Annotated in this window: 419 protein-coding genes, 1 tRNA gene, 1 other RNA gene and 3 pseudogenes (2 of these 424 only partly in view); 208 read left to right on the forward strand and 216 right to left on the reverse strand. The window is 62.9% G+C overall.

Annotated elements, in window-relative coordinates; translation table 11 throughout:
• The 11 genes from AT395_RS20155 to AT395_RS20205 form a co-directional block, all read right to left on the reverse strand.
• Positions 1-5,524, reverse strand: the 5' end (the start) of a protein-coding gene (locus AT395_RS20155; RefSeq protein WP_167370742.1) for a filamentous haemagglutinin family protein. 7,658 nt of this gene lie to the left of the window's left edge; only the first 5,524 of its 13,182 coding nucleotides appear in the window; the start codon lies at positions 5,522-5,524; the stop codon falls past the left edge of the window.
• 207 nt (positions 5,525-5,731) lie between these two features.
• Positions 5,732-6,748 carry a FecR family protein gene (locus AT395_RS20160; RefSeq protein WP_048628861.1) on the reverse strand — a complete coding sequence of 339 codons (1,017 nt, stop codon included), beginning with the start codon at positions 6,746-6,748 and terminating at the stop codon, positions 5,732-5,734.
• A 76-nt stretch (positions 6,749-6,824) separates the two neighbouring features.
• Positions 6,825-7,340 (reverse strand): RNA polymerase sigma factor, encoded by a 516-nt coding sequence (locus AT395_RS20165; RefSeq protein ID WP_047827174.1) that lies wholly within the window; start codon positions 7,338-7,340, stop codon positions 6,825-6,827.
• Complete coding sequence (locus AT395_RS20170) at positions 7,341-8,054, reverse strand: STN domain-containing protein (RefSeq protein WP_047827173.1); 714 nt, start codon at positions 8,052-8,054, stop codon at positions 7,341-7,343. It abuts the gene before it with no gap.
• A gap of 382 nt (positions 8,055-8,436) precedes the next feature.
• Positions 8,437-9,039 carry a YbjN domain-containing protein gene (locus AT395_RS20175; protein ID WP_072632882.1) on the reverse strand — a complete coding sequence of 201 codons (603 nt, stop codon included), beginning with the start codon at positions 9,037-9,039 and terminating at the stop codon, positions 8,437-8,439.
• Positions 9,040-9,125: 86 nt separating this feature from the next.
• Positions 9,126-9,902 carry a hypothetical protein gene (locus tag AT395_RS20180; protein WP_048628859.1) on the reverse strand — a complete coding sequence of 259 codons (777 nt, stop codon included), beginning with the start codon at positions 9,900-9,902 and terminating at the stop codon, positions 9,126-9,128.
• Positions 9,903-9,912: 10 nt separating this feature from the next.
• Positions 9,913-11,697, reverse strand: a complete 1,785-nt coding sequence (locus AT395_RS20185) for a putative porin (RefSeq protein WP_224787600.1) — start codon at positions 11,695-11,697, stop codon at positions 9,913-9,915.
• 74 nt (positions 11,698-11,771) lie between these two features.
• Positions 11,772-12,497 (reverse strand): energy transducer TonB family protein, encoded by a 726-nt coding sequence (locus AT395_RS20190; RefSeq protein ID WP_042114771.1) that lies wholly within the window; start codon positions 12,495-12,497, stop codon positions 11,772-11,774.
• Positions 12,498-12,507: 10 nt separating this feature from the next.
• Positions 12,508-12,918, reverse strand: coding sequence for an ExbD/TolR family protein (locus tag AT395_RS20195; RefSeq protein WP_042114769.1), 411 nt, complete (start codon positions 12,916-12,918; stop codon positions 12,508-12,510).
• A 12-nt stretch (positions 12,919-12,930) separates the two neighbouring features.
• Complete coding sequence (locus AT395_RS20200; RefSeq protein WP_042114768.1) at positions 12,931-14,703, reverse strand: DUF2341 domain-containing protein; 1,773 nt, start codon at positions 14,701-14,703, stop codon at positions 12,931-12,933.
• Positions 14,704-14,811: 108 nt separating this feature from the next.
• Positions 14,812-16,497 (reverse strand): ShlB/FhaC/HecB family hemolysin secretion/activation protein, encoded by a 1,686-nt coding sequence (locus AT395_RS20205; RefSeq protein WP_082164768.1) that lies wholly within the window; start codon positions 16,495-16,497, stop codon positions 14,812-14,814.
• Positions 16,498-16,790: 293 nt separating this feature from the next.
• On the opposite strand from AT395_RS20205, the gene AT395_RS20210 reads away from it, so the two are divergent.
• Complete coding sequence (locus tag AT395_RS20210; RefSeq protein WP_125347949.1) at positions 16,791-17,222, forward strand: hypothetical protein; 432 nt, start codon at positions 16,791-16,793, stop codon at positions 17,220-17,222.
• 90 nt (positions 17,223-17,312) lie between these two features.
• On the opposite strand, the gene AT395_RS20215 is transcribed toward AT395_RS20210, so the two are convergent.
• Positions 17,313-18,158: a peptidylprolyl isomerase gene (locus tag AT395_RS20215; protein WP_082164772.1), complete on the reverse strand. Its 846-nt coding sequence runs from the start codon at positions 18,156-18,158 to the stop codon at positions 17,313-17,315.
• A gap of 225 nt (positions 18,159-18,383) precedes the next feature.
• Positions 18,384-19,061: a response regulator transcription factor gene (locus tag AT395_RS20220; RefSeq protein ID WP_048628856.1), complete on the reverse strand. Its 678-nt coding sequence runs from the start codon at positions 19,059-19,061 to the stop codon at positions 18,384-18,386.
• Positions 19,062-19,315: 254 nt separating this feature from the next.
• Between AT395_RS20220 and AT395_RS20225 the strand changes: the two genes are divergently transcribed.
• From AT395_RS20225 to AT395_RS20240, 4 genes are read left to right on the forward strand one after another with little or no spacing between them, the layout of a single operon-like run.
• Positions 19,316-20,005, forward strand: coding sequence for a hydrolase (locus tag AT395_RS20225; protein WP_042114764.1), 690 nt, complete (start codon positions 19,316-19,318; stop codon positions 20,003-20,005).
• 13 nt (positions 20,006-20,018) lie between these two features.
• On the forward strand, positions 20,019-21,878 hold the full coding sequence (locus tag AT395_RS20230; RefSeq protein WP_048628855.1) for an amidohydrolase: 1,860 nt from the start codon (positions 20,019-20,021) through the stop codon (positions 21,876-21,878).
• Positions 21,879-21,905: 27 nt separating this feature from the next.
• Positions 21,906-22,376, forward strand: coding sequence for a DoxX family protein (locus AT395_RS20235; RefSeq protein WP_082164767.1), 471 nt, complete (start codon positions 21,906-21,908; stop codon positions 22,374-22,376).
• Positions 22,373-22,654, forward strand: coding sequence for a DUF1427 family protein (locus AT395_RS20240; protein WP_048628854.1), 282 nt, complete (start codon positions 22,373-22,375; stop codon positions 22,652-22,654). Before AT395_RS20235 ends, AT395_RS20240 begins: the two co-directional genes overlap by 4 nt.
• Before the next feature lie 102 nt (positions 22,655-22,756).
• Here the strand turns inward: AT395_RS20240 and AT395_RS20245 are convergent, their stop codons facing one another.
• From AT395_RS20245 to AT395_RS20280, 8 genes are all read right to left on the reverse strand, one after another.
• Positions 22,757-23,332: a hypothetical protein gene (locus tag AT395_RS20245; RefSeq protein WP_125347951.1), complete on the reverse strand. Its 576-nt coding sequence runs from the start codon at positions 23,330-23,332 to the stop codon at positions 22,757-22,759.
• A gap of 153 nt (positions 23,333-23,485) precedes the next feature.
• Positions 23,486-24,661, reverse strand: coding sequence for an AAA family ATPase (locus AT395_RS20250; RefSeq protein WP_048628852.1), 1,176 nt, complete (start codon positions 24,659-24,661; stop codon positions 23,486-23,488).
• Positions 24,662-24,816: 155 nt separating this feature from the next.
• Positions 24,817-25,875: an AraC-like ligand-binding domain-containing protein gene (locus AT395_RS20255; RefSeq protein ID WP_048628851.1), complete on the reverse strand. Its 1,059-nt coding sequence runs from the start codon at positions 25,873-25,875 to the stop codon at positions 24,817-24,819.
• Between the two features lie 280 nt (positions 25,876-26,155).
• Positions 26,156-27,169, reverse strand: a complete 1,014-nt coding sequence (locus tag AT395_RS20260) for a proline racemase family protein (protein ID WP_042114758.1) — start codon at positions 27,167-27,169, stop codon at positions 26,156-26,158.
• Between the two features lie 30 nt (positions 27,170-27,199).
• Positions 27,200-27,988, reverse strand: a complete 789-nt coding sequence (locus AT395_RS20265; protein ID WP_048628850.1) for an ABC transporter permease — start codon at positions 27,986-27,988, stop codon at positions 27,200-27,202.
• On the reverse strand, positions 27,985-28,875 hold the full coding sequence (locus tag AT395_RS20270) for an ABC transporter permease (RefSeq protein WP_048628849.1): 891 nt from the start codon (positions 28,873-28,875) through the stop codon (positions 27,985-27,987). Before AT395_RS20270 ends, AT395_RS20265 begins: the two co-directional genes overlap by 4 nt.
• Positions 28,872-29,942, reverse strand: coding sequence for an ABC transporter ATP-binding protein (locus AT395_RS20275; RefSeq protein WP_048628848.1), 1,071 nt, complete (start codon positions 29,940-29,942; stop codon positions 28,872-28,874). The genes AT395_RS20270 and AT395_RS20275 overlap by 4 nt, the downstream gene beginning before the upstream one ends.
• Before the next feature lie 13 nt (positions 29,943-29,955).
• Positions 29,956-30,954 (reverse strand): ABC transporter substrate-binding protein, encoded by a 999-nt coding sequence (locus AT395_RS20280; RefSeq protein WP_231606117.1) that lies wholly within the window; start codon positions 30,952-30,954, stop codon positions 29,956-29,958.
• 261 nt (positions 30,955-31,215) lie between these two features.
• Here AT395_RS20280 and AT395_RS20285 point away from each other — a divergent pair, with 261 nt between their 5' ends.
• A complete protein-coding gene (locus AT395_RS20285) occupies positions 31,216-32,430 on the forward strand; it encodes a GlxA family transcriptional regulator (RefSeq protein WP_082164771.1) in 1,215 nt (404 codons plus the stop codon).
• Positions 32,431-32,477: 47 nt separating this feature from the next.
• Here the strand turns inward: AT395_RS20285 and AT395_RS20290 are convergent, their stop codons facing one another.
• Entirely contained in the window at positions 32,478-32,996 is a 519-nt protein-coding gene (locus AT395_RS20290; RefSeq protein ID WP_048628846.1) for a lipocalin-like domain-containing protein, read from the reverse strand.
• Positions 32,997-33,167: 171 nt separating this feature from the next.
• Between AT395_RS20290 and AT395_RS20295 the strand changes: the two genes are divergently transcribed.
• The gene (locus AT395_RS20295; protein ID WP_042114753.1) at positions 33,168-34,043 is read left to right on the forward strand and encodes a LysR substrate-binding domain-containing protein; all 876 of its coding nucleotides are present in this window, start codon (positions 33,168-33,170) and stop codon (positions 34,041-34,043) included.
• 55 nt (positions 34,044-34,098) lie between these two features.
• Here the strand turns inward: AT395_RS20295 and AT395_RS20300 are convergent, their stop codons facing one another.
• Entirely contained in the window at positions 34,099-34,755 is a 657-nt protein-coding gene (locus tag AT395_RS20300) for a hypothetical protein (protein ID WP_042114752.1), read from the reverse strand.
• Between the two features lie 390 nt (positions 34,756-35,145).
• Here AT395_RS20300 and AT395_RS20305 point away from each other — a divergent pair, with 390 nt between their 5' ends.
• Complete coding sequence (locus tag AT395_RS20305; protein WP_048628845.1) at positions 35,146-36,033, forward strand: NAD(P)-dependent oxidoreductase; 888 nt, start codon at positions 35,146-35,148, stop codon at positions 36,031-36,033.
• 61 nt (positions 36,034-36,094) lie between these two features.
• Positions 36,095-37,249, forward strand: a complete 1,155-nt coding sequence (locus AT395_RS20310) for an enolase C-terminal domain-like protein (protein WP_048628875.1) — start codon at positions 36,095-36,097, stop codon at positions 37,247-37,249.
• 28 nt (positions 37,250-37,277) lie between these two features.
• Here the strand turns inward: AT395_RS20310 and AT395_RS20315 are convergent, their stop codons facing one another.
• Both AT395_RS20315 and AT395_RS20320 read right to left on the reverse strand, forming a co-directional pair.
• On the reverse strand, positions 37,278-37,754 hold the full coding sequence (locus tag AT395_RS20315) for an NUDIX hydrolase (RefSeq protein WP_048628844.1): 477 nt from the start codon (positions 37,752-37,754) through the stop codon (positions 37,278-37,280).
• Between the two features lie 114 nt (positions 37,755-37,868).
• Positions 37,869-38,834: a LysR substrate-binding domain-containing protein gene (locus AT395_RS20320; RefSeq protein WP_042117991.1), complete on the reverse strand. Its 966-nt coding sequence runs from the start codon at positions 38,832-38,834 to the stop codon at positions 37,869-37,871.
• A 136-nt stretch (positions 38,835-38,970) separates the two neighbouring features.
• On the opposite strand from AT395_RS20320, the gene AT395_RS20325 reads away from it, so the two are divergent.
• The 10 genes from AT395_RS20325 (at position 38,971) to AT395_RS20370 (ending at position 49,610) form a co-directional block, all read left to right on the forward strand.
• Complete coding sequence (locus AT395_RS20325; RefSeq protein WP_048628842.1) at positions 38,971-40,530, forward strand: sugar ABC transporter ATP-binding protein; 1,560 nt, start codon at positions 38,971-38,973, stop codon at positions 40,528-40,530.
• Positions 40,517-41,467 (forward strand): ABC transporter permease, encoded by a 951-nt coding sequence (locus tag AT395_RS20330; RefSeq protein WP_042114748.1) that lies wholly within the window; start codon positions 40,517-40,519, stop codon positions 41,465-41,467. Before AT395_RS20325 ends, AT395_RS20330 begins: the two co-directional genes overlap by 14 nt.
• An 11-nt stretch (positions 41,468-41,478) precedes the next feature.
• Entirely contained in the window at positions 41,479-42,504 is a 1,026-nt protein-coding gene (locus tag AT395_RS20335) for an ABC transporter permease (RefSeq protein WP_048628841.1), read from the forward strand.
• Between the two features lie 61 nt (positions 42,505-42,565).
• Positions 42,566-43,522 carry a TMAO reductase system protein TorT gene (locus tag AT395_RS20340; protein ID WP_048628840.1) on the forward strand — a complete coding sequence of 319 codons (957 nt, stop codon included), beginning with the start codon at positions 42,566-42,568 and terminating at the stop codon, positions 43,520-43,522.
• 63 nt (positions 43,523-43,585) lie between these two features.
• Positions 43,586-44,461: a polysaccharide deacetylase family protein gene (locus AT395_RS20345; protein WP_042114745.1), complete on the forward strand. Its 876-nt coding sequence runs from the start codon at positions 43,586-43,588 to the stop codon at positions 44,459-44,461.
• A 48-nt stretch (positions 44,462-44,509) separates the two neighbouring features.
• Positions 44,510-45,325 (forward strand): aspartate dehydrogenase, encoded by an 816-nt coding sequence (locus AT395_RS20350; protein WP_042114744.1) that lies wholly within the window; start codon positions 44,510-44,512, stop codon positions 45,323-45,325.
• A 43-nt stretch (positions 45,326-45,368) separates the two neighbouring features.
• Positions 45,369-46,154 carry an SDR family oxidoreductase gene (locus AT395_RS20355; protein WP_042114742.1) on the forward strand — a complete coding sequence of 262 codons (786 nt, stop codon included), beginning with the start codon at positions 45,369-45,371 and terminating at the stop codon, positions 46,152-46,154.
• Positions 46,155-46,179: 25 nt separating this feature from the next.
• A complete protein-coding gene (locus AT395_RS20360; protein WP_107338433.1) occupies positions 46,180-46,875 on the forward strand; it encodes an RraA family protein in 696 nt (231 codons plus the stop codon).
• Positions 46,868-48,358: an amidase gene (locus AT395_RS20365; protein ID WP_167370743.1), complete on the forward strand. Its 1,491-nt coding sequence runs from the start codon at positions 46,868-46,870 to the stop codon at positions 48,356-48,358. Before AT395_RS20360 ends, AT395_RS20365 begins: the two co-directional genes overlap by 8 nt.
• A gap of 109 nt (positions 48,359-48,467) precedes the next feature.
• On the forward strand, positions 48,468-49,610 hold the full coding sequence (locus tag AT395_RS20370; RefSeq protein ID WP_082164764.1) for a porin: 1,143 nt from the start codon (positions 48,468-48,470) through the stop codon (positions 49,608-49,610).
• Positions 49,611-49,968: 358 nt separating this feature from the next.
• Here AT395_RS20370 and AT395_RS20380 read toward each other — a convergent pair whose 3' ends face one another.
• A complete protein-coding gene (locus tag AT395_RS20380) occupies positions 49,969-50,535 on the reverse strand; it encodes a DUF2878 domain-containing protein (RefSeq protein ID WP_072632884.1) in 567 nt (188 codons plus the stop codon).
• A 54-nt stretch (positions 50,536-50,589) separates the two neighbouring features.
• Positions 50,590-51,207, reverse strand: coding sequence for a chalcone isomerase family protein (locus AT395_RS20385; protein ID WP_231606116.1), 618 nt, complete (start codon positions 51,205-51,207; stop codon positions 50,590-50,592).
• A 222-nt stretch (positions 51,208-51,429) separates the two neighbouring features.
• Here AT395_RS20385 and AT395_RS26400 point away from each other — a divergent pair, with 222 nt between their 5' ends.
• From AT395_RS26400 to AT395_RS25725, 4 genes are all read left to right on the forward strand, one after another.
• Positions 51,430-51,858 carry a HAMP domain-containing protein gene (locus AT395_RS26400; RefSeq protein WP_048628836.1) on the forward strand — a complete coding sequence of 143 codons (429 nt, stop codon included), beginning with the start codon at positions 51,430-51,432 and terminating at the stop codon, positions 51,856-51,858.
• Between the two features lie 763 nt (positions 51,859-52,621).
• Entirely contained in the window at positions 52,622-52,777 is a 156-nt protein-coding gene (locus AT395_RS25720) for a hypothetical protein (protein WP_156181598.1), read from the forward strand.
• Positions 52,778-53,400: 623 nt separating this feature from the next.
• Positions 53,401-54,060 carry a hypothetical protein gene (locus AT395_RS20395; protein WP_174554646.1) on the forward strand — a complete coding sequence of 220 codons (660 nt, stop codon included), beginning with the start codon at positions 53,401-53,403 and terminating at the stop codon, positions 54,058-54,060.
• Between the two features lie 5 nt (positions 54,061-54,065).
• Positions 54,066-54,422: a hypothetical protein gene (locus AT395_RS25725; RefSeq protein WP_124988694.1), complete on the forward strand. Its 357-nt coding sequence runs from the start codon at positions 54,066-54,068 to the stop codon at positions 54,420-54,422.
• Between the two features lie 176 nt (positions 54,423-54,598).
• On the opposite strand, the pseudogene AT395_RS20400 reads toward AT395_RS25725, so the two are convergent.
• Positions 54,599-54,751: pseudogene (locus tag AT395_RS20400) on the reverse strand (IS3 family transposase); the annotation flags it as partial.
• Between AT395_RS20400 and AT395_RS20405 the strand changes: the two are divergent.
• A complete protein-coding gene (locus tag AT395_RS20405; RefSeq protein WP_197090693.1) occupies positions 54,744-55,178 on the forward strand; it encodes a glycoside hydrolase family 19 protein in 435 nt (144 codons plus the stop codon). The pseudogene AT395_RS20400 and the gene AT395_RS20405 overlap by 8 nt on opposite strands.
• 90 nt (positions 55,179-55,268) lie before the next feature.
• On the opposite strand, the gene AT395_RS25860 is transcribed toward AT395_RS20405, so the two are convergent.
• Together AT395_RS25860 and AT395_RS26405 are read right to left on the reverse strand one after the other, a co-directional pair.
• Positions 55,269-56,147 carry a class I SAM-dependent methyltransferase gene (locus AT395_RS25860; protein WP_082164761.1) on the reverse strand — a complete coding sequence of 293 codons (879 nt, stop codon included), beginning with the start codon at positions 56,145-56,147 and terminating at the stop codon, positions 55,269-55,271.
• A pseudogene (locus tag AT395_RS26405) lies at positions 56,038-56,954 on the reverse strand (IS3 family transposase); the annotation flags it as partial. The pseudogene AT395_RS26405 and the gene AT395_RS25860, both read right to left, overlap by 110 nt.
• A 343-nt stretch (positions 56,955-57,297) precedes the next feature.
• Between AT395_RS26405 and AT395_RS20425 the strand changes: the two are divergent.
• The 3 genes from AT395_RS20425 to AT395_RS20435 all read left to right on the forward strand — a co-directional run bounded on the left by AT395_RS20425 (position 57,298) and on the right by AT395_RS20435 (position 59,060).
• Entirely contained in the window at positions 57,298-57,996 is a 699-nt protein-coding gene (locus AT395_RS20425; protein WP_231606113.1) for a rolling circle replication-associated protein, read from the forward strand.
• A 43-nt stretch (positions 57,997-58,039) separates the two neighbouring features.
• On the forward strand, positions 58,040-58,219 hold the full coding sequence (locus tag AT395_RS20430; RefSeq protein WP_104927082.1) for a DUF4224 domain-containing protein: 180 nt from the start codon (positions 58,040-58,042) through the stop codon (positions 58,217-58,219).
• Between the two features lie 88 nt (positions 58,220-58,307).
• On the forward strand, positions 58,308-59,060 hold the full coding sequence (locus tag AT395_RS20435) for a site-specific integrase (RefSeq protein WP_231606112.1): 753 nt from the start codon (positions 58,308-58,310) through the stop codon (positions 59,058-59,060).
• Positions 59,061-59,750: 690 nt separating this feature from the next.
• Here the strand turns inward: AT395_RS20435 and AT395_RS25735 are convergent.
• Together AT395_RS25735 and AT395_RS20440 are read right to left on the reverse strand one after the other, a co-directional pair.
• Positions 59,751-60,290: a hypothetical protein gene (locus tag AT395_RS25735; RefSeq protein ID WP_125347953.1), complete on the reverse strand. Its 540-nt coding sequence runs from the start codon at positions 60,288-60,290 to the stop codon at positions 59,751-59,753.
• Positions 60,291-60,711: 421 nt separating this feature from the next.
• Positions 60,712-61,728: a restriction endonuclease gene (locus AT395_RS20440; RefSeq protein ID WP_048628833.1), complete on the reverse strand. Its 1,017-nt coding sequence runs from the start codon at positions 61,726-61,728 to the stop codon at positions 60,712-60,714.
• 132 nt (positions 61,729-61,860) lie between these two features.
• Here AT395_RS20440 and AT395_RS20445 point away from each other — a divergent pair.
• From AT395_RS20445 to AT395_RS20455, 3 genes and pseudogenes are all read left to right on the forward strand, one after another.
• Positions 61,861-62,055: pseudogene (locus AT395_RS20445) on the forward strand (transposase); the annotation flags it as partial.
• 468 nt (positions 62,056-62,523) lie between these two features.
• Positions 62,524-63,771: an AAA family ATPase gene (locus AT395_RS20450; protein WP_167370744.1), complete on the forward strand. Its 1,248-nt coding sequence runs from the start codon at positions 62,524-62,526 to the stop codon at positions 63,769-63,771.
• Between the two features lie 700 nt (positions 63,772-64,471).
• Entirely contained in the window at positions 64,472-65,674 is a 1,203-nt protein-coding gene (locus AT395_RS20455; RefSeq protein WP_048628832.1) for a Fic family protein, read from the forward strand.
• 106 nt (positions 65,675-65,780) lie between these two features.
• Here AT395_RS20455 and AT395_RS20460 read toward each other — a convergent pair whose 3' ends face one another.
• Complete coding sequence (locus tag AT395_RS20460; RefSeq protein ID WP_048628831.1) at positions 65,781-66,989, reverse strand: HNH endonuclease; 1,209 nt, start codon at positions 66,987-66,989, stop codon at positions 65,781-65,783.
• 1,825 nt (positions 66,990-68,814) lie between these two features.
• On the opposite strand from AT395_RS20460, the gene AT395_RS20470 reads away from it, so the two are divergent.
• From AT395_RS20470 to AT395_RS25740, 4 genes are all read left to right on the forward strand, one after another.
• On the forward strand, positions 68,815-69,615 hold the full coding sequence (locus AT395_RS20470; protein ID WP_048628829.1) for a rolling circle replication-associated protein: 801 nt from the start codon (positions 68,815-68,817) through the stop codon (positions 69,613-69,615).
• A gap of 12 nt (positions 69,616-69,627) precedes the next feature.
• A complete protein-coding gene (locus AT395_RS20475) occupies positions 69,628-69,873 on the forward strand; it encodes a DUF4224 domain-containing protein (RefSeq protein ID WP_053086361.1) in 246 nt (81 codons plus the stop codon).
• Positions 69,857-70,909: a tyrosine-type recombinase/integrase gene (locus tag AT395_RS20480; RefSeq protein ID WP_082164759.1), complete on the forward strand. Its 1,053-nt coding sequence runs from the start codon at positions 69,857-69,859 to the stop codon at positions 70,907-70,909. The genes AT395_RS20475 and AT395_RS20480 overlap by 17 nt, the downstream gene beginning before the upstream one ends.
• A gap of 428 nt (positions 70,910-71,337) precedes the next feature.
• On the forward strand, positions 71,338-71,628 hold the full coding sequence (locus AT395_RS25740) for a hypothetical protein (protein WP_125348194.1): 291 nt from the start codon (positions 71,338-71,340) through the stop codon (positions 71,626-71,628).
• Positions 71,629-71,784: 156 nt separating this feature from the next.
• On the opposite strand, the gene AT395_RS20490 is transcribed toward AT395_RS25740, so the two are convergent.
• The 4 genes from AT395_RS20490 to acs form a co-directional block, all read right to left on the reverse strand.
• Positions 71,785-71,875 (reverse strand) — tRNA-Ser (locus AT395_RS20490).
• Between the two features lie 86 nt (positions 71,876-71,961).
• The gene (locus AT395_RS20495) at positions 71,962-73,980 is read right to left on the reverse strand and encodes a sodium:solute symporter family protein (protein ID WP_042114720.1); all 2,019 of its coding nucleotides are present in this window, start codon (positions 73,978-73,980) and stop codon (positions 71,962-71,964) included.
• Complete coding sequence (locus AT395_RS25390; RefSeq protein ID WP_053086359.1) at positions 73,977-74,477, reverse strand: DUF4212 domain-containing protein; 501 nt, start codon at positions 74,475-74,477, stop codon at positions 73,977-73,979. The genes AT395_RS20495 and AT395_RS25390 overlap by 4 nt, the downstream gene beginning before the upstream one ends.
• A gap of 21 nt (positions 74,478-74,498) precedes the next feature.
• Complete coding sequence (gene acs, locus AT395_RS20505) at positions 74,499-76,481, reverse strand: acetate--CoA ligase (RefSeq protein WP_042114718.1); 1,983 nt, start codon at positions 76,479-76,481, stop codon at positions 74,499-74,501.
• A 341-nt stretch (positions 76,482-76,822) separates the two neighbouring features.
• On the opposite strand from acs, the gene AT395_RS20510 reads away from it, so the two are divergent.
• The 13 genes from AT395_RS20510 to hemP all read left to right on the forward strand — a co-directional run bounded on the left by AT395_RS20510 (position 76,823) and on the right by hemP (position 87,123).
• Positions 76,823-77,707, forward strand: coding sequence for a DMT family transporter (locus AT395_RS20510; RefSeq protein ID WP_053086358.1), 885 nt, complete (start codon positions 76,823-76,825; stop codon positions 77,705-77,707).
• Positions 77,708-77,891: 184 nt separating this feature from the next.
• Positions 77,892-78,470, forward strand: a complete 579-nt coding sequence (locus AT395_RS20515; RefSeq protein WP_269156181.1) for a TIGR00645 family protein — start codon at positions 77,892-77,894, stop codon at positions 78,468-78,470.
• A 15-nt stretch (positions 78,471-78,485) separates the two neighbouring features.
• The gene (locus AT395_RS20520; RefSeq protein WP_042114716.1) at positions 78,486-80,009 is read left to right on the forward strand and encodes a fumarate hydratase; all 1,524 of its coding nucleotides are present in this window, start codon (positions 78,486-78,488) and stop codon (positions 80,007-80,009) included.
• A gap of 266 nt (positions 80,010-80,275) precedes the next feature.
• Positions 80,276-80,755, forward strand: a complete 480-nt coding sequence (gene bfr / locus AT395_RS20525) for a bacterioferritin (RefSeq protein ID WP_042114715.1) — start codon at positions 80,276-80,278, stop codon at positions 80,753-80,755.
• A 112-nt stretch (positions 80,756-80,867) separates the two neighbouring features.
• Entirely contained in the window at positions 80,868-81,737 is an 870-nt protein-coding gene (gene murI / locus AT395_RS20530) for a glutamate racemase (RefSeq protein ID WP_048628827.1), read from the forward strand.
• A gap of 113 nt (positions 81,738-81,850) precedes the next feature.
• Positions 81,851-82,120, forward strand: a complete 270-nt coding sequence (locus AT395_RS20535) for a (2Fe-2S)-binding protein (RefSeq protein ID WP_042114713.1) — start codon at positions 81,851-81,853, stop codon at positions 82,118-82,120.
• A 383-nt stretch (positions 82,121-82,503) separates the two neighbouring features.
• Positions 82,504-83,211 carry an energy transducer TonB gene (locus AT395_RS25945; protein ID WP_048628826.1) on the forward strand — a complete coding sequence of 236 codons (708 nt, stop codon included), beginning with the start codon at positions 82,504-82,506 and terminating at the stop codon, positions 83,209-83,211.
• A 39-nt stretch (positions 83,212-83,250) separates the two neighbouring features.
• Entirely contained in the window at positions 83,251-83,988 is a 738-nt protein-coding gene (locus AT395_RS20545) for a MotA/TolQ/ExbB proton channel family protein (protein ID WP_048628825.1), read from the forward strand.
• 27 nt (positions 83,989-84,015) lie between these two features.
• Complete coding sequence (locus tag AT395_RS20550) at positions 84,016-84,441, forward strand: ExbD/TolR family protein (RefSeq protein ID WP_042114711.1); 426 nt, start codon at positions 84,016-84,018, stop codon at positions 84,439-84,441.
• A 239-nt stretch (positions 84,442-84,680) separates the two neighbouring features.
• Entirely contained in the window at positions 84,681-85,577 is an 897-nt protein-coding gene (locus AT395_RS20555; RefSeq protein ID WP_042114709.1) for a pirin family protein, read from the forward strand.
• 169 nt (positions 85,578-85,746) lie between these two features.
• A complete protein-coding gene (locus tag AT395_RS20560) occupies positions 85,747-86,157 on the forward strand; it encodes an OsmC family protein (protein WP_042114708.1) in 411 nt (136 codons plus the stop codon).
• Between the two features lie 65 nt (positions 86,158-86,222).
• Positions 86,223-86,693: an SRPBCC family protein gene (locus AT395_RS20565; RefSeq protein ID WP_174554647.1), complete on the forward strand. Its 471-nt coding sequence runs from the start codon at positions 86,223-86,225 to the stop codon at positions 86,691-86,693.
• A gap of 178 nt (positions 86,694-86,871) precedes the next feature.
• The gene (gene hemP / locus AT395_RS20570; protein WP_072632888.1) at positions 86,872-87,123 is read left to right on the forward strand and encodes a hemin uptake protein HemP; all 252 of its coding nucleotides are present in this window, start codon (positions 86,872-86,874) and stop codon (positions 87,121-87,123) included.
• Positions 87,124-87,539: 416 nt separating this feature from the next.
• Here the strand turns inward: hemP and AT395_RS20575 are convergent, their stop codons facing one another.
• The 3 genes from AT395_RS20575 to AT395_RS20585 form a co-directional block, all read right to left on the reverse strand.
• Positions 87,540-87,947, reverse strand: a complete 408-nt coding sequence (locus AT395_RS20575) for a GlcG/HbpS family heme-binding protein (RefSeq protein WP_042114705.1) — start codon at positions 87,945-87,947, stop codon at positions 87,540-87,542.
• Between the two features lie 118 nt (positions 87,948-88,065).
• Positions 88,066-88,854 carry a YdcF family protein gene (locus AT395_RS20580; RefSeq protein ID WP_047014183.1) on the reverse strand — a complete coding sequence of 263 codons (789 nt, stop codon included), beginning with the start codon at positions 88,852-88,854 and terminating at the stop codon, positions 88,066-88,068.
• 187 nt (positions 88,855-89,041) lie between these two features.
• Complete coding sequence (locus tag AT395_RS20585) at positions 89,042-89,530, reverse strand: Dps family protein (protein WP_042114704.1); 489 nt, start codon at positions 89,528-89,530, stop codon at positions 89,042-89,044.
• Between the two features lie 327 nt (positions 89,531-89,857).
• Between AT395_RS20585 and AT395_RS20590 the strand changes: the two genes are divergently transcribed.
• On the forward strand, positions 89,858-90,508 hold the full coding sequence (locus AT395_RS20590) for a thiamine phosphate synthase (RefSeq protein WP_048628823.1): 651 nt from the start codon (positions 89,858-89,860) through the stop codon (positions 90,506-90,508).
• 218 nt (positions 90,509-90,726) lie between these two features.
• On the opposite strand, the gene AT395_RS20595 is transcribed toward AT395_RS20590, so the two are convergent.
• From AT395_RS20595 to recG, 4 genes are all read right to left on the reverse strand, one after another.
• A complete protein-coding gene (locus AT395_RS20595) occupies positions 90,727-92,175 on the reverse strand; it encodes a catalase (RefSeq protein ID WP_042114703.1) in 1,449 nt (482 codons plus the stop codon).
• A 46-nt stretch (positions 92,176-92,221) separates the two neighbouring features.
• Positions 92,222-92,365: a hypothetical protein gene (locus tag AT395_RS25745; protein WP_156181597.1), complete on the reverse strand. Its 144-nt coding sequence runs from the start codon at positions 92,363-92,365 to the stop codon at positions 92,222-92,224.
• A gap of 178 nt (positions 92,366-92,543) precedes the next feature.
• Positions 92,544-93,488 (reverse strand): LysR substrate-binding domain-containing protein, encoded by a 945-nt coding sequence (locus tag AT395_RS20600; protein WP_048628822.1) that lies wholly within the window; start codon positions 93,486-93,488, stop codon positions 92,544-92,546.
• Between the two features lie 178 nt (positions 93,489-93,666).
• On the reverse strand, positions 93,667-95,985 hold the full coding sequence (gene recG / locus AT395_RS20605; protein ID WP_058375245.1) for an ATP-dependent DNA helicase RecG: 2,319 nt from the start codon (positions 95,983-95,985) through the stop codon (positions 93,667-93,669).
• 102 nt (positions 95,986-96,087) lie between these two features.
• Between recG and queA the strand changes: the two genes are divergently transcribed.
• From queA to AT395_RS20635, 6 genes are all read left to right on the forward strand, one after another.
• Entirely contained in the window at positions 96,088-97,170 is a 1,083-nt protein-coding gene (gene queA / locus AT395_RS20610) for a tRNA preQ1(34) S-adenosylmethionine ribosyltransferase-isomerase QueA (protein ID WP_048628813.1), read from the forward strand.
• Between the two features lie 147 nt (positions 97,171-97,317).
• The gene (tgt, locus tag AT395_RS20615) at positions 97,318-98,448 is read left to right on the forward strand and encodes a tRNA guanosine(34) transglycosylase Tgt (protein WP_042114699.1); all 1,131 of its coding nucleotides are present in this window, start codon (positions 97,318-97,320) and stop codon (positions 98,446-98,448) included.
• A 225-nt stretch (positions 98,449-98,673) separates the two neighbouring features.
• Positions 98,674-98,940 carry a preprotein translocase subunit YajC gene (yajC, locus tag AT395_RS20620; protein WP_231586219.1) on the forward strand — a complete coding sequence of 89 codons (267 nt, stop codon included), beginning with the start codon at positions 98,674-98,676 and terminating at the stop codon, positions 98,938-98,940.
• A gap of 135 nt (positions 98,941-99,075) precedes the next feature.
• Complete coding sequence (gene secD / locus AT395_RS20625) at positions 99,076-100,968, forward strand: protein translocase subunit SecD (RefSeq protein ID WP_042114695.1); 1,893 nt, start codon at positions 99,076-99,078, stop codon at positions 100,966-100,968.
• A gap of 24 nt (positions 100,969-100,992) precedes the next feature.
• Positions 100,993-101,970, forward strand: a complete 978-nt coding sequence (gene secF / locus AT395_RS20630) for a protein translocase subunit SecF (protein ID WP_042114693.1) — start codon at positions 100,993-100,995, stop codon at positions 101,968-101,970.
• A 206-nt stretch (positions 101,971-102,176) separates the two neighbouring features.
• A complete protein-coding gene (locus tag AT395_RS20635) occupies positions 102,177-102,863 on the forward strand; it encodes a cytochrome b/b6 domain-containing protein (RefSeq protein WP_048628811.1) in 687 nt (228 codons plus the stop codon).
• Between the two features lie 81 nt (positions 102,864-102,944).
• On the opposite strand, the gene AT395_RS20640 is transcribed toward AT395_RS20635, so the two are convergent.
• A complete protein-coding gene (locus AT395_RS20640; protein ID WP_042114690.1) occupies positions 102,945-103,394 on the reverse strand; it encodes a c-type cytochrome in 450 nt (149 codons plus the stop codon).
• A gap of 190 nt (positions 103,395-103,584) precedes the next feature.
• Complete coding sequence (gene purB / locus AT395_RS20645; protein WP_042114688.1) at positions 103,585-104,958, reverse strand: adenylosuccinate lyase; 1,374 nt, start codon at positions 104,956-104,958, stop codon at positions 103,585-103,587.
• Positions 104,959-105,122: 164 nt separating this feature from the next.
• On the opposite strand from purB, the gene AT395_RS20650 reads away from it, so the two are divergent.
• Entirely contained in the window at positions 105,123-105,734 is a 612-nt protein-coding gene (locus AT395_RS20650) for a glutathione S-transferase family protein (protein ID WP_048628810.1), read from the forward strand.
• 50 nt (positions 105,735-105,784) lie between these two features.
• Here the strand turns inward: AT395_RS20650 and AT395_RS20655 are convergent, their stop codons facing one another.
• From AT395_RS20655 to AT395_RS20710, 12 genes are all read right to left on the reverse strand, one after another.
• Positions 105,785-106,756 carry a lytic transglycosylase domain-containing protein gene (locus AT395_RS20655; RefSeq protein ID WP_053086357.1) on the reverse strand — a complete coding sequence of 324 codons (972 nt, stop codon included), beginning with the start codon at positions 106,754-106,756 and terminating at the stop codon, positions 105,785-105,787.
• Positions 106,753-107,940, reverse strand: coding sequence for an EscU/YscU/HrcU family type III secretion system export apparatus switch protein (locus AT395_RS20660; RefSeq protein WP_082164755.1), 1,188 nt, complete (start codon positions 107,938-107,940; stop codon positions 106,753-106,755). Before AT395_RS20660 ends, AT395_RS20655 begins: the two co-directional genes overlap by 4 nt.
• Before the next feature lie 7 nt (positions 107,941-107,947).
• A complete protein-coding gene (gene sctT / locus AT395_RS20665; protein ID WP_053086356.1) occupies positions 107,948-108,790 on the reverse strand; it encodes a type III secretion system export apparatus subunit SctT in 843 nt (280 codons plus the stop codon).
• A 5-nt stretch (positions 108,791-108,795) separates the two neighbouring features.
• Positions 108,796-109,062: a type III secretion system export apparatus subunit SctS gene (sctS, locus tag AT395_RS20670; protein WP_042114686.1), complete on the reverse strand. Its 267-nt coding sequence runs from the start codon at positions 109,060-109,062 to the stop codon at positions 108,796-108,798.
• 18 nt (positions 109,063-109,080) lie between these two features.
• A complete protein-coding gene (sctR, locus tag AT395_RS20675; protein WP_048628809.1) occupies positions 109,081-109,731 on the reverse strand; it encodes a type III secretion system export apparatus subunit SctR in 651 nt (216 codons plus the stop codon).
• 215 nt (positions 109,732-109,946) lie between these two features.
• Positions 109,947-111,023: a hypothetical protein gene (locus tag AT395_RS20680; RefSeq protein WP_048628808.1), complete on the reverse strand. Its 1,077-nt coding sequence runs from the start codon at positions 111,021-111,023 to the stop codon at positions 109,947-109,949.
• A gap of 70 nt (positions 111,024-111,093) precedes the next feature.
• Entirely contained in the window at positions 111,094-111,540 is a 447-nt protein-coding gene (locus AT395_RS20685; RefSeq protein WP_042114682.1) for a hypothetical protein, read from the reverse strand.
• 110 nt (positions 111,541-111,650) lie between these two features.
• Positions 111,651-112,061: a hypothetical protein gene (locus tag AT395_RS20690; RefSeq protein ID WP_058375246.1), complete on the reverse strand. Its 411-nt coding sequence runs from the start codon at positions 112,059-112,061 to the stop codon at positions 111,651-111,653.
• Positions 112,037-113,401, reverse strand: coding sequence for a FliI/YscN family ATPase (locus AT395_RS20695; protein WP_042114678.1), 1,365 nt, complete (start codon positions 113,399-113,401; stop codon positions 112,037-112,039). The genes AT395_RS20690 and AT395_RS20695 overlap by 25 nt, the downstream gene beginning before the upstream one ends.
• 1 nt (position 113,402) lies before the next feature.
• Entirely contained in the window at positions 113,403-115,481 is a 2,079-nt protein-coding gene (sctV, locus tag AT395_RS20700; protein ID WP_048628806.1) for a type III secretion system export apparatus subunit SctV, read from the reverse strand.
• Complete coding sequence (locus tag AT395_RS20705; protein ID WP_042114676.1) at positions 115,478-115,942, reverse strand: hypothetical protein; 465 nt, start codon at positions 115,940-115,942, stop codon at positions 115,478-115,480. Before AT395_RS20705 ends, sctV begins: the two co-directional genes overlap by 4 nt.
• 98 nt (positions 115,943-116,040) lie before the next feature.
• Positions 116,041-116,700, reverse strand: a complete 660-nt coding sequence (locus AT395_RS20710) for a two component system response regulator (RefSeq protein WP_042114674.1) — start codon at positions 116,698-116,700, stop codon at positions 116,041-116,043.
• Between the two features lie 312 nt (positions 116,701-117,012).
• On the opposite strand from AT395_RS20710, the gene AT395_RS20715 reads away from it, so the two are divergent.
• The 5 genes from AT395_RS20715 (at position 117,013) to AT395_RS20735 (ending at position 121,240) form a co-directional block, all read left to right on the forward strand.
• Entirely contained in the window at positions 117,013-117,498 is a 486-nt protein-coding gene (locus AT395_RS20715) for a hypothetical protein (RefSeq protein ID WP_048628805.1), read from the forward strand.
• A 65-nt stretch (positions 117,499-117,563) separates the two neighbouring features.
• Entirely contained in the window at positions 117,564-119,108 is a 1,545-nt protein-coding gene (locus tag AT395_RS20720) for an EscC/YscC/HrcC family type III secretion system outer membrane ring protein (RefSeq protein ID WP_053086355.1), read from the forward strand.
• The gene (gene sctD / locus AT395_RS20725) at positions 119,105-120,409 is read left to right on the forward strand and encodes a type III secretion system inner membrane ring subunit SctD (protein WP_048628804.1); all 1,305 of its coding nucleotides are present in this window, start codon (positions 119,105-119,107) and stop codon (positions 120,407-120,409) included. Before AT395_RS20720 ends, sctD begins: the two co-directional genes overlap by 4 nt.
• Positions 120,384-120,623: an EscE/YscE/SsaE family type III secretion system needle protein co-chaperone gene (locus AT395_RS20730; protein ID WP_042114671.1), complete on the forward strand. Its 240-nt coding sequence runs from the start codon at positions 120,384-120,386 to the stop codon at positions 120,621-120,623. Before sctD ends, AT395_RS20730 begins: the two co-directional genes overlap by 26 nt.
• A gap of 203 nt (positions 120,624-120,826) precedes the next feature.
• A complete protein-coding gene (locus AT395_RS20735; protein WP_042114669.1) occupies positions 120,827-121,240 on the forward strand; it encodes an InvB/SpaK family type III secretion system chaperone in 414 nt (137 codons plus the stop codon).
• A 78-nt stretch (positions 121,241-121,318) separates the two neighbouring features.
• Here the strand turns inward: AT395_RS20735 and AT395_RS20740 are convergent, their stop codons facing one another.
• The 11 genes from AT395_RS20740 to AT395_RS20790 all read right to left on the reverse strand — a co-directional run bounded on the left by AT395_RS20740 (position 121,319) and on the right by AT395_RS20790 (position 129,907).
• Positions 121,319-122,455, reverse strand: a complete 1,137-nt coding sequence (locus AT395_RS20740) for a TyeA family type III secretion system gatekeeper subunit (protein ID WP_048628803.1) — start codon at positions 122,453-122,455, stop codon at positions 121,319-121,321.
• Positions 122,448-123,137: a hypothetical protein gene (locus tag AT395_RS20745; protein WP_048628802.1), complete on the reverse strand. Its 690-nt coding sequence runs from the start codon at positions 123,135-123,137 to the stop codon at positions 122,448-122,450. Before AT395_RS20745 ends, AT395_RS20740 begins: the two co-directional genes overlap by 8 nt.
• The gene (locus tag AT395_RS20750; RefSeq protein ID WP_048628801.1) at positions 123,113-123,757 is read right to left on the reverse strand and encodes a type III secretion system domain-containing protein; all 645 of its coding nucleotides are present in this window, start codon (positions 123,755-123,757) and stop codon (positions 123,113-123,115) included. The genes AT395_RS20745 and AT395_RS20750 overlap by 25 nt, the downstream gene beginning before the upstream one ends.
• Positions 123,754-124,560, reverse strand: coding sequence for a type III secretion system inner membrane ring lipoprotein SctJ (gene sctJ, locus AT395_RS20755; RefSeq protein ID WP_167370746.1), 807 nt, complete (start codon positions 124,558-124,560; stop codon positions 123,754-123,756). The genes AT395_RS20750 and sctJ overlap by 4 nt, the downstream gene beginning before the upstream one ends.
• 32 nt (positions 124,561-124,592) lie before the next feature.
• Positions 124,593-124,946, reverse strand: a complete 354-nt coding sequence (gene sctI, locus AT395_RS20760; protein WP_048628800.1) for a type III secretion system inner rod subunit SctI — start codon at positions 124,944-124,946, stop codon at positions 124,593-124,595.
• A complete protein-coding gene (locus tag AT395_RS20765; protein WP_048628799.1) occupies positions 124,943-125,353 on the reverse strand; it encodes a DUF1039 domain-containing protein in 411 nt (136 codons plus the stop codon). The genes sctI and AT395_RS20765 overlap by 4 nt, the downstream gene beginning before the upstream one ends.
• Entirely contained in the window at positions 125,350-125,568 is a 219-nt protein-coding gene (sctF, locus tag AT395_RS20770; protein WP_042114663.1) for a type III secretion system needle filament subunit SctF, read from the reverse strand. The genes AT395_RS20765 and sctF overlap by 4 nt, the downstream gene beginning before the upstream one ends.
• Positions 125,565-126,371, reverse strand: coding sequence for a helix-turn-helix transcriptional regulator (locus AT395_RS20775; RefSeq protein ID WP_052765500.1), 807 nt, complete (start codon positions 126,369-126,371; stop codon positions 125,565-125,567). The genes sctF and AT395_RS20775 overlap by 4 nt, the downstream gene beginning before the upstream one ends.
• A gap of 225 nt (positions 126,372-126,596) precedes the next feature.
• Positions 126,597-128,198 (reverse strand): FMN-binding glutamate synthase family protein, encoded by a 1,602-nt coding sequence (locus AT395_RS20780; protein WP_042114662.1) that lies wholly within the window; start codon positions 128,196-128,198, stop codon positions 126,597-126,599.
• A 72-nt stretch (positions 128,199-128,270) separates the two neighbouring features.
• A complete protein-coding gene (mnmA, locus tag AT395_RS20785; RefSeq protein WP_042114661.1) occupies positions 128,271-129,434 on the reverse strand; it encodes a tRNA 2-thiouridine(34) synthase MnmA in 1,164 nt (387 codons plus the stop codon).
• Positions 129,431-129,907 (reverse strand): NUDIX hydrolase, encoded by a 477-nt coding sequence (locus AT395_RS20790; RefSeq protein WP_042114660.1) that lies wholly within the window; start codon positions 129,905-129,907, stop codon positions 129,431-129,433. The genes mnmA and AT395_RS20790 overlap by 4 nt, the downstream gene beginning before the upstream one ends.
• 424 nt (positions 129,908-130,331) lie before the next feature.
• On the opposite strand from AT395_RS20790, the gene AT395_RS20795 reads away from it, so the two are divergent.
• From AT395_RS20795 to AT395_RS20815, 5 genes are all read left to right on the forward strand, one after another.
• The gene (locus AT395_RS20795) at positions 130,332-131,462 is read left to right on the forward strand and encodes a Re/Si-specific NAD(P)(+) transhydrogenase subunit alpha (RefSeq protein ID WP_042114659.1); all 1,131 of its coding nucleotides are present in this window, start codon (positions 130,332-130,334) and stop codon (positions 131,460-131,462) included.
• Between the two features lie 15 nt (positions 131,463-131,477).
• Complete coding sequence (locus tag AT395_RS20800) at positions 131,478-131,798, forward strand: NAD(P) transhydrogenase subunit alpha part 2 (RefSeq protein ID WP_042114658.1); 321 nt, start codon at positions 131,478-131,480, stop codon at positions 131,796-131,798.
• Positions 131,795-133,237, forward strand: coding sequence for an NAD(P)(+) transhydrogenase (Re/Si-specific) subunit beta (locus AT395_RS20805; RefSeq protein WP_042114655.1), 1,443 nt, complete (start codon positions 131,795-131,797; stop codon positions 133,235-133,237). Before AT395_RS20800 ends, AT395_RS20805 begins: the two co-directional genes overlap by 4 nt.
• 109 nt (positions 133,238-133,346) lie before the next feature.
• Complete coding sequence (locus AT395_RS20810; RefSeq protein WP_048628732.1) at positions 133,347-134,108, forward strand: 5'-methylthioadenosine/adenosylhomocysteine nucleosidase; 762 nt, start codon at positions 133,347-133,349, stop codon at positions 134,106-134,108.
• Between the two features lie 166 nt (positions 134,109-134,274).
• Complete coding sequence (locus tag AT395_RS20815; protein WP_048628731.1) at positions 134,275-135,360, forward strand: hypothetical protein; 1,086 nt, start codon at positions 134,275-134,277, stop codon at positions 135,358-135,360.
• 79 nt (positions 135,361-135,439) lie between these two features.
• On the opposite strand, the gene AT395_RS20820 is transcribed toward AT395_RS20815, so the two are convergent.
• The 5 genes from AT395_RS20820 to edd form a co-directional block, all read right to left on the reverse strand.
• Positions 135,440-136,780, reverse strand: a complete 1,341-nt coding sequence (locus AT395_RS20820) for a THUMP domain-containing class I SAM-dependent RNA methyltransferase (protein WP_048628797.1) — start codon at positions 136,778-136,780, stop codon at positions 135,440-135,442.
• A gap of 49 nt (positions 136,781-136,829) precedes the next feature.
• On the reverse strand, positions 136,830-137,363 hold the full coding sequence (locus AT395_RS20825; RefSeq protein ID WP_042114649.1) for a gluconokinase: 534 nt from the start codon (positions 137,361-137,363) through the stop codon (positions 136,830-136,832).
• 78 nt (positions 137,364-137,441) lie between these two features.
• Entirely contained in the window at positions 137,442-138,797 is a 1,356-nt protein-coding gene (locus AT395_RS20830) for a GntP family permease (protein ID WP_042114648.1), read from the reverse strand.
• 112 nt (positions 138,798-138,909) lie between these two features.
• Positions 138,910-139,536: a bifunctional 4-hydroxy-2-oxoglutarate aldolase/2-dehydro-3-deoxy-phosphogluconate aldolase gene (gene eda / locus AT395_RS20835; RefSeq protein ID WP_048628730.1), complete on the reverse strand. Its 627-nt coding sequence runs from the start codon at positions 139,534-139,536 to the stop codon at positions 138,910-138,912.
• Positions 139,537-139,572: 36 nt separating this feature from the next.
• Positions 139,573-141,408 (reverse strand): phosphogluconate dehydratase, encoded by a 1,836-nt coding sequence (edd, locus tag AT395_RS20840; protein ID WP_048628729.1) that lies wholly within the window; start codon positions 141,406-141,408, stop codon positions 139,573-139,575.
• Between the two features lie 435 nt (positions 141,409-141,843).
• Here edd and AT395_RS20845 point away from each other — a divergent pair, with 435 nt between their 5' ends.
• Positions 141,844-142,689, forward strand: a complete 846-nt coding sequence (locus AT395_RS20845; RefSeq protein ID WP_042114644.1) for an SIS domain-containing protein — start codon at positions 141,844-141,846, stop codon at positions 142,687-142,689.
• Positions 142,690-142,744: 55 nt separating this feature from the next.
• Here the strand turns inward: AT395_RS20845 and AT395_RS20850 are convergent, their stop codons facing one another.
• From AT395_RS20850 to AT395_RS20860, 3 genes are all read right to left on the reverse strand, one after another.
• Positions 142,745-143,725, reverse strand: a complete 981-nt coding sequence (locus AT395_RS20850; protein WP_048628728.1) for an NAD(P)-dependent oxidoreductase — start codon at positions 143,723-143,725, stop codon at positions 142,745-142,747.
• Positions 143,726-143,821: 96 nt separating this feature from the next.
• Entirely contained in the window at positions 143,822-144,442 is a 621-nt protein-coding gene (locus tag AT395_RS20855; protein ID WP_042114641.1) for a 2-hydroxychromene-2-carboxylate isomerase, read from the reverse strand.
• A 119-nt stretch (positions 144,443-144,561) separates the two neighbouring features.
• Complete coding sequence (locus AT395_RS20860; RefSeq protein ID WP_048628727.1) at positions 144,562-144,978, reverse strand: CopD family protein; 417 nt, start codon at positions 144,976-144,978, stop codon at positions 144,562-144,564.
• 302 nt (positions 144,979-145,280) lie between these two features.
• Here AT395_RS20860 and ruvC point away from each other — a divergent pair, with 302 nt between their 5' ends.
• The 3 genes from ruvC to AT395_RS20875 all read left to right on the forward strand — a co-directional run bounded on the left by ruvC (position 145,281) and on the right by AT395_RS20875 (position 147,992).
• Positions 145,281-145,823: a crossover junction endodeoxyribonuclease RuvC gene (gene ruvC / locus AT395_RS20865; protein WP_048628726.1), complete on the forward strand. Its 543-nt coding sequence runs from the start codon at positions 145,281-145,283 to the stop codon at positions 145,821-145,823.
• A 79-nt stretch (positions 145,824-145,902) separates the two neighbouring features.
• Positions 145,903-146,973: a Holliday junction branch migration DNA helicase RuvB gene (gene ruvB, locus AT395_RS20870; RefSeq protein WP_042114638.1), complete on the forward strand. Its 1,071-nt coding sequence runs from the start codon at positions 145,903-145,905 to the stop codon at positions 146,971-146,973.
• A 32-nt stretch (positions 146,974-147,005) separates the two neighbouring features.
• Positions 147,006-147,992: an oxygenase MpaB family protein gene (locus tag AT395_RS20875; RefSeq protein ID WP_072632889.1), complete on the forward strand. Its 987-nt coding sequence runs from the start codon at positions 147,006-147,008 to the stop codon at positions 147,990-147,992.
• A gap of 84 nt (positions 147,993-148,076) precedes the next feature.
• Here AT395_RS20875 and AT395_RS20880 read toward each other — a convergent pair whose 3' ends face one another.
• The 4 genes from AT395_RS20880 to tyrS form a co-directional block, all read right to left on the reverse strand.
• Positions 148,077-148,793 carry a histidine phosphatase family protein gene (locus tag AT395_RS20880; protein WP_048628725.1) on the reverse strand — a complete coding sequence of 239 codons (717 nt, stop codon included), beginning with the start codon at positions 148,791-148,793 and terminating at the stop codon, positions 148,077-148,079.
• 55 nt (positions 148,794-148,848) lie between these two features.
• Positions 148,849-149,475 (reverse strand): YbhB/YbcL family Raf kinase inhibitor-like protein, encoded by a 627-nt coding sequence (locus tag AT395_RS20885; protein WP_042114635.1) that lies wholly within the window; start codon positions 149,473-149,475, stop codon positions 148,849-148,851.
• A gap of 165 nt (positions 149,476-149,640) precedes the next feature.
• Positions 149,641-150,108: a D-aminoacyl-tRNA deacylase gene (dtd, locus tag AT395_RS20890; RefSeq protein ID WP_042114634.1), complete on the reverse strand. Its 468-nt coding sequence runs from the start codon at positions 150,106-150,108 to the stop codon at positions 149,641-149,643.
• Between the two features lie 40 nt (positions 150,109-150,148).
• Entirely contained in the window at positions 150,149-151,393 is a 1,245-nt protein-coding gene (tyrS, locus tag AT395_RS20895) for a tyrosine--tRNA ligase (protein ID WP_042114633.1), read from the reverse strand.
• A 198-nt stretch (positions 151,394-151,591) separates the two neighbouring features.
• Here tyrS and AT395_RS20900 point away from each other — a divergent pair, with 198 nt between their 5' ends.
• Entirely contained in the window at positions 151,592-152,962 is a 1,371-nt protein-coding gene (locus AT395_RS20900; protein ID WP_042114632.1) for a M23 family metallopeptidase, read from the forward strand.
• Between the two features lie 104 nt (positions 152,963-153,066).
• A complete protein-coding gene (locus tag AT395_RS20905) occupies positions 153,067-154,215 on the forward strand; it encodes an anhydro-N-acetylmuramic acid kinase (RefSeq protein WP_048628724.1) in 1,149 nt (382 codons plus the stop codon).
• Between the two features lie 134 nt (positions 154,216-154,349).
• Here the strand turns inward: AT395_RS20905 and erpA are convergent, their stop codons facing one another.
• The 4 genes from erpA to rplM all read right to left on the reverse strand — a co-directional run bounded on the left by erpA (position 154,350) and on the right by rplM (position 156,872).
• A complete protein-coding gene (gene erpA, locus AT395_RS20910; RefSeq protein ID WP_010805094.1) occupies positions 154,350-154,715 on the reverse strand; it encodes an iron-sulfur cluster insertion protein ErpA in 366 nt (121 codons plus the stop codon).
• Between the two features lie 97 nt (positions 154,716-154,812).
• Positions 154,813-155,856: an N-acetyl-gamma-glutamyl-phosphate reductase gene (gene argC, locus AT395_RS20915; protein WP_042114629.1), complete on the reverse strand. Its 1,044-nt coding sequence runs from the start codon at positions 155,854-155,856 to the stop codon at positions 154,813-154,815.
• A 182-nt stretch (positions 155,857-156,038) separates the two neighbouring features.
• Positions 156,039-156,434, reverse strand: a complete 396-nt coding sequence (gene rpsI, locus AT395_RS20920; RefSeq protein ID WP_010805092.1) for a 30S ribosomal protein S9 — start codon at positions 156,432-156,434, stop codon at positions 156,039-156,041.
• Between the two features lie 9 nt (positions 156,435-156,443).
• Entirely contained in the window at positions 156,444-156,872 is a 429-nt protein-coding gene (gene rplM, locus AT395_RS20925) for a 50S ribosomal protein L13 (RefSeq protein WP_042114628.1), read from the reverse strand.
• 653 nt (positions 156,873-157,525) lie between these two features.
• On the opposite strand from rplM, the gene AT395_RS20930 reads away from it, so the two are divergent.
• Entirely contained in the window at positions 157,526-157,948 is a 423-nt protein-coding gene (locus AT395_RS20930; protein WP_039374267.1) for an OsmC family protein, read from the forward strand.
• Between the two features lie 71 nt (positions 157,949-158,019).
• On the opposite strand, the gene rnpB is transcribed toward AT395_RS20930, so the two are convergent.
• The 3 genes from rnpB to pyrC form a co-directional block, all read right to left on the reverse strand.
• Positions 158,020-158,429: RNase P RNA component class A (gene rnpB / locus AT395_RS20935), an RNA gene on the reverse strand.
• Between the two features lie 92 nt (positions 158,430-158,521).
• Positions 158,522-159,322, reverse strand: a complete 801-nt coding sequence (locus AT395_RS20940) for a DUF3025 domain-containing protein (RefSeq protein WP_231586181.1) — start codon at positions 159,320-159,322, stop codon at positions 158,522-158,524.
• A 26-nt stretch (positions 159,323-159,348) separates the two neighbouring features.
• A complete protein-coding gene (pyrC, locus tag AT395_RS20945) occupies positions 159,349-160,386 on the reverse strand; it encodes a dihydroorotase (RefSeq protein WP_048628722.1) in 1,038 nt (345 codons plus the stop codon).
• Between the two features lie 190 nt (positions 160,387-160,576).
• On the opposite strand from pyrC, the gene AT395_RS20950 reads away from it, so the two are divergent.
• Positions 160,577-161,407 (forward strand): class II glutamine amidotransferase, encoded by an 831-nt coding sequence (locus AT395_RS20950; RefSeq protein ID WP_042114625.1) that lies wholly within the window; start codon positions 160,577-160,579, stop codon positions 161,405-161,407.
• A gap of 85 nt (positions 161,408-161,492) precedes the next feature.
• On the opposite strand, the gene AT395_RS20955 is transcribed toward AT395_RS20950, so the two are convergent.
• From AT395_RS20955 to AT395_RS20985, 7 genes are all read right to left on the reverse strand, one after another.
• Positions 161,493-162,218: an amino acid ABC transporter ATP-binding protein gene (locus AT395_RS20955; RefSeq protein ID WP_042114624.1), complete on the reverse strand. Its 726-nt coding sequence runs from the start codon at positions 162,216-162,218 to the stop codon at positions 161,493-161,495.
• The gene (gltK, locus tag AT395_RS20960; protein ID WP_042114622.1) at positions 162,215-162,895 is read right to left on the reverse strand and encodes a glutamate/aspartate ABC transporter permease GltK; all 681 of its coding nucleotides are present in this window, start codon (positions 162,893-162,895) and stop codon (positions 162,215-162,217) included. Before gltK ends, AT395_RS20955 begins: the two co-directional genes overlap by 4 nt.
• On the reverse strand, positions 162,895-163,635 hold the full coding sequence (locus AT395_RS20965; protein WP_042114620.1) for an amino acid ABC transporter permease: 741 nt from the start codon (positions 163,633-163,635) through the stop codon (positions 162,895-162,897). Before AT395_RS20965 ends, gltK begins: the two co-directional genes overlap by 1 nt.
• Positions 163,636-163,744: 109 nt before the next feature.
• Positions 163,745-164,653 (reverse strand): glutamate/aspartate ABC transporter substrate-binding protein, encoded by a 909-nt coding sequence (locus AT395_RS20970; RefSeq protein ID WP_048628721.1) that lies wholly within the window; start codon positions 164,651-164,653, stop codon positions 163,745-163,747.
• Positions 164,654-164,818: 165 nt separating this feature from the next.
• Positions 164,819-166,105 carry a Glu/Leu/Phe/Val family dehydrogenase gene (locus tag AT395_RS20975; RefSeq protein ID WP_048628720.1) on the reverse strand — a complete coding sequence of 429 codons (1,287 nt, stop codon included), beginning with the start codon at positions 166,103-166,105 and terminating at the stop codon, positions 164,819-164,821.
• A 317-nt stretch (positions 166,106-166,422) separates the two neighbouring features.
• Positions 166,423-167,379, reverse strand: coding sequence for a LysR family transcriptional regulator (locus AT395_RS20980; RefSeq protein WP_042114616.1), 957 nt, complete (start codon positions 167,377-167,379; stop codon positions 166,423-166,425).
• 117 nt (positions 167,380-167,496) lie between these two features.
• Positions 167,497-169,401, reverse strand: a complete 1,905-nt coding sequence (locus AT395_RS20985) for an ABCB family ABC transporter ATP-binding protein/permease (RefSeq protein ID WP_048628719.1) — start codon at positions 169,399-169,401, stop codon at positions 167,497-167,499.
• Between the two features lie 204 nt (positions 169,402-169,605).
• Here AT395_RS20985 and AT395_RS20990 point away from each other — a divergent pair, with 204 nt between their 5' ends.
• A complete protein-coding gene (locus AT395_RS20990; RefSeq protein ID WP_042114614.1) occupies positions 169,606-170,025 on the forward strand; it encodes an acyl-CoA thioesterase in 420 nt (139 codons plus the stop codon).
• Positions 170,026-170,174: 149 nt separating this feature from the next.
• Here the strand turns inward: AT395_RS20990 and AT395_RS20995 are convergent, their stop codons facing one another.
• From AT395_RS20995 to AT395_RS21090, 20 genes are all read right to left on the reverse strand, one after another.
• A complete protein-coding gene (locus AT395_RS20995) occupies positions 170,175-170,942 on the reverse strand; it encodes an enoyl-CoA hydratase (RefSeq protein ID WP_042114612.1) in 768 nt (255 codons plus the stop codon).
• 179 nt (positions 170,943-171,121) lie between these two features.
• Positions 171,122-172,321, reverse strand: a complete 1,200-nt coding sequence (locus tag AT395_RS21000) for an acetyl-CoA C-acyltransferase (RefSeq protein ID WP_042114610.1) — start codon at positions 172,319-172,321, stop codon at positions 171,122-171,124.
• 17 nt (positions 172,322-172,338) lie between these two features.
• Entirely contained in the window at positions 172,339-174,723 is a 2,385-nt protein-coding gene (locus AT395_RS21005; protein ID WP_042117943.1) for a 3-hydroxyacyl-CoA dehydrogenase/enoyl-CoA hydratase family protein, read from the reverse strand.
• Between the two features lie 77 nt (positions 174,724-174,800).
• Complete coding sequence (locus tag AT395_RS21010; protein WP_048628718.1) at positions 174,801-176,588, reverse strand: acyl-CoA dehydrogenase C-terminal domain-containing protein; 1,788 nt, start codon at positions 176,586-176,588, stop codon at positions 174,801-174,803.
• Between the two features lie 48 nt (positions 176,589-176,636).
• Positions 176,637-177,230: a TetR/AcrR family transcriptional regulator gene (locus AT395_RS21015; protein ID WP_042114608.1), complete on the reverse strand. Its 594-nt coding sequence runs from the start codon at positions 177,228-177,230 to the stop codon at positions 176,637-176,639.
• 211 nt (positions 177,231-177,441) lie between these two features.
• Entirely contained in the window at positions 177,442-178,599 is a 1,158-nt protein-coding gene (gene clsB / locus AT395_RS21020; RefSeq protein WP_082164748.1) for a cardiolipin synthase ClsB, read from the reverse strand.
• A gap of 18 nt (positions 178,600-178,617) precedes the next feature.
• Positions 178,618-179,082, reverse strand: coding sequence for a dihydroneopterin triphosphate diphosphatase (gene nudB, locus AT395_RS21025; RefSeq protein ID WP_048628716.1), 465 nt, complete (start codon positions 179,080-179,082; stop codon positions 178,618-178,620).
• 187 nt (positions 179,083-179,269) lie between these two features.
• Positions 179,270-181,072, reverse strand: coding sequence for an aspartate--tRNA ligase (gene aspS, locus AT395_RS21030; protein ID WP_048628715.1), 1,803 nt, complete (start codon positions 181,070-181,072; stop codon positions 179,270-179,272).
• A gap of 47 nt (positions 181,073-181,119) precedes the next feature.
• Positions 181,120-181,764 (reverse strand): DUF502 domain-containing protein, encoded by a 645-nt coding sequence (locus tag AT395_RS21035; protein ID WP_039408262.1) that lies wholly within the window; start codon positions 181,762-181,764, stop codon positions 181,120-181,122.
• 127 nt (positions 181,765-181,891) lie between these two features.
• On the reverse strand, positions 181,892-182,227 hold the full coding sequence (locus AT395_RS21040) for an FmdB family zinc ribbon protein (protein WP_058375247.1): 336 nt from the start codon (positions 182,225-182,227) through the stop codon (positions 181,892-181,894).
• A gap of 160 nt (positions 182,228-182,387) precedes the next feature.
• The gene (locus AT395_RS21045; protein ID WP_042114602.1) at positions 182,388-183,833 is read right to left on the reverse strand and encodes a high affinity choline transporter 1; all 1,446 of its coding nucleotides are present in this window, start codon (positions 183,831-183,833) and stop codon (positions 182,388-182,390) included.
• A gap of 375 nt (positions 183,834-184,208) precedes the next feature.
• Positions 184,209-184,880 carry a methyltransferase domain-containing protein gene (locus AT395_RS21050; RefSeq protein ID WP_048628713.1) on the reverse strand — a complete coding sequence of 224 codons (672 nt, stop codon included), beginning with the start codon at positions 184,878-184,880 and terminating at the stop codon, positions 184,209-184,211.
• A 22-nt stretch (positions 184,881-184,902) separates the two neighbouring features.
• On the reverse strand, positions 184,903-186,462 hold the full coding sequence (gene ubiB / locus AT395_RS21055; RefSeq protein ID WP_042114600.1) for a ubiquinone biosynthesis regulatory protein kinase UbiB: 1,560 nt from the start codon (positions 186,460-186,462) through the stop codon (positions 184,903-184,905).
• Between the two features lie 3 nt (positions 186,463-186,465).
• Positions 186,466-187,101: a ubiquinone biosynthesis accessory factor UbiJ gene (locus AT395_RS21060; protein WP_048628795.1), complete on the reverse strand. Its 636-nt coding sequence runs from the start codon at positions 187,099-187,101 to the stop codon at positions 186,466-186,468.
• A 146-nt stretch (positions 187,102-187,247) separates the two neighbouring features.
• Positions 187,248-188,225, reverse strand: a complete 978-nt coding sequence (locus AT395_RS21065; protein WP_048628712.1) for a Tim44 domain-containing protein — start codon at positions 188,223-188,225, stop codon at positions 187,248-187,250.
• Between the two features lie 220 nt (positions 188,226-188,445).
• Positions 188,446-189,180, reverse strand: coding sequence for a bifunctional demethylmenaquinone methyltransferase/2-methoxy-6-polyprenyl-1,4-benzoquinol methylase UbiE (gene ubiE, locus AT395_RS21070; RefSeq protein ID WP_042114597.1), 735 nt, complete (start codon positions 189,178-189,180; stop codon positions 188,446-188,448).
• Between the two features lie 58 nt (positions 189,181-189,238).
• Positions 189,239-189,652: a gamma-butyrobetaine hydroxylase family protein gene (locus tag AT395_RS21075; RefSeq protein ID WP_042114596.1), complete on the reverse strand. Its 414-nt coding sequence runs from the start codon at positions 189,650-189,652 to the stop codon at positions 189,239-189,241.
• Positions 189,653-189,731: 79 nt separating this feature from the next.
• On the reverse strand, positions 189,732-190,169 hold the full coding sequence (locus AT395_RS21080) for an HIT family protein (protein WP_042114595.1): 438 nt from the start codon (positions 190,167-190,169) through the stop codon (positions 189,732-189,734).
• 65 nt (positions 190,170-190,234) lie between these two features.
• Positions 190,235-191,923, reverse strand: coding sequence for a Na+/H+ antiporter (locus tag AT395_RS21085; protein ID WP_042114594.1), 1,689 nt, complete (start codon positions 191,921-191,923; stop codon positions 190,235-190,237).
• Positions 191,924-191,975: 52 nt separating this feature from the next.
• The gene (locus tag AT395_RS21090) at positions 191,976-195,971 is read right to left on the reverse strand and encodes a DUF3683 domain-containing protein (protein WP_048628711.1); all 3,996 of its coding nucleotides are present in this window, start codon (positions 195,969-195,971) and stop codon (positions 191,976-191,978) included.
• Positions 195,972-196,549: 578 nt separating this feature from the next.
• Here AT395_RS21090 and AT395_RS21095 point away from each other — a divergent pair.
• Together AT395_RS21095 and AT395_RS21100 are read left to right on the forward strand one after the other, a co-directional pair.
• Entirely contained in the window at positions 196,550-197,008 is a 459-nt protein-coding gene (locus AT395_RS21095) for a (2Fe-2S)-binding protein (RefSeq protein WP_048628710.1), read from the forward strand.
• Positions 197,009-197,025: 17 nt separating this feature from the next.
• Positions 197,026-199,248, forward strand: a complete 2,223-nt coding sequence (locus AT395_RS21100) for a xanthine dehydrogenase family protein molybdopterin-binding subunit (RefSeq protein WP_048628709.1) — start codon at positions 197,026-197,028, stop codon at positions 199,246-199,248.
• A 193-nt stretch (positions 199,249-199,441) separates the two neighbouring features.
• Here AT395_RS21100 and AT395_RS21105 read toward each other — a convergent pair whose 3' ends face one another.
• Positions 199,442-200,083 (reverse strand): YqaA family protein, encoded by a 642-nt coding sequence (locus tag AT395_RS21105; protein ID WP_048628708.1) that lies wholly within the window; start codon positions 200,081-200,083, stop codon positions 199,442-199,444.
• 141 nt (positions 200,084-200,224) lie between these two features.
• Here AT395_RS21105 and AT395_RS21110 point away from each other — a divergent pair, with 141 nt between their 5' ends.
• From AT395_RS21110 to queF, 4 genes are all read left to right on the forward strand, one after another.
• Complete coding sequence (locus tag AT395_RS21110; RefSeq protein ID WP_042114589.1) at positions 200,225-200,845, forward strand: nucleotidyltransferase family protein; 621 nt, start codon at positions 200,225-200,227, stop codon at positions 200,843-200,845.
• A 120-nt stretch (positions 200,846-200,965) separates the two neighbouring features.
• Positions 200,966-202,495, forward strand: coding sequence for a threonine ammonia-lyase, biosynthetic (ilvA, locus tag AT395_RS21115; protein ID WP_048628707.1), 1,530 nt, complete (start codon positions 200,966-200,968; stop codon positions 202,493-202,495).
• 57 nt (positions 202,496-202,552) lie between these two features.
• A complete protein-coding gene (locus tag AT395_RS21120) occupies positions 202,553-203,530 on the forward strand; it encodes a 5'-nucleotidase (RefSeq protein ID WP_042114587.1) in 978 nt (325 codons plus the stop codon).
• Positions 203,517-204,344, forward strand: coding sequence for an NADPH-dependent 7-cyano-7-deazaguanine reductase QueF (gene queF / locus AT395_RS21125; protein WP_048628706.1), 828 nt, complete (start codon positions 203,517-203,519; stop codon positions 204,342-204,344). The genes AT395_RS21120 and queF overlap by 14 nt, the downstream gene beginning before the upstream one ends.
• 96 nt (positions 204,345-204,440) lie before the next feature.
• Here the strand turns inward: queF and AT395_RS21130 are convergent, their stop codons facing one another.
• The 6 genes from AT395_RS21130 to AT395_RS21155 all read right to left on the reverse strand — a co-directional run bounded on the left by AT395_RS21130 (position 204,441) and on the right by AT395_RS21155 (position 209,005).
• Positions 204,441-204,962 (reverse strand): hypothetical protein, encoded by a 522-nt coding sequence (locus AT395_RS21130; protein WP_048628705.1) that lies wholly within the window; start codon positions 204,960-204,962, stop codon positions 204,441-204,443.
• The gene (locus AT395_RS21135) at positions 204,949-205,389 is read right to left on the reverse strand and encodes a hypothetical protein (RefSeq protein WP_048628704.1); all 441 of its coding nucleotides are present in this window, start codon (positions 205,387-205,389) and stop codon (positions 204,949-204,951) included. Before AT395_RS21135 ends, AT395_RS21130 begins: the two co-directional genes overlap by 14 nt.
• Before the next feature lie 220 nt (positions 205,390-205,609).
• Positions 205,610-205,885: a hypothetical protein gene (locus AT395_RS21140; RefSeq protein WP_124988546.1), complete on the reverse strand. Its 276-nt coding sequence runs from the start codon at positions 205,883-205,885 to the stop codon at positions 205,610-205,612.
• 314 nt (positions 205,886-206,199) lie between these two features.
• Positions 206,200-206,586: a RidA family protein gene (locus AT395_RS21145; protein ID WP_048628794.1), complete on the reverse strand. Its 387-nt coding sequence runs from the start codon at positions 206,584-206,586 to the stop codon at positions 206,200-206,202.
• Between the two features lie 45 nt (positions 206,587-206,631).
• A complete protein-coding gene (locus AT395_RS21150; protein ID WP_048628702.1) occupies positions 206,632-208,122 on the reverse strand; it encodes an N-acyl-D-amino-acid deacylase family protein in 1,491 nt (496 codons plus the stop codon).
• A 1-nt stretch (position 208,123) separates the two neighbouring features.
• Entirely contained in the window at positions 208,124-209,005 is an 882-nt protein-coding gene (locus AT395_RS21155; RefSeq protein ID WP_048628701.1) for a MurR/RpiR family transcriptional regulator, read from the reverse strand.
• A gap of 163 nt (positions 209,006-209,168) precedes the next feature.
• On the opposite strand from AT395_RS21155, the gene AT395_RS21160 reads away from it, so the two are divergent.
• Positions 209,169-210,440: an amino acid deaminase gene (locus AT395_RS21160; protein ID WP_048628700.1), complete on the forward strand. Its 1,272-nt coding sequence runs from the start codon at positions 209,169-209,171 to the stop codon at positions 210,438-210,440.
• A 101-nt stretch (positions 210,441-210,541) separates the two neighbouring features.
• Here the strand turns inward: AT395_RS21160 and AT395_RS21165 are convergent, their stop codons facing one another.
• Both AT395_RS21165 and AT395_RS21170 read right to left on the reverse strand, forming a co-directional pair.
• A complete protein-coding gene (locus AT395_RS21165) occupies positions 210,542-211,102 on the reverse strand; it encodes a MarR family winged helix-turn-helix transcriptional regulator (protein ID WP_072632892.1) in 561 nt (186 codons plus the stop codon).
• A gap of 4 nt (positions 211,103-211,106) precedes the next feature.
• Complete coding sequence (locus tag AT395_RS21170; protein WP_042114577.1) at positions 211,107-212,702, reverse strand: MDR family MFS transporter; 1,596 nt, start codon at positions 212,700-212,702, stop codon at positions 211,107-211,109.
• Positions 212,703-213,056: 354 nt separating this feature from the next.
• Between AT395_RS21170 and AT395_RS21175 the strand changes: the two genes are divergently transcribed.
• From AT395_RS21175 to AT395_RS21205, 7 genes are all read left to right on the forward strand, one after another.
• Positions 213,057-213,734: an HAD family hydrolase gene (locus AT395_RS21175; protein WP_042114544.1), complete on the forward strand. Its 678-nt coding sequence runs from the start codon at positions 213,057-213,059 to the stop codon at positions 213,732-213,734.
• Positions 213,735-214,052: 318 nt separating this feature from the next.
• A complete protein-coding gene (locus AT395_RS21180) occupies positions 214,053-214,430 on the forward strand; it encodes a c-type cytochrome (RefSeq protein WP_072632893.1) in 378 nt (125 codons plus the stop codon).
• A 131-nt stretch (positions 214,431-214,561) separates the two neighbouring features.
• Positions 214,562-215,038 (forward strand): SMI1/KNR4 family protein, encoded by a 477-nt coding sequence (locus AT395_RS21185; protein WP_124988547.1) that lies wholly within the window; start codon positions 214,562-214,564, stop codon positions 215,036-215,038.
• Between the two features lie 227 nt (positions 215,039-215,265).
• Complete coding sequence (locus AT395_RS21190; RefSeq protein ID WP_048628698.1) at positions 215,266-216,978, forward strand: SulP family inorganic anion transporter; 1,713 nt, start codon at positions 215,266-215,268, stop codon at positions 216,976-216,978.
• 261 nt (positions 216,979-217,239) lie between these two features.
• Positions 217,240-217,827, forward strand: coding sequence for a chloramphenicol phosphotransferase CPT family protein (locus tag AT395_RS21195; RefSeq protein WP_042114540.1), 588 nt, complete (start codon positions 217,240-217,242; stop codon positions 217,825-217,827).
• A 30-nt stretch (positions 217,828-217,857) separates the two neighbouring features.
• Positions 217,858-218,253: a DUF6966 domain-containing protein gene (locus AT395_RS21200; protein ID WP_197090691.1), complete on the forward strand. Its 396-nt coding sequence runs from the start codon at positions 217,858-217,860 to the stop codon at positions 218,251-218,253.
• A gap of 161 nt (positions 218,254-218,414) precedes the next feature.
• Positions 218,415-218,642 carry a YjbD family protein gene (locus AT395_RS21205; protein ID WP_231606108.1) on the forward strand — a complete coding sequence of 76 codons (228 nt, stop codon included), beginning with the start codon at positions 218,415-218,417 and terminating at the stop codon, positions 218,640-218,642.
• 183 nt (positions 218,643-218,825) lie between these two features.
• On the opposite strand, the gene AT395_RS25750 is transcribed toward AT395_RS21205, so the two are convergent.
• Positions 218,826-219,386 (reverse strand): hypothetical protein, encoded by a 561-nt coding sequence (locus tag AT395_RS25750; protein ID WP_125347399.1) that lies wholly within the window; start codon positions 219,384-219,386, stop codon positions 218,826-218,828.
• 807 nt (positions 219,387-220,193) lie between these two features.
• Positions 220,194-221,168, reverse strand: coding sequence for a transcriptional regulator FtrA (gene ftrA, locus AT395_RS21220; protein WP_048628695.1), 975 nt, complete (start codon positions 221,166-221,168; stop codon positions 220,194-220,196).
• A gap of 126 nt (positions 221,169-221,294) precedes the next feature.
• Here ftrA and AT395_RS21225 point away from each other — a divergent pair, with 126 nt between their 5' ends.
• Entirely contained in the window at positions 221,295-221,720 is a 426-nt protein-coding gene (locus AT395_RS21225; protein WP_048628694.1) for a rhodanese-like domain-containing protein, read from the forward strand.
• A 415-nt stretch (positions 221,721-222,135) separates the two neighbouring features.
• Here AT395_RS21225 and AT395_RS21230 read toward each other — a convergent pair whose 3' ends face one another.
• Positions 222,136-222,333, reverse strand: a complete 198-nt coding sequence (locus tag AT395_RS21230; protein ID WP_048628693.1) for a hypothetical protein — start codon at positions 222,331-222,333, stop codon at positions 222,136-222,138.
• Between the two features lie 86 nt (positions 222,334-222,419).
• Positions 222,420-222,869: a GNAT family N-acetyltransferase gene (locus AT395_RS21235; RefSeq protein ID WP_042117922.1), complete on the reverse strand. Its 450-nt coding sequence runs from the start codon at positions 222,867-222,869 to the stop codon at positions 222,420-222,422.
• 345 nt (positions 222,870-223,214) lie between these two features.
• Here AT395_RS21235 and AT395_RS21240 point away from each other — a divergent pair, with 345 nt between their 5' ends.
• Positions 223,215-224,138: a LysR family transcriptional regulator gene (locus tag AT395_RS21240; protein WP_072632894.1), complete on the forward strand. Its 924-nt coding sequence runs from the start codon at positions 223,215-223,217 to the stop codon at positions 224,136-224,138.
• Between the two features lie 285 nt (positions 224,139-224,423).
• Positions 224,424-224,837, forward strand: coding sequence for a VOC family protein (locus AT395_RS21245; protein WP_042114532.1), 414 nt, complete (start codon positions 224,424-224,426; stop codon positions 224,835-224,837).
• Positions 224,838-225,283: 446 nt separating this feature from the next.
• Here the strand turns inward: AT395_RS21245 and AT395_RS21255 are convergent, their stop codons facing one another.
• The 6 genes from AT395_RS21255 to AT395_RS21280 form a co-directional block, all read right to left on the reverse strand.
• On the reverse strand, positions 225,284-226,432 hold the full coding sequence (locus AT395_RS21255) for a YgeY family selenium metabolism-linked hydrolase (RefSeq protein WP_048628690.1): 1,149 nt from the start codon (positions 226,430-226,432) through the stop codon (positions 225,284-225,286).
• Between the two features lie 18 nt (positions 226,433-226,450).
• Entirely contained in the window at positions 226,451-227,749 is a 1,299-nt protein-coding gene (locus AT395_RS21260; protein ID WP_048628791.1) for an MFS transporter, read from the reverse strand.
• A gap of 267 nt (positions 227,750-228,016) precedes the next feature.
• Positions 228,017-228,955 carry an N-carbamoyl-D-amino-acid hydrolase gene (locus AT395_RS21265; RefSeq protein WP_042114528.1) on the reverse strand — a complete coding sequence of 313 codons (939 nt, stop codon included), beginning with the start codon at positions 228,953-228,955 and terminating at the stop codon, positions 228,017-228,019.
• An 87-nt stretch (positions 228,956-229,042) separates the two neighbouring features.
• Positions 229,043-230,311 carry a Zn-dependent hydrolase gene (locus AT395_RS21270; protein ID WP_224787371.1) on the reverse strand — a complete coding sequence of 423 codons (1,269 nt, stop codon included), beginning with the start codon at positions 230,309-230,311 and terminating at the stop codon, positions 229,043-229,045.
• A 27-nt stretch (positions 230,312-230,338) separates the two neighbouring features.
• On the reverse strand, positions 230,339-231,601 hold the full coding sequence (locus tag AT395_RS21275) for a diaminopropionate ammonia-lyase (RefSeq protein ID WP_048628689.1): 1,263 nt from the start codon (positions 231,599-231,601) through the stop codon (positions 230,339-230,341).
• A gap of 45 nt (positions 231,602-231,646) precedes the next feature.
• Positions 231,647-232,507, reverse strand: coding sequence for a MurR/RpiR family transcriptional regulator (locus tag AT395_RS21280; RefSeq protein ID WP_042114525.1), 861 nt, complete (start codon positions 232,505-232,507; stop codon positions 231,647-231,649).
• A gap of 317 nt (positions 232,508-232,824) precedes the next feature.
• On the opposite strand from AT395_RS21280, the gene AT395_RS21285 reads away from it, so the two are divergent.
• Entirely contained in the window at positions 232,825-234,135 is a 1,311-nt protein-coding gene (locus AT395_RS21285) for an MORN repeat-containing protein (protein WP_072632895.1), read from the forward strand.
• A 6-nt stretch (positions 234,136-234,141) separates the two neighbouring features.
• On the opposite strand, the gene AT395_RS21290 is transcribed toward AT395_RS21285, so the two are convergent.
• Positions 234,142-235,653, reverse strand: coding sequence for a CoA-acylating methylmalonate-semialdehyde dehydrogenase (locus tag AT395_RS21290; RefSeq protein WP_042114524.1), 1,512 nt, complete (start codon positions 235,651-235,653; stop codon positions 234,142-234,144).
• Between the two features lie 109 nt (positions 235,654-235,762).
• Between AT395_RS21290 and AT395_RS21295 the strand changes: the two genes are divergently transcribed.
• The 3 genes from AT395_RS21295 to AT395_RS21305 all read left to right on the forward strand — a co-directional run bounded on the left by AT395_RS21295 (position 235,763) and on the right by AT395_RS21305 (position 238,334).
• Positions 235,763-236,704, forward strand: coding sequence for a LysR family transcriptional regulator (locus AT395_RS21295; RefSeq protein ID WP_048628790.1), 942 nt, complete (start codon positions 235,763-235,765; stop codon positions 236,702-236,704).
• Between the two features lie 110 nt (positions 236,705-236,814).
• A complete protein-coding gene (locus AT395_RS21300) occupies positions 236,815-237,453 on the forward strand; it encodes a class I SAM-dependent methyltransferase (protein WP_094068657.1) in 639 nt (212 codons plus the stop codon).
• 77 nt (positions 237,454-237,530) lie between these two features.
• The gene (locus tag AT395_RS21305) at positions 237,531-238,334 is read left to right on the forward strand and encodes a hypothetical protein (protein WP_048628687.1); all 804 of its coding nucleotides are present in this window, start codon (positions 237,531-237,533) and stop codon (positions 238,332-238,334) included.
• Between the two features lie 100 nt (positions 238,335-238,434).
• Here AT395_RS21305 and AT395_RS21310 read toward each other — a convergent pair whose 3' ends face one another.
• The gene (locus AT395_RS21310) at positions 238,435-240,642 is read right to left on the reverse strand and encodes a putative bifunctional diguanylate cyclase/phosphodiesterase (RefSeq protein WP_048628686.1); all 2,208 of its coding nucleotides are present in this window, start codon (positions 240,640-240,642) and stop codon (positions 238,435-238,437) included.
• 565 nt (positions 240,643-241,207) lie between these two features.
• Between AT395_RS21310 and AT395_RS21315 the strand changes: the two genes are divergently transcribed.
• Positions 241,208-241,837 carry a glutathione S-transferase family protein gene (locus AT395_RS21315; RefSeq protein ID WP_042114521.1) on the forward strand — a complete coding sequence of 210 codons (630 nt, stop codon included), beginning with the start codon at positions 241,208-241,210 and terminating at the stop codon, positions 241,835-241,837.
• Positions 241,838-241,911: 74 nt separating this feature from the next.
• Here the strand turns inward: AT395_RS21315 and pdxR are convergent, their stop codons facing one another.
• Entirely contained in the window at positions 241,912-243,447 is a 1,536-nt protein-coding gene (gene pdxR, locus AT395_RS21320; protein WP_042114520.1) for a MocR-like pyridoxine biosynthesis transcription factor PdxR, read from the reverse strand.
• A gap of 295 nt (positions 243,448-243,742) precedes the next feature.
• Between pdxR and tauA the strand changes: the two genes are divergently transcribed.
• The 4 genes from tauA to AT395_RS21340 all read left to right on the forward strand — a co-directional run bounded on the left by tauA (position 243,743) and on the right by AT395_RS21340 (position 248,320).
• A complete protein-coding gene (tauA, locus tag AT395_RS21325; RefSeq protein ID WP_094068631.1) occupies positions 243,743-244,801 on the forward strand; it encodes a taurine ABC transporter substrate-binding protein in 1,059 nt (352 codons plus the stop codon).
• A gap of 79 nt (positions 244,802-244,880) precedes the next feature.
• Positions 244,881-245,705: a taurine ABC transporter ATP-binding protein gene (locus AT395_RS21330; protein WP_042114519.1), complete on the forward strand. Its 825-nt coding sequence runs from the start codon at positions 244,881-244,883 to the stop codon at positions 245,703-245,705.
• 152 nt (positions 245,706-245,857) lie between these two features.
• Entirely contained in the window at positions 245,858-246,673 is an 816-nt protein-coding gene (locus tag AT395_RS21335; protein WP_042117904.1) for an ABC transporter permease subunit, read from the forward strand.
• A gap of 243 nt (positions 246,674-246,916) precedes the next feature.
• Positions 246,917-248,320: an amino acid permease gene (locus AT395_RS21340; protein WP_048628685.1), complete on the forward strand. Its 1,404-nt coding sequence runs from the start codon at positions 246,917-246,919 to the stop codon at positions 248,318-248,320.
• Between the two features lie 123 nt (positions 248,321-248,443).
• Here the strand turns inward: AT395_RS21340 and AT395_RS21345 are convergent, their stop codons facing one another.
• From AT395_RS21345 to AT395_RS21360, 4 genes are all read right to left on the reverse strand, one after another.
• Positions 248,444-249,430 (reverse strand): CobW family GTP-binding protein, encoded by a 987-nt coding sequence (locus AT395_RS21345; RefSeq protein ID WP_042114516.1) that lies wholly within the window; start codon positions 249,428-249,430, stop codon positions 248,444-248,446.
• Complete coding sequence (locus AT395_RS21350; protein ID WP_048628684.1) at positions 249,427-251,094, reverse strand: amidohydrolase; 1,668 nt, start codon at positions 251,092-251,094, stop codon at positions 249,427-249,429. Before AT395_RS21350 ends, AT395_RS21345 begins: the two co-directional genes overlap by 4 nt.
• Before the next feature lie 2 nt (positions 251,095-251,096).
• Positions 251,097-252,515 (reverse strand): sodium:solute symporter family protein, encoded by a 1,419-nt coding sequence (locus AT395_RS21355; protein WP_042114513.1) that lies wholly within the window; start codon positions 252,513-252,515, stop codon positions 251,097-251,099.
• Between the two features lie 120 nt (positions 252,516-252,635).
• Positions 252,636-252,836, reverse strand: coding sequence for a DUF3311 domain-containing protein (locus AT395_RS21360; RefSeq protein WP_042114511.1), 201 nt, complete (start codon positions 252,834-252,836; stop codon positions 252,636-252,638).
• A gap of 274 nt (positions 252,837-253,110) precedes the next feature.
• Here AT395_RS21360 and AT395_RS21365 point away from each other — a divergent pair, with 274 nt between their 5' ends.
• The 5 genes from AT395_RS21365 (at position 253,111) to AT395_RS21385 (ending at position 258,853) form a co-directional block, all read left to right on the forward strand.
• The gene (locus tag AT395_RS21365; protein WP_048628683.1) at positions 253,111-254,544 is read left to right on the forward strand and encodes an NAD(P)/FAD-dependent oxidoreductase; all 1,434 of its coding nucleotides are present in this window, start codon (positions 253,111-253,113) and stop codon (positions 254,542-254,544) included.
• A gap of 34 nt (positions 254,545-254,578) precedes the next feature.
• Complete coding sequence (locus AT395_RS21370; protein ID WP_048628682.1) at positions 254,579-254,968, forward strand: nuclear transport factor 2 family protein; 390 nt, start codon at positions 254,579-254,581, stop codon at positions 254,966-254,968.
• Positions 254,969-255,139: 171 nt separating this feature from the next.
• Positions 255,140-256,972 carry a sulfoacetaldehyde acetyltransferase gene (gene xsc / locus AT395_RS21375; RefSeq protein ID WP_172417152.1) on the forward strand — a complete coding sequence of 611 codons (1,833 nt, stop codon included), beginning with the start codon at positions 255,140-255,142 and terminating at the stop codon, positions 256,970-256,972.
• Between the two features lie 76 nt (positions 256,973-257,048).
• The gene (pta, locus tag AT395_RS21380) at positions 257,049-258,089 is read left to right on the forward strand and encodes a phosphate acetyltransferase (protein WP_042114506.1); all 1,041 of its coding nucleotides are present in this window, start codon (positions 257,049-257,051) and stop codon (positions 258,087-258,089) included.
• Positions 258,086-258,853 (forward strand): TSUP family transporter, encoded by a 768-nt coding sequence (locus AT395_RS21385; protein WP_042114505.1) that lies wholly within the window; start codon positions 258,086-258,088, stop codon positions 258,851-258,853. Before pta ends, AT395_RS21385 begins: the two co-directional genes overlap by 4 nt.
• A gap of 30 nt (positions 258,854-258,883) precedes the next feature.
• Here the strand turns inward: AT395_RS21385 and AT395_RS21390 are convergent, their stop codons facing one another.
• Together AT395_RS21390 and AT395_RS21395 are read right to left on the reverse strand one after the other, a co-directional pair.
• Positions 258,884-260,635: a cobaltochelatase CobT-related protein gene (locus AT395_RS21390; RefSeq protein WP_048628681.1), complete on the reverse strand. Its 1,752-nt coding sequence runs from the start codon at positions 260,633-260,635 to the stop codon at positions 258,884-258,886.
• On the reverse strand, positions 260,632-261,618 hold the full coding sequence (locus AT395_RS21395) for an AAA family ATPase (RefSeq protein WP_048628680.1): 987 nt from the start codon (positions 261,616-261,618) through the stop codon (positions 260,632-260,634). The genes AT395_RS21390 and AT395_RS21395 overlap by 4 nt, the downstream gene beginning before the upstream one ends.
• Before the next feature lie 236 nt (positions 261,619-261,854).
• Between AT395_RS21395 and AT395_RS21400 the strand changes: the two genes are divergently transcribed.
• A complete protein-coding gene (locus tag AT395_RS21400; protein ID WP_042114501.1) occupies positions 261,855-262,643 on the forward strand; it encodes an IclR family transcriptional regulator in 789 nt (262 codons plus the stop codon).
• Between the two features lie 4 nt (positions 262,644-262,647).
• Here AT395_RS21400 and AT395_RS21405 read toward each other — a convergent pair whose 3' ends face one another.
• Entirely contained in the window at positions 262,648-263,544 is an 897-nt protein-coding gene (locus AT395_RS21405) for an IclR family transcriptional regulator (RefSeq protein ID WP_048628679.1), read from the reverse strand.
• A gap of 342 nt (positions 263,545-263,886) precedes the next feature.
• On the opposite strand from AT395_RS21405, the gene AT395_RS21410 reads away from it, so the two are divergent.
• The 4 genes from AT395_RS21410 to AT395_RS21425 all read left to right on the forward strand — a co-directional run bounded on the left by AT395_RS21410 (position 263,887) and on the right by AT395_RS21425 (position 270,064).
• Positions 263,887-265,557 carry a GMC family oxidoreductase gene (locus tag AT395_RS21410; protein ID WP_048628678.1) on the forward strand — a complete coding sequence of 557 codons (1,671 nt, stop codon included), beginning with the start codon at positions 263,887-263,889 and terminating at the stop codon, positions 265,555-265,557.
• A 44-nt stretch (positions 265,558-265,601) separates the two neighbouring features.
• The gene (locus tag AT395_RS21415) at positions 265,602-266,930 is read left to right on the forward strand and encodes an MFS transporter (RefSeq protein ID WP_042114498.1); all 1,329 of its coding nucleotides are present in this window, start codon (positions 265,602-265,604) and stop codon (positions 266,928-266,930) included.
• A gap of 289 nt (positions 266,931-267,219) precedes the next feature.
• Entirely contained in the window at positions 267,220-268,518 is a 1,299-nt protein-coding gene (locus AT395_RS21420) for an MFS transporter (RefSeq protein WP_048628676.1), read from the forward strand.
• A 295-nt stretch (positions 268,519-268,813) separates the two neighbouring features.
• Positions 268,814-270,064 (forward strand): EAL domain-containing protein, encoded by a 1,251-nt coding sequence (locus tag AT395_RS21425; protein ID WP_042114496.1) that lies wholly within the window; start codon positions 268,814-268,816, stop codon positions 270,062-270,064.
• Between the two features lies 1 nt (position 270,065).
• On the opposite strand, the gene AT395_RS21430 is transcribed toward AT395_RS21425, so the two are convergent.
• On the reverse strand, positions 270,066-271,175 hold the full coding sequence (locus tag AT395_RS21430; protein WP_048628675.1) for an NADH:flavin oxidoreductase/NADH oxidase: 1,110 nt from the start codon (positions 271,173-271,175) through the stop codon (positions 270,066-270,068).
• A gap of 179 nt (positions 271,176-271,354) precedes the next feature.
• On the opposite strand from AT395_RS21430, the gene AT395_RS21435 reads away from it, so the two are divergent.
• Positions 271,355-272,278, forward strand: a complete 924-nt coding sequence (locus tag AT395_RS21435) for a LysR family transcriptional regulator (RefSeq protein WP_042114492.1) — start codon at positions 271,355-271,357, stop codon at positions 272,276-272,278.
• Positions 272,279-272,384: 106 nt separating this feature from the next.
• Positions 272,385-273,503 (forward strand): DJ-1/PfpI family protein, encoded by a 1,119-nt coding sequence (locus AT395_RS21440; protein WP_058375250.1) that lies wholly within the window; start codon positions 272,385-272,387, stop codon positions 273,501-273,503.
• A gap of 27 nt (positions 273,504-273,530) precedes the next feature.
• Here the strand turns inward: AT395_RS21440 and AT395_RS21445 are convergent, their stop codons facing one another.
• On the reverse strand, positions 273,531-274,565 hold the full coding sequence (locus AT395_RS21445; RefSeq protein ID WP_082117771.1) for a GlxA family transcriptional regulator: 1,035 nt from the start codon (positions 274,563-274,565) through the stop codon (positions 273,531-273,533).
• A 140-nt stretch (positions 274,566-274,705) separates the two neighbouring features.
• Positions 274,706-275,854 (reverse strand): ABC transporter substrate-binding protein, encoded by a 1,149-nt coding sequence (locus tag AT395_RS21450; RefSeq protein WP_052765490.1) that lies wholly within the window; start codon positions 275,852-275,854, stop codon positions 274,706-274,708.
• A gap of 213 nt (positions 275,855-276,067) precedes the next feature.
• Here AT395_RS21450 and AT395_RS21455 point away from each other — a divergent pair, with 213 nt between their 5' ends.
• Positions 276,068-277,495: an LLM class flavin-dependent oxidoreductase gene (locus AT395_RS21455; RefSeq protein WP_072632897.1), complete on the forward strand. Its 1,428-nt coding sequence runs from the start codon at positions 276,068-276,070 to the stop codon at positions 277,493-277,495.
• Here AT395_RS21455 and AT395_RS21460 read toward each other — a convergent pair.
• Positions 277,462-278,571 (reverse strand): tartrate dehydrogenase, encoded by a 1,110-nt coding sequence (locus AT395_RS21460; RefSeq protein WP_162597716.1) that lies wholly within the window; start codon positions 278,569-278,571, stop codon positions 277,462-277,464. The genes AT395_RS21455 and AT395_RS21460 overlap by 34 nt on opposite strands.
• Before the next feature lie 107 nt (positions 278,572-278,678).
• On the opposite strand from AT395_RS21460, the gene AT395_RS21465 reads away from it, so the two are divergent.
• Positions 278,679-279,578, forward strand: a complete 900-nt coding sequence (locus AT395_RS21465; protein WP_094068655.1) for a LysR family transcriptional regulator — start codon at positions 278,679-278,681, stop codon at positions 279,576-279,578.
• A 39-nt stretch (positions 279,579-279,617) separates the two neighbouring features.
• On the opposite strand, the gene bglX is transcribed toward AT395_RS21465, so the two are convergent.
• Entirely contained in the window at positions 279,618-281,948 is a 2,331-nt protein-coding gene (gene bglX / locus AT395_RS21470; protein ID WP_048628673.1) for a beta-glucosidase BglX, read from the reverse strand.
• A gap of 275 nt (positions 281,949-282,223) precedes the next feature.
• On the opposite strand from bglX, the gene AT395_RS21475 reads away from it, so the two are divergent.
• The 3 genes from AT395_RS21475 (at position 282,224) to AT395_RS21485 (ending at position 286,232) form a co-directional block, all read left to right on the forward strand.
• A complete protein-coding gene (locus AT395_RS21475; RefSeq protein ID WP_376738377.1) occupies positions 282,224-283,819 on the forward strand; it encodes a glucan biosynthesis protein G in 1,596 nt (531 codons plus the stop codon).
• A gap of 342 nt (positions 283,820-284,161) precedes the next feature.
• Positions 284,162-285,541 carry an MFS transporter gene (locus AT395_RS21480; protein ID WP_042114486.1) on the forward strand — a complete coding sequence of 460 codons (1,380 nt, stop codon included), beginning with the start codon at positions 284,162-284,164 and terminating at the stop codon, positions 285,539-285,541.
• Positions 285,542-285,797: 256 nt separating this feature from the next.
• Positions 285,798-286,232, forward strand: a complete 435-nt coding sequence (locus tag AT395_RS21485) for a hypothetical protein (protein ID WP_048628672.1) — start codon at positions 285,798-285,800, stop codon at positions 286,230-286,232.
• A gap of 27 nt (positions 286,233-286,259) precedes the next feature.
• Here the strand turns inward: AT395_RS21485 and AT395_RS21490 are convergent, their stop codons facing one another.
• The 5 genes from AT395_RS21490 to AT395_RS21510 all read right to left on the reverse strand — a co-directional run bounded on the left by AT395_RS21490 (position 286,260) and on the right by AT395_RS21510 (position 291,371).
• Positions 286,260-286,700 carry a MarR family winged helix-turn-helix transcriptional regulator gene (locus tag AT395_RS21490; RefSeq protein WP_048628671.1) on the reverse strand — a complete coding sequence of 147 codons (441 nt, stop codon included), beginning with the start codon at positions 286,698-286,700 and terminating at the stop codon, positions 286,260-286,262.
• 120 nt (positions 286,701-286,820) lie between these two features.
• Positions 286,821-287,798, reverse strand: coding sequence for an alpha/beta hydrolase family protein (locus tag AT395_RS21495; RefSeq protein ID WP_072632898.1), 978 nt, complete (start codon positions 287,796-287,798; stop codon positions 286,821-286,823).
• Between the two features lie 251 nt (positions 287,799-288,049).
• Positions 288,050-289,429, reverse strand: a complete 1,380-nt coding sequence (locus AT395_RS21500) for a histidine-type phosphatase (RefSeq protein WP_048628670.1) — start codon at positions 289,427-289,429, stop codon at positions 288,050-288,052.
• Between the two features lie 257 nt (positions 289,430-289,686).
• On the reverse strand, positions 289,687-290,553 hold the full coding sequence (locus AT395_RS21505; protein WP_048628669.1) for an IclR family transcriptional regulator: 867 nt from the start codon (positions 290,551-290,553) through the stop codon (positions 289,687-289,689).
• Positions 290,550-291,371 (reverse strand): IclR family transcriptional regulator, encoded by an 822-nt coding sequence (locus AT395_RS21510; RefSeq protein ID WP_048628668.1) that lies wholly within the window; start codon positions 291,369-291,371, stop codon positions 290,550-290,552. The genes AT395_RS21505 and AT395_RS21510 overlap by 4 nt, the downstream gene beginning before the upstream one ends.
• Before the next feature lie 243 nt (positions 291,372-291,614).
• Between AT395_RS21510 and AT395_RS21515 the strand changes: the two genes are divergently transcribed.
• The 3 genes from AT395_RS21515 to AT395_RS21525 all read left to right on the forward strand — a co-directional run bounded on the left by AT395_RS21515 (position 291,615) and on the right by AT395_RS21525 (position 294,669).
• A complete protein-coding gene (locus AT395_RS21515) occupies positions 291,615-292,574 on the forward strand; it encodes an MBL fold metallo-hydrolase (RefSeq protein WP_042114482.1) in 960 nt (319 codons plus the stop codon).
• 85 nt (positions 292,575-292,659) lie between these two features.
• Entirely contained in the window at positions 292,660-294,393 is a 1,734-nt protein-coding gene (locus AT395_RS21520; protein ID WP_058375251.1) for an FAD-dependent oxidoreductase, read from the forward strand.
• 66 nt (positions 294,394-294,459) lie between these two features.
• The gene (locus AT395_RS21525; protein ID WP_042114480.1) at positions 294,460-294,669 is read left to right on the forward strand and encodes a DUF2783 domain-containing protein; all 210 of its coding nucleotides are present in this window, start codon (positions 294,460-294,462) and stop codon (positions 294,667-294,669) included.
• A 109-nt stretch (positions 294,670-294,778) separates the two neighbouring features.
• Here the strand turns inward: AT395_RS21525 and AT395_RS21530 are convergent, their stop codons facing one another.
• Positions 294,779-295,579, reverse strand: coding sequence for an IclR family transcriptional regulator (locus AT395_RS21530; protein WP_048628788.1), 801 nt, complete (start codon positions 295,577-295,579; stop codon positions 294,779-294,781).
• Between the two features lie 328 nt (positions 295,580-295,907).
• On the opposite strand from AT395_RS21530, the gene AT395_RS21535 reads away from it, so the two are divergent.
• From AT395_RS21535 to pcaF, 3 genes are all read left to right on the forward strand, one after another.
• A complete protein-coding gene (locus tag AT395_RS21535; RefSeq protein WP_039368345.1) occupies positions 295,908-296,585 on the forward strand; it encodes a 3-oxoacid CoA-transferase subunit A in 678 nt (225 codons plus the stop codon).
• 25 nt (positions 296,586-296,610) lie between these two features.
• Positions 296,611-297,261 (forward strand): CoA transferase subunit B, encoded by a 651-nt coding sequence (locus tag AT395_RS21540; protein ID WP_042114479.1) that lies wholly within the window; start codon positions 296,611-296,613, stop codon positions 297,259-297,261.
• A gap of 70 nt (positions 297,262-297,331) precedes the next feature.
• The gene (gene pcaF, locus AT395_RS21545; RefSeq protein ID WP_048628666.1) at positions 297,332-298,534 is read left to right on the forward strand and encodes a 3-oxoadipyl-CoA thiolase; all 1,203 of its coding nucleotides are present in this window, start codon (positions 297,332-297,334) and stop codon (positions 298,532-298,534) included.
• A 178-nt stretch (positions 298,535-298,712) separates the two neighbouring features.
• Here pcaF and leuA read toward each other — a convergent pair whose 3' ends face one another.
• Both leuA and AT395_RS21555 read right to left on the reverse strand, forming a co-directional pair.
• Positions 298,713-300,425 (reverse strand): 2-isopropylmalate synthase, encoded by a 1,713-nt coding sequence (leuA, locus tag AT395_RS21550; protein ID WP_048628665.1) that lies wholly within the window; start codon positions 300,423-300,425, stop codon positions 298,713-298,715.
• Between the two features lie 328 nt (positions 300,426-300,753).
• Positions 300,754-301,227, reverse strand: a complete 474-nt coding sequence (locus AT395_RS21555) for an Lrp/AsnC family transcriptional regulator (protein ID WP_042114476.1) — start codon at positions 301,225-301,227, stop codon at positions 300,754-300,756.
• Positions 301,228-301,548: 321 nt separating this feature from the next.
• On the opposite strand from AT395_RS21555, the gene hppD reads away from it, so the two are divergent.
• The 3 genes from hppD to AT395_RS21570 all read left to right on the forward strand — a co-directional run bounded on the left by hppD (position 301,549) and on the right by AT395_RS21570 (position 305,637).
• A complete protein-coding gene (hppD, locus tag AT395_RS21560; RefSeq protein ID WP_042114474.1) occupies positions 301,549-302,622 on the forward strand; it encodes a 4-hydroxyphenylpyruvate dioxygenase in 1,074 nt (357 codons plus the stop codon).
• A 197-nt stretch (positions 302,623-302,819) separates the two neighbouring features.
• Positions 302,820-304,205 (forward strand): amino acid permease, encoded by a 1,386-nt coding sequence (locus tag AT395_RS21565; protein WP_042114472.1) that lies wholly within the window; start codon positions 302,820-302,822, stop codon positions 304,203-304,205.
• Positions 304,206-304,437: 232 nt separating this feature from the next.
• Positions 304,438-305,637: an amino acid aminotransferase gene (locus tag AT395_RS21570; protein WP_048628664.1), complete on the forward strand. Its 1,200-nt coding sequence runs from the start codon at positions 304,438-304,440 to the stop codon at positions 305,635-305,637.
• 93 nt (positions 305,638-305,730) lie between these two features.
• Here the strand turns inward: AT395_RS21570 and AT395_RS21575 are convergent, their stop codons facing one another.
• Positions 305,731-306,558, reverse strand: a complete 828-nt coding sequence (locus AT395_RS21575) for an alpha/beta fold hydrolase (RefSeq protein WP_042114466.1) — start codon at positions 306,556-306,558, stop codon at positions 305,731-305,733.
• A 406-nt stretch (positions 306,559-306,964) separates the two neighbouring features.
• Here AT395_RS21575 and AT395_RS21580 point away from each other — a divergent pair, with 406 nt between their 5' ends.
• Positions 306,965-307,684, forward strand: coding sequence for a glutathione S-transferase N-terminal domain-containing protein (locus tag AT395_RS21580; RefSeq protein ID WP_048628663.1), 720 nt, complete (start codon positions 306,965-306,967; stop codon positions 307,682-307,684).
• A gap of 160 nt (positions 307,685-307,844) precedes the next feature.
• Here AT395_RS21580 and AT395_RS21585 read toward each other — a convergent pair whose 3' ends face one another.
• The 5 genes from AT395_RS21585 to AT395_RS21605 form a co-directional block, all read right to left on the reverse strand.
• Positions 307,845-309,050, reverse strand: coding sequence for an NAD-dependent formate dehydrogenase (locus AT395_RS21585; protein WP_048628662.1), 1,206 nt, complete (start codon positions 309,048-309,050; stop codon positions 307,845-307,847).
• Positions 309,051-309,210: 160 nt separating this feature from the next.
• Complete coding sequence (locus tag AT395_RS21590) at positions 309,211-310,068, reverse strand: class I SAM-dependent methyltransferase (protein WP_048628661.1); 858 nt, start codon at positions 310,066-310,068, stop codon at positions 309,211-309,213.
• Positions 310,069-310,400: 332 nt separating this feature from the next.
• Positions 310,401-311,312: a LysR family transcriptional regulator gene (locus AT395_RS21595; RefSeq protein ID WP_042114461.1), complete on the reverse strand. Its 912-nt coding sequence runs from the start codon at positions 311,310-311,312 to the stop codon at positions 310,401-310,403.
• 158 nt (positions 311,313-311,470) lie between these two features.
• On the reverse strand, positions 311,471-314,050 hold the full coding sequence (locus tag AT395_RS21600) for a penicillin-binding protein 1A (RefSeq protein WP_376738378.1): 2,580 nt from the start codon (positions 314,048-314,050) through the stop codon (positions 311,471-311,473).
• A 58-nt stretch (positions 314,051-314,108) separates the two neighbouring features.
• Complete coding sequence (locus AT395_RS21605) at positions 314,109-314,825, reverse strand: FadR/GntR family transcriptional regulator (protein ID WP_042117874.1); 717 nt, start codon at positions 314,823-314,825, stop codon at positions 314,109-314,111.
• Positions 314,826-315,159: 334 nt separating this feature from the next.
• On the opposite strand from AT395_RS21605, the gene AT395_RS21610 reads away from it, so the two are divergent.
• The 7 genes from AT395_RS21610 (at position 315,160) to AT395_RS21640 (ending at position 323,923) form a co-directional block, all read left to right on the forward strand.
• Positions 315,160-316,863, forward strand: coding sequence for a lactate permease LctP family transporter (locus AT395_RS21610; RefSeq protein ID WP_048628660.1), 1,704 nt, complete (start codon positions 315,160-315,162; stop codon positions 316,861-316,863).
• Between the two features lie 79 nt (positions 316,864-316,942).
• Positions 316,943-317,725 (forward strand): (Fe-S)-binding protein, encoded by a 783-nt coding sequence (locus AT395_RS21615; RefSeq protein ID WP_048628659.1) that lies wholly within the window; start codon positions 316,943-316,945, stop codon positions 317,723-317,725.
• Entirely contained in the window at positions 317,722-319,131 is a 1,410-nt protein-coding gene (locus AT395_RS21620) for a lactate utilization protein B (RefSeq protein WP_048628658.1), read from the forward strand. Before AT395_RS21615 ends, AT395_RS21620 begins: the two co-directional genes overlap by 4 nt.
• Complete coding sequence (locus AT395_RS21625) at positions 319,128-319,757, forward strand: LutC/YkgG family protein (protein WP_048628657.1); 630 nt, start codon at positions 319,128-319,130, stop codon at positions 319,755-319,757. Before AT395_RS21620 ends, AT395_RS21625 begins: the two co-directional genes overlap by 4 nt.
• 139 nt (positions 319,758-319,896) lie before the next feature.
• Positions 319,897-320,616 carry an OmpW/AlkL family protein gene (locus AT395_RS21630; protein ID WP_082117768.1) on the forward strand — a complete coding sequence of 240 codons (720 nt, stop codon included), beginning with the start codon at positions 319,897-319,899 and terminating at the stop codon, positions 320,614-320,616.
• Positions 320,617-320,795: 179 nt separating this feature from the next.
• Positions 320,796-321,293 carry a DUF2946 family protein gene (locus AT395_RS21635; RefSeq protein ID WP_048628656.1) on the forward strand — a complete coding sequence of 166 codons (498 nt, stop codon included), beginning with the start codon at positions 320,796-320,798 and terminating at the stop codon, positions 321,291-321,293.
• Positions 321,294-321,655: 362 nt separating this feature from the next.
• The gene (locus tag AT395_RS21640) at positions 321,656-323,923 is read left to right on the forward strand and encodes a TonB-dependent receptor family protein (protein WP_231606107.1); all 2,268 of its coding nucleotides are present in this window, start codon (positions 321,656-321,658) and stop codon (positions 323,921-323,923) included.
• A gap of 84 nt (positions 323,924-324,007) precedes the next feature.
• Here AT395_RS21640 and AT395_RS21645 read toward each other — a convergent pair whose 3' ends face one another.
• Entirely contained in the window at positions 324,008-324,580 is a 573-nt protein-coding gene (locus tag AT395_RS21645) for a cytochrome b (protein ID WP_042114454.1), read from the reverse strand.
• Between the two features lie 604 nt (positions 324,581-325,184).
• On the opposite strand from AT395_RS21645, the gene AT395_RS21650 reads away from it, so the two are divergent.
• A complete protein-coding gene (locus AT395_RS21650) occupies positions 325,185-326,018 on the forward strand; it encodes an aldo/keto reductase (RefSeq protein ID WP_042114453.1) in 834 nt (277 codons plus the stop codon).
• An 85-nt stretch (positions 326,019-326,103) separates the two neighbouring features.
• Positions 326,104-327,372 carry an NAD(P)/FAD-dependent oxidoreductase gene (locus tag AT395_RS21655; protein WP_048628655.1) on the forward strand — a complete coding sequence of 423 codons (1,269 nt, stop codon included), beginning with the start codon at positions 326,104-326,106 and terminating at the stop codon, positions 327,370-327,372.
• 150 nt (positions 327,373-327,522) lie between these two features.
• On the opposite strand, the gene AT395_RS21660 is transcribed toward AT395_RS21655, so the two are convergent.
• Positions 327,523-328,524 carry an LLM class flavin-dependent oxidoreductase gene (locus tag AT395_RS21660; RefSeq protein ID WP_042114451.1) on the reverse strand — a complete coding sequence of 334 codons (1,002 nt, stop codon included), beginning with the start codon at positions 328,522-328,524 and terminating at the stop codon, positions 327,523-327,525.
• Between the two features lie 156 nt (positions 328,525-328,680).
• Here AT395_RS21660 and AT395_RS21665 point away from each other — a divergent pair, with 156 nt between their 5' ends.
• The 3 genes from AT395_RS21665 to AT395_RS21675 all read left to right on the forward strand — a co-directional run bounded on the left by AT395_RS21665 (position 328,681) and on the right by AT395_RS21675 (position 331,885).
• A complete protein-coding gene (locus tag AT395_RS21665; protein WP_224787351.1) occupies positions 328,681-329,151 on the forward strand; it encodes a winged helix-turn-helix transcriptional regulator in 471 nt (156 codons plus the stop codon).
• Between the two features lie 268 nt (positions 329,152-329,419).
• Complete coding sequence (locus AT395_RS21670) at positions 329,420-330,436, forward strand: patatin-like phospholipase family protein (protein ID WP_042114449.1); 1,017 nt, start codon at positions 329,420-329,422, stop codon at positions 330,434-330,436.
• Complete coding sequence (locus AT395_RS21675; protein ID WP_048628654.1) at positions 330,437-331,885, forward strand: GntP family permease; 1,449 nt, start codon at positions 330,437-330,439, stop codon at positions 331,883-331,885.
• A 112-nt stretch (positions 331,886-331,997) separates the two neighbouring features.
• Here the strand turns inward: AT395_RS21675 and AT395_RS21680 are convergent, their stop codons facing one another.
• From AT395_RS21680 to AT395_RS21690, 3 genes are all read right to left on the reverse strand, one after another.
• Positions 331,998-332,981, reverse strand: coding sequence for a M14 family metallopeptidase (locus tag AT395_RS21680; protein ID WP_048628653.1), 984 nt, complete (start codon positions 332,979-332,981; stop codon positions 331,998-332,000).
• A 135-nt stretch (positions 332,982-333,116) separates the two neighbouring features.
• Positions 333,117-334,436, reverse strand: a complete 1,320-nt coding sequence (locus tag AT395_RS21685) for an MFS transporter (protein ID WP_048628652.1) — start codon at positions 334,434-334,436, stop codon at positions 333,117-333,119.
• Between the two features lie 249 nt (positions 334,437-334,685).
• The gene (locus tag AT395_RS21690; RefSeq protein ID WP_048628651.1) at positions 334,686-335,690 is read right to left on the reverse strand and encodes a serine hydrolase domain-containing protein; all 1,005 of its coding nucleotides are present in this window, start codon (positions 335,688-335,690) and stop codon (positions 334,686-334,688) included.
• Between the two features lie 285 nt (positions 335,691-335,975).
• Between AT395_RS21690 and AT395_RS21695 the strand changes: the two genes are divergently transcribed.
• The 6 genes from AT395_RS21695 to AT395_RS21720 are packed head-to-tail and all read left to right on the forward strand — an operon-like array spanning position 335,976 to position 340,858.
• Positions 335,976-336,845 carry a helix-turn-helix domain-containing protein gene (locus AT395_RS21695; RefSeq protein ID WP_082164744.1) on the forward strand — a complete coding sequence of 290 codons (870 nt, stop codon included), beginning with the start codon at positions 335,976-335,978 and terminating at the stop codon, positions 336,843-336,845.
• The gene (locus AT395_RS21700) at positions 336,842-337,390 is read left to right on the forward strand and encodes a Dabb family protein (RefSeq protein ID WP_052765485.1); all 549 of its coding nucleotides are present in this window, start codon (positions 336,842-336,844) and stop codon (positions 337,388-337,390) included. Before AT395_RS21695 ends, AT395_RS21700 begins: the two co-directional genes overlap by 4 nt.
• A 27-nt stretch (positions 337,391-337,417) precedes the next feature.
• On the forward strand, positions 337,418-338,407 hold the full coding sequence (locus tag AT395_RS21705) for an ABC transporter substrate-binding protein (protein ID WP_048628649.1): 990 nt from the start codon (positions 337,418-337,420) through the stop codon (positions 338,405-338,407).
• Positions 338,404-339,321, forward strand: a complete 918-nt coding sequence (locus AT395_RS21710) for an ABC transporter ATP-binding protein (RefSeq protein WP_048628648.1) — start codon at positions 338,404-338,406, stop codon at positions 339,319-339,321. The genes AT395_RS21705 and AT395_RS21710 overlap by 4 nt, the downstream gene beginning before the upstream one ends.
• 19 nt (positions 339,322-339,340) lie before the next feature.
• Positions 339,341-340,096, forward strand: a complete 756-nt coding sequence (locus tag AT395_RS21715; RefSeq protein WP_231606106.1) for an ABC transporter permease — start codon at positions 339,341-339,343, stop codon at positions 340,094-340,096.
• A gap of 15 nt (positions 340,097-340,111) precedes the next feature.
• Positions 340,112-340,858 carry an ABC transporter permease gene (locus AT395_RS21720; protein ID WP_224787349.1) on the forward strand — a complete coding sequence of 249 codons (747 nt, stop codon included), beginning with the start codon at positions 340,112-340,114 and terminating at the stop codon, positions 340,856-340,858.
• On the opposite strand, the gene AT395_RS21725 is transcribed toward AT395_RS21720, so the two are convergent.
• Entirely contained in the window at positions 340,837-341,655 is an 819-nt protein-coding gene (locus AT395_RS21725; RefSeq protein WP_048628784.1) for a class I SAM-dependent methyltransferase, read from the reverse strand. The genes AT395_RS21720 and AT395_RS21725 overlap by 22 nt on opposite strands.
• Before the next feature lie 113 nt (positions 341,656-341,768).
• Between AT395_RS21725 and AT395_RS21730 the strand changes: the two genes are divergently transcribed.
• Positions 341,769-342,635 (forward strand): LysR substrate-binding domain-containing protein, encoded by an 867-nt coding sequence (locus AT395_RS21730; protein ID WP_048628647.1) that lies wholly within the window; start codon positions 341,769-341,771, stop codon positions 342,633-342,635.
• Positions 342,636-342,900: 265 nt separating this feature from the next.
• Complete coding sequence (locus tag AT395_RS21735; RefSeq protein ID WP_125347394.1) at positions 342,901-343,464, forward strand: hypothetical protein; 564 nt, start codon at positions 342,901-342,903, stop codon at positions 343,462-343,464.
• A gap of 73 nt (positions 343,465-343,537) precedes the next feature.
• Here AT395_RS21735 and AT395_RS21740 read toward each other — a convergent pair whose 3' ends face one another.
• Genes AT395_RS21740 through AT395_RS21765 form a run of 6 tightly spaced genes read right to left on the reverse strand, consistent with a single transcriptional unit; the run spans position 343,538 to position 347,937 of the window.
• Complete coding sequence (locus tag AT395_RS21740; protein WP_172417087.1) at positions 343,538-343,951, reverse strand: RidA family protein; 414 nt, start codon at positions 343,949-343,951, stop codon at positions 343,538-343,540.
• Positions 343,952-343,997: 46 nt separating this feature from the next.
• Positions 343,998-344,726: an amino acid ABC transporter ATP-binding protein gene (locus AT395_RS21745; protein ID WP_048628646.1), complete on the reverse strand. Its 729-nt coding sequence runs from the start codon at positions 344,724-344,726 to the stop codon at positions 343,998-344,000.
• 14 nt (positions 344,727-344,740) lie between these two features.
• A complete protein-coding gene (locus tag AT395_RS21750; RefSeq protein ID WP_042114434.1) occupies positions 344,741-345,700 on the reverse strand; it encodes an agmatinase in 960 nt (319 codons plus the stop codon).
• A gap of 32 nt (positions 345,701-345,732) precedes the next feature.
• Positions 345,733-346,395: an amino acid ABC transporter permease gene (locus tag AT395_RS21755; protein WP_042114432.1), complete on the reverse strand. Its 663-nt coding sequence runs from the start codon at positions 346,393-346,395 to the stop codon at positions 345,733-345,735.
• Positions 346,385-347,065: an amino acid ABC transporter permease gene (locus AT395_RS21760; RefSeq protein WP_042114429.1), complete on the reverse strand. Its 681-nt coding sequence runs from the start codon at positions 347,063-347,065 to the stop codon at positions 346,385-346,387. Before AT395_RS21760 ends, AT395_RS21755 begins: the two co-directional genes overlap by 11 nt.
• Positions 347,066-347,076: 11 nt before the next feature.
• Positions 347,077-347,937, reverse strand: coding sequence for a transporter substrate-binding domain-containing protein (locus tag AT395_RS21765; RefSeq protein WP_048628645.1), 861 nt, complete (start codon positions 347,935-347,937; stop codon positions 347,077-347,079).
• Between the two features lie 187 nt (positions 347,938-348,124).
• On the opposite strand from AT395_RS21765, the gene AT395_RS21770 reads away from it, so the two are divergent.
• The 11 genes from AT395_RS21770 (at position 348,125) to AT395_RS21820 (ending at position 360,728) form a co-directional block, all read left to right on the forward strand.
• Positions 348,125-348,997 carry a LysR family transcriptional regulator gene (locus tag AT395_RS21770; protein WP_042114427.1) on the forward strand — a complete coding sequence of 291 codons (873 nt, stop codon included), beginning with the start codon at positions 348,125-348,127 and terminating at the stop codon, positions 348,995-348,997.
• A gap of 328 nt (positions 348,998-349,325) precedes the next feature.
• Positions 349,326-350,186, forward strand: a complete 861-nt coding sequence (locus AT395_RS21775) for a VOC family protein (RefSeq protein ID WP_048628644.1) — start codon at positions 349,326-349,328, stop codon at positions 350,184-350,186.
• On the forward strand, positions 350,183-351,289 hold the full coding sequence (locus AT395_RS21780; RefSeq protein WP_048628643.1) for a DUF2817 domain-containing protein: 1,107 nt from the start codon (positions 350,183-350,185) through the stop codon (positions 351,287-351,289). The genes AT395_RS21775 and AT395_RS21780 overlap by 4 nt, the downstream gene beginning before the upstream one ends.
• 153 nt (positions 351,290-351,442) lie before the next feature.
• Positions 351,443-352,459, forward strand: coding sequence for a quinone oxidoreductase family protein (locus AT395_RS21785; RefSeq protein WP_042114422.1), 1,017 nt, complete (start codon positions 351,443-351,445; stop codon positions 352,457-352,459).
• Complete coding sequence (locus AT395_RS21790; protein ID WP_042114421.1) at positions 352,456-352,887, forward strand: PaaI family thioesterase; 432 nt, start codon at positions 352,456-352,458, stop codon at positions 352,885-352,887. Before AT395_RS21785 ends, AT395_RS21790 begins: the two co-directional genes overlap by 4 nt.
• 87 nt (positions 352,888-352,974) lie before the next feature.
• Positions 352,975-354,624, forward strand: coding sequence for an ABC transporter substrate-binding protein (locus AT395_RS21795; protein WP_048628642.1), 1,650 nt, complete (start codon positions 352,975-352,977; stop codon positions 354,622-354,624).
• A gap of 13 nt (positions 354,625-354,637) precedes the next feature.
• A complete protein-coding gene (locus AT395_RS21800) occupies positions 354,638-355,627 on the forward strand; it encodes an ABC transporter permease (protein ID WP_048628641.1) in 990 nt (329 codons plus the stop codon).
• A gap of 42 nt (positions 355,628-355,669) precedes the next feature.
• On the forward strand, positions 355,670-356,626 hold the full coding sequence (locus AT395_RS21805; protein WP_082164742.1) for an ABC transporter permease: 957 nt from the start codon (positions 355,670-355,672) through the stop codon (positions 356,624-356,626).
• Between the two features lie 43 nt (positions 356,627-356,669).
• Positions 356,670-358,232 carry a class I adenylate-forming enzyme family protein gene (locus AT395_RS21810; protein WP_048628640.1) on the forward strand — a complete coding sequence of 521 codons (1,563 nt, stop codon included), beginning with the start codon at positions 356,670-356,672 and terminating at the stop codon, positions 358,230-358,232.
• A complete protein-coding gene (locus AT395_RS21815) occupies positions 358,229-359,017 on the forward strand; it encodes an SDR family oxidoreductase (protein ID WP_048628639.1) in 789 nt (262 codons plus the stop codon). The genes AT395_RS21810 and AT395_RS21815 overlap by 4 nt, the downstream gene beginning before the upstream one ends.
• Positions 359,018-359,063: 46 nt before the next feature.
• Positions 359,064-360,728: an ABC transporter ATP-binding protein gene (locus AT395_RS21820; protein WP_048628638.1), complete on the forward strand. Its 1,665-nt coding sequence runs from the start codon at positions 359,064-359,066 to the stop codon at positions 360,726-360,728.
• Positions 360,729-360,755: 27 nt separating this feature from the next.
• Here the strand turns inward: AT395_RS21820 and AT395_RS21825 are convergent, their stop codons facing one another.
• The gene (locus AT395_RS21825) at positions 360,756-361,496 is read right to left on the reverse strand and encodes a GntR family transcriptional regulator (RefSeq protein ID WP_042114414.1); all 741 of its coding nucleotides are present in this window, start codon (positions 361,494-361,496) and stop codon (positions 360,756-360,758) included.
• A gap of 4 nt (positions 361,497-361,500) precedes the next feature.
• Complete coding sequence (locus tag AT395_RS21830; RefSeq protein WP_042114412.1) at positions 361,501-362,448, reverse strand: 2-hydroxyacid dehydrogenase; 948 nt, start codon at positions 362,446-362,448, stop codon at positions 361,501-361,503.
• Between the two features lie 488 nt (positions 362,449-362,936).
• Between AT395_RS21830 and AT395_RS21835 the strand changes: the two genes are divergently transcribed.
• Both AT395_RS21835 and AT395_RS21840 read left to right on the forward strand, forming a co-directional pair.
• Complete coding sequence (locus AT395_RS21835; protein ID WP_042114409.1) at positions 362,937-364,256, forward strand: MFS family transporter; 1,320 nt, start codon at positions 362,937-362,939, stop codon at positions 364,254-364,256.
• A 278-nt stretch (positions 364,257-364,534) separates the two neighbouring features.
• On the forward strand, positions 364,535-365,560 hold the full coding sequence (locus AT395_RS21840; protein ID WP_048628636.1) for a MerR family transcriptional regulator: 1,026 nt from the start codon (positions 364,535-364,537) through the stop codon (positions 365,558-365,560).
• Between the two features lie 64 nt (positions 365,561-365,624).
• On the opposite strand, the gene AT395_RS21845 is transcribed toward AT395_RS21840, so the two are convergent.
• The 3 genes from AT395_RS21845 to AT395_RS21855 form a co-directional block, all read right to left on the reverse strand.
• Entirely contained in the window at positions 365,625-366,533 is a 909-nt protein-coding gene (locus tag AT395_RS21845) for a LysR family transcriptional regulator (RefSeq protein ID WP_048628635.1), read from the reverse strand.
• Between the two features lie 66 nt (positions 366,534-366,599).
• A complete protein-coding gene (gene ruvA, locus AT395_RS21850) occupies positions 366,600-367,181 on the reverse strand; it encodes a Holliday junction branch migration protein RuvA (RefSeq protein ID WP_042114404.1) in 582 nt (193 codons plus the stop codon).
• A gap of 82 nt (positions 367,182-367,263) precedes the next feature.
• The gene (locus tag AT395_RS21855; RefSeq protein WP_042114403.1) at positions 367,264-368,214 is read right to left on the reverse strand and encodes a LysR family transcriptional regulator; all 951 of its coding nucleotides are present in this window, start codon (positions 368,212-368,214) and stop codon (positions 367,264-367,266) included.
• 192 nt (positions 368,215-368,406) lie between these two features.
• Between AT395_RS21855 and gtdA the strand changes: the two genes are divergently transcribed.
• From gtdA to AT395_RS21885, 6 genes are all read left to right on the forward strand, one after another.
• On the forward strand, positions 368,407-369,444 hold the full coding sequence (gene gtdA / locus AT395_RS21860; RefSeq protein ID WP_042114401.1) for a gentisate 1,2-dioxygenase: 1,038 nt from the start codon (positions 368,407-368,409) through the stop codon (positions 369,442-369,444).
• A 98-nt stretch (positions 369,445-369,542) separates the two neighbouring features.
• Positions 369,543-370,241 (forward strand): fumarylacetoacetate hydrolase family protein, encoded by a 699-nt coding sequence (locus tag AT395_RS21865; RefSeq protein WP_042114399.1) that lies wholly within the window; start codon positions 369,543-369,545, stop codon positions 370,239-370,241.
• Between the two features lie 9 nt (positions 370,242-370,250).
• Complete coding sequence (gene maiA, locus AT395_RS21870) at positions 370,251-370,892, forward strand: maleylacetoacetate isomerase (protein WP_042114397.1); 642 nt, start codon at positions 370,251-370,253, stop codon at positions 370,890-370,892.
• Between the two features lie 40 nt (positions 370,893-370,932).
• Positions 370,933-372,150 (forward strand): 3-hydroxybenzoate 6-monooxygenase, encoded by a 1,218-nt coding sequence (locus AT395_RS21875; RefSeq protein WP_048628634.1) that lies wholly within the window; start codon positions 370,933-370,935, stop codon positions 372,148-372,150.
• Positions 372,151-372,379: 229 nt separating this feature from the next.
• Positions 372,380-373,723, forward strand: a complete 1,344-nt coding sequence (locus AT395_RS21880) for an MFS transporter (RefSeq protein ID WP_048628633.1) — start codon at positions 372,380-372,382, stop codon at positions 373,721-373,723.
• Positions 373,724-373,964: 241 nt separating this feature from the next.
• Positions 373,965-374,906 (forward strand): 2-hydroxyacid dehydrogenase, encoded by a 942-nt coding sequence (locus tag AT395_RS21885; RefSeq protein ID WP_231586179.1) that lies wholly within the window; start codon positions 373,965-373,967, stop codon positions 374,904-374,906.
• A 13-nt stretch (positions 374,907-374,919) separates the two neighbouring features.
• Here AT395_RS21885 and AT395_RS21890 read toward each other — a convergent pair whose 3' ends face one another.
• Both AT395_RS21890 and AT395_RS21895 read right to left on the reverse strand, forming a co-directional pair.
• Positions 374,920-375,171 (reverse strand): MJ0042-type zinc finger domain-containing protein, encoded by a 252-nt coding sequence (locus AT395_RS21890; protein WP_042114391.1) that lies wholly within the window; start codon positions 375,169-375,171, stop codon positions 374,920-374,922.
• Between the two features lie 63 nt (positions 375,172-375,234).
• The gene (locus AT395_RS21895; RefSeq protein ID WP_231606105.1) at positions 375,235-375,915 is read right to left on the reverse strand and encodes a hypothetical protein; all 681 of its coding nucleotides are present in this window, start codon (positions 375,913-375,915) and stop codon (positions 375,235-375,237) included.
• A 263-nt stretch (positions 375,916-376,178) separates the two neighbouring features.
• On the opposite strand from AT395_RS21895, the gene ku reads away from it, so the two are divergent.
• Both ku and ligD read left to right on the forward strand, forming a co-directional pair.
• Entirely contained in the window at positions 376,179-377,183 is a 1,005-nt protein-coding gene (ku, locus tag AT395_RS21900) for a non-homologous end joining protein Ku (protein WP_048628632.1), read from the forward strand.
• Positions 377,184-377,191: 8 nt separating this feature from the next.
• Complete coding sequence (gene ligD, locus AT395_RS21905; RefSeq protein WP_048628631.1) at positions 377,192-379,687, forward strand: DNA ligase D; 2,496 nt, start codon at positions 377,192-377,194, stop codon at positions 379,685-379,687.
• An 84-nt stretch (positions 379,688-379,771) separates the two neighbouring features.
• Here ligD and AT395_RS21910 read toward each other — a convergent pair whose 3' ends face one another.
• Complete coding sequence (locus AT395_RS21910; RefSeq protein ID WP_231606104.1) at positions 379,772-380,743, reverse strand: AraC family transcriptional regulator; 972 nt, start codon at positions 380,741-380,743, stop codon at positions 379,772-379,774.
• Between the two features lie 403 nt (positions 380,744-381,146).
• Between AT395_RS21910 and AT395_RS21915 the strand changes: the two genes are divergently transcribed.
• Positions 381,147-382,196 carry an aldo/keto reductase gene (locus AT395_RS21915; protein WP_042114388.1) on the forward strand — a complete coding sequence of 350 codons (1,050 nt, stop codon included), beginning with the start codon at positions 381,147-381,149 and terminating at the stop codon, positions 382,194-382,196.
• Between the two features lie 114 nt (positions 382,197-382,310).
• On the opposite strand, the gene AT395_RS21920 is transcribed toward AT395_RS21915, so the two are convergent.
• From AT395_RS21920 to AT395_RS21945, 6 genes are all read right to left on the reverse strand, one after another.
• Positions 382,311-383,438 (reverse strand): porin, encoded by a 1,128-nt coding sequence (locus tag AT395_RS21920; protein ID WP_048628779.1) that lies wholly within the window; start codon positions 383,436-383,438, stop codon positions 382,311-382,313.
• Between the two features lie 180 nt (positions 383,439-383,618).
• Positions 383,619-384,959 carry an MFS transporter gene (locus AT395_RS21925; RefSeq protein WP_042114387.1) on the reverse strand — a complete coding sequence of 447 codons (1,341 nt, stop codon included), beginning with the start codon at positions 384,957-384,959 and terminating at the stop codon, positions 383,619-383,621.
• A 142-nt stretch (positions 384,960-385,101) separates the two neighbouring features.
• A complete protein-coding gene (locus tag AT395_RS21930; RefSeq protein ID WP_048628630.1) occupies positions 385,102-385,815 on the reverse strand; it encodes a class II aldolase/adducin family protein in 714 nt (237 codons plus the stop codon).
• A 108-nt stretch (positions 385,816-385,923) separates the two neighbouring features.
• Complete coding sequence (locus AT395_RS21935) at positions 385,924-386,787, reverse strand: VOC family protein (protein WP_042114385.1); 864 nt, start codon at positions 386,785-386,787, stop codon at positions 385,924-385,926.
• 212 nt (positions 386,788-386,999) lie between these two features.
• The gene (locus AT395_RS21940; protein ID WP_042114384.1) at positions 387,000-387,920 is read right to left on the reverse strand and encodes a LysR family transcriptional regulator; all 921 of its coding nucleotides are present in this window, start codon (positions 387,918-387,920) and stop codon (positions 387,000-387,002) included.
• 144 nt (positions 387,921-388,064) lie between these two features.
• Entirely contained in the window at positions 388,065-388,964 is a 900-nt protein-coding gene (locus AT395_RS21945) for a LysR substrate-binding domain-containing protein (RefSeq protein WP_053086347.1), read from the reverse strand.
• 215 nt (positions 388,965-389,179) lie between these two features.
• Here AT395_RS21945 and yfcF point away from each other — a divergent pair, with 215 nt between their 5' ends.
• A complete protein-coding gene (yfcF, locus tag AT395_RS21950) occupies positions 389,180-389,851 on the forward strand; it encodes a glutathione transferase (protein ID WP_042114383.1) in 672 nt (223 codons plus the stop codon).
• A 25-nt stretch (positions 389,852-389,876) separates the two neighbouring features.
• On the opposite strand, the gene AT395_RS21955 is transcribed toward yfcF, so the two are convergent.
• Positions 389,877-390,230, reverse strand: coding sequence for a hypothetical protein (locus tag AT395_RS21955; protein ID WP_042114382.1), 354 nt, complete (start codon positions 390,228-390,230; stop codon positions 389,877-389,879).
• 421 nt (positions 390,231-390,651) lie between these two features.
• Between AT395_RS21955 and AT395_RS21960 the strand changes: the two genes are divergently transcribed.
• Both AT395_RS21960 and AT395_RS21965 read left to right on the forward strand, forming a co-directional pair.
• Positions 390,652-391,749 carry a branched-chain amino acid aminotransferase gene (locus tag AT395_RS21960; RefSeq protein ID WP_048628628.1) on the forward strand — a complete coding sequence of 366 codons (1,098 nt, stop codon included), beginning with the start codon at positions 390,652-390,654 and terminating at the stop codon, positions 391,747-391,749.
• A gap of 176 nt (positions 391,750-391,925) precedes the next feature.
• Positions 391,926-392,573 carry a YitT family protein gene (locus AT395_RS21965; protein ID WP_042114379.1) on the forward strand — a complete coding sequence of 216 codons (648 nt, stop codon included), beginning with the start codon at positions 391,926-391,928 and terminating at the stop codon, positions 392,571-392,573.
• Between the two features lie 8 nt (positions 392,574-392,581).
• Here the strand turns inward: AT395_RS21965 and AT395_RS21970 are convergent, their stop codons facing one another.
• Positions 392,582-393,487, reverse strand: a complete 906-nt coding sequence (locus AT395_RS21970; protein WP_042114377.1) for a LysR family transcriptional regulator — start codon at positions 393,485-393,487, stop codon at positions 392,582-392,584.
• A 168-nt stretch (positions 393,488-393,655) separates the two neighbouring features.
• On the opposite strand from AT395_RS21970, the gene AT395_RS21975 reads away from it, so the two are divergent.
• The 3 genes from AT395_RS21975 to AT395_RS21985 all read left to right on the forward strand — a co-directional run bounded on the left by AT395_RS21975 (position 393,656) and on the right by AT395_RS21985 (position 397,739).
• Positions 393,656-394,681 (forward strand): DUF1338 domain-containing protein, encoded by a 1,026-nt coding sequence (locus AT395_RS21975; protein WP_048628627.1) that lies wholly within the window; start codon positions 393,656-393,658, stop codon positions 394,679-394,681.
• A gap of 189 nt (positions 394,682-394,870) precedes the next feature.
• The gene (amaB, locus tag AT395_RS21980) at positions 394,871-396,370 is read left to right on the forward strand and encodes an L-piperidine-6-carboxylate dehydrogenase (RefSeq protein WP_042114373.1); all 1,500 of its coding nucleotides are present in this window, start codon (positions 394,871-394,873) and stop codon (positions 396,368-396,370) included.
• Between the two features lie 163 nt (positions 396,371-396,533).
• On the forward strand, positions 396,534-397,739 hold the full coding sequence (locus tag AT395_RS21985; protein WP_042114371.1) for an aminotransferase-like domain-containing protein: 1,206 nt from the start codon (positions 396,534-396,536) through the stop codon (positions 397,737-397,739).
• A 107-nt stretch (positions 397,740-397,846) separates the two neighbouring features.
• Here the strand turns inward: AT395_RS21985 and AT395_RS21990 are convergent, their stop codons facing one another.
• Positions 397,847-399,301 carry a 2-hydroxymuconic semialdehyde dehydrogenase gene (locus tag AT395_RS21990; protein ID WP_042114368.1) on the reverse strand — a complete coding sequence of 485 codons (1,455 nt, stop codon included), beginning with the start codon at positions 399,299-399,301 and terminating at the stop codon, positions 397,847-397,849.
• A gap of 288 nt (positions 399,302-399,589) precedes the next feature.
• On the opposite strand from AT395_RS21990, the gene AT395_RS21995 reads away from it, so the two are divergent.
• Complete coding sequence (locus AT395_RS21995; RefSeq protein ID WP_048628626.1) at positions 399,590-400,327, forward strand: GntR family transcriptional regulator; 738 nt, start codon at positions 399,590-399,592, stop codon at positions 400,325-400,327.
• A gap of 21 nt (positions 400,328-400,348) precedes the next feature.
• Here the strand turns inward: AT395_RS21995 and AT395_RS22000 are convergent, their stop codons facing one another.
• From AT395_RS22000 to AT395_RS22015, 4 genes are all read right to left on the reverse strand, one after another.
• A complete protein-coding gene (locus AT395_RS22000; RefSeq protein WP_048628625.1) occupies positions 400,349-401,515 on the reverse strand; it encodes a M20 aminoacylase family protein in 1,167 nt (388 codons plus the stop codon).
• A 103-nt stretch (positions 401,516-401,618) separates the two neighbouring features.
• Positions 401,619-402,350, reverse strand: a complete 732-nt coding sequence (locus AT395_RS22005) for an HD domain-containing protein (protein ID WP_082164741.1) — start codon at positions 402,348-402,350, stop codon at positions 401,619-401,621.
• Positions 402,351-402,484: 134 nt separating this feature from the next.
• Positions 402,485-402,991: a single-stranded DNA-binding protein gene (locus tag AT395_RS22010; protein WP_048628624.1), complete on the reverse strand. Its 507-nt coding sequence runs from the start codon at positions 402,989-402,991 to the stop codon at positions 402,485-402,487.
• Positions 402,992-403,021: 30 nt separating this feature from the next.
• Positions 403,022-404,245 (reverse strand): MFS transporter, encoded by a 1,224-nt coding sequence (locus tag AT395_RS22015; protein WP_042114362.1) that lies wholly within the window; start codon positions 404,243-404,245, stop codon positions 403,022-403,024.
• Positions 404,246-404,667: 422 nt separating this feature from the next.
• Here AT395_RS22015 and uvrA point away from each other — a divergent pair, with 422 nt between their 5' ends.
• The 6 genes from uvrA (at position 404,668) to AT395_RS22045 (ending at position 412,098) form a co-directional block, all read left to right on the forward strand.
• Positions 404,668-407,532, forward strand: a complete 2,865-nt coding sequence (gene uvrA, locus AT395_RS22020; RefSeq protein WP_042114361.1) for an excinuclease ABC subunit UvrA — start codon at positions 404,668-404,670, stop codon at positions 407,530-407,532.
• Between the two features lie 52 nt (positions 407,533-407,584).
• Positions 407,585-408,613 carry an AI-2E family transporter gene (locus tag AT395_RS22025; protein WP_042114359.1) on the forward strand — a complete coding sequence of 343 codons (1,029 nt, stop codon included), beginning with the start codon at positions 407,585-407,587 and terminating at the stop codon, positions 408,611-408,613.
• A gap of 110 nt (positions 408,614-408,723) precedes the next feature.
• The gene (locus tag AT395_RS22030) at positions 408,724-409,398 is read left to right on the forward strand and encodes a helix-turn-helix transcriptional regulator (protein WP_042114357.1); all 675 of its coding nucleotides are present in this window, start codon (positions 408,724-408,726) and stop codon (positions 409,396-409,398) included.
• The gene (locus AT395_RS22035; protein ID WP_048628623.1) at positions 409,395-410,375 is read left to right on the forward strand and encodes a threo-3-hydroxy-L-aspartate ammonia-lyase; all 981 of its coding nucleotides are present in this window, start codon (positions 409,395-409,397) and stop codon (positions 410,373-410,375) included. Before AT395_RS22030 ends, AT395_RS22035 begins: the two co-directional genes overlap by 4 nt.
• Complete coding sequence (locus AT395_RS22040; RefSeq protein WP_042114354.1) at positions 410,372-410,770, forward strand: RidA family protein; 399 nt, start codon at positions 410,372-410,374, stop codon at positions 410,768-410,770. The genes AT395_RS22035 and AT395_RS22040 overlap by 4 nt, the downstream gene beginning before the upstream one ends.
• A 344-nt stretch (positions 410,771-411,114) precedes the next feature.
• Positions 411,115-412,098: a hypothetical protein gene (locus AT395_RS22045; protein WP_124988606.1), complete on the forward strand. Its 984-nt coding sequence runs from the start codon at positions 411,115-411,117 to the stop codon at positions 412,096-412,098.
• Between the two features lie 83 nt (positions 412,099-412,181).
• Here the strand turns inward: AT395_RS22045 and AT395_RS22050 are convergent, their stop codons facing one another.
• The 5 genes from AT395_RS22050 to AT395_RS22070 all read right to left on the reverse strand — a co-directional run bounded on the left by AT395_RS22050 (position 412,182) and on the right by AT395_RS22070 (position 418,512).
• Complete coding sequence (locus AT395_RS22050; RefSeq protein WP_042114353.1) at positions 412,182-412,730, reverse strand: phosphonate degradation HD-domain oxygenase; 549 nt, start codon at positions 412,728-412,730, stop codon at positions 412,182-412,184.
• On the reverse strand, positions 412,690-414,507 hold the full coding sequence (locus AT395_RS22055) for a Na/Pi cotransporter family protein (RefSeq protein ID WP_045852655.1): 1,818 nt from the start codon (positions 414,505-414,507) through the stop codon (positions 412,690-412,692). The genes AT395_RS22050 and AT395_RS22055 overlap by 41 nt, the downstream gene beginning before the upstream one ends.
• A 360-nt stretch (positions 414,508-414,867) precedes the next feature.
• Positions 414,868-416,322, reverse strand: a complete 1,455-nt coding sequence (phnY, locus tag AT395_RS22060) for a phosphonoacetaldehyde dehydrogenase (RefSeq protein WP_048628621.1) — start codon at positions 416,320-416,322, stop codon at positions 414,868-414,870.
• A gap of 102 nt (positions 416,323-416,424) precedes the next feature.
• A complete protein-coding gene (phnA, locus tag AT395_RS22065; protein ID WP_048628620.1) occupies positions 416,425-417,678 on the reverse strand; it encodes a phosphonoacetate hydrolase in 1,254 nt (417 codons plus the stop codon).
• 117 nt (positions 417,679-417,795) lie between these two features.
• Positions 417,796-418,512 (reverse strand): phosphonate utilization associated transcriptional regulator, encoded by a 717-nt coding sequence (locus tag AT395_RS22070; protein ID WP_042114346.1) that lies wholly within the window; start codon positions 418,510-418,512, stop codon positions 417,796-417,798.
• Positions 418,513-418,911: 399 nt separating this feature from the next.
• On the opposite strand from AT395_RS22070, the gene AT395_RS22075 reads away from it, so the two are divergent.
• From AT395_RS22075 to AT395_RS22100, 6 genes are all read left to right on the forward strand, one after another.
• Positions 418,912-419,952 (forward strand): putative 2-aminoethylphosphonate ABC transporter substrate-binding protein, encoded by a 1,041-nt coding sequence (locus AT395_RS22075; protein ID WP_042114343.1) that lies wholly within the window; start codon positions 418,912-418,914, stop codon positions 419,950-419,952.
• A 47-nt stretch (positions 419,953-419,999) separates the two neighbouring features.
• The gene (locus tag AT395_RS22080) at positions 420,000-421,082 is read left to right on the forward strand and encodes a putative 2-aminoethylphosphonate ABC transporter ATP-binding protein (RefSeq protein ID WP_048628619.1); all 1,083 of its coding nucleotides are present in this window, start codon (positions 420,000-420,002) and stop codon (positions 421,080-421,082) included.
• A 7-nt stretch (positions 421,083-421,089) separates the two neighbouring features.
• Positions 421,090-422,871 (forward strand): putative 2-aminoethylphosphonate ABC transporter permease subunit, encoded by a 1,782-nt coding sequence (locus tag AT395_RS22085; protein WP_082164740.1) that lies wholly within the window; start codon positions 421,090-421,092, stop codon positions 422,869-422,871.
• Between the two features lie 147 nt (positions 422,872-423,018).
• Positions 423,019-424,152 (forward strand): 2-aminoethylphosphonate--pyruvate transaminase, encoded by a 1,134-nt coding sequence (locus tag AT395_RS22090; RefSeq protein ID WP_048628617.1) that lies wholly within the window; start codon positions 423,019-423,021, stop codon positions 424,150-424,152.
• Between the two features lie 481 nt (positions 424,153-424,633).
• Positions 424,634-425,080 (forward strand): DUF488 domain-containing protein, encoded by a 447-nt coding sequence (locus AT395_RS22095; protein WP_082117759.1) that lies wholly within the window; start codon positions 424,634-424,636, stop codon positions 425,078-425,080.
• Between the two features lie 568 nt (positions 425,081-425,648).
• Positions 425,649-426,983, forward strand: coding sequence for an MFS transporter (locus AT395_RS22100; protein ID WP_472462598.1), 1,335 nt, complete (start codon positions 425,649-425,651; stop codon positions 426,981-426,983).
• Positions 426,984-427,079: 96 nt separating this feature from the next.
• Here the strand turns inward: AT395_RS22100 and purU are convergent, their stop codons facing one another.
• The 6 genes from purU to phnF form a co-directional block, all read right to left on the reverse strand.
• Positions 427,080-427,952, reverse strand: coding sequence for a formyltetrahydrofolate deformylase (gene purU / locus AT395_RS22105; RefSeq protein WP_042114337.1), 873 nt, complete (start codon positions 427,950-427,952; stop codon positions 427,080-427,082).
• Positions 427,953-428,031: 79 nt separating this feature from the next.
• A complete protein-coding gene (locus AT395_RS22110) occupies positions 428,032-428,883 on the reverse strand; it encodes an NUDIX hydrolase (protein WP_042114336.1) in 852 nt (283 codons plus the stop codon).
• Positions 428,884-429,094: 211 nt separating this feature from the next.
• A complete protein-coding gene (locus AT395_RS22115; RefSeq protein WP_048628615.1) occupies positions 429,095-431,584 on the reverse strand; it encodes a GcvT family protein in 2,490 nt (829 codons plus the stop codon).
• A 216-nt stretch (positions 431,585-431,800) separates the two neighbouring features.
• On the reverse strand, positions 431,801-432,361 hold the full coding sequence (gene phnN / locus AT395_RS22120; RefSeq protein ID WP_048628614.1) for a phosphonate metabolism protein/1,5-bisphosphokinase (PRPP-forming) PhnN: 561 nt from the start codon (positions 432,359-432,361) through the stop codon (positions 431,801-431,803).
• On the reverse strand, positions 432,358-433,107 hold the full coding sequence (locus tag AT395_RS22125) for a DUF1045 domain-containing protein (RefSeq protein ID WP_042114331.1): 750 nt from the start codon (positions 433,105-433,107) through the stop codon (positions 432,358-432,360). Before AT395_RS22125 ends, phnN begins: the two co-directional genes overlap by 4 nt.
• Positions 433,104-433,865 (reverse strand): phosphonate metabolism transcriptional regulator PhnF, encoded by a 762-nt coding sequence (gene phnF / locus AT395_RS22130; RefSeq protein ID WP_052765720.1) that lies wholly within the window; start codon positions 433,863-433,865, stop codon positions 433,104-433,106. Before phnF ends, AT395_RS22125 begins: the two co-directional genes overlap by 4 nt.
• A 93-nt stretch (positions 433,866-433,958) precedes the next feature.
• On the opposite strand from phnF, the gene phnG reads away from it, so the two are divergent.
• From phnG to AT395_RS22165, 7 genes are all read left to right on the forward strand, one after another.
• Positions 433,959-434,441: a phosphonate C-P lyase system protein PhnG gene (phnG, locus tag AT395_RS22135; protein ID WP_042114329.1), complete on the forward strand. Its 483-nt coding sequence runs from the start codon at positions 433,959-433,961 to the stop codon at positions 434,439-434,441.
• A complete protein-coding gene (gene phnH, locus AT395_RS22140) occupies positions 434,442-435,074 on the forward strand; it encodes a phosphonate C-P lyase system protein PhnH (protein WP_224787345.1) in 633 nt (210 codons plus the stop codon).
• Positions 435,074-436,351: a carbon-phosphorus lyase complex subunit gene (locus AT395_RS22145; protein WP_048628613.1), complete on the forward strand. Its 1,278-nt coding sequence runs from the start codon at positions 435,074-435,076 to the stop codon at positions 436,349-436,351. The genes phnH and AT395_RS22145 overlap by 1 nt, the downstream gene beginning before the upstream one ends.
• A gap of 119 nt (positions 436,352-436,470) precedes the next feature.
• Positions 436,471-437,265, forward strand: a complete 795-nt coding sequence (locus AT395_RS22150) for an alpha-D-ribose 1-methylphosphonate 5-phosphate C-P-lyase PhnJ (protein WP_231586216.1) — start codon at positions 436,471-436,473, stop codon at positions 437,263-437,265.
• A 38-nt stretch (positions 437,266-437,303) separates the two neighbouring features.
• Positions 437,304-438,077, forward strand: a complete 774-nt coding sequence (phnK, locus tag AT395_RS22155) for a phosphonate C-P lyase system protein PhnK (RefSeq protein ID WP_048628774.1) — start codon at positions 437,304-437,306, stop codon at positions 438,075-438,077.
• Positions 438,078-438,169: 92 nt separating this feature from the next.
• Complete coding sequence (gene phnL, locus AT395_RS22160; RefSeq protein ID WP_224787368.1) at positions 438,170-438,874, forward strand: phosphonate C-P lyase system protein PhnL; 705 nt, start codon at positions 438,170-438,172, stop codon at positions 438,872-438,874.
• A gap of 16 nt (positions 438,875-438,890) precedes the next feature.
• Positions 438,891-440,027, forward strand: coding sequence for an alpha-D-ribose 1-methylphosphonate 5-triphosphate diphosphatase (locus AT395_RS22165; RefSeq protein ID WP_048628612.1), 1,137 nt, complete (start codon positions 438,891-438,893; stop codon positions 440,025-440,027).
• A 231-nt stretch (positions 440,028-440,258) separates the two neighbouring features.
• Here AT395_RS22165 and phnE read toward each other — a convergent pair whose 3' ends face one another.
• From phnE to AT395_RS22200, 7 genes are all read right to left on the reverse strand, one after another.
• Entirely contained in the window at positions 440,259-441,065 is an 807-nt protein-coding gene (gene phnE, locus AT395_RS22170) for a phosphonate ABC transporter, permease protein PhnE (RefSeq protein ID WP_042114324.1), read from the reverse strand.
• Positions 441,066-441,234: 169 nt separating this feature from the next.
• Complete coding sequence (phnD, locus tag AT395_RS22175; protein WP_042114323.1) at positions 441,235-442,203, reverse strand: phosphonate ABC transporter substrate-binding protein; 969 nt, start codon at positions 442,201-442,203, stop codon at positions 441,235-441,237.
• A 16-nt stretch (positions 442,204-442,219) separates the two neighbouring features.
• Positions 442,220-443,086, reverse strand: coding sequence for a phosphonate ABC transporter ATP-binding protein (phnC, locus tag AT395_RS22180; RefSeq protein ID WP_042114321.1), 867 nt, complete (start codon positions 443,084-443,086; stop codon positions 442,220-442,222).
• 513 nt (positions 443,087-443,599) lie between these two features.
• Positions 443,600-444,355, reverse strand: a complete 756-nt coding sequence (locus tag AT395_RS22185) for a DeoR/GlpR family DNA-binding transcription regulator (RefSeq protein ID WP_039395533.1) — start codon at positions 444,353-444,355, stop codon at positions 443,600-443,602.
• 112 nt (positions 444,356-444,467) lie between these two features.
• Positions 444,468-445,082, reverse strand: coding sequence for a LysE family translocator (locus tag AT395_RS22190; protein ID WP_042114318.1), 615 nt, complete (start codon positions 445,080-445,082; stop codon positions 444,468-444,470).
• Between the two features lie 79 nt (positions 445,083-445,161).
• The gene (locus tag AT395_RS22195; protein WP_172417086.1) at positions 445,162-445,713 is read right to left on the reverse strand and encodes an adenine phosphoribosyltransferase; all 552 of its coding nucleotides are present in this window, start codon (positions 445,711-445,713) and stop codon (positions 445,162-445,164) included.
• Between the two features lie 137 nt (positions 445,714-445,850).
• The gene (locus AT395_RS22200; RefSeq protein ID WP_042114315.1) at positions 445,851-447,833 is read right to left on the reverse strand and encodes a monovalent cation:proton antiporter family protein; all 1,983 of its coding nucleotides are present in this window, start codon (positions 447,831-447,833) and stop codon (positions 445,851-445,853) included.
• Positions 447,834-448,022: 189 nt separating this feature from the next.
• Here AT395_RS22200 and AT395_RS22205 point away from each other — a divergent pair, with 189 nt between their 5' ends.
• From AT395_RS22205 to rapZ, 11 genes are all read left to right on the forward strand, one after another.
• Positions 448,023-449,003 (forward strand): KpsF/GutQ family sugar-phosphate isomerase, encoded by a 981-nt coding sequence (locus AT395_RS22205; protein ID WP_048628611.1) that lies wholly within the window; start codon positions 448,023-448,025, stop codon positions 449,001-449,003.
• Between the two features lie 11 nt (positions 449,004-449,014).
• Complete coding sequence (locus AT395_RS22210) at positions 449,015-449,587, forward strand: KdsC family phosphatase (protein ID WP_048628610.1); 573 nt, start codon at positions 449,015-449,017, stop codon at positions 449,585-449,587.
• A 24-nt stretch (positions 449,588-449,611) separates the two neighbouring features.
• Positions 449,612-450,271 carry an LPS export ABC transporter periplasmic protein LptC gene (gene lptC, locus AT395_RS22215; protein ID WP_042114310.1) on the forward strand — a complete coding sequence of 220 codons (660 nt, stop codon included), beginning with the start codon at positions 449,612-449,614 and terminating at the stop codon, positions 450,269-450,271.
• Positions 450,268-450,969 (forward strand): lipopolysaccharide transport periplasmic protein LptA, encoded by a 702-nt coding sequence (gene lptA / locus AT395_RS22220; RefSeq protein WP_082117758.1) that lies wholly within the window; start codon positions 450,268-450,270, stop codon positions 450,967-450,969. The genes lptC and lptA overlap by 4 nt, the downstream gene beginning before the upstream one ends.
• A gap of 25 nt (positions 450,970-450,994) precedes the next feature.
• On the forward strand, positions 450,995-451,765 hold the full coding sequence (lptB, locus tag AT395_RS22225) for an LPS export ABC transporter ATP-binding protein (RefSeq protein ID WP_042117810.1): 771 nt from the start codon (positions 450,995-450,997) through the stop codon (positions 451,763-451,765).
• A 94-nt stretch (positions 451,766-451,859) separates the two neighbouring features.
• Positions 451,860-453,347, forward strand: coding sequence for an RNA polymerase factor sigma-54 (locus tag AT395_RS22230; protein WP_042114309.1), 1,488 nt, complete (start codon positions 451,860-451,862; stop codon positions 453,345-453,347).
• 142 nt (positions 453,348-453,489) lie between these two features.
• Complete coding sequence (hpf, locus tag AT395_RS22235) at positions 453,490-453,843, forward strand: ribosome hibernation-promoting factor, HPF/YfiA family (protein ID WP_039373742.1); 354 nt, start codon at positions 453,490-453,492, stop codon at positions 453,841-453,843.
• 236 nt (positions 453,844-454,079) lie between these two features.
• Positions 454,080-454,535 carry a PTS IIA-like nitrogen regulatory protein PtsN gene (gene ptsN / locus AT395_RS22240; RefSeq protein ID WP_042114306.1) on the forward strand — a complete coding sequence of 152 codons (456 nt, stop codon included), beginning with the start codon at positions 454,080-454,082 and terminating at the stop codon, positions 454,533-454,535.
• 77 nt (positions 454,536-454,612) lie between these two features.
• Positions 454,613-455,578 (forward strand): HPr(Ser) kinase/phosphatase, encoded by a 966-nt coding sequence (gene hprK, locus AT395_RS22245; protein ID WP_010804807.1) that lies wholly within the window; start codon positions 454,613-454,615, stop codon positions 455,576-455,578.
• A gap of 159 nt (positions 455,579-455,737) precedes the next feature.
• Complete coding sequence (locus AT395_RS22250; RefSeq protein WP_042114303.1) at positions 455,738-456,064, forward strand: PsiF family protein; 327 nt, start codon at positions 455,738-455,740, stop codon at positions 456,062-456,064.
• 172 nt (positions 456,065-456,236) lie between these two features.
• Positions 456,237-457,118: an RNase adapter RapZ gene (rapZ, locus tag AT395_RS22255; protein WP_042114302.1), complete on the forward strand. Its 882-nt coding sequence runs from the start codon at positions 456,237-456,239 to the stop codon at positions 457,116-457,118.
• A gap of 1 nt (position 457,119) precedes the next feature.
• Here the strand turns inward: rapZ and mutY are convergent, their stop codons facing one another.
• Both mutY and mutM read right to left on the reverse strand, forming a co-directional pair.
• Positions 457,120-458,292 carry an A/G-specific adenine glycosylase gene (mutY, locus tag AT395_RS22260; RefSeq protein WP_048628609.1) on the reverse strand — a complete coding sequence of 391 codons (1,173 nt, stop codon included), beginning with the start codon at positions 458,290-458,292 and terminating at the stop codon, positions 457,120-457,122.
• Between the two features lie 87 nt (positions 458,293-458,379).
• A complete protein-coding gene (gene mutM, locus AT395_RS22265; RefSeq protein WP_048628608.1) occupies positions 458,380-459,210 on the reverse strand; it encodes a bifunctional DNA-formamidopyrimidine glycosylase/DNA-(apurinic or apyrimidinic site) lyase in 831 nt (276 codons plus the stop codon).
• 79 nt (positions 459,211-459,289) lie between these two features.
• Between mutM and AT395_RS22270 the strand changes: the two genes are divergently transcribed.
• Positions 459,290-461,248 (forward strand): tetratricopeptide repeat protein, encoded by a 1,959-nt coding sequence (locus AT395_RS22270; RefSeq protein WP_053086346.1) that lies wholly within the window; start codon positions 459,290-459,292, stop codon positions 461,246-461,248.
• 8 nt (positions 461,249-461,256) lie between these two features.
• Positions 461,257-461,373: the beginning of an outer membrane lipoprotein LolB gene (locus tag AT395_RS22275; RefSeq protein WP_082117998.1), read on the forward strand. It continues 519 nt past the right edge of the window; 117 of the gene's 636 nt are visible here — the first part of the coding sequence; it begins with the start codon at positions 461,257-461,259; the stop codon falls past the right edge of the window.

Raw genomic sequence — 461,373 nt, forward strand, 5'->3', positions numbered from 1 at the left:
TCAGAACGGCCTGCGTCGGCGTGGCGTTGCGAAGGCTCGTGTTGCTCACGCTCAATTGCGCCGGAAGCGTGAGCGACCCATTGCGCATTGCAATCGGTGCGAGGCCCGCCTGCACGGCGGACTGCGTCTGCAATTCCACGCGATACGCGCCGGGCAGCAACGCGAACGTCGACGGCAGCAGCGTATAGGTGCCGGCGGGCAATCCCGGCACCCCGGCGCCGACGGTGATCTGCTGCCCCATGAGCGGAGCGCCCGCGCCGTTCTCGCTGACCACCGGCGCATAGGCCGGCTGTGCCCCGGGCACGATGGCGTATACCGGATTGGACGAGAGGGCGGGCAGACGGAAACTACCCTTTGTGCCGGTCTGCACCACTTGCATCAGCGGCGCGAGACGCGCATCGGTGGAACCGCCACGGCCGGTGAGGAATGCGGCGCCACGGATTTCGCCGCCGCCCGAGAGGTCGATGACAGCCCCCGGATCCACGGCCAACGAATGGCTATACACCACGACCGACGGTCCGCCGCCGGCGAGCGAGTATCGCGCGTCGACCGCAGCATTGAGATAACTCAGTCCGTCGAGCGAACCGCCATAGGGCATCACGAGTCCATTCGCGCTCACAGACGTCACGCTACCCGGCAACAAGGTCAGGATCCCGTTGACTTCCATGTCCAACGGAGACCCGAACGTGATGGTCCCCATCGGGGCGCGCAACACGCCCCCCTGACGGATCTGCCCGGCCTTGAGCGTGAGACTGCCGAACAGCGAATACGGCTGCGCCGACAGTGTGTCGCCCACGCGCTCGATGGTCAGGACACGCGCCGGGTCCAACTGGGTCTGGCGCACACAGCAGTCACTCGAATAGCTGCGCTGCCCCACGACGATCATTGCACTCGCATCCTGTGCCGGATAGATCTGCACGGCGGCCAACGTCATGTCGCCTGGCGAATAGACCTCGGTTTTGTCGAGCAAACGCAGGTCGCCGGCACTGCGCAAGGCGACATTGCCGAACGCATTACGCAAGACACTGACGGGAGTTCCGGCGTTGGTCTCGATGGTCCCTGCGGTGCCGAATTGCATCCGGCCCGATACGTCGATGAGCGAGCCGTCGATTTCGAAACGTGCCTGATCGTCGAGCAGCGGCACCCCCAGCGTCCCGGCACCTTGTCCGTTGTTCCTCGAGCCACTCACCGCGTTTGGCATGAGGAAGTTATCGGATTGCTGGCGGGTTGTGCCGGCAAGCTGCACGTAGGGCGCGGCAAGCCTGACCTGCGCGCCCGGGGCAGCGTTCGCTGCCAGGCCAAACGAACTTGCGGTGAGGCGCAAGCTCTGACCGAGCGACAGATTGACGTTGCCATCGAAATCCATCATCCCGTTGGCGAGCAACGAGAGATTGTCGAAACCGCCGGCCGTTACGCGATCGACGCCGATGCGTGCGTTGCCCAAAGCCAGACCGCCGCCAAGCGCGCCCGGGCGCAGCGTATCCGAGAGCGCGCTGCCGCCCTGCGTCTGGGCGACGATCATCTCGTGTGCCACGCGCACGGAATCGTCCACATTGTTGCCGCGCAGCGTGGCCCGATCAACCATGCCGTAAGCCAGCGTCTCCAGCACCACGTTCAGCGTACCGCCCGCGGCGCCTGCGCCGCCCGACGCCGCTTTCATCTCGCCGTCGAGATAGAGACCGCGTGCCGACGCCAATGAGATAACCCCACCATTGCTAGCCACATGCGTGCGTCCCTGACCCGGTACATCAACGTCGGCGGCTGTGCCCGACGCATCGAGCCGTGCGCCGGGGCGCACGATAACGAACGCATCGGCCGCCTCGACCTGGGTAGCGCCCGCGACATACTTCGCGCCGATCTGGATGGTGCCACCTGCGGCCACCTTGCCGGAGATCGCGCCGGAGGAGTCCTTTGCCACGATCGGGCGCGCGGCAACGTCGATTACGGCATTGCCGCCCAGCCAGATCGATGTCGGTGTGAAGGTGCCCTCGGGTCGGCCTTGCGCGTCGCCCATACCGAACAGGCCGGGCAACAGACTGATCGTGCCCGATGCCGAGCGCAACGTGCCGAGCACCGTCATCTGCCCGTTGCTCGTGAGCGTGATGCTGCGTCCCGGATCGACTTCGATCTGCGCCCCGTCGCCGATGCTCAGTTGCCCACGCTTGAGCTGCGAACCGGCGGACAACGCCAGATCGGCCCCGGCGCGCTGCGTGATCGTGCCCTTGGCCGCGTCGCTTTGCCAGACCGGCGCGAGGACGACAGACAGCACTCCCGACGAGTCACTGCCGCTGAGCGTGTCTCGCGCGGCTTGCCCGTCGACGTTCAGCACGGGCATGACAACGTCGAGGTGCGCGCCATCCGCTACCGTCAAACCCATTTGGCCCGTCACGTCATAGCGGGAGAAGCCCGTCGAGAAAAGCGACACGCCGAGCGAAGTGTCGAGCGACGAGCCAGGCGACGTCGGCGCGCCGATCATCACGCCATTGCCAGTATTCAGTTTCAACGTGCCGCCACCGCTCACGCCATAAGCGCGCAGTTCGCCGTCGACGTGCAGTTCGCCTGCGCTGTTGCCAGTCGTGTCGTACTGGCTGGCCAGCAGCGACACGTTGCCGCCCTTGCCGCCGCGCACCGCGCCGCCTGCGAGCCGCACGGCCCCCGACGAGACATCGATGGTGCTGCCCTGCTGCACCCGCACGTCGCCGGTCGTCGAGAAGATGACGTTGCCGCCGTTGAGGTATGGCATACCGTGGATGCCTGCCTCGTCATCGTCTGCACGGCTCCACAGACCACGCGTGTCGAGCGTCACACCACGCGCCACCTTGACGTGCTGGCCACCGGCGATCAGCGCCGGGTCCGCGATGGGGACATCGCCCCATACGCCACTCGTCGCTTCAAGCACGCGCTGCACAAGGTTGCCCGCCGCAATCGAGCCGCCGCGTGCCGTCACGTCCGCGTCGATGTTGACTCGCGTTGCATGCAAACCAACGTCGCCGCCGTCCGCCACACGAATATCGCGCGAGAGCGTCAGCGCGTCAGTCGCCAGCAGCTTCACACCGCCAAACTGCTGCCGGTTGAGCCAGCCCGCGTCGAGCGATATCTTTCCTGCGCGCTGGGTGTCGAGAGCACTCCCCTGCGCAATGTCCGCCGCGAGCGCCTGAACGTCGCCGACATCGATCGTACGCACGATGGCCGACGGGCTATCGCGCAACGTGAGCGCAGTGTCGTCGTAATAGGGAGTGAGCTTGCCGACGATCAACTGGCCGGCACGCGGCGCGGCAAGCGGCGATTGCAGATACCCGTCGTAAAGCCCCCGGTCGGCAGCCTGTGTCTGGCGCGGGCCTTGGTAAATGGCGGTATCGACATCGCCTTCGAGCACCGCAGAGGGGGCCGAGATAATCAACCGCCCGGCGTCGCGCCCCACGGTGTATCCGTTCTCCAGGCGCTGCCCTGGTGCGATGAACAGCGTGGCGAATGTCTCGGTCGTGTGCTTTCCCCAGCGGGGGTGTTCGGCCTCGAACCCGCGATACGTGCCGAGGTACCGCAAATCGCCCGGGGCGTTATCGACGCGATACAACTGCCCGTCGGTGCCGCGCAGCCAGCTTTGCCGGATCATGCCGGTCTGCACGTCGAGCGTGCCGCCCGCCAGATTGATGAGCGAGCCAGCGCGCGTGACCACCTCGGCACCGCCCAGTTGCACCGTCCCACCCTGCGCCGCCCACTCGCCGATGCTGTGCGACGCCGTGTTCAGATAGCCGCTGACTTCCAGCAGGCCACCCGGCGTGTACCAGCGATCGGTGGCGTACCCCTGCGTGCCGGCAGGCACCCGCACGAGATAGCGTCGGTCAATGTAGACGGTCAGGTTGTTGAGCGTATGCGTGTCCCGATTACTCGGCGCGTCACGCTGCTCGTTACCCTGGACGTTGACCTCGACATTGTTTGCCGACATCGCCACCTTCACACCGACGGCACCGGAGACGTCGAGCTTCGCGCGCTCCATCACCATTGCGCGACGTGTGGCCAGCACGTTGATCTGCCCGCCCGTGGCGACAGTGAGCGAGTCGCTGTCGAACAAGACGTCGCCAGACGAGGTGATTTGCACTAGCGACTGATCGCGGCGGTTGTACAACCCGGATTCCGCCACTTTCCCTGCATCGGCCAACAACGTCGCGCGCTGCGCATCGAGTGCCGCATCGCCCGACGTGTCGAGCACGATGGCGTTGAGTGCGCCAGGGGCAACGCGCACCAGCGCATTGCTGTCACCACCGGCCGTCAGGTGAATTGTGCCGCGCGCATTGACCGAGGTAGTGGAGACCAGCACACCGCTTTGCTCGATCTGACGCGCTGCGAGCGTGATATCGCCAAGCTCCGCCTGAATCAGCCCGCTGTTGCTCACGCGCCCCGCCGTCGAGCCGGGCAGCAGCTTCGGCTCGACTTCGTTGCCACGCGTGCTCGAATTCACATTGCCGTCGGTGCCAACGCCACGCCGGATCACGAACGCATCGCCACCGGCGATGACCGTCTGCCCCGACGGGGTGACGATCGTGCCGCGATTGTGGGCTTCGCGCCCAAGCAGCAGCACATAGCCACCGCCTTCGGTCACCGATTGCGGACGCCGAGTGTTGATGCGTGCCCCCGCGTCCACCGTCACATCGGCGCTCGCCCCCGTGTGCGACACGTTCGAACCGTTCACCTGAAGATCGTTGGCGAAGGTCGGCACCGTCGCGCCGGACACCGCAGCGCCATAGATACCGCGATTGAACTGATCGTTCGTCATGCCAACGGCTGCCGCCACAAGGTTGCGCGTGTCGACCTGCGCCGTGCCAGAGAACTGAATGCCGTTGCGGTTGACGATCATCACCGTGCCGTCGGCCTTGATCTGACCCTGAATCTGGCTCGGGCGCGCTTGCGGATCGTTCACGCGATTGAGCACGGCCCAACCCGGTTGCTGCACGAACTCGAGCGTCGTGCGACGGCCAACGTTGAACGTCTCCCAGTTCAGGATCGCCTTCTCGCCGGTTTGCTCGATCGCCACCTTGGTGTTGCCTGCGGCGTCGCGATCCTGTGCAATCTTCTTGTTCGCATTGATCCAGCCTGCGGTGAGACTATTCGTGTCGACCTTCAGGCCACCTTCGGCCAGACCGTCCGGAATGGTTTCGGGCGCAGCGGCCGCTGCCTGACGCGCAGCATTTTGCGCGGCCTGCATCGCGGCGATGCCCTGCGCCGCTGTGGCGAGATTGGCGATGGAATTCTGCACGGCTTGCGCAGCGCGTTGCTGTTGCTCGCCCGGATTCTGCAACGACGATACCGGCATGCCGTTCGGCAGGCGGCCCGTCTGTGCCGCGGTGGATTGCGCCGCGCCACGAGCGGCAAACCACGCGTTACTGAAGGCCTGTTGCGCATGCGCCGCGCTGATCATGGCGCTACTGGCGGCGAATACGGCCACGGCCTGGGCAAGCGGTCGAATGCGCAGCAGACGTGCGCTGGGCCGCGTGCGAGTTGATAGGGAAACTACGCGCTTGTGCATGGTCATCTCAATCCCGTCTGGCGTCTCGTGCGGCCGTGGGACGCTGTCTCGCGACAACGCCAGCGACGGCCCTGGCAGGTTTTCGTTCAAGCGATGCGAACGCTTGACGCTCTCGGGATTAAGACCGTTCGGCGCGAGCCAATCGGCAAGGATTTATTTGAATCTTTCGTGACAGGGTCGGGCCGTCACGAAGGGCGACGCTCAGGGTCATCCCAGCAGAACGATGCCGCCCGGCAACGTATGTGCAGAGAGTTGCAGCGAGCGCTCGATCTGCCCGAGTGCCACGTCGAGCGAGCGAATCGCAAAGCGCCCCGTCACCGGGCGCGCCGCCAGCTTGTCGTTCATCAACACAACCTTGCCCGGGCGGTAACGATTGATCTCGTCGATGACTTCGCCGAGCGGGACTTCGGCGAATCGCAGATAACCGTCGCGCCACGCCGGCATTTCGGCTTCGCCGACATTCACGAGCGATTGCAATGCGCGCTCGTCATAGACCAGTTGCTGACGCGCGCGCAATTGCACGCGCCCCGCCGTATGCACGACTTCGGCTACGCCGTCGATGCAGGTGACACACACCTTCTGTGCCACGTTGCGCACTTCCACGCGCGCGCGGTGCGCGATCGTGCGGCCTGCCCCGGCGACGATCACAAACGGGGCGGACGTTCGCGTGGTATCGACCGCCGCTTCGCCGCCCAGCAAATCGATACCGGAGGTGCTGCCCGTGCGCAACGCCAGACTCGTGCGCGTGTTCATTTCGACAGATACGTTGCCGGCCAGCGCCACAGTCCGTTGCTCACCTGTGCCGGTGCGGTAATCCGCGTGCAACGCGGCCGCGCCCTGCCACAGGCCAAGCGGCCCACCGATCGCGGCAACGCCAGCGGCCGTCGCAAACGCCCCGGCGGTGCCCGCCAGCCACCAGCGGCGACGAGGGTTGAAGCCGCGCCCTGCGCTTCGCGGCGGTGCCACCGGCCTTGCCGGCGCCGCACACGCCGCGGCGACCGATGCGCTCTGATGCGCCGCGTGCGTCAGGTGCTGCCACTGACGACGCGCGTTTGCCAGCGCCTTCGCGTGGCCGGGGTCGCGACGCGCCCACTCGCGCAGCGCCTCGCCGTCGGCATGGGTCATCTCACCGGATGCCATGCGCCGCACCCAGGCCATGGCCTGACGCTCAAGCGAATCGAGACGCCGCTTCGGCGGCAACGTGGCGTTGGGTTGTGAACTCATGGCGTTACCTCTCGCATGAGACGGAAGGTCTCACTCCATGAGACGGTTTTCCCGCACGCCATCGGCAATCCTGCGTTCATTCCGTCCTCGGCATATGGGCCATGCAGTACTCGTGAGCCCGCTTGAGCTCCAGGCCGACCAGACGCGCCGACACACCGAACCGGCGCGCCACCTCCTCATTGGACATCTCGTGCACCCGCACCGCGATGAAGATCGCGCGGCGGCGCGGCGGCATGGTGGCGAGCAAGCGCTCCAGCAACGCGATCTCGTCGCGCGCTTCCACCGTCTGTGCAGGGCCCGGCGCCGGATCCACGAACTCTGTCAGGAGCGCATCGATCTCGTCGTCGCTCATGTACCGGCGCTCGCGCTGCACACGATCGAACGCCATGTTCATGGCAATGCGCATCAGATACGCGCCCGGGCTCTTCACATCGTTCTGACGGTCGGCCCGATCGTCGAGATGCACCCATGTATCGTGCAGGGCATCGCTCGCCAGTTCGGCCGACCCCAGACGCCAGGTCAGCTTGCGCTTGAGATCCTCATAACGCTGCGTCAGCAAGTCGCGCAGGAAAGCCCGGGGCGTGTCGACCATCTATCGCTCCGTCTTCGCCGGACACGGCGACGGTGCGCACATGGCCGACGTCGCCCGGCAGTCGGCGGGCACCAGCAACAGCACGAACGGTTGCGACGTATCGGCAGGCGCCATACCAATGTCAAGCCCCTGAAGGCGGCGCAGCAATGCTGCATCGCGTCGAGCATCTCCCGTCGTATCGAGCAAGCGAACCCGTGACACCCGGGCGCTGGCGTCGACCTGCACCGTCATCGCCAGGCGGTATTCTCCTGGTGAAAGCGACGGCGCCGCGCACAGGGCCTGCAACACCTTGGCCTGCAAGCGTGCGTGGTAATCGTTCGCCGCCCGCGCCGCGCTTCGCGCCACGTCCCGCTGTGTATCAGCGGTACCCAGCGGGGCGAGTACGAACGCACTCTGCGCCGTCGCTTCTGCTGTCACCCCCGTGCCTTCGAGAAGTTCGTCGAGGGCTTCGCGTGGCGAGTAGAGACCCGAGACGGCATGCGAACGACGCCCCTCTACCAGCGACGACGGGTAGAAAACGGACATACGCGTGAGCGCGTCGAAGCGGGCGAGCGCGTCCTTCAAGGGCATCTCCGGGAGATCAAACGATTGCGCCTGCGGCGCCGCCGCCGATGCGCGCCTGGGGGCGACGCCCAGCATGCTGCACAGCAGCCCGCCCGCCAGAACGCTCGCAGCCGCGAAGCGCAAACATGGAGAACGAGCGATAACGATCATGTCTGGCGGTTGGCCTTTGCATGGCGGGCGGTCGAAGATGGCGGGAGTGGCGGAACCTCTGCGGCAGGCAAAGCGCACGGCAACGCGTCAAGGCGTCAGCCGTTTCCCCGTAGGCCCACTAATAATTTGTAAGAATTCCTGAGAATTCTGGTGGGCGATTGTGACGGTACTTTGACAGTGCCGCCGATCATGCCGCATTGCACGGCGTCTGGCATGCCGGAACCCCTTCGGAATGCCCACGAAAAACGCCCGTAACGCGCCCACGGGGTGTAGGCAGGTTACGGGCAAACCAGTCGTCTACCTGGACGTGAAACAACCGCGCGCGGGAGGTTCCCGAGGCTCAGGCGAGAAACGCGCAAAAGATGCGCCGCGCGGCGACGCTTTAGTTAAGCGTCATCGGTACCTGCGCATCGCCGCTTGCGAGCGTATCGCCCGGTGCCGCAACACGGCCTTCGCCCGACGCTTCGGCGCCCGGGACCTGACCGGTAGCCTGCTGCGTGAAGTTGCGAAGGTGCAGGAAGAACTGCCCCATCATCTCGACCCAGAGACGCATCGAGAAATTCAGGAATTCGGGGGAAACGCCGCCCGCGACGATGACGTCCATCTCGAGCACGAGGAATTCGCCATGCGCCGCCACACGAGCGAAGCGGCGCGAGCGATGCCACTCGTTGATCAGGCCGTCGGGCAGATCGCCGCCCTGCACACGCAGCGGGCAGCTCAGCGTGAAATCGAGATATTGGTCGGCGCCGGCCTGATTGCCCCAGTGCACCTGATAGCCGATGCCGTGACTCGCGCTGTGCAGTCGCGTGACCAGATCGTCCTGCTGCACCGACACCGCGCAACCTGCCGCGCGAATGGCATCGGCCACTTGCGACGACGTGACGAACGTAATGATGTCTGCGGGCGACGTCGTATTCGAAGACGTCGGCGCACCGGCTCGCTCGGCGTCGTGATTGTCGTGTTGCGTCGTGTTCTCTTCGTTCATGCCAGTGGTCCTCGAACTATCGTTATGCGAATTCAGGGCGAGGCGCGCCGTCGACGCCCCTCGCCGCACGCGGTCTTCCTGCGGTATTACTGCGGTACTGCTGCCGGTGATGCCGGTGCTGCTGACGCACCCGACGCACCCGACGACGCCGCCGCCGTCTCGGCCGGCTTTGCGGCAATGGCGGCAGCGGCCTGCTGCTCGTCGAATTTGCCCTCATAGAGCTTGTCGCCGTACTGCTGAGCGATCTGCTCGTACTTCACGCGCGCCTGCGTGGCGAACGGCTGACGCGCCGCAACCACAGTCGCCACATCCATCGTCTCGTAAGCCGTCAGAATTTCTTGCCCGACGGCGTAGAGGCGATCGTTTTTCTCCTTGCACATCGCGAGCGCGACACGCTGTGCCGCCGTCTCGTCGGCCAGATGCTTGCGCTGCGCGTCGGCCTGACGCGCGAGCTTGAGCAGTTCGTCGTAGGCATTACGGTACTGAGCAATCTGCACGTTGGCCTTGTCTGCCACCGCCTTCACCTCCGATTGCGACGCCCGTGCGTCCTGCGAGAGACGCTCTCGCGCCTGACGCTCTGCGGCGAGTTGCTGCTGGGCTTCCTGCAGCGCCTTCTTCAGCGCCTCGGGCGAGTCCTTGCCGGGCGCGCCGGCAGTGGCGCCGCCGGCCTTGAGCGCGGCGAGTTCGTTCTTCGCCTGCTGAAGTTGCTCGGTCGTGCTGCGCAATTGCGTGCGCAGACGCTCTTCCATGCTCGGCGCGCCCTGCGGCGTCTGTGCCGAGGCGGCCGAGCACACGGCGAGCATCACCGCGGCGGCCACACCCGACGCCAGACGCGACATCGCGCGCGGGGGCTGTTGACTCATGACCACCTCCTTAGAATCGCGCGTTGACTTCGATTTGCAGCGTGTCGATCGACAACGGCGCGCCATAGACTTCCTTCGTCGAAAGCCAGCGGCCCGAGAGCCACGCGTTCTTGTCGAAGGCGTACGAAGCACCGATGTAGTAGCCCTTCGCGTTCGTGCCACCGCCGTGGAACGTCGAGTCGTTGTAGGCGTCGGGCACGGCATCCGGCTCGATACGCTTGTAGCCGAACAGCACGTTCCAGTCGCCGCGCGACGCCATGACCGGCTTGCCGAAAGTCGCCTGGAACATGTAGGCGTTCGGACCGCTCTTGAAGTTGGCACGCGTTGCATCGCCTGCGCCGAAGTTGTTCACGATGCCGCCGTTCGCACGCGCCCACATCTCGCCTTCGTTGTAAGCGAGGTTACGAATGTAGTTCACGTCGAAACGCAGCGGATAGCGCCCGGCCAGCATGGTGTCCCAACGCGCCGACAGATCGAGTAACTGGAACTTCGATGCGTAACCGACATACTGCGGCTGCGCTGTATTGGCAGGATCGAGCGGATTGAGCGCGATGTTACGCAGCAGCATGAGCGTGTTGCCCTTCTGCATGAACGCCGGGCGCGACCAGTCCGAATCGCAGCTCGTCTGGCCCGAGTACAGTGCGCAAGGCGACGACAGTTGGCCCGTGATGTTGCGGAAGTCGAAGTAACCGACCGTGCCGCGGAAGCTGTTCTTCGAGTCGAGCTTCCAGTTCGCACCGAACTGCGTGCCAAGCATCCACTTGGTCTGGCTCGACATCTTGCTCTGACTGTTCGACGGCGAGTTGTCGCCCGAGTACTCGAGCGGGATGAAGCCGAGCGAGCCGAACAGTTCGACGTTCGGGTTCTGCGGCAGCACCTTGTTGAACTGGGCGGCGATGCCGTCGATGTTCAGGTCGCTCGAGAACAGCATGTCGCTCGTGACATACGGCGGCGCGAAGCGGCCGCCGGTGAACTTCACCCAGTCGAACGGCTGATACGACATCCACATCTGGTCAAGCCACACGCTCTTCTTGTTCAGGCCGCCGCCAAGCGTGGAGTTGGTCGATACCGGGCTGTCGTCGTTGCTGCTCGCGAGTCGCACACCGGCTTTGACCTGCTCGGACACGTCGGCATAAATGCCGAAGCGCGCGCGGGCGCGGAACTGGTTGGTGCGGTTCTGCGTGGTGTTGAGCAGCGGCGGGAGCGTGAGATTGGTGTTCGAGTTGACGTCGAAACCATTGCCCTTGTTGATTTGCGCCCAGTCGATCTGCGTGTTCGTGTTGCTGCTCGAGTAGAAGCGCGACTCGTTGCGCAACCGGAAGTCGCCTTCGACGTGAATACGCTTGGTCCACTCGGGCGTCTCGTTCGGCGCGGCCCAACCTTCAGTCTTGGCCTGCGCCATCACTTCGTTTTTCACCTCGTCGCGAATCTGGTCGCGCGTGGTCTGTGAAATGTACGGGACCCGCACATCACCCGGCTCGCCTGCGGGTACGGTTGTCGCCGCCACCGCGGGGGCAGCGGCGGCCTTCTGCGCCGCTGCCGACGCGGCATAGGCTTCCGTCTCGGCCTGTGCCAGCAACGCTTCGCCGGTAGCCTTGTCGATCGCGCCGCTCTTGATGAGGCCACGGATCAACTTGACCATGGCGGTCTCTTTCGGGGCAGGCTGCGCCTGTGCATGGGCCAGGCCCGTGGTCCCCAGCAGCGCGAGCGCGAGCGCCACGGCGCCTGCGGTCCCCGCGACGCGTGGCGCACGTCGGTGCGCGAGCGCGTCGGTCATACGTTCCAGTGCTTTCATTTTGTGTGTGACTTTTGCGTAAAAAGGAAGTCCTGCTTGCGCCGTAGGCGGCGTGGCGAGCGTCGGCGTGCGCGTCATGGCCTGCGCCCCCGGATGCTCATCGACAGCGGATAGCGCAACGACGCGGGCGGCTTCTCCTCTGCACGGAAGTCGCGCAACATCGCAAGCACTGCATCGTCAATGGCCGCGTTACCGGTACCCCGAACCATCTGGGCGCGTGTGGCGCGTCCGTCGGCATCGAGCCAGAGATCGATGCGCACGTCGTCGAATGCCAGGGTGCGAGTGCGCTGGTCGCGCCCGAACGCCTGTTGCAGCGAACTGGCGAGCCATGCGCTGTACGAGCGGCTGCCGAGCCCGCCACCCCCACCGGTCATGCCGCCGCCCCTGCCCGCGCCAATGCCGAACGCATCGGTACCGGCTTGTGCGTCGCCGTTGATCGTCACGGCGTCGCCCAGATCCTTGGTCGGGCTCGGCGGCGTGTCGTCTTTCGGCGGCTCTACCGGGTCGGCCGGCTTCGGCTCGACGACCTCGGGCTTGATCTTCTCCGGCTGCGGCTCAGGCGGTTTCTCCTGCGGCGGCGGCGGTGGCGGCGGCGGTGGCAGCATGAGCATCGGCGGGGTGTTGACCTCGCGGCGCATGCTGGCCTTGTCCGTGAGCAAGTGCCAGAAGAGGGCGATCAGTCCGAGCACGACGAGGCCGCCGACGATCAGTCCGCCGCGCCGGCGCAGCAGCGCCAGCGCCGGACTGGGCGGCTTGGCGGCGGGCCGCACGGGGCTAGACGCGAAATCGCGAGGTTTCACGCTGCGCTCCTTACTGCGGCTTGCCGGTCACGAGGCCGACCTGATTGAGATCGATCCGGCGCAGAAGGTCGAGTACTTCGACAACCTTGGCGTACTGCACCTGCGCGTCGCCGCGCACGATCACCGGGAAGTCGGGCGTGACCGCCTTTTCCGTGCGCAAGCGATCCTCAAGCTCGGTGAGCGTTACCGGATAGGCATCGAGAAACACCTGACCTGAGTTGTCGACCGTGATCGCTTTGGTCTTCGGTTTCTCGAGCGCCACCGACGAGCTGGCCTTCGGGAGATCGACCTTGATACCGGGAATGCTGGCGTTACTCGTGAGAATGAAGATCACCAGCACCACCAGCAGCACGTCGACGAACGGCGTGATGTTGATGCCGCCAGCACGCTTCTTCGCCGCGAATCGCATTGCGTTTGCCATGATTCGTCCTCGTCAGGCGCGTTGCAGCACGGGCTGACGGCGGCCTTCGCCCTGCTCTTCGGCGAGGCGGGTCGTGAACTCGTCGACGAACACGGCCATGTCGGCGGAAAGTGCATCCGAGCGCGACACCAGCCAGTTGTAGCCGAACAGTGCGGGAATGGCCACGCCAAGACCGGCGGCCGTACACAGCAGTGCGGCGGCCATGCCCGGCGCCACCGAGTTGATGTCCACCGCGCCCGCCATGGCAGCCACGACGAACACCAGCATGATCCCGATCACCGTGCCGAACAGACCGACGTACGGCGCCCCTTCAATAGACGTCGAGAGCCAGTTCATGCGTTTGCTCATGTCCTCGACTTCGCGCACCATCGCACCGTCCATCGACGCGCGAATGGCGCTGATGGTCGCGTCCGAGACCGCGCTCGTGTCGTAGCCGAGTTCGTGACGGCGATGCAGCTCGCCCAGCGCAACCTCGTACAGACGCCACAGCGGCGATTGGTCGCGCACGTCCTCCGGCACGCGATTCGTACGCGCGATCTGGTCGAGCGGTGCGCCCGAGGCTTCGCGAAATTGCGTCATGAAGGCGCTGTTGGCGCGCGCCTTTGCGGCGTAGCTGCGGCCCTTCGTGATCATGATGAGCCACGAAACCAGCGCCATGAGGCCCAGCACACAAACCACGACCCAGGCGTCGACCGGCATGGCTGCGAGGATGAAGGCGAAGTGGCTCTTGCCCGCTTGTTGCTCGTCCGGACCAAAAGCGATCAGACGCGATTCGGCGCCTTGCGAGACGGCATCCGTCTGGAGCAGCGCGGCACTGCGTGCAACCTTCGACAGATGCACTTCGTCCACCGCGCCCGAGAAGCGTGCGAGGCCGCCGGTGGCGCCTTCGACATCGCCGCCGATGATCGTCGGCGAATTCAGCGCGGGTAGTGCAACCGCCAGCGTGGTCGCCGCGTGACCGCCGACGTAGAGCGTGACCGACTTACCGTCGGCCGTGACCGCCAGATGCGACCACTGACCGGCCTGAATGGGTTGACCCGGCTGGCTGCGCTGCGTGCCGACCTGAACAAACGGCACCCCCTGATCGACACCGATCACAAGATCGTTGCCGCCATCTCGACGCACGTAGATCGCTTCGTTCGCACCCAGCTTCTCCGGACGCACCCATGCCGAGAACGTGAACGGGCTGCCGGCGGCAAGCGCGAGCGACGGCGACGCGGGCAACACGATCGGCGAGGCGCCGGCTTGTGCGCCCTTGCCAATGATCGCGCCATCTAGCGTGACAACCGGGTTCTGGCTGTTGTTGCCGTAGGCGGTCGTGTCGCGTGCGGGCACGTTCGATTCGCCGAAGTGGTACACCGCGGTGTAGTCCGGGTCGAACACGCGCTGGCCGTTGCCGGCAGCGGGCGCCTTGCGGTTGCCGTAGTACATCCAGATTTGTTGCTTGGCGCCCGCGCTCACAGCGGGCACATCGACCCACACGAGCGCAATGCCCAGCACCGGATCGAATTGCTCGATCTGATGATTGAGAACGGTCTTGTCGTCGGCGCCCACGAAACGCAGGTCGGCCCCGGTTTCGTTCACGCCTTCGAAGCTGAAGTTACCGGTATGCAGGCGCAACAGCATCGGCACACGGCCGGCGTCGCCCGCAATGTTGCCGCCTTGCGGGCCGGCGTCGATGGTGATCGGCTTGCGGTACGCCCAATCCGGTTGCCACCAGGCGTGCGCGAGCACCGGCATCAGCGTGCCGATCAGCGCAAGCAGGAATGGAAGAATGCGTCGCATGGCTGTGTTTCTCCGTTTATGCCGCCCGGCGTGCTGATTTGGCGCATCGGGCATCAGGTCGTGAATGTTGTGTCGTGGAATTCGGATGTCGTTCGGTCGCTCGGTCGCTCAATAGGTCGCCGTAATGCTGAAGTTCAGCCTCGGCTTGTAGCGCTCCGTGCGTGGCCCGTTGGTCAGCGGATATGCGGCATCGACCCGCCCCGTCACATGCGAGGTCAGGCGCAACGACGAGCCCACGCCGACAGACGCCAGCGAGTACCGCGATGTCTGCTCGGGCAACGCGTCACGCAATCCGAGCCGCGCGCCGTCGAAGAACGCATAGGCGCGCCAGTTCGAGACGACCGGCCCCAGCAGCGGAATCGGCGGCGTACGCCACTCGATAGAGCCGACCACGCCGTAGTCGCCGGTCGCTTCGGCGGAAAGGTAGCCTCGCACCGAATTCATGCCGCCACCCGCCAGTTGTTCGTTCGAGATCAGCGGCGAATCGGTCATCTGCGTGGCCACGCGCGCCGCGATCTGCCAGCCGCCGCCGAACGTGTAAGTCCCGTTGGCATCGGCACGCAGCACCATGAAGCTCGGCGACGCCTTGTAGCGCTTGGCATCGAACTGAGCCGGGCTGCTGCCGTAGCCGAGGAAGCTCGACATGCCCGAGACGATCGACGTGTTCAGGCCGGCGCTCAGGTCTTCGTCCTGATAGAAACCGCTGTAGCCGAGCGTGACCGGCGCGTACTTGAGCGGCACCACGTCGCCGGCGGTGCCGAAGCGCGTGGTTTCCGTGTTGTCCTTGAAATCCACGCCCACGCTGAAGGCGTGATACCAGGCGCCGGTGTCCGGCAGCGTGTACGTGGTCTTCAGGCCGATCGCGTGCCCCTTCCCGAGCACTGTGGTGCCACCGGTGGTAGCAACGTTGCTGTCCGACTGATAGCCGTTCAGTTCGAGTGTCCACGGCGAGGAACCCAGCGGCGCCACGTACGACCCCGACCACACCTTGCTCTGGCTGAAGTCCTGCGGCGCGCCGAAGAAACTCATCGACACGCGGTGGCCGAGTTGCCAAAGGTTGTCGTAACCCACCGAGGCGAGCATGCGCAGCGGCTTCGTATCGGCGCTGCGGTCGTTGTTCAGGCTAAGGCTCGCGCGCCACGGGTTGGTGTCTTCGACCTTGAGGTCGACGTCCATCGTGCCGGGTACCGCCCCTTGCTTGACGAGCGGCACCACCTGTTGCTCGCCGGTACGGTTCAGCGCCGTGAGTTCCGCCTGCGCGGCGTTGAAGTCCGGCACCTTGCCTTCGGCCAGTGACGGCACGCGATCGCGCACCTCGCGCGGCGAGTGATATTCCGAGCCGACCACGCGCAGACGGCCCAGCTTGGTCTCGCTCACCTTCAGATACACAATGCCGCCGGTGACCTGTTGTTCCGGCAGATCGACGTACACCGACTGATAACCCTTGGCCTGATAGGCAGCGAGCAAGGCGTCGCGCGCAGCTTCGATGTCGGCGAGCGTGCGGTTCGGCCCCAGATACGGGGTGACCGCCTTTTCGATCGTGCGCACATCGAGCACCGTATTGCCGCGCACCACGTACTCATTGATATTGACCGGCTTCTGCGCGTCGGCAGACTTTTCCTTGGCTGACTCCGATCCGGTCGCGCCTGCCTGCGGCTTCATCGCAGGTGCGTTTTCCGGCTGAGCTGCTTTGGCCTCCTGAGCAATCGCAACGCCATGAACGGTTCCCCCCAACGTGACAGCGCACACTGCCGCCCAGCGCAACCACGGCCGGTTCGTTTTCATCAAACGCATATAGAAGACTCTGCTTTGTTAGGTCGACGCGGCTCTGCCCGATGCAGTGCCCCCGGTGGCCTGGCGCTTATCAGCGATTTCCCGCGCATACCCAATCACCGCTGGAATCGCCCGGCCGCACGCAATCCGTGTCGACATTCCTCACGAATACGGATACCTAGACGTCCGGGAATGCGGCCAACTAACGTTTGTCACGAGAAATTCATCTTTCTCGAAAAACGCGCCGGCTGACGTATGCTTGTTGGGTCGGAGTCCTGATGGACCACCTAACATTTTTGACGGGGAGACATGCCATGAAGGCAGAGAGCACTCGGGGATTTCGCGGAGTTGTACCGGTGTGGGCAGCGGCGGGAGCGGCCGCCTTTGCCTTGGCGCTGAGCGTGGCCGGGCCCGTGAGTGCGGCCGGGGCCAACGACGCCTCGCACGCGAGCGGTGCTGCGGCAGCGCACGCCCGTGCCGGTTGCGTCGACGTGGAAGTGAACGGACAGCGCTCGCCGTCCTATGACTGTCTGACGAATCAGTTGCAACCGGCGTCGAGCCCGCTTGCCGGTGGGCGTGCGCCCGGGCTGGAGTCGGAAGACATCGCCAACAAGCCGGGCAACCAGATCGGCGGCCAGTTCAACTGGAGCGCGACGTCTCAACGCATGGGAAATGCATTCGGGAATTCGGCCACGCCGCAACGGCCTGCCGCGCCACCGCCAACGCCAATCATCCCGGGGCGGTGAGGCACGGCATCGGGCCCCTAGGGAATGTCTTGATGACATGGGCTGCCGCGCAAGACGCGGCAGCCCCCTGCTTCGAACGCGGGTGGGACTTTATTGCGTTTTCGTGAGCATCGACGACAACGCCTTCTCGTCGATTGACACGGTGCCCGAGGCGAGGAGCTGATCCAGGTACGCCTGCGCAATCTGACGTGAGCGCTGTTCGCGCAGGGAGGTGCGAATTTGCGGGGCGACTTGCGCGAGAGGACTGAGCGCCGCATCGCGCACTTCCAACAGCCGGATCACGTGAAAACCGGTGGCCGTGCGCACCGGCCCGACGACATCGCCCGCCTTGAGCGACGCGGCAGCCGCAAGGACTTGCGGCTGCACCATCGGCTCAGGCACGAAACCGACATCGCCACCGCGCTCGGCGCTGGCGCGGTCTTCAGAGTTCTTCTTTGCTAGCGCCTCGAAACTGGCCGGCTTGGCCTGTGCTTGCTTCGTCAGGTCGGCCGCGCGCTTGCGGGCTGCCTCCACAACTTTCTCGCTCGCGTCCTGCGGCACGGCGATGTAGATCTGCGCGAGATGCAGTGCACGCGGTTGCATGAAAGCCGCACGATTGCGCTCGTATACGGCCTGCACATCGGCGTCCGTCGGGAAATCTGCCGGCGGCACACTCATCGAACTCAGGAACGACTGCAACACGATGTCCTGCCGTGCCCGCTCGATCGCGGCTTGCACTTGCGGCTGCTTCTCCCATCCCTTCGACTCGGCCTGGGCAAGCGCCGCCTTGCGGGCCAGCAGCGAGCGCACCAGTTGATCGCGTGTGGCGCTGTCGGCCGACAAACGGGCGCGATTCTCCGGACTGAGCGACTGGAACAGACCCGCCGCTTCCCCCGACGTGACGGACACGTCACCTGCGCGCGCCACTACATCGTCCTGCGCAAATGCCGCGCTCATACTCAATGTCACGCACACACCCGCCCCGATTTTCAGGAGTTCTTTGTAAATCGCTTTCACTTTTCCTCCGTGCCGCTCACGGCGGCTTTTCTATCGACATTCACGCACTATGCCGCCCGGTGCTGACAGGTTTGTGTCAACTGTGCGATGGATTCCCGAAATCGCTTGGGAATGAGTCGGAGGAGATTGCAGGCTACCGGCCGGTGAACGTCGACAAAAAACAGCTCACGCTGTCTCGCGCCGATGCCTGCCGATGCCGCCGTGATAGAGCGCGGGAGATGTCATACCGAGCTTGTGGGCCATGATGACGAGATCCGCGAAAGAGCGTGCCTCCATTTTTCGCATCGCATTGCCGCGATGGATCTTCACGGTGACTTCGCTGATGCCCAGTTCGTCAGCAATGTGCTTGTTCATGCGTCCCGCCGCCACGAGCGCCATGACTTCGCGTTCGCGCTGAGAGAGCCGTTGGGCGCGGCCGGCCACGTCGGTGCTGGCTCGTTCTCGCGCGATACGCTGCCGGTCCTGTGCGAGCGCCGCCCCCACCGCCTGAAGCAACACGCTCTCGGGAAACGGCCGTGCGAGGAAGTCGATCGCCCCCGCCTTCATGCCGCGAACGCTCGTTGCCACATCGGCATGATCGGCGACGAACACCACGGGGATCGGGTCCTGCACGGCGATCAGCGCCTCCTGCAACGCAAGGCCGCCGCCCGCTATGCCGAGATCCGCACCCAGCACAACGCAACCCGGCCCGGCAGACCGCTCGGCCGCAAGGAACGACGGAGCGCATAGAAATCCGCGCGCGGGCAGACCTGCGGCCGAAAGCAGCGCACAAAGCGCGTCGTTATCCGGCGCGTCGACGACGACGTAGACATTGGCGGTATCGCTGTCCAGAAGCCCGTTCATGCAGGTGGCCACAGTATGATTCGATGCCGCCGAGTATACGTCAGCCGGCGTACGTCGAGCGCCCCACATCGTCGCAAAAAAGCACGAACGTGCGCGTTAATTTTGGTCGATTTTTACGACGAGCCCACGCCAGGCCTGGGGTTACGGGCACTAATACGAAGGGACGATGGCCGTTACCCGGCGGTGAGCATAGTCTCTTGGGGGGTCGCGTGCGGCGCCCTCGCGATTCTGCCCCCATTCCTCCGGAGCCTTCCATGTCGAATCCCAAGCTCGAAGTCCTCACCCCGCAGAACAGCCAGTTGATTATCATTGACCATCAACCGCAGATGGCCTTTGGCGTTCAGTCGATGGATCGTCAGACGCTCAAGAACAACACGGTGGGCCTGGCCAAGGCCGCGCGCATCTTCAACATTCCGACCACGATCACTACGGTGGAGTCCGAATCCTTTTCGGGCTACACCTATCCGGAATTGCTCGATGTCTTCCCGAACCAGAAGTTGCTGGAACGCACCTCGATGAATTCGTGGGACGACCAGAAGGTGCGCGACGCGCTCGCGGCCAACGGTCGCAAGAAGGTCGTCGTCGCCGGTTTGTGGACGGAAGTCTGTAACACCACCTTTGCCCTGTGCGCAATGCTTGAGGGCGGCTACGAGATTTACATGGTCGCCGACGCATCGGGCGGCACCTCGAAGGAAGCGCACGACTACGCCATGCAGCGCATGGTGCAGGCCGGTGTCGTGCCCATGACCTGGCAGCAGGTGTTACTGGAATGGCAGCGCGACTGGGCGCATCGCGATACGTACGATGCCGTGATGAAGCTCGTCAAGGAGCACTCCGGCGCCTACGGCATGGGCGTCGACTATGCCTATACGATGGTTCACAAGGCCGCGCAGCGCACCGCAACGCCACACGAAGCGATTCCGGCCGTTCCGGCGAACCGCTGATCGGAGGCGCACCATGACCGCCCCCACGCCCGACCTCATTCTGTTCAACGGCAAGTTCACTACGCTCGATCGCGTCAACCCTCAGGCGGATGCCGTCGCCGTCACCGGCGGCGCATTCACCGCCGTCGGCACGCGCGACGACGTGATGCGTCTGGCAGGCAACACGACCCAGGTCATCGACCTCCAGGGCCGCCGCGTCATTCCCGGGCTGATCGACAGTCACATGCACATCATCCGTGGGGGCCTCAACTACAACATGGAGTTGCGCTGGGACGGCGTTCGTTCGCTGGCCGACGCCATGCGCATGTTGAAAGATCAGGTCGACCGAACGCCTGCGCCACAATGGGTTCGCGTGGTGGGCGGCTTCACCGAACATCAGTTCGCGGAGAAGCGTCTGCCGAGCATCGAGGAACTGAACGCCGTCGCCCCCGACACGCCGGTCTTCATCCTGCACCTGTATGACCGCGCAATACTTAACGGTGCCGCCCTGCGCACCGTGGGCTACACCAAAGACACGCCTAACCCGCCGGGGGGTGAGATCGTGCGCGATGCGTCGGGCAACCCGACCGGGCTGCTGCTCGCCAAGCCGAACGCAACCATTCTCTACGCCACGCTCGCCAAAGGCCCGAAGCTGCCGCCGGAGTATCAGAAGAACTCCACGCGGCACTTCATGCGCGAGGTAAACCGGCTCGGCGTGACTGGCGTGATCGACGCCGGCGGCGGGTTCCAGAACTACCCCGAGGACTACAGCATCATCGAGGCGCTGCACCGCGAAGGTCAGTTGACCGTGCGCCTCGCGTACAACCTGTTCACCCAGAAGCCCAAAGCCGAACTCGCCGACTTCAGCCAGTGGGTCAAGCAAGTCAGCCCGGGACAGGGAGACGATGTTTATCGTCACAACGGGGCAGGTGAGATGCTTGTGTACACAGCCGCCGATTTCGAGGACTTCCGTGTCGAGCGCCCCGAGATGCCGCCGTCCATGGAGGCCGATCTTGAACCGGTCGTGCGGCTGCTGGCGGAGAACCGCTGGCCGTGGCGTCTGCATGCGACCTACGACGAGACGATTTCGCGTGCTCTCGACGTCTACGAGAAAGTCGCCAAGGACGTGCCGTTCGACGGCCTGCACTGGTTCTTCGATCATGCCGAGACGATCAGCGACCGCAACATCGACCGTATCGCGGCACTCGGCGGCGGTATCGCCGTGCAGCACCGAATGGCCTATCAGGGCGAGTACTTCGTGGAGCGCTACGGCGCGCGCGCAGCCGAAGCCACGCCGCCGATCCGCCGCATGCTGGAGCGCGGCGTGAAAGTCGGTGCCGGTACGGATGCGACGCGCGTTGCATCGTACAACCCGTGGGTCTCGTTGTACTGGCTCGTGACGGGCAAGACCGTGGGCGGACTGCGCATGGCCGCGCCCGGCAGTCTGCTCGACCGCAGCGACGCGCTGCGACTCTGGACGGAGGCCAACACGTGGTTCTCGTCGGAGGTCGGCAAGAAGGGCCAGATCAAGGTCGGACAACTTGCCGACCTTGCGGTGCTCTGCGCCGACTATTTCAGCGTGCCGGAAGACGAGATTCAGGACATTACCTCGGTGCTCACGCTGCTGGGTGGCAAAGTCGTTTATGGCGACGGTGACTTCAGCGGCTATGCGCCCGAGTTACCGCCCGCCATGCCGGACTGGTCACCCGCGCGTCATGGGGTGGGCTACAAGTCGCGTCAGCCGCAGGTGCTCAATGTCAGCGCGAGTTGCGCCTGTGCCACGTCGTGCGGCGTGCACGGCCATGCGCATACGAGGGCGTGGATGTCCAGCGTGCCGGCGTCTGACGAAAGCGGTTTCTGGGGAGCGCTCGGCTGCTCGTGCTGGGCGTTCTGATCGCAGTCGCACGAATCGAGGTGTGCCATGGCTACTGTATTGCCGTCCTCCGATCCCTCTCGGCCCGCTCCGCCCTCGTCGCCCCTGGCGCGTGGGGGCATCTCACTGCCGGGCTGGGCCTACTGGCTCGCCCTGTTGCTGTTGTGCAGCGCCTATTTGCAGGGCGGGATCGACAAGGCGCTGGACTTTCCCGCCGCCATTGCAGAGATGAACCACTTCGGGCTGGCGCCTGCCGCGCCGTTTGCGGCGGCGGTCATTGCGCTTGAAATCGGCGCGTCGCTACTCATTCTCACGGGACGGTGGCGATGGCTCGGGGCGTTGGCGCTGGCGGCATTTACGCTGGCGGCGTCGTTCATGGCCAATCGGTTCTGGGCGGCGGCGCAGGGCGAGCGCGTGATGCTTGCGAACGCCTTTTTCGAACATCTCGGTCTCGTGGGCGGCTTTATTGCGGTGGCCTGGTACGACCTCGGAACGCGGGCTTCGCGGAGAATTTCATGAAGCTATATCTCGTCTCGCTGGGTGTCGGCGTACTCGTCGGTATCATTTATGGCGGCCTCGGCGTGCGCTCACCCGCGCCACCGGCAGTGGCGCTCCTTGGGTTGCTCGGCATGCTGATCGGCGAGCAGGTCGTGCCCCCCGTCAAGCGCTTGCTGGCCGGCGAGCCAGTCAATCTGGTCTGGTTTCACCGGGAGTGCGTGCCAAAGATCACCGGCCTGCCGGGGCCGGCGGCAAAGAACGCGAAAGAGGAAGGCAAGACGGAATCGCCCAAGGCCTGAGCGTACTTCGTAACGGCCCGGGTTCGTCTTGCCTTGTGCTCAGCACACGCACTTTCGCACCCCGACCGGGGCTACGCGAGCCCGGGGTGCGCCCCGTGCGAATTACGCACCGATGCCATATTGACGAATCAAACCGCGCACACGCTCCTTGTCCCCATCGGGGATTCGATCCAACCCAATGTATTCCCAGAACTCCTCGGCGGCCGCCAGTCCCTCTTCGCCGTCGGCGAGCAGGCACGCCAGCGCGTCCGCACGATAGTTCGCGGGCAACACGTCGATAGACAGGATCAACGCGTCCATCACGCGCTGCTTACGACTGCCCTTGAAGAAGTGTTCCGTGATGTCGCTGACGAACTGCGACCACGCACCAGATTGACTGCCGGCCCTGGCCGCAGCCGCCCATTGGCCCATCAGCGCCATGTTCTGCTTCAACGGCTCCCGGAAGAAATCGAAGTCTGCTGCCGGGCCCGGCGCCAGTTCCCCCGCCACGGCCTCTTGCAACTGTCTGACTGACACTACCGGCAGACGATTTGGCAAACCGATATGGGGAACTGGCTGTGCAGCGGTCTCGAATGGCGACCGAATCATACCCGCCGCTTTGAGCCTTACCGTCTGCAGATCGGCGATGAAATTCTCATGCCGTCGATGCCCCGGTTGATGCCTCAGGGGGAACGTCATGGGGACAATGCCGATCGTTGCGACGCCTATGGGATTCATCGTCCATCTCCTTTGCTGGTGGGAGATAGCATCCTGCCCGTGCTGCAACATTCGGTTTTGCGTAACCAGCGGCAGACTTGCACTTTCGATGAATGTGCGGCGCTGCCCTCAATGTCACTTGCCGTTGTCCGCCCATCGCCAGGCAGGCCGCTCCAGCGCGCGCTGGCCCTGAATCGTGGTGGCGGAAAATACCTTCTCGAGTTTGATCGCATTGCATTCCGGATCATCTTCCAGCGCAGCCGCGAGCCGATTCGAATGGGAGACGATCCAAAGCTGCGAGTGTTTTGCGGCGCGTCGGATCAAACGCGCCAAGGCGGGCATCAGATCCGGGTGCAAGCTCGCCTCGGGCTCGTTGAGCACCATCAATTCGGGCGGACGCGCCGTGAGCAACGCGGCGATCAGCAACAGATAACGCAGCGTCCCGTCGGACAACTCCGCCGCGCTCAAGGGACGCAGTAGGCCGTGTTGATGAAACGCGAGCGAGAAGAGACCTCCCGGTTGCGCATCGATCTCCACATGCGCGCCGGGGAACGCATCGGAAACCGCTTCGTCGAGGGCCGCAGGGTCGCCGATCTCACGAATGGTCTGCCACGCCGCAGCGAGGTCGTGGCCATCCTGATGCAGAACACGGGTGCGAGTCCCGATTTGGGATATGCGCGCAGGCGCATCGACGTCGGTGCGGAAATGATCGTAGAAGCGCCAGTCGCGCATGCGCTCACGCACCGTGAATACCTCCGGGCAAGCGGCGTCGTTGCCGATATGAGAAAACAGGCTTTCGTAACGGGGCAGACTGCTCGTGAGAATGTCCCACTCTCTGCCAGACTTCCGACGCACCACGCCGCCATCCCGGTCGACGAGGGTGCTGGCCGGACGCAGAAAATCCCCTGCCCATAGACTTTCCCGCTTGAACTCCGGGTCCAGTGCGAAGGCAGAAACCGGGCCGGCGTTGCCGACATATCCCATGCACACGGCATAACCGAACGTGTCGCTGCTGAACCCGAGCCGCAACCGCGAGCGCTTACGGCGCAGGCCACCCTCCACCGGAACCTCCCCTCGCTGCATGCGCGCGCTGATCTCCTCCGGGCCCGCCCACATTACCGAGTTCAGTCCGCCCTCGCGCGCGAGCGGCGCAACGATGCCGTCCTTGGCCGTACTCGCCAGCAGCCGCAGCGCGCGATAAAGATTCGACTTCCCACTGCCGTTGGCGCCACTGATGACGTTTAGCCGTGTCAGCGGCATGACGAGCGATTGGATGGAACGATAGTTGTCAATGGCGAGCGCGGTGAGCATGGCATGCCTGGAAGCGACGTTTGGAAGCTCGCACAATACCCGGTCGCGCGAGACCGGAGAGGGGCACTCCCAACCTCATGTTGCAGCTCACATCCGAGATATTCGTTCAGCGCCGGCGGCTCTCGTCGATCATGCTCAAGCGAGTCAGGCGTCGTTCAACCACCATGCCGGGGTGAAAGCCACCGTCCCGACTGAGACTGAAGCGCCCCAAAGGCAGCGAAATGCGTCGACAGTTGGCCAGCCCCGTCGATTGGCGGCGCAACGAAACGCCCCTGTGCTCGCGCGTCTTCGGGTGTCAGGCCGAAGCTCGCCGCAAATGCCTTGCGATACTTGCCCGCGTCGGGAAAGCCAAAATCGGCGGCAATCTTCGCTATCGTCCAGGTACCTTTGCTCGGATCGAGCAAAGCGCGATAGCTGGCGTTAAGACGACGGCTGCGGATCACGCCGACGATCCCGCCATCCTCTGCAAATGCACGATACAAGTGGGCGCGAGAAATACGAAAGCGCTGCGCGAGAAGCGCCGGCCCGAGTTCCGGGTGCCCCAGGTGGTTTTCGATGAAAGCGAGCAGACGCTCGCGCAACGCCCTGCCAAGCACGGACTTTGGCTCGGCCTGTGCCGGGGGCGCGCTGGTGAGCCCCGCCGTCAATAAGGTCACAAGGGCGTCCTGCACGGCAATGTCTTCGCTGGCCGACAAGTCCGCCGACACGGCGTGCAGGCCGCGCAGGTATTCCACGAGCAGTCGTGTAATAGGCAGCCCGGGCTTGAGCACAAATCCGTGCAGATCTCGGCTGCCCAGCAACGTCTCGATGCCCGCACGCGGCACCGTCGTCGCCAGCCGTACCCCGGCATCGACGTCGCACTCGTAGGTTCGCGCGAGATCGATGACACAGATACTGCCCGGCGCGGCCACGACATCTCGGCCGGCAAAGTTGCCGCGAATCGAGCCCGCTACCAGCACATGAATGAGATAGTGGTCCAGTCCACCCTGCGCAATGGTTCGCTTGTCTCGCACGTAGCGCTGGGCGTTGAACTTCGTCGAGCCCAGCGTCAACCCCGCCACATGGCGAATCAACATCGTCCCTTCGAGAGGGCCGGCGTCTGCGCGCGCGGAGCGCAATGTCTCGCAGAACGGCCGTGTGAGGTCTCGCCAAAATTCGTCACGCAGCGAAGGCTCAATCGCGTCGGTCGAAATGCGGATGTCCGTATATGCCATGATGCCTCCCCTTCTTCGTGCCCAACGCTACCGGACAGGTCAATTCTCGTTGACAGGGAGCTTACCAAATTCACATCGATTTCGAAGGATAACCAACGATATTCCTCTCGACACCGCGTCGAGTGCGAGTTCACCTGTCGGATCTTCGCAACGCGCCGCCGAACGCCTTACCGAGCGTCTTGGGATGCTTCGGCACGGCATCGTTATGAACAACCAGGGTATGGGTGTTCCACTCGTTCACCCATACCCCCCAATACCCCCCCTTACCCCCCAAGGGGTTTTATCGCACGAGGAACCCCGCGCCTACCGGGTCCTTGCGATCGATGATCCAGCGAGCGGTACCCAGAACGCTGGCAGTGCCCTTAACTGTCGGGCGCACAGCGCGTGTGCCGTTCAGATCCACTTCACCGAGCAGGCAACCTTCAAACGTTCCGCTGCCAAGCAAGCCTTCGGTCAAAATCGGCTGGTTCATCTTCAGTTGGCCCCGAGCTTCGAACATCGCCATCATCGCGCTGGTACCCGTGCCGCCGGGCGAACGATCGAGCTGTCCGGCACTAAACACGTGAACGTTCTTGTAAAACGCACCCTCGATCGTCGGCGAATGCCAGAACGTCACGTAGTTCAGGTTGTTCACATGGGCCTGCGTCGGATGCTGGATGCGCATCTTCGCATTGATCTGATCGCGCACCGACACACCGAGGCGCGACAGTTCGCTGCCGTTCTCCGGCGAGATTCTCAGGTTGCAACCGTTCAGGTCGACGATACCGAAGTAGTTACCGCCCCACACGATGTCCGCCTTGAGATCGCCATAGCCCGGCAGATGTACCGGAACGTCTTGCGCCGCAACATACGCCGGCACGTTCTCGAAGCGAGTCCACAGGACTTCGTCGCCTTCGGTTGCCACTTCCGCGACCACAAGACCCGCCGTCGTTTCAAAGCGAATGCGCGTAATGCCGTTCGGGCCCCGCGGCACGAAACCGTGAGCGACCATCGCCATGGCGACAGCAATAGTGCCGTGACCGCACATGTGCGAGTACTCGGTGCCGTCGATGTAGATCAGACCGGCATCGAACGCCTGACTCGACGGCGGGGTAAGGAACACCCCGAACATATCCCGGTGGCCGCGCGGCTCACGCATGAGCGCCATGCGCAACCAGTCGTAATTGGCTTCGAGAAAAGCGCGCTTTTCCAGAATGGTGGATCCCGCCGGATAGGGAATACCGCTGTGGATGATGCAAAGCGGCTCACCTTCGGTGTGAGTGTAGATGACGTCGAACGCGTCTTGCTTGCGCATAGCAATGGCTCCAGAAGAGTCAGTTGAGGATTAGCTGCGGTCGGACAACATGTCGAGACCGATGGTGAGATCCAGGATCACGATCGCCGCAACGGCTACCAGAATCGTCGCGCCGGACACCGCGGCGATCGTCGGGTCGATCGTGTACTGCACGTAATTGAACAACTTGACCGGAATGGTGTTGAGATCTGCCGTCGTGTTGAAGATCGAAAGCTCGACGTTGATCCATGACGAAATGAACGCGAAGATCGAGCCGGTCACGATGCCCGGCCGGATGCGCGGCAGGATGACGAGGAAGAACGTAGTCCACGGATTTGCCCCCAGATCGCTCGACGCTTCTTCCAGCGCGCGTTGCTCCGGGGTCATCATCGAGAGCACCGAGCGCAACACAAACGGCGCGACGATAATCGTGTGGCCGATCAGAAGCGACAGGAAACTGCGCGTCAGACCGAAGTAGCCACCGAACTGCAACAGCGCCGCGCCGAGCACGATATGCGGCAGTGTCAGCGGCGCCATCAGAATCGCCGTCAGCGTGCCTTTGCCACGAAACTCGTATCGCGCCAGCACCAGCGACGCGGGCACCGTCAGCAACAGCGACAGCACCGTGGCCGTGAACGCCAGCGTCGTGCTTGTCGAGAAAGCCGCCAGATAACTCTGGTCGTGCAGCATCTGCTGGTACCAGCGCAACGTAATGCCCTGCGGCGGAAACGCCAGGAACTCGGTATGGGTCAGCGAACTGCCCAGAATCACCACGAGCGGCAACATCAGATAGGCGAGCACGGCCCATGCCACCAGACGGACGGAAAAGCGCGCAATCATCGGACACCTCCCCGCACCACGCCGATGCGTCCCGCCATGGCCACCATCGCCAACGTGAACACCAGCAAAACGATGCTGAGCGCACCACCGTAGTGGACGTCGAACGTCGAACTGTATTGTTGGAAAATCAGCATCGAGAGCACCGTTACGCGTCCGCCGGAGAGCAGTGCCGGTGTGACATACGCGGAGACCGCGAGCGTAAAGACCATGATCGCGCCCGCCACGATGCCGGGCATCGTCAAGGGCAGCGTGACGTGAAAGAACGTCTCGTGAGGCTTCGCACCAAGATCGGCGGACGCCTGCTCAAGCGAAGTGTCTACGCGTGCCAGCGAATTACCGGCCGCCAGCACAACGAACGGCAGCAGCACGTACACCATACCGATGAGAATGCCTGTCTCCGTGCCGAGAAAACGAATCGGGCGTTCGATCTGTCCGGTCGCCAACAGCGCTTCGTTGATCAGGCCGTTGCGTCCCAGCAGCACCATCCAGCCAAACGAGCGGACGATGTTGCTCGTGAGCATTGGCACGACGAGCAGAATCACGCAGGCGCGGCGCCACGCCTGCCAGCGGACGATACGCACGAGATACCAGGCGAGCGGATAGCCGAGGATCACGCAAAACACCGTGGTGAGGCACGCAATACGAAAAGTGACGAGCGTGACATCCCAGTGATAGTGATCGGCGAGCACTCTCGCGTAGTTGGCGAACGTCAATGCCGATAGCCCGAGCGTGTTGCCTGCGGTGAGACTCGCCACCAGCACGACCGCCAGCGGGGCGAGGAAAAACGCGGCAAAGAACAGCAACGGCACGCCGATCATCCAGACGGGCGCCAGTCGCCACCTGTGCGTTCCCTCGTGTTGCGTGGGAAGCGACAAGGCCGGGTTCATGCCGCATCTCCGATCAGGTGGACGTTCGCCGGGTCGAACCCCAGATGCACGTCTGCTCCCGTGCGCAGCGTCGCCGCGATGCCGCTTGTCGTGCGTGCAACGATGCGATGCGCACCGACGTCAGCGTAAAGCAACGCGTGACTTCCGATGTCCACGATGTCGGCCAGCACCCCTCGCATGCAACATGCCGATCCGGCGGCGGCGCCATTTGCAGCGTCGGCCACCACATGCAACTGCTCCGGGCGCAACACGGCCACGCCGCGCGCCGGGGTGTTCGATGCCACCGGCCATTGAGCGTGCGACGCCATGTCGAGACGCAGCGCGCCGTCGCTGACGTTGAACGCGATCATGTTGGCGTCGCCGATGAATTCCGTGACGAAGCGAGTCGCCGGCCGGCGATAGATGTCGATCCCCGTGCCGACCTGTTCAATACAACCGGCGTTCATCACGACGATTCGGTCGGCCATCGTCATCGCTTCTTCCTGATCATGAGTCACGAACACGAAGGCAATGCCAAGCCGCTCCTGCAAATGCTTGAGTTCCAGTTGCATGCGCTTGCGCAGCTTCATGTCGAGCGCGGAGAGCGGTTCGTCGAGCAGCAGCAACTTCGGACGATTGACGATGGCTCTCGCCAGTGCCACGCGCTGCTGCTGCCCGCCGGAGAGTTCCCGGGGATAGCGCGCTCCGAAGTTCTCGAGCCCGACCATCTCCAAAGCGTCGCGCGAGCGCTTCGCCGCCTCGTCGCGCGCGACACCTTGGCGGCGCGGGCCATAGGCGACGTTCTCGATCACACGCATGTGGGGGAACAGCGCGTACTGCTGGAACACTGTGTTGAGCGGGCGGCGATACGGCGGCAGTTGCGTGACGTCTTCACCGTCGATGGCGATGCGGCCGCTGTCGGGCGTCTGGAAACCGGCGATGGCGCGCAGGAGCGTTGTCTTGCCGCAACCGCTCGGGCCGAGCAGCGCGATGAACTCGCCCTGTCGCACGTCGAGGCTGATGCGATCAAGCGCCTGATAACTGCCAAAGCGCTTGGATACCGCCTGCAGAGATAGCAATGCTGTCATGGTGCAACCTTCCTTACTTCTTTGCAGACACCTGACGATTCCAGGCCGACGTGATCTCGGCGCGACGCGCGTTGATCATGCTCCAGTCGAACAGCTTCAGGCTGTCGACCGATCCATTGGCGCCCCAGGGCAACTTGCGCGCGACGTCCGGCGAGACCTTCACGCCGGCGACGGTCGGGCCGAGATACAGTTTCGAGGCCAGGCACGACGACGCTTCAGGGGTGAGCGCCGTGTTGATGAACTTCTCCGCTGCCGCCTTGTTGCGCGATCCCTTGACCAGGTGCAGGCGAGCATCCGTAGCCCACACGCCCTCCTTCGGCACCACGAATCCGATGGGTACGCCCTTGTCGATCAGATCCCATGCGCCAACGTTGAAGTGGGCGCCGATGATGGCTTCGCCGCTCTGGAACGCGTTGGTCGCCGCGCCCGAACTATCGTAGAAGAGCGATGCGTCGAGCGAAGCCAGCTTGCTGTACACCGGGCCGAGGTTGGCGGGATCGACACCCCAGACATGCGCGAGAAACACCACGAACGGAACGCCGGCGGAGTTCGACGGCGACGGCACGGTCACGGCGCCCGCATACTCGGGTTTCCAAAGGTCTTTCCAACTGGTGGGCGGGGTCTTGACCGACTTCGTGCTGTACGTCAGACCGAGTGAGTAGTAGCCGGAACTCACTGCATAGGTCGTGCTGCCATTGCGATAGATACCCTTCGCATTGACGTTCTTCAGATTCGGAATGCCCGCTGCATCGAGGTTATCGAGAACACCGGCGTCGAAGGCCAGCTCGCTGATGCCACCGTCGAGCCATGCAACGTCGATCGTCGGCGAATTTTTTTGCTGTTGCAGCTTTGCGAGCGTTGTCGTCGACGTGCCGATCTCGGGCGTAACGGCGATGCCGGTTGCCTTGGTAAAGGGCTCGGCGACGCAGGCTTTGAAGGCGTCGCCCCAATTACCGCCGTACATGGCGACCGTTATGCGCGAAGACTGCGCAGCCGCCTGGAAAGCAGACATAGACGCGGTTGTCGCAATCGCCATCGCGATTACCGACTTCCGTAAGGTGTTGCGGCTGCAGAAGTTCATGTCATCCCCCGAAGGAAGGTGTGGCCAGTCATTCCGAGTCTTGCAAGCATTACGAGCATCTTGTGCGCGCCGCAGATGTCGCGCTCAGGTTCGTTTGACGCGCTGTACCGCGGATATCGCTGAGTTGCATCGTAGCGAGCAAGGGTTGTCGCCAGCTTGCAAGCATCGGTCAAAAACTTGTATAACCGCGACATGCAAAGCCGTCATACATACGGCAAGACGACTGCACAGGAAACGTCGAAAAAAAAGAAGCACGCGTCCGCGGTACCTCATTTGCTGGTGCCGGACGTCTCGCCGATGGGCGACGACAGCAGCGACGCGATGCATGACACCGCCGAACCCATTGCGAAGGCCAAGTTATCCATCGGCCTCGTCTTGCTACACCAATTCACGCTGGCCGCGTTCGCGGGCCTCGTCGATGTTCTGCGCCTGGCCGCCGATCACGGTGGACGCAGCCGTCAGATCGACGTGCATTGGCGCGTGATGAGCATGGACGGATTGCCGCGCGAGTCGAGCGCCGGTGTTGCGGTGAATGTCGATGGGGCGTTGCCGGACGACCCTGCGGCCTTCGATTACATCGCCATGTGCGGCGGGAACGACTACCCGAATACCTATTTGCCGCCGCCACTTCGGGATTGGCTTCAGCTCGCCAGTTCGAAGCATGTGCGTATGCTGGGGATTTGTACGGGCACGTTCACATTGGCACAGGCGGGGCTGATCGGCTCACGAACCGTCTGTGTGCATTGGAACGTGCTGGATGCCTTCCGGTCTCGCTTCGCGCAAACGAAGGCGGTGGTCGATCATCTGTTCGTCGACGAAGGGGATTTGATTACCTGTGCCGGGTCGACCGCGGCGATCGATCTCGGGCTTTATCTCGTGACGCGGCACTGTGGTCAGGCGAAGGCACAGCAAGTGGTACGGCACATGATGCTGCAAGGTATCCGGCCGGCGAAGCTGCCGCAGGCGCATTTTTATGCGGACCTCTCGCACATTACCGACATCCGCGTGCGGCAGGCCGCGCATTTCATCGAACAGCGGATCGACAATCCGCCCACGCTCGATGCCATCGCACGGTATGTGAACGTTGGGCGGCGACAGCTTGAGAGGGCATTCCACGAGGCGTTGGGCATTTCGCCGATGTCATTTCTTCGCGGGATGCGGCTCGACTATGGACGATGGCAGTTGCGCCACGATAGCAGGAGCATTACGGATATTGCTCTCGAATGCGGCTTTTCCGACGGCGCACATTTCTCACGCGATTTTCGTGCCCGGTACGGTGTGTCGCCACGGGAGTTCAGGCGTCAGGCCGGCGCGCAAACCGCGGGGGTGGACGCCGACGATGCCGAGGTCACGAACGTCCGCAACGGGGTGGCGTGCCAACTGGCAAGCGCGTCCAGCCTGCTTTAGCGTCAGCGCTAACGACAAAGCGTGACGCGCGCCAGAGGTCGACCTGATCAGTTCAATCTTTGCCAAATCGAAATCGGCACATCGCCATTGGGTCGCGGCACTACGCGATAGCTCAGTTCATTGCCCTTGAGTTCGAAGTTCCGCTTCTGTTGCTCTCCCTCCCAATTCGGAAAGGACGCGTTCTGAATGTGGAAAGTCAGCGTGCCCTTCGCCCGATCGACGCTGATCGTGCCAGTGTGAGTGCTAGCCCCCATCACCGCCTCCTTGTACTCCTCGGGCGTTCCCGAACGCTTGTCTCCGGAGGCGAAGCGGGGCCGTTCTTCCTTGAAGATCTGCAACGAATAGTGACCCTGCGTATCGATCATCAGCAATCCCTTGGGCGCAGCGCCGTAATCCCGGCCACGCGAGCCGTCAGGGTGCTGAACATCGGCCGCGACCAACGTCCAGCTTCCCACGAAAGAAGGATCGATCGCGGCGGCCTCGGCGCGCGTGGCCGCTGCCATGAAGGTACACGCCGACAAGACTGCGGCGAGCACGCTGCGCTTGAAAATCGTCTGGCTATTCATACCGTGAATTCCTCTGTGAACGCGTAATGGCATCTTGGAAACGAGGCTTGATCGGGTGATGCGTATGCGCCCAAGAAGCGAGACTCGATCCTTTGCCTGTCTGAATAGTAGCCAGACAAACCATGCAATGAATGCGATAATTCGACATCTTTAATGCGGAAAAACTGAACGATGCCGCTCCCCAATCTCGATATGGACGCGCTTCGTACGTTCTTGGCAACCCAACAACTCGGTAGCCTGAACCGGGCTGCCGAGCGGATCGGCCGCTCGCAATCGGCGGTTAGCCAGCAGATGCGAAAGCTGGAGGAACAAGTCGGTCACCCGCTGTTTCGCCGACAAGGGCGCGGGCTCGTATTGACGGACGCCGGCGACATGATCCTTTCCTACGCACACCGGATTCTGGATCTCAACGACGAGGCGGTTCTGGCCGTGCGCGGCGCCTCCATCGAAGGCGTGGTGCGCTTCGGCCTGCCGGGCGATTTCGCCGAAACCTGGCTCCCTGCGGCACTCGGACGGTTCAAGAAAACGCATCCGGTCGTCCGCGTGGAAGTTGCGGTCGAGCGAAACGGCGTACTGCTCGAACGACTGGATCGCGGTGAACTCGATCTCGCGCTCGTCATGGGCAACGAGAACCGTCCGGACGCCGAACCGTTGGCGACACTGCCCATGACGTGGATCGGACCCGCCGACGCGGACGCGGTCGTGCGCCCCGGTCAGGCGCTGGATCTGGCGCTATACCACCCTCCATGTTTCTTCCGGCGCGCAGGCATCGAAGCCCTGGATGGCGCCCATATTTCGTGGCGGCTTGCCTACACGACGGCCAGCCTTCAAAGCCTTTGGTCCGGCGTCGCAGCAGGTCTGGGTATCACATTGCGAACGGGGGCCGGCATTCCGTCGTCGCTCAGACGGCTCGGGGCACAGGAAGGGCTCCCGCCGCTGCCCTCCGTAAAACTGTGTCTGCATGGACGACATCAGGACATGTCCCCCGCTCTGGCGCAACTCAAGCAGGTGGTGACGGAGTGTGCGACCGAGAACCTCTTGTCGTGAATTTCGCCGGATGCGCTGAAGTACTTCACGTTACAGTCCGGCAGCATTGATGTCCCTACGCCGACTTGCCCGCCGCTTGCATTGCGGTGCGCAACGCGGCATGGGCACTGTCGAGTGGTCGCCTGTCCTTGTCCGCAAGATCCAATGCCGCGGCCATCCAGGGATGCGCGTATGCGACAACGTCCGCTCCGGCATCGAAGGCGTCGTTTGCGGCAGCGGCGATGACCGCGTAGCATTCGCGCGCGTCGTTAGCATTGCCGCTGGTGAAAAGCGCCCAGGCGCGCTCGACGAGAATGACGTCAATCGACGTAGTCTTGTCGGTGGCGTGCCGTTCGAAGAGTTGCCGGGTCGGTTCGATGGTGGACTCGACAGCGCACAACACCGCGATTTTTCCTCCCATGCGATTCGCCTCGACCGCCAACGCAACGTCCGCTCTGACGATGGGAACCGGCGGGGATTCGATGTCGTCGGCTGCCGCGCCAAGCGTCGCGCAAGTCAGAATGACCACGTCAGCCTCGGCCGCCAGCGCCAGAAGACGATGACTCGCTTCCGCCCTCACGTCCGCCGGCATCGTGCCCGCACGCTGCACTGCCTCGCGAAGATCTGGCCGGAGTTCATGGCGAAGGTTTTCCCCCGCGACACCAAGACGTTCAGCCGTGTCCCCGAATAAGCGCTTGTTGCTCTCGAGCGTGTGTAAAAAAGATACGCGCATTGCCTGCTCCCCCCTTCCTTTTCCGTCCGTCTTGCGTCGCCCGAACATGTCGGACGCCGCGATAGAGATACCTACGTCGGAAAGATTGTTTCGGGTTGGCGAGCGCCGAGCAAGACAACTCCTTTTACCGGTATGTTTTGTACCCCCGAAATCCGGCCTGACGTTGCCAGCGCTCACCGCCGTACGACCGGGGCGAGAACATCGACAAATGCAGTCAGGCGGCGGCTTGAGTTCGGCAGTGCGTCGCCATCGAATCGTGTCGTCATCAATTCATCTGTTTTCGTGAAGTGTCACTTAAGATATTTTCGATATTTCCAAGCAAAGGATTGGCATATAGTCGACCGCAAAGTTCTCAGCCAATGAACCCGCGCAGCGACGAAGGAGGCAACCATGACCGACACGGCACCGATCGGATTTATCGGACTCGGCACGATGGGCGCGCCCATGGCGTTGAATCTTCGCAAGGCCGGCTCCCCGCTCGTCGTATGGAACCGCTCGCCGGAAAAGTGTGAGCGTCTGGCCGCCGCCGGCGCAGAGGTTGCGGCGGACTCGAACGACGTGTTTTCCCGATGTGCGACTGTCATGATGATGCTCATGGACGGCGAAGCCATCGATGCCGTGCTCGCGCGCGGAACGCAGGCGTTTTCCACACGCGTCCAAGGGCACGTCATCGTCAACTTGTCGACCGTGGAACCGGCGTACTCCCAGGCCCTTGCCGAAGACATTCGCGCCGCAGGCGGACGATTCGTCGAAGCACCGGTGTCGGGGTCGCGCATTCCGGCGGAAAAAGGCGAGCTTGTCGCCATGCTGTCGGGTGCGCCCGAAGATGTCGACGCCATCGGCGCTCAGCTTGCGCCAATGTGCCGGCAACACTTTGCGTGCGGACCGGTTCCCGGAGCTTTGCGCATGAAGCTGGCGGTCAATACGTTTCTGATTACCATGGTCACCGGTCTGGCAGAAGCCGCGCGCTTCGCTAGCGGACACGGACTCGACATGCACCGTTTCGCGGAAATCCTCGACGCCGGGCCGATGTGTAGCGCCGTTTCGCGCGTCAAGGTCGGCAAGCTGCGAGACAACGACCTGACGAAGCAAGCGAGCATCTCCGATGTGCTGAAGAACAGCGATCTGGTGATGAATGCTGCCGGTCTTGCGGGCATCGCTATGCCGCTGATGCAAGTCTGCCGTGCACTGTACGCAAAAACGGAGTCGATGGGATTCGGCGAGCAGGATATGGTCGCCGTCGTCAAGGCTATCGAGAACGCGTCACACACGTCTTGACGCAAATCGATACGACGTATCGGAATGCCTGCGGTTGCTGCCGGGATACCAGGAGAAGATTGTGCGGATTGTCGATGTTCGGGAGCTCACGATCCCGATTTCCCGTTACGCCGATCGCGCCATCCCGTCCGGCGGACTGACCACCAGCCTGGTCGCTATCGTCACCGATGTCATCCGATCGGGAAAGCCGGTCGTGGGATATGGCTTCGCGTCCATCGGCCGTTTCGGGCAAGGCGGACTGATCAGGGAGCGCTTCGCGCCACGGCTTATCGCCGCAGGAACACTCGCTAACGATACGGGTGACGGGCTGGATCCATTGCGTGCGTGGTCGGCGATGATGCAGGGCGAGAAGCCCGGCGGGCATGGCGAACGTTGCGTTGCAGTCGGTACCCTCGACATGGCTGTCTGGGATGCCGCCGCCAAGATCGCCGGACAACCGCTGTATCGGTGTCTTTCCGAACATCTTTCCGGACAGGCGCCGCCGTCCCGGGTTAGGGTCTACGCGGGCGGCGGGTATCGCTATCCGGAAGACGATCTCCTCCGTCTTGCCGATGAGATTCGCCATTTCACGGACCTTGGCCTCACCCACGCCAAGATCAAGATCGGCGGCGACCTCGATCAGGATCTGGTGCGCATCGACACGGCCGTCGCGAAGCTTGCAGGACCATCACACCTCGCCGTCGACGGGATGAACACATACGGTCACGACTCGGCAATGAGAACCGCGCATGCGCTGGCGCCGCTCGGGCTGGCGTGGTTCGAGGACATCTGCGATCCGCTGGACTTCAAAACCCTCTCGCGCGTAGCGGCAAGCTATGCCCCCCCGATCGCGGCCGGTGAAGCGCTATTCTCACGGGCGGAGGCTCGGTTACTCGACGCGTATGGCGGCTTGCGGCGGCATCAGGACATTCTGTTGTTCGACCCGACGCATTGCTACGGGCTTACACATTACTGTGAGATTGTGGCGGAGATGACCCACCGTGGCTGGCCGCGCTCGGCATTTTGGCCGCACGGCGGGCATTTGTTCGGCCTGCATGTGGTGGCCGGACTGCGTCTCGGCGGCGCGGAAATCAATCCGCTTGCCTTTGCTCCGTTCCAGGGAATGCCCTCCGGCCTGACGATCTCCGACGGCTTTATCGACCTGCCGCAGGCGCCCGGCATCGGCTTCGAGTCGCACGACGAAACGCATCGGGCGTTTCGTCGCCTCATGGACTAGGCGACCACGACACAGATCAGCCCCCGAATCAACACGAGCGCGAGGTCGACAACGCGTATGCCTCGCGCACGACCTCCATCACGCCGAAGCTCATGACGAGTCCCGCTTCGTCGAGCGAGTCGAGATCCCACCAGCGCGCCTCGAGCGCGTCGTCGCCCGCCACCGGCTCGCCTGCGACCCAATGACACAAGACGGCGATCAGGACAAAGTGATGACGCAAAGCGCCTCCCTTGTCCTTGTCCAGCACATCGACCGCCGTAAATATCTTCACGGCTTCGGCGGTGACAGACGTCTCCTCGAATATTTCGCGCGTCGCCGCTGCCGTGATCGACTCGCCACGGTCGATCTTGCCGCCCGGGAAACCCCAATATCCGGCATCCGGTTCGTTTCTGCGCCTGACCAGCAATACTCGCCCGTCTTTGAAGACCACACCGATCGTTGCCGCAACGGGGCCAACATGCCCCGGCTTCGGGGCAGTCGTGGTTGTGTCGATACCCGACGTCATTCCCCACCTCACAGAACAAGAAACGGCGCAACCGTTGCCATCGACTTCGATCCAACGTCGCCGTACCGAAGTCAGAGCTTACTTGTTCAGACAGACGGCGGGCAACGCAACAGATCAATCCGCGAGCCCTTGTGCGACCAGTACAGGCGCGCTTTCGGCCGCGATCCACGCACGAAATGCCGCGATCGCGGGTTCGTCTGCCCGCTCGCGTCGATAGATCGCATAGTAATCGCCGGCGCTGGCCACCCGAGCCGGCGAGGCGATGACCAGATCGCCCGACGCCAGTTGGTCTTCGACCACGACATCGGGCACGAGCGCCACGCCGCGACCGTCGAGCGCCGCGCGTACCGACATGAAGAAGTGACCGAAATGCAAATCGCGCGCACCTGGCCGATAAGTGACGCCCTGAGTTCCGAACCAGTCTTCCCACGCGTGCGCACGAGAATCCGTATGGATCAGCGGAAGACGTTGCAGCGCGAGTGCATCGACCGTGGCCCGCTTGCCCAGCAGCGCGGGCCGGCACACGGGCACCAGCACGTCTGCGAACAGACGGTCGTTAGCCACCCCCTTCCATTCCACCGTCATGACCAAATCGACGCGTGGCGCCCCCTTGCGACGACGCTGTGCCGGCGGTTTTCCCACACGAATGGCAATGTCGATTCCATCGCGCTCGAAAGACACCGGGGCAATCGACGTATGCAGTCGAACTTCGACGTTCTGATGCAGTTGCGTGAACTTCGCCAGCCGGGGCATCAGCCAGGTGGAAGCCAATGTGGGCAGGATACTGACCACAAGACTGCGCTTGACCTCGCGCGGCGCGAGCTCTCGCGACGCCGCCTCGATCGCGTTAAACGACTTCTCGACCGTGCGAAAGAGTCGCTGCCCCGCTTCCGTCAGTTCGATTTCGCGCGTGAGCCGGTTGAACAGTCTTAGGCCGTAGTGCGTTTCCAGATTCTTGATATGCCGGCTCACCGCGCTTTGCGTCACGCAAAGCTCGTCTGCGGCCAATGTGAAGCTCAGATGGCGAGCTGCGCATTCAAATGCACGCAACGACAGTAGATTGGGAAGATCTCGTCTCACGATGTCGAAGTGTCGGGCCAAGTCATGGATGAGTCTAGCTCATGCGTCGGGGCGATCAAATTGTTTGTGAACAGAAATTTGGCGGCTAACGATTGATCCCGTGCAAAGCGCAATCAAACGATGGCAGGAGGACAGAATGATCACCAAGGACCAGCCCGGGGCACTGCTCGACGCTCGTGGACTCGCAAAATCGTTCGGCGCGACGCAAGCACTGCGGCATGCGGACTTGCGCGTGCAGCCGGGCGAAGTACACGCGCTCATGGGCGAGAACGGCGCAGGCAAGAGCACACTGGTCAAAATGCTCGTTGGCGCGCTCAAACCCGATGCGGGAGAGATCGTGTTGCAAGGCCGGCGATGCGAATTCCACTCGGTGCGCGACGCCATCGCCATGGGCGTCGTGCCGGTGTATCAGCACGCCACCGTCTTCCCCGAGTTGAGTGTCGAAGAAAACCTAAGGGCGTTCGATATTGCGCGAGCGCAGCCGTTCGGCCGACGCGCAGCCAGCGCCCACCGCGACGACCTTTTGGGCGTGGCCCACCGGATCGGCCTTCACGTCGACGCACGGCAACCGGTCGCCAGCCTGTCGATGGCCGAACGCCAGTTGCTCGAAATCGCTCGTGGCGTGGCCTCACAGTGTCGCGTACTGATCCTCGATGAGCCGACCGCAGCACTCAACGAACACGAGACGGAACGCCTCTTCACAGCCGTGGCCTCGCTCAAGGCCGAAGGGCTGGGCATCGTATTCATCAGTCACAAGCTCGGCGAGATCACGCGCATTTGTGACGCCGTGACTGTCCTGCGCGATGGCGCCACGGTGATCGATGCGGCACCGATCGGCACCCTCTCACACCGTCAGATCGTCGAAGGCATGGTCGGTCCCGTGGCAGAGCGCGTACACCGCGAACCGGGGCCGGTGGGTGCGCCTCGTCTGATCGTACGGCAAGCGGCGTGTCAGTCGCGTTTCTCCGACCTGTCGCTGAGCATCGGTGCAGGCGAGGTGGTCGGCATCGTGGGCCTGATCGGCGCCGGGGCCATCGAGGTAGGGGAAGCGCTGGCGGGCGCACGCGCACTGTCGCATGGCAGCATTTCGGTCGACGGTCATGCGCTGGGCGGCGCGTCGCGCATGCAATTCATGCAGCACGGCGTTGGCTTCGTGCCGGCAGATCGCAGCGCCGAAGGCATCCTGCCGGGCCTGAGCTGCGCGACCAACGCAGCGGCATCGACATTCGCTTCGATCGCCCGTGCACGCCTGCTCACCGCGCGCATGGAGCGGCAAGCCTCGGCGTCGTGGTTCGAGGCGCTACGCGTCAAACCCGCCGATGCCAGTCTGCCCATCGACGCGCTGAGCGGCGGCAATCAGCAAAAGGTCATGCTGATTCGCAATCTGATGCTACCCGGCCTATCGGTCCTCGTGGTGATCGAACCCACTCGCGGCGTCGACGTCCACGCTCGCGCGGCGATCCACGACGTCCTGATCGACGCCTCGCGACGCGGGATCGCCATCGTGATCGCGTCGACAGATACCGATGAAGTCGTCGCGCTCGCGCATCGCATTGTCGTCATGCGCGCCGGCCGCCCGGCGGGCGAACTGCCGCGCGGCACGCCACTGGAAGAGGTGATTGCGCGCATTGCCGATGCATCCCCAATAACCTTGACGCATACCACTGAAAAGGAGGCGAACCATGCAGCGGTTTGATCGCGTGCCGCCGGCACTCTGGATTGGCGTTGCACTGCTCGTGGTCTGCTGGGTCGCAGTGCCTCGCTTTGGCACCGTCAGCAATCTCGCGAATCTCTCCCGCGTGGCATCGATTCTGCTGCTCGCCGCGTTGGGCCAGACACTCGTGATCATTGTGCGCGGCATCGATTTCTCGATCGGGTCGGCGGTGGCGCTGTTCAGCGTGACCGCGGTCATGACCGGGGCGCAGTACGGCACCGGCGGCGCCTTCGCGCTGGCCGCGCTGGCTGTGCTCGCTCTGGGCCTCGTCAACGGCGTACTGATCGGAGTGATGCAAGCGCCGCCATTTCTCGTCACGCTGGGCTCGATGATCGCCGTGCACGGACTATGCGGCGCGATGGTGGGCGGCATGCCGCTCGACGCCCCGCCGGACATCGACTTCTCCACGCTCGTGCAGACCTCGTGGCTAGGCATGTCCGCCCCGTTGTGGCTCGCGCTCGGGAGCTTTGTGCTGGTCGGTATCACCTTGCGCTTTACCCGCTTCGGCCGCGAGTGCTTCGCCCTGGGAAGTAACGAAGCGGCTGCGCGGCTCGCGGGAATTCCGGTGCGGCGTCGCGTGGTCGGTGCCTATCTGTTCAATGCACTGCTCGTGGCGGCAGCAGGCGCTGTGCTCACGTCCCGGCTCGGATCGGGTCAGCCGAATCTGTACCCGGGCCTGCCGTTCGAAGCCATCGCGGCGTGCGCCATCGGTGGCGTGCCGCTTGCCGGCGGCAAGGGTAGCGCGTTGCATGCGCTGATCGGAGTGCTGATTCTCACCATCGTCGTCAATGCGCTCGTGCTACTGAATTTGCCGAGCCTCGTACAGAACATGCTGCTGGGCATTGTGATCGTCGGTGCAGTGCTGGCGCGTCAGACAGGAATGAGCGGACGACGCCTGCGCGTCTCCCGTGCGGGATGAACGGAGAACCTATGGATAACCAGAAAACACTGAGCGGGGTCGTCATGAACCGGCATGCTAACCTCCCGGCCCTGCGGATGCCCGCCAACCTGTCGGTGCGAGAACTGTCCGGCGTAAGCGCACTGGTGGTGCTCTGGGTGGTGCTGGCTGCCACGGCGCCCGGCTTCGCGAGCTTCGTCAACACGGGCAATGTGCTGTCGCAAAGCACGTTCTTGCTAGTGCTCTCGGTAGGACAGATGCTGGTGATCGTGACGCGCGGCTTCGACATTTCGGTCGGCCCTGTCGCCGTGCTCGCGTCCATCGCGGCCGCTCAGACGGCGTTGCGTCTTGGCGATACCGCCGCCATCGGCGTTGCCATCGTCGTCGGCCTGGGGTTTGGTGCAATCAACGGCTATCTCGTCGCCTATCGTCGCATCGAGCCCGTGATCGTCACGCTGGGGACGGCGCTCGTCGTGCGCGGCGTTGCCACCGCCGCGTCGGGCGGCGCCGACGCCGTGCTCCTGCCCACGTCGAGCCATTTGCACGCCCTCGCGTATCAAACGTGGTTCGGCGTGCCCGCTCTCACCGTATGCGCATTGCCGCTGTTGCTCTTCGCCTGGTGGCTCGCCATGCGCACCCCGCTGGGTCGCTGGTTCTGCATGATCGGCAGCAACACCAATGCGGCCGGTCTGGTCGGTGTGCCGGTGCGCCGGGCTGGCATGGCCGCCTATGCATTGTGCGGCGCGTTCGCCGGCGCGGCAGGGGTGTTGCTGCTCGCGCGCAGCGGCTCGGCGGTGGCCGTGGACGGTAACGGCATGGAAATGCAATCGATCGCCGCGTGCGTCATCGGTGGCATTTCGCTCATGGGCGGCCGGGCGCGGGTCTGGCAGGCCGTGGTTGGCGTGCTGTTCATTCAGGCATTGCTCAACGGGCTGAATCTGATCGGCGCTTCACCTTTCATGTCCGAACTGATGCTCGGACTCATCATCGTTGTGTGCGGAGGGATGGATTTCCTGTTGCAACAACTTCGGCGTCTGCAACCTGGATCCACGTCGTGACGCCTGCCTCAGTCAACTGCTCAACCACGATTTACCCATGATCCTGCAAAGGGGACCCCTCATGAAACTCAAGCAGTCTATGTGCGCCGCCGGCCTTCTGCTGGCCCTGCTGGGCAACGCGCACGCCCAGAAAGCCGTGACGATCGGCTACGCCACGCCTGATCTTTCGTCGTCGTTCTGGGTGTCCATGACGTACGGTGTCGAGGACGAAGCGAAGAAGCTCGGCGTGAAGCTCGTCAAGCTCAATGCGGGCGGCGATGCCAACGTCAGCACCCAGATATCGCAGATACAGGATTTGTCCGAGAGCAAGGTCGACGCGATGGTGGTCGGGGCGACCAATGGCGAAGCCGTGCGTGGCGCGGTCGAGCACGCGATCGGGGCAGGTATCCCGGTGGTCGGATTGTCGAGCCTTCCGGCCAGCACGAAATTGGCATCTACGGTCGGCGCCAACCATTACGAGATGGGCCGACTCCAGGCTCAATGCCTGGGCGACGCCATGGCGGGCAAGGGCGAGGTGGCAATGATCTCGCAGCAACAGGGGCAATCGTGGGCCGATCAGCGCCGCCAGGGCTTTCTCGACACGCTGAAGGCTCGTTATCCCAACATCAAGGTCGTAGCGGAATCGCGCAACGCGATCACGCGCAACGACGCGATCAATCTGGTCGACAACTGGCTGCAACGCTTCCCCGATCTGGGTGGCATCTACAACGCCGTGGATGACTCGGCGGCCGGCGCCCTCATTGCAGTGAAGGGCGCGCAGCGCCGTGGACAGGTCAAGATCAGTGCGTCGAACCTGAGCCAGACGGCCCAGCAGATGATCAAGAGCGGCGATCTGGTTTGCACATCCGCACAACAGATCGTGACGCAAGGGCGCGAGGCCTTGCGACAAGCGGTGGCTGCCGCCTCGCACAAACCGGTGCAACGCGACGTGCAAGCCCCCTCGGTGCTGATCAGCGCGCAAAATCTGGCAACGGTCGACCTTTCGCTTCTCAGCGCGCCGGCGTCCTACCGTCCCTGATGGCTCGACCTTACGCGCCGGCATACATGACTTTCTTACTTCACCGCATTGCAGAGGCTAACGATGCTTCCTTCGCATGACCGCTTCCGCTACTCCGGCATCGTGTCTCGTCCGGAGTTCTGCTGGCCGGGCGACCGCCGTCTGGCCGTTCATCTGTGCCTGAATCTGGAGCACTTCTCGTACAACACCGGTCTGGGCATCTCGTACTCGCCGGGCCTGCCGCACCCGAACACCTACAACTGGGGCTGGCGCGAGTACGGCAACCGAGTCGGCGTGTGGCGCATCATCGAATTGTGCGACACGCTGGGCATTCCCCTGTCCGTATTGCTGAACTCCGAGTGCTACGACCACTGCCCCGAAGTCGTTGCAGCGCTGCGCGCTCGTGGCGACGAAATACTCGGCCACGGCCGAACGAACTCCGAGCATCAGAACGACTTCGACGAAGCCGGCGAGCGTCAGCTCATTCGCGACGTGACGCAGGCCATCACGCGACACGAAGGGCGGGCGCCGGGAGGCTGGCTGAGTCCCGGCGTCAATCCGAGCCCCGTCACACCCGACCTGCTGCAAGAAGCCGGTTATCGCTATCTGCTCGACTGGCCGATCGACGATCAACCCGTCTGGATCGGCACGCGTCAGGGGCGCATCCTCAGCGTGCCTTACCCGCACGAAGTGAACGATATTCCCGCAATTGCCCTGCATCACGGCAGCGCCGCCGATTTCGCCGACATGATCATCGACAACTTCGACGAGATGCTCGCGCAAAGCCGGCAACAGTCGCTCGTGTTCGGAATCTCGATCCATGCGTTCCTGATCGGGCAACCGTTCCGGCTTCGGCACTTCCGGCGCGCACTCGAACACATTGCACGGCATCGCGACCAGATCTGGCTAACGACGACCGGCGCGATCGCCGACCATTTCATCAGTCTCGACATGCCGTGAGGCAGCCGCGACTTCCATTGCATCGATACCCACATGAGAGGAGCACATATGCCTAACTACAAGGAGTTGCGCGTCGGCATTGCCGGACTTGGCGCTGTCGGCAAGACCCTGGCAGCACGGCTCGACGAAGGGATTTACGGCCTGAAGCTGGCAGCCATCGCGGTGCGCGACCCGGCCAAAGCCGCCGAGACCATCGGCGCATTGCGGCAACCCGTGCCGCTGGTCTCGATCGGCGAGCTGGCCGAGCATTCCGATATCGTGATCGAGTGTGCGCCGGCGCATTTGGTCGGAGAGATTGCCGAGCCGGTACTGCGTGCCGGCAAGACGCTCATCGTACTGAGCTGCGGCGCACTACTCGACCGTATGGATCTGGTCGCGCTCGCCCGCCAGCACGGCGGGCAGATCATCGTGCCGACTGGCGCGCTGCTCGGCCTCGACGCCGTCACCGCCGCCGCCGAGGGCAAGATCCGTTCGGTGCGCATGATCACCCGCAAGCCCGTGCGCGGTCTGGTCGGTGCCCCGTTTCTGGTCGACAACAACATCCGGATCGAAGACGTCACGGCACCGATCCGCATTTTCTCGGGCAACGCACGAGACGCCGCCAAGGGATTTCCGGCCAATTTGAACGTGGTCGTAGCCCTCGCACTCGCCGGTGTCGGCCCCGACGACACACAACTCGAAATCTGGGCTGACCCGGCGCTCACCCGCAACACGCACACCATCGAGGTCGACTCCGACGCGGCATCGTTCTCGATGAGCATTCAGAACATTCCGACCGAGAACCCCAAGACCGGCCGTATCACGGCACAAAGCGTGCTTGCGGCCCTGCGCAAAGTCCGCAGTCCGCTGCGCGTCGGCACGTGAGTCTCGCTCGGACTGCCATCGATATTACGAATAAGGAGCAGACATGGATTTGGGCATAACAGGCAAGACTGCGTTGGTCATGTCGGCCGGTGGCGGGCTGGGCGGTGCGATCGCCATGGCGCTTGCCCGCGAAGGCGCGAAGGTCGCGGTGTCGGATCGCAGCGAAGAGGCACTGGCTCAGACCGTTGCCAAGATCCGCGCAGCGGGCGGCACGGCGAGCGGCTATGTGGCCGATCTGGGGCAGATCGACAGTCTGGACCACATGGTCGAGGCGGTGAAACGCGATCTGGGCGCCCCCGACATCCTCGTGAACAACTCGGGTGGCCCGGCGCCGTCGGGCGCGGCAGGCGTGGCGGCGCAAACCTGGCGCTCGCAATTCGAGGCGATGGTGCTCTCGCTCATGCATCTCACCGACCTCGTTTTGCCGGACATGCGTGCGAAAGGCTGGGGACGAATCGTGACCAGCACCTCGTCTGGCGTGATCGCACCGATCGCCAATCTGGGCGTCTCGAACACCCTGCGCGCCGCGTTGCTCGGCTGGTCGAAAACGCTGGCCAACGAAGTCGCGGCCGATGGTGTGTGCGTCAACGTGGTGCTGCCGGGGCGTATAGGAACCGATCGCATTCGCGCACTCGACGAGGCACGTGCCCACCGCGAATCGCGCTCACTCGACGCCATCGTCACGCAGAGCATTGCCACCATTCCGGTCGGCCGATATGGCACGCCGGAGGAATACGGCGACACGGTGGCATTCCTCGCCAGTGAACGGGCTTCGTTCATCAACGGCTCCGTCATTCGCGTCGACGGCGGCATGATTCCCAGCATCTGACACATTGAAATTCATGGAGAATGCAATGAATGCAAATCAAAAAATTCGTAGTCCTGAGGAAAAAGAAGCGATTCGCCAGCGCTTTCTGATCGTCGATACGTCGAACGTCGCCGACGTGCTCGATGCGATGGGTTACTTCAATCAGGGGCTTGCGGCCGAGTTCGCCCCCTATCCTGCCGACGCCGGCAAGCTCGCGGGCTGGGCGTACACCATCCACGGGCATATGATGCCGTACCCGCAGGGCGGGGACGCCGAGAAAATGCAGGCCTGTGCCGGCGTGTCGCCCGGCGAGATCACGGTATGGAGCGGCGACGGCGAGGGCATCTGCTACTTCGGCGAACTGATCGCCATCGGCATGAAGGAGCGCGGCAGCGTTGGTGCGCTGATCGACGGCGGCATTCGCGACGTGCGCTGGATCGGCGCCCAGGAATACCCGTTGTACGCTCGCTATCGCACGCCCGTGCAGTCCATCGGTCGATGGAAGGTCGACGGCTGGCAAATACCCGTCAGCCTGCGCGGAGCGTCTTCTCGATGGGTCGAAGTCCGTCCGGGCGACTTCATCCTCGGCGACGAGGACGGGGTCATCGTGATTCCGGCGGCGTTGGTCGACCAGGTACTGGTCGAAGCCGAGCGGCTCACCGACAAGGAGCGCAGCATTCGCGCCGAATTGCAGCAGGGGCTGAGCCTCGCCGATGCGCTTGCGAAATACGGCCATGTCTGACATGGCCGTCGACGTCGCCCCGCTGAGCCAGTCGATCGACGGGCTGCGACACGCCCTGCGCACCGGTCGACTGACGCCAGCCGGCGTCATGGAGGCGTTTGGCGCCAGCGCCCGGCGCGTGGGCGCAGCCACGCATTGCTGGGTTGGCCCGGGCGGCAACCCTGATGCGAAGCCGCCGGTCGTCGACGTCACGAAACCGCTCGCCGGCGTGCCGTTCGGTCATAAGGACGTGTTCGCCGATGGCTCGGCCCCGCCGCGCGCCGGTTCGCATTTCGACGACTTGTGTACCGACCGGCTGCCTGCACCGGCGCTCGCGGCGCTCTGGAATGCTGGTGCACTGGGGCTGGGCAAGCTGGCTGTCGACGAACTGAGCTACGGTGCGACCGGATTGCATGCGGCAAACGGGCCGGTGCGAAATCCGTGGAATACCGCGATGATCGCCGGCGGGTCGTCGAGCGGTGCGGCGGCCGCTGTCGCTGGCCGTGCCGTCATGTTCGCGCTGGGCGCAGACACGGGCGGATCGGTGCGAATTCCTGCGGCCCTGTGCGGGGTGGTCGGTCTCAAACCGACGTTTGCGAGCGTCGACACCCGCGGCACGGTGCCGCTCTCCCGCTCGCAGGACACGATCGGTGTCATGGCGCGCCTTGCCGAGGACTGTGCACGCGTGTTCTCGGTCATTCGTCGTCCGGTCGACACGAAAGGCTCCGATAGCGTTTCCGCCAACGGCGCGACACGGGACTTCATCTCCGCGCTTGCCGATCTCGCCGATCCTGACAATAAGGCGGCCCCGTGGGATAGCAACGGCATGCTTACGTCGTCTGGCGAGGTGCAGCCATTGCGCGGACTCCGTATCGCGCTCGCACAGCATCCGTTCTTCGATATTCGCGACAGCGGCCTGTCCAAATGCATCGCGACAGCCCTGAGCGTCTTCGAGGCGCTGGGCGCCACGTTGCATCCGCTCGAGCTCGACGAGATCGAGCATTGCGATGCGTACGCTGCGGCAACGACCTCGTTCGAAGCGCATGCGTTGCACCGCGATCGTCTGCAACGCTTGCCACAGCGTCTCTCGCCCGCCACGCGCATGCGCTTGACCTCGGCCGGACAAGTCGACCCGGCCACGTATGCGCGAGCGGTCGCCGCACGCGTACCCAGCCTGCAACAGTTCGTCACGCACGTCTTCACGTCTCACGATCTGTTGATTTGTCCCTCGGTCACCGTGCGGGCGCCGCCGATTGCCGCCCTGTCCGATCACCCTCAGGCGGCCGTAGCGCTCACGACGGCGTTGCTTCGCTCGAACCGCGGCTTCAACTATCTCGGTGTTCCCGCGTTGTCCCTACCCATTGGGTTCGACGACACCGGCATGCCCGTGGGACTGCAACTGATCGGCCGGCCCCGGTCAGAGTTCTCCCTATTGCGTTACGCAAGCGCCTATCAGCACGTCACACCGTGGCATCTCAGCGAGCCCGGACTGACGCCGAGGTAGCGAAAGGTTCGCAACACGCCCGGTAGATACGGAATTTCCAATTATCAATAAATTAGTAATCCAAACATATTTTTGTTGATGTTAAACGTGGCAATAAAGGGGAAGTCTTATGAAACGTGCGAAGTGGGCATGGGGACTGTTGGCATTGTCGACAGGTTTTTCGTATGGGCAGTCGAACGTCGCGCTATACGGCGTTATCGACACAGGGATCAACTATGTAAGTAACAGCGGCGGAAAGTCGCAGTGGTCGATAGTCGACGGCACGCTGTCGGGAATATACGGCAGCCGCTGGGGGCTCATGGGCAGCGAGGATCTCGGGGGCGGACGCTCGGTAGCATTCAAGTTGGAGAATGGTTTCAATTCGGCGAACGGACAGCTCTTTCAGGGCGGACGTCAGTTCGGACGGCAGGCTTACATCGAATTGCGCGACCGCTCGCTCGGCTCACTCTCGATCGGCCGTCAGTACGACGAGATCGTCGACTTCGTGCAGCCGGTCACGTTCAACGGCAACTGGGGGCCCATGTTCGCTCATGCCAGCGATATCGACAACACGAGCGATTCGTACCGCGTGAACAACTCGATCAAATTCACCAGCGTCGATTACGGCGGCCTCTCGTTCGGGGCAATGCTTGGACTGTCGAACTCGAACTCTCCCGGCACCGCGACGGTAGGGACATGGAGCGCCGGAACACGCTATCGCATCGGCTCGCTGCTGATCGCAGGCGGCTACCTGCAAGCGAAACATCCTGCAACATTATTCCCAGAGGGTAACTTCCTCGCCAACACGAGCGGAGCGGCCATCGGCGCGGCAGGACCGTTCAGCTATGTTGGCAATCCGGCGTCGTTGCAAGCGTGGGGACTGGGCGCCACATGGAATATCGACGCGCTTACGCTCGGCGCGAACTACACGCGCACGCTGTTCGGTCAGGCGAACGCAACGACCGCGACGGTGGCGTTCACGAACTACGAGGTGTGGGCGAACTACCAGTTCGCCCCCTCGTGGACAGTCGGCGCGGAATACACGTTCACGGCCGGCAGCGTCGGCTACTCGGGTGCATCGCCCGGCTATCAGCTTGTAGGGGTCGTGATCGACAAGAAGTTGTCCAAGCGGACCGAGCTCTACGCAATGTCATCGTTCCAGCGCGCGAACGCCGATGCCGCACATGCCGACATCTTCGAAGGTGCCATCGCCAATGCCTCGTCCTCACGCAATCAGGCCGCGCTACGGGTAGGCATGGTGCATAAGTTCTGAGGCATTGGCGCTGTTGTCGGCCGATGCCTGTGAGGGCGGGTATCGGCCGCGCGACTATATCGTCGAGCAGGCGCCGGCGACCAGATCGCGCATCCACTGATGCGAGGCGCTATTGTCGTTGCGACGATGCCAGTAGATATCCCACGAAAAGGGCTCCGACGGAAACGGTAACGACCGAACCGCAATCGTCTCCGGCGAGAAGCGCGCCGCCAGCTTGCCGGAAATGACCGCGATCGGATGATCTCTCTTGCAGAATCGGCGGCATCAGAAGCCAATGCGGGACTTTCGCGACGACTTTCCTTGCAAATCCCTGATCGGTGAGCACGTTGTCCACAATTCATTTACCGCAGCGCCCGGATCACCGAAGCTTGCCCTTGGACTTTTTCGCGCACGCACCTCCCGACTGCGCGGCGGGCCGCCACATCGGCGCAGACCCGATTCGCCCTCCCAACCACAGCAGTACGGGGAAATGAACGGCCCATCCGATGGCAATCACGGTAAGGGCCGCCCACTGGGAAGTAAAGGTGACGGCGCCTAGCGCAGCCCCGGCGCGAAACGACAGCGGCCCCCCCACTGCGCCGAGTAGTGAGGCCAATAGCCAATGCGGGCGCAGCGACGAGAATAGCGGGTTGATTTGGATAGCAAACAGCGCCCAAAGACCGGCCATCCAGTAGGGCGCGTATCCGGCCGGCCAACTACCGGCGGGATACGCGATCCAGCCAGTTCTCAGCACAATCGACTCCCATCCCCAACCGGCAAACGCGACAAGGGCGATAAACATCGCTTCACGCGAACGGCTTGTCGCGTATGGCACGTGCGCTGCGACGAGCAAGGTCACAAACACCACCCCCACCCATCCGCGCCCGTGAGCGGCACTCATCACGCAAATCATCCACCCGGCCTGGCCGAGCAAGAGGTAAAGCACGCGCCCATATCTCGAGGACACTGTGGGCAAGCGCCATGGGCATGCGCCGGGCATTCAGGGACCGCCCAACAGTTGTCGACGCAGCGATGGCGCACGCGTTCGAGGGTCTAGCCAGATGTCAAAAAACGCTTCGGCGAAGGCCGAATCCTGAACGTCGGCAGACAGTTTCCCGTTGGTGTAAAACCGCGCGCCATGCCCGGGCAAATAGACGCCGCAGAGTTCGTCTCCACGAGCGACATCGCCAAAAGCGCGCCGCATGTTTTGCTGCCATCGCACTAATGTAGCGTCGGCAATCGGTTGCGCTGACAGGCGTTGGATTTCGTCGAGTCCCGTCGAGACGATTCGCTCTGCGCTCACGCTTCGTTCGTACGTGAGGGACAGCGCGAAGGGGGTGTCATGCAGTGTGGACGGTTTGGGTGCTTGCGGCGCCCAAAGTTCGGCCCGGTAAAGGCAGAAGCCCAGCACGCAAAAATCTCCGGCACCGATGCGCCGTGCATTCCGTACGTCGTCGACGCAGTCAGCGCGCACGGTTGCCAGACTGCACACGCCGAGCAAGGCGGCAAGCAAGAGCTCCCGATATCCGCGAGGCAATATGTGATGCGGCCCGCATGACGACCGGGACGCCGCCCGCCGAATACGTCGGACCATTGCAAAAGAAAGCGCGCGCTTCATCGGGGTTCAGCTCGGGTAGCGCGAAATTAGAGCGACATCATGGTTTGATCTCCCAAAGCAAAACGTCGGCATGCCTCGCCTACGCGTTGAAATCCTTTCTGAACGGTACTTACCAGGTCTCGCGAACCCCGATATACGAACGAAACGAGATGCCGGATGCACTTTCTCAAAAAAAAGCTGGCTTTGGCCTGAGCGTGCATCTGCCCCGGACTGCTGCCGGAATTGAGGCACTTTCCAGCCTCACGCCAAGACATCGGGTTCGTCGGCAACGTTGCCGCAGGTGACCTCTCGGCGCACATCGATGTCGCGGGGCGCGACGAGATCGCTCAACCGCTTGCCGGGTTGCAGCGGATGAACCACAGCCTGCACCGGACCGTCCAGGAAGTACGTGACGGTAATGAGGCGGTCGTGGCAGCGACTCGAGAAATCTCGGCGGGCAATCCGGACCTGTCGTCGCCCACTGAACAGCAAGCTGCGTCGTTGCAATCGCTCATGGGGTATGCCTCAGGGCTCGAATCTGCGGTGTCGGCGTTCAAACTGCAAGCGGACGCCGCCACAGATCGTGACATTCACAGGTCAGGCGAGAAGCGCTTACGATCCCGTCAGCAGTCCATAAAACGCAAAAGGGCTCCCTTGCGGGGAGCCCTTTAAACATCTGTGGCGGAGAGAGGGAAAGTCCGGCCCCAAAAAAATCAATGACTTATATTCGTCGCAAGTTTGTATTTTGTACCTGCGCGCGTCCTTGCCTCTGTACCCAACCCCATTCGGCCATACCGTCGTCGCCACTGCATTGAGTCCGCAACGGCACTCGCGCATTAAGAATGGCGACCTATCTGATGTTCCGCACATGCCAAATTGGCGCTTCGGATAACACGCTCTGCAAATCACGTCGGCGTATGACGAAGCCAATTCCGGAATGATTCACCGTCGCTGAAGAGGCAGCGCCTGACGTTATGCGGCGTATGGCGGACGTAGTGAAAACCAGCGCGATGAGCCTGCAAATGAGGTCGTCACCGCTGTTGGCACACTGGTTCGTGCTCGATTCAATGCGCATCGCGAACCGTGCAAATCGCGAAGGCATGCGTGCCAACGCTCTGGCGCTGACGCGGCGGTGCGTCGAAGCAATCAGTGTTATCGAACTGAGCATATGCGGCCATCCTGAGGCGGAAGCCACCATGCTGTGTTGGGATGCTGACCAGTTGAGCCCGGGCAAGCTGCGAGCTTGGCTTGAAGCGAACGTGGCCCGCTTACGGCGTTGGTCTCTGGACCGAACCGTGGCCCCTCTTTATACGGGAATTTGCCGCTGCGATTCAGCCTTATGCACACTACGATTCGAAGCTGGCGCTGTGGCAGCTTCGTTTACTGCCCAACGCCCCGGAGTTGGACGCGCACTTTGCGTGGTTCGCATCTATTGGTGGAAATTCAGCCACGAGGCTACGATGCTCAGAAGGCAGCACGCATCACGCGCTATCACGCGCTTCTCACGTACACGCCGGGCCGCATGTTGATTGCCGGCTATCCCGATGACGAGCCGCTCAAAGTGCTTACGGAAGCCTTCGACTTGCGCTAGCGAAGTTGGGGTATCTCGATGGACATGAGACCGACTGCGGTAGCCAATTCTGGGCAATGCTCTGGAAAACTGACGGTGGGACAATCTTGGAATAATTAGCCACCTACGCCCCTGCCAGTCGCCGCCCTCAACGTTGAGCGTGGACGAAATCAGAGCCTTAATGCGCTTACGCTCAGACCTCGTCGCCCGCCCCCAAAGCCAGCAGTAGGTTAGCAAGCGCCTCATCGTCGCAACGGAAATAAGCTGCGGGCACACGGAGTGCCTGGCCAACCTGACCGGGACGCCAAAACGGCGGTTCGTGCGTTCCAGCTTCGTAGCGGCTTATCCGCGCGCTTGCCGTGCCCTCATCAAGGCGAACTTCGACACCCAACCGGTCCTGCGGAATGCCAGCCAGCCGCCGCGATTCGCGCAGGCGACGACCGAAGACTGTGCTGGGCTCATTTTTGTCATCCTACGCCGTAGGATTTTCCTGTCGATTCTCTACGTAATTCGTAGAATCCGACTGTTGCCGATACCGATTCGGCGGGTCCCCTGGTTTCTATCCAACCCTCAGGTTTTCGAGGTTTTGTGCCGTTATGGACATGGGGAAAATTAAGCTGGTGTCATACCTGTCATGCGACGGCGTGAATACCTCCATTTGTTGCAAACCAAACACATGTGAAATGCTTGACATACTAAATTCATTGTTTCTGGCTGGCACTATCGCAAGCCAAGCTCTTAATATCGTTGCCTTGGCTGACTCAGATATTAAAACCCAGGATAACGTCAGGATTTATCCAATTTCCATGAGGCAGCAGGCCCCTTTCTGGGTCGAAAAATGCCATTACCAGGGTGTGATGGTGCAGTACGCCAGAGATTGGGAGGAAACTCAACCATCAACAGGGATAGTTTTTACCCCCGAGCCGGACAAGCCCATTGGCTATGCCCTGATTCTCACAAAGGAAAAATGCCCCGGCAAGGAAGAGCGAGCAATTTTCAGCGCGGGCGCGAAGTATTTCTATCCGTTTAATAAAAGCTATGTTATTCGCGAGGGACATCGGATGGACGCGGTTGACTACGCGAGTCAACGGGATGACATGCGTCCCAAATGGATGCCTCAAGTTCTGAAGACAATTGAGGAGGATGCTCCCCGAAACGTTGCCGCTCAGAATTTTCTGGCGGAGATGAAAGCTCGTACTGAGTCAGTAACAGCCGCCGAAGAGGCACAACCTAGGTCTGCGGCGTCGGTATCCGACATCGCCAACGAAGCCAAACCCACTAACCAACAACGTATTGACGAGTAAGAAGAATGAAAGAACTTTTTTTCGCTATGGCAGTTGCTGCCGCCTTATTTTCTCCGGCAGCTTACTCTCAGCAATCTGTGCTTTCTTGTGTTGTTAAGACAGCCAGCGGTAGCGCGAAAACTAGAGCTGTGGCTGAAATTCGCGTTGGCTCTTCACTGGATATTCCTGTCGAATCATTGAAGGCAAACGGCTCGAACTATAATGGCCGAGATATCTTTAACACCGAAAGGAACGGCGAGCGCACAGTAATTACCATCAATCGAGAGACGGGCGAATTTGAGTTTTCCGCTTCGAGTTATGGAGTGGAGGATACACACAAGAGGGCGACGGGGGATTGCAAAATCAAAAAAATGAAGCTCTAGGCCTACAGATTATTCTTGAATGGAAGATGGCAATAGCGCACGGAGATGTTCCGTGCGGCTCTGGATTCCGCGTGCCTCGTTGTACACAGCATAGATGCCCAGGTGGGCTGCTGCCGGGGCCGTAAGCACTTCTGGCCTATGATTGGACTGCTGCCGGATTAAGACACTTTCCAGCCTCACGCCGAGGCACGTTCAAAGGCGTCGGGACTGACGCCGCCCAGATGGGTATGACGACGGTTTCGATGGTAAGAGACTTCGATGTAATCGAAGATGTCGGCGCGCGCCAGACGGATCTTGTAGACACGCTTTCGCACGCGCTCCTTGACCAGCTTTACCGCCTCGACTTTGAATTCCCTACTAAACTGCCTTCTGCTGCTCATTTACCATCTCCGGTCACATTGTCCACCTTATCTTGGTGTCCACGAAACCCGCAGCAGCCGAGACCTGGGCAACACGGTAAAGGGTGATGGTTCCGAGTACCGCAGCCGGCGCCTGATCCAAATCACCGGCCGAGCGAACTACATGGCGTGCGATGAAGCGCTGGGCCTGGACCTTATCAATCAACCTGCGCTGCTGGAGCAGCCTCCGCACGCTGCTATGTCTGCGGCCTGGTCCTGGTCCTGGTCTACCCGTGGGTTGAACACGCTGGCGGATCAGGGAAACTTCGTGAAGATCACCCGGCGCATCAATGGCGGGCTCACCGGCCAGGATGATCGCCAGGCACTCTACGAAAAAGCGCTGAAGGTTCTGACTTAACTCAGTCTCTTAAGTGTTTTTCGAAGTGGTGGGCGGGCTTTCAGTTGGGGGGTAGCAGAAGGCGCCATTCGTGGCGCCTAGATGTGTAAGTTATGAAGCTCGTTCATCGCCAAGAGCTTTACCTTGCAAGTGGAAGACAAGCATTGTCCCTTCTACGTGATACAGCTCAATATCACTAGCGAGATTTTCCAAGTACCGGGTGAGTTCAGGGAACTGAGGATTTCCGTAATCGTGCCAAACGATGCAGTTGGTTTCGCCACCGATCATCTTGAGCGCGTTTTCAGTATCTTTCTTCACGTATACGTATTCGTGGTTCGCATCAACGAAGATGAATTCGAATTTGTTTTCATACAGCGACGGGTCCAGAGACATAGAATCCTGGAAAATCTGTTTTACCAGCGAGCTTTTCTCGCTGCGCGTATATTTGCGCGTCGAGAGAATTGCCTTCTCTGCGAGTTTCTTGTCGTCGCCCTGGAAGTGCACGCCATCCGTGTCTGGCAGGTCCAATGTGTAAATCCTTGGCTCGCCACTGCCATTGTCCTGCAGGTCTTCAAGCATCAGTCGCGTGGTTCGGCCATCAAAGGTGCCAAACTCGAACAGGAAATTAGGATTTACAACGCGGACCAGCTTCAGAAGCACCACCGACTCGAAAGCAGTTAGGCATCCCGCTCCGTCGGCAGGAGGCATGTAGAATTTCACCTCTTCTCCCCGGCCGTCCTCGATGCCGAAGAGGCGATAAGGGCGCATATGATTCAGCTTTGACGGCGCGTAGGTCTTCGTTGCGAGACAAGTTTCCATTTTTGTTCCCTGGCGTTTTTGATAGGGAGGGACCGTGACGAACGCATCTCGATTCAATCCAAAGACATTCGTCACGTAACCGCTCGTTGAAGCTCTCGATGTAGGCGTTCTCCACGGGTTTGCCGGGGCGGATGAACGACAGCGTGATGTCGACCTCGTACGCCCAAGCATCCAGTACCTTGCCAGCGAACTCCGGCCCGTTGTCCACGGTGATGGATAACGGCAATCCGCGCATCTCCCGCAAACGCTCCAACACTTGTCTCACGCGCTGCCCAGGCGGTGAAGTGTCGACCTCTATGACAAGGCATTCTCGCGTGTAATCGTCGACTACATTCAGGCATCGAAACCACCGACCATACGCCAAGCCGTCAGAGACGAAGTCCATTGACCCGCTTTGATTCGGGCCTGTCGGTAGCCGTCGAGGTGTTCGTTCGACTGCGCGAATGGGCTTGCGCCTTCGTTTGCGCGCGCTCAGCCCCGCCTGGCTATAGAGCCGCCAAACCCGCTTATGGTTCGCCAGCCAACCCTCCCGACGCAACAGCACGTGAATGCGGCGATAGCCATACCGACGCTTCTGCGCTGCAATAGCCACCTTCTGTTCGTCAATTCGACGTCGTCGGTACGGCTCGACTCATAACGGAACAACGACCGCGATATTCTCACCAGCCCGCAAGCCCGGGTGACACCCATCGCGCGTTCGATCATCAACGTTCGAACCGCTTCGCGTTTGGCTTGCGGGCTCGCTACTTTCGGGCAGGCAGGTTCTTCGGCGCTGCATTGCCTAGCATCGAATCGGCCAGCAATCGCTTCAGCCGGCCATTCTCCTGCTCAAGCTCCTTGAAGGCGCTGTGCATCCGACACGGTCATCCCGCCAAATTTAGCTTTCCAGTGGTGGTAGGTCGCTTCCGAGACTCCGTACTTACGGCACAACTCGGCCGGCTTGAGGCCCGCCTCGCCTTCCTTCAACACGCCAATGATTTGCTCTTAGCTAAATCGCTTCTTCACTTCCGTTCCCCTTCGTTGGAACGGACTCTGCACCGTCTGCGGACTATTCACGGGGAGCAGGTCAGCGCGAAGCGCGCCCTAAATTTATATCCATAACACTTAACGAAAAAGGAGGTGGCAAAGCGCATTCAGCCAGGACAGAAACACTTCGACTTCAATCCGGATGAAAAGAGGCCCCGATGCAGAACATCAGGGCCAACGCCTTCTCCGCGATGACACATGACAAAGGAGCTGCCATGCAAGAACCGAGTTTAGTGAACGATTCCGCCTTCCGACGAGAGTGGATCATCAGGGGACGGAGTTTTGGAGAGGTCAGGTGGAGGTCACCGTCCCCCGATTCGACCGCTACATGGGCGCTCAGAGGCTTCACACTCTGCCAAAAGCGAAGCGCGGCGAATCAGAAAATTCGGAAGATAACCAAATGGCGGCGGCCAAACGGGCCAAACAACAAGCCAGATTGCGTTGTAAGGCCATTGGCGCGGATCGCATGATTACGTTGACCCACCGGGAGAATATGCAGGACAAGGAGCGCTTGAAGCGTCATTTCGACGCTCTACGCCGCCGCTTGAACAGGATTCAGGATTTCCAGTACATCGCAGTTCCTGAACGTCAGAAACGGGGCGCGTGGCATCTACACGTCGCGGTGAAGGGACGGCAGAACTACCGGGTGCTCCGCGCGATCTGGATATCGATCGTTGGTGCGGACAACGGCAATGTCAATGTGCGAAATCCGCTTCGTCAGAAAGGTCAACATCACAAGCTGGCGGCCTACCTCGGCAAATATCTGACCAAGGACTTTGCCGAGCACAAGATGAACGAGAAGCGCTATTGGTCGAGTCGTGGCATCGCGATCCCCGAACGAGATCCCATCGACCACATCTTGAGCGACGACCCGGTGAAAGCCATTGTGACTGCGTTTAATGCGGCGCAGGAAGTCGGCGCAAGCTTGGCCCGCTGCCAGGCATTTTGGAATCAGGGTCTCGGAAGCTTCTGGTTAGCAACGAAGGAGAACTGAATTGACTGCATCGCTTTTTCTCAGCGTCGAGGAACTGTCTGAATTGACGGGGCGACGGCGGCGAAACAACCAAGTCTTCGCACTTCGCTCTATGGGCATCGAACATCGGGTGAGGCCCGACGGCCATGTACTCGTGTTGCGAGCGCATGTGGAATCACTTCTTGGGGGACGCATGCCGGAAAAGTCATCGTCTGACTGGAACCCTGTTTGGAGCGTCGCCTGATGCCAGTTCCGCGCAAACCAGAAAATCGAGGTCCTCCGTCTCGATGGCGACACTATCACGGGGCTTATTACTACGAAGTCCCCCTGGCATGGAGCTTCATTGGGAAGGGGAAAAGAAGTTTCGTCTCGGCAAAACACTCCCGGAATCGTATCGGGTCTGGGCCGAACGTCTCGGAACCCTGGACAAGGCGAAGACCGTTGGCCAACTGCTTGACCGTTATGCACTCGAAGTCGTCCCGACCAAAGCTCCCACTACGCAGACGCAAAACCAACTCGCAGTGAAGCAGCTACGCGAAAAATTTCACGATGCGCCGTTGGGTGGCATAAAACCGAGACACATTTACGCCTACGTAAATCTCCGTCGAAAGAAAGTGAGGCAACCCGACGGGAGCTTTAAGGAAGTTCCGGCAGTCACCGCAGCCCATAGAGAAATCGAAGTGCTGTCACATGCCTTTACCAAAGCAGTCGAATGGGGATACCTTGATCGCCACCCATTCAAATTCGAGGTCCGCCTAAAGGGCGAAGACGCACGGACACGCTATGTAGAGGACTGGGAGGTTGATGCGTGTATGTCTATCAAGCCCAAGCGGCCTCGTGGTGGCATTCGAATGGTCCAGGCCTACATTCGACTTAAGGGCATGACCGGCATGGCGCGCGGCGACTTGCTGCGCCTTCAACCGGAGAGGCACTTTACCGACGATGGGATTCTGATCGAGCGAAACAAGACGGCCAAGAAGACGGGGAAACGAACGCTCTATCAATGGACGCGAAGAACTGCGTCGTTGCGTGAGGGAGGCTATCGATGCCAGGTCGGCGCAGAACTCCACTCACCTATTCTGTAATCGCCGGGCAGAACCGTACATCAACGAACTGACCGGACGCGCAGGCGGATGGGACTCGCTTTGGCGCGATTTCATGGACAGAGTTCTTGAGGAGACGGACGTCTCCGAGCGATTTTCAGAGCACGACTTGCGCGCCAAAGCAGCAAGTGACGCAGAGACGTTGGAGCATGCTCAGGCGCTGCTATCGCACACGGATAGCCGAACCACGCGTCGCGTGTATCGCCGTAAAGCCGAGAAGGTGATGCCTTTGAAATGAACTTTGCAGCCCGCTCTATTGCACACTCGCGCATCTATTGCACAAGCTGAGCGGGCACTTCGCTGCAAAGCCTTATGTATCTGTGGCGGAGAGAGGGGGATTCGAACCCCCGATAGGCTATTAACCTTGGCTAGGCGTGGCTGGGGGGCTTAGCTGGCAAGGGATTGCGGGTGGGGCGTTTACTATTTTGGGGTGTTACGCGAAGAGGGTAAGTGGTTGATTTTTATGGTGGGGGATTTGGGGTGATAGTAGGAGTGGCGGCGGGGATTAGGGTCGAAAAAAAAGCCCTGGAACGGCAGTTTCCGACCCATTGCTGCCGTAGCTGACTTTGAAAAGCAGACGCTCAGGAACGAAGAGCCAACCGGCGCTGCGCGGCTTTATCGCGCAGCGTCCAGCAACCGAAGGGAGCGGAGGTTGAGCACCATGTCAGACATTTAGCTCTGGGTGATTTTTGCTCCACCAGTCATTACGATTGAACATCCACTTCCAACGCTGATTGAAGTTCCTTCGCTCTTGAGTATGGTATTGCCCCCGACGGTTGTTTTTCCGGTTGCAGTGATTCCCCCACCCGTAACAAGGACGGGAGCTTGTATCGTGCTACCTGAGATGTGTACAACACCGTGCTCATGGTCAAATCTTATGCCGCGAATGGCTTCAATAAGAGCTCTATCAATACCTATCGAACCAGTTCCTGCAGATGCATCAATTACACCGACAGCCTCTTTGAAAATTAACTCAATCTCTTTGGATGTTCTTGCTTGCTGAATTGCCTGCTCCAAAGACGGCTTAAAGCCGATAGCCTTGCTAAAGAAAGCTTTTACTGCGTCGGTTGAAAAATTCGCAAGAACACCGCATGCAATGTTTGTAAGTGCTGCTGCTGTAGCTGCATCCATTTTGAAGAGATTCCTTTCGAGAAAATTTCTAACAGTTATCCAACGAATCCAGCGGTCCGCATATTGATAATCGTAAAACACGGAAATTCCAAGTAACTGATTGATTCATTTACGGGAGGCTCCGGCAGACTGTCCGCATATGCAATGATATTACGGACCGGCAAAAAGTCGGTATGCCGAAGGCAAGAGGGTTGTGGCAAATGGCTGCTATGGAACAGTTTTTGAAGGACTGCTCATGGCCGAATTCCGCCTCACAAAACGCCCCTCCGAACTAACCCAAGAGGGAGTAGCGGTGCCGAAGACCAGAACCATATATTGCGCAAAATCAACAACTAACACGAGGAAGGTGCACCAACGGTGCACTTACACACAGATCCGCGGATGATTAGTTTCTTGCTGAGCACCCCGTTTTCTCACCGCCAGTCGAACGTTTTGGAGCGGGCGTTCCTCCAAAGCGCGAAGCGCTACTGGCGCGCGCATCGCGCACCGGCTTTGCACGCCGCTACACGCGGACGATCCCGGTTCCCGGAGAACGAAGTATCCCAAGCCACTCTGCCACCTTTTCCGAATTGACTTCCTTAATCGGATACCCTCGAACGCTCACCACCTCACGGGCGCCAACACTCAATTCAGCTGATGTAATCAGGACTCCGTAGTCCGCGCCGTTATATGAAACGTCTGCCGCAAGACCTTTTACAGTCACCTTATCGACTTTTTCCTTCTGGCGTTTGCATTGAACAATTAGCGTCGGAGCGCCAGAGGGATCTGCGCCCCCCCGCCATGCGCGAATGTCGACACCATCATCGTTACTCCCCGCCCCGACTTCAACCTTATATCCCGCTCGATGCAAAAATTCAGCGGACATTTGTTCAAAGCGACGCCAGTGTATTTCCCCGATTCTTTCATTATTGTTCGCCAAAAAATTGATGAACCTCTGATCGAAGAAGGCTCCGTGCGCGGGCGCCTGCTCGCTCCGCTTCTTTAGCTCCGCCAAGTCTAGTCGGTCTAACCATTCCGGTTGATGCTGGCTTCGCGCAAAGGGGTCGAGATCTGACGCGGTAACCATCGCATCGAGACGGTCAAGCGCAATTCTGAGTCCAATAATCCCGAACTTTTCGCGCGCATCCTTCATTAGCGGCGTCGGGTCCATTTTCTTGGTGCCGTTACGCTCTGCGACATCCATCATTTTCGGCCACCACTCCAAAAACAACTTTGCCACGCCGTCAAGCTCACGTTGGTGCTCCGCATACTTGGTGTATACGAACAAGCCCAGTCGATCACCGTTAAATCTCTTATCCGTGTAGCCGACTTTGTACAGGGCGTGATAGTAGAGGTCTTCGATTTCCTCTGCACGCAGGCGAACAAACCCCGCCTCATTTTCAAGGATGGCGTCGGGGTACTTCGTACCTGATAGCAAATCGCAAAGCTCGGCTATGGAAACGGCTAGTCCCGATTTATACCCTATGGTTTCATGCAACCCATCGCCCAGAGATCCCGGTTGCAGTATCACACCTCCCATATACCCTCCCCATGTCGCGAAACCCACGTGCGGCCACAGTAAATGTCCGCTTAAAAAGTAATTTTCGGAAGAGTATAAGGGCTGTATGGCGTGCGTGACATTGCGTCATTTGCCTGCGCCACAATTGAAAAACCCCGACGACGCGGCTCGAACGAAAATACGAACAGATTGCTACGCCAATATTTGCCGAAGGGCATTGATCTATCTGTGTACTCACAAGCCAAACTCAATGTCGTGGCCCGACGTTTGAACGAACGCCCCAGGAAGACACTAGACTACGAAACACCGGCACAACGATTTCTTCACTCTGTTGCACTGACCGGTTGAATCCACAACCCATTACGGCCGTTCAAGCAGTCATGCTTTCAGTGACCGCTTTCGAGCGTATTAACGGTTCAAGTGACTTAGTCGTCCGGCGATGTTCGACGGAAGCTACCGGTCGCCAAACCTCGTGTGATTCGAAGAGTGTGATCTTTCTCCATCGTCGGCTTGATTCAGTGAACCGCATCACGCAAGGATCGACGGAGCATTCTCTTACATTCGGGCTGGTGAGCTATTATTCGCACAGGAGGGTAGCTCATGTCTATAAAGCACCAAGAACTGACGGGGACGAGTGGAACAGCCATTCGGGGCCTTACAAACATCAACGTGATAGTAGGGCGAAATGGAGCCGGGAAAAGCAGGCTGCTCCGATCCCTAGACGAGGCTTTATGGAATGACCAAGCATTTAACACGCGTTACATCAGTCCGGAAAGAGCAGGTGTATTCCAGCGAGAAGGAAGCACTGGCACGAACTTGGAACGAGACAAAAACTGGCTTCCGTCAGTTCGCAGGAGAAATCAGGCCGACAATTTCAAGGCAGTCTCTGCTTATCTGCTGAGGGAACTGGAGATTGTCTATAACCGTCGCATTCTGTCCACGCCGACGCTCCGCGTCGATCCGACTCGTTCGTTTGAGAATGATCTCCTGCGACGAATCAGCGGGCTGTTGGCGAACATCTCTGTTGAACAGGAAAACAGCTCGTTCGTATTCGTCTCAGCTACGGGCGAGCGGGTCAATCCTGATCAAATTAGTAGCGGTGAATCAGAATCGATAGCCTTGGCGACCGAAATTCTGTACTTCTTCGAGACACTGGACCCCGATCGGTTCAATGTCCTCCTACTCGACGAACCTGACGTTCATCTTCATCCAGATCTGCAAGCACGCCTCGCACAATTTTTGGTCACGTCTCTGAGTGAGCTTGATGATGCGACGCGCGATAACGTCGTAGTCTGCATAGCGACGCATAGCACCCCGTTCATCTGTGCTTTAGCTCCTTCGCCGTACACGTCTATCGGGACAAAGAACTTTGGGCAGATGGTTGTCCAGTTTTCGCGGGCATCTGAACAACTGCGTAAGGTAGCGCCATTCTTTGGGCACCCCCTATCTCTTAGCATCAGTCAGGACGTGTTGCTGATCCTAGAGGGGGAGGACGATGAAAGAGTCTGGCAGCAGGCAGCACGAACGTCGCAAGGAAAAATTCGTGTGTTCCCAGTGCTTGCGACATCCGTGGATCAGCAGACCAGCTTGGAGACGTTTTGTTCTACTGTTCTAACCGCGGTGTTCGATGACCCAGTTGCCTATTCGCTTCGGGACGGCGACGGTGTCCGGGATCCACTGCCAGCCATAGGCGTGGTCACCCGCTTCCGGCTCCAGTGCTATGCGATCGAGAATACCCTGCTGACGGATGAATGTCTCTCAGTCCTGGGCCTGACGTGGCCAGCATTCCAAGAAGCAGCGACGGCATGGATTGCGCAGAACGGGGAACATAAGGATGTGCCTCGCATTAGGCAACTCCTTGATAGCACGGACCGGTTGCGTGACGCGAAGATCAAAACCATCCGACAGCTAATTTGTTCAATTGCGGGGTCGAAGAAGCCTTGGGAGGTTATTGTCGGACAGGCGCTCGGAAGTCTTGAGGTTGAATCCGCTGCAGACACGCCCTCATCCATGCTGTCGTACCTCGGAGCGACTGCGGCCGAGACCCTTTTAAGCGTAGGGTAACTTCTCGGCTGAGCACTTGCTTTCACAGTTCGACTTGGTCTGTTTCTGGGCGCGAAACCGACGTCTGAACGTCGCACTTTCCCGGCAGGTGGATGACGCTTCATGGCCGATAGGTGACGACCACATCCGGTCGCTATTTGGAGGAACAGCCCTCTCAGACCAAGTGATTGTGTAGCAGCAATAACTCTCCTCGGCATACCACGCGCTCCGAGAGCAACGCCAAAGTGCCGAGATCTCATTTCAAGCTTTACGGACGGGCGGGCGCTTAGGTATCTGCGCCAAGCTATCTCCATCAGCTCCTCGCCACTCGGATGTCCCTCCCTTTCAATCAATGCTCTGAGGGCCTCATTGATCAATGCCGTCGTGCATTGAGTGGCCTGCGAGCGCCTTAGCCTTCGCGAGTAGTTCGTCGTCAAGGGGGAGAGATGTGAGCCTTTGACACCGCCAAGAACGTGGCACGAGTGACCGTTCGGGGCTAGCACGGCCTCGTGGGGTCGGGGGAGCAGCAGAACCGCCCAATGAACCCTACGAACAACCCTACATTCATCCACGCACAAAAATAAAAAAAAGCTATAATCAACAAACAGTTACGTTATTTTTAACCCTCCAAAGAACCCTACATTTATCCCTCCAGAGAACTGTACAAACCTGGGCGGATAGGTAAGCTCTTGCGGAGAAAACCAACGCAAAGAAAGGTCCCATGGTTACTGTCGTCTCGATCCAGCCCCTCTTCCCGGAAGACCGAGTGCTTGACGGTTCACTCGAACTGGCGGCTTCTCTGTCAGAAAGAGCCCGCGAGTTACAGGCCGACGGGAAAGGCCCGGTCGCCGACGCCCTTGTTCCGCTCCTTCGGAACATGAACTCCTACTACACGAACAAGATCGAGGGACAACACACCACTCCCGCCAAGATTCAGCAGGCTCTCGAGCAGCACTACTCGTTGGACACAGAAGAGCACAAGAAGCAGTTGATGGCCACGGCGCACATTCACGCCGAGGAGCAGTTGGAAAGGCAATGGAAAGATGTAAGCGCCAGCGAAATGTTTAATGCGGAGCGCGTGCGCACCATTCACCGACTGTTCTTCGAAGCGCTGCCTGAAAAATTCCGACTCACGAACGAAGGCGACCTTATCCGACCTGGCGAATTCAGAGAGAAGGATGTCACCGTTGGCAAGCACATGGCGCCCCCCGTAGATCTCATACCCCAGCTAATGGAGGAATGGGAGAAGCGCTACTCCCGCATCAAGGCCTCTGAGTACCAACTGATAGCGACAGCTTGCTCACATCATCGCCTCGCGTGGATCCACCCGTTCATCGACGGCAATGGTCGCGTCTGCCGCTTGCATTCTCATTTGACGCTACACGCATCTGGATTGACCGACGGCCTTTGGTCTCCATTACGCGGATTCGCTCGTACCCACGACGAGTACTACGCTCGCCTCGCCGCAGCGGATATGTCTCGACGCAACGACTTGGACGGAAGAGGCAACCTGTCGCAGGAGGAGCTAGTCAAGTTCATCAATTACTTCCTCGACTGCTGCCTGGATCAAGTCAACTTCATGTTGAAGATGATGGAGTTCGGCGGATTCACGGCGCGGCTACGCGACCTGCTCTACTACCTCGATGCCAACCCCTGGCAGATCGGTTCCGACAAATCGGTTATCAGACCTGAGAAGTCGGCCCTAGCCCTCGAATTCATCGCTCGCACCCGACCGCTTTCGCGTGCGGAATTCGCACAGATTCTCGGCGAGAGCGATGCGACCGCTAGACGCATTACCCGCAGTCTTTTGGATTTCGGGATTCTGCGCTCTGACTCGCATCGGGATGATCTTGCCTTCGCGCTACCGTTGAAGAGCTTGAGGTTCTTGTTCCCGAAGCTTTGGCCGGAAGTTGACACGGAGTAGCAGCCGTTGGGCTTCGCAATTACAGTGATCGACTAATCACGGCGTCGAAGCGGTCGCAGAAGAAAAAGCTCAACACGGAATCCGGGATGCGGTGAGCGCTAGAGGGTTAGAGCGGTGTGCGCGTCGCTTTATGAAGATCCTTCAGATAATCAGAGTAAGAACTCAATTGCAGGTTTATCTCACTTAGTTCCGGATGTGGGCGATTCCCAAGTTTGTGCGCAATGAGCTCCGACGTGGAAAGTCGAACCGCTCGCCGAAGCTGACGATACAACACGATGGCAAACCCTGTCCCCATGGAGCCAAGTTCGTCATGTTCGAGATTCTCATTACTAGCACACTTGATCGTCCAATTCATCGTCTCGCCGATATTAAGGTTAATCGCAACCCCTAAATTGGTTGGAGAAATTGCCAAAGTGACGGCGTTCGGATCCCCCATCATCCGAGAGAAAATCGGGTCACGCTGCCCCGACAAATGGGATTCGCCGTGAATATCCGGTACTTCTTCGTCGGGGCGATGCCACAACGCCTTGTATAACTCCTCCGAATAAGCCGTTTTAAGCGCACGGCTACCGAACATTGCATATGCAAGGCCTATTGCGAGCTTTGCCATAAACCGGACGTCATATTTTGTGTAAAACGCAAGACGATTATTCCTTTGCTGGGACTTCGTGCAGTTTTTCAAGAAAAAGTCGATTCGAGATCGATCTAGCTCATCAGGCTCCGAAAAGCCGATCTGACTAGGATCGACGTCAATGGAGGTGCACATGACTTTTCTCGTGCGGCGCCCCTCAAATGCATCTCTGAAGGATCTCCATGGAAGGATCGGTTGTATTCCGGATCGCTCGCAAAACATGAAATATGCACGGCTCTTTACTTCCTTTCCGGTTCTAGGATTTCCACCCGCATACCAAAACAAACGCTCGTCGCCTCGCCTCACCAAGTAGACCTGTTCGCCAAGAGGACCGAGCCACGCTTCACAAATTTCGTCAGGCAACATCCCCGGCGGACGGAGATCTGACATCCCCATACACAACAAAGGTACCCCTGTGTCGCTCTCAAGATCGAACGTCGAGCAAGCAATGTCCCTGAGCTTCTGCGTGACAAGCCAATCCTTCTCGAACCCTGCGTCAACAAAAAGTCCTAAATCATTATTACAGCGCTTACAAACGTCCCGTGTCTTGAACTCGTCTGGCGCATATGTCCCTCCCAAGAATTGAGGGATGATGTGCTCTAAAGAAAAATCGTCAGCGTTCTTCGCCTCCCGACAGTAAATACAATATTTCGTCAACAATTGTCCTTCTGTATGAACTCTCATTTGGCTCTCTTCCTTTGATAAGGCGGTGGTCTCATATGCAATCGCTTTTTTTTTGACGTCGCGCTCTGATCAACCAAGCGATGAGAAAATGAAGCTGAGAAATAACTCTGCCCCTTGGGAACATCTTTAGAGTACCGGAAATCCTGCCTCACGCCCCTACAACGGCGGAGGTACCCGAAAAGCGTGCTCGGATTTGGCGGCGCGGTAGACGTGATTTTTTTATGTGCGTGTCAACGTAGCGGCGACTCCATCCCCATTTGTGAAACCGCGTCGTTCAAACCGCCTCCGTCGACCAAGAAAGATCCTTATTGAGGCATCGGAATGTTCCGAATCGCAGCGAGTGACCTAGAATGCGACTCCGAACGCGTGGTGCCCTCAAAGTCGGATCGTTAAAGTTGTCCCTGTCGCGCCCCAAAACGCGACCGGGTTTGGCGACCCGATTGATGTTTTACTAGGGCACACAGCCGCGATGTTTGCGGCTTTCGTGTGCACGCGGTCTTGCGCTTCACCTCTAAGGGTGGGCCTGGATTGGGACACCTTCGGGTGTGCCGTTAATCCTAGTCATCAGCGGTTCGCCAACCTAGTCCAGTGCCCGCCCACCCCTGCGCAATGCAACGGGTGGCGGGGTTCTCAGATTGGCTAGATCGAGGTGCCCCGCATGACCTGTAATCCTCCAGCAGTTTTCCCCATCCCCTCGTCCGTAGACAAGCTCAGCACTCTCGCCGAACGTATCCTCGTGCTCACGACATGCACGACTACAGACGCGGGCAAGGAAATGCCTCACCGCTTCCTTCTCGCGATCTTCGAAGAGCTTGGCGAAATGACTGTCGAACTCGTCTGTGAATGCCACAAGTTGAAGGCTGACTTTCTCGACGCATAGTCGTCACCCAGCAGTTCATCTGACTCTGCCAACGGCATGGCCCCCCGCATGTTTCGGCTGCATTCATAGCGCTGCGCTTTACGGCGCTCGCTGTTTCAAATCCACGCCACGCCATTCGCCATGCAAGCCATCACTCCCCTCACCTCCAACCCAATCGGAATTTCCCCATATACGGTCCGTTCAGGCGCTGCTTTAATAACTCCACATTCGCGCCACGCCTCCATACGTGGCTTCCGGTTGGATTTAGTTTTTTCAGTGCATAGCAGTACGGGCGCGCACTGGCCTATCACCACTTCAGGCGGCAGAAGCCAGAAGTCGATCTGCGCTCAAAAGCGTATGCTGGGGCAATTAAACGAGAGCTCGGCCAAGATCCCATCGCGGGCAGTGTCCATCGTCGTACTGCGGCCATCATCCAAAATTCCCTATCTCACCCAGCAGGTAACACCGTCGTAACCCAACCTCATCCGTTGGTTCGTTCGCTGACGTTTGTATTTCTGTAAGCCGGTCGTCTTTCAAGGCGTCTAGCGTCGGGAGTGTCAGCGCCGTACCCGGAGAGAGGGTTGCGTATGCGTGCTTGCGGAGTCCGGGCGGTTATCGCGCGGCTCAGCGCGGCCCGCGTGACCGAGCAGCGGGTATGACCTCGCGCGTTCGCCACTACCTCATTCCTTTGCATCCCGGCTCTCATGCCGAACCTTTCAGCCTCAATGGCGCGCTATCGCTCGTCTTGTACGCGAAGGGTTACGGACAGAAGTTTGGAAGCACTGCGAGCGCCCGCCGCCCGCAGGGGCGAGGACGGCGGGCGCACGAAGTGCGCCCATAGACTTGTACTACTAATACTTAACGTACAAGTCCTCGGAATCGCCCGCCCGATCAGGCACGACAGGAACATCTACCCCCAAGCAATCAACGCGCGGGGCACCCTGATCAGAGAGATAGAGGTTTGCGATGAATGAGACCAACGTTTTGAATTACTCCCCGTTTCGCCCTGAGTGGATCGTCCGTCGACGCGTCTTTGAGGATGGACAGGTGGAGGCTTATGCGATCCGTTTCGAACGGTATTTGAAGACGCAGTCGCTTCATCTGATGCCGAGGGCCAAACGCGGTGAGTCCGCTTCCACCGAGACGAACAAACTGGTTGCCGCGAAGCGCGCAAAGCAGCAAGTTCGACTGCGCTGCAAGGCAATCGGCGCTGATCGCATGATCACCCTCACGTATCGCGAAAACGTCCTCGACAAGGAGAGGATCAAACGCGATTTCGATTCTTTGCGACGCCTTTTAGGCCGAATTCAGAACTTCCAGTATGTCGCTGTCGCTGAACGGCAGAAGCGAGGTGCGTGGCATCTGCACATCGCTGTAAAAGGACGACAGAACTATCGCGTCTTGCGGGGGTTGTGGCTACGTGTCGTCGGCGAGGGAAACGGAAACGTCGACGTGCGCAATCCGAATCGCGAAGCCCACCTGCGTCATAGGATCGCCTGCTACATCGGGAAGTACATCGTCAAGAATTTCGATGAGCATCAACTTAACGAAAAGCGGTATTGGGCAAGTCGTGGCATCAAGGTCCCCGAGGTAGAAACGATCAAGCATTTTCTTGTGGATACGCCAGCCGATGCCATCGTCGCGGCATACGAAGCCGTACTCGAAACTGGGGCAACGCTTGTGGATCATCAGCAGTGTTGGGATCAGGATGCGGGCTATTTCTGGATGGCGACCAAAGAACGGCCAGCCTCTTCCAGCAAGGCGTAAGGAGGCACATCGATGAGAAATCCGACCTCGATGTTTCTCGAACCAGATGAGTTAGTGACGCTGACCGGACGCACCCAGAACCGCGCTCAGGCGCGCGCGTTGCGCATGATGGGCATCGAGCACCGCGTGAGGCCAAACGGCACGATTGTGGTGTTGAGCGAGCACGTTGCTGTGGTCCTTGGCGCGCAAACGGCCATAGCTGCCCGTGACGCCGCCATCGAACCAGACTGGAGGGCGATGAATGCCGCGAAGGCGTGATCCCCGCAATAAGGGCTTACCGACGCGCTGGCGGCATATCAGCGGCGCGTACTACTACCAGGTACCGCCCGGCCTCGAATCGATGTGGGATGACAAGCAGACATTCCGTCTCGGATCGTCTCTTCCCGAGGCATATCGAGTCTGGTCGGATCGGCTTGCCGATCTGGAAAACGTGCGAACCATCGACAAGTTGCTAGAGCGCTATGCGCGCGAAGTTTTGCCGACCAAGGCGGTAACAACACAAGCGCAAAACACGTCTGCGTTGAAGGCGCTTAAGCCGGTTTTCGGGCGCATGCCTCTCAACGGCATCAAGCCTCGTCACGTCTATCAGTACATCGACAAACGAGGAGCGAAGGTGGCTGCGCGTCGCGAGGTCGAAGTGTTGTCACATGCACTGACGAAAGCTGTCGAGTGGGGATACATCGACCGGCATCCATTCAAGGGCGAGTTGCGCCTGACGAGCATCCCGCCAAGGACTCGGTACGTGGAAGACTGGGAAATCGTCGAATGCTTCTCGCTGACGTCGAAGCGGAAAGCTGGCAGCGTCCTCGCCGTGCAAGCGTATATGCGCGTAAAGCTGCTCACGGGATTGCGTCGCGGGGATCTATTACGGCTTCGCCTCGACGACCTGAAGGAGGACGGAATCCACGTCACGCCAGCTAAGACGGCGAACACCACTCGCAAGCGGCTGATCATCGAGTGGACAGACGCGTTGCGGGAGGCCGTAGAGCAAGCCAAGGCAGTAAGGCCAATGCATGCATCCGAATGGCTCTTCTGCACACAGCGCGGTGAACCTTTTCTCAACGAAAAGACGGGGAGAGCCGGTTCATGGGACTCGATGTGGCAAGGATTTATGCGGCGGGTGTTGGCGGAAACAAAGGTCGAAGCCCGGTTCACCGAGCATGACCTTCGTGCCAAGTGCGCCAGTGATGCTGAAACGCTTGAGCACGCGCAAACGCTTCTTGCCCACGCAGATGGCCGTTTGACCGCACGGGTCTACCGTCGCAAGCCTGAACGGGTCAAACCCCTTCGTTGATGGACTCGGGCCGCTCGACTTATCAATGGGATTTCGGCGAGTATTCGCGACAGGTACCATTCGAAAATCGAGCCGCCCTATCAAAACGTGAAACTCGGATAATGGCTAGAGACAACCGGGGGGCGATCAATATGAAGCGAATCGGAGGACTGATGTCTACGGCCGGAAAAGTGGCCTACGAATGGTCGTTTTGGGGGTGGGCGGCTCGCGTTGCCGATCCTTGCTCGAAATGGGCTCAGGTATTAGCCGTCGGTGGCACGGCCGCTTGGGCAATATTCACGTTTAACCTTTTCGGCACGTCGACGATTACCCCTACACTCAAAGTTTCGGCGTCAGTGCTGCCATATGACACTGATCATCGATTGCTGGTAGTCCGAGTAAAGCCGGGCAACGTGGGGCGCGTACCGTTAGATATCAGTGATCAACCGATGTCAATTGCCATCAAGGAAATTCCAGCAGGACACGAGACCGGTTACGTCAATCGGGACGATTTGAAGCCACTATACGTCGCTCAAAACATCATTGGTCGATATAAGGGCGGGTATGAGCTTGATCCCGGGGTGGAGTTCGATGAGGTTGAGCCGTTCGTTGTCCCGGCCGGTAGAACCTATGTCGTCGAAGCAACGCTATCCCTCGACGAGGGCACTGACATTAGGACGCCAGAGGTAGTCTACGTACCAGCCGTCGAGATAACGACTGCTGCATCGGGTAAATCCTAGAGGCAATATCCCGAGCCGCGATCTAATGAATGCCGCATACCATCGGTTAGACCCCATTGCCTATTCGCGGCGCCGCTAGGCCTCCCGGAATAGTAAACATCCGCCCTATAGTAAAACGCGAAAGGGCTCCCTTGCGGGGAGCCCTTTAAACATCTGTGGCGGAGAGAGGGGGATTCGAACCCCCGATAGGCTATTAACCTATACACGCTTTCCAGGCGTGCGACTTAAACCGCTCATCCATCTCTCCTGAAGAGTCGCGCATTATAGCAGGTCGGCAGCAACATCCCATACCCTTTCGTGCCACCCTCGCAAAATTTCTTCTCCGCCCCGTCACTACGGACGCCTCAAATGGTCCACCAGATGCCGGTCCCGCGCGCTCGGGCGGCCACCCAGCAAGCTGAACGCAATGGCCACCGCAAACCCCACCGGTACCCCGAAGGCCCCCGCTGAAATCGGATCCACCCCCCACCAGCGCGCCCCCGCAAATCCGGTCAGCCTCGTGAAGAACGGATACGTCGTCATGATGTAGTACACACACACCAACAACCCGCTCACCATCCCCGCCGTCGCCCCCAGCCGCGTCGTACGCTTCCAGAACACCCCCAACACCAAGGCCGGGAACAAACACGACGCCGCCAACGAAAACGCCGCGCCCACCAAAAATAATATATTCCCCAGCTTCAACGACGTGACATACGACGCAAACATCGCCACACACAACAACAAGATCTTCGACGTCGTCACCCGCTTCTGACTCGACGCATTCCTGTCCACCATGTGGAAATAAACGTCGTGCGACAGCGCATTCGCTATCGTCAACAATAACCCGTCCGCCGTCGACAATACCGCCGCCAACGCCCCCGCCGCCACCAATCCCGAAATGACGTACGGCAACCCCGCGATTTCTGGCCCAGCCAACACCAGCATGTCCGGCTGCATCCATATCTCGCCCCACTGCACCACCCCGTCACGATATACGTCCGAGATGTCCAGTTGCACCGGCGTCGCATGCCGCCACTGTGTCACCCACCCCGGCAGATTCTCGTAACGCGCGCCCACCAGATGCAACAACACGTCGTACTTCAGCATCACCGCCAACGCCGGCGCACTCACGTACAACAACGCGACGAAAAACAACGTCCACCCCACCGAACTGCGCGCCCCCTGCACCGTCGCCGTCGTGCCATACCGCGTCAGAATGTGCGGCAAACTCGCCGTGCCGATCATCAGGCACACCATCAGCAACAGAAAGTTCAACCGCTGTGCACTGCGCGTCGTATCGTCCCGCGCCGGGAACGGCTCTGTCATCGCGTGCGGCGGCTCGCTGCGCTCCACGTACTGATTACGCATCTCAAGCCACTGGTTCTGCGCCTCCCCAACGTCGCGCGGGAAGGCATCAAGCTTCGTCTCGAGCACCTTCACGTCACGCAGCGGCCCATTCCGTCGCTTCGTATCCAACAACTGCCGCTCCAGCTCCGCACGCTCGCTGTAAAAGCTGTCAGGTAATCCGTCCAGACGGCGCTGCATTTGCTCAGCCTGCTCGCGATAGTAGTCGCGCACCTCCCGCTCCGGCACCGACTGCTGAATTTCTCGCTCCAGCGCCTCAACCTTCGCCAATGCCTTGCCGTACGAAAATTGCGGAAACCACCCGTTGCCCGTCTGATGGCCAATCATGGCCGTCGGCACCAGAAAGGCCGTAATCATGATGATGTACTGCGCCACCTGCGTCCAAGTCACTGCGCGCATACCGCCGAGGAACGAACAAACGAGAATGCCAGCCAACCCGAAGAAAATACCGATGGTGAACTCGACACCGATGAAGCGCGACGCGATCAGACCCACGCCCTGAATCTGCGCCACGAGATAGACGAACGAACACAGAATCGTAGAGAAGACACCCAGTGCGCGCACCAGATTGCTGTCATATCGCGTGCCAAGAAAGTCCGGTACCGTGTAGCGCCCCATCTTGCGCAAATACGGCGCGAGCAGGAACGCTACCAGACAATACCCCCCCGTCCATCCCATGACGTACGCAAGGCCGTCGTAACCCGACACGTAGAGCGATCCCGCCAACCCCATGAACGACGCCGCACTCATCCAGTCCGCCGCACACGCCATACCGTTGAACATCGGTGGCACGCGTCGTCCCGCAACGTAGTATTCGGTCGCGTCCGATGTCCGCGAAATCAAACCGATCACGGCATAGACGGCAATCGTCACAAACAGGAACGCATAACCGATCCACACGCCCGGGCCGTTGACCCGCTCCAGCAGACCAATCATCAGCACGAACGCGAGAAAACCCGCCGTGTAATACAGGTAGTAACGCAGCAATCTGCGCGTGAAACTCATCGGGAAGCGGGCGCCGACGTGGCGCGAGAGGATGGACGTAGTGACGTCGCAGGCGCCGCGTCGCGGCTCAATGCCGCACCGTCAGGGCCAAGACTGTTGCGACGGGCATCGCGCAACTCATGCAACTCCCGCTGGTAGCGCGCGTCGTTGCGACGCTGCAACCATACGTAGATGACGATCAGGCCGATATCGATCAGGATCGCCCCCTGCGCCCCCATGTAAAACGGTAGCGGCCACCCGGCAAATCGCAGCGACGCCCATTCGCGCGCCCAGAACTGCGGCACGAACGTCACCACGAAGCCGATCACCATGAGTACCGCCACCAGTCCCAGCGTACGTCGCCAATGACGCGACGCAATGGCCGCCGCCGCCCCATGCCAATCGACATCGAGCGGCACACCGCCGCAAGCCAGGTCCGACGGCGACCCGGCGATGTTCACGCCGACGCTCACCGTCTCAGGCGCGCCGGCCGCGCCGGTCTGCGAGCGATTTGCCATAGCAGGCCGGGAGCCGCGCGCTTATTGCGCTTGCTTGAGCTGCTCCAGAATCGCCGGATTCTCAAGCGTGGACGTGTCCTGCGTAATTTCCTCGCCCTTCGCGATCACACGCAGCAAACGGCGCATGATCTTGCCAGAGCGAGTCTTCGGCAGGTTGTCCCCGAAACGAATGTCCTTCGGCTTGGCGATCGGCCCGATTTCCTTGCCCACCCAATTGCGCAGCTCGAGCGCCAGTTGCTTGGCCTCATCCCCCGTGGGACGCGACCGCTTGAGTACCACGAACGCGACGATGGCCTCGCCCGTCGTGTCGTCCGGACGCCCCACCACCGCAGCCTCCGCCACGATCGGGTTCGCCACCAGCGCCGACTCGATTTCCATCGTGCCCATGCGGTGCCCCGAGACGTTCAGCACGTCGTCGATACGCCCCATGATCGTGAAATAGCCGGTCTTGGCGTCGCGAATCGAACCGTCGCCCGCCAGGTAGATCTTGCCGCCCAGCTCCGACGGAAAGTAGCTGGTCTTGTAACGCTCCGGGTCTCCCCAGATCGTACGGATCATCGCCGGCCAAGGACGCTTGATCACCAGCATGCCACCCTGACCGTTCGGCACGTCCTGCCCCGTCTCGTCGACAATCGCCACCGCAATGCCCGGCAACCCCAGCGTGCACGACCCCGGCACCAACGGCGTGGCGCCCGGCAACGGCGTAATGATGTGTCCGCCCGTCTCGGTCTGCCACCAGGTGTCGACGATGGGACAACGCGCGCCGCCAACGTTCTCGTAGTACCACATCCACGCTTCCGGGTTGATCGGCTCACCCACCGACCCGAGAATGCGCAGCGACGACAGATCGTACTTTTTCGGATGCACCTCAGGCGTCTGCTCGGCCGCCTTGATGAGCGAACGGATTGCCGTCGGTGCGGTATAGAACACCGTCACTTTGTGGCGGCCGATCATCTCCCAGAAACGGCCCGCGTTCGGATACGTCGGCACGCCTTCGAATACGACTTGCGTTGCCCCCACGGCCAACGGCCCATAGGCAATGTAGGTGTGGCCGGTGATCCAGCCAATGTCGGCCGTGCACCAGAAGACGTCGTCCGGCTTGATGTCGAACGTCCACTGCATGGTGAGCGACGCCCACAGCAGATAGCCGCCGGTGCTGTGCTGCACCCCCTTCGGCTTGCCCGTCGAGCCCGACGTATAGAGAATGAAAAGCGGGTGCTCCGCGCCAACCCATTCAGGTTCGCATTGGTCCGACTGGCTGGCGACAAGGTCTTGCAATACTTCGTCGCGGCCCGCCTGCATCGTCACATTGCCGCCGGTGCGGCGATAGACGATGACGGACTTCACGTGATCGCAACCGCCCATCGCGAGCGCTTCGTCGACGATGGCCTTCAACGGCAGCGCCTTGCCGCCGCGCATCTGCTCGTCGGCCGTGACGATGGCAACCGCCCCCGCATCGATCACGCGCTCATTGAGCGATTTGGCCGAGAAGCCGCCGAACACGACCGAGTGCGTCGCACCGATACGGGCGCACGCCTGCATGGCGACCACACCTTCGATCGACATCGGCATGTAGATGACCACGCGGTCACCTTTCTTCACGCCCTTGGCCTTGAGCGCGTTCGCAAAGCGGTTCACGCGCGCCAGCAAATCGCGATAGGTGACGGGGGTAACGGTACCGTCGTCGGCTTCGAAAAGAATGGCGGGCTTGTCGCCCAGACCCGCCTCGATCTGACGATCCAGGCAGTTATAGGAAGCATTGATCTGACCATCTTCGAACCACGTATAGAACGGGGCGTTGGTCTCGTCGAGGACTTTGGTGAACGGCTTGTGCCAGGCCAGATTCTCACGCGCCTTGCGCGCCCAGAATCCCTCGTAATCCTTCTCGGCCTCGGCGCACAGCGCCTCATAGGCGGGCATGCCGGAGATGTTCGCTTTGGCGACCAGCGCCTGCGGCGGCGCGAAAATGCGCTGCTCCTGCAATACCGATTCAATTGCTGCCATGAGTTGTCCCCTCTTATGGATATGCAAAAACGATTGCAATCAAGCCAAAACAAATCGCTAACGCCACATTAAGACGAGCGACTTACTAACGCCTTACACTGGTGCACGCAAGTTCCATGTTCCACGTGCGGGACTCACGCAGACGCGTCACCGCATTGCAGCCGACTGTGGCGTATTCGCTACAATCCTACCCGTATCAACCCTGTCTCGCCACCCCGGACTCGCCCGGAGCGCCCGTGAATTCGACATCTTCGCCTCAACCGTCTGCTGATACTCCCTCCGCGCCCCCGGCCATCGATCGCGTATTCGCCCGCTTTCCAAGCTTCGCGCTGGCGTTGGCAATGACGTTTGTCGGGATCAATGTCGGTATCGGCAAAACCATGGTCGCGGTCATGCCTGTCGCAGCGTTCGCCCTGTGGCGCTTCGTGATCGCCGTCATCGCCCTCGCGCCGCGCTACCGCCCGTCGGCCATGCGACGTGTCACGCGCGCCCAGTGGGGGCACCTCTTTCTGCAAACGTTCTTCGGCACGTTCCTCTTCACCCTGCTCATGCTCTCGGGCGTTCGGATGACGACGGCCACGGCGGCCGGGGTCATTACCGCCACCCTGCCCGCATGCGTGGCACTGCTGTCATGGGCGGTGCTGCGCGAACACCCGTCGCGGCGCACGATGGTCAGCGTCGGCCTGGCGATTGCCGGTGTCGCCCTGCTGAACCTCTCGCGCGGGGACGCCCATGGTGTCAGCGGCGCCGATACCGGCAACGCGTGGCTCGGCAACGCCCTCGTGCTCGGCGCCGTGGTCTGCGAAGGTATCTATGTGATCGTCTCGAAACGGCTCGCAGCAGAACTCTCCGCCATCGATATCTGCGCCTATACGCACCTGATCGGCGGTGTGCTGATGCTGCCGCTCGGCGTGGTCGGCCTCATGGCCGTGGATTACGCGGCGCTTACGCCCGGCCACTGGGCGCTCATCATCTGGTATGGCCTCGCCGCCAGCGTGTTCTCGTTCTTCCTGTGGATGCGCGGCATTCGGCACGTCAGCGCACAACTGGCCGGGGTGTTCACCGCGATGGTGCCCGTGGCCGCCACGGCGTACGGCGTGATCTTTCTGGACGAAAGGCTGACGCTCGCTCAAGGCGCTGCGCTGGCCCTGACGGTCGCCGGCATCGTGCTCGCGTCACTGCCGTGCGCCGGTATGCGCAAGACGCTATTGCCGGCCCGGGACTGAATCGGACGCGGCGCCCCGGGCAAGACGTTGTAAAATGCCCGCCATGCCGATTTTGCGACGCTCAATCCGGAACGTACCTGCGGTAAGCCCGTCGCCCGGTGGTTTCGCATTTGCGTTGCGTATTTGATAACTACAGCCTGTGGCCTACACCGCAGGCCAATGTCTCCACTCCGTCAAAATAGCCATGTCGACGACTCCCGGCCGCCCGTCAGACGCGCCGCTGCGCCCCTTGCCCCGTGTGATTTTCTTCAGCCGCTGGCTCCAATTGCCGCTGTATCTGGGGCTGATCGCCGCGCAAGGCGTGTACGTCTACAAGTTTCTGGTCGAACTCTGGCACCTGATCTCGCACGCAACGACGTTCGACGAAACGCAGATCATGCTCGTCGTGCTCGGCCTGATCGACGTGGTGATGATCTCGAACCTGCTCATCATGGTGATCATCGGCGGCTATGAGACCTTCGTCTCCCGGCTCGGGGTGGAAGGTCATCCGGACGAACCGGAATGGCTCGATCACGTGAACGCCGGGGTGCTCAAGGTGAAGCTGTCGATGGCGCTCATCAGCATCTCGTCGATCCATCTGCTCAAGACATTTATCGACGCGGCTCAGCAAACGCCGCACACGATCATGTGGCAAGTGATCATTCACTGTGCCTTCCTGCTTTCCGCCGTGGTCATGGCTGTCGTCAACAAGATGACGAACGAGAGCCACGCCCCGGCGTACGCAACCCCGCAGCACGTCATTACAAATACCAGTCCCCACTAAGTCGAGAGCCGTTTCATGTCTACCGTCATTAAAGAAGACGACGTCATTCAGAGCGTCGCCGGTGCCCTGCAGTACATCAGCTACTACCATCCGGACGATTACATCCAGGCACTGGGCCGTGCCTATGAGGCCGAGCAAAGCCCCGCTGCGAAGGACGCCATTGCGCAGATCCTGACCAACAGCCGCATGTGCGCCGAAGGCCGCCGTCCGCTGTGCCAGGACACCGGTATCGTGACCGTGTTCGTGAAGGTCGGCATGAACGTGCGCTGGGACGCCAAGCGCAGCCTCACCGACATGATCAACGAAGGCGTGCGTCAGGCTTACATGCACCCGGACAACGTGCTGCGCGCCTCGATCGTGGCGCCGCCCGAAGCCGGCCGCAAGAACACGAAAGACAACACGCCCGCCGTCATCCACTACGAAATCGTGGAAGGCGACAAGGTCGACATCACGGTTGCAGCCAAGGGCGGCGGCTCGGAAAACAAGTCGAAGTTCGTGATGCTCAACCCGTCCGACTCGATCGTCGACTGGGTCGTGAAGACAGTGCCGACGATGGGCGCCGGCTGGTGCCCGCCGGGCATGCTCGGCATCGGTATCGGCGGCACGGCGGAAAAAGCGATGGTGCTCGCCAAGGAATCGCTCATGGACCCGATCGATATCCATGACGTGATCAAGCGCGGCCCGCAGAACTGGAACGAAGAGCTGCGTATCGAGCTGTTCGAAAAGGTCAATGCACTGGGCATCGGCGCCCAGGGTCTCGGCGGTCTGGCCACGGTGCTCGACGTGAAGATCCTCGACTATCCGACGCACGCGGCATCCAAGCCGGTCGCCATGATCCCGAACTGTGCGGCAACGCGTCACGCGCACTTCACGCTGGACGGCTCGGGCCCGTCGTTCCTCGCCGCACCGTCGCTCGACGCCTGGCCGAACGTGCACTGGGCACCGAACACCGAGACGAGCAAGCGCGTCGATCTGGACACGCTCACGCCGGAAGAGGTCGCCAGCTGGAAGCCGGGGCAGACCCTGCTGCTCTCGGGCAAGATGCTCACCGGTCGCGACGCCGCCCACAAGCGCATCGCCGACATGATCGGCCGCGGCGAGCCGCTGCCGGTCGACTTCAAGGGCCGTGCGATTTACTACGTCGGCCCGGTCGATCCGGTGCGTGACGAAGTCGTCGGCCCGGCCGGTCCGACCACGTCCACCCGCATGGACAAGTTCACCGACATGATGCTGTCGAAGACGGGCCTCTCGGTCATGATCGGCAAGTCGGAGCGCGGCCCGGCCGCCATTGAAGCCATCAAGAAGCACAAGGCTGCGTATCTGATGGCTGTCGGCGGCGCCGCATATCTCGTCTCCAAGGCGATTCGTGCCGCCCGCGTGCTGGCGTTCGACGACCTCGGCATGGAAGCGATCTACGAGTTCGACGTCAAGGATATGCCCGTGACCGTGGCCGTCGATTCGACCGGCGTGTCGGTGCACCAGACCGGCCCGAAGGAATGGCAAGCCAAGATCGGCAAGATTCCGGTCGCGGCCGAATAAGCTGGCTCATCCGGTTGGCATAGCGGGCTGTACGAGCCCCCGAAGGGGGTTCGTCAGCCGCCCAAGAAAGCCCGGCATCGTCCGGGCTTTTTTTTCGTCTTCGCGCCGCGGCTCCGAACCACGGCGATGTCGCATTTCACAGCGCGAATGGATCGTATTTCCATTCGCACCTCGGTTCACGAAAAGCCTTGCGGGGCTTGGCTTTCCGGGCTTTTCAGGCTACTCTTCAACCGCTTGCAATTCGCATGAAAAAACAGGGATCCGAAATGAAAGGCGATAAGAAAGTCCTCGAACTCCTCAACGCACAGCTCACCAACGAGCTGACGGCGATCAACCAGTACTTTCTGCACGCCCGGATGTACAAGCATTGGGGCCTGGACAAACTCGGCAAGCACGAATACGACGAGTCCATCGGCGAAATGAAGCACGCCGACAAGCTGATCGAACGCATATTCATGCTCGACGGCCTGCCCAACCTGCAGGATCTTCACAAGCTGCTCATCGGCGAGAACACCGAAGAAATCCTGAACTGCGATCTGAAGCTCGAATACCTCTCGCAAAAAACCTGCAAGGAAGGTGTCGCGCACTGCGAAAGCGTGAAGGACTATGTGTCGCGTGAGATTTTCAACGAGATTCTGCATGACACGGAAGAACACATCGACTGGCTCGAAACGCAGATCGAACTGATCGGCAAGGTCGGTCTCCAGAACTACCAGCAGTCGGGCATGGCGTCGTTCGAAGAATAAGCTCGTCACACCCCACAAGACACATAACAGGCGCTGCGCCGGGCCAGTATCGGCCGGCGAGGTTTGCGCTAAAATTTCGGGGCCGGCATTTGCCGGCCCTTTTTCATTTGCCATGCCCTCCAACGCGCCGATTGGCGTCTTCGATTCCGGCCTCGGTGGCCTGTCGGTCCTTCAGGCCGTACGCGCTCTGCTCCCTCACGAGTCGCTGCTCTACGTAGCCGACTCGCGCTTCGCGCCGTATGGCGAACGCCCGGATACGTTCATCGAACAACGCAGCGTGGCGATAGGCCGATGGTTGCGCGAGCGTGGCGCCAAGGCGCTCGTTGTCGCCTGCAATACCGCGACGGCACATGGTGTAGCCGCGTTGCGCGCCGACGCGACGTGGCCGGTCATCGGTGTCGAGCCCGGCATCAAGCCTGCCGCAGCGTTATCGCGCAGCGGTGTAATCGGTGTGCTCGCCACGGCGGCCACGTTGCGTAGCGCCCGATTCGCGGATCTGCTGGCGCGCCACACCGCTCAGGGGCAGCGTTTCCTTTGCCAGCCGGGTCATGGGCTCGTGGAATGCATCGAAGCCGGCGATATCGACTCCCCCCAAGTCATGGCGTTACTCGACCGGTTCATCGGTCCGATGGTGGCACAAGGGGCCGACACGCTCGTGCTCGGCTGCACCCACTACCCGTTCCTGATCCCCGCCATCGAGCGGCGCTTCGGCACCGCCCTCACCCTCGTCGATACCGGTGCCGCCATCGCCCGCCAGCTTCAGCGGCGTCTTGAAACCGATGGGCTGGATGCCTCCGCGCAGGCAGAGGGACATGGCGACCTTCAGTTGATGACGACCGCCAACGCAAATGCCCTGCAAACGATGGCTGATCGACTCCTGCCCAACGCTCCACGCGTACAAACGATCGACATTGCCGAGATCGCGCCGCATCGCCCGGCCTGTCTGGATCTGCCGCCAGACCTTCCCATCATTCCCGCGTAAGACGCCCGACGTATACCCCTGTGCGGACTATGGAATAGGTCGATGGTGCTTGCAAAACGTCAGCACTTAAATAATAATTATTCTCATTAGTGTTACATTTTGACGTTTTCACCATGATCGTCTGTGTCTGCAAATCCGTCTCCGAGCGCCAGATCAAGGCTTGTCTCGACGCTGGCGCCTCCACGATGGAAGATCTTCAGATCGACCTCGGCGTCGCGCTGTGCTGCGGCAAATGCGGGCCGTACGTTCAGGAAATGGTCGCGGGCGCCACGCCGTGCTGCGGCCGCTCGTGCGGTGGTTGCTGCCAATCGGGGCACTCGTCGCAAGTCGAGACCGCGACCGAAGCGGTGGTCATGACGCGCGAACTCGCCCTGGCCGCCTAATCGCCGCCAGCGCGTGTGGCGAAGCACAGCTTTCGCCTCGTATTACCCGTTTCGATTTCATTACCGTGACCCCAGCGCTTTCGGGGCACGGTAGTTACGGAGCCAGCCAGGCGTCTAGCGGCGTCATGCGCCAGCCAGCGATTCGTCACCCTGGAGGTGTCAGATGGAACTCCTGATTGGCTTTGTTTCCACGTTATGCTTGTCGTTTTTCCTGTTTCGAAGGTGAGTTCAAGCACGGTTTCCAACTCCCTGCGTTCGCCGACCGCGCCCCTTGGCGCGGTTTTCCTTTGATCGTACGTCCGGCCATCCCGAACGCCGAGGTTTCGCACACCGCGCTTCACTCACCGTTCACCGCCGCAATTTAGCGTACCCTAGCCGTTATCATGTCGACCGCCGTGCCCCCATCTGGCCTTGCGCTCACGCAGATCCGAGATCCGCTGACGTCGCCGCGCGCCATCGCGATCGCGGCAGCGATCGTCGTCCTCCACATTGCCGCTCTGGTCGGTTTGTCGCACCTGCGCAACGACCCCGAGAAGGCAACGATCGAACCGACGACATTTACCGCCACGATCATTCCGCTCACGCCCGCGCCGACGCCGCCGCAACCCGCGCCGCCCAAACCGCAGCCGGAGCCGCCGAAGCCGAAGGTCGCCCCGCCGCCGCCCAAGCCACGCGAGCAGCCGAAGAACGCCATCACGCAAAAGGCCGAACCGGTCGCACCTCCGCAGCAGCAGCAAGTCGAACCGGTGCAAAACGCCGCGCCGACGCCACCCGCACCACCGGCGCCGGTCCCCGCCCCGGCACCGTCGGGGCCGATCGAAGGACTCGCCGTCAAATGCGAAGAGCCACGCGTGGTCTATCCTACGCAATCACGTCGCGTAGGCGAGGAAGGTACCGTCACGTTGCGTCTCGTGATCGACACCCGCGGGGTCGTTTCGAGCGCCAATGTCGTCAAGTCGAGCGGCTTTCCCCGTCTCGATCAGGCCGCCCGCACCGCCGCATTGGCGATGCGCTGTGCGCCCCCGATGCAAAACGGCCGGGCGGTGGAAGCCGCAGCGACCAAACCGTTTAATTTCAATCTGAACGATTAACGTCACGATTTACGAACTGGATCTCCCGAGGAACGCAAAATGCAAGAGTATGGTTTGAGCCACGTCTGGGCGCAGGGCGATTTCGTCACCCGTGCTATCGCGATCGTGTTGTTGGTGATGTCGGTGCTGTCCTGGACGGTCATCATCATCAAGGGCACGCAAGTCTTCCGCCTGAGCCGCCTCACGCGCACCGCCGAGCCGGACTTCTGGCACTCGGAGAACTTCTCGGCCGGTTTGCAGAAGCTGGGCGAATCGGGTCAGAACAACCCGTTCCTCGCGCTGGCGCTCGCGGGTCAGGACGCCGCAGAACATCACCGCCAAAGCCAGCCGCATCTGCACGACAAGATGGACGTGAGCGACTGGATCACGCGTGCACTGAAGAACTCGGTGGACGACACGGTTTCGCGTCTGCAAAGCGGCCTGGCCATGCTCGCGTCGATCGGCTCGACTTCGCCGTTCGTCGGCCTGTTCGGCACGGTGTGGGGTATCTATCACGCCCTGCTGGCTATCGGTGCTTCGGGTCAGACGACTATCGACAAGGTGGCCGGCCCCGTGGGCGAGGCGCTCATCATGACCGCCTTCGGTCTGTTCGTCGCCATCCCGGCCGTGCTCGGCTTCAACGCTCTGACGCGTGCCAACAAGGGCATTGTCTCGAAGCTGAACCGCTTCGCGCACAGCCTGCACGGTTACTTCCTGACCGGCGCCAGCCTGCACTCGACGCAGTTCGCGACCAACGTTACGCCGGTGCGCAAGTCCACCCCGGCCAGCGCCAGCTAAGCGGCCGCGCAAGAGAAGGAGTTCGCTATGGCTATGGGTTCATACAGCAGCGACGACGGTGCCGATGACGCCATGATGAGCGAGATCAACATGACGCCGCTCGTCGACGTCATGCTGGTGTTGCTGATCATTTTCATCGTGACGCTGCCGGTGCTCAATCACGCAGTCAAGCTCGACTTGCCGCAGGCGAGCAGCCAGCCCGAAGACACCAAGCCGGCCAAGGTCGATCTGTCGATTCAGGCCGACGGCACGGTCTTCTGGGACAAGCAGCCCATCGACGACGCCACGCTCAAGGCGCGCCTGGCGCAGGCCGCAGAGGCGCAGCCGCAACCGGAGCTGCATCTGTTCGCCGACAAGAACGTGCGTTACGAGAGCGTGGCCAGGGTGCTCTCGGAAGCGCAGACGGCAGGCGTGACCAAACTCGGCTTCGTGACCGAGCCGGAGACCAAGTAAGCCCGGTCGAGTCACGTCTCGCCGAAGGAAAAGCGCGGTGCTCGTCATCGCGCTTTTTTTCGTCCATAGGATTCGGGAACATTGCGCATGATCTGCGTTTTTCCTGCCATTGTTCCAAATGGGTAACAATCCTTCCTGTGTTACGGGCTACTCCGAGTGCCGTGTGCCCCGATATAGTCTGGGCATGACATTGGACGCAAGACGCCGTCTCGGCGCCCGTCCCCACAGGAGATTCCCCCATGAGCACTCCCCACGCCCGCCCGGTCGCCCGTGTCTTCACGGCGGCCCAAACGCAGGAAGGCGCTGGCTTCTACGTCAATCGACCGTTCCCGACCCGCATGCTGGCGGACTTCGATCCGTTCCTGCTGCTCGACGAGATGGGCCCGATGCAAGTTGCCCCCGGCAACGCCAAGGGCGCACCCGATCACCCGCATCGCGGCTTCGAAACCGTGACGTATCTGCTCGCCGGCGAGATGGAGCACCGCGACTCGCAGGGCCATGCAGGCAAGCTCACCCCCGGCGACGTGCAGTGGATGACGGCAGGCGCCGGTGTGATTCACTCCGAGATGCCTTCGCAAGCGTTCCAGCAGCGTGGCGGCGAGATGCACGGCTTCCAGCTTTGGGTGAACCTGCCGCGCACGGACAAGATGATGACGCCGCGTTATCAGGAACTGCCTGCCGCGGGCATTCCGAGCGCAACCAGCGACGACGGCAAGGTCTCGGTGCGCGTGATCGCAGGCGAGGCGCTCGGCACGCGCGCCGCCATCGAAACACGCACTCCGATCCTGTACCAGCACTTCACGTTGCAACCGCAAGCCTTGCTCGAGCACGCGGTGCCTGCGGATTTCAACGTGTTTGCCTACGTGATCGACGGCGAAGGACATTTCGGTGCCGACGCCTCGCTGGCCAGAGCGCATCAAATGGTCGTCTTCGGTCATGAGGGCGAAGGCATCACGGTGCGAAACGATAGCGACAAGCCGCTCTCGTTCCTGCTGATCGGTGGCAAGCCGCTGGGCGAGCCGGTAGCCCGGTACGGCCCGTTCGTCATGAATACGGAAGGCGAGATCCGTCAGGCAATTCTCGACTTCCAGGCCGGCCGCATGGGACGCATTCCCGCCTCGGGCGCTACTTCGTGAATCGGTACCGGCGGAAAGAGGAAGCGCTCCGCCAGTAGCCCTCGCACCGGCCCGGCGAAATTGGGTCACAATGGCACCTAGAGTGCGTTGTGGCCCGATAATTTCGCCGGGCCGTTTTTGTCATCACTCGACATCTCATTACGTGCATTGCGCCCCTACAGGAGCTGCCATGGCCGCAGACGCGATTGTCACTGCCCATTTGGGCGCCGCAGGTTTCACCACCCATCTCTCGGACGGCAAGCACGAATGGAGCGCCGACGAGCCCGCAACGCTCGGCGGCGCCGATCTCGGGCCTGCCCCGGCGGCGTTGCTGCTGTCCAGCCTCGGCGCTTGCACGTCGATTACGTTGCAGATGTACGCGCGCCGCAAAGAATGGCCGCTCAAGGACGTAAAGGTGACGCTGGCGATGAATCCGGAAGGGAAGCCCCCCGCCGGAACAACGCAGATCACGCGCAAAATCGAACTCGCAGGTGATTTGTCGGAAGTGCAACGTCAGCGCCTATTGGAAATTGCCAATGCGTGCCCAATTCACAAGGTGTTATCTGGCACCATTGCCATCGACAGTACATTGGTCGAGTAATATCCGGCGCGTTGCCGGCATGTCGCAACGGCAAGCCGGCAGCCATCGATTGAAGGGGAATTTTCTTGCAGTACGAACACCTGATCGAGGTCAACGACCTCCTGAATCCTCTGGCCTTCGCGCTGACGCGCGATCAACTCTGGCGTGGCCTCATGCTGCGCGCCGAGCAGCCGGAATCTTTCGTGCTGGGACTCGACAAGTGCATCGTGCACGAGCGCACCGAAAATACGCTCACTCGTGAGCTGCGTTTTGGTGAAGCCGTCGTGCATGACCGGGTCGTCTTCACCGCCCCCGAGTCGGTTCGCTATGAAACGGCGGCGACCGAGCAGCATGCGGGCGGCACCCTTACGATGCAAATCGAAGAGCCGGCACCCACGCACTACTTCGTGCGCTTCACCTACAGCACGACGCTGCCGGAAGATGCTGCCACCGCCGACACGCGCTACAGCGAGTTTGTGAAGTCCGCGTATCGCGAGGCAGACATCGACACGATCGGTCAGATCCGGGCGCTTGCCGAGCAAGGCGCGCTGGGCTGAACGGCCGCTGTCGCGCCGACACAGAGGATTCGCCGGACGACGCCATACGCCGTCCGGCGAACGCATCCAGCGCAGTATGCTTTAGCAAAAACTATCTTCAAATAATTCACAATAGTCAAATTCAAATACAAATGGGAATGATTCTCATTTAATATTCATCTCACAGTCAGCCACACGGATGAGCGAGATGACCGCAAGCCACACCACTGCCCGCCAGACCCAGCCCGCTACGGCGCCGCGCCGCACCTTGTCGGTGTCGCGTACGCAAGTGGCCAGCGCGGCGGCAGACAAGCTGGCCAGCCATGCCACAGGTCGCGTGCTGACCAGCGATCACCTGCTGCAAGGCACGCAGTGCGTGAATATTCTGCACAACGGGCAGACGTACCAATTGCGCGCCACACGTTACGGCAAGTTGATCCTGACGAAATGAAACACTGAAGTCATCACGAATTTTGGCGGCGGCATGACCACGACCTTGCCGCCGCCTTCACCGAGTTTTGTGGGGACCACCTCGCCTAAGAGGTGTTTGGCAGTAGCCAGCGAACGCAACGCGATCCCATGTAGTTACGGCAAGCCCCTCTCTACCTGCGTTGCGCGCCAGCCAAGCCACTTTTTTGTCCATCCACTCGGGTTTCATTGATGTTCTCCTCGTGGCCCACCCTGCCAAGCCTCAGGTGGGGCCATCCGGCCTGACAAGCCTTTGACCCGTCCTCCCGGACGGGTTTTTCTTTTGGCGCACAAAAAAAATCGCCGACTTTCGTCGGCGATGTTTTGTCTTTACCGTGGCGGGCAACGCGCTGGGCGCGTACCGGCCCCGTCGATCCGCAGATCAGTGGATCGTTGGGGTTAGCCGCCGGTCACGGCCGCAATGCCCGCACGCGCGATCTGCGCGTCTTGCGCCGACTTCACGCCGGACACGCCCACCGCGCCAATGACGTTGCCGTCGATCACGATAGGCACACCACCCTCGAGCATCGCCGTATTCGGCGCGCTCAGAAAGGCAAAACGCCCGCCATTGATCATCTCTTCGAACGCACCGCTTTCGCGACGGCCAACGGCCGAGGTCTGCGCTTTGCCCAGCGACATCATGGCGGTGCTCGGCGCGGCGCCGTCCATACGATGCAGCGACAGGGCGTGACCACCGTCGTCGACGATCGTGATGCAAACGTTCCAGCCGTTGGCGGTAGCTTCGGCCACGGCGGCGGCGTTGATCTTCTGCACGTCTTCAACGCTCAGGACTGCTTTCGTCTTCATACGTCTCTCTCGTTTTAGGGTTGGCAAATCAGGGAGCCGCCGCTACGCAGGGCTCCGGACAATCCATCTTCTGCCTACGATGCCGGTGCTTCGTGACATTTCGCGGAGACCACGCGGATCAATGCCCCACCGCCAGGCCCATCCATTCGCGCAACGCCTGATGCGTGGTGCGCAGGCCACCGACGGTCGGCCACCAGCCCGGCATGATGTCCGCCTCGAACGCATTCGCGTTGCAGCACGGTGCGGGTACCACCGTGAGCCCGGCACGTTCGAACTGATCGCGGGCCCGGCGCATATGCCATGTGCTCGTGACCAGATAGATGCGCGTTACGCCGGAGTTCGTCAGCATATGCGCGCTAAAAGCGGCGTTTTGCGCCGTGTTCAATGATTGTGCCTCGATCCAGCGGACCGGAACACCGAATTCGTCCGTGGAGATCTGCGCCATCACTCGCGCCTCGACGGCTTCGCCAGTCGGACTGCCCCCGGAGACGAGCACCGGCAACTGCGCGCGGCGCGCGAGGAACGCACCGTAGCGCACGCGTGCAAGCGTGCTGTCATTCGCGTCTGCCCCATTCGGGCGACCGTACTCCGGCGCGTGACGGGTCGACCCACCGCCGAGAATCACCACGGCCTGCGGCAGCTTCGCCGCCGCGCCCGGTGTCTGGCGCGCTGCGTCGAGCGCATTGAGATCGACCGGGGTTCCGCGCTCTAGCGGATGGGCCAGTTGCCGGCCGAACCAGGGCATCGCCTGCACCCAGAGCGCCAGCGCGGCGACCACCGCCAAGGTCTTCCCCAGGCGGGGCCAGCGGCGCCAGATAACGAGCGCAAGCGCTGCGATCACCAGCACGTTGACCGGTGGCAGAAACAGACTGACGAGGAGGGTTCGGGCGAGCCAATCGAAGGGCATCCGGCGAGTGTACTGGACTGCACCGTCGAGTGCACCCTTTCTCTATGACCTTTCTCGCGTGATAGGGGGATGCGATGCGCCCGCGTGAGTCAAACCGGTCGCATCGACACGGCAACGACCGGAGCAACGCCAACAAAAACGCCCGTGCAAACACACGGGCGTGACAACAGAGAGAGGCTCCCGGCGCTCAGGCCAGCAAGCTGCGCAGCATCCACGCGTTCTTTTCGTGCAGTTGCATACGCTGCGTGAGCAGGTCGGCGGTCGGTTCATCCGCAGCGGCGTCGACGATCGGGAAGATACCGCGCGCAGTGCGCGTGACGGCTTCCTGCCCTTCGACCAGCTGACGGATCATTTCTTCTGCGGCCGGCACACCTTCCGCTTCGGGAATCGACGAGAGCTTGGCGAACTCCTTGTAGGTGCCCGGCGCCGGGTAGCCCAGCGCACGAATACGCTCGGCAATCTGGTCGACGGCCAGCGCCAGTTCGTTGTACTGACCTTCGAACATCAGATGCAGCGTGTTGAACATCGGGCCGGTGACGTTCCAATGAAAGTTGTGCGTCTTCAGGTACAGCGTGTAGGTATCGGCCAGCAGATGGCTCAATCCTTCGACAATACGCTTGCGATCCTTGTCGCTGATGCCGATGTTCACGCTGGCCACGTTGTTTTTCTTTGCCATGATGTTGACTCCGTTTGCTATGGCGTCCCCTTCGTCCATCGGGGACACACTGTCATGAAAATGCGGGCCGATGTACAAGCCCCCCAAGTTCGGGGTCTGACGTCCGGCTGGACTCGCCCGAGCGTATCGCGGTCATGTGACGATACGGGACACATGCCAATGTGACGCCCCCAGCCCACCGTTGTTCCTCATGCCCCCGTCTCCGTACTTTCCTCGAGACGTTCGCCCGGGCATTCCGGTTACACTGCGCCCATACCTGCTACAGCGGACGCTGCAAATTCCGCCAACCGCCTGTCGATGCCCACTCATCCCGCCGGAACATCACGCGTGAGCGCCCTCGCCCACGACGCGTCGTCCCCCGCTCACCTCGCCTTGCCGCGCCAGCTGCTGGTCACGCCCGACGTCGCATCGCGCACGCAGATCGCCACGTTCGCGTCGCAGTTGGCGCAGGCGCTCGCGCGCGGCACTCGTCTCGTACAGCTTCGCAATCGATCCCTCGATGCCGACGGCTATCGTGCCTTGGCGGAGAGTGCGCTGGCGTTGACGCATGCCGCCGGGGCGCAACTGATCCTCAATCCGCCGCACGACGTTGCGGATTTGTGGCTCGACGCGACGAACCGCATGCATGCCGACACCGTACCGCAGGCGGATGGCTGGCATCTGACCAGCGCACGGCTCATGGCCAGTCACGCGCGCCCTGCGAACTGGAAACTGGTGAGTGCCGCCTGTCACGACGCGGCACAACTCGCCCATGCCACTCATCTCGGGCTCGACTTCGTGACGCTGTCGCCGGTGCTCGCCACAGCAACGCATCCCGACGCGTTGCCGCTCGGCTGGCCTGCGTTCACCGCGCTCGCTACGCAAACCTCGCTGCCGGTCTTCGCCCTCGGTGGCATGCGAGCGGACATGTTGACCAGTGCCCGACATGCCGGAGCCTATGGCATTGCGGCGATACGCGCCTTCTGGCCGACCGCCTGACGTACCCCGCATCTCGTCTTCCGTCCTCCGCCCTTCGAATGCCGCACCGCCCCCGTGACTCGGCGCTCGCCGCTCGCCGCTCACCGCGATCCGCATGCCCTCGCGGCAACGCGGGTACGGGGACGATCTGAGCCGCCCCCGCCGACACTGTTGGCACCGCAGGCACCGCCGAGCGACGTTGCACCCACCTCGCTCAGCCGCAATACGACACCTGCCCGTTACTTCGCCAAGGCTCTGCGCGCTGTGATCACCCCTTGCGCGTACGCCGGGTCGATCTTGGCGAAGTGACCGATCTGGCGCTCGGCCACATCGTCGGGCACGCCCTGCATCGCGGCGGCGATATTGCCGAACAGACGCGACTTCTGCGCATCGTCGAACAGATTGAACAACGCGCGCGGCTGCGAATAGTAGTCGTCGTCTTCGCGATGGTCGAAGCGATCTGCCACAGTGCCGACCGCTTGCGGCGGCTCGCGGAACTCCGGCTGCTCGGCAAACGCCCCGTAGCGATTCGGTTCGTAGTTCGGCGTGCCGCCCAGATTGCCGTCTACGCGCATCGCGCCGTCACGATGGAAGCTGTTGTGGAACGGGCACTTCGGCGCATTGACCGGAATCGCGTTGTGGTTCACGCCAAGCCGATAGCGCTGCGTGTCGCCATACGAGAACAAACGCCCCTGCAACATGCGATCCGGCGAGAAGCCGATGCCTGGCACCACGTTGGCCGGATTGAACGCCGCTTGCTCGACCTCGGCAAAGTAGTTCTCCGGGTTGCGGTTCAGCTCCAGCACGCCCACGTCGATCAGCGGGTAATCCGCGTGAGGCCACACTTTCGTCAGATCGAACGGATTGATGCGATAGGTCGCGGCGTCTGCCTCGGGCATCACTTGCACCTGCATACGCCAGCGCGGGAAATCGCCGGCCTCGATCGACGCGAACAAATCGCGCTGCGCGCTCTCTCGATCACCCGCCACGACCTCCGCCGCCTGCGCGTTCGTCAGGTTCTCGACGCCCTGCATCGACTTGAAGTGGAATTTCACCCAGAAGCGCTCATTCGCAGCATTAATGAAGCTGAACGTGTGCGAGCCGAAGCCGTGCTGCTGACGATAGTTCGCCGGCAAGCCGCGATCGCTCATCAGAATCGTCACCTGATGAAGCGACTCGGGGTGACGCGACCAGAAGTCCCATGCGGCCGTCGGGTTACGCAGGTTGGTCTTCGGATCGCGTTTCTGCGTGTGAATGAAATCGGGAAACTTGAGCGGATCGCGCACGAAGAACACCGGTGTGTTGTTGCCCACGAGATCCCAGTTACCCTCGTCCGTGTAGAACTTGATGGCAAAGCCTCGCACGTCGCGCTCGGCGTCGGCCGCACCGCGCTCGCCCGCCACCGTCGAGAAACGCAGAAACACCGGCGTTTCCTTACCGACCGCCTCGAATACGCGAGCGCGGCTGAACTTCGTAATATCGTGCGTGATAGTGAGCTTGCCGAACGCGCCCGAACCCTTCGCGTGAACACGACGCTCCGGAATCACCTCGCGATCGAAGTGCGCGAGCTTCTCGAGGAACCACACGTCTTGCAGCAACGCCGGGCCCCGGGGACCCGCCGTCATCGTGTTCTGGTTATCGGGCACCGGTGCACCGGCGGCTGTGGTGAGTTTTTTCGTTTCTGACATGTGACGCTCTCCTGTTTCCTGTCCTGATCGGGCAACCTCGCGAGACTCAAGCGCTCATGAGCGCGAAGTCGGCGAGCATGTGTTCCAGCGTGGTTTCGATGTCGTGCAAATAGGCCTTCAGTTGGGTCATCGTCGGCACCTCGAATGCGTCTTGCTGCGGGGCAGCGGTCGGCGTCTGGCGAACCGGCATCTCTCGGCGCGGCCGGCTTCAAACGCGTGCCTCAAGATTAATTATTTTTATTAAAACGGTCGAATTAATCGTTTTTATATATTCAATAGCCAAAAGCAATACGCCGCGGCGCAAGGCAGCGGCGTATGGCTTATCAGGGAATCGCGGGGCGGAGTCGCCCCGGTGGGTCAGCCAGGCGTCAGTTCGATGTCGCGGGCAGGTCGAGCGGGATCACGCCGGGCAGATGGCAGCGGGCAATGGCCTGCGCCACCGCTTCGATGGCCGGCAGACGCGTGAAACTCTTGCGCCACGCGAGCACGACGCGGCGGTCAGGCACTGGTGCAGAGAACGGCACATAGCGCAGCAAGCTGTCGGGGGCCTGCGTCTCGGGCACCGACGTCTTCGGCAGCACGGTGATGCCGACACCGCTCGCGACCATATGGCGAATCGTCTCGAGCGAAGAGCCTTCGAACGTCTTCTGAATGCCGTCGGCGTTTTGCGAGAAGCGCATCAACTCCGGACACACACCGAGCACATGATCGCGGAAGCAATGTCCGCTGCCGAGAAGCAGCATCGTCTCCTGCTTGAGGTCGCTGGCGTCGATCTGCGTACGCTCGGCCCACGGGTGCGAGCGCGGCAGCGCCACCACGAACGGCTCGTCGTAGAGCGGACGCACCATCAGACCGCTCTCGGGGAACGGCAGCGCCATGATCGCCGCGTCGATCTCGCCTTGCTTGAGCAATTCGATGAGCTTGAGCGTGTAGTTCTCTTGCAGCATCAACGGCATCTGCGCCGTGGTCTCGATCATCTCTTTGACGAGTGAGGGCAGCAGATACGGCCCGATCGTGTAGATCACGCCCAGCCGCAGCGGTCCGGCGAGCGGATCGCGACCCTGCTTGGCAATTTCCTTGATGGCGATGGTCTGCTCGAGCACACGCTGCGCCTGCGCAACGATCTGCTCGCCGAGGGGCGTCACGCTCACTTCTGCCGCGCCACGCTCGAAAATCTGTACGTTCAGCTCGTCTTCGAGCTTTTTGATGGCCACCGAGAGCGTCGGCTGGCTGACGAAACAGGCTTCCGCCGCGCGACCGAAATGGCGTTCACGCGCCACCGCCACGATGTACTTGAGTTCCGTGAGGGTCATGTCGTCCTAACCTGTGTAAATTAATCGAAGTCCAGCAATCGATAGATTTTGTTTTTTATAGCACAATCGGGCGGCAATTGCCCATTTTCGGGCGACGCGCTATCCCGAATAGACGCCATACCGATGCCGGGCATCGCGTCTTCCCCCGCCCCCGCCTCACCACACCCATCAAACCTCATCACGCCTTGAGATAGTCTTCCCGCGCCCCGAGCCAGCGCTCCAGATGCGCCGCCACGGCACCAGGATGAGACTTCAGCAGCGCATCGGCCGCCTCCTGCGCGCCCGGGATCAACCACGCGTCCTCGTTCAGATCGACGAAACGCAGCATGGCCGCGCCCGACTGACGCGCCCCGAGAAACTCGCCCGGCCCGCGGATTTCCAGATCGCGCCGGGCAATGACAAAGCCGTCGGTCGTCTCGCGCATCGTTTGCAGGCGCGCCTTCGCGCCCATCGATAACGGCGACGCATACATCAACAGGCAGACGGACTCCGCCGAGCCCCGCCCGACCCGCCCTCTTAACTGATGCAATTGCGCGAGCCCGAAGCGCTCGGCGTGTTCGATCACCATCAGCGAGGCGTTAGGGACATCCACGCCCACTTCGATGACCGTGGTTGCCACCAGCAGATGCGTGTCGCCACGCGTGAAGTCGTCCATCACCGCGGCCTTCTCCGCCGGGGACAATCGCCCATGGACGAGCCCCACACGCAGTTCGGGCAGCGCCGCCACCAATTGGGCGTGCGTGTCGACGGCCGTCTGCAATTGCAGCGCCTCGCTTTCCTCGATCAGCGGACAAACCCAATACACCTGACGCCCGGCCAGCGCCGCCGCGCGAACGCGGTCGATCACTTCGGGGCGGCGCGAGTCGCTGATCAGTTTCGTAACGACCGGGCTGCGGCCCGGGGGCAACTCGTCGATCACAGAGACATCGAGGTCGGCGTAGTAGGTCATGGCGAGCGTGCGCGGAATGGGCGTGGCGCTCATCATCAACTGATGCGGCATGGCGTTCGGGCCTACGCCGGCCGTCTGCATCTTGCTGCGCAAGGCCAGACGTTGCGCCACCCCGAAGCGGTGTTGTTCGTCGACGACCGCCATGCCCAGACGCGCGAATGTGACCGTGTCCTGAATGATGGCGTGCGTGCCAATGACGAGTTGTGCCTCGCCGCTCGCCACGCGCGCCAGCGCCTCGCGTTTCTCTTTCGCCTTCATGCTGCCGGCCAGCCACGCGACCTCCACGCCCAGCGGCGTGAGCCACGCCGAGAGCTTGCGCAGATGCTGTTCCGCAAGAATCTCGGTCGGTGCCATGATGGCCGCCTGAAAACCGGCGTCGATGGCCTGCGCCGCCGCCAGCGCTGCAATGATCGTCTTGCCGCTGCCCACGTCGCCCTGTAAGAGACGCTGCATCGGATGCGGTTCCGCTAGGTCGGCCTGAATCTCGGCCCACACCCGTTGCTGTGCGCCGGTCAGCCGGAACGGCAGTGCGGCTTCGAAGCGCGCGAGCAGACCACCCGGCACAGGCTTGCCGAAGGACGGCGCCGCCAGACGCCGGCGCGCCGCCTGCGCCCGCTTGAGCGAGAGTTGCTGCGCGAGCAGTTCCTCGCACTTGATCCGTAGCCATGCCGGATGCGAACGCTCGATGAGTGCCGTCTCCGACACATCAGGCGGCGGCGCATGCAGCAAACGCACCGCATCGGCCAACGCCGGAAGCGGATGATCGGGACCGATGGCGTGCTGAAGCAGTCCGGGTGGCAATAACTCCGGCAGCGGCGTGCGCTCCATGGCGTTGTGAATCGCTTTGCGCAGGTAGGCTTGCGACAGCCCGGCCGCGCTCGGATACACCGGCGTGAGGGATTCCGGCAGCGGCGCCGCCGCATCTTGCACCACGCGATACGCCGGGTGCACCATCTCCAGTCCGAAAAAGCCGCCGCGCACTTCGCCCCGCACGCGCACGCGGGTGCCAATGGCGAGTTGCTTTTGCTGACTACCGTAAAAATTCAGAAACCGCAGTACGAGTTCGTCGCCTTCGTCCGCAATGCGTACCACCCACTGACGACGCGGCCGATACGCCACTTCGCTCGACGTCACCACGCCTTCGACCTGCGCCAGTTCGCTGGGCAGCACTTCGCCGATCTTGCGCAACGTGGTTTCGTCCTCGTAGCGCATCGGCAGATGCAGGATCAGATCGATGTCGCGCTTCAGCCCAAGCTTGGCGAGCTTGTCGGCCGTGCCGGAACCGGCCGTCTTGCGCGCGGCGGGCTTTGCGGGCTTGGCCTCTTTTGACGATTTCGCTGACTTGGAAGCTGCCGGGATCTTTTCCGATCTGGCTGACGTTGACGCCTCGGCGCCGGTCTGCGTGTCGACCTGAGCGGACGTGCGCCGCGCGCGTTTCGCAGCGGGGCGTGGCGAGGCGTCTGCCTGCGTGCCTGCGGCATCGGCAAGATCCACGAGGTCGGCAGGGGCGTCGTCAGGCGCGGTGGCGGGCATTCTGCGTTCGGTCATGCAGTCGCGAGTCGGGGGCGTTCGCCCGTGCGGCGCACACCGTGCCGGCAGGCCTTCGGACGAACCAAGTAAAATGTCGGTTGCTACGCATTGTAAACGCTGATGTATACCCTTTCCGATTTCGATTTCGACCTGCCGCCCGAACTGATCGCGCAGACCGCCCTCGCCGAGCGCACCGCCAGCCGCTTGCTGGAGGTCGACGGCAGTGTCACGCCGCCCCATCTGTACGACCGGCACTTCGCCGATCTGCCCGGCCTGCTCGCGCCCGGCGACCTGCTCGTGTTCAACGACACCCGCGTCATCAAGGCCCGCCTGTTCGGCCAGAAGGCCAGCGGAGGCAAGATTGAAGTGCTCGTCGAGCGCGTGATCGACAACCGTACCGCCCTCGCCCAGATCCGGGCGAGCAAGAGCCCCGCGCCCGGCACCGTGCTGCGTCTGGCCGATGCTTTCGACGTGACGGTCGGCGAGCGCGTCGAGCCGTTCTACACGCTGCACTTTCCGGAAGACTGCTATACGTTGCTCGAGACCTACGGCCGCCTGCCGCTGCCGCCGTATATCGAACACGATGCCGATGCCGCCGACGAAACCCGCTACCAGACCGTCTACGCCCGCAATCCGGGTGCGGTGGCTGCGCCCACGGCGGGGCTGCACTTCGACAACGCCCTCTTTGCCCGCCTCGACGCGCTCGGCGTGCAACGCGCCGCGCTCACGTTGCATGTTGGCGCGGGCACGTTCCAGCCGGTGCGGGTGGAAAACATCGGCGAACACAAGATGCATTCGGAGTGGTACGAGATCACGCCGTCGCTGGTCGACGCCGTGGCTGCCACCCGGGCGCGCGGCGGGCGTGTGATTGCCGTGGGCACGACCTCGATGCGTGCGCTGGAGTCTGCGGCACAGGCTGCACTGGCCGCCGGCGGTGCGCCGGGCACCTTGCGCGCCGGGAGCGCCGAGACGGACATCTTCATCACGCCGGGCTACCGTTTCCAACTGGTCGATCGCCTCGTCACCAACTTCCATCTGCCCAAATCGACGCTGCTCATGCTGGTCTCCGCCTTTTCTGGCGTCGAGACGATCCGCGCGGCCTACCGCCACGCCATTGAGCAGCGCTACCGCTTCTTCAGCTATGGCGACGCCATGATCCTCTCGCGCGAAGAACTGCGCGACACCCCGAGGGCGGCTGCCTGAATCCGTGCGGCCGTCAGATCCACGATCGGCGGCCGCTCGACCCGGTACAATAGCGCTCTGGCCGCGCATGGGGCGCCGGCCGCTCTTTTTTTGACGTCCCGCGCGGGCGCCGGCTTGTGTTGCCGGTGGTGCCGGGGCGCACGACACATGCTCAAGTTCGAACTCATCACCACCGACGGGCAAGCCCGCCGGGGGCGCGTCACGCTCAACCACGGCGTGGTCGAGACGCCCATCTTCATGCCGGTCGGCACCTACGGCTCGGTCAAGGCGATGTCGCCGGCCGAACTCGTCGAAAACAACGCCCAGATCATCCTCGGCAATACCTTCCACCTGTGGCTGCGCCCGGGGCTGGAGACGATCGCCGCGCACGGCGGCCTGCACCGCTTCATGGGCTGGGACCGCCCGATTCTTACGGATTCCGGGGGCTTTCAGGTGTTCAGCCTGGGCGAACTGCGCAAAATCAGCGAAGACGGCGTGAAATTTGCCTCGCCGGTGAACGGCGACCGCCTCTTCCTCTCGCCGGAAATCTCGATGCAGATCCAGCGCGTGCTCAATTCGGACATCGTCATGCAGTTCGACGAATGCACGCCGTACGAGATCGACGGCCGCCCGGCCACCGAAGTCGAGGCAGGCCAGTCCATGCGCATGTCGCTGCGCTGGGCCAAACGCTCCATCGATGAATTCAACCGCCTGGAGAACCCGAATGCGCTGTTCGGGATCGTGCAGGGCGGCATGTACGAACATTTGCGTGACGAATCGCTCGCCGGGCTGTCCGAGCTGGACTTCCACGGGTACGCGATTGGCGGGCTGTCGGTCGGCGAGCCGAAGGAAGACATGATGCGCGTGCTCGAGCACGTGGCGCCGCGTCTGCCGGCGAACAAGCCGCATTACCTGATGGGGGTAGGCACGCCGGAAGATCTCGTGGCCGGCGTGGCGGCGGGCGTAGACATGTTCGACTGCGTGATGCCTACGCGTAACGCCCGTAACGGCTGGCTCTTCACGCGATTTGGCGACCTGAAGATCCGTAACGCCTCGCACAAGAGCGACACGCGCCCGCTGGACGAAACTTGCGGCTGTTACACCTGTCGAAACTTCTCGCGCGCCTATCTGCACCACTTGCAGCGAGCCGGGGAGATTCTGGGCGCGCGGCTCAACACCATCCACAACCTGCATTACTATCTCACGCTGATGCAGGAAATCCGGGATGCCATTGAAGCCCACCGTTTCGACGCATTCGTCACCCAGTTCCGGGCCGATCGCGCGCGCGGCGTGCAGTAATGGCCGGGGCCTCGGGGCGGGCACCGAATCCCCGGGGGAACGGGGTCGGGCAGTGGTAAAATGCCGGGCTTGGATCCTGCATCCTCGCACCGAAACACATGCCGCGCGTGTCCGGAGACCCGGCCACACGCGGCTTTTACACGTCTTACATAAGGAGAACCGAACGTGCTGATTTCCGAAGCTTTCGCTCAGACGGCAGGCGCCGCCAGTCCGACCAGCAACCTGATGAGCTTCTTGCCGCTCGTGCTGATGTTCGTGGTGTTGTACTTCATCATGATTCGTCCGCAAATGAAGCGCCAGAAGGAAACGCGCAATATGCTGGCCGCGCTCGCCAAGGGCGACGAAGTCGTGACCTCGGGCGGCCTCGCCGGTCGTATCTCGAAGGTCGGCGAGACCTTCGTGACCGTGGAGATCGCCGAGAACGTCGAGATCAACGTGCAAAAGGGCGCCATTACCACCCTGCTGCCGAAGGGCACCCTCAAGGCGCTCTGATCCTTCGCGCAACCGCTCGCGGCCGCCACTACTGGCGGCCGCAGTGCATGGTAACGCCGGTCGTGGCGACCCGCGTTGCCATGCCGGCCGGTCCGAAGCACGGTTTGCCACGAGGCATCACCCTAGCCCGCTGCTATGAATCGCTATCCTCTCTGGAAATACATCGTCATTCTGGTGGCACTTGCCATCGGGGTGCTCTACACACTGCCGAACCTGTTCGGTGAAACGCCGGCGGTACAGATTTCCAGCGTCAAGGCGACCGTGAAGGTCGATCCCTCGACGCTTTCGCGTGCCGAAGACGCGCTCAAGGCACAGAACATCGCCTATAACGGCGCCGTGTTCGACAATACGGGCAACAACCCGAGCGTGCGCATTCGCTTCTCCGACACCGACACGCAGCTTCGCGCCAAGGATCTTCTCCAGGCGTCGCTCAATACCGACGCGACCGATCCAACCTACGTCGTCGCGCTCAATCTGCTTTCGGCGTCGCCGGAGTGGCTCTCCCGAATCCACGCGCTGCCGATGTACCTCGGCCTCGATTTGCGCGGCGGGGTCCACTTCCTGCTGCAAGTCGACATGGCCGGCGCTATCACGAAGCGTCTGGATGCCGCCGCTGCCGACGCCCGCACACTGCTGCGCGACAAGAACATCCGCCACAACGGGGTGACACGCACGGACACCGGCATCGAAGCTGCCTTCAGCAGCCAGGACGACGCAGACCGTGCCCGCGCAGCCCTCACCGACGGCCTGCCCGACCTCTCCTACACCACGCAAGCCGGCCCGAACGGCACGTTCAAGGTGGTGGGTGCGTTCACGGAAGCGGCACGCCGCGCCGTGCAGGACAACGCCGTCAAGCAGAATATCGTCACGCTGCATAACCGGGTGAACGAACTCGGCGTGGCCGAACCGGTGATTCAGCAGGAAGGTCCGGACCGTATCGTCGTGCAGTTGCCGGGCGTGCAAGACACTGCCAAGGCGAAGGACATCATCGGCCGCACCGCAACGCTCGAAGCACGTCTGGCCGATCCCGATGCACCGCGTCTGGTGTCCGCCGACACGCCGGTGCCGCCGCAGGACGAACTGTTCCTGCACGGCAATGGCGCACCGGTGTTGCTCAAGCGTCAGGTGATTTTCAGCGGCGACCGCATTACGAGCGCGTCGGCCGGTTTCGACGATCACCAGCAGCCCTCGGTGAACATCAAGCTCGACGCCGCAGGCGGCCGCGTGTTGCGTGACGTCTCGCGCGACAACATCGGCAAGCCGATGGCCATCGTGCTGTTCGAGAAGGGCAAGGGCGAAGTGCTGACGGTGGCGAACATCCGCAGCGAACTGGGCCAGAGCTTCCAGATCACCGGCATGGGCTCGGCGCAGGGCGCCAACGATCTGGCGCTGCTGCTGCGCGCCGGTTCGCTGGCGGCCCCGATGGAGATCATCGAAGAACGTACGATCGGCCCGAGCCTCGGTGCCGATAACGTGCAAAAGGGTGTGAACTCGGTGCTGTACGGCCTGATCGCCATTGCCGTGTTCATGATGATGTACTACATGCTGTTCGGCGTGTTCTCGGTCATCGCCCTGCTGTTCAACCTGCTGCTGCTCGTGGCCGTGCTCTCGATGATGCAGGCCACGCTCACGCTGCCCGGTATTGCCGCTATCGCGCTCACGCTCGGTATGGCCATCGACGCCAACGTGCTGATCAACGAACGTATCCGCGAGGAGTTGCGCGCGGGCGCCTCGGCCCAGAAAGCAATTTCGCTGGGCTTCGAGCACGCGTGGGCAACGATCGTGGACTCGAACGTGACCACGCTCATCGCCGGTCTGGCGTTGCTGGCGTTCGGTTCGGGCCCGGTGCGCGCATTCGCTGTGGTGCACTGCCTGGGTATCCTGACATCGATGTTCTCGGCCGTGTTCTTCTCGCGCGGTCTGGTCAACCTGTGGTACGGCAGCCGTCGCAAGCTCAAGACGCTGGCGATCGGTCAGGTCTGGCGCCCGGACGGTGCGACGAACGCACCCGACGCAGGCGAGCAATAACCGCAGGCGCGAGAGGAAACAGTCATGGAATTTTTCCGCATCAAGAAAGACGTGCCGTTCATGCGGCATGCCCTGATCTTCAACGTTATTTCGGCGCTCACGTTTGTGGCGGCGGTGTTCTTCCTGCTCACGCGGGGCCTGCACCTGTCGATCGAGTTCACCGGCGGTACGGTCATGGAAGTGGCCTATTCGCAGGCGGCCGATCTCGAGAAGATCCGGGGCGAAGTCGGCAAGCTCGGCTATCGCGACGTGCAGGTGCAAAGCTTCGGCACCTCGCGCGACGTGATGATCCGCCTGCCGATTCAGACCGCTTCCGACGGCAAGCAAGTCACCAGCGCGCAGCAGAGCGACGCCGTGATGACCGCCCTGAAAGCCGACGCCCCCGACGTGCAGTTGCGTCGCGTGGAATTCGTCGGTCCGCAGATCGGCCACGAGTTGTTCACGGACGGTCTGCTGGCGCTGACCTTCGTGGTCGTCGGCATCATCATTTATCTGTCGTTCCGCTTCGAATGGAAATTCGCGGTGGCCGGCGTGATCGCCAACCTGCACGACGTGGTGATCATTCTCGGCTTCTTCGCGTACTTCCAGTGGGAGTTCTCGCTGGCGGTGCTGGCGGGGGTGCTGGCGGTGCTGGGCTACTCGGTGAACGAATCGGTCGTTATCTTCGACCGGATTCGCGAGACCTTCCGCAAGATGCGCAAGGCGACCGTGCAAGAAGTCATCGATCACGCGATTACGACCACCATGTCGCGTACTATCATCACGCACGCGAGTACGGAAATGATGGTGCTGTCGATGTTCTTCTTCGGTGGCCAGACGCTGCATTACTTCGCGCTCGCCCTGACCGTGGGTATTCTGTTCGGTATCTACTCGTCGGTGTTCGTGGCCGCCGCGCTTGCGATGTGGCTCGGCGTGAAGCGTGAAGACCTCATCAAGCACAGCAACAAGGACGAAGAAGAAGGCATCGATCGCAACGATCCGAACTTCGGCGCACGGGTCTGACCGGCTCGCTGCACGTCGTCTGAGAAACCGCCGGTACGTTATACGTCCGGCGGTTTTTTTTCGCCCGCCGGCTCCCACGGTTCTTTCAAAGCGCAGTCACCGTCATGGGGCGCGCTGCGTTCGGTGCGACGCCTCCGCTCGAACGTGCAGGCACGCCGGGCTTACGGTAATCTCGCGAGATTCGCCATTTACGAAACGTCACGCCAATGAAGCCGATCCGCGTCTGGGACCTGCCCACTCGTCTGTTCCACTGGTCATTCGTCGTGCTCGCGGTCGCCGCCTATGTCACCGCCAAGACCGGCGGCAATGCCATGGTCTATCACTTCTGGTGCGGCTATGCGGTGCTCGCGCTGCTGCTCTTCCGGCTGGTGTGGGGCGTCGCCGGGCCGCGCTACGCGCGTTTCAGCGCATTCGTCACGGGTCCTCGGGCGTTCCTCCGGTCGTTACGCAACGCGCCGGACACCGATACCCGCTTCGCGGGTCATACCCCTCTGGGAGGTCTGTCGGTGATCGCGATGCTGCTGTGCTTCGGCATTCAGGTCGTACTCGGCCTGTTCTCGAACGACGACATCTTCAACGACGGCCCCCTCGTCAAATTCATCGACAAGGATACGAGCGATATGCTCACCGGCTGGCATTTGCGCAACCAATGGGTATTGGTGGCGCTGGTGGCGTTGCATGTGCTTGCGATCCTCTACTACCGCATTGCGCGCAAGAAGGACCTGATCAAGCCGATGATCGTGGGCGACAAGCGGCTGCCCGCCCCCGCGCATCCGGCACGCGACGACTGGCGGGTACGAGCGGGTGCGCTGGTGCTGATCGTGCTGGCGTCGGCGCTGGTGTACCGGATCGTGCACCTGACACCGGCCGTCGCGTCGCTGCCGTCTTATTGACGAGGCAACGGCATTGGGGGCGTCGCCCATAAAAAAAACCGGTCGCTGAACCCGACCGGCTTTTTTGCGCGCAGACGACGCTTACTTCGCGCGGAAGTTATCGTGGCAGCTCTTGCACGTTTGCGCAGCTTCGCCGAACGCCGTCTTGATTGACGCAAGATCGCCGCCCTTGGCCACGGTGTTGAGCTTTGCCACCGCCGTTTCCATCTTCTCGGCGGCTTGCTGGAACTTTGCCTTGTCGGAGAAGACTTCCGGCTTGGCCTTGCTCTTGGCGGTAGTCTGGCCGCCTTCGAACGCCGGCCACGGCAGCTTCGACAGCGTGGCGACGAGTTCGGCGTTCTTCGCCACGTCGTCCTTGTTGAATGGGGCGTCGCCCTTCACGACGGCGCCGATACGGCCAAAGTGATTGCCGAGCAGGAAGAGCGCCGACTGACGATACTCAACAGCATCGTCGGGCTTGGCGAACTGCGCTTGGGCAAGGGCCGGGACCATGGCGGCGGCAAGGGCTGCAACGGCGAAAGTGAGCTTCATCTGTGGGGGTTCTCCTTATGGGTTATGCGGCTATGATACACAGCGTTCCCACGTTATGTATGACATCGCCGACCGTCCGGGTCTTGGTCGCCGGCCCGGTATTCCCGCGTTGAACGGTTGGCGGCCGGCGTTCGGCGCTCAATGCGAAACGGGCCGCAGAAGCGGCCCGTTTCGTTGATGCTGAGGCAGTTTAGACGCGCTTCGCGAGCGACTCGGCGATACCGATGTAGTTCGCCGGCGTCATTTCCAGCAGGCGAGCCTTCGCGTCGGCAGGAATATCCAGCTTCTCGATAAAGGCTTGCAGCGCTTCGCGCGTGATGCCCTTGCCACGCGTGAGTTCCTTGAGCTGCTCGTACGGGTTGGGAATGCCGAAGCGGCGCATCACTGTCTGCACCGGCTCGGCCAGCACTTCCCACGTGTTGTCGAGGTCTTCGTCCAGACGCTGCGGATTGACTTCGAGCTTGCCCAGACCGCGCAGGCACGAATCATAGGCGAGCAGACTGTAGCCGAACGCCACACCGATGTTACGCAGCACGGTCGAGTCGGTCAGGTCACGCTGCCAGCGCGAGACCGGCAGCTTGTCGGCCAGATGGCGCAGCACGGCGTTGGCCAGACCGAGGTTGCCTTCCGAGTTTTCGAAGTCGATCGGGTTGACCTTGTGCGGCATGGTCGACGAACCGATCTCGCCTGCCTTCGTCTTCTGCTTGAAATAGCCGACCGAGATGTAGCCCCAGATATCGCGGTTCAGATCGAGCAGGATCGTGTTGGCACGGGCCACGGCGTCGAACAGCTCGGCCATGTAGTCGTGCGGTTCGATCTGGATCGTGTACGGGTTGAACGTGAGGCCCAGGCGCTGTTCGATGACAGCCTTCGAGAAAGCTTCCCAGTCGTATTCCGGGTAAGCCGAGAGGTGGGCATTGTAGTTGCCCACGGCGCCGTTCATCTTGGCGAGCAGTTCGACGCGGCGCACCCGTTCGAGCGCACGCGCCAGACGCACGGCCACGTTGGCCAGTTCCTTGCCGAGCGTGGTCGGCGACGCCGGCTGACCGTGCGTGCGCGAGAGCATCGGCTGCGAGGCGTGTTCGCGCGCCAGTTCGCCGAGCTTGGTGACCAGCGATTCGAGCGCGGGCACGATCACCTTGTCGCGGGCGCCCTTGATCATCAGGCCGTGCGAAGTGTTGTTGATGTCTTCCGAAGTGCACGCGAAATGGATGAATTCGCTCGCCTTTTCAAGTTCGGCCTGACCCTGCACCTTTTCCTTGAGCCAGTACTCGACGGCCTTCACGTCGTGATTGGTAACTTTTTCGATGTCCTTGATGCGCTGCGCATCGGCGTTCGAGAAGTTCGTGGCCAGATTCAGGAGGAAAGTCTCCGCACCGGCCGAAAACGGGGCGATTTCAGCGAAACCGGCCTTGGACAGGGCGATCAGCCAATGGATTTCGACCGTCACGCGGTGACGCATGAATGCCGCTTCCGAGAGCCACGGACGCAGGGCGTCGGTCTTGCTGGCATAGCGGCCGTCGAGCGGGGAAAGCGCGGTCAATGGGGAGAATTCGTCGGACATGGCACTGGGCACCGAAAAAGAAAACCGGGGAGCCGGCGAGGCGCCAACTCGGAAAGGCCAGTATTTTACCATTCCCGGCCCCGATCCTCCCGACGCCCGCTGCGACCGGTCCGGACGACACGTTATACTCTCCCCCGCGCTAAAGCGATTTATCAAGGATCCACATGAAGTTGATCGGTGCCCTCGCCAGTCCCTACGTTCGCAAAGTCCGCATTGTGCTGGCTGAAAAGAAGCTCGATTACAAGCTCGAGCTGGAGAACGTATGGGCCGACGACACCCGCATCCAGCAGGCCAACCCGCTCGGCAAAGTGCCGTGCCTGGTGATGGAAGACGGCGAAGCCGTATTCGATTCGCGGGTGATCTGCGAATACCTCGACACACTCTCGCCGGTCGGCAAGCTCATTCCCCCGTCCGGACGTGAGCGCACCGAAGTGCGCTGCTGGGAAGCGCTCGCCGACGGGCTGACGGAGGCCGCCGTGCAGATTCGCGTCGAGACAATGTTCCACGACGAAGCGTCGCGCTCGTCTGTCTTCATCGCTCGGCAACTCGGCAAGATCGAAGGAGGACTGCGAGCCATGGAGCAAGGGCTCAACGAACGCCAGTGGTGCGCGAGCAATCGCCTCACGCTGGCTGACGTGGCCGTTACCTGCGCCCTTGGCTATCTCGACTTCCGTTATCCCGAAATGAACTGGCGCGAGGCGCACCCGAACCTTGCCAAGCACTTCGAGCGCATGTCCGCCCGCCCCTCCGTCGCCGATACCGTTCCCTCGCTGTAATAGGGCTTCCCCCTTACCGCCGCCCCGCCAGCCGGGGCCGGGGTCGACGCTTATGGCATAAGCACCGCGGGCTGGTCACGCCCCCGGCCGCCTGACGCTTCGACCGACGGACTACGCGTGAGTAACGTTCCCAAGCCTCGCAGCAGCCGCCAGGTGCGGTTTGCGGTGGCATCGCCGATCCCTGCGGCTTGCGCCGGCGGGTCTGCTCGCGCCGTCTTCGGCACTGGCGCGACGCCCGGAGGCGTTGTCGCGATCTCTTTGATTCCCGGGCGAATCGCCGGTCTCCCCGGCGGCACCGGGCGCCGCGGCGGCTCGACCGTCTTCGGCACATTCGTGGTGCGAAGACGCGAGTACCCGTCCATCACCTTGCGAACATAAGACTGCGTCTCGGGAAACGGGGGGATCTGACGCCCGTACCGCAGCACGGCGCCCTCCCCTGCGTTGTAGGCGGCCAGCACCAGCGGCAGGTCGCCGTCGAAGCGCGAGAACAGCCAGCGGATGTAGGACGCTCCGGCACGTACATTTTCAGCGGGGTCTTCGAGACGTCGAACGCCGAAGCGCTCCCCTGTACGCGGCAGCACCTGCATCAACCCGATCGCGCCCCGCCCGGATACCGCCTGCGGATCGTATCCCGACTCAACGTCAATGATCGCGTGCAACAGTGCCGCGTCGACCGACGCCACTTCGGCGGCACGTTGCACCAGCGCGTCGAAGGGAAGTGCCTCCGGCGCCACTGCCGGGGCGGACACACGCGCCGCTCCGGGTTCGTCAGGCTTGCCGGGGAGGAGAGCGTCAGGGGGAACGCTGGCGTCTACGAGTGGCAGTTCCGGAATCGCTATGGCACGTGGTTCGGGCACCAGAAGCCGGGCATCGGTCACGCGCGGATGAAGCGGCAGCAGTCCACGGTTGGCCGCCATTGCAGGCAACGAAAGACTCAGCGTGGCCACCGTCAGGAAGATCAGGCGTGATGACCGGCTGCGGGGCGTCCCTCCGCCAGAGGCCGGGTTTTGAAGAACGTTCATGATCGCCTCCCCTCGTCGGCAAGTTTCGACGGGTCTCCGGTCCCGCGCTCGCCGGGGTTATCCACCAACGCCGGATCGACGTTTCGCTCGTCCTGCTCATCCGGCTCATCCGGCTCCTCCTGCTCCTCCCGCTCCACCTGCACCTCGTATGGCAAATCGAGCGCGAGCCGCAGAATGGCAGCAACGGCATCGAACAAATCCGTGGGAACCGGGGCATCGATCTCGACATCGTTCATCAAGCGGCGCGCAACGGGTACATGCTCGACCACCGGCACCCCTTCGCGCTCGGCGAGCCGCACGATCGTGCGTGCGCGCGCGTTGCGGCCCTTCTCGATCACGAGCGGCACTGGCGTTTCGCCCGGTACGTAGCGCAGGCAGACGGCAATGTGCGTCGGGTTTCGCACAACGGCCGTGGAGCGCTTCACATTGTTCGACAGGCTGCCGCTCTCGATCGTCTCGCGGTGGATATCGCGCCGCTTGTTCTTGATATCCCGATCGCCCTCGACCTCCTTCGACTCTCGCTTGATCTCGTCGTGCGACATGCGCAGTTGCTTGTGCAACTGGTACTTCTGATACGCGAGATCGAGCCCGCCAAACACCACGTAAGCAACGACCAGCACCGCCATCAGCCAGAACAGCAGCTTCGCGGTGAGCGCAATGCCGCAAGCGGGGCCGCATTGCGGCAGCGCCGCGAGCGAGGGCGTGTATTGCCGGATGAGGTAGAAGAACACCATGCCCAGCACGCCCACCTTGAGCAGCGACTTGCCGAACTCGAAGAGCGACTGCATCGAGAACAACTGCTTGGCCTTGGCGATCGGATCGACGCGCTCGTACTTGGGACGGATCGCCTCCGGCGCAACGATCGCGCCCACCTGTATCACCATCGTCAGCCACGTCGTCACGATCAACAGCAGCGCGAGCCCGCCGCCGAAACGCGCCAGAACCAGTAGCGAAGGCCCCGCCATGCCGCGCACGGCGTCGTCGACCGGATCGTTCAGTACGAGCAACATGCGCGACACGAGCGCCTCCATCGATTGGTACAGCACGGGGCCCTCGAACGTGAGCCATACGAGCACCACGCCGAGCTGTATGCACACGGCAAGGTCGGCGCTCTTCGCGACACGCCCTTTCGCGCGTTCGTCCTTGATCTTCTTGGGGGTCGGCGGCTGACTCTTCTCGCTCACGGGTGCCTCACGGTGCGGGCAGCGCCAGCGCGGTCCAGGCGCGGAACATATCGGGCAGGCGATACCAGCCCGCGAGCGGTACCGCGACCGCAAACGGCAGGCTCGCCACCGTCACCAGCAGCGCCATGGCGCTTTTCACCGGCATGGCGAGAAAGAACACGTTGAGCTGCTGCGCCGCGCGATTGATGAACCCCATCGACATGTCGACGAGCACCATCACGACCATCGCCGGCAGGGCAACGGCCACGCACATGACCTGCATGGCCTGCCAGAGCGTGAGCAGCCAAGCCACACTGTCGTCGTGCCATTGCCACGGCTGGCCGACCGGCAACGCCACATAGGAGTCGTACAGGGCGGTGAGCATGGCATGCGCGGCCGGGGTCACGAAGAACAACACGCAGAGCAGCTGCGTGAGGGCGACACCGAAGACCGACGACTGTGCGCCCATCAACGGATTGAGCACGCTCGCCATGGATGCGCCGCGCATCGTGTCGATCACATACCCTGTCATGTCGACAGCCCAGAACGGCAGCGCAGCGGCAAAGCCCAGCAGCCCCCCGATGAATAGCTCTTGCAGAATCAACATGCCCCACGCGCCCCAATGCGTCGGCATGTCGGGGCTCGCGTGCACCAGCGTCACGACCGGCAAGGCGAGCGCGAGCACCAGAGCGTTGCGCAGCATGCCGGCACCGAGCATGCCGACGGAGAGCACCGGCAGCAGCATCGCAACCCCTAACGGACGCAGCATGGCCACGCCCCACGCGATCAGCCAGCCATAGAGGTCGCCCCACAACGGCGAGAGCAAGGTGTCGACTGCGGGATCGATGCCCGGAACGAGGGAAGTCGCCATGCCGCTCACCCCATCCGGCTGATCTGGTCGAACGCGTTGCCCGCGTAATGGAGCAACACATGGCCCATCCACGCGTAGGTGGCGGCCAGGGTGACCGACACGGCGATGAGCTTGATGAGGAACTGCACGGTCTGATCCTGCACCTGCGTGAGCGCCTGCACAAGCGAGACGAGCACGCCGACCACCGATGCCACCACCACGGTCGGCAGCGACAAGAGCAACGTGAGCCACAACATTTCGCTCGTCAGATTGACAACGACGGCTTCACTCATTGCGCGCTCCGTGGGCTGTCATGCGTACGAGAGCATCAACTGGCGCACCAGTTGCTCCCATCCGTTCATCATCACGAAGATCAGCAGCTTGAACGGCAGCGCAATGGTCATGGGCGAGACCATCATCATCCCCATCGCAAGAAGAATGTTCGAAATCACCAGATCGATCACGACGAACGGCAGATACAGCAGCAGGCCGATCTTGAACGCCTCGGCCAGTTGACTCAGCGCGAAGGCCGGCATCAGAACGAGCAGGGAATCCGGCGCCAGCCGGTCGCGATGCGCCTCGGGCCAGGTTTCGCTCGCGATGTTCGCGAAGAAGTCGCGTTGTCTTGCGTCGGTATGACGCGTGAGAAACGCGCGGTACGGCGACAGGATGCTGGCGTCGACATCGGCCACGAAATGCTTGGACGACAGCGACACGGGACGCGTCTCGAGATTCGCCTCGATGTCGAATGCCACCGGGGCCATGATGAAGCAGGTGAGCACGAGCGATAACCCGTAAATTGCGATGTTGGGCGGGATCTGCTGCGTTCCCAGGGCATTGCGCAGCAGGGCGAACACGACGGCCAACTTCAGAAATGCAGTTCCCAGCACCACCAGCAACGGCATGATCGAGAGCAGCGACAGCAGCACGATGAGCTGCACCGGGTGGTCGAGCAAGGACATGCAAACTCCAATGTGCGTTGTTGACGGCCGAATGAGCGTGCGGGCAGGCGACCACACCGCATGGCAAAGCGGAACGAAGCAGGACGCATCGGCGGGAAGAGGTCACTGCGGATCACCACGGGGCTCCGACGGCGCACGACGGGCCACCGTGCGAACGAACGGCGATGCGCCTCGCGAATAGACCACCGCGCGTTGCGGTGAGCGCACGAGCGATGTTAGGTCGTGGCCGGAGGCTGGCCCATCGGGTCACGACCCGAAATATCGTTGGGCGGCGCGTCGCCAGCCGTTCCGTTGCAGGGGGGCGGCGCATCGCTTTCTGCGTCGATTTGCACCGCAAGCCGCCCGTCCCCGAAACGCAGCAAACGCCCGCCGGCCGACGCTGAGCGGTCGCATCGCAGCGTGATTCGTACGGCATGCAATGCGTGCGCCGCCGATCGATGGGACATTGCGGGCACCCCCGCGCGCCACGCCATCAGTAACGGAATGGGAAATAGCCTTTCGGCCACGACGGCATACCAGCGGACAGCGCCCATCTCCCCCCCCTGACGATCCGCGTCGCCGAACTGCACGACGTGGCGATCGGACGGACGCCCATCGCACATGGCGACTGCGAATTCGCCATCGACCAGCCAGTACTCGCCTCGCTCGATATCGGCCGCCACATCGAGCAGAACGGCGTCGCCCGCGTGCAGATCGTGGCCTTGCGTTGCGGGCAACGTGACCCATCCCGCTACCAGCGCGCACCGGCGCTCAGGCCAGCCCGCCGGGTCCAGCGGCGTATCGCCCGGCGTGGCGCGACGACAGCGTTCGCGCAGCCATGCGCTCGCCCCGTCGAGATACATCAACGCCAGTTGACGCCCGGCTCGCTGCAATACCATGCCGACGCGCCACGCCGTCTCGACGCGCGCTCGCAACAGAACTGTCGCGCTTGGCCACGAGGTCGCGTCGCCGGTGCCGGGCCACGCCTCCCGAAACGCATGCTCCGACGCACCGTCCCCCGGCATTTCCCCATCCGCCTCCTCACCCGCGCCCTGCGTTGCCAATGTGAGCGACGCCGCGTTGGCGTGCCAGGCCGGCGGCAGGTCGTCCCACGACGGCACAGGCAAGTCCGCCGCAAGCCAGTCGCACCACTGCTGTGCGTCGCACCAGAAGCGCGTCTGGCCGATCACGCCCTCGTCGACGCGTGCCGTCACGATCAGGCCATCGCCCCCTGCGCGAAGCCAGCCGACGCGCACTTGCGTATCGCCTTCGACGAAGTTCAGACTCCCCTCGCCCGTCAGCAAGTCGTCCAACGGACCCGGTGCAGTTGTCGGGGGGGATGTCGAGACAGATTCCGGCGCGGCTATTGGCTCGCGTTCCAACTCATGGCGCATAGCGCGCCTCGACTTCGACGGTGACAGCGAGCTTGAGACGCGATGTCAATCCACGAGAGAGCAGACCCCGATGCGCCAGCAAGCGCCGGTACATCGTGAGACGCACGCACAGCAGGGTCACCGTCACGCCCTGCCGCCCCCGACGCGCCTCGACGACCAACGAATCGAGCGCGCCCCCGTGCACGATGACCCGCAACGAACTGCCGCCATCCCAGTTCGCGTCCTGGCGGGCATGCCAGACACGCAGCCAACGCAGCACATCGGCGGGCCCCGTCACACGGGCCGCAGTTTCGGGTACCAGCGAAAATGCCGGCTCGCCGCCGTCTTCAAACCGCCTGCCCTGACGGGGCGACGTGTCACGCTGATGCGATGCCGACTTATCCGAAAGGCCGATGAAAGCGTCGGCCGACAGGGCACTTCGGTGAATGGTGGTCATCGTGAAGTCCTCGTGATGCGAAGGTTATGACCGCATGTCGTTTGACGTACGGGTCCAGCTTCTCGACGTTGCGCCCCGAAGGCACTTCACCCCCCGGTCTCGTCGCCGATTCATCTGCGGTAAAGCGCCAGCAACGCCTTGAGCTTCTCCTGCTTGCGGGCATTGGCTTGCAGACGTTCGCGCTGCTGTTGCAACGCGGCGTCGGCCTGTTTCACCTGTTCGAGCGCCGCGCCGTGGCGGGTTTTCGCTTCGCCCAGCGCCGCGCGCGCCGCTTCCACCGAGCGCGTCGCACCGTCCACCTCGCGTTGCGCGTAGACGCCACCGCGCGACAGGGCAGTCCGCCACGCTTGGCGCCGCGTTTCGCATGCTTCCTCACTCTCGGCGACGGCCTGCGCGGCATCACGCGCCGCAGCGGTCATGCGAACCAGCGACGCGCGCAGACCGGCTTCGCGGCGTTTTGCGAGCGCGGCCAGTGCGGCAACGGCTTCGTGAGCCTTCAGGTCACCAGATGATCGAGCCATGCACGGGTATCGTCGAAGGGCGCCACGTCATGCTGCGATTGACAGAGGAATGCGCGAATATCCGGGACGCGCGTGAGCGCGTCGTCCGTCTCCGGGTCGTTGCCCACCTGATACTCACCCACGCGAACCAGCAATTCGACTTCCGCCGCCAGCGCCATGGCACGCCTCACGCGCGCGGCCGCCTCGACATGCCTCGGATCGGCCACCTGCGACATCACCCGCGAGAGGCTCTTCGCAATGTCGATGGCCGGATAGTGATTCTCTTGCGCGAGGCGACGCGACAGCACAATGTGACCGTCGACAATCGAACGCACCTCGTCGGCGAGCGGCTCGTCGAGGTTGTCGCCCTCGACAAGCACGGTGTAGAACGCCGTAATACTGCCGTGCGCCGCGGTACCGGCGCGCTCCAGCAAGCGTGGCAGACGCGCATAGAAACTCGGCGGCAACCCGCTCGTCGCGCCAAGCGGCTCGCCCGCGGCCATGCCGATATCGCGCACCGCTCGCCCGAATCGCGTCAGGGAATCCATCAGCAGCAGCACGTCCTTGCCCTCATCGCGAAACGCCTCGGCAATCGCCGTCGCGGTGTAGGCCGCCTTCATGCGCTCAAGGGCGGGGCGATCCGACGTGGCCACCACACACACCGTGCGTGCGCGCGCCTCCGGCGTGAGTGCCAACTCGAGAAACTCGCGCACTTCCCTGCCGCGCTCACCGATCAGCGCAAGCACAATGACATCGGCCCCGGCGCCCTGACACATCATTGAGAGCAACGTACTCTTGCCGCCACCCGCCGCCGCAAAAATGCCGACCCGCTGGCCACGGCCGCAAGTGAGCATGCCGTCGATGGCACGAATGCCGATGGGCAGGCACCGGGACACAAGCGCTCGCGTCATGGCCGGCGGCGGCTCGGCATCCAGCGCCCGCCACGCCATGTCAGACGGCGGCGCGTCGTTGGGCGACACCGGCGGCATCAGGCGCCTTCCCAGGCCGTCCAGCACCTCACCGATCAGGTCATCCCCCACAGCCACGCGCGACGCGGTTCCCAACGCCTGCACCAGCGCGCCGTTGGCCACGCCTTTCGGCTCCGCATAGGGTGCCAGCCAGACATGCCGCCCCTCGACCGCGATCACCTCGGCGTCCAGCGCCGGCGACACCACGCGGCACTGCTCTCCCAATGCGGCCCCCGGCAGGCGGGCACGCATCGCATTCGGGGTGATCTTGTCGATCTGCCCAAAGCGCGCCTCGGGGCCCGATGCCCAGCGGCAGTCGTCGCAGGCTTTGCGCTGTGCGTCGAGCGTACGGCGCAATCCTTGGGCAATGCGGGCGGCGTCGGGGCGGCGCATCTCAGAACGCCCCCTGTACGTCGATGGTGCCGAGCACACGAACGTGCGGCTCGTCAGCCACTTCCTGGAACGACAAAACAGGCAGATCCGCGCGATCGCGCTCGATCAGCTTGCGCATGAAGCGACGCACATCCATCGCCGTGAAGAGGACCGCGGGCGTACCATCGTGCTCCTTCAGCACGTCGTCGATCGCGCCCATGATCGCGTCGGTCTGTGTGGGATTCAGATCGGCGTAGGACCCCGACGACGTCTGCCGCACGGCAGCGCGTACGGTGTCTTCGATGCCGCGTCCGACGTTCCATCCCGTGATGTGCTCGGTGCCACGGCGAAAGCGTCGCGTAATGTGACGCCGCAGGCTTAGCCGCACATGCTCGGTCAACATGATCTGATCGCGCTCGCGCGGCGCCCATTCGATCAACGCTTCGAAGACCCTGCGCAGGTCCCGGATCGACACCCCCTCCGCCACCAGCCGCTGCAACACCTCCGCCGTCCGGCTGATCGGCAGTTGACGTTGCAGCTCCTTGACGAGTTCGCCGTAACGATCTTCCATGGCGTCCATCAGGAAACGCGCTTCCTGCACACCGAGGAAATCGGCCGCGTGGGCATCGATGACCAGCGATACGCAGTGGGCCACGCGCTCCGCCCCCTCGATGACCGTACCGCCCTGCGCCTGCCACGCCTCGCGCTGTGTGGCGTCGAGCCAGAACAACACCTGACCGCCGAATGGCAGCGGCGTTTCGCGCGGCGCCCCGGCGTCGAGCCCTCGCAATTTACGTATCGGATGGGTGGCGTCGGGTTGAGCGAGCGCAACGTCGGGAGGCACGTCGACGGTCATTACACTCTCGTGATAGAGCTGAATGTCCAGCGTGCCGGCCGCCAACGTCTTGTCGACGTCGACCTTCACCTCCGGCATCGGCACGCCGAACTGCTCGAACTTCTTCTCGCGCAGCGCATCGATGCACGCGGCAAGCGCCGTCGTGCTGCCGTCCGCATCGGTCAGCGCAGCGCTCACGCGCACCAACAGCGGCTGAGCCCCCGGGCGGCCGCCCTTCGTTGTCTTGGCGTCGCCGGCGTCTGCGCCGTCGGCGTCTTTCGCTCCTTTGCCCTCGCGCGCGAGGCGCCCCGCCCACCACGAGGCCGCGCCCGCCAGCGCTGCAAGCAACAGGAAGTAATGCATCGGAAAGCCGGGAATCAGGCCGAACAACACAAGCACAACAGCCGCCAACGTGAGCGAGCGTGGTTGTGCGGCAAGCTGATCGGTGAGTTCGCGCGCCAGATTGCGACGCTGTTCGCCGGGCACCCGCGTCACAATGATCCCCGCCGTCACCGAGATGAGCAGTGCGGGAATCTGCGATACGAGCCCGTCGCCGATGGAGAGAATCGCGTAGATCGCGGCCGCATCGCCGGCACTCATGCCTCGCATGAAAACGCCAACGCCGATGCCCCCCAGCAGATTCACGACGATGATGACGAGCCCCGCGATGGCGTCGCCCTTCACGAACTTCATCGCCCCGTCCATCGCACCGTAGAACTGGCTTTCTTTCTGCACCGTGCGTCGCAGGCGCTTGGCCTCGGCGGCATCGATGGTGCCCGCGCGCAGATCGCCGTCAATGCTCATCTGCTTGCCCGGCATGCCGTCGAGCGAGAAACGCGCCCCGACCTCTGCGACACGCTCGGAACCCTTGGTGATCACAATGAAGTTCACGACGGTAATGATCAGGAAGACGATCATGCCGACGACGATGTTCCCTCCCGCGGCGAAATCGCCAAACGTGTAGACGATGTCGCCCGCGTCGGCGTGCAGCAGAATCAGACGGCTCGTGCTAATCGTCAGCCCCAGCCGGAACAGCGTGGTCATCAGCAACACGGAAGGAAACGCCGAGAAGTCGAGCGGCTCGTTGATATAGAGCGCCACCATCAGCAGCAGCAGCGACAAGCCGAGATTGAGTGCGATGAGCAAGTCCATCACCCACGGCGGCATCGGGATGATGATCATCAGGACCGTGACCAGCAGCAGTCCGGCCAGCACAATATCCTGCCGGCCCGCCGCGAGCCGGAGCCACGTCATGAGCCGCGTCATGGACGGGTCTCCCGCTGCTGTTGAGCGTCGATACGCTCAAGCAGCCGGCGCATTCGGGTGACGCACGACAACCACTCGACGGCCTGAAAGTTGGCACTGGCCGGCGGACTGGCGATCAGCATTGGACGCCCCTGCGCGACGCACGCCCGCACGGGAATGCCGAAGCTCCACTCCGGGGCGCAGGTTTGCATTAGCAGGGGGAGCCAGCGTTGTGCGCGCTCAACGCGGTGAATGAGCGCAAGCACCAACGTCACGCCGTGCGTGTCTGCCTCTGTCATCAGCACGCAAGGGGCCAGCGCAATCCGCATGCGCGGCGCCACGCGTTGCGGCGGCAGCGCCAGCAATTCGAAGAGCAACTCAAGCTTGCGTTGGGTCTGAGTATCCATCGGCGGTCTGGCGTTGGCATCGAGCTGGCAGAGACTGCCGGGCGGGGTGAACGTTCGGAAAGCGGCAGCGGGCATGGTCTCCTATTCACCGCCGCCGCGGCTATCCGGCGCAGACCTGAATTTCGCGGCAGGTATCGCGGCGATGGGTGTTGCGCCGGGAAAGATCTAGCGCGTCACAACATCATTCGCAAGCGATGCGCCCAGTTCACGATGTCTGCCACGTTGTGCGCGTCGAGCTTGCGCATCATGTTCAGACGGTGCGTCTCGACGGTCTTCACACTGATCGAAAGCAGTTGCGCGATGTCACGGTTGCGTTGGCCCTCCGCGACAAGTTTGAGCACCTGACGCTCACGCAGCGTCAGCAACCGTTCCGGCATCTCGACGGCGCACGGTCGCGGCGTAGGCGACATGCGCGACGGGTCGTGCATACCACCGAACACTGCCGGGTCGACGAAACGCTCGCCACGTATCGCCTGACAAGCCGCATGGATCAACGTCTCGCGGGCGCTGCTCTTGAGCACGAAGGCCGCTGCGCCGGCTTCCAGCGACTGACGTGCCCGCTCGCTGTCGTCGCTCGCGGAGTTGACCACGATGCGCAGTTCCGGCCAGCGCTGGGCGCACTGCCTGATCACGTCCACGCCGTCCATGCCGGGCAGTCCCAGATCGAGCATCATCAGGGCGGGGCGATGCACTACGCAGGCCCGGTACACGTCAAGTCCGTTGTCCACTCTCGCCAGCACACACCACCCGAGATCCTGTTCGATCAGATGACACAGACCGTCGGCCAGCAATTCGTGATCCTCCACAACGATGACACCGATACACCCCGCCATTCGCAGCTCCTCGATTGTTAGTCATTAGCGTTCATGCGGATTTTTGCCCACATCCTTTCGATTTCGTGCAAGTCGCTCGAAACTTGTGTCGTCGCCTGCCGCCCGCCATGGGAAAACATCGCAAACCACGACCTTCGACGTCGACTTCAGGTCTGCGCCGGATGGCGGCATCAACACAACGCTTGATAATGACGATCCGTGAACGGCGCCATATCGATCGGCGACGCCAGGCAATGCCATGTGTTTTCCGATACCGCATCGATGCCGCACGCACCTCGTTCCCCGTCCCTTGCATGCCTCCTTCAGATACCTATGCGTTTGCCATTTGCGCTTGCCGCTCTCGACTGGATTGCTCCGCGCGACGTACAAGGTGCGCGCATTGCGCTTGATCTCGACGGTCAACGCGGCTGGACCTGTCCCGCCAGCGGCGGCTACTGCGTGGCGACGGCGGTGACGCTGCCGGCCGATGCGCAAGCGCCGCACACACAGCCGCTCGCGACGGCGCTCGACGGCGACACCACGCTCTCACGCTGGCTCATGCGTCTCTCGCTCGTGATCGCGGGTCAACCGGCACTGCGCGACGACAGTCTGTGCATCGCAAACGACGTGCTCTGGTGGGTTCACCGCTTCGACGCCAGCGAACCGGCGGCGCGCGTGGAAGCGCAACTTCGCCGCCAGCTTCTGGCTTGCACGATGGTGGCGTCGCAAGGAATGCGCACGCATCCCCCTTCGCCGATGTCCAACGCCCTTGCTGCCGCAGACGCGAGCCGGCGTCTTCACGCGCTGCGCCGTTGCTGATCATGCGGCCTCACCTCAAACGCTTCGCGCTATGTGTCGTCGCCCCGCTAGGCGGGTGGCTTCCGATGGCCCCGGTCATCGCGTCATCGCCCGCGCCGGTCGCCGCGCCCCCCTCCAAGGTGTCGTCCGTCACCCCCGAGTGGCGCGGCGGCCCGTTCGTCTTTCAGAGCGCGGGCACGCCGCTCACAGAGTTGTTGCGCGACTTCGGCGCCCATCACGGCATTCCGACGTCGGTAAGCGCGCAGGTCGATGATCGCTTCATCGGCACGCTGCCTGCGGGCACGGCACAAGCCACGCTCGACGCGCTATCGGAACGTTATCGGCTTTCGTGGTACTTCAACGGCCAGACGCTGAACATCTATAAGTCCAGCGAGGCGACAAGACGCGTCATGTCGCTGCGTCACGCGTCGCCCGGCGACTTGCTCGGGCATCTTCGCAACGCCGGGGTGTTACACCCGCGGCACTGCGTCGCACGGGCGATTCCGGCGACACACGCCCTTGAAATTGCCGGCGTTCCTGCCTGCATCGAAGCGGTATCGATGCTCGCCGAATACCTCGAACGCGACGCTCGCGATCAGCAGGAGAGCGAAGAGACCATCAAGATATTTCCCCTGAAATTCGCCACGGCGGATGACACGAGGTACTTTTATCGCGGGCAGGAAGTGGTGGTACCTGGCGTCGTCAGCGTACTGAAGGATCTGATTCTCGGCGCCGGTCCACTCGTCGTCACGGCCGCAGCGCCCACGACCGCCGATACGCCTGCCACCGCCGCGCCCGCTTCCCGAACCGGTACGCCTCGCTTCTCGGCCGATCCGCGTCGCAATGCGGTCATCGTGCGCGAGCGCCGACAGAACTTGCCCCTCTATGGCGACCTGATCGCTCAGCTCGACATCCAGCCCCGGCTGGTCGACATCTCCGTGGCGATCATCGACATCAACGCCAGCGACATTGCCGAGCTTGGCGTCGACCTCTCGGGCCGTGCGCGTATCGGCGGCTTCGGTGCCGTTTCGCTCAACGGACAGTTACACGACGGCGACAGCAGCACGTTCACAACGGTGGTCGGCGACACCAACAAGTTCATGATCAATCTGAACGCACTGGAACGAAACTCCAAGGCGCGCGTGCTCTCCCGGCCGTCCATCGTTACGCTCGACAATATGCAGGCCGTGCTCGATCGGAGCGTGACTTTCTACACCAAGGTCTCTGGCGAGAAGGTCGCCAAACTGGAAAGCGTGACATCGGGCTCGCTATTGCGCGTGACACCGCGACTCGTGCCCAGCGAAGGTCACGATCTCGGGCGCGAGCAGGTGATGCTCACCCTCAATATCGAAGACGGTGGCGAAGTGCGCAGCGAACGCAGTGCGCGCAACGAAGTCCCGACCATCCGTAACTCCTCGATATCGACGCATGCCACCCTACAGGCCGGACAAAGCCTGTTGCTTGGCGGCTTCGTGCAAGACACACAACAAGAGCACGAGCGCAAGATTCCGTTCTTGGGAGATCTGCCGCTCATCGGGCGTCTGTTCAGCTCGACAAGCAACCGGAACGACAGCGTCATGCGTCTGTTCCTGATCAAGGCCGAGCCGGCGGCAGACGTGCCGGGCGCATGACGATGCTGACGCTGACGCTACTCGACGGTCCGCTCGCGGGACGTCCCATGCCGCTGCCGCCGGGGCCGCTCACCATCGGCCACGGCGATGCCGACATTGCCATGGCGCTCGAGCAGGACGCCCGGATCGAGCTTCACGTCGACAGCGACGGCGTACGGCTCGTGACTGCGGCCCCCCTCTGGGTAGAAGGCGTACCGCGCCTGCCCGCGGACGAAGACACTGTCGATCTCCCGGTACTGCCGCTGCACACCGCGATCGACCTCGCGGGGCTGGGCATGTGGCTCGCCGACGGTACGCAAGACATGCCGTCCCCTACACCGAAGCGCCCGGCGCGTCGCGCCGCGGGCATCCCATCGCCGCGAGCGCCGGCAGTCGTCGCACGAAGCAGACGCGGTACGGCAGCGTGGATCGCCGTCACCGGCATGTCGTTGCTGATCGCGGCCGCCGGCGCAGCGATCTGGCGCACGGGAACGGCCAACGTCATTTCCCCGCCGCCTCACCCCGACGTGCTGAAAACACTCGCTGCACACATCGCGCCTCACGTCGCACTGAATACGACGGGCGACGCCGTGCGCCTGACCGGTGGCTGCATCGACGAGGGCACGCGAGCGCGCCTGCGCGCCGAGGCCCGCTGGCAGGGGAAGGTGATGAATGACGAGACCTGGTGTCCGGAAGACTCGGTGAAAACGGTGCACACCTTGCTGCGCCTGCACGGTTTCGGCCATGCGCGGGTGAATGTGGCGCCGGATGGCGAAGTCGTCGTCAGCGGGCCCTTTGTCGCCGATGCGCGCTGGCGCACGGCGTCCGACGCCCTCGACGCGCTCGCGTTACCTCATGGCTGGCGTGTCGCGCAAGGCGCCGGCCAGAGCTTCGAGCAGTTGGTAAAGACGCTGCGAGAGGCCGGGCAGTTGCGCGGCATCGACGTGTCGCGCGACCGCGATGGATGGCGTCTCACGGGGGCGCTGACGGCAGGGCGTCTCGCGTCGTTGAAGGGCGTAGTCGACACCTGGAATAGGACCGCTGACGCAAGGCCCGTGCGCATCGAACCATTACCTGCGCCGACACCGACGTTGGGCGACACGGGCTTCTCCGCTCCCCTAGTGAGCATTGGCGGGTCTCCCGACGCGCCTCAACTGACGCTCGCCGACGGCACGCGTCTTGCACAAGGCGTGCGCTTGCCGGGCGGCACACGCGTGCTCGCCATTCATCCCGACGGGGTGTCGATCAGCGCGCACGACCGGCTTTTTTACTTACCTCTGACTGCTGAGAATGTGCATGGCGATTCGTCTGACCCGGTTTGAAGACCAACTCGCGGCGTCTCCCGAACCCGTCGCCCGTGAGGTCGGCGCGCAACTCGACGCCGCACGCCGGTCGTTGCAGCAAGCCCTGAACACGCCGCTCACGCCGACAGAGCACGCGCTGGCGCAAACACAAATGCAAGCCGTGCAGGCTGCCGGTGCGATTCTGGAGTGCATGGCGCGACGGTATCGCACGTCGTACGGACGATCGTCATGAGTACGAGGGCGGCCGGTGCGGGATACGCTCTTGGATCAAGTGTGCGCAGAAGCCATAACCGGGATCGCCCGACCAAAGTCTGCGCGATGGGCTCGTGAGAACCTTCGGCATCGCGCGCGCCCGCGCGAACGGGTCGCATTCCGGTCACGCTGAAAAACGCTCGTTCGGGCACCTGTCGATTTTTTCCACTCTCTACGCAAATCATGCCAAGTTACGACCTAGCGCAAACTCTCGTCGAAGCTCTGAAGTTGATCGGCTGCGACCCCGGCAAGATCAATGCCGTCGACAATCACTCGCCAATCGAACTGACTTTCAACGCGTCGCCAAACATCATTGTGGAAACGCTGGAAGACAAGGTGTGCAGTATTCACGCCGTGGTGGCCACAGACGAAGCCGCGCGGCTGCACCGCGCAAACAGCGAGCGCCTGTTGCAGTTCCTTATCGAACCGGCGGAATGGGCTGTTACCGGTCATGTGCAGTTGAGCGAGCGCGACAACCGCCTCATTCTTCACGCGCAAGTCAAAGAGAAAACCGCCGCCGAGGCCGAGCCGTTTGCGCAGGCGCTCACCGATTTCTATGACCGTATCAAACTCTGCCGGGAACATTTGCGCGCCTGATCGGCAGCCCCGGCAGATACTGGCGCATTCGATGTGCGCCATTCGCTACCGCCCCCCTTCTTCCTACTTCTCTTCCCGCTACCTTCCGGACGCGTCGCCCTCCTGCGCGATCTCCGTGCGCCAGACATCGAGCGCCTCGCCAAGTGTTTCGCGTTGCGTCTCGTCGCGGAAACAACCGTCGTGTGCCGACTTGATCAGCCGCGTCAGTTCGCGCGAGAGTGCGTAGCGTGAGTCGAGCGTCGCCACGCCCAGATGGGCGGCGCGTTGCGCCAGCCATTCGGCGCCTACCCAGGGTTGATCCAGCAGCGTCAGGACTTCGGCAATCATGGTGTCCGTGTCGAACACACGGCAACCCGTGGCTCGTATGGCCTGTGCCGATTGCTCACACGCCGACTCCAGCGTGAGGAACAGCACGACCCGGCGAAGATCGTCGACGACGGCAGCAAGACGCTGCGTGTCTGCATCGGCCCGTTCCGCGCCCAATTCCAGACCCAATGCCTGCATGAGCGCACGCAATCGCGCACGGCGCTGCCCAAAGCGCCGGCACGCTTCAAACCATTGGGTCAGCGAGCGCTGCGGGCCCTGCGACTGACGGAACAGCGATTTGAGTTGTTCCAACAAGGCCATGCCCGCGTTATCCCCGGTGCCGCACTCCAGCGCCGCGAAGGCTTCGATGGCCCATGTCTCGGAAGACGTCAGCTCATCCAGCGCGCGGCGCAAGCGCATGCGGGTGCCGGCATCCAGGCCGCTATCGGCAAGCCAGGCCGCGACGACCAGCGCCGCGTGTCCCGCCGACATTTGCGCCTGACGGATCAACAGTTGCGGATCGGGGACGAAAGGAAGATCGCGCAATTGCCCGCGCAGCGTCTCGAACTGCGCGCCGCTCACGCGTGCCAAGCGGTGCATTTGCTGCTCGAACAGGGCCCGTGCACGCGGCTTGTCGTCGCTTACGTCGCGATCTCCCGTGCGACGGAATCGCATACCCAGCGCGAAGCTAAGATTCTCCTGCGACTCGGCGAAGGCCGCCTCTTCGTTCTGCGCAATGGCCGCTTCAATCAGCGCGATGTGCCCCGGCGCGTCGGGCGTGCCTCCGCGCACGGGCCGTGCGTCACCTTCCAGCGCCTGCCACTCGTCTGCAAGCATTCGCTCGAGTGGTTTATTCTGCTGCGGCGTCTGAATAAGCGTGTTGGCAGCGGACGGCAGACGTTCAACCATAAGCGATCTCCAGACTGGGGCTGACATGCAAGCGCTCGATCACCGCCGCCAGATCTGCATCGAGATCCAGACAGACAGTTACCCATTCGCTCTCAATGCGGCCCTGCCGATCGCCGAGCGAAGCGTCCGGCACGCATGCGAGCACGATGTCGGCATGGCGTAGCGCGACGGTCACGGCATCGAGATGTGCCGGTGCCACGCGCAACACCAGCGCTCCCTCGCGGACCAGGCCCGGCAATGCGCGCCCGACACGCTGCGCGAAACGTTCGCCGACGTCGAGCGTGCCGACGAAATTCGTCAACGCACTGGTCAGGGCATCCGCCACACGGCGCTCAAGCGAATGAATGATCTGCCGCTCCATCAAGGCCTCGTCGACCAGCCACTCGACGGTGTTCGCTACGGCCTCGCGATGCGCCGCTTCCGCCAGCACGGCCGCCTCCTGTTGAGCGCGCTCCCGCGCGGCGTCCTGCCACGCGTCGCGCAAGCGCTGTGCGTCGACGCCCGCCTGCTCGCGCTCGGCCAGCGCTGCATCGCGTTCGGCGCGTGCCTGAGCCATCCATCGGGCCCGCAGACACGCCTGCTCGCGCAGTCGCGATACCGTCTCGCCGGATATCACGGGTCCCGCAGGCGCAGGGCCATCGATCGTTTCGATCGTCGTCAATGCAAAGTCGATGACATACATAGCATCTTCTCCAACGCGACGAGCCGCGCCCAGATGTCGTCCGTTGCCGGCATGCCGGTTGACGTCGGGCCGGCCTCGGCCGCTGGTGGCAACAAGATCCGTGCGGCTTTGCTCACGGTCGCCATGTCCACCGCCAGCGGCGTCACAGCACCGTCCAGATACGCGCCGGTCGTTGCCAGCGCCGCATCGACAATCTGGCCGGGCGGAATCGCAGAGCGCGTTGGCCACTCGCGCCGCGTGAGCAGCAAACGGTCGCACTGCCAGGTATCGAGCCATGACGACAGGGCCCGACGGTAGGCGCCGAGCAACAGATAGTCCGGACACCCCAACATGCGTAAGCCGTAAGCTAACGAAACGCGTCGCAACCTCGGCACCAGCCGCAACACGGCGTGCGCTGCCTCACTCTCGGGCGGCGCGCAATCGCGAGCGACCGTGTCGGGCCATCCCCGGCGAGCGATCAGCAGACGATCGATATGGGCCCGGCAAACGGCGTGCCGCCGATAGGTATCCCGCCATGACGACATGCCGAACGCTCGCCACCAGCCGTCGTCCATGTACAGGCCCGGCTGCCAGATCAGGCGGGCAAGCTGGTTGACATTAGCGTGATGCGGGCAGATCACGAAACCCCCACCCCCTGAGCCCGCAGGCGCTGAATCCACGTCGCCCGCCGTCGCCATGCCACGGCACCGGCGGCGAACAGGCCGAGGCTCGCCACAGCGACCATGCCCCACCCCAATGCCGAGCGCCACCGCCCGTCCTTCGCCGCAGCTTCAGCTTGCGCCCCTGACGACGCATTGACGGCCGCTCGCGGCAACCGATAGTCCGAAGGCTGCAAAACTATGCTGATACGCTCGGGCGTCACACCCGGCACACTGTCGTGCACCAGACTGCGAATGTCGGTCATGCGCTGCGCCATGTTGACTTCGGGGCTGTACTTCACAAAGACAGCCACTCCGGGGGGCAACGTCGAGCGCCCCGCCGAGTCCACCGGCACCTGCGCGATGGAGACCTCCGCGACCATCACGCCGTCGAGTGCCGCCAGCATGCGCTCCAGCCGCTGCTCCTTGAGATACGTGAGCTTCGCCTGCTCTTGCACGGGCGAGCTGACGAGTTGCCCCGGCGGGAATACGTCCTCGACCGACGCACGTTTCTGACGCGGCAAACCGTGCTGGCGCAGGACTTCGACACCGCGCACGAAGTCGCCGCGCTCGATACGAACCGTCATGCCGGCGGTGTCGGCACGCTTGTCGGCCTGCAATCCGGAAACAAGCAGCAACGCCAGCATCTGGTTGGCTTCCGTCTCGCTCAACGCGCGATGCAGTTCGACCTTGCACCCCGCGAGCATGAACACGAGCGCACAACCGATCCACCATCGGCCGAGGCAGCGTCTCCTGACGACAGACCTTGCGAGTTTCCCTAGCATCGTCGCAACGCCAGCGACGGGAATACCGTGTGTCATTGCATATGAACCAGCTTGTTCACACCCTGCGTCGTGACGCCCGCCGCCTTCGCGACAAACTCCAGCGCCAGCACGCGCTCGGTCAGCACACGCTGTACGTCGAGCATGCGGCTCGGATCCGCCAGCGCTCGCTCGTCCAGCGTCACGCGTTCGGCGAGTCGCTCCGTATTGCCCGCGAGTTTTCCTGCCGCACTGAGCAGATGATGTTCAGGCAGCGACGGCGCGCTGGCGAGTGCCTGACCGAAGCGCACAGCGGCGTCGCCGTCAGCGGAAACCGGGGGGACAGCCTTCGCGGGCTGCGTCGCCGTCGCGACATGCGCCGCGATTTCGGAGATCGGGAGAGTCGTCATGACAAGAGAGTCGGAGAAGGGGAAGGGGAAGGGGAAGACGAAGACGAGGGGGAGGACGAAGACGAGGGTGAGGATGAAGCCAATGCTGAATCGCGTGCATCCACCGCATCGAGCCAGCGGGCGAGCACGCCGGTCGCCGCCTCGTTCTCGCGCCCGGCAGCAACCGTGTCGGTCAGATGCGCGCGCGCCGCGCCCTTGTCGCCAAGTGCGATGAGAAGCGCGACATGCAACCACTGCCTTGTTTCCCGATCCGTCACGAGCGACGGCAAGGCGCGCAGAATCGCGCGGGGCTCGGTGCGCATGCCGTGATGTGCCCCCGCGATTGCCAGCTCGACGATGCGTTGCCGCGCCGGGGCGTCCAGCCAACGCCCAACGCCGTCGCCGAGCGCGGGGTTCACGGGCGTCATGCGATCTTGGCGATGATGCCCATCATCGTGTCCTTGATCAGCTTGAGCGTTGCGCTATGCAGCGCGGTCATCGTGGAATACTGCTGCATCTTGAACTGCACGTCGAGCATGTGTCCGGGGTCGTCGATTTTCCGGTTATTCAAGGCTTGCGTCGCGGCGTTTGATGCACCTCGCACGCCCTCCGACATGCCGCGATGGACCTCTTCGATGTTCATTGCACGCCTCCCCCACCGTCCGTCAATGCACCGTGGCCGGCTACCAGATCGGCACGCATGGCGGCATAGGCATCGGCGCGCGGCATGGCCACGCGGCGTCCGCCGCGCTGCGGCGGGTTGCCAAGACGAATCTCCGTCGGGGCGCAGTCGAAACGTTTGCGGAAGGTGTCGGTGAAATGTGCGTGGTTGGTGAAGCCGCACTCGAGCGCAATGTCGAGCACCTTGTGGCGCGTGGAAAGCAATAGATCGCGAGCGAGTCGCAGGCGGCGTTCGAGCAGCCACTGTTTCGCAGGCATGCCGTACGTCTGCTGGAACAGATAGCGGAACTTGCGCAGTGGCATGCCGAACTCTTCGGCGAGCCGTCCGACCGGCCAGGGCCGATGAAAATTCGCCTCGACGAAATCGAACAGCGAGTGGCTGCCGGCAATCGTCTGACGCAACATCGCAGAGAAATATCGCTGATCGCGACAGAGACAGTACACGTAGAAGAAGCGCAGCATTGCCATGCGATCGACGTTTTGCAGCGTCATCGCCACGTCCATCATGGTGGGCTCGAGGACCAGCGTGCGTGCCGCTTGCCGATGAAAGACGCCGAGCGGGCGGCGATCGAGCAGATCGACGACGTCCGGATATAACGCCTGCAGATCGCAGGCATGAAAGTCGTGAGACACCACGGGTCCGGGGGCATCAATCGTCGCATCTGAACTGGTAGCGGTCATGCTGCCTGCCGGCAGCGTGTGCACGAGGCCGCTCACGTTCAGTTTGACGTCGTGGCGGCTGATCAGAAATCGTACCGTACTCATACGCTCCTCCTCTGACGATAATTCGTCGGCGGGATGACAAAGTCGAAGGTCACACCATAGGCGAGTACGCGCGCGAGCATCATCCGGTGGACACCTTAATGTGAGCCATCGGACACCGGACTTATCGTTTTTGGGAAGACGGCTGTCGAGAAGCGTAAAAAAACCCGGCGCAACATCGCGTCGGGCTTTCGTTGACGAAGCGCGGCAGGAGCTGCCGTGGTTTGTTCAAGCAGCAAGTGCCGCAGCAAAACTGTCCGCGCGCGCGATCGGCCAGTATTTCTCGTAGAGCTGGTAGCGGAACTGCCCGCGCAGCAGATCGCCCGGCTCGAGATACTTCAGCGACTCCGACATGAGACGGATTTCGTTGGACGACACACGCTTGACGATGTGATGGGCGCGCAACTCCGACGGATGCGACAGGCCCGCCGCCTGAATCAGTTCTTGCAGCGCGTGCAACGTATGCGAGTGGAACTGCTGCACGCGTTGCGCCTTGTCCGGTACCACGAGTGCACGCTGACGCAACGTATCCTGCGTCGCCACGCCCGTCGGGCAGCGGTCGGTGTGGCACTTCTGCGACTGAATACAGCCGATGGCGAACATGAAGCCGCGTGCCGAGTTACACCAATCGGCACCGATGGCGAGCGTGCGTGCGATATCGAACGCGGTGACGATCTTGCCCGACGCGCCAATGCGGATCTTGTCGCGCAAACCGGCACCCACGAGCGTGTTATGTACGAGCAGCAGTCCTTCCTGCAACGGTGCGCCGACATGATCGGTGAACTCCAGCGGTGCGGCGCCAGTGCCGCCTTCCGACCCATCGACGACGATGAAGTCGGGCAGGATACCGCTTTCGAGCATCGCTTTCACAATGCCGAAGAATTCCCATGGATGGCCGATGCACAGCTTGAACCCGGTGGGCTTGCCGCCCGAGAGCGTACGCAGACGATCGACGAACTGCAACAGGCCGAGTGGTGTCGAGAACTCGCTATGGCGCGACGGCGAGATGCAATCCTGGCCCATCGGCACGCCGCGCGTGGCAGAAATCTCCGGTGTGATCTTCGCAGCCGGCAGCACACCGCCGTGCCCCGGCTTCGCGCCTTGCGAGAGCTTCACCTCGATCATCTTTACCTGAGGTGTCGTCGCCTGCGCGGCGAACTTCTCGGCGTTGAACGTACCGTCGTCGTTGCGGCAGCCGAAGTAGCCCGAGGCCACCTCCCAGATCAGATCGCCCCCCTGCTCGCGGTGATGCGGTGAGATCGAACCTTCGCCGGTGTCGTGAATGAAGTTGCCGAGCTTCGCCCCGCGATTGAGCGCGCGAATCGCGTTGGCCGAAAGTGCGCCGAAGCTCATCGCGGAAATGTTGAAGATCGACGCCGAATAGGGCTGTGCACGATCTGCACCGATAGTGATGCGGAAGTCGTGATCCTTCAGGACGGTCGGGGCGAGCGAATGGGCGATCCATTCGTAGCCCGTCGCCTTGACGTCGACCTCGGTACCGAACGGCCGACTGTCGACATCGCCCTTGGCTCGCTGGTAGACGATGCTGCGTTGGGCACGCGAGAACGGCGTCTCGGCCGTGTCGTCTTCCACGAAGTACTGGCGAATCTCCGGCCGGATGAATTCGAACAGAAACCGGAAATGCCCCCACAACGGGTAATTGCGCAGCACGGCGTGGCGCTGCTGGAGGACGTCCCACACCCCGAGAACGAACAACGCTGCGAACGGCAGCGGCCAGAGCGGATGCCAGCCGGCGAAGAGCACCAGCGCGAGCGTTGCCACGAGCAACGCAATCACGAGCCAGAGAGCCAGGAATCGGCGCGAAAACATGAAACCTCCTTGCTTTGGGGGGACACTCGCCGGTCACGCTGCCGGGTGTTTCCCCGGCAAGCGCCGGCGGCTTCAGTGCGTATTGAGGATGGTGTGTTTGGCAGCCGACGCGGCCGGCGTATCGAGTCGGTCCGGCTCGGCAGGCTCGACCGGCGTTGCCGACGCGATGATGCCGCCGCCCAGACAGATCTCGCCGTCGTACAGCACGGCCGACTGACCCGGCGTGACAGCCCACTGCGACTCGGCGAACGAAAGCGTGAGCGTCCCCGCGTCGGCCCGCACGACTTCGCATGCGGCGTCGGCCTGGCGATAGCGGGTCTTGGCACCACAACGCGTGCCTTCGGCCGGCGGCTCGCCCGCGACCCAGGAGAGGTCTTCGGCGTTGAGCGTGCCCGAGAGCAGCCACGGATGGTCATGCCCTTGAACGACATATAACGTATTGCTTGCCACGTCCTTGCGCGCTACGAACCATGGCTCGCCGGAGCCCTCGCGGCTGCCGCCCAGGCCAATGCCCTTGCGTTGTCCGAGCGTGTAGAACGCCAGACCGACGTGCTCGCCCACCACGGTGCCGTCCGGTGTCTTCATCGGGCCCGGTTGGGTCGGCAGGTAACGGTTGAGGAAGTCGCGGAACGGACGCTCGCCGATGAAGCAGATCCCCGTCGAATCTTTCTTCTTCGCATTGGGCAGGCCGATCTGCGCGGCGATCTCGCGGACCTTCGTCTTCGGCATTTCGCCGAGCGGGAACATCGTGCGCGAGAGTTGTTTCTGGTTCAGCCGATGCAGGAAGTAGCTCTGATCCTTCGTATGGTCGAACGCCTTGAGCAGCTCGAAACGCCCGTCGCGTTCACGCACACGAGCGTAATGGCCGGTCGCAATGGTGTCGCCGCCCAGCGCCACCGCGTGGTCCAAAAAGGCCTTGAACTTGATCTCGGCGTTGCATAGCACGTCCGGATTCGGGGTACGGCCAGCCGAATACTCGCGCAGGAATTCCGCGAACACGCGGTCCTTGTACTCGGCGGCGAAGTTCACGGCTTCCACGTCGATGCCGATCAGATCGGCGACCGACACCACGTCGATCCAGTCCTGCCGGGTCGAACAGTATTCGCTGTCGTCATCGTCTTCCCAGTTCTTCATGAACAGACCGACGACGTCGTAGCCCTGTTGTTTGAGCAGCCACGCCGTGACCGACGAATCCACGCCGCCCGACATGCCTACCACTACGCGTTTTTGACTCATGTATTGCCTTGCCCGCCGGTCACGGCCGGATGGGTCTGAAGTATCGCGAGGTCGTAACGTACCCCCCGCAGGTAATCGTCCATGCATCGCTCGAGAATCGGAGAGCGGTGCCGCGCGCGCTGCGCGCGCACTTCGTCCGGCGTGAGCCAGAGCGTGCCGACAATGCCGTCGTCGAGCGTGCGCGACGCATCGAACGCACCCAGCGTGCCGGTGAAGGCGAAGCGCAAATAGGCGATGTCATCCGGGCCGGGGGCCAGATAGATGCCCAGCAGATGCTGCGGCTCGAACGGATGCGCCGTTTCTTCGAGGACCTCGCGACGCACCGCGTCGAGGATCGACTCGCCCGGTTCCAGATGGCCAGCCGGTTGATTGATCAACAGACCCGCACGCTTTTGCTCCTCGACAAACAGAAAACGACCGTCGCGTTCGACGACCGCCGCAACCGTCACGTTGGGCTTCCAGCGTGCATTCATGACACATCCTTGCGGGACGCGGGACCCGGCGCACAGTGATACGCCGGCACGTTACCCCGATAAAACCGACATTTTACCGTCTGGCGGTGTTTGGCGCTGAGAACGGACCGCAGACACAACCGACCGGTCGGTTGGCTCAGGCGCCCGTCAAGCGCGCACATTTGCATATCCATATGACGTTTCGCGCAATAGGCGGGTTTGTAATCTTCGGGTAAGCTTCGAGCACCAGCAATGTGCAGCACGCAGTAGCAGTACCGCATCACCGGTTTGTGCAGTAGTTCGTATGCAGTGGTTTGTGCAGGACTAATGTCATCAGCGGCGAAACAGGTAACGCGCCTGCCCCGGCAGCGCATATGTTGCGGCTCCTTGGCCCACGGTTCATGGCCGCTGATGAGATCAGTTCACAAACCCAAGGAGAGACGCAATGAGAATCGGCATCCCCGCCGAGACGCTTGCTGGCGAATCCCGTGTCGCGGCTACGCCCGAGACGGTGAAAAAGCTGGTCGCGTCGGGACATCAGGTCGTTATCGGACGCGGTGCAGGAGACGCCGCCAGTGTTCCCGACACTGCCTTTGAAGCTGCCGGCGCCACGCTGGGCAGCGCCGCCGACGCGCTAGGCGCGGAACTCGTGCTCAAGGTACGGGCGCCCTCGCCGGATGAATTGGCGCAAATTCCACGCGGCAGCGTGGTCGTCGGCATGCTCAACCCGTTCGATGCCGAGAACAACGCCCGCATGGCGGCCGCCGGCGTCACGGCCTTCGCTTTGGAAGCCGCCCCGCGTACCACGCGGGCGCAAAGCATGGACGTGCTGTCCTCGCAGGCCAACATCGCCGGCTACAAGGCCGTGATGCTCGCCGCCAACCTTTACCAACGCTTCATGCCCATGCTCATGACCGCGGCCGGCACGGTCAAGGCTGCGCGTCTGGTCGTGCTGGGCGCTGGCGTGGCAGGCTTGCAGGCCATTGCCACGGCCAAGCGTCTGGGCGCGGTGATCGAGGCGTCGGACGTGCGCCCGGCCGTGCGCGAGCAGATCGAATCGCTTGGCGCCAAGTTCATCGACGTGCCCTTCGAGACCGACGAAGAACGCGAGATCGCCAAGGGCGTGGGCGGTTATGCGCGCCCGATGCCCGCTGCGTGGCTCGCGCGCCAGGCGCAACTGGTGCACACCCGTCTCACACAGGCGGACATCGTGATTTCCACCGCGCTGATCCCGGGCCGTGCCGCGCCCACGCTGATCGCCGAGGACACCGTCAAGGCGATGAAGCCCGGCTCGGTCATCATCGATCTGGCGGCCGGACGCGGCGCGAACGGCGGCGGCAACTGCCCGCTGTCGGTGGCCGACGAGGTCGTTAAAGTCCACGGCGTGACGATTGCGGGGTACACCAACCTCGCCGGCATGGTCGCGGCAGACGCCTCGGCGCTGTATGCACGCAACGTGCTCGACTTCCTGAAGCTGGTGATCGACAAGGAAGGCAAGCTCGTGATCGATACCAACGACGACATCGTTGCCGCGTGCCTGATGTGCCGCGACGGTGAAGTGCTGCGTGCGGCATAAGGGAGGGGGACGCAAATGGAAATGATCAATCACACGGTGATCAATCTGATCATCTTCGTGCTGGCGGTGTACGTCGGTTATCACGTGGTGTGGAACGTTACACCGGCATTGCATACGCCGCTCATGGCGGTGACGAATGCGATTTCGGCCATTGTGATCGTGGGCGCGATGCTTGCTGCCGGTCTGACCGAGGGCAGCCTCGGCAAGACAATGGGTGTGATCGCGGTGGCGCTCGCCGCCGTGAACGTGTTCGGGGGCTTCCTCGTCACCCAGCGCATGCTCGAGATGTTCAAGAAAAAAGACAAGCCGGCAAAGGCTGAAGGGGACAAGCAATGAGCATGAATCTCGTCACGCTGCTGTATCTGGTCGCGTCGATCTGTTTCATTCAGGCGCTCAAGGGGCTGTCGAATCCGAAAATGGCGCGGCGCGGCAACGCGTTCGGCATGATCGGGATGGCCATTGCAGCCCTCACCACGCTTGCGCTGATCTACGAACTGCGCCGTCTGATGGGGGGCGGCTACGCCGGGCTCGGTCTGATTCTGGCGGGCCTCGTGGTCGGTGGCGGCGTGGGTGCGTTCGTGGCCCGCAAGGTCGAGATGACGAAGATGCCGGAACTGGTGGCCGCCATGCACTCGCTGATCGGTCTGGCCGCCGTGTGTATCGCGGTCGCCGCCGTGGCGGAACCTGCTGCGTTCGGTATCGTGCCTGCCGGGGAAACGGTCCTGCCGCCGGGCAACCGCATCGAGTTGTTCATCGGTACGTTCGTTGGCGCGATCACGTTCTCGGGGTCTGTCATTGCGTTCGGCAAGCTCTCGGGCAAATACAAATTCCGCCTGTTCCAGGGCGCGCCGGTCCAGTTCACGGGGCAGCACACGATCAACCTGCTGCTCGCCATCGCGATGCTCGGCTTCGGCGTCATCTTCTTCCTGTCGCAAAGCTGGCTGCCGTTCATTCTGATGACGGCCATTGCCTTCGTACTCGGTGTGCTCATCATCATTCCGATCGGCGGCGCAGACATGCCGGTCGTCGTGTCGATGCTGAACTCGTACTCCGGCTGGGCCGCCGCAGGTATCGGCTTCTCGCTGAACAACCCGATGCTCATCATTGCGGGCTCGCTGGTCGGCTCGTCGGGCGCGATTCTGTCGTACATCATGTGTAAAGCCATGAATCGCTCGTTCTTCAACGTGATTCTCGGCGGTTTCGGCGCAACTCCCGGGGCCAGTGCGGCAGGCGGCGAACAGCAGCAACGTCCGGTCAAGTCCGGCTCGCCGGACGACGCAGCGTTCCTCATGAGCAACGCCGAGTCGCTCGTGATCGTGCCGGGTTACGGTCTGGCCGTGGCCCGTGCGCAGCATGCGCTCAAGGAACTGACCGACAAACTCTCGGAGAAGGGCGTGAATGTCCGTTACGCGATTCACCCGGTGGCGGGTCGTATGCCGGGTCACATGAACGTGTTGCTCGCCGAGGCGGAAGTGCCGTACGACCAGGTGCTGGAGATGGACGAGATCAACGGCGAATTCGGTCAGACGGACGTGGTGCTGGTACTCGGCGCGAACGACGTGGTGAACCCGGCTGCGAAGAACGATCCGCAATCGCCGATTGCCGGCATGCCGATTCTCGAGGCTTACAAGGCCAAGACGATCATCGTCAACAAGCGTTCGATGGCCGCAGGCTACGCCGGGCTGGATAACGAATTGTTCTATCTGGACAAGACGATGATGGTGTTCGGCGACGCGAAGAAGGTCGTCGAAGAGATGGTCAAGGCTGTCGACTAAGTCGTAAGCCGGCGCGCGGGCGCCACAGGCAAACGCGGGGCTGTTGAGCACGTCAGGGTGCAGCCCCGCGCTACAATGCGCGCTTCTCGTTGCCCGCTGGAATTGCGTCATGACGCTCGGTATCGTCGCTGCCCTGCATGAAGAAATCGCCGATCTGCTCGCCGAAATGGCCCCCGGGGCCCGGGTCGAGTCCATTGGCATGCGCGACTACCATGTGGGAAAACTGCACGGACACGATTGCGTCATCGTGCTGGCCCGCATCGGCAAAGTCGCAGCGGCGGCCACGACCACCGCATTGATTCACCGGTTCGACGTCGATGAAATCGTCTTCACCGGTCTGGCAGGCGGTCTTGCGCATGGACTGTCGGTCGGCGACGTGGTGATCGCAGACACGCTCGTGCAACACGACATGGACGCCAGCCCCCTCTTCCCCCGCTACGAAATCCCGCTGCTCGGCTGCGCCACCTTCGGCACCGCACCCGCCCTGCGCGACGCACTCGTACAAGCGGCGCGCGACTGGCTCACCGACGAGATGGCGGCACAGGTGTCGTCCACATGGCGCGACGAATGGCAAACGGGTACGCCGCGTGTGCACGTCGGCCAAATTGCGAGTGGCGACCGTTTCGTCTCCAGCGCGCAGGAAGTCGACCGTCTTCGCAATGCGCTGCCCGAGGCACTCGCCGTGGAGATGGAAGGCGCGGCCGTGGCACAGGTGTGTCATGAGTACGGCATCCCGTTCGCGGTCATGCGCACACTCTCCGATGCCGCCGACGATGCCGCCCACGTCGACTTCGCGCGCTTCCTGCGTGAAGTGGCCAGCCGCTACTCGCACGGCATTCTCCACCGCTTCCTGACGGCAAAAGCGGCGTAAGCAGGCGAGCGCACCCTCCGCGGTGCATCAAGGCATCCACGCCGGACCACGGTGTGTGCGCATCACTCGCCCCGTTTCGACAATTCCGCCGTGCGATCTCGACATCGCGCAACGGCTTCCTTCCCGACAATGGCCCCTCTGCCCTTGTCTGAAGGAAAAATTGTCGATGAACGTTGGAACCTGTCACGTCGGGCCAAGCGCGGCGTCTCCGCTGAATACGGCGGCACTCGAGCCGACCTATCGATCGCTCAATTGGAGCGACGTGGTTCAGATCCGCGCGCTCAATCCCAAATGCAATCCGACGAAAGCTGCGGTCGCCCTCGCCGCCACGCATCCTGACAGCGTGTTCGGACGCGAAATCGAGCGCTACATCGGCAAAACACCGATCGGCGATCCGGCGCGCGGCGCACAACAGCGGCAGGCACTGCGTCAGCTTGCGGTGTTGGAGAACCATGAGGTAACGGTGGACTTGCTACGTAACACCGGCCTGCCAGACGGCATTGCGCTCGACCTCCTGCAACGACTGCTCGCGCGCCCAATGGAATGGACGATCTTCGAGCGGCTCGTGTTGACGCCGAATCTCAACGCATGGGCACGCTCCGTGCTGGAGCGAAACGAGGCCGTGCATGTGGCCGACGACGTTCTCACGTTACGCATCTTGCAGGCCTTCGGACACGACGTCGCCGTGCCGTGGTCGTTCGATGTCACCAACAAATGGGTGTACTTCTACAGCGCGTCGACGAGCGACATGGGCAGCCTCAAAGGGCTGCTCGATATGGCGATCACGGATCGGCCTGACGATGACTGCGTGCGCGACGCCTGCCGCAGCGCCTATCAGGCATTGGCTCACACGCACTACCGCACGCACGAGCAAATCTGGCCCCACTGGGAAGTGAGAAACGGCCTCTGGGAGATCTATCCGGACCCGCGAGGCGCGAGGTTCCTCGACGATATCGTGTCCCACCACCCTGTGACTTGCGAGACCGAGCGTTGGCTCAGGAACGTCACGCCGGTCGGTTGCCTCGACCTTCCCGGTCGACCCGCGCGCACCGGCCCCGACTACGACAGCGATCTCTCTGACCCCGACAACCTGACAGGCAATCCGGCACAAGCGGCCATGACACCGAGCGAGTTGCGCGAGCGCCGTGCGGCATCGGCTTCGCGGCAACAGGCGGCACGGGGCGCACCGGCGCCGCCATCGGACGCGCCATCGCAGGGAACCGGCACGACATCTCCCGACGAAGGTCGATAGCCGCTCCCGAAAGGGCAGCGTGCAGAAAGCAAAAGACCGGCAATCGCCGGTCTTTTGCATCCCATCGGGTATGACTCGCTTACGCTTGCGGTGCGCTGCCTTCGCCCTTGCCTTCGCTCTCGCCGCGCTTGCGCACCGAACCGGCAATGAGGTCGAATCGGAACAAGCGGCATTCGAGCGCGCCGTTGTATAGCGGCGTGCGGCGCGATTCGCGCAGGCGCATCTGCCCCGGCAAGCTCATGTCGGCCGTCAGCAGGTACGCGCTCCAGCCAGTGAAGCGTTGCTTGAGCGCGTCGCCAAAGGCACGGAAGAACTCGGCGTCCACCCCGTCCGGCTGATTACGCTGGAACCCGCCGCGGTTGCCTTGCACGTCGGGCGAATAACGCTCGTCGTCATCGCGCCCGTCACGGCCATCGCGGCCATCACGCGGAGCACGGCGGCCTCGCACCTCGATACGCTCCCCGTACGGCGGGTTCGCGATGATGATCCCCGGCCGGTCCACCGGCGGCGACATGTCCCGTGCATCGACCTGCTTGAGGCCGATGTCGCCCACGCCCGCGCGCTCCAGATTGGCGCGCGCCTTGACCAGCATGTCGCCCGAAATATCGCTGCCGAAGATGGTCGACGGTACACCGCGCACACGCGCGTCGCGTTGCGCTTCTGCCGCCGGCACCTTCAGCGCTTGCCATGCCGTAATGTCGTAGCCCTTGAGCTTTTCGAAACCGAAACGGCGTCCGGCCCCCGCAGGCACACCCAGTGCGATCTGGGCAGCTTCCGCGAGGAAGGTGCCACTGCCGCACATCGGGTCGTACAGCACCATGTCGGCCGCCGTATCGGTGCGCCAGCCTGCCAGACGCAGAATGCCTGCGGCCAGATTCTCGCGTAGCGGCGCCGCCCCTTTGTCCAGACGCCACCCGCGCTTGAACAGCGCTTCGCCGGAAGTGTCGAGATACAGCGTGGCGTCGGTCGCCGTCAGGAAGGCGAACACGCGAACGTCGGGTTCCGTCGTATCGATGTTCGGCCGTGCGCCGGTCTTCTCGCGCAAGCGATCGCACACGGCGTCCTTGATACGCAGCGTGACGAACTCGAGGCTGCGCACCGGCGCCTTGATACCGGTGACATCCACACGCAAGGTCTGTTGGTAGCCGAACCACTCCTCCCAGCGTTGACGCAAGGCGAAGTCGTAGATGTCCTGCTCGGTGCGGTACGCCTGCTGGGCCACGCGCAGCAGCACACGGCTCGCGATGCGCGAATACAGGTTGGCGGCCATGCCGGCCGCCCACGGACCGGCGAAATGCACGCCACCCGGCACCTGTTTGCCGACCGATACCGGCGCCAGACGCCCCAGCTCTGCCAGTTCGGCGGCAAGCGCCTCTTCCAGTCCGCGAGGACAGGGCGCGAAGAATTCGAAGGAAGCCATTTCGATGCGTACGACCGGCACGCGAAGTGCCGGCGGAGGGAATAAACCGCTATTGTACGCGCGCCGGCCCGGCCGACGTCAGCGGTGCGCCGCCAGGGCAGGCGGCGAGCTTGTGCAGCAGCGTCTCGACGATAGCATCGGGCGACTCGCGAATGTCGATCACCAGCGCGTCGTGCGGTTCTTCTAGCGTATCGAACTGGCTTTGCAGCAGCGCCGGGTCGAAGAAATGCCCCGAGCGCGACGCCAGGCGCTCGCCGATCACCTCGGGGGCGCCTTTCAGGTAGACAAACACCACGTCGCCGTCGTGCTCGCCCAGCACGTCGCGATAACGCGAGCGCAACGCCGAACAGGCGAACACGTGATGACGCCCCGCCAACCGGCGCGCAACGATCGCTTCACGAATCGCGGCAAGCCACGGTGCGCGGTCGTTATCGTTGAGCGCCTCGCCGCGACGCATCTTTTCGATGTTCGCGGCACTGTGAAACGAATCCGCGTCGGAAAACCCGCAGCCCAGACGGTCGGCAAGTTGCTGCCCGACCGTGCTCTTGCCGCTGCCCGATACGCCCATTACCACGACGATCATGGCTCGCCTCCTTATCACTTACCAACCTGCCGGCTTGCGCCGGCGTATTGCCGGCGTTGCACTTCGCACATCGCGACCTCAGACCACTGCCGCAAGGCCGAGCGTGAGCAGCAACGCCACTACCGAAATAATCGTCTCGCAAACCGTCCAGGTCTTGAAGGTCTGCGGCACGGTCATGTTGAAGTACTCCTTGACCAGCCAGAAGCCGCCGTCGTTCACATGCGACAGGATCAGCGACCCCGCGCCGGTGGCCAGCACCATCAGCTCGGGTTTGACCGTGGCGCCCGCCGCCGCCGCAATCGGGGCGACGATACCGCAGGCCGTGGTCATCGCCACCGTGGCCGAGCCCGTCGCGATACGGATCAGCACCGCCACCAGCCAACCCAGCAACAGCGGCGAGAGGTTGGCGTGCGTGGCCACGTCGACGATCGCCTTCGACACGCCGCTGTCCATCAGAATACGCCCGAACCCGCCGCCCGCGCCCACCACCAGAGTGATCGTGGCGATCGGCGCCAGGCACTCGTTGGTGAACTTCAGAATCTGCTCGCGGTTGAAGCCGCGCTGCTTGCCAAAGGTGAAAAAGCTCACAAGCGTGGCAATGAGCAGCGCCATCACCGAGTTGCCGATGAGGCGCAGGAAATCGTTGGCGAACGTCTTGGGCGCGAAGAACAGGTCGGCCCAGCTACCGATAAGCATCAGAATCACCGGCAGCAGAATCGTGAACAGCGTGATGCCGAAGCCCGGCAGCTCGTTCAGGGCGCGGTCTTTTTCGACAAACTGCGCGAGCAAGGGATTGTCCGGGTTCGGCACCACGTAACGCGACATCAGCTTCGCGAAGAGCGGGCCGGCAATCGCGGCTGTCGGAATGCCCACGATCAGCGCGTACATGATGGTGTGGCCGATATCTGCGTTGTAGGCCGTTACGGCCAGCAGAGCGGCCGGGTGCGGTGGAATCAGGCCGTGCACGACCGACAGCCCCGCGACCATCGGAATACCCACGAGCACCATCGACGTACCGGTACGCTTGGCAACGTTAAAGGCAATCGGAATCAGCAGCACGAAGCCGACTTCGAAGAACACCGGCAGACCGACGATGAACGCGATCACGACCATCGCCCAGTGCACGTTCTTCTCGCCGAAGAAGCCGATGAGCGTGCGCGCAATACGCTCCGCGCCTCCGGACTCGGCCATCATCTTGCCGAGCATCGTGCCAAGCCCCACCACCAGCGCAATATGCCCCAGCGTGTTGCCCACGCCCGTCTCGAAAGCCTTGACGATACCGCCCATGGGCATGCCCACCGCCAGCCCGAGCACGAGCGAGACGACGATCAGCGTGATGAACGGATTCAGTTTGAAACGCGCGATCAGCACGATCAACGCGATTACCGCGACAAGCGCGTACACCAGCAGCAAGTTGCCTTGCACCGCGACCATGGGGGTCTCCTCGTTTGGCTAGATGGGCGGATGCCCGATAGGCTTGCGCCCGATTATTGAAATCCTGTTATGGGTAATGCCGGCGTTACCTTGCCGTCCTGCCACCTCGCACTCAACCGCGCGGCAATGCCGTTGCGGCGCGTGCCAGTCGCGTGATGCCCTCCCAGTCGGCGGCGTCGACGAGTGCCTTGGGGGTCAACCACGAGCCGCCCACGCACACCACGTTCGGTTGTGCGAGGTACAACGGTGCCGACTCCGCGCTGATGCCGCCCGTCGGACAGAAACGCACCTGACGGAACGGGCCATACAGGGCCTTGAGCATGGGTACGCCCCCCGAGGGCTCGGCCGGGAAGAACTTCACGGTCTCGTAGCCATCGGCGAGCGCGGCCAGAATGTCGGACGGCGTGACAACGCCCGGCAGCAGCGGCAGACCGGCCGCCTTCGCCGCCGCGCCCAGCGCGGGCGTGTAACCCGGCGAGACACCGAAACGCGCGCCGGCAGCCACGGCCTGCGCCATTTCCTCCGGACGCGTGAGCGTGCCCACGCCAACGATCAGTTCGTCGGACAGTCCTGCCACATGGCGAATGACGTCCATTGCCGCCGGCGTGCGAAGCGTGATTTCGAGTACCCGCACGCCGCCCGCGAGCAGTGCGCGCGAGACTTGCTCGCCCTGCTCGACGCTGTCGAACTGGAGCACCGGAACCACGGGGCCGGCACGAACGATGTCATTGATGTCCATTACTTTTTCCTTGAATGCCGTGACGCGAACTGCACGTCACTCAGTACCGAAGAACACGGAAGCGCCGGTTTCCGCCGCGCCGACTGCCGCACGCATGTGACCGAAGAGCACACGCCCGGTGTCGTCGCCCGAGACCGGCACCTGCGCGATCTCGCGCGCTGCCCATGCCTGCGGCGCCACCTCGGCGTGCAACATGCCGGCGTTTGCGTCGAGCACGATCAGGTCGCCGTCGCGCACTCGGGCGATCGGGCCGCCACCGGCCGCTTCGGGCGACACATGAATCACGGCGGGCACCTTGCCCGATGCGCCAGACATGCGGCCGTCGGTTACCAGTGCCACGGCAAACCCTTCGTCCTGCAAGACACCGAGCAGCGGTGTGAGGCGATGCAGCTCGGGCATACCATTCGCGCGCGGCCCCTGACCACGCAGCACCACGACCACGTCGCGATGCAGCTCGCCGGCATCGAACGCGGCCTGAACCGCTTCCTGCGAAGTAAATACGCGTGCCGTTGCAGCCACGCGCCGATGTTCCGGCTTGACCGCCGACACCTTGATGACGCCACGCCCCAGATTGCCGTGCATGAGCCGCAACCCGCCATCGGGGGCAAACGGCTCGGCATGGCCGCGCAAGACGTCACGATCACCACTGTAGGCGCTGCCGGTGCGCCACGCCAGCCCTTCGGGCGAGAGCCACGGCTCCTCGCGGTAACGCGCGAGACCCGGGCCGGCCACCGTCTTCACATCGCCGTGCAACAGACCCGCGTCGAGCAATTCCCCAATCAGGAAGCCCATGCCGCCCGCCGCGTGAAAGTGATTCACGTCGGCCTTGCCGTTCGGGTACACACGCGCCATGAGCGGCACGATGGCGGACAACGCGTCGAAGTCGTCCCAGTCGATGACGATGCCGGCCGCACGGGCCATTGCCACGAGGTGCAGCGTGTGATTGGTGGAGCCGCCCGTGGCCAGCAGGCCGACGATGCCGTTCACAACAGCGCGCTCGTCGACCACATGGCCGATCGGGGTGTAGTCGGGGGTGTCCGCGCCAATCGCCAGCACGCGTGCGAGGGCGGCGTCGGTCAATGCGTCGCGCAACGGCAGTTGCGGGTGCACGAACGCCGCGCCCGGCAGGTGCAGCCCCATGATTTCCATCAGGAGCTGGTTGCTGTTGGCCGTGCCGTAGAAGGTGCAGGTGCCGGCGCTGTGATAGGCCTGCGATTCCGATTCGAGCAGCGCGTCTCGGCCGACCTTGCCGGTTGCGTACAACTGCCGGATCTTGGCCTTTTCGTCGTTCGACAGACCGCTCGCCATCGGGCCGGCCGGCACGAAAATCGTCGGCAGATGGCCGAACTGCAACGCGCCGATCACGAGGCCCGGCACGATCTTGTCGCACACGCCGAGCATCAGCGCGGCGTCGAACATGTTGTGCGAGAGCGCCACTGCCGTACTCATCGCGATGATCTCGCGCGAGAACAACGACAGTTCCATGCCCGCATTGCCTTGGGTCACGCCGTCGCACATGGCCGGCACACCGCCGGCGACCTGCGCCGTCGCACCCAGCCGCCGCGCCGCTTCGCGCAGACGCGCCGGGTACTGCTCATAGGGCTGGTGCGCCGAGAGCATGTCGTTGTAGGCCGTGACAATGCCTACGTTCGGACGACGCTGCTCGCGCAGAATGAGCTTGTCGTTGACCGGCATGGCGGCGAAGCCATGTGCCAGATTGGCGCAAGACAACGCGCCACGTTGCGGGAAGCGGCCGGCGCTCGCGTCGATGCGGGCCAAATAGGCCGATCGCGTGTCGCGGCTGCGCGCGGCAATGCGCGCTGTGACTGCCATTACGGTCGGGTGCAGGGGCTTCGTTTGCTCTGACGTCATGCCGGGGAACTGGATTGCGACGCACCCAGGGCAGGTGCGATTGGGAGCGGAGTTTAGTAGAAATTCTACATCCCATCAATCAAAAGCCATCGGCATCCGGGGTTTTACTTATTCTTTTCCATGAGTTACGCGAGATATTGTCGTATTGAGAAATGAATATCCATAATGTGAAATCTGGATTTTTTGTAGTTTTTGTACATTCCCACCATTGGCAACGTCCTCGGCACCCCCCGTTTAAGCGCGCCCACAGCCCAGCCGCTACGCTGCGGCGCTTCGGCTTGCGGGTGCTATAGTGGGCGCCTGACCCACCCCGACCCCGCGCAAGCTCGTTTCACCGGGCATGCGAGATCACGGCGAGTGGGAGATAAAGGAATAGGGGAACGGCGCGTGGCGATGTTCGCTACGCGCCTCTGCTTTTGTGGGTGTCTGCCTGCCATGCTCAACCGAATCGAAGCCACACTGACCCAATTGCGCCCGTCCGAGCGCAAGCTCGCGGCCTATGTGCTGGAGGCGCCGCGCGAAGTCGTCGATCTGTCGATGAACGAACTCGCCGAGCGCGCCAACGTCAGTCAACCCACCATCGCGCGGTTCTGTCAGGCAGTCGGATGCAGCGGCTACCGCGAATTCAAGATCCGCCTTGCGCAAGGCATTGCGCAAGGGGTTCCTTTCGTGCACCGCGATGTGCGGCCCGACGAGCCGGTCCCCGGCATCGCCAGCAAGGTACTCGACCGCACCATCGGCAGCCTGATGCAGGTTCGCAACAACCTGTCGCCGGACAGCATCGGGCATGCCATCGACCTGCTCGCAGGCGCTCGGCGCATTGAGTTCTACGGTGCGGGGGCGTCGGGGATTGCAGCACTCGACATGCAGCACAAGTTCTTCCGGCTCGGTGTGCCAGCCGTGGCGTACAACGATCCCCACGTCTACGGCATGTCGGCCGCATTGCTGCAGGAGGGCGATGTGGTGGTGGCCCTCTCCAACACCGGGCGCACACAGGATCTGCTCGAAGCCGCGCAACTGGCGCGCTCGGCAGGCGCAAGCGTGATTGCGATCACGCACAGCAACTCGCCGCTGTCGCGCCTCGCCAGCGTGGCGCTCTTTGCCGACGTCGACGAAGACACCGACGTCTACTCGCCGCTGACCTCGCGCATTGCACATCTGGCCATTGGCGACGTGCTCGCCGTGGGCATGGCGCTACGCCTGGGCGATCGCCTGCCCGCCCAACTCGCACGCGCGAAGGAAGTCATCAATCGTCGCAGAACAACTGACGAAGGACGATAGAGATAGCGGCGGGAATCAGCATTGCTGCGGCATACTTCGCCGCCGCAATGCGCCGTCAGCCCTGCTGCGCCTGCGGATTCACCGCGTTTTGCAACGGCTTGCCGGTCAGCGCGGCGATCAGGTTGTCCGCCGCACACGAGGCCATCGCGTGACGCGTCTCGTGCGTGGCCGAACCAATGTGCGGCAAGGCCACCACATTCTTCATCTTCAGTAACGGCGAATCGACCGGCACCGGTTCGCGCTCGAACACGTCGAGACCGGCCCCACGAAGATGACCCGACGCCAACGCCTCGATCAGCGCCGCTTCGTCGATCACCATGCCGCGCGCCGCGTTGATGAAGATCGCGCCGCGTTTCATCTGCGCAAATTCGTTCGCCCCGATCAACCGTTCGGTGGCGGGCGACAGCGGCACGAGTGTCACCACGAAATCGGCTTGCGCCAGAAGTTCGGGCAACGAACGGTATTCGGCACCGTATGCCTGCTCTGCCGCCTCATTACGCGAGCGGTTGCTGTACAGCACTTTCATGCCGAAACCCAACGCCGCACGGCGCGCGACGGCCCCGCCGATACGGCCCATGCCGACGATCCCCAGCGTTTTGCCTTGCACGTCGGTACCGAAGTATTCCTCACCGAGGCTCGACTTCCAGCCGCCCGCCTTCACCAGTTCGGCGAGTTCGACCACGCGCCGGGCGCTCGCCAGAATCAACGAAAAAACGGTATCCGCCGTGGTCTCCGTCAGCACGTCCGGCGTATTCATCAGCACCACGCCGCGACGCGTGAGATCGGGCACATCGAATTGATCGTAGCCCACCGAGATCGTGGCCCATGCCTTGAGCTTCGGCGCTGCGTCGAGCAACGCGGGCGTCACGTTCACACCGACCCCGATGGCGCCATCGGCACGACTGAGCGCCGCCGCAAAATCCGCCCGGTTGCCGTCGTTCACGCCATTGAATTCCGTGAGCGTGAAATGCTCGGCCAACCGTGCCCGCACGTCTGGCGGCACGCCCTTGTACAACACCACTTCCGGACGACTCATCCTGCGCACTCCTGGGGGTTGCCGCTGCCAGCCCCCGCGGGCAGCGGTCTAAGTGATCGAAATAATCGGGGCAATCGGAACGACAGGTTTGCCGGCTCAGCGCTTTGCGCCGTGCGCTTCGGCAAAAGCCCGTTCGAGAAAGTCGAGACGATCCTGGCCCCAGTAGGGCTGGCCCTCGAAGACGTACCAGGGCGCGCCGAACGCGCCCGCATTCGCGGCGTCGTCAGTATTGGCGTCGTAGGCCGCCTGCACGCTCGCGCCGTTCGAGGCCGCGAGCAGCGACTTGCCGTCGAGCGAAAGACCGTCGGCAATCGCCTGCAACGTAGCGTCGTCGGCGATGTTGCGCTCCTCGACCCAGAGCGCTTTAGAGATCGCCGCCAACAAATCGAGCGCCTTGTCCGTGCCGTGTGCGAGTTGCGTGGCAACGATCAATCGCGCTGCCGGATCGCCCGCCACCGGAAAGAACTTCGGTTGCAGGTTGAGCGGTATGCCGAGGTACTTCGACCACCGCGCCAGTTCGACCAGACGATACGCCTGACGCTGCGGTGTGCGCTTGGCCAGCGGCAGTCCGCCCGAGCCCGCAAAGATTCGCCCCAGATCCATGGGCTTCAACTGAATCTGCACGTCGTAGCGACGCGCCAACTCGACAAAGCGCGCGTGCCCCATGTACACAAAGGGCGACGGCGGCGCCACATAATAATCGCAGGTCAGACTCACGGCAGACTCCTCTCGGCTATCGACGGTTAGCGCTTATGCATGGCGCTTGTATTGCGTAACAAGGGTGGCGACGGTAACACGGGTGACCACGTGCGGAACGACGCGACGCACGGCGCGCGTCAGAACGGCTTGACGACCACGAGAATCACTGCACCCAGCAGTCCGAGCACCGGGAATTCGTTGAAATAACGATACCAGCGATGCGAATGCGTGTTGCGCCCCGTCTCGAACTTGCGCAGCAGGCGGCCGCACGCATGGTGATAGCCCAGCAGCAACACCACGATCAGCAGCTTGGCGTGCAACCAGCCACTGTGACGTCCGAACCCGTAATACAGCCAGAGGATCAATCCGAAAGCGAGCGCGGGCACGGCGAGAATCGTCATGAAGCGATACAGCTTGCGCGCCATGAGCAGCAAACGTTGCGTGGCGGCGGCGTCGCTCTCCATCGCGAGGTTCACGAAGATGCGCGGCAGATAGAACAGACCGGCGAACCACGAGGCGACGAAAACGATGTGAAGCGCTTTGATCCAGAGCATCGGAGACTGCGGCCCGCACGCGAGCCGTCGGTTATTTTGACCAGCAAGCAATGTACAACAATCCGCCCTGTCGCGATGCACAACACCGCGGCCCTTCGGGCACGGAGCCTGCGGCATATCGACGCGACCGGGCTGGCGCGCTCACGGCGCATTGCGACGCGGCGCCCGACCGCCCAACACCCGCACGTCTCGGCCCACGAAACGCGACTTCGGCGACGCGCCTGCCCGGCTGTGCCAGAATACGGGCCATATTGGCTTCCTTGCCCGCATCGGTCCGTTCGCCGATCATTATTGGCCCCCGCATGAGAATTCTTGGCATCGACCCCGGGCTGCGCGTCACCGGCTTTGGCGTGCTCGAAAAGCACGGCAGCCGTTTGCAGTATGTGACCAGCGGCGTTATCCGCACCGGCGAAGGCACGCTGCCCGCGCGGCTGCGCATCATCTTCGAGAGCGTGGCGGAACTGGTCGACACCTATCGCCCCGATCAGGCCGCCATCGAAAAGGTATTCGTCAACGTCAACCCGCAATCCACGCTGCTGCTGGGACAAGCGCGCGGCGCGGCAATTACCGCGCTGTCGGTCGGCGGGCTCGAAGTCTTCGAATACACCCCGATGCAGCTCAAGCAAGCGGTCGTGGGCTACGGACGCGCCCGCAAGGAACAGGTGCAGGAGATGGTCACGCGCCTGCTCACACTCACGGGGACACCGGGCAAAGATGCGTCCGATGCGTTGGGCGTGGCCATCTGCCACGCGCACAGCGGCGAAACCTACGCGGCGCTGGCCGACGTCTCTCCCACCCTTGCGGCCAAGGGTCTGCGCGTGCGGCGCGGACGCCTGATCGGCTGAACGCCGCGGTCGCCGGGCATCGCGTGAAATCCCGTCGCCCAGCCCCGGCAAGCGACGTCCGAAGCGCTACAATGCAGCCATGATCGAAACCGACAAACTCGCCGCCGAGCGCATCATCGCGCCCACCCCGGTCTCGCCCAACGAAGAAGCCTTCGAGCGCGCGCTGCGCCCCAAGCTGCTCGACGAATACGTCGGACAGCGCAAGGTACGCGAGCAGTTGGAGATTTTCATCGAGGCGGCCCGCAAGCGCTCGGAACCGCTCGACCATGTGCTGCTGTTCGGCCCGCCAGGTCTGGGCAAGACGACGCTCGCCCACATCATCGCCCGTGAAATGGGCGTGCATCTGCGCCAGACGTCGGGCCCCGTGCTCGAACGTCCGGGCGACCTGGCCGCGCTGCTGACCAATCTCGAAGCCAACGACGTGCTGTTCATCGACGAAATCCATCGGCTCTCGCCGGTCGTCGAGGAAATTCTGTATCCCGCGCTCGAGGACTATCAGATCGACATCATGATCGGCGAAGGTCCGGCAGCGCGCAGCGTCAAGCTCGATCTGCAACCGTTCACGCTGGTCGGCGCCACCACGCGCGCCGGCATGCTGACGAATCCGTTGCGAGACCGCTTCGGGATCGTGGCGCGTCTGGAGTTCTATTCGGCTGAGGAACTGGCGGGTATCGTGCGCCGTTCGGCCGGCCTGCTCGGCGCAGTCATTGCCGACGACGGCGCCTTCGAGATCGCACGCCGCGCGCGCGGCACGCCGCGTATCGCCAACCGCTTGCTGCGGCGCGTGCGCGATTTCGCCGAAGTAAAGGCCGACGGGCGCATTACTGCCGCCGTGGCCGACGCCGCGTTGCTGATGCTCGACGTCGACCCCGTTGGCTTCGACGTGATGGACCGCAAACTCCTCGAAGCGGTGCTGCACAAGTTCGACGGCGGCCCTGTGGGGGTAGACAATCTCGCCGCCGCCATCGGCGAAGAGCGCGACACCATCGAAGACGTGATCGAGCCATTCCTGATCCAGCAAGGCTTCCTGCAACGCACGCCGCGCGGGCGCGTTGCAACGCTCGCCGCATTCCGTCACTTCGGCCTGACCGCCCCTGGCCACGCGCCCGAGAGCGGCTCGCTCTGGTCGCCGGACGTTACCGGCAAGTGATGGCCGCTGTTACGTCACACTGACCGACGCGTATGTCCTCGCACGACGATCTTCCGACGCCACCTCCGGCAACGCCTCTGCGGCCCGCCGGACCGGTGACAGGTGTGTCGGGACATGTGAGGCATGCCATCGCCATGCGGCTGGTGAGCCTGACCTCAGGCCCCGGCGCGCCGCGTCTGAACTACGATACCCCGGCCGGCGATCCCGGCCTGTTCGGCCCCGATGCCGCTTGCTGGCATGTCCACGGCGACTTCACTTCGATGATGATCGGCGGCATCAGCGCGTTATTACTGCAATCGCTGCATCCGCTCGCGATGGCCGGTGTCTGGGATCATTCGACCTTCCGGCAGGACGTGATCGGCCGCTTGCGCCGCACGGCAACGTTCATTGGCGGCACAACGTTCGGCAACACCGCCGATGCCGAAGCGCTGCTCGAACGTGTGCGACGAATCCATTTGCAGGTCAAGGGCACTGCGCCCGATGGCCGTCCCTATGCGGCTTACGACCCCGACCTGCTGACGTGGGTTCATGTGGCCGAGACGTCGAGCTTTCTGCGCAGCTATCTCGTCTACAAGAATCCGGCGTTCGCGCGCACTGAGCAGGACCGCTACTACGCGGAAGTCTCCCGTATCGCCGTGGCCCTGGGCGCACGCGATGTGCCGATGAGTGTGTCGCAGATCGACGAGTATCTTGCTGCAATGCGCCCCGCGTTATGTGCGAGCGAGCGCACCGAGGAAGTCGTGCGCGTGTTGCGCAATCTGCCTGCCCCGTTTGCGGGTGCGCGCATGTTCAGTGGATTGTTGTTCCGGGCGGGAATCGATCTGTTGCCGGACTGGTCGCAGGCGATGCTCGGTTTCGACGCGCAGTCGATGATGCGCCGCCTCACGTTACGTCCTGCCGTGCGTCACATGGCGCAGGTCGCGCGCTGGTCCATGCGCAACAGTGTGGCCCACCGGGCGCGGCGTCGCGCGCTGGCAAGCCCCGATGTCACTGTCGTGCAACCATCGCTGGAGCGCTGAAGAAAAGACGCCAGCGGATTGGCGCACCGTTGTCACGTCGTCACTACGCCGCCACGCGCAGCAGCGCGGCGCACAAGCCAACGCCTATACCACGCGGGGATCGACGCGATCCGTGGCCGAGGCGGAAACACCCCCGAGCTTATCGTTGCTTTCATCACGCACCGCGTCGTCCAGATGCGTGACATCTCCCCAGCTCAGCACATGCCAACGCGCACCGTCATAAGCCAGACGGTTCACGCTCGCATTGAGCAGCGGATAGGCGCGCGGTTCGGAGAGTGCCAGTCCCGTCGCCAACCGATAGCAGCAGTCGAGCACCCCACCGTGCGCCACGAGCGCCAGATGCTGGCCCGCGTGGTCGCGCAGCAGTTGTGCCACGAAATCCGTAATGCGGGTATAGAAGCCCCGCATCGACTCGCCACCGGGAATCACGAAATCCGGATCGCGGCTCTGCCACCGCGAATAGTCCTGCGCAAATGCCACCTGAATCTCGTCGGGCACAAGGGTCTCGAAAATCCCGTAGTGCCGCTCCCGCAGGCTCGCCGTGCGCACGAGCGGCAAGCCGCAGGCGTGCGCAACAGGCGCGGCCGTCTGCACCGCACGCTGCAAATCGCTCGTGAGCACTTGATCGAATACCCGGCCATGCGCCGCGACCTCGCGCGCGATGCGCTCCCCCAGCAAGACCGCCTGACGCTCGCCCTCGGTCGAGAGTGCAATGTCCGTGTGTCCCTGAATCCGTTTGACGCGGTTCCAGTCGGTCTCGCCGTGGCGAATCAAAGTGAGGGTGGTGGTCGTACCGGTCATCGATGCGAGTGCGTCTTGCGCGAGTCCAGAGGAAATGAGTAGCCGGCGGGCGCCGTCAGGCAGCCTTCGGATTGAGCGTATAAGTGCCGGTCACGCTGGCACTGCCCAGCACATGCGGCTTGATCGCAGCGAGCACGTCGTCGCCACCGAAGCGGCCCTCGAGCGGTACGCGGGCGATGTCGAGCGCGTACACGGTGAAGTGGTAGTGATGCACGATCGTGTCGTTCCACGGCGGGCACGGGCCATCGTAGCCGTAGTAATCGCCCTTCATGGCGTCGTCGCCCGCAAACCATGCGGTGTAGTCGTTCACACCGTGGCGCATGCCGTCGAGCGCGTCGGGGCCGAACTTGCCGCGCGGCGTGACGTGATTGCTGTGGCTTGCTGCCGGGATCTCCGACACCGATGCCGGCACATCGACGAGCACCCAGTGGTAGAAGTCGACACGCGGCAGGTCTGCCGGCACTTCACGGCCTTCCTTGTTGACATCGTCACCCTGGCTCGGCACGTCGCTGTCGGTACAGATCACGACAAACGAACGCGTACCGGCAGGCACGTCCGACCAGGCCAGATGGGGATTCTTGTTCTGCGACAGCGCGACATGCGACTGCGCATCCGGTTTGCCAAAGGCGAACTGTGCATCCATCGCCGAATTTGCGGCAAACGAGTCACTCCAGACTTTCATCACATTCTCCCAAGCATTGTTTCGGAACCCGACGACGGTATCACACCGATGCGAATCGCGTGCACTAGGCCACGCACATCAGGACGATTCCGAGCGATTTTCGGGATAAGACGGAAAGACATGCGGCGCGAACAGCGCCGCCCGGCGCCATGCCGCCAAAGCGTGTCAGAGCGCGTCGGGACGCGTCTGAAGCCAGAACGTGACCGGCCCGTCGTTCACGAGCGAGACACGCATGTGCGCGCCGAACTCGCCCGTTTCCACGATGGGATGGCGCGCGCGCGCCTGCGTCACGAAATGATCGAAGAGCCGCTTGCCGTCGGCCGGACTCGCTGCCGGCGTGAAACTCGGACGCGTGCCGCTGTTGGTGTCGGCCGCCAGCGTGAACTGCGAGACGAGCAGCAGGCCGCCCGCCGCCCCGTTACCGTCGAGGCTCGACACGCTGCGGTTCATCTTGCCCGCCTCGTCCGAGAACACGCGATAGCCGAGTAGCTTGGCGAGCAACCTGTCGGCGCTCGCCTCGGTGTCGCCACGCTCCGCGCACACCAGTGCGAGCAGGCCGGGACCAATGGCGCCGACGGTACGGCCATCGACCGTCACCGCGGCTTCGAGCACACGTTGGATGAGCGCGATCATCGCGAGAAACGCGTCAGCGAGGGCACTGGGCCAACGACGCTCAGGCGAGCGTCACGCGGGCAAAGCGGCGCTTGCCCACTTGCACGACGTAGGTACCGGCATCAATCTTCGCGCCCTTGTCGGACACAGCCTCGCCGTCGATGCGCACACCGCCCTGTTCGATGTTGCGGTTGGCCTCCGATGTCGACGGCACCAGCCCCGCCTGTTTGAGCAGTTGCGCAATGCCCAGCGGCGCGCCGTCGAGGGAGACTTCCGGAATATCGTCCGGCACGCCGCCCCTGGCACGCGCGTTGAAGTCCTCGAGCGCACGCTCGGCATCGGCCTGCGAGTGGAAACGCGCCACGATCTCCTGCGCGAGCAGCACCTTCACGTCGCGCGGATTGCGCCCCCCTTCCACGTCCTTGCGCAGTTGGGCGATCGCTTCGAGCGAGCGGAACGAGAGCAACTCGTAATAGCGCCACATCAGATCGTCGGAGATGCTCATGAGCTTGCCGAACATTTCGCTCGGCTTCTCGCTGATGCCCACATAGTTGCCCTTGGACTTCGACATCTTCTCGACACCGTCCAGCCCTTCGAGCAACGGCATCGTCAGAATGCACTGCGGCTCCTGACCGTACTGCTTTTGCAACTCGCGGCCCACCAGCAGGTTGAACTTCTGGTCCGTACCGCCCAGTTCCAGATCCGACTCCAGCGCCACCGAGTCGTACCCCTGCATGAGCGGGTAGAGGAATTCGTGGATGGCGATGGGCACGCCGCCCTGGAAACGCTTCGTGAAGTCCTCACGCTCGAGCATGCGCGCCATGGTGTAGCGCGACGCGAGCTTGATCATGCCGTCGGCGCCCAGCTTCATCGACCATTCGCTGTTGTAGCGAATTTCCGTCTTGCTGCGGTCGAGCACGAGAGCGGCCTGCTCGAAATAGGTCCTGGCGTTCGACTCGATCTGCTCGCGCGTGAGCGGCGGGCGCGTACTGTTGCGGCCCGACGGGTCTCCGATCAGCGACGTGAAATCGCCGATCAGGAAAATGACCGTATGCCCCAGATCCTGCAACTGGCGCATTTTGTTGAGCACCACGGTATGACCGATATGGATGTCCGGGGCCGTCGGGTCGAGACCCAGCTTGATGCGCAGCGGCTTGCCGGTCGCTTCGCTGCGCGCCAGCTTTTGCAGGAACTCCTCTTCCACGAGAAGCTCGTCGCAACCGCGCTTGGCGATCGCCAGAGCGGCCCGCGCAGCATCGGTCACGGGGTACTTCTTTTCCGAGGTGAGTGCGTGTTCACTTGTCATAACATCGTTGTCCAGACTCGCTCAGGGTTTCCCTTAAACAGTCAGTAAAGGCGGAGGCAGCGGCGCGTCTGCTATAATCGCCGCTCAATTCTCGGCTCGGGCCGAAGCGACGCCGGGTTGCCCCGGAATTCCGGCAGGCATCTCGAAGCATGTCGCTCCGCCCGGGCTTTTTTCGTAAGTTGCGCAGAATTTTACGTGATGTGGCCCAAACTCCGTGATTTTTTTGCGCGTGAACTGCTGACCCTGATCGATCCCACGCAGCCGAAGCACCGCCGCAGAAAGGTGCAAATCGTGGCAACGGTCGGTTCGGCCCTGACGTTGGGAATGGTGACCGCTTTCGGCGTGGCACCTATGGTGCCCGAAGCGGCGCGCAACGGTGCGAGCGTGACCTTGCCGCTCACCTTCCCGGATCTGGCCAAACAAATTCAGCAGCTCGACGCGCAGTCCCAGACCTTCATCCACCAGGTGGCGATGCGACGTGGCGAAACCCTTGGCGACATGCTCTCGCGGCTGTCGATCCAGGACCCCGCCGCCGAGCGCTTCATTCGCGAGAACGCCATCGCCCGGCGTCTGATCGGTGTGCCCGCAGGGCAAGTCGTGCAGGCGGAAACGGACGACGACGGCAAGCTGGTCTCACTCTCCACGGTTCTCTCCACCGGCAACGCCGCAGCCCAGCAACTGGTGATCGAGCGCAATGACGCCGGCCGCCTGAGCGCGCGCATGGATCAGCTCGCCAACGACACCGAATGGGCCATGCGCTCCGGTGCCATTGCAGGCAACTTCTTCACCGCGATGGACGATGCCGGCGTGCCCGACGCGGTCGTCGCGCAAATGGTGAACATTTTCTCCGGCGTCATCAACTTCCAGCGCGACGTGCGCCGCGGCGACCGATTTCGCATGGTCTATGAAGTGGTCAAGCAGCAGGATCGTACGGTTCGCACCGGACGCGTGCTGGCCATCGAGTTCATCAATCAGGGCAAGACACATCAGGCGATCTGGTACGCCGATCCGCAGGGCGCTCCGGAAGGCGCGTACTACGGTTTCGACGGTCGCAACCTGAAACAGGCATTCCTGCGCACGCCGGTCGAGTTTTCGCGAATTTCGTCGGCATTTGGCGGCCGCGAGCATCCGTTCCAGCACAAGTGGAAGAAGCACGAAGGCGTGGATCTGGCAGCCCCGGTCGGCACGCGGGTGTTCGCAGCGGGCGACGGTGTCGTCAAGTTCGTCGGCAAGCAGAACGGTTACGGCAATCTCGTCGAGATCGATCACGCCGGTAACTATCAGACACGTTACGCCCACCTGTCGGGCTTCGGTCAGGGCATGAAGCCGGGCACGCGTGTCACGCAGGGTCAGGTCATCGGCTTCGTCGGTCAGACGGGCTGGGCGACAGGCCCGCACCTGCACTACGAACTGCGCTACAAGGGCGTTCCGCGCGACCCGTTCTCAACCGATGTGGCGGCCGTCGCCCCCCTCACAGGCGCCCGCCTGAAGGTGTTCGACATGTACGCCGAGAACCTGCTCAAGCGCATCGACCTGATGCGCACCGTGCAAGTCGCCGAGCGCGATTAAGGTATGCTGGAAACCGCGCTGCGCGGCGCGATATGTGATGCACATGTCTGCCCTGCCAGCGCGGATTTGATTTCTTCGGCTCTCCGCGCGCTCGCGCTCCGCTCATGACCGACATCGCTCGTCAACCCGCTGCTTCGGATTCCGCTCCCCATTTCATCGGCCTGATGTCCGGCACCAGTCTTGACGGTGTCGACGGTGTGCTCGTTGCGTCGGCAACCGGCCGGGTACTCGCGGAAGCCTACCTCCCGTTCCCGAACGATCTGCGCGAAACGCTGATGCTGCTGCAAGCCCCTTCGGAGAACGAGTTGCATCGCGAGGCGCTGGCGGCAAACGCACTGGTACGTGTCTATGCCGCGTGCGTGCGCGAGTTGCTGGCCACCGCCGGATTGCCCGCATCGGCCATTGCCGCCATCGGAGCGCACGGACAGACGATCCGCCATCGTCCGGGCGAATTCGACGGCATTGGTTATACGCGCCAGCTCAATGCGCCTGCGCTGCTCGCCGAACTGACCGGTATCGATGTCGTGGCGGACATTCGCAGCCGGGACGTCGCGGCAGGCGGTCAGGGCGCACCGCTCGTGCCCGCCTACCATCAGGCGATGTTCGCCGAGGCGGGAGAAACGCGCGTCGTCTGCAATCTCGGCGGCATCAGCAACGTGACGGTCCTGCCTTGCGCGGCGTCCGGTCAGCTGGTCTCCGGCTTCGATTGCGGCCCCGGCAACGCACTGCTCGACGGCTGGGCCACGCGCCATCTCGGGAAGCCCTACGACGACGGCGGCGCCTGGGGGGCCAGCGGACACATCGACGACGCCCTGCTCGCCGCTCTGCTCAGCGAACCCTACTTCCGCCAGACACCCCCGAAGAGCACCGGGCGCGACCTGTTCCACGCCAAATGGCTGGACGCGCATCTGGCAGCATTCCCCGGTGTATCGCCGGTGGATGTACAGGCCACGCTCGTCGCACTGACGGCGCAATGCGTTGCCGACGACGTGTTGCGCTACGCGCCAGACTGCCGGGGCTTTTACGCCTGCGGCGGCGGAACCCGCAACCACGCGCTCATGCAGGCGATCGCCGCACGTCTGCCCGGCATCAGCGTTGCCACGACCGAAGCCCTCGGCGTGCCGCCGCATCAAGTCGAAGCCCGCGCCTTCGCGTGGCTCGCGCAGCGCTGCCTGGCCCGGCAGCCCGGCAATCTACCCTCTGTCACCGGCGCGAAAGGTCCGCGCATTCTTGGCGCACTCTACCCGCACTGAATGAAGCGACGTGGCGAGCCGGCGGCGACACCCCACGCCACGTCATATCGCTTCACACCGCATCGCGTTAACGAGAAAAGGGCCCTTCCGGGCCCTTTCTCTTGCTACGGTCGGCTAGCGACTGTTCTTGCCGCTCAGACCGAGAACGAAGAACCGCAGCCACAGGTCGTGGTTGCGTTCGGGTTCTTGATCACGAACTGCGCGCCGTTGATGTCTTCCTTGTAGTCAATCTCGGCGCCGACGAGGTATTGATAGCTCATCGAGTCGATCAGCAGCGACACGCCGTTCTTGTCGAGCACGGTATCGTCTTCGTTGACGTCCTCATCGAAGGTGAAACCATACTGAAAGCCAGAGCAACCGCCACCCTGCACGAAAACGCGCAGTTTCAGCTCGGCGTTGCCTTCTTCGTCGATCAGTTGCTTAACTTTGTCCGCGGCGCTGTCGGTAAAGACCAGGAATGCGGGCATTTCCGTGACGGCAGCCTCAAGCGGTGCGTTCATCGCAAATCTCCAAAAATCGTTTCGGTACCATTCTAGCCCCTATTCCAAAATTGTGCCGATGGCCGGAAAATCAAGGGCTTAGGAACGGCAAATACCGTTACGGCAGTACGGGAATATGGGTCAACCCCATGTTCTCCGGCAAGCCGAACATCAGGTTCATACACTGCACGCCCTGACCGGACGCGCCCTTGACCAGATTGTCCTCGACCACGAGGATCACCAGCGTGTCTTCATTGCCCGGGCGATGCACTGCCATGCGGACATAGTTCGATGCGCGCACCCAGCGCGTTTCCGGCATCGAGCCGGCCGGCAGCACGTCAACGAACGGCTCGCCCGCGTAATACGTCTCGAACAGCGCCTGGAAGTCGGTATCGCGAGCCTCGGGCAGAATCGTCGCGTACAGCGTCGAGTGAATGCCGCGAATCGTCGGCAGCAGGTGCGGCACGAATGTCAGTCCCACGTCGTAGCCGGCAATCGCCTCGAGCCCCTGCTTGATTTCCGGGTGATGGCGATGGCCCTTCACGCCGTAAGCCTTGAAGTTGTCGGCCGTCTCTGCGAGGATCAGCGACGTCTCGCCCTTGCGCCCCGCGCCGCTTGCGCCCGACTTGGCGTCGGCAATCAGATGCTTCGGATCGACCAGCTTCCGGCCACCCGCGAACAGCGGGGCGTACCCCAGTTGCACGGACGTCGGGTAGCAACCCGGCAGCCCGATCACACGAGCGCTCTTGATCTGTTCGCGATTGATCTCGGGCAGGCCATACACGGCTTCCTCGAGAATGTCCGGGCAGGCGTGGGGCATGCCGTACCACTTTTCGAACGTTGCGATGTCCTTCAGGCGGAAGTCCGCCGCCAGATCGATCACGCGCACACCGGCGGCCAGCAATTCGCGCGCCTGCGCCATGGCAACGCCATGCGGCGTGGCGAAGAACACCACGTCGCAATCGGTCAGACGGGCATCGTCGGGGGTGCAAAACGCCAGGTCGACACGGCCGCGCAGGTTCGGATACATATCAGCGACGAGCGTACCCGCTTCCTTGCGCGAGGTGATCGCCGTCAACTTCACTTCCGGGTGCTGCGCCAGCAAACGGAGCAGCTCCACACCGGTATAGCCGGTGCCGCCTACGATACCTACCTTGACCATGTCCAACCCCTTTCAATCGGAACCGCGATTCTATCAAGCTTCCACGACGCGCGTGAGACGGCGACGCACCGGGCGCGACACCGTTTCATGCAGGCAAAACGCGGCGAGAAAAGAAAAAAGGCCGCGCGAGGCGGCCTTTCTCTGCACCTGCCAGAGACAGATGCCAACAAGCACTCGTGCGATTAACGCTTCGAGAATTGCTTGCGACGGCGGGCCTTGTGCAGACCAACCTTCTTACGTTCGACTTCACGGGCGTCGCGGGTAACGAAGCCTGCGGTCGACAGCGTCGGCTTGAGCGTCGCGTCGTAGTCGATCAGTGCGCGGGTGATACCGTGACGAACCGCACCGGCCTGACCCGTTTCACCACCGCCCGAAACGTTGACCTTGATGTCGAACGTTTCAGCGTGGTTGGTCAGTTCGAGCGGCTGACGAACGATCATCAGCGACGTTTCACGAGCGAAGTACTCTTTGATCGGCTTGCCATTGACGACGATGTCGCCCTTGCCAGCCTTGATGAACACACGAGCAACTGCACTCTTGCGACGGCCGGTGCCGTAATTCCAATCGTTTTTGAACATGGCTGGCCCTTAGATCTCGAGCGACTTCGGTTGCTGCGCTTCGTGCGGATGATTGCCGTCGGCGTAAACCTTCAGCTTCTTGATCATCGCATAGCCCAACGGACCCTTCGGCAGCATGCCCTTCACAGCTTTCTCGAGCGCACGGCCCGGGAAACGCTCTTGCATCTTGCCAAACGTGGTTTCGTAGATACCGCCCGGGTAACCCGTGTGACGGTAGTACTTCTTGTCGGTTTGCTTCGTGCCGGTAACTTTCAACTTGGCAGCATTGACGATGATGATGTAATCACCCGTGTCAACGTGCGGCGTGAATTCCGGTTTGTGTTTGCCGCGCAGACGGCGTGCCACTTCGCTGGCGACACGGCCGAGGACTTTGTCCGTCGCGTCAATCACAAACCATTCGCGCGTCACCTCTGCCGGCTTAGCGGAAAACGTCTTCATGATCGATCCAAATAAAATGCGTTTGCCCCATTAACACCAACTTCCTGCTTGTCTGCCGGCCGCGTCCTTACGATTTTGTGTCGCATGGCGCAGTCCTGTGCTTGCAGGCTCTCCCTGATGCTTTTTCCGTGGGCATTCCCGGAAAAGCCGTTGATTATACAGAAAAAAGCACCCCCCGGTAAACCGTCGCAGGTAAACCGCGATTCCGGCGGGACAAAAAAAAAACCCGAACCTCATGGGTCCGGGTTAAATCCACCAAAGGAGGAGGGTGGAGGAGACACTTGCAGGATTGCTGTGAAGCACAACAACCAATGACTGAAGTCTAGCAAATCAGATTGTGCGACGCAAGAAAATTTATAGTGCGAAATACAACACCACAATATGAAATGCCAAAACAATAAGCAAAAAGCCAATATCGTTAATAAAATCAATTGCTTACACAACAAACCCAGCCAACTTCTACGGCTCAAATAGAGGCGACCAACTAAATTTAGGGTTTATCCCCCTGAAAACCCGATCAAAAAAGCGCCAATATTGCGACGCAGCAACCGAAGCCATTCGGGATGGCTTCCAAGGTTCGCGGGCGGCATCGTACGCAGGTTTGCGGAAGCCGCTACAATTTTTGCTTGAATGGGATATCGGGGTTTCGAAATATGGAATGCAAGGTGAGTTGGATGGGCCAGGATGGCATGGCCTTCGTCGCGCAAACGGGTAGCGGCCACATCGTCGCGATGGACGGCGCGCCGGAAGGCGGCGGCCACAATCAGGCACCGCGTCCGATGGAAATGCTGCTGGTCGGCACCGGCGGTTGCACCGCGTACGACGTGGTGCTGATTCTCAAGAAGAGCCGCGCCGAAGTGAAAGATTGCAGCGTCACGCTCAAGGCCGAGCGCGCGAGCGAAGACCCGAAGGTGTTCACCAAGATCCACTTCCACTTCACGGTCACAGGCCGCAATCTGAACCCGGCCACGGTGGAGCGCGCTGTCACACTCTCCCACGACAAGTACTGCTCCGCGTCGATCATGCTCGCCAAGACGGCAGAGCTTACGCACAGCGTCGAGATCGTCGAAGGCTGAGATCGGCGCATCGACCGATGACGCCAGAAGCACAAAAGGCTCCCACCGGGAGCCTTTTGCGTTTTATCGGGATGCAGAGCCGGCCGATAAGCCGGATTCTGTGAACGCGACTCGCGCCGCGCCTGACAATCATTCCTCTAGGCGACGCATCACTGCGCCGCTCAAGCTTCCTACCCGCAGGCTCCCGGGGGCCCCGTTGCCGGCACCCGCACGAGGCGAATGCCGCTCACCTGCCTATTTGGAATTGCTCCGGGTGGAGGTTACCGTGCCGTGTGCGTTGCCGCACGCCGCGGTGCGCTCTTACCGCACCGTTTCACCCTTACCTGATCCGCCTGACTTGCGCCAGGGGCCATCGGCGGTCTGTTCTCTGTTGCCCTGTTCCGCGTCTCGCGACGGATGGCCGTTAGCCATCACCCTGCCCTATGGAGTCCGGACTTTCCTCCCCCTCCCAATGGGAGGCGGCGATTGTCTGGCCGACTCTGCGGGCCGAAGTGTATCACGCGGATCGGCGTCGTTGCCCGTCGTCCCGGAATGCCGGAATCGTGATCTGCCAGCACCCCAGCCCTTCTTTTCTCAACCCTTCTGCCGCCGCCCGGGCCGGAAGACCGACCGGTCGAGATAGTAAGACGGGTTGTCGTTGGCCGGCCACCAGCCCGGAACGCCGAGCACCGGCAAGGGTGCAAAGTCGCGCGTGGTCCACGCGGCACCGGCAAGCGTCGGTGCAATCCGGGCGTCGAGCCAGGCACGCCGCTCGGGTGACGCCCAGCGGAAATAGGCGGGGGGAACGTCCACGATCCAGGCGTGGGCCGTCACCGATGCGTAGGGTGCGACAAGCTTTTCCAGCAAGGCATGCCCGAAAGGCTGAACCTCACAGGCGAGGCCCCAGTCGGCCCGACGCGCCACGAACAGCGTGTGCCAGTCAAACGCGCGCAATGCCTCCCCGAGGGCCGCATCGCTGCACGCGAACAGAACGGCATTCTCGTCGAACACGGTTGCGGCGTCGCGGGCGGCGCCACGCGTCGCCCGCACGCCCTCGGTCGCAATCGCCACGGCCTGGCGCGCGTTGAGCGCCGCCTTGCCGAGCGGATACGTCAACCAGATCAGCGCGTTGAAGAAGTCATGCAGGTTCCGGCGCGTAGGCACGCCGCCCGTAGCCGCGATGAACGCCTCATAGGCCGTGGCGGCGGGCAACGCCTCCTGAGCTACGAAACGAAGCGCCCGGCCCTGCCCGCTCACCAGCCCGGCAGCCGCAGCCTGTGCCGACAGCGCCTCGCGCCAGTCGCCGCTCGCCAATGCAGCCTGCCCGCGCGCCGAGACAGCGTCGAACCACGGCGCCCGCCAATCGATCTCCGACAGGCCGGAAGGCGCGGGCACCGACGGTGCCTGAGCGCCCTCCACCCTCACCCCTTGAGCTTCCAGCCGATGACTTCGCCAGCGCGCAGGGGCACAACTGTCTCGTCGCCCATCGGCAATTCGGCAGGCAGTTCCCAGTCTTCCCGCACAAGCGTGATCTTGTCGGCGTTGCGCGGCAGTTCGTAGAAATCCGGGCCGTGGAAGCTGGCGAACCCTTCGAACTTGTCGAGTGCGCCAGCCTTATCAAACGCCTCGGCGTACAACTCCACCGCGTGCAGTGCCGTGTAGCAGCCCGCGCAGCCGCAGGCGGCTTCCTTCACACCACGCGCATGGGGTGCGCTGTCGGTACCCAGGAAGAAGCGGGGGCTGCCCGAGGTTGCGGCTTTCACGAGCGCCTCGCGATGGGTCTCGCGCTTAAGTACCGGCAGGCAGTAGTAGTGCGGACGAATACCGCCCGTGAAGATGGCGTTGCGGTTGTATAGCAGGTGGTGCGCGGTAATCGTCGCGGCGATGGGGCCTTCGGCCTGCGCGACGTATTCGGCGGCGTCCTTCGTCGTGATGTGCTCGAACACGACTTTCAGGCCCGGGAAATCGCGGCGCAGCGGCGACATCACACGGTCGATGAAGATCTTCTCGCGGTCGAAGATGTCGATGTCGGAACTCGTCACTTCGCCATGCACGAGCAGCGGCATGCCAACTTCCTGCATCGCCTCGAGCGCGCCTCGGCACTTGGCCAGATCGGTCACGCCGGCATCGGAATTCGTCGTTGCGCCCGCCGGATACAGCTTCACGCCATGCACAAAGCCCGACGCCCTGGCGCGACGGATCTCGTCGGCCGGCGTGTTGTCGGTCAGATACAGGGTCATCAGCGGCTCGAACGTGTTGCCAACCGGACGCGCCGCGAGAATGCGCTCGCGATAGGCCGCGGCGTGCTCGGTCGTCGTCACGGGCGGTTTGAGGTTCGGCATGATGATCGCGCGGCCGAACTGGCGGGCGGAATCGGGCAGCACGCTCTTGAGCACGGCGCCATCGCGCACGTGCAAGTGCCAGTCGTCGGGACGGGTGATTGTCAGTTCTGTGGTCATGGGCGTTTTCCGGGGCTGGGGGGGCTGCTGGCCCATGAAACCGCGGCTGCGTGGTGACGCGTGGGCGCGACGGACTTCTTGGGCGGGAATGTACGTGCACAAGGGCCGGTGCTATGCTTGTGCAACCCCATATTGTAACGGCAGCGGCGCTCAGACACGACGTACGCAGCCAACTTCGATTTGCCCGTCCATGTGCCAACTGCTCGCAATGAATTGCGCGGAACCGACCGATATCACGTTCTCATTTACCGGTTTCGCGGCGCGTGGGGGCGGCACCGATCACCATGCCGACGGTTGGGGTATCGCTTTTTTCGAGGACAAGGCCTGCCGCCTTTTCATCGATCACCAGGCGGCGGCCAACTCGCCCATCGCCGAACTGGTTAAGAAATACCCCATTAAGTCAAAAAACGTCATCGCGCATATCCGCAAAGCGACGCAAGGCATTGTTGAACTGGAGAACTGCCACCCGTTTCAGCGCGAGCTGTGGGGGCGCCATTGGATCTTCGCGCACAACGGCGATCTGCACGACTATGACCCGTTCCTCTCGGGGGTCTACCAGCCGGTGGGGACGACCGACAGCGAACGCGCCTTCTGCGACATCATGCAAGGTCTGCGCAAGCGGTTCCCCGGCTCACAACCGCCGCTCGACGAGCTGTTCCACGCCGTTGAGGACATTACGCGCACGATCACGCGCCACGGCGTGTTCAACTTCGTACTCTCAAACGGCCAGGCGCTCATCGCCCATTGCTCCACACGGCTGCACTTCATCGCCCGGCAATGGCCATTCGCCAAGGCCCATCTGATCGATGCCGACTGGGAAATCGATTTCGCCAAGTTCACTACGCCGGCCGATCGCGTCGCGGTGATTGCCACCGCGCCGCTCACGGATAACGAAGTCTGGACGACCTTCGAACCGGGCGAATTGATCCTGTTCGAGAAGGGGGCGCCGTCGCTGCGCACCGTGGTGCCGATTCCGGAGGCTGTCCGCCTGCGCAACGCGCAGAACACCGCCTGTCAGTGAGCCGCCCGTAAGCTCGCGACGCCGCAATGGCCATAAAAAAAGCGTGCCCGAAGGCACGCTTTTTCGTCTCGGCAACTGACCGGAATCAGTGCAGGATCTTGGCCAGGAAGTCCTTGGCACGATCCGACTTCGGATTCGCGAAGAACTCGTCCTTCTTATCGTCTTCGACGATGATGCCCTGATCCATGAAGATCACACGGTTCGCGACCTTCTTGGCGAAGCCCATTTCGTGCGTGACCACCATCATGGTCATCCCTTCCTGAGCCAGTTCGACCATCACGTCGAGCACTTCGTTGATCATTTCCGGGTCGAGCGCCGAGGTCGGCTCGTCGAACAACATGGCGATCGGGTCCATGCACAAGGCACGGGCGATAGCCACACGTTGCTGCTGACCGCCGGAGAGCTGGCCCGGGAACTTGTGGGCATGCGCCTTCAGACCGACGCGCTCCAGCAGCTTCAGCCCCTTGTCGCGAGCCGCTTCCTTGCTGCGGCCAAGCACCTTGATCTGCGCAAGCGTCAGGTTCTCGGTGATCGAGAGGTGCGGGAACAGCTCGAAGTGCTGGAACACCATGCCAACGCGCGAACGCAGCTTGGCGAGGTTCGTCTTCGGGTCGGCGACCGAGGTGCCATCGACGATGATCTCGCCTTGCTGGATCGGCTCCAGACCATTGACGGTCTTGATGAGCGTGGACTTGCCCGAACCCGACGGGCCGCACACCACCACGACTTCACCCTTCTTGACTTCAGTGGAGCAGTCCGTGAGCACCTGGAACTGGCCGTACCACTTGGAGACGTTTTTAAGGGTAATCATTTCGCCAACCTCTTTTGAAGACGTTTAACCAACATCGAAACCGAGAAGCAGATCACGAAGTAGACCGTTCCGGCAAACACAATCATCGCAGGCAGCGTACCGTCACGCTGACCCACCTGATACGCCATGCCGAAGAAATCGGACAAGGCGATCGCGTACACGAGCGAAGTATCCTGGAACAGAATGATGCCCTGCGTAAGCAGCAGCGGCACCATGTTGCGGAATGCCTGCGGCAGCACCACAAGACCCATCGCCTGCCAGTACGACATGCCCAGCGCGGAGGCGGCGGACAATTGCCCGCGCGACACGCTCTGGATACCCGCACGAATAATTTCCGAATAATACGCCGCTTCAAACAACGAGAAGGCCACGAGCGCGGAGACCATCCGGATGTCCCACGTCGGCGGCACGTCGAGCAACGAACGCAGCACCTGCGGCACGATCAGGAAGAACCACAGCAGCACCATCAACAGCGGAATCGAGCGGAACACGTTCACATACAGGTCCGCGAACCACTTGAGCACCGTTACGCCGGACAGGCGCATCATCGCGAGCAATGTGCCCCAGACGATGCCCACGATCACGGCAAGCGCCGTGACCTGGAGCGTGGTGATCATGCCCTTGATAAGCAGCGGCATCGCGTCGACGGCACCGCCCCAAGCAAAGATTTCACCCATTATTTGCCCCCGATGTAGCCCGGCAGGCGGGTCTTCGATTCGAGCCAACGCATGAACGTGAGCACGACGATGTTGATGATCATGTACGCGATCGTCACTGCGATGAACGACTCGTAGCTATGCGCCGTGTAATCGATGAGCTGCTTGCCCTGACCGGTCAGTTCGAGCAGGTTCACGGTCGAGATCACGGCCGAGTTCTTGAAGATGTTGACGAATTCCGAGGTGATTGGCGGAATCACCACGCGGAAGGCCACCGGCAGCAGCACGAAGCGGTACGTCTGCGGCAGCGTAAGCCCCATGGCCAGTCCGGCATTCTTCTGGCCCTTGGGCAGCGAATTGATACCGGAACGCACCTGTTCACACACCCGGGCTGCCGTAAAGAGCCCCAGGCCGACCACACCGGTGAGCAGAGAGACGTTTGCCGGATTGAGCGAGAACAACCATTGGCGCACGCCTTCTGGCAGGAAGTCGGGCGCTACGTAGTACCAGAAGAACAACTGCACGAGCAGTGGGATGTTCCGGAATAGCTCCACGTAACCTGCCGCGAAGCCGGAAATCCATTTGTTGGGAACGGTACGCATCACGCCGAGCACGGAGCCCACGATTAGCGCAATGATCCAGCCGCCGAGGCCAACCGCAAGCGTGAGCTTGAAGCCTGAGAGCAACCACCCGAAGTAGGTCGTACCCTCACCGGTGGCAACCGGCTGGAAGAAAAAACTGAAATCGAGACCGAGAGCCATGATCTCCCCTTTTCTACTTGTCTTGCTTAAAAAGAAGCGGAAGGATTGACTCCTTCCGCTTCGGCATTACGTACTGACTGTGCTCAGTGTTCCATCAAGCCAGCAAGGCTTACTTGGAACCTTGAACGTCAGCGTTGTCGTTCGGCGACTTCCACAGCGCGGCCATTTCAGCCGACGGCGGGAAGTCCATGTTCACGCCACCCAGTGCCGGAATCGGTTGCTGGAACCACTTGGCGTAGTCCTTTTGCGCCTGACCCGACTTCTGATAGTCCGCAACGGCCTTGTCGACCAGCTTCTTGAACGCCGGATCGTCCTTGCGCATCATGCAGCCGTAGGCTTCGTACGATTGCGGCTTGCCGACAATGCTGTAGTCCTTGGCGTCCTTGAACTTGGCGCGCTCACCGGCGAGCAGGGCGTCATCCATCATGAACGCAACGGCACGGCCCGAATGCAGCGTGATTGCTGCTTCGCCGTGGTCCTTGGCGCTGATGATGTTCATGCCCATGTTTTCTTTCTGATTCATCTCGCGCAGCAGACGCTCGGAGGTCGTACCCGCCGTGGTCACGACGTTCTTGCCCTTCAGATCGGCGAAATCCTTGATGCCCGAGCTGTTTTTCGCCAGCAGACGCGTGCCGATGATGAAGAACGTGTTCGAGAACGCAGCTTGCTTCTGACGATCGGCGTTGTTCGTGGTCGAACCGCACTCGATGTCGATCGTGCCGTTTTGAACCAGCGGAATGCGGTTCTGCGACGTGATCGGCGTCTGCTTGACATCCAGCTTCGGCAGCTTCAGATCCTTTTTGACTTCAGCGACGATCGCCATGGCCACGTCGTTGGCATAGCCGACGACATTGTGGTTGTTGTCATAGAAAGAGAACGGGATCGACGACTCGCGGTTTCCCAGCGAGATAATGCCTGTGTCCTTGATTTTTTTGAGGGTACCGCTTTCCTGCGCCTGAGCAGCACCTGCCATCAGGCCCACACAGCACATCGCCAACGCAATTTTCGAGAGGGTCATTCCTTGGTCTCCTTGGCACAAAACGAATGCATTTTAGCACTGCAATTGCCTATTTTTTTATTCCAGAATGTTCGGAACGTACGTCTTTTTTGACGTAAATCGCCCCGAACATTCTGTTTTTACGCATTAATGCGTATTACTACTTAGCCCTACAGCACCGCCCTATCAGGGGTACAGGCCGCGCATCTCACGGGCTTGCAGGATACGGGTACACGCCACGATGAATGCGGCGGTACGCAGCGAAACCTTGTGTTCCTGCGCCACATTCCACACCCCGTCGAACGCCTCTCGCATAATGCGCTCCAGGCGGTGATTGATCTCTTCCTCGGTCCAGAAGAAGCTCGAGAAGTCCTGCACCCACTCGAAATACGAGACCGTCACACCGCCGGCGTTGGCGACCACGTCCGGCACGACAAGAATATTCTTGCTGCGCAGAATGTCGTCGGCTGCCGTCGTCGTCGGGCCGTTGGCGCCTTCGACCACGACCTTTGCGCGGATTTTGTCGGCATTCTTCTCGGTAATCTGGTTTTCCAGGGCTGCCGGGATCAGGAATTCGCAGTCGAGCGACCAGAATTCGTCGTCCTTGATGGTCTCGGCTGCCGGGAAACCGCCCACGCCGCCAGTTTCGGCAACGTGCTTGAGCAGATTCACCACATCGAGGCCGTCCGACTTGTAGATCGTACCGGTGTGATCTTGCACGCCGATGACATGGGCGCCGGCCTCATGGAACAGGCGGGCGGCGATACCGCCCACGTTGCCGAAGCCCTGCACGATCACGCGCGCACCGCGCACGTCCATGCCCAGACGGCGGGCCGCTTCGCAGCTCACCACGAACACGCCGCGGCCAGTCGCTTCGCGGCGGCCCAGCGAGCCGCCCAGCGAGATCGGCTTGCCGGTCACGACACCCGTGGCCGTGGAACCCTCGTTCATCGAGTAGGTGTCCATCATCCACGCCATGATCTGCTCATTGGTGTTGACGTCGGGCGCCGGAATATCCTTCGTCGGCCCGATGATGATGTTGATTTCACTGGTGTAACGGCGCGTGAGGCGCTCGAGCTCGCCGCGCGAGAGCTTGCGCGGGTCGACACGGATGCCCCCCTTGGCGCCGCCGTACGGCACGTTCACGGCTGCGTTCTTGACCGACATCCAGGCCGACAGGGCCATGACTTCGGAAAGCGTGACGTCCTGGTGAAAGCGCACGCCGCCCTTGCCGGGGCCGCGCGAGGTGTTGTGCTGGACACGATAGCCCTCGAAATGGGCGATGGTGCCGTTATCGAGTTCGATCGGGCAATCGACGATCAGAATGCGTTTCGGACGCTTGAGCGTTTCGACCCAGCGCGAGAGCGTGCCCAGATAGGGGGTGACACGATCAACCTGCTGGAGGTAGTTACCCCACGGGCCGAGATGCTCGGCGTCGAGGTAAGAGGGCAAGGCATGTGACGTTTGCGACATCGTTGGATTCTCCGGCTTCAATCGGCGCCGCAGGCACATACCGTGCTTGCGACACGAATGGCTGGCACTTTACAAAGAACCGCAAAGAACAATCCAATGCCGAATAAACATGCATCTATGCATTTCCTGCATAGTTTTGACTTGACGGCTATTTCGCCGCTACATCATGCGAATGCGCACGAACACCTGTGAAGGTCCGGGGCCCGGCAAGCCCCGCGCAAGCATGTGAGACCCTACTTTGGGACAGGTCTTTGCCCGGTAAGGATGGGAAATTCGCCACGCCAGTCCTCTACGGATGAGCCAGCGCCGGCCCCCGGTCAGCCCTTGACCTGATCGCGCACGGCCTGCCAGAACGCTTCGACGACATCGCGCTTGGCGCGCTCGCGCCGGTTGCTGGGGTCGGTATAAGCGAGGCGGTCGCGGTACAGACGAATTTCCATGTCCAGATGCCACGGCGCCGCGGCCTTGCCCGGCGGGGCAAGATCGATCAGTTCGTCGCGCGCGACCGAGTCCACCACGGCGCTTTCCGGCAAAAAAGCCACGCCATGCCCGGCGAGCACCATGGCCTTGAGCGCCTCGGCCATATCCGTCTCGTACACCTTGTCGAGATAAGGCGGACTGGAGGCATCCCCGGCCAGCAGATCGGCCATCCGCCCCAGATAGGCGTTCGAGGTATAGGCCAGATAAGGCACGGGTGCCTCGGGCGTGCCGGGCAGCTTGAAGCGAGCCCGTTTTTGCGCTGTCGGCGCGCTGTAGGGGCTGAAGCGCTCACTGCCGAGCACGACCATCTCGTAGCGTGCTGCGTCCAGTTGCAGCGGCTGGCTCGGGTGGTAGTAGCACATCAGCAGGTCACAGCCGCCATCGGTCAGCGACATGGCGGCATCGTGCACATTGAGCGCGCGTAAGCGGCTGCGCAACAGTCCCATGCGCTTTTCCAATGTCTTGAGCCAGCGCGGGAAAAACGTCATCGACAGCGTGTGTGGCACGGCGAAATCGAGCACGGAATGATCTGCCGAGCGCTGCTCGCGCAACAGCGCGCGAGCTTCCTGCGCCTGAGAGAGCAGTGCGAGCGCCTGCTCGTAGAACACTTCCCCAGCCGGGGTCAGGCGTGTCGGGTAGCTGGAACGGTCGATGAGTTCGCTGCCGAGCCACGCTTCAAGCGACTGGATACGGCGCGAGAACGCCGGTTGCGTGACATGCCGCAACTCGGCCGAACGGCTGAAACTGTTCGTCTTGGCGAGCGACACGAAGTCCTCGAGCCATTTGATTTCCATGCGGCACTCCCGCGTCGGCGATATCAGCGCGCTAGTCTACTCAATCGCCCGCCCGGATGACAGGCCCGTGCCTATCATCCGCCGCCAGGCCGCCCCGGCCCGGCATCTCGCCGCGGCTCAGGACACGACCGTGGCAAAGTGCGACGCCTCGGTATCGCCCTCCCCGCCGCGACGTTGCTGCTGCAATGCCCACATCTGCGCATAAAGTCCTTCGGCGCGCAGCAACTCGTCGTGCGTGCCGCGCTCCACGATGCGCCCCTTGTCGAGTACGATGATCTGCGCCGCGTGCACGACCGTGGAGAGGCGGTGTGCGATCACCAGCGTGGTGCGTTCACGGGCGATGTTGCGCAACTCCGACTGAATCGCCTGCTCCGAGCGCGAGTCCAGCGCCGAGGTCGCTTCGTCGAAAATCAGAATGTGCGGATTCTTGAGAATGGTGCGGGCAATCGCCACGCGCTGCTTCTCGCCGCCGGAGAGCTTGAGGCCGCGCTCTCCGACCATCGAGTCGTAACCTGCCGGCAGACTCTCAATGAAATCGTGGATATGCGCTGCACGGGCCGCAGCGATGACCTGCTCGCGCGACGCCGACGGGTTGCCGTACGCAATGTTGTAGTAGATGGTGTCGTTGAACAGCACCGTGTCCTGCGGCACGATGCCAATGGCCGCGCGCAGCGAATCCTGCGTTACGTCGCGAATGTCCTGACCGTCGATAGTGATACGCCCCGCAGGTACACCGGGGAAGCCTACGTCATAGAAGCGGAACAACAACCGCGAAAGCGTCGATTTGCCCGAGCCGCTATGTCCGACGACCGCCGTGGTGGTCCCTGCCGCCACGGTGAAATCGACATCGTGCAGAATCTGGCGCGACGCCTCGTAACCAAAGTTCACGTGATCGAAGCGCACCGTGCTGCCGCGACAGACAAGAGGCTGCGCGCCCGGCGGATCGGCCACTTCGCGGTTGACGTCGAGCAGCGTGAACATGCGGTCCATGTCAGTCATTGCCTGCTTGAGTTCGCGGTAGATGACACCGAGGAAGTTCAGCGGAATGTAGAGCTGCAACATGAACGTATTGACAAGCACCAGATCGCCCAGCGTCATGCGTCCGCTCATGACGCCCTGCGTAGCGTGCCAGAGAATCAGAATCAGGCCGCTCGCGATGATGACCTGCTGGCCGAAATTCAGCACCGAAAGCGAATTCTGCGAACGAATCGCCGCCGCGCGATAGCGCTTGAGATTCTCGTCGTAACGCTGCGTCTCAAACGCTTCGTTACCGAAATACTTCACCGTCTCGTAGTTGATGAGCGAATCGATGGCGCGGGCGTTGGCCTTCGAGTCGAGTTCGTTCATCGTGCGCCGAAAGTGCGTGCGCCACTCCGTGACCTTCACCGTGAACACGATGTAGAACGCAAGCGCGATAAGCGTGACAATGGCGTAAAAGGCGTCGTAGCGCACGACGAAGAAGCCCAGCACGAGCGCCACCTCGATCAGCGTCGGCAAAATGCTGTAAAGCGAGTACGAGATCATCGACTGGATGCCTCGCGTGCCTCGCTCGATATCGCGGCTCATGCCGCCCGTCTGGCGCTCCAGGTGGAATCGCAGCGACAGCGCGTGCAGGTGGCGAAACACCTTGAGCGCGATTTGCCGCACCGCACTCTCCGTTACCTTGGAAAACAGGATTTCCCGCAGTTCCGTGAAGAGCGAGGTGGACAGGCGCACCACCCCGTAGGCAATGACCAGCAGGCCGAGGCTGCCGACGACGATCAGGCTCGGATCGCCCGTCGCGCGCGCCGTGGCCGAGAGCGCCGTCACCGGGCCGAGTGCGTCGACGATATGCTTCATGATGATCGGCACGCCGAGGTTGGCGACCTTGGCGAGCACGAGACACGACAGCGCCAGCGCGACACGTCCGCGGAATTCAAGCAGGTAGGGGAACAGCGACTTGATGACTTGCCAGTCGCCGCGAGCCGGCCTGGCAGCACCGGAGGCCGCCGGCGCAGGCTCCGCCGGAGTGAAACGTCTCATGATGGGGTTGGGGCGGCGTCCGGCTCGCGAGAGGGCTTTCCGCTAAAATCGTCGATGGCGTATTTTCGCAGAACCCGGCGTCTCATGCTGAGCCGACGCCGGGCGGCCCTCCCCCCGTGGCGGGCCTCGGAACGACCGGTGCCGCCTTGTGGCGCGCCGTCTTCCCCGCTGTTTCCGGCATTTCCGGCTCACGCAAGGAATCTCATGAGTACCCCGACCCCCGCCCTCACGGCACTGCCCGACGAAAAAGAACTGGCGTTGCGTGTGCTACCGATGCCCGCTGACGCCAACGCCCATGGCGACGTATTCGGCGGCTGGATCATGTCGCAGGTCGACATTGCCGGCTCGATTCCCGCCGCGCAACGCGCCAACGGCCGCGTGGCGACCATCGCCGTGAATTCGTTCCTGTTCAAGGAGCCGGTGTTCGTCGGCGATTTGCTGAGCTTCTACGCCACGATCGTGAAGACAGGCAACACGTCCATCACCGTCTATGTGGAGGCCTATGCGCAGCGCATGCGCCTGTCGCACGAGATCGTCAAAGTCACCGAGGCGATGGTGACCTATGTGGCCACCGACGAAGACCGTCGTCCGCGTCCACTGCCCAAGCTCGAAACGCTGGGCTGATTCGGGTCGATTCGGGTCGATTCGGGTCGATTCGCGCCGATTCGATCTGCGCCGCTCGCCAACGACAAACGCCGCCGTCTCGCGAAACGAGACGTGCGGCGTTAGTGTTTCTACGCGCCCGCCGATTCGTCCGGCGACGGCAATCGGCCTTACGAGAACTGATTGAAATCCGGCTTACGTTTCTCGAAAAACGCGGTGAAAGCCTCGCGCGCTTCGGGCGACACCAGCCGTTTGCCGAACTCCAGCGCTTCGTCGCGAATGCGCTCCTGCACGTCCCGTGCGCTATCGCCCTTCATCAACTGCTTGGTCACACGCAACGATCCCGCCGGCATGGCGGCCAGTTGTGCAGCGCGCTTCGCGGCGTACTCCGCCAGTTCGGCCGCCGGCACGATACGATTGACGAAACCCATGGCCACGGCTTCGTTCACGTCGAACGGCTCACCGAAGAGCAACTTCTCGGCGGCACGCTGGTAGCCCGCCACGCGCGGCAGCAGCCAGCTCGACGCGGCCTCGGGACACAGCGCCAGTTGCGAGAACGGCAGCGAGAAGCGCGCCGTGTCGGCGGCGTACACCACGTCGCAATGCAGCAGCAGCGTAGTGCCAACACCGACCGCGTTGCCCGCCACCGCCGCAACGATCGGCTTGGTCGCCTGACTGATCGCTCGCAGGAACTGGAACACGGGGGCGTTGTCGTCCTTCGGCGGGTGCTTCAGGAAATCCTCGAGATCGTTGCCTGCCGAGAAGGCCTCCGGCTGCCCCTGAATCAGAATCACGCGCACCGACGGATCGGCCTCGGCTTCGGCAATGCCGTCGGCAACGGCCTGATACATGGCTGCGGTAATCGCGTTTTTCTTGTGTGCACGGTTGAACGTCAGCACCTGCACGGCGCCCTGACGCTGCACCAATACGTCTTCCATTGTTTGTGTCTCCTCGGCTTTGTCGCGAATCCGGGAACGCCGGATCGTCGCCTGCGACAGATGAGAACGCCGGGGGCGGCCACGCATTCGCGAACCCGCACCCCGGCGCCCTGAGCCGTCGTCTGCCAATCTGTCGGCTGTCAGCCGATGTGTCCATCCACGGCCGACGACGTCTGCACTTACATACGCTCCAGAATCCCCGCAGCGCCCATACCGGTGCCCACGCACATCGTCACCATGCCGTACTTCAGGTTGTGACGACGCAGCGCATGCACCACCGTCGCTGCCCGGACTGCGCCGGTCGCGCCCAGTGGGTGGCCCAGAGCAATTGCGCCGCCCATCGGGTTGACCTTGCTGGTATCGAGATCCAGATCTTTGATGACGGCCAGCGCCTGCGCTGCAAACGCCTCGTTCAGTTCGATCCAGTCCATCTGGTCCTGCGTGAGGCCCGCGGCGCGCAGCGCGGCCGGAATGGCTTCCTTCGGACCGATACCCATGATCTCCGGCGGCACGCCGCGCACGGCGAACGACACAAACCGCGCGAGCGGCGTGAGGTTGAATTGCTTGAGAATCTTCTCGCTTACAACGAGCAGCGCGCCCGCGCCGTCCGACGTCTGCGAACTGTTGCCGGCCGTGACCGAGCCCTTGTTCGCGAACACCGGGCGCAGTTTGGCGAGCCCCTCGATCGACGTATCCGGACGTGGGCCTTCGTCGAGCGAGAGGGTGCGCGTCTTGATCGACACTTCGCCCGTCGCCAGATTCGGGAATCGCTCGACGATCTCGATCGGCGTGATCTCGTTCGTGAACTCGCCGGCTTGCTGGGCCTTGATCGCCTTCTGATGCGAGGCCAGTGCGAAGGCGTCCTGCGCCTCGCGCGTCACGCCCCACTGCTGAGCCACCTTCTCGGCGGTCAGCCCCATGCCGTAGGCAATGCCCACGTTCTCGTCGCGCTCGAAGATCGACGGCGAGAGCGACGGCGTGTTGCCCATCATCGGCACCATGCTCATGCTTTCCACGCCGCCGGCAAACATCGCGTCGGCTTCGCCCACCCGGATGCGGTCTGCGGCCATGGCGAGCGCCGTCAGACCCGAGGCGCAGAAGCGGTTGACGGTCACGCCGCCCACCGTATTCGGCAACCCCGAGAGCAGCGCGCCGATACGCGCCACGTTCAGACCTTGCTGGGCTTCGGGAATAGCGCAGCCGATGATCGCGTCTTCGATCACCTTCGGATCGAGATCCGGCACCTGGGCAAGCGTGCTCTTGAGGATGGTCGCGAGCAGATCGTCGGGACGGGTGTTCTTGTAGCTGCCCTTGGGTGCCTTGCCGATCGGCGCACGCGTGGCGGCGACGATGTAGGCGTCTTGCAGTTGTTTGCTCATGTCAGTCTCCGATCGGCTTAGTTGCGCACCGGCTTGCCGGTTTGCAGCATGCCCATGATGCGTTCCTGGGTCTTCGAGGTGCCCAGCAATTCGATGAAGGCACGACGCTCGAGCGCCAACAGCCACTCTTCGTTCACGAGGCTGCCGGCTTCCACGTCGCCGCCGCACACGGCTTCGGCAATGCGCGAGGCGATCAGGAAGTCGTGCGCCGAAATGAAGTTGCCGTCACGCATGTTCACGAGCGACGCCTTGATCGTCGACACTCCCGAACGACCGGCAACGGGAATGCCGGCAGGCTTGAGCGGCGGACGATACCCGGAGATGGCCAGCGCCCGGGCCTCGTTGCGTGCGACCGACAGCAGTTCGTGCACGTTGTAGACGATGGTGTCCGTCGGCTTCAGATAGCCCATGTCGCGGGCATCGAGCGCCGAAGTCGAAACCTTCGCCATAGCGGCGTTGGTGAACGACTTCGTCACGAACTGGAGATATTGCACACTGCCCGCCGCGCTCGCCGCTTCGGCGGCACGAATCGCCGCTTCCTTCAGGCCGCCGCCGCCCGGCACAAGGCCGACGCCGACTTCCACCAGACCGATGTAGCTCTCGAGCGCCGCCACGCGCTTGGCGCTATGCAGCAGCAGTTCGCAGCCGCCGCCCAGCGCAATGCCGGAGACCGCCGAGACAACCGGCACCTGCGCATACTTCACACGCATCATGCCGTCCTGGAATTTCTTGATGAACGGCTCGATCCCCTTCGCGCCCCCCATCATGAAGGCGGGCATGGCCGCTTCCAGATCGGCACCGGCGGAGAACGGGCCGCCCGGTGCGCCGAGTTTGAGCGACGTCGGCTGCCACACGACCACGCCGCGATATTGCTGCTCGGCCAGATCGATGGCGCGGGTCAGACCGTCGATGACGGCCGGCCCGATGGTATTCATCTTCGACTTGAACGAGACGATGAGCACGTCGTCCTGGCCCGGGGTCTCGTCGACCCACAGGCGCACGGCGTCGTTCTCTTCGATGGTCTTGCCGAACTTGCGCGGATCGGCGCTGGCATCGCCCACGAGCGATGCAGGGAACACCTGACGCTGATACACCGGCAGCGTGCTGCGCGGCACGAAAGCGTCCCTGGCCGGCGCGTACGAGCCTTCTGCCGTGTGCACACCCCCAGCCTCGGCGACCTTACCGCTCGTCACCCACTTGGGCAGCGGGGCGTTCGAGAGGGCATGGCCGGCGTCGATGTCTTCCTGCACCCACTGGGCGATCTCCTTCCAGCCCGCCGCCTGCCAGTCCTCGAAAGGACCAGTGCTCCAGCCGAAGCCCCAACGAATCGCGAAGTCCACTTCGCGCGCGTTGTCGGCGATCTGCTCGAGATATACGCCGATGTAGTGGAACACGTCACGGAACACGGCCCACAGGAACTGGGCTTGCGGGTGAGTCGACTCACGCAGCAGACGCAGGCGCTCGGCCGGCGCCTTCTTCAGAATGCGCACGACCATCTCGTCGGCCTTCTTGCCCGACTCCACATATTCGCCCGATTGCGGGTCGAGTACCTTGATGACCTTGCCTTCCTTCTTGTAGAAGCCCGCGCCGGTCTTCTGACCCAGCGCGCCCTTCTCCACGAGTGCCTTGAGCACGGGCGGCGTGGCGTACGTCGGGGCGAACGGGTCGTCCTTGAGGCCGTCCTGCATCGTCTTGATAACGTGCGCCATCGTGTCCAGACCGACCACGTCGGCCGTGCGGAACGTGGCCGACTTGGCGCGACCGAGCTTGCTGCCGGTCAGGTCGTCGACGACATCGAACGGAATGCCGTATTTCTGCGCCTCGGCGAACACCGCCAGAATCGAGAACACACCCACGCGGTTGGCGATGAAATTCGGCGTGTCCTTGGCACGCACCACGCCCTTGCCGAGCGTGGAGGTGAGGAACGTTTCGAGTTGATCCAGAATCGCCGGCTCGGTCGTCGCGGTCGGAATCAGCTCGACCAGATGCATGTAGCGCGGCGGGTTGAAGAAGTGCACGCCGCAGAAGCGCGACTTCAGATCGGCGTCGAAACCTTCCGAGAGTTCGGTAATCGACAGGCCCGACGTGTTCGAGGCGAAGATCGCATGCTTGGCCAGATGCGGCGAGACCTTCTTGTAGAGGTCATGCTTCCAGTCCATGCGCTCGGCGATCGCCTCGATCACCACGTCGCAACCGGCGAGTTTCTCGAGGTCGTCTTCGTAGTTCGCCGTTTCGATATATTGGGCGTCGGCCTTGTCGGCGAATGGTGCAGGGCTCAGCTTCTTCAGGCCGTCGATGGCACGCGTGACGATGCCGTTCTTCGGGCCTTCCTTGGCCGGCAGATCGAACAGCACAACGGGCACTTTCGCATTGACGAGGTGGGCGGCGATCTGCGCACCCATCACGCCGGCGCCCAGCACGGCGACCTTGCGTACGACCAGGGGTTTGTTGGTTTGGCTCACGGTAATCTCCTCCGCTCTCAGAACAGGTCGACGTCGACTTCCATCAACGTCTTCGCACCGGCACGGGCCATGCGGATTTGCGACGCGGTCTCCGGCAGCAACTTGGCGAAGTAGAAACGCGCCGTAGCGAGCTTCGATTCGTAGAACTTGTCGCCGCTGCCTTGCTTGTCGAGCGCAATGCGCGCCATGCGCGCCCAGAAGTAGGCGAACACGAGATGACCGACCACGCGCTGATACGGCACGGAGGCAGCACCCACCTCGTCCGGATTGGCCATCGCCTTCATGCCGATTTCCATCGTCAGCTTCTGGACCTTGTCACCGATATCCGCGAGCGGATTGATGAACTCCTGCATCTCCTCCTTCGTGCCTTCGGCCTCGACGAAGTCCTGCACGAGCTTGCCGAACTTCTTGAGCTTGGCGCCCATGTCGCCGAGCACCTTGCGTCCCAGCAGGTCGAGCGCCTGAATCGAATTGGTGCCTTCGTAGATCGTGTTGATACGCGCGTCGCGCACGTACTGTTCCATGCCCCACTCGGAGATGAAGCCGTGGCCACCGTAAATCTGCATCGCGTGGTTGGTGCACTCGAACGCGTTGTCGGTCAGAAAAGCCTTGATGATCGGCGTGAGCAGCGCGACCAGATCGGCGGCTTCACGACGCTCGGCTTCGTCGCCGTGCGACAGTTCCTTGTCGATGTGCAGCGCGGTCCAGTACGAGAAAGCGCGGCCACCTTCCACATAAGCCTTTTGCGTGAGCAGCATGCGGCGCACGTCCGGGTGCACGATGATCGGATCGGCCGGCTTGTCCGGTGCCTTCGGGCCGGTGAGCGAGCGCATCTGAATGCGTTCCTTCGCATACGCCAGCGAGTTCTGATAGGCAACTTCCGTCAACCCCAAACCTTGCATGCCAACACCCTGACGCGCGGCGTTCATCATCACGAACATAGCGTTCAGGCCCTTGTTCGGTTCGCCGACGAGCCACCCCTTGGCGCTGTCGAGGTTCATCACACAGGTGGCATTGCCGTGAATGCCCATCTTGTGTTCGATGGAGCCGCACTTGATACCGTTGCGCTCGCCCGGTGCGCCATTGGCGTCGGGAATGAACTTCGGCACGACGAACAGCGAAATACCCTTCGTTCCCGGCGGAGCATCCGGCAGACGTGCCAGCACGAGGTGGACGATGTTGGCGGCCATATCGTGCTCGCCGGCGGAGATGAAAATCTTCGTACCGGAAATCGCGTACGAATTGTCGCCATTCGGCTCGGCCTTCGTACGCAGCATGCCCAGATCGGTGCCGCAATGCGGCTCGGTCAGACACATCGTGCCGGTCCACTCGCCGGAGACGATTTTCGGCAGATAGGTCGCTTGTTGCTCGGGGGTGCCGTGGGCATGCAGGCATTCATAGGCGCCGTGCGACAGGCCGGGGTACATCGTCCATGCCTGATTGGCCGAGTTGAGCATTTCGTACAGGGCATTGTTGACGACCTGCGGCAGGCCCTGGCCGCCAAATTCGGGATCGCACGCCAGCGCCGGCCAGCCGGCTTCGACGTATTGCTGATAGGCCTGCTTGAAACCGGTCGGCGTGGTGACGACACCGTCGCCCTCGTACTTGCAGCCTTCGCGATCGCCCACCTGATTCAGCGGAAAGACCACCTCGCTACAGAATTTGCCGGCTTCTTCCAGCACCTGGTTGATGGTGTCGGCATCGATGTCCGCATGCTTCGGCAATGCCTTCAATTCGTTCTCCACGCCCAGCAGCTCGTGCATGACGAATTGCATGTCGCGCAGAGGCGCGTTGTACTGTCCCATGACCTACTCCTCCGAACACATCGAATTGAATCGCGGACGGCTCGTGCCTCACCCGCGCTGATAAGACGAAATCAGTTTTTCCAGTGCCACCCGGGTCATGTCGACGGCGCCGGGCTCCCGAAGGAAACGCGCGTCGTGATGCAAGCCGAGTGTCAGGCTGTACATTTCAAAGAGCATCAGGCGCGGATCGGTGTCCGCACGCAGATGCCCCTCCTCCTTCGCCTGGGTGATGGCGCGCAGCAGGGCGGATCGCCACAACCGCACACTTTTCACCAAGGCTTCGCGCACCGGACTGGCCGCGCGATCGTCATACTCGACGGCGCCGCTGATGTATATGCAGCCCGTCGTCACTTCGCGAATCCGCTTGTCCATCCAGCGATCCACCAGCGCTCTGAGTCGCGGCAGGCCGCGTGGCGCTTCCATACTGGGAGCGAACACCTCTTCCTCGAAGCGCCTGTGGTATTCCATCAGCACTTCGATCTGCAAGTCTTCGCGCGAACCGAAATGCGCGAAGACACCGCTTTTGCTCATTTGCATACGATCGGCCAGCAAGCCGATCGTCAGCCCCTCGAGCCCATCCCGCCCCGCCAGCTCAAGCGCGGCATTCAGGATTGCGGCACGTGTCTGTTCACCCTTTCGCATGTGTATTGGCATCGCTATCGTTATCCGTTCCCCGATGCTAACCAAAAAATCGAACGGCCGTCCTATTATTGGGGGACGCCCATGGGCGAACAAGGAATTTATTAGATCGGAATACCTAATCGGTATCGTTGCCCAGACGGGCGCAGACCTTGACAGCACGAGGTCTGGCGGGGATCGCAGGCAGATGGGCACGGCCCGCGCCAACCGGTCGTCAGTCGTACTTACCGCGCGTGAGAACCTTCATCACCAGCCGGTAGAGACGGTAGGCCGTCCATTGACGGAAGCGCCGCCAGCGAGAGCGTCCGCCGTAGCGATGGGGGTCGATGAGGCGGGCCTCGGCGAACGCTTTGCGAATATGATCGCGCAGCTCGATGACCACCGGGTCGTCGAGCACGACCACATTGGCCTCGTGATTCAGGAACAGGGATAAGGCGTCGAGATTGGACGAGCCGACCGTTGCCCAGACATCGTCGACCACGGCCACCTTGCCGTGCAGTTGGCGCATATCGTACTCGCCGATGCGCACGCCTGCGTCGAGCAGCTTGGCGTAGAGCCACGGCACGGCGGTATCGAGCAAACGGAACTCCTTCCGTCCGATCAGCAAGTGCACCGACACACCACGTTGGGCTGCCTGCGTCAGCGCGCGCCGCAGTCGCCGGCCAGGCACGAAGTATGGGTTCGCGAGCCAGACCTCCTGGCGCGCGCGGCCCAGCGCCATCAGATAGGCCTTTTCTACCGCGCGGCGATTGTGCAGATTGTCGCGTGCCACGAAGGCGGCCTGACCGGCATACGGTGCGTGCAGTCGCCCGCGCTGCCCATGCCGGCGGTGACGAAACGGCGTGCCCAGGTACCCCGGGGCAAGACGCAACCATTGAATATGAAACGCCATGGCGATCTCGGCAACGATGGGTCCCCGGCATTGCACAGCAAAGTCCCAGCGCGGATCGCTCATGCGGGTGCCGCCCCCGCCGTTAAAGTCGTCGATGATGTTGATGCCACCGACGAAGGCCACTTCGTGATCGACGATGGCGAGTTTGCGGTGGGTTCGCGAGAAGCCGAACTTCCCGAACAGTCGCGGATTGTAGATGCGGTGCGTTACCCCGCTCTCACGCCAGTCGGCAAAGAGTGTCAGGCGTTGGCTGGTACCGAGACCATCGGTGATGACGCGAACTGCGACCCCGCGCTGTGCGGCGCGTTGCAGCGCTGCGGAGACATTCTCGCCGGCCTCGTCGGCCTCGAAGATGTAAGTCTCGAGCGCGACTTCCCGAGTGGCGCCGTCGATGGCGGCGATCAGCGCGGTGAAGTAGTTCTGACCGAGATAGAGCAGCGTCAGATCGTTATCGTGGGAGAACGGAAGATACTTGCTCATCGGCGCGCGACGCAGCGGCTAGCGCACGCGCAACGGCAACTGCCGGATGGCATCGCCGTTCGAGGGGGAAAAACAGCGCGCGGCAGCCGCTTCCCACGGCAGCCAGGCGTAGGCGACATGTTCGCGCGGCGCTAACGTTACGGCCGTGTTCTCCGGCACGCACAGGCCGAACCAGTGCTCCGTGTTGCGTGTGACACCCGGCGCGTAGCGATGCGCCCATCGCGGGTAGATGTTGTATTGAATCTCGTGCTGCCAGTCGGTCAGGGCGGTCGTGGGCACGGCCGTACCGTCCGCCACGCGAATGCCGGTCTCCTCGAAAACTTCGCGCACGGCTGTCTCGACCAGCGGCTCGTCGAGCCGATCCTTGCTGCCGGTGACCGACTGCCAGAAATTCTCGGCATCGGCACGCTCGATAAGCAGAACGTCGAGCGCCGGCGTATAGATCACGACGAGCACGGATTCGGGAATCTTGAAGGGTTTCATGCAGGCGGCAGTAGCGTGAAATCGACTCGTGAACAACGGAACACCTGTGAGGGCAAACCGGCTTGAGCGCCCCATTGTAATGGGCAATGGCGCCGTCTCGTTGTTGCAACCCCGCGTATCAAACAAAAACCCCCTCGCCTTTCGGCCGAGGGGGTTCGAATCAGCGTGCCGGCATTTGCCGGTGCCGTCAGGCCTTCGGGGCTTCCGGCTGACGCAAACGAATGTGCAGTTCGCGCAGTTGACGCTCATCCACCGGCGACGGCGCCTGCGTGAGCAAGTCCTGTGCACGTTGCGTCTTCGGGAACGCGATCACGTCGCGAATCGAATCGGCACCGGCCATCATCGTGATGATGCGATCGAGGCCGAACGCGATACCACCGTGCGGCGGGGCGCCGTATTGCAGCGCGTCGAGCAGGAAGCCGAACTTCGCACGGGCTTCTTCCTCACCCAGCTTGAGCGCGCGGAACACCTTGCTCTGCACATCTTCCTGGAAGATACGCACCGAACCGCCACCGATTTCCCAGCCGTTGAGCACCATGTCGTAGGCCTTCGCCAGGCACTTGCCCGGGTCGGTCTCGAGATAGTCGATGTGCTCGTCCTTCGGGCTTGTGAACGGGTGATGGCAAGCGACCCAGCGGGCGTCGTCTTCATCGTACTCGAACATCGGGAAGTCCACGACCCACAGCGGACGCCAGCCCGCTTCGAACAGGCCATGGCTCTTGCCGAATTCCGAGTGACCGATTTTCAGACGCAGCGCGCCGATACCGTCGTTGACGACCTTTGCCTTGTCGGCACCGAAGAAGATGATGTCGCCGTCTTGCGCGCCGGTACGCTCGAGAATCGAGGCAATGGCAGCGTCGTGCAGGTTCTTGACAATCGGGCTTTGCAGACCGTCGCGGCCCTTGGCCACTTCGTTGACCTTGATCCAGGCCAGCCCCTTCGCACCGTAGATCTTCACGAACTCCGTGTAAGCATCGATTTCGCTACGCGAGATCTCTGCGCCGCCCGGTACGCGCAGCGCGACCACGCGACCGCCTTCGGTCGTGGCAGGCACCGAGAACACCTTGAAGTCCACGTCGCCCATCACGTCGGTCAGCTCGGTGAACTCGAGCTTCACGCGCAGGTCGGGCTTGTCGGAGCCGAAGCGACGCATCGCTTCCGAGTACTCCATGACCGGCACCTTGGCGTCCAGATCCACGTTGATCGCTTCCTTGAAAACGTGGCGGATCATGTTCTCGAACAGATCGCGGATTTCCTGCTCCGAGAGGAACGAGGTTTCGCAATCGATCTGCGTGAATTCCGGCTGACGGTCGGCGCGCAGGTCTTCGTCGCGGAAACACTTGGTGATCTGGTAATAACGGTCGAAGCCAGCCACCATCAGCAACTGCTTGAAGAGCTGCGGCGACTGCGGCAGCGCGAAGAACATGCCGGCGTTCACACGCGAAGGCACCAGATAGTCGCGCGCGCCTTCCGGGGTGCTCTTCGTGAGCATCGGGGTTTCGATGTCGATGAAACCTTGCGCGTCCAGATACTTGCGCACTTCCATCGCCACCTTGTAACGCAGGCGCAGGTTGTATTGCATCTGCGGACGGCGCAGATCCAGCACGCGATGCGTGAGGCGCGTGGTTTCCGACAGGTTTTCGTCGTCAAGCTGGAACGGGGGCGTCACCGACGGGTTGAGCACTTCGAGCTCGTGGCACAGCACTTCGATCTTGCCGCTCGTCAGGTTGGCGTTCTCGGTGCCGGCCGGACGGCTGCGCACAAGGCCCGTGATCTGCACGCAGAACTCATTGCGCAGGCCTTCGGCGGCCTTGAACATCTCCGCGCGGTCCGGATCGCACACGACCTGCACCAGACCCTCGCGATCGCGCAGGTCGATGAAGATGACCCCGCCGTGATCACGGCGGCGATTGACCCAGCCACAAAGCTTGACCGTTTGGCCCAGTTGTTGCTCGGTCACCAGACCGCAGTAGGAGGTACGCATGGACATTTTGCTGTTCCGATTTTCAAAAAATGGCGCCGGCGATTCCCGGTGGCTCAAAGGAGCGGGCCGGGACGTTGCTGGCGCGGGTTGTGGGCGGGCGCCACCACGCCCATCGATACGATGTACTTGAGGGCCGCGTCGACCGACATGTCGAGTTCAACGACGTCGCTCGCCCGCATCATCAGGAAGAAGCCTGACGTCGGGTTGGGCGTCGTCGGGACATAAACGCTCACATACTCGCCCTGCAAGTGATTGACCACATCGCCACCCGGCGCGCCGGTCAGGAAGGCGATGGTCCAGGAGTCCGCGTGCGGATAACGCACAAGCAACGCCTTGCGAAACGCGTTACCGCTGCTCGAGAGCAACGTATCGGACACCTGTTTGACGCTGCCGTACAACGGTCCAACGATGGGAATGCGCGTCAGAACGGCTTCCCACCAACCGACCAGCTTCTGGCCGATGAAATTATGCGCCAGAAGGCCGACGACGAAAACGAACGCCAGCGTGACCACCACACCGAAGCCCGGCACACGCATGCCGATGAGGCGCGACGGCTGCCATTCGTCCGGCAGCAGCAGCAAGGTCTGATCCATCGTGCCGATGATCAGGCCCAGTACCCACAGCGTGATGGCGAGCGGCACCAACACCAGCAGGCCGGTGAGGAAAATCGTCTTCAGCGCGGGTTTCTTAACGCTCATGGCAGGACTCGCGAATATTGGCGGCTACGGGGGGTGTCAGCGGGGCACCAAGGCGCCAGGCGCCGGGTGCCGATTGGTACTATCGCACGCCAGGCCGCCAGGCTTGACGTGCGCTGTCTTGTTTCGTTCAGTGGCAGGCGCAACCACCGCCACAGCTTGCCGCCGGGGCGCCCGACGACTCACCGCCGGACGATGCCGACGAGCTCTCGCCAGACGCTGCCGGTGCGGGGGTCGCGGCCGCACCTGCTGCACCGGCCGCCGGCGCACTGGCGCCGCCCGAACCGCCACGGAAATCAGTTACATACCACCCCGATCCCTTGAGCTGGAACCCGGCAGCAGTGACCTGCTTGCGAAACGAGTCCTTGCCGCATTCCGGGCATTGGGAGAGCGGTTCATCGCTCATTTTTTGCAGCACATCCTTGGCGAAACCGCATGTTTCGCAACGATAGGCGTAGATAGGCATGATTCTTCCGACGGAAAAAGGCGCGCAAAGCCTTGAATTATAACCGCTTCACAAGGCTTTCGGGATTTGTCGGAGATATATGGGGCTGCGGCCGCGCAAGATCAAGACAGGACGTGCCCGCGTTTTGCATGGCGGGCGCGCTTCCTGTCGTTGGGCGCCGTCAGATCGTCGAAACCCGCTGTTCCGGCGGCTGGCCGCGTTCCGACGCCGGTTGCAGCAGCGAGCCGACCACCATGCCGGAAATCGACGCCAGCAGACCGGCCAGTTGCGGCGGCACCAGCGCTTCGGGCGCCAGGGCCTCGCAGCCAATCCAGACGATCAGCCCGCAGAACACGGCAAGCGTGCCCCCCAGCGAACTCGACCGCTTCCAGTACAGCCCGAAGGCGAGCGGCACGAAGCAGCACACGAGCGTGACCTTGTAGGCGCTCTCGACCATCTGGAAGATCGACGCCTTCGAGTTCAGCGCGTACACCAGAACCAGCGCCGTGAAGCACAGCACGACGATTCGCATGAGGCGGAGCAGGTGCTTGTCGTCGATCTGCCCGCTGAGCATCGGGCGAATGATGTTCTCGGCGAACGTCACCGACGGGGCCAGCAGCGTGGCCGAGGCGCAGCTCTTGATTGCCGAGAGGAGCGCGCCGAAGAACATCACCTGTGCGACGATCGGCACGCTGGTCAGCACCAACTGCGGCAAGATCTGTTGCGGATCGGTACCGATGTACTTCTGCACCATCGACGGGGCGATCAGCAGCGCGGAGTAGGCAAGGAAGATCGGGATGAACGTGAAGACGAAGTACAGCACGCCGCCGGTCACGGAGCCCGAGACCGCAATGTTCTCCGATTTGGACGACATCACGCGCTGGAACACGTCCTGCTGCGGAATCGACCCGAACATCATGGTGACCCCGGCCGCTATGAACGCTAAAACGTCAGCCGGATTCATCTCCGGCAGGAAAACGAACTTGCCGGCCTCCGACGCGTGCGCGATCACGGCGCTCGCCCCGCCGGGCACCATGCCCGAGACGACCACGGCGATGTACACCAGACCCACGACGATGATGATCATCTGGATAAAGTCGGTCACGGCCACCGAGATCATGCCGCCCAGCAGCGTGTAGGCCAGTACCGAAATCGCGCCGACGATCATGCCCGTCGGTTCCGACATCGCGCCACCCGACACCGTGTGGAATACGAGGCCCAGCGCTTTGATCTGTGCGCCGACCCAGCCGAGGTACGAGATCACAATGGCGATACTCGTCACTACTTCGACCGTGCGGTTGTACTTGAGCTTGTAGAAATCGCCGATCGTCATGAGATTCATGCGATACAGCTTGCGGGCAAAGAACATGCCCACGAGCACCAGACACATCGACGAGCCGAACGGATCGGCAACCACACCGCGCAGCCCTTCGCCGATGAAGGTGGCCGGAATGCCAAGCACCGCTTCCGAGCCGAACCAGGTGGCGAACACGACAGCCACGACCATGCCGTAGGGCAGACGGCGGCCGGCGACAGTGAAATCCTTGGTATTGCGGACCTTGAGGGCGGCCAACAGCCCGATGGCCACCGAAATGACCCAATACAGAATGACAAACCAGATCAGCATAACGCGGCCCCAGCCAAGCCCCAGGGCAACGGTTCATGGCAGGGTGGCGCTTAGCCGCAGGCGTGATCCGGCCGCATGAAGCCGCCGCGCGAGCTAACGATACCGAGCCGTGGGCCGCAGCCTTCCGGGCAACAGAAAATCAGGTCGTGCATGACGGGGCTGATGCGATTCAGCGCTCGGGGGCGCCCGTTTTTGCCACCTGGCGAAAAAATTTTCGGCCGATTATAGCGGCGTGAGAGACGCCCGGGGGAAAAATCACAATTCCTCTGGTGGATCGTGGCAAATATCGGGAAATGCCTAACGTCTGAGATGACTTACCGGCAATTGGCACCCGCCCTTTACTGCGGTCGGCCAGCCTTAACGGCAGATCGAGAATCAGCGACGGCGCCAGACCATCCAATGCTCGGCCCCGGCGAAGACCGGCACCGAGTCGTCGAGCAGGCGATTCGTCTCGCAGACGAAGTCCTTGGCCAGCAATGCATCGAGTGCGTCTGGCGCGATGCCGAATGGCGGCCCCTTCGGCGTGTCCCTGAGAAAGAAGAATCCGGCCAGGCGCGCCCCTTGCGGCAGCAATTGAGCCATGCGGCGCGCATAGTCCTGCCAGAGCGTTCGGGGCAAGGCGCAAAGAAACGCCCGCTCGTAGACCACGTCGAGCGCAAAAGGTGGCGTGAATGTGAAGAAATCGGCCTGTTCGACGAGCGACGCGCGCGAGCCCAGCTGGGCCTGCGCCGAGGCAACGGCCACCGGCGAGAAGTCGATGGCACGCACCGGCCAGCCTTGCGCATCGAGCCAGGCCGCTTCATATGCGGCGCCGCAGCCCGGAATCAGGGTGGCACGCGGCGCGCCCTCGGACGCCACGAAATCACGTAGCGCCTGAGGCACACCGGCGGCGTCCCATGGCATGAAGGCGCTCGCAAAGCGCTCGTCCCAGAATTCGGCGCGAGACGAATCACGATGCGCAAACGAGGGCGCCGCCGCACCGCCGGGCTCCGGGCGATCATCGCCGCGAGGCGCGGCAGGTACATAAAGCTTCCGAGCGACGATCACTGCCGGCTCCTGTATTCGAGAATCAGCGATAAAGCCAGATGAACGCCGTCAACACCCCGATCGCGATCCCACCCACCAGACAGAATGCTCCGGTCAGCAACCGATTGGTACGGCGTTGCTCTTGCAGCAGCGCGAGCAGCAGCGTGTCGTCCTGCGGACGAGCATGGGCGGCCAGCGCCTGATGGATGAGACGCGGCAATTGCGGCATCGTCTTGCTCCACTGCGGCACCTCGGCCTTCAGACGTTCGAGCCAGCCGCGCGGACCAATCTGTTCAGCCATCCATCGCTCAAGGAACGGCTTGGCCGTCTTCCACAAATCCAGATCCGGATCGAGCTGACGCCCGAGCCCTTCGATATTGAGCAGCGTCTTTTGCAGCAACACCAATTGCGGCTGAATCTCGACATTGAAGCGGCGCGATGTCTGGAACAGGCGCATGAGCACCAACCCCAGCGAAATTTCCTTGAGCGGCCGGTCGAAGTACGGCTCGCAAACCGCTCGAATGGCGCCTTCCAGTTCTTCGACGCGCGTATCCGGCGGCACCCAGCCCGACTCCAGATGCAGCGACGCCACCCGGTGGTAATCGCGACGGAAGAAGGCGAGGAAGTTCTGCGCCAGATAGTTCTTGTCGAATTCGGACAACGCACCGACGATGCCGCAATCCAGCGCGATGTAACGGCCGAACGTTGCGGGGTCAAGGCTGACGAGAATGTTGCCCGGGTGCATATCGGCGTGGAAAAAGCCGTCGCGCAGGAATTGCGTGAAGAAGATCTCCACACCTTCGCGGGCGAGCTTCTTCAGGTCGACGCCTGCCTCACGCAGCACGTCGATCTGGCTGATCGGCACCCCATGCATGCGCTCCATCACGAGGACGAAGCTGGAGCTGAACTCCCAGTAGATCTCGGGCACCATCAACATGCCGGAGTCGATGAAGTTGCGACGAAGCTGCGCCGCATTGGCGGCTTCGCGCATCAGGTCGAGTTCGTCGTGCAAATACTTGTCGAATTCGGCGACCACCTCGCGCGGCTTTAGGCGCTTGCCGTCGGGCCACAGGCGTTCCACCCAGCCCGCCAGATCGCGCATGAGCGCCAGATCGCTGTCGATGACGCCCAGCATGTTCGGGCGCAGCACCTTGACCGCGACCTGCTTGCCTGCATGTTCGCCGTCGCGAATACGTGCGAAGTGCACCTGGGCAATCGACGCACTCGCCACCGGCGTGCGCTCGAATTCCACGAACACGTCTTCCAGCGGGTGCCCCAGCGAGCGCTCGATGGCCGCGCGCGCCACCTCGGGATCAAACGGCGGCACCTGGTCCTGCAAACGCGCCAGTTCCTGAGCAATGTCCGGCGGCATCAGGTCTCGGCGAGTCGAGAGCACCTGCCCGAACTTCACGAAGATCGGGCCCAGCGATTCGAGGGCGAGGCGCAGACGTTCGCCCCGCGGGGCTTTCAGCCCACTGCGTCCGAACGAGAGCACGCGCAGCAAAGCACGCGCGAGAGGATGGGGGATGCTCGAGAGCACCAGTTCGTCGAGGCCATATCGATAGCAGACGAAAAAGATCTTGATCAGGCGCAGAAGACGCATCGCTCAGCGGCCTCCCTGCGTGCGGGATGCCGGGCCCGGCGCGTCGTCGCGCAGGCCCTTCCGGCGTTCGAGCTTTTCGATGCGTTTCTCCAGACGCGCGAGGTCATCGCGCAATGTACTGATTTCGGTACGCATCGCATCGAGGCGCGGACGTGCCACGAGCAGCGGGTTCTCTTCCACGAGGAAATCGGCGAGCGATCGTGCCAGCGTGTCGCCTGTGCGGCGCGCGCTGGCCACTACTGCCTTCCCTGTCTGCGTCACCCGATGGGCAGCCGCGTCGCCGATCACCTTGCTCAGGTCTTCGGCGGCCTCCCAGCGCAGGTGCTGGGCAAGAAACGACACGGTATTGGCAAACTCGGCGTCGCCTTCAATCTTGACGTGACGCATGACGGCTGCCTGCCCGCCGCCCGCAAAGTCGGCAAGGGCCGCCGGCGGCACCGAAATGCTGACGTCGCAAGGCAGGTCCGATTCGGCGGCGGCGAGATAACCGTCCTCGCCTACGCGCAGGCGCAGATCGATGGCTGACATCGCAAGCCGGGCAGACGCACCGATATGATGGCGCAAACGCTCGCGTGCCCACGGTTCGCGGGCAAGCAGATGGTTCACGGTGGCGGCAAAGGCTTTGGCGGCTACGGTCATGAGCTTGGCGGCCGGCCGGCGCTGAACACCGGTCGCACCGAAAGACGCCGCCCGGCGATACATTGCGGACGGCAAAAACAAAAGAGCCCGCGCTTCAAACGCGGGCTCTCATTGTAAGGCAGGTTACGGCAAAAACGTCGTGAGGCTTAGATCTGCTGAATTCCCGCGAGAACCCAACCACCGCTGCCGGCGACCGGTTTGGTCAGATTCCACACTTCGTTGAACGGCTCTGCCGGGGCGCCTTCGGCTTCGCGGATCAGGCCAGAGAAGCGAACGCTTGCCATGTACTCGGTCGCCGTTTGCTCGATACCGAGCAGTTCGGCGTCGAGCTGCACAACGTCCGTACGGTTGGTCGACTTACCGCGCTCTTCGAGATCCATCTTGATTTCCGCGAACATCTGCGGCGTGGTGAACTCGTTGATATCGGCTTGATCGCCCTTATCCCATGCGGCTTGCAGACGGTTGAAGTACACCTTCGCACTGCGCAGGAAGCCTTCAGCGTCGAAGCCGGCAGGCACACCGAACGGCTCGGCAGTGGCGGCGGCACCCGCAGCGGCTGCCGGCACGGCCGACAGCGACGGCTGGGCCGGCGTGGCCGGTTGCGACGACGGTTGCTGCTGGCTATCCCACGACTGGCGCAGAGAAGGGTTCGACGCATCGTTGCCCGCGCCGGCATAGGCCGGCGTCTGCGACTGCGACTTATTGCCGCGGAAGCGGCGGATCAGCCACATCGCAGCGAATGCGATCAGCGCAATGATGATGACGTTGGCCATCATGCTCGCGAAGGCACCGCCCATACCGAAGTGCGACAGCAGTGCGGCGATACCGAGGCCTGCGGCCAGACCGGCGATCGGGCCGAGCCAGCGATTGGCCGGCTTGGCAGCGGCGGCCCCTGCCGCCCCCGCACCCGCGGCCGCCGGCGCGGCTTGCTGCGGTGCAGCGCCCGGCGCAGCCTGCGTCGGTTGTTGCGGCGTTTGCTGGCGTTGCGTCACGGTATTGGACTGCTTGCCGATGCTCCGGCCGCCGCCAACGCGCTTGGCATCGGCGTCCGCGATCGTCATGCCGACCGCCAATACGCCGGCCACTACGCCCAACAACAGCTTGTTTTTCAGGAACTGGAACATCGTTCTGGTCTCTCCGTGGAGTTTATAGGTTGCTGTCTACTGACATACGTCGACTCGAATGGTTCAGCACTTTTTTACGTATTGAAACCGGATGAGGCGACGGCCGATTCTGCCATAGCAGAATTAGCTTGTACTTAGAGAAGCGCCCCGGCGCGAAATATTTCCGCAAACCGGGGCGCTGCGCCAAATCAGGTAAGTGAGTGCTTAGTTTTCCAACGCGTCAGAACTTGCGGCCGATATGCAGCGCGACCACGCCTGCGGTCAGGTTGTGATATTCCACTCGCTCCAGACCGACCTCTTCCATCATCGTCTTGAGCGTTTCCTGGTCCGGATGCATACGAATCGACTCGGCGAGATAGCGGTAGCTCTCTGCGTCGCCCGCAATGCGCGAGCCGAGCCACGGCAGCACCTTGAACGAATACGCGTCGTATGCCTTCTCCAGCGGCTGCCAGACTTTCGAGAACTCCAGCACCATCACCTTGCCGCCCGGCTTGATGACACGGCGCATTTCCGCGAGGGCAGCATCCTTGTGAGTCATGTTGCGCAGGCCGAACGCCACGGTCACCACGTCGAAATAGTTCGACGGGAACGGCAGCTTTTCGGCATCGCACAGCAGGGACGGGGTGACGATACCCGCATCGAGCAGACGATCGCGACCCACACGCAGCATCGATTCGTTGATATCGGTCAGCCAGACTTCGCCGGTCGGGCCGGCTGCACGGGCAAACGCCTTCGAGAGGTCGCCGGTGCCACCGGCAATGTCGAGCACCTTGAAGCCAGGGCGCACGGCAGCGCGCCCGATGGTGAAGGCTTTCCAGATCCGATGCAGGCCGCCCGACATCAGATCGTTCATGATGTCGTACTTGCTCGCGACCGAATGGAACACCTCGGCAACCTTGCCGGCCTTTTCCTTCTCGTCGACGGTTTTATAACCGAAGTGGGTCTGTTGGCCCATTGCAATCTCCCAAATCATGTAAGCGGGCGCACACTCGGTCGTGCGCCCAGCCGGGGCCTCAATGGTGGTGGCAGCCGCCGGCAGCGGGCGACGGCATCGGCGTGTCGCGATCGACCCCCGCCGCCGCAAGCTTGTCCAGGTACTCCTGCCACAGGGCGTCCTGACGCACGCACAGCTCGTAGAGGTAATCCCAGGAATAGATACCGGTGTCGTGACCGTCCGAAAAGACCGGGCGCACCGCGTAATTGCCGATCGGCTCAAGGCCGTTCAGCGTGACGTCACGCTTGCCGGTTTGCAGCGTTTCCTGCCCCGGCCCGTGACCGCGCACTTCCGCAGACGGCGAGAGTACGCGCAGGAATTCGAACGGCAGGCGGTAATGTTTGCCGTCTTCGTAACCAAGTTCCAGCACCTTTGATGCGCGATGCAGCGTCAGGGAAACGGGAATCGGCGTGTCTTTCTCCAGCCCAGCCATGGTCTTGCTCCAGAAGAATCGGTCGGTGTGCCGACATGCGACACATCGGCCGGCAGTATAGCTGCTCAGGTCTGAACGGTCATGCCGGCCACGCCGGAACACGATCCAATTCTGCCACGATAGCCTGGCGCAACGCGGGCATCCAGGCCGCGCGTTCGGCCAGCCGCGCCTGCGGCACCTCGCGCTGCGGTGCGCTCCAGACCGAGCCGGGAAAATGGATGTCGTCGCGATAGCGCGGAATCACATGCCAATGCACATGCGGCACCATATTGCCCAGACTGGCCACATTGACCTTGTCGGGCGACATGACCGTGCGCAGCGCCGCCTCGACACCGAACACCGCACGCATCACATGCTCGCGCGCGGCTTCGGGCAAATCGCTCATTTCCGCCACATGCGCATGCCAGATCACCCTTGTGAAGCCCGGATAGCCGCTTTCGTTCGCGAGCACCACGCGCAGCACCGCGTCGCGCCACACGACTTCGCCGCCATCGCCCGTGCAAAACGGACATTCCATGATCGTTCTCCCTTGATTTGCCTGCCGTGCGCCAACCCCGGTGCGTTCTCCGGGAACGGCGCGCGTCAGTGCTTCCTGCTCTTCTTTCGTTTGCCCGTGGCCGGATCTACCGGCCCGAGCGCGAGTTCGGCGAAATCAATTTCGCTGAGCAACTCGCGCAACGTTTCGTCGTTGATGCGATGGGTAATGCGCAAGCGCGACAGCTCCACGCGCTCGGCCTGTAGCGCAGCCGCCCGCAGCCGTCGCTCGACTTCGACCTCGCGGATCGCCCGCTCGCGCATTTCGTCCGTGGCCGTTGCCGCGTTGAGCGTACGGCGATAGCGTCCCATCACTCGCGCGGCCGCTTCGGCGCACACGGCGGTATCGAGTTCGTCGCCGGACTTGGCAATCACCTTCTGTAGCGACTCGACGGCGCGGATCGCCGCCTCCGACGCAGCCAATCGCGCCTCGCCCATTTCGCGATTGCGCGCGTCTTCGGCCGGCCAGCGCACGCCGCGCAACAGCACCGGCAAACCGAGGCTGCCACCGATGAGCGACAGCAGGATCACCCCAGCGGCCAGAAAGATAAGCAGATCGCGCCCGGGAAACGGCGCGCCGCCCGGCAATGCCAGCGGCACCGAGAGCGCACCGGCCAGCGTAACCGCGCCGCGCACGCCCGAGAGCGCTGTCACGCCGGTGAAGCGTATGCCGGGTTTCATCGTGATCTCACCGCGCCGCATGCCGAGGAAGTACATCACCCGCCACGCCACCCAGACCCAGCAAAAGCGCAGCACGATGAGTACCGCCGAAATCGCGCCGACGTAGGCCATCAGTTCGCCGAGATTCAGGAGCGTTCCCCACAGATGCTCGCTCGGACGCAGTGCGGCGCGCACGATATCCGGCAGTTGCAGGCCGAGAAGCACGAACACCGCACCGTTGAACACGAATTCGAGCATCGACCACACGCCGTTGCCGAGAATACGCGTGGCGGTGCGGGAATTGAGCAGATCGGTCGAGCTGACGGTCATGCCGGCGGCCACTGCCGCCAAAATGCCCGAGAAACCGAAATGTTCGGCAAGCAGATAGGCGGCGAACGGCATGAGCAGCAGGAGCAGCACGACGGTCGCGGGCTCTTCCGAAGTCGCGTGCATCACCCGGCGGTGGAATTGTGTAAAGAGCCACGTGACGGCCCAGCCCGCGAGCAATCCGCCCAGCGCGATGACGAAAAACGAGAAGGTCGCGCTACCGATGGAAAACAGTCCCGTGGTGGCCGCAACGAGCGCGAACTTGAAGACGACCAGGCCCGACGCGTCGTTCATCATCGCCTCGCCCTCCAGCACATGCATGAGCCGCGTGGGCATGCGCATGCGTCCGGTGAGCGCGGAGACGGCCACGGCGTCGGTCGGCGAAAGCACACCGCCAAGCGCGAACGCCACGGCAAGCGGAATCGACGGAATCATCCAGTGGATGAAATAGCCCACCCCAAGCACGGTGAAGATCACGAGCCCGAGCGCCATGGCGATGATCGGCACACGCAGGTGCCAGAACTCGCGTTTGGGCATGCGCCAGCCGTCGGCGAAGAGCAGCGGCGGGATGAACAGCAGGAAGAAGATCTCGGGGTCGAGATCGATGTGCAGCCCCGCGCCCGGATAAGCGAGCGCGGCGCCCACGGCGATCTGCACGAGCGGTACCGGCAGAAACCGGATGAAGCTGACCAGCACGCCGGTCAGCGCCACCACGAACAGCAAAATGAGTGCTGTGTAGACTACCTCCATGCCACCTCCGTGGTCCGTCGGTCAGGCATCGGCCGCGTCCCTGAGAGGTGCATCAGACCAGCACGCGTTCGATGCCGCCGTTGTTCGCATCCTTGACGTAGTCCACCAGCCACTCGTCGCCCAGCACATGCTTGGCGATCTCGACGACGATATAGTCCGCCGTGACATTGGCGTCTTCGTTGTAGCGCGACAGACCTTGCAGGCACGACGGGCAGCTCGTGAGGATCTTGACATCGTCGACCTTGCCATCTGCACGCAGCTTCGCGGCGCCCTTGCGCATTTCCTCTTCCTTCCGGAAGCGGATCTGCGTCGAGATATCGGGGCGCGTGACCGCCAGCGTACCCGACTCGCCGCAGCACCGGTCGTTCTTCTCGATCTTGTAGCCGTCGTTCTCGCTGCCCATCAACTGGTTCACGAGCTTGACCGGATCCATCGTCTTGATCGGCGTGTGGCACGGGTCGTGATACATGTAGCGCGTGCCGTTCACGCCTTCGAGCTTCACGTTCTTCTCGAGCAGGTATTCGTGAATGTCGACAATGCGGCAGCCCGGGAAGATCTTCTCGAATTCATAGCCCGCGAGCTGGTCGTAGCAAGTGCCGCACGACACCACCACGGTCTTGATGTCGAGGTAATTCAGCGTGTTCGCCATGCGATGGAACAACACGCGGTTGTCCGTCACGATCTTTTCCGCCTTTTCGCCCTGCCCCGAGCCGCGCTGCGGATAACCGCAGCACAGATAGCCCGGCGGCAGCACCGTCTGCACGCCCACATGCCAGAGCATGGCTTGCGTGGCCAGCCCGACCTGCGAGAACAAACGCTCCGAGCCGCAGCCCGGGAAGTAGAACACCGCTTCCGAGTCCACCGTGGTGGCCTTCGGATTGCGAATGATCGGCACGACCTTGTTGTCTTCGATATCGAGCAGTGCGCGCGCCGTCTTTTTCGGCAGGTTGCCCGGCATCTTCTTGTTGACGAAGTGAATCACTTCCTCGCGCAGCGGCGGTTTGCCCACTGTCGCTGGCGGGCGTGCCGTCTGCTTCTTCGCGATCTTCTTGAAGATGTCCGCGCCGAAGCGCTGCGCCTTGTAACCCCAGTCGATCATGACCTTGCGCGTAATGTTGATCGTCTCCGGGTTAGTGGCGTTCAGGAAGAACATGCCGGCGGCCGCGCCCGGGTTGAACTTCTTCTTGCCCATCTTGCGCAGCAGGTTGCGCATGTTCATCGTCACGTCGCCGAAGTCGATCTTCACCGGGCACGGCGTCACGCACTTGTGGCAGACCGTGCAGTGATCGGCCACATCGTTGAACTCGTCCCAATGCTTGATCGACACACCGCGGCGCGTTTGCTCTTCATAGAGAAACGCCTCGATGAGCAGCGAGGTTGCGAGAATCTTGTTGCGCGGGCTGTACAGCAGGTTGGCGCGCGGCACATGCGTGGCGCACACCGGCTTGCACTTGCCGCAGCGCAGGCAATCCTTCACGCTATCGGCAATCGCACCGATGTCCGACTGCTGCATGATGAGCGACTCGTAGCCCATCAGCCCGAAGCTGGGCGTATAGGCATTGCGCAGATCGGCGGGCAACTCGGGCATGTCGAGCAGCTTGCCCTTGTTGAAGCGGCCTTCCGGGTCCACGCGTTGCTTGTACGCGCGGAATTCGCCGATCTCGGCTTCCGTCAGGAACTCCAGCTTGGTGATGCCGATACCGTGCTCGCCCGAGATCACGCCATCGAGCGAACGCGCGATGTTCATGATGCGGGCCACGGCCTTGTGCGCATCCTGGAGCATCTCGTAGTTATCCGAGTTCACCGGGATATTCGTGTGCACGTTGCCGTCTCCGGCATGCATATGGAGCGCAACGAACACGCGCCCGTGCAGCACGCGCTTGTGAATCGCCTGCGCTTCGTCGAGGATCGGCTTGAACTCGCCGCCCATAAAAATCTGGCGCAGTTCCGCGCGAATCTCCTGCTTCCACGACACGCGCACCGTGCGGTCCTGCAACAGATCGATCAGGCGCGTTTCCGGCTGCTTGTTCATGCGCTCGTTCAGCGCCACATTCATGTCGCGAATGCCGTGACGATTGAGCAGCGGAATCGCCTCGGCCAGCGGCAGTTCGAAGTTATCGCGCAGGAATACCCAGCGAGCGCGCACGTCGCGCAGCAGCGTGAGCGCCGTCTGCACACGATCCTCGAGCAGTTCCGCCGACGGAATCTCGTTCGCGTCGTCGGTCTTGCCCAGCGGCAGATTGCCGGCTTCGAAGAACGTTTCGAGTGCGTCGACCAGTTGCAGCTTGTTCTTGAGCGACAGCTCAATATTGATGCGTTCGATGTGGTCCGTGTATTCGCCCATGCGCGGCAGCGGAATCACCACGTCTTCATTGATCTTGAAGGCATTGGTGTGGCGGGCGATGGCGGCAGTGCGCGACCGGTCGAGCCAGAACTTCTTGCGCGCTTCGGCCGACACCGCGACAAAGCCTTCGCCGCTCTTGCCGTTGGCCATGCGAATGACTTCCGAGGTCGCCTGTGCAACGGCGTTGTCGTCGTCGCCCACGATATCGCCGATCAGCACCATCTTCGGGAACGCATTGCGTTTCGACTTGGTGGCGTAACCCACGGCGCGCAGATAGCGTTCGTCCAGATGCTCCAGGCCAGCCAGAATCGCGCCGCCCGCAGCCGTCTGCGCGAACATGTAGTCCTTGATTTCGACGATGCTCGGAATCGCTTCCTTCGCCTGACCGAAGAATTCCAGACAGACCGTACGCGTGTGCGCGGGCATCTTGTGCAAAATCCAGCGTGCGCTCGTAATCAGACCGTCGCAGCCTTCCTTCTGAATGCCTGGCAGACCAGCAAGGAACTTGTCCGTAACGTCCTTGCCGAGGCCTTCCTTGCGGAAGCGCTTACCCTCGATCTCCAGCATTTCCGTCTTGAGCAGCACCGCGCCGGGCGCGTGATTGCCGTCGAACCATTTCAGTTCGAAGCGGGCGACCGGAATGTCGTGAATCTTGCCGAGATTGTGATCGTGGCGGGTAACTTCAAGCCAGTTACCTTGCGGGTCGACCATGCGCCACCACGCGAGGTTATCGAGCGCGGTCCCCCACAGCACGGCCTTCTTGCCCCCGGCGTTCATGGCCACGTTGCCGCCAATGCACGACGCATCGATCGAGGTCGGGTCGACCGCGAACACCAGCCCGGCGCGTTCGGCGGCTTCGGCGACACGGCGGGTCACCACGCCTGCGCCCGAGAAAATCGTCGGCACCGGCTTGTCGACACCCGGCAACGCCGAATACTCAACTTCGTCGAGCTGCTCGAGCTTTTCCGTATTGATCACGGCCGAAAACGGCGTAAGCGGAATCGCGCCGCCCGTATAGCCGGTGCCGCCTCCGCGCGGGATCACCGTCAGCTCCAATTCGAAACAGCCCTTCACCAGCGCCGCCATTTCGGCTTCGGTATCCGGCGTGAGAACAACGAACGGGTACTCCACGCGCCAATCGGTCGCATCCGTCACATGCGAGACACGCGACAGGCCGTCGAACTTGATGTTGTCGTGGGCGGTCGTGCGACCGAGCACCTTCTTCGCGCGGCGGCGCAGATCGGCCATCTTGCCGAACTCCGCAGCAAAGTCCGCCACAGCGCGGCGTGCGGCCACCTCCAACTGCTCCACGCGGGCGGCACGTTCGCGGCCCGTCGCGTCAGCGTGTTCGGCCACATCGGCACGACGGCGCTTGTCGATCTCGTTCAGACGGTGATCGAGCGCATCGATCAGCAGCTTGCGACGTTTCGGATTGTCGAGCAGGTCGTCTTGCAGATAGGGATTGCGGCGAACCACCCAGATATCGCCGAGCACTTCATACAGCATGCGGGCCGAGCGGCCGGTGCGGCGCTCGGCGCGAAGTTCATCGAGGATGGCCCAGGCGTCGGCGCCCAGCAGGCGCATGACGATTTCGCGATCCGAAAACGACGTGTAGTTGTAGGGAATCTCGCGCAGTCGCGGGGGGGTTGCGGCTACGGCATGCTTTGCGTCGTGCGGCTCGAAGGCAGGCAAGGGTGCGTTCATCTTGTCGGGCTCGTCAGTGCGGCGGTGCGTCCGCCGTCGGCGTTCGTCTCGCGAGACGCGCCGAAAGTCAAAATCGGATATGCGCTAGGGATGCCGGCGGCTGACGCGACAGGTGCGCGCGCGCCGGCAACAGACGATCTGCGGTCAGCGAGATCGACGACTGCCGTTCAGAGACGTCGATGACGAATCGTGTCCATCCATCGAGCAGAAGCACAGAGGGGTGAGGCAGTTGGTGCGCATGCCCAGATCTTTCTTCCGGCTTGGAAAGTGTTGGTAGGGGAATGTAGGCCGAATTGTACTTCATTGCACCGCAACACGTCGGCGCCGCACCGAATTCCCCCTCGGCGCGCGCGATTCCCCTCCTCCCCTGCGCCCCGGCAAGTTCACTGCGGCGTTGAAGACACCGCGGCGAGCCCCCGGTGCGTCGATTCACGCGGGGCGAATCCGGCCATTCCGAATAGCGCTATATCCGTTTATATACAACGTCTTGCCGGACATTTCTGCGCTGAAATTTCCAACGAATGGGAGTATGTTTGGCCGGTCCCCTCCGATCCATTCACCCGTCAAGAGGTGTCTCTATGGTTTCGTTTCAACTGAACGGCCGCCCTGTGCAGGTCGATGTCGACCCTGCCACTCCCCTGCTCTGGACCCTGCGCGATGCGCTCAACATGACCGGCACCAAATTCGGTTGCGGCATGGCCCTGTGCGGCGCGTGCACCGTGCATCTGGACGGCGCCCCCGTCCGGAGTTGCATCACCCCGATCTCTGCCGTCGCGGGCAAGAAAGTCACCACCATTGAAAACGTTGGCACAGACCCTGTCGGGCGCGCCTTGCAAGACGCATGGGTCAAGCACGACGTGCCCCAGTGCGGCTACTGCCAGAGCGGCCAGATCATGTCTGCGGCGGCCTTGCTACGTGAGAACAAACGGCCCAACGACGACCAGATCGACGCGGCCATGGCGGGCAACATTTGCCGCTGCGGCACCTACGCCCGCATTCGTGCGGCGATCAAAGACGCTGCGGCGTCGTTGGCCTGAAGCGAGGAGACAGCACCATGCGTGAACTTCGTTTTTCCCAGCGTCCCGGCGTCGCCGTGGGCGACTTTGCCGGCGTGTCACGCCGCGCGTTTCTCAAGACGTCGGCGATCGCGGCCGGCGGCCTGATGCTCGAAATGTCGCTGCCCGGTGCAATGCGCACTGCCGGCGCACAGGGCGCGGCAGCCACCCCCGTTGTGCCGTCGGCGTTCGTGCATATTGCCCCGGACGACACCGTCACCATTCAGGTCAACCGCCTCGACTTCGGGCAGGGCGTGCAGACCGCGCTGCCCATGCTCGTTGCCGAAGAACTCGATTGCGACTGGGCCAAAGTCCGAAGCGAGCTGGCGCCTGCGGCCGACGTCTACAAAGATCCGATGTTCGGCATTCAGATGACAGGCGGCTCCGGTTCCGTGGCCCACTCGTGGCTTCAGTACCGGCGCATCGGGGCATCGGCCCGCGCCATGTTGATCGCCGCTGCCGCGCAGCAGTGGAAAGTCCCGGCGTCGCAGTTGCGCACCGAAAACGGCATCGTGCTGGGCCCGAACGGTCAGCGGGCCACATACGGCAGCCTCGCCGCACGGGCGCAAGCGCTGCCCGTGCCGGCCGATGTCGCGCTCAAAGACCCGTCGGCTTTCCGCTTGCTCGGCAAGCCGACCGGACGGCTCGATGCGCGCGCCAAATCCACCGGCGTGCCGATGTATGGAATGGACTTCAAGCTGCCGAACCTCAAAGTGGCTGTCGTCGCACGTCCGCCGGTCTTTGGGGCAAAAGTAAAGAGCTTCGACGCCAAGGCAGCGCGCGCGGTCAAGGGAGTGCGCGACGTGCTCGAGATTCCCGACGACCGGGGCGGCACCGCGGTGGCGGTGATTGCCGATGGATACTGGCAGGCCAAAACGGGTCGCGACGCGCTCAATGCCACCTGGGACACCAGTGGTGTCGAACACGTAGACACCACTGCGCAACTGGCCAAATTCAAGGAAATGGCCAAGACGCCGGGCACCGTTGCCATCGAAGCGGACATCTCCAGGCTCAAGGGCGCGCCGAAAACGCTCGTGGCCGAATACAGCTTCCCGTATCTGGCGCATGCACCGATGGAGCCGTTGAACTGCACCGTACAGCTTTCCGACAAAGGGGCTGAAGTCTGGACAGGCACGCAGTTCCAGACCGTCGATCAGGCGGCCATGGCCCGCACACTCGACCTGAAGCCTGAGCAGGTCAAACTGCACACCTTGATGGCGGGGGGCGGTTTCGGCCGTCGCGCCGTACCGACATCCGACTATGGCGTCGAAGCGGCGCAAGTGGCGAAAGCGTGGCGGCGTGCGGGGCATCGCGAGCCGGTCAAAGTGATCTGGAGCCGTGAAGACGACATTCACGGCGGTTACTACCGCCCGATGTATGTCCATCGCGCCGAGATCGGTCTCGATGCCAAGGGTAACGTGTTGGCGTGGAATCACACCATCGTTGGCCAGTCGATTCTGCAGGGCACGCCGTTCGAGAAAATGTTGGTCAAGAACGGCATCGACGGCACCAGCGTGGAGGGGGTATCGGGCACGCCCTATGCCGTACCGTTGCGTCTGACGTTACACAGTCCGCAAGTCAACGTCCCGGTTCTGTGGTGGCGTTCGGTGGGCAACACCCACACTGCGTTCGTCATGGAGACATTGGTCGACGAATTGGCGAAGAATGCCGGGCAGGATCCGGTGGCGTATCGGTATGCGTTGATGGGGGACAAGCATCCGCGCCATCGGGAGGCGTTGGCGTTAGCGGTGGAGCGTTCCGGATATGGAAAGACCCAATTGCCTGCGGGACAGGCGTGGGGCGTGGCGGTCCATGAGTCCTTCGATTCCGTGGTGGCTTACGTGGTGGTGGCGGAAATGCGGAACGGTTCGCCGCGATTGGTGAGTGCGACGGCGGGGGTGCATTGCAATTTCGCGGTCAATCCGTTGACGGTGGCGGCGCAGGTAGAGGGTGCGGCGTTGATGGGATTGGGCACGACATTACCGGGCGCGGCGATCACGTTAAAGGATGGGGTGGTAGAGCAGAGCAACTTCCATCAGTACACGGTGGCGCGGTTGACGGACATGCCGGCGATCAGTGTTCATGTGGTGAGTTCGGGCGATGCGCCGACGGGGATGGGCGAACCGGGTTTGCCGCCGTTGGCGCCGGCGTACGCGAATGCACTTTTCGCGTTAACGGGCAAACGGCAGAGGACATTGCCATTCGAAGTCACACAGGCATAAAAAAGGAAAAAGGGGCACTGAGAAAGCATAGTGGCGGGCGGGATCGGGGCTCCTTTCTGCAGCGAGTTGGGTTGATGTCTGAGAGGCGGAAAGGGGCCCCGGTCCCGCCTCCCCGGCGTCGTTCAGAACCCCGGGGGGGCCGCTGACTTAAGGGAGGGGGAAGCAGGAAAACGAAGCAGTCAAGCGGACATCGCTACCCGATAAGCCAATGTTTGAACGGTGCAAAAATCCCCTGCCAGAACGATTCGGGCACGCGCAGCATCAGGTAGGTGATGGTGATGTACCGAAGCGTTTTCCCGATCGCGATATAGAAGAGGCAGGTTCGCCAGGAGAGGCGAAGCCAGCCGGCGAGGGTACAGAAAGGATCGCCGACGACGGGAAGCCAGGAAAGCAGGAGGAGGGGGGGACCGAAGCGGCGCATCCATCGGTGATAGCGGTCGTTCATTGGCGCTTTCCCCTCAGTGCGCCGACCAGGAGCGCCCCCGTCGCCACCATCGTCGCCACCGATGGCTTCGCCCGTGACGGTAGCGACACTCCCGCCGGCGAGCGCGGCAGCACGAGCATGCGCGCGCCTGCGAGCCTTAAGGCGTACAAACCCGCGTCGTGCGGCAAAGCCCATCCACCAGTCGAGCATGCCGCCGGCGGTATTGCCCACGCTCGCCACCGCGATCGCGGGCCAGAACATGTGGGGATTGAGGGCCACATAGCCGAACAGCGCGGGCTCCGAGCCCATGGGCAGCAGCGTGGCGGAGAGAAACGACACCAGAAAAATGGCTGGCAGTCCGATGCCGGGCAGCGCGAGCACGCCTAGCAGCCAGGTGATGAACGACTCCATGCAACTCCGAAAAAGGCAGAATCCATCGAATATCGGGCGGAATCCGCCCTCAATGACCGACCGGACGGTCGGCGCAACACGCGCGCGCCCGGGCACGCGCTGTTTGGCAGAAACAAAAAGTCTGGCGCATAATGCGTGACCATGACCCGACCTCTGACGCCGCCCGTGGCCATTCTACTGGCAGGCGGACTCGGTACCCGCTTCGATGCGGCTGGGCGCCGGAACAAGCTGCTCGCACCGCTGCCCGGAGATCCCCTGAACCGACCCGTTGCCCTCGCCAGCGCCCATGCGCTGCTGGCGGTGTTGCCGCGCGTCATTGCGGTGGTGCGTCCGGATTCGGCTGAGTTGGAAAACGTGCTGTTGCAGGCGGGTTGTGAAGTCGTCATGAGCCACGCCACCAAGCGCGGCATGGGGGCAACGCTCGCTGCCGGCATCCAGTCCGGCATCAACGAAGCGCCGCCCCCGGGGCTCGAACATCTCGACGGCTGGCTCGTTGCGCTGGCCGACATGCCTTACCTCCACCCGAACACCGTGCGCGCGATCACCAACGGGCTGACCTCGCCCGAAGCCATCGTCGCGCCGAGCTATCAGGGACAACGCGGCCATCCCGTCGCGTTCGGTTCTGCCTTTACCTCGCGTCTGGCCGCCCTCGATGGCGACATTGGCGCGCGCGACCTGTTGATTAGCGAGCACATTACGATCGTCGATGTCGACGACGCCGGAATCGTGCGCGACATCGACACCCCAGACGACCTTCGCTAGGGCGCGCACTCCCCTTTCCCGTTTTTTCCCGAGAGACAAGCGCGACCGCCCCGGCGGACGTGCTGGTCTATCATTGTCCTTTTGTTCCTTGATGTGCCTAACCTGAAGAAGCCTTAAATCATGTCCGACGCAGCTCCCGATTATCTGAAGAAGATCCTGACCGCAAAAGTCTACGATGTCGCCAAAGAAAGCGAACTCGAATTGGCACGCACGCTTTCCATGCGGCTGCACAATCGAATTTATCTGAAGCGCGAAGACAATCAGACGGTGTTCTCCTTCAAGATTCGGGGCGCGTACAACAAGATGGCCAACCTGAGCGACGCCGAGCGCGAACGCGGTGTGCTCACCGCGTCTGCCGGCAACCACGCGCAGGGCGTGGCGTACTCGGCGGCGCGTCTGGGCTGCAAAGCCGTCATCGTCATGCCGGTCACCACCCCGCAGGTGAAAATCGACGCCGTCAGAACCCACGGCGGTCGCGCCGTCGAAGTCGTGCTCGCGGGCGACTCGTACAGCGACGCCTACGCCCATGCCATGACCTTGCAGGAAGAACGCGGCCTCACCTTCGTGCCGCCGTTCGACGACCCCGATGTCATCGCCGGCCAGGGCACCATCGCCATGGAAGTCCTGCGCCAGCATCAGGGGCCGTTGCACGCCATCTTCGTGCCGATCGGCGGGGGTGGCCTCGCAGCCGGTGTGGCCGCTTACGTCAAAGCCGTGCGCCCCGAAATCAAAATCATCGGCGTGCAGTCGGTCGACTCCGACGCCATGGCCCAGTCCATCCACGCAGGCGAGCGCGTGCTGCTAAGCGACGTTGGCCTCTTCGCCGACGGCACCGCCGTGAAATATGTCGGCGCAGAGACCTTCCGCCTGTGCGAGGCCTACCTCGACGAAGTCGTACGCGTGGATACCGATCAGCTCTGCGCTGCGATTAAAGACGTCTTCCAGGACACTCGCAGCGTGCTAGAACCGTCAGGCGCGTTGTCCGTCGCGGGTGCCAAGCTGTACAGCGAACGCGAGAAACTCAAGGGCGAAACGCTCGTAGCGATCACGTCCGGCGCAAACATGAACTTCGATCGCCTGCGCTTCGTCGCCGAGCGCGCCGAAGTCGGCGAGGCGCGCGAGGCCGTGTTCGCCGTCACCATTCCCGAGGCGCGCGGCAGCTTCAAGCGCTTTACCGAAGTGGTGGGTAGCCGCAATGTGACCGAGTTCAACTACCGAATTAGCGAAGCGTCGAGCGCCCACATCTTCGTGGGCATCCAGATGCATAACCGCGACGAGGGCGAGCGCATCAAGGCGGGCTTCGAGCGCCACGGCTTCCCCACGCTCGATCTGTCCAACGACGAACTGTCCAAACAGCACATCCGCTACATGGTCGGTGGCCGTTCGGCACTCGCCAGCAACGAAGTGCTTTACCGCTTCGAGTTCCCCGAACGCCCGGGCGCATTGATGAAATTCCTCTCGGCCATGAGTCCGAACTGGAACATCAGCCTGTTCCATTACCGGAACCAGGGGGCCGACTACAGCAACATCCTCGTGGGCATTCAGGTGCCGGAGAACGAGAAAGCTGCGTTCCGCGACTTCCTCGCCACGCTCGGCTATGCTTACTGGGACGAAAGCGACAACCCCGTCTACAAACTGTTCCTTGCATAAGCGGGAACCGCGCAGACGCCACTACCCAACGGATCAAGACAGGACCTCGCCGCCACCATGCCGATCTCGCTCGAGAACAAACTCGTTGTCGCGATATCCTCGCGTGCGCTGTTCGACTTCGAAGAAGAGAACCGCGTGTACGAGACCGGCGTGGCGCATGGCGACGACAAGTCCTACATGCGCTACCAGCTCGAACGCCTCGACGTGCCCGCCCGTGTCGGCGTGGCCTTTCCGCTCGTGAAAAAGCTGCTTGCGTTCAACGAGAGTTACGAAAGCCACGACAATCGAGAGCGCAGTGAAGGCAACGATAGCCGCACGGGCGACAAGCATCGTGTCGAAGTCGTCGTGCTCTCGCGTAACGATCCCGTGAGTGGCATGCGCGTGTTTCGTTCGGCGCGTCAGGTCGACCTCAAGATCGAGCGCGGCGTGTTCACGCGCGGGCGCGATCCGTTCGGTTATCTCAACGCACTGGGCGCGCACCTGTTCCTGTCGGCCAACGAGCGGGATGTGCGCGGGGCACTGGCCGCCGGCTTTCCCGCCGCGCGCGTGTATCCCGATTCGGCCAAAAAAGCGGAGCTTCATCCCGACGAAATCCGTATCGCCTTCGATGGCGACGCGGTGCTCTTCTCCGACGAAGCCGAGCAGATTTTCCAGCGCAACGGCCTCGACGCGTTTCAACAACACGAAATCGAACGCGCCGCTACGCCGCTGCCGCCGGGCCCTTTCAAACCGTTGCTGCTGGCGCTGCACCGGTTGCAGACGCTCGCCGGTCACGAAGTGCCGGTCAAGATCCGTACGGCACTCGTGACAGCACGCTCCGCCCCGGCGCACGAGCGCGCCATCCGCACGCTAATGGACTGGAAAATCGACATCGACGAGGCGATGTTCCTGGGCGGGCTGGACAAAGGCACATTCCTGCGCGAGTTCGAGCCCGATTTCTTCTTCGACGACCAAACACGCCACTGCGAGTCGGCCGCACGGGTCAGCCCGACCGGACACGTCATCAGTGGCATTGCAAATCATGACAACGCCTAACCAATCGCCACTGGGCAAAGAAGTTGCCTACACCGAACAGTACACACCATCGCTGCTCTTCCCGATCGCACGCGCCCCGGCGCGCGCGGCCATCGGCGTGCCCGATCCCCTGCCGTTTTTCGGCGCGGACATCTGGAACGGCTACGAACTCTCGTGGCTCAACGAAAAGGGCAAACCGCAGATCGCGTTGCTTACCGCCATCGTGCCGGCCGACTCGCCGAACATCATCGAGTCGAAGTCCTTCAAGTTGTATCTCGGCTCGTTCGCTCAGACCAAACTGGCGAACGCCGACGCCGCCCGTGCGCTGATCCAGCAAGACCTCTCGGAAGCTGCGGGCGCCGCCGTGCAGGTGCGCCTCGTCGAACCGGGCGCCTTCGAGAAGCTCGAACTCGACGAACTCGACGGCCTGCTCGTCGACCGTCTCGACATCGAAACAGATGTCTACGCGCCCGATGCCACGTTGCTGAAAGCCGCCGAGGGCGAACCTCATGTGGACGAAACACTCGTATCGAATCTGCTCAAGTCCAACTGCCCCGTGACAGGACAACCCGATTGGGGCAGCCTGCAAATTCGCTACGTCGGGCCGCCGATCGATCAGGAGGGCCTGCTCAAATACGTGATTTCGTACCGGCGGCATACCGGCTTTCACGAGCAATGCGTGGAAGGCATCTTCATGGACATCCTGCGTCAGTGCAAACCGAGTCAGTTGGCCGTGTATGCCCGCTATACGCGACGTGGCGGACTGGACATCAACCCATTCCGCACCAACTTCACGCTGCCGATGCCGGACAACGCGCGCACTGCGCGTCAGTGATGTGCGGGGATCGCGATGCCAATCGCGCCCCAGAAAAAAGGCGACGGGTGAGTGAGCCCCGTCGCCAAATCCACCCACAAAGTGTGCGTTTCCCGACTAGCTCAGGTAACTGACCTTGAGCAGCAACTTGCGCGCGGCATTGTCTACGTTCGCGTACTTCGGCTGACCGGCGCATCGATTCAGCGTCTCGTTCATCGCGCGGTACGCCGCCTCGAAATGCTGCAACTCGAACAGACATTCTCCAACGCGATACATCGGTCCGGGCGCTTCCTCGTCCATCAATGCCGCCGCCATGAAAAGGGGCAGCGCGGCCTTCGGTTCGCCATGCCGTAGTACCGAGAGCGCCAGCGCCACCGCATAGTCGGCTTCGAGCGGACACGCCGAGAGCAGCGGGGCGAAGCATTCGATGGCCTGTGCATAGTCACCGCGCTCGAACGCACCATAGCCGCAGCGATACGCCGCGTCGCATTGCCTCGCGTCCCATGCACCGGGACGCGGCATGCCCATTGCTTCGCGCTGTTTGTGGGCGTCACGCACGGCGGCCAGCGCCACATCGATCTCGTTGGCGATGTCCTGTGAGGACGGCGTATTGTCTTGGGATATCTCAGGCAGGCTCACGCCGCAGGTCCTCCCTAGTCACTGTTTCGACTCGCGCACGCACGCTCAGCGTCCCTATTTCCTGTGCGGCCTCGCGGCGCTTACGCAACGCCAGACACACCTGCGTGAGACCGAACGTCACCGCCACCGACGACACGAATCCCATGCCCCCGCCGAAGCCGTAGCCCAGCCATCGGCGATTGTGCGCCTCGACCGAGGTATCCGCCTGCGCGTGTGCTTCCAGACAGATGTATGCGGCGCCCGCGAGCCCTGCCAGCCCCAACACCGTACTCGTCAGCCCGATTAGCCCAGCTCCGCATCCTGCGTCGACAAGCCGGCTCATTCTCCGGGAACGCAAACGCACATCGTCGGGTGTGAGCGGAAAATCGATGTCGACTTGCATGTCCTCGGCAGCCTCGACTGCCGGGCGATGCGACGGCACTTGCACAGTCGCACCTGATAATGGCCCTGATCTCACGGTCCATCTCCTTTCTGATAGGGAGATTGAAGACTGCGCTCCCCCGATATCGCCGGCCATCGAAGGCAAACCGCAGACTTTGCGAAACGGTTACCAAAGTGTCCGTCAATGTGAATACGTGACGCAAAAACAAAAACGGCCGACGAAATCGTCGGCCGCTTCCTCGAAGTGCTGCTGTCGCCCGATCAGATCAAGCGTATTCTCGTGCCCTCACTTTCATTTCGAGCCGATCTTCCACGTGCAAATCCTGTGGTTCGGATGCCATCTCGCGATGCTCCTCCCACCCGATGCCAAGGCGGTAGAAACCCAGCGTTGCCACCAAGACTCCGAGTCCGAGAAGTGCCCCGCCCGTCCGGTATTTAGTGCTCGCCTGGCTTTGCGCCAGCGACGAATCGTCAACCGTCGTCGCGGCATCGATAACGAAATACGCGCCCCCGGCGACACCCGCGATGCCCAGAATCGTCACAGCCAACCCCGTCAATAGGGTCGAACCTCCGGCCGGACATATCCGACGCCCCGTTTGCCGATGAAGGCGGACATCGTCAGGCGCAGGCGGAAAGTCGATCGCCCGGGTTAGGTCGTTCTGATGCGTGTCACCCGAGCGCTGCGGCGTCGTGGCATGTTCTGCAGTCGTTACCGAATTTGAGTCCAGTCTCACGGTTCGTCTCCTGACAAGTTAGGAAACGCAAGCCTGCATGCCCCTCCCCGCCTGTGCCATCGAAGTCCAACCACGGGCTTTGTGAAACCAGTACCGTGTGACCCGTCAATGGGGAAATAAGCTCAGGCAACAGGCTTCTTGTACGCCACGCAGTCCACTTCCACCTTGCAGTCGATCACCATGCTCGACACTACGCAAGCGCGGGCGGGCGGGTGTTCGCCGAAGTACTCCTTGAACACCTTGTTGAACGACGCGAAGTCGCGCGGATCGTCCAGCCATACGCCGCAACGCAGCACGTGCTCGGTGCCGTAACCGGCCTCCGTGAGAATCGCGAGCATGTTCTGGATGGCCTGATGCGTCTGCGCGACGATGCCCCCATCGATCACTTCGCCATCTTTCATCGGGGTCTGCCCCGACACGAACAGGAAGCCGTCGGCTTCAGTTGCGCGTGCAAAGGGCATGCGCTGGCCACCGGTGCCCTGCCCGCCTTCCACGCCATAACGTTTGATACTCATCATCGCTCCTTTCGACAAAACGGCTTCAACAACTTGGATTCAAAGTACCGGCTGCGGCGTACCGCGACGTACGAAACGCCCCGCGCGCGCATTCTGCGTGGGCGCGCGATCCTGCCACGACAACACGCCGTTGACCCATACGGCAGCAATGCCGTAGGCCGGCTGCATCGGGTCGGTGAACGTGGCGGCGTCGGCCACGGTGGCCGGATCGAACAGGACCAGATCGGCCCAGTAGCCTTCGCGCACGAAGCCGCGCTGCGTCAGACCGAAGCGCTCGGCCGAAAGGCCCGTCATCTTGTGGACGGCTTCGGCCAGCGGGAACAATTGCTGCTCGCGGCTATAGCGGCCAAGGACGCGCGGGAATGCGCCCCACAGACGCGGATGCGGCAACGGATCGTTCGGCAGCCCGTCGGAGCCAACCACAGTTGCCGGATGCCGCAGAATGCGTCGCACATCGTCCTCTTCCATGCAGTGATACACGGCGCCCGCCGGTTGCAGGCGCTTCGCGGCTTCCATCAGATCGACGCCCCACTCGCCGGCGATCGTCGCGAGCAGCTTGCCGCCTTGCGCCGGGTGCGGTTGCGACCACGTCACGAGAATGTCGAAGTCGTCTGTCACCTGTTTGAGATCGAGCGTCGACGAGCTCGCCGTGTACGGATAGCAGTCGCAGCCCACGGGCTGGAAACGCTGCGCCTTGTCGAGCGCCTCGAGAATCTCGGTGCTGCGACCCCAGTTATCGACACCCGCACACTTCAGATGCGAGACGACCACCGGCACACGCGCATGACGGCCGATGCGAAAGGCTTCGTCGAGCGCTTCGAGAATCTCGGCGAACTCGGTGCGTAAGTGTGTGGCATACAGGCCGCCTGCCTCGGCAAGCGGCTCGGCCAGCGCGAGCACCTCTTCCGTGGGCGCGGCGTTGGCATTCGCGTAGGCGAGGCCGGTCGACAGACCCAACGCGCCATGGTCGAGCGCCTCGCGCAATTGCGCGCGCATGCCCTCGATCTCCGCTTCGGTCGCAGGCCGGTCGAGCCGGTCCATATGATTGTTGCGCAGCGCGGTATGACCGATCAGCGCAGCCACATTGATCGCAGGCTGCGCCTTCTCCAGGGCGTCGACATAGGCGGCAAAGGTCGGATACCGGAACGCGTCGGCCTCGCCCAGCAGGTTCATCGGGTCGGGGGGATCGCCCTTGAGCGTCACCGGCGACGCACTAATGCCGCAGTTGCCGACAACCACGGTCGTGACCCCCTGCGAGAGCTTCGGCGTCATTTCCGGCGCGCGAACGACGTTCGTATCGTCGTGGGTATGCACATCGATGAACCCGGGACTCAGCACATAGCCGCCCCCCTGAATCTGCTGCGCCGCCTGCCAGCCCGACAAGGCGCCGGCCTGCGCGATCGTGTGGATACGGCCGTCGCGCAGCGCAACGTCGAAACGCTCATCGGTCATGGGCGCGCCGGAGCCGTCCGCCAGACGAACGTTCTTGATGAGGGTGTCGACCGTCCGGTTCGCGAGGCAGTCAGTCATATCAGTCTCCCAAGGGCTGGCGATCGCCGCCGCCCCGATGCGTGTCGAGCACATACTTGATTCGCCGCAACAGCGCCTGGCTCTGCGGCTTGGCGAGCAGCGCCAGTTCCGTGGCCAGCACGTCCATCGCCAGCAGCATCGCGTAACGCGACGACGACGGTTTGAAAATGAAGTCCGTTTCCAGCGCGCGGATCGGCAACACCTCGTCGGCCAACGCCGCCAGCGGCGAACCCGTCGCCGTGATCGCCACCACCTGTGCGCCGTACTCCCGTGCGATCTCGCACGCGGACACCAGCTCGGGCGTATGCCCGCTCACCGAAAAGGCGAGCACGACATCGTCGCGCCCGAGCGTACCGGCGACCATGCGCGCCATCACGGCGTCCTGATAACTTGCCACCGGCCGGCCCAGACGTACGAGCCGGTAACGCGCCTCGTCCGCCATGAGCGACGAACCGCCGCCCATGCCGAAGGCGTACACCATGCGGGCCGATAGCAAGCGCGCCGCCGCACGCCGCACTACCTCCGGCTTGATGAGACCGCGATGCACCTGCAACGTTGTCTGAATATCGTCGGCAATGCGGTCGATGGTCTCGCCCGTGCCGTCCTGCCCGTTGGCGGCATTCGCGCCGAAAAAGCGCTGCCCGACCACGGCCGCCTGCGCCAGACGCAGCTTGAGATCGCGCACGTCGCGACATCCCATCGCCTTGGCGAAGCGCGTCACGCTCGCCTCGCTCACCCCTGCGCGCTCGGCCAGCACATTGATCGAGGCCGCCGCCGCGCCCGCCACATCGTCCAACACCACCTGCGCGACTTTGCGCTCCGCCTGGCTCAAGGCGTCGCTGCGCTCGGCAACACGCGTCACGATATCGAAGGTCTCGGCCATATTCCGGGTCTGTGTGGCGCCCCCGACGTTTTTTTCGGGATGCCTTTTTGAAAGATTTGCCAATTTTTGGTACTTTATAACAATTTGTCAAATCCCGGTAATTCAAAGCTATTATAGGAGCCATCCGGCGGTTGTCGGCGCATCGTCACGTGGAGGATTCTCAATGACTGATACAAACTATCAACATGGCATGATCGATACCCTCAACAAGGGTCTGGGTGCACTGAATGCCCCGCTTGCGCCGTCTGCCACTGCGGGACTGGGCTGGAATTTGCTCAACGAAGACCTGAGCCTGCCCACGGCGGTGCTCTACGAAGACAAGATTCGTCACAACCTCGCGTGGATGCAGCGTTTCGTTCATGAGTACGGCGTGAAGCTCGCGCCGCACGGCAAGACGACCATGGCCCCGAAGCTATTCCGCCGCCAGCTCGACGGGGGCGCGTGGGGTATCACGCTCGCCACGGCGCAGCAGACTAACGCGGCGTATCACCACGGCGTGCGGCGCATCCTGATGGCGAACCAGCTTGTCGGCAAGCGCAACATGGCGCTGATTGCCGATTTGTTGAAAGACCCCGGCTTCGAGTTCTTCTGTCTGGTGGACTCCGCCGCTGCGGTAGCCCATCTGGGCGAGTACTTCCGCGCGCGCGGTCAGTCGATCCAGGTGCTGATCGAACTGGGTGTGACGGGCGGGCGCACCGGCGTGCGCGACGCCACGCAACAACAAGCCGTGCTCGACGCGCTGGCGCAGTACCACGATGCGGTCAAGCTCGCGGGGGTGGAAGTCTACGAGGGCGTACTCAGTACCGAGGCGGACATTCGCGCCTTCCTGCAACGTGCGGTGAGTGTCACACGCGAGTTGGTCGCGGCGGGTCGCATCGAGCGCAGCCCGACGGTGCTCTCCGGTGCGGGTTCGGCGTGGTACGACGTGGTGGCCGACGAGTTTGCACACAAGGACGTGGGTGTTCCGCTCGACGTGGTGTTGCGCCCCGGGTGCTATCTCACTCACGACGTCGGGATCTACAAGGCCGCTCAGGCGCAGATCGCCACGCGCAACCCGATCGCGAAGCAGATGCGCTCCCAACTGCAACCGGCACTGCAACTCTGGGCGTACGTGCAGTCGATCCCCGAACCGGAGCGCGCCATCATCGCGCTGGGCAAGCGCGATGCTGCGTTCGATGCCGGCATGCCGGAACCTGCACAACGGTTCCGTCCGGGCGAGAACCTCGCGCCGACGCCAACGCCTGCGCACTGGGAGGTCACCGGCATGATGGATCAGCATGCGTACCTGCGCATTGCGCCGGGCGACGATGTCCGCGTGGGCGACATGATCGCGTTCGACATCTCGCACCCGTGCCTCACGTTCGACAAGTGGCGCCATCTGCCGGTCGTCGACAGCGACTACAACGTTGTCGAGATTGTGCAGACGTTCTTCTGATCGGCCAGCGCGAACACGAAACCAGTCAATGCCGCCGTCATGAAAAAAAGCCGCCCGTCGGGCGGCTTTTTGCTATTCATTCACCCCCTCGCAAAGGCCCCTTACGACTGCCCGCGAGACGCACGTTTGCGCGGCGACACCCCTGGTGACGACGGCACCTGATCGGCCGCGGCGGCGGGCGTTCGCCGCTTCGGCTCCTCGCCTGACTTCACGGCCGGATCAGACGCTTTCGCTCGGGTCGCCACCGACTTGAACTGTGCCTCGAGATGCCCCAATGCGCTTTCCAGGGTAGCGATTTCGGCGGACGTCATACCTTCGAGCGCGTCGTCGAAAAAGGCCTGGCGGCGCGGCGTTGCTTCGTCGAACACAGTCATGCCGGCGGCGGTGAGCGTAACGTTCGTGAGGCGATTGTCGTCGGGATCGGTCGCACGCGAGAGCCAGCCGAGTGCTTCCATCGACTGCAACTGGCGCGTGAGTGAGGCGGGATCGAGCCGGCAGTGTTCCGCGAGGAACTTCTGCGAACAGGTGCCGCGCTCGGCCAGCGCGAGAATGATGCGCCAGCGTGGCAGCGGGTGACCGACCTGCGCGTCGAATGCGACCATCATCGCCCGATACGTCAGGCTGAGTTGCTGGATGACGTTACGTTTGAGTGACGTAGGCATCGCGTCACTCCCCCACTGGCGCCTTCGGCCTGGCGCCGCGCGTCAGTCGAATGAGCGGCACGCGCCGCACGAACCACAGACCGGCGAGCGCCGCTGCGAGCGAGACCATCTGGCCGTTGTGAATGGCGGCGACGAGCGACGTGCGCGCCGATTCGATATACAGCGCGCCGTTCTGGCCCATGTGGGCGAGCGTCATCATGAAGTCGTCTTTCGCCTGAGCGTTCACAAGGATCTGCGGATCGGAGAGTTGGGTCGTCCACTGCGTGCCGTCGCTGGCGACGAGGGCCTCTTTCACGCGGGCGGTGTAGCTGTGATTCACGAGCGTACCGACAATGGCGGTGCCGAGCATCCCGCCAATCATGCGCAGCGACTGCATCAACGCCGTTGCGATTCCGAGATGCGCGCGCCCGGCAACTTCCTGCGCGAAGACGGTGAGGTTCGGCATGACGAAACCAAGACCGATCCCCGCGAGCAGCATATAGGTGGCAATGAGCGCATGCGGAGTCCCCCGGTGCGTGGTGATGACCCCTGCGCAAGCCAGCGCAAGCAAGAAGAACCCGCCATAGAGCATCACGTTCGGATTGCGCAGACGGGTAATGAGCCGGCCGTTCACGATGCTGCCCACAGTGATGCACACCACCATTGGCGTGATGAGGAGGCCGGTTTCACGCGGCGAGAGTCCGAAGCCGCCCTGAAGCATGAGCGGGGCATAGAACAACACGCCGAACATGGCGAAGCCCGCGAACACCGACAGCACGAAGAGCGGCGCAAGGCTTTTGTCGCGAAACATCTCGAAGGGCAGGATCGGGTGCGAGGTGCGCTTCTCCCACCAATACAGGGCGTATGACGAGACAACCAGCACAACGAGCAACGTGACCACGCCACGCGAGAGGCCGTCGGCGGGCAACCATTCGACGAGCATCTGCAAACTGCCGAGTGCGGCGGTGATAAGCAGGGCGCCGAGCCAGTCGAGGCTCGCCTTGCCGTGGCCTTCGGCGCGCATGTGCGGCAGGTGGCGCGCAACGAACCAGAGCCCGAGCAGACCGACCGGCAGGTTGACGTAGAAGACCGAACGCCAGCCATAGGCCTCGGTAAGGAAACCGCCGAGCGAAGGGCCGATGGCGTTGGCAATGCCGAAGGCAGAGCTGAGCATGACCTGCCAGCGCAGGCGTACATGCGGGTCGGGAAACAGTTCCGGGATGCAGGCGAACGCAGTACCGACAAGCATGCCGCCGCCGATGCCCTGCAAGGCCCGCGCGACGACAAGGAACGGCATGCTGGTCGCGGCGCCGCACAGCACTGACGCCGCAGTGAAGATGACGATGGCGGCGATGACGAACGGTTTGCGTCCGTAGAAATCGCCGAGCCGGCCGAAAATCGGCACGGTGATAACGGAGGTCAGGAGATACGAGGTCGCCACCCAGGCGTAATACTCGAATCCCTTGAGTTCCGCCACGATGGTGGGCAACGCCGTACCGACGACCGTCTGATCGAGCGCCACCAGCATCGTGCAGAAACAAAGACCGAGCATCGCCACGAGCGACTGCCGGAAGGGCAAAACCTGCCCCGCCGAATGCGGGGTACTGGGACTGGGAGCCATTTTTGGATGGATCAATGTTTGATCAGTCAAAGATTTTAGCACGTTACGTACGGCGGGTAGACTCCGGCTGTTTTTGTAGTCATAAAAGCGGCGACGGCTTAGCGGGATCGGATGTCCCGTCAGCTACGCCGCTGGGCCCGGGCCGTGTAAATTGGAAAGCGTGTCAGCAGCCAAACGGCGACAACTCTTTTCGGCCATGAAGAGACACTCGATCATGCGGCGGATATCGTCGGCAATTGATCTTCGTTTCGCGCACAACGAGGCGGTCATGTCGTTAGACAGCTGGAGACTGCTATCTACCCGCTACGTTTGATACAGTGCGGTCTCTCAACGGGAGTATGGGGAGTGAGGCAGATGTTCTCAGCGGCGATCTTCGACATGGACGGCCTGCTGGTCGATTCAGAGCGCGCGATCATGAACACATGGATCACGGTGGGATTGGACCTTGGGATCGCGTTGTCGGCGAGCGATTATCTTCGGATTGTCGGAAGGTCGTCTACGGAATGTGAACTGATCCTGACGGAGTTGCTCGGTGGGGCGGCGACATTTCGGGAGGCGCTGGCCCGAGTTCGGCAGCACTTGAGCAAGCCATCCGTAAATCCGATATTTCCGCTGAAATCTGGAGCACGAACGCTACTGACTGAGCTATCGCGGGCAGGCATTCCATGCGCTGTCGCTTCGTCGTCTCCTGTGGATGAGATTAGATCTCGCCTTGGGCGTGTAGGTGTGCTGCATTTTTTTAAGACGATCGCAGGCGGGGATGAAGTCGATCGTGGGAAACCCGATCCGGCAGTCTACAGACTTGCAGCCCATCGACTCGGCGTGCCGGCGGATGCGTGCTTAGCATTTGAAGATAGCGACAACGGCGCGCACGCGGCCGCGAGTGCCGGTATCGCCGTGGTCGTCGTTCCAGACTTAAAACCACCGGCTGCTGAGGTCGCCGAATTGAGCTTTCGGATACTGGGAAAACTCGATGTAGCCATTGAGCACGTTGCAGACTGGTTCACGACGCGCGACACAAAATTTGCGTGAACATCCGTTGTCTAGAAAGTTGGTTGGCCGCTCAGAGTCGCAAACTGTCCGTCGCGCCCGGCGGCAGTCCAGTCAAAATGAACCATAACGGCAGGCCCGGAATGTTTCTCGGATGGATCAATCGCCAATGCATTGCTCGAGTTGCCAGCCAATGATGCGACGAAGAGAAGAAAGGCAAGCGATGAAGCTCGAAACACCGGCGATGTTTTCAGGGCAGGACATCGCAGATTGTGCTTAACATCGACGATGCCGTCGATACCCTCCGAACGCGGGACAGCCGATGTTGCAGTGACATCGTTTCATTTACAACCAGCAAAGATGAAAAAAACCCTCGTCGCCTCGCTAACGATTTTAGTACTAACTCAATCATCGCCGCTGTTCGCAGATGCTTCCAACGGGAAGACTATCTACTTACAAAGATGCGCTATGTGTCATGGGGCGGATCTCAAAGGGACGGGAGCGTTGGCTCGGAAAAGCTCACCCGCCACACCGGATCTGACGACGCCTGCATTCAAAAAACGTCTAAATGAGTATCCCGGCGTTATCGTGTCATCGATCGTGCTTCGTCCAAATGGAGACCTGATTCCAAGAACACTAAGGGAAAATGGCGTAAAACTGGCCCCGTACGCGTGGCGAATTCAGGATCTGCGCGACATCCACCAGTACATGAGCGGTGTGATTCTAAGAAATCAATAACGTTAAATTGCACCATGGAACGCAGGCGGCCAACCGTTCCTGAATGACGACAAATGGCCAGTTGCGGTCAGTCATAGATTCACCGAGTCATGCACGTGGAGAGAATCTACAGGACTCGCACGGCGATTATCATGGTCGAGTTCTCAAAATCGGTAATGGCTCATATGACGTTCGACATTTTGACGTTCCCCCACGGCGCCCCAATTCAGGAGACTGAGATCCGGGAAGCTGAAATTGCGCTGGGCCATGCAGTGCCCGCAGAGCTGCTCGCCGTCTATCGCGTTGCAAATGGATTTCGCGGTCCAACCAACGCAGCATTCCTGTATCCGCTGCTAACACCGCAGGCGTTTAACGATCAGACCGCCGTTGCACTTACCTTGGCACTTAGAGAAGAGGGGATTCAACCAAGCTTTTGGGATCGGGCAATCATGTTCGGTGATCCAGGCATGATGCCGTGTTGGGGAATCGAGGTCGATTCGGCAAGGCTTTTCGAGTGGTGGCCGGAAGACGGAGAAGAAATAGCCTACCTAGATCGCTCAATACTCCAACTGTGGTGCGAAAAGAAGGCGTGGTACGACGAGATCACAAACCAGACCAATCCGGTGTGATGTCTGGACAACGATAAAGGGTCGCAAACACACCGACACCAACCTTAACTCGTCGGGTTCGCCGAGACAACGGGGCGCATGCAGCCGGCAAGACTAAACTCACAAGTGCGGTAACGAGCTCGCGGAATTTCGTCCCGAACTCCCGAACAAATCCGGAGATAATGGCGCGTCAGCCTGTAAGGCACTGACTGTTATCAACCACCGTATATTCGATAACGACCCTCGATATGACTGTCGATACCGGCCATGCCGCCGCGGCACAGCTTCAGAAGCCATCAAGTTATACGAGTTCGGTCGAGCCGCGCCCACCGCGAAGGGTTCGTATTGCGCGCGACGTACTGGCAGGCGTTTCGATAGCAGGACTCTTGCTGCCCGAAGCCATTGCCTACGCAAGTATCGCTGGACTGCCACCGCAGGCGGGCCTGATTGCACTGCTCTCAGGGCTTGTCGTCTATGCGCTAATGGGTAGTAGCCGATTCGCGATCGTGTCGGGAACATCCTCTTCAGCAGCGGTGCTCGCCGCCACTGTGGGAGCCAGCGCCGGGGGCATCGGTGCGCAAGTCGCCTACGCCGCCGCCCTCGTTGCGGCGACGGGCATCCTTTTTCTGCTGGCCGGCGCGGCGCGTTTGGGAGCCATGTCGGACTTTGTCTCGAAGCCGGTCTTGCGCGGTTTTGCATTCGGCCTGGCACTGACAATTGCCATAAAGCAACTGCCGACTATCTTAGGCGTGCAATCGCATTACACCGATACGCTGCGAATAGCCTTCGATCTTGCTCACCAAGCGCCAGGTTGGAATTTCTATAGCGTGGCACTTGGTGTGGCTGCACTGGCCATCCTTTTCGGGTTGGGCCGAAGTGCCCGCATGCCGGCGACACTGGCGGTCATTGTGCTCGGTATTGCATTGGGGTACTGGATCGACTGGCATGGACATGGCATTGGCACCGTTGGCGTGCTCAATCTTCACAATATGACTTTCGGCCTGCCCATGTTCGACCGCTCACAGTGGCTGCAAACCGCAGAACTCGCGTTTGCGCTGATGCTGATTCTGTATGCGGAATCGTACGGATCGATCCGCAGTTTCGCGCTAAAGCATGGCGACATCGTGTCGGCAAACCGGGACCTCATGGCGCTCGGCTGCGCGAACCTTGTCTCCGGTTTGCTGCACGGAATGCCGGTGGGTGCGGGCTACTCGGCGACTTCCGCTAACGAAGCTGCCGGTGCGCAGACCCGATTCGCAGGGTTATGTGCCGCAGCGGTCATTGCGCTGATCGTCCTGATGCTGTCGCCGCAGTTGTCCCGCACGCCTGAACCGGTGCTCGCTGCGATCGTCATTTATGCGGTCAGTCACTCACTACACCCAGACATGTTCAAACCGTACTGGACGTGGCAACGAGACAGACTGGTCGTGATTGCGGCGCTGCTTGCCGTGCTCGTGTTTGGCATACTCCACGGCTTGCTGGTCGCCATCGGCGTGAGCCTTCTTCTCGCCCTGCGTAACTTGTCGGAACCAGCGGTATCGGTACTCGGTCGCCTGAGAGATAGCCATGATTTCGTCGACATCTCCGCGCACCCGGATGCGACCCCCATCCCCGGCATCACGATCGTGCGGCCAGAGGTACCGCTCTTCTTTGCCAATGCCGAACGCGTGCTCAGTAAGGTGCGCTTAATGCTGCAGGGGCAGTCGACGCCGGTGCAGACGGTGATGCTGAGTCTCGAAGAAACGCCCGATGTCGATAGCTCAGTTATCGAAGCGCTGCGCATCTTCTCTGCCGAATTGATGTCCCGTGGACAGAGGCTGCTCCTGGTGCGGCTCAAGCCGCGCGCGCTGACCGTGCTTGAGCGAGCGTCCGACGAGACGCTGCCGCGTAGCGCACTGTGGGAGTTGAGCGTCGATAAATGCGTGCAGTCGCTCGCGCTTGAAATGCACGAGACGGGTTGACGAAAACGCCGAAGAAGAAGCCCGCAAACGGCATATGTGCCATAAGGATTCAGCGCGCCAGCGATGCAGCGTGTATCGAATGAGACACGGATGTTTGGATCTGCACGCATCGTTTGCTTCAGTAAGCAGACGTAGTTCCCAATTCTCTGGCGGGCCGCTGCGGTCGTCAGAGATCGCTATCGGCCAGCAGCCGTCGTTCGACAATGTGGCCTGGTTCGTTGACAATTGAGCTGCCCCCCCAGGCCATCAACAGATACGTCAATGCCTATTACCGAAGTTCCGCTGCCCCCGTACGGGACCATTGTCGTCCTCAACGGTCCGAGCAGTGCCGGCAAGAGCTCACTGGCCAAGTATTTGCGCGAGAACTTGGTTGAGCATCATTTGCACATTGAATTGGACGCGTTCCGAAACATGGAGCCTGCAAACTACTGGGATGTCGAGAAGTCGGTGGCACAGGTTCGCGTTGCCGCGCTATGTAGAGCAATAAATGCCACTACCGCGACCTTTTCTAGGCACGGTCAGGCAGTAATCGTCGATCATGTCCTTTCACCCGATGCGTGGCACTACCTGCTCGAAGACTTGATTGATCTGCCAGTATTCATCATCGGCGTCTTTTGTTCGCTCGAAATTCTGATCAAGCGTGAACTTACCCGTGCCGACCGTAAGATCGGATTGGCCAAGTCCCAATTCGACTCGATTCATGCTAATCGGCACTATGACTACATTGTGGACACGTCGTCTTCGAGCACGTCTGATTGTGGGCAGTCGATCCTGAAGTGGTTGCGGAGTCGACCGACTCCAACTGCTTTCACGACGATGCATCAGCAGTTCTTTGGTAACCGGAATTAGACAGTAATCGGCCAATTTCGGTCAGTCGACGTGACCCGCCCAGATCGTCGACAATTCGACTTTATCAAGAGCGGCGCTGAACGGATGGAGGCAAGTATGGGACCAAAAACACAAGAGCTGATTGAGGTGTTAACCAAACTCGCCGATCTACTTAAAACCAACGGCGGACAGCACTGGCGCGCTTGGTTGCTTCGTGCCAAAGCTCGTTTAGAAAACGCGGATTACTCCGGTATTGAATATTTGCTTCAAGCGTACGGAGGTATGGGCTCGTTCAACGACTTTGTTGCGGCACAGAGCGCCATAGACGGGCAGCCCACCGGGAAACCCGGGTACGTTGAACTGAACGATGAGATAGATGGCTTAAGAACTAAGGCGTGGGAGCTTGCAACAGACGTCAAGCGCAACCACGAAGTCCAGCGTACCTGACTATCGAATTCATCTCGGCTAACCGCATCAGGCAGATCTCGGCCAGAAGTGGCCATTGCGGAAATTTTGATTGATTATTCTTTTTTGCTTTTCTAGACCAAATGTTTGGAATGTTCAAAAAGCGGCAAGCGCCAACGTCCCCGCCCGAAGACCCTCTCTGCTTGGTTTTCATCCCTGCGCTTGTGACCGTTCTTCTACATGCTGAAAAGGCGCATGGCAGGCCATTGACTGAGGCTGAAGTCATCGCCATTCGTGACAAAGCGGTTTGCATGGCGATGCCCGCTTCAAAAGCTGCAATGATGGAAGAGAAACGCGGCTACCCGGACATTGTTGCAGAGGCGGTCTGGCCTGAATGGCAATCGGCGCGCCTGCAACTCGGTCAAACATGACCGACCAACTTAAAAGCCATTACTTTCCAACGTCCGCAATGGGTCGAAAGCGGACATCCAACCCGCTCAATACGTCCCGCCGCACTCCCCGCCCCCCATATAGCCCGCTCCCGCGGGCTTTTTTGTGCACACCGTTATATTACGGCTCGGCCTGACATCGACCGGAAGCGTCCATTTGGTCACTCACATTCGCTTGATCTCGATCGACTGCAGGCGGATGGCCCCATTTTTTTTCGCGAAAATGAACTGCGGGCCCACAAAAATCCAATCGTACGGACCCCGTTCGCACAACGACGGGGTCCATACGAGATCCTCCGATAGTGCCTGCTCAACGTTATATCGTAATCTCTGAGACACGTCGGCAATCGTGGCGCCGACCTTCACGCCGTTGGGCATGACCGCGCCCGACCCCGTTGCCACAATCATTTCGACTTCCTGAGATGCGAGCTTCAGATTAATCGATAAGCCTCGATAGGTTTGTTGTTCCACTCGGTATGGCCCGGCACTTCCCGGAACCGAGAAAATGCGTACCCGGTGAGGTTTCCCAATGGCCCGCTCGACAGCAGCTCTTCCGTCCCGGTAGTGCACGTTTGCGATCGCGAGATCGATTTGCGGAAAGCAGTATTCGCTTGCAGATGCAGCCGCCGCAGGAAGTGCCCATAGTGCAGCAGAGAGTCCCAGCGCCATAAGCACGGAATGGGTGCAGCCAGTATTGAGGCTGCCGAATGCAGCGCGTATCGCCATTTCGATTCCCAGTCGATGGACCGATGGCAGTTTATATGGCGCGTCTGGTGCGGGCCAACCAGGGCGCTGCAACCTTCGTAACGTATGCAACTCATTTCTTTGCGCCTGATGTAGCGGCATGACCTCTTCGGAGAAACTCGATCGCCCGTTGCGAAACAAAAACGCCCAAACCGCCCCGCTTGGTCTTCCAAAGCCCTCCCCGAGCGGGCTTTTTTACACCCGCGCTCTCTGCGCTTTTTCAATTGCGTACCCATCGTCGGCGCCGCGGCGCAAAAATGGATCCGTCATCTCGAAATCGCTCGGCGTCGGTAGTCGGCCAACAAGAGGCGTTCGACGTCGACACCAAGATCGCGGATGATTTGTGCTTGGATGGCTCATTTCCATTGGTATGCTGCTGCTCGCACGAACTGCGCACGGGCCTCCTCTGGCATCCATGAAAACTCATGCTTAAGCCAGTTGTCACAAGTGTCGCAGCACTTCGAAATGTCTGTTTGCTGCCAGTTATCGGAGCGGCACGCCTCCATCCACAGCTGGCCGAATAGTGCCCGGCTCTCGGAATCATCTGCGAGTTGCTTTAGTACAGCAGAAGCGAATGTCCATGGCTTTTCCCAATCGCGAAACGCAATCGCAGCCTTAATGAGGTCCGATTTGGCCATACTGAAAAAAACGAACTATGGAACGCCGACAATACCACGACAGGTGTCTGCCCTCAGGGGATCTGAAAGGCCGCTTCGGGTCGAAAACGGCCCTTAATGAACCGTGGCTACCTGTCGGAATCGGCGGCCGGACAAGGTACGGTTCTCCCCATCAAACCTTCTGCGTCCGCGCGTCATGACCAAACTTCTCCCGATAGGCGGCCGGACTCGTATGGGCGATGCGGCGGAAGTGTCTGCGCATCGATTCTTCCGACCCGAAGCCTGCCAACTCGGCGATGCGTAGCATCGGCATGGACGGTTGCGCTTCGAGTAACTCTCGCGCCACCGCCACACGCTCGCGCGTCAGCCATTCGTAGGGCGCCATGCCGGTAGCGTCCTGAAAATGCCGCTGTAAGGTGCGTGGACTCATCGCCGCCCGTTCGGCAAGCGAGCGCAGGGTGTGCGGTAAGGCCGGGTGTTGGCGTGCCCAGTCGATCAACTTCGCCAGACGTCCGCTCTCGTCGCGCGGCATCGGTCGCGGCACAAACTGTGCCTGACCGCCCTCGCGGTGCGGGGGCACCACAAGCCGCTGGGCAACACGATTGGCCACTGCGCTTCCGTAATCCCGTCGTACTAGATGGAGGAGCATGTCGAGCCCCGCCGCCGATCCCGCCGACGTAATGATCTGACCTTCGTCGATATACAGCGCGTCTGACTGCACATGCACCTTCGGGTAGCGCTGCTGCAGTTTCTCGGCGTAGCGCCAATGGGTCGTCACTGTCTTGCCGTCGAGCACGCCAGCCGCCGCCAATACAAATACGCCCGAACAGATCGAGCAAAGACGTGCGCCGCGCCGATGGGCTGCGCGAATCTTCCTCAGCAGCGCCTCAGGCGGTACTTCGTCCGGGTCGCGCCAACCGGGCACCACGATCGTGTCAGCACTGTCGAGTCGCTTGAGCGCGTAAGGCGCGGCGACGGTGATGCCGCCGGCCGCACGCAGCGGTCCGGGCTCGATAGCGCAAACGCTGAAGCGGTACCAGTCGACGCCGAGTTCAGGGCGCTCAAGTGCAAACAATTCGGTGACGCAGCCAAATTCGAAAGTACAAAGCCGGTCATAAGCCAACGCAACGACAAGACGATTTTCCATGGCGTAATGTTACCGGATATTGTCATTTACGACACTTATCGGCTTGACGGTGCAACGGCAAAATGAGGGCTCCCGAATCGCACTACCCGGGCGCCACGCGTACCGCATTTTTCTTCGACTAAACCTATGTCCACCCTCAGCAAAAATAACGCCGTTACGGCCATCCCCGCCGCCGAGAGCACCGCGGCACTTGCCCACTTTCGCGCGTCGCTGCAATTTGAAACCGATTGCTCCGATGTTGCCAGTGCGCTGGCCAGCGGATCGCCCGGCTTCGTGTTGCTCGACGTTCGAAGTCCGGCGCTGTTTGCTAGCGGCCACATTCCTGGCGCCGTGAACTTAATGCATGGCAAGATCATCGCGTCGAAGCTCGCCGATTATTCGCACGACACGCTCTTCGTCACCTACTGCGCGGGACCGCACTGCAATGGCGCGACGCGAGGCGCCATTCGGCTGGCTCAGTTGGGACGGTCAGTGAAGGTGATGATTGGCGGTGTTACGGGATGGCTCGACGAAGGTTTCGACCTTGCAGTGAGCGATCCGAGTGTGCGTTGATGAGGGGCTTGCGATCAAAGATCGGCAAAGCGTTTGGCCATCCAACTTCCGCGTCAGGTCATCAATGTGGGCCGCAGCAGATGGCGGCAACCGGCCATGTGCGGCCGCTCGACGTCATGATTTAGAGCGTCGGCTCTTGGCGGGTGTTGATAGACTGCGATTGGTAGCCGTTCATGGAACGTAGCGTTGCTACTCGGCTCCGTGTCGAAGCGCTCAGAGCAGTGAAAGAAATGATATGCACAAGGCCCGCGATGGACGATAGGGGGTGTGCGTGGCCTTACGCGGTCACTACGGAGATCAAGTTTGGATTTCGTCGATAGTTCCACTTTGCTTTAGGTTTCCGGTCACCGGCGCTCCTCCCCCTGTTGGGGGCCGGAAATTGCCACTTGTGATCGGTACAAATTCGGGTGTAGGGTCACCGCGACCAGCAGCCGACGGTCACGACGTAATCGTCGTGACCGTCGGACAGCAGATTTTCGTTAGGCGCCGGATCGACCAATGCCCGTATCCCGATCGACCCATCCGTCTGAAGCTTCTTCACTTCAGCGGCGAATGTTCTCAAACGCTGGTCACTCGACCGAGCATTAAGCGCCGCATAGCGCTTCGGTTGCATGCGGAACGACAAGCTCTCCGGCAACCACCTCGCTTTCGGGGTGCTTGCGTGCGCCTTCGGCCCACTCGCAAGACTGTGAATAGCAACTATGCCTTTGTAGAGCGGGGTTGGCGAGTGTAGTAAATATCCCACTCCGATTCGTCCGTTTGCTCGAACCCGTGTCGTCGATAGAAGTCGTTCGATTGACTGCCGCGCAATGCGCCCAGGCGGATTGGCATGCCTTGTGAATCGGCATCTGCAATGATCTGTCGCAGCACTGCTGCTCCGATTCCACGTGCCTGATGTTCAGGCAGGATGTACAAGTGGTCCAGGTGCCAGTGGTCTGGTTGAGGGCGAACCAAGAAAAAGCCCACCCGAGCATCATCGGTGTCGATGAAGCGGCACAGCGCCGGCTCAAAAGACGCCAAGAAACGTTCCCGCGCACGCTGCGGGTTAAAGCGTCCGAGACGCTCCAGGCTCTCGCGCATCGCGGCGATGCGAATGCTCACCAGCAGATCAGCGTCAGATTGCGTAGTGGGTGAGAAAGTCAGGTTCATTCGAAGGCAGGTTATGTCGGGCCCGTAGAAGTTGTCCAGCATATCAGGCCTCCCGACCTCGGTCGATTCGCTGGCGAGGACTCGGGCGAGCCTTCTCGCCTAAATGAGTGTCCGGAGGGATTAGACCGCTACAAAGTATCTCCCAAGGGTCGAGGACGTCTGCGCAAGGCTGGCCGGCCAAGGCAAGATCGGCACCTTTTCAGCCGCCCTTCGGGACGGTAGCATCTGCTTTCCCGCAATCTCGCCGCCCCGCGCCTTCGCCTCCTATCGTCTCCTACCGTCTCCTATTCGCCTCCTATGCCAGATCCCCGTGCGGCCTCCGCCGTCTACAGAGACTCCGCCCCCATGCTACAAAGCAGCGGCGCGCATCTCGACGACCTACTGCTCTTCACCCACGTGGTCGATGCTGGCGGGTTCAGCGCCGCTGAGCGGCAGACAGGCATCGCCAAGTCGCGGCTGTCTCGCCGGGTGGCGACACTTGAGCGCGCGCTCGGCGTGCGACTGCTACACCGGTCGGGGCAAGTCTTCGGCCTCACGCCGGTGGGCGAGGCGGTGCTCGCGCACGCGCGGGAGGTGGCCGCGCACGTCGACAAGATCGGCGCCCTCACGCGCAGCGCTGTGGCAGAGCCATCGGGCGTGATCCACCTCCATACGTCCGTGCTGATCGCCGAGACCACGCTCCCCCCGATCCTGGCCGAGTTCGCGCGCGCGCACCCGGGCGTGCAGGTGCAGTTGACGCTCTCAAATCGCTTTGTCGACCTCGCCGAGGAGCGACTGGATCTGGTCATCCGCGCGGCCGTTGCGCCCCTCGCCTCGGAGGACGTGATCGCTTTGCCGATGGCCACGTCGGCGTCGATCGTCGTAGCCCATCCGTCGTTGCTGCAAGCCGACGGCCCGCCCGTACGCCTCGATGCGTTGTCTGGCTACCCCTGTCTCGCGCAGGGCACGCTGGCAAAACCGCGGCCATGGCAGTTCGTCGACGCAGACGGCAAGCCGATCGATATCGCTGTCACACCGGCCATTGCCGTGGATAACCTGCTGGTCATCCGCGAACTCGCGCTGCGCGGCGCCGGCGTGGCACAGTTGCCGGCCTATCTTTGCCAGGACGCCATCGATGACGGCTCGCTGGTGCCCGTGCTGCAAACCGTGCGCTCGCGCCCGGCCACGCTGTACGCCATGTACCCGAGCCGGCGCGGCATGACGTCTGCCGTGCGTGTGTTCCTCGATCTGGTGCGCGCAAGGTGGCAGGCCGATCCGGTCACGGCCTGATCCCAGGTGTCCCGCAGGACCGTTCCAGTTCCGCAACGCCGCGTTGCAAACCGCCGCCTTCCTCCCACCGGGATGAGCCGATAAGATTTTCCGCATCGACGAGACCCGTGCTGCGGCAATTTGCCATGGAAGTTCGGTAACATGATCCGGTTTCGGCGGAGGCCGGCAGAGGTCTCGTCGAACACCTTCTTTCATCGTGAGTCAGCAAGGTGACATGGCAATCTCTTCGTTGGCTCACCTCAACAACCCAAGTTCATATATCGCTCGAATACAGGAAGCCAGATCATGAACAAGCAGATATTCATCAACCTGCCCGTGACAGACCTGCCGCGATCCAAGACCTTTTACGAGGCTATTGGCGCAGTCAACAACCCCGCGTTCACTGATGAAACTGCGGCATGCATGGTGATCTCCGAGACGATCTACGCCATGCTGCTCACCCACGACAAATGGCGCCAGTTCACGGGGAAGCGAATCGTCAACGCGCACGCGGAGGCACAGGTCTTATTGTGTCTGTCAGCGGGCGGACGGGAAGAGGTGTCCGAATTCGTGCAGAAGGCGACCGACGCCGGCGGCAAAGCGGACCCCACGCCTGTCCAGGATTTTGGCTTCATGTACGGACGCAGCTTTGAGGATCCGGACGGCCATATCTGGGAGGTGATGTGGATGGACCCCGAAGCCGTTCCGCCTCAAGGTTAAAGCGCTGACGACTCGCCCGCCGAGCCCTCACGCGGGCGCATCTTCCAGCGTCGTCTGGTATTGCGCCAGACAAGCCATGCCATTCATCCGGCACCAGACATCAAAGCCAGACTCGGCAGGAATTCGGGTGGGCACGCTCGCCTGCGGTGCGAGGAAAGCTTGTCGGCAGGAAGCCGTCGTTCGAGAACAGCAGCGTAACCCACTTTTTTCTCTTCACTACGGCGATCGCTCGCCGGAGCGTACAGCGTCGCCGCGTGAACGATGAGACCACCGCACGGCGTGAGCTCCGTCAGCGGCACCGACGCGCTCGCAGAGCGGCGCGTCGACGGGCGGCGACTTCCATCTGCAACGTCGCTGCCCGATTTCGAGTCCGAGAGATTCGAGTGCGGCACAATCTTTGTTCCATCGCTTCCGGCGCCCATCGCACGTGACCGCCGGAGAATGGATTATTGTGTCGCCAACTGTAGTGCCAGTTCGCGATAAATGTCGCGCGCCCCGATGAGTTGATCCAAGGCGATCGATTCGTCGATGGTGTGCGCGTCCTCCTCATTGCCCGGCCCAAGTCCAATCGTCGGAATGCCGCGGCGTCCCGCAGATTCCGAGCCATTGGTGCAGAAGCGCCAGGTCCCCAGGCTGGCGACGCGTCCAGCCTCCCGGACCGCACGCGCCGCTGTCGACACCAGCGCGTGATCGTCGGCCATTTGCCACGCGGGCAGCCATCGGAACGGCCGCGCGCAGCAACCGGTAAATGTCCTCACCTTGTCGCCTGTCACCGCAAGCGAGAAGCGCGCCAACCCGGCATCGCGAAGTCTCGACTCGATGGCGGAGAGCACATCCTGTGACGTTTCGCCCGGCAACGTGCGCCGGTCAAAACGGATCGTCACCGCAGTCGGAATCATCGAGATCGACGGATACGGCGTCGACACAATGTCCGTCGGCACCAACAGTGCATCCCCCAACGACGAATGCGTCGGCAACGGCAGATCTTGTAACGCGATCAACGCCTGCGCAGCCGCGTGCAACGGGTTCACACCGCACTCGGGTGACGCGGCGTGCGCTGGCGTACCTTCGAACGTCAACAGAATCTCCATGCGCCCTTTCTGCCCCGACTTGATCTGGAGTTTCGACGGCTCACAGATGATGACTGCCGCAGGCGAACACCGGTCAAGGACCGGTGCCAGTGCGAAGCCTTCGATCACCTCTTCCATCACGCTCGCCGACACCGCCACGCGCCGCGTAAGCCGCCCCGTTGCAGCCGCCTGCGCGACCCCGCACATGGCCGCCGCGATACCGCCCTTCATGTCGGCGCTGCCGCGTCCATAGAGCCGGCCATCGCGAATTTCGCCCCCGAAGGGTTCCACGCTCCAAGTGCCGACCACGGGCACAACATCCATGTGTCCATCGAACAGCACGGCAACGTCGGTGCCTGCCGGACCAATAAGGCCCAGCACCGAACCGTTCTCGTCGCGATGGATCTCGTCAAACCCGAGCTCTCGCATACGTTGCTCGACTAGCGCCGCCATGCTTCCTTCGTCGCCGGAGAGGCTCGGCGTGCGCACCATGTCCTGCGTCAGTGCAATAACGTCGATCGTCATGTCGTCCAGGCTCCGTGCTTAGCGATTGACAAGCCGCGCCGGCACGCGCAGCACCAGAAAGGCACCGATGAACGCGAAGCTGGCGAGGAAATACATACCCCAGTCGGTCGACCCGGTCGTGTCCTTGATCCAGCCGATGGCGTAAGGGCTGACGAAGGCGGCCAGACCGGCAAAGGCGTTAATCCCTGCGATACCGGCAGCGGCGCTGCGCCCTTCCAGAAAGGCCGTCGGCAAACTCCAGAACAGCGGCGAGCAGACCATGCAGCCGGCGGCGGCCACCGAGAGCATTGCGACCGCGACCGGCGGATTATGACCGAACAACGTCGACAAGATGAGACCGACCCCACCAACGACGAACGGAATCACCATGTGCCAGCGGCGCTCGCGCGTCTTGTCGGAATGACGGCACACCAGCACCATCGAGACGACCGCACAGGCGTTAGGCACGGCAGTCAGCAAGCCAATCTCCAGCAACGACTTCACGCCGGTCGACTTGATCACCGAGGGAATCCAGAACGCAAGGCCCGAGAGGCTCGACACGGTGCAATAGCAGATCAGCGCCATGTGCAGCACGCGACGGTCCTGCAGCAGCTTCCACAGCGAAACATGCTCGACCTTCTCACGCGTTTCTGCGGCGACATTGTGAGCGAGTCGCGCCTTCTCGGCGTCGCTTAGCCAGCGGGCATCGGCAATGCGGTCATCAAGGTAGGCCAGCACAGCGACACCCAGCACCAGCGACGGCACGGCTTCGATGATGAACATCCACTGCCAGCCGGCCATGCCGTGCCCCATGTGGAACGTCTGCATGATCCAGCCGGAGAGCGGGCCGCCCAGAATGCCGGCAAACGGTACGGCCGTCATGAAGATCGCGATGATCTGGCCGCGACGTGCCGACGGAAACCAGTACGTCAGATACAGAATGATGCCCGGGTAGAACCCGGCTTCGGCCGCACCGAGCAAAAAGCGCAACACGTAAAACTGCGTTGGCGTTTGCGTGAAGGCCATGGCGGCCGAGATCATGCCCCACAGGACCATGATGCGCGCCAGTGTCTTCTTCGCCCCGATACGATGCATCAGCACGTTGCTGGGCACTTCGAACAGGAAGTATCCAATGAAGAAGATGCCTGCGCCGAGACCATACACGGTCTCGGAGAAGCCCAGGTCGTCGAGCATTTGCAGCTTTGCGAAACCGACGTTCACGCGATCGAGGAAGGCGGCCACGTAGCAGAGCATCAGGAACGGAACAAGCCGCCACGCCACGCGGCGATACAGCGCATTGTCGGCAGGGTCGCTCAGCACCGGAGAGTCGGCATGCATGGGTTGCCCGGGCGAGTTGCCCGAAAGGGATGCAGGGGGTAGTGCGTTTTTCATCATAGGCTCCAGCGCGAGAGATTTCGTGACGAACTGTTGGCCAGGCGTGATGCGCACGAAGACTTCGGCATAAGCTTCGGGCAACACGTTCCCCTGCGGGCCTCACGGCCTGCATGCCTGTTTCGGGATTGGGAAAAGCAGGAGGGAGCGCGTTGCCTGCCGCGCACCTCCGGTCAGACGTCTATGCGTCCAACGCCTTGCATGCCGGCGGCGTCAAGCCTCCGGCGCCACGGCACCGCGCCGCTCGACGATCATGCGATACGCCTCGGGACGTCGATGCTTCGCGAAATTGAAGGTGGTGCTCTTGTACGAGTTGCAAAGGTCGAGGTCGCAACGTGCGATGGCGAGTTCGTCCCCCTTGGTGGAACACGCGGCTACCACTTCCCCCGACGGGGCGATGATGCAGCTCCCGCCGATCATCTCGCAGCCCTCCTCCTTGCCCGCCTTCGCGACACCGACCACCCACGTACCGTTCTGGTACGCACCCGCCTGCATCACCAACTGGTTGTGGAACATCGACAGGTCGTCGTGCTCCGGCGCCGGCGGGTTGTGCACGGGCGTGTTGTAACCGAGCAGAATCATCTCGACCCCTTGCAGGCCCATCACGCGATAGGTCTCCGACCAGCGACGGTCGTTGCAAAGCGCCATGCCCATCACCCCGCCGAAACCACGCCAGACGTCGAATGAATCGCCCGGCTCGAAGTAGTACTTTTCGAGATGCTGAAAGGCGCGCCATGGCTCGTTCTCGGCATGGCCGGGCAGGTGCACCTTGCGATACTTGCCGATGATGTTGCCGTCGGCGCCCACCAGGATCGACGTGTTGAAGCGATGCGCGCGACCCGCGTCGTCGAGCGCAATCTCGGCATAGCCGAGGTAGAAGCCGATGCCCAGACGTTTTGCCGTGTCGAACAACACCTGAGTCTGCGGACCAGGCATCTCACGCTCGTAGAACGCGTCGATCTCGACCGGGTCTTCCATGTACCAGCGCGGGAAAAACGTCGTGAGCGCCAGTTCGGGAAAGACGACAAGCTGACAGCCCATCGCATGCGCGTTGTGCAGATGAGCGAGCAAACGCTCCATCACGTCGGCTCGTGAATCGGCGCGCTGGATCGGTCCGAGCTGCGCGGCGGCGACGTTGACGATACGGGACATTTCGTTATCTCCTTGATGAATCTCGATTCCCTGAGCGTCCGGTGATCCGGGCGCCTCCTTCAGGGGACTGCCAGATAATTGTGTGAACTACGCTGCCAGCTCGGTCATGAGCGCCAGCAGCAGATTGGCCCCCGCGCCAATATCGGCGTCATGGGTAAATTCGGCCACGTTATGCGAGAGGCCCTTGACGCTCGGCACGAAAATCATGCCGGCCGGGCAGACACGGGCCAGCATCTGCGCGTCGTGCCCCGCACCGCTCGGCATACGGCGCACCGAATGCCCCCGTTCCCGTGCCAGCGACTCGACGCGCGCGACAATGCGCTCGTCGAACTGCACCGGCGCAAAGTCCGCCAGCGAGCGGTGCGAGATGCGCACCCCCTCGGCCTCAGCCACCGCCTCGGCTTTCGCAAAGACGCGACGCACGGCCTCCGCGAGCACATCGGCGTCGGTGTTGCGCAGGTCGACGGTGAAAACCGCGCGGTTCGGAATCACGTTGATGAGATTCGGCGACACCGTGACATGGCCTACGGTCGCCAACTGCGCGCCGCCCAGCTCACGCGCGACATCGCGAGCGAAGGCGGCAATCGCATAGGCCGCGTACCCCGCGTCATGACGCATGCGCATCGGCGTGGTACCCGCGTGGTTCGACACGCCCTCGACCGTAAACTCGGTCCAGTGAATGCCTTGCACGCCCGTTACGGCACCGATCGCGATGCCCTCATGTTCGAGAACCGGCCCCTGCTCTACGTGCAACTCGACGAACGCGTGCACATCGGGTTTGCCGACCGGGCGCTCGCCTGCGTAGCCGATACGGGAAAGGTTCTCCCTCACGGTGGTCCCGTCGATCCCGACGGTATCGAGCGCGTCGTCAAGCGGCATGCCCCCGACGTAGACCAGACTGCCCATCATGTCGGGCGAGAAGCGCGCGCCTTCCTCGTTCGTAAAGAAGCCCACCGCGAGCGGACGGCGCGTGACAATCCCCGCATCGTTGAGCGCCGCCACAACCTCAAGGCCGGCAAGCACGCCGAGGTTGCCGTCGTAACGACCGCCGGTGCGCACGGTATCGATGTGAGACCCGGTCATGACCGGCGGGCCGTCTTCGCGACCGGCCCGTATCCCCACTACGTTACCGATGGCGTCCACACTCACCGCCAGCCCAAGCTCGCGCATCCAGCCCGCGACGAGCGTGCGGCCCTCACCGTCCTCATCGGTGAGCGCCAGACGGCAGCACCCGCCGCCCTCGATCGCACCGACTTTCGCCAGTGCGGCGATGCGGGCCAGCAGGCGCGGCAAATTGATGCGCAAATCCGACATCTCGCCGTGTGGCGAGGCGGCATTCGACGCAGGGAAAAGCATGCTCATGATGCGCTCCGGCTCCGGTATTCAGGCGGCTTGTTTGACGGCGGCCTCTGCCACGGCTTCGGCGGGCTTGCCGACAATCTTCTCGAACAGCGCCGGGTCGGTCGCACCTTCGCTGCCGAAGACCAGCACACGGCTCGAAGCGTCGAGGCCGAGTTCGGCGCGCGACGCTCCGTCGGCGGCGGCACCAAGGCACCCCGCAAGACCCGCCACGGCAGACTCGCCCGCGACCATCGGGGCGTCGCCGAAGCGGCCCTGCGCGAGGATTCGCATCGTCTCCAATGCCGATTCGTCGTCGATGGTCAGGAACGCTTGTGCGCCCGGGCGCAGAATTTCCCAGGCAAGCAACGACACCTCGCCACACGCCAGCCCGGCCATCACCGTGTCGAGGTCGCCGTGAACGGCCACGGGCTTGCCGGCGCGCGCGCTCTCAAAAAGGCAAGCCGCCTTGTCCGGCTCGACCACGATGAAGCGCGGACGCGATTCGCCGCGGGTTTCGAGTGTTTCCCAGAAATGGGCCAGCACAGCGGCGGCCAGACCGCCCACGCCCCCCTGCAAAAAAACGTGCGTCGGCAGTTGTCCTGCCTCGTCGCGGAACTGACGCAACGCTTCGTCGGCCATCACCGCGTAGCCTTGCATCACGTCCTTGGGCACGTCCATGTAGCCCGGATACGACGTATCGGACACCACGAAGCGCCCCAGACGAGCGGCATCCTCCGCCGCCTGACGCACGGCATCGTCATAGTTGCCGGCGGTGCGCACGACCTCTGCGCCATAGTGCGAAATGGCGTCAACGCGCCCTTGACTGACCGTGGCATGAACATAGATCACACACTGGCAACCGAAGCGTTGCGCGCCCCACGCCACCGAACGGCCGTGGTTTCCATCGGTTGCGCATGTCACGCACAGCGTGCGGGTCAGGTCAGCGAAGCGCCCCGATAGCAGGTCAGCCACGGTAACGCCCGTCTCCCCCATACGCGCCTCGATCTCGCGAATCAGCAGGCGGCTCACGGCGTACGCGCCCCCCAGCGCCTTGAAGCTTCCCAGACCGAACCGGCCGGCCTCGTCCTTGTAACGGATCTGCGCTACGCGGGCGGCACGCGCCAATCCGTCGAGCGCCACGAGCGGCGTTTCGGCGTAACCCGGCCAGCGCGTGATTTCGCGCGCTGCCGTGGCAAAAGCGTCGCCGCCCAGAATCGCGCGACGCGCTTCGCCGTAAGGTGCACCGGGCTCGACGGCCGGGTTCACGAAGCGTTGCAGACGCAGATTGGGAAGGGGGTGGGTCATACGAACTCCTCGGTTCTCTGGATAGATCTGTCGGTGAAAGACCGGCTACCGGCGCAAATCGCCGTAGTCGTCGTGCAAGCGTTCGATGTGGGCGAGGCGCTCTCGCGCCGCCTCTCCCAGGGCGATGCCCAGACGCGTGCATAGGTGGTTGATCAGGCTCATGGCGGCCACATACGAATCGAACATGCCGGCCGTGCGATTCACGCAGCGCAGCACGATGTCGCTACGCGCCGGCAGTTCTGTCGCAGTCGGGTCGGTCAGAATCACGACGCGAGCCCCCACGCGGTTGGCATGCTCGACCATTGGGCGCAGCAGCGTCACGCGGCGGCGAAAGTCCATCACGACGAGCATGTCGTCGGCGGTCATGTCAGCCAGATCTTCCGCCAGATTCAGGCCTGCGCCCGGCACGAGCAGCACGCCGTCTCGCACCTGAGTGAGCAACGCCCACATGTATTGCGCGAGCACCCGGCCGTTGCGAAACCCCGCGATGAAGACACGCCGGGCGCGCGTACCGATTTCCACGGCCCGCTCAACGTCTGCCGCGTCGATACGCTCAAAGGTGTGCGCCAGATTCTGCAGATCCGTCGCCAGATGCGCACCCAGCGCGCCTTCCGGGGCGTCACTGGCAGTCTCGGGCGTGGTAATGCCCGCCAGAGCGAAGAGCGGCGAGCCGTGATCCGCGTCGTCGCGCATGCGTGTGCGCAGATCGTTGAACGTCTCATAGCCCAGGCGCTTGAAGAAGCGCGCCGCCGATGCCTTCGATACCTCGGCCATCTCGGCCAACTCGGTGGCGGAATACGAGGCCAACTGCGGCAAATGGGCCAGCGTCACGTCCGCCAGACGCTTCTCGCTGGGCGTGAAATCGTCTTGTAGTTGCAGAATCCGGTCTTGAAGGGTGCCGTTCATGGTCCTTTCCAATCGCCCGTCCGTTGCCGGGTGGGCGCAAAGTTGCAGGTTCCAGCATGCTGCCACCGACTGCGCCATTTGCATCGCGCGTTTCAGTGGCTGTTGTTTTTTGGAACTTATGTTTCAGTAAACTATGTAAACGAAAATAAAGTGTCAAAGAAAAAATAATCTTTTTATGGTCGGCGGCCCCGCATCGCCCGGCGCCCAATGGCTTGCCCTCCCAGGCGCCAATCCTCCAGATAGGGGATACACAGTGGCTCGATCGTTTGCTATCTTCGCGAGCAAACAGTCCTACATAGAAGATCAGGGAGAAAGTCATGGCTCACGGGCGGCACTTCAGGCGCAGCGCGATGCTCGCGCTCGGCGTTGCAGGCGTATATGGCCTGCTGGGCAGCTTTGCGGCGCATGCTGAAGGCTGGGTCACGCTTTCCAACAAAGATTGCAAAGTGTGGTCGAACGACCCGAGCAACACCGGCATCACATGGACCGCGACATGGTCTGGCCCGTGCAAGAACGGCTATGCCGACGGGCCGGGCGTTGAGGAGTGGTTCAAGGACGGGGTTTTCGATCAGCGCCTGGAAGGTGAGCTGAGCAAAGGTAAGCGGGCCGGCGTCGGCACCTACACGTGGGCGAGCGGCAATCGCTATGAAGGCCCCTTTGTCGACGACCAACGCACCGGCAAAGGAAAATTCTTCTGGAGCAACGGCGACACCTACGAGGGAGACTTCGTCGCAGGCAAACGCACGGGCAAAGGCATCTACGTGTGGGCTAACGGGAAGCGGTACGAGGGTGACGTTCTCAACGACAGCATGACCGGTCAGGGCTATCAACTCGAACCCAACGGCAACACCTACCGCGGCCAGTGGGCCGAAAACACGTTCGACGGCCCCGGTGTCATTACCTTTGCGTCCGATGGTTCCGTGCGCGCCGGTCAGTTCGTCAAAGGCAAGATCTACGACGGCACCGACACTCGCGCCGACGGCACACTCATTGCCACTTACACCAACGGCGTGCGCTCACGCGCCTCCGCGCCCTCCAACGACGGTCCCGGTGTGTTGTCTTTCGTCGCAGGTCTGTTGGGCGCCGCTGCGCAGGGCGTCGCAAGCGGCGGCGGACGCAACGCCGCCCAATATCAGGCCGTCGCCACGGCATTGCAGGCGACGTCGGGAACGGCCTCGCCATCGGCGATGCCCGTCGCATCTCCGGGCACATCTCCGGGCGCGCAGCCGGTATCGCCGGCCGGAAATTACGGCGGGTCTTCCAGCGGCAACGGCGCCAGTGCCGGGCGCAAGACGGTCGCCCCGATCCAGGGCTGCATCGAACAGGTGCGTATCGCACGCGGCGCCACAGGTTGGGGAGGCTGGTGGGACATGGAAACCGGCATCAAGAACACATGCGGCTACCCCGTCAATGTCGCCTGGTGCATCACGGGCGACAATACAGCCGATTCCGCCGCCCGTTGCGAGAAGCAGTACTCAGGCTTTTACGGTCTGGAACCGGGCCAGCAAACGTCGCTGCAAGCCGATCGTTTCGGCACCCTGCAAACGCTCATCTGCAAGGAACCGGCGCGGCCGCTCAACATTACGTGGAGCGGCACGCGCTTCACAGGGCAGTGCGTGCTTCTCTGATCAGATTTACTTCGCTGTCGGCATCGCGAACTCGGCGCCCTTTTCAGTGCTCTCCGGCCAGCGCTGCATGATCGACTTCTGCTTGGTGTAGAAACGCACGCCCTCTTCACCGTAGGCGTGCATGTCGCCGAACAGGCTGCGCTTCCAGCCACCGAAGCCGTGCCACGCCATCGGCACCGGAATCGGCACATTGATACCGACCATGCCCACCTCGATGCGACGTCCGAATTCGCGCGCGATGTGGCCGTCGCGTGTGTAGCACGCCACGCCGTTGCCGAACTCGTGTGCGTTGATCAGATCGATGGCTTCGGTGAAGTCCTTCACGCGCACGCAGGCGAGTACCGGACCAAAGATCTCTTCCTTGTAGATGCGCATGTCCGGGGTCACGTGATCGAACAACGTGCCGCCCGTGAAGAAGCCCTCTTCATGACCCGGCACCTTCAGGCCGCGGCCGTCGACGACCAGCTTGGCGCCTTCTTCCACGCCCAGCGCGATATAGCTCTCGATACGCTCCAACGATTGACGGGTGACGATCGGGCCCATCTCGGCGTCCGGTTCCATGCCGTTCTTGATAACCAGCGTGCGGGCGCGCTCGGCCAGACGGTCCATGATCTTGTCGCCCACGTCGCCAACCAGCACCGCCACCGAAATCGCCATACAGCGCTCGCCCGCCGAGCCGTAGCCCGCGCCGACCAGCGCGTCGATGGCCTGATCGAGATCGGCGTCGGGCATCACGACCATGTGGTTCTTTGCGCCGCCCAGCGCCTGCACGCGCTTGCCGTGCTTCGCGCCGGTCTCGTAGATGTAGTTCGCAATCGGGGTCGAACCGACAAAGCTGATCGCCTTGACGTCTGGATGCGTGAGCAGTGCATCGACCACGACCTTGTCGCCCTGCACCACGTTGAAAATGCCATCCGGCAGGCCAGCCTGCTTGAGCAGGTCGGCCATGAAGAGCGAGGCCGACGGATCGCGCTCGCTGGGCTTCAGGACGAAGGCGTTGCCTGCGGCAATCGCCACCGGGAACATCCAGCAAGGCACCATGCACGGGAAATTGAACGGCGTAATGCCGGCCACCACGCCAAGTGCCTGACGCGTGGTCCAGTTATCGATCCCGGTCGACACCTGCTCCGTGTAGTCGCCTTTGAGCAGTTGCGGCATGCCGCAGGCGAATTCGATCACGTCGATACCGCGCGAGACTTCCCCCTGCGCGTCCGTGAACACCTTGCCGTGTTCGGCGGTAATGATCGCGGCAAGTTCGTCGCGATGCTGGTTCATCAATTCCAGAAACTTCAGCATGACGCGCGCACGGCGAATGGGCGGCGTGTTGCTCCATGCCGGGAACGCCGCCTTGGCGCTTGCCACTGCCGCCTCGACGTCGGACACGTCGCCCAGCACCAGTCGACGCGCGCTGGCACCCGTGGCCGGGTTGAAGACCGGCTGAGTCCGCTCGCTGTTCCCCTTCACGCGCTGGCCCTGAATGTAGTGAACCACGTCGGCGGTATCGTTGAACGCTTGCATTTCGACTCCTGATGAATTGATGAACGATGCCAGCAGTGTATGAATCGCCGGGGGCCACGCATAGGCGCTATCATTGAACTCATTGTTTTCAATGTCGAACAATCAACTGATGGAACCGGAAAAAATCGAGGGCCTCTGGACACACCTTCATTGGCTGACGGTGCTGGCTGAACAAGGCAGCTTTACGGCCGCCGCGGCCCGGTTGGGCGTGAGCAAGGCGGCAATGAGTCAGCGCATTGCCGAACTGGAGCGTGCCGCAGGCGTGTCGCTTGTGCAGCGCACCACGCGCAGTGTTCGCTTTACGGAAGCGGGGCAACAGCTTGTCGACGACACGCGTGGCCAGTACGAGCGTATCGCGACCAGTTTTTCGAACGTGCGAGATCAGGCCGGCGTGGCGAGAGGCTTGATTCGTGTCACGGCCCCCGTTGCGCTCGGGCGCCAGCAGGTCATTCCGAAGTTGTCGCAGTTCGTGCGTGAGCATCCGGAAGTCCGGGTGCAACTCGACCTGTCCGACCGACTGAGTTCGATTGCGACGGAGGGCTTCGATCTCGCCATCCGGCACAGCACGAACGCTCCCGAGACTCACGTGGCCTGGAAACTCTGCGATACGCGCTCGTTCATTGTCGCCACGCGCGCCTATTTGAGGCGACGCGGCACACCCACGACGCCCGCGGACCTGACAGCGCACGATTGCCTTTCCTACCCGCGCGCGCAAACGGCGAACACCTGGTCGTTCGAACCCAGCACCGGGCGCAGATCTGCCGGAGGGCCGGTGACGATCAACGTCAGTGGCCCTGTGGCGGCGAACAATAGCGAAGCCCTGCGCGACGCTGCGCTGGACGATCTGGGTATTGCGCTGCTGCCCGATTTCACGGCACAGGCGGCCGTTGGCACAGGCAAGCTGGTGGTGCTGTTGCCCGAATGGCGGCCGGTCGGTGCATTCGCCGAGCGAATCTATGTGGTGCGCCCGTACGCGTCGCATGTGCCGCGGGCTGTCAAACTGTTTGTCGATTACTTGCGCGGCGCGTTTGCCGACGGGTTTCCCTGTTGAGTGCCCAGGGCATCTGCGACGCACACGAGTGCAGAGTCGAACGAGTGGACAATGGCTTCGGTGGCATACTGACGGCAACGTTCGGCGTAGTCATCACGCAAGGCATTGGCATGTCCATCAAACTCTCTTCTCACGATCTCCGGCAAATCAGTGCCGGCACATTGCTGCACTACAACACGAACGCCGACGATTTCCGCGAAGGCACCCGGGATCATGACGTCACGCAGAACATCGCTGCGTTGTTGCGGCATATCGAAGGCGAGCCGCCCTTCACGATTCTCGACTTCGGGTGCGGCCCGGGCAGAGACCTCAAGGCATTCACAGCACAAGGCCATCGCGCGATCGGTCTCGATGGTGCCGCGCGTTTTGTCGCCATGGCCCGCGACGAAACCGGCTGCGAGGTCTGGCATCAGGACTTTCTGCAACTCGATTTGCCGGACGCACGCTTCGACGGCATTTTCGCCAATGCCGTGCTGTTTCACGTTCCAGGTCAGGATCTGCCGCGTGTACTGCGGCAATTGCACGCGACGCTCAAACCCGGTGGCGTGCTCTTCAGTTCCAACCCGCGCGGGTCAAATCAGGAAGGCTGGCATCACGGACGGTACGGCACTTTCCACGATCTCGAATCGTGGCGCAGGTATATGACGGATGCCGGCTTCGTCGAACTCGAACACTACTACCGCCCAGACGGCTTGCCGCGCGAGCAGCAGCCCTGGCTCGCGAGCGTGTGGCGCAAGCCAGCCGTCTGAAGTGCTGGCGGGATTTGCCGCCATGCCTACCCGAACAGGTGCCCCGTCGACGGATACGGGGGGCCTTGGAGATTTGAATGGCTACTCAAGATGCGCTGCACCCGCTACGTCCCTTCCTGAAGAATTGGGTTTGGGAGCACGGGCGAATCGGTACCCGTTATCTGGACTGCATCGACGGAGAAGTCAAATTCGACGAAGGCAAGAAGTCTCACTTTGCGGCCGAAGCGTATCTATATGTGCCGCTGGGTGAAAACGCTATCGATGATCCGTCGGCGGACGGCCCGGCGATTCAGGAGGCGGGGCTTGCGCGATTTTTGAAGGCAGCGCAATTGGGTAAGCCAGAGGAAGCGGGCTCGGTCGCCGAGGTTCAGCGCGCAGTCTCCGACTGTGTGGATCTCGCGCTCTTCAGCGCCTATCAGGGCGCAGCCCGCGAGGCGCATGCCCGCTATTCGCAAGAGCCCATGTTCGAGGATGAAATTCGCGCGGCGGTCGTAGACGATATCCGTCGCGTTTATGTCGGCATGCGAGCGCAACTGGCGCTATACGACTTCAGCGTGCTCTACGGATTGCCCGCACCGTTGCTTATTGGCGACGCGCCCTTCATCGACTGGCGCGCGCTCCCCAGCCCGGCACTTCCCCTCGTCTCGCTTCCATTGGGTCCGCACTGCCTGCTCGTCGGTGCGCCCTCCGGGAGAAAGAGCAAAGTCGGGCCGGTCGTCTGGAAGGCAGCCGCCGCAATGGGTCCGCTGAAGGACCACAACCGCCATATGGTGGAACAAGCCCGTTTGTGGCTAGTCGCCACCAACGACGAGGCACTGGTGGCCGTGCAAAGCCGCTTTGCCAAGCCGGAGAACGAGAAGCCCGACACGACGAAGCCCTGATTGCCCCAAGGCCCGCGCATTCCGTTTGCCGACACGGCGGGCACGGCCAGTTGTCTGCGCTCTGGGTCGCTAGGTCGCTGGGTCGGCATGCCGCTTCCGCTTATGCGCTGTTCAGTTGCAAACCGCTCCAGTGGCCGCTCCGTCCGATAGCGAATGTCTCGCTGAACGTGTGCGCGGGCATAGGCACGCCGAAAAGATAGCCTTGTCCTTCGTCACACCCCAGTTGCCGCAGGTTGTCTCTCTGTTGCGTCGTCTCGACACCTTCGGCAATCGTTTGCAAGTCGAAACTCCGCGTCATGTCCACCAGCGCACGCACGACCGATGCGTCGCGTGTCGATTCCATCATTCCCTGAACGAAGGAACGATCGATCTTGATACGGCTCAGCGGGTAGCGCCGCAGCAGACTGATCGATGCATAGCCGGTGCCGAAATCGTCAAACGCGATCCCGACGCCGTAATCGCGCAATCGTTGCAGTGCGTCGAGGACAACGTCGTCGTCCAGCACGATGCTCTCGGTCACTTCCAACTCGAGTGCCTCCGGTGGCAAGCCGTGCCGATCGAGTACCGCGATGACCTCATCGACAATGCTCCCGATACGGAACTGCAAGCCGAACAGATTGACCCCCATCCGGAAAGACGGTGCACCATTGCGACGCCAGAATGCGGCCTGTGCGCAAGACTCGTCGAGCACCCATGCGCCGACTGCCGCAGCGAGCGGCCCGCGTTCGAGCGCAGGCAGAAACGCCGCCGGAGACAATAGCCCGCGTTTCGGATGCCGCCACCGGATCAACGCTTCTGCGCCCGTCAGAGACCCGTCGGAGAAATCCACCTGGGGTTGATAGAACAACACGAACTCGCCGTCGCTGACGGCACGATGCAATTCGATGTTGTACACGCGGCGTGTCACCGCCTCCATGCGCAGTTCGTCCACGAAGACAAACGCCTGTCCCGATCCGTGATGTTTGGCTCGCGATAGCGCGAGGTCGGCGTCGCTGATGAGACTCAGCGCTTCCTGTGCGTGCTGCGGCGTAACGGCAATGCCAGCGCACGCGGTCACTCGCACCTCGAAACCGTCGACGATCATCGGCTCGGCAATAACCGCTGCGGCCGCTTCGGCGAAGCGGCGGGCGTCCACGGTGTTCGTCACGCCGGGCAGCAGTAGCGCGAACTCGTCGGCGCCGATGCGGGCAACGGTATCGCCCGGCCGCGCGAGCCCCACGAGGCGCCGGGCGACTTCGCAAAGCATGCCGTCGCCGACAATATGGCCCAGCGTGTCGTTGACGTCCTTGAAACCGTCGAGATCGAGGATCACGACGGCCGCGCCCGTTGAATCGACCGACATGACTTCGGCGTCGCGGTAAAAGCTCGCGCGGTTAGCTACGCCCGTCAGGGTGTCGGCGTCGGCAAGCCGCTTCAGTGCGTGCATATCGCTGCGCAAGGTGCTCAGGTCATGTGCGTGCGCGTTGAATGTCAGCGCACCGTTTTCACGCCAGCAAAAAAGCGAAAGGCTCAGCGGAAATTCCGTGCCGTCTTTGCGCAATCCGTACACCTCGGACGGCATGGTCATCGCGTCGACAGACCCCGCCGCCACCGCTTGGGCGATCTGATCGCGAAGCAAAGACCGGTCACACTCAGGAACGAGGGTTTCCATCTCCCGGCCGGCCCCTTCGGTAACGTCATATCCGTAGAGCATGGCCGCAGCGAGATTCCAGTCGAGGATCCTGCCGCAATCGTCAAAGCGAATCATCGCCGTCGGCGACTGTCGCTCAGGTTCGTCGAACGTACGCCGGTCACGCTCGATGAACAATTCGACGCGTCGTAACTCCAGCCTGTCTGACGCCATCTTCGCAAGCTCGCGCAAGCGCTCGCGATCGATATCCGAAAAATGGTGGTTTGGCTTCTTGTCGATTACGCACAGTGCACCTAGCGCATGGCCGTCGACCGAAAGCAGTGGCACGCCGGCATAAAAGCGCACTTGTGCGTTACCGGTCACCAGAGGGTTGTCGTGAAACCGCTCATCGCGAGTTGCGTCGGGAACGACCATCACGCCGTCCTGCAAAATCGCGTGGGCGCAGAACGATGCGTTGCGGGTCATGTCGACATCGCCCCCCGAGAAACCGGTAACGGCGGCGAAGAACACATGATCGTCTCCGACCATGTTGACGGCAGCCACCGGCACATCGAACATGTGCGCCGCCAGTCGCACGACGGTGTCGAGGCTTGGCAGGGGCCGATCACTACCCAATCCGTAATCGGCCAACGCGGCAAGCCGTTCGGTTTCCATCGGCAATACAGGGGGACACTTCATCAGTGGTCTCCTCGCCTGAAAGCGGTTTCACGGAGATCGTTCCAGAAGCAACGATTTTGCCATTCAAAGCGGGAAGGAAACAGACCGGAACTTTCGGCATGCCATCGACAATCCCCTGCCCGATTTTCAAACCACGAAGTCAATCCGACGACAATGAACATCCCCGATCGTCCGGATAACGCGGTTCCGATTTTTCGGATTATAAGCGGAAGACTCCCGTTTTTTCTCTCTACCGTTCGTCGTACGAACTGTATTCCGATTTCGTCCCGTGCGTCGACACGTTCGCTTCGCGTCTCATCATTTCACACGGCCGTTTGAAGTCTCGTTTTACGTTCGGATAACGGACGCAGCGCGGCGGAACAAGCGCACCGCCGTCTATCTGGAAATCGCGGACGTTACCCGTTGGATTGCCCTGTAAGACACCCGTGGCGGCAAGGCCGGTGCCTCGCGCGCCCCGAAAGACGCTCGAACTGCTTCGCTTCGCAAGTGGCGAATCTGTATCTGTTACCCCCCCGGACTCGCTACTAAAATGGAGCCGTCTCCTAACCACCGATTCAGGCTCCCCATGCTAAACATCCTCGGCAGACCGACATCCATCAATGTTCGCAAGGTGTTGTGGTTGTGTCACGAACTCGACATCCCGTTCGTCAATACCCCCTGGGGAGACGGCGATGCGTCGCGCGCGCTCGACGCGCCGGCGTTCGTTGCGCTCAATCCCAACAAGATGGTGCCGGTGATCGACGACGACGGCTTCGTCATGTGGGAGTCCAACAGCATCCTTCGCTACCTCGCCGCCACGCGCGAACGCGCCGACCTGTATCCCGTTGCGCCGCGCGAGCGTGCCCGCGTTGACCAATGGATCGACTGGCAAGCGTCGGATCTGAATCCGGCCTGGGTGTACCCGTTCAAATCGCTCGTTCGCAACGCCCCGGGCTACGACGATGCCCGCATGGTGGCCAACAGCGTTGCACGATGGAAAGAACTGATGGGCGTGCTCGATCAGCAATTGCAGTCGACACAGGCGTTTATCTGCGGCAAGACGTTCACACTCGCAGACATCGCCGTCGGTCTGGCCGTCCATCGCTGGTTCGCCACACCGATCGAGCGGCCTCCGCTCGACGCGGTCGCTGCATATTACGAACGCCTGTCGCAAAACGAAGGCTTTCGCCGCTACGGACGCAACGGCACCCCCTGACGGCGTTTGCAGCGATCCGTCACCAAAGCCGGCCGCTCCCCCGGCGGCCGGATGCCGCTCGCCGGGACACCTGCCTACTCCGCCGCCAGCGTCTCGCGCAACACCTCGGCCAGCGCAATAATGCCCGCCTCGATATGCTCAAGCCGTATCGAGGAAAAACCCAGCCGGAACATGTTGCGCGGCGGCGCATCGCCCATGAAGAACACGTCGCCCGGCTCGATCAGAATGCCGCGCGATTTCGCCCGCGCCGCCAGCACGTTGGCGTTCAGATTCTCCGGCCCCTGCACCCAGCAAGACGCCCCGCCCTTCACCTGCACGAACGACACTTCCGGCATATGCGTGGCGAGCGCCGCACTCAGCACTTCGGCGCGGTTGGCGTAGGTATCCGCCAGACGGCGCAGCAAAGCGTCGTGATGACCCAGCGCCAGAAACATCGAGAACGAGCGTTGAATGAATGCCGACGGATGGCGAATCATCAATCGCCGCAGCGCACGCAACTCGGCCACTAACGCCGCAGGCGCGACGATATATCCCAACCGCAGTCCCGGCGCAAACGACTTTGACAAGCTCCCGATATAGATCACCCGGTCGCTGCGATCCAGACTCTTGAGCGCCGGAATCGGGATGTCCGAATAGCTGTTCTCGCTCTCGTAATCGTCCTCGATGAGCACGAAGTCCTCGGCCTCGGCACGCCGTAGCAACGCTTCGCGATGGGCGAGCGGCATGGTCGTCGTCGTCGGGCACTGATGCGATGGCGTGACGTACACGTAGTCGCATTGCGACAGGCGGTCGTCAACCGGCACCCCGTGCTCGTCGACGGGCAAGCCGACCAGCTTGGGCGTGCGTATCGCGAAGATGTTGCGCGCGTCGGGATAGCCGGGATCTTCGATGCCTACCGTGGTATGCGCCCCAACGAGTAAATCCGCCAGCAGATAGAGCGCCTGTTGCGCGCCGTTGGTCAGTACAATCTCGTCGGCGTCGGCCCACACGCCGCGTCGCGGCAACACGCGCGTTCGGATCTGTTGAATGAGCGTCTCGTCGTCGCGCGCGATCATGTCCGGCGCCCAGTCGCGAATCTCCATGACGGTGAGCGCCTTGTGGCAGCACTCGCGCCAATCCGCCGTCGGGAACATCGTGGGATCGAACTGTCCGTAAATGAACGGGTACTGGTACTGCTGCCAGTCGATAGGCTTCACGATGTTGCGTTGCCCCGACGGCCGCACTACGTAGCGGCCCTCCCAGTCTGGCGTCGACGGGTCAAGCGGCGCGATGGTGCCAGCCACCGGCTCGGGCACATCGCGCACAGGGGTGCTTTGCGTTCCGACGCGCGGGGCCAGGATGTCGCCGTTGACGAAGTAACCGCGCCGTTCGCGCGCAATCAGATACCCCTCGTCGACCAGTTGCTGGTACGCAAGTACGACCGTGTTGCGCGCCACGCCCAGCCCCTCGGCCAACTCGCGTGACGACGGCACTGCGGCGCCACGCATCAGGCGCTCGTCCAGAATCGCCGACACCAGCATCTGGCGTATCTGGCTCTGCAATCCCATGCCAGCACGCGCCGACATCAGAAACAACTGGTTCCACATCGCCGCAGAAATCCGGCTCGACATCGCGCCCTCTCGTCTTGTCACTTCTAGAGCGTCAATTATTACTCATGAGACGGTTACGTTTATTCCGAATTCGGGTTTATCCGCAGTCACGGAAAATCCGGTCGAATTCCAGCATTCATGCGGTTCACAGGCCGATTCCCCGCTATCTGGACCAGTTGGCATCATCAAATGCGGCCAACTGGCTCTAACGAACAAAAATACAGGCGGCAATGATGCAGTCACTTGACGCCGATTCGTAACGCCAACTGCGTCAATCCGAGTGTTCCACCGAAAACTTTCCGATTAGAGGTGAACCATGAATGGACTTCCGAACCGGCTGCGACGGGTGTTCGCTGCCACCGCGCTGGCCGCCGCCGCGCTACCCGCCGCACTGACGCTTGGATTGACGCTGCCGACCACGGCGCAGGCGCAAGAGAAAGAGGTGACGATCGCGTATCAACAGATCGTCGACCCGTGGCTGGTGGCGATTGCCAGCGGTGAGTTCGAAAAGGCCACGGGCTACAAGATTCACTGGCGTCAGTTCGAATCCGGCGCCAAGGTCGCCACGGCCCTCGCATCGGGCGACATCAAGATTGGCGTGCTCGGCTCCAGCCCCATGGCGGCGGCCGTCTCCCAGGGGCTCGACCTGCAACTGTTCTGGATTCTCGACGACATCAACCAGGCCGAGGCGATGGTCGTGCGCAACGCGTCGAACATCAAGACACCTGCCGACCTGAAGGGCAAGAAGATCGGCGTGCCGTTCGTCTCGACCACGCACTACCACACGATGTTTGCGCTGCAACAGTGGGGCATCAAGCCGAACGAGGTAACGGTGCTCAACATGCAGCCTAACCAGATCGTGGCGGCATGGGAGCGCGGCGACATCGATGCGGCGTATGTGTGGGACCCGGCCCTCGCGCAGATCAAGCAAAGTGGTCACGTGCTGATCACGTCAGGCGAGCTGTCGAAGCAGGGAAAACCGACATTTGACGGCATTGCCGTCGACCGCAAATGGGGCGAAGCGAACGCCGACTTCATGGCGAAGTTCGTCAAGGTGATCGCCGACGCCGATGCGGCCTATCGTCAGAATCAGGCCGCATGGTCGGCCGGATCGCCGCAGGTCAAAGCGATCGTGAAGATGATCGGCGGCAAGCCGGAAGACGTGCCCGGCGCCCTCTCCCTCTACGCCTATCCGTCGGCGCAGCAGCAGGCGTCCGGCGAATGGCTCGGCGGCGGCAAGGATAGCCGCGCGGCCAAGGCGCTCAAAGACACGGCCGAGTTCCTCAAGAGCCAGCAGAAGATCAACGCCGTCAAGGCTGACTACACGCCGTACGTCACGTCGCGGTACGTCGACGCCGCACTCAAACTGAAGTAGCCGCACCGGGGCGCTTGCACCGGAACGCCTCCGGCGCCGGCGCCCTCCCCGATCACCGGATCGACAGGAGAAGGGCTTCATGGAACAACTCATCGTCAACGACGTCAGCGTCGTGTATCCCGGCCGGCGTCCCGGCGAGCAGGTGCAGGCGCTCGCTCACGTCGATCTGAGCATCGCCCCCGGCGATTTCGTGGTGGCGCTGGGCGCCTCGGGTTGCGGCAAGACCACGCTGCTCAGTCTGATGGCCGGCTTCATTGCACCGACTTCCGGCGAATTGCTGCTCGGCGGCACCCCCATCGAGGGGCCCGGCGCCGACCGCGGCGTGGTGTTCCAGAAGCATGCGCTGCTGCCGTGGCTCAACGTGATGGAGAACACCGAATTCGGATTGAAGCTGCAAGGCATTCCCAAGACGGAGCGGCGCGCCCGTGCTGCGCGCAACCTTGCCCTCGTCGGCCTGCAGGACTTTCACAACCACATGATTTACCAGCTCTCCGGCGGCATGCAGCAGCGTGTGGGCATTGCGCGCGCCCTCACCTGCAATCCGTCGATGCTGCTCATGGACGAACCGATGGCCGCCCTCGACGCGCTCACCCGGGAAACCATTCAGGAGTTGCTGCTCGACGTGTGGCGCGAAACCGGCAAGATGATCTTCTTCATCACGCACAGCGTGGAAGAGGCGCTCTTCCTCGCGAGCCGCCTGATCGTGATGTCACCGCGTCCGGGCCGGATCACGCACACCTACGAACTCGACTTCAATCAGCGCTATCTCGAATGCCGCGATGCGCGCGCCATCAAGTCGAGCCCCGATTTCATCGCCATGCGAGAGACCGTGCTCAGCATCATCTACGGCGACGAACGTGCAGGCCAGACGGCAACGTCCGGTACCGGCGCGGTCGCCGCCTGATCGACGCAGGAGACGTTGCCATCATGATGACCAAACCCGTCACCACACCTCACGCGCCGTCTACCGGCACACCCGCCGGCAGCGGCACGCAACGCCCTGCCCCTGCGCCATCGTCCCCCCGGGCGCCGCGCCAGCGCGGCTGGTTTGCCCGCATGTTCGCGCCCAGACCGGTCAAGGCAGGCGAATCGTTCGGCGCCCCGGGCCAGGGGCCCAGTCTCGCGATCAGCATCGTGACCGTAATCGCGCTGTTGCTGCTTTGGGTCGCCATCACCTCGTCGGGCATGATCAAGCCGCTGTTCCTGCCGGGGCCGCGCGCCATCGTCGAGAAGTTCATGCAAGTCATGACCGAGGGCTTCGCAGGCTCCACGCTGTGGCAACACACGCTCGCCAGTCTGTATCGCGTGTTCGGTGCCTTCGCGCTGGCGTGCGTCACGGCCATCCCGGTCGGCATTCTGATGGGGGTGTCGCGCGTGGCGCGTGGCGTGTTCGATCCGCCCATTGAGTTCTACCGTCCGCTACCCCCGCTTGCCTATCTGCCGCTGGTGATCATCTGGTTCGGCATCGGCGAGTTTTCGAAAGTCTTCCTGATCTATCTGGCGATCTTCGCCCCGCTCGCCATCGCGGCGCGTGCGGGTGTGCGCTCGGTGTCGATGGAGCAGATTCACGCGGCATATTCGATGGGCGCCTCGCCGCGCCAGATCGTCATGCACGTCATCGTGAAGTCGGCGCTGCCGGAAATCTTCACCGGCATGCGCATCGGCATCGGTGTGGGATGGACCACGCTGGTCGCCGCCGAAATGGTGGCGGCGTCGAGCGGGCTCGGTTTCATGGTGCTCAACGCGGCGGAGTTTCTCGCGTCGGACATCGTGATCATGGGGATCATCGTGATCGGCTTCTTCGCCTTCGGTTTCGATCTGATCATGCGCTATCTGGAGCGCGCACTCGTGCCCTGGAAAGGCAAGGTCTGACAAGGCCGCAGCAGGTCCGTTGGTCATCACAAGAGACGCAGGGCGGCTCCCCCCGCCGCACCTGCCGTCAAACAAGGCATTCAGGAGGTTGTGTGGCAGTCGAGACATTGCAAAGCGGGCGTCTTGCCCGCGAGCGGCATTCTGTCGCTGTTGTCGTTTCCCCCCGTTTCTTTCACTATCCCCGGTCCCCTCGCCGCTCCCTTAACGTCGCGCCGCTCGTGCGCCATCTCGCGGGAGGTCGCCATGGCCAATCGTGACAGCGGCACGCATTTGCAGTCGAGCCTCAAGCAACGGCACATGAGCATGATCGCGCTGGGTGGCGTGATCGGCGCAGGGCTCTTCGTCGGCAGCGGCGTGGTCGTGCATGCGGCCGGTCCGGCGGCAGTGCTGTCATTCCTCATTACCGGCGCGCTCGTGGTGCTCGTCATGCGCATGCTCGGCGAGATGGCCTGTGCACTGCCCGCCGTCGGATCGTTCTACGAGTACGCGAGGCTCGCCTGGAACGACAAACCGGTCGGCGGCGAACTGGCCGGCTTCCTCACGGGCTGGATGTATTGGTATTTCTGGGTGATCGTGGTCGCGGTGGAAGCCGTGGCGGGCGCCAACCTGATTCAGTTCTGGCTCCCCGACATTCCCGCATGGGCTATCAGTCTCGTGTTGCTCGTCGTGCTCACGCTGACCAATCTGGTGTCGGTGGCCTCGTATGGCGAGTTCGAGTTCTGGTTTGCGTCGATCAAGGTTGCGGCGATCGTCGTGTTTCTGTTCCTCGGCGCGCTCTTTGTGTTCGGCATGTGGCCCGGTGCAGTCGCGAGTACCGGCAATCTGCTATCGCACGGCGGCTTCATGCCCAACGGCATCGGCCCCGTGATGGCGGGCGCGGTCGCGGCCACCGGCTTTTACTTCGGTGCGGAAATCGTGACGATCGCCGCCGCCGAAGCCGCAGAGCCGCAGCAAGCCGTGGCACGCGCGACCAATTCGGTCATCGGGCGAGTTCTGTTCTTCTACATCGGCTCGATCCTGCTGGTGGTGATGCTCGTGCCCTGGAATTCGGCAGGCATGGCCACACCGTACGTGAGCGCGCTCGAGGCCATGCATATTCCTGCGGCCGCGCACATCATGAACGCGGTCGTGCTCACAGCGGTGCTCTCGGCGCTCAATTCGGGCTTGTACGCCTCGTCGCGCATGCTCTTCGCACTCACGCGCCGTGGCGACGCGCCGCGCTCGCTGGCCAGGCTCAACGCGCGCGGCGTGCCGGTGCGCGCGATTCTTGTCGGCACCCTGTTCGGTTATGTCGCGGTGGTGATGTCCTACGTTTCGCCCGACACGGTATTTGCCTTTTTGGTGAACTCTTACGGCACGGTCGCAATTTTCGTGTACGTGCTGATTGCGTTCTCTCAACTGAAGCTGCGCAAGCGGCTTGAACGTGAGGCGCCGGGCAAGCTGAAGGTTCGGATGTGGGGTTATCCGTATCTCACCTGGGTCGCGATCGTCGGCATGTTGTCCATCGTTGGTGCCATGGCGTTCATTCCCGATCAGCGCACACCGCTCGCACTCGGCGTCGTCAGCCTGACGGTGCTGCTCGTGGCCTTCACCGTGCGTTCGATCTGGCGCAAGCTGCGCTCGCCGGACCCCGGCTTCGAAATTTGATGGCGATCTGATTTCGATACGGAAGTCATGGCCGGCGGCAGAGATTCTGCCGCCGGCCTTTTCTTTTATTGGCGTTGTGCAACGATCGGGGGAGACGAAGGAAAGCGTGTGTGGCCGATGGCCTCAGAGAACCGCAGAAACCAGCGCTTGCGTCAACAACCGCTGGTCCTCGTCGGAGAAGATGCCAATCAGTACGATCGTCGAAGACGATGCCGTCAGATCAGGGCGCCGCGTGAGCATCGACCGGCGGCCCACGACATGTAGCTCGCTCACCTGCCCGGCGCGCAGCGAGACGAACCCCTTGGCGCGTAATAGCTTCTCGGGGAAGAGCGCGAGTGCGGCTTTCAGACGCGCACGGTCGAATACGCCGCCGGCCTCGACATTGAAGCTTCGCAGCCCGCGCGGCAATGCATGCGATGCCCGCCGCATCGGGTGAGTACTGAGCAGTCCCGGCACTCGCATGGCTTCGTCGGGAAAGAGAATGGCCGGTGGCACACGCCCCTCCAACGCCGTCACGACGATCTGCGTCGCCCCCAATGACGTCAGACGACGCCTGACCGACGCCACCTTGTCCTCGTCGACGAGATCGGTCTTGGTCAGCACGAGCGTGCTGGCCGCAATAAGCTGACGTTGAACGATATCGCCAACGTAGCGGTCGTCCAGCGCCGCCTCGATGCCTTCGACATCGACTGCCACCACAATGCCGTGCAATCGAAAGGCACTGTCGAGCAAGCCGACTTGCGCAATGCGTGAGGGGTCGGACACGCCACTCGCTTCGATAACCAGCAAGTCGGGCCGCTCGGCGCGCTCGCCAAGGGCAATCAGGGTCTCGACCAGACGGCCGCCAATCGTGCAACACACGCACCCGTTCTCAAGCCCGATCACGTCGTCGCCGCGCTCACGGATCAGCGCGGCATCGACGTTGATCGAACCGAAGTCGTTGACGAGGACCGTTACCCGAAGCCCTTCGGCGTTGCGCAATAGCGCGTTAACGAGCGTTGTCTTGCCCGCCCCGAGATAGCCGCCGAGGACGACCATCGGGATCGGGGGTCTGGCAGCCGCAACGACCGTATTCGACGCGGCGGTTTGGCTAACTTGCACAGTATTCATGTGGGTGCACGGAAGACTTCGCCTCCCAACACCGTGCCCCACACCGGCATCTGGCGCAAGTCGTCTAACGGCACGTCGAACGGATCGGCGTCGAGCACGGCAAAATCGGCGTATTTACCGACCTCGATACTGCCGATCAGATGATCCATGCCGAGTGAAAACGCGGCGCCCAGCGTGATCGCGCGTAAGGCGTCCGCCACGGGCAGGCGTAACGACTCACCCAGCACCCGGCCCGACGACGTCTCCCGTTTGGCCGCGCACCACGCGGTGAACAGAGGATTGAGCTGTGTGATCGGCGCGTCGGAATGCAGGGCAAACGGCAGGTCGATTCGACGGGCAATCTCGGCAGCGTCCATCCGGTTGGCGCGATCCGGGCCCATCGTGCGCTGGTAGTGCGCATCGCCCCAGTAATAGACGTGATTCGCGAAGAAATTCACGCACATGCCCAGCCGTCGAGCACGCGTCAGTTGCGCCGAGTCGGCCATCTGGCAGTGCTGCAACGTATGCCGATGGTCCACACGCGGATGCAGCGCCAGCAGCTTTTCGATGGCGTCGAGCACAACGTCCGTCGCCTCGTCGCCGTTCGTGTGGATATGCAGTTGCAGGCCGGCCGCATGGAACGGCAAGAAGGTCTCGACCAGTTGCGACGGCGGAATCAACCAGAGGCCGTTTGGTTTGCCGTTGAAATACCCCGGCCAGCGCAGCCGCGCCGTGTAACCCTGAATCGAGCCATCGACGATGAATTTGACCGGTCCGTAGTGCAGCTTGTCGGTATTGCCCTCTCTCGCACTCAGCACGCGTTGCGGGCCGCCCTCGGGGCAGCGCTGCGGCGCGAACGCGGGCACGATGCGAATCGGATACGTCGGATCGCGCGTCACTTCGTGAAGGTTCGCATTACCCGACGGCGTCAGATCGTTGACGAGATCGGTCGCCGTCGTCACGCCGGCCAGTTGCGCGACCCGCCCGAAATTCCAGATCGCGCGAACGCTCTCGCTCGCCGCAATCGACAAGCCCTCGCCGATCACCCGATACACCGGGAACATCGCCGCGAACTCCTGCAATTCGCCGGTGGGCTCGCCATCCGCTCCCATGACGACACCTTCGATGTCGGTATCGCCGTCGATGCCCGCCAATTCGAGCATCGCCGTATTCACGTTCATCAGATGCACGCTCGCGTGCAGGATGGCGATGGGCCGCGTGATGGATACCGCGTCGATGTCGCGTGCGACAAGTGGCGCCCCCTCGAAGAAGATCGGGTCATAGCCCCAGGCGAGCAGCGGCTTGTGATCGTCGGTCATGCGCTGCTGCGCGTCGCGCAAACGATCCAGCACCGCGCCGGGCGTCTTCAGCCCCTCCCATAAATGCCCGTCGGGGCCGCGACGGTCGTAATAGCCGACGTAGACGGCGTCCCACATTGCGCCTTCCATCAGATGGCAATGTCCCTCTACCAGCCCCGGCATCAGCACTTTGTCTCGCAACGTGGCTATCGGCGCCGCGTCGGTCCAGCGACGCATGTCGTCCGGACCGCCCACGGCGAGAATACGGCCGTCGCAAACGGCCACATGCGTGGCCACCGGCTGGGCCGGGTTCATGGTGAGAATCTTGCGTGCGACGTACACACGAATGTCGTCGCGGCTGGCTACGGTGTTGTCTCTGTCTGTCATCTTTACTTCTTGTAAGGGGAAAGCGTGCCCACGCCGGCATTCATCGAGCGCTCGCGGTTACCGCCGAGGAGCAGGTTCAGCATCGACATGACCACGACGTTCACGACCAGGCAGATGAGCCCGAGGTTGACGCCACCGAGGTCGGGACTCTTGAAGTACAACACGAGCGCCAGCCCCTGTCCCGCGAGCACACCCGCCGCCACCGCCGCGGCACGCACGCGCAGGCGGAAGACCACGGCGATCACGCCGGGCAGGAATTGCGTGACCCCGTAATACGCCATGTTGATCAACGTCAGCATGAGATTCGGCGTGAGCAGCGTCAGCACGATGGAACCCAGCAAATACAGCACGATAACGACCTTCGAGCTGGCCTTCTGGCGATGTTCCGGCATGCCCGACAGAATGTTGCGCGTGACGATGGGACCCAGCGCGAGGCAAATACCGGCGAGCACCAGCAAGCCGGACAACGCCGCCCCCGCCGCGACGAGCCCCACCAGCCACGACGGCAGCAGTTGCGTCACGGCGGCGAAGAACGCCTCGTTCGGCGACCCCAGTGTGATGTTCCGGCTAATCGCGTAGTACGACGCCAGCACGAGGAACGGATACATCAGCATATACAGCGGCATGGCGATCTGCGTGCGACGGATGGTCGCCGCGCTCTTCGCCGTGAAGAAGTTCTGCACGCCGAACGGCATGACGTACATGCCGAGCGACTGGAACACGATGGTCGTCATCGCGAAGGTGAGTTGCGAGCTGCTCATCGCGTTGCTCACATGCTGGCTCGCCGCCTGAAATACGGGTGCGACACCCGCCTCCCACGCCACCGCCACGCCGGTAATGACAATCGCGGCGACCATCAATATGTCTTTGAGCACGGCGATATAGGCCGACGCACGCACGCCGGCGATCGCAATGTAGACAAACGCCAGCAGCGCGGAGAAGGAGATGAGCCACAGCGGTTGGAAATTCCATCCCAGCCCCTTGAGCGCGGCTACCAGCCCGGTGAATTGCAACTGTCCCCAAGGCAGCAGAAAGACGATGGCGGTGATGGCGACGACCAGTTCGAGAAAGCGGTTATTGAAGTGCCCCTTGAAAAGATCGGGCAACGTGATGGCGTTGTAGCGCTTGCCCGCATCCCAGATCTTCGGCCCGAGGAAATACCCGACCGGGTAGGCCAGCAGGATGTAACCCAGAAACCACACCCCATACGTCGGCCCCTTGGCATAGATACCGCCGGGAAAGCCGACCATCGTGCCGATGCTGTAGATCTCCCCCGCCGCGAGGAAGAACACCAGCCATGCGCCGAACTGGCGCGAGGCGACGAAGAAATCGTGCACGCTCTGCGGGCCGCGTCCACCGCGAGCTCGCAAGGCGAGATAGACCGAGAACAGAATGAAGCCGGCAAAGATGAGGGTTGCCATCGACGCAATCTCCGGAGAGTCGGTACGGAAGCGCGGTATCGCGCCAACGGGGCATGACGGCGCGATCTGCCAGCCGTCAGAAAAATGCGGGGATCAACGGTTCGACGAAGCGAACCGCCCTCACGCCGGGTCTTCTGCGATGTGGCGATCGAACAGTGTCCAGCACAGCCACAGACACGCGGACGTGAGAACGAACCACAGAAAGATCCAGCCGTAGATGAACGGCACGCCGAGAACATAGCGCTCGACAGATGCCGCCCACGGCAGCAACCCCACTACGCCGAGATACGGCAATCCAAGGCCAATCAACAATCTGAGCATGTGCTGTCTCCGGTACGCGAGGCGTGGTTTGGCGTGCGTACTCGGCTATGGCCGAGCACGCACGGGCCCCGATGTCTGGCCCAGTATCCACAGCCAAAATTCGCACCGTTTAGAGCCACATGACAGAAAAGTGTGGTGCCAGCAATGCCTTTCACGAAGCGCGAAAACGCTACGGCGACGCCGCTTTTCGCTGGCACCATCACAAAGCGGCGGTGGTACTAATCCCGGGAAAATGTTCTTGGCAGTATTGGCTCATTTCCGTCAGGAGCCTAACGTGGGTACGATTGAATCCTTCGCGCTGGATCGTCGCTCCGAAGCTGCGCCATACGATCCGCTTTACGATCCCCTGGTCTCGTCCGGCCCCGGTCTGGGCATGGACTACGCCCCAACTTATTGGGTCGCCACCGCCGGCGAACCGCCCGAAGACGATGGCCCGCTGCCCGGCGACGCCGATGTCGACGTGGTCATTGTGGGCGCCGGCTTCACCGGTCTGTCCACCGCGCTATTCCTCGCTCGCGAACACGGTATTCGCGCCATGGTGCTCGAAGCCAACCGCACCTGCTGGGGATGCACGAGCCGCAACGGCGGTCAGGGACAGAACGCCAGCGGACGCCTCTACCGCTCGCAATGGATCGCACGCTGGGGCAAGGAAACCGCCCTGCGCCTTGACGCCGAAATCCGCGAAGGCTTCAACACATTCAAGTCGCTTATCGCCGAAGTGCCCGAGTGCGACCCGCAACCCGGCGGCCATCTCTACATCGCTCACCGCGATCGCAAGATGGAATTCCTGCGCAACGAAGCCAAGGTCATGCGCGATGTCTTCGGCTACGACACACGTATCCTCTCGCGCGCCGAAGTCAGCGAGCAATACGTCGACGATCAGGAAAGCTGCGGCGCAATGCACGAGCCCGACGGCATCGGCGTACATCCGCTCAAACTCGCCTTCGGCTATCTGCGCATGGCGCGCGCGCTCGGCGCTCGTGTGCATCCGTCGACGCCGGTGCTGAACGTCGAGACGATCAACGGGGTGCATCACGTGCGCACGCCGCGCGGTGTGGTTCGCGCCAGGGCCGTTGCGTTCGCCACCGGCGGTTACACGCGCAACGACGTGACCAAGGCGTTGCGCGCGAAGATCATGCCGATTCTGTCGAACTCGCTCGTCACACGCGTGCTCACGCCCGACGAAATCGCGGCAACGAACTTCCGCACGCATGAGGTCATCACCGATACGCGCACGCTGCGCTATTACTACCGTCTGCTGCCGGATAACCGTTTGCAGATCGGCAGCCGCAGTTCAATCACCGGCGCCGATGCGCAAAATCCGAAACACATGGCGGTGCTCGTCGAAGGCCTGCATCGCAAGTTCCCGGCGTTGCGCGGCATTCGCGTCGATTACTCGTGGTGGGGCTGGGTGGACGTAAGTCACGACATGATGCCCCGCGTCACGCAACCCGATCCGCGGCATAGCCTCTTCTATGCGGTGGGCTATGGCGGTAACGGTGTGTCGTTCTCCGCACATGCCGGCCGCCGCCTCGCCCAGCGCATTGCCGGTCAACGCGACCCCTCCTGGGATCTGCCGATCTACGACTCGGCCCTGCAATACCCGAACGTCTTCGGCACGGTGCAGTGGCAAGGCTTCGCGCCGTTCCGCCGTATCGGCCAGCGTTTCCTCTATCAGCGGTATCACGCGCAAGACGAAGCGCGTTGACCCGTCTTTACCTCAGTCTTTTCAGGAATCTGCAATGACGACTCAGAACGAATCCGCCGACATCCAGTTGCTCAAGACCTTCAACGACGCCTGGAATCGCCATGACATCGACGCCCTCATGGCCTGCATGACGGACGCTTGCGTGTTTCACGCCGTGGCCGGCCCCGACATGCTGGGCCGCACCTTCGAAGGACGCGAGGCCGTGCGCGCCGCGTTTCAGTCGGCATGGGAGAACTTCCCCGATGCGTCGTGGACCGAGGGCGTGCATTTCGTCGCCGGCAATCGCGGCGTATCCGAGTCGACCTTTCGCGGCACGAAGGCCGACGGCACCCGCGTCGAAGCGCGCATGGTCGACGTCTTCACGCTGCGCGACGGAAAGATCGAAGTGAAGAACGCCTTCCGCAAAGATCGCCCCGCGTTCTGACATCTCTCGCCACGTCGTACGAAGACCTTGTCGCGCATATTTCATTTTTCAATACAAAACGTACCAAATAATAAAAATACTGATTGACCACGACAAGCAGATCACCTAGATTTCCACATAATCAACGAAATCGGAATTATTTGTTCCGTTTATTTTTCACTGGAGACACCCATGAATGCCAAAGATCCGGCTACGGCCACCCAGCAACTGACTGCCGCCGACGGTGGCCCCCAGGCCATGACGCCGTCCGAAGCGTTCGTCGAAACGATGGTCGCCAATGGCGTGAGCGAAATGTTCGGCATCATGGGCTCGGCCTTCATGGACGCAATGGACATCTTCGCACCGGCCGGCATTCGTCTGATCCCGGTGGTGCATGAACAAGGCGCGGGTCACATGGCCGACGGCTACGCTCGCGTGTCGGGCCGTCATGGTGTCGTGATCGGTCAGAACGGCCCCGGCATCAGTAACTGCGTGACGGCGATTGCCGCCGCTTACTGGGCCCATAGCCCGGTCGTGATCGTCACGCCGGAAGCCGGCACGATGGGCATTGGCCTTGGCGGCTTTCAGGAAGCGAAGCAGTTGCCGATGTTCCAGGAGTTCACGAAGTACCAGGGCCATGTGACGCACCCGGCCCGTATGGCGGAATTCACCGGCCGTTGTTTCGATCGTGCGATGGCCGAAATGGGGCCGACGCAACTCAATATTCCGCGCGATTACTTCTACGGTCAGATCAAGACCGAGATTCCGCGTCCGCAGCGTCTCGACCGCGGCGCCGGCGGCGAAGAGCGCCTGAACGAAGCGGCCGAGCTGCTCGCCCAGGCCAAGTTCCCGGTGATCATTTCGGGGGGCGGCGTGGTCATGGCCGACGCCATCGAAGAGTGCAAGGCGCTCGCCGAACGTCTGGGCGCACCGGTCGTGAACAGCTATCTGCATAACGACTCGTTCCCGGCCAACCATCCGCTGTGGTGCGGCCCGCTCGGCTATCAGGGCTCGAAGGCGGCGATGAAGCTGCTGGCACAGGCCGACGTGGTCGTGGCCCTCGGTTCGCGCCTCGGACCGTTCGGCACGCTGCCGCAGCATGGTCTGGATTACTGGCCGAAGAACGCCAAGATCATCCAGATCGATGCCGATCACAAGATGCTCGGCCTCGTGAAGAAGATCTCGGTCGGTATCTGCGGCGACGCGAAAGCGGCTGCCGTGGCGCTGTCGCAACGGCTGGCCGAGCGCACGCTCGTGTGCGACGCCACGCGCGCCGCCCGGGCCGACCAGATCGCCACCGAGAAGGCGGCGTGGGAGAAGGAACTCGACGAGTGGACCCACGAGCGCGATCCGTACAGCCTCGACATGATCGAAGAGCAGAAGCACGAGCGCACCTTCAACGGCGGCGAGTATTTGCACCCGCGTCAGGTGCTGCGCGAACTGGAGAAGGCGATGCCGGAAGACGTCATGGTCTCGACCGACATCGGCAACATCAACTCGGTAGCCAACAGCTATCTGCGCTTCAACAAGCCGCGCAGCTTCTTCGCCGCCATGAGCTGGGGCAACTGCGGCTATGCCTTCCCGACGATCATCGGCGCCAAGGTTGCGGCACCGCACCGTCCGGCCATCTCGTACGCCGGCGATGGCGCCTGGGGCATGAGCCTGATGGAAACACTCACCTGTGTGCGTCACAACATTCCGGTCACGGCCGTGGTCTTCCACAACCGTCAATGGGGTGCCGAGAAGAAGAACCAGGTGGACTTCTACAACCGCCGCTTCGTGGCCGGTGAACTCGAGAGCCCCAGCTTCGCCAACATCGCCCGCGCGATGGGCGCCGAAGGCATTGTGGTCGATCGTCTGGAAGACGTTGGCCCGGCGCTCAAGAAGGCCATCGACCTGCAAATGAACCACGGCAAGACGACGATCCTCGAAATCATGTGCACCCGCGAGCTGGGCGATCCGTTCCGCCGCGACGCGCTGTCGAAGCCGGTGCGCATGCTCGACAAGTACAAGGACTACGTCTGACGCAGTCGAGGTAATTCGTGTTACAGCGCTCCCGGCTCTGTGGGTGCCGGGGGCGCTTTTTTATTCTCTCGACATCATGAAAGCCATCAATCGCATCATCGATACGGCGCGCCGCGCACCGATGCGCATCGTGTTGTGCGAATCGGAAGACGAACGGATGCTCACCGCAGCCGCGCGTGCCACGCGCGAAGGGATCGCGCGCATCGTATTCGTCGGCGACATCGGCAAGACACAACGTGCGGCCGACGCGGCACGCGTCGATCTGTCCGGTATGGAACTGATCGATCCGGCAACCTCCGGCATGACGGACGCGTTCGCCGAGACGTGGCAGAACATGCGGGCAAAAAAGGGAATGACTCGCGCGCAAGCCGTCGAGGAAATGCGCTCGCCGCTGGGCTTCGCCAACATGATGGTGCGCCTCGGTCACGCCGACGGCTCCGTTGCAGGAGCTGTCAACACCACCGCCGATGTGGTGCGCATGGCCATACAGATCATCGGCGTACAGCCATCGTTCCAACTCGTATCGAGCTTTTTCCTGATGATGCTCTGCGAGCCGTTCCATACGATGAAGGGCGGCCTGATTTTCTCCGACTGCGCCCTCGTCGTCGATCCCGACGCCGCGCAACTCGCGCAAATCGCACTCGCTGCGGCCGACAGCGCGAGCGCCTTGCTCATGGAGCCGCCGCGCGTTGCAATGCTGTCGTTCTCCACGAGCGGCAGCGCGAAACACGCCGCGGTGGACAAGGTCGTGGAAGCGACGCGGCTCGTGAAGGAAGCCCGTCCGCAGTTGGCCATCGACGGCGACGTTCAGCTCGATGCGGCGATCGTCTCCGAAATTTCGCAGCGCAAAGTCGTGCACTCGCAGGTCGAGGGGCATGCCAACACGCTGATCTTCCCCAACCTCGATGCGGGCAACATCGGCTACAAGCTGGCCGAACGCATCGGCGGCGCGAAGGCTATCGGTCCCTTGCTGCAAGGGCTGAATCGTCCGGCAAACGACTTGTCTCGCGGTTGCAGCGCCGACGACATCTATTACGTGATCGGCGTGACCTGCGTGCAGGCGCAGGCCGCACGCGCCAAGCTCACCGGAACCTCGCCGCTCGCCATCCGGCCATGACGCTTCACGCGATTCAGGCCTATCTTCCGTTGATGTTGCTGCTGGGCTTCGCCACGTACTTCCAGACGGTGACGGGGTTCGGACTAGGCATGATCGTGTTGGGCGGCGCCAGTGGTTTCGGACTGGCGCCGGTGGCGAGCGTCGCCATCCTCGTGAGTCTGGTCACCCTGGTGAATAGCGCGCTGGCGCTGCCCGGCACGCTGCATCACATCGACTGGCGGGCAGTGCGCGCCGCAACGCTTGGCATCGTGCCGTCGGTCGTCGTCGGCGTGTTGCTTTTCGATTATCTGAACGGCACGGCATCGAACGTGTTGCACCTTCTCCTCGGTGCAGTTGTGCTGTATGGCGGTATCGGTTCGGCCCTGCGTCCTGCGCCCAAAGCAGAGCGCTCGGGAGACACAGGTTTCTTCTTCAGCGGCATTTTCGGCGGCTTGCTCAGCGGCATGTTCGGCATCTCCGGTCCGCCGCTGATTTTCTATTTCTACCGGCAGCCGCTTACGCTGGTGCAGATTCGCTGCGCGTTGATCCTGCTGTTCGCGGTGACGGCATCGGTTCGCACCGTCTATAGCGCCTTCGCGGGTCAGCTACCTGCATCCATCGGGTGGCAAGCCGCCATAGCATTGCCGGTTGTCGCGTTCGCCACACTGCTGGCACGTCGTCATCCGCCACCGCTATCGAGCGTAACGACGCGACGGGTCGCTTTCCTCACCTTGATCTTGCTGGGCACACATCTGATGGTGAGTGCGGTGCTGGAGATGGCGTAACACGGAACGTCGCGTGCAACGCATGACACGTTATGCGTGCGCGCGACGGCCGCCGCTGCCGATCCAGTCGACAAGGCGTGAGAGCGTTGTCATGTCGGGCGGGGACGTCAGGTCCAGGGCAAGCGAATTCCGGTAATACGGGCTGAGATCCAGGCCGACGCCGAGGCCAAGCACCTCCACGTCGCCGCGTGCCTGCTGCTGCGCCACGACCTCTCGCAAATGATGATCGAGATAGTGGTCGTCGTTGACCTGATGGGTCGCGGCGTCCATCGGGCTGCCGTCCGAAATCACAATCAGCAGACGACGGTTGGCGCTGCGCGAGCGCAGCCGTTCGCATGCCCACGCCACCGCCTCGCCATCGACGCCTTCACGAAACAGATCGGCCTTGAACAGCGACGCGATGTCGCTTCGCGCGCGTCGCCAACTCGTCACGGCATCTTTGAAGATCAGATGCGAGACCTCATTCAAACGCCCTGGAAATCGGGGCTTGCCGCGTGCCAGCCAGTCGCTGCGGGCGCGACCGCCGTTCCACGCACCGGTGGTGAAACCCAGGATCTCGTTAGTCACACCTGCCGCGTCGAGCGCGCGCGACAAGACATCGACGATCATCGCCACCGCTTCGATCTGTGCCTTCATCGACCCCGAGCAATCGATGAGAAAGCTCACCATCGATTCGGCAATCAAGGTGTGTTTCTCGAGCCGGAACAGCCGGCGCTCGGCGGGCGAGCTGACCAGTTGCGCGAGACGGCGCCCGTCGATACGTCCCTGTTCCTCCCCGAACGACCAGCCGTCGCGCTGCGGCACGGCCAGCGCTGCCTTGAGCGCACGCGCGAGCCTCGGCACGTTGATGGCCTGCGCGACGATTCTCTCGTCAAGACGCTCGCGGAACTCGGTCAGCAGCGCGCGGCGCACAAGCGTGCCCGCGTACAACTCTCGATCGTAGCGATTCGTAAAGACACGATAACCTTGCGCCGACGCCTGGAGTACGCGGCTGTCACCCGAGTGCGCGATCGTAATGCCGTCGTCTTCGTGTTCATCGAAATCGAGAAAGAGCGAGAAGGCGTTGCGTACCCCCTTTTCGTCCTCGTCGTCCTTAGTCTTGTCTTCCGTCTGCTCACCGCCCGCCGAACGTATCAGGCTTGCTATGTCGGCCGCCAACTCGCGCGCGTACACGGCGAAAGCCGTCTGATCGGCCCGGGTTCGACGCATTCCCGCGAGCGCGCCGCCAATGCGCGGCGCGATGGCCATGCGCGTGGCTTCGATGAGTCCCTCCGTGTCTTCGACGACGGGATAACCGGTCAAGCGCGACCAGCTCATCTGCGCCACGGTATAGAGCAACAGTCCGACATGGCTGTCGGCCACGCCGGTGATGTGCATCGCGCGCGACCACGCTTCGAATCGGTCTCGCAGGTTCTTCGCGATGCCGGGCATACCGGCCGGGATGAACGTTTCGCAGCGCAATTGCTCCATTAGCTCGAAAAGCAAACGTTCGAGCGGCGCGTCCGGTTGCAGACGGCGATGCAACGCCGCATCGCTGTGCCGCAGCCGCATTGCCGCACCGTCGGCGGCGCCGCGCAATGTCGTGAGCGCCCTCAGCGGGTCGCCGGGTCCGGGCAGCGTTTGCAGATGCGGCGCATGCAACGGAAGCGGGCGCATGTTCCGGCAAAGGCGTGCGCCGCTGTAATGCAGCGCAGGGTCGCCGGTCAGCGCGCGCACCGTTGCAGCGCACAGCGCTTCGCCGCGCGCGGCGCGCCGTGCCGCCTCGCGATCCGAGATCGTCATGGCGCATCGGCCAGCAGCGAGCGTGTGCCATCGCTCGCGAGCAACTCACGGCCGAAGGCGCGCTGGTAGTACTCCGCCACCACGGCACGCTCGGCTTCGTCGCACTTGTTGAGGAATGTGAGACGGAACGCCAGTCCGGTATCGTGGAAAATGCCCACGTTCTCCGCCCAGTTGATCACCGTGCGAGGCGACATGAGTGTAGACAGGTCGCCGGTCGCAAAGCCCTTTCGGGTGAGCTCCGCCACACTCACCATCGAGTCGACGAGCGCGCGTCCGGCGTCATTATCGAGTGCCGGCACCCGCGCCAGGACAATGCCGGCTTCGTCGGCCCGCGACAGATAATTGAGCGTTGCGACGACATTCCAGCGGTCGATCTGCGCATGATTGAGCACCTGCGTGCCGTGATACAGACCGTTGAGATTGCCAAGGCCGACCGTATTCGTCGTGGCAAACATGCGAAAACCCGGGTGCGGATGGATCACGCGATTCTGATCGAGCAGCGTAAATTTGCCGTCGCGCTCGAGAATGCGCTGAATCACGAACATCACGTCGGGACGGCCAGCGTCGTACTCGTCGAAGATCAACGCGACCGGGCGTTGCAGTGCCCACGGCACGATGCCTTCCTGAAACTCGGTGATCTGATGGCCGTCGCGCACAACGATGGCGTCTTTGCCCACCAGGTCGAGACGGCTGATATGGCCGTCCAGATTCACCCGCACACACGGCCAGTTCAACCGCGCGGCCACCTGCTCGATATGTGTGGATTTGCCGGTGCCGTGCATGCCCTGCACCATCACACGCCGGTTGCACATGAAACCGGCAAGAATCGCCAGCGTCACGTCGGGGTTGAAGCGATACGCCGTATCGATCTCGGGTACATGATCGTCTCGCTCGCTGAACGCCGGCACCTGCAGATCGGTATCGATGCCGAATACGGTGCGGGCATCGACCCGGCGATCCGGTTGTTGGGTAGCGGTCTCCATCACGTCCCTCTCCTGTTCCACGGTTTCATTGCGCCAAGGCAATGTCAGGGCATCATAACGTTAACCATTTTTAGAAACAATTCGTTCCGAATAATTAAATCACCGATTGACGCTCCGCCGGAGGTTCGTCTACATTCGAACGAACTGACCCGCATCGGAACCGGCCAATGTCGCTCAATCCGCTCGATAGTTCGTTTGGGTACAATACCGCTGATCCATTTTCCGGAACGGCGCATATGAACGACGCAGCGACCCAGCACGACACCCCCTCGGAGAACAAGGCGGACACCCCGACCCTGCGGGCGTTTGCGCTGCTCGAATATCTCGTTGCCGCCGACGCGCCGGTCTCGCTCGCCGACATGGCGCACGACATTCAGATGCCGAAGGCGTCGCTGCACCGAATGCTCGGCTCGCTTGAGGCAGGCGGGCTGGTGATTCGTGAACCCGGGCAGAAGAATGCTTACGTGATCGGCCCGCGCCTCGCACAACTGAGTCTGGGCGTGATGATGCAGGCGGGTGCGCGACGCATGCGTCACGCTATTCTCGGCCGACTCGTGGCCGATCTCGGCGAGACTTGTAACCTCACGATGCTGCACGAGACCGAGGTGCTCTATCTCGATCGCATGGAAGCGCCGTGGCCGCTGCGTCTCGATCTCAAGCCCGGCTCGCATGTGCCTGCGCACAGCAGCGCGAGCGGCAAACTGCTGCTCGCCATGATGCCGCGCGAACAGCGCGCCGCACTGCTGCGAGCGATGAAGCTGCAACGCTTCACCCCGAATACGCTGACCGATCCCGAATTGCTCGAGAGCGAACTCGACCGCATTGCGCACAAGGGTATCGCCGTCGATAACGAGGAATTCGTGCTGGGGATTGCCTGCGTCGCGGCGCCCGTGCTCAAGGAAGACGGCGGATGCATCGCCGCCGTGGCCGTGCATGCCCCGGTATCGCGCACGTCGCTGTCGAAAGCGATGGAGTTCGTACCGCGTCTGCAGGAAGCCGCGAAGGAACTCGCGAAGACGTTCTGACGCGTCAGAACGCTTTCGCCTGTGCCCGCGACTCGCCTTCCGGCACCCCTTCCGCTTTCCCCTTTTTCGCCAACGCCTCGCGCTTGCCCGCCCGCTGCCAGTCGAGCAACGGCGCAAGCGCCGTCGCCGTCTCTCTCAGCGTCGGCACCATGCCCAGCAGTTGCTCCAGCGTCACCCGCGCCGTGGGCCCATGCACGGCAAGCACCGCCCGCACATGGCCGTCTTCGATCGCGCGCACCGGTACACCTACCGCCACCATGCCGCGCACAAACTCTTCGTTATCGATACCGATCCCACGCGTGGCCAGCCGATCCAGCTCCGTTTCGAGCTGGCGAGCGTCAGTGATCGTGCGCGGGGTCATGCGCCTGAGCGACAGTCGCGAGAGCACCGCCCGGCGCTCGGCCGCCGGCATCTGCGACAGAAACAGCTTGCCGCTCGCCGTGCAATGCAACGGCACACGCATGCCGGGATGCATCTGCATGCGTAGCGGTTCGTTTGTCTCCACGCGTTCGATGTAGAGCACCTCGTCGCCGTCGAGCGCTGTCAGGTTCACGGTTTCGCCAACGCGATCGACGAGCGCGCGCAGCAGCGAACGTGCTGCGCGCGTGAAATTGTTGTTCGCCAGTGTGACCAGCGCCAATCGCGTGGCCCGGGGTCCCAACGACAGGCCGCGCTCCGATCCGCGCGAATCGGGCACATGTGAAACGTAGCCGCAAATTTCGAGCGCTTCGATCAGGCGCATGAGCGTGGCCTTCGGGATCGACAAACGCGTTGCAAGTTGCGACAACGTGTAGGGCTGTCCCGCCATGGCCAATCGCTCGATAACGGCCAGCGCCCGCAAATTCCGCGCTTCGTCGCTCGCGCGTAAATCCCCTTCGTCCAGCGTTGCCGTCTCGCGCATTGCGCCTCCTTGCTCGTCGCCCATACGCAATAAAAGAAACAAAATATACCAATTAATTGAATTCCATCAGCCTCGGGATAACCCCGGGCCGATACCGCGAGCGCTCCGGATCTGCCGTTGCCCGGTGCGCCAGCCCCGAACGTCCCCCCTTAGTGAAACCCCGCAGATGCAGCGCAGCAATTGCCCCGTTATGAGACGGCAAGCGCGAATTCCGTTTCAGTTTTCCGTTGTGCATCGCTTTTCCCTTGGCATTTGCGCGAGGCTCGCCGACATTGAATCGAAATAATCCGAAACGAATCGTTTCATCTCATCGAAGCAGACGCGAGGCAGGAGACAGGCGGTATGGAACACGAGGTCGACTATCTGATCGTTGGTGCGGGCTCCGCCGGGTGCGTGCTCGCCAATCGTCTCAGCGCAGATCCCGCGAACCGGGTGCTGTTGCTCGAAGCCGGCGGCCCCGATAGCAATCCATGGATTCACATCCCGGTCGGCTATTTCAAGACGATGCACGACCCGGCGCTCGACTGGTGCTATCGCACCGAAGCCGACACCAACGTTGCCGGGCGGCGGATCGACTGGCCGCGTGGCAAGGTGCTTGGCGGCTCAAGCTCGCTCAACGGCCTGCTGTATGTGCGAGGCCAGCGCGAAGACTACGACCGCTGGGCCGCACTGGGCAATCGCGGCTGGCGCTATGCCGACGTGCTGCCGTACTTCCGTAAATCCGAGGATCAGGAGCACGGCGCGAACGAGTACCACGGTGTTGGCGGCCCGCTGAAGGTGTCCGATCTGCGGCTGCGCCGCCCCATCGCGGAGCACTTCATCGCCGCAGCAAAGGACATCGGCATTCCGTTCAACGAGGACTACAACGGCGCGACGCAGGAAGGTGTCGGCTACTTTCAGCAGACGGCCTTCAGGGGGCTTCGCTGGAGCACCGCCAAGGGCTTTCTCAAACCGGTTCGCGATCGGCGCAATCTGATCGTGGAGACGCGTGCGCAAACGTGCCGTGTCCTCTTCGAAGGCAAGCGTGCGGTCGGTGTGGAGTATCTGCAGAACGGGGAGCGCAAGAAGGCGCGCGCCCGTGTCGAGGTCATTCTGGCGGCCGGCGCCATCGGTTCGCCGCAGTTGCTGCAAAACTCGGGCGTGGGTCCGACAACGGTACTCGCCAGGGCAGGCGTCGCGCTGCGCCATGTGCTGCCTGGCGTCGGCCGGAATCTGCAAGACCATTTGCAAGTCCGCCTGGTCTTCAAGACCCGCGAGCGCACACTCAACGACGAGGTCAACCATCCGCTGCGCAAGGCGCTCATCGGTCTGCAATACGCGATGTTTCGCACCGGGCCGCTCACGCTCGCCGCCAGTCAGGTGACGATCTTCACACGCTCGCGCCCGGACGTGACTCGCCCCGACATCCAGTTCCACATGCAGCCGCTGTCGGCGGACAAACCGGGTAACGGCGCGCACCGCTTCTCCGCGTTCACGTCGTCTGTCTGCCAGTTGCGCCCGCACAGCCGGGGCAGTGTCGAGATCCGGTCTAACGATCCGTTGGCGTACCCGGCGATTCAGGCCAACTATTTGTCGGATGTGCGCGACCATCGCGTGGTGATCGACGGTATCAAGGTGGCTCGCCGCATTGCGGCAGCGCCGTCGCTTGCGCCGCACATCGTCAGTGAGTTCATTCCCGGGACGCAATATCAGAGCGACGACGAGTTGTTGCAGGCCGCACGCCAGTTCAGCCAGTCGATCTATCACCCGGCGGGCACCTGCAAGATGGGACACGACCCCATGGCGGTCGTGGACGATCGTTTGCGTGTGCACGGTCTCGCGGCGCTGCGCGTCGTGGACGCGTCGATCATGCCCGAGCTGGTCTCGGGCAACACGAATGCACCGACCATCATGATCGCCGAGAAGGCCGCCGACATGATCCTCGAAGACAGGGAGCAGGCGTCGGGCATACAGGAAATCCGCGGCAGCATGCAGGCGGCAGCGGATACGGCAAGTGTCACTGTGGCGGTTTAGCCAGTCACGTCAGCCCCCAACCATTACAAGATCCGGAGACAACCATGAATGCATCGACCCAGAGCAACGCCCGGCAGATGCGCCGTGTCGTCGTCGCCAGTCTCATCGGCGCCACCATCGAGTGGTATGACTTTTTCCTGTACGGCGTGGTCGCCGGCATTGTGTTCAACAAACTGTATTTCCCCGGCAGCGATCCGCTCGTCTCGACGATGCTCGCCTATGGCACGTTCGCCGTGGGTTTTCTCAGCCGGCCACTGGGCGGGGTCATCTTCGGACACTTCGGCGACAAGCTCGGCCGCAAGAGCATGCTCGTGATGACACTCACCATCATGGGCATCGCCACCATGCTCATCGGGCTGGTGCCGACCTATGCGCAAATCGGTTTGTGGGCGCCGATTCTCCTGCTTCTGCTGCGGGTGCTGCAAGGCATCGGGCTCGGCGGCGAGTGGGGTGGCGCAGTTCTCATGGCGTTCGAATACGCGCCGAAGGAAAAGCGCGGCTACTACGCCAGCATTCCGCAAGTGGGTCTCGCGCTCGGCCTGTGTCTGGCCTCGGGCGTGGTCGCGTTGCTGTCGTACACACTCACCTCGGCACAGTTTCTCTCGTGGGGCTGGCGTCTGGCGTTCTTCCTGTCGGTCGGCCTCGTTGCCATCGGCATGTACATTCGTCTGAACGTGATGGAAACGCCGGAGTTCACGAAGATCAAGAAGGCCGGCACCGAGATCAGGATTCCGATTGCAGAGGTACTCACGCGTAACCCCGGCAACGTGCTGGCCGGTATGGGTGCGCGCTTCATCGACGGCGTGTTCTTCAATATCTTCGGTGTGTTCTCGATCGCCTACCTGACGCAGACACTCAAGCTCTCGCAAACCGAAGCCCTTACCGGGGTGATGGCCGCTGCGTTCGTGATGATCTTCACCATTCCGTTCTTCGGCAAGCTCTCCGACCGCATCGGTCGCACGCGGATCTACTTCTGGGGCTCGCTCGCGACCGGATTGTCGTCGTTTGCCGGGTTCTGGCTGATGAAGGCGAGCGGCGGCAACGTGATGCTCGTGTGGCTGTCCATTGTGATTCCGCTGGGTGTGATCTACGCCTCGATCTACGGACCGGAAGCCGCGCTCTTCTCGGAACTGTTCGACGCCGACGTGCGCTACACCGGTATCTCCTTCGTCTATCAATTCTCGGGGATCTTTGCGAGCGGCCTGAGCCCGATCATCGCCACGTATCTGCTCCAAAAGAACGGCGGCGAGCCGTGGATGATCTGCATCTACGTGCTGTGTGCCGGCCTCATCAGCGCGCTGTCCGCCGCGTGGATCGGCAGCCGCAAGCGCCGCCAGCATATGTGGCACGGGGCCGGTGTGACCGAGCATTGACGACCGATGTTGCCGCATCGGGGTTGATCCAGCCTCGGCGCGCGGCAAGTCGCAAAGGGCGTGTTCCAGACCGGGGCACGCCCTTTTTGATCGCCGGAGTGTTCCCTGCATGACCCGGATCAGTTCGTGAACGGCGCATCTCGTGCGATGATTCGGGGTATCGCCCACGTGCCTCACGCGAACATCCGGCGATGGCCTCGCACGCCGTCGGCACATTTTGCAGTGCAAAGGATTGTCTTCGCCGGGCACGATGAAAGCCTGTTGCCCCCCATCCTCTGGCCCGCGAGACATGATGCAGCGAGACCCGTCGCTAGATGCCGCTATTCCCGACGACGAACCCGATCGTCCGGGGCCCCTCTCGGAAGCGTCCCTGCTGGGCGCACCGTCGACACCCCCCGGCCCGGCGCCGGCAGACGCCGTGCCGCTGCTCATCAGCGTCTATCCGGCGCTCATGGGCATTCTGCTGGGTTACGGTGTACTGGTCGTCGGCAACGGGCTTTTCGCTACCGCCATTCCCTTCCATGCCCTGAAGTACGGTGCGTCGACGTTCACGATCGGCGTGATCCAGTCGTGCTATTACGGCGGCTTTCTGCTGGGCGCGTTCTACAATCGCTCGCTCATCGAGCGCATCGGACAACATCGCGCGTTCGTGGCCTTCACCGCGCTGGCCGCCCTGTTCGTAATGGGCTTCGCCGTGAGCGAAACCACGCTCACGCTCTGCGTGCTGCGGCTCGGCACAGGCTTTGCACTGATGGGCATGTACACGACCGTGGAGAGTTGGCTCAACGGCTCGGTACCCAACACCATGCGCGGGCGCGTGTTCGGCTCTTATCTCACGATCAACTATCTTGCCGTAAGCATCGGGCAGTTCCTGCTCAACATCGGCGAAGCGGGCAGCGAGGGGCAGTTGCTGCTCGTCGCCGGCCTGTTCGTGGCAGCGATTCTGCCCATCACGCTCATGCAAGGCTGGCCAACGCGCGTGGCCGACGAGCGGCTCGTCAGACAACCGGCGATCAGTCTCTTCGACAACGTTGCCGAAATGGCGCGTGCCACGCCCATCGCCATTCCCGGCTGCGTCCTCGCCGGTTTTCTGTACAGCGCGTTCTACGCCATCATGCCGATCTACCTCACCCGCATTGGCCTGTCGATCGGCAGTCTGTCGGCGTTGATGGGCGTGGCGCTCTTTGGCGCGCTGCTCATGCAATGGCCGGTAGGCCGCCTGTCGGATCGCATGGACCGGCGCACGCTGTCGCGGCGTCTTGCCTTTGCCTCGGCTGCGTTCTGCGCGCCGTTAATCTTTTTCCAGGCGCACTGGCTGGTGTTCGTGCTGATGTTCCTGTTCTCCGCCGTCAACTTCACGCAGTACGGACTGATCGTCTCGCATGTGAACGACCGTACGGTGCCCGAGCGACGGGTGGCGGTGAGCGCCACGCTGCTCATCCTCTTCTCGGTCGGCGGCATTCTGGGGCCGATGATCGCGTCTGTGGTCGTGACACTGCTCGGACCGGGCGGCCTTCACGTCTTCAATGTGGTCTGCGCGCTCACGCTCGCCCGGGTCGCGCGACGTGCGCAATTGCTGGCGCCCTGACATACCGCCAACGCCAGCGAATCGCCCCGGGATCTGTCGCTGAGGCTGTCGACGGCGTTGTCGATACGGCGCATCGGGTACGCAGCGAACGGAATTCGATACCGCGCTCGCAAGCGCCGCCCGATCACGCGGCGAAGCCCCATTTTGGTGCCGCGATGCCATTCTCTGGTGCGATGCGTCACAACGCCGGGGGAAAATCGCGGACAATAGCCCCGGCGCCGCCGGGTGCCTTTGAGCACGCTTCTTGCTCACCTATTCTGTACATATCCTTGCTGCCCCCGCGCCCGCCTCTACCATGACCATGATCGATCTCGACGCCCCCGGTTTGCTGCCGCCCCGACTGACCGCGGCCGAAGATGGTCGGCGCATCGTCATTTACGGCGACTTCACGATTTGCAGCGTCTTTCAGCCCGTATTCTCGGTCTCGCACCGACGCGCCATCGGCTATCACGCCTCGCTGCGCGCGCACGACGCCGAAGGGCGGCATGTCCCGTCACATGAAGTCTTCACGTTGGCGGCGCGTCACGGCGACATGCTCGAACTCGGCCGGCTTGCCGAGTCGCTGCATCTGGGTAACTTCTGCGAATTCGACAGCCGCGACGCATGGCTCTTCCTGAGCCTTCATCCGGCCGCACTGATGGACACGGTCTACGGCGACGCGCTCATCGCCACGCTCAAGGCCATTGGGCTATCGCCGCAACGTGTGGTGCTCGAAGTGCCGGAACAAGCGGGGGGCGACACGCCGCGCTTTGGCGCCATTGTCGGCACCTTGCGCAAAGCGGGCTTCCTGATTGCGCTGGGCGGCTTCGGCGCCAAGCATTCGAACATCGACCGGGTATGGGATCTGCGCCCCGACATCGTGGCGCTTGACCGCGGCATTCTCGCGCAGGCGACAGAGCAATCGCATCTGGCGCGCGTGCTGCCGGGTCTCGTGTCGTTGTTGCACGAATCGGGACAACTGGTGATGATGTGCGGCCTCACGACGGATCGCGAAGCGTTGCTCGCGCTGGAGTGCAACGTCGACTTCGTGCAGGGGCAACACTTCGCGGCGCCCGACGTCGACCCCGTGCCGCCCAAGGTCGCGGCCGAGCGCATGGACTCGCTCTCGTCGGCACTGCGCACGCAACTGGTGGAACGCGAGCGCGCCGAGCATGCACGGCTCGCGCCGTACGTGGCGGGGATCGAATCGGCGGCGGCGCGTCTGGCGCAAGGTCAGCCCATCGCACAAGCCACGCACGACCTGCTCTCGCTGCCCGATGCAGCGCGTTGCTTCCTGCTCGACGCGCTCGGACGTCAGATCGGCGACAACGTGCTACCGCACAACCATTCGTCGCAACGCGCCAAGCGCTTCCGTCCGCTGCTGCATTCGGAGGGCGCGAACTGGGCGCGGCGACCGTACTTCATCGAAGCCATGCGCGCGCCCGGCGAAGTGCATTTCACTCCGCCTTACCTATCGATCAACGAGGCCCACCTTTGCGTGACGGCCTCAATTGCCACGCCGGCCAAACAGGGCCTGCACGTGCTCTGCGTCGATATCAACTGGTAAGTCAGGTGGTGGCGCGTTGTACGCGATAGCGCTCGAGCCAGTGCGCATACGGCGCGGGCAACACCCACGACGGGCGCGCCACGTCGAGTTCGCGTGCCGCGTAGTACGGCCAGTGCGGATTCGCCAGTAGCGCGCGACCGATCATCACGAGATCCATCTGGCCGTCGGCCACCACACGGTTCGCTGCGTGCGGATCGTCGATGCCCCACGACGACGCCACGGCAATACCCGCCTCCTGCTTGACGCGCTCGGCGATCGGCGCGAGGAACGCCGAGCCCCACGGGATCTTCGCGGCGGGCGTCGAAAAGCCGACGCTCACGTTCAGCAGGTCGAGACCGCCTTCGCGCATCCGACGCGTCAGCGCGATCGATTCCTTCAGCGTTTCTTCATCGCGGCCGTCGTATTCGATCACGCCGAAACGGGCCGTAAGCGGCAAATGGTCGGGCCACACTTCGCGCACAGCCGCGAGTGTCTCCAGAAGGAAACGGCTGCGACCGGCGAGATCACCGCCGTAGGCGTCGTCGCGATGATTCGCGTGCACCGAGAAGAAGCTCTGGGCCAGATACCCATGGGCAAAGTGCAGTTCCAGCCATTCGAAGCCGGCGGCCAACGCACGACGCGCCGCCGCGACGAAATCTGCCTTGACCCGCGCGATGTCGTCTGACGTCATCGCCTTCGGCACCTTGCCGAGGTGCCCGCCGAAGGGCACCGCCGACGGCGAGATCGTCGGCCAGCCACGCGGATCGTCTTCCGCAATGTGGTCGTCGCCTTCCCACGGGCGGTTGGCGCTTGCCTTGCGCCCCGCATGCGCGATCTGAATACCGGGCACCGCACCGTGCGACTTGATGGCAGACGCAATGCGGGCCATGCCCTGCGCCTGCTCGTCGTTCCACAGCCCCGTGCATCCCGGGGTAATTCGGCCTTCCGGCGACACGGCAGTCGCCTCGACGATGACCAACCCCGCACCGCCACGCGCCAGTCCGGCGTAATGCGCCAGATGCCAATCGTTAGTGACACCGTCGACGGCGCTGTACTGGCACATCGGCGGAATGGCGACGCGGTTGCGCAACTTGACGCTTTTCAGTTCGAACGGGGAAAACAAGGCAGACATGAGGGGGGTTCTCTAAGAAGTCAGGGAAAGCGGCGCACGCTGACGGCGCGGAGCGCGCCCGGCAGCGCTTCGTCATGCTTTACGGCGCCTCGGCCGATGGTGGCCGACACCAGCAATGGTAGTCGCGCATCGCTATAATGAAAACCATCCACACATTATCAAAGCTATAACAGTTCATTATGGTCAATCCGCAATGGCTCAAATCGTTCGCTACGCTCGCCGAGCTGGGTAACTTCACGCGTACCGCCGACCGGCTGGGCCTCACGCAGGCCGCCGTGAGTCAGCATGTGAAGCATCTCGAAGAGGCGTTCGGGCCATTGCTCGTGCGGCGTCCGCGCGCGGTGGAGCTCACGCCCGCCGGACAGGCGCTGCTGACCTATTGTCTGGAGGTCGAATGCGCGGCCCGGCACCTGCGCTCGCGTCTGGACGATGCCAATGAGGAGTGCGGTGTCATCACCCTCATCACGCCGGGCAGCATCGGGCTGTACCTGTGCCCGATTCTGCTCGACATGCAGAAGGCGAATCCGGCGATGGCCGTGCGCCATCGCTTCGCCCCGGACCGCGAGGTGCTCGAAGGCGTTTTGCAGAATCATTTCGAGCTGGGGCTCGTTACCTTGCGCCCGGACGACCCTCGCCTCGCGGCCACACCTTTCACGCAGGAGCCGCTCGAACTGGTGGTTCCGGCGGGCGACGACGTGCACACCTGGGATGACCTGAAACGTATCGGGTACATCGATCATCCCGATGGCGAGGCGATGTCCACGCGCTTGCTTAGCCGGCGCTTTCCGGGCAATCCGGGCGTACAGAGCCTCCCTTGCAAGGGGTGCACGAACCAGATCAGCCTGATCCTCGAATATGTCGCACGCGGTCTCGGGTTCACCATCATTCCGCAATACGCGCGACAGGCGTTTGCCTCGCAGGACGCCATTCGCGTGGTCGACTGCGGGCCGCCGGTGGTCGACACGCTGTGGCTGATTCATCGCGCCGAATGGCCGCTCTCGGCACGCGCGCAACGCGCCGTGGCGCTGCTGCGCGAACGTGTCGACGCGCCGCGGCCACAAGCGTTTGGCGACGGACAAGTCTTGCAGCGAATGGCAACATAAGCCCTCGGGGTACGCCGCCACGCTGGCAGAATTTGCGGCATCACTGTCATTGCGAGCCTTCTATGCGAATCGGTACGCTGTGCCCTTTGCCTTCGACAGCCTCGCCATGCGTCTCTTTCGCCCGCTCGCTCTCCTTTGTCTGCTGATCGCACAGGTCGCGGTATCGAGCGCCGGCCCGCTCGCCACGCCCAGCGACGAGCCCGCACAAGCGCGTCAGGCGTTGCTCGACGCCTTGGCAACGCGTCCGCGTGATCCGGTCATCGCCATCCTCGCCTTGAACGAGGGCACCGAGACGACCGATTTTCTCGTGCCCTACGGCGTACTCAGACAGGCGCGCGCCGGGCAAGTCGAAGCGGTCGCCGTACAAGCAGGCGACGTCACCCTTATGCCTGCCTTGCGCATCGTGCCGGACACCACGCTTGCCGCCTTCGACGCGCGCCACCCGCGCGGCGCCGATATCGTGATCGTGCCCGCGATGCACGACGAGCGCGACCCTCGCGTGCTCCAGTGGTTGCAGCGGCAGGCGGCGCAGGGGGCGTTGATCGTCGGCATCTGCTCGGGTGCGCGGGTGCTGAGTCAGGCGGGTCTGCTCAAGGGCCGCCGGTTCACAGGACACTGGTTTGACCGCGACGATTTGCGCAGCGCCAATCCCACCGGACGCTATGTGGCCAACGTTCGCTTTCTGCATGACGATGGCATCGTCACGACGACGGGCGTGAGCGCTTCGCTGCCGCTCGCCCTCACACTGGTCGAGGGCATTGCCGGGCAGGCGCGCGCCATCGAGGTCGCAGAAGCGCTGGGAGTGACCGACGCGTCGGCAGGGCATACCAGCGCCGGGTTTGCGTTGAGCGCGCCGCGCCTCTGGACGATAGCGAGCAACTGGCTCGCGTTCTGGCGGCATGAAACGCTTGCCATCCCGGTGAGCGACGGTGTCGACGATGTCTCTCTCGCGCTCGTCTCGGACGCCTGGTCACGCACATGGCGCAGTCAGGCGTATGCGGTGGCGTCGCCAACGTCTTCAGGTCACATCACACTCGCCAGCGGGTTGCAACTCGTCACACAAGACCGACAGGCATTGCGTTCCGCGCACATCGTAAAACTCCCGCCAGACACCACGGCGATGGCGCGCTTCACACAAACGCTCGATGCTATCGGGCAGCGATATGGGCAGGCTGAACGCGACATCGTAACGCTCGCATTGGAATACGCCGACGCGTCACGATGAAGCGAACGGGCGGGACGCCGACAAGTGCTACGCGGTCAGGCGGTACTGCGACACGGGGGTGCCGAACGTGTCTCGAAACGCCCGCTGAAAAGCGTCGACGCTACGAAATCCGCTGCGCTGCGCGATGCGCTCCTGAGTCCACCCGGTCTGGCGTAACAGCGACGCCGCGAAATGCACCCGGGCGCGTACGACATATCGCGCGGGCGAGATTCCGGTGTCACGGGAAAACGCGCGGGAGAAGTTGCGCGGGCTCATGCGGGCCACGGCGGCCAGCGCTTCGACACTCAGATCGGCGTCGAGATGACTCTCGATCCACGCGATCACGTCGCGCACCGGCGATGTTGCGCCCTGCTGCAATGCGAGCGAACGGCTCACCTGCGACTCCGCGCCACCACGCAGCACGAACAACGCCAGATCGCGCGCGATATCCATCGCGACAGCCCGGCCGAGATCGGCCTCGATCATGCCGAGCGCCATATCGATACCCGTGGTCACGCCCCCCGACGTCCACACGTTGCCGTCGCGTACGAACACCCGGTCGCGCTGCACGTCGGTCGCCGTGCACATCGACGCCAGCAAATCACATGCGCGCCAATGGGTCGTCGACTGGCGCGAATCCAGCAGCCCCGCCGCCATCAGCACGAAGGCGCCGGTGCATACGCTTGAGACGCGTCGCGCGCGCGCAGCCGCCTGTGCAACCCATTGGGCGGCGCCACCGTCGACTACGGCTTGGCGCAACGCCGCTTCTTCCCCGCCGGCAACGATGATCGTATCGATATTCCGCGAGTCACCGAGTGCCCGTAGCGGCGTAGTGTTGGCGATAGCGAGGCCGGCACTTGTATTGACGTTGCCGCCGTACGGCGACACAACGCTCAGACGGTAGGCGCCCGGCACGGCAAGCGATGCCTTGGCGAAGACGCTGGCCGGGCCAGTGACATCGATGGCCTCCACGCCCTCGAATGCGACGATGACGATATGACGGCCGACCGGATCGGCGTCCGAAGATAGAACGTAGGCTGACACGCTTTGCCCCGCAGGTTCGGCACGAATCCCGCTGGACATTCGCGCGCATTCCCGAATTAGGACGGGCTACGCGGCCCGCCGGCTGGCGTGCATTGTAGCCCTTGCATGTGAGGGGCTGCACGCCTCCCGGGCGTAGTGAGTGAGCGTTATGGCTCTCGGACGGTGAGCCAGCCGAAGGGCTATCGCGCTGCCTGCGTGAACTTGTTGAACGACGTATCGAACAGGCCCCGCACGTCGAAGCTCTTGGTCAGCGTGCCGGTCTTCACAAAATCGTCCACACTCTTCTGCGCCTCGGCGATGGCGCTGTCCGTCAGCGGCTCATAGCGAATGCGCGACGTGCTGAACCACTGATGCGCCAGCTTGGGATCGACGCGCGACTTGGCGGCCCAGACATCGGCATAGCGCTCGATATGCCGCGAGTCCGCCAGCGACCACTCACGCGCGCGCTGATACCGCTGAACGAAGTCGCCCAGCAATTCGCGCTTGGCATCGATGACCTTCTGCGTTGTGGACAGATAACTCTGCGCCGCGATCAGGCCGCGCGCCGTCACCACCGTGCGAGCGCCCGCCTCGCGCAAGCGCGTGACGTAAGGCTCCCAGGTCGCCGTCGCATCCACCTTCCCCGCCTGCAACGCCGCCGCCGAATCCACGGACGCGAGATACGAGTACTTCACCGAGTCGAGCGGCAACCCGGCCGACGTCAGCGCCGCCTGCACCAGTTGCTGCGACCAGCCGCCGCGAGTGATTGCCACCGTCTTGCCCTTCAGGTCGGCCACAGTCTTGATCTGCGTATGAGGGCCGGCGAGCAGCACCACACTGTCGGGACTGTCCCGATAAATGCCGATGACTTTGACGGGCGCGCCCTGCGCCGCGAGGAACAACACCGGGCCGTCGCCTTGCAGACCGATATCGAGCGCGCCCGCGTTGACCGCCTCAATCACGGGCGTGCCCGCCGGGAACTGCTTCCATGCAACGGTGTAGGGCGCGTCGCGCAACGCGCCCGACGCCTCGAAGAGACTCTGCGCGTTGTACGCCTGATCGCCAACAACCAACACCGGCTTGTCTGCCGCCTTGCTGCCGAACGGCAGGATCGCCGCGACACTCAGCGCAACCGCCGTGGCGCGACGCAGACGCGCACGCCAGATAGGCCAGCGCTCGCGCAAACGGCTGCGCAGGTCGCGCTTTGCCGAGCGTGCAAGCGTCGCCTGCAACATCGCGGCGCGCGACGGCGCAGATACATAGAGGCCAAAGGCAATCGCAGACGCGGCGATGAATGCATCGATCACCGGGTTCACCACCGGCGCGGTAGAGGAAGCAGATGTCTTCATGTCGTGATGCCACACCGGAGCGCGGCCGAAAAGGAATCGGACGTGTCAGTCTAGGCAACGCCGCTCGCGTTCCCAACCATCGATTGGTGCGTTTCATAGCAGGTGCGCCACCGGTTTGCTTATGCAGGTTTGCTTATCGAATTTCGTTGTTTGCCCCGGAACGTGGCGCTCCCGTATGGTGATCGTCTACCGAAATCGAACGAGAGCTACGTCATGAGCCAACCTGCCCGCAAGCTCCGGCTGGGCGCCTACATGTCGGGGTCCGGCGTGCAGGGCGATAGCTGGCGCCACCCCGACACGGACACCGACGCCTATTCGCAATTCGCGCGGTACCGGCATTACGCCCAAGAACTGGAGCGCGGCTGCTTCGACGCCCTGTTCTTCTTCGACAACCTCTTCATGTCGACCGACCCGGTGTCGCTCGCCCATAGCCCCGGTGCACCGCGCTGGGACCCGGTCGTGCTGCTCGCCGGTCTGGCCGGCGCAACGCAGCATATCGGTCTGGTGGCATCAGTGAGCACCACGTACAGCGAACCCTACAACGTGGCGCGCGCGTTCGCCTCGCTCGATCACCTCTCGGGCGGTCGTGCCGGCTGGAATCTGGTGACGTCGACAGGCGGAGGAGAGAACTTCAATCGCGACGATCATGTCGATCATGCCGTGCGGTACGAGCGTGCGAACGAGTTCTACGATGTGGTGACCGGCCTCTGGGACAGCCACGCGGACGACGCCTTTCCCCGCGACAAAGCCACAGGTCAATGGGCCGACCCGACCCGCATTCGCACGCTCGATCATCGCGGCAAGCACTTCCGCGTGCGCGGCCCGCTCAGCGCGCCGCGCCCCGTGCAGGGATGGCCGGTAATCGCACAGGCCGGCTCAAGCGAAGCCGGCCGCGAACTGGCCGCGCGGGCGGGCGAATTGCTTTACACCGCCGCACAAGACATCGACGACGCGCGCGCGTTCTACACCGATGTGAAGACGCGGGCCTTGAAGTACGGCCGGCGCCCCGAACACATCTTCATTCTGCCGGGGGTATCGCCCATCGTTGGCCGCACGCAGGCCGAGGCTGAAGACATCTACGACGCCCTGCTCGCGCATCGCGATCCCGCCGTCGTGCTGCATTCGCTGACGAACTACGCGAGTCTAGGCATCGATCTCGGCAGTCTGCCGCTCGACGCGAAAGTCCCCCTACCCGAACAGGTGCCGGAGACTAACTCGCACAAGAGCCGTCAGAAGTTGCTGGTGGACTGGATCCGGCGCGAACAGCCAAGCGTGCGCGAGCTTTATACGCGCTTCACCGGCGGCGGACATCGCGTGCTGGTCGGCACGCCGGCATCGATCGCCGACGACTTCCAGCACTGGTTCGAGACGGGCGCGGCCGACGGCTTCAACATCATGTTCCCGAGCGCGCCCGTGGGCATTACGTCGTTCGTGGATCTGGTGGTGCCGGAGTTGCAGCGGCGCGGTCTTTTCCGGACTCGCTACGAAGGCCGCACCTTCCGCGAAAATCTTGGCGTGCCGGCCGTTCCCAACCGGCACTTCCCGCCGCGCGATGCGTCGTCGGCACCGGATACTCACAATCACAACGCGACGGCCATCTCATCGGCTCACGCGGCGGCAACGACAGCGGCAATCGCCTGACCCACCTCGGTCGTGTTCGCTTGCCCGCCCATATCGCCGGTGCGCGGGCCGTGCTTGATGACCTGCGTGATCGCTGCGAGGATCGCGTCGTGGGCGTCACGCGCGCGGCCTTCGCCGCCGCCGAGGTGGTCGAGCATCATGGCGGCGGTCCAGATCATGCCGATCGGGTTGGCGATGTTCTTGCCCGCAATGTCCGGGGCCGAGCCATGCACCGGTTCGAACAGCGACGGGAACTTGCCCTCCGGATTCAGGTTGCCCGACGGCGCAATGCCGATGGTGCCCGTACAAGCGGGCCCCAGATCCGACAGAATGTCGCCGAATAGATTCGATGCGACCACCACGTCGAAGCGATCCGGATTCAGCACGAAGCGCGCGCACAGAATGTCGATGTGCTGCTTGTCCCACGTAATGTCCGGATACTTCGCAGCCGTCTCGGCAGCACGCTTGTCCCACCAGGGCATCGAAATCGAGATGCCGTTGCTTTTGGTCGCCACCGTCACATGCTTGCGCTTGCGCTGTTGGGCGAGATCGAACGCGAACTTCAGCACACGCTCCGTGCCGTGACGCGTGAAGACCGACTCCTGCACGACGAACTCGCGTTCCGTGCCTTCGAACATCACGCCCCCGACCGACGAGTACTCGCCTTCGGTGTTCTCACGCACGATCATGAAGTCGATGTCGCCCGCCTTACGCCCGGCGAGCGGTGACGGCACGCCGTCAAACAACCGCGCCGGACGCAGGTTGATGTACTGATCGAATTCGCGACGGAACTTGAGCAGCGAGCCCCACAACGAGATGTGATCGGGCACGGTCTCGGGCCAGCCCACTGCGCCGAACAGAATCGCGTCGACGCCATCGAGCTGCTGCTTCCAGTCGTCCGGCATCATCTGGCCATGCTCGACGTAGTAGTCGCAGCTCGCCCATTCAATGTGCAGGTACTCGACGGGAATGCCGAAGCGCTTGCTCGCGGCGTCGAGCACGCGCAAACCTTCGGGCATCACCTCCTTGCCGATACCGTCGCCCGGAATCACGGCGATCTTGAACGGACGCTGGGCGCGTTGGGACATGTCGGTCATGGTCTGTCTCTCCTGATGTTTGGACGATGGCGTTAGGTTATTCCATTCCAACGCGGATAAAATCCCCCAATCGGTTAATCCACTATCCACGAATCGTGAATAAACCTCTGCCCGTTAATCCGAATCTCGACGATCTGCGCGTGTTCTGTCAGGTCGCCCGCCGCGCCAGCTTCTCGGCGGCTGCCGAAGCGCTGGGGGTTTCGCCTGCCTATGTGAGCAAACGTGTCGGTATGCTCGAAGCCGATCTCGGCACGCGTTTGCTGCACCGCTCAACGCGGCGTGTGGCGATTACCGACGCCGGCGAACGGGTCTACGCCTGGGCCGAGAAGATTCTCGACGACGTGAATCACCTGATGGAGGACGTATCGAGTACGCGGCAGGTGCCGCGCGGCACGTTGCGGGTGTCGAGCAGCTTCGGCTTCGGACGCCATGTCGTGGCACCGGCCATGTCGCGACTGCGGACGTTGCATCCGCAGCTCAATGTGCGGCTGGACCTGTTCGACCGGATCGTCGACGTGGCGGCCGAGGGCTACGACCTCGACGTACGCATTGGCGACGACATTGCGCCGCATCTCATCGCACGCAAGCTTGCCGACAATCATCGCGTGCTATGTGCTTCGAGCGCCTATCTCGACGCGCATGGCACGCCGCGTCAGTTGAGCGATCTGGCCGGGCATGCGTGCATCGTCATCAAAGAGCGCGATCACCCGTTCGGTATGTGGCGGTTGCAACAGCGCGGCGAGGCGGTGTCGCTCAAGGTGACGGGTCCCCTCTCCACTAATCACGGCGAAGTGGCCGTGCAATGGGCGCTCGACGGACAGGGGATCGTGCTGCGTTCGATGTGGGATGTGGGGGCGCTCATCGCGCGGGGCGATCTGGTGCAGGTACTGCCCGAGGTCACGCAACCGGCCAATGTCTGGGCGGTATATCCGTCTCGCGTGGCGTCGTCCGCCAAGGTGCGCGCCTGCGTGGAATTTCTCGCGGGAGAGTTCCAGACGCAGGCGTAGTCCGAGCAACGCCCCGCCTGAAGCGAGGCGCTATCGAACTTACTGAAGCGTGAACGTGGCCTGTTCGACGTGCTGCGAATCGAGCCCGATCTGCACGTTGAAGTCACCGGGTTCGGCCGCGTACTGAAGCTTTGCGTTGTAGAACTTCAGCAGGCTTTCGTCGATGGCGAAGTGCACGGTGCGCGACTCGCCCGGCTTGAGGCTGACCTTCTCGAAGCCCTTCAGCTCCTTGACGGGACGCACCACGGACGCCGCGACATCTTGCAAATAAAGCTGCACCACCGTCTCCCCTTCGTGCTTGCCCGTGTTACGCACGGTCACGCTCGCATCGAGTTTGCCGCCGCGCCCCAGTGTCTTGTCCGAGAGCGTCACCTTCGACACGTTGAACGTGGTGTAACTCAGACCGTAGCCGAAGGCGTACAACGGGCCGGAGTCTTCTTCGAAGTATTGGGACGTGTAATTTGCAGGCTTGCCCGGCGTAAACGGCCGGCCGATGCGCAACTGGTTGTAGTACGTCGGAATCTGACCGACCGAGCGCGGGAACGAGATCGGCAGCTTGCCCGACGGGTTGTAGTCGCCAAACAGCACGTCGGCAATCGCATGACCGCCTTCGGTGCCCGCGTACCAAGTCTCGAGCATGGCGTCTGCGTTGGCTTTCTCCCAGTTCAGATCGAGCGGACGTCCATTCATCAGCACCACGACGAGCGGCTTGCCGGTGGCTTTGAGCGCCTGCAACAGCGCCAGTTGGCTGCCCGGCAGCGACAGGCTCGTGCGGCTCGACGCCTCATGCGACATGCCGCGCGATTCGCCCACCGCCACGATCAGCGTGTCGGCGTGGCGCGCAACCTGCACGGCTTCGTCGATCATCTGTTGCGGCGTGCGCTTGTCCTGCACGACTTCCGGATTGTCCCAGTCGAGGAAGTTGAGGTACTCGACTACGCGCGGCTCGTCGGTAATGTTTGCGCCCCGCGCATAGCTCACCTGCGCCTGCGTGCCGAGGGCATCGCGCACACCTTGCAACAGCGTGACGGCCTGCGTCGACTTGCCCGCCGCCGACCAGCTACCCATAACGTCGATCTTCGCGTCGGCGAGCGGCCCGATCACAGCGACCTTGCCGGCCTTGCGAAGCGGTAGCGTGTCGTGCCGGTTTTCCAGCAGAACGAGGGACTTGCGTGCGGCGTCGCGTGCGGCCTCGCGATGCAGGCGGCTTTCGGCATTCACGTCCTTCGGGTCCTGCGCGGCGTTACCGATGCGGCGATATGGATCGGCAAACAGGCCCATGTCGTACTTCGCGCCGAGCACTTCGCGCACGGCGCTGTCGATGTCGCGCATCGGCACGTCGCCGGACTTCACGAGATCGGGCAATTGCTTGAGATACTGCACGTCGGCCATGCTCATGTCGACGCCCGCCTCGATGGCAAGCTTCGCCGCCTCACGGCCGTCCTTTGCCACGCCGTGGCGCATCAACTCTTCAATGGCGCCGTGATCGCTCACGGTCACGCCCTTGAAGCCCCATTGGTCGCGCAACAGGTCGCGCAGCAGCCATTTGTTCGACGTGGCCGGCGTGCCGTTGATCGAATTCAGCGCGATCATCACGCCACCGGCCCCTGCGTCGATGCCGGCCCGATAGGGCGGCAGATAGTCCTGGTACATGCGCATCAGGCTCATGTCCACGACGTTGTAATCGCGTCCGCCCTCGACTGCGCCGTACAGCGCGAAGTGCTTGACGAAGGCCATCAGACTGTCGGGGTTCGCGGGCGACGTGCCCTGAAACCCCTGCACGCTGGCGCGCGCGCTCTGCGACACCAGATAGGGGTCTTCACCGAAGCCTTCCGACGTACGGCCCCAACGCGGGTCGCGCGAAATGTCGACCATTGGTGCGAAGGTGGCGTCCAGCCCATCGGCACTCGCTTCGATGGCGGCCACACGGGCCGCCTGCTTCACGACCGACATATCCCAGCTCGACGCGAGCCCGAGGCTGATCGGGAACACGGTACGATGCCCGTGCACAATGTCGTAAGCGAAGAAGATGGGAATCTTCAGGCGGCTTTGCTTGACGGCGGCGTCCTGCAACGGGCGGTTATCTTCGCGCGTGACCGAGTTGAACGTACCGCCCACACGGCCGGCGGCAATCTCCTTGATCAGCATTGGCTGCGGCATATCCGAGCCAATGCTGATCAGGCGCAACTGGCCGATCTTCTCGTCGAGCGTCATGCGCGCGATGAGATCGTCGATAAACGCCTGTTTGGCGGCGGGAGACGGCATGGCGACCGGGGCATCGCCCGTCGCATTGTTGTTTGGGCCGGAAGGCGCGCCGGCAAAGGCCGGCGCCGCAACGAGACTGGCGGCAAGCGCCAGCGCGGAGAACATTCTCATGTGATAGCGATCCAATGTGGCGCGGCGGTGGGATGCCGATGGTTGCCTGCGGCAGCACCCCGTCGTTTCAATTGGCGTTACCCGGCCCGGAGAATCGATCCGGACGCGTAACAGCGAATTAGGCGAAGTGCGATACTTTGCCACAATTGATATCTTCGAAGCGATTCTGCCCCGGTTTTCGCGCAGATCACTGCGTAACGAGACGCTCACGGGGCCTGCACGGAACGCATATGAGAGTTGAAACGTCCCCCCAACTTCTGGAGAGATTCGTGGTTTTGTTTTCCCCCGCGAGGCCCTGGCGCCGACGCGCACGTTCGTTCTTGCCTGCCCTCGTGGCAGGTGCCGCCCTGCTGGGTGCAGCGCATGCCCATGCCTTCTCCCTCGACGACGTCACGGCCCGCGCGAAGACGCTCGCTGACCAGCCCTACGCCGCCCCGGTGAGCAATCTCACGCCCGCCTTCGCGAACATGCAGTTCGGCGACTACATCAAAATCCAGCCGCGCCGTGAAGCGTTCGAGTGGAACGATCAGGCCACGCCGTTCCGTCTGGGTTTCTATCATCAGGGCATGCAATTCAGCACGCCGGTGAAGATCAACGAGATCGTCGGCAATGGCAGCAACGCGAAGATCGACGAGATCAAGTACGACACCCGCCGCTTCGACTTCGGCGATCTCAAGCTCGACCGCAGCGCCACACATAACCTCGGCTACGCAGGGTTCCGCGTGCTGTACCCGATCAACGAACCGGGCAAGCTCGACGAAATCATGAGCGTGCTGGGCGCGAGCTACTTCCGCGTGATCGGCAAGGGACAAGTCTACGGGCTATCGGCGCGTGGTCTGGCGATCGATACGGGGCTGCCGATTGCCGAGGAATTCCCCGCCTTCCGCGAGTTCTGGATCGAGCGTCCGAACCCGGGCGACAAGCATCTGGTCTTCTACGCGCTGCTCGACTCGAAGCGCGCCACCGGGGCTTATCGTTTCGATCTGACTCCCGGCGACGATTCGCTGCTGAAGGTGCAGGCACGCGTGTTCATGCGCGCCCCGGTCACCAAGCTCGGCATCGCGCCGCTCACGAGCATGTTCCTCTTTGGACCGAATCAGCAGCGCGACCCGTACAACTTCCGGCCCGCATTGCACGACTCGAACGGTCTGGCGATTCACGCGGGCAACGGCGAATGGATCTGGCGTCCGCTGAACAATCCACGCAATCTCGCCATCAGCCAGTTTCAGGTCACGAATCCGCGCGGCTTCGGTTTGCTCCAGCGCGGACGCGATTTCGCGCAGTACGAAGACCTGAAGGATCGCTACGACCTGCGCCCGAGCGCCTGGATCGAGCCGCAGGGCGATTGGGGTAAGGGCCACATCGAACTGGTGGAAATTCCGTCGCCGGACGAGACCAACGACAACATCGGTGCGTTCTGGACGCCTGACCAGTTGCCGCCCAAAGGCCAGCCGTTGCAGGCGGATTACACGATTCGCTGGACAATGAACGAGCGCGGCATCATCGATCGCAATCTGGCCTGGGTGAAGCAAACGCTTCGCACTGCCGGCGAAATCACGCAGGCCAACCTGATTCGTCATTTCGACGGCAGCACCGGTCTGATCGTGGACTTCGACGGCGGCCCGCTCGCCTCACTGCCCGCCGGGTCGGTCACGCCACAGGTCAGCGTGAGCGATAACGCCACCCTCATCGAACAAACGTTGCAACCGAATCCGGTCACGCGCGGCATGCGCCTGAATCTGCGCGTGATGGTCAAGGACCCGGCCAAGGTCGTGGAGTTGCGCGCGGCCCTCGTGTCCGGCGGCAAGGCTGTGAGCGAAACCTGGAGCTATCAACTCCCGCCGTTCTCAGTCGCCAAGCAATAAGTTGCATCCTGCCTCAACGTGCGGCGGCCGCGAGCCGCCGCCCGCCTCGCTCTCATCTCGTTCCGGCCGCCGCAATTAAACAGGCACTTACGTGCCGTGTTTTCTCATGTAAAACCCTGAAACGGCCAAATTACCCTTGCAGTTGGCGACCAATTCGCGTTTACTGCATGCACAATATTGCATAAATAGCCACCCTTCGCGGTTCATAGAGGTGGTTTGCTTCATTGGCGACGGCCTTGGGCCGCGCCGGTGCGGCTCGGCCCGGTGCCGCTTGTGTCGGTCAAGACATCCCCAAGACTCTCCGCGTTTCGACGGAGGGCGGATTCGTTATGGAGACACCGCATGCGACACATCGACGTACACCATCTTGCCGACGAAGCGCGCTTCAACGGCTATCACGGCCGCATTCTGCTCTGGTGCGCGCTCATCATCATCTTCGACGGTTACGACCTCGCGGTCGCGGGCATTGCCCTGCCGTCGATCATGAAGGCGATGAACGTGGATGCCACCAGCGCCGGCTTCATGGTCAGCGCCGCCCTCTTCGGCATGATGTTCGGCGCGATCGTGATGGGCATGGTGGCCGACAGTATCGGCCGCCGAAAAGCCATCGCCATTTGCGTGCTGATGTTCTCGCTGTTCACCGCTGCGGCCGGATTGACGCATGAGCCGATCAGCTTCTCCGTCACACGCTTTTTCGCGGGTGTCGGGATCGGTGGTGTGATGCCGATCGTTGTGGCGCAGATGACGGAGTACTCGCCGCGCAAACTGCGCGGCACGCTCGTCACCCTCATGTTCTCGGGCTATTCGGTCGGGGGCATGCTCGCCGCGCTGCTCGGTAAAGGATTGATCGAATCCTACGGATGGCAGTCTGTCTTTCTGGCTGCGGGTCTGCCTGCGCTGCTCGTGCCATTCGCGATGAAGGCGTTGCCCGAGTCGATGCCATTCCTCATCCGCACGGGCCGCTTCGACACACTCCGGCAAGTGCTCTCCCGCCTCACGCCGGACTATGCTGCGCAGCCTGGCGATCAGTACGGACTGCCCGCGACGGATCGCAAGCAGGCTGCGCCGCTGTCGCGTCTGTTTCAGGACGGCCGCGGATTCAGCACCGTCATGCTGTGGGTGGCGTTCTTCATGTGCCTGTTCATGGTGTACGCGCTCAGCTCGTGGCTCGCGAAGCTCATGGCCAGTGCCGGTTACAGCCTGGGCTCCGCACTCACGTTCGTGCTGGTGCTGAACTTCGGTGCAATGCTCGGCGCCATCGGTGGCGGCTGGCTCGCTGACCGCTTCAACATCAAGTACGTGCTCGTCGGCATGTATGCGCTCGCCGCCGTGTCGATCACGTTGCTCGGCGTGAAGGTGCCCACGCCGATTCTGTTCGTGCTCGTGGGATTGGCCGGCGCCTCGACCATCGGCACGCAGATCGTGACCTATGCGTATGCCGGGCAGTTCTATCCGATGGCCGCGCGCGGCACCGGTATCGGCTGGGCTTCCGGGGTGGGACGCAGCGGCGCCATTCTCGCGCCCATCGTGATCGGCGTGCTGGTGAGCATGTCGCTGCCTTTGCAACAAAACTTTATGGCAATCGCGATTCCCGCAGTCATTGCGGTGATCGCCGTGTTGCTGATCGACCACAAGAAATCGGCCTCGGTGCAGCAGCAAGCGGCCGCGCAATTGCGTGGCAATACGACGGGAGTCGCAAACGGCGCGGGAGAACCCGCGTAATCGCGCGCGTCAAGGCACGCTCGGGCGGGAAGTCTGATCTCATGGCACGGCGGCGCGTTCAGGTGCCGCCGTGCGAAAATGCGCACCGCAGCGGTCATGGGAATGACGGCGGCTTTCGGTGACGCGGCGCGTCGGTGCTGGGGCAAACCATCAATCGCCCGGCGCATACGCGGCACATGAAAAATCATTCAACCCGAGCGCCTCAGGCGCCGATATCCAGATATCCGTTCCAACGGACCTTCTGGGGAAGATCACTATGACGCGTCTCGCTTTGCTGAGTGCTTTCGCGCTGGTCGTCGCTCATGCGCCGGCCTTCGCCGCCACCCCTGACGACGTTGCCGTTGTTCAGCTTTCCACCCGACAAACCATCACCGCCGACGCCGTGTTCGGTGGCGCACAGGTCGCCACGCTCGGCGCCGATGCCCTGCGCAATGCGCACGGCAGTTTCGGCGTAAACGTTGCCGCCGGGGCGCTCAACGTGCAGTCGAACCAACTCGTGCTGGCGAACGCGTCGCACGTCGCGATCGATACCCGTCAGACGATTCGCCACGCCGCGACCGTGACCGGTGCGACCGGCGCGATGAATGCGTCGCTGGGCAATCGCGCGCTGATGGGCGCATCGGGCAATATCGGTGTGAACGTGGTGGCAGGTGCCGCCAACGCACAAGCCAATGCGCTGGCGATTCATTAACGGCGCTGTTGAGTAGCGCGCGCCAGATCAGGTATCGGCCGGAAACCGGTTCTGCAGATTGCCTAGCCAGCGTGCCACGACATTCAGCTCCGCCTCGGTGAAGTCGTCGTGCAACAACGCGTTAAGCTCCGAGAGAATGTCGCGCGCGCGCGCAATGGCCTTGTGTCCGGCTGCCGTGATACGCAATCGCGTAGCGCGCCCGTCTTCGGCATCGGCACAGCGAGTCAGCAGACCTGCGGCGACCATACGGTTCGCCAACCCCGTCATCGACGATGGCGAGAGTTGCAGTGCGGCACCGACTTCTCCCACGAGCGCGTCCTCATGATGCAGCAGGTAGAACAGCACCCCTGCCTGCGCGGCGCTCACGCTCGCGCTCTCTTCGGCGCGCGCATCGATCCATCGCTGGACACGCCGCTGACCGACATTGAGCAGGAAGAACAGCCGGCGATCGGCAGCGTTGCGCGTCACGGCCGCAGCCGCCTTTCCCGGCTTCCTAGTAGTTGCGGCGCTGACGGCGGTCGCAGCGGTCGTGGCGGCGGGCGATTGGCGTTTTGGCATTCGGTCTGATGAATCGTAGTGACGTCGTTGTTACGGCGGCGCTGCGGGGAACGACGTCGTCGCCACGGGAATAGGCGCGCTCTGCCACGCGGAAATCGTCGCCTCGTGCCCGCTCGATTCCGTTGCGGGGTGCATGGCGCTGGCCGCCCCCGCCGACAGCAGCCAGTCGACGGTTTCCGGCCACAGGAACGCGCCGGAGCGTTGGCGGAAGTATCCCATATGCCCGATCGATCCGGCATCCGAACGCTTGGCGGAAACGGCGCGGCGTGTGACCGGGGCGTTACGCAGCCGGGAAACCAATATGTCGAGCCCCATCGGCGTGGCCCAGAGATCGTCGTCGAACCCCATCGACAGAATCGGCGTGCGTACACGCGCGAAGCGCGCTTCGGCGTCGAGCGTCGGATCGTCGAAGAAGTAATTCGGCAGGCGAGTCCATTTGCTCCATTCGCGCAGCACGCCTGCCGGCAAGTCTTCGCCGATGCCAAGCTTGCTGCCCGGCATATACCCGGCAAGACGCACCAGGATGGGGGCTAGCCAGTGCATCATCAAGGTGACGCGCAATCGCTCGCGCCGATTGCCCACCACGCGCATGGCCCCGGCATGCGAGGCTATTTGTACAGCGGCGACCAGCCGGTTCGAGCTCTCGCACAAGCCGATGGCGTGACCGCCAAAGCTGTGCCCAACGGCGTATATCGGCAGCGACGGATAACACTTGAATGCCCAGCGGGTCACACCTTCGACGTCCAGATCGGCCCAGTCGCGCATGCTTGCCCGGAAGCCGCGCAACCTTGACGGACGCGATCCGTCGATCCCTCGATAGCTGTACGTGACAGCAATCAGACCGCGCTGCGCGACGTATTGCGCGAAGGCGAAATAGAGACGCTCCGGCACGGCGGTCGCCGGATGGATCAGCACGACACCCCGGGCAGGCAACGACTCGGGATACCACGCATGTGCGCCCAACGGGTACGAGTCAACGGCAGGAATCTCAACGGCAAGCGATGGCATGACACAACTCCCCGGCGCTCGCACGGTCCAGGGGGATTGTGGATTGCGCAGCGTCAGTCGGTAGAAAGGACGGATTCGAAATTTATTTCGTACACGAAGTATATTCGCAATTTATTTCGCTTGCGAAATAAATTAAGGAGAAGGCACATCCCGCGCGAACGCAACAACCCCACGTTGTGGTCGGGCATCAATGAAAAACGGGAACCGAAGTCCCCGTTTTCATTCGTTGGCGTGACCGCCGGCTCAGGTCGTTATCGCACGCTTTCCAGACACGTTGGCGAGAGAGCCGCCTTCGTGCGTTGGGCAAACGCTTGCCAGCGGCAACTCTTTGCATCCGGGCCATCGTTGCAATCGGGCAAGGCAAGTACCACGCGCTTTGCCGGTTCGTCGAGCGAGAGTGACGTGAGGTGCCGCATCTGGTGCATCGATTGATACACCATCTCCACACGCACGAACGCCTCGCCTGCCGGATTTCGCCACAGCGTGAACACGAGTGCGCCGTCGGGCGGCGTGTTGTCGGGCTGGTCGGTGAGTTGCCAATCGAGTTTGAGCATGCCGGCGAGGTTAGCCACGTTCGTGTCGTGGCCGATCAGCACATACACGCGATTCCCGGCCGGCAACGCCGGGCCACGCACCGGTGTTCCGAACGCACCACTTTCCGTCGCCGAACGCGTCAGCGCGTCGAGGGTGACCGCCAGCAGCGGCGTACCATTCGTCGATGCGAGATAGGGCGTGCGGTCGAGCAGATCGCGTTGCGCGTTATGGGCTTCGAGCAAACGCACCCAATCCTGTTCGTCGTGAATTCTGCCCCAGGCCACATCGCTGTCGGGCAAGCCTTCGCCGTATTGCAGCAGGAACACTTCCGACGCCTTCGCCGCGCTGCCAAGCGCCCCGCGCAACGCTACGCCGCTGCCATCGGCTTCGACACGCAGGCGCGTGGGCACCTCTTCGAGTTTGCAGCCGCCTTGCGCACCGCATGCGGGACTGTGCGCGTAATCGAGCACTTCGCTCATGCGAGCGATCGTCGCGGCATAACGTTTGTTCAGGCCCGCAACGCCCTCCGGCGCGAGACGTGCCTCGATAGCCCCGCGTGCGGCCCCCGGATCGAGTGGGCAATCGCCGGCCGCGACCGGCTGGAATACGGCGTCGTAGGTCGTGAGGTCGGCCTGATGCGACGTGCGCATGTCGCATCCCGGCACCATGCCTTGCAGCAGGGCATTGCCGGTTTCCCGTGTGCGTTGATCGATATCGGACCAGCCGTAGACCGTACCGGGCGCCGGACATGCGTTATCGGGCAACACCCGTCGCGCGCGCAGCCAATCGCCGTAATAGCGGCCCATGCGCTCGGCCAACGACCCGCCACGCGCCGTCAGATAACCCGCGGGCACGGGCCAGCCGGGCCACGGGTCCGGGCTCAGTTTGTCCAACGGGGGATGGGCATGGGTCGGCGATCGCACGCCGTGACGGCTGACGATCACCGTTGAGATGAGCGTCCAGTCGGCGGGCATGCCATCGATGCGGGCCGCCGATTCCGGCGGTTTTGCCGGCCCCGGCGACGGCGGCGGCGACATGGTGCAGCCACTCAGCGCCCCGGCGAGCGTGAACACCGCAATGCAGGCTTGCCACCGCACACCGCTGCGTCTTTGTCTGCGGCGGCTCGCTACGTCTGAACGAGCCTCACGGAAGCGAACGGGTTCACGAGTCATCACGCGGGTCATGGCGGCAGTCATGGCTTTGGGTCGGGGTGACGGAGACGGCGTTGACGCTCATCTTACCGTGCGTGCCGAGCCTCGGCTAAATCGACGTGAAAGCGTGGCGCAAATGCATCGGCGTACGAACGCGATGGCACCTCCCGATCCTGCAACGCCTCCGCTTCGGCTCTCCGGGACTACGTCCCCACCTCGTCTGCCCGCCCCACCGCGCCGAAGCGCCACGACAACCGATGCGCCGCCGCAAGCAACGCCTGCGCGGGCGGTGCGTCCAGCGCAGTCTCGAAACTGCCGGCCGAGCCCATCAACGCAAGCACCAGCGTCACTTCTCCCGTGTGATCGAACACCGGCACCGCGACCGTGTCGATACCGGGCACCGGATTGCTCAGCGCCGTATCGAATCGCTGTGCGCGAATCGACGCCAGCCGCTCGGCATAGTCCGGCGCGGGCGTGGCGGCGCGCCCTTCCGCGCCCAGCCCCGCCATGCGTACCGGCTCTTGCGAAAGCAACCCGTCGAGCACCGCTTCCGGAAGGAAGGCGGCGAACGTACGCCCGATAGCGGTGTTCACCAGCGAGAGCACCGTGCCAATGCGCAGGCTGACGTGTTGCGGCCGCATCGCTTCCTCCAGCCGAACCACCGTGGGACCGACCGGCCCCAGCACGGCCATCGCGGCCGACAATCCGGTGGATTGCGCGAGCGCGAGGATCTCCGGCTCGGCTTCGCCCGTCGGCGAAAGCCGTTGCAGCGCCATCAATCCGAGTTCGAGACTCAAGGCCCCCGCCTCGAAGTTGCCGTTCTCGTTACGCGTAAGCAAGCCCGCACGTTGCAGGCTCACCAGATGCGGATGCGCCTTCGCTGCAACCATGCCCGCATCGCGTGCGAGAGCGCCCAGCGACAGAGGACGCCCCGCCGCAACGAGTGCTTCGAGCAACGCACCGGTGCTTTCCAGCGCCTGAATACCGCGCTGCGGCTTCGTCGCTGGCTGCGGCGAGATCACGTCGTTTCTCGACTCGCCGCTGCCGGCGAGGCTTCGCGTTGCGCTCATGCGTTCACCTCGCCGGTATCTCGCTCAGCATCGACCTGCGACGCAATGGCGCTTGCTGCCGCACGCAGCGCCGTAGCCACCGCGCCATCCCACGACACATCGAGCGCCGCCGTCGGCCCGATAGCCGTGAGTGCCAGACGCAGGCGTGCACTCGCATCGAACACCGGTGCGCACAAACTGCTCACCGACGGACTCGGCGTGTTCACACTGCGCGACATACCGTGCGTGCGTGTCTCGTCGAGCAACGCCTCGAACCGCTCACGTTCCGCCCGGACTGCCGGCATTTGCTCATGCCACGCCTGCGGCCATTGCGCTGGCGGCGTGAAGGCGCAGAACGTACGGCCGGTCGACGTCGTGGTGAGCGACATGACAGAACCGACGTGCAGATTCACATGCAACGGAAACGCCGCGCGTTCGAAATGCACAACGAGCGGACCTTGCGGCGCATGCGTGGATATCGCGACGCAAAGGCCGGTCTCTCGCGCCAGCGCAGTCACGCGCGGCACGGCAGCGCGATACGCCGGATCGTTTTCAAGATGCAATAACGCGAGGCGCAACGTCATGGGGCCTGGCGTGTAGTCGCCCGACATCGGGTCGCGCTTGAGCAACCCCAATCGGGTGAGACTGACCAGATACGGGTGAGCCTGTGCCGGCGGCAACCCGGCAAGCGTGGCGAGATCGCCCGGCCCTAGCGGGCGTCGCGCCTGCGCCAGCGCCTGAAGTACGCGTGCGGCCACATCTACGCTTTGCACGCCGCGCGAGGCTCGGCCGGGTCGGCCGCCTGCGTCGGCAGTGCCGTCCATCGGAATTCGGTTCATGCGGTCGTGGGAGGCAGGCTCCCCAAGGAAAATGGCCTAGATTCTAAACAAGTCGGCGTCCGTTTTTTCAAGCTTCCCTGTCACGCATTAGGGTTAACCCGCAGCAAAAGCAGCATCGGATGGCCAACGCCATCACATTAGCAAATAACAATCATATTTGTCATTGACAAATATTCTGGGCGTTTCGTAAGATGCCCTCATCATCCGCACCATCCCCGCAGACGAGATAAGAGAGAGACAAGCATGGCCAAAGCATTCGCCTCGCAAGCCGACCTGGAAGCCAAAAAGGTCACGTTCACCCAACTGTCGGAAAACACCTGGGCCTATACGGCCGAGGGCGATCCGAATTCCGGCGTCATCATTGGCGACGACGGCGTGATGATCGTCGACACGACGGCCACGCCCGCCATGGCGCAGGACCTCATCGCGAAGATCCGCACGGTCACCGACAAGCCGATCAAGTACGTGGTGCTCTCGCACTATCACGCCGTGCGTGTGCTCGGCGCATCGGCTTATTTCGCCGAAGGGGCGCAGCAGATCATCGCAAGCCGCGGCACTTACGAAATGATCGTCGAGCGCGGCGAGGCCGACATGAAGTCGGAGATCGAGCGCTTCCCGCGCCTGTTCGCCGGTGTCGAGACGGTGCCCGGCCTCACATGGCCGACGCTCGTCTTCGAAAAGGAAATGACGCTCTTCCTCGGCAAGCTCGAAGTGAAGATCGCGCACCTCGGTTCGGGTCACACCAAGGGCGACACCGTCGTGTGGCTGCCGTCGCAGAAGGTGCTGTTCTCGGGCGATCTGGTCGAGTACGACGCTGCCTGCTACACCGGCGACGCGCAACTCGCCGAATGGCCCGCCACGCTCGACGCGCTGGCCGCCCTCGGAGCAGAGAAGCTCGTGCCGGGCCGGGGTCCGGCGCTGACCACGCCCGAAGAGGTTGCCAAGGGTCTCGCCTACACGAAGGACTTCGTGACGACGCTGTTCGAAGCGGGCAAGCAAGCCGTCGAACAGAAGCTCGACCTCAAGGGAGCAATGGCCCTCACGCGCAGCCACATGGACCCGAAGTTCGGCCATGTCTTCATCTACGAACACTGCCTGCCGTTCGATGTGACGCGCGCGTTCGACGAAGCGAGCGGTATCACGCATCCGCGCATCTGGACGGCGCAACGCGACAAGGAAATGTGGGCCGCATTGCAGGACTGAGCGCGCCGAGAGCAAAAAGCAAAAGCAAAAAACGGAACCCGCCGGCGCGTGTGCGCCGGTGCGGTACCGACGATGGAGACATTGCATGAGCAGCATCGATTACCAGCGCCTGACGTTCGATTACCGGCCATGCGCAGAACAATCCGGCAGCGTAGCGCCCGAGACACATCCGGTGATCGTGGTCGGCGCGGGTCCCGTGGGACTGGCGACCGCGATCGATCTCGCGCAGCAAGGCGTATCCGTGATCGTCCTCGACGACGATTGCACCCTCTCGAGCGGCTCGCGCGCCATCTGCTTCGCCAAGCGCACACTCGATATCTTCGACCGTCTCGGTTGCGGCGAGCGCATGGTGCAAAAAGGGGTTTGCTGGAATGTGGGCCGTGTATTTCTGCGCGATCAGGAGGTCTACAACTTCGACTTGCTGCCCGAAGCAGGGCACCATCGTCCGGCGTTCATCAATCTTCAGCAGTATTACGTCGAAGGCTACCTGTTCGAGCGCGCCTGCGAGTTGCCGAACATTGACATCCGCTGGAAAAACAAGGTGGTCGGCCTCACGCAACAAGGCACGCCGGGCACCCCCGACGCGAGCGTGACACTCACGGTCGAGACGCCCGACGGCGAATATCAAACGCGCGCCCGTTATGTTGTGGCCGCCGACGGTTCACGCAGTCCCGTGCGCAAGTTGATCGGTGTCGACAGCCACGGCCGCACGTTCAAGGACCGCTTCCTGATCGCCGACGTCAAGATGACCGCGGACTTTCCGGCGGAGCGCTGGTTCTGGTTCGATCCGCCGTTCCATCCGAATCAGTCCGTGCTGCTGCATCGCCAGCCCGACAACGTGTGGCGCATCGATTTCCAATTGGGATGGGACGCCGACCCGGCACTCGAGAAGACCCCCGAGCGGGTAATCCCGCGCGTGCAGGCATTGCTGGGGCCCGATGCCAAGTTCACGCTGGAGTGGGTCAGCGTCTACACGTTCTCGTGCCTGCGCATGGACGACTTCCGGCACGGCCATGTGCTGTTTGCCGGCGACGCCGCGCACGGTGTGTCGCCGTTCGGTGCACGCGGCGCAAACAGCGGCGTGCAGGATGCCGAAAACCTGGCGTGGAAACTCTCGGCGGTGCTCGCCGGCCACGCGCCCGACACCTTGCTCGACACCTATGCGCGTGAACGCGAATTCGCCGCCGACGAGAACATTCGCAACTCCACTCGCTCCACTGACTTCATCACGCCGAAGAGCCCCGTCTCGCGCGTATTCCGCGATGCCGTGCTGACACTGGCACGCGATCATGCATTCGCCCGTCAGCTGGTCAACAGCGGGCGCCTGTCGGTGCCTGCCGTGCTGCATGAGTCGACACTCAACACCGTGGGCAGCGACCCGTTCGCCGGGCGCATGGTGCCGGGCGCCGCTTGTGTCGATGCACCGCTCACGCGCCAGGGACAGGACGGCTGGCTGCTGCCGCGTCTGGGCGGACGCTTCGTCGCGCTCGTGTTCGGCACGCCGCGCTCGCTCGAACCCGCATCGCTTGCGGCCCTCGATGCTCTGGCAAACGACAGTGTGCCGGTCGTGCCGGTGTTCGTCACACCCGATGCCGAGGCCGCGCAAGACACGCACGACGTGCACAGTGTCTGGCATGACGTGCAAGGTCTGGCCGCCCAACGTTACGACGCTGCACCGGGTACGGTGTATCTGATTCGTCCGGATCAACACGTGTGCGCACGCTGGCGCACGGTCGACGCTACGGCGATTGCCGCCGCACGCGAACGCGCGCTCGGGCGCATCGTGCCGGAAGTCGCGCCGATGCAATGCGCGGCCTGACGTTGGCGCAGCCGATCGCGTCCAACGACGCTCAGACCTCACCGATTTCGCAGGAAGGAGAACTTCATGGCACTCGATACACAACCGCGGCTGACGCGTCCGGATGATTTTTACGAAGCCCTGATCGACATGCATCGCGATCTCGACGAGTCGCAGAGTCAGGCCGCCAACGCACAACTGATCTTGTTGCTCGCCAACCAGATCGGCGATCACGACACGCTGCTCTCGGCGCTTCGTCTGGCACGCGCGGGGGCATTGGGCAACGCCGCGCATTGATCGCTCCGGCATCGCTCGATGCGCCACACCTCCCAACGAAAAGCGGGGCGCCCGATGACCGGGCGCCCCGCTTTCTTTTATGCGATGGGGGTTGTCGTGCTAGCGGGCGTTACACCACCACCATCTGCGAAATCTTCTGCGCCGCCTGCTGTAGCGGCGCGAGGAACTTCGTTTCCATCTCGGCGGCGGAAGTCCGGTTGGCCTGACCGCTGACGTTCATCGCTGCAATGACTTGCCCCGCCCGATTGCGGATCGGTGCGGCAATCGAAATCAGCCCCTCCTCCAGTTCCTGATCGACCAGCGCCCATCCCTTGGCGCGCACGTCGAGTATGCGCTCGCGCAAGGCGTCGATGTCCGTCACCGTACGGCGTGTGTGCTGACGAATATCGGCGCGGCGTAATGCAGCGTCGATTTCTCCATCGGGCAACGCCGAGAGCAAGACGCGCCCCATCGACGTGCACCACGCCGGCAAGCGGCTGCCGATCGACAGGTTGATCGACATCACCTTGCGCACAGGCACACGCAGCACGTAGACGATGTCGTCGCCGTCGAGCACCGACGCGGAACTGCTCTCCTGCACCTGTTGCACGAGCGCCTCCATGAACGGTTCGGCAAGATTCCACAGCGGCATCGACGTCAGATAGGAAAACCCAAGGTCGAGAATTCGCGGCGTCAGCCGGAACAACCGCCCTTCGCTTCGTACATAACCCAGCGCCTCGAGCGTGAGCAGAATGCGGCGCGCACCGGCGCGCGTGAGCCCCGAAGCCTGTGCGACTTCCGAGAGAGTCTGCGCGGGGCGCGCCGCGCTGAATGCCTTGACGACCGCCAGCCCGCGCGCGAACGACTGTACATAGGAGTCGCCGGGTTTCTTGTCGGTCGGTTCAATAGCGTCGTTCGGCACGGGTGTCATGGGGATGAATTTCGGGTAATCGGGCGTCTTCGCGTGAACGGCAAGCGTAATGGATTTGTGTCGCAGGTTCCACCGCACGGCGCACGCCATCCGATTGCACGCGGCGTCACGGCATCGCACCAGCCCTACACGGCGCCAACCCCGGGGCCGCCCTCGCTTGACGGCCGACATGGGAACGCTTACGCTGTTCTTATAGCGAATATTTGTTCGCTATAAGAACATTGTGAACCAGACGAGGCCACTGGACAAGCGGGCCATCGCCGGAAAACACCCAACGTGGGCAACGGACGTGAGCCGTCGGCCCGATGGAACTGCCCAGGAGGCACGTGTGATCAACAAGATTTACGACTCGCTCGCCAGTGCGGTCGCCGGCGTTCACGACGGCGCGACGATCATGATTGGCGGCTTCGGCAACGCCGGCATGCCCTCGGCGCTCATCGACGCCCTGATCGATCAGGGCGCGCGCGATCTGACCATCGTCAACAACAACGCCGGTAACGGCGAGACTGGCCTTGCTGCGTTGCTCAAAGCCGGGCGCGTGCGCAAGATCATCTGTTCGTTCCCGCGTCAGACCGACTCACAGGTATTCGACGCCCTCTACCGCGCGGGCAAGATCGAACTGGAACTGGTGCCACAGGGCAACCTCGCCGAGCGAATTCGTGCGGCCGGCGCAGGCATTGGCGGATTCTTCACGCCGACAGGCTACGGCACGCTACTCGCCGAAGGTAAGGAAACGCGCGTGATCGACGGCAAGCCGTATGTGTTCGAGCTGCCGATCCATGCCGACTTCGCCCTTATCAAAGCGCTCAAGGGCGATCGCTGGGGCAATCTCGTGTATCGCAAGACCGCCCGTAACTTCGGCCCGATCATGGCCACGGCGGCGAAGTGCGCCATCGTTCAGGTGAACGAAGTCGTCGAGCTGGGCGAGCTTGATCCGGAAGCCGTAGTCACACCCGGCATCTTCGTTCAGCGCATCGTCGCGGTGCCCGGCACCGCGCGCGCCTGATCCCCATCTGAATTCGGAGCACGACATGAACCGACTGACCCGCGACCAGATGGCCGCCCGCGTCGCCCAGGACATTCCCGACGGCGCTTACGTGAACCTCGGCATCGGCCTGCCGACGGCCGTCGCCAATCATTTGCCCGCTGAAAAGGAGATCATTCTTCAGAGCGAAAACGGCGTGATCGGCATGGGCCCGGCCCCGGCAAAGGGCGAAGAGGACGAAGACCTCATCAACGCCGGCAAGCAACCTGTCACGCTCAAGCCAGGCGGCGCCTTTTTCCATCACGCCGATTCGTTCGCGATGATGCGTGGCGGCCACCTCGACTTCTGCGTGCTGGGGGCATTCCAGGTCTCGACCACCGGCGACCTCGCCAACTGGCACACCGGTGCCCCCGACGCTATCCCGGCCGTGGGCGGCGCCATGGATCTCGCGAGCGGCGCCAAGCAGGTGTTCGTGATGATGGAGCACCAGACCAAGCAAGGCGAGAGCAAGATCGTCGAGCAATGCACGTATCCGCTGACCGGTGTGGGTTGCGTCACGCGCATCTATACCGATCTGGCCGTGCTCGATGTCACGCCCGAAGGCCTGCGTGTCGTCGATATCGTCGACGGTCTCTCGTTCGACGAACTACAACGTCTGACCGGTGTGACGCTGCTGCCGTCGCCGGCCATTGCCTGACCCATCGCACGACACCATCGCCGGGACATCACTCGATGTGACCCGGCGATTTTCATTGTGAGGTAGACAAATGAGTGAAGTCTTCATCTGCGACGCGATTCGCACCCCGATCGGCCGCTACGGCGGCGCGCTGTCTTCCGTGCGTGCCGACGACCTCGGCGCCATTCCCCTCAAGGCGCTGATGGCGCGTAACGGCGGCGTCGACTGGACACAGGTAGACGACGTCATCTTCGGCTGCGCCAATCAGGCGGGCGAAGACAATCGCAACGTGGCGCGCATGTCGTCGCTACTGGCCGGGCTGCCGCAGGACGTGCCGGGTGCTACGCTCAACCGTCTGTGCGGTTCGGGGATGGACGCCATTGGCACCGCAGCGCGCGCCATCAAAGCAGGCGAAGCAAGTCTGATGATCGCGGGCGGCGTGGAAAGCATGAGCCGTGCGCCGTTCGTGATGGGCAAGGCAGCGAGCGCGTTTTCGCGTCAGGCCGAAATTTACGATACGACGATCGGCTGGCGCTTCGTCAATCCGTTGATGAAGGCGCAGTACGGTGTGGATTCGATGCCCGAGACGGGCGAGAACGTCGCGACCGAGTTCGGCATCAGCCGTGAAGATCAGGATCGCTTTGCGGTGCGCTCGCAAGAGAAGGCAGCGCGCGCTCAGGCGAACGGCACGCTTGCCGAGGAAATCACGCCGGTGTCCATCGCCCAGAAGAAGGGCGAAGCGATCATCGTGGATCACGACGAACATCCGCGTGCAACGAGCATGGAAGCGCTCGCCAGACTGAAGGGCGTGGTACGCCCTGATGGGACCGTGACCGCCGGTAACGCTTCTGGCGTGAACGACGGCGCCTGCGCGCTGCTGTTGGCAGACGAGGCGAGTGCGGCGCGCTTTGGCCTGACGCCGCGAGCCCGCATTCTGGGCATGGCGACGGCAGGGGTAGCACCGCGCATCATGGGCATCGGTCCGGCTCCCGCAACGAAAAAACTGCTCGCGCGGCTCGGTATGTCGCTCGATCAGTTCGATGTCATCGAACTCAATGAAGCGTTTGCGAGCCAGGGCTTGGCCGTGCTGCGTCAGCTCGGTGTGGCCGACGACGACCTGCGCGTCAATCCGAATGGTGGCGCTATCGCGCTGGGCCATCCGCTCGGCATGAGCGGCGCACGTCTGGTCACGACGGCGATGTATCAACTGAAGCGTTCTAGTGGTCGCTTCGCGCTGTGTACGATGTGCATTGGGGTCGGCCAAGGCATCGCTATCGCCATCGAAGCGGTGTAATCTCACTACCCCGCCGATGTTTCCGGGCCGGAGCGCGCGTACGAGGCTGGATAAGTCTCGCTACGCCGCACCGGAGTCCCGTGCGCACGATCAGCGCCGCGCGGGACTCGTCTGCCCTGTGTCTCCTTCCGTCCTTCCTGTTGTTTCTGTGGGGTGCCGTTGACGCTGCGATAACCGCTCAGACCGCCTTGGCGACGTCGCGCATCACGGCATCGAAGAACGTCGCCTGCGCCTGCGCATCGCTGCGGGCGTAAGCGCGGTTGATACCGCTGATGACCGCGCGAATCGACGCTGTCGTCAGATTCGCATCGATCCCCACACCGAACGCACTACCGACAATGGTTTCGCCCGCCATTTCCGCAATGGCGATCGCACGTGCATCGGCGCCTTGCGTGAGCGCGCGTTCCTCGTAGTGCTGAACCCGCACAGGCGTGCGCATGGCATGCATCAAGGCATCGAGCGGGCCGTTACCGGCACCCGATACGGTGGTGCGCTGACCATGAAGGTCGATGGTCAACGCGATGTGCTGACGGCCGTCGCGCTCGGAGAGCGTATGACCGACGTAGTTCACCGGTGCGTTGGACGCCACGTATTCCTTCTGGAACAGTTCCCAGATCTGCGAGGCGGTAACTTCGGCTCCCGTCTCGTCGGTATGGCGCTGCACGGCCGAGCTGAAATCGACTTGAAGACGTCGCGGCATCTGCACGCCGTAAGCCTGCTCGAGCAGGTAGGCAATACCGCCCTTGCCCGACTGGCTGTTCACCCGAATGATCGAGTCGTAGGTGCGGCCGAGATCGCTCGGGTCGATGGGCAGATACGGCACCTCCCAGATTGCGTCCGGCTTTTGTACGGCGAGCCCCTTCTTGATGGCGTCCTGATGCGAGCCCGAGAACGCGGTGAACACCAGATCGCCGACATACGGATGACGCGGATGCACAGGCAACTGCGTGCATTCTTCCGACGTACGGGCGATGTCGTTGATGTTCGAGAAATCGAGGCCCGGGTCGACACCTTGCGTGTACAGGTTCAAAGCGAGCGTGACGAGATCGACGTTGCCAGTCCGCTCCCCATTACCGAAAAGGCACCCTTCAATGCGATCGGCACCCGCCATCACGGCCAGCTCTGCGGCTGCCACCGCCGTGCCGCGATCGTTGTGCGGGTGAACGGAGAGAATCAGTGAATCGCGGCGGGCGAGGTTACGGTGCATCCATTCGATCTGGTCGGCATAGTAGTTCGGCGTGCCGATTTCCACCGTGGCCGGCAAGTTGACAATGCACTTGTGTTCCGGCGTCGGCTGCCAGATGTCGAATACGGCATCGCAGACTTCCTTCGCGAAATCGAGTTCGGTACCGGTAAACGTCTCGGGGCTGTATTGCAGCGTCCATTGCGTGTCGGGCGCGGCATCGGCACAACGCTTGATCGTCTTCGCGGCGGAGACGGCGAGCGCTTTCACGCCCGGCTGATCGAGGTTGAAAACGATGCGGCGGAATTCCGGCGCAGTCGCGTTGTAGAGGTGAACGATGGCACGCGGTGCCCCCTTGAGGGCTGCAAACGTGCGCTCGATGAGGTCGTCGCGGGCTTGCGTGAGGACTTCGATAGTGACATCGTCGGGAATGTGACCGCCTTCGATCAATTCGCGCACGAAGTTGAAATCGGTGTCGGACGCTGACGGGAACGCCACCTCGATTTCTTTGAACCCGATGGCGACGAGCGTTTTGAACATGCGCATCTTGCGCTGAGCATCCATCGGCTCGAACAGGGCTTGATTGCCATCGCGCAGATCGGTACTCATCCAGATCGGTGCACGCGTGATGGTGCGGCTCGGCCACTGTCGGTCCGGAATGTTGACCGGCGTGAATGGGCGGTATTTCGTGGCAGGGTTCTTCAGCATGGCGTTGTCTCGATTGTCGGCAAAAGTGTCAACCGGACGACGCATGAACGCAAAAAAGCTACGACCGCCGGTTGGAGGAACCGGGGCTCAGATCGGCGTAACTGGGGAAAATCAGCGGTGCTTCAGTGAGGAATTCAGACGATGCACGCGCGCAGCAACGGACCAAGCCCGGTGGAGCGGGCTAGTAGTCGTAGCGAGAGGGTGAATTGCGCGGTGATCATGTGGCACATGAGATCACAGATTTTCCGGCGCTGTCAACCATGATGTGTTGCCTTGGGAGATTCCCACAATGGGTACGACAGGGACAGCGCAGCGCCGCCCCCGTGACTCACGGCGAGAGCGGTACCGCCGACGTGCACTTGATCTCATCGAGACACACGCTCGACTTGACGGCGCTCACGCCCGGAATGCGCATGAGCGTATCGAGCAGAAAATCGGACAACGCCTTCAGATCTCGCGCCACCACCTTGAGCACGTAGTCGATATCGCCCGTCACGGAGAAACACTCCTGAATCTGCGCCAGCTCCGCGACCAGACCCTTGAAATTCGACAGGTCGCGAATGTGGCCGCGCTCCATCGTGACATGTACGAACGCGACCACACTGAATCCGAGACGTTGCGCGTCGAGCCGGGTGTCGTACCCCTTGATCACGCCCATCTCCTCGAGCCGCCGGTGACGGCGCAGCGTCTGTGCCGGCGACAGCTTGATCGCCTCGGCCAGTTCCAGATTCGAAATTCTTCCGTTCGACTGCAAAATTCCCAGCAGCCGGACGTCGATTCGGTCGATCTCGATGTTATGCACTTTAATTTCTCTTCGCATCTCAATGCCGAAATATTAATGCATAAACTAGGGTTTCCCTACCTCCGTTACGAAATCCTATTTTGTGGCGCCGCACTTACACTGAGCCCCGTAAAACGTCGTAAATGCACGCACCCTCCTTGTCGCGACAGGGGTTCCGGCGGATGGAACGGACGAAGCACCATATCCCGACCATACGGTCAACAAACCACAATTTTGTTGCATCTTCCCGCGCCGCCGATGAACTTCGTGACAACCACCGGGCCGTGCACGCGTCCAACGAATCAGTCACCTCACAAATCACCTCACCAAGCCGAGACGATCATGGCCGACCTCTTTGATAACCCGATGCAACTGATGGGCTTCGAATTCGTGGAATTCGCCTCGCCCACGCCGAACGTTCTCGAACCTATCTTCGAACAGATGGGCTTCACGCTCGTGGCGCGTCACCGCTCCAAAGACGTGGTGCTGTACCGCCAGGGCGAAATCAACTTCATCGTGAACCGCGAGCCGAACAGCGAGGCCGCCTACTTCGCCGCCGAGCACGGCCCGAGCGCCTGCGGCATGGCATTCCGCGTGAAAGACTCGCACAAGGCCTACGCCCGCGCGCTGGAACTCGGCGCCCAGCCGGTCGAGATCTCGACGGGGCCGATGGAACTGCGCCTGCCCGCGATCAAAGGCATCGGTGGTGCGCCGCTCTATCTCATCGATCGCTTCGAAGAAGGCAAGTCGATCTATGACATCGACTTCGAATACATCGAAGGCGTCGACCGCCATCCGGTCGGTCATGGCCTGCGTCTGATCGATCACCTGACGCACAACGTATATCGCGGCCGCATGGCGTACTGGGCCAATTTCTACGAGAAGCTCTTTAACTTCCGTGAAATCCGTTACTTCGACATCTCGGGCGAATACACGGGCCTGACATCGAAGGCCATGACGGCCCCCGATGGTAAAATCCGCATTCCCCTGAACGAGGAATCCGCCAAGGGCAGCGGCCAGATCGAAGAATTCCTGATGGCCTTCAACGGCGAGGGTATTCAGCACATTGCATTCCTCACCGACAACCTGATCGAGGTCATCGACCGCCTGCAAATGGCCGGTGTCGACCTGATGACCGCACCGAACGACTTCTACTACGATGCGCTCGAAACCCGCTTGCCGGGCCACGGTCAGCCGGTAGGCGAACTGAAGTCGCGCGGGATTCTGCTGGACGGTACGACCGAAGGCGGCAAGCCGCGCCTGCTGTTGCAGATCTTCTCGAAGACCCTGCTCGGCCCGGTGTTCTTCGAGTTCATTCAGCGTCAGGGTGACGACGGTTTCGGCGAAGGCAACTTCAAGGCGCTGTTCGAGTCGCTCGAACGCGACCAGATCGAGCGGGGCACGCTCAAGGTCTGAGTCCAGGGGAGACACCCGGCAGCACGCACCGCGTGTGCGCCGGGCTCACGATCATCGATGGCTACGATGATCCCAAAGGACACGGCGACGGCGCCATAAGCGCCGCGCCGTGGCGGCTCAACGGTTCCGGATCGTTCCCACAGAACGAAATCAGAGAAACGCGCCGTACGGCAACGAAGGTAGGGTAAGGAACAGACATGTCCGGCAACGAAGTACAAGAAGGCTCGCTCCACCGCGGCCTGAAGAATCGTCACATCCAATTGATCGCGCTCGGTGGCGCGATCGGCACCGGCCTCTTTCTCGGCATCGCACAAACCATCAAAACCGCTGGCCCATCTGTACTGCTGGGCTATGCCATTGCGGGCGTCATCGCGTTTTTCATCATGCGACAGCTCGGTGAAATGGTCGTCGACGAGCCTGTCGCCGGCTCGTTCAGCTACTTCGCCAACAAGTATTGCGGCCAGTTCGCCGGTTTTGTCTCAGGCTGGAACTACTGGGTGCTCTATGTGCTGGTGTCGATGGCCGAACTCTCGGCGGTCGGCATCTACGTACAGTACTGGTGGCCTGCCATTCCCACGTGGGTCTCGGCCCTCGTGTGCTTCGGCGTCATCAACGCCATCAACCTCTCGAGCGTGAAGTCGTACGGCGAGATGGAGTTCTGGTTCGCCATCATCAAGGTCGCCGCCATCGTCGGCATGATCGGATTCGGCGGCTATCTGCTCTTCTCCGGCAACGCGGGCCCCGACGCCAGCGTCGCCAACCTCTGGCAGCACGGCGGGTTCTTCCCCAACGGCGTGACGGGGCTCGTGATGGCGATGGCCGTCATCATGTTCTCGTTCGGCGGACTGGAACTGGTGGGTATCACCGCCGCAGAAGCCGACAATCCGTCGCGCTCCATCCCGCGCGCGACCAATCAGGTCATCTACCGCATTCTGATCTTCTACGTCGGCGCGCTCGGCGTGCTGCTCTCGCTGTACCCGTGGGAAAAAGTCGTGACCGGCGGCAGCCCGTTCGTACTGATCTTCCACGAACTGAACAGTAACTTCGTCGCTCATGTGCTTAACGCCGTGGTGCTGACGGCTGCGCTGTCGGTGTACAACAGTTGCGTGTACTGCAACAGCCGCATGCTCTACGGTCTGGCCGGTCAGGGCAACGCGCCGCGCGCATTGCTCAAGGTGAACGCCCGGGGTATTCCGCTCGCAGCGCTCGGCGTCTCGGCCACGGCCACGGCCGTGTGCGTGGTGATCAACTACTTCATGCCGGGCAAGGCGTTCGAATTGCTGATGGGACTGGTGGTGTCGGCGCTGATCATCAACTGGGCAATGATTAGCGTGATCCATCTGGCCTTCCGCCGCGCCAAAGCCCGCGCGGGCGAGACCACGTTGTTCAAGAGCCTCGGCTATCCGCTCACCAACTACGTGTGCCTCGTGTTTCTCGGCGGCATTCTGGTCGTGATGTACCTGATCCCGGACCTGCGCATTTCGGTGTACCTGATTCCGGTGTGGCTGGCCATCCTCGGTGTCGGCTATCGCCTGCGTCTGAAAAACGGCGCCGCCCCGGTGCCGGCCAGCGCTACACGCTAAGCGGCGCTCGGCGAACGCCGAACGGGCGCTGAACCCGGCTCGTCGGCATGCAACACCGCCGGTCGCGAAAAACGACGTGCCCCTGGGCGCCAACCGCCCAGGGCATACCCGGCGATACGTTACTAGCGGTATCATCGACTGTTTGGTACCGCAGTCGCCGCCGGGTCGCTCTCCTGCCCCGGCGCGCTGCCAGCCCGCATCACCGACTTTCTTTCGTTTCCCAGGAACTGCCATGTTCGAACATATCGACGCCTACCCCGGTGACCCGATCCTGTCGCTCAATGAAAATTTCGCGAAGGACCCCCGTGCCAACAAGGTCAACCTGAGCATTGGCATCTATTACGACGACGATGGCCGTCTGCCGGTCATGCAGGCCGTGCGTCAGGCCGAAGCCCTGTTGCTCGCCGAAGTCGGGCCGAAGCCGTATCTGCCGATGGCGGGCTTCGCCAACTACCGCGACGCCGTGCAGGGCCTCGTGTTCGGTGAAGATTCGCCCGCCCGCACTGCCGGCAGCATCGCCACGGTGCAGACAATTGGCGGCTCGGGCGCGCTCAAGGTCGGCGCCGACTTCATCAAGCGCTACTTCCCCGGCTCGCAGGTGTGGGTAAGCGATCCGACGTGGGACAACCATCGATTCATCTTCGAGCGCGCCGGCTTCACGGTGAACACGTATCCGTATTACGACGAAGCCACCGGCGGCCTGCAATTCGAAGCCATGGTCGACGCTATCGACAAGCTGCCGGCCCGCAGCGTGGTGCTGCTGCATGCGTGCTGCCACAACCCCACCGGCGTCGATCTGAACGATGCCCAGTGGGTGCAACTGATCGACGTGCTCAAGAAGCGCGAACTGCTGCCCTTCGTCGACATGGCGTATCAGGGCTTCGGTTCGGGCATCGACGCCGACGCCTTCGTGATTCGCGAACTGGCCCGTCAGGGGGTGCCGGCCTTCGTCGCCAATTCGTTCTCGAAGAACTTCTCGCTGTATGGCGAGCGCTGCGGCGGCCTGTCGGTCATTTGCGAATCCGCCGAAGCGGCCGATCGTGTCCTGGGTCAATTGACGAGTGCGGTGCGCTCGAACTACAGCAACCCGCCCACTCACGGCGCGAAGATCGTTGCCAAGGTGCTGAGCACACCGGAGCTGCGCAAATCGTGGGAAGCCGAACTCGCCGAGATGTGCCAACGCATCACGCGCATGCGCAGCGCGATTCACGAAGGTCTGCGTGGCCATGTGCCGGAGAACATGCTCTCGCGTTACCTCGAGCAGCGCGGCATGTTCACCTACACGGGGTTGTCGGCCGCACAGGTCGACGTGCTGCGCGACACACATGGCGTGTACCTGATTCGCTCGGGCCGTATGTGCGTGGCGGGCCTGAACGAGAAGAACGTCGGTGTGGTAGCGGACAGCATTGCCAAGGTGCTGAACAACGGCTGAGCGTCTGCCCCTCCACCTGAGCCGCTGACGACCTGATGTCGTCACGCAAAAGGGACGGCCTCGGCCGTCCCTTTTTTCATGCGCGGCAACCTCTCAGGACGCCTTGCGCAAAAATTCCAGCAGATCGGCGTTCACCTTGTCGGCCTCGACGGTACACATACCGTGCGCACCGCCGGGATAGATCTTCAGCGTGGCGTTCTTGACGATCTGTGCGCTGAGCTTGCCCGAGTTGTCGATAGGCACAATCTGATCGTCGTCGCCATGCAGCACGAGCGTCGGCACGTCGATCTTCTTCAGATCCTCGGTGTAGTCCACCTCCGAGAACTCCCGGACACACAGATACTGGCCAAGATGCGAGCCCCACATGCCTTGCAGCCAGAACGCGTCGATCACGCCCTGCGACGCCTTCGCGTTAGGCCGGTTATAGCCGTAAAACGGCACGGCCAGGTCCTGATAGAACTGCGAGCGATTGCCCGCGACATTCGCACGAATCTCGTCGAACACACCAATGGGCAGACCGTTCGGATTCTTGTCCGACTTGACCATGACCGGAGGCACGGCGCCGATCAGCACCGCCTGCGCGGCACGTCCGGTGCCATGACGGCCGAGATAGTGCGCCACTTCGCCGCCACCGGTCGAATGGCCCACGAAGGTTGCCTCTTGCAGGTCGAGCGATTCGACCAGTTGCGCCAGATCGTCGGCATAGGTGTCCATGTCATTGCCGGTGCCGGGTTGCCCGGAGCGGCCGTGCCCGCGACGGTCGTGGGCAATCACGCGATAGCCGTGCTGCACCAGAAACAGCATCTGTGCGTCCCAGGCGTCCGCGCTCAGCGGCCAGCCGTGGGAGAACACTACCGGGCGGCCCTTGCCCCAGTCCTTGTAGAAAATCGAGGTGCCATCCTTCGTTTTGAACGTGCTCATGGTGCGATCCTTGCGCAGTGCGCGATATGAACGACAACGAGGGCGCCGGACGTGGCACCTGTGAAGGCGCGGGATGCCACATCGCGACAGGGAAGGCAGCGCGGCAGGAGTTGCCGGCCATCGTGACAGGACTTCACGCGTCGGAGTGCCATGCATCCGTCGTGAAGGCTTTCTATTTAAGGCCGCGATGAGCGCCCACGCAAGGTGAAAATTCTTGACGACCTCATGAACAGGATTCACGCCCGCTGCCGCATGCCTGTCACGAGCGGCACCGCGCCAACGCGTGGCCCGCCGTTGGTGCATACGCGTACGGCCGTGCCGCTGTCGTCAGCAAATCTGCGCACTTGGCGTTATATTGGCGATCTCGCGGCCGTGTCGGCCGCTCATCACGAATGCGCCGATCCCCATGTCCGATCAGTCCGTCGATTTGTCCCAGTTTCCGATCACGCGCAAGTGGCCCGCTGCGCACCCCGACCGGTTGCAACTGTATTCGCTGCCTACCCCCAACGGCGTGAAGGTATCGATCATGCTCGAGGAAATCGGGCTGCCGTACGAAGTGCATCTGGTGAGCTTCCAGACCGACGATCAACGCTCGCCCGAGTTTCTGTCGCTCAACCCCAACAACAAGATTCCCGCGATCCTCGATCCGAACGGCCCCGGCGGCAAGCCGCTGCCGCTGTTCGAGTCGGGCGCGATTCTCTGGTATCTCGCCGAGAAGACCGGCAAGCTGCTGCCCGCCGATCCGGCCGCACGTTATGAAACGCTGCAATGGGTCATGTTCCAGATGGGCGGCGTGGGCCCGATGTTCGGTCAGTTGGGCTTCTTCCACAAATTCGCTGGCAAGGACTACGAAGACAAACGCCCGCGTGATCGCTATGTCGAGGAATCGAAGCGCCTGCTCGGCGTACTCGACTCGCATCTGGCGAATCGCCAGTGGATCATGGGCGACGAATACACGATTGCCGACATCGCCACCTTCCCCTGGATTCGAAACCTTGTCGGATTCTACGAAGCGGGTGAACTGGTCGAGTTCGCGCAGTTCCGGAACGTGCAACGCGCACTTGCGGCGTTTGTCGCGCGCCTCGCGGTGATTCGTGGTCTCGACATTCCGAAGCGTCCGGCCTGAACGAGAGCGAAGGAAAAAATGCCGGAGCATCGACGCGATGTCCGGCCTCAGAACGCGACGATGCACGAGGAGGCACTCCCCCGCCGGATGTCGGATCGACGACCCGGCGGGTATTGCCATACTGCGTTGACGCCGTGAACCTTCAGGCTCGACGCGAGCGTCAGGCCGACTTCCTGAAGCGCGCCGCCTCTTCCGAGCCACCGGTGGCGTTACCGGCACTGTACGAGTGAGCCCCGACCCCGGCGAGCTTGCCGCCCTGCACGATGAGGTACTCATTGCGAATCGGACGATTCTCGAAGTAGCACTCGAGAATCTCGCGCGTGCCCGCGGCATACCGCGTTTGCGCCGAAAGGCTCGTGCCGGAGATGTGCGGTGTCATGCCGTGGTGAGGCATTTTCCGCCACGGATGGTCGGCCGGCGCCGGTTGCGGGAACCACACGTCGCCGCCGTAGCCGGCAAGCTGGCCGCTTTCCAGTGCCGCCGCCACCGCGTCGCGATCGCACAGCTTGCCGCGTGCCGTGTTGATCAGATACGCACCGCGCTTGAAGTGCTTCAGGCTGTCGGCGTTGATCATGTGCTCCGTTTCCGGGTGAAGCGGGCAGTTCAGCGTGACCACGTCGCAAGCCTTCGCGAGGCTCTCGAGGCTCGTGTGGTGCGTGAGGTTCAACTCCTTCTCGACGGATGCCGGCAGCCGGTGGCGATCGAGATAGTGCAGATGCGTGCCGAACGGCTTCATCAAACGCAGCACGCGCAAGCCGATCCGCCCAGCGGCGACCGTACCCACATGCATGCCTTCCAGGTCGTACGAACGCTCGACGCAATCGGCAATATTCCATCCGCCCTCAAGTACCCGGTGGTACGACGGCAGATAGTTGCGCACCAGCGCAAGCGTCGTCATCATCACGTGTTCGGCAACGCTGTTGCTGTTGCAATACGTGACTTCCGCGACCGTGATGCCGTGTTCCATCGCGGCTTGCAGATCGGTGTGATCCGAGCCAATGCCGGCGGTCACGATCATCTTCAGTTGCTTCGCGCGCCGGATCCGCTCGGCCGTCATGTAAGCGGGCCAGAACGGTTGCGAGATCACGATTTCGGCGTCGGCCAACTCGCGGTCGAGCACGCTGTTATCGCCGTCCTTGCTCGACGTCACCACCAATTGATGGCCGTTCGATTCGAGGTATTTGCGCAAGCCCAGTTCGCCCGACACGCTGCCGAGCAGTGCCCCCGGCTGGAAGTCGATGGCGCGCGGCGTCGGCAGCGTCTGACCATCGGGATAGCATTCGATCTTCGGCAGATCGTCGCGGGCGTAGCTCGTCGGGTATCCGGTGACGGGATCGTCGTAAAGCACACACACAATCTTGGCCATGGTGTCTCGCTCCTGAATGATTATCTACAAGATGTCTGCGTTGGCGACGCATTGCGACGTCGCTGCATTGAGGCCCATGATGGGCGCCGCAGACAGGCTTGGAAAATCGTTCCGGCCGATCGGTCGATCGGCGAGACCTATCAACACCGAGCGAACCGGTTTAGAGACGGGGAGCGCGCGCCGCCATGTGCCAGCACGCCGAAGTAAAGTGCACCTTGCCGCTCTCGACGAACGGCGCGTAGGCGTCGACCAGCGCGTCGATCACTGGCTCACGATCCTGCGGCGCCAGCCGGGCGAGCACCTGTCCGACAGGGCCAAGGCGAGACGCATATGCGCGCAGATCGGCTTGCGCAAACGTACATTCGAATTGCACGGCCGTGAGCGTGACGTCGTCCCACCCGCTCGCGACCAGTATCTGCCCGACACGTTCGCGATCCGCAAACCCGAATTGTCCCGGCGCGCCGGGCACACGCGGCGGCAGACCGGCGAGCAGCGGCGCTGCCGTGCGTTCGGCCACGGTCATGAACGGATTCTCGGCCGGACTGCGCCAAGCGAGCGCATGCAGCGCCGCGCCAGGTCGCGCCGCAGCGCGCAGGTTGGCGAATGCGGCGACCGGGTCGTCGAAGAACATCACACCGAGTCGCGAGACGATGAGGTCAAAGCGCGCTGGCGGGAATACGTGCGTCTGCGCGTCGGCACTGATGAACTCGACGGGTGCCCGCGCATGCGCGGCGCGCGATCGGGCGACGTCGATCATCGGTGCGGAGATGTCGGCGCCGGTGAATTGCCACTGCTCGCCGAGCGCGGTGCAAAGCGCAAGCGTCGTGCCGCCGGTGCCGCACCCGACGTCGAGCAATCGTCCCGAGGGCACCTGCCGGGCCGTTTCGCGCGCGCGATCAATGAGGAATCGTGCGAGCGGCACGAACATCTGATCGAGCGTGACGCGGTTGTCGACCCAGGCGCTCCCCGAGCCGCCGTTCCATAGCGCAGCCTGATCGTGATTGACGGATGCAGTCATTTGAAAACCTCGTCTCGTAAAGATGCGCACCGAACGAACGCCAGTCGATCCCCATGATGTCCCGCGATCCGTCCGGCTCTGCGCATAGGCCGAAGTCTGCCAACTCAAGCCGACTTCAGGTCAAGGGCTTTTTTGCGGGCGATGCGGATTGCCTAACGTTACGTTACGCCGTAGCGCCGAAGGCGTCGTGATAGGTCACGGTGCCCGATGGCATCGGGCCGTCGAAGCGAACGATCTGGAGGTACCCGACCGGGCCTTCGTTGCGCACGAGAAGCGTCATACGCGGAATTGCATGCCCCGGCATGGCGTTGCCTGACGCCTGCGCTGCACGCTTACGCCGGCAACAGGGCGTCCAGGCGCGTTTGCAAATCGACCGACCGGAACGACGCGATTGCGGCGGCGAGCAATGGCGGACGCGGCTGCCGTTCGCGCAGAATCAGGCCGATCTCGCGGTGCAGCGCGGGCTGCAACGGCACGGCGTGCAACTCGTCGCGCATCTCGGCGAGACATAGCACGCTATGCGGCACGATGCTGAAGAGATCGGCACATCGGACATGCGCATACAGCGCCATGAGCGAATCCGTCTCCACACGCGGCAACGCCGACGTGCCCGCCCGCGCCAGCGCCGCGTCGATACCCTGACGGCATTGCATGTTGCCGGTGAGCAGACACAGCGGCAGCTTCGCCGCCTCGTGCCACGACAGCGAGGTGCGCCCGGCCAACGCGGATTCGTCGCGCGCAATCAGCACGTATCGCTCGCGAAACAGGGGAATGGTCTCGAATTCGCGCAGTCGGGGATCGTCGAGATAACTCAATCCCACGTCCAGATCGAGTTCGGAAAGCTGGCGCAGCGCCTGCGTCGCGGAGAGCGTGTAGACCTCGTGACGCATACCGGGGAAATCGCGCAGACAGGCATCGGTCAGCAGCGGCACGAGCGGCAGCGCCGTCGGTATTGCGCCGATGCGCAGACACCCGGCGACTTCACGGCGGCTCGCGCTCGCCTCCTGCCGCAAGCCCTCGCAATCAGCCAGCACCTGGCGCGCCCACGCCAGCACACGCTCGCCTTCCGGGGTGAAGCCTTCAAAACGGCGTCCGCGCCGCACGATCGGCAGGCCGAACTCTTCCTCGATACTGCGGATCGCGCCGGACAACGTGGGTTGCGACACGTTGCACAGTTCCGCCGCACGACGAAAGTGCTGCGCCTGCGAAAGCGCCACGAGATAACTCAATTGCCGAATGAACATGGCCCGCGTCCTCCCCGGTGTCGTGGCAGACGCATCCGCCTGCGCTATATCTTCTTGAATATAACGCAGGCCATGCGCGGCCGGTCATGAGAATGCCGCATAACTGTTATGGCAAATCCGCCCGGCGAACCACGGGCGGATGGCTTCGCACCTCCGGATTAAGGCGCGGGAGCGGGAGAGGCGGGACGTGTCGTTGCGGAGGGCGACAAGGCAGGCGGCGCGGGCAGCGAAGGCGACGCTTCGCCCCCTGAGGAGGAGGACGAAGGCCCGTTATTCGACGACACACCGCCCGGCCCGTTCCATTCCCCCGGCACGCCGGGAATCGTGTTGCCGCGCGGCGCACTTGCGGGCAATGCGGACGCCGGCTGGGCCAGCACGGCGGAGGCGACCGGCACGGGCAAGGGCCCGCTGTCGCTCGCGGCGTCGGGTGTCGATACCGGCGATACCGGCGATACCGGCGGCGCAGGCACAGACGCGGGCGCCGCAGAACGCTTCGCCGGTGCCTTCGGCCGGGCATCCGGCTCAGGATGCTTCGCAAAAAGTCCCGTGACCCAGGCGGCGGCATGCGTCCACCAGTCGCTGTACCAATGATGATTGTCCGGCGCTTCGAATTTCGCGTTCGCGTCGATCACCTTCGCACGTAACGCCCGCGAGAAGACATCGCCGACAATCGGTAGTGCGCTATGCGCGCCCTGTCCCCAGTAGTCGCTGCGCAGCGTGATACGGCTGTCGTTGAAACCGACCCACGCCCCCGCCACCAACTGCGGTTGCATGAGGATGAACCAGCCGTCGGCGTTGTCCTGCGTCGTGCCGGTCTTGCCCGCTACGTCGGCGCGAATGCCGAAGCGCGTACGGATCGCATTGCCCGTGCCGCGATTGATCACACCGCGCATGGTGTCGAGCAGCGTGTAGTCGTCGTTCGCGGAGAGCGCCCGTTCGGGGCGCGCGGGCGAGAACGTCGCCAACACATCGCCCTCGCCGTTCGTGATCTCGGTGACCATCGTGGGCTCGCGATACTCGCCACCGTCGGCAATCGTGCCGTAGGCCGCCACCATTTCCTTGAGAGACACCGGACTCGTGCCCAGCGCGAGCGACGGCACCGGCTCGAGCTTGCTCTCGCGCACCCCCATCGCCCGCGCCAGCCCGGCCACGCGCGACGGCCCGACATCCTGCATCAGTTGTGCCGTGACAGTGTTACGCGACTGCGCGAGTGCGTCGCGCAACGTCATCGGCTTGTTGGTCGGCGCGCTGTCGTCGCTGGGCCGCCAGATTTCGCCGCCCGCGAGCGGAATCTCGACCACCTGATCGACGATCGTATCGTCCGGTGTTCTGCCTTTGACGAAGGCCGCACCGTAGACGAACGGCTTGAAGGTCGAGCCTGGCTGACGGCGTGCCTGCTGTACGTGATCGAACGGATCCGTCGTAAAGTCGCGGCTGCCGACCCACGCGCGAATCTCCCCCGTGCGCGGATCGACGGCCAGAAAACCCGCTTGCACGCGGGTTTTCGTCGTACGCAGGTTTTGCATGAACGTCTTGTCTGCGAGCAGACGCTTCATCGCCGCCTCGGGCGCTTCGCCCCCGGCGACTGCGTTGCGATATTCCGCCGACTCGCGCACAAAGGCCTGCACCAGCCCCGTGCTGTCGCGCCATCCACCGCGTGCCGACCAGTTCGCGTCGGCTATGCCCTGCAACTGGTTGGCCTGACGCGTCAGCGCCTGTGTCGCCATCGTCTGCAACCGCGAATCGATAGTGGTGTGCACGACCAGGCCATCGGAGTAGATGTTATAGCCGTTACGATCCGCCCAGCCGATAAGCCACTTGCGCAATTGCTGTGCGAAGTGCGGCGCCGGTCCCGGCGCTTCGGTCTGCCGCTCGAAGTCGATGCGCAGCGCTCGCTTCTGCAATGCGGCAAGCTTCGAGGCGTCGAGGTCTCCGAACTTGACCATCTGCGCCAGCACCGTATTGCGACGCTGCAAGGCGCGCTCGGGGTTGATGACGGGGTTGTAATAGCTGTTGCCCTTGAGCATGCCGACGAGCGTGGCGGCCTCCAGCACGTCGAGCTGATCGGCAGACTTATCGAAATATGTGCGTGCCGCCATCTCAATGCCGTACGCGTTGTACAGAAACGGCACCGTATTCAGATAGGTCTCGAGAATCTCGGGCTTTGTGTAAAGCGCCTCGATCTTGAGTGCGGTAATCGCTTCCTTGAGCTTGCGCGTGAGCGTGGGCGCGCGGCCGATGTCGTCCGGATAAAGATTGCGCGCGAGTTGCTGCGTGATGGTCGAACCGCCCTGACGATCGCCGGAGAACGTGTGCAACGCCGCCGACGCAGTGCGCTTCAGATCGATACCGTGGTGCTCGTAGAAGCGATGGTCCTCGGTCGCGATCAGCGCCTTCACCACATTCGGCGACACGTCCTTGAGCGCCACCCACTCGCGGTTTGACGGCCGGAATTCCGCGAGCAGCTTGCCGTCCATCGACAAGATTTGCGCCGGCTGATCGACCTTCGCGCGCCGGATGTCGCGAATGCCCGGCGTGAACGGAATCAGGATCAACGTGTAGGCCACGAGCAGGCACGGCACGGCCGCGACGGCGATGAGTACGCCGCGACGTGTGGGATGGCGCAGGTGATACCACGCGCGTGCCGCATACGGCTGCAGGGGTTGCAGGAGACGGAGACCATGCCGGCCCGCCTGGGCGGCGGCATGCAACAGCGACGAAATCGGGCGCTTCACGATGGGGGAACGCGTGGCAAAGTCCGCATCCTACCAAAACCGGCAGGCACGTCAGCCAGGCTCAGGGCACGATCGGCACCGGCGAGTCCGGCTCGAGCTTGCGCCATACGAAGCCGATGTGCTCGCGCATGATGCGGCGCGCCTCCTCCGGCTGGCGTGTGCGAATCGCCTCCCAAAGCGCGAGATGCTGCGCGAGGATGCTCTCCGACGCCTGTTCCCGTAACTCGAACAGTCCCGCGTTGTTCAGCGAAATGTGCTCGTAGAGCATCTTGACCACGCTGCCTTGCAAGTGACGGAGCATGGCGTTGTGCGATGCGTTCGCGAGCGCCGTATGAAAGTCGCCGTCGAGTCGCGATTCGAGTACGGTATCGCCGCGCTTGTGCGCATCCACCAGCCCATCGACCAGTTCGCCCATGCGCGCAAGATCTTCCTCCGTGGCGCGCACGGCCGCCAGGTAGGCCGTAGTGCCCTCCAGCATCAGACGAAACTCCAACATGTCCGGACGAAGCTCCGGATGGTCGCCCACCAATTGGCGCCAAGGGGAAATCAACCCGGTCTGCAAACGATCGGACACGTAGACCCCCGAGGCAGCGCGCGTCTTGAGCAGCCCGCGAGCAATCAGCCGCTGTAGCGCTGCACGAACCGTAGAGCGTGCCACACCCAACGACTCGGCCAGCGCACGCTCGGACGGAATGCGCTCGCCCGGCGACCAAACGCCTTCGATTAATCGGGTTTCGAGCTCGCGCGTAATGCGCTCGGTCAGAGTGGGACCGCTCACGGTGATGTCTCCTGCGGCAGGTGAAGTGCGTTCGGCGGGATGCGTGCAACGGCGCCGCACGGCCATCCCGTTGCGCTGCGCGAGCATGGCAGCCCCGGCGCGTGCGCCGTTGACGCATGTTCTGGGTATGCCGCGATTCTGCGCTGTCCCTCGTCAATCACGGCAACTGGTACGACCAGTTTGCCCGAACGATTCTCAGGTGTCGATCATCGCGGCAGCCGGACAGCACGTCTGCGCAAACCGTCGTGCCACCGGCACTGAACGCGGCCGCACGCACGGCAACATAGCCTGAACAGGCGTCAAAGCAATCGATCACCAAATCGAGGAGACGTAAGTGGAAGTGTGGGTACAGAACTACGTGCCGGGTGGCACGCTATGGATCGCGGCACTCATGGCCGCGTTACCGATTGTCGTATTTTTCGTGGCGCTGGCCGGCTTGCGCATGAAGGCGCACACGGCAGGTGCCCTGACCGTAGCGCTTTCCCTCGTGATCGCCGTCGCCTACTTCGGCATGCCCGCGAAGATGGCGGCCATGTCGGCGGTCTACGGCTTCGCTTACGGCCTTTGGCCCATCGCCTGGATCATCATCACGGCGGTGTTTCTTTATCGTGTGGTCGTCAAGACAGGGCAGTTCGACATCATTCGCAGCTCGGTGGTGTCGCTCACCGACGACCAGCGGTTGCAGATGCTGTTGATCGGCTTCTCGTTCGGCGCGTTTCTCGAGGGCGCGGCGGGCTTCGGTGCGCCGGTGGCCATCACCGCCGCCCTGCTCGTGGGGCTCGGCTTCCAGCCGCTCTATGCCGCTGGGTTGTGCCTGATCGCCAACACCGCGCCCGTCGCCTTCGGTGCGATGGGCATTCCGATCATCGTCGCCGGTCAGGTGAGCGGCATCGATCCGTTCCATATCGGGGCCATGGCTGGACGTCAGTTACCGTTGCTCTCCGCCTTCGTGCCGTTCTGGCTCGTGTTCATTATGGACGGCAAGCGTGGGGTGAAAGAAACGTGGCCAGCCGCGCTCGTCGCCGGCGGCAGCTTCGCGGTCGCGCAGTACTTCTCTTCGAACCACATCGGCCCCGAGCTGCCGGACATCATTTCGTCGCTCTTCTCGCTCGTGTGTCTGGCGGGCTTCCTGAAGGTCTGGCAGCCGAAGACGTCGGCAGCACGCGCACATACGAGCGTGAGCGCCTCGGGCGGCACGGCTGCGCTGGGCGGCTTCGGTGACGGTGGCGGTCTGGGCCGCAGCGCGAAGTCGTCGCCCTACACCACCGGCCAGATCATGCGCGCGTGGTCGCCGTTCCTGATTCTCACCGGCATGGTCACGATCTGGAGTCTGCCGGGCTTCAAGGCGTTGTTCGCCAAGACCGGTCCGCTCGCGTGGACGGTGCCGTCGCTGCATGTGCCCGGGCTGGATCGCCTTGTCGCGAAAGCGGCACCGATCGTCGCCACGCCAACGCCCATGGACGCCATCTTCAAGTGGGACGCCCTCTCGGCCACCGGCACGGCGATCTTCATCGCGGCGCTGCTCTCGATGGCCCTGCTTCGCATGACACCGGCTGCGGGTATGAAGAGCTTGTTCGAGACCGTGTCGGAACTGCGCAAGCCGGTGCTGGCCATCGGGCTCGTGCTGGCGTTCGCATTTGTCATGAACTACTCGGGCATGTCGACCACGCTGGCGCTGTTGCTTGCCCACACGGGCGCGGCATTCCCGTTCTTCTCGCCGCTGCTTGGCTGGCTGGGCGTATTCCTGACGGGTTCCGACACGTCGTCCAACGCGCTCTTCTCCGGCCTGCAAAGCACTACGGCGCAGCAGATCGGGGTATCGAACACGCTGCTCGTTGCCGCGAATACGACCGGCGGCGTGACCGGCAAGATGATTTCCCCTCAGTCGATTGCCGTGGCATGTGCGGCAACCGGCCTGATCGGCAAGGAAGCCGATCTGTTCCGCTTCACTGTGTGGCACAGCCTGATGTTCGTCGTGCTCGCCGGTCTGATCACCCTGGTGCAGGCGTACTGGCTCACGGGGATGCTGGTGCATTAAGCCTGTCGTTGTTGCAGGCACTCGCCGCCGCGCCGTTGGTGCGCGGCGGCGAGTGTGTCGTCCCCTGTTGGAGAACCCCATGAAAGCGGCCCTGTTCGTCCCCTGTTTCATCGATGCACTGTTTCCCGAAGTGGGCATCGCCACCCTGGAACTGCTTGAGAAACTCGGCGTGACGGTCGATTATCCGCGTCGTCAGACTTGCTGCGGGCAGCCGCTGGCGAACAACGGCTGCGAAGCCGACGCCGCCGGCGCCGAAGCGCTCTTCGTCGACAATTTCGCCGGCTACGACTACATCGTGGCGCCCTCGTCGAGTTGCGTGCATCACGTTCGCCAGCATCTGACGGCGGCGGGCGAGTCGGAACGCATTGCCGCCGTTCGCGCCAACACCTACGAACTCACCGAATTCCTTCACGACGTGCTCAAGGTGCGCGACTTCCCCTGGGCCAGCTTTGCGCACACCGTCGGCCTTCACAACAGTTGCAGCGCCATTCGGCATCTGCACGCGGCGTCGGCCAGCGAGATTCCCGGCGAGCCCTGGTCCAAAGCCCGCACCCTGCTCGAAGGTGTGCGCGGCATTCGCTTCGCCGCCCCTCGCCGTCCCGACGAATGCTGCGGCTTTGGCGGCACCTTCTCCGTGTCCGAGCAAGCCATCTCCGTGAAGATGGGGCAGGACAAGGTGCGCGACCATCTCGATGCCGGCGCGCAGTTCATCGTCTCTGCCGATATGTCCTGCCTGATGCATCAGAAGGGATGTGCCGCGCGCACACAGACACCGATGCGCTTCCTTCACATCGCGCAGGTGCTCAATGGGGTAAACGTTGGCGCACTGTCGCTCACGGCGCACGACGAGGTGACGGCATGAGCACGGCAGCACGCGTGAATCACGCAAAGAACGCCGAAGCGTTTCTCGCGAAAACGGAACATGTGGCGTTTCACGACAAGCGTCTCTGGGACCTGCGCATGAAGCGCGACGCGCAGGCGGCGTCCATCGGCGAATGGGAGACACTACGCACACTCGCGTCGCAGATCAAGGAACATACACTATCGCGCCTCGGCGACTATCTCGATCAGTTCACCGCGCGAGCCGAGGCGAACGGCGTGAAGGTGCACTGGGCGCTCGATGCCGCCGCGCACAACGCGATCGTGCATGGCATTCTCGCGGCGCACGACGTCAGAACGCTTGTCAAAAGCAAGTCGATGCTCACCGACGAATGCGAGTTGCGCGAGTATCTTGAACCGCGTGGCATCTCCGTGATGGAAACCGACCTTGGCGAGCGCATTCAGCAACTCGACAAACAACCGCCGTCGCACGTGGTCGTGCCCGCGGTGCACAAGCTGCGAGGCGACGTCGCACAATTGTTCGGCCGCACGCTCGGCACCGATCCGGATAACGACGACGTTCACTATCTGGCAGAGAGTCAGCGCCGGACCACGCGTCCGGCGTTTCTCGAGGCCGGTGCGGGCATGACCGGATGCAACTTTGCCGTTGCGGAAACGGGCACGGTCGTGGTGTGCACCAACGAAGGCAATGCGGACTTGTCCGCCAACGTGCCACCGGTGCATATCGTCTCCATCGGCATCGAGAAGCTGATTCCGCGCATGGCCGATCTCGGCGTATTCGTGCGCCTGCTGTCGCGCAGCGCTCTGGGGTCGCCGATCACGCAATACACATCGCACTTTCGCGCGCCGCGCCCCGGTACCGAGATGCACTTCGTCATTGTCGACAACGGCCGCTCGGCCCGACTGGCGATGGATGACTTCTGGTACTCGCTCAAGTGCATCCGCTGCGGCGCGTGCATGAATACTTGCCCGGTCTACCGTCGCAGCAGCGGTCTGTCGTACGGCAGCACCTATGCCGGGCCGATCGGCGCGATTCTCAATCCGGCCTACGACCTCAAACGCTACAGCGCACTTCCGTTTGCGTCGACGATGAACGGCAGTTGCACCAACGTTTGCCCGGTGCGCATCAACATTCACGAGCAGTTGTACAAGTGGCGCCAGATCGTCGCCGAGGAAGGCGAACTGCCGCGTGTCAAACGCAGCCTGATCAAAGTGGCCGGGAAAATGCTCGCCAATCCGGTGCTGTATCGCACGTCGGTCAAATCCATGAATACTGCGTTGCATCGTCTGCCCAACATGCTGCTCTACAACCCGCTCAACACATGGGGCAAAGGCCGCGACCTCCCCGAGGCGCCGAAACAAACGTTCCGCGACTGGTACGACGCCAACCGGAAGTCGACCGACGCCGGACGCAAGGACCGAACATGAACACTTCCCGCGAAGAATTTCTCGTGCGCGTGCGCGCCGCGCAGCGCGTGGCGTTACGCGACGACGAACACCCTGCCCAAGGCGCTCGCGAACGGTTTCCCTTGCCGGACCTTCCTCTCTTCGAGACACCTGCCGGCGACCGATGCGAACGCTTTGGCAACCATCTCGCCGCCATGGGCGGCAAACTCGCAACGCTCGACAATGCGCACGCCTTAACCACCTGGCTCGCAGAACGCTTCCCCGGCCTGACGCTTGTGACAGCAACACCGGAAGCCGCGTCGGCACGCCCCCTCGACGTCTTGCGCTCACCGGCGTCGCTGCACGACGTCGACGTCGGTATCGTTCGTGCGCGCTTCGGGGTCGCCGAGACCGGGTCGGTCTGGCTCTCCGAGCAGGAGTACGGTGTCAACGCCCTCGGCTATCTCGTACAGCATCTCGTGGTGTTGCTCGATCCACGCGATATCGTCGACGGGTTGCAGGACGTCTATCGCCTGCCCGACTTCGCAACGGCACGCTATGCGGTGCTCGTCACGGGACCATCGGCTACCGCCGATATCGAAGGCGTGCTGATTCAAGGTGCCCAGGGCGTACGCTCGCTCACGGTCGTGATGCTCGCGCGCGACTGATCGTCGGGAACGCAACACCGATGCGCGACAGTTTGTCGCACAGTTCCATCGCGTTTTCCTGCGCTTGACGCGCATCAAGTTCGCCGCAGGGGCCTGCTTCTACCATCGGTCGTGCTCACTCACGACTTTGGAAAACATCATGAAGCACTCCCTCGGTGCCACGGCCATCGCAGCCGCGCTCATTACCGGCGCCACCTTTTTCAGCGCATCCGCCTCGGCGCAAGCCAACCCGCCAGCCCAGTCAACCGCAGCAGACAGCGGGGCGCCCTCGTCGGAGAAGACCTTCGGCTTCATCAAGGACAGTTCGCAAGGCATCTATGCCGGCGACATTCTTGCGCGCGTGCGCGCCATCGGCATCATGCCGGACTCGCATGCGAGCGGCAGCGTACTGCCGACACTGGGCGTGACGGTGAACAACGCGATCGTGCCGGAACTCGACTTCACGTACATGATTCTCGATAACGTCGGCGTCGAACTCATTCTCGGCATGTCGCGTCATCAACTCACCTCGAACCTCGGTCAATTGGGCGGGGTGAACGTACTGCCGCCAACACTGCTGCTGCAATACCACTTCAACCACGCCGGCAAGGTGCGTCCGTATGTCGGCGCGGGCATCAACTACACGCGCTTCTGGAACAGCAACCTGAACGCGGGCGGCACCCCGATCTCGATCAAGAACCACAGCTTCGGCCCGGCGTTGCAGGCCGGGGTGGACATTCAGATGACGAAGAATCTGTTCTTCAACATCGACATCAAGAAGATCTGGATGAAGACGGATACCTCGCTCGCCGGCACCGATCTCGGCACGTTGCACATCGATCCGCTCATCGTCGGCGTCGGTGTGGGTCTGAAGTTCTGATATCCGGTGTAGAGCGCCACAAGCCGGGGGGCTGTGGCGCTCTTTTTTTGCCGGACACCCGATGCGGCAAATTGTCGCGCATTCCCTACATGAGAACGCAAAGCATTTACGTCGTTCGACGACAGCACCTACAATGCGTGGTTCCCTAGTTTTTTCCCATTTCGTTATCGGGCCCAGGCATGCGCAAGCTCCGTCAGCATCGCGTCGCAATCGGGATCGCCTTGCTGGCGATCCTGCTGGCAGCGCTCATGCCGGCGATTGCGCAATGGCGCGCCGCGACGCAGCAGGACCCGTTTGCGGTCTATTGCACGGTGCAGGGCACGCAAGCGGCGCTTGGCACGAGCACGACGCCGCGCGCCAACGCCGAACGTGAAGCCGCGCACGACGGGCACACTGGCCACGACGACGCACAAGCCCCTCCTGCTCAGCCGCAGGCTGCGAGCCTGCATAGCAGCCACGAGGGCGCAGGTCACTCGCTTGCCTCTTCCGATCATTGGGAAAAGTGCGGCTACTGTGCGCTTTGGGCACATCAGCCGCTCGTCACCACCGATTTCCTCTCCCTTCCACCTGCCGCGCAGGCTGACATCGTCACCGCCCCCCGAGTGCTGGTGCCGTATTACCCGCGCACCCGTTTCTCTGCTGCCCTCGCACGCGCGCCGCCCGTTCCTGCCGTCTGATTCTTTCCGCTTCCGGTCGATGCCGGAAGGCCTTGCCGGGCGCATCGGGCTTCATTCGCTCGTCTTGTCGCTATCAGCATTCGCTGTGACAACGCCGTTGGTGCCGTTCATGTCATCCACGCAGCACGTTTGATCCGTGTCAGCGCCGCCCGCGTTTCGGGGCGCCGCCCTGTCGCCCTCGTCATCCGTGCCGGCGTCACATGTCATGCGCACAACAGCGCACGACAGGCGTGACACGTCTGCGCTTTGTCACCGCGATACGCGGATGGCTACCATGCCCGCCGATTACGGGGATGCACAGCCGCCGTTCGGCATTTCACGATTATCAGGCGGCCGCCATACGGTCGCGAGAGAGACCCTCAATGTCACGTCCCATGACACAGAAGCCGTTGCAAACGGCCATCGCGCTTGCCCTCGCCTCGCTGGGCAGCACGGCACACGCACTGACTAACGACCCGGCTACCGCCGGCGTGAGCGTAACGATCGACGCAACGCATGCAGCAGCGCACACCGGCGACCATCCTGACACCCGCGCGGTCTCGTCGACGCCGGACACGCAGTCATCCACGCTTGCACCGGCAATATCCCTTGCGCAGGCAACGGTTCCCTCGGCGGCGTCTGCACCGGGCGCCCCCACCGCCACCCTGCCACTCACGACGGTGACCGCACCGCCGGCGTCACTCACGTCACCGAGCGTGTCCGAGCAAAAGGCCAACCTTTTCCAGACCGCAGGCTCCGTCGGGTTCGTCGACGCCGATTCGTACCAGAACACTTACGCCTTCAACTTGCGCGACATCCTTAAGGACACCCCAGGTGTCTACGTGCAGAACCGCTATGGCCAGGAACTGCGCTTATCGATTCGCGGCTCCGGTATCGCACGCGGCTATCACGTTCGCGGGCTCGAGATCCTGCAGGACGGCATTCCGACCAATTCGGCCGATGGCAGCGGCGACTATTACCAGATCGACCCCATGGGACTGCGTTCGACCGAAATCTACAAGGGCGGTAATGGCCTCACCTACGGTTCGACAACGCTTGGCGGCGCCCTGAACTTCGTCACCCCGACGGCTTACACGGCAGACGCACCCAATCAGTTCCGCCTTGAGGGCGGCAGCTTCGGTACCGTGCGTGCCAGCGGCCAGATGTCTCGCATCTTCGGTCCGCTGGATGCGCTCGCGACGGTTACGCTGAACCGCTCTGACGGCTACCGCGACCACGACAAGGGCAATTACGCACAGATCAACGCCAACATTGGCTACAAGTTCTCGCCGAACGTCGAGACCCGATTCTTCTTCGGCGCCTACATCGTCGACCAGAAACTACCGGGCACTCTCTCACTGTTCGACGCGCTCAACAATCCGACGAAAGCGGCGGCCTCGGCTGTCTCGGGCGATCAGGCGCGCAACACGCGCACCGAACGACTGGGCAACCTGACGTCCATTCGCTTCGACACCGGTCAGCTCGACATCGCCTCGTGGGTTATTCACAAGAGCCTGTATCACCCGATCTTTCAAGTGATCGATCAGGACGGCTGGACTTACGGCGTTGCACCTCGCTACACGGCCAACCTGACGCTTGCAGGCATGCGTAACGAGCTCATCGTCGGCGCACGCTTCTTCGGCGGAAACACAAAAGCGGACCAGTACGTCAACGTGAACGGCAATCGCGGCGCGCAAACGCTCGACTCCCGTCAGAGCGCCTATAACTACGAGGCGTACTTCGAGAACCGCCTGTTCTTCCTGCCCACGCTCGGCCTGATGATCGGCGCGAAAGCCTACCGCGACGTGCGCCAATACATCGACTACGGCGGCCTGCCCGGCGATCCGAACTATCGCTCGACGAGCGCCGCCTATTCGGGCGTCAATCCGAAGATCGGGCTGCTGTGGGAGCCGCGCAAGGACGTGCAGGCCTTCATCGACATTACCCGCAGTGCCGACGTGCCGGACTTCACCGATCTGTCGCAGACATTTGGCACGACCTCCCGCTTCGTTCCGCTCGCGTCGCAACACGCCTGGACGATTGAAGCCGGTACACGCGGCAAGCTCGATCGCGTGGCGTGGGACGTGACGGCCTATCGTTCGCTCGTGCGCGATCAATTGCTCCAGTACACGACGTCGCCCGACATTCCCGCCTCAACCTTCAACGCAAACAAGACGGTGTTGCAAGGTCTCGAGGTAGGCGCAGCAGTGGACCTGTTCAAAAACGTGATGGCGACCGGAGATCGAATCACACTGTCGCAAATCTGGAATTACAGCGATTTCCGCTTCCGCGACGACCCGCAATATGGCAACAATCGCATCGCCGGGGTACCGACGAACGTGCTGCGCACGACACTCGGATACGCATTGTCGAACCGCTTCCAGATCTCGGCATCGCTCGACTGGGTTCCTAACGGCGCGTGGGTCGATTACGCCAACACAATGCGCGTGCCCGGCTACACATTGCTGGGTGTACAGGCGTCGTATCTGATTCAGCGCGGCGTAACGTTCTATGTGGATGCCCGCAACCTGACCGACAAGCGTTACGTCACCGACTTCAGCACCGTGACCGATGCCCGTACGGCCAACACCGCCGTTTTCTATCCGGGCGACGGCAGAAGCGTTTTTGCGGGCGTGCGCTTCGCATTCTGACGCTCACCGGCTTTATGCCCGGGCGTGCGCGGCGCAGAAGACGCGTCGCGCGCGCCTCACCGGCAAGTGATACGACAGCCAGCGTCACAGCATACGGCGCAGCGTATCGTCCCGGCGGAAGTAGTGATGCCACAGCGCAGCCAGCGCGTGCAAACCAATGACCCAATAGAACGCGTTGCCGATCGTCTCGTGAATATCCTTGATCGACCGTCTCAATTCAGCGTCCTTCCCGATGAATTGCGGTAGCGCAATATCCAGCCCGGGAATCATGAGCGCATGCCCCCCGGCATTGAGTGTGAGATATCCCAGCACAGGCTGAGCGAACAGGAATAGGTACAGCAGCAGATGTACCGCGCCCGACGATGCGCGAACCAGCCATCCCTGACCGGGCAACGGCCCCGGTGCCCCCTTGATCAATCGCCAGAGCAGACGCGGTACCGCCAGCACCAGCACCATGACCCCGGCCCACTCGTGGATCGTCATGGACAAGGCACGCTGCGCGCTGCCTTTCGGCAAATACCCCTTCGCGATGACCGCCGCATAGGCAATCACGATGAGCAGCGCAACCGCCCAGTGAAAGAAGAGGGCGGGCGGTGCATAGCGCTCGTCCGGCGAGAGCGGCGAGCCGTGCGAGCGGAACTTGATCGCGTTATCCATCTCGGAGATTCCCTTTCCGTTTTTGGGGTACCCCATTATGACGTTCGCCCTGTTACGCGAAAAGCTCGCAAATCGTCACAGCTGTTACTCAAAATTTCCTCCTGGCATTCGGATTCCTCCTCCCCACGAACTGTCCGGCCATGCCGACAATACGTCTCAAGCGCGCACGGCTTTCCATCGATTTACCGGCATCCGATACGCGCGCTCAAGATGAGCCTCCTTGGCCGACCTTCGCCCGGTCGGCCTTTAAGCCCCGATTTCGGGGCTTTTTTTTGCGTACGCCGCAAAAAACCTAGCCCCCTACTGATCGTCACAGGTCCGACACACATAGCTGGAGCCATCACCGAGCCGTCTCGCTGCGGAGCAACATTCGCCATGTGCATCGGTGAAATCAGCTTATCGCGGAGGGATCAAAAAAAGTCTGTGAACTATCCGAGAGAATCGGTGCACGAACGCAATAGCGGGTGCATCCGAGCCGTGCTTAGGACGAATCCGATTCAAAAGATAGGACGCCACCGCGAAGTGTTGCGTGTACCCCTCACAGCACTGGTCATGGCTCGACCTGCGGGCCGATAATAGTTGTCAAAATCATGGAGGGCAGACTATGCGAGACATCTCATTTCCCGGAGGCGAAACCGTACCCGTGCTCGGTCAGGGCACGTGGATGATGGGTGAGAAGGCGGAGCGGCGGCGAGAGGAAATCGAAGCGCTGAGGCTCGGCGTCTCGCTGGGCATGACCCTTGTAGATACCGCTGAAATGTATGGCGAGGGTGCGACCGAGCGCCTCGTTGGCGAAGCGCTCGACGGGCTACGCGACGAGGTGTTTCTCGTAAGCAAGGTCTATCCGCACAACGCCTCGCAGCGCGGTGTGATTGCGGCTTGCGAGCGCAGCCTCGAGCGACTGGGTACCGATCGTCTCGACCTTTACCTGCTGCATTGGCGTGGCGACATACCGCTCGAGGAAACGATTGCAGGGTTCGAGACCCTGCGTCAGGCAGGCAAGATTCGGCATTGGGGCGTAAGCAACTTCGACGTGGACGACATGGAAGCACTGTTCGACGCGCGTGGTGGTAACGCGTGCGCGACCAATCAGGTCTTGTACAACCTTTCACGGCGGGGCCCGGATTACGATCTCACTTCGTGGCTTGCCGAACGCGGCATGCCGATGATGGCCTATTCGCCAATCGAACAGGGGCGGCTCGCGAAAAAGCCGATATTGGTCGATATTGCCCGCGCACGTCACGTCGAACCGTTGCAGATTGCGCTCGCCTGGGTATTGCACCGGCCAGGCGTCATTGCGATCCCGAAGGCGAGCACGGCGGCACATGTGCGCGCCAATCGTGCGGCGCATGACATCGATCTGACCCCGGAGGAGCTCGCATTGCTCGATCACCATTTCGAGCCGCCGTCACGCAAACGTCCCTTGGAGATGATCTGAGAGCATTCATGTTTTTTGATGGCGTCCGGTCGCACGCCGGCAACGAAGTACACTAGGCGCTTTCGTGCTTTAGCAGGACGGCTTCATGAACGATTCACGTCCCGTCGTCGTTATCGGGGGCGGTTTGGTCGGCGTGTGTACCGCCGCATATCTTCAGCGCGCCGGGCATTCGGTTGTTATCGTGGACCGGCAGTCGGCGCGTCAGGCGGCCTCGCTCGGCAACGCGGGCTGCATCAATGGCTCGTCCGTTGTACCGATTGCGATGCCCGGGGTACTGTGGCAAGTGCCCGGCTGGCTGATGCAACCAGACGGCCCGCTGGTGCTGCGATGGCGCTATCTTCCGCGCATGGTGCCGTGGCTCACGCGCTTCGTGGCGGCGAGCCAACCGGCTCGGGTGGCCGCGCAGGCTCGTGCGCTGCGTGCGCTGCTCGGCCCCGCGCTCGATGCCTATCAACCCCTGCTCGACGATGCCAATGCGAACGATCTGGTCGAGCGTCGCGGCTATCTCATCGCGTACTCCAGCCAGAACGGTATGGCGGGTGACGAAGGCGGCATGGCGCTTCGCCGCGACAACGGCGTGCACATCGAGACGCTCGACGCCGCAGCCCTACGCGAGTTTGAGCCAACGCTATCTCATGACTTCGTGGGCGCGCGATACATCAGCGAAACGGGTCACACCCTCGATCCGGGGGCACTCCTGGCCCGCCTGACCGCACAGGTGGTCGCGCGCGGTGGCCGAGTTGTCGATGCTGCCGCCACGGCCATCGAAACCAATGGTGCCCAGGCGGTGGCCGTGCATACCGACAAGGGACGCGAAGCGGCCAGTGCGGTGGTGGTTGCGGCGGGTGCGTGGTCCGCACCGTTCGTACGTCAGTTGGGAGACCGCATCGTCTTTGACACCGAGCGCGGCTATCACGTGGAAATTCCGGCACCGGACGAAATGCCCTCGCGCCCCGTCATGTGGGCCGAAGGCAAGTTGTTCGCCACGCCGATGAACGGCCGGCTTCGCGGCGCAGGCACGGTCGAACTGGCGGGCCTGCAAGCGCCGCCGAACTGGCGGCGAGCCGATCTGCTGCTAGGTCAGTTGCACAAGATGTTTCCTCGCGCAGTACCCGGCGAGAAATCGACGCAATCGGTCGACGGTGCGCGCTGGCAAGGTTTTCGGCCGAGCACGCCCGACTCGCTGCCGGTATTGGGTCCGGCGTCGAAAGTGCCGAACGCGTTCTACGCTTTCGGTCACGGTCACGTCGGTCTGACGGCAGCCGCATCGACAGGGCGCACGATTGCGGCGCTGGTGAATCGCGAACGTCCTGCCATCGACCTTTCACCGTTCTCTATCGGACGCTTTCGCTGAGGCGCCCGGATACGGCTGTGGCAACCAGCTCGACCGGGGCCGACGATGCGCCAGACCCGGCGGGGTCAGCACAATACGCTTCGCGCGTGCCGCCCCCGCTCTCCTCATCCACCCTCTCACCCGGATTACCCGCCAACGTGCCGCAGCGCGTCAGGACTTGCAGACCGACGCAACGATATCGCACGAGCGCAGCCGCAACGCGGGATCGAAAACGTCGGTCACGAGCATCAGTTCATCGGCCTGTGTGCGTTCGACCAAATCGGACAATCCCGCTTTCACTCGCTCCGGACCGCCCACCACGGACACGCCGAGAAATGCTTCCACCGAATGCTGTTCCGCCGGGTCCCAACGTTCGTCCATATCGTTCACCGGCGGCTGTAGCTTCAGACTTTGCCCGCGCATGAGGGCCAGAATCTTCTGTTGCGCCGACGTCGCGAGAAATGCCGCTTCCTCATCGGTCGGCGCAGCGACAACCGGCACCCCGACCATCACGTAAGGCTTGTCCAATACCGCCGACGGACGGAACAGCTCACGGTACAGCCGCAGCGCATCGAACAGGAAGCGCGGAGCGAAATGCGAGGCAAACGCATACGGCAGCCCGAGATGCGCCGCGAGTTGCGCCGAAAAGAGCGACGATCCCAGCAGCCACACAGGAATATCGCTGCCCGCCCCGGGTGTCGCAACAAGCCGCTGCCCGGGTTGCGCCGGCGCGAGCAATGCTCGCAACTCGGCAACCTGCTCGGGAAAGTCGTCGCCGTTGGACAACCGGTCGCGACGCAGCGCCCGCATCGTTGCCTGATCGGCCCCCGGCGCACGCCCCAATCCCAGATCGATGCGCCCCGGATACAGGGCGGCCAGTGTGCCGAAGTTCTCGGCAACGACCAGCGGCGGGTGGTTCGGCAGCATCACTCCGCCCGACCCCACGCGAATGCGCGACGTCTTCTCCGCAATGTGACCGATCAGCAGCGCGGTTGCGGAACTCGCGATGCCGTCCATATTGTGGTGCTCAGCCAGCCAGAAACGCTCAAAACCCAACCGCTCGACGTGCTGGGCAAGCTCCGTGGACTGTTTCAGGGCTTCGGCCACCGTGCCGCCGGCGCGTATCGGCACCAGATCCAGCATTGAAAGGGCCGTCTTCGACAAACTGCTCATGGGGTTCTCCGTTGTCCTGCGCACGCTCGCATCCGGCATTTTCTGGCCTGAAGCCTCCCACAGCGGATGACGCGCACTACCGCCACAAAGTATAGTGACGAAGGGTCAAAATCCCCAGTAGGCACCCTTTAGTTGAATAGTCACCATTTGGTTACCATGAGCAAACCCGAACCCTTCGTTTTTGAAGAAACCTGCGTGCCGCGTCGCGTACTGGAACTCTTCAGCGTGAAGTGGACGAGCATGGTGCTGTACGCATTGCAGTGCGGCACCACACGCACCGGGGAATTGCAGCGCCGCCTGCCAGGCATCTCCAAGAAGATGCTCACGCAAACGCTGCGCGAACTCGAAAGCGACGGCCTGATTCATCGCGAGGTCTATGCTGTCGTGCCGCCCAAGGTGGAGTATTCGCTCACCCCGCTGGGCGAGTTGTTCATCGAGCCTATCGAGATGCTCTACCGCTGGGGTAATCAACACGCCGACGTGCTTGCCCAACTGAGCCTTCGCCGCGGCAAGCCGACGCCTGCCGGTGATGGTGATGGTAATGGCGACGCCGACGCCGCCCCCGACACGGCGCACTCTCTCGACACCGCCGGCGACACCCCGGCACGCTCGTCTCACGCCGCCTGAACCGGCACCATCCCCTCCCAAAAACACGAACCGGCTGGCCGCCTGTTCACACGGTTGCCGATTTCTTGTTTATCTGAGACAGTGGTTATGTTGCAGCGCAATCTGCGTACTGCCTGCAACCGTACTCTCGTAACGGACTCCGCGGTCAGCGCCTGTCGGTGCAGTGCCGCATCGCCGAGGGATCATGCCACGCGTTCAACGAGCCAGTTCCGCCACGCGGTCTTCGCCTGGCGCACGCCCTACCAGCCGTGCGCCTGCCACAAGGACCATGCCTGTCGATCTCGCATTGCAGGGAGGCGGGGCGCACGGCGCGTTCACCTGGGGCGTGCTCGACCGTCTGCTTGAGGAGATTTCGCACGCCGGCCCGTTCCATATCGAAGGCATCTCCGGCACCTCGGCCGGCGCCATGAACGCCGCCGTGCTCGCCACCGGCTATGTCCGCGGCGGCCCCGACGGCGCGCGCGGCGCACTGGAACAGTTCTGGCGCGACGTGTCTCACGCCGGGCGTTTCAGCCCGCTGCGCCGCACACCGCTCGACATCGTGCTCGGGCGTTGGTCGCTCGATAACTCGCCGTTTTTCATGTTTTTCGATCTGGCCGCGCGCGTTGTGTCGCCCTACGACCTCACGCCCCTCGAATTCAATCCGTTGCGACGCCTGCTCGCCGATCACATTGACTTCGACGGCATCGCCGCCAGCCCGATCCAGCTTTTCATCACCGCAACGAACGTTCGTACCGGACGCGGACGCGTCTTTCGCAACGCCGAGATGACACCCGACGTCTTGCTCGCGTCGGCCTGCCTGCCCACGCTATACCGCGCGGTGGAAATTGACGGCGAGCCTTATTGGGACGGTGGCTATGCGGGCAATCCCACGATTACGCCGCTCATCCGAGAAACCGCCTCGTGCGACACCATTTTGGTGCAGGTCAATCCGGTCGAGCGTAACGACGTGCCGCGCTCTGCGCGCGAGATTCTCAACCGCGTCAACGAAGTCTCGTTCAACGCCACACTGCTCAAGGAACTGCGCATGATCGCAGTGCTGCGTCAGGTTGTCGATGCCGGTAGCGTTGAGGGTAAGCGCTGGGCGCAAATGCGTATGCACCGCATAGCGAGCGACATGATGACCACGCTCGGTTATTCGTCCAAGCTCTCGGCGGAATGGGATTTTCTGGTAATGCTGCGCGACGAGGGCCGGCGCTGCGCCGAAACATTCCTGCAACAGCACGGCGCCGATCTTGGCCACCGTTCCTCGCTCGATCTGAGCGCTTTGACGGAGACCCTCTGAATGGAGCTCGCCGGCATTCTGATCGGTCTGGCGCTGCTTGTCTGGCTGGCCTATCGCGGCTGGAGCGTACTGCTGCTGGCGCCGGCCGCGGCCATGCTCGCGGCCGCGCTCTCAGGCGAACCCGTGCTCGCCCACTGGACGCAGACGTTCATGCAGAACGCCGCGCGCTTCGTCGCCCAGTTCTTCCCGCTGTTTCTGCTCGGCGCACTGTTCGGCAAGCTGATGGAGGACAGCGGCGCGGTGCGCGCGATCGCCGCGTTCCTCACCGACAAACTCGGCGCGCGACGGGCGATGTTCGCCGTTGTACTCGGCGGTGCACTCGTCACGTATGGCGGCGTGAGTCTGTTCGTCGCGTTCTTCGTCCTTGCGCCGATGGCTCACGCGCTCTTCCGCGAAGCCGACATTCCGGTGAGGTTGATGCCGGCGGCGATTGCACTGGGTACGTCGACCTTCACAATGTCGGCGATGCCGGGCTCGCCGGCGATTCAAAACGCCATTCCCATGCCCTTCTTCGGCACCACCCCGTTCGCCGCGCCGGGACTTGGCCTGATGGCCTCTGCGATCATGCTCGCCGTTGGTCTGTGGTGGCTGTCGTGGCGTGAAGCGCAGGCACGCCGCGCGGGCCACGGTTATGCCGATACGGAGGTCTGGGACAAGCCTGCCGATCCCACCGTAGTGCGCGAACGCGCGAGCGTGGCACGCGAGTTCGATCCGGCGGAAATCGAGCAGGGCCATCGCAGCGAAGCCCTGCCCGGCATTCTCACCGCCGCGTTGCCTTTGTTCGTCGTGATCGGCGGCAACTTCGTGATGAACGTGATCGTCTTCCCGCGCCTCGACGCGAGCTTTCTCGCCGAACCTCGATGGGGCGGCATTACCTTGCAAAGCGTGGCCGGCGTATGGGGCGTGTGTGTCGCGCTCGCCAGCGCGATCGTCGTGCTGGTGGTCCTGCAATGGCAACGCCTGCCCGCGCTGCGCAAGACGATGGATGCCGGCGCCAACGCCTCCGTCCTGCCGATCATGTGTACGGCCAGTCTGGTCGGCTATGGCGGTGTAATTGCCGCGTTGCCGGGCTTTGCGCTGGTACGCGACTGGGTACTGTCCATCGACGGCGGTCCGCTGGTGTCCCTCGCCCTGTCCGCCAATTTGCTGGCGGCGATCACCGGCTCCGCCTCGGGAGGATTGACGATTGCGCTCGACGCCCTCGGCCCGGCCTATGTGAGTCTCGCCGCACAACACGCGATCGACCCGGCGCTCATGCATCGCGTAGCGGTGATCGCGTCAGGAACGCTCGACAGCCTGCCGCACAACGGCGCTGTCGTGACGTTGCTGGCCGTATGCGGCAGCACCCATCGCGAGAGCTACCTCGATATCGTCATGGCGAGTATCGTGAGTGCGCTGATCGCGCTCGTGGCGGTCATCGTCGTCGGTTCGCTGGCCGGCACGTTCTGACGACCGCGACGGACCCGAGATACGCACGCAAAATACGCACGCAAAAAAAACGGGCCGGCGATTAGCCGGCCCATTCCAAAATCTCGGTCACACCAACGCTATCGTCGCATCATCAGCGATCGAGCAAACGTCCCAAACGCATCATCGTGACATTCACGCCAAGATGGCGCATCGACGGCTGCACGATCACGCAGTTGTCATAGGGCGTGACGATGACCTCGTCGCCGTCGCGGGCAATCTCGGTCCCTGCCTTCTCGATCACTTCCAGTCCGGTGAAGGGCTGCGAGAAGCGGAAGTCCATCGAGCGCGCCACAACCGGCTGCGTGATCTCCACAAACTTCTGACGCGCGGGCAGCGTTTGCGTGAGGAACGTGGCCACATCGGCCTCGGCCACGACACCCGCGTGCAGCAGGAAGCGCGCGGCGCTGTCGAGCGCCACGTCGCGCGCGCTCTTGGCGAAGTGCTGACCGGTCTCGATGAGCAGTGCGTTCTTCGGGCTGGCCGGATCGCCGAAACCACCGTAGTCGCGCATGCGCGTGCCGTTCGCATGGCCCTTGTCGATGATGACGTGCTCCGGCGTGCCGAGTTCGGCGGCCAGTGCAATCGCCTTCTCGAGGGGGCCGGTCATCATCAGCGGTGCGGACGCTTCGTGCATCGAGTGGATGTCGAGCAGCAGATCGACCGTGTCGATGAACGGGCGCATGGCGCGGGCACGCGCGAGTTCGCGGCTCTGACGCTCGCCGTCGAGTGTCGAGGGCGTCCACACGCGGTTCATATCTTCGTCGAGGAAGCGGGTGGCGTCGGCATTTTCGGCACTGAACTGCTCGTAGGCACCGATATTGCCGAAGCCCAGCGACAGGCGCCCGGTCGTGGGGCGCACACCGGCGGCGAGCAGCGCGTCGACAGCAATGGCGCCGCTCACTTCGTTGCCGTGCGTGAGCGCGAGGATCATCACGTGCTTGCCGGGCTTGCCGCTATCGAACGAGTGCAGAAAGTCGATGCCGGTATTGCCTTCGCGCCAGCGGTTGATATCGGGAAACGAGACTTCGATGGGGTACGCCGGCAGGGCGGCGCGGATCGCTTCGAGCGTGGTCATGAAAATGCTCCGCAGGGGATGCCGAAAAAAGATGACGACGTCGCTGTAGGGGACAGCGGACGTCGTCGTTACGGCGAAAATCAGTTCATCGGATGAAGACGAGGCTCATGATCGGCAGATCGTCGGCGTCGTCGATCAGGCCTTCGACGCGCGGGGCGAGCCATGCGTGATACCGGCGATCTTGCCGGCGCGCACACGGCGGCCCAGGGCAATCACGGCGGTAATACTCAGCACGGCGGTCGCCATCACGTAGAAGCTCGGGGCGAGCTTGTTCCGCGTCGCGTCGATGAGCCAGGTCACGATCAGCGGCGCGAACCCGCCGAACACCGTCACCGAGAAGTTGTACGACAGTGCCAGCCCGGTGCCGCGAGTGCTCGTCGGGAAGATGTCTGCCAACAGGGCCGGCAGCGGCGCGAGGCTCACGGCAATGAGCAACCCCACCAGCGCTTGCACCATGAGCAGCGTCTGGAAGGTCGGATAGCGGTTGAGCAGCACGAACAGCGGATAGGTCGTCACGCCCACGAGGATCAGTGCCCAGAGCATCACGCGAATGCGACCGAACTTGTCGGAGAGATGGCCGACGACGGGCGCGGCGATCATCAGCATCATGCCGGTGACAACGGCGCCGATAAACGACGACGTCGCCGGAATATGCAGTTGCTTGACCGCGTACGTCGGCATGTAGAGCTTATGGACGTAGTTGAACGCGGTGGCCGCGGCAACAACGCCCGCGCCAAGCAGCATGTTGGCGCGATCACGGCCGAAGACTTCGCGCAGCGGCGACTTTTCGCGCTGCTTCTCGCCGAGTTTCTTGAAGTCGGCGGTCTCGTCGATGTTACGGCGGATGTACAGACCGACCGGGCCGATGAGCAGGCCTACTGCGAAGGCGATACGCCAGCCCCATGCACTCAGCTGGTCGGCGGTGAGGAGCATGCTCAGCAGTGCGGAGACCCCGGCGGCCAGCACCGTGGCGAGGCCCTGGGTGGACATCTGCCAGCTCGCGAAGAAGCCGCGGCGCTTGGCATCGGCGTGCTCGACCATGAAGGCCGTGGCGGCACCGAACTCACCGCCCGTCGAGAAGCCTTGCAGCATGCGGGCGACGATAATGATGAGCGGCGAGAAAATACCGATCTGTGCGTAGGTCGGTGCGAACGCGATCATGGCCGTGCCGAGCATCATCAGGGCGATGGATACCGTGAGCGACGCCTTGCGGCCCGCGCGATCGGCGTAGCTGCCAAGGATGATCGAGCCGAGCGGCCGCGTAACGAATGAGATACCGAAGGTGCCGACGGAGAGCAGCAGCGACGTGGTCGCGTCATGCGACGGGAAGAACAACTGGCCGATCACGATGGCGAAATAGCCATAGATCAGCAGATCGTAAAATTCGAGTGCGTTGCCGATACTCGCGGCGCAGATCTCGCGCCACGGGTTGTGGGGTTTGGCGTTACGGGTCATGCCGGCTCCTCTGGATCACGCTGGCGTTGGTGATAAATGTGTGGCGGCCACGCGGTACGCACCCAAGGCGCGCAGGGGCCACCGGCCAGTCTCAGGAAGCGGAGTGTAGGCGGCAGAAAATCGGGCTCCGTGCCGATTCGGCACGCAAAGGTGCTGATTGGGGGTGGGAGCCTCGCGTATCAATCCGCTCGCGCTGATCGCCGCTCACCGCCCACTTCGCCGGCCCTGGACTCTGCCGGGGCGCCGCTGTCACAGCCGCCCGATACCGAGCCACGGGATACATGGATGATGGCCGGACACGGCCTGCGGCACGACTTCATGGGCGACACGCAGCCCCCGTGCGCCGTTCGCGAACCAGACCACGGCGTCTTTCGTCTCTCGGTTGGCGAGCACCAGCGCTCGGAATCCGGGGCTATTCCCCCAATGAAAGCAGCATTGCTGCGCAATCTCGATGCCCCAGCCCAACCCCCAGGCAACCGCTGGATCGATGGGGTTTGCGGCATACAGGTCTTCCGCCTCGCCACCCTGCCGCCCGTTCATTCGCGGCAAAAACCACGCCGCCCGAGTGGCCGCCGACAAGCCTTCCCCTGCCAGAACCGCCTGGACGAATGCGAGGTAGTCTGACGCGGTCGTCAACATCGACCAGGATGCCTGCGCCGACATCAGCCGTCGCTTGGGTACCGGCTCCCCTTCCCATTCATGGCCTTGCGCATGGTTGTCTTCAAAGCGCGCCTGCCATAGAAGACTGGATCGGTGCATCCCGAGCGGCCCAAACACACGGGTCTGGGCGAGCACTTCCAGCGGCGCGCCGCCGACCGACTCCAAAGCACGCTGGAGCCATGCAAAGGCGCTGCTGCCGTAGCTGAATCGCTCGCCGGGCGGGAAGTAGATGCGCAGCGGAGCCTCGGCGCGAACGATATTCGGCAATCCGCTGGTGTGCGTCAGGATATGGAAAGCGGTAATGTCGCGTGCGCGCGGATCGTCGGGGACGTATTCGCCACCAATGTCGGCCATCGGACGGTGCAGGTCCAGGCGTCCTTCGTCGACCAACTGAAGCGCAATAAAGGCAACGACCGGCTTGGTCAGCGAAGCAGCTTCAAAGACCGTCTGCGCATCGACCGGCAGAGGGTCGTGCGCGCCTCGAACCCCGGCGTAGCACGCGATGTCGGGCTTGCCGCCACGCAGCGTCGCCAGCGAAATGCCGGGTATCGCCCGGGTCGAAGTGACGCGCGTGAGATAGTCAACGATATCCATTCATGGGACTCCCGAACATGGCGGACAGTGAGCGATTCTACCGGCTGCGTGAGGCCGTGCCACCGGCATCGCCCGCAAAACCAAGTCCCTCCTCGAACGTCAGTCCGCCACGTCGAGAATCGCGGCGATACGATGACGGAACTTCGTCGAGACGATGCCGCCGTCAGCCCACGCCGACGAGAAAATCCGAAATGCTTCATCATGTGAGCCTGGAGACGACGGCGCGAACTTTCCCGCGGCATCTCACCGGTCCCCGTGACACTTCGTTCTGAATCGGCGAAACGCATGCGCATCACTCATCGGCGCCCCGCTGCGGCGCTCCAGGCCACTATCGATCGCTACTGGGGTTGGGATACCCGGAGTGCCTCCGGTGCGAATTCGGCGCTGGCCTTACCTATGATGCCGCTCCTGCCGGGACCGGGCGGGATGGAGGTCTTCTTTCATTTCGGTCAGTCCTTCACGACCGGAACCGGCCAGCGCCTGCCGGGCGTGCACATTACCTGCCTTCGCGGCACGACCGCCGCACTCGATGCACCGGCAGGCCTCGACTTCGTGGCGGTCCGGATCAAGTCCGGCGAAATTCCGTCGCTGACCGACGTGCCTGTCTGCGAACTCGCGGACACGTTCATCTCCGCCACGGAACTGTGGGGAACGGCCGTCAACGAGCTGTACGAAAGCATGGCGCACGCCACCACATTCGACGCCCGCGCGGCACGCCTCGACCGCTTCTTTCTCAAGCGGCTTCGCCATGCGCCGCCGGGTCGCGACATCCGCCCGGCGATTGCCCGCCTTCACAGCGGCCAGACACGCATTGAAGACCTGTGTGCCGTCACGCAGCTTGGCCGCCGGCAACTGGAAGTCCGTTTCCGCCAGACCACCGGCTCGTCGCCGGTGCGGTTCCGGCGTCTGGCCCGCTTGCGCCGCTCGTTGCGCACGCTGTTGCTGGCCCCGCAGGACTGCACGCTCACGCAATTGCTCGACGCGGGCTACGTCGATCAGGCCCAGCAAGTCCATGAATTCCGTGACCTGACGGGGCATACGCCGTCGCAGTTACGGCGTGCCGCGTTAGCCGGCGATGCGCATTTCTACAATCCTTCCTGGGCGTCCGATCCGATACTGGGGGTCCCTCGTCCCATGAACGGAGTTCGACGATGAATGCAAACGCCACATCGCTCACGACAAATCTGACTGCCGATACCCGCTCCCATAACACCTCACTCGCCCCGCTCACCCCACCCGCCCCTTCGGCCGCCTACACGCTGCCGCCGGCGGCCGAGCGTCTTGCGCACCGTTGCGCACAGATCGGCGAGCGTGCCTTTACGGCGAGAGACTATGGCGCCGCGCCGCTGCGACACATCGTGCTGCTGCGTTTTGCGAACGACGTGCCAATCGCCACGCATGAGCTTATGATTGAGCGCTTTCTTCGTCTGAAGGACGACTGCCTTCGCGACGGCCGGCCGTATATTCGCAGCATCGAGCACGGCCGGCAGGAAAGCGGGGAAGGCAACGGGCTCGGATTCGAACATGCGTTCCTCGTGACGTTCGATTCCGAAGGGGATCGCAACTTCTATGTTGGCGAGCCTATCGTGCACGACCCTGCCTGCTTCGACCCCGTACATCACGCCTTCAAGGCGGCGATCGGCCCGACGCTTGCGCCGCAAGGCGTGCTCGTTTTCGACTTTTTCCCCGGCGCGCGGTGATGTGCCGGTTTGTCTGACCCGGAGTAGATGATGAATAGGCTGTTCCAACTCGCTCACTGGTTCGCCCTGGCGAGCGCCCTTCTTCTGTCGACGGCGCGCGTGACGCACGCCGAAGAGATTTCCGTCACCCAATGGGGCAGCAGCCTGTATGGACTGCCCTATGCGGTGGCAATGGACAAGGGCCTGTTCAAGAAGGCTGGCGTCGACATTACCGGCATTCTCAGCTCCGGCGGCGGCGGCACGACCGTGCGCAACATTCTGGCAAGCAAGACCCCCTACGGGGAAGTCGCAGTGTCTGCCGCACTGGCAGCCGCGCGCCAGGGGCTGGACATCGTGATCGTGAATGCAGGCACGCGCAGCGTTGCCGAGGCATCGATGGTCACGATGCCCGGCAGCGCCGTGCGCACCCTCGACGATCTCGTTGGCAAAAAGGTCGCCATCACCTCGCCCAAAAGCGTGTCGGAGATGCTCTTCCTGATGGTATTGCGCGAGAAGGGAATCGACGCCTCGAAGGTCACGCGCGTCGCCTCGGGCGGCTACGTCAACGGCATGACCATGCTCGAACAGGGCGCGGTCGCGGGGGCGGTTGCCATCGAACCGCTGTCGATTCTGCGCAAGTCGCAATATCGCACCCTCTATCGCGCGGGCGACGTGCTCAAGCCCATGACCACGTCGGTCGGCATTACCACGCGGGCGTTCGCACAGTCGCACCCCGACACGCTGCGCGCGATCATTGCCGGACGCCGTGCGGGCGTCGATGCCACCTATGCCGATCCGGCCGGTGCGGCAAGACTGCTCGCAGCGCAGTTCAAACTATCGCCCGACATCGCCCGGGAAGCGGTCGAGAACATGGTGCGCTCGCACATGTGGAGTCAGGGACAATTCGACCGTGCGGAACTGGATCGCGTGGCGAGCGGGCTCAAGCTCATCGGCGAGATCAAGGAAGACGTTGACTGGGCGAAGCTGATCGATGCGCGTTTCCTGCCGGCGGATGTTCGCGCGAAAGGTCAGCTATGACCTTGCATTGCCCGAGCCCGCACCTGCATCTGGTCGACGGCACCGACACGCCGCCGGCCAGCCGCGAGCCGCACGTCGTGCTGAGCGGCGTGACGAAGGACTTCGACACCCCTGACGAAAAGACCGCCAGAAAGACACGGTTGCACGCGCTCGGCCCCATCGATCTGACACTGCGCAAGGGGGAATTCTTCTCCGTGGTCGGTCCGTCCGGCTGCGGCAAATCGACATTGCTGGAACTGATTGCGGGACTCGCCGCACCGAGCGCGGGAAGCATCACTTTCGAAGGGCAGGCGGTCGTCGGGGTGCCCGACGGCGTCGGCGTGGTCTTTCAGGAAGACGCCTCGTTCCCGTGGCTGACCGTGCGCGAGAACATTGGCTTCGGCCTTCGCATGGCCGGCATCGACAGCGCCGAAGTCACGCGCCGTGTGGCCTATGCCCTTGGTTTCATGGGGCTGCGCGATTTCGCCAATGCGTATCCGGCGCAGCTCTCGGGCGGCATGCGGCAGCGCATGTGTATTGCACGCACGCTCGTTATCGCGCCGCGGCTGATCCTCCTCGACGAGCCGTTCGGCGCACTCGATCAGCAAACCCGCATGCTCATGGGCGACGAGTTGCTGCGACTCTGGCGAGAAACCTCCGCAACCGTACTGCTGATCACTCACGCGCTCGACGAAGCGGCCGTGCTGTCGGATCGCGTGGGCGTGATGTCGTCGCGTCCGGGCCGCTTCATAGATATCCTCGAGACGAGCTGGGAACGCGAGCGCAGCGCTCAGAGCGTTGCCACGCCGCGCTTCGGCGAGATCACCGCGCGTCTGTGGGAGACACTTCGGGCCGAGTCGCTCAAGGCGATGCAGGCGGAGGAGCGGCCCGGCGACGGTGGCGATATGCGCCGTCCGCGCGTGCGCGGCCGCTGATCGGGCGGGGAGAGACGTCGTGACGATCCGCATCGAACACACCCTTCGTTTAGGCATTGTCGCCACCCTTGTCCTGTTGATCGAGGCGCTGTGCCGCACGGGTGTCATTCCCGCATCGGTCATGATTCCCCCGAGTGCAATGGGCGTTCACGCCATCGAGATTCTGCGCGAAGGGCGATTCCGCCACGATCTCGCGACAAGTTTCACCAGCATTGCCGCCGCTTCGATTGGTGCGGTGGGGTTCGGCTTTTCCGCCGGACTTGCGATACACGCCATGCCGGGCGTGCGCCGCGCGCTGGAGCCGCTCATCGCAAGTTATTACGCGGTACCGACATTCGCCTTCTACCCCGTTTTCATCGTGCTGTTTGGCGTCGGATCGCTGCCGATCATCGCCATTGCCACACTACTGGCGATTGTGTCGATGATCACGGCGACGATGACCGGGCTCGACCGTATCCCCCGCGCGTTCTCGAAGACCGCGCAGGTGATGCGGCTCAATCGTTGGCAAACCCTTTGGCACGTCAAACTGCCGGCGGCGTTGCCGCATCTCTTCAGCGGGGTGCGTCTCGCGGTATCGCACGCGTTCATCGGGGTCATCGCGTCGGAGTTCATTCTGTCCGGTTCAGGCGTGGGTTACGCCATCAGCTATGCGTATAACAATTTCGAGAACGCCGACATGTACGCACTGATGCTTCTGGTGCTGGTCACGGTGACGCTGGTGAACAGCGTGCTGAACCACGTCGACGCGCGCGTTCAGGCGCGCAGCCGACGCTGAGCGGATTCACGTCTCATGGAAATGAAGAAACCCAACCCGCTCGGCACGTTCGCCGTCGTACTCGTGCTGATCGGGATCTGGCAAACCGTGCACCTGCTCAACAGTGCGGCGCTCGGGTCTCCCATCGCTACCGTAGAGGGGCTTTGGCAGATGATGGGCACGGCCTCGTTCTGGACGGACGCCACGGAAACCGGCCGGGCGCTCGTCTATTCGCTGGTGATTGCGGTAGCCGGCGGCATTGCATTGGGGCTCGGATTAGGTGCAAACCGGCTGGCGTCGAACGTCGCCGAGCCGATTCTCGTCAATTTGTATTCGTTGCCGAAGGTCACGCTTTACCCGCTGGTGCTGCTGATCTTCGGTTTGGGAATCGCCTCGAAAGTCGCGTTCGGTGTCATGCACGGCTTGATTCCGATTCTGATTTTCACGATGAACGGCGTACGTCAGATCAAGCCCGTTTATTTTCGGGCCGCGCAAGCGATGCATTTGTCGCGCCGTCAGATTGCGCTACGTGTCGTGCTGCCGGCGGTGCTGCCCGAAGTGCTGTCGGGGGTGCGGCTGGGATTTTCGCTATCGTTGCTCGGTGTACTCATTGGCGAGATGTTTGCATCGCAGAAGGGACTCGGCCATCAACTCGCCAATGCGATGAATCTGGGCAATATCGACGCCCTCATGTCCGTCGCCCTCTTTCTCATGCTCTTCGCGTTGCTAGGCAATGCGCTGCTTTCGACCTTCAGCCGGCGCTATCGTGCAGCCACAGCTTGATGGAAAGTTGAAGACTCGCCCTCGGGAGCGGCGACGATCAACCTCAGCGACCCGTCAAACGTGGGCTGCGTGCGAAGCGAACCGTATTTCCGGTCCCACGCTCCGTCCTCCAGATCGCGGCGCAGTCGCTCGGCAAAGCGCGTTTGCACACCCGGTTCGACGAAACTCCACGCTGAATTGGCGCGACGTGCGCCGGGCTCGAGCAACCGCTCCGGCCGCCCGTAATAGGCTTCGCTGAACCCGTCCGTGCAATGCAGCGGAATCTCCACCGGCACAACCTCCGCGTGCCCGCCCAATCCGTCGACAATGGCCTGAATCGCCGGGTAACGACGCGCCTCCACCTCGATCATCTCTGGTGCGTAGTCCGCTAGCCACGAACGGCCAAGCCTCGCCGGATCGCAACTCAGAATCAGCACAACCCCGCGCGTCACCCGCCGCATCTCGGACAGTCCGGCACTCAGATCCGGCCATTGATGGACGGAGAACGTCGCCATGCTGGCGTCGAAGGTGTCATCCGCGAAAGGCAGGCTTTGCGCCACGGCGTCGATAGCTGCCGGCAGGCGGGGCGGGCGTTGAGCACGCATCGAGGCAGAGGGTTCCACCGCCGTTACCTCGCGGTCGACAGGCTCATAGGAGCCTGCACCGGCGCCGACATTGAGTACTAGGCGGGCGCAGCCCAGCGCCCGTCTGATAAAGCCTTCGATATGAGGGTCGGGCTGCCGGTAAGCGGTGTAGCCCTCACCGATGGCGCCATAGTTGGCGTCGCCTGCGCTGCCGTCTTCATGCCTGATATTCACGTGATCGCCTTCTTCGTTCGCCGTCATGAGGCTAGAGAATAGGCCCGCGCGATATCATCGATAAATCGAGTTTTTTACCCGGATTCGTCAGTTTTTTCGACAAAGGACCGAAGATGCGCACGCTCCCGCCGCTCTCGTTGCTACGTGTGTTCGAAGCCACGGCCCGGCATCAGTCGGTCACCAAAGCAGCCGAAGAACTCTTCCGAACCCACAGCGCCGTGAGCCGGCAGTTGCGGTTGCTTCAGGAAGATGTCGGCGCGCCGTTGTTCGACAAGGCCGGCACGGGACTCAAGCTGAACCGACACGGCCAACAGCTTTACGCATTGGTCGGTTCGGTTTTTGAACAATTGGAACATGGCTATGCGAAGGTGCGTCAGCAGGCGCAACCCGTGGGCTTGCACGTTGCGTGCAGCGCCACTTTCGCCATGCGCTGGCTCGTTCCGAATCTGGCGGATTTTTATCGGCAGTACCCCGACGTGCGCATTCGTCTGTCGATGACCTCTGCCCGCGAGATACGAAACGAAGGGGCGGATCTGGTGATCGCGTGGGACCTCGCGTCATATCCGGAGAGCGACCGGCTTCGCGCCATCACGCTCGCCCCCGTGGCGTTCGGCCCGGTCTGCGCGCCCGCGTATCGACGCTCGGCCGCCACCGGCACGCGCATTGCCCACGACCACACCACCAGCGCGTGGGCGCATTGGGACGCCCACCACAAGCCGGGCATCGGACGAGGTGCGGAGATCACTTTTCCGCACACTCATCTGTGCATCGAAGCGGCGCTGTCCGGGCTCGGTGTCGCACTTGTCGAACGACGGCTGGCGCAAAGGGAAATCGACGACGGACGCCTTGTCGCCCCGTGGGGATTTGTCGAGTTTCCGTTCGGGCTGAAAGCGCTGCCCGCCAGTGGAATCTCCTCGGAAAATCTCGACAATTTCATCGGCTGGCTACGCGGGCAGTTGGTTGCGCAAAATCCGGGGTGAGCCGATGGCGTCGGGACAAACCCGAGCCCGGATTGAGGGCGTCAGCGCAAACGTCACGCCGGGCGGGGGTCCGCCAGCCCCCGTAATCGCCCCCGGATCAACCTCGGTGAAAATCGGGGTGGCGCGATGCAAATGACTGACTACACTTCCTAAGTGCACACGACACTCGGAAACCGCGAAAGACGGTTCGTTATGCGAAGGCCGTGCGGAAGATCAAATGGGTCTGATGAAGTAGCATTTCCATTCCTTCACGGGAGGCATGTCCATGACGTGCCTAGACAAATGGATGATCGGCGCCTGTGTCGTCACGCTGAGCGGCGTGGCGTTCGCTGATGGCGTCAACTCGATCTCATCCGAACAGATGATATTGGCCAATATTGGCCCCGCGCCGCTCCCCGTCAACGTACCGCCGCCTGCCCCGCCTGTGTCCATCGCTGCGGTGCCTGCCGTTCCCGTCACGCTATACCCATTCGGCCGCGAAGGCGCCGGCACGCCCCCCCGGCCAGACGACAACGCTCTCCTCTACACACACATCGAAGCGATCAACGACGCGGCTCCCATCACCGACGGGCGGCATATGGGCTGGGTCGACACCTCAACCGAAAAGCCCGCCGTCAAGGCGGCGCGAAGCTACCTGAGCATTGGACCTTCCGTGGCGCCCCGGTTATCCCTTGTGCAATGGGACAACGCCGACGACAAACTCGGCTCCGATCCGAAGCGAGGTCTCGCGCTGAAAACCCAGGACTGGACCGTTTCGGCAAGCGCCCGCGTGCCATTACTGGGCCAGCACGATATCGGTGCGACGGTCTACGTCAAACGCCGTTTCTGAATCCGGCATCCAGACGTTTCCCGACGCGACGGGTGACCGGCGACACGCCGGCCACCCGTCGCGTTGGCACGGTTTATGCAGCGGGCTTCACAGCCGTCACATCGATCTCGACCAGCCACTCCGGACGCGCCAGCGCCTGCACCACGATGCCGGTCGACACCGGGAACACGCCCTTGAGCCACCGCCCCATCACGTTGTAGACCGCCTCGCGATAGCGCGGATCGACGATGTACACGGTGACCTTGCAGATGTCTTCGAGCCGGCTGCCGCATTCGTCGAGCAGCATTGCGACATTCGCCATGGCTTTCTCAGTCTGCGCAGCGACGTCGCCAATGCCCACCGACTCACGCGTGTCGAGGTCCTGACCGATTTGTCCTCGCAGATAAATGGTGTTGCCGGCGATCACCGCCTGGCACAAATCGTTGTCGAGCTTCTGCTCCGGATAGGTCTCGCGGGTATTGAACTTGCGAATTCGGGTGTGGGTCATGATGTTTCGGTAGGGAATCTTGATGTGATACGGGCACAACGTGTGCTCAATGGGCCAGGATCTTCGAGAGGAAGCGTTTGGCGGCAGGGCTGGCTGCGTCATTGAAGAAAACGTCTGTCGGACTGTCTTCGACGATGGCGCCGTCTTCCATAAAAACGACGCGATGGGCCACGCGTCGCGCAAACCCCATCTCGTGGGTGACGACCATCATCGTCATCCCCTCTCGCGCGAGCTCCACCATTACGTCGAGCACTTCGTTGACCATCTCCGGGTCAAGCGCCGAAGTCGGCTCGTCGAACAGCATCGCCATCGGGTCCATTGACAACGCGCGCGCAATGGCAACACGCTGCTGCTGACCGCCGGACAATTGCCCCGGATACTTGTGGGCATGCGCCGACAGGCCGACACGATCGAGCAACGCACGCGCCTTGGTGCGCGCCGCGTCGGCGTTCCGGCCCAGCACGATCTGCTGCGCCAGTGTGAGGTTGCGCGTGAGATCCAGATGCGGGAACAACTCGAAATGCTGAAAAACCATGCCGACCTTGCTGCGCAGCTTAGGCAGATCCGTCGACTTGGCCATGAGCGACGTTCCGGCCACCACGACATCGCCTCTCTGAAACGGCTCCAGCGCGTTGACGGTCTTGATGAGCGTCGATTTCCCGGAGCCGGACGGCCCGCAGACCACCACGATCTCGCCTTTGCTCACACGGGTTGAACACTGCTTGAGCACGTGGTGCGCGCCATACCATTTATCGACGTCGAGAATTTCGATCATGGGTTGCGCCGGACTCATTTGTCGAAGTACCCCGCACGGATCGACGCACCGATCAGATTGAGAATGAGACGGCCTGCGGTAACACACGAGATCAGATTGGCATCGTCTTTTTCGGGCTGGATTTCCACGATATCCATGCCAACCACGCGCCCCTTGCGCACCAGCCCGTGAATCAGCTTGCGCGCCTGCACGAAAGTCACACCGCCCGGCGCGGGCCCCGCCACGGCAGGCATCGTCGACGGATCGAGACCGTCCGCGTCGATCGTGAGGTAGTAGTTGCCGCCATCCGGAATGCGTGCGAGTACGGCGTCCATGCCGATGTCGTGTAACTCATACGCTGTCACCAGCTCCGCACCATAGGCGCGCGCCGCCACGAGCTCTTCTGGCCGGCCACTGCCCTGCGCGCGCAGGCCGATTTGCACAATGCGGTCGACGTGCGCCATCTCCGACGCGCGCCGGATCGGGCTCGAGAGTCCTTCGCGCACGCCGTTGACTTCGTCGCGCCAATCCAGATGCGCGTCAATGTGCACAAGCGTGATCGGCCCCTTCTGATCCAGACCGCGCAACACGGGCGTGGTAATGCCGTGATCGCCGCCGAGCACGATCGGCATTGCACCGCCGGCCACAATGCGCCGCACGACCGCTTCGGCGCGAGCGTAATGTTCGCCCGGTTGGGTCAGATCCGGAATGATGTCGCCGCAGTCGACAAAGCGAATATCGGTGCGGCCCTGAAGCAGCGGACCGTCGATGTCGAAGTCGTAATGGCCGGGACGGCGCACGACACGGTCGGTGGCCTGACGAATCGCGGACGGCGCATTCGTCTGGTCGTTACTGAAGTCCGACGCGGCGTAGGGCGCACCATACGGCATGCCCAGCACAGCTATGTCCGCCTTGAGATTGTCAATGTCGAGGTCCAGCTCCGAGTACAACAGGGTCGGATGGCCGATACGAGGGGCAACGGTGTAAGTCGTCATGAGAGGGTCCTTTGGTAGAAGTCAGGGGGCCGTCAGGCGTGCCGGGTACGTCGCCCGACAACAGTTTCCAGACGCCGCCCCACGCTGGCCAGCAACACACTGCTGACCCAGTAGATCAATGCCGTGGTGCCAAGCACTTCGACATAGGCAAACGTATTGGCCGTGAGCAGATTGCTCTGATAGGTCATCTCCGGCAGGCTCATCACCGAGAAGATGGCCGAGTCCTTGAACATCATGATCACCAGGCTGGTCGTCGGCGGAATGAGAAAGCCGAACAACTGCGGCACGACGACATGCCGCTGCGTCTGCCAGTAGGTCATGCCGAGCGAGAGCGCGGCGTGCGTCTGTCCACGTGCCACGCTGCGCAGCGCCGCCCGCAGGATTTCGCAGAAATAGCCGCCGCTATAGAACGCCGTGCAACCGACCGCCACTGCCATGGCAGACGCACTCACACCAAGCTTGGGCAGTCCGAAAAACGACAGGTAGACGAGGATCAGGTACGGGATATTGCGCACCAGCTCGACGTACCCCAACGCGATGGGCCGCAAGACCGAGCGCGACTGCGCCGAATAGGCCGCAGCGATACCGATCACGATGCCGAGCGGAATACCGATCGCGCTCACGAGCGACGTGACGCGCAAACCTTCGAGCAGGACGGGAATCGCTTCCCTGACAATGGAAAAATCAATGGCCATGGGGCAGCATCCTCGAGACCCGGCGTTCGCAAACCCGCGACGCAGCCGAAATGCAGAACAGCAGGACGAAATACACGGCGGCGGTAATCGCGAACACCTGCAACGGCAAGTCGGTCTGCAACGTGGCATTGCGCGCAACGGTCGCCAGTTCCGGCACCGCAATGATCGACATCAGCGACGACGCCTTGAGCAGAATCGTGAACTCGCTGGTGAGCGGCGGAATGGCGCGATAGATGACCTGCGGCAGCAACACATGTGTCCAGACCTGCGCAGCACGCATGCCCATCGCGTACGCGGCGGCCCGCTGCCCATAGGAGATCGTGCCGAGGGCACCGCGCAGAATCTCCACGATGTAGGCGCTGGTGTTGCAGGCTAACGCCGCAACCCCGGCCGTGATCGGCGAGATCGAAATGTCGAACAGCGCCGGCACCATGTAGTACGCAATGAGCATGTGGATCAGGGCAGGCGTGCCCCGGATCAGGCTGACCCACAACACGACAAATCCACGCAACGGTGCAAACGGCGAAATGCGGGCGAGCAGCAGCACGATGCCGAGCGCCAGACCGATCACGAAGGCCCCCGCCGACGCACTCAACGTGATTGCCGTTCCCGAAACCACGCCCTCGAGAAACGGCGCGATCACGCCCCCCTTATCGAACCAGTCGACCATGGCGCCGGACGTCAAATGGCGCCTTGCGGGAGATAGTTCTCTCGCGGCGTATCCATCGGGCCACCGAACCACTTCTTCTGCAACACCGCCAGCTTGCCGCTCGCACGGAATTCATCCAGCGAATCGTTGATGAACTTGCGAATTTCCAGATCGTTGGGATTGGCAACCCACGCCAGCAGCTTCGGCTGTCCGATCGCGCTGGCGATGCGGAAGACGTTGGGCTGCTTGCGCATCTGAACGGCCGCGATATTCGACGGCATCAACGCCACGTCGATGGTCTTGTTGGCGAGTGCATTGGAGACATCCGGATATGCCTGGAACAGTCGCGTGCCCGCATAGCCCTTGCCCGTCTTCTCCTTCAGTTCCTTCTCGAATTCGTCGGCCACCGGTTGCGACGACGAGCCCATCTGCGTGCCGATGGTCTTGCCGGCAATGTCCATGTCCTGCTTGATCGCAGCGTCGTCGGCCCGCACCATCAACACCGAGCGCACCACGCCCACGGGCTGGCTGAACGCAAAGCGCTTGGCGCGCTCCGGCGTGATGCCCACACTCGTCGCCACGAAATCGAACTTGTGCGACATCAGGCCGGGCAACAACCCCTGAAATGGCAGGTTCATTTGCTCGAGCTTCACGCTGAGCTTCGCTGCCATCAGTTCCAGCACGTCGTGTCCGTATCCGACCACCTGACCGTTCTCCACAAACTCGAACGGCTCGTAGGCCGCTTCGGTGCCAACCGTGAGCTTGCCTCGCTTCTTGATGTCCGCCAGCGTGCCGCCTTCGGCATGGGCGAGCGTCGGCAGTGCCGGTAACGCCAGTGCGGCGCTCGATGCAAGCGTCGCCTTTACAAAGGATCGTCTGGACCAGGTCTTCATAGCTTGCCTCGCGTGTCGTGGGTTTCGAATCGGTCTGGCGCATCGGCTCGATGTGCCTGTGCGAACCAATGTATGCGGGCAAAAAGATCATGAAAAATGATTTTTTTATTGGTATGGTTTCAAAAAACGAAACCTTTTGAAACCGCCCGTCCGCAACGGAATGGACGTGTCCTATCGGAGCTGACCCGTGGCAAATCGTGATTTCAGCGAGCGAGACCTGCGCTCGTTGCGCATCTTCTGTGCGGTAGCACAGGCCAGCGGTTTTGCTGCGGCAGAGAAGCAGTTGAACATGTCGAAGGCCTCGATCAGCCGGCACATCCGTGAGGTCGAGGAGACATTGGGCACCCGCCTTTGCGAGCGCGGCCCGTCCGGATTCGTGCTGACACACGCGGGCAAGGTCGCACTGGAACTGGCGCGCGACGCGCTGAAATCGCTGGAGCGGATTCGTCCCGAAATCGATGCGGTGCGAGGGGTGCTGTCGGGCACGCTGTCCATCGGCATGGTGGAGCACATCGTGTCCGACATCGGGTGCCACATCCCCGAGGCGCTGGCTGCGCTCAAGGCACAGGCCCCCGACGTGAAAGTCGAGCTGACGGTCATGACGTTCAACGAGCTCGACCTCGCCTTGCGCGAGCGCCGGGTGCAGATCGCCATTCGCGGCATGTACCGGCGCGAGGCCGGATTTCACTATCAGCCGCTGTTCATCGAGCGCCACCAGTTGTACGTAGCGCGACACCGGATCAAGGACGCGTCGACATTACCCCTCGTCTATCGCACCCAGCCGTTTGTCCACGAAGCCCTGCACTCGCTGGGATTGACGCGCGGGCCGACGGCGTCGGGATTGGAAGCGGTCGCCATGCTGGTCCTGTCGGGGCATTATGTCGGCCTGCTGCCGCAGTATTACGCGGCGTCGTTTCCAAAGCGCTATGCGCTCGCCCGCGTGCCGTCGGGCCCGGAGTATGAAAACGCGATCAGCGCCATCACCGAAGCCTCTCGCCCGAGAACGCGTGCGCTTGAACTTTTTCTCGATCTGCTCGCGCAGTTCCATGGGAAGATGTGACGCCCGGTCGTGCCGGAGCGCTCGATCCGCCCTATCGAACACAATGGCCGCCGCTCCCGAACGCCCGCCCGGCGGGGCCGATAGTCAAGCCGCGTCGCACCTCACCCCGTGAGGGCCTCACGATCACGCCGCCCAGCACTAAGCAAAGCAAAAACCATCGTTTGGGCCGACAGCCACAAGGCTTCTAGAATGGACGCGTCGTCCATTCTTTGCCGGGAGTTGTCGTGTCCAGTCGTTCTGCCTCAGGCGCGTCGCTGATTGCCTACGCCGCCATCGTCTGCTCTGCCTCCGTCGTCCCGCTTCATCGTCAACGCACCGGAGGTCCGGCATGAGTCAGCTTCCCGCACCGGTTCTCGATCACGTTGTCATCAACGTCAAAGGCGAACTTGAGCCCTCGGTGGACATCTACCGGCGGCTGGGCTTCGCCCTGACCGAGCGCGGCCACCACTCGCTCGGCACCAGCAACCATCTGGCCATCTTCGGGGAAAACTACCTCGAACTGCTGGGTTACGAGGCGGGGAAGTCGACCGCACGCCCCGACGTCACGCAGGCCCCGCTCGGCCTGACGGGGCTCGTGTTCAAGACACAGGACTCGCTCGGCCTCTTCGCCGAGTTGCAGGCACGCGGTGTCGGCGTGGAAACGCCCGCCGAATTCTTCCGCCCCGTGCGGTTGCCGGACGGCACGACACAAGACGCCCGCTTCCGCACGGTGCGTCTGGCCAGCGAACTGGTTCGCAACGGGCGCACATTCTTCTGCCATCACTTCACGCCCGAGCATGTCTGGCGCGACGAATGGCGCGACCATCCGAACGGTGTGACCGACATCGTCGGCTTCGTAATCGCGTCGCCCAACCCGGCAGTCACGGCTGCGCTTTACGATCGCGTTTTCGGTCCCGGCGTACTTGCCGCCACCGGTACGCAGGGCTATTCGCTCACGGCCGGCCGCGCCCGCGTGCACTTCGTCACGCCGCTCGACGCCGAGCGACGCTTCGGTAAGGTCGAGACGACAGACGACGGCAGCGAGCGCAATGTCGCGCTCATCCTTCGCACCCGCTCCCTTGCACAGACGCAAGCCACGCTGAAAGAAAACGGCGTGCCGTGGACTGCGCTTGCCGACGGCTCCGTGCTCGTCGCCGCAGCAGACGCCTTCCACGTCGCGCTCCAGTTTGTTGAAGGAGACGGCGCATGAGCGGCCAACCGACCTGGTGGCAGGCGTTCGGCGTGGACTATGCCGACGCACGCCGGCGCTTTCGCGCGGCCGCCGACCGCGCCGGGGCGAACCTGAGTACTTATGTTCACCCCGACGCCAAAGCCCCTGACGGCAGTGAGCTAAGCATCGACGTTGCCCGGCTCGGCCCGGCACACGCCCCGCATCAACTCCTCGCGATCAGCGGCACGCACGGCCTCGAAGGCGGTGCCGGATCTGCCGTGCAGACCGCGTGGCTCGCGCACGCCTCCCACGCGCTGCCGCCCGACGTCGCAGTGACCTTCGTGCATGCGCTCAATCCGTACGGCTTCGCACACGCCACGCGCACGACCGAAAACAACGTCGACCTGAACCGCAACTTCATCGATCACGAGCGTGGGCATCCGGGCAACGAGCACTACGCATCGCTGCACAATCATCTGATTCCTACTGAGTGGACATCCGACGGTCTCGCGCAAAGCGCGCTGGCCATCGACGCGTTTCGCAGCGAACACGGCCCGGACGCCTTGTTCAACACATTGGCCAGCGGCCAATACACCCATGCTGACGGCCTCATCTACGGCGGACGCGCGCGCGAATGGTCGAACGTCACTTTGCAAACCATCGTCGAGCGCGACCTGTCGCAAGCACAGCGCATCGGCCTGATCGACTGGCATACGGGCATTGGCGAGTACGGCGAACCGTTCTTCCTGTGCTTTAACGCCGACGCGAGCCCCGAGCAGCGCGAAGCCGCCCGCTGGTGGGGGGCGGAGCGGGTGCTCGATCAGCGGCCGCACGGCCTGCGCCGTCCCGACTATCAGGGACTGGTGTTCCGTGGCGTCGAGCAATTCGCACAAGGGCGGCCGGTCATCGGCGCCGTGGTGGAGTTCGGCACGCGAGGTTCGAACGCGAGCATCGCGAATCGTCTCGACCAGTGGCTGCGCTCGCGCGCCAGGGCCTACCCCGATGCCGCGCGCGATCGTCAATTGCGCGCCGACGTGCTCGATGCCTTCGTACCGGTCTCGTCGGTCTGGCGCACCAGCGTGCTCACGCACGGCTTGCAGATCACCGCACAAGCGTTGCAAGGACTTGCCACGGCGACATGAAGCGCATGAGCGGCGTCAGCCGCATGAAAGGCGTTCACTGGCGTTAGCCGCCAACGGCTAACCGTACGACGCCCCAGCCTCCCCCGTTTTTTTAACTTGGATCGGCGACTGCCCGAGGGCGTCGCTCACCCTGAATTCGACTCAAAACTTCTCATGAAAGCCATCGTATTGCGAGAACACGGCGACAACGACCGTCTGAAACTGGAAACCGACTTCCCCGATCCCGTCGCGGGCGAAGGCGAAGTGGTGCTGCGCGTACGTGCCTCGTCGCTGAACTATCACGATGTATTCACCCGTCGCGGCATGCCCGGCATCAAGCTCCCCTTCCCCGTCATCATCGGGCTCGACGTCGCGGGTGAAATCGCCAGCGTCGGCCCCGGGGTGCAAGGCTGGTCGGTCGGCGATCGCGTGCTGGTCGATCCGATCAATCGTGTGACAGGCGGCCTCGTGGGCGAGACGACCCACGGCGGTCTGGCCGAACTCTGCCGTGTGCCCGAGCATCAACTCGTTCGCCTGCCCGACGGGGTATCGTTCGACGATGCCGCCGCGCTGCCAGTCGCCTACGGCACAGCGCTGCGCATGATGCACCGCATCGGTCAGGTCAAAGCCGGCGAGCGCGTGCTGATTCTCGGCGCGAGCGGCGGTGTCGGCGTGTGCGCCGTACAACTCGCGAAACTCGCCGGCGCGGAAGTCATCGCCTGTGCCGGGTCGCGCGAGAAAGGGGAACGCCTGCGCGCGTTGGGCGCCGACGACATCATCTATTACACCGAGGAAGACTTCGTTGAAGTGGTGCGCGCGCGATACGGCAAGGCGGCGCGCCGCCGCGGCGCGGCGGTCAACGGCGGTGTCGACGTGGTCGTGAACTTCACCGGCGGCGACACGTGGACGCGCTCGCTGCGCACCTTGCGTCAAGGCGGCCGCATCCTGACGTGCGGCGCCACGGCCGGCTTCGATCCGAAAGAAGACCTGCGCTTCATCTGGACATTCGAGTTGCAGGTTCGCGGCTCGAACGGCTGGGAACGCGAAGACCTTCACGAACTGCTCGACCTGGTGGCCGGCGGCAAGCTGCGCGTGCTGGTCGACAAGAAGTGGCCGCTGGAAGAAGGCGCTCAGGCACTCGCATCGCTGGAGAATCGCCAGATCGTCGGCAAGGTACTGGTGGGCGCATGAGTACGACCACATCCCCCCTGTCCGTCGAGCAGGTGCAGAGGGCCTTCGACAATTCGACCTTCATCGCATGGCTCGGCATGCGTGTGACGTCGCTCGATCACAACGCCCAGACGATTGACGTTCACATTCCGTTTCAGACTGCGTTCGAGCGCGGCGCAGGCACGCGTCAGTGGCACGGCGGCCCGCTTGCGGCCGTAATCGACACGGTCGGCGACTTCGCCGTGGGCATGCTCGTCGGACGCGGTTTGCCAACGGTCAACTTCCGTGTCGACTACCTGCGCCCTGCCATCGACACCGATCTGCGCGCGGTGGCGCGCGTGCGCCGTCTCGGCAAGAGCATCGGTGTCGCCGACGTGGACCTGTTCAACGCTCAGGGCGCGCTGATCGCCATCGGTCGCGCGAGCTACGCCACGATGCCACCGGCCTGAACCGCATGCACGTAGCAACGATCACCGATCCGAGTCTTGAAGGCGCCAACGGGCACCCCCGGGCGCCGTGTTTTTCCGGAGTTCATCATGCGTAATCCCCGGGGCCTTTCCCGACGCCAGTTCCTGTATCGCAGCGCCAGCGGCGCGCTAGCCGCCACCTCGGCCACGCTTGCGGGCACCGCCGGCTGGCTGATCTCCCCCTCACAGGCGCTAGCGGCAGACACGGCGCCGCGTCGCGGCGGCACGCTCGTGGCCAGTTGGGGAGGACTGGAACCGCAGGCGCTCTTCGTGCCGGGCGGCGGCGGTTCAAGCCCGTTCATGACATCGACCAAGATTCTCGAACGGCTGCTCAAGATCGACGAGAAGCTCGCGTTCCAACCGGTGCTTGCCACCGACGTTCGGGCATCGAGCGACTTCAGAACGTACACCGTGGTGCTGCGTCAGAACGTGCTATGGCACGACGGCAAGCCTTTCACGGCCGACGACGTGGTCTACAACGTGCAGGAGCACTGGAAGCCGATTGCCGCAGGCGTCGCCCTCAAGTCGCTCAAGCGCGTGAGCGCCACCGATGCGCACACCGTCAAGCTGGAGTTCTCGACGCCCGTACCGGAGTTCTTCTTCAAGTCGATTCTGGCCGGGCAGTATCAGGTGGTGGTGCCGAAACATCTTTACGCCGGCAAGGACATCATCACGAACCCCGTGAACAATGCGCCCGTCGGCACCGGGCCGTGGAAATACGGCCAATGGGTGCGCGGCAGCCATGTCGCGTACGCGCGCAACGAGCAATACTGGAATGCCGCGCAACCGTACCCCGACAAGCTCATCATTCGCTGGTGGAGCGATCCGGCGTCGCGCTCGGCAGCGCTCGAGACTGGTGAGCTGGGCGTGGCATTCTCCAACCCGGTGCCGGGGCGCGACATCGATCGTCTCGTGAAGACAGGCAAGGTCGTAGTCGACACGAAGGGCTACGAGAACGCCGCGTGGACGGTGACGGTCGAGTTCAATCAGCGACGCGAGCATGTCAGGCGGCGCGAAGTGCGTCAGGCGATTTTGCACGCCATCGACCGCAAGTTCATCATCGACACGATCTACTTCGGTCGCGGCAAACCAGCCGTCTCACCGGTTTTCCGCAGCAATCCGCTGTTCTTCACCGACGACGTGCCGAAGTACCCGTTCGATCCTGCAAAGGCGAATGCACTGCTCGACGCCGCCGGTCTGCCGCGCAAGAACGGCTCGCGCTTCTCGATCAATCTGGTGGCCGCCGCGTGGTTCGAAGAGAACGCCAAACTCGGCCAGTATCTGAAGCAGGCCCTCCAGGATATCGGCATTACCGTGAAGCTCGACTCGCTTGACCGTGCCACGTCGCTCAAGCGCATTTACAGCGATTACGACTACGACATCGCCGTGTCGAACTTCACCGCACCGCTCGAACTGGTGCCGGTGGTCACGCAATTTTTCACGACCGACGGCATCGTCAAGGGCGCCGCCTTCCGCAACGCGACCGGGTATTCGAATCCGGCGATGGACGCGCTCGTGGACCGCCTGACTGTCGAGACCGACAGCGCGAAGCGGCAGAAGCTCGCACACGACTTCGCACGACTCGCCGCCACGGACGTGCCGCTCGTGCCCCTCGTCGAGATGGAATCGTTCACGCTCGCGCGCACCAACGTGCGGCGTGCGACGACCAGCGCGAACGTGCAAGGCGACGCCCTGGCCGACGTCTGGCTGGCCTCGTGAGGAGACGGCTGCCATGGTGACGCGTCTCTTGTTGCGTCGTGTCTTGCAGGCAGTTCCGCTGCTGCTCGGCGTAATCGTCATGAACTTCTGCCTGATCCAGTCGGTGCCGGGCACGCTGCTCGACGTGATGACCGCCGAGCAACAGGTCACGGACCCCGCGCTGATCGAACGCCTGCGCGTGACCTATGGCATGGATAAGCCACTGTGGCAACAATTGCTTCATTACATCGACGCCGTGGCGCACCTCGACCTCGGCTACTCGTATCGGCACAACCTGCCGGTATTCGACGTCATCACGGCGCACCTTCCCGCCACCCTGGTGTTGATGCTGGCGAGCCTCGCCATTGCGGTGATCGTTGGCGTGACGGCCGGTGTCGTCGCCGCCGTCAATGTGAACACGTGGCGCGACACGCTCGTATCGGTGCTCGCCGTGGTGTGCTTCGCAGCCCCGAGCTTCTGGCTGGGAATCATGCTCATCATCCTGTTCTCGGTGAAGCTCGGCTGGTTCCCGGTGGGCGGCATGACAACCATCGGCATGGACTACGGCACGGGTATTGCCGGGGCATGGCATGCCTCGCTCGACGTGTTGCATCACCTGGCGCTGCCCGCGTTGACGCTCGGTCTGTTCTATGCCGCGACGTACGCCCGTGTGATGCGCGCGTCGATGCTTGAAGTTTCCCGTCAGGATCATGTGCGCACCGCGCTGGCGAAAGGTCTCACGCGCCGCGCCGTGATTACCCGGCACATGGTGCGCAACGCGATGCTGCCGGTCGTCACCTTGCTGGGCTTGCAACTGGGCACCGTGCTGGGCGGCAGCATTGTCGTGGAAGCCGTGTTCAGTTGGCCCGGCATCGGCGGGGTGCTTTTCGACAGCGTGATGAGCCGCAACTATCCGGTCGTACTGGGGCTGCTGGTACTCAGTTCCGCGCTGGTGATTGTCGCGAACATCCTCGTGGATCTCGTCTATACACGGCTCGATCCCCGCATTCGCACCCATGCCTGATGCGTTTTCGTAGTGCTTTACCGTAAAGAACCGGTCTGCTCCATGACGTCTTCCGCCGAACCCACTCTCGACACGCTTGCCACGGGCGACCTGTCCGATTCGCTTGCACCATCTCACTCGTCGCACCCGTTCCCGTCGTCTCCTTCGTCACCTTCGTCCGGGCGACGGACTCGCGCCTGGCAACAGTTCGCCCGCCACGGCGGCGCGCTCGCCGGTGCGGCGCTGCTCGCCATCGTCGTTATCGTCGCGCTGTGCGCCGGGTGGTGGTATCCGGGTGACCCGCTGCGCATCGTCGCTGCGCCCGAAATCTGGCCGTTCGAGCAGTGGCAACACCCGCTCGGCACCGACGCGCTGGGTCGTGACATCGCCGCCATGCTCGCCCACGGGGCGCGCGCGACACTCGCCATTGGCGTGGTCGCGAGCGTGGCCGCCACGGTCATCGGGGTATCCGTCGGCGCCATCGCCGCGTGGTGGGGTGGCTGGATCGACGAAGTCCTCATGCGCCTGACCGAGTTGTTCCAGATTGTGCCGAACGTTGTGTTCGTGCTGACGGTGGTCGCCATTCTCGGCCCGCGCATCGAGAACACGATCGTTGCCGTGGCGCTGGTGTCGTGGCCCGCCATCGCCCGTCTCACGCGCGCCGAATGCCTGTCGTTCAAATCGCGCGAGTTCGTACAGGCGTGCCGCACCGTCGGACTTTCGCCGTGGCGTATCGCCCTGCGCGAAGTGTTGCCCAACGCACTGCCCCCCGTATTGGTGATGGGCACGCTGGTGGTCGCGGGCGCGATTCTCTACGAGTCGGTCGTGTCGTTTCTCGGCTTGGGCGATCCGAACATCGCGAGTTGGGGTCGGCAGATCGGCGAGGGGCGCACGCTCATCCGCTCGTCCTGGTATCTGTGTGCCGAGCCGGGCCTCGCGATCATGCTCGCCGTGCTGGCGCTCAATCTCGTGGGCGACGGCCTGAACGATGCCCTCAACCCTGCGCTTCGAAAGCGCTGAGTCCGCCCGCCTCCTCTGGTCACTTACTGCTATTCCGATTCTCATGACACACCGCTGGCATAACCTCGGCGATCTGATCGACCGAACCCTCAGCCTCGACTCGACAGCCATCATCGACCTTCGAGACGACCGACGACCGCGTCATCACACGCACGCCGAGATCGACAGGCTGGCGGGTGGCGTCGCTACCGCGTTGCGCGCACGCGGTCTGACGAAAGGCGCACATGTGGCGATCGCATCGCTCAATCGTGCCGAGTACCTGATCGCCTATTTCGGCATCATGCGCGCCGGCTATGTCGCCGTGCCGATCAACATCAAGCAATCGCGTGAGATTCTCGATTACGTCATCGATGACGCCGGAATCTCGCTCGCCTTTGTCGACGGTGCGCGTCGCGACGCGTTCGCCTCACGCGTGCCGGTCATCGACTTCGACGACGAAGGCCCCGATGGTTTCGCCGCACAGATTCAACCCGCCGGCTTCGACTCGGTGCACCCCGCGCACGACGACGTTGCGCAGATGCTCTACACATCCGGCTCGACCGGCAAGCCGAAGGGCGTGCCGCTCACACATGCGGGTCAACTCTGGGCACTGGGGGCAACCTATGTGCGCCCGGAAGGCGCGGCGTCCGAGCGCTATCTGCTCGCGCAGCCGTTGTTTCATATGAATGGCCTGTTCATGGCGAAGCGCGCCTTTGCCGCCAATGGCACGCTTGTCATCCTGCCGTCGTTCGACGTGACGTCGTATGTCGATGCGCTGGAGCGCTATCGGATCACGGTGCTGACCGCCGTGCCGACGATGTTCGCGCGTCTCGTTAAAGACCCGCAGACGCTTGCCGGACGCGACGTGTCTGCGCTCAAGCGCGTAATGCTCGGCTCGGCGCCCATGAGCGCCGCCTTGCTCTCGCGGATTCAGGCAGCCTTCCCGCACACCCACATACATCACGGTTACGGCACGACCGAAGCCGGGCCAAGCATCTTCGGTCAGCACCCCGACGGCATTCCGTTGCCGCCGCTCGCACTCGGCTACCCGCTCTCGTCCAACGCCGTGAAGCTCGTCGACGGCCCCGATGCGAATCAGGGCGTGCTGTGCATGCGTAACCCGGCAGTCATGCGCGGGTATCACCGCCTGCCGGAGAAATCGGCGCAGGTACTCGACGACGGCTGGTACTACAGCGGCGACGTGATGCGCCGCGACACCAACGGCTTCTTTTACTTTGTCGGGCGCGCCGACGACATGTTTGTCTGCGCCGGCGAGAACATCTATCCCGTGGAAGTCGAAAAGCTGCTCGAAGCGCATCCGGAAGTGCGGCAGGCCAGTGTCGTGCCGTTGCCCGACGAGGAACGCGCCGCGGTGCCGGTCGCCTTTGTGGTTCGCCAGCCCGGCAGCTCACTGAGTGTGGAGGCCCTCAAACGGCACGCGCTTGCGAACGGCCCTGCCTATCAGCATCCGCGCCGTGTCGCCTTCGTCGCCGAACTGCCCTGGGCAGGCACCAACAAGGTCGATCGCCACGCCCTGCTGCAACAGGCGCGTGCGCTCGAAGCGTCTCGTGGATGGAGCGACGATCACGCCAGCAACCTCACACTTTCGGGAGCCCTTGCATCATGAGTCTTCTGCCTGATTCCGCCGATCCGATCCGTCTCGACGGCAAGGTCGCGCTCGTGACCGGCGCAAGCCGCGGCATCGGACGCGCCATCGCCACCGCACTGGCCGCGCGCGGCGCCACCGTTGCCGTGCACTACAACGCAGCGGCGGGGGAGGCAGACGCGCTCGTCGCGCGACTGCGTGCCGAAGGCGTCCGTGCATTTGCCGTGCAGGCCGATCTGTCGTCTCCCGACGGAGCAAACGCACTGGTGGAGCGCTTCGTAGGCGCACTCGCGGCCCACGATCTGCCGCCGCAGTTCGATATCCTCGTGAACAACGCCGGGGTGGGTCTGCGCTCGCGCCTCGACGCCGTGACGCCCGCAGACTTCGACCGCGTGCTGCAAGTCAACCTGAAGTCGCCCTTCTTTCTGATCCAGCATGCGTTGCGACACCTTCGCGATGGCGGACGCATCGTCAACATCTCATCGATAGGCACGCGTGCGGCGTATCCGGAAATGAGTGTCTACGCGCCGGCGAAAGCCGGTCTGGAAGCGCTCACACTGTTGCTCGCCGCCGATCTCGGCGTGCGAGGCATTACCGTCAACGCGGTGCTGCCGGGAGCCACCGCGACGGATCTGAACAAGCGCGCGAGCGACCCGGTGGCACGCGAGGCCATTGCGCAAACCGTCGCATTGGGCCGCGTCGGCGAGCCGCGCGACATTGCCGACATCGTGGCTTTCCTCGCCAGCGACGCAGGCCGCTGGATCACCGGTCAATCCCTCGACGCGAGCGGCGGCCAGCGCCTTTGAGCGCCACGCCGCCTCGCCACTGCCGCGAACCTTACGCCCAGCCACCATGACCACTCTGCTCGACGTCGAACACCTCACCCTCGACCTTCCCCCCAATGCTGATCGTCCGCATGCCCTGCGCGACGTCTCGTTCTCGCTCGCGCGCGGCGAAATCCTGTGTATGGTCGGGGAAAGCGGTTCGGGGAAGTCGATGACCGCCAGTGCCCTGCTCGGCCTGCTGCCTCCCGGCGTGCATGCCAGCGCCGGGCGCATTGCATGGGAAGGCGAGGGCAATCTGCTGGCGCTGCCCGAGGCCGAGCGCCGCCGCTGGCGCGGTGCGCGCATCGGCATGATTTTTCAGGAGCCGATGACCGCGCTCAATCCGCTTCGCACCATCGGCGATCAGATCGCAGAGGTGTATCGCACCCACACTCGTCTGTCGGGGAGCGCCATTCGCGCCCGCATGCTGGCGTGGCTCGACGCCGTGCACATCCCGTCGCCCATCGAGACCGCAAGGCGCTATCCGCATGAACTCTCCGGCGGCCAACGTCAGCGCGCCATGATCGCAATGGCCCTCGCACTGGAACCCGAACTGCTGATTGCCGACGAGCCGACCACCGCGCTCGACGTCACCACGCAGGCGCAGATTCTCACGCTCATTCGCGAGCTTCAGCAACGCAAAGGCACGGGCGTACTCTTCATCACGCACGACTTCGGTGTGGTGGCAGAGATCGCGGATCGTGTTGCGGTCATGCGGCACGGCGAGATTGTCGAGCAAGGTCCGGCGCACACGCTTCTCACGCGGCCGTCGCACGAGTACACGCGCGCGCTGATTGCGGCGGTGCCCGCGTTGCCGTCGTCGACGGGGCCAGTGAGCCCGATATCGACGAAACGCGACGATGGCACGCCGCCCGTGCTGCGCGTCGAGCAAGTACACAAGACGTATGCGAAGCATCGTTGGCTCGGCAAGACGCGACAGACAGAGGCTGCGGCGCTGCGCAATGTCAGTCTCGATGTCGGCAACGGCAAGACGCTGGGGATCGTGGGGGAAAGCGGTTCGGGCAAATCGACGCTGGCGCGCTCGATCCTTCGACTGATGACGCCGGATGGCGGCCGTATCCTCTATCGGGACACCGATCTGGCGTCGCGTTCGCTGAACGCGCACGCGCGCCGCACCGCGCTCGATATTCAGATGGTGTTTCAAGACCCGTTCAGCTCGCTCAACCCGCGCCGCCGGGTCGGCGACATCGTCACGCAGGGACCGATTGCGCGCGGCGAACCGCCGCGTCAGGCGCATGACCACGCCCTCGAACTGTTCGAACTCGTTGGCCTGAGCGCCGACGCCCTCGAGCGTTTTCCGCACGAATTCTCCGGCGGCCAGCGCCAGCGCATCGGCCTGGCGCGCGCGTTGGCGATGCGGCCGAAAGTGCTGGTGGCGGATGAGCCCGTCTCTGCACTCGACGTCTCGGTTCAGGCGCAGGTGCTGCGACTGCTCGCTCGTCTGAAATCGGAGTTGGGGCTGTCGATGATCTTCATCACGCACGATCTGCGCATCGCGGCGCAATTGTGCGACTCGCTGGCCGTGATGAAGTCGGGCAGCGTGGTCGAGTACGGCGACACCGCCGCGATCTTCCGTGCACCGTCGCACCCCTATACGCGCGCCTTGCTCGATGCCATTCCGGGTCGCAGCCGGGACGAGCATGCACACGGGCGCGCACGCTCTGCCGCATAGCGCGCCCCGACCGGGCGTGAGGCTCGGTTACCTGCGCAGATCGGCGATGGAAAAATATGGCAGCCAGGTACCCGATGCCGACAGGCTGGCGAAGACGTGCTCCTTTGTCTGCCGGAGAAAGGTCTCGATGTGCTGCCGCGCCAGCGCTTCGGCACTGGCCGCATCGCCCCTCACAAAAGCCGAAATGATGGCACGGTGATCATGCTCGATACGGGGCCGGATACCCTGCACACCGAAGCCGAGAGAGACGAGGCGCGCCATGTCGTCCATCAGCCCCGCTAAGGTGCGATAGAGGCGCGCATTGCCGCTCGCGGCGGCAATCGTCAGATGAAACTTCCGGTTGGTGTGCAGGAACCACTCGATCTGATGCCCGATGGGTTCGTGGGCATGCGGCGCCTCGCACGCTTCATCCAGACGCTGGAGCAATTCGGTATCCACGTTGCCGCAGGCAAGTCTCGCCGCCATCGGCTCCAGTTGTGCACGCAAGTTGAAGATCTCTTCGACGTCGGCCAGCGTGATCGGCGAGATGCGATATCCCTGCCGCGGAATCGCGCGCGCGAACCCTTCGTGTACCAACCGCACCAGCGCCACACGGCAACTCGTGCGCGCGATGTCGTAACGGCGCATCAGTTCGGCCTCGCTGACGATGGCGCCCGGCATGATCACGCAAGTCAGCACATCGTGCCGAATGCGTTCGTAAGCGTCGTCGCCGCGGGCTATCGCGGCGGCGGCAGCGGCGGCGTCGGTATCGCGTGAGTCGGGGCTCATGAGGTCAGTATCCTCTCAGCGCGTCGTAGACGAATGGCAACGGCGCGCCGCGCAGATGCGCTCCCAGTACGTCGGCCACCTGACGCGCCCGCGCTGCATACGATACGGTCGACGCAATATGAGGCGTAACAAGAATCTTCGGGTGACGGCGCAACGCATCGTCGGGCGGTAACGGCTCGATGTCGAACACGTCAACCACGGCAGAGCGCAGACGGCCACTGTCGAGCGCATCGAGCAGGGCCTGACGGTCGAGATGCGCGCCGCGTCCCACCTGAATCAGGCTTGCCCCTGCCGGCAGACGCGCGAATAGCTTGCGCCCGAGGATGCCTCTCGTGGCAAGCGTGTCGGGCAACAGATTGACGAGGATGTCGGTCTCGGCGAGCAACGCATCGAGCTGTGCCTCTCCCGCGAACACCCGCACATCGGCAATCGCCTTCGGGGTACGCGCCCAGCCGTTCACACGAAAGCCGTTGGCGTGCAGACGAGTGGCGACGGCGCGCCCCAGCTCGCCCAGGCCGAGCACGCTTACGCGCGTATCCCGGGCGAGGCGGCCGGTCAGTTCGTTCGCCCATTCACCGTTCCGCTGCGCGGCCACGATGGCCGGCATGTCGCGCACGGCGGCCAGCGCGGCGAACGTTACGAAGTCGCTCATGCGCTCGCGTGTCTCTTGCGTCACCATCCGGACGATGGGGACATTGGCCGGTAACGCCGGGTCTGCCAGGATATGGTCGACCCCGGCGGCAGCACTCAGGATGAGGCGCAGGCGCGGGTAGTGCGCAAGACGGCCGTGGTCGGGCTGGTAGACGAGCGCGTACTTCACGCTGCGCGCATCGACGAACGGATCGTCCCATCCGTACACGCGCAGGCCGGGCATCAGCCGTGCGAAGTGGTGCTGCCATTCGGTCAGCGCGGCAGCACCACCCGACTTGATCAATAACGTATCGCCTTGCATGACTTCGGGGGGCGCCTCACGCAAAGGCGCAAGGGCGTTGAGATAGTGCGGCCTCTCATCGTACCGGCCCCCCGGTTTGCGCCTAAGCATTTCTTATCGAAATGCTTATGAATCCAGCGCAGAAATACACACGACGCCCAGGCATAAGGCGAGCGCTGCGCCGCCGGCCCTCGCGCGCACAAAAAATTCGGCAATTTTCGCGGCTTCGTCCCGTCTATTGAAACACCCGGGCCTGCTCGCAAACCACCGCCCAGCGGGCTTCATCACCATGCTGCGACGCAACAATCCCCCTGATTGTTTCTATATTCACAATAATCAATCCGGCACGCAGGCATTGTCTGCCCCCGCCGACACCCGCTATAGTTGGCCCCGCCCCCGCGACGCGATAGCGGTTTGGTCTCTCGTGTGTGAAATACATTGGAGCCGAACGCGACTTCGCGTCATGTCGCAAACGTAGTTATCAATGCGATGCCCCATCGCCAGTAGAAATGAGAGACACAGCTACAATCGAAGCCACCACGGCCACCCAGCCCCCCTCCCCGGAAGAAGTCCGCAGACGCGTATTTGCGATTGTCGCGGCCTCGTCGGGCAATCTGGTCGAGTGGTTCGACTTTTACATTTATGCGTTCTGCGCGATCTACTTCGCACCGGCGTTCTTCCCGAGTTCGGATCCCACCGCGCAGTTGCTCAATACGGCGGGGGTGTTCGCGGCCGGGTTCCTGATGCGACCGATCGGCGGCTGGATCTTTGGCCGGATCGCCGACCGCAACGGCCGCAAGAACTCGATGGTCATCTCGGTGATGATGATGTGCTTCGGCTCGCTGCTGATCGCAGCGCTCCCGACGTATGCCAGCATCGGCAACTGGGCCCCGGCGCTGCTGTTGTTCGCGCGTCTGCTGCAAGGCCTGTCGGTCGGCGGCGAATACGGCACCACGGCAACGTACATGAGTGAAGTGGCGCTCAAGGGCCGTCGCGGCTTCTTCTCGTCGTTCCAGTACGTCACGCTCATCGGCGGCCAATTGCTCGCCGTCCTGGTGGTCGTGATTCTCCAGCAATTGCTCGACGAGGCCGAACTCAAGGCCTGGGGCTGGCGCATTCCGTTCGTGGTCGGTGCGATCACGGCGGTCGTGGCGCTCATGCTGCGCCGCACGTTGCACGAAACGTCGACGAGCGCGAGCCGCAACAATCGCGATGCCGGCTCGATCGCCGGACTGTTCCGTCATCACAAGGCAGCGTTCTTCACGGTGCTGGGCTACACCGCCGGCGGTTCGCTGATTTTCTACACCTTCACCACATACATGCAGAAGTATCTGGTGAACACGGCAGGCATGCCGATCAAGACGGCCAGCTACGTCATGACAGGTTGCCTGTTCGTCTACATGTGCATGCAGCCGATCTTCGGCATGCTGTCCGACAAGATCGGCCGTCGCAACAACATGCTCCTGTTCGGTGCCCTGGGTGCGATCGCCACGGTACCGATTCTCACGGCGCTCAAGACCGTGCAGAGCCCGACCGCAGCGTTCCTGCTGATCTGCCTGGCGCTCGCCATCGTGAGCTTCTATACGTCGATCAGCGGTATCGTGAAAGCTGAAATGTTCCCGATCGAAGTGCGTGCCCTGGGCGTCGGCCTGGCCTACGCGGTGGCTAACGCCATCTTCGGCGGTTCGGCAGAGTACGTGGCGCTCGGCCTCAAGAAGGCCGGCATGGAGCCCACGTTCTACTGGTACGTGACCGGCATGATGGTCGTAGCGTTCCTTGTGAGCCTGCGACTGCCGCGTCAGGCAAAGTACCTGCATCACGAGCATTGATCCCGGCGGCCCGGGCGAGCGCGGCAGCGTTTCGCCTGGGCCGTTTGCCGTTTGCCGTTTGCCGGTATCCGGCAGCCTTGCCATGGCTTGGCACCCTCTCGCGCGGGAACGTATCGTCACCCGCGCGACGACCATCTCCTTCCCTGTCCCTCTCCCCCGCTCCTGTCTCGTCGGCGCAAGCGGCTGGGTCGCTTAAAATCGCTTGACCCAAATCGCTTGACCCTCACGTTGCGTGAGGCTTCAGCCTTGTCACACGCCAGAAGACCACGGGAGTTTCCATGCGGCTCAAAGTCGGTGAACTAGCCAAACGCAGCGGCCTGACGGTGCGCACGCTTCACCACTACGACACGCTCGGGCTGCTCACGCCTTCGGCGCGCTCCGATGCCGGTTATCGACTCTACGACCGTAGCGACATCGCCCGTCTGCATCAGATTCAGGCGTTGCGCCGCTTCGGCATGTCGCTCACCGACATCGGTCAATGGCTGGCCAACCGGGATATCTCGCTCGACACGCTGATCGCTCGGCAGGTCGACATGCTCACGCAACAGATCGAAGATGCGAGTCGCTTGCGCGAGCGCCTGAAGCGGCTGCAATCGCAGCTCTCTTCCGGCGAGGCCCCGGAACTGGCCGAATGGCTGACAACGCTGGAGCTAATGAACATGTACGACAAATATTTCTCGCCAGACGAACTCGCCCGCTTCCCCCTCTATCAGAACAAGCAGGCGCACGAATCCGAATGGCCAGCCATGGTGGCGGAAATCAGAGCGCTGATGCTGCGCGGCGAGCCATCGACCGGAGACGCGGCGCAAGCCGCCTCGCGACGTTGGATGACGTTGATTGAGCGCGATACCGCCGGCGATGCGCGCCTGCTCGCCAAGCTCAACGCCATGCATGAACGGGAGTCTTCGGTGCAAAGACAAACGGGCATCACCAAAGACCTGATGCAGTACCTCAAGGAGGCCTTCGCGCAAACCAAGTTGAACGTCTACCGCAAGTACCTCAACGACGACGAATTCCGCTTCATGGAAGCGAACTACCTGAGGTACACCGACGAATGGCCGGTACTCATCGGTGCCATGCGGGATCATCTGGAAGCCGGCACGTCGCCGGGCTCCCCTGAAGTGCAGACACTTGCCCGCCAATGGATGACGTACTTCCGTTCCTATGCCGGAGACGACCCCGCCACGCACGCGAAGATTCGCGAGGCCAACATGAGTGAGCCGGAGTTACTCGCCGGCACGCTCATCGACGCGGAACTGCTCGAATACGTGAAGCAGAGCATTACCGTGTTGATGCGAGGCTGAGGCGAAGCCGGAACAAGCAGGAACAAGCCGACGCGAGCCGATACACCGCGCCAGATCGATGGCTTCAGGCGTCTTCGCCCGACGCCTGACGCACGCGCTGCCAGATGGCGTCGAGCACCGGGTGCGGCTGGTGCCTGCGCCGGTATAGGGCGATGTCGAAGCCGATCTGCCAGTCCTTGCCACCCACGATCGCGAGCGTGCCGCGTGCGACGTCATCGGCCACCAGACGTTGCGGCAGCCACGCGATACCGGTGCCGCGTCGCGCCATTGCCAGAATCGCTTCGTAGGAATCGGCCTGATAGACGGGCTTGAGCGTGGGCCGATTCGGCATTTCGGCGAGATGACGGGCGAGTACCGCACGCAGCGTCAGCGTGCGCGTGAACGCCAGCCAGGGAATAGGCGAGGGCCCCGCCGCCAGCCGATACTTCGCGCGGCCGCGGGCGTCGAGCGCACTCACCGGCACCAGCACCTCACGCGCGACACTCAGCCAGTCGTAACGCTCCTGATCGATGAGCAGCCGCGTGTGCGCGCTGGAATACACGATGAGCAGATCGACCTCACCGGCCGCCAGCCGCAAGATGGCCTCCTCGGCGCCGCCTGTGGAGAGCGTGGCGGTGAAGAAGCCGATACGCGAGACCATCTCGTCGTACCAGTCGGGAAAGAACGTGGCGGCCAGCGTGCGCCCGGTCGCGATCTTCAGATTGTTTTCGAGCGTGGGCGCAGCGTCCTGCAATTGCGTACGGGCGCTGTGCAGAATGTCGAGTGCGTTGGTGGCGGCGTCGAGAAATACGGTGCCGGCGGCCGTGAGTTCCAGCGGCTTGCTGCGCTCGACCAGTTGCGTGCCCACCCACTCTTCCAGCGCACGAATGCGGCGGCCGAAAGCCGGGTGCGTGACGAAGCGATTCTCCGCCGCCCGCGTAAAACTGCGCGTACGTGCGAGTTCGACGAAGTCTTCAAGCCATCGCAGTTGCATGGCGTCTCCTCACTGCCTTCTGACCGCTTCCCACACCCTCACACCTTCAGCCACGATCGGGCACGTTCAGGCCTTGGAGAGCGACTTGAGCGCATGCTTGATGCCGTCCGACACGCTCGTACCGTCCGGCACGGACTTGACGGCGGCAAGGGCTTCCTTGTCGGAGTAACCCAACGCGAGCAACGCGTTGACGACGTCGCTCTTGTGATCGTGCGGCGTGGCCGTGCCGGGTACAGTGCCCAGTGGCGCACCCAGCTTCCCCTTGAGTTCGAGGAGCAGCCGCTCCGCAGTCTTCTTGCCAATGCCGGGGATCTTGGTCAGACGCCCCGACTCCTGCAAGGTGACCGCCTGCGCAATGTCCGCCACGCTCATGCCCGAGAGAATCGCGAGCGCGGTACGTGCGCCGACGCCGGAAATCTTGAGCAGTTCGCGGAAGGTATTGCGCTCGTCCGTCGAGCCAAAGCCGAAGAGCAGCTGCGCGTCTTCACGCACAATGAACTGCGTGAGCAGCGTCACCCGCTCGCCCACGTTCGGCAGGTTGAAGAACGTGCTCATCGGCACCGAGATTTCATAGCCTACGCCCTGGCAATCGACCAGAATGTGCGGCGGATTCTTTTCCAGCAAGGTACCGGAGATGCGGCCAATCATTGATGCCCCGAGAGAGTGACTTCGACAGGCGGCAAGTGTAGCAAACGGCAGCCCTCCCGGCGGGGCCGTGGAACCGGATCGCTCACCCCTCGCCTTCGACCCCGGCAATCGCGTCGCCGGTGGAGCGCGCGGCGGCGTGACGCAGACAGTCGAGCGCAGCGACCACCGCAGCGCGGTTCGCACCGTCGTCGCGCCAGTACATCGAGATCGCACCAAACCCCGCGAGACGCAGCGGCACGATACGCAACGCCCCGAGCGCCTGCAAACGGCTCGCCGTGCGATGCGACGCCAGACCGATCATGTCGCTGTTGTTGAGCAACGTGAGATTGAGAATCGTGGAATTCGATTCGACGGTGTCGTTCGGCAACGGATATCCGGCTTCGGCGAGCGCCGTCTCCAGCGCATTGCGAATCGGCGTGCCACGCGGCCAGACCACCCAGCGATAGCGTTGCATGTCGGGCCAATCCACCTGCGCGAGCGAGAAAACGGGATGGCGCGCGCGCGCCACGAAATGCAACGGCTCCAGATAGAGTGCCTCGGCGCGAACATTGCGGTCCTGCAACTCGGGAGCGGAACGCCCGACAACGATGTCGATTTCACTATGCGCGAGCTGATTCATCAGCCTGTCCATCGTGTTCTCGATCACCCGCGCCTGCACGCGAGGCATGCGTTGCAGGAGCAGCAGCACGGCCAACGGCACCGTGTCGGCCGACGAGGCGCCCGACGTACCGATCGCCACCAGACCGCTGCCGCCCTCGCGCATGGCGTCTAGATCGTCGCGCGCCGTGTCGAGCTGCGCTTCGATCCGCCGGGCATGTTCGATCAGGGCTTCCCCGTAGGCCGTGGGACGCAGGCCGCGCGCCTGACGCTCGAACAGCGGCAGGCCGATATCGTCCTCCAGATCCTTGAGCCACTTCGACAGACCCGGTTGCGTCGTGTTGAGCAAGGCCGCGGATTGGCTCATGTTGCCGGTCTCCGCGAGGGTCAGCAGCATCTGCAAGTTGCGCAGACGCAGGCGATGGGTCCAGTCCATGCGCAGTCTCCGGGCACCCGACGGGTACCCCAAAAATCGCCCGAGCCATACGTTTTTTCGTATAGATCCGATGATTTATTCATTTCAAAGAATATGTCTCGCCGAGTATAACGCTATCCATAGACCCGCAAGCCCTCGCTGGCTGTGCTTGTCCGACAAGCCGACCGGGCCCCTACCGATACGGAGACACGCATGTCCGAACGCGCCCTCAGCGCTGAACGCGCTGCTTATTACGAACACATCGGCCGCAATCACATGGCCCCGCTGTGGGAGTCGCTGCATAGCCTGGTGCCCCCGCAGCCGCGCCCGCGTGTGGTGCCTGCGATCTGGAAATACAACGAAGTCCGCCCGCTGGTGATGGAAGCCGGCAGTGTCATCAGCGCCGAAGAGGCCGTGCGCCGCGTGCTGATTCTGCAAAACCCGGGCACGCCCGGCTCGTCGAGCATCACCGGCTCGCTCTATGCAGGGCTGCAACTGATTCTGCCGGGCGAGATCGCACCGAGCCATCGCCATACGCAGTCGGCCCTGCGCTTCATTGTGGAAGGCCGCGGTGCGTGGACTGCCGTGAACGGCGAGCGCACCACCATGCATCCGGGCGACTTCATCATTACGCCGTCGTGGACATGGCATGACCACGGCAACCCGGCAGACGGCGAGCCGGTCGTGTGGCTCGACGGTCTGGACATTCCGCTCGTGCAGTACTTCGATGCGGGCTTCGCCGAGAACTATCCCGAGTCGCAGCAGCCGGTGCAGCGGCCCGAGGGCGACAGCTTTGCGCGCTATGGCTACAACATGCTGCCGGTGCATCACAAGGTGAGCGATCCGACCTCGCCGATCTTCAGCTATCCGTACGCCCGCTCGCGCGAAGCGCTCGACACGCTGTATCGCAACGGCGAGCTCGATCCGTGGGACGGTATCAAGCTGCGCTACGTCAATCCGGCGACCGGTGGCTGGCCGATGCCGACCATGGCGACGTTTATGCAGTACCTGCCCGCCGGCTTTCAGGGCAAGACCTATCGCAGCACCGACGCCACGGTCTTCTCGGTGGTCGAGGGCCGCGGCACGGTGCGCATTGGCGACGAGGTGTTCCAGTTCGAGCCGCGCGATCACTTCGTCGTGCCCTCGTGGGCACCGGTGCAACTTGCCGCGCTCGAAGACGCCGTGCTGTTCAGCTACTCGGATCGCCCGGTGCTCGCCGCGCTGAACCTGCTGCGCGAGTCGCGCACCTGATCGCGCACCCCACCAATAAACGGGCATCGCGCGCCTGACGTCCGGTCGGACAGCGCACGTTGCCACTCCTTTTCCCTTTATTCGTCGAGTCAAACACTATGTCCTTCGTCTTCGCTCCGCCCGCCACCGTCGCCATTCCCGTTGTCGGCAGCAACGATCAGTTCGCCGTGCGCCGCGTGTATTGCGTAGGCCGCAACTACGCCGCCCACGCACGCGAAATGGGCTTCGATCCCGACCGCGAGCCGCCGTTCTTCTTCTGCAAGCCGGCCGATGCCGTGGTGCCGGTGGCCTACGGCGAGACCCTCGAACTGAAGTATCCGGCGCAAACGTCGAACTATCATTACGAGGCTGAACTGGTCGCCGTGATCGGTAAGGCCGGTTCGGACATTCCGCTCGATCAGGCGCTCGACCACGTATGGGGTTACGCCGTGGGCCTCGACATGACGCGCCGCGACCTGCAAATGAAGATGCGCGAAATGGGGCGTCCGTGGGAAATCGGCAAGGCGTTCGACGCCTCGGCCCCCATCGGCCCGATCCATCCGGTGTCGAGCGTGGGTCACATCGAGAAGGCCGGTATCTCGCTAACGGTCGACGGCGTGCAAAAGCAGAAGAGCGACGTGACGCATCTGATCTGGTCGGTCGCCGAGACGGTCTCGTATCTGTCGCAGTTCTTCCGCCTCGAGCCGGGCGATCTGATCTATACCGGCACGCCCGAAGGCGTGGGCCCAGTCAAGGCGGGCGAAACGATGGTGACCGCCGTCGAAGGCCTCGGCGAGATCACGGTGCGTGTGGTCTGAGGCATCGCCATGCAGCTCTACAGCTTCTTCAATAGCTCGACGTCGTATCGCGTGCGCATTGCGCTCGCGCTCAAGGGACTGACGTTCGACACCATTCCCGTGAACATCCGGGTCGGCGAGCATCGTGCCGGGGCGTATGTCGACGAGATCAATCCGTCGGCCGTCGTGCCCGCCATCGTGGACGGCGACATCACCCTCGGTCAGTCCATCGCCATCATCGACTATCTGGAGGCGAAGTATCCCGAGCCGCGTCTGTTGCCGCAGGACATTGAAGCCCGCGCCCGTGTGCTTGAACTGTCGATGCTCATCAGTTGCGACATTCACCCGGTGAACAACCTGCGCATTCTGAAGTATCTGCAAGGTCCGCTGGGGCTGAGTGCCGAGCAGAAGAACGCGTGGTACGAGCACTGGATCGCCGAGGGCATGGCCGGGGTGGAGCGATTGCTCGCAAAACATGGTCATGGCAGTTGGTGCTTTGGCGACCAACCCACGCTCGCCGACGTCTGCCTGATTCCGCAAATCGCCAACGCTCAGCGCATGGGCTGCGATTTGTCGGCTTATCCGCGCGCAATGGCAGTGTATGCACATGCCCAGACGCACCCGGCATTCCTTGCGGCAGCTCCCAATCGTCAGCCGGATTACACGGCGTAACTGATATCCGGAACGGCTGGAAGGGCCGCAGGAGACAACCATGAGTCAAACCTCTCAACCCAAAGCGCTCGTCGTTGGCGGCGGCATCGGCGGCCTCGCCGCTGCGCTGGCGCTCGCCAACCAGGGCGTGCACATCGAACTGCTGGAGCAGGCCGAGACTATCGGCGAGATCGGTGCGGGCATTCAGCTCGCAGCCAATGCATTTGCGGCGCTCGACGCGCTCGGCGTGGGCGAGGCCGCCCGCGGCCGTTCGGTCTTCACCGATCACATCACGCTGCGCGACGCCATCGACCGCAGCATCATCGCGGAAGTCGACGTCGGTACGCCGTATCGCGAGCGCTTCGGCAATCCGTACGCCGTGATCCACCGGGCCGACATTCATTTGTCGATTCTCGAAGCGGTGCAACGCAACCCGCTGATCCAGTTCCGGACCGCTACGCGCGTCGAGTCGCTGGCGCAGGACGACAAGGGCGTGACCGTCATCGACCAGCATGGCGAACGCCACACGGCCGACGCGGTGATCGGCTGCGACGGCGTGAAGTCTGCCGTGCGCGCCGCGCTGATCGGCGACGAACCGCGTGTCACCGGACATGTGGTGTATCGCGCCGTGGTCGATGTCGAGAACATGCCCAGGGATTTGCAAGTCAACGCGCCGGTCGTGTGGGCGGGTCCGAACTGCCACCTCGTGCATTACCCGCTGCGCGGCGGCAAGCAATACAACCTGGTGGTGACGTTCCATAGCCGCGAGCAGGAAGTCTGGGGCGTGCGTGACGGCAGCAAGGAGGAAGTGCTGTCGTATTTCGAGGGTATCGACGCGCTGCCGCACCAGATGCTCGACCGTCCGACGTCGTGGCGACGCTGGGCCACCGCCGACCGCGACCCGGTCGCGCAGTGGAGCTTCGGCCGCGCCACGATCCTGGGCGACGCCGCTCACCCGATGACGCAATACATCGCGCAAGGGGCCTGTCAGGCGCTGGAAGATGCCGTCACGCTCGGGGCCGCCTACGCAGCCGCGAACGGCGATTTCGTCGATGCGTTCCGCCGCTACGAAGACGCCCGCATTCCCCGCACGGCGCGCGTGCTGTATGGCGCACGCGACATGGGCCGCGTGTATCACGCGAAGGGGGTAGACCGCTGGGTGCGCAACTCGCTGTGGAAAGGCCGCACGCAACCGCAGTTCTACGACGCCCTGCAGTGGCTGCACGGATGGCGCGCAGAGAACTGTCTGTCGCAAACGCCCTGGCTCACCGGTGAGTGAACCGGGTCGCGCTACGGCGCATGGCAAGCGCCATCGTCCGTAGCCGGGAAATTCGAGATTCGTCATTCGAAATTTGCCGCGTGACGCCCCTACCGTCGCGTGGCACCCCATCATGCCGCCTCTGGCAATTGATGGATTTGCAGCACCCATAACAACAATCACTGCACTGCACTCTGGCGACGCAGGCCTGCCCGCTGCGCCGCTTCTGGCACCTTCGAGGAGACAACTTATGCCAGCTACCCCCATCAACGTCACGGCGTTCATCGACCGGCATCGCATCTCGCCGTTTCAGGTGATGATCGTCGTTCTGTGCTTCCTGATCGTTGCGATCGACGGCTTCGACACCGCCGCCATCGGCTTCATCGCGCCGGCCATTCGCGCCGAATGGTCGCTCACCCCCGCACATCTCGCGCCGCTCTTCGGCGCCGGGCTGGCCGGCCTGATGGCGGGGGCCTTTCTGTTCGGGCCGCTCGCCGACAGGTTCGGCCGCAAGACCATTCTCATCTTCTCCGTGCTGTTCTTCGGCGTGGCGAGCCTCGCGTCGGCCTGGTCGATGGAGCTGCGGCAACTGATCGCCCTGCGCTTCCTCACAGGCCTCGGTCTTGGCGGCGCAATGCCCAATGCCATCACGCTGACGTCGGAGTATTGCCCCGATTCGCGCCGGTCTTTCCTCGTGACGACCATGTTCTGCGGCTTCACGCTGGGCTCGGCGCTGGGCGGTCTCGCCTCGGCCGGCTTGATCGAAGCCTTCGGATGGCGCTCCGTGCTGGTCGTGGGCGGTGTCATGCCGCTCGTGCTCGGCGTCATCCTGATCCGCGCGCTGCCGGAATCGGTGCGCTACCTCGTGAAGGCGGGAAAATCGCCGGAACGCGTCGCCGCCTGGCTGCAACGCATTGCGCCGCATGAGGATCTGCGCGGCGCGACGTTCAATATCGCATCGAAGCCGTCGACCACGTCTCCTGTCGGGCATCTCTTCAAGCCGGAGCTGCTGCGTGGCACGCTGCTCTTCTGGGTCACGTTCTTCATGAGCCTGCTCGTGATCTATCTGCTTTCGAGCTGGTTGCCGACACTGCTTCGCACCAACGGTCTGACGCTGCGTAACGCTGCCATTGTCACCGCCATGTTCCAGGTGGGCGGCACGCTCGGGGCCATTGTGCTGGGCTGGTTGATGGACCGCTTCAATCCGCATTACGTGTTGGCGGCCGCGTATGTGCTGGCCGGCATTTGCGTGGCGGCCGTCGGCCCGCTCGCCAGTTCACCGGTGCTCGCCTCGGTGGCCGTGTTCTGGGCAGGCTTCTGCGTGTCGGGCGGACAGGTTGGCGCTAACGCGCTCTCCGCCGACTTCTATCCGACGGACTGCCGCGCCACAGGCGTGAGCTGGGCCAACGGGGTCGGACGCCTTGGTTCGGTCGTCGGTTCGGTGGGCGGCGCATCGATGCTCGCCATGGGCTGGTCCATGCCGGCCCTGTTCGCGACGATCGGGGTACCGGCCGTACTCGCCGGGCTGACCATGCTGACTCTGGGCCGTCTGCGTCACCGGCAAGCCGCCCTCGCGGTACAAGCCACCGCCTGAGCGTTTCGCCTCGCGTAACGCACGCGACCAGTCCGACGGGCGCCATTCGCACTGCGCGATGGCGCCCGTTCGCTTATGGCGCAAGGGGCCGACGTAAAAAAAGCACGGGCGGGTGCTGCACCGCGCAAATCAATGCGGATAGGAATAAAGTATCGGCTGACGGCGAAATCGAGTGCCCTCACGCACCCGCGTCGATCCGACGCCACGCCGCGAATCCACATTCCTCAGCCGGAGATTGAAGGTGTCGCTGCCCCCACTGCTGGTCGTTATCCCGATGCACCCCGAGCAGTTGTCTGAACTGCAAGCCCGATTCGATGTGATCTACCGACCGAGCCATCACCCCGTGCCGCAAGGCTGGGGCGCCGACGGCGAGCGCGCGCGCTTCGTTCTCACGAACGGCGCACGCGGCCTGAGTGCCGCCGAACTGGCGCATCTGCCGAACGTGGAATTCGTGAGTGCCCTGGGCGCCGGCTACGAGAATCTCGATCTGCCGGCGATGCGCGCGCGCAACATCGTGGCGGTCAACGGCGCCGGCGCCAATGCGCCCACGGTGGCAGATCAGGGCTTTGCACTGCTGCTCGCCGTCGTGCGACGCATTCCGGAGTACGACGCCGCCTGCCGCAAGGGGGTATGGCGTGACGCACTGCCGATGCAACCCGGCGTATCGGGCAAGAAGCTGGGTATCGTGGGACTGGGGGCCGTCGGCCGTCAGTTCGCCAAGCGCGGCGAAGGCTTCGACATGCAAATCGGTTACCGCAATCGCAGTCGTCGCGACGACTTGCCCGCGCACTATCGATACTTCGACAGCGTGCTCGCGCTGGCCGAATGGGCCGACTATCTCGTGGTAACGGCACCGGGCGGGGCGGAGTCACACCACCTCGTGAATGCCGGCGTGCTGCGTGCGCTCGGCGAACACGGTTTTCTCGTCAATCTGGGACGCGGCAGCATCGTCGACACGGCCGCGCTGGCCGAGGCCTTGCGCAACGGCACGATCGCTGGCGCCGGGCTCGACGTGTACGAGGGCGAGCCGTCGCCGCCGGCGGCACTGATCGACTTGCAGAACGTGGTACTTAGCCCGCACGTGGCCGGGCGCTCGCCCGAGGCCGAAGCCGCCACAATCGCCATGTTCCTCGAGAACACGCGCCGTTATCAGGCGAACGAACCCTTGCTTACGACGCTGTGACCGGCGAAACGCCTCAGTGATTGTCCAGCCCGTCGATGCTGCGCTCAGGAGACGGTGTCAGCGTGACACCGTCGTTGACGGGCTCGAACTCGATGCTGCTCTTGGCGCTGCCCGTGGCGAAGACCGTCTCGCATGTCGGGCATTTCACTTCGGCATCCGAATGAAGATAATCATGGAGCGCCTGTACGGTCGGCTGACTCGCCGCAACGGCGAAGCGCGCCTGACAGGTGGGACAAACGACGAAACCGGTGTGGATCGACAGCATGGCGGGCCTCCTGTGGTCCTGTAGTCTTTGATTCCTATAGTCCCGTAGGCAACGTCATCGATTCTACAGCCAGTCGGTTCGTCTCGGGCCGGCGCGCGCCGTATCGCGCTGAGGTCGGCGATCCGACGCCCCGTGGGGCGACGGCGGGTCGTTGGCAGCCACGCCAATCGTCGGTTCGGCAGGCTTCTCGGGCACGCTGAGGTGATGCACCCGCTCGCGCGGATCGAAGTCGCGCCACTCGCCGTTCTCCCATACGCCGTTGGCTTGTTCGATCTCTGCGGCACCGGCATCGCGCAACACGGCGATCGCCGCATCCGCCGTGGACTCGTTCACGTGAGTAGCGAGCATGACCCCGGCGTCGCGCATGCCCGCTTCCGATGCCGAGACGCGCTCGCGGCTGCGCATGCGCCGCAGCGCACCGAAAAATGCGCCCAGATAGGCACCGCCCATCATGCCGACAACGGGCACTAGCCAGAAGCGCCAGACCCCCATGAGCAACGCACCCACCACCAGCCCCAACGCGCCGCCGGCTATGACACCCTGAGCCGCGCCCTTACCCGCCGGGCGCGCGGCGGCATCAGCGTCGACATCGCCGCCGATCGGGAATCGGGCGTGCTGCCCCGTGGGGTTCAGAAAAAATACCGACACGTCGGACGGCCGGAACGATCTGTCGTACAGGCGACTCGCTACGAGATTCGCCTGATCGAACGTCGTGAACCGCCCTGCCACGATCATTGCCATCATCTACCTCCCTTTGCTGAATTCGCGTACCGATCTCAGTGGGATGAAAGCCCGGCGGCTTTGTTTCATCAAGGAATCCTTATGGAACCTGGCGACACATTGAGAAAATCAATGCCCGGGAACCCGCACTCGGCGAGTTCAATCGCAACCCACATGGACCGCTGGCGAGCCGACCGCGTGGCCTGCGCCGCCTATACTGACAATTCGGCTCACGTCGTTCGCTTCGCCGCTGAATCAACCTTGCGAATCCTGCATTGGGAGTACTTATGGCTCGCGCGATCTGGAAGGGCGCCATCAGTTTCGGACTGGTCAATGTGCCCGTCACGCTGTTTCCTGCTTCGACCACCCACACGCTCGATCTCGACTGGCTCGACAAACGCACGATGTCGCCGGTGGGTTATCGGCGCGTCAACAAGGAAAACGGCAAGGAAGTGCCGCGCGATCAGATCGTGCACGGCTATGAGTACGAAAAAGGGAATTACGTCGTATTGAGCGACGACGAGATTCGTTCCGCAAATCCGACGGCGACACAGACGGTCGACATTCTCGCGTTCGTCGATGCCACGGACGTCTCGTTCATGTATCTGGACACGCCCTACTACCTCGTGCCCGAACGCGGTGGCGCGAAGGCGTATGCGCTGCTGCACGCGGCACTCATCAAGGCGGCCAAGCTGGGTATTGCCCGTGTGGTGATGCATACGCGCGCCCATCTGGCCGTGCTGGCGCCGGCGGGCGACGCCCTCGTACTCGACACATTGCGCTGGCAGGACGAGATGCGCGACCCGGCCGAAGTCGGGCTGACGAAAGAGAAGCTCGGCAAGCTCGCCTCGCCGGGCGAGCGTGAGCTGGATATGGCGATCCGTCTGATCGACGAGATGTCCGGCCCCTGGCGTCCCGGCGACTACCACGACACGTTTCAGGACGACCTCAAAGCGCTCATCGATCGCAAGATCGCGTCGGGCCAGACCCGTGAAGTCGCGCAGATCGAAGCGAGTGCGCCCAAGTTGTCCGGCAATGGCAACGTCACCGACCTGATGGCGCTGCTCAAGCAAAGCCTCGGCACCCGGGGCAAGCGCGAGGACGTTGCGGTCGAAGCGCAGGCGGTGGAACCGAAGGCGAAGGCGTCCGGCAGCGGGAAATCAACTACGTCGGTCACGAAGTCCGCCAAAAGGTCCACCCATAAGCCCGCGAAAGCCAAGCCCCGCAGGAAGACCGCCGCGAAGACGACATCGGCAAACAAGCCATCGGCCAAGCGCGCCAAAGGCCGGTGACGAAGAGCATGCCGAAGCGCGAGACCCCAGCCGCCGTAGCGACGCAACGCCGACAACCCCGCGATTCGCTCGCCACCTACGACGCCAAACGCGACTTTGCTTCGACGCCCGAGCCCCGCGGCAAACGCGCGGCCCGAAGCAAGGCGCTGCGATACGTCATTCAACGTCACGACGCGAGCCATCTTCACTACGACTTCCGGCTCGAACTCGACGGCACCCTAAAGTCGTGGGCGTTGCCTAAGCAACCGAGCCCGGATGTCAGTCGCCCGCGCCTCGCCGTGCAAGTGGAAGACCATCCGTTGGCCTATGCCGATTTCGAAGGCGACATTCCGGCGGGAAACTACGGTGCGGGTCACGTCGATATCTGGGACAGCGGCACATGGGAGCCAGACGGCAACGCACAACGCGATTATGCAAACGGCAAACTGTCGTTCACGTTGCACGGCGAACGGTTGAACGGACACTGGACGCTCGTTCGCACCGGCAAGCCCGCGCGCCAACCCCAGTGGCTGCTGATTCATCGGCATCACGAGGCTGCGGCGCCTGAGACCACAGGCAAATCGGGGGCGGCGCCGGTCACGTCACACAAGTCGTCAGTGAGCCCTCCCGCCGATCTGCATCCGATGCTTGCCACCCTTGTCGACGCAGTCCCCGCTTCCGGGGGCTGGCACGCCGAAATCAAGCTCGACGGCTATCGCGTCCTCATCCGTATTGCCGGCGACGACATTCGTGTCTTTACCCGCTCCGGACAGGACTGGACACATCGCTTCGAACCTGCTGTCGACGCGCTACGCAAGCTCGGCTTGCCCAACGCTTGGCTCGACGGTGAAGCCGTCGTGACGAACGAACGCGGCTTGCCTGACTTTCAGGCGTTGCAACGTGCGTTCGACGACGATACGCAGGACGCCATCATCATCTATGTCTTCGACCTCCCGTGGTGCAATGGCCGCGATTTGCGCGACCTGCCGCTGCACGAGCGACAGGCAACGCTCGCCCGCCTTTTCAAAGGACGCGAAACCAGTGCCGTGCGTGTTCTCCAACCGGTCGGCGGCGATCTCGAATCACTCTGGAAAGGCGCCTGCGAGGCGGGTCTCGAAGGCATCATGATCAAGCGCGACGACTCGCCTTACGCCGCCGGGCGCAGCGACGCATGGCGCAAGCTCAAGTGCTCGCAACGACAGGAATTCGTCGTGCTGGGGTTCACCGAACCGTCCGGCTCGCGAGAGGGCTTCGGGGCGTTGCTGCTTGGCTACTACGATGACGACGGCAAGACGTTGCGCTACGCGGGCAAGGTCGGGACCGGATTCGATACCGACACCCTGCGACGGTTGCGCAAGCAGTTCGGCACGATCGAGACAGACAAGCCGCCGCTCTCGCCCACGCCTCGGCCGGGCGGTCGGGCACGCGTGCACTGGCTTCGTCCCACCCTCGTCGCGGAAGTGCGCTTTGCCGAATGGACACGCGACGGCAATGTCCGTCAGGCCTCGTTTCTTGCCATGCGACGGGACAAGCCCGCCAAGGAGATTCGACGCGAAGTGCGTCGTACCGGGCACGCCGTCGCTCATTCGCACAAGGAGACACCGACCATGCCGCACACCGCGCAGTCGAACGTTGGGACATCCGCATTACCGGTGAAAATCACCCACGGCGAGCGCATCATGGACACGCACTCCGGCGTGACGAAGGCCGAACTCGCCGCGTATTACCTGGCCGTAAGCCCGTGGATGCTTCCCCACCTCGCAGCGCGACCGGTCGCGGTGTTGCGCGCGCCCGAAGGGATCGGCGGCGAAATGTTCTTCCAGAAGCACGCGGCGAAAACGATTCGGGGCGTGCGCGCACTTGATCCGTCGCTCGATCCGGATCATGAGCCGCTCATGCAGATCGATCAGGTGCGCGGGCTCATCGGGGCGGTGCAGATGGGAACGGTGGAGTTCCATACCTGGAACGCGCGCAGCGATCGGATCGAGCGTCCCGACCGGGTGATCTTCGATCTCGACCCCGGCAAGGGCCTGACGTTTTCGCGCATTGTCGAAGACGCACAACTGATTCGCGGATTGCTCGAGGAACTCGGGCTGACAGCGTTCGTGAAAACGAGCGGAGGCAAGGGATTACACGTCGTGACACCGTTGGCGCGACGTCACGAGTGGGACGTCGCCAAGGGCTTTGCGGAAGCGGTGGCCAGGCATATGGCGCGCGTATTCCCGGATCGCTTCACCGCGACGATGGGCCCGAAGCATCGTGTGGGAAAGTGCTTTATCGACTATCTGCGCAATTACCGGGGGGCAACGACGGTGTGCGCATACTCCGCCCGCGCCCGCGAAGGGATGGCCGTGTCGATGCCGGTGCACTGGGAAGAGTTGTCCGAGGTACCCGGTGCCGACGCGTGGAACGTGCGCAATGCCGTCGACCGATTGACCGCATTGAAGCAGGATCCCTGGGCCGACTATGAGAAGGCCGCACAACAACAGGTGACGAAGGCGGTGCTGAATCGGCTGGCGCGTTGAATTGACTGGCCGCCTGCCCCCGCACGACATGTTGCCGGGCGGCTCGCCCGGCGACTCGATACGAGGTTGGCTTCCTGATTACCGTTACGCGCGCGTCGTTCCCGCATCCCCATCCTGCAACCAGCGGCGCTTATCGCGCAAGGGGGCTTCGCCAAACACCCGTGCATATTCCCGGCTGAACTGCGACGCGCTCTCGTAGCCCACCGCCTGCGCGGCAGACGCCACCGTAATGTCCGCCGCGAAGATCAACCGACGTGCTTCCTGCAAACGTAATTGCTTCTGGTACTGCACCGGACTCATCGCCGTCACCAGCTTGAAATGGTGATGCAGCGACGACACACTCATGTGCACCTCCTGCGCCAACGCCTCCACGCGCAACGGCTGTGCATAGTGCTCGCGTAACCACCGCACCGCGCGCGCAATGCGATTCATCTGACTGTCCTGCAACGCCATTTGCCGCAGCAACACGCCCTGCCCGTTCATCAACAGCCGGTAGACGATCTCGCGTTTGATCATCGGCGCCAGAATCGGGATGTCTCGTGGTGTTTCCAGCAGGCGCAGCAGACGCAACACGGCGTCGAGCAGCGCTGCGTCCAGCCGGTTCACGTACATGCCGCGACCGCTCGCCGAAGGTGCCGGGGGCGGAAGGTGCTCGTCGCCAATGAGCGATGTCACGTCCTCCGCCACCAGATTGAGCCGCAATCCAAGATACGGCGATTGCTCGCTCGCGCCCGACACTTGCGCGACCACCGGCAAATGCACCGACGACACCATGTAGTGCATCGGATCGTAGGCGTAATGTTCGTCGCCGATCTGCAAGCGCTTTTCCCCTTGCGCAATGACGGCGAAAGCCGGCTGTTGCATCGCCGGCTTCGGGCCGCCCGGATGCAGAATGCGATGCACAAACAGCCCGTCGACCGCCGTAGGTGTCGTGCCCTCCAGTCCGTGCGTGGACCGCTCAAGCAAGCTGACCAGTTCGTTACGCGCGCTCAGCGGCGGATCGTCCGCGAATTCGCTGCGCACCGCCTCACGTGGCGGGTTCTTGACCAGATGCATGGATGTGACCCCGATTCAAACGGGCCGTGACAGACCTCACGGCCGCAATGTCGCACAGCATACGCCTGCCACAGAAACTTGCCCGATTCTCCGGCCATGGATAGGCACGATCAGGCAGAAATCCCGGAGAATACGGCAAGATTCGCACGTCAATCGCCATCAATCTCGCTGTCCCGCCATGTCTGCCGGTCATCTTCCCGCCATATTCTGTAGTGCTTTCCGGACGACGAGCGCCCACATCCGGTGCATGCGATCGACCGATTGCAGAATCAGGCAGGAAATGTGCAGGAACGGGTACTGCTTGCCTGATGCCCCGCGACGCATAATGCATCCCATCCCGTGCACACCGTCTCCCCCCCCTGACGGCCACTTGCGACGGGCAGCTATTCAACGGAGCGATGCAATGCGACAAAGGAAACTCGGCAACACCGGCCTCTTCGTCTCGGAACTGTGCCTCGGCACCATGACCTTCGGCGGACAGGGCGACATGTGGAGCAAGATCGGCCAATTGCAGCAGAACGATGTCGACTCGCTCGTGGGTCGCGCACTCGACGCGGGCATCAACTTCATCGACACCGCCGACGTTTATTCGGAAGGTCAGTCGGAAGTGCTTACCGGTCAGGCACTGCGCAATCTTAAGGTGCCGCGCGACAACGTCGTGGTCGCCACCAAAGTCTTCGGCGTAACGGGCGCACAAGGGGCCAACTCGCGCGGCCTGTCGCGTTATCACATCATGGACGGCATCAAGGCCAGCCTCAAACGCCTGCAACTCGAGCACATTGATTTGTATCAGGTCCACGGCTTCGACCCGGCCACCCCCATCGAAGAAACGCTCGGCGCGCTCGACACGCTGGTGCGTCAGGGGCATGTGCGCTACATCGGTGTCTCGAACTGGGCGGCGTGGCAAATCACCAAGGCACTGGGCATTTCGGCACGTCTGAATCTCGCGAGTTTCGCGTCGCTTCAGGCGTACTACACGGTCGCCGGCCGCGATCTCGAACGCGAAATCGTGCCGATGCTGCGTAGCGAAAACGTCGGTTTGATGGTTTGGAGCCCGCTCGCCGGGGGCCTGCTCTCGGGCAAGTACACGCGTGACGGTCAGAGCGAAGCCGGCAGCCGCCGCCAGAGCTTCGACTTCCCGCCGGTCAACGTGGAGCGCGCTTACGACGCCATCGACGTCATGCGCGGCATCGCTGCCGAGAAGGGCGTGTCGGTCGCGCAGATCGCCCTCGCCTGGTTGCTCGCGCAACCGGTCGTCTCGACGGTCATCATCGGCGCCAAGCGCGCCGATCAGCTCGACGACAACATCGCCGCGACGCGCGTCACCCTGAACGAGCGCGAGTTGTCGGCAATCAATGCCGCCAGCGCACTGCCGAGCGAATATCCGGGCTGGATGCTCTCGCGTCAGGGCGACCCGCGCCGCGCGCAACTCGCCGAAGCCGGTCTGCTCTGATCGGCTGACGACGGCACGCGTCCCGTAACGAAACACGGCGCACAGGGAAAGCTGTGCGCCGTGTTTTTTTCGTCAACGCCCCGCCTGTAAAACCGGGCTTGCCACGTCAATTCATCAGAACGTGTGACGCATGCCGACATTCACGCCCAACTGGCTCGTGCCCGCCGTTGGCGCGCCGCCTGCCCCGCCCGAACTCACCGAATAAGCCGCGTGCTCGCTGTTCCCCAGCCAGGCCACTTGCGTGTACACCGCCGTGCGCTTCGACAGGAAGTAGGTGCCGCGCAGCGTCGCCATCGTCGCCCGGGTGTTTTGACGTGCATTCAGCATGCGAAAGACTTCACCGTCGACCGCGAACGCCGGCGTGAACTGATACAACGCACCGACGTAGAACATGTCGGAGTTCACGTCCGCCACCGCCGCAGACGCCGTCTGCACTCGGCGGCCCAGCCATCCCGCCCCGGCCTTCCAGTTGCCCCCCTTCACATAGCCGTTCAACTGCCAGCGGGTGTCCTTGTCCGACGAACTGGTAAGGGGCACGCTCGCAGCACCGTTGAAGAAGCTTGCGGCGGCGCCGGCACCCCCTCGCTGTTCGTCCCACGCACCGGCCACGCCGAACCAGGCCGAATCGTATTTGAGCATTGCCGAGATCTGGCGGCAGGATGTCATCTGCCCGGGTGTCTGTCCGGCGCACGTCCCTTGCCCCGGGGAATTGCCGGTGCCACCGCTGTCGCGTCCGAACGAATAGGTCGCCCCCACCGTCAGGCCCCGAAACACGCCCTTGTAGGCTACGGTGTTATCGCTTCGCGCATTCGGAATGTAACTGTCGAGCGAGCCGCTGCCGAAGAGGTCCGGGCCGAGAATGTCGGCATCGCTCATGACCCAGAACGTCATCGAATACTGGCGACCGAACGACAGCGTGCCGTACGAATTCGACAATCCCACCCACGCCTGACGGCCAAAAAGCCGCCCGCCCTGATTGAGGTCGCCCGCGCGAACGTTGAAGCCGCTTTCAAGCGCGAACACCGTATGCAGACCACCACCGAGATCCTCATCACCGCGCAGGCCCCAACGCGACGGTAGCGAACCGGTGTTCGCCGGCATGCGTATGAGCGAGCTGTTGTTGGCGCCGGCGTGCGAGAGGTATTCGATACCGGTGTCGAGAATGCCGTAGAGCGTTACGCTCTGAGCCGAGGCGGAAGTGTGGGCCAATGCGAGGCCGGCGGCCAGCGCAAGCGCGGGCAGTCCCTTGAGGGTCACGGTGATGTCTCCATGGATTCGTGTGGTGGTCCGGCCTGTGTCGACCGGTATCCGAATATCCAACAATTGCCTGCGAGGGCAGGCGCCGCGGCATGACCGTCGGGGGACGCTCACGCTGCGGACACTGCGCGGGGCGGGCGGTTAGACACTCGCCCCGAATTCCGGTCAGACGGCGCGCGCGGCAGGCTTGGTCACAGCGCCCGAGAGAGACCCCGTGCGACTCACGCGACGGCGCATGACAAGCATCAGCGCTGCGGCGAGAAATGCAGGAATAGCCACGATCTGAAACGCCTGCGCCGTACTCGACGCGGTGGCAATCAGCACGCCACCGAGGCTGGAACCGAGGATCGAGCCGAGGCGCCCGACGCCCAGCGCCCATGCCACGCCGGTCGCACGCGAGGCCGTCGGGTAGTACGCCGCCGTCAGCGCATTGGCTCCGGTCTGCGATCCCGCAACACCGAAACCTGCGAGGAAAACAACGACCATCAGCCAGCCGGCCTGATGCGTGACCGACCCCAGCACACACAGCGCAATCCCCGCCATGACATACGACGCAGCAAGCACGCGATACGGACTCGTGCGATCCATCGCAAAGCCGATCAGCACCGCGCCGACCGTGCCGCCCAGCGGCAACATTGCACCGATGCGCGCCGCTTCCGAGAGCGTGTAGCCCGAATCCTTAACGACCAGCGGCAGCCAGCTCGTGAGCAGATAGAACGCGCACAGCGTGCAGAAATATGTCGCCCAAAGGAGCAGCGTGCCCACGACGTACTGACGTGTGAACAGCCCGCCAACGGCAGAAGTTGCCGCCCCTGCCGGAACCGCCTCCGGATCGATGCGCGTGACCTGCGGATCGATGTGTCGTGCGATCGCCAGCAACTGCCCGGCACTGTCGCCGCGTGCGGCGAGATAACGCATCGACTCGGGCAACCAGCGCATGAGCACCGGCACCACGGCCAGCGGCACGACACCACCGGCGATCAACACACCGCGCCAGCCAATGTGCGGGAGCGTCTGGGCCACGATCTCACCACCAATGGCGAAGCCCAGCGTAAAGCCGCAGAACGTGGCCGTCACAAGCAGCGAACGCATGCGCTCCGCGCAGTACTCCGAACTAAGGGTGATGGCATTGGGCATCGCGCCGCCCAGACCGATGCCGGTAATGAAGCGCAACACGGCAAGCTCGGTCGGGCTACGCACGAACGCCGACGCGATGCTGCCCAGCGAGAACAGAATGACCGAGAGGATCAGCACGCGCTTGCGGCCAATGCGATCGGCCAGCGGGCCGAAGATGAAGCAACCGAGCATCAGGCCGCCGAGCCCCGCGCCGAACACCGTGCCGAGGCTGGTCGTCGCCATCGTCCATTCGCTACGGATAGCCGGGGCGAGATAGCCGATCGCGGCGGTATCGAAGCCGTCCAGCGTGACGATCAGAAAACACAGGGCAATCACGCGCCATTGAAATGGCGTGATGCCTCTGCGATTCATCAAAGCGGATATTTCCATGTCTGTCTCCTGTGCGGTGGTGACCGCTGACTGAGCGGCGGGCCGTGGCGTCTGTCGACGACGCTCTGTGAAGGCCACACCGCCGGTTGGGGGCGATTACGTATAAATGCCTGGCATGACGTTTTGAATCACCGGAATACGATCACGCGACGCCCTGCGGCAGCTCCGGGTCGCCGGCCGAGAGGTATTCCCACATGCGCTCGATGATCCGGCCCGAGCGGGTGGCGCGCGCGTGGCAGGCGTCGAGATCGAGCACGGCAGCGGGATGAGCGGCTTCGAGCGCAAGCACGTCGAGGTCGACACGCGCCGCGTCTTCGAGGTACCACGTGAGGGCCACCATCGCTTCGAGCGTGTCGGCAGCGACAACCGCGCCGTTGCCGCGCATCACCACGGCAGCGTTCGCCCCCATCTTCGCGATGACCGCCTCGGCCTGCGCATCGGAACGGATCAGTTGCGGGTCGTCCCATAGCGGCACGCCGGGCGCGAAGTAGGTGCCCGGGCCATGCAATGCGCGCGGTGTTCTGCGCAGTGTCGAGAGCGACATGGTCTTGGGCGGCATCGAGCGGGCAACCGCCCCCACGTCGGGACGCGAACGGTAGATCTTCTGATGCAGACGGACTTCGCCAAGCACGCCGTCGGGCAGCGGGCCGTCAACGGGCACCACCGTGCCCGCTTCGCCCACGCCGATGAGTCCCATGGGGCGGGCCGCGCATACGAGAAAGTGATCGGCATCGAGCCGCGCGCTGCAATGGCCGTACGCATGCGCCAGCCCCGCGCGGGCCAATGTGCGCGCCGCTACGCGTACCGCGCGATCCAGCTCGGCGATGCGTGCGGCATCGAATGTGTGTTGTGTCATGGGGAATGGGGCGCTATTCGGTGTGACTCGGTGTCATGGAACGATCCGTGGCAACCGGCGAACCCAACCTGCCGGAAGCGATGGCCGAGGCCGGATCGACCGGTGGCGTCAGGTCGAAAACTCGGGGATCTCGGGCTTCGCGCCCCACATGCAGAATCCCGTCGGATCGAAGGGGAACTGACGCGGCACATAGGTCGCTTCGTCTTCCGGCGCAATCTTGCGCACCCCCGTGGAGTACTCGTAGACCATGCCGTCCGGCCCGGCGAAGTACAGGAACATGGCATGCGATGTCGGGTGACGCCCCGGGCCGAAGCGAATCGGCACGCCCTGTTCGCGCAGGAAGTACCAGGAGCGCATAAGGTCGTCGATACCGTTCACCTGAAAATTCACGTGTTGAATGCCCGCGCGCGTGGCCGGGAACAGCGCGATTTTGTGGTGCACCTCGTCGATGCGCAGCAGCGGCGCCTCGCCAATGCGATCTGACACGCGGGCGTTGCATACGCTGGTCCAGAAGGCCTCGTCGCGGCGGGCGTCGGTCGTGCACAGCCCGACATGACTGAACGAATCGATGCCCGCATCGCGCTCGCCGTGATACCGGCGGCCGGTCTGCGCAGCGCGCAACACCAGTTCGATCCGGTTGCCGGTGGGGTCGCGGAACGTCAGAAAATCGGCCACGCGGCGCATGTCGGCCTCGTCGCGCGTACCGCGTCGGAACTCGATGTGCATGGCGTCAAGCTGCGCGGCAGCGGCGTCGAAATGCGCATCGCTGGCGATGTCGAACGCGACCGTGTGGTCGGCGGGATCGCCCTCGAAATAGCACACCGAATGATCGCGGCTGTCGCTGCGAAGGAATACGTAACCGGCCTCCCGGCGCACTTCCTGCAACCCGAGAATGGAGCGCGCATAGCGTACGGCACCCTCGAGGTCGCGCGTGCCCAGCCGCACGTAGCGAATGTCGTGCAGATTGATCACCGCTTGTCTCCTGCGGATATTGTGTGAGTCCCGGACACTCGCCCGGTGACTGTTATGTCGTGGAGATACGATAAGGATTGGCGTCGAATGACGCCAACAAATTGCGTAAATGCGGGGTATTTACGGCGTGAATTGGGGGTGCAGCATAGGCGCGCCGGCGTACCCCTCAGCTTGCAGCGCGGCTTGTCACGCGGCGAAACGAGAAGGAGGGATCAGTCTTCGCCGTGGAACAGGCGGAAGATGGTGCTGCGCAACCAGCGATGACCGGCGTCGGTGTGAAAGCGTTCGTGCCAGAGTTGCGAGATGTCGAACTCGGGGCCGTCGAACGGCAGCGCATAAGTGCGCAGATCGGCCGCGACTTTGAGCGCGCGTCCGAGTCGTGTCGGCACGCAGACCACGAGGTCGCTCGCGGCGATCAGCGCCGAGAGTCCCATCGAATGCGCCATGCGCAGTGCAACGTGGCGCTGGCGTCCCGCCTGTGCAAACCAATGTTCGACGGCCGTCTCGAAGACATCGTGGTGACCCGCCGTCGGACGATACACGGCGTGTGCGGCGTTAAGGAACGCTTCGCTCGTCAGTTGTTCGCGAATCGCAGGATGCCCGTCGCGAACAAGCGCGACGTAATGCTCTCGAAACAGACGCTGCTGGTGAAATCCCGACGAGAACCGGGTGAAGAGTCCGAGCGTGAGGTCGATGTCACCCATCGCCATGGCGTTCTGTGCCTCGCGCGGCGTGGTGTCGACGGTGACGATACGCACGCCCGGCGCCTCCACCGCTAACGTGGCCATCAGCTTGGGCATGAAAATCAACTGACCGATATCGCTCAGATACAGGCGGAAGGTGCGTTGCGCGTTCGCAGGCACAAAGTCCTGCGGCGCTTCCACCGCACCGCGAATCAGACCGAGACCTTCGGTGACGGGCGGCGCGAGCGTGAGAGCGAGATCGGTCGGCAACATGCCTTGCGGCGTCTTGACGAACAGCGGGTCGCCAAACGCGAGGCGCAGTCGTTTGAGCGCGTTGCTCACGGCCGATTGCGTAAGGTTCAGTTCCTCTGCGGTGACGGTCGTACTGCGCGTGCGCAGCAACGACTCGAACACGAGCAACAGGTTGAGGTCGAGCGAGCGTAAGTTCATGCCCAGCCGTGCAGTCCTGCAAGAAGCGTTACGACCCTTGGGGGCAAGTCGCCCAAGGCGGTGAGGTCCCGCATTTTAGGCAACGTCCGCCAACGTGGGCAGTGCGGGAAACCCCGCCCATGCGCGCCGTCTCGTTCGTGGTATTTACGTGCGCGCGCCGGAACGCGCCGCTTCATGCAGGCGTGCAATGACTTCCAGCACTTCGGGGCGCTTCTCGCGCTTGGCCGTCACGATGTGGTACCGCAACGGGCACCCGACTTCGATGCCCGATAACCGCGTGAGGCGGCTGCGAGCAATCCATGCGTCGGCCAGCGGCGCACGAGCCAGCGCAATGCCCAGTCCTGCTTCGGCCGCCGCCAGCACAACGGTGTAATCCTCAAAGCGCCGGTCACGCGCGCGCGGACGCAACGAAACGCCCTGCGCGCTACACCACGCACGCCAGCCCGTCAGGTCGGAATCGTGCAGCAATGGCATCGCCAGCATGTCCGACGCGCTCGCCCCTTCGAGACGCCGCGCAATCTCCGGCGAGGCGATCGGGTACAGGGTCTCGTCCATCAATGGCTCGGCATCGACACTGGCCCAGCCACCCCGGCCATAGCGCAACGCAATGTCGACCTCTCCTGCCCCCACGTCAGCGTTGCGGTGCTCGGTCGTGACCTGAATGTCGATGAACGGCTCGCCCGCTTCGAGCGAACGCAACCGTTCGAGCAACCAGAGCTTGGCGAACGACGGCACCACGCTCAAACGCACGGCCGGCGCTTTACGGGCCTGATGCCACTGATCCGCTGCGGCATCGATCACGTCGAACGCATGCTCGATGCGCCCCAGAAATCGCTGGCCGTCGCAGGTCAGACTGACACCCCGGGCATGCCGCTCGAACAGCGCGCAGCCGAGCCAGTTCTCGACCGCGCTGACCCGGCGGCTGATCGCACCATGCGTGAGGCCGCTTGCGTCGGCCGCCGCCGTGAATGAGCCGTGACGGGCGACAAGGCAGACGGTCTCCAGATTGGCCAGCGGCGGACGGGCGCGGTGCGAAGTGTTCATGGGGCGACGGACGAATGACGAGTGACGAATGGAGAAGGACACGCCTTGAGACAAGCCTCAAGGTGTGAATACAGATCACAGCTTACTGGCGATTTGTGCAGTAGCTTAGCACCGGGCGGGTGCGGCAAGATGGAGGCTTGGCGGGCCGTTGCGCCAACAGGCATGCCCCTGCGGCATGCACCGCCGCCCCGCGTTTCCCATCACAGGAGTCCATCGTGTCAGTCGTTGCCCCCGCCTCGTTCACGCTCTATGTTGACGCTCAGTTCACGAGCCCCTACGCCCTGTCGGTCTTCGTCACACTGCGTGAGAAGGGACTGCCGTTCGATCTGCGCACCGTCGATCTCGGTCAGGGCGCGCACCACGAAACCGGCTACGCGGAGATGTCGCTCACGCGCCGCGTTCCTACGCTCGTGCACGGCGACTTCACGCTGTCCGAGTCGTCGGCCATTACCGAGTACCTCGAAACGATTTCGCCGGCGGTGCCGGTCTATCCGGCTAACGTGCGCGAGCGTGCCCGGGCGCGTCAGGTGCAGGCGTGGTTACGCAGCGATCTGGGTGTCTTGCGCGAGGAGCGTTCGACGGAAGGGATCTTCTATGGGCCGTCGCAAAGGCCACTCTCCGACGCGGGCTATGCTGCGGCGAGCAAGCTGATCGCCATTGCCCAGAGCCTGCTGCCCGATGGCCGCATGTCGCTATTCGACACATGGTGCATTGCAGACGTGGATCTCGCGCTGATGCTCAACCGCCTCGTGTACAACGACGACGTGGTTCCGCCCGCGCTGGCCGAGTACGCGCGCCGTCAGTTCGGGCGGGCGGCGGTGCAGGAGTGGATCGCGATGTCGCGCCCTCCACGCCCGGGCGACGTAGCCGGCAGCAAGGCGGCCTGAGCGATATTGCCTGCCGGGTGGTCCGTCAGGCAGCACCCATCGCCAGCCGTTGGCGGCGAATGTGAATGTGCAGCAGGACCAGCAAACGGTGCGGGCAGTCGTCGCGCAAGGCGACACTGGCCCGGCCGCGCACACCGTGCAAGGTAGCGTGACGCGACGCAAGCGCCGCCCGATAGGCCGATGCCGCAGTCGAGCGTGCCGCGAGCAACAGCAACAGTAATGAGGCCGCCATCGCAATCCGAAAATCGGACGAAGTGAAGATTCGTTCGGGCACATCGAACACAAGCATGGCGATCACGACACAGGCATCTATGCAGGCGGCCCCCAGCGAGGCCACGAGCAGGTAAGCGCGCAACATCCGAATCGTTGACGATTTCATCTGTCTCCTCTCCCTTTGCTGTCATTGCGCGGGAGTGCCCCCGATCTGCGGCAGCTCGCGCGAAGACGAGCCGTCGGCAGCCCCGGGGCACTCCCGACATCATCCGCTTCTGATGTTAAATGTCGAGCCCCTTCGGCGATGTGAATGGAAACGCTTTTTTACACATCTTTACCGCAGCGTACGGGCACCTTGTGGCAGGCGCCACCGCAGCGCCCTTCCGCAAATTTCCGCACTTTTCTACCAAAAATCAGACTAATTTCGATGTTTTTCGGCGCCATTTTCGCGAAAACCCCGGTGTGACGGCTTGAGCGGTGAATTCAGTCGACAGGCAGGGGGCGAAAGGAGGAAAATATCGCCACCTTGCCGTTTACGTTAACGGCACTGACGACTGAAGCCACCTCTGCCGAGACATTGAAGAAACATGAGCGCCGATAATCAATTGCGTTTTGTCGTGGAGCCGCACGCCAACCCCACCCCCGCCGACCAGATCGCCGCCAAGCTGGCGAACCCGGTGTTCGGCCGCGTATTCACGGACCACATGGTCACGATCCGCTGGACCGAAGGCACGGGCTGGCATGACGCGAAAGTCGAAGCGCGCCGCCCGTTCGAAATCGATCCGGCGTGCGCCGTGCTGCACTACGCACAGGAAATCTTCGAAGGCATGAAGGCCTACCGTGGCGAAGACGGCAAGATTTCGCTGTTCCGCCCGCAAGCCAATGCCAGGCGTTTCCGGGAATCCGCACAGCGCATGTCGATGGCCGAACTGCCGGAAGCCGTGTTCCTCGAAGCGGTGGAAAAGCTGGTCGACATCGACCGCGCATGGATTCCGGGCGCAGAAGGCAGCAGCCTCTACATTCGTCCGTTCATGTTCGCCTCGGAGAGCTTCCTGGGCGTGCGCGCGGCACACGAGTACATCTTCTGCGTGATCGCCTGCCCGGTCGGCCCGTACTTCAAGCCGGGCAAGTCGGCCGTGACCGTGTGGGTCTCGGACCAGTACACGCGCGCAGCGCCGGGCGGTACGGGCGCTGCCAAGTGCGGCGGCAACTACGCCGCCAGCCTGATCGCGCAGACCGAAGCCAGCGCGAAGGGCTGCGATCAGGTCGTATTCCTCGACGCCGCACAACATCGCTGGATCGAAGAACTGGGCGGCATGAACGTCTTCTTCGTGATGGACGACGGTTCGCTCCAGACACCGCCGCTCTCCGGCACGATCCTGCCGGGCATCACGCGTGCCTCGATCATCGAGCTGGCCAGGCGCGAAGGTCTGCGCGTGAACGAAACGCCTTACGAGTTTGCCCAGTGGCAAGCCGATGCGGCCAGCGGCCGTGTGAAGGAAACGTTCGCCTGCGGTACCGCTGCGGTCGTCACGGCTATCGGTCAGGTGCGTCACGCCAAGGGCGAATTCAGCATTGCCGACGGCGGCGAAGGCCCGGTCACGAAGCGCATCCGCGATCAACTCACGGGCATTCAACGTGGCAAGGTCGCCGATCCGTTCGGCTGGGTGCACTACGTCGCGTAATCGCGCACTCACCCTGCGCGAAGCCGTTCGTTAAGCCTCTGCGTATTTCGACATAACAAGCTGTGAAGCTGTGAAGCTGCGCGTCGCCCGAGACAGCGACGCGGGAAATCATCGGCGGCGCGTCACGACACCAGGAGAGTCGGACGCGCCGTCTTGTCGTACTTGACTTACAGATCATGAAACACGATACGGGCGCTGTATCCAGCGCCATTGCGGCAACCGACACAATCGGCGTTCCGCACTCCGTGCTCGAAGACATCTATGCGATGGTCATCGGCATGGCATTTGTGGTGGTCGGTCTGGTGCTGCTCAAGGCTGCCGGGTTGGTCACCGGTGGCGTGGCCGGTATCGCACTGCTCGCCTCTTACGTCTTCCCCCTACCGGTAGGCACCATCTTCACGCTGGTGAACATACCGTTCTTCCTGTTCGCGTATTTCACGATGGGCCCGCGCTTCGCGCTCAAGTCCACCGTTGCGAGCTTCGGCATCACGTTCGCCCTTGCGGCCATGCCGCAGACGTTCAACGTCGCCTTCGTCAATCCTGTGTTCGCTGCGTTTGTTGGCGGCACCCTGTGCGGCATGGGCATTCTGGCGCTCGCCCGGCACGGCGCCGGCGTGGGTGGCACCGGCATCGTCACCCTGTGGCTGCAACGCGAGCGCGGCATCAACGCAGGTATCTCGCAGGTGTGTATCGACGCGACGATTCTGCTCGTCTCGCTGACGACGATCCCGGCGGGACGTGTCGCCTGGTCCGCCCTGTCTGCCATCGCCATGAGCGCGATGGTCGTGGCGTGGCATCGGCCGGGGCGTTACACGGGGCGATAGCCCTGCGGTTACCGGTCTCTCGGCCGGTACGCACTCGCCTGAGTCAGCAGCCACTCGCGAAACACGCTCAGTGGCTGCCCGTGCGTGAGTTCCGTCGGATAAACGAGGTAATACGCCGACCCGGCCACGCTCTTCACGTCGAACGGGATCGTCAGCCCAAGGCTCGCCAACTGCCCTTCGACAAAGAACTTGGGCACCAGCGCAATGCCAAGCCCCGCCGCCGCCCCCGCAATCAGCATGGTGTGGAGTTCGTAGCGCACGCCTTGCAATGCCCGGTTGTCTTCAATGCGCTGTTCCGCGAACCATTGCGTCCACGCGCTGGGACGCGTCGTCGAGTGCAGCAGCGGGTACATGAGCAGATCCGCCGCGCTGCGCACCGGTCCCTTCAAGAGCGACGGACGGCACACCGGCACCACTTCTTCCCCGAACAGATAGTCGGATGACGTGCCCGGCCACGTCGGTTGCCCGAAGTGAATGGCCGCTTCGAAGTGTGTCTCGTCGAACGTAAAAAGGTCGGTATGCACGCCCATGTTCACGCGAACGTCGGGGTGCCGGTCGTCGAAGTCTTTCATTCTCGGAATCAACCACTCGGACGCGAACGTCGGCAGCACCGCCAGCTCGAGGTAACCGCCACCGCTGCCGTGCGCCATGATAGCGAGCGTGTCGCGATCGAGTTGCTCCAGCGTACGACGCACCTGCGTGCCATACAGACGCCCGGCGCGCGTGAGCACCACTCGCTGCTTTGCGCGGACGAACAGCCGCACGCCAAGCTGCGCCTCCAGCGTGGCGATCTGGCGCGACACGGCGCTTTCCGTCAGAAACAGCTCGCGCGCCGCATGGGTAAAGCTCTCATGACGCGCGGCCGCCTCGAAGGCCAATAGCGCCGCCGTGCCGGGTGTCTTGAATTTGCGCATGTTGATTCCTAAAACGCATCAAGTGGCAATTTTATCTCGCTTTACGGGCGCAGCATCCCTTCCAATAATGCTGTCACTGCAAGAAGGTATGGGGTGACTCGCCCCAAGCCATGCCCCCAACACCCTGCGGCGCTGCAAGAGGCGGCGTCCACCCTGCGAGACAATCCGATGCGCAATGCCAATGTGCAGTCCTTGCTGGTTTCCCTGCTTGGGGAAGCGCGAACCGATGCCCTCTTCGCCACGCTCAATTCGCCGTCGTTCCTGGTCGACTGCGAGCCGGGCCGCGTGACCCGCGCCGAACTGGCGCAGGCCATGAACATGGTCTTGTTCGAGGGACTGCTGGCGCGCTCGCCAAACGGCCGCACCTATACCGAAGAGGCGATTGCCGCTGGCGGCAGCGTCTACTTCGATCACGGTGCGTTGCGCACGGTGCGCTGGGCACACAACGGCGCCCTGCCGCCGGGCGAAGCCGCGTTCACGCGCATCCTGCGTCCGCTGGGCTTCCGTCTGAACGGCCGCTATCCGCTCGACCGCCTCGGCATGACCGGGCGTGCTTATGCGCATGAAGACGCCCCCGAAGAGATCTCGCAGTTCTTTGTGAGCGAATTGCACCCGGAGCGATTTTCCGAGACGTTCCAGCAAGCCGTATCGCGCGTGGTCGGTACGTCGAAAGACCCTCTCACGCCGGCGGCCGTCGGTCAGCTCTGGGAACTGGAGCGCGACGGCACGCTGCCACTGGAAAGCGCACAGGCGTTGCTGCCAGTGATCGTGGGGGCGTTCGCCCGTCAGCACGACGTGCCTAGCGAAGCCGATTACGAACTGCTGCTTGCCGAATCCGCTGAAATGGCGTGGATCGCGACCGAAGGCAATGCCTTCAACCATGCGACCGATCGCGTGGAAGACGTGTTCGCCTTGTCTGACGCCGAAAAGGCCAAGGGCCGCCCGATGAAGCCCGAGGTCGAGCGTTCACGCTCCGGCCGCGTGTTTCAGACGGCGTATCGCGCCGACACCGTGCGACGCGAGTTCCGTGGCAAGAACGGCGAGATTGTCACGCGAGAAGTGCCGGGCTCGTTCTATGAGTTCATCACGCGTCATCGCGAGTACGACACCGTCAAGCGCTGCTGGAAGATCGATCTGCGATTCGATGCGGGCAACGCACAGGGAATTTTCAAGATGACGGCCAACGCCAAGTAACCGGGGCCGGGCAAACTGCACGACAGAACGAGCCGACCAAAGCAACCTAAGCAACCTAAGCAACCGAACCCAATGAGGCCGGGTGGCCTTCGGCGCACAATACGTCTTGTGCGCCTGTGCCGCCCGCTCACCAGCCGACACCGGTGAACGGCACCGGCGGCCAACACTGAATTCCATAGGGGTATCAACGTGAACGCAACTTCCATCCTCAACGAACTGGGCATTGCCAAACTGGCCGAAGCCGGCGATATCGCCGTGCATTCGCCGATCGACGGTGCACTGATCGGCCGCGTGGCCAGCGCTTCGGTCGCCGACGCACAAGCCGCACTCGCCCGCGCGCACACGGCGTTCACCGCATGGCGCAACGTGCCGGCGCCGCGTCGCGGCGAACTGGTTCGCCTGCTGGGCGAAAAGCTGCGCGAGCGCAAGCAGGCACTGGGCGCACTGGTCACGCTCGAAGCCGGCAAGATCCTGCAAGAAGGTCTGGGCGAAGTCCAGGAGATGATCGACATTTGCGACTTCGCCGTCGGTTTGTCGCGTCAACTGTACGGCCTGACGATCGCGTCGGAGCGTCCGGGGCACCGCATGGCCGAGACGTGGCATCCGATGGGCGTGTGCACGGTCATCTCCGCCTTCAACTTCCCGGTGGCCGTGTGGTCGTGGAACGCCGCGCTCGCCCTCGTGTGCGGCAACGCCGTCGTGTGGAAGCCTTCGGAGAAGACACCATTGACCGCACTGGCCGTCAACAAGCTGATGGAAGAGGTCATTGCCGAATTCGGTGACGCGCCGGAAGGTTTGACCTCGCTCGTCATCGGGGGCCGCGAGGTGGGCGAGGCACTGGTTGCCGATCCGCGCTCCGCCATCGTGAGCGCCACGGGCAGCACGGAAATGGGCCGTAAAGTGGGTGTGGAAGTTGCGCGCCGCTTCGGCCGCTCGATCCTGGAGCTGGGCGGCAACAATGCCGGTATCGTCACGGCAAGCGCCGACATGGAACTGGCCCCGCGCGGCATTCTGTTCTCGGCCGTGGGCACCGCCGGCCAACGCTGCACCACGCTGCGTCGCCTGTTCGTGCATGAGAGCGTCTACGACAAGACGGTCGAGCGCCTGAAGACGCTGTACGGCAAGGTCTCCATCGGCAATCCGCTTGAGCGCGGCACCCTGATGGGCCCGCTGATCGACGAAGGCGCATTCAAGCGCATGCAGAACGCCCTCGATCAGGCACGCGCGCAAGGCGGCAAGGTCACGGGCGGCGAGCGCTATACGGTCGCCGGCGCAGAGAACGGCTTCTACGTGAAGCCCGCCATCGTCGAAATGCCGTCGCAAACGGAGGTCGTGCTGACCGAAACGTTCGCCCCGATTCTGTACGTGCTCAAGTACAGCGACTTCTCGGAAGCCATCGACGGTAACAATGCCGCATCGCACGGTCTGTCGTCGTGCGTGTTCACGACCGACCTGCGCGAGGCCGAGCGCTTCACGTCGTCGGCCGGTAGCGACTGCGGCATCGCCAACGTCAACATCGGCCCGAGCGGCGCCGAAATCGGTGGTGCATTCGGGGGCGAGAAAGAAACCGGCGGTGGCCGCGAGTCGGGCTCCGATGCGTGGAAGGGCTACATGCGCCGCGCCACCAACACCGTGAACTACTCTTCCGCCCTGCCGCTCGCGCAAGGCATCGACTTCTCGATCGAGTGAAGTCGCGCTAACAGGCCCCGGCGTCGCACATTCCAATGCGCCACGCCAATGGGCTGCTTCAACGTCTGTCAGCACCGGGCGCGTCGTGCCAACACGGCAGAGGCGTCCGGCGCCGCCTCTCCCGGTCGCCGAATTCCGTCACGCTTTTTGTAGCGAGGCCCTCATGTACGCATTCACCTCCCCTTTCGCCAATCCGGCAGGTTCGCCGATTCGCGAACTTTTCAAATACCTCGCCGAGCCGGGCATGATTTCGTTCGCGGGCGGGTATCCGGCGAGCGACCTGTTCGACGTTGACGGTCTCGCAGCGGCACAGGCACGTGCCTTCGCCGAGCCGACGCGCTGCCTGCAATACGGCCCGACCGACGGTCTCGCCGAACTCAAGGCCCAACTCATCTCGTTGATGGCCTCGCGCGGTGCCCCCTGCACTACCGAAGAACTGCTGGTGACGACCGGCTCGCAACAAGGGCTCGACCTGCTGTTGCGCGTGATGGTCGCGCCGGGCGATGTCGTCGTGACCGAGCAACCGGCGTATCCGGCAACCTTGCAGGCGTTGCGACTGCAACAGGCGAAGATCGTGACGGTGCCCGTCGACGCCGATGGCCTGAACGTCGATCACCTGAGCGCACTACTGCGTGAAGGCAAGATTGCCGTACCGAAGTTGCTGTACACGGTGCCCACGTTTGCCAATCCGACAGGCGCGACGCTCTCGCGCGAGCGTCGCGTCGCGCTGTTGAAGCTGGCGTTGGCGTATCGGTTCGTGATCGTGGAAGACGATCCCTATGGCGACTTGCGATTCACCGGCGAGGGCGTGCCCACGCTGCTGGGTCTGACGGCCGAGGTGCCGGGCTCGCGCGACTGGGTGGTGCACTTCTCGAGCCTGTCGAAGATCGTTGCGCCGGGGCTGCGGGTGGGTTGGACGGTCGCACCGCCCGAGATCGCGCGTCGCTGCGTGGTTGCCAAACAGACCGTCGATCTGTGCAGCGTGCCGTGGACGCAAGCCGTCGCGGCCGAGTATCTCGCGGCAGGGGCGTTGACACGGCATCTGCCGAAGATCACCGAAGCGTATCGCCTCAAGTGCGACGCCATGTGCGGCGCACTGCGCGACAAGCTGGGCGATGCGATTCAGTTCCATGCACCGCTGGGCGGAATGTTCGTGTGGGCGCGTCTCGCCGCCGTGAAGACGAGCGAGTTGCTGCCGCATGCGATTGCCGAGAAGGTGTTGTTCGTGCCCGGCACGGCGTTCTTCGCCGAGCATGCCGACGAAGCATCGCTACGGCTGTCGTTCGCCGCACCGGCAGTCACGGCGATTGAAGACGGTGTGGCGCGGCTGGCTCGCGCGATGCGCGCGGCCGGTCGGCAAGCCGGGTGAGCAACCGCACGCCGGGTCAGCCCCCGGCCCTCGCGACACGGCAGTCATGACGAGGGCCTCGCCCACCGTCCCCGGGGAAGGTTTGGCGAGGCTCCCGATGTTTGCGCTCAGAGCTTCACGCAGACGTTACGCAGTTCGGTATAGAACTCGAGCGAGTGAACCCCGCCCTCGCGACCGATGCCCGATTGCTTCGCGCCACCGAACGCCGTGCGCAGGTCGCGCAGGAACCAGGCGTTGATCCAGCAAACGCCGACCTCAAGCGCCGCCCCCATGCGATGCGCGCGGCTGACATCCGATGTCCAGACCGTCGCCGCAAGACCGTAAGGCGTGGCGTTGGCCATTGCGATGACTTCCTCTTCCGTATCGAACGGCGCGATATGGCAGCACGGCCCGAAAATCTCTTCGCGAATGACCGAGGCCGTCTCCGGCAGGCCGGTCCAGATGGTCGGCTGCACCCACGCGCCGTCTTTCATCGACGCCGGCATGTCGGGCACCCCACCGCCGGTGACGATCGTTGCCCCTTCCTCGCGCGCCTTGGCGTAGTACGACAGCACCTTCTCGCGATGCACCTGCGAGACGAGCGGGCCGAAGTTCGTGCCTTCGGCATACGGATCGCCCAGCTTCAGCGCCTCGGCACGCTCCTTGAGTGCGGCCACGAAGCGCTCGAAGATCGGGCGTTGTACGTACACGCGCTCCGTGCCCAGACACACCTGACCGCTGTTATCGAAGCTCGAACGGGTAATGCCCGCGACGGCCTTCTCGAAGTCGGCATCCGCGAACACGATACCGGGGTTCTTGCCCCCCAGCTCGAACGACACCGGACGCACGCCATTCGCGGCCGCCTTCATGATCGCCTCGCCCGTGCGCGTTTCGCCTGTGAACGTAATGCCGTTCACCCCCGGATGCTCGGTCAGGAACGCACCCGCCGACTCGGGACCAAAGCCGTGTACCACGTTGTAGACACCCGGCGGCACGCCGACTTCGTTCATCACCTCGCCCAGCAGGGTGGCCGTAGCGGGCGTCTCTTCCGACGGCTTCACTACGACCGTATTGCCAAACGCCAGCGCCGGGCCGACCTTCCACGTCATCAGCAGCAGCGGCAGGTTCCACGGACACACCACGGCGATCACGCCACGCGGCGTACGCACCCCATAGTTCAGCGCGTTGCCGCCGTCGGGTGTCGTCATCGCAAACGACTCGGTCGGCACGTTCTTGATCATGTCCGCGAACACCTTGAAGTTCGCGGCGCCGCGCGGAATGTCGAGATGGCTCGCCAGACCGTGCGGCTTGCCGGTGTCCGCGATCTCGGCGGCCAGGAAGTCGTCGAAACGGCGATTGATGCCATCGGCCACGGCATGCAGCAACTCCACTCGCTGCGCGACCGTCATCTTGCCCCACGGCCCTTGTAGCGCTGCGCGCGCGGCGCGCACTGCGGCGTCTACCTCGGCGCGACCGGCTTCGTGCACGTGTCCGATCAGGCTGTTGTCTACCGGATTGCGGTTCTCGAAGGTGCGGGGGCTGGAAACCCACTCACCGTTGATGAAGTTCTGGAAATCCTTCATGTCTCACTCTCGTTCTGTCGGTTACTTCGGGACGGGGGCTGCCATGCCCGGACGGCGTAATGCATGCAGTCCGGGCATGTCGTGCGCCGCGCCGCGTACCCGTTAAGGGCGCGATGGGTACCAGCAAAGGCGACGGCGGCAGCCGTATGGAGCACACGATAAATCCACGGCCGGGCGCGCGTCAACATTTTCTCGAGAATTTTTATTTATCTCGATTTTTTGACGATTTTGCGAAAATCGCGATGAAGCTGCTTATAATCTCGGCACCTTCCCCGAACTGCCCCACGCATGCACAGCCCGACCCTGTCTTCCGCCCCGACGGCCGACGCCACACTGGCGCAAAGCGCCTACATGCGCCTGCGCAGCGACATTGTCGAGGGACGGCTCGCGCCGGGCGAGAAGCTGCGCGTCGAGCACTTGAAGGACCGTTACGAGGTGGGAGCGGGAACGCTGCGCGAAGCGCTGGCGCTGCTGGTGGCCGACGCGCTCGTCGTACAGCACGGGCACCGCGGATTTCGGGTGACGCCCATCTCGCTGGCCGACTTCATCGACATTACCGAGACGCGCGTGCAGTTGGAGACCGAGGCGTTACGCCAATCGGTCTCGCTGGGAGACGACACATGGGAGGCCGATCTGACGAGCGCGTTTCACCTGCTCTCGCTCGCCGAAGAACGGCTGGGGGACGGGCAACGTGGGGATGTCGGCCAGTTTGCCGAGTGGGAAGCCCGTAATCGTGCGTTTCATGAAGTGCTGATCCGGGCCTGCCCGTCGCGCTGGCTGCATCACTTTCTGGCAATTCTCTATCGTCAGTCAGAGCGCTACCGGCGTTTGTCCATCACGCATCAACCGGTGCCGCGCGACGTTCACGAAGAGCATCGGGCGATCTTCGACGCCTGCCTCGCTCGCGACGCCGACAAGGCGTCTGCGCTGCTTGCCGCTCACATTCGCAAGACGCTTGAGGCGGTGCGCGAATTACCCGACGCCGTCATCAACGCCGGGACGGCGCCGCTCGCACCGGTTCGCTGAGCCGCCGGGGCTGCGCCCCGATCAACGCGGCAAACTATCGCGCACGATCTGCGCGAAATAGCGTGCACCGAGCGGCAGAATCGCATCGTTGAAGTCGTAGCAGGCGTTATGCAACGGAATCGCGCCCGGCTCGTCGCCGGTACCGTTGCCAATGAACGCGAAGTTGCCCGGCACATGCTGAAGGAATACGCCGAAGTCCTCCGACGCCATGACCGGCGCCACCTCGGCATCGACCATGGCCTCCCCGGCGACCGCCTGTGCCGCACGAATCGCGAGCGCCGTATTGTCAGCCCGGTTCACCGTCGGCGCAAACTCATGCGTGTACTCGAACTCGCAATGCGCGCCGTGCATTGCACACACTCCCATGCAAATGTCGCGCATGCGTGTCTCGAGTAATTGCTGCACGTCCGGTGTGTAACTGCGCGTGTCGCCCTTGATTACGACGTTCGTGGGAATCGCGTTGCGAATCCCGTCAGTGATGAATTCCGTGCACGACACGACCGCCGACAAGCCAGGATCGACACTGCGCGACACCACCGTTTGCAGCGCCACGACGATTTGCGCACCGATCACCAGCGGATCGACGCCCATGTGCGGACGCGCCGCATGCGTGCCCTTGCCGCGAATACGGATGACGAAGTTATCTTCACTCGCCATGATGCCGCCAACACGCGTGGCAATGCGTCCCGCCGGGATGCCCGGCATGTTGTGCACGCCATAAATGGCATCGATGGGGAAACGCTCCAGCAGCCCGTCGGCAATCATCGCCTTCGCGCCGCGACCGTGTTCTTCCGCAGGCTGGAAGATGAAGCGCACCGTGCCTTTGAAGTCGCGCGACTCCGCCAGCAGTTTCGCCGCGCCAAGCACCATCGACATATGGCCGTCGTGCCCGCAGGCGTGCATCTTGCCCGGCACTTGCGACGCGTATTCGCGCGCCGGTGCCTGCTCGGTGATCATCAAAGCGTCCATGTCGGCGCGAATGCCGATAGCGCCGCCGCCGTCTCCTACCCGCAGATTCGCCACGATGCCGGTGCCGCCGATACCGCGATGCACTTCCAGCCCGAGGCTTTCAAGAATCGTTGCAACGGTCTGCGACGTGCCGACTTCCTCGAAACCGGTTTCCGGTTGACGATGAAACGCGTGCCGCCATCCCGTCAGCGCCTTGGCGAAATAGATGTCCTGCGTCATGCGAAGCTCCTTTGTTTGTGCCTTTGCATGTGCCTGCTGTGTTCGATGATGACATCAGCGCGACAGTCACGCCTGTGGGCGCAGCGCGACCGACCCCGCCGATTCACCCGCGAACGCCGGGCGATATTTCGTCTCGCAGCAGATCGAGGTAAGCGCGCATGGTCGCAATGCGTTGCGCCCCAATGCGTTGGGCCTTCAATGTCGTCAGCCCTTCGCTCAGCCGAAGCAGCTTGGTTTCGAAATGATCGAGGGCAAAGCGACGGTCGTCGAGACTGCGGTGCTGAGCGAACGGATCGAGCGGGTCGTACAAACGCGAGCCGGTGCGACCGGCCACATAGAAGGTACGTGCGATGCCGATGGCGCCGATGGCATCGAGACGGTCGGCATCGCGCAACACGCAGGCTTCGCGCGAACGAGGCGCGATACCCGCCGAAAAGCTATGTGCCTCGATAACATGCGCCGTCGCGTCGATGCGCGCCGGCGTCCATCCCAGCGTATGCAGAACGTTGCTCGCTTTCTCCGCGCAGAGCCGCGATGCCTGAGCACGCCGCGGGTCTGTCTTTTCGACCTGAACGCAATCGTGCAGCAGCGTCGCCACGGCCAGCATCTCGAGATCGACGCCCGCCTCGTCGGCCGCAATCTCCGTCACCAGCCGCCACACACGAATCAAATGCGCCTCGTCGTGCGAGCCGTCTTCGCGATTGTCGTTGTCGTCAGCCCTTTCACTCTGTGCATCCGCAGTACGCAGCGACACATCCAGCGTGTCGAGCGCGGCGAGGACGACCTCGTCATAGGGCGAGAAGGCTTGCGCCAGTAGCGTAGTCGATGCGTTCATGACAATTGTTTTTTCATTGCGCCTGTTCGGCCTTTTGCGGTCGCCGCGCCTCGCCTCCGATCACGGCGAAAAGCAAAAAGCCCCGCAGACGCCAAGTCCACGGGGCTTTGTTCTGAGAGAACCGAGAGGGTTCCTCAGAACGGAATATCGTCGTCCATGTCGTCGAAGCCGCCGCCCGATTGCTTGGCCGGCGCTTGCTGGCGGCCAGCGCCACCGCCTCGCGAATAGCCGCCACCGCCGCCGCCTTCGTCACCACCACCGCCGCCGCGCGAGTAGCCACCGCCACCGCCGCCGCCACCTTCACCGCCACGGCCACCCAGCATCTGCATCTGGTCAGCCACGATTTCCGTGCTGTAACGGTCCGTGCCGTCCTGCGCCTGATACTTGCGCGTGCGGATACGGCCTTCGATATACACCGACGAGCCCTTCTTCAGGTACTCGTTGACGATCTCGGCGAGACGGCCGAAGAACGACACGCGGTGCCATTCCGTCATTTCCTTGAACTCGCCGGATTGCTTGTCCTTGTAACGGTCGGTCGTCGCCAGACGAATGTTCGCGACCGCATCGCCGCTTGGCAAATAGCGGACTTCGGGGTCGGCGCCAAGGTTACCGACCAGGATCACTTTGTTGACTGATGCCATAAAACTTTCTCCGGTATTGCTGAAATCCGATCAGGATTGACGAGGCGCTGGCGTCCTCATCGGTGCGGCGATTATAAGCCACACGAAAGCCCCGGCTGCACATGTGATGAATATTGCGTTTTGACCGTAGTGGGTCATCAGATAACCCCCTAGTGCCCCGCCGCAGAACAACCCCAGTGCCTGCGTCGTATTGTAGACACCCACCGCCGCGCCCTTGCGCTGCCCTGGTGCGAGCTTCGACACCAGCGACGGCTGCGACGCCTCAAGCACGTTGAAGCCCAGGAAGTACACGAACAGCACCGTTGCGATCACGCCCACCGTCGGCGGCAACCCGCCCAGCGCCGCCTGCGCGATCGCCACCAGGGCAATCGCCGAGAGCAGCACAATCTTCATCTTCCCGCGCTTCTCGGCCGCAATGATCGCCGGCACCATCGCCACGAACGACAGCCCCATCACCGGCAGATAGATCTCCCAATGCTGAGCCACCGGCAAGCCCGCTGCCACCAGCATGCGCGGCATCGCCACGAAAAGCGCCGTCTGCGTGGCATGCAGCACGAATACGCCGAAATTCAGACGCAGCAGTTCCGGGTTATGCAACACCTCGGAGAATGGCGCCGGCCCCGCCTTGGGATGCACCGGCGGCGTGGGCACCACCCACAACACCACGAAAATCGCCAGCACGGCCAGAATGCCGATGGCCGAGAACAAGCCGCTCATGCCTAGCCAGTGATACAGGAACGGCGCGCACACGATCGCCACCGCAAACGACACACCAATGCTGCCGCCAATCATCGCCATTGCTTTCGTGCGATTCTCGTCGCTCGTCAGGTCGGCCACGCAGGCCATGACCGCGGAGGAAATTGCCCCCGCGCCCTGAATCGCCCGGCCGACGATGATCCACATCAGATCATGGGCCAGCGCAGCCACGAGCGAGCCGATCGCGAACACGATCAGGCCGAAGATGATCACCGGCTTGCGTCCCAGCCGGTCAGACGCCCAACCGTACGGGATATAGAGCAGCGACTGCGTCAGGCCGTAAATGCCGATCGCCAGTCCAACGAGGAAAGTGTTGTTGCCGCCCGGAATCGTCTGAGCGAACACCGAGAACACCGGCATGATCAGGAACAGGCCAAGCATGCGCAGCGCGAAAATCCCCGCGAGCGACGCACTCGCGCGCACTTCTAGCGGGGTCATGCGGCCGCCGCGGCCGCGTGTCGTGGCAGGGGAAGCGGAAGTCACGGAATCGGTCGACATTACGTCCTGGGAGATGGAAAAAACGCTTGCTGCCTCAGAATCTTCTGATGATGACGCCCCAGTCCTGCGGCATGCGTGCCGCCTGGCGGGCGCGTCGATGGCCGTCTTGCCGACGGTCGGGCGCCAGCCTCTGGAAATCGGGCGGTTCGTCCCCATCTGTGCCTCGTGCCAGTGTGCCGCCCGAGACAGCCTGTCAGCAGGTTCAGCCCCGGCAATCAAACTTAGGTATATTAGCAGGTTTAGCCGCCCGGAATTTCCCCCCAGCGGCCCGCCCGACCGCTCCCGCCGCCAGTCGCGTCGCGCTGGCCTACGCCGCGCCGGCCCGGCCCGGCGTCCCGGGAAATTCGGGCACTCTTGGGGGCCGGAACCCGCCCCGCGACAATTCGCCGCGCGGATTCCTCGGCGACGACCCGGAACCGTCAATGGAAACCATTCGTATTCGTGGGGCTCGTACCCACAACCTCAAGAACGTCAATCTCGACTTGCCGCGTCACCAGCTTGTGGTGATCACCGGCCTGTCCGGCTCCGGCAAATCGTCGCTCGCCTTCGATACGCTTTACGCGGAAGGCCAGCGGCGCTACGTCGAGAGTCTGTCGGCGTACGCCCGTCAGTTCCTGCAACTGATGGAGAAGCCCGATGTCGATCTGATCGAAGGTCTCTCGCCGGCGATCTCCATCGAGCAGAAGGCAACATCGCACAACCCGCGCTCCACGGTCGGCACGGTCACGGAAATCCACGATTACCTGCGTCTGCTCTACGCCCGTGTCGGCACGCCCTACTGCCCCGACCACGGTCTGCCGCTCGAGTCACAAAGCGTCTCGCAAATGGTCGACGCCGTGCTTGCGCTGCCGGAAGACACCAAGCTCATGATCCTCGCGCCAATCGTGGTCGATCGCAAAGGGGAGCATGCCGACCTCTTCGAGTCGATGCAGGCGCAGGGCTTCGTGCGCTTTCGCATCCGCTCCGGGGGCGGCGCCGCCAACGAAGGCCGCGCCCGCGTGTATGACATCGACGCCCTGCCCAAGCTCAAGAAGACGGAAAAACATTCGGTCGATGTGGTGATCGACCGCGTGAAGGTGCGCGCCGATCTGAAGCAACGTCTGGCGGAATCGTTCGAAACCGCACTGCGCCTGGCCGATGGCCGCGCCATTGCGCTGGAAATGGATACCGAGAAGGAACACGTCTTCAGCTCGAAATTCGCGTGCCCCGTGTGCTCGTACTCGTTGCAGGAACTCGAGCCGCGCCTGTTCTCGTTCAATAATCCGATGGGCGCCTGCCCGACCTGCGACGGTCTGGGCCAGATGACGTTCTTCGATCCAAAGCGCGTCGTCGCCTTCCCGGCGCTTTCGCTGGCCTCGGGGGCGATCAAGGGGTGGGACCGTCGTAACCAGTTTTACTTCCAGATGCTGCAAAGCCTGGCGGCGTTCTACGACTTCGACGTCGATACCGCTTTCGAGGAATTGCCGGAAGACACGCAGAAGATCGTGCTTTACGGCTCCGGCGAGCAAGCCATTCCCTTCACGTACGTCAACGAGAAGGGCCGCACGTCAGTGCGCGAGCACGCATTCGAAGGCATCATTCCGAATCTGGAGCGGCGTTATCGCGAAACCGATTCGGTCGCGGTGCGCGAAGAACTTGCCAAGTATCAGAACAACCGCGCCTGCCCCGATTGCGAAGGCAGCCGCCTGCGCCGCGAAGCCCGTTTCGTGAAAGTCGGCGAAGGCCCGCAGGCCCGCGCGATCTATGAGATCGGCAATCTGCCGCTGCGCGATACGCTCGGCTACTTCCACGAACTGGTGTTGCACGGCGCGAAGCGCGAGATCGCCGACAAGATCGTGAAGGAAATCGTTGCGCGCCTCTCGTTCCTGAACAACGTCGGCCTCGACTATCTCTCGCTGGAGCGCAGCGCCGATACGCTCTCGGGTGGCGAAGCACAGCGCATTCGTCTCGCCTCGCAAATCGGCTCGGGCCTGACCGGCGTGATGTACGTGCTCGACGAACCATCCATCGGGCTGCACCAGCGCGATAACGATCGTCTGATCGGCACCCTCAAGCACCTGCGCGATCTCGGCAACTCCGTGATCGTGGTCGAGCACGACGAGGACATGATTCTCGCGAGCGACTACGTCGTCGACATGGGGCTCGGCGCCGGTATTCACGGCGGAACGGTAATCGCACAAGGCAGCCCCCAGCAGATCGAGCAGGCGCCGGAATCGCTCACCGGGCAGTACCTCTCCGGGGCCCGGCGCATCGAGGTGCCGGAGCAGCGCCACGCGCCGCGCGAAGAGCGGCTGCGCATTTTCGACGCGACCGGCAACAACCTCAAGAACGTCAACCTGGATCTGCCGGTCGGCCTGCTGACCTGCGTGACGGGCGTGTCCGGCTCGGGCAAGTCGACGCTGATCAACGACACGCTGTATCACGCCATCGCCCGCCATCTCTACGGGTCATCGGCCGAGCCGGCCCCCTATGACCAGATCGAGGGGCTGGAGCACTTCGACAAGGTCATCAACGTCGATCAATCGCCCATCGGACGCACGCCGCGCTCGAATCCGGCCACGTACACCGGCGTATTCACACCGATCCGCGAACTCTTTGCCGGCGTGCCGGCGGCCAAAGAGCGCGGCTATGACCCGGGCCGTTTCTCGTTCAACGTGAAGGGCGGACGCTGCGAAGCCTGTCAGGGCGACGGCGTCATCAAGGTCGAAATGCACTTCCTGCCGGACGTGTATGTGCCTTGCGATGTTTGTCATGGCAAGCGCTACAACCGCGAAACGCTCGAAGTGCAATACAAGGGCCGCAACATCTCGGAAGTGCTCGACATGACGGTCGAGCAGGCGCATGAGTTCTTCAAGCCCGTGCCGGTCGTGGCACGCAAGCTCAAAACACTGCTCGACGTGGGGCTGGGCTACATTCGCCTCGGCCAGTCGGCCACGACGCTCTCGGGCGGCGAGGCGCAACGGGTGAAGCTCTCGCTCGAACTTTCCAAGCGCGATACCGGCCGGACCCTGTATATCCTTGATGAACCGACGACCGGGCTGCACTTCCACGATATCGAATTGCTGTTGACCGTGATTCACCGGCTGCGGGATCAGGGCAATACTGTCGTCATCATCGAGCACAATCTCGATGTGATCAAAACGGCAGACTGGGTGATCGACCTCGGACCGGAAGGCGGGGCGGGAGGCGGACAGATCATTGCCCAGGGCACGCCCGAGCAAGTGGCGGCGAACAAGGCCAGCTTCACCGGCAAGTACCTCGCCCCGTTACTCAGGCGCGAGAAGTAACGCGCACTGCCCAAGCCATCACGACACAGGCTTTTTTGAAGGACGTCATTGCATGGAACCGCGCACTGGCTGGAATCCGGATCGGAATTTCTGGATCGAACTGGCGAGCTATGTCTTCGCCGCCGTGGCCCTCTGGCTGATTCTGAGCATTCACCTGCTTTCGGTGGTGCTCTCGGGGATGATCGTCTATCAGTTGGTGCATGTGCTCGGGCCACGCCTGCAACTGCGCATTTCGAGCGAGCGCGCGCGGCTGGTCGCCGTGGCCCTGCTCTCGGCGGTGATCGTTGCGCTGATGACGGCGCTCATCTTCGGCATCATCACCTTCTTCCGCAGCGATGCAGGCCACTTGCAGCACATCAACGGGAAGATGATGGAGGCCATCGAGCAAGCGCGCGCGCAACTGCCCGCGTGGATCACCGCGCGCTTGCCGGCCGACAGCGACGACATTCATCAGGCCATCACCGGTTACCTGAAAGACCACACGCAGGAGATGTCGCTGGTGGGCAAGGAAGCGCTCAACGCGATGGTGCACATCGTCGTGGGGCTGGTGCTCGGTGCGCTTGTGGCGCTCTCCACGATTCGTCCCGTGCATAGCATGCGTCCGCTCGCTGCCGCGCTCGCACGCCGCGTTACGCTGTTCGGCGACGCCTTTCGCCGTATCGTATTCGCGCAAGTGAAAATTTCGGCGATCAACACCCTCTTCACCGCGATCTTTCTGGTCGGGGTATTGCCGCTGTTCGACATTCACGTACCGCTGCGCAAGACGATGATCGTGGTGACGTTCGTCGTCGGCCTGCTGCCGGTCGTGGGTAACCTGATCTCGAACACGTTCATCGTGGTGCTCGGTCTGTCGGTGTCGCTCTACGTGGCGATCACCGCGCTGATCTTCCTGATCGTCATTCACAAGCTCGAATACTTCCTGAACGCGCGCATCGTCGGCACACAGATCCAGTCTCGCGCCTGGGAGCTGTTGCTCGCCATGATCGTGATGGAAGCCGCGTTCGGATTGCCGGGACTCATCGCCGCACCGATCTACTACGGTTACCTCAAGAGCGAACTGGCGGAAAAAGAACTCGTCTGATCGCCCTGCTCGCCCGCTGCACGTAGCCTCCACAAAGGAGCGAACGAGCACCGGGCGATATTTTTGAACGAGATTTGACATTTCGTCACCCGATGACATAATGTCAAATCATGAAATCCGCAAAATCTCCCGCCACGGGCAAGCTCGACGAAAACGCGTTGTTACTGCGTGAAGGCCGCAAAATCGTCGAGGCGCTCGGCCAGACGTTCGCTCCTCTGGTCGAAGTGGTGTTGCACGACCTGACCGACCCCGACCATGCGATCGTGGCCATCGCCAACAATTTGTCGGGGCGTGAGCCGGGCGATGCCGTCACGGAAATGGGGCTTGCGCGCATCGCCGATCCGGCATTTCCCGAAGTCATCGCAAACTATGCGAACCGGTTTCCGGACGGACGACCGGCCAAGAGCACATCCATCGGGCTGAAGAACAGCAGCGGTGAGTACGTTGCAGCCATCTGTCTGAACATGGACATCTCGATGCTCGCCGCCGCTGCGGCCAGCGTGCAGCAACTGGTGAGCGTGCCGAATCAAGCCCCGGCCCCGGTTCGCGAAACGTTATCCAACCGCCGGCTCGACGACATCTCGCCCCTCATTGCCGACTTTGCCGCGCAGCGCAACACGACCCCGCAGGGACTGTCGCTGGCACAACGCCGCGAGGCCATTCGTCTTATCGAAGCGCGTGGACTGCTCGACCTGCGCCACGCCCATGCCGAGGTTGCGCGCGCATTGGGCGTTGCCCGCTCGACCGTCTACACCTACCTCTCCGACCCGAAAGGCGCATCATGACCGCTCCCCCATTGGCGATTACCTATGGCGACGTTGTCGCCGCCCACGACCGGATCCGCGAGGCGGCACATCGCACGCCGGTACTTACATCGCGCACCGCCGACGCCATGACCGGCGCCAGCCTGTTCTTCAAGGCGGAGAATTTCCAGCGTATGGGCGCCTTCAAGTTCCGCGGAGCGTACAACGCGATCTCGCAGTTCACGCCCGAACAGAAACGCGGCGGCGTGCTGGCCTTCTCGTCGGGCAATCATGCGCAGGCGATTGCGCTCGCTGCACGCGAACTGGGTGTGCCGGCGGTGATTCTGATGCCGCAGGACGCCCCGCAGATGAAGATCGACGCCACGCGCGGCTACGGTGCGGAAGTGATTCTCTTCGATCGCTACAAGGAAGATCGCGAAGCGCTGGCCAGTCGGCTTGCTCAGGAGCGCGGCATGACGTTGATTCCGCCGTACGACCACCCGCATGTCATGGCGGGACAGGGCACGGCAACCAAGGAGTTGATCGAAGACGCAGGCGAACTGGACATGCTCGTGGTGTGCCTCGGCGGCGGCGGGCTGCTCTCCGGCAGCGCGATTGCGGCACGAGCGCTGAATCCGGACATCGAGATTTTCGGCGTCGAGCCGGAAGCGGGCAACGACGCTCAGCAGAGTTTCCGCTCAGGCAAGATCGTGCATATCGAGACACCGCGCACGATTGCCGATGGTGCCCAAACCCAGCATCTCGGCGTATACACGTTCCCGGTGATTCGTTCGCTCGTGGACGACATCCTGACCGTGACGGACGATGAACTCGTGAAAACAATGACGTTCTTTGCGAGCCGCATGAAGATCGTGGTCGAGCCGACGGGCTGTCTCGCCGCAGCAGCCGTTCTGCACGGCAAGGCGGATGTGCGAGGCAAGCGTGTCGGCATCCTCCTCTCCGGCGGCAACGTCGATATGGAACGCTTCGCAAAACTCACACTTGGGGAGGCAGTATGAGCGCACAGGAACGCGGTATCGAAACCGTCAACGTACCGACACTGCAACCGCCGCGCGGTCACTATTCGCATGGCGTATGCGCGGGCGGCTTTGTGTTCGTGTCGGGACAGTTGCCGATCACGCCGGAAGGCGAACGCCTCGTAGGGGCACCGTTCGCGGTACAGGCAAAGCAGGCGCTGGATAATGTCGCGGCCATTCTCGCGGCATGCGGCACGACCATCGACCGTCTGGTGCAAGTGCGGGTGTACATCACGAACGTCGACGATTGGGGCCCGTTCAACGAGGTTTACGCTGCCTGGGCCGGCAGCGCGAAACCCGCCCGCGCCGTGGTGCCGGTACCCACGCTCAGCCACGGCGTGGCCGTGGAGATCGAGGCAACCGCATTGGCTGGGTAATCTCGTCGCATCGTCGGGATGACGACACCGGCGGGGACGCGCATCGTCGCTCCCCGTCTGTCTGCGGTGGTTGTCGGCGCCGGGCGGACGCCGGCACGCTTCGCCCACCCGGGCGCGTTGCGCTGTCTTCGCTGGCCTCGTAATCCGTCTGACGTTTTGCACGAGTTCTGCACGAGTTCTGCACGATACGCGCGACGGTTCCGTCGGCAGCCCCCGAGCGAAGACCCTGCATGGGTCCACGAACGAAACCAACGCCGTGTTTTGTGACATTCCCCGGGATCTCTCCCGGGGAATGATCGTCCGACAGATACACTTTGGGCTCTGCCGGCCGATCACAGCGAAACATGACAACCCCCGATATACCGCCTTCACCGCAAACCACTCCTTCACCTGACGTGCCGCAGCGGCGCATCGACGACGAACCCCTGCCGTTGATCACGAGCTTCAACGACGTCTTCGTCGTCGTGGCGTCGGCGCTGCTCGCGTTCGGCACGGCGTGGCTGACGAACACTCGCCCCCCGTGGCTCGTTGCATTGATCTGCGCCGCGCTTTTCTGGGGACTGTCCGAGGTCTTCGTGCGACGCCGTCGCATGGCATTGCCCGCGTTGTTCTATAGCTTCGGATTCATTGCCAACCTTGCCTGCGTCGGCTTTACGGGAATTCCATCGGGGCACGAATTCCGCGGGCCGTCGGATGTGGAGATGTATTTCGAAGCCAGAGGGATCGCGGCGTACGTTCCGGAACTGCTCGCGAGTTATGCCTGCATCGTCATCGGCACAGTGCTCTACTGGCGACGCTTCCGGGTGCCGGCCACGATCGCTCTGGGCCTTGCCGGCGTGGTCTGCCTGACGTGGCTTCTCGTGCTCGTTGCCGGGCAAGACTTCATCGGCCCGATGCGCGTAGCGAACATGGCCGCCGGTCTCGCCATCTTCGTCTGGGCATTGCGCTGGGACGCGCAGGACCCGCAACGCAAGACAATTCGCTCCGACGTGGCTTTCTGGCTGCACCTGCTCGCCGCGTGCATGGTTACGCATCCGATCTTCTGGGCGCTCATGCCCGGCTACCCGATCGCGGTCATCGCGGTGTTCGTCCTGCTGACCGGCATATCGCTTGTCATTGACCGCCGGGCCCTGATGATGTCGTCCTTGCTATACGTGATCAGCGCGATTCTGAGTGTGCTCGTGACATCGGCGGCTTCGCAGGCGCTGGCCGTCGTCACCGTTGTCGTCGGTGGCGCGTTGTTGCTGCTATCTGCGCTCTGGCGTCCTGCGCGCGCCGCGGTGCTCAAGTTTCTGCCCGCTGGCTGGCGAGCCCGTCTGCCGCAGTAATTTCCGTACGGCCGTGCGCGCAACGCTTTAGTGGCGATGCTTGCGCGTGCATGCCGCCGCCGAGGCAAAATCGACCGGCGCGCTTACTGGAGCGCGACCCGTTCCAGCACCTTCATGTAGTGATCGAGCGACGGTGTCGCCATGCCGGCGACCTTCGCCCGGTCGTCCCAGCGACGCAGCCGCAGCGCCGCCTCGGCATGGTCGCGCGCGAGGAATGTCTTCGCCTCGTCATCGCTGAACACGCCGCCCTGCAACGCGAGACTGCGCACCGAATCGACCGAGAGCTTGCCGTAATACCCGGGATCGATGGCGCACAGGCAACGCTTGGCGTCGACGTGCAGACGAATCGGATCGAGCACCGCGTCGCTGAACAGCGGGCGCAGGAACGGCAGCGCGAAGTATTGGTGCAGATCGTCGATACCGCGCTCGGTGGGCGTTTCGCCCTGAAGATTGAGCAGGTGACCGAGATCGTGAAGGAAACTGGCGGCGACGAGCGCCTCGTCGGCGCCCTCGCTCTCGGCTAGCGCGCCGCTTTGCAGCGCGTGCTCCAGTTGGGTGACAGGCTCGCCGCTATAGGCAATCGAACCGAATTTATCGAACAGGGTGCGGATGTCCGGCAGGCTCAGGGCCATCGTGAGAACTCTCGTTGTCGTCGCGCGAACTTGAGGCGGCGGCCGTCGCGACATCGGCAAGCGCCGCCAGCTTCGACACCTTCGTTTCCTTCGGTGTCTTGATATCCTTCGGGTCCTTGGTTTCCTTGGCGTCCTTCGGCTTGTCTCGCATGCGGCTCTTGCGCAACGCGCCCGCGTCGTCGAGCACCGGATATGCCGTCGAGCAGAACAGCGAATTCAGCCGCTTCATGTCGCTGATGATGTCCAGATGCAGCGAACTCGTCTCGATACTCTGCACCGACTGCCCCGCCAGACGGTTCAGGTGCGTGTATGAGTAGGCGCGCTCCAGATCGCGGAAGCTCTCCTTCTCGGCCATCAGCCGCTGCGCGCTCTTCAGGTCCGTGTTCAGGAACACCGACAAGCCCAGTTGCAGGTTCGTGACGAGACGCGCATGCATGTCGCAAATCTCCTGCAACCCGGCCTCGGAGAACGACAGTTTGTGCGAGATCTTCTTCTCCTCGACCTCCGTCACCATGCGCTCGATGATGTCGCCCGCATGCTCCAGATTGATCGTGAGCGAAATGATGTCGGTCCAGCGGCGGCTGTCCTGCTCGCTCAGGTTCTCGCGCGACACACGCGTCAGGTACATCTTGACCGCCGTGTAGAGATGGTCGACGTCGTCATCCATACGACGTGTCTCGCGCGCCCGCGCCACATCGTTGCTGCGAATCACATCGAGCAACCCGTTAAGCATCTGCTCCACGATATCGCCCATGCGCAACGTTTCGCGCGTGGCGTTGGCCAGCGCGACCGACGGCATCTCCAACGCACTCTCGTCCAGATGGCGAGGCCGGGTCACACCGTCCGCCTCCGGTTTTTCAGCGAGCAGGCGAACGCACAGACGCGCCATCGGCTCGGTGAAAGCGAGGAACACCACGCAACGCACCAGGTTGTAAAGCACATGGAAATTCACCACGGCTTGCGCGGGGGCGTCCGAGAGCCAGCTCACGAGCATCGGCGCATAGTCGACGAACGGCAGCACGAGCAGGCAGCCGATCAGCTTGAAGATGAGGCTGCCGAAGACCACACGGCGCCCCGCCGCATTCTGTCCGGCCGAGGTCAGCATGGCGAGCATGCCACTGCCCAGATTCGCGCCGATCACAAGGCACAGCGCCACCTTGAGCGAAATCACGCCGGAGGACGCCAGCGTGGCCGTAAGCAGCACCGCCGCCAGACTCGAGTACGACACCATGGCGAAGAGCGCGCCAATCAGCGTGTCGAGCATCACGTCGCCGGTCAGCGAGCCGAATAGCACCTTCACGCCCGCCGCTTCGGTCATCGGGGTGGTGGCGCCCACGATCAGTTGCAACGCCAGAATGATCAGCCCCAGTCCGATCGATACGCGGCCAAGCTGCCCGGCACGCGTCTGTTTGCGCGAGAGGAAGAAGATGACGCCAAAGAAGATCAGCAGCGGCGAGAGCCAGTGCAGGTCGAACGTCAGAATTCGCGCCATGAGCGCCGTACCGACGTCTGCACCGAGCATGATCGACAGCGCCGGCGCCAGGGCGATCAACCCCTGCGCGCCAAACGACGAGACGATGAGCGCCGTGGCATTGCTGCTCTGCACGAGGCCAGTGACGAGTACCCCCGCCGCAAACGCGAGGAAGCGATTCGAGATACTGTGCGACAGAATTCGCCGCAGGTCGGCACCGTAGACGCGCAGGACCCCGGTACGCACGATGTGCGTACCCCAGATCAGCATTGCCACGCCGGAGAGAAGGTTGAGCAGTGTCAGCATGCCAGTGTTCCGTGATCTTATTGTCGACGGGACAGGCAGCGCTCCGCGCCGCCAACATGACGCGTCCACTGGTTTGCCAAACCGGCATCCCGCGTCAGTCCAACACTGGCGTCGGGATGCGTATGAAGTTCACGCGTCATGCGTATCCCCAATCGACACACCGTACACCAAAACGACCGGCGCAACAATCGTGTCATCAATTTGTCACAATTTTTGCGCCGATTCTGCCGAGCCTTGTTGCGTAAGGGGAACAGGGCGGTACGACTACCGTTACAGCACCGACTTTCGGTCCATCGCATCGCCCCCGCCGCCCCTTTCATACACTTAGATCGCGCTCGCTTTTCCGCGCGCGGCTCTGGCTCAGATTCCCCACGGCAGCGTAAAGGTTTTGGTGTTGGTGAAGCTCTTCATCGCTTCCTGCACCCCCTCCTTGTAACCGAGTCCGGAATCCTTGATGCCGCCAAACGGTGTCAGTTCGATGCGATACCCCGGCACTTCCCAGACATTGACCGTGCCGACCTGAAGTTCGTTGGTGAAGCGCGTGACGTAGTCGAGGCGGTTCGTGCATACGCCCGATGACAGCCCGAACGCCGTGCCGTTGGACATGGCGATGGCTTCGTCGATGCTGCCGAACGTGAGGATCGGCGAGACCGGCCCGAAGGTTTCTTCACGCACGACGGTCATCTTCGGATCGACCCGATCGATGACGGTCGGCGAGTACAACGCGCCGTCGCGCTTGTTGCCCACGAGCAACCGTGCGCCCTGCGAGACTGCCTCGTTCACTCGCGATTCGAACAGGCGGGCTGCCGCTTCATCGATGACCGTGCCCATGTCGTTCGACCCGTCGGCCGGATCGCCGTACTTCCATGCCCGGGTCTTCTCCACAACCAGTTCGGTGAACTGTGCCGCAACGTCGCGGTGCACGAGCATGCGCTTGACCGCCGTGCATCGCTGGCCCGAATTCTTGTATGAGCCCTGCACCGCGAGGTCAGTGGCACGATCGAGGTCGGCGTCTTCCATCACGATCAGGGGATCATTGCCTCCCAGTTCCAGCACGATACGGCGATAGCCCGCCTTCGACGCAATGTACTTGCCGATCGACACACCGCCCGTGAACGTGATCATGTCGATGTTCTCGTTCGTGATCATCTCGTCGGCGATCTCCACGGGATCGCCCGTAATGACCTGGAGCATCTCCGGCGGCAGCCCGGCTTCATAGAGCGTATCAGCCAGATAGAACGCCGAAAGCGGAACCTTCTCAGACGGCTTGAGCACCATCCGGTTATTGGTCGCAATCGACGGCGCCACCTTGTGCGCCACCTGATTCATCGGGTGATTGAATGGTGTGATGGCCGAGATCGCGCCCAGCAGCGGCTCGCGCTGCGTGACCACGCGGCGCTTCTTGCCATGCGGTGTGAGGTCGCAAGAGAAGGCCTGCCCGTCGTCCTTGAGCGCTTCGCCTGCGGCGAAGCCGAGAACATCGGCCACGCGGCCGATTTCGTAGACGGCGTCTTTCTTGCACAGCCCCGATTCCATCGTGATGATCGCGGCGGCCTCGGCAGTGCGCTCGCGTAGCAACGCGGCGGCCTTGTCGAGAATGTTGGCGCGTTCGAAACGGGTGAGCGTCGAGCGGTACTGTTTCGCAATCGAGAACGCGCGGCGCACGTCGTCGAGCGACGCCTTCGGCACGGTGCCGACCAGATCGCCCGAATACGGGTTGAAGACTTCGATGATTCGTTCGCGGGTCACTTTTTCGCCACCGATGCGAAGCGCTTCGGCGCGAAACTCGGGGTGCAGCTTGTGCGGCGCGTTCATGGGGTTCTCCACAGCATATCCAACCGGACAGGGGCCCGGCGACGCAAACGTTCTGCGGTTTGCGCGCCGTTGGTTCTCATTGCAAATCTTGGCGGTACGGCATCAAACGTGATTGAGTGCGACATCGAGAATGTCGAAGTTGCGCAATCGCGCCCTGCCCGGAATTCCTTGCGTTTTCCGGTTGAAGAGCAGCGGTACGGTCTGCTCGGAGATCCCGCCGTGCGAGCGCAGCGGCACCGTGAGTCCGGTCAGGTCGTGACGACTTGCGCTCGTGCCCAACACGACCGACTGATCGCTCACGACCACGAGATCGCCCACGCGATCGGGTGGCAGCTCGAAGCGCGCGCAGGCGTCGGCATTGGTATGCACCACCTCGATACCGGGCAACGCGGCAATGCGCTGACGGATGGCGTCGCGATCCACATCGCGCGGCAGGTAGATCGTGGCAAACGACCCCAGCGCGCCGTGATGCACCACATACGGATCGGTAATCGGCAGAATCACGCGTGCACCACCGGCTTCCACGCCCTTGCCGAGCCAGTCGTCGAGCAGATCCTGCAAATAGATGACATTGGGCTGACCGGTCTTCGGATCGTGCTTGGCGTTCATGCCGTGGTCGGCCGTCAGGCCGATGACCGCGCCCAACTCGTCCATGCGGCGCAGGTACTTGTCCATCATCGCGTAGAAGGCATTTGCGCCCTCCGTGCCCGGCGCCCACTTGTGCTGAACGTAGTCGGTCGTCGAGAGGTACATCAGGTCGATGTGACGCGTCTCGAGCAGACGAACGCCCGCGGCGAACACGAACTCGGAGAGTGCTGCGCTGTAGACATCCGGCACCGGCATGCCGACGAGACTCAGCACGTCTTCGATGCCGTTCTCTTCCAGCGTGACCTGATCGGACTTCTCCGACGAGAAGCAGATGCCCTTCATGCGATGGCCGAGCAGCTTGCGCAGCTTGTCCTTGGCGGTCACGACGGCAACGCTCGCGCCCGCATCGGCGGCAGCGGCCAGCACAGTGCCCGCGCGCAGATAGGCCGGGTCGTTCATCATGACTTCCGCACCGCGTCCGCCGTCGGCGGCCGGATCGAAGAAGTAGTTGCCGCAGATGCCGTGCACGGCGGGGGGCGCACCGGTCACGATCGACAGATTGTTCGGGTTGGTGAACGACGGCACGACGCAGTCGCCCTGGAAGACCGCGCCGTCGGCCAGCAAGTGCTTCAGGTAGGGCGCCACACCTGCCGCTGCTGCGGCTTCGAGATACTCGAACTGACAGCCATCGACACACACGATGACCGTTGGCTGTTGCGGCAGCCGGTACTGGCGGCCGTTCACTTGGATCTGCACGGGCTGGTTCACGTCGGGTCTCCTCAAGAGCAACTGGGTTGGCTACCGCTGGCATCGACCTCGATGCGACGCCCGCGCGGCAGCCGGGTATTCAACAAGACAACGTTTTCACTGACCTTCGGCCCGCGCTCAGCCGGCCTTCGCCTGCGCCGAAGCCCCCGGTGCACGCGCAAGCGCTTCACGAATACGTGCCCGGCCGCGCGCCAGATGCTCGCGCGTGACCTGCGCGGCCCGCTCGGGGTCTCGCGAGGCAATCGCGCTCACAATGTCGCGGTGCTCGCGCTCCGACTTCGGCGGCGCGGTGGTATCGCCCGTCAACGCTTCGTGACGGAACAGGCTCAACTCCTTGACCAGCCGCCGGTAGGTCTCGAGCAACTTGCGATTGCCAACCATCTCGACAAGCGAATCGTGGAACGACACGTTCAACTGGTAGTACGCCTCGCTGTCGCCAGACTCCACCGCGCGATGCATCGCTTCCACGGATTCGCGTAACCGGGTGAGTTGCTCCGACGTAATCGTCTCGGCCAGCGTGCGGCCTACGTATTCGTCGAGCACGCCACGCAACGCGTAAATCTCTTCGGCCTCTTCCAGCGAGATGACCCGCACGAATACGCCGCGGTTCTTTTCGGTGCGTAACAGCCCCGCCTCTTCCAGTGCACGAAACGCCTCGCGCACCGGACCGCGCGACACGCCCAGACGGCCAGCCACCTCGATCTCGTTGAGCTTGGTGCCGGGCGTGAGCGTGCCTGCCATGATCTGGCGCTCGATCTCGTGCTGAACGAGTGTGGTGAGCGACTGGCTTTGCAACAACTCGATTGCCGTAGGCGACGTGGTCTTGGGCGTCATACCGGTCTTCCTTATCTCTGAACACTGAAGCTATCGCGCAACGCCCTCCGCCGGAAGGCCAAACCGCGTCGGCGAGTGCGCTTGGCGATTTGTGGCGTTACGTGATTATTTTTGTTGCTTGACATTCAAGCACAGCAGTTTGTAGATTGTCAACAAACGACCCCCAGCATGACAGACGAATTTTGCAACACTGACGGGGAAAGTCGGCGCAGGCAGCAGCAAAACCCTATCTGAATCAATGATTTCCATACTATTGGAGGTATTTGACGAGCAGATGACAAAGGCCAAGGGTTTCAAGAAAAAGACATAATTTGCCAATAATATGCAACACATCGCCTCAAAGAAGGTGTTGCCGTACTCATTAACGCGACCTGGATTCGCGACCCACAGGAGCCATCCATGAACCAATCGTTGCGCCGCGCCATGCGTGCTGCCGCCGTTCTCGCCGCCGGACTTTTCTGCGCCGCCCAAGCGGGCCACGCGCTGGCCAAGACCACGCTGACCGTCTATACGGCGTGGGAAGTCGAAGTCATGCGCCCCTACGCGGAGGCATTCCAGAAAGCGAACCCCGACATTGAAATCAAGTACGTGCGCGACTCTACGGGCGTGGTGACCGCGAAGGTGCTCGCGGAAAAAGCTAACCCGCAGGCCGACGTGATTGCGGGGCTGGCGGCGTCGAGTCTCGAACTGATCAAGCAGGAAGGTCTGCTCACGCCGTATGCTCCCAAGGGATTCGATCAGCTCACGCGCGCCTATAGCGACAAAGCGAACCCGCCGTCGTGGGTCGGCCTGGACGTATGGGGCGCCACGGTGTGCTTCAACACAGTGGAAGCCGCGAAACGCAATCTGCCGAAGCCCACGTCGTGGGAAGACCTGACCAAGCCGATTTACAAAGGCATGATCGTGATGCCCAATCCGGCCACCTCCGGCACGGGCTTTCTCGACGTGACCGCGTGGCTCCAGATGTTCGGCAAGGAAGGCGGCTGGAAGTACATGGACTCGCTCGACAAGAACATCGTCAAGTACACGCACTCGGGCTCGAAGCCGTGTCGCGACGCTGGCGCGGGCGAGTATCCCATTGGTATTTCGTTCGAATTCAACGCGCATCGCACGAAGGCCGCTGGCGCGCCCATCGACCTTGTGTTTCCCAAGGAAGGGCTGGGCTACGACATCGAAGCCGCCGGTATCGTGAAGACCACCAAGAAGCTCGACGCCGCCAAGCGCTACATGGACTGGCTCGCCAGCAAGGAAGCCAATGAGATGTACGCGAAGGACTGGGCGATCGTGGCGTATCCGGGTGTGGCGAAGAAGTTCGACACGATTCCGGTCAACTATCCGGACATGCTCGTGAAGAACGACTTCACGGAGATCGCGAAGAGCCGCGAATCGGTGCTTGCCGAATGGCAGAAGCGCTACGGCGCCAAGTCGGAGAAGAAGTAACCTCTCCCGGCCCACCGGACAACGCGAACCCCGCAGGAGGTCCCCGAATGAGCGACGACACGTATCTGAGCCTCGCCGGCATCCACAAACGCTTCGACAGCACTGTGGTGCTGCACGACATTCATCTCAACGTGCGACGCGGCGAAATGCTGTGTTTTCTCGGTCCTTCGGGCTGCGGCAAAACAACGCTGCTGCGCGTCATCGCCGGACTGGAGGCGCAAACGCAGGGCACGTTGTCGCAGAACGGCCGCGACATTTCGACGTTGCCGCCCATGCAGCGCGACTACGGCATTGTCTTTCAGTCGTACGCGCTGTTTCCCAACCTGAGCGTGGCGCAGAACGTGGCCTACGGCCTGACGAACCGGCGCGTGCCGCGTGCCGAGCGCGACGCGCGCGTGGCCGAGTTGCTGGCGATGGTCGGCCTGCCCGACGCCGGCGCCAAGTTTCCCGGTCAGCTCTCCGGCGGCCAGCAACAGCGCATTGCCATTGCGCGGGCGCTGGCCACATCGCCCGGCCTGTTGTTGCTGGACGAACCGCTCTCCGCGCTCGACGCGCGCGTGCGGGTACGCCTGCGCAGCGAGATTCGCGCGTTGCAACAGCGCCTGGGCATTACCACGATTCTCGTCACGCACGATCAGGAGGAAGCGCTGTCGATGGCCGATCGCATCGTGGTCATGAACCACGGTGTCATCGAGCAGGTCGGCACGCCCGGGGAGATCTATCAACATCCGGCCACGCCTTTCGTAGCCGATTTCGTCGGCAAGACCAACATCCTTCCCGCGCGGCTCGGCGATGCCGGACGCGTGCGCGTGGGAGAGTACGAGTTGACGTGCGGCACGCTCAACGGCTGCCGTACCGGCGAGGAAATCCGCGTCTTTTTCCGGCCGGAAGACATTCGCGTGCGCGATCTCGACGATCTCGACGACGACGCGAACGTGTTCGACGGCGCGGTCGAGAAGATCGAGTTTCTCGGTGCGTTCTCGCGCGTGACATTGCGCATGCACGCGTGCGAACACCCGCTCTATGCCGACCTGTCGCCCGCAGACATGCAGGCCCTCCAACCGGCCACCGGCAGCGCCCTGCGCTTTGCCGTGCCGAGCGCTGCGGTACGCGTCTTCCGTCAGGGGTGATGCCACGATGAGTTCCCTACCTTCCACGCTGACCAGCACGCCGCATGCTCACGCGGCGCCGACAGTACCGGCAACGCCTGCGGCGGCAGGCCGCCCGGTGCGCCTCGCGTCGCACTGGACGGATCGCCTCGCCCAGGGGCTGCTGTTTGTCGCTGCGGCCGCCGGCGTGCTCTTTCTGCTCGCGCCGATGGCCGCGATTCTCATCAAGAGCGTGCAGGATAACGACGGGCACTTCGTCGGCCTGCAACACTTCCGCGAGTATTTCCATTCGCCCGCCCTGTTCGGATCGATCTGGAACAGCGTGTGGATCTCGATGGTGACGACGTGCATGACCGTGCCGCTCGCCTTCATCTTCGCGTACGCCCTCACGCGTAGCTGCATTCGCGGCAAGACGCTGTTGCGCAACATCGCGCTCATCCCGATTCTCGGACCCACGCTGTTGCCCGCCATCTCGTTCATCTTCTGGTTCGGCAATCAGGGACTGTTGCGGCCGTTCATGGGCGACGTGGACATCTACGGGCCGCTGGGCATTGTGATGTCGCTGGTGAACGCCACGTTCCCGCACGCATTGATGATCCTGATCACCGCGCTCTCGCTCACCGACGCCCGGCTCTACGAAGCCGCCGACGCCCTCGGTACGCCCATGCTGCGACGCTTCTTCACCATCACGCTGCCTGGCGCGAAGTATGGCGTGATTAGTGCCGCCATGATCGTCTTCACCTATGCGATTTCCGATTTCGGGATTCCGAAAGTCATCGGCGGCGATTTCAACGTGCTGGCCACCGACATCTATAAGCTCGTGATCGGTCAGCAGGACTTCTCGAAGGGCGCCGTCGTGGGCCTCGTGCTGCTCGTGCCCGTCGGTATCACCTATCTCGTGGATTCGGTTGTGCAACGCAAGCAACAGGCGCTGCTCTCGGCGCGCGCGGTGCCGTATGTACCGAAACCCTCTCGCGGATTCGACTGGCTCATGGCCACGCTGTGCTGGGGCATGGCCGCCATCATGCTCGCGATTCTGGGCATGGCGGTGTACGCCTCGTTCGTGAAGTTCTGGCCGTACAACTTCAGTCTGTCGCTCGGACATTACCGCTTCGGCCTTATCGAGAGCGGTGCATTCGACTCGTACGTGAACAGTCTGCAAATGGCGTTCTGGTGTGCGGTGTGGGGCACGGCGGCGATCTTCGTCATTGCCTATCTGCTCGAGAAGACACGCGGCATGACGTGGCTGCGCGGTTTCATCCGCATGATGGCCGTACTGCCGATGGGGGTGCCCGGTCTCGTGCTCGGGCTGGGCTACATCTTCTTCTTCGTTCCCGAGGCCAATCCGCTGCATGGCCTGTACGGCACGCTTGCCATTCTGGTGATCGTCAACGTGGTGCATTACTACTCGTCGAGTCATCTCACGGCGGTGACGGCGCTCAAGCAGATCGACCCGGAATTCGAGTATGTGTCGGCGTCGCTGAAGGTGCCGTTCTATCGCACGTTCTGGCGAGTGTCTGCGCCTATCTGCCTGCCTTCGATCATCGACATCAGCCGGTACCTGTTCGTCAACGCCATGACGACGGTATCTGCCGTGGTGTTTCTTTACTCGGCCGACACCTCGCTTGCGTCGGTCGCCATCGTGAACATGGACGAGACCGGCTCGATCGGCCCCGCCGCCGCCATGGCCACACTCGTCGTACTCACGTCGATGGGGGTGTGCCTGCTCTATCACGCAATTCAGATCGTAGTGGAGCGCTATACGCAGGCGTGGCGTCGGCCGTCGGGAATGGTCCGCAAGACGCATTGATATTGCAGAGGGCTCAGCAATCGCAAACGCATGCATTCCTGAATGACGGCCCGACGCTGTGTCCGCAGTGCCGGCGCCTGACGCAACACGAATGTCGACAGGGTTGTTACTTCTCTCGCTTGTTTCCCCGCTTGATAGGAGGCGGTCATGATTCTCGGTCAGGAACCGATTCTGCTCACCCCCGGCCCGCTCACCACGTCGCCGGCCACCCGACAGGCCATGTTGCGCGACTGGGGGTCGTGGGACGCCCAGTTCAACCGCATTACCGCATCGCTGTGCCGCGACCTGGTAGATGTCGTCCACGGCGGCGAAGACTATGTCTGTGTGCCGCTGCAAGGCTCGGGCACGTTCGCCGTCGAAGCGGCTATCGGCACACTCACCCCACGCGGCGCGCGCATTCTCGTGCCCGATAACGGTGCGTACTGCCAGCGCATTCTGAAAATCTGTCGCTATCTGGGACGCGACGCGATCGCCCTGCCCATTCCTGAAGATCAGGCCGCGAGCGCCGCCGCGATCGACGAAGCGCTCACGCGCGACCCGTCGATCACACACGTTGCGCAGGTGCATCTGGAAACCGGCGCCGGTGTGCTCAATCCGCTTGCCGACATCGCGCGCGTCTGTCAGAAGCACGGCAAGGGACTTATCGTCGACGCCATGAGTTCGTTCGGCGCTGTCGAGATCGATGTGCGCTCGATGCCGTTCGACGCCCTCATCGCCGCGAGCGGGAAATGCCTTGAAGGGGTGCCGGGCATGGGTTTCGTGATCGCCAGGAAGTCCGTGCTCGAGGCCAGCGCCGGTAACAGTCACTCGCTGGCGATGGATCTGCACGACCAGTACAGCTACATGCAAAAGACCACGCAGTGGCGTTTCACTCCGCCGACGCATGTGGTCGCTGCACTGCGTGCGGCGGTCGATCAGTTCCTGGCCGAAGGGGGGCAGCCCGTACGCGGCGCGCGTTACCGGAAGAATTGCTGCACCTTGGTTGACGGCATGGCGTCGCTGGGCTTCCGTCCGTTCCTTGCGCCCGAAGTGCAGGCTCCCGTGATCGTGACATTCCACGCGCCCGCCGACAACAAGTACGACTTCAAGGCGTTTTACGCTGCCGTGCGCGATCGCGGTTACATCCTCTATCCGGGCAAGCTCACGCAGATCGAAACGTTCCGGGTCGGTTGCATCGGGGCCATCGACGATAACGAGATGCGCAATGTTGTCACGGCCATTGCACAGTCGTTGACGTCGCTCGGCATTCGGCAGGTGGCGCCCCTCACGCGCGCCGCGTAGCGCTGCGCAGGCGTTGCGTAATAGAACGACGGGTGACCGCTGCGGTCACCCGTTTTCGACGATTCCCTCACGAAGGGAATCGTCCGTCACTTAGCATTTCCGTCGGTGTTTCGACGGCATCGCCGTGTCAACGCACGGCCTTGTTTCCCCAGTCAAACCCGGCATCGCAGCCGCGTCTGTGCCTGCGCTCATTAGCTGCGCACAACCGGCACTTCCGCATCGCACTTCCTGGAATGTGCCGCACATCACCCGTGCATTAGTGCTTCATCCGGCAAGACACGTCATGGTTTCCTGCGCGCATTGACCGCGCGTTGACCGTTCGTTCGCCGCGGTCGTCGCCTCCCCCCCGAATGTCGGCTGTCCCGGGCGGCGCGATTCGGCGCCGCCGGTCGAGAGCAGGCTCGTGGGACTCGCCCGCCTTGCCCTCCTCCGGTAAGCTATCGGATGTCGCGCCTACGCGCCCTCCCGGAGGTTGACCCCCATGCCTTCATCGAAAGCCACCGACGTGGCGCGCCCGGCCAAAGCGGGCGTAGCCGGCAAACGCGGCACCAGGTCTATCGAGATTCGATTCAAGCGTGTCTACGATGCTCCCGATCCCGCCGACGGACAACGCATCCTCGCCGACCGTCTCTGGCCGCGCGGCCTCGCCAAGGTCAAGGCGCATGTCGACTTCTGGGCCAAGGACGTCACGCCGAGCACGCCGCTTCGACAGTGGTTTCACCAGCATCCCGAGCATTTCGACGAGTTCCGTCAGCGCTTTCTCGACGAACTCTCCGCGCTCGACGCCGACCACAACGCCATGCTCGCCGAACTGCGCACACGACTGGCAGACGGCCCTGTCACGTTGCTCACCGCCGCCCATCGCCTCGAAGATGACGAAGCGCACACGCACCTGCATGTGCTCCGCGACTTTCTCGAATCACGTTAAACCGCTTTGGCCCATTCGCGTCGATCGTTTCGATGGGCCGGTGGTAGGCCGGTGGTAGGCCGGTGGTAGGCCGGTGGTAGACCGATAAAGCGGCCCGACATAGGGATCATTGCGATGGACCGATGGAATGGAGCGTGGCAGTGAGCCGCGGCAACGCGTCGATGTATTGACGCCCGCCGGATCTGGGGCGCCGTCAGCGTGGCACCGGCGGCGGTAAGGTTCACCAGAGACGGCGGCGTATCATGCGGCGACACAGCATTCCACTCTTCAAAACGACGCCGTGTGACGCCGATACCGTGGAAACCCGCGTAATGTCTGGCGCTGCGCACGAACGGGACAGGCGGCGGCGAAGTTTGCTATAACGCTCATTGCGTCGCCATCATGTCTGCCATGTCCGGCGCAGCCTGCGCGTTCTCTGTTGGGTCGGTTTCATCCGTTTCATCCGCTGCCCCCGACGGCACATGCGACATGCGTGCACCGTATCGAATTTCCAGTGTTTATTCGCGTTGCCGCGACGGCAACACCATGCCTCATGCTCGTTCCACTGATAGTTGCCTGTGCGCTGTTCATGGAGAACATGGATTCCACCGTGTTATCCACCTCCTTGCCGTTGATCGCGAAAGATCTCGGCGAGAGCCCGATCACGCTCAAGCTCGCGCTCACCACGTACCTCATTAGTCTCGCCGTCTTCATTCCGATCAGCGGCTGGATAGCCGACCGCTTCGGCACGCGCAACGTCTTTCGCACCGCCATCGGTGTATTTGTGCTCAGCTCGATCTTCTGCGGCATTTCGACCAATCTGCCGGAGCTGGTGATCGCACGCTTCGTGCAAGGCATGGGCGGCGCGATGATGGTGCCGGTTGGCCGCCTGGCATTGCTCAAGTCCGTAGAGAAGCGCGACATGGTGCGCGCGCTCAACTACCTGACCATTCCCGCGCTGGTGGGCCCGGTACTCGGCCCGCCGCTCGGCGGCTTCATCACGACGTTTTGGCACTGGCGCTGGATCTTCTTCATCAATATTCCGATCGGCGTGCTCGGCTTCATCCTCGCGACGAAGTACATTCCCGATCTCTACGAGGACGAAATCCCTCCGCTCGATATCAAGGGCTTCATCCTGTCCGGTCTCGGGCTCTCGATTCTGATGCTCGGCCTGTCTACCATCGGCCGTCATCTGATTCCCACGCCGCTCGCGCTGGGGCTCGTCGCCATCGGTGCCGTACTGCTGGCCCTGTATCTGCGCCACGCGAAAGGGCTCGCGCACCCGCTGCTGCGCCTCGATCTCTTTCGCATCCCCACATTCCGCGCGGGTGTCGCAGGGGGCACGCTGTTCCGCATCGGCGTGGGGGCAACGCCGTTCCTGTTGCCGCTGATGCTGCAACTCGGCTTCGGCATGACACCCATGGAATCCGGCGGACTCACGTTCATTTCAGCGGCAGGGGCAATGTTCATGAAGACCCTCTCGCTGCGCATTCTGCAACGCTGGGGCTTTCGTCGCGTGCTCATGACCAATGCACTCATCGCCGCGGCGACCATCGGGAGCTATGGCTTGTTCACCGACCAGACGTCGCATCTGGTGATCCTCGGCACGCTGCTGTTCGGTGGATGCTTCCGCTCGTTGCAGTTCACCAGCCTGAATGCGATCTCTTACGCCGACGTGCCCGCACATCGCATGAGTCAGGCGACGAGTCTGGCCAGCGTCGCGCAACAGGTTTCGCTCACGTTAGGCATCACCATCGGGGCAGCTGTGTTGCAGACCTCGTCATGGATGCACGGACGCGACCATGTCACCGACGTCGACTTCCCCTGGGCCTTCCTGAGCGTGGCGTTGATCGCCGTGAGTTCGACGTTTTCTATCGCGCGTCTCGCACGCGATGCCGGCAGCGAACTGGCGCAGCGTAGCTGACGCCACCTCACAGAAAACACACCGCAGGCACCGGAAACGACAACGCCCGGAACACGATGTTCCGGGCGTTTTTTGTCGCGCTGCGCGCAGCGGTGTTTAGCGGAAGATAACCGTCTTGTGGCCGTTGAGCAGAATGCGATGCTCGGCGTGGTAACGCACGGCACGCGCCAGCGCCACGCACTCCACGTCGCGGCCGATGGCCGTCAGTTGTTCCGGGTCCATCGTGTGATCCACGCGCTCGACTTCCTGTTCGATGATCGGACCTTCGTCCAGATCGGACGTCACGTAGTGTGCCGTCGCGCCGATCAGTTTCACGCCGCGGTCGAACGCCTGATAGTACGGCTTCGCTCCCTTGAAGCTCGGCAGGAACGAGTGATGGATGTTGATCGCGCGACCGGCGAGCTTCTTGCACAAATCGCTCGAGAGGACTTGCATGTAGCGGGCGAGCACCACCAGATCGATGTTGTTGTCCTGCACCAGCTCAAACACCTTGGCTTCCTGCGCGGCCTTCGATTCCGGCGTCGAGTTCAGGAGCGGCAGGTGATGGAACGGGATGTTGTAGCTCGCCGCGAGTTGGTAGAAATCCTTGTGGTTCGACACGATCACCGGAATTTCGACGTTAAGCTGGCCGGTCTTGTAGCGGAACAGCAGATCGTTCAGACAATGACCGATCTTCGAGACCATGAGCATGACGCGCGGCTTGATCGCGGCGTCGACCAGTTCCCACTGCATTTCGAATTGCTCGGCGAGCGGCGCGAAGTCGCGTTGCAACGAAGCCAGATCGGTCTGCCCCGGCAGCTGCTGGAAATGCACGCGCATGAAGAAGCCACCCGTGAAACGATCGTTGAACTGGGCCGAGTCGAGAATGTTGCCACCGCGCTCGACCAGGAAACCGGCCACCGTGTGGACGATGCCGGGACGATCCGGGCAGGACAACTTCAGAATGTAGCTATTTTCGATCGGTGCCATGATTGCTCCTGGGCAAAGGCTTGCAATGTCGTTGCAGTGTTGAAATTCGTGTCGGCGGCCCTGGGGCCGATAGCCGGGATTACTCGTCTGCCGGCTTGAACAGTGCTTCGATTCCGGCGCAGTCTTTCACGCGGATGGCGCCCTCGCGCAGCAGGAAATCCAGGCTCGCGAGGCTCGCGTCGACGGTCATCTTGCCGCGCGCGATCACGTCGCGCACATCGCCGGCGGAACATAGCCAGTGCGCGCTCGCCTCGCCGTCCTGATTCTCGGGCACGAAGCCGCGCGGCAGGGCGAGGTCGTAGACGAAAATCTGCTCGGACTGCACGCCCTCCGGAATCTCCGCGAGAATATGCAGCGTGCGGCCGGGCCGCGCCTCGTTCGCCAGATGGGCCGGAATACCGGCTTCTTCCCAGCATTCCTTGACGAGCGTGTCGCCCACGCCGATACCGTTGCCGATGCCACCGGCCGCAGCGTTATCCAGGCAGCCGGGATCGGTTGCCTTGAGCACGCTGCGCCGTGCGATCCACATCTTCGGCGCCTCTCCCACGAAGCGAGCCGGCACGTAGGCGTTCACATGCACGGCGAACGTGCGCGTGCCGAAGAAGCGTGAGGCCGCGCGTTCGATCCACGCGAGCGGTGCGTCGTAAAGACGCTGCCGGATCGCATAACGCTCGTTGCGCCAGCCGGTAATGCGCCCTTCCGCCGCCAACGTCTCGATCACCGGCGCCAGCGCATCCGTGCGGGCCTCGCAGGTGTCGTGGCGCGGGTGAATGCGCACCGCAAGCGAGCTGATTTCGAATACGTCGGGCCAACGGCACAGCGATTCGACGTCGCGACGGCGAATCCATCCATAACGCTGCGAACCGATCACGAGCGGCAAATGCGCCGTGTCGTCGAAGCGGCGCGCCGCCGCAATACAAGCAAAAGACATACGTCAAAGACCGGACGCGCCCCCGTCGGAAGCGCGCGAAATCGAAGCAAAACCGGCATTTTACAGAAGCGGCGGCGAGTCCGCCCATGTCCGCTGTCGCCGGGCGATCGTTGGGCTTTCATCGGCCCAATGTCGGGCTGACGCCAGCTAACGTCTGGCGATCGTTGCCCGCCCCCGGCGCTGGCGCTGCCCGCCGCGTCAAACGCGGCGCTCAGGCCTTTACCCGCTCGCCCTTCGGGTCATACAACGCGCGGAGTTGCACCCGGGCGTCGAGCAACTCGCCGGCGAGATCGACCTGATACCGGCCGGTTTCCACATACTCGGCGGACACCGCGCCATCCGGGTTCGTCAGAAACGCCAGCGCGACGGGCGCGTCGACCGTGTGCCCATACGCTGCGGAGGAAATGAAGCCGGCCGGTTGGCCATTGCGCAGCACCGCCTCGCCGCCCCACAACATCTTGTCGCTCGCGCCGTCGAGCGCCACGCTCACCAGCCTGCGGCGCACCCCCTTCGATCTGGCCTGCTCCACGGCCGTTCGGCCGGTGAAGGGTGTGTCGTTCGCCAGTTTGCACGCGAAGGTGAGACCGGCCTCCACCGGATTCGTGTCCGGCGTCAGTTCCCGTCCCCACGCGCGATAGCCCTTCTCAATGCGCAACGAATCGATCGCGTAGTAGCCCGCGTCTTTTAACCCGAACGCTGCGCCCGCCGCGTGCAACGTCTCGTAGACGCCCACCGCGAATTCGACGGGCACATACAGTTCCCAGCCCAATTCACCCACGTAGGTCAGGCGCGTCGCCCGCACCGTCGCGTAGCCGAGATCGATCTCACGGCTGGTACCGAAGGGGAACGCTTCGTTCGAGAAGTCCGCTTTGGACACTTGTTGCAGCAACGCCCGCGACTTCGGCCCCATCAGCGCCAGCACCGCGTACTGCCCGGTGACGTCGACCACCGTGCAGCGCGGATCGTCGGGCAGCGTCGCGATGCGGCGCTCCAGATAATCCATGTCGCGCGTGGTTTGTGCGGAGCCGGTGACCATCAGGTACTGGTCGGGGGCAAGACGTGTGAGCGTGAAGTCAGACTCGTAACCGCCGCGCTCGTTAAGCATGCCGGTATAGACGGTGCGTCCCGGCGGCACGGCAACGTCGTTGGTGCACAGCGACTGCAATACGCGCTCGGCGTCGCGCCCCTTGATGAGCAGCTTCGAGAACGAGCTCATGTCGAAAAGTGCCACCGCGTCGCGGCAGGCGCGATGCTCCCCGGCACTCCACGCGTGCCAGTTCTGCTGGCCGAAGCTGTACTCGATCTGCGCTTGCTCGGGCGACGGCGCGAAGAAGTTCGGCCGCTCCCAGCCCATCTTGCTGCCGAAGCATGCGCCTTTGGCGAGTAACGTTGCGTACAGCGGCGAACGGCGGAACGGGCGCGCCGTCTCCAGTTCGCGATTGGGCCACGGCATGGCGTAGTGCAGCCCAAGGGTCTCTTTCACGCGATCGTGCAGCCATGTGTCGTTGCCGTTGAATCCCGCGAAGCGGCGAATGTCGACAGGCCAGAGGTCCATCGTCGGCTCGCCCGCGACGATCCACTCGGCGAGCGCCATGCCGGCGCCGCCCGCCGAGGCAATGCCCATCGAGTTGAAGCCCGCGCCCACGTAGAAATTCCGCAACTCGGGGGCTTCGCCGAGAATGAAGTTGTTGTCCGGCGTGAACGACTCCGGGCCGTTGTAGAACTGCCTGACCTGCGCTGTTTCCAGCGCGGGCACCCGAATCAGCGCGTTCTCCATGAGAATCTCGAACTGATCCCAGTCATCGGGCAGCAATTGGAACTCGAAATTCTCGGGAATACCATTCATGCCCCACGGCTTGGCGTTCGGCTCGAAGCCGCCCATCACCAGACCACCGACCTCTTCCTTGAAGTAGATGTAACCGTCCGGATCGCGCATGACCGGCAGATCGGGATGCACGCCCGCAATTCGCTCCGTCACGATGTAGTAGTGCTCGGCCGAATGCAACGGCACGGTCACGCCACCCATGCGACCCACGGCTTTGGCCCACTGGCCTGCGCAGTTGACGACGATCTCGGCGTCGATGCGGCCGCTTTCACCGTGCTTGTTGCGCCACGACACGCCCGTCGCCGTGCGAACGCCATTGGGCGATGCCGTATGAATCCCGGTGATGCACGTGTTCTCGGCAATGCGCACACCCCGGCTGCGCGCGCCACGGGCAAGTGCCTGTGTGAGGTCGGTTGGATTCGCCTTGCCGTCGCCCGGCAACCACACAGCGCCAACGAGATCGTCGGTACGCATTACCGGCCAGAGTTCTCCCGCTTCGCGCGGCGAGATCACATCGCATTGCACCCCATAGGCGCGCGCCACGGCAGCCGTGCGCCTGAGTTGGGTCATGCGCTCATGCGTGCGCGCCACCGACAGCGACCCGCATTGCTTCCAGCCCGTGCCAAGCCCGGTTTCCGCTTCGAGTTCGCTGTAGAGCTTCGTCGAATAACGAATCAGCTTCGTCATGCTCTCCTGCGAGCGCAACTGGCCCACGAGCCCCGCCGCGTGCCAGGTGGTGCCACACGACAACTGCCCCTGCTCCAGCAGAACAACGTCTGTCCAGCCCAGCTTGGCAAGGTGATAGGCGACGGAACAACCGACGATGCCGCCGCCGACAATGACGACGCGGGCGTGAGTAGGCAAAGCTGAAGTCATGAAGGGCTCCCCAATGAGCCCGGGCCGATGTCGATGACGACGCTATGCCCGGGCGATGCCGTGTGCGATGACGTGAAGATTACGCAAAGCGCGTCACATTTGCAATAATTCGCAAAATAACGACACACATTGCAACATTCACATCGTCGTCACATGGCTGGCCTCTTCGGTACTCCCTGCTATCCCGGCGTGAAGCGGCCGGCTTCCGCAAGCCAGTCAGTCCCGTCCCTGCGCCGTCAGCAATTCGGAGAGACGATGCCCCGCATGGGTCAGCGCGCCGTCGTTGGCAATCACGGAGAGGGGAATGCCGTCAGGAGGTGTCCACTCCACTTGATGAGCGACGCGTCTGTCGAGCGCGTCGCCTGTTTCACGGCCGCGGCGGGCAAGACGTTGGGCACGCACCGCCGGATCGACCCGGATCTCGACCAGATGCAGCCGTTCACCGTAGCGCTGCACGGCCTGAGCCAGAAACGCGCGCGACCCGTTGATGACGACATTCGCGCCTGCCGCCATCCAGGCATCGATCTCGATACCGATGCCGTACCGACAGTCGTGACTTGTCCAGTCCAGCGCGAAGCAGCCCAGCGCGTGCCGCATCTCGAATTCGGCATGCGAAAGCGCGACGTGATTCTCCCCCTCGGAAGGCGGTCGCGTGATGTAGCGATGGGCGAAAAGCACCGGCGATGCCGTGCCGATTCGCTCGCGGGCGTATGCCAGCAACGAGTCCTTGCCCGCCCCCGAGGGCCCCATCACGTAAAAGAGGCGCGCGTGATTCATGCGGCCTCCCCGAAGGCGAAGCGTTCATGCAACCAGAACGGCGCACCGGGCGACGGTTGCACGAAGAGCGCCAGACTATCGACGCGCAGGGCACCCAGCGCCTGCACGCGAGGCTGCCACCAGTCGGTGATCGCGGCGGCGTCGTTCGCCTCCACGCGATCGGACAGCGTGACATGAAAACGAAATTCGTCGAGCACGTACGGATATCCCCACTGGGCGAGCAACTCGCGTTGGCGTGACGATAGCGGTTGCGCGTGACGTTTGGCCAATTCGGCTTGTGTCGGCAATGCGCGCAGAACGTCGAACGCCCGCACGCAATCGGCGGCAAGGGCGTTCACCGCTTTCTCTCCTACAGATCCCTGCATGGGCCGCAGCGCAACGAAGCCCGGCCGTTTGCCGTTATCGGTATCGACGACATCGGTATGTACCGCAAGATCGAACGGCGCATGACGTGCCGCGACTGCCGCCGCGATACCGGACAGATCGCCGGGCCGGGCCTGCGGCGCGAGACGCATCGGCGCCTTGAGCGTGGCATGTAGTCCGTAGCGCCGCGGATCGGTCGTGACGTCGTGCAACGAACGTGACAACCCCGGCACTTGCGGCGCATTGAGACAGCGACCGGTCATGGCATCGCGCCCGAGCCAGCGGCTGCCTTCGTTCCACCAGCAAGAGCCTGCGGGTGGCGCATAGTAGATCGCGAAGCGCGCCACCGACAGATCGAGCGCGAGTTGCTGCGCGCCGGTCATGCCGTCTCTCCCTGCACCACGAGTTGCATGCGATCGGCCGGGAAATAGGCAATACCGTATTTGACCGGCTTGCCCGCTTCGTCGACGTCGCTACTCTCCACGCTCAGCACCGGTTGCTGACGATTGATGCCGAGATGCCGAGCGATTTCGGCGTCGGGCAATCGTGCGCCGATACGGCTTTCCCGACGCGTGTAGTCCGTCACGCCAAAGCTCGCCAGCGCGGCACTGATCGACGCGTGCTGCGCGAAGACCTCCGGGAACTCGGGAAAGCGCGCCGCCGGGAACCAGTTCTCGCTGTACGCGAGCGGCAGCTCGATGCCCTGCGCGTCGAGACTGCGACGCGTGAGTTCCACGCGATACACCGGCGCGCCCACGCGAATCTCGAGCGCATGGGCCACGTTCGCCTCGGCCTTTACCTTTTGCGCCGAGAGGATCTGCTGCGCCGTCTTGAGGTTGTGCTGAGAGAGATTTTCGGTAAAGCGCGTGCGGCGTCCGATCACGTAGCCAATGGCGCCCGCCTGCACGAACGTGCCGCGGCCGTGCTCGACATTCACGAGCCCCTGCTCCGAGAGTCCGAGGATCGCGCGGCGCACCGTATGACGGTTGACACCAAAGCGCTGCGCAAGATCGGTCTCGCTCGGCAAACGGTCGTCGGGCAGCCCTTCGCCATAACGGCGCTCACCGATTTCCTTAGCGAGAATCTGTGCGATCTGCCGCCAGACGGCGACACCGCCGCCACGTTCGAGTTGTGCTGTCATCAAATTGACACCCGGCAAAGTTGTAATGAGGACGCGTGCTTTACCCATTCAACGTCATTGCGATCATACACACGTCTATACGACTAGACAATCATGCCAAACACATCTTCCAACACTTCGCGGGATGAGGACAACGCTGCCCCGCCCGAACGCGCGCGATGGCTTGCGCTGCTTGCCCGCGCCACGCGCAAGGAGCTTGACGACGCCATCGCCCACTGCCCGGACGCCCCTGAGTTTGTCTGGCTGCGCGCGCCGCAAACCGGACTGGTGCTGGTGCAGGGTCGTGTCGGCGGCAGTGGCGATCGCTTCAACCTCGGCGAGACAACCGTGACACGTTGCACGCTGCGTCAGCACGACGGCGTGGTGGGCACGGGTTACGTGCTGGGACGCGACGCCGAACGCGCCGCGCGCGTGGCGCGTCTCGACGCACTCATGCAAATGCCGCATCACCGCAACGCGCTCGCCACCGGCCCGCTCACCGCGATTGCCGGACGTCTGGCGGCCACCGCCGCGCGGAACGAGGCCGATACGGCCGCGAGCCGCGTCGAGTTCTTCACCATGGTCCGGGAGGCCTGAATGTTGATGGCATCGATGCCTGACTGGTCGCAACTGCAGCCCGGTTTTGCCGATCCGGTTCACGACGCACAGGGCGTGTTCCGTGCGGTGCTCGACGCGCTGGCACGGCCCGGTCGTCTGCGCAGTGTCGGCAGCCGGCTCGCGCCGAGCGCGGAAGCGAGCATTGCGGCGCGCGCCACATTGCTCGCACTGGCCGACGCGACCACCTCCGTCTGGCTGCAATTTCCGCTGCCCGAGGTCGCCAGCGCACTGCGCTTTCATACCGGCGCTCCGCTGCTTGGCGGCGAGACGGATCTCGCGACGGCGCAATTCGCGTTGCTCACCGATCCAACGTGCTGCCCGGCGCTGGAGCGATTCGCGTTCGGCACGGCCGAATCACCCGAACACAGCGCCACGCTGATTGTCGATGTGCCCGCGCTGGCCACGGGTCACACCGGCGCGGGCTTGCATTTGCGCCTGCGCGGTCCCGGCATTGCCACGCATGCCGACGTGACCGTCGGCGGGATCGACACCGTTTTCTGGCAGTCGCGCGCGGCACTTGCACCGCGCTTTCCCGCCGGGCTCGACCTGTTGATCGCCAACGGCGACACGGTGCTCGGCCTGCCGCGCACCACGCATGTGGAGGTTTGCTGATGTACGTCGCAGTCAAAGGTGGCGAGCGCGCCATCGAACAATCGTGGGATCTGCTCGCCAAAGCGCGCCGCGGCAATCCCGAAGTGCCGGCGCTGAGCGTCACGCAAATTCGCGAGCAGATGCGTCTGGCCGTTTCGCGCGTCATGAGTGAAGGCGCGCTGTATGACGAGACGCTCGCGGCGCTGGCGATCAAACAGGCGGCCGGCGATCTCGTCGAAGCGATTTTCCTGCTGCGCGCCTATCGCACGACGTTACCGCGTCTGGGCACGACCCGGCCTATCGATACGGCGTCGATGCGCCTGTCGCGGCGAATTTCCGCCACATTCAAGGACGTGCCGGGCGGTCAGGTGCTGGGCGCCACGTACGACTACACGCAACGGCTACTCGACTTCGCGTTGCTCGCGGAAGGCGAAATGCATGGGCAGGACGGCCGCGCACCATTGCCCGGCGAAGCTGGCCACGTCGCCGACGCCGCAAGCGTCGATCCAGCCGCTGCCCAGGCCGACACCATCACGGGAAACACGGTGCGCGCCGAATCGCACGACAACGCAGCAAACGGCTATGCCGCGATTCCGCCGCTGCCGCCCGTCGACACCACACCGCGCGTGACCGACATTCTGGGGCGAGACGGTCTGCTCGAACCGCTGCGCGCCGACGGCACCGACCCCGAGCCGCACGACCTCGTGCACGCCCCCCTCTTCACACCCGCGTCGCGCACCGCGCGTTTGCAGAACCTCGCACGCGGCGACGAAGGCTTCCTGCTCGCCCTCGGCTACTCCACGCAGCGTGGCTATGGCAACGATCACCCGTTCGCCGGCGAGATCCGCATCGGGCATGTCGCCGTGGAGATCGTGCCGGAAGAACTGGGCTTCGCCATCGACATTGGCGAGATCGCCGTGACGGAGTGCCAGATGGTCACACAGTTCGGCGGCAATCAGAATATGCCGCCGCAGTTCACGCAGGGCTACGGTCTCGCGTTCGGCCACAACGAGCGCAAGGCAATGGCGATGTCGCTGGTCGATCGCGCGCTGCGCACGCAGGAACTGGGCGACACCGCCACCTCGCCCGCCCAGCAGCAGGAATTCGTGCTCTATCACAGCGATAACGTCGAAGCGTCCGGCTTCGTTCAGCACTTGAAGCTGCCGCATTACGTCGACTTTCAAGCCGAATTGGAACTGGTGCGACGTCTGCGCGCCGAGCACGCCACGAAATACGGAACGCAGGCCGCTGGCGAGAACGCCACCCCTGCCGTTCAGAACACTCAGGAGGCCGCATGAGCGACGCCGCCGACATGCTCCACACGTCGCGCAACACCGCGCAAATCCCCTCGCCTGTGGCCAGCGACGCCACCGTGGAGGGCTACAACTTCGCGTTTCTCGATGAACAGACCAAGCGCATGATTCGCCGCAGCCTGCTCAAGGCCGTGGCGATTCCTGGCTATCAGGTGCCGTTCGGCAGCCGCGAGATGCCGCTGCCTTATGGCTGGGGCACGGGCGGCATTCAGGTGAGCGCCGCCGTGATCGGCACCGGCGACACGCTCAAAGTCATCGACCAGGGCGCGGACGACACGACCAACGCCGTCAACATTCGCCGTTTCTTCGCACGCACGGCCGGCGTCGCCACGACAACGAAGACCTCGGACGCCACGGTGATTCAGACCCGTCACCGCATTCCCGAAGCGGCGCTCCATGAGGGCCAGATCATGGTCTATCAGGTGCCGATGCCCGAACCGCTGTTCCGTCTCGAGCCCCGCATTGTCGAGTCGCGCAAGCTCCATGCGCTTGGCGAGTACGGCCTCATGCGCGTGCGTTTGTATGAGGACATTGTGAGGCACGGCGCCATCGCAACGACTTACGACTATCCGGTCATCGTGAACGGACGCTACCTCACGTCGCCCTCTCCGATTCCGAAATTCGACAACCCCAAGCTGCATATGAACCCGGCGCTGCAACTCTTCGGTGCGGGACGCGAGCGGCGTCTGTACGCGATTCCACCGTACACGCCGGTCGAGAGTCTCGACTTCGACGATCACCCGTTCGAGATCCAGAAGTGGGACGCGCATTGTGCGCTGTGCGGCGCGACCGAGAGTTTCCTCGACGAGGTCATTACCGATGACGCGGGCACCCGTATGTATGTGTGCTCGGACAGCGATTACTGCGGCAGCCGCACGGCGGCGAAGGAGGTCGCATGAATGCGCTTTCCAACGCGGCGCTGCGCGGCGCGCCACCCATGGACGAGCCGCTGCTGCGTGTGGCCGGTCTCAGCAAGCATTACGGCGATCGCATCGGCTGCGCCGACGTGACGTTCGATCTCTGGCCCGGGGAAGTGGTGTGTGTGGTCGGGGAATCGGGATCGGGCAAATCGACGCTGCTCAACGCGCTGGCGCTACGTCATGAGATCGACGCCGGCTCGCTGCACTATCGCGGCACCGACGGCACGCTGCACGACCTGAACGCGCTGGACGAGGCGCACAAGCGCCGTCTGCTGCGTACCGAATGGGGTTTTGTGGAGCAGAACCCGCGCGACGGGCTGCGCATGAACGTCTCGGCCGGCGGCAACATCGGCGACCGCCTGATGGCCGTCGGTGCGCGACACTTCGGCGACATTCGCACGAAGGCCCGGCACTGGATGGCGCAGGTCGAACTCGACCCGGCACGCGTGGACGATATGCCCGGCGCGTTCTCCGGCGGTATGCAGCAACGTCTGCAAATCGCGCGCAATCTGGTGACCGAGCCGCGCCTCGTGTTCATGGACGAACCGACCGCGGGTCTCGACGTGTCGGTACAGGCGCGCTTGCTCGATCTGCTGCGCTCGCTGGTGGAGCGCCTTCATCTTGCCGCCATCATCGTCACGCACGATATCGGGGTAGCACGCCTCATCGCACATCGTCTGATCGTGATGCAGGCCGGCCGCGTGGTCGAAGCCGGTCTGACGGATCAGGTGCTCGACGATCCCCAACACCCCTATACCCAATTGCTGGTTTCCTCGGTGCTGCCCGTATGAACTCCGGAATGAACTTTCCCACTTCCCCTGACGCGGCAGCGCTTCGGCACGAATCCGAATCCATTACGCTTGCCACGCGCGAGCACGACGTGATGTTGCGTGCACAGGGTCTTCGCAAGACTTTTCGGCTGCACGCTCAGGGTGGCGCAGCGATTCCGGCCCTCGACGGGGTAGATCTGACGGTGCGACGCGGCGAATGCGTGGCGCTGGTCGGTCCTTCGGGTTCGGGCAAGAGCACACTGCTGCGTTGCCTCTATGGCAACTACCTGGTGGGCGAAGGCCGTATCGAGATCCGTCACGACGACGGACACGCAGTGCGTTGGATCGATCTGAGCGCAGCCACCGCGCGTGAGGTGCTCTCGGTACGCCGCACGACGCTCGGTTACGTGAGCCAGTTTCTGCGCGTGATTCCGCGTGTTAGCACGCTCGACATTGTGGCGGAGCCGCTGCGACGCCTTGGCTATGACAACGGCGACGCCACAGGCCGCGCCCGCGATCTGCTCGCCCGCCTGAATATTCCCGAACGGCTCTGGTCGCTCGCCCCGGCAACGTTCTCGGGGGGCGAACAGCAACGCATCAACATCGCGCGCGGCCTGATTGCCGCCGCGCCGGTGCTGCTGCTCGACGAGCCGACCGCGTCGCTCGACGCCCAGAACCGCGCCGTGGTCGCGCAACTGATTGCCGAGGCACGCGCCGCCGGCAGCGCGATCGTTGGCATTTTCCATGACGAGGCGACCCGCGACGAGGTCGCCTCCCGCACGCTCGCGATGCGTCCCGTGCTTCGTCCCGCTCATTGATCCGCCGGAGTTTTTCATGCTCATCAAGAACGCCCGTATTGTCACGCCCGAGACCTCTTTCACCGGGGTCGTTGAGGTGCGCGAGGGCCGCATTCATTCCGTGGACGAAGGCACGACGCAGGTGCCGGAAGCCATCGACTGGCAGGGCGATCATCTGCTGCCCGGTCTGGTCGAGTTGCATACGGACAATCTGGAGAAGCACCTCGCGCCACGTCCCGGCGTGTTCTGGAATACGCATGCGGCGTTTGCCATTCACGATGCGCAAGTCGCGGCCGCCGGTATTACCACGGTCTTCGACTCGCTGGTGATCGGCGAGCGCGATGCGTTCGGGCTGCGCAGCCGCAAGGTGCAGAACGAATGCGGACAGGCAATGCTCGACGCTGACGCCGCCGGTCTGTTTCGTGCCGACCACTTCCTGCATCTGCGCTGCGAAGTCGCCACGCACGACGCCGCCGATGCCTTCGCCGAGATGAGCGATCATCCGCTGCTGCGCCTCGTGTCGGTCATGGACCACACGCCAGGACAACGCCAGTGGCACGACCCGGTCCAGTACCGCCAGTATCACGAGCGGAACGGCAAGGTGTCGGACGAAACCTGGCAGACCATGCTGGCAGACCTGAAGGCGCAGCAAGCGGCGTTCGCACTGCCCCACCGCCGCTCGATCGTGGCGATGAGCCGTGAACGCGGCCTGCCGCTGGCAAGCCACGACGATACGTCGATCGAACATGTGGACGAAGCCGTCCGCGACGGTGTCGCGCTCTCTGAATTCCCGACGACACTCACCGCCGCTCGCGCAGCCCGCGAGAAGTCGATCGGCGTCATCATGGGAGCGCCGAATATCGTGCGCGGCGGATCGCACTCGGGCAATGTGGCAGCAGCCGATCTGGCTCGCGCCGACATGCTCGACATTCTGTCTTCAGACTACGTGCCGTCGAGCCTGCTGCAAGCAGCCTTCCAGTTGCATAGCGAGATCGGCTGGTCCCTCCCGAAAGCCATGCGCACCGTGTCCTGGACGCCCGCGCAATCGGTCGGACTCTCGGACCGCGGCGGTATCGTGCCCGGCTTACGCGCCGATCTGGTCCGTGTCGCCATTCATCCCGGCATGCCGCCTGTGCCGCGTGCCACTTATCGGGAAGGGCTTCGCGTCGCTTGAGGTTTTTGTTTTTTCCTCGCTGTCACACCTTCCCCCCGATGGACCGGGGCCCCTTTCCGCCTCTCAGACATAAACCCAACTCGCTGCAGAAAGGGGCCCCGGTCCATCCCCCTCCTCGCTTTCTGTGCTTCCACCTACACCTTTCCTGCTTCTTTTTTCTCTCTCTTCAATGCAAAACGCCGGTCTTTTTGGGACCGGCGTTTTTTTATTCCATTTTTTTGCTCTTTTTTCTCAGATCACCATCTTCCGCACGCGCGCCGAGAATACGTCGATACATGTCACCACTACGATCATGATCAACATCACCGCACACGTCTGCGCATACTGGAAGCTGCGGATCACTTCATACAACACCACGCCAATCCCCCCCGCGCCCACCATGCCAACAACCGACGCCGAACGTACGTTCGACTCGAATCGGTAAAGCGTGTACGAAATCCACAGCGGCATGACTTGCGGCAACACGCCGTACAGAATTTCGTCTATGGCTCGCGCTCCTGTGGCGCGTACCCCCTCCACCGGACGCGGATCGATGGCTTCAACAGCCTCGGCGAATAATTTCGAAAGCGTACCCGTGGTATGCACCCACAACGCCAGCACGCCAGCGAACGGGCCAAGACCCACGGCCACGATGAAGAGCATCGCAAATACCATTTCGTTGATCGCGCGGCAGGAATCCATCACGCGACGCACGGGCTGATACACCCACGCCGGCACCATGTTCGACGCCGAGAGCAAACCCATCGGGATCGAACAAACCACCGCGAGGACTGTCCCCCATACCGCAATGTGTATGGTCACCAGCATCTCGTGCACATACACACGCCAGTCGTGAAAATCAGGCGGGAAGAAGTCGTGCGCGAACTGGCTCATGTTGCCGGAATCGCGAATCAGATCGAGCGGACGCATATCGGCACCGCCCCACGACCACACCAGGATCAGGAAGAATGCCCCCCAGCTGATCAGGGACAGCCACGAACGCTTGGGCGGTTCGCCCGGCAGGCGACCATTTGCAGTGAGGGATACGCTGGTGTTCATGTCGAGTACCACAAGTCATACCGGCATAGCATCGCCGGTGAAATATCGGACCGCAAAGGACGCGGCGAGCCCATGGGTCCGGCTCGCCGGTATTCGTCACAGGACAACACGCTCGTGCTGCCCCGTGACGTCGCTTCAATCAACTACCGACTGCCTGGCAATGGCGTGCTTACTTCGCCTTGTTCATTTCCTGATCAAGCGCGGCAAGCTTGCCGTCGAGCTCAGCCAGTTGCGACTTCTTCTTGGCAGCGTCGATGCTGGTGTCCGACTCAAGCTGCACCTTCTGCTTGAACAGTTCGAGCTGACGGATCGGCAGCAGCTGGGCGTCGCTCGACGCGCGGAAACCGCCGTAGTTGTAGATGTTCTTCAGCACTTCTTTTTCATGGGCGTCCTTGCCATAGGCGAGGAAGAAGTCGCGGATCTTCTTCTTCGTCGCGTCCGGCAGATCCTTGCGCCACAGCAGCGGGTCCGACGGGATCAACGGCGACTTCCAGATCACCTGCACCTGCTTGGCCTTCTCCGGCTGCGTTGCCTCGAGCTTGTTGAGCTCTTCGGTGTTGTTGGTTGCCACGTCGACCTGGTTGTTGAGCACGGCCATCAGGTTGGCACCGTGGTTCGAGCTACGCGCGGTCTTGAAGTACGTGCGCGGATCGATGTTGTTCTTCGCGAACACGTAGTAACCCGGCACGAGCGTGCCCGACGTGGAGGTCGGATCGCCCAGGCCGAAGTTGATCTTCTTGCCGTTCTTGATCACGTCGTCGAGCGTCTTGTAGGGGCTGGATTTGTTCGAGATCAGCAGCGAGTAGTAGCCTTCGGTACCGTCGGCGTACATGATCTTCGCGAAGACTTCGCCTTGGGAACGGTCCACGGCTTCCATCGCACCCTTATTGCCCATCCACGCAAGCTGCACTTTGTTGAAGCGCATGCCTTCGATCACGCCGGCGTAGTCGGTGGCGAAGAACGGGGTCACTTTGAGACCCGTTTGCTTCTCCATGTCGTCGATCAGCGGTTGCCAGCGCTGGCGCAATGCCGCGCTCGAGTCGGTCGAAATAATGCCGAAGTTGATTTCCTGCGCGTGCGCTGCCGCCACCGAGGCGATCATGGCCGCACCGGCCAGCAGGGTTTTCCACAGTTTCATGAGAGCAAACTCCAGGTCAGGTCAGGCTGAGGGACATCGAGGTTAGAAAGGGGGCTTCTGCGTCGGCCGGCTTCTCGCCCGCCACGCTCTCCGAGCTATCGGATTCTTCGTTGAGCAACTCGCTCGCCTGCACGCCGTACAGGCGGCGCAGCAGGTCGGGCGTGAGTGCCGCCGACGGGCCGTCGTACACCACGCGCCCTTGATGCAGGGCCACGGTGCGCACGCAGTAACGCATGGCCACATCCACCTGATGCAGCGAGACGACAACCGTGAGCTTGTGATCGCGATTCATGCGCGCGAGCATGTCCATGACCTTGCGTGCCGACTCGGGGTCGAGCGACGCAATCGGCTCGTCCGCAAGAATGATCTTGGCGCCCTGCACGAGCGTGCGCGCCAGTGCCGCGCGCTGCTGCTGTCCGCCCGAAAGGGTGCTCGCGCGCTGGAAGGCCAGGTCGGCAATGCCCACTTCGGCAAGCGCCGCCAGCGCCGCCCGGCGCTCTTCGGAGGTGAAGCGGAACATCAGGCTGCGCCACACGGGCACACGCGCGAGCAGGCCCGTAAGCACGTTGGTGATGACGGGCAGGCGGCCCACAAGATTGAACTGCTGGAAGACGAAACCGATGTCGCGCCGGATCTGACGCACTTCGCGCACGATACGGCCATCGCGCTGAATCGGACGGCCCAGAATCTCGATGCTGCCCGGCTGCTGATCGGCCGCCACGAAGCCGGCAATATGACGCATCAGCGTCGACTTGCCCGAGCCTGACGCCCCGATGAGGGCGACCATTTCGCCCGGCATGACTTTGAGCGCCACCTCGTCGAGCGCACGGCGGCCGCTCCCGAAAGTCTTGGTCAGTCGCTCGATTCGAATCGCTTCGTCCACGGTTCACCTGTCAGTCGAATCGCCGGTCGGACCCGATGCTTTTCATTGCACGGCGCCCCGCAGAAGGAGTCCGTCGCCCGCATCGCTCGACTAGCTGTTTTGTGGCAATTTGTGCCAAAAGTGAACGCAGTCTAAAAAGCCTCGATGACAACACAGTGACAATCGATCAGCTTTTTCGATTCCACCGAAAACCCTTATGTACTCAATGATTTGGGAATTTTTTCGGCACAATGGCGCCCGCTGTCACCTGTGTGGCGCCGGCATATCCGCGGATTGGAGTGAACGGTGCCCTGTGACTCGGGCACCGGTTTTGTCTACACATTCCAGGAAGACGGGCGACGCGAGATGAAGCGGCAACCGGCGGCGCAAGGCCGTGCCGCAGGCAACACCGCAAGGGGGTGGACGAGAGGGTGTTTTGCGCAATGCCCGCCCGTCGTGGCGACGTGTGGCGTGCTGTGGCGACCTATGGCGAACTGCGGTCGCGCAGGGGCGGGCTCGGGCGCGCTTACGCGCTCAGGCGATGAGGAGTTCCGGGCCGCGTGCGCGCAGTTGCGCAAGCATGCTCTTGTGCGGCGCGGCGTCGCTGATGAGATACCGCGCAGCTTCGAAATGGCGGATGCGCACGGGCGTGACACGCCCGAACTTGGTGTGATCCGCGACCACCGCGGAGACGTTGGCGCACAGCAGCATGCGCGCACGCAACTCGGCCGCCGCACGGTTGAAGTCGGTAATGCCTCCGTCTTCCGTCACGCCCCCCACGCCGATGAAGGCGAAGTCGGCGTGGTACTGGGAAATCTGGTTGATGGCGTCCCAACCCTGCACGGCGTCTTCGTTGTCCTGCAACTCGCCGCCGAGCAGCGTCACGCGGTTGTCGTGATGACGGCCCAGCAAACGCGCGATCTGCCAGTCGTTCGTGTAGATGCGAAGACGATGTTTGGAGAGCAACGCCTGCGCCACCGCGCGTGTCGTGGTGCCGTAGTCGATGATGACCGACGCACCGTCGGGCACGAGCTCGGCCGCACGCACACCGATGGCGCGCTTGCCCACGGCGTTGACGTTCTCTCGCAATGTCCAGTCGGGCTCGCTGCGATCGGCGGCCAGCGCGCCGCCGTGGGTCATGAGCAAAAGACCACGCGCGGCAAGCGTATTGAGGTCACGACGCACCGTCTCTCGCGAGACCCCCAACTCACGCACGAGATCGCTGATCGCGAGTGCCCCGGTCTTGGCGAGTTGTTCGAGCACGTATTGTTGGCGTTGTTCGGCAAGCATGATCGGACAATGTCGGTTGGACTACGAAATCTTTGGCGGCATCGACAAGACCGATGCCGGTCATGCACAAGCGACGATGGCGCCCCGCCTGTGCTGCACGCTTGTGTCGTCGTTACCCCTGCAACGCGACACGCAAACCCAGGCCGATGAATATCGCACCAGCCACGCGATCAAGCCAGCGCCCGGCGCCCGGACGACGCTTGAGCCACATGCCCAACACGCCGGCAAACCAGCCATACGCGCTGAAGACCACAATGGTCTGCCCCATGAACACAAGACCGAGCAGCAGCATTTGCCAGCCGGGATGCGCGGCGTCGGCACTCACGAACTGCGGCAGGAACACAAGGAAGAAAAGGGTGACTTTCGGGTTGAGCATGTTCGCGAACACGCTCTGACGAAACACGGCCGTGAGCGGTTGCGGCGCGGTGTCGCTGGCCAGCGCCATGGCGCCACGTGCACGCAGCGCCTTGATGCCGATCCAGATGAGGTAAGCGGCCCCCGCCAGCTTGATCGCCTCGAATGCCCACGGCGACGACCGCAGCACGGCCGCCAGCCCCACGGCCGCGACGGTCGTGTGAAACAGGCAACCGAACGTGAAGCCCGCCGCCGCCGCCAGACCGGCTCGCCGCCCCTGCGCAATGCCGCGCGCGATGACCTGCATGTTGTCCGGGCCCGGTGCGAGAGTGATCGCAACCGAGGTCAGCAGGAACAGCCAGAGATTGGGCATCGGCGCGTCCGTGTCAGGTGATGAAGTGAAAGGCGGGAGGCAAGCGTGATAGAGACAAGTAAGGGGCTCGGCGACTCGATCAATGACCTTCGAACGAGCACAGCAGGAAGAGCGGCAGTCCGCTATCCCGAATCAAACGCGAGCCGCCCAGTTCCGGCAGATCGACGATGGCGGCCCCCTCGATCACGGTCGCGCCCAGACGCTCGAGCAGCTTTTTGCCCGCCAGCATGGTGCCGCCGGTGGCGACCAGATCGTCGATGAGCAGCACGCGATCCCCGGGTCCGCAGGCGTCGGCATGAATCTCGACCGTCGCACTGCCGTACTCCAGTTCGTATTCTTCGGCGACTGTCTGATATGGCAACTTGCCCTTCTTGCGAATGGGAATGAAGCCGACGTTCAACTCGTACGCCAGAATCGAACCGAGGATGAAGCCGCGCGCATCGAGTCCGGCAATGTAGTCGGGCCGGTGCTCCATGTAGCGATGCACGAATACGTCGATCAACACGCGCAACGTGCGCGGGTTCTTGAGCAACGGGGTGATGTCGCGGAACTGCACGCCGGGCGAGGGCCAGTCCGGCACGGTGCGGATCTGGCTTTTGATATAGGCGGCAGGAGACTCATCGATCTGCACGGGGATCCTTCTCGGGGTACTGATACTGATAGGTAACATGCCACATTATGCCAAAAAGGCCCGGCACGCCCGTTCCGATGCGGCCGCGGACATACCGTCGGCCGCCTGCCCTACCGGTCTGCCCTCGCAGGGCGAGCCTATTCGTGCCCCAGCAGCCGCTGTTCGGCCACCACCAGCTTCTCGGGCAAGCCTCGCAGCACCACGATGTCTTCCGCCATCAAACGCGTTTCAGACACCGGCTCGACGCCGCGAATGCCATGCCGGCGGATGGCCGTGACCGTCACCCCGAGCTTGTCGAGGCGAAGTTCGCCAAGGGTGCGTCCGACCGCGTCGGCATTCAGGGTCAGTGGCACCGATTGCAGCCGGACCTGCTCGCGCTCTCCGCCTTCGTCTTCGTCGTCGAGTCCGTGGAAATATCCCCGCAGGAGGCTGTAGCGCTCGTTACGCGCTTGCGCCACCCGGCGCAGCACGCGACGCATTGGCACGCCCATGAGAACCAGCGCGTGCGACGCCAGCATCAGACTCCCCTCCACGATCTCGGGCACCACTTCGGTCGCCCCGGCGGCGATCAGGTCGTCAATGTGCGTGTCGTCGACCGTGCGCACCACGACCGGCAGCGTGGGCTCCAGCGCCTGCACTTGCGCGAGCACCTTCAGTGCGGCCGGGGTGCTGTCGTACGTCACCACGATACCGGCGGCGCGGTGAATCCCGGCGGCAACGAGCGCCTCGCGCCGCGCGGCGTCGCCGAACACTACCGTCTCCCCGGAGCTGGCGGCTTCCATCACGCGATCCGGATCGAGGTCGAGCGCCACGTAACCAATGCCCTCCTGTTCGAGCATGCGCGCGAGGTTCTGGCCGCACCGGCCGTAACCGCAGATGATGACGTGCCCGGAGGTCTTGATGCTCTGCGTGGCGATCTTGGTCATCTGCAACGACTGCATCATCCATTCGTTGGCGACGAAACGCAGCGCGATGCGGTCGGCGTTGATAATGAGGAACGGCGCGCACAGCATCGAAAGCAACATGCCCGCCAGCACCGCCTGCGACAGCGAGGGGTCGAGCAGGTGCCGGTCGATCACCAGATTGAGCAGCACGAAGCCGAACTCGCCGGCCTGAGCCAGACCCAACCCCGTACGTATCGCCGTGCCGGGCGGGCTGCCGAACACGCGCGCAAGGCCCGCGATCAGCGTGAACTTCACGACCAGCGGCCCTACGAAGAACAGCAGCACGAGCAGCGGCTGCTTCATCACAATGGCCGGATCGAGCAGCATGCCGGTCGTGATGAAGAAGAGACCGAGCAATACGTCGCGGAATGGCTTGATGTCGTCTTCCACCTGATGACGAAACGGCGTCTCCGCGATCAGCATGCCCGCGATGAACGCGCCCAGCGCCATCGACAGGCCAAGATGTTCGGTGACGTAAGCGAGACCCAGCGTGAGCAGCAACAGGTTGAGCATGAACAGCTCTTGCGAGCGCCGTGCCGCCACGATGTGGAACCAGCGTCCCACCAGTTTCTGACCGATCCACAACAACAGCGCCAGTGCGCCCGTGATCTTGAGCGCCGCCAGCGACAGGGCCAGCACCAGCGCTTTCGAATTGCCGCCAAGCGCGGAAATGACGATCAGCAACGGCACCACGGCCAGATCCTGGAACAGCAGCACGCCCATGATGTTGCGGCCGTGCTCCGTCTCCAGTTCCAGGCGCTCGGCCAGCATCTTGGTGACGATCGCCGTTGACGACATGGCAAGCGCACCGCCAAGGGCAACCGACGCCTGCCACGAGAACGACCAGAACAGATTGACCACGGCGCCCAGTCCAACCGCCACGAGCAATGTCCCCAATACCTGAGAAACGCCCAGCCCCAGCACCACGCGGCGCATACTCTTTAGCTTGGGCAGCGAAAACTCGATGCCAATGGAGAACATCAGGAAGACAACGCCGAACTCCGCGAGGTATTGCACGCGCTGCGAGTCGGAAGCCAGCCCCAGTGCGTGCGGGCCAATCACGATACCCACGCTCAGATAGCCGAGCATGGGCGGCAAATGAAGCATGCGGAACAACACCACCCCGACGCAGGCAGCAAACAGCAAGACAAGAGTGAGTTCGAGCGGTGATGCCATCGGCTAAGGTGGGTTTCCTGAGTGAATCTGAATAGGCGCGATTCCGATGATGCAAGTGCCGTGCCAGATTACGTCGGTGAAGCGGCATCCGAGGGAGGACCGGGCGGCGTCGGAAGACGATACTAACGCTGCGGGCCAAGCCTGGCGCGGCTGTCCTCGGCGCCGCATCCATTTTGATATACTCCGCGCATGATAGCGAAAATCAATCCAGGCCGGGCACTCGAGGTCGCCCGGGAGGTGTTGCGCACGGAAGCCGACGCCATCGAACGCGTCTCCGCGCACCTCGACGACAGCTTCTTCGAAGCGGTCTCGCTGCTGCTCGACTGCCGCGGGCGTGTGGTCGTCACCGGGATGGGCAAGTCCGGTCACATCGGCCGCAAACTGGCCGCCACCTTCGCCAGCACCGGCACCCCCGCATTCTTCGTTCACCCCGCCGAAGCCAGCCACGGCGACCTGGGCATGATCACGGCCGACGATGTCGTCGTTGCCCTGTCGAACTCCGGCGAAACGGGCGAACTCGTCAGCATTCTGCCGATGATAAAGCGCATTGGCGCGAAGCTCATCGCCATGACCGGCAACGCCAGTTCAAGCCTCGGTCGCCTGTCCAACGTGCACCTCGACGCACACGTCGACCGGGAAGCCTGCCCGCTTGGGCTCGCTCCCACCGCCAGCACCACGGCCGCCCTCGCCCTCGGCGACGCGCTGGCCGTCACGCTGCTCGACGCCCGTGGTTTCGGCGCAGAGGACTTCGCACGCTCGCATCCGGGCGGCGCGCTCGGCCGCCGTCTGCTTACGTTCGTGCGCGATGTCATGCGTACCGGTGAACGCATTCCGCGTGTGCGCTCCGATGCCAGCCTGTCCGACGCCCTGCTCGAAATGACGGCCAAGGGACTTGGCATGACGGCCATTGTCGATGCTGACGATCGCGTCGTGGGAATCTTTACCGACGGCGATCTGCGTAGATTGTTCAAACGTACCCTCGATTTCACCACGCTCACGCTGGCCGACGTCATGAAAGCCGGCCCGCGCACCATCGGTCCCGATCAACTCGCTGCCGAAGCGGCGGAGTTGATGGAGCGTTTCGGCATCACGCAACTGCTCGTGACCGAGAACGACCGCCTCGTCGGTGCGCTGAACGTGCACGACCTGTTCGCCGCCAAGGTCGTGTGAGTCTCTTGCCCATGAGTCAACCCAGCATCGCCCACCCCACGCCGACCGACGGATCCCACACGGCCGACGCAAGCGCGCGCGCCGCTCGCCTGCGTGTCATGATTTTCGACGTCGACGGTGTGCTCACCGACGGCGGCCTGCGCTACGGCCCGACCGGCGAAGTCATCAAGACATTCGATTCGCTCGACGGCCACGGCCTGAAGCTGCTCGCCGAAGCGGGCATCGTTACCGCCATCATTACCGGCCGCCAGTCCGAGATCGTCGCCAGGCGCGCGACGGACCTTCGTGTCGCCCATGTCTATCAGGGCGTGCACGACAAGCGCGCCGCGTTCGAGGACCTGTGCGCCAAGGTATCGGCAACGGCCGACGTATGCGGCCACGTGGGCGACGACTGGCCCGATCTGCCGGTACTCACCCGCGTCGGCTTTGCCGCCTGTCCGGCCAATGCGCACGCCGAAGTGAAGGCGCGCTGCCATTGGGTTGCCGGTACGCGTGGTGGCGAAGGTGCGGTGCGAGAACTGTGCGACTTCATCCTGCGCGCTCAGGGCCGTTACGACGCCCTGCTCGCCGAAGCCCTGGCCTGACGCACAGAGGAACGCCGATCACTCATGGCCAATCAACGCGTCTCGCCTGCCTCCCTGATCGCCATCGTGGTGCTGGCCAGCCTGGCTGCCGGCACGTACTGGCTCGTGCAACGCACGCTGCCGTCCGACGCCGATCGCGCGCCGTACGTGAAGCAGCACATTCCCGATTACTACGCCGACAACATGTCCATCTCCACGCTGTCGGCAAGCGGGCTCACGCAATACCGGATCAATGCGGTCCACATGACGCATTTTGAAGACGACCAGACAACGGCGCTGAAAATGCCCGCCGTGCGCGCGTTCACGCCGGATCAGCCGGAAGTGACAGCCACGAGCAAGCGCGGCACGCTCAACGCCGACATGTCCGTCGTCGATATGTACGACGATGCCGTGGTGGTTCGTCAGGCCGGCCCGCGCGATCCGGAAATGCGCGCGCTGTCGGAGCATTTCCAGGTCCTCGTGAACGAGGACATTGTGCGTACGGAACTGCCGGTCCAGCTCTACCGAGGGTCGTCGGTGATGTACGGCGACGGCATGATTTTCAATAACATCTCGCGCGCCGTACAATTGCTCGGCAATGTTCACGGCACGATCCAGCCGGCGGAACTGGGCGGCAACCGCCCGGCACCGGCCACCACGCCAAGCGCGCCACCCCAGACCAAACAGGGCCCCAAGACCCCATGACCGATCGCCGCAACCTGCGACCCGTTTTCCTGTCGATGCGCGCACTGCGCGTCCTGGCCACCGCCTTCGCCATGCTCGGCGCACTCGTATCGCCGCTCGCCCATGCCGAGCGCGCCGACCGCGACAAGCCGCTCAATATCGAGTCGGACCACATGAGCTACGACGACCTCAAACAGGTCAACATCTTCACCGGTAACGTGACGATGACCAAGGGGACGATTATCCTCAAGGCCGACCGCGTCGAAGTGACTCAGGACCCCGAGGGCTATCAGTACGCTACGGCGTACTACAAGCCGGGCGGCCCGCTCGCCTATATGCGTCAGAAGCGCGACGGCCTCGACGAGTACATCGATGGCTGGGGCCAGACGATTTACTACAACGGCAAGACCGAAGTCGCCACGCTCACCACGCAAGCCACGCTCAAGCGCCTGGCCGGTGGCACGAAGGTGCTCGACGAGATCCACGGCAGCGTGATTACGTACGATACGTATAACGAGGTCTATACCGCGAACAGCGGCGCCGATCAGGTCAACGCCAACAATCCGAACGGCCGCGTGCGCGCCACGCTCGCCCCGCGCAATGCAACGGGCGCGAATCAAGCGCAGCCCGGCGGCGCGAGCAAGCCGGGCGCAGCCGCCCCCAAGGGCGATCTGCCGCCGCTGTCTCCCTCAAAAAGCATTGGGAATCCGCGTGAGTAATTCTGCCAACAGCAACGCTTCGACCATCAATCCTGGCCTCGGGCCGGCGGGCAAGCCGAGCGCGCTCGTGGTGCGCTCGCTCAAAAAGCAATACGGCGCCCGTACCGTCGTCAAAGATGTTTCGCTGGATGTGAAAAGCGGCGAAGTCGTGGGCCTGCTCGGCCCGAATGGTGCCGGAAAAACCACGTCGTTCTACATGATCGTGGGGCTCGTACCAGCCGACGACGGCGAGATTCAGCTTGACGGCAATCTGATCAGCGAACTGCCGATTCACGAGCGCGCCCGCATGGGGGTCTCGTATCTGCCGCAGGAAGCGTCGGTCTTTCGTAAGCTCACGGTGGAAGACAACATTCGCGCCGTGCTCGAATTGCAGCTCGATGCGCAGGGAAAACCCCTCAAGCGCGACGAAATCGACCGCCGCATCGAAGCGCTGCTCGACGAGTTGCAGGTGAGCCATCTGCGCGAGAATCCGGCAATGTCGCTCTCTGGCGGCGAGCGCCGCCGCGTGGAAATCGCCCGTGCACTGGCCACGCAGCCGCGCTTTATTTTGCTCGACGAACCGTTTGCGGGCGTTGATCCGATCGCCGTGCTGGAAATTCAGCGCATCGTGCGCTTCCTGAAAGACCGTGGCATCGGTGTCCTGATTACCGACCACAACGTGCGCGAGACGCTGGGTATCTGCGATCACGCCTACATCATCAGCGAAGGCTCTGTGCTCGCCGCCGGCACGCCTGACCAGATCGTGGCCGACGAAAGCGTCCGCCGCGTGTATCTGGGCGAAAATTTCCGGATGTAAAGCTAATTTTTCGCATGTAAACCCTGCCTCCGATAGGGCGCAGGGCCGGTTCCGCTGGCGTGACAAAGCCTCTACAATAAAGGCGAGACACGCTATGAAACCGACTCTTCAACTCCGCACCTCGCAGCACCTGACCCTCACGCCGCAGTTGCAGCAATCGATCCGGTTGTTGCAACTGTCTACGCTCGAACTTCAGCAGGAAGTCGAGCACGCCCTCACCCAGAACCCGATGCTCGAACGCGAGGACGATTGGCTCGCGGGCTCGGTACGTGTGGGCACGGACGGGTCGCTGCGCAACGAGCGGGCAACGTCGGTCAGCAGCACGAACGACGGCGCCGAGTCCGCCAACGGCCGTGACGAAGCCCGCGAACTCGACGGCGAGACCCGGTTCGACGACAACTCGCAAGACAATGGCGGCGACTGGAGCCTGAACGACTTCGCCCGCTCCGGCAGCACCTCGGACGACGACGACAACGCGCGTCCGCAGCTGCACGTCGACCATCCCAACCTTCGCGAACACCTGCTGGCGCAGTTGCGCCTGACCAAGGCCGGTCCGCGCGACCGTGCGCTGGTGGCGTTCCTGATCGAATCGCTCGACGAAGACGGCTATCTCGGCACCACGCTCGAAGAAATCGAGGCAGAAATGCCCGAAGAACTGGCGCTGGAGACCGAGGAAATCAACGCCGCGCTCGCGCTGCTGCAAAGCTTCGACCCGGCGGGTGTGGGCGCCCGCAGCCCGGCCGAATGCCTTCGCCTGCAACTCCAGCGCCTGCCTGCGAGCAGCGTTCGCACGCTCTCGCTGCGCATCGTGAGCGATCACCTGGAACTGCTCGCCGCACGCGATTACACCCGTCTGCGCCGCGTGCTGGGGGCGAGCGAAGACGGCTTGCGTGCCGCCCATCAACTGATTCGTTCGCTCGATCCGTTCCCCGGTGCCGCGTATGGCACGCCGCAGGCCGATTACGTCGTGCCCGATGTGCTCGTGCGCAGACAGGGCAGCGGCTGGACCGCCGAGCTCAATCCCGACGTCATGCCGCGCCTGCGCATCAACGAGATGTACGCGCGCATTCTGCGCAATAACCGCAACGACCCGGGTACCGGCAACTTGCAACAACAACTTCAGGAAGCCCGCTGGCTGATCAAAAACATCCAGCAGCGCTTCGATACGATCCTGCGCGTGGCGCAAGCGATCGTCGAGCGTCAAAAGAACTTCTTCACGCATGGCGAAATCGGCATGCGGCCCTTGGTTTTACGCGAGATTGCTGATACGCTGGGTTTACACGAATCCACGATTTCACGCGTGACCACCAGTAAGTACATGCTCACTCCATTTGGAACGTTTGAGCTGAAGTACTTCTTTGGTTCACATGTGGCAACGGAAGCCGGGGGCGCAGCGTCATCGACCGCCATCCGCGCACTCATCAAGCAACTCATAGGAGCAGAAGACCCGCAGAGCCCCCTTTCCGACAGCCGTATCGCGGAACTGCTGGCAGAGCAAGGGTTCGTGGTGGCGCGGCGCACCGTCGCGAAATACCGCGAGGCCATGCGAATTCCGGCAGTGAACTTGCGCAAATCTTTGTAGGACAGTCCTGGTGCGCCATGTTGGCTCGCTGGGGCATAACGCCGCAGTGCGACATTGCGTCACGTCAATGGCTCGCACTCCCGCTAGCCAGCGTCGTTCATGACGCGGCCTGCACTTCGGCATTTCAGCAAGGAGAGCAGCTATGAATCTGAAGATCAGTGGACATCACCTCGAACTCACGCCGTCACTGCGCGAATTTGTCGTCAACAAGCTCGAGCGCGTGTTGAGGCATTTCGACCAGCTTATCGGTGCCGAGGTGATCCTATCTGTCGACAAGACCAAGGAGAAGGCCGGACGCCAGATTGCTAGCGTCACCGTGTATCTCAAGGGCAAGGAAATTTTCGTCGAGAAGTGTGACGAGAATATGTATGCCGCCATCGACAAGCTGATCGACATGCTCGACCGCAAGGTAATGCAATACAAGGACAAGGTTCAGGATCACGGGCGCGAAGCCCTCAAGCACCAGCAACCTCCCGAGGCGGAACCGCTGCAATGAGTCTGTCCGGGCGTGGTAGTCGCATCGACTGACAGCCACGTGAATTCGCACGGAACCACCCGAGCGCACACACGTCTGCCATAAGTCTGGCATCACCCACCGCGGGGCCGTTGAACGGCCCCTTTTGTATGGTTCCGCCCAGTTCCGTGGATTGCCGCGGGCACCACGGCGGGTGGTCTATAATGCGAGGTCAATCGGGGGTTGGAGGGCGACTAAGCGTTCGCCCGCATTACAAGATGAACCGTTTAGTCAAACTCTTACCTGCGTCCAACATCCTGCTTGGACTGTCTGTCACCAGCAAGAAGCGCGTCTTCGAGCAAGCCGGGCTTCTTTTCGAGAACAATGCCGGCCTGTCGCGCGCGCTTGTGACCGACAATCTGTTCGCACGCGAGCGTCTGGGCTCGACCGGACTGGGTGAAGGCGTGGCCATTCCGCATGGCCGTATCAAGGGCCTGAAGCATCCGATGGCAGCCTTCGTGCGTCTCGATGACCCCATTCCCTTCGAAGCACCCGACAGTCAGCCGGTGTCCCTGCTGTTCTTTCTGCTCGTACCGGAGCAGGCAACGCAGCAACATCTCGAGATTCTCTCCGAAATTGCCCAGTTGCTCTCCGATCGCACGATGCGGGAGACCTTGACCCATGCGCCGAGTGCCGACGAGATTCACGCCGCACTCGCCAACTGGCAGCCCTGAGCCGGCGCTTGCGCCGGTATCCGCCGCGAAAATCTGAAAATTCGTAGCTCCCACACCCAACCGAACGAGGCGACGCGGTGGAACTGACCGGCATCAACGCGCAAAGCATTTTCGACGACAACGCCGCCACGCTGCGGTTGTCGTGGCTGACCGGCCATGAGGGATGGGAGCGAGGTTTCACGCCCGAGAGCGTGGCGACCGCCACCTCCAGCGCCGACCTCGTGGGTCACCTGAACCTCATCCACCCGAACCGGATTCAGGTGCTTGGCGAGGCCGAACTGCGTTACTACCAGCGCCTGACGGATGAAAACCGCAAGCGTCATATGGGCGAAGTGATCGCGCTTGAGCCCCCCTTCCTCGTGGTGGCCGACGGCCTGGAAGCGCCGCCCGATCTGGTACTGCGCTGTACCCGCTCGTCCACACCGCTGTTCACCACGCCGATGTCGACGGCCGCAGTCATCGACAGCCTGCGCCTGTACATTTCGCGTGTGTTCGCCCCGCGATGCACGATGCACGGCGTGTTTCTCGACATTTTGGGCATGGGCGTGCTGCTCACCGGCGATTCCGGCCTCGGCAAGAGCGAACTCGGCCTGGAACTGATCAGCCGGGGTCACGGGCTGGTCGCGGACGACGCCGTCGATTTCGTGCGCCTCGGACCGGATTTCGTCGAAGGCCGTTGCCCGCCGCTGCTGCAAAACCTGCTGGAAGTGCGCGGCCTGGGCCTGCTCGACATCAAGACGATCTTCGGTGAGACGGCCGTACGCCGGAAGATGAAGCTCAAACTCATCGTTCAGTTGGTGCGCCGCCCCGACGGCGAATTCCAGCGCCTGCCGCTCGAAGCGCAGACGGTGGATGTTCTTGGCCTGCCCATCAACAAGGTCATCCTGCAAGTGGCTGCCGGCCGAAACCTCGCCGTGCTCGTCGAAGCCGCCGTGCGCAATACGATCCTGCAACTGCGCGGCATCGATACCCTCAAGGACTTCATGGAACGCCAGCGGCAGGCCATGCAGGACCCGGACGGCATGCAGGGCAAGCTGCTCTGACTCCCCTAAGGGCGGCGCCATCCGTCGCCCAACGTGCCGGGGTTTACCGCAATTTCCGATTTTTTCTGTCAACGCCGCGCGATTGCGGCGCGTTTTCTTTCATGTTGTAATCGCGACGCGGCCCCTTCCCGTGCGTGTCGACCTTATGGAGAGACGATCATGAAAAAAGCATTCGCTGCATTGCTTCTGGCATCCCCGCTGCTCGCATCGCCCGTGTTTGCCCAGACGGCCGCTCCGGCGCCTGCTCCCAAGGCAGCCAATTCCCAGCAGAACAAGATGAGCACCTGCAACACGCAAGCAGGCGACAAGAAGGGCGACGATCGCAAGGCGTTCATGAAGGATTGCCTGTCGAGCAAGCCTGCCGCCGCCGCCAAGCCGACCCAGCAGGAAAAGATGAAGACCTGTAATGCGCAGGCGGGTGACAAGAAGGGCGATGATCGCAAAGCGTTCATGAAGTCGTGCCTGTCGAACAAGCCGTCGGCCTGACGTTTTTCCTGGTCAACGATTGCCCAACGGCGCCCCACAGGGCGCCGTTGTCACATGCGCAGCACCTTTCTCTCGTAAAGTGAGAGAAATCTTCGGGAACGTTCTTGTTTCTGCCCGCTCGACACCCGTAAGACACAATCGCTTACCATGAAGGTTGTATCCGGGAAATGTCATGAAGATCGTACTGATTACCGGCGTTTCGGGTTCCGGCAAATCGCTCGCCCTGAACGTCCTCGAGGATGCGGGTTACTACTGCGTCGACAATTTGCCGTCGCGCTTTCTGCCTGAGCTCGCCGAATATCTCGAAACGCAGAACTACACGCGCCTCGCGGTCGCCATCGACGCACGAAGCGGCGGCTCGTTGGCCGATCTGCCACCGATCATCGGCGGCCTGCGCCGCTTTGGTCACGACGTGCGCGTGCTGTTCCTCAACGCCACCACGCAAACGCTCGTGCAGCGCTTCTCCGAGACACGCCGCCGCCACCCGCTATCCGTTGTGGGTGACGATACGGTCTCGGCCACCGGCTCGCTTGTCGAAGCAATCGAGAAAGAGCGCGAGATGCTTAACAGCGTGACCGAACTCGGTCACCAGATCGACACCAGCAATTTGCGGGCAAGTGCGTTGCGCCGTTGGATCCGGGAATTCGTCCAGCACGATCACGCCGGACTCACGCTGATGTTCGAATCGTTCGGATTCAAGCACGGCGTGCCGCTCGACGCCGATCTCGTATTCGACGTTCGCTCTCTGCCCAATCCGTATTACGACACACAGCTTCGCCCGCTAACCGGCCGCGATCAGCCGGTAATCGACTTCCTCTCGGCCATTCCGGAAGTCGACGAGATGATCAACGATATCGGCGCATATCTGCAGAAATGGCTACCGAGCTATATGCGCGACAACCGTAGCTATCTGACGGTGGCGATCGGCTGCACCGGCGGCCAGCACCGCTCCGTATTCATCGCTGAAACGCTGGGCGCACGCTTTCGGGCGGAAGCCAGCGTGCTCGTGCGTCATCGCGAACTCGCGCCCCTCGACCCGGTTCCTGCCGCCTGATTCACGCCGGCAGGCTGAGTTGACCGTCGCCGGGCGACACGGCACACAGGGCGTCGGCAATTTTGCGGATCGGCGACGGCAAACCCGCAGCAGCAATCCCCGCGGTGTCGAGCCAGGCATGACCCGAATCGCTCGAATGCCCCACAGACGCGCGCTTGCCCGATGCCCCCGACAGCGTGACCAGCCACGGCCGCAGGTGCAGCCGGAAGTGCGTAAAAACATGCGTAAGCTCCTGCAACGGCACGAGCGACTGGACCGTGCCCTGCGTTGCGCCGAGCGCCGCTGCATGCGCCGTCAGGCGCTCGCGCAGCGATGTTTCGTCCGCCTCGCGCTCATCCGTTGGCGGTGACAATTCCGGCAGACTCCAAAGCCCGCCCCAGATGCCGCTGTCGGGCCGCCGCTCGAACAACATGCGCTCGTCCGAGCAAATCACCAGCACGTCGACGTAACGCTCCGGTTGCACCTTTTTCGGCTTGGATGTCGGCAGTACACGCTCGCGTCCGGTCGCATGGGCAACGCAATCGCTATCGAACGGGCACTCGCCACAGCGCGGCTTGCCGCGTCCGCACAGCGTCGCACCGAGATCCATCATGCCCTGCGTGTAGGCAGGCAAATCCTTTTGCGGCAGCAACGATTCCGCCAGTGCCCACATGTCTCGCTCGATCTTCGGCGTGCCCGGAAAACCCTCGATGCCGAAAACTCGCGCAAGCACCCGTTTGACGTTGCCGTCGAGAATCGCGGCGTGCGCATCGTAGGCAAACGCGGCAATCGCCGCGGCCGTCGAACGGCCAATGCCCGGCAGCGTGGCGAGCGTCTCGGGGTCCGACGGGAAACGTCCGCCATGCTCGGCGACGACGACCTGCGCGCAACGATGCAGGTTGCGCGCGCGCGAGTAGTAGCCAAGACCGGCCCAGAGCGACATGACATCGTCTTGCGGCGCGCTCGCCAACGCGGCAACGTCGGGGAAACGCTCGAGAAACCGCCCGTAATAGGGAATGACGGTGGCAACCTGCGTCTGTTGCAACATGATTTCCGACAACCAGATGCGATAGGCGTCGCGCGTGTTCTGCCACGGCAGATCGTGGCGGCCGTGCTCCGCCTGCCAGGCGATCAGGCGCTCGGCAAAAGTACCCGCGAGCGAATTGGCGGGACGGTCGTTGGACGATGAGTTCATATGGGTTTCACGGAGACATCGGGTGCAGCGATCGACGTCCGGCGGCGCCGGGTTTCCCCTGCCGCCCGATCCGACCTCGCCGCTGCGTTATTTCTGGCACTGCGGGCAAAAGAACGTGGAACGCTGGCCCTGTACGATCTGCCGGACCGGTGTGCCACACACGCGACATGGCTGTCCGGCACGATCGTAGACAAAATACTCCTGCTGAAAATAGCCGCTCTGGCCGTCGCTGCCGACAAAGTCGCGCAACGTGCTGCCGCCTTTCTCAATCGCCGCGGCAAGTACGTCCTTGACTGCCTTTGCGAGTTTGTCCGCGCGCGGCCGCGTGAGTTTGCCTGCCGGCATGCGCGGGTTGATTCCGGCGCGGAAAAGACTCTCCGATGCGTAGATATTACCCACGCCCACCACGATGCTGCCCGCGAGCAACGCCTGCTTGATGGCGACCGTCCGCCCCCGGGTGCCGGCGTATAGCCAGTGACCGTCGAAGTCGTCCGTCAGCGGCTCAACCCCGAGGCTGGCGAGCAGCGGATGCCTGAGCACGTCGCCTGCCGAACGCGGATGGAACAACACCGCGCCGAAGCGGCGGGGGTCGCGATAGCGCAGCGCGCACCGCTCGAACACCAGATCGATATGATCGTGTACGCCGGCGGCCGGGAGCGCCTCCGGTTCAGGCATGACGCGCAAGGTGCCGGTCATGCCCAGATGAACCAGCAGCCAGCCCGGGGCGTATTCGAGCAGCAGGTATTTGCCGCGACGGGTGACGCCGACGAGCGTTTCGCCACGCAAGAGGGTGTCGAGGCCATCGGGCACCGGCCAGCGCAACGAAGCGTTGCGCACGTCGATACGCGCGATACGCGTACCCGCGACGTGCGGCGCAATACCGCGGCGGGTGACTTCGACTTCTGGGAGTTCAGGCATGCCTGCGAACGTTTGCTGAGGATTTAGACTCTATTGTATCGGGCGCGCTACAATCGCTCGAAACCTGCCGTGGATCCCTATGCCGAACACCCGATTCCAGTCCATTCCCGCCGCCGATAATACAGCGCTCACTGTAGCCCCCGTGGTTTTGCGCCTGCGCGGCGCGCTGGCACGAGGGGCGTGGGCCGGCGCAACGGCGCTCGGCGTAACCTGCGCCAGCGCGATCATGGCATTTCTGCCATCTTCGAATGTGTTCGCGCAGACCGGCCCGGCCGCACAGACGGCGCCTAAAGCGCCGGCGGCTCCTGCCAGCGCCCCGACGGCCACACCGGCCAAGGCTAGCGCACCGGGCGCGGCCAGCGACGCCGATGCGAATGCCGACAGCGAAGACGTGAAGCCCGATGCGAACATTCCTCGCGAAAAGCTGCCGAATGTCGCGCTTACCAGCGAGATCGTCTTCGAAGTAATGGCCGCCGAGCTGAGCCTCCAGCAAGGCAACCTTGCCCCGGCTTTCAACACGTACATCGCCCTGGCGAACCGGACGAAGGACCCGCGCATGGCGCGTCGCTCGGTCGAGATCGCACTGGGCGCCCGGCAGCTTGGCGACGCCCTGGTGGCCGCTCGTCTGTGGCATCAGCTCGATCCGTCCTGGCGTCCGGCGTCGCAGTTGCTCGCAAGCCTCGAAGTCGGCACAGGCCATCTGGCCGAAGCCGAGCCGCTGCTTGTCGAAGAACTGAACAAGGTGCCGGAAGCGCGTCGTGGTCAGGCCATTCTCGAACTTCAGCAAATGATTGCGCGCAGTCCGGAGCGCGCCACAGGCATCGAATCGCTCAAGCGCATGCTGGCGAACGACCTGCAACGGCCCGAGGCGCAACTGGCTCTGGCCCGATCGCAACTCGATGCCGGCGACACGGCCGGTGCGCGCACGTCGCTCGAAACCGCACTCAAGCTCAAGCCCGACTATGAGGCCGCCGCGCTTCTGTACGGTCAGATGGGCCCGGAAGAGCGTACCAATGCCATTGCCGGATTGAAGACGTTCCTCGATCGCAATCCGAACGCCAAGGAAGCGCGCTTCGCGTACGCCAAGCTGCTGCTCGCAGATAACCAGCTCGACGCAGCACAAAAGCAGTTCGAGACGCTGGAGAAGCGTTACCCGCACGAGCTTTCGACGCTCATGGCGCTGGCGTTGCTCAATCTGCACGCCAAGCATCCGGAACAAGCCGAACAGTATCTGCAAAAGTACGCAGCGGAAGCCGAGCAACAGAACACCGACGGCGCGCAAGCCTACGTCTATCTCGCGCAGATTGCGCAGGATCGCAAGGATTACCCGGCCGCCGACAAGTGGCTCTCGAAGATTCGCGAAGACAGCAACGCGTATCTGCCGGCACAGATCGGGCGCGCGCAATTGCTCGCCGATCAGGGCAAGGTCGAGGAAGGTCGCGCCCTGCTGCATGGCATCAAATCGAGCGACCCGCGCGAGCAACTCGCGCTCAAGCGCGCCGAGTCCGATCTGCTCGTCAAGGCAAAGCGATACGACGACGCTGAGAAGTTGCTCGCCGTCGAGGTCAAGAACAATCCCGACGATCCGGACCTGCTCTATCAGTACGGTATGGTCGCCGAACTGAACAAGCACTACGACGTGATGGAAAAGGCGATGCGTCGTGTCATGTCGACGCAGCCCGATAACGCGCAGGCTTACAACGCGCTGGGCTATTCGCTGACCGAGCGCAACACGCGTCTGCCCGAAGCGCTCAAGCTGTTGCAGAAGGCATCGTCGCTCGCGCCGGAAGATCCGTACATCATGGACAGTCTGGCCTGGGTGAAATATCGCCTCGGCGACAAACAGCAAGCCCTCGATTTGCTGCGTCGCGCGTATGGCATTCAGGCGCAAGCGGAAATCGGCGCGCATCTGGGCGAAGTGCTGTGGGAATCGGGCCAGCAGGAGGAGGCTCGCAAGACCTGGCGCGAAGCGCTGAAGCTCGATGGCGACGACGACACCCTGCGCTCGACGATGAAGCGTTACAACGTGGCACCGTAATGCGGAAGATGTCGACGCTTTCGTTTCGTGGCGCCTCGTTCTCGCTCGGGATATCTCGCCCGATTCGCGCCATGACGCTGGCGCTCGCCTGCGCGAGCGCTGTGCTGGCGACAGGTTGCGCGAGT

The sequence above is a fragment of the Pandoraea apista genome, from assembly GCF_001465595.2.
GTDB classification, from domain to species: Bacteria; Pseudomonadota; Gammaproteobacteria; order Burkholderiales; family Burkholderiaceae; genus Pandoraea; species Pandoraea apista.

What these genes read in the sequence shown, in the direction of transcription:
- AT395_RS20160 (WP_048628861.1), bottom strand. Translation starts at nt 6,748, where the DNA reads ATGAGTTCACAACCCAACGCCACGTTGCCGCCGAAGCGGCGTCTCGAT.
- AT395_RS20165 (WP_047827174.1), bottom strand. Translation starts at nt 7,340, where the DNA reads ATGGTCGACACGCCCCGGGCTTTCCTGCGCGACTTGCTGACGCAGCGT.
- AT395_RS20170 (WP_047827173.1), bottom strand. Translation starts at nt 8,054, where the DNA reads ATGATCGTTATCGCTCGTTCTCCATGTTTGCGCTTCGCGGCTGCGAGC.
- AT395_RS20175 (WP_072632882.1), bottom strand. Translation starts at nt 9,039, where the DNA reads ATGAACGAAGAGAACACGACGCAACACGACAATCACGACGCCGAGCGA.
- AT395_RS20180 (WP_048628859.1), bottom strand. Translation starts at nt 9,902, where the DNA reads ATGAGTCAACAGCCCCCGCGCGCGATGTCGCGTCTGGCGTCGGGTGTG.
- AT395_RS20185 (WP_224787600.1), bottom strand. Translation starts at nt 11,697, where the DNA reads ATGAAAGCACTGGAACGTATGACCGACGCGCTCGCGCACCGACGTGCG.
- AT395_RS20195 (WP_042114769.1), bottom strand. Translation starts at nt 12,918, where the DNA reads ATGGCAAACGCAATGCGATTCGCGGCGAAGAAGCGTGCTGGCGGCATC.
- AT395_RS20200 (WP_042114768.1), bottom strand. Translation starts at nt 14,703, where the DNA reads ATGCGACGCATTCTTCCATTCCTGCTTGCGCTGATCGGCACGCTGATG.
- AT395_RS20205 (WP_082164768.1), bottom strand. Translation starts at nt 16,497, where the DNA reads ATGCGTTTGATGAAAACGAACCGGCCGTGGTTGCGCTGGGCGGCAGTG.
- AT395_RS20210 (WP_125347949.1), top strand. Translation starts at nt 16,791, where the DNA reads ATGAAGGCAGAGAGCACTCGGGGATTTCGCGGAGTTGTACCGGTGTGG.
- AT395_RS20215 (WP_082164772.1), bottom strand. Translation starts at nt 18,158, where the DNA reads ATGAGCGCGGCATTTGCGCAGGACGATGTAGTGGCGCGCGCAGGTGAC.
- AT395_RS20220 (WP_048628856.1), bottom strand. Translation starts at nt 19,061, where the DNA reads ATGAACGGGCTTCTGGACAGCGATACCGCCAATGTCTACGTCGTCGTC.
- AT395_RS20225 (WP_042114764.1), top strand. Translation starts at nt 19,316, where the DNA reads ATGTCGAATCCCAAGCTCGAAGTCCTCACCCCGCAGAACAGCCAGTTG.
- AT395_RS20230 (WP_048628855.1), top strand. Translation starts at nt 20,019, where the DNA reads ATGACCGCCCCCACGCCCGACCTCATTCTGTTCAACGGCAAGTTCACT.
- AT395_RS20235 (WP_082164767.1), top strand. Translation starts at nt 21,906, where the DNA reads ATGGCTACTGTATTGCCGTCCTCCGATCCCTCTCGGCCCGCTCCGCCC.
- AT395_RS20240 (WP_048628854.1), top strand. Translation starts at nt 22,373, where the DNA reads ATGAAGCTATATCTCGTCTCGCTGGGTGTCGGCGTACTCGTCGGTATC.
- AT395_RS20245 (WP_125347951.1), bottom strand. Translation starts at nt 23,332, where the DNA reads ATGACGTTCCCCCTGAGGCATCAACCGGGGCATCGACGGCATGAGAAT.
- AT395_RS20250 (WP_048628852.1), bottom strand. Translation starts at nt 24,661, where the DNA reads ATGCTCACCGCGCTCGCCATTGACAACTATCGTTCCATCCAATCGCTC.
- AT395_RS20255 (WP_048628851.1), bottom strand. Translation starts at nt 25,875, where the DNA reads ATGGCATATACGGACATCCGCATTTCGACCGACGCGATTGAGCCTTCG.
- AT395_RS20260 (WP_042114758.1), bottom strand. Translation starts at nt 27,169, where the DNA reads ATGCGCAAGCAAGACGCGTTCGACGTCATCTACACTCACACCGAAGGT.
- AT395_RS20265 (WP_048628850.1), bottom strand. Translation starts at nt 27,988, where the DNA reads ATGATTGCGCGCTTTTCCGTCCGTCTGGTGGCATGGGCCGTGCTCGCC.
- AT395_RS20270 (WP_048628849.1), bottom strand. Translation starts at nt 28,875, where the DNA reads ATGAACCCGGCCTTGTCGCTTCCCACGCAACACGAGGGAACGCACAGG.
- AT395_RS20275 (WP_048628848.1), bottom strand. Translation starts at nt 29,942, where the DNA reads ATGACAGCATTGCTATCTCTGCAGGCGGTATCCAAGCGCTTTGGCAGT.
- AT395_RS20280 (WP_231606117.1), bottom strand. Translation starts at nt 30,954, where the DNA reads ATGTCTGCTTTCCAGGCGGCTGCGCAGTCTTCGCGCATAACGGTCGCC.
- AT395_RS20285 (WP_082164771.1), top strand. Translation starts at nt 31,216, where the DNA reads ATGCAAAGCCGTCATACATACGGCAAGACGACTGCACAGGAAACGTCG.
- AT395_RS20290 (WP_048628846.1), bottom strand. Translation starts at nt 32,996, where the DNA reads ATGAATAGCCAGACGATTTTCAAGCGCAGCGTGCTCGCCGCAGTCTTG.
- AT395_RS20295 (WP_042114753.1), top strand. Translation starts at nt 33,168, where the DNA reads ATGCCGCTCCCCAATCTCGATATGGACGCGCTTCGTACGTTCTTGGCA.
- AT395_RS20300 (WP_042114752.1), bottom strand. Translation starts at nt 34,755, where the DNA reads ATGCGCGTATCTTTTTTACACACGCTCGAGAGCAACAAGCGCTTATTC.
- AT395_RS20305 (WP_048628845.1), top strand. Translation starts at nt 35,146, where the DNA reads ATGACCGACACGGCACCGATCGGATTTATCGGACTCGGCACGATGGGC.
- AT395_RS20315 (WP_048628844.1), bottom strand. Translation starts at nt 37,754, where the DNA reads ATGACGTCGGGTATCGACACAACCACGACTGCCCCGAAGCCGGGGCAT.
- AT395_RS20325 (WP_048628842.1), top strand. Translation starts at nt 38,971, where the DNA reads ATGATCACCAAGGACCAGCCCGGGGCACTGCTCGACGCTCGTGGACTC.
- AT395_RS20330 (WP_042114748.1), top strand. Translation starts at nt 40,517, where the DNA reads ATGCAGCGGTTTGATCGCGTGCCGCCGGCACTCTGGATTGGCGTTGCA.
- AT395_RS20335 (WP_048628841.1), top strand. Translation starts at nt 41,479, where the DNA reads ATGGATAACCAGAAAACACTGAGCGGGGTCGTCATGAACCGGCATGCT.
- AT395_RS20340 (WP_048628840.1), top strand. Translation starts at nt 42,566, where the DNA reads ATGAAACTCAAGCAGTCTATGTGCGCCGCCGGCCTTCTGCTGGCCCTG.
- AT395_RS20345 (WP_042114745.1), top strand. Translation starts at nt 43,586, where the DNA reads ATGCTTCCTTCGCATGACCGCTTCCGCTACTCCGGCATCGTGTCTCGT.
- AT395_RS20350 (WP_042114744.1), top strand. Translation starts at nt 44,510, where the DNA reads ATGCCTAACTACAAGGAGTTGCGCGTCGGCATTGCCGGACTTGGCGCT.
- AT395_RS20355 (WP_042114742.1), top strand. Translation starts at nt 45,369, where the DNA reads ATGGATTTGGGCATAACAGGCAAGACTGCGTTGGTCATGTCGGCCGGT.
- AT395_RS20360 (WP_107338433.1), top strand. Translation starts at nt 46,180, where the DNA reads ATGAATGCAAATCAAAAAATTCGTAGTCCTGAGGAAAAAGAAGCGATT.
- AT395_RS20365 (WP_167370743.1), top strand. Translation starts at nt 46,868, where the DNA reads ATGTCTGACATGGCCGTCGACGTCGCCCCGCTGAGCCAGTCGATCGAC.
- AT395_RS20370 (WP_082164764.1), top strand. Translation starts at nt 48,468, where the DNA reads ATGAAACGTGCGAAGTGGGCATGGGGACTGTTGGCATTGTCGACAGGT.
- AT395_RS20385 (WP_231606116.1), bottom strand. Translation starts at nt 51,207, where the DNA reads ATGAAGCGCGCGCTTTCTTTTGCAATGGTCCGACGTATTCGGCGGGCG.
- AT395_RS25725 (WP_124988694.1), top strand. Translation starts at nt 54,066, where the DNA reads ATGAAAGAACTTTTTTTCGCTATGGCAGTTGCTGCCGCCTTATTTTCT.
- AT395_RS25860 (WP_082164761.1), bottom strand. Translation starts at nt 56,147, where the DNA reads ATGCTTGGGCGTACGAGGTCGACATCACGCTGTCGTTCATCCGCCCCG.
- AT395_RS20435 (WP_231606112.1), top strand. Translation starts at nt 58,308, where the DNA reads ATGGAGCTTCATTGGGAAGGGGAAAAGAAGTTTCGTCTCGGCAAAACA.
- AT395_RS20440 (WP_048628833.1), bottom strand. Translation starts at nt 61,728, where the DNA reads ATGGGAGGTGTGATACTGCAACCGGGATCTCTGGGCGATGGGTTGCAT.
- AT395_RS20455 (WP_048628832.1), top strand. Translation starts at nt 64,472, where the DNA reads ATGGTTACTGTCGTCTCGATCCAGCCCCTCTTCCCGGAAGACCGAGTG.
- AT395_RS20460 (WP_048628831.1), bottom strand. Translation starts at nt 66,989, where the DNA reads ATGAGAGTTCATACAGAAGGACAATTGTTGACGAAATATTGTATTTAC.
- AT395_RS20470 (WP_048628829.1), top strand. Translation starts at nt 68,815, where the DNA reads ATGAATGAGACCAACGTTTTGAATTACTCCCCGTTTCGCCCTGAGTGG.
- AT395_RS20475 (WP_053086361.1), top strand. Translation starts at nt 69,628, where the DNA reads ATGAGAAATCCGACCTCGATGTTTCTCGAACCAGATGAGTTAGTGACG.
- AT395_RS20480 (WP_082164759.1), top strand. Translation starts at nt 69,857, where the DNA reads ATGCCGCGAAGGCGTGATCCCCGCAATAAGGGCTTACCGACGCGCTGG.
- AT395_RS25740 (WP_125348194.1), top strand. Translation starts at nt 71,338, where the DNA reads ATGTCAATTGCCATCAAGGAAATTCCAGCAGGACACGAGACCGGTTAC.
- AT395_RS20495 (WP_042114720.1), bottom strand. Translation starts at nt 73,980, where the DNA reads ATGAGTTTCACGCGCAGATTGCTGCGTTACTACCTGTATTACACGGCG.
- AT395_RS25390 (WP_053086359.1), bottom strand. Translation starts at nt 74,477, where the DNA reads ATGGCAAATCGCTCGCAGACCGGCGCGGCCGGCGCGCCTGAGACGGTG.
- acs (WP_042114718.1), bottom strand. Translation starts at nt 76,481, where the DNA reads ATGGCAGCAATTGAATCGGTATTGCAGGAGCAGCGCATTTTCGCGCCG.
- AT395_RS20510 (WP_053086358.1), top strand. Translation starts at nt 76,823, where the DNA reads ATGACGTTTGTCGGGATCAATGTCGGTATCGGCAAAACCATGGTCGCG.
- AT395_RS20515 (WP_269156181.1), top strand. Translation starts at nt 77,892, where the DNA reads ATGTCGACGACTCCCGGCCGCCCGTCAGACGCGCCGCTGCGCCCCTTG.
- AT395_RS20520 (WP_042114716.1), top strand. Translation starts at nt 78,486, where the DNA reads ATGTCTACCGTCATTAAAGAAGACGACGTCATTCAGAGCGTCGCCGGT.
- bfr (WP_042114715.1), top strand. Translation starts at nt 80,276, where the DNA reads ATGAAAGGCGATAAGAAAGTCCTCGAACTCCTCAACGCACAGCTCACC.
- murI (WP_048628827.1), top strand. Translation starts at nt 80,868, where the DNA reads ATGCCCTCCAACGCGCCGATTGGCGTCTTCGATTCCGGCCTCGGTGGC.
- AT395_RS20535 (WP_042114713.1), top strand. Translation starts at nt 81,851, where the DNA reads ATGATCGTCTGTGTCTGCAAATCCGTCTCCGAGCGCCAGATCAAGGCT.
- AT395_RS25945 (WP_048628826.1), top strand. Translation starts at nt 82,504, where the DNA reads ATGTCGACCGCCGTGCCCCCATCTGGCCTTGCGCTCACGCAGATCCGA.
- AT395_RS20545 (WP_048628825.1), top strand. Translation starts at nt 83,251, where the DNA reads ATGCAAGAGTATGGTTTGAGCCACGTCTGGGCGCAGGGCGATTTCGTC.
- AT395_RS20550 (WP_042114711.1), top strand. Translation starts at nt 84,016, where the DNA reads ATGGCTATGGGTTCATACAGCAGCGACGACGGTGCCGATGACGCCATG.
- AT395_RS20555 (WP_042114709.1), top strand. Translation starts at nt 84,681, where the DNA reads ATGAGCACTCCCCACGCCCGCCCGGTCGCCCGTGTCTTCACGGCGGCC.
- AT395_RS20560 (WP_042114708.1), top strand. Translation starts at nt 85,747, where the DNA reads ATGGCCGCAGACGCGATTGTCACTGCCCATTTGGGCGCCGCAGGTTTC.
- hemP (WP_072632888.1), top strand. Translation starts at nt 86,872, where the DNA reads ATGAGCGAGATGACCGCAAGCCACACCACTGCCCGCCAGACCCAGCCC.
- AT395_RS20575 (WP_042114705.1), bottom strand. Translation starts at nt 87,947, where the DNA reads ATGAAGACGAAAGCAGTCCTGAGCGTTGAAGACGTGCAGAAGATCAAC.
- AT395_RS20580 (WP_047014183.1), bottom strand. Translation starts at nt 88,854, where the DNA reads ATGCCCTTCGATTGGCTCGCCCGAACCCTCCTCGTCAGTCTGTTTCTG.
- AT395_RS20585 (WP_042114704.1), bottom strand. Translation starts at nt 89,530, where the DNA reads ATGGCAAAGAAAAACAACGTGGCCAGCGTGAACATCGGCATCAGCGAC.
- AT395_RS20595 (WP_042114703.1), bottom strand. Translation starts at nt 92,175, where the DNA reads ATGTCAGAAACGAAAAAACTCACCACAGCCGCCGGTGCACCGGTGCCC.
- AT395_RS25745 (WP_156181597.1), bottom strand. Translation starts at nt 92,365, where the DNA reads ATGCCGGTTCGCCAGACGCCGACCGCTGCCCCGCAGCAAGACGCATTC.
- AT395_RS20600 (WP_048628822.1), bottom strand. Translation starts at nt 93,488, where the DNA reads ATGACCCTCACGGAACTCAAGTACATCGTGGCGGTGGCGCGTGAACGC.
- recG (WP_058375245.1), bottom strand. Translation starts at nt 95,985, where the DNA reads ATGACCGAACGCAGAATGCCCGCCACCGCGCCTGACGACGCCCCTGCC.
- queA (WP_048628813.1), top strand. Translation starts at nt 96,088, where the DNA reads ATGTATACCCTTTCCGATTTCGATTTCGACCTGCCGCCCGAACTGATC.
- tgt (WP_042114699.1), top strand. Translation starts at nt 97,318, where the DNA reads ATGCTCAAGTTCGAACTCATCACCACCGACGGGCAAGCCCGCCGGGGG.
- yajC (WP_231586219.1), top strand. Translation starts at nt 98,674, where the DNA reads ATGAGCTTCTTGCCGCTCGTGCTGATGTTCGTGGTGTTGTACTTCATC.
- secD (WP_042114695.1), top strand. Translation starts at nt 99,076, where the DNA reads ATGAATCGCTATCCTCTCTGGAAATACATCGTCATTCTGGTGGCACTT.
- secF (WP_042114693.1), top strand. Translation starts at nt 100,993, where the DNA reads ATGGAATTTTTCCGCATCAAGAAAGACGTGCCGTTCATGCGGCATGCC.
- AT395_RS20635 (WP_048628811.1), top strand. Translation starts at nt 102,177, where the DNA reads ATGAAGCCGATCCGCGTCTGGGACCTGCCCACTCGTCTGTTCCACTGG.
- AT395_RS20640 (WP_042114690.1), bottom strand. Translation starts at nt 103,394, where the DNA reads ATGAAGCTCACTTTCGCCGTTGCAGCCCTTGCCGCCGCCATGGTCCCG.
- purB (WP_042114688.1), bottom strand. Translation starts at nt 104,958, where the DNA reads ATGTCCGACGAATTCTCCCCATTGACCGCGCTTTCCCCGCTCGACGGC.
- AT395_RS20650 (WP_048628810.1), top strand. Translation starts at nt 105,123, where the DNA reads ATGAAGTTGATCGGTGCCCTCGCCAGTCCCTACGTTCGCAAAGTCCGC.
- AT395_RS20655 (WP_053086357.1), bottom strand. Translation starts at nt 106,756, where the DNA reads ATGAACGTTCTTCAAAACCCGGCCTCTGGCGGAGGGACGCCCCGCAGC.
- sctT (WP_053086356.1), bottom strand. Translation starts at nt 108,790, where the DNA reads ATGGCGACTTCCCTCGTTCCGGGCATCGATCCCGCAGTCGACACCTTG.
- sctS (WP_042114686.1), bottom strand. Translation starts at nt 109,062, where the DNA reads ATGAGTGAAGCCGTCGTTGTCAATCTGACGAGCGAAATGTTGTGGCTC.
- sctR (WP_048628809.1), bottom strand. Translation starts at nt 109,731, where the DNA reads ATGTCCTTGCTCGACCACCCGGTGCAGCTCATCGTGCTGCTGTCGCTG.
- AT395_RS20685 (WP_042114682.1), bottom strand. Translation starts at nt 111,540, where the DNA reads ATGACCACCATTCACCGAAGTGCCCTGTCGGCCGACGCTTTCATCGGC.
- AT395_RS20690 (WP_058375246.1), bottom strand. Translation starts at nt 112,061, where the DNA reads ATGGCTCGATCATCTGGTGACCTGAAGGCTCACGAAGCCGTTGCCGCA.
- AT395_RS20695 (WP_042114678.1), bottom strand. Translation starts at nt 113,401, where the DNA reads ATGCGCCGCCCCGACGCCGCCCGCATTGCCCAAGGATTGCGCCGTACG.
- sctV (WP_048628806.1), bottom strand. Translation starts at nt 115,481, where the DNA reads ATGACGCGGCTCATGACGTGGCTCCGGCTCGCGGCGGGCCGGCAGGAT.
- AT395_RS20705 (WP_042114676.1), bottom strand. Translation starts at nt 115,942, where the DNA reads ATGCCCGCTGCCGCTTTCCGAACGTTCACCCCGCCCGGCAGTCTCTGC.
- AT395_RS20710 (WP_042114674.1), bottom strand. Translation starts at nt 116,700, where the DNA reads ATGGCGGGGTGTATCGGTGTCATCGTTGTGGAGGATCACGAATTGCTG.
- AT395_RS20715 (WP_048628805.1), top strand. Translation starts at nt 117,013, where the DNA reads ATGCGTTTGCCATTTGCGCTTGCCGCTCTCGACTGGATTGCTCCGCGC.
- AT395_RS20720 (WP_053086355.1), top strand. Translation starts at nt 117,564, where the DNA reads ATGGCCCCGGTCATCGCGTCATCGCCCGCGCCGGTCGCCGCGCCCCCC.
- sctD (WP_048628804.1), top strand. Translation starts at nt 119,105, where the DNA reads ATGACGATGCTGACGCTGACGCTACTCGACGGTCCGCTCGCGGGACGT.
- AT395_RS20730 (WP_042114671.1), top strand. Translation starts at nt 120,384, where the DNA reads ATGGCGATTCGTCTGACCCGGTTTGAAGACCAACTCGCGGCGTCTCCC.
- AT395_RS20735 (WP_042114669.1), top strand. Translation starts at nt 120,827, where the DNA reads ATGCCAAGTTACGACCTAGCGCAAACTCTCGTCGAAGCTCTGAAGTTG.
- AT395_RS20740 (WP_048628803.1), bottom strand. Translation starts at nt 122,455, where the DNA reads ATGGTTGAACGTCTGCCGTCCGCTGCCAACACGCTTATTCAGACGCCG.
- AT395_RS20745 (WP_048628802.1), bottom strand. Translation starts at nt 123,137, where the DNA reads ATGTATGTCATCGACTTTGCATTGACGACGATCGAAACGATCGATGGC.
- sctJ (WP_167370746.1), bottom strand. Translation starts at nt 124,560, where the DNA reads ATGCTAGGGAAACTCGCAAGGTCTGTCGTCAGGAGACGCTGCCTCGGC.
- sctI (WP_048628800.1), bottom strand. Translation starts at nt 124,946, where the DNA reads ATGACGACTCTCCCGATCTCCGAAATCGCGGCGCATGTCGCGACGGCG.
- AT395_RS20765 (WP_048628799.1), bottom strand. Translation starts at nt 125,353, where the DNA reads ATGACGCCCGTGAACCCCGCGCTCGGCGACGGCGTTGGGCGTTGGCTG.
- sctF (WP_042114663.1), bottom strand. Translation starts at nt 125,568, where the DNA reads ATGAACATCGAAGAGGTCCATCGCGGCATGTCGGAGGGCGTGCGAGGT.
- AT395_RS20775 (WP_052765500.1), bottom strand. Translation starts at nt 126,371, where the DNA reads ATGAGTACGGTACGATTTCTGATCAGCCGCCACGACGTCAAACTGAAC.
- AT395_RS20780 (WP_042114662.1), bottom strand. Translation starts at nt 128,198, where the DNA reads ATGTTTTCGCGCCGATTCCTGGCTCTCTGGCTCGTGATTGCGTTGCTC.
- mnmA (WP_042114661.1), bottom strand. Translation starts at nt 129,434, where the DNA reads ATGAGTCAAAAACGCGTAGTGGTAGGCATGTCGGGCGGCGTGGATTCG.
- AT395_RS20790 (WP_042114660.1), bottom strand. Translation starts at nt 129,907, where the DNA reads ATGAATGCACGCTGGAAGCCCAACGTGACGGTTGCGGCGGTCGTCGAA.
- AT395_RS20795 (WP_042114659.1), top strand. Translation starts at nt 130,332, where the DNA reads ATGAGAATCGGCATCCCCGCCGAGACGCTTGCTGGCGAATCCCGTGTC.
- AT395_RS20800 (WP_042114658.1), top strand. Translation starts at nt 131,478, where the DNA reads ATGGAAATGATCAATCACACGGTGATCAATCTGATCATCTTCGTGCTG.
- AT395_RS20805 (WP_042114655.1), top strand. Translation starts at nt 131,795, where the DNA reads ATGAGCATGAATCTCGTCACGCTGCTGTATCTGGTCGCGTCGATCTGT.
- AT395_RS20810 (WP_048628732.1), top strand. Translation starts at nt 133,347, where the DNA reads ATGACGCTCGGTATCGTCGCTGCCCTGCATGAAGAAATCGCCGATCTG.
- AT395_RS20815 (WP_048628731.1), top strand. Translation starts at nt 134,275, where the DNA reads ATGAACGTTGGAACCTGTCACGTCGGGCCAAGCGCGGCGTCTCCGCTG.
- AT395_RS20820 (WP_048628797.1), bottom strand. Translation starts at nt 136,780, where the DNA reads ATGGCTTCCTTCGAATTCTTCGCGCCCTGTCCTCGCGGACTGGAAGAG.
- AT395_RS20825 (WP_042114649.1), bottom strand. Translation starts at nt 137,363, where the DNA reads ATGATCGTCGTGGTAATGGGCGTATCGGGCAGCGGCAAGAGCACGGTC.
- AT395_RS20830 (WP_042114648.1), bottom strand. Translation starts at nt 138,797, where the DNA reads ATGGTCGCGGTGCAAGGCAACTTGCTGCTGGTGTACGCGCTTGTCGCG.
- eda (WP_048628730.1), bottom strand. Translation starts at nt 139,536, where the DNA reads ATGGACATCAATGACATCGTTCGTGCCGGCCCCGTGGTTCCGGTGCTC.
- edd (WP_048628729.1), bottom strand. Translation starts at nt 141,408, where the DNA reads ATGACGTCAGAGCAAACGAAGCCCCTGCACCCGACCGTAATGGCAGTC.
- AT395_RS20845 (WP_042114644.1), top strand. Translation starts at nt 141,844, where the DNA reads ATGCTCAACCGAATCGAAGCCACACTGACCCAATTGCGCCCGTCCGAG.
- AT395_RS20850 (WP_048628728.1), bottom strand. Translation starts at nt 143,725, where the DNA reads ATGAGTCGTCCGGAAGTGGTGTTGTACAAGGGCGTGCCGCCAGACGTG.
- AT395_RS20860 (WP_048628727.1), bottom strand. Translation starts at nt 144,978, where the DNA reads ATGCTCTGGATCAAAGCGCTTCACATCGTTTTCGTCGCCTCGTGGTTC.
- ruvC (WP_048628726.1), top strand. Translation starts at nt 145,281, where the DNA reads ATGAGAATTCTTGGCATCGACCCCGGGCTGCGCGTCACCGGCTTTGGC.
- ruvB (WP_042114638.1), top strand. Translation starts at nt 145,903, where the DNA reads ATGATCGAAACCGACAAACTCGCCGCCGAGCGCATCATCGCGCCCACC.
- AT395_RS20875 (WP_072632889.1), top strand. Translation starts at nt 147,006, where the DNA reads ATGTCCTCGCACGACGATCTTCCGACGCCACCTCCGGCAACGCCTCTG.
- AT395_RS20880 (WP_048628725.1), bottom strand. Translation starts at nt 148,793, where the DNA reads ATGACCGGTACGACCACCACCCTCACTTTGATTCGCCACGGCGAGACC.
- AT395_RS20885 (WP_042114635.1), bottom strand. Translation starts at nt 149,475, where the DNA reads ATGAAAGTCTGGAGTGACTCGTTTGCCGCAAATTCGGCGATGGATGCA.
- dtd (WP_042114634.1), bottom strand. Translation starts at nt 150,108, where the DNA reads ATGATCGCGCTCATCCAACGTGTGCTCGAAGCCGCGGTGACGGTCGAT.
- tyrS (WP_042114633.1), bottom strand. Translation starts at nt 151,393, where the DNA reads ATGACAAGTGAACACGCACTCACCTCGGAAAAGAAGTACCCCGTGACC.
- AT395_RS20900 (WP_042114632.1), top strand. Translation starts at nt 151,592, where the DNA reads ATGTGGCCCAAACTCCGTGATTTTTTTGCGCGTGAACTGCTGACCCTG.
- AT395_RS20905 (WP_048628724.1), top strand. Translation starts at nt 153,067, where the DNA reads ATGACCGACATCGCTCGTCAACCCGCTGCTTCGGATTCCGCTCCCCAT.
- erpA (WP_010805094.1), bottom strand. Translation starts at nt 154,715, where the DNA reads ATGAACGCACCGCTTGAGGCTGCCGTCACGGAAATGCCCGCATTCCTG.
- argC (WP_042114629.1), bottom strand. Translation starts at nt 155,856, where the DNA reads ATGGTCAAGGTAGGTATCGTAGGCGGCACCGGCTATACCGGTGTGGAG.
- rpsI (WP_010805092.1), bottom strand. Translation starts at nt 156,434, where the DNA reads ATGTTCAAAAACGATTGGAATTACGGCACCGGCCGTCGCAAGAGTGCA.
- rplM (WP_042114628.1), bottom strand. Translation starts at nt 156,872, where the DNA reads ATGAAGACGTTTTCCGCTAAGCCGGCAGAGGTGACGCGCGAATGGTTT.
- AT395_RS20930 (WP_039374267.1), top strand. Translation starts at nt 157,526, where the DNA reads ATGGAATGCAAGGTGAGTTGGATGGGCCAGGATGGCATGGCCTTCGTC.
- pyrC (WP_048628722.1), bottom strand. Translation starts at nt 160,386, where the DNA reads ATGACCACAGAACTGACAATCACCCGTCCCGACGACTGGCACTTGCAC.
- AT395_RS20950 (WP_042114625.1), top strand. Translation starts at nt 160,577, where the DNA reads ATGTGCCAACTGCTCGCAATGAATTGCGCGGAACCGACCGATATCACG.
- AT395_RS20955 (WP_042114624.1), bottom strand. Translation starts at nt 162,218, where the DNA reads ATGATTACCCTTAAAAACGTCTCCAAGTGGTACGGCCAGTTCCAGGTG.
- gltK (WP_042114622.1), bottom strand. Translation starts at nt 162,895, where the DNA reads ATGGGTGAAATCTTTGCTTGGGGCGGTGCCGTCGACGCGATGCCGCTG.
- AT395_RS20965 (WP_042114620.1), bottom strand. Translation starts at nt 163,635, where the DNA reads ATGGCTCTCGGTCTCGATTTCAGTTTTTTCTTCCAGCCGGTTGCCACC.
- AT395_RS20970 (WP_048628721.1), bottom strand. Translation starts at nt 164,653, where the DNA reads ATGACCCTCTCGAAAATTGCGTTGGCGATGTGCTGTGTGGGCCTGATG.
- AT395_RS20975 (WP_048628720.1), bottom strand. Translation starts at nt 166,105, where the DNA reads ATGTCGCAAACGTCACATGCCTTGCCCTCTTACCTCGACGCCGAGCAT.
- AT395_RS20980 (WP_042114616.1), bottom strand. Translation starts at nt 167,379, where the DNA reads ATGGAAATCAAATGGCTCGAGGACTTCGTGTCGCTCGCCAAGACGAAC.
- AT395_RS20985 (WP_048628719.1), bottom strand. Translation starts at nt 169,401, where the DNA reads ATGAGACGTTTCACTCCGGCGGAGCCTGCGCCGGCGGCCTCCGGTGCT.
- AT395_RS20990 (WP_042114614.1), top strand. Translation starts at nt 169,606, where the DNA reads ATGAGTACCCCGACCCCCGCCCTCACGGCACTGCCCGACGAAAAAGAA.
- AT395_RS20995 (WP_042114612.1), bottom strand. Translation starts at nt 170,942, where the DNA reads ATGGAAGACGTATTGGTGCAGCGTCAGGGCGCCGTGCAGGTGCTGACG.
- AT395_RS21000 (WP_042114610.1), bottom strand. Translation starts at nt 172,321, where the DNA reads ATGAGCAAACAACTGCAAGACGCCTACATCGTCGCCGCCACGCGTGCG.
- AT395_RS21005 (WP_042117943.1), bottom strand. Translation starts at nt 174,723, where the DNA reads ATGGGTGCGCAGATCGCCGCCCACCTCGTCAATGCGAAAGTGCCCGTT.
- AT395_RS21010 (WP_048628718.1), bottom strand. Translation starts at nt 176,588, where the DNA reads ATGGGACAGTACAACGCGCCTCTGCGCGACATGCAATTCGTCATGCAC.
- AT395_RS21015 (WP_042114608.1), bottom strand. Translation starts at nt 177,230, where the DNA reads ATGCGAAAGGGTGAACAGACACGTGCCGCAATCCTGAATGCCGCGCTT.
- clsB (WP_082164748.1), bottom strand. Translation starts at nt 178,599, where the DNA reads ATGAGCAAGTATCTTCCGTTCTCCCACGATAACGATCTGACGCTGCTC.
- nudB (WP_048628716.1), bottom strand. Translation starts at nt 179,082, where the DNA reads ATGAAACCCTTCAAGATTCCCGAATCCGTGCTCGTCGTGATCTATACG.
- aspS (WP_048628715.1), bottom strand. Translation starts at nt 181,072, where the DNA reads ATGTCCATGCGTACCTCCTACTGCGGTCTGGTGACCGAGCAACAACTG.
- AT395_RS21035 (WP_039408262.1), bottom strand. Translation starts at nt 181,764, where the DNA reads ATGAGCGTTAAGAAACCCGCGCTGAAGACGATTTTCCTCACCGGCCTG.
- AT395_RS21040 (WP_058375247.1), bottom strand. Translation starts at nt 182,227, where the DNA reads ATGCCTATCTACGCCTATCGTTGCGAAACATGCGGTTTCGCCAAGGAT.
- AT395_RS21045 (WP_042114602.1), bottom strand. Translation starts at nt 183,833, where the DNA reads ATGCTGATCTGGTTTGTCATTCTGTATTGGGTCATTTCGGTGGCCATC.
- ubiB (WP_042114600.1), bottom strand. Translation starts at nt 186,462, where the DNA reads ATGCGTCTTCTGCGCCTGATCAAGATCTTTTTCGTCTGCTATCGATAT.
- AT395_RS21060 (WP_048628795.1), bottom strand. Translation starts at nt 187,101, where the DNA reads ATGACCGTAGCCGCCAAAGCCTTTGCCGCCACCGTGAACCATCTGCTT.
- AT395_RS21065 (WP_048628712.1), bottom strand. Translation starts at nt 188,225, where the DNA reads ATGTTCCAGTTCCTGAAAAACAAGCTGTTGTTGGGCGTAGTGGCCGGC.
- ubiE (WP_042114597.1), bottom strand. Translation starts at nt 189,180, where the DNA reads ATGGGCCAACAGACCCACTTCGGTTATAAAACCGTCGACGAGAAGGAA.
- AT395_RS21075 (WP_042114596.1), bottom strand. Translation starts at nt 189,652, where the DNA reads ATGGCTGGGCTGGAGAAAGACACGCCGATTCCCGTTTCCCTGACGCTG.
- AT395_RS21080 (WP_042114595.1), bottom strand. Translation starts at nt 190,169, where the DNA reads ATGGAATGTCCGTTTTGCACGGGCGATGGCGGCGAAGTCGTGTGGCGC.
- AT395_RS21085 (WP_042114594.1), bottom strand. Translation starts at nt 191,923, where the DNA reads ATGGAGGTAGTCTACACAGCACTCATTTTGCTGTTCGTGGTGGCGCTG.
- AT395_RS21090 (WP_048628711.1), bottom strand. Translation starts at nt 195,971, where the DNA reads ATGAACGCACCCTTGCCTGCCTTCGAGCCGCACGACGCAAAGCATGCC.
- AT395_RS21095 (WP_048628710.1), top strand. Translation starts at nt 196,550, where the DNA reads ATGGTTTCGTTTCAACTGAACGGCCGCCCTGTGCAGGTCGATGTCGAC.
- AT395_RS21100 (WP_048628709.1), top strand. Translation starts at nt 197,026, where the DNA reads ATGCGTGAACTTCGTTTTTCCCAGCGTCCCGGCGTCGCCGTGGGCGAC.
- AT395_RS21105 (WP_048628708.1), bottom strand. Translation starts at nt 200,083, where the DNA reads ATGGAGTCGTTCATCACCTGGCTGCTAGGCGTGCTCGCGCTGCCCGGC.
- AT395_RS21110 (WP_042114589.1), top strand. Translation starts at nt 200,225, where the DNA reads ATGACCCGACCTCTGACGCCGCCCGTGGCCATTCTACTGGCAGGCGGA.
- ilvA (WP_048628707.1), top strand. Translation starts at nt 200,966, where the DNA reads ATGTCCGACGCAGCTCCCGATTATCTGAAGAAGATCCTGACCGCAAAA.
- AT395_RS21120 (WP_042114587.1), top strand. Translation starts at nt 202,553, where the DNA reads ATGCCGATCTCGCTCGAGAACAAACTCGTTGTCGCGATATCCTCGCGT.
- queF (WP_048628706.1), top strand. Translation starts at nt 203,517, where the DNA reads ATGACAACGCCTAACCAATCGCCACTGGGCAAAGAAGTTGCCTACACC.
- AT395_RS21150 (WP_048628702.1), bottom strand. Translation starts at nt 208,122, where the DNA reads ATGACTGACTGCCTCGCGAACCGGACGGTCGACACCCTCATCAAGAAC.
- AT395_RS21155 (WP_048628701.1), bottom strand. Translation starts at nt 209,005, where the DNA reads ATGGCCGAGACCTTCGATATCGTGACGCGTGTTGCCGAGCGCAGCGAC.
- AT395_RS21160 (WP_048628700.1), top strand. Translation starts at nt 209,169, where the DNA reads ATGACTGATACAAACTATCAACATGGCATGATCGATACCCTCAACAAG.
- AT395_RS21165 (WP_072632892.1), bottom strand. Translation starts at nt 211,102, where the DNA reads ATGCCTACGTCACTCAAACGTAACGTCATCCAGCAACTCAGCCTGACG.
- AT395_RS21170 (WP_042114577.1), bottom strand. Translation starts at nt 212,702, where the DNA reads ATGGCTCCCAGTCCCAGTACCCCGCATTCGGCGGGGCAGGTTTTGCCC.
- AT395_RS21175 (WP_042114544.1), top strand. Translation starts at nt 213,057, where the DNA reads ATGTTCTCAGCGGCGATCTTCGACATGGACGGCCTGCTGGTCGATTCA.
- AT395_RS21180 (WP_072632893.1), top strand. Translation starts at nt 214,053, where the DNA reads ATGAAAAAAACCCTCGTCGCCTCGCTAACGATTTTAGTACTAACTCAA.
- AT395_RS21185 (WP_124988547.1), top strand. Translation starts at nt 214,562, where the DNA reads ATGGTCGAGTTCTCAAAATCGGTAATGGCTCATATGACGTTCGACATT.
- AT395_RS21190 (WP_048628698.1), top strand. Translation starts at nt 215,266, where the DNA reads ATGACTGTCGATACCGGCCATGCCGCCGCGGCACAGCTTCAGAAGCCA.
- AT395_RS21195 (WP_042114540.1), top strand. Translation starts at nt 217,240, where the DNA reads ATGCCTATTACCGAAGTTCCGCTGCCCCCGTACGGGACCATTGTCGTC.
- AT395_RS25750 (WP_125347399.1), bottom strand. Translation starts at nt 219,386, where the DNA reads ATGGCGATACGCGCTGCATTCGGCAGCCTCAATACTGGCTGCACCCAT.
- ftrA (WP_048628695.1), bottom strand. Translation starts at nt 221,168, where the DNA reads ATGGAAAATCGTCTTGTCGTTGCGTTGGCTTATGACCGGCTTTGTACT.
- AT395_RS21225 (WP_048628694.1), top strand. Translation starts at nt 221,295, where the DNA reads ATGTCCACCCTCAGCAAAAATAACGCCGTTACGGCCATCCCCGCCGCC.
- AT395_RS21230 (WP_048628693.1), bottom strand. Translation starts at nt 222,333, where the DNA reads ATGCAACCGAAGCGCTATGCGGCGCTTAATGCTCGGTCGAGTGACCAG.
- AT395_RS21235 (WP_042117922.1), bottom strand. Translation starts at nt 222,869, where the DNA reads ATGAACCTGACTTTCTCACCCACTACGCAATCTGACGCTGATCTGCTG.
- AT395_RS21240 (WP_072632894.1), top strand. Translation starts at nt 223,215, where the DNA reads ATGCTACAAAGCAGCGGCGCGCATCTCGACGACCTACTGCTCTTCACC.
- AT395_RS21245 (WP_042114532.1), top strand. Translation starts at nt 224,424, where the DNA reads ATGAACAAGCAGATATTCATCAACCTGCCCGTGACAGACCTGCCGCGA.
- AT395_RS21255 (WP_048628690.1), bottom strand. Translation starts at nt 226,432, where the DNA reads ATGACGATCGACGTTATTGCACTGACGCAGGACATGGTGCGCACGCCG.
- AT395_RS21260 (WP_048628791.1), bottom strand. Translation starts at nt 227,749, where the DNA reads ATGCATGCCGACTCTCCGGTGCTGAGCGACCCTGCCGACAATGCGCTG.
- AT395_RS21265 (WP_042114528.1), bottom strand. Translation starts at nt 228,955, where the DNA reads ATGTCCCGTATCGTCAACGTCGCCGCCGCGCAGCTCGGACCGATCCAG.
- AT395_RS21270 (WP_224787371.1), bottom strand. Translation starts at nt 230,311, where the DNA reads ATGCTTTTCCCTGCGTCGAATGCCGCCTCGCCACACGGCGAGATGTCG.
- AT395_RS21275 (WP_048628689.1), bottom strand. Translation starts at nt 231,601, where the DNA reads ATGACCCACCCCCTTCCCAATCTGCGTCTGCAACGCTTCGTGAACCCG.
- AT395_RS21280 (WP_042114525.1), bottom strand. Translation starts at nt 232,507, where the DNA reads ATGAACGGCACCCTTCAAGACCGGATTCTGCAACTACAAGACGATTTC.
- AT395_RS21285 (WP_072632895.1), top strand. Translation starts at nt 232,825, where the DNA reads ATGGCTCACGGGCGGCACTTCAGGCGCAGCGCGATGCTCGCGCTCGGC.
- AT395_RS21290 (WP_042114524.1), bottom strand. Translation starts at nt 235,653, where the DNA reads ATGCAAGCGTTCAACGATACCGCCGACGTGGTTCACTACATTCAGGGC.
- AT395_RS21295 (WP_048628790.1), top strand. Translation starts at nt 235,763, where the DNA reads ATGGAACCGGAAAAAATCGAGGGCCTCTGGACACACCTTCATTGGCTG.
- AT395_RS21300 (WP_094068657.1), top strand. Translation starts at nt 236,815, where the DNA reads ATGTCCATCAAACTCTCTTCTCACGATCTCCGGCAAATCAGTGCCGGC.
- AT395_RS21305 (WP_048628687.1), top strand. Translation starts at nt 237,531, where the DNA reads ATGGCTACTCAAGATGCGCTGCACCCGCTACGTCCCTTCCTGAAGAAT.
- AT395_RS21310 (WP_048628686.1), bottom strand. Translation starts at nt 240,642, where the DNA reads ATGAAGTGTCCCCCTGTATTGCCGATGGAAACCGAACGGCTTGCCGCG.
- AT395_RS21315 (WP_042114521.1), top strand. Translation starts at nt 241,208, where the DNA reads ATGCTAAACATCCTCGGCAGACCGACATCCATCAATGTTCGCAAGGTG.
- pdxR (WP_042114520.1), bottom strand. Translation starts at nt 243,447, where the DNA reads ATGTCGAGCCGGATTTCTGCGGCGATGTGGAACCAGTTGTTTCTGATG.
- tauA (WP_094068631.1), top strand. Translation starts at nt 243,743, where the DNA reads ATGAATGGACTTCCGAACCGGCTGCGACGGGTGTTCGCTGCCACCGCG.
- AT395_RS21330 (WP_042114519.1), top strand. Translation starts at nt 244,881, where the DNA reads ATGGAACAACTCATCGTCAACGACGTCAGCGTCGTGTATCCCGGCCGG.
- AT395_RS21335 (WP_042117904.1), top strand. Translation starts at nt 245,858, where the DNA reads ATGTTCGCGCCCAGACCGGTCAAGGCAGGCGAATCGTTCGGCGCCCCG.
- AT395_RS21340 (WP_048628685.1), top strand. Translation starts at nt 246,917, where the DNA reads ATGGCCAATCGTGACAGCGGCACGCATTTGCAGTCGAGCCTCAAGCAA.
- AT395_RS21345 (WP_042114516.1), bottom strand. Translation starts at nt 249,430, where the DNA reads ATGAATACTGTGCAAGTTAGCCAAACCGCCGCGTCGAATACGGTCGTT.
- AT395_RS21350 (WP_048628684.1), bottom strand. Translation starts at nt 251,094, where the DNA reads ATGACAGACAGAGACAACACCGTAGCCAGCCGCGACGACATTCGTGTG.
- AT395_RS21355 (WP_042114513.1), bottom strand. Translation starts at nt 252,515, where the DNA reads ATGGCAACCCTCATCTTTGCCGGCTTCATTCTGTTCTCGGTCTATCTC.
- AT395_RS21360 (WP_042114511.1), bottom strand. Translation starts at nt 252,836, where the DNA reads ATGCTCAGATTGTTGATTGGCCTTGGATTGCCGTATCTCGGCGTAGTG.
- AT395_RS21370 (WP_048628682.1), top strand. Translation starts at nt 254,579, where the DNA reads ATGACGACTCAGAACGAATCCGCCGACATCCAGTTGCTCAAGACCTTC.
- xsc (WP_172417152.1), top strand. Translation starts at nt 255,140, where the DNA reads ATGAATGCCAAAGATCCGGCTACGGCCACCCAGCAACTGACTGCCGCC.
- pta (WP_042114506.1), top strand. Translation starts at nt 257,049, where the DNA reads ATGAAAGCCATCAATCGCATCATCGATACGGCGCGCCGCGCACCGATG.
- AT395_RS21385 (WP_042114505.1), top strand. Translation starts at nt 258,086, where the DNA reads ATGACGCTTCACGCGATTCAGGCCTATCTTCCGTTGATGTTGCTGCTG.
- AT395_RS21390 (WP_048628681.1), bottom strand. Translation starts at nt 260,635, where the DNA reads ATGACGATCTCGGATCGCGAGGCGGCACGGCGCGCCGCGCGCGGCGAA.
- AT395_RS21395 (WP_048628680.1), bottom strand. Translation starts at nt 261,618, where the DNA reads ATGGAGACCGCTACCCAACAACCGGATCGCCGGGTCGATGCCCGCACC.
- AT395_RS21400 (WP_042114501.1), top strand. Translation starts at nt 261,855, where the DNA reads ATGAACGACGCAGCGACCCAGCACGACACCCCCTCGGAGAACAAGGCG.
- AT395_RS21405 (WP_048628679.1), bottom strand. Translation starts at nt 263,544, where the DNA reads ATGCGCGAGACGGCAACGCTGGACGAAGGGGATTTACGCGCGAGCGAC.
- AT395_RS21410 (WP_048628678.1), top strand. Translation starts at nt 263,887, where the DNA reads ATGGAACACGAGGTCGACTATCTGATCGTTGGTGCGGGCTCCGCCGGG.
- AT395_RS21415 (WP_042114498.1), top strand. Translation starts at nt 265,602, where the DNA reads ATGAATGCATCGACCCAGAGCAACGCCCGGCAGATGCGCCGTGTCGTC.
- AT395_RS21420 (WP_048628676.1), top strand. Translation starts at nt 267,220, where the DNA reads ATGATGCAGCGAGACCCGTCGCTAGATGCCGCTATTCCCGACGACGAA.
- AT395_RS21425 (WP_042114496.1), top strand. Translation starts at nt 268,814, where the DNA reads ATGACCATGATCGATCTCGACGCCCCCGGTTTGCTGCCGCCCCGACTG.
- AT395_RS21430 (WP_048628675.1), bottom strand. Translation starts at nt 271,175, where the DNA reads ATGTCTGCCTTGTTTTCCCCGTTCGAACTGAAAAGCGTCAAGTTGCGC.
- AT395_RS21435 (WP_042114492.1), top strand. Translation starts at nt 271,355, where the DNA reads ATGGTCAATCCGCAATGGCTCAAATCGTTCGCTACGCTCGCCGAGCTG.
- AT395_RS21440 (WP_058375250.1), top strand. Translation starts at nt 272,385, where the DNA reads ATGCGTCTCTTTCGCCCGCTCGCTCTCCTTTGTCTGCTGATCGCACAG.
- AT395_RS21445 (WP_082117771.1), bottom strand. Translation starts at nt 274,565, where the DNA reads ATGTCCAGCGGGATTCGTGCCGAACCTGCGGGGCAAAGCGTGTCAGCC.
- AT395_RS21450 (WP_052765490.1), bottom strand. Translation starts at nt 275,854, where the DNA reads ATGAAGACATCTGCTTCCTCTACCGCGCCGGTGGTGAACCCGGTGATC.
- AT395_RS21455 (WP_072632897.1), top strand. Translation starts at nt 276,068, where the DNA reads ATGAGCCAACCTGCCCGCAAGCTCCGGCTGGGCGCCTACATGTCGGGG.
- AT395_RS21460 (WP_162597716.1), bottom strand. Translation starts at nt 278,571, where the DNA reads ATGACCGACATGTCCCAACGCGCCCAGCGTCCGTTCAAGATCGCCGTG.
- bglX (WP_048628673.1), bottom strand. Translation starts at nt 281,948, where the DNA reads ATGTTCTCCGCGCTGGCGCTTGCCGCCAGTCTCGTTGCGGCGCCGGCC.
- AT395_RS21480 (WP_042114486.1), top strand. Translation starts at nt 284,162, where the DNA reads ATGCGACACATCGACGTACACCATCTTGCCGACGAAGCGCGCTTCAAC.
- AT395_RS21485 (WP_048628672.1), top strand. Translation starts at nt 285,798, where the DNA reads ATGACGCGTCTCGCTTTGCTGAGTGCTTTCGCGCTGGTCGTCGCTCAT.
- AT395_RS21495 (WP_072632898.1), bottom strand. Translation starts at nt 287,798, where the DNA reads ATGCCATCGCTTGCCGTTGAGATTCCTGCCGTTGACTCGTACCCGTTG.
- AT395_RS21505 (WP_048628669.1), bottom strand. Translation starts at nt 290,553, where the DNA reads ATGAGCGCAACGCGAAGCCTCGCCGGCAGCGGCGAGTCGAGAAACGAC.
- AT395_RS21510 (WP_048628668.1), bottom strand. Translation starts at nt 291,371, where the DNA reads ATGAACCGAATTCCGATGGACGGCACTGCCGACGCAGGCGGCCGACCC.
- AT395_RS21515 (WP_042114482.1), top strand. Translation starts at nt 291,615, where the DNA reads ATGGCCAAAGCATTCGCCTCGCAAGCCGACCTGGAAGCCAAAAAGGTC.
- AT395_RS21520 (WP_058375251.1), top strand. Translation starts at nt 292,660, where the DNA reads ATGAGCAGCATCGATTACCAGCGCCTGACGTTCGATTACCGGCCATGC.
- AT395_RS21525 (WP_042114480.1), top strand. Translation starts at nt 294,460, where the DNA reads ATGGCACTCGATACACAACCGCGGCTGACGCGTCCGGATGATTTTTAC.
- AT395_RS21530 (WP_048628788.1), bottom strand. Translation starts at nt 295,579, where the DNA reads ATGACACCCGTGCCGAACGACGCTATTGAACCGACCGACAAGAAACCC.
- AT395_RS21540 (WP_042114479.1), top strand. Translation starts at nt 296,611, where the DNA reads ATGAACCGACTGACCCGCGACCAGATGGCCGCCCGCGTCGCCCAGGAC.
- pcaF (WP_048628666.1), top strand. Translation starts at nt 297,332, where the DNA reads ATGAGTGAAGTCTTCATCTGCGACGCGATTCGCACCCCGATCGGCCGC.
- leuA (WP_048628665.1), bottom strand. Translation starts at nt 300,425, where the DNA reads ATGCTGAAGAACCCTGCCACGAAATACCGCCCATTCACGCCGGTCAAC.
- hppD (WP_042114474.1), top strand. Translation starts at nt 301,549, where the DNA reads ATGGCCGACCTCTTTGATAACCCGATGCAACTGATGGGCTTCGAATTC.
- AT395_RS21565 (WP_042114472.1), top strand. Translation starts at nt 302,820, where the DNA reads ATGTCCGGCAACGAAGTACAAGAAGGCTCGCTCCACCGCGGCCTGAAG.
- AT395_RS21570 (WP_048628664.1), top strand. Translation starts at nt 304,438, where the DNA reads ATGTTCGAACATATCGACGCCTACCCCGGTGACCCGATCCTGTCGCTC.
- AT395_RS21575 (WP_042114466.1), bottom strand. Translation starts at nt 306,558, where the DNA reads ATGAGCACGTTCAAAACGAAGGATGGCACCTCGATTTTCTACAAGGAC.
- AT395_RS21580 (WP_048628663.1), top strand. Translation starts at nt 306,965, where the DNA reads ATGTCCGATCAGTCCGTCGATTTGTCCCAGTTTCCGATCACGCGCAAG.
- AT395_RS21585 (WP_048628662.1), bottom strand. Translation starts at nt 309,050, where the DNA reads ATGGCCAAGATTGTGTGTGTGCTTTACGACGATCCCGTCACCGGATAC.
- AT395_RS21590 (WP_048628661.1), bottom strand. Translation starts at nt 310,068, where the DNA reads ATGACTGCATCCGTCAATCACGATCAGGCTGCGCTATGGAACGGCGGC.
- AT395_RS21595 (WP_042114461.1), bottom strand. Translation starts at nt 311,312, where the DNA reads ATGTTCATTCGGCAATTGAGTTATCTCGTGGCGCTTTCGCAGGCGCAG.
- AT395_RS21615 (WP_048628659.1), top strand. Translation starts at nt 316,943, where the DNA reads ATGAAAGCGGCCCTGTTCGTCCCCTGTTTCATCGATGCACTGTTTCCC.
- AT395_RS21620 (WP_048628658.1), top strand. Translation starts at nt 317,722, where the DNA reads ATGAGCACGGCAGCACGCGTGAATCACGCAAAGAACGCCGAAGCGTTT.
- AT395_RS21625 (WP_048628657.1), top strand. Translation starts at nt 319,128, where the DNA reads ATGAACACTTCCCGCGAAGAATTTCTCGTGCGCGTGCGCGCCGCGCAG.
- AT395_RS21630 (WP_082117768.1), top strand. Translation starts at nt 319,897, where the DNA reads ATGAAGCACTCCCTCGGTGCCACGGCCATCGCAGCCGCGCTCATTACC.
- AT395_RS21635 (WP_048628656.1), top strand. Translation starts at nt 320,796, where the DNA reads ATGCGCAAGCTCCGTCAGCATCGCGTCGCAATCGGGATCGCCTTGCTG.
- AT395_RS21640 (WP_231606107.1), top strand. Translation starts at nt 321,656, where the DNA reads ATGTCACGTCCCATGACACAGAAGCCGTTGCAAACGGCCATCGCGCTT.
- AT395_RS21645 (WP_042114454.1), bottom strand. Translation starts at nt 324,580, where the DNA reads ATGGATAACGCGATCAAGTTCCGCTCGCACGGCTCGCCGCTCTCGCCG.
- AT395_RS21650 (WP_042114453.1), top strand. Translation starts at nt 325,185, where the DNA reads ATGCGAGACATCTCATTTCCCGGAGGCGAAACCGTACCCGTGCTCGGT.
- AT395_RS21655 (WP_048628655.1), top strand. Translation starts at nt 326,104, where the DNA reads ATGAACGATTCACGTCCCGTCGTCGTTATCGGGGGCGGTTTGGTCGGC.
- AT395_RS21660 (WP_042114451.1), bottom strand. Translation starts at nt 328,524, where the DNA reads ATGAGCAGTTTGTCGAAGACGGCCCTTTCAATGCTGGATCTGGTGCCG.
- AT395_RS21665 (WP_224787351.1), top strand. Translation starts at nt 328,681, where the DNA reads ATGAGCAAACCCGAACCCTTCGTTTTTGAAGAAACCTGCGTGCCGCGT.
- AT395_RS21670 (WP_042114449.1), top strand. Translation starts at nt 329,420, where the DNA reads ATGCCTGTCGATCTCGCATTGCAGGGAGGCGGGGCGCACGGCGCGTTC.
- AT395_RS21675 (WP_048628654.1), top strand. Translation starts at nt 330,437, where the DNA reads ATGGAGCTCGCCGGCATTCTGATCGGTCTGGCGCTGCTTGTCTGGCTG.
- AT395_RS21680 (WP_048628653.1), bottom strand. Translation starts at nt 332,981, where the DNA reads ATGACCACGCTCGAAGCGATCCGCGCCGCCCTGCCGGCGTACCCCATC.
- AT395_RS21685 (WP_048628652.1), bottom strand. Translation starts at nt 334,436, where the DNA reads ATGACCCGTAACGCCAAACCCCACAACCCGTGGCGCGAGATCTGCGCC.
- AT395_RS21690 (WP_048628651.1), bottom strand. Translation starts at nt 335,690, where the DNA reads ATGGATATCGTTGACTATCTCACGCGCGTCACTTCGACCCGGGCGATA.
- AT395_RS21695 (WP_082164744.1), top strand. Translation starts at nt 335,976, where the DNA reads ATGCGCATCACTCATCGGCGCCCCGCTGCGGCGCTCCAGGCCACTATC.
- AT395_RS21700 (WP_052765485.1), top strand. Translation starts at nt 336,842, where the DNA reads ATGAATGCAAACGCCACATCGCTCACGACAAATCTGACTGCCGATACC.
- AT395_RS21705 (WP_048628649.1), top strand. Translation starts at nt 337,418, where the DNA reads ATGATGAATAGGCTGTTCCAACTCGCTCACTGGTTCGCCCTGGCGAGC.
- AT395_RS21710 (WP_048628648.1), top strand. Translation starts at nt 338,404, where the DNA reads ATGACCTTGCATTGCCCGAGCCCGCACCTGCATCTGGTCGACGGCACC.
- AT395_RS21720 (WP_224787349.1), top strand. Translation starts at nt 340,112, where the DNA reads ATGGAAATGAAGAAACCCAACCCGCTCGGCACGTTCGCCGTCGTACTC.
- AT395_RS21730 (WP_048628647.1), top strand. Translation starts at nt 341,769, where the DNA reads ATGCGCACGCTCCCGCCGCTCTCGTTGCTACGTGTGTTCGAAGCCACG.
- AT395_RS21735 (WP_125347394.1), top strand. Translation starts at nt 342,901, where the DNA reads ATGACGTGCCTAGACAAATGGATGATCGGCGCCTGTGTCGTCACGCTG.
- AT395_RS21740 (WP_172417087.1), bottom strand. Translation starts at nt 343,951, where the DNA reads ATGACCCACACCCGAATTCGCAAGTTCAATACCCGCGAGACCTATCCG.
- AT395_RS21745 (WP_048628646.1), bottom strand. Translation starts at nt 344,726, where the DNA reads ATGATCGAAATTCTCGACGTCGATAAATGGTATGGCGCGCACCACGTG.
- AT395_RS21750 (WP_042114434.1), bottom strand. Translation starts at nt 345,700, where the DNA reads ATGACGACTTACACCGTTGCCCCTCGTATCGGCCATCCGACCCTGTTG.
- AT395_RS21755 (WP_042114432.1), bottom strand. Translation starts at nt 346,395, where the DNA reads ATGGCCATTGATTTTTCCATTGTCAGGGAAGCGATTCCCGTCCTGCTC.
- AT395_RS21760 (WP_042114429.1), bottom strand. Translation starts at nt 347,065, where the DNA reads ATGGTCGACTGGTTCGATAAGGGGGGCGTGATCGCGCCGTTTCTCGAG.
- AT395_RS21765 (WP_048628645.1), bottom strand. Translation starts at nt 347,937, where the DNA reads ATGAAGACCTGGTCCAGACGATCCTTTGTAAAGGCGACGCTTGCATCG.
- AT395_RS21775 (WP_048628644.1), top strand. Translation starts at nt 349,326, where the DNA reads ATGAGTCAGCTTCCCGCACCGGTTCTCGATCACGTTGTCATCAACGTC.
- AT395_RS21780 (WP_048628643.1), top strand. Translation starts at nt 350,183, where the DNA reads ATGAGCGGCCAACCGACCTGGTGGCAGGCGTTCGGCGTGGACTATGCC.
- AT395_RS21785 (WP_042114422.1), top strand. Translation starts at nt 351,443, where the DNA reads ATGAAAGCCATCGTATTGCGAGAACACGGCGACAACGACCGTCTGAAA.
- AT395_RS21790 (WP_042114421.1), top strand. Translation starts at nt 352,456, where the DNA reads ATGAGTACGACCACATCCCCCCTGTCCGTCGAGCAGGTGCAGAGGGCC.
- AT395_RS21795 (WP_048628642.1), top strand. Translation starts at nt 352,975, where the DNA reads ATGCGTAATCCCCGGGGCCTTTCCCGACGCCAGTTCCTGTATCGCAGC.
- AT395_RS21800 (WP_048628641.1), top strand. Translation starts at nt 354,638, where the DNA reads ATGGTGACGCGTCTCTTGTTGCGTCGTGTCTTGCAGGCAGTTCCGCTG.
- AT395_RS21805 (WP_082164742.1), top strand. Translation starts at nt 355,670, where the DNA reads ATGACGTCTTCCGCCGAACCCACTCTCGACACGCTTGCCACGGGCGAC.
- AT395_RS21810 (WP_048628640.1), top strand. Translation starts at nt 356,670, where the DNA reads ATGACACACCGCTGGCATAACCTCGGCGATCTGATCGACCGAACCCTC.
- AT395_RS21815 (WP_048628639.1), top strand. Translation starts at nt 358,229, where the DNA reads ATGAGTCTTCTGCCTGATTCCGCCGATCCGATCCGTCTCGACGGCAAG.
- AT395_RS21820 (WP_048628638.1), top strand. Translation starts at nt 359,064, where the DNA reads ATGACCACTCTGCTCGACGTCGAACACCTCACCCTCGACCTTCCCCCC.
- AT395_RS21825 (WP_042114414.1), bottom strand. Translation starts at nt 361,496, where the DNA reads ATGAGCCCCGACTCACGCGATACCGACGCCGCCGCTGCCGCCGCCGCG.
- AT395_RS21830 (WP_042114412.1), bottom strand. Translation starts at nt 362,448, where the DNA reads ATGCAAGGCGATACGTTATTGATCAAGTCGGGTGGTGCTGCCGCGCTG.
- AT395_RS21835 (WP_042114409.1), top strand. Translation starts at nt 362,937, where the DNA reads ATGAGAGACACAGCTACAATCGAAGCCACCACGGCCACCCAGCCCCCC.
- AT395_RS21840 (WP_048628636.1), top strand. Translation starts at nt 364,535, where the DNA reads ATGCGGCTCAAAGTCGGTGAACTAGCCAAACGCAGCGGCCTGACGGTG.
- AT395_RS21845 (WP_048628635.1), bottom strand. Translation starts at nt 366,533, where the DNA reads ATGCAACTGCGATGGCTTGAAGACTTCGTCGAACTCGCACGTACGCGC.
- ruvA (WP_042114404.1), bottom strand. Translation starts at nt 367,181, where the DNA reads ATGATTGGCCGCATCTCCGGTACCTTGCTGGAAAAGAATCCGCCGCAC.
- AT395_RS21855 (WP_042114403.1), bottom strand. Translation starts at nt 368,214, where the DNA reads ATGGACTGGACCCATCGCCTGCGTCTGCGCAACTTGCAGATGCTGCTG.
- gtdA (WP_042114401.1), top strand. Translation starts at nt 368,407, where the DNA reads ATGTCCGAACGCGCCCTCAGCGCTGAACGCGCTGCTTATTACGAACAC.
- AT395_RS21865 (WP_042114399.1), top strand. Translation starts at nt 369,543, where the DNA reads ATGTCCTTCGTCTTCGCTCCGCCCGCCACCGTCGCCATTCCCGTTGTC.
- maiA (WP_042114397.1), top strand. Translation starts at nt 370,251, where the DNA reads ATGCAGCTCTACAGCTTCTTCAATAGCTCGACGTCGTATCGCGTGCGC.
- AT395_RS21875 (WP_048628634.1), top strand. Translation starts at nt 370,933, where the DNA reads ATGAGTCAAACCTCTCAACCCAAAGCGCTCGTCGTTGGCGGCGGCATC.
- AT395_RS21880 (WP_048628633.1), top strand. Translation starts at nt 372,380, where the DNA reads ATGCCAGCTACCCCCATCAACGTCACGGCGTTCATCGACCGGCATCGC.
- AT395_RS21890 (WP_042114391.1), bottom strand. Translation starts at nt 375,171, where the DNA reads ATGCTGTCGATCCACACCGGTTTCGTCGTTTGTCCCACCTGTCAGGCG.
- AT395_RS21895 (WP_231606105.1), bottom strand. Translation starts at nt 375,915, where the DNA reads ATGATGGCAATGATCGTGGCAGGGCGGTTCACGACGTTCGATCAGGCG.
- ku (WP_048628632.1), top strand. Translation starts at nt 376,179, where the DNA reads ATGGCTCGCGCGATCTGGAAGGGCGCCATCAGTTTCGGACTGGTCAAT.
- ligD (WP_048628631.1), top strand. Translation starts at nt 377,192, where the DNA reads ATGCCGAAGCGCGAGACCCCAGCCGCCGTAGCGACGCAACGCCGACAA.
- AT395_RS21910 (WP_231606104.1), bottom strand. Translation starts at nt 380,743, where the DNA reads ATGCATCTGGTCAAGAACCCGCCACGTGAGGCGGTGCGCAGCGAATTC.
- AT395_RS21915 (WP_042114388.1), top strand. Translation starts at nt 381,147, where the DNA reads ATGCGACAAAGGAAACTCGGCAACACCGGCCTCTTCGTCTCGGAACTG.
- AT395_RS21925 (WP_042114387.1), bottom strand. Translation starts at nt 384,959, where the DNA reads ATGGAAATATCCGCTTTGATGAATCGCAGAGGCATCACGCCATTTCAA.
- AT395_RS21930 (WP_048628630.1), bottom strand. Translation starts at nt 385,815, where the DNA reads ATGACACAACACACATTCGATGCCGCACGCATCGCCGAGCTGGATCGC.
- AT395_RS21940 (WP_042114384.1), bottom strand. Translation starts at nt 387,920, where the DNA reads ATGAACTTACGCTCGCTCGACCTCAACCTGTTGCTCGTGTTCGAGTCG.
- AT395_RS21945 (WP_053086347.1), bottom strand. Translation starts at nt 388,964, where the DNA reads ATGAACACTTCGCACCGCGCCCGTCCGCCGCTGGCCAATCTGGAGACC.
- AT395_RS21955 (WP_042114382.1), bottom strand. Translation starts at nt 390,230, where the DNA reads ATGAAATCGTCAACGATTCGGATGTTGCGCGCTTACCTGCTCGTGGCC.
- AT395_RS21960 (WP_048628628.1), top strand. Translation starts at nt 390,652, where the DNA reads ATGAGCGCCGATAATCAATTGCGTTTTGTCGTGGAGCCGCACGCCAAC.
- AT395_RS21965 (WP_042114379.1), top strand. Translation starts at nt 391,926, where the DNA reads ATGAAACACGATACGGGCGCTGTATCCAGCGCCATTGCGGCAACCGAC.
- AT395_RS21970 (WP_042114377.1), bottom strand. Translation starts at nt 393,487, where the DNA reads ATGCGCAAATTCAAGACACCCGGCACGGCGGCGCTATTGGCCTTCGAG.
- AT395_RS21975 (WP_048628627.1), top strand. Translation starts at nt 393,656, where the DNA reads ATGCGCAATGCCAATGTGCAGTCCTTGCTGGTTTCCCTGCTTGGGGAA.
- AT395_RS21985 (WP_042114371.1), top strand. Translation starts at nt 396,534, where the DNA reads ATGTACGCATTCACCTCCCCTTTCGCCAATCCGGCAGGTTCGCCGATT.
- AT395_RS21990 (WP_042114368.1), bottom strand. Translation starts at nt 399,301, where the DNA reads ATGAAGGATTTCCAGAACTTCATCAACGGTGAGTGGGTTTCCAGCCCC.
- AT395_RS21995 (WP_048628626.1), top strand. Translation starts at nt 399,590, where the DNA reads ATGCACAGCCCGACCCTGTCTTCCGCCCCGACGGCCGACGCCACACTG.
- AT395_RS22000 (WP_048628625.1), bottom strand. Translation starts at nt 401,515, where the DNA reads ATGACGCAGGACATCTATTTCGCCAAGGCGCTGACGGGATGGCGGCAC.
- AT395_RS22005 (WP_082164741.1), bottom strand. Translation starts at nt 402,350, where the DNA reads ATGAACGCATCGACTACGCTACTGGCGCAAGCCTTCTCGCCCTATGAC.
- AT395_RS22010 (WP_048628624.1), bottom strand. Translation starts at nt 402,991, where the DNA reads ATGGCATCAGTCAACAAAGTGATCCTGGTCGGTAACCTTGGCGCCGAC.
- AT395_RS22015 (WP_042114362.1), bottom strand. Translation starts at nt 404,245, where the DNA reads ATGTCGACCGATTCCGTGACTTCCGCTTCCCCTGCCACGACACGCGGC.
- uvrA (WP_042114361.1), top strand. Translation starts at nt 404,668, where the DNA reads ATGGAAACCATTCGTATTCGTGGGGCTCGTACCCACAACCTCAAGAAC.
- AT395_RS22025 (WP_042114359.1), top strand. Translation starts at nt 407,585, where the DNA reads ATGGAACCGCGCACTGGCTGGAATCCGGATCGGAATTTCTGGATCGAA.
- AT395_RS22030 (WP_042114357.1), top strand. Translation starts at nt 408,724, where the DNA reads ATGAAATCCGCAAAATCTCCCGCCACGGGCAAGCTCGACGAAAACGCG.
- AT395_RS22035 (WP_048628623.1), top strand. Translation starts at nt 409,395, where the DNA reads ATGACCGCTCCCCCATTGGCGATTACCTATGGCGACGTTGTCGCCGCC.
- AT395_RS22040 (WP_042114354.1), top strand. Translation starts at nt 410,372, where the DNA reads ATGAGCGCACAGGAACGCGGTATCGAAACCGTCAACGTACCGACACTG.
- AT395_RS22045 (WP_124988606.1), top strand. Translation starts at nt 411,115, where the DNA reads ATGACAACCCCCGATATACCGCCTTCACCGCAAACCACTCCTTCACCT.
- AT395_RS22050 (WP_042114353.1), bottom strand. Translation starts at nt 412,730, where the DNA reads ATGGCCCTGAGCCTGCCGGACATCCGCACCCTGTTCGATAAATTCGGT.
- AT395_RS22055 (WP_045852655.1), bottom strand. Translation starts at nt 414,507, where the DNA reads ATGCTGACACTGCTCAACCTTCTCTCCGGCGTGGCAATGCTGATCTGG.
- phnY (WP_048628621.1), bottom strand. Translation starts at nt 416,322, where the DNA reads ATGAACGCGCCGCACAAGCTGCACCCCGAGTTTCGCGCCGAAGCGCTT.
- AT395_RS22070 (WP_042114346.1), bottom strand. Translation starts at nt 418,512, where the DNA reads ATGACGCCCAAGACCACGTCGCCTACGGCAATCGAGTTGTTGCAAAGC.
- AT395_RS22075 (WP_042114343.1), top strand. Translation starts at nt 418,912, where the DNA reads ATGAACCAATCGTTGCGCCGCGCCATGCGTGCTGCCGCCGTTCTCGCC.
- AT395_RS22080 (WP_048628619.1), top strand. Translation starts at nt 420,000, where the DNA reads ATGAGCGACGACACGTATCTGAGCCTCGCCGGCATCCACAAACGCTTC.
- AT395_RS22085 (WP_082164740.1), top strand. Translation starts at nt 421,090, where the DNA reads ATGAGTTCCCTACCTTCCACGCTGACCAGCACGCCGCATGCTCACGCG.
- AT395_RS22090 (WP_048628617.1), top strand. Translation starts at nt 423,019, where the DNA reads ATGATTCTCGGTCAGGAACCGATTCTGCTCACCCCCGGCCCGCTCACC.
- AT395_RS22095 (WP_082117759.1), top strand. Translation starts at nt 424,634, where the DNA reads ATGCCTTCATCGAAAGCCACCGACGTGGCGCGCCCGGCCAAAGCGGGC.
- AT395_RS22100 (WP_472462598.1), top strand. Translation starts at nt 425,649, where the DNA reads ATGGAGAACATGGATTCCACCGTGTTATCCACCTCCTTGCCGTTGATC.
- purU (WP_042114337.1), bottom strand. Translation starts at nt 427,952, where the DNA reads ATGGCACCGATCGAAAATAGCTACATTCTGAAGTTGTCCTGCCCGGAT.
- AT395_RS22110 (WP_042114336.1), bottom strand. Translation starts at nt 428,883, where the DNA reads ATGTCTTTTGCTTGTATTGCGGCGGCGCGCCGCTTCGACGACACGGCG.
- AT395_RS22115 (WP_048628615.1), bottom strand. Translation starts at nt 431,584, where the DNA reads ATGACTTCAGCTTTGCCTACTCACGCCCGCGTCGTCATTGTCGGCGGC.
- phnN (WP_048628614.1), bottom strand. Translation starts at nt 432,361, where the DNA reads ATGAATCACGCGCGCCTCTTTTACGTGATGGGGCCCTCGGGGGCGGGC.
- AT395_RS22125 (WP_042114331.1), bottom strand. Translation starts at nt 433,107, where the DNA reads ATGACCGGCGCGCAGCAACTCGCGCTCGATCTGTCGGTGGCGCGCTTC.
- phnF (WP_052765720.1), bottom strand. Translation starts at nt 433,865, where the DNA reads ATGACAGCACAACTCGAACGTGGCGGCGGTGTCGCCGTCTGGCGGCAG.
- phnG (WP_042114329.1), top strand. Translation starts at nt 433,959, where the DNA reads ATGCCAAACACATCTTCCAACACTTCGCGGGATGAGGACAACGCTGCC.
- phnH (WP_224787345.1), top strand. Translation starts at nt 434,442, where the DNA reads ATGTTGATGGCATCGATGCCTGACTGGTCGCAACTGCAGCCCGGTTTT.
- AT395_RS22145 (WP_048628613.1), top strand. Translation starts at nt 435,074, where the DNA reads ATGTACGTCGCAGTCAAAGGTGGCGAGCGCGCCATCGAACAATCGTGG.
- AT395_RS22150 (WP_231586216.1), top strand. Translation starts at nt 436,471, where the DNA reads ATGATTCGCCGCAGCCTGCTCAAGGCCGTGGCGATTCCTGGCTATCAG.
- phnK (WP_048628774.1), top strand. Translation starts at nt 437,304, where the DNA reads ATGGACGAGCCGCTGCTGCGTGTGGCCGGTCTCAGCAAGCATTACGGC.
- phnL (WP_224787368.1), top strand. Translation starts at nt 438,170, where the DNA reads ATGTTGCGTGCACAGGGTCTTCGCAAGACTTTTCGGCTGCACGCTCAG.
- AT395_RS22165 (WP_048628612.1), top strand. Translation starts at nt 438,891, where the DNA reads ATGCTCATCAAGAACGCCCGTATTGTCACGCCCGAGACCTCTTTCACC.
- phnE (WP_042114324.1), bottom strand. Translation starts at nt 441,065, where the DNA reads ATGAACACCAGCGTATCCCTCACTGCAAATGGTCGCCTGCCGGGCGAA.
- phnD (WP_042114323.1), bottom strand. Translation starts at nt 442,203, where the DNA reads ATGAAACTGTGGAAAACCCTGCTGGCCGGTGCGGCCATGATCGCCTCG.
- AT395_RS22185 (WP_039395533.1), bottom strand. Translation starts at nt 444,355, where the DNA reads ATGCTTGCCGAACAACGCCAACAATACGTGCTCGAACAACTCGCCAAG.
- AT395_RS22190 (WP_042114318.1), bottom strand. Translation starts at nt 445,082, where the DNA reads ATGCCCAATCTCTGGCTGTTCCTGCTGACCTCGGTTGCGATCACTCTC.
- AT395_RS22200 (WP_042114315.1), bottom strand. Translation starts at nt 447,833, where the DNA reads ATGGCATCACCGCTCGAACTCACTCTTGTCTTGCTGTTTGCTGCCTGC.
- AT395_RS22205 (WP_048628611.1), top strand. Translation starts at nt 448,023, where the DNA reads ATGATAGCGAAAATCAATCCAGGCCGGGCACTCGAGGTCGCCCGGGAG.
- AT395_RS22210 (WP_048628610.1), top strand. Translation starts at nt 449,015, where the DNA reads ATGAGTCAACCCAGCATCGCCCACCCCACGCCGACCGACGGATCCCAC.
- lptC (WP_042114310.1), top strand. Translation starts at nt 449,612, where the DNA reads ATGGCCAATCAACGCGTCTCGCCTGCCTCCCTGATCGCCATCGTGGTG.
- lptA (WP_082117758.1), top strand. Translation starts at nt 450,268, where the DNA reads ATGACCGATCGCCGCAACCTGCGACCCGTTTTCCTGTCGATGCGCGCA.
- AT395_RS22230 (WP_042114309.1), top strand. Translation starts at nt 451,860, where the DNA reads ATGAAACCGACTCTTCAACTCCGCACCTCGCAGCACCTGACCCTCACG.
- hpf (WP_039373742.1), top strand. Translation starts at nt 453,490, where the DNA reads ATGAATCTGAAGATCAGTGGACATCACCTCGAACTCACGCCGTCACTG.
- ptsN (WP_042114306.1), top strand. Translation starts at nt 454,080, where the DNA reads ATGAACCGTTTAGTCAAACTCTTACCTGCGTCCAACATCCTGCTTGGA.
- AT395_RS22250 (WP_042114303.1), top strand. Translation starts at nt 455,738, where the DNA reads ATGAAAAAAGCATTCGCTGCATTGCTTCTGGCATCCCCGCTGCTCGCA.
- rapZ (WP_042114302.1), top strand. Translation starts at nt 456,237, where the DNA reads ATGAAGATCGTACTGATTACCGGCGTTTCGGGTTCCGGCAAATCGCTC.
- mutY (WP_048628609.1), bottom strand. Translation starts at nt 458,292, where the DNA reads ATGAACTCATCGTCCAACGACCGTCCCGCCAATTCGCTCGCGGGTACT.
- mutM (WP_048628608.1), bottom strand. Translation starts at nt 459,210, where the DNA reads ATGCCTGAACTCCCAGAAGTCGAAGTCACCCGCCGCGGTATTGCGCCG.
- AT395_RS22270 (WP_053086346.1), top strand. Translation starts at nt 459,290, where the DNA reads ATGCCGAACACCCGATTCCAGTCCATTCCCGCCGCCGATAATACAGCG.